At 65.3% G+C, this 449299-nt stretch carries 409 protein-coding genes, 7 tRNA genes, 3 pseudogenes and 1 riboswitch; of the genes and pseudogenes, 175 read left to right on the forward strand and 244 right to left on the reverse strand.

Annotated elements, in window-relative coordinates:
- Positions 1 to 120 precede the first annotated feature (120 nt).
- A complete protein-coding gene (locus NRG74_RS09265) occupies positions 121 to 1542 on the forward strand; it encodes a short-chain fatty acid transporter (RefSeq protein ID WP_257706344.1) in 1422 nt (473 codons plus the stop codon).
- 56 nt (positions 1543 to 1598) lie between these two features.
- On the opposite strand, the gene NRG74_RS09270 is transcribed toward NRG74_RS09265, so the two are convergent.
- The 5 genes from NRG74_RS09270 to NRG74_RS09290 all read right to left on the reverse strand — a co-directional run bounded on the left by NRG74_RS09270 (position 1599) and on the right by NRG74_RS09290 (position 5444).
- Positions 1599 to 1823: a hypothetical protein gene (locus tag NRG74_RS09270; RefSeq protein WP_017641840.1), complete on the reverse strand. Its 225-nt coding sequence runs from the start codon at positions 1821 to 1823 to the stop codon at positions 1599 to 1601.
- Positions 1824 to 1953: 130 nt separating this feature from the next.
- Positions 1954 to 2706 carry a TerC family protein gene (locus tag NRG74_RS09275; protein ID WP_257706345.1) on the reverse strand — a complete coding sequence of 251 codons (753 nt, stop codon included), beginning with the start codon at positions 2704 to 2706 and terminating at the stop codon, positions 1954 to 1956.
- Positions 2707 to 2819: 113 nt separating this feature from the next.
- Positions 2820 to 3635 carry a quaternary amine ABC transporter ATP-binding protein gene (locus tag NRG74_RS09280; protein ID WP_257706346.1) on the reverse strand — a complete coding sequence of 272 codons (816 nt, stop codon included), beginning with the start codon at positions 3633 to 3635 and terminating at the stop codon, positions 2820 to 2822.
- The gene (locus NRG74_RS09285; protein WP_017641843.1) at positions 3632 to 4483 is read right to left on the reverse strand and encodes an ABC transporter permease; all 852 of its coding nucleotides are present in this window, start codon (positions 4481 to 4483) and stop codon (positions 3632 to 3634) included. The genes NRG74_RS09280 and NRG74_RS09285 overlap by 4 nt, the downstream gene beginning before the upstream one ends.
- Before the next feature lies 1 nt (position 4484).
- Positions 4485 to 5444 carry an ABC transporter substrate-binding protein gene (locus NRG74_RS09290; protein ID WP_160922979.1) on the reverse strand — a complete coding sequence of 320 codons (960 nt, stop codon included), beginning with the start codon at positions 5442 to 5444 and terminating at the stop codon, positions 4485 to 4487.
- Positions 5445 to 5728: 284 nt separating this feature from the next.
- On the opposite strand from NRG74_RS09290, the gene NRG74_RS09295 reads away from it, so the two are divergent.
- On the forward strand, positions 5729 to 6565 hold the full coding sequence (locus NRG74_RS09295) for an MBL fold metallo-hydrolase (protein WP_257706347.1): 837 nt from the start codon (positions 5729 to 5731) through the stop codon (positions 6563 to 6565).
- A 314-nt stretch (positions 6566 to 6879) separates the two neighbouring features.
- Here NRG74_RS09295 and NRG74_RS09300 read toward each other — a convergent pair whose 3' ends face one another.
- From NRG74_RS09300 to hpxO, 3 genes are all read right to left on the reverse strand, one after another.
- Positions 6880 to 7662: a phosphate/phosphite/phosphonate ABC transporter substrate-binding protein gene (locus tag NRG74_RS09300; RefSeq protein WP_257706348.1), complete on the reverse strand. Its 783-nt coding sequence runs from the start codon at positions 7660 to 7662 to the stop codon at positions 6880 to 6882.
- 46 nt (positions 7663 to 7708) lie between these two features.
- Entirely contained in the window at positions 7709 to 8722 is a 1014-nt protein-coding gene (locus NRG74_RS09305) for an ABC transporter substrate-binding protein (RefSeq protein ID WP_257706349.1), read from the reverse strand.
- Between the two features lie 76 nt (positions 8723 to 8798).
- Positions 8799 to 9956 carry an FAD-dependent urate hydroxylase HpxO gene (gene hpxO, locus NRG74_RS09310; RefSeq protein WP_257706350.1) on the reverse strand — a complete coding sequence of 386 codons (1158 nt, stop codon included), beginning with the start codon at positions 9954 to 9956 and terminating at the stop codon, positions 8799 to 8801.
- Between the two features lie 291 nt (positions 9957 to 10247).
- On the opposite strand from hpxO, the gene NRG74_RS09315 reads away from it, so the two are divergent.
- On the forward strand, positions 10248 to 10841 hold the full coding sequence (locus tag NRG74_RS09315; RefSeq protein WP_160922974.1) for a Yip1 family protein: 594 nt from the start codon (positions 10248 to 10250) through the stop codon (positions 10839 to 10841).
- A gap of 70 nt (positions 10842 to 10911) precedes the next feature.
- Here the strand turns inward: NRG74_RS09315 and NRG74_RS09320 are convergent, their stop codons facing one another.
- Complete coding sequence (locus NRG74_RS09320; RefSeq protein WP_257706351.1) at positions 10912 to 11688, reverse strand: dioxygenase family protein; 777 nt, start codon at positions 11686 to 11688, stop codon at positions 10912 to 10914.
- 22 nt (positions 11689 to 11710) lie between these two features.
- On the reverse strand, positions 11711 to 12109 hold the full coding sequence (locus tag NRG74_RS09325; RefSeq protein WP_257706352.1) for a DoxX family protein: 399 nt from the start codon (positions 12107 to 12109) through the stop codon (positions 11711 to 11713).
- 100 nt (positions 12110 to 12209) lie between these two features.
- Here NRG74_RS09325 and NRG74_RS09330 point away from each other — a divergent pair, with 100 nt between their 5' ends.
- The 3 genes from NRG74_RS09330 to NRG74_RS09340 all read left to right on the forward strand — a co-directional run bounded on the left by NRG74_RS09330 (position 12210) and on the right by NRG74_RS09340 (position 14267).
- Entirely contained in the window at positions 12210 to 13118 is a 909-nt protein-coding gene (locus NRG74_RS09330; RefSeq protein WP_017641852.1) for a LysR family transcriptional regulator, read from the forward strand.
- Between the two features lie 106 nt (positions 13119 to 13224).
- Complete coding sequence (locus tag NRG74_RS09335; protein ID WP_017641853.1) at positions 13225 to 13596, forward strand: YkgJ family cysteine cluster protein; 372 nt, start codon at positions 13225 to 13227, stop codon at positions 13594 to 13596.
- Positions 13597 to 13994: 398 nt separating this feature from the next.
- The gene (locus NRG74_RS09340; protein WP_007159052.1) at positions 13995 to 14267 is read left to right on the forward strand and encodes an HU family DNA-binding protein; all 273 of its coding nucleotides are present in this window, start codon (positions 13995 to 13997) and stop codon (positions 14265 to 14267) included.
- 105 nt (positions 14268 to 14372) lie between these two features.
- Here NRG74_RS09340 and NRG74_RS09345 read toward each other — a convergent pair whose 3' ends face one another.
- From NRG74_RS09345 to lpxO, 4 genes are all read right to left on the reverse strand, one after another.
- Positions 14373 to 17447: an error-prone DNA polymerase gene (locus NRG74_RS09345; protein ID WP_307774101.1), complete on the reverse strand. Its 3075-nt coding sequence runs from the start codon at positions 17445 to 17447 to the stop codon at positions 14373 to 14375.
- On the reverse strand, positions 17444 to 18853 hold the full coding sequence (locus tag NRG74_RS09350; protein ID WP_257706354.1) for a Y-family DNA polymerase: 1410 nt from the start codon (positions 18851 to 18853) through the stop codon (positions 17444 to 17446). The genes NRG74_RS09345 and NRG74_RS09350 overlap by 4 nt, the downstream gene beginning before the upstream one ends.
- A gap of 7 nt (positions 18854 to 18860) precedes the next feature.
- Positions 18861 to 19478: a translesion DNA synthesis-associated protein ImuA gene (gene imuA, locus NRG74_RS09355; RefSeq protein ID WP_257706355.1), complete on the reverse strand. Its 618-nt coding sequence runs from the start codon at positions 19476 to 19478 to the stop codon at positions 18861 to 18863.
- Positions 19479 to 19600: 122 nt separating this feature from the next.
- On the reverse strand, positions 19601 to 20500 hold the full coding sequence (gene lpxO, locus NRG74_RS09360; RefSeq protein WP_257706356.1) for a lipid A hydroxylase LpxO: 900 nt from the start codon (positions 20498 to 20500) through the stop codon (positions 19601 to 19603).
- Between the two features lie 177 nt (positions 20501 to 20677).
- Between lpxO and NRG74_RS09365 the strand changes: the two genes are divergently transcribed.
- Positions 20678 to 21154 carry a DUF4124 domain-containing protein gene (locus NRG74_RS09365; protein ID WP_257706357.1) on the forward strand — a complete coding sequence of 159 codons (477 nt, stop codon included), beginning with the start codon at positions 20678 to 20680 and terminating at the stop codon, positions 21152 to 21154.
- Between the two features lie 17 nt (positions 21155 to 21171).
- Here the strand turns inward: NRG74_RS09365 and NRG74_RS09370 are convergent.
- The 3 genes and pseudogenes from NRG74_RS09370 to NRG74_RS09380 all read right to left on the reverse strand — a co-directional run bounded on the left by NRG74_RS09370 (position 21172) and on the right by NRG74_RS09380 (position 24643).
- Positions 21172 to 22115: pseudogene (locus tag NRG74_RS09370) on the reverse strand (SphA family protein).
- Positions 22116 to 22187: 72 nt separating this feature from the next.
- Complete coding sequence (locus NRG74_RS09375; protein WP_257706358.1) at positions 22188 to 22955, reverse strand: coniferyl-alcohol dehydrogenase; 768 nt, start codon at positions 22953 to 22955, stop codon at positions 22188 to 22190.
- A 215-nt stretch (positions 22956 to 23170) separates the two neighbouring features.
- Positions 23171 to 24643, reverse strand: coding sequence for a benzaldehyde dehydrogenase (locus tag NRG74_RS09380; RefSeq protein WP_257706359.1), 1473 nt, complete (start codon positions 24641 to 24643; stop codon positions 23171 to 23173).
- A 227-nt stretch (positions 24644 to 24870) separates the two neighbouring features.
- Here NRG74_RS09380 and NRG74_RS09385 point away from each other — a divergent pair, with 227 nt between their 5' ends.
- Positions 24871 to 26595 (forward strand): sigma-54-dependent Fis family transcriptional regulator, encoded by a 1725-nt coding sequence (locus NRG74_RS09385; RefSeq protein ID WP_160922968.1) that lies wholly within the window; start codon positions 24871 to 24873, stop codon positions 26593 to 26595.
- Positions 26596 to 26649: 54 nt separating this feature from the next.
- Positions 26650 to 27114: a MarR family winged helix-turn-helix transcriptional regulator gene (locus tag NRG74_RS09390; protein WP_017641863.1), complete on the forward strand. Its 465-nt coding sequence runs from the start codon at positions 26650 to 26652 to the stop codon at positions 27112 to 27114.
- Positions 27115 to 27597: 483 nt separating this feature from the next.
- On the opposite strand, the gene NRG74_RS09395 is transcribed toward NRG74_RS09390, so the two are convergent.
- The 4 genes from NRG74_RS09395 to NRG74_RS09410 form a co-directional block, all read right to left on the reverse strand.
- Positions 27598 to 29466, reverse strand: a complete 1869-nt coding sequence (locus NRG74_RS09395) for a feruloyl-CoA synthase (protein ID WP_257706360.1) — start codon at positions 29464 to 29466, stop codon at positions 27598 to 27600.
- Positions 29467 to 29545: 79 nt separating this feature from the next.
- A complete protein-coding gene (locus tag NRG74_RS09400) occupies positions 29546 to 30994 on the reverse strand; it encodes an aldehyde dehydrogenase (RefSeq protein WP_257706361.1) in 1449 nt (482 codons plus the stop codon).
- Positions 30995 to 31033: 39 nt separating this feature from the next.
- The gene (locus tag NRG74_RS09405; protein ID WP_058792502.1) at positions 31034 to 31864 is read right to left on the reverse strand and encodes a p-hydroxycinnamoyl CoA hydratase/lyase; all 831 of its coding nucleotides are present in this window, start codon (positions 31862 to 31864) and stop codon (positions 31034 to 31036) included.
- 106 nt (positions 31865 to 31970) lie between these two features.
- Positions 31971 to 33314, reverse strand: coding sequence for an MFS transporter (locus NRG74_RS09410; RefSeq protein WP_173146809.1), 1344 nt, complete (start codon positions 33312 to 33314; stop codon positions 31971 to 31973).
- Positions 33315 to 33702: 388 nt separating this feature from the next.
- On the opposite strand from NRG74_RS09410, the gene NRG74_RS09415 reads away from it, so the two are divergent.
- Positions 33703 to 34761 (forward strand): aromatic ring-hydroxylating dioxygenase subunit alpha, encoded by a 1059-nt coding sequence (locus NRG74_RS09415; protein ID WP_257706362.1) that lies wholly within the window; start codon positions 33703 to 33705, stop codon positions 34759 to 34761.
- Positions 34762 to 34770: 9 nt separating this feature from the next.
- Positions 34771 to 35724 (forward strand): PDR/VanB family oxidoreductase, encoded by a 954-nt coding sequence (locus NRG74_RS09420; protein WP_257706363.1) that lies wholly within the window; start codon positions 34771 to 34773, stop codon positions 35722 to 35724.
- A gap of 68 nt (positions 35725 to 35792) precedes the next feature.
- Here NRG74_RS09420 and NRG74_RS09425 read toward each other — a convergent pair whose 3' ends face one another.
- Together NRG74_RS09425 and NRG74_RS09430 are read right to left on the reverse strand one after the other, a co-directional pair.
- Positions 35793 to 36500: a GntR family transcriptional regulator gene (locus NRG74_RS09425; RefSeq protein WP_257706364.1), complete on the reverse strand. Its 708-nt coding sequence runs from the start codon at positions 36498 to 36500 to the stop codon at positions 35793 to 35795.
- Entirely contained in the window at positions 36497 to 37402 is a 906-nt protein-coding gene (locus tag NRG74_RS09430) for a LysR substrate-binding domain-containing protein (protein ID WP_064306566.1), read from the reverse strand. Before NRG74_RS09430 ends, NRG74_RS09425 begins: the two co-directional genes overlap by 4 nt.
- 151 nt (positions 37403 to 37553) lie before the next feature.
- On the opposite strand from NRG74_RS09430, the gene ydiJ reads away from it, so the two are divergent.
- Positions 37554 to 40583 carry a D-2-hydroxyglutarate dehydrogenase YdiJ gene (gene ydiJ, locus NRG74_RS09435; RefSeq protein ID WP_257706579.1) on the forward strand — a complete coding sequence of 1010 codons (3030 nt, stop codon included), beginning with the start codon at positions 37554 to 37556 and terminating at the stop codon, positions 40581 to 40583.
- Positions 40584 to 41545: 962 nt separating this feature from the next.
- Here the strand turns inward: ydiJ and NRG74_RS09440 are convergent.
- Together NRG74_RS09440 and NRG74_RS09445 are read right to left on the reverse strand one after the other, a co-directional pair.
- Positions 41546 to 41622: transfer RNA gene (locus NRG74_RS09440), tRNA-Asp, on the reverse strand.
- A gap of 13 nt (positions 41623 to 41635) precedes the next feature.
- Positions 41636 to 41711 (reverse strand) — tRNA-Val (locus tag NRG74_RS09445).
- 211 nt (positions 41712 to 41922) lie between these two features.
- Here NRG74_RS09445 and rdgC point away from each other — a divergent pair.
- Positions 41923 to 42843 (forward strand): recombination-associated protein RdgC, encoded by a 921-nt coding sequence (gene rdgC, locus NRG74_RS09450; RefSeq protein WP_257706365.1) that lies wholly within the window; start codon positions 41923 to 41925, stop codon positions 42841 to 42843.
- 112 nt (positions 42844 to 42955) lie between these two features.
- Entirely contained in the window at positions 42956 to 43897 is a 942-nt protein-coding gene (locus NRG74_RS09455) for a bile acid:sodium symporter family protein (RefSeq protein ID WP_064306567.1), read from the forward strand.
- Here NRG74_RS09455 and NRG74_RS09460 read toward each other — a convergent pair.
- The gene (locus NRG74_RS09460) at positions 43787 to 46303 is read right to left on the reverse strand and encodes a putative bifunctional diguanylate cyclase/phosphodiesterase (RefSeq protein ID WP_257706366.1); all 2517 of its coding nucleotides are present in this window, start codon (positions 46301 to 46303) and stop codon (positions 43787 to 43789) included. The two genes, NRG74_RS09455 and NRG74_RS09460, sit on opposite strands and share 111 nt — an antisense overlap.
- Before the next feature lie 174 nt (positions 46304 to 46477).
- A complete protein-coding gene (locus tag NRG74_RS09465) occupies positions 46478 to 47044 on the reverse strand; it encodes a GNAT family N-acetyltransferase (protein WP_017639728.1) in 567 nt (188 codons plus the stop codon).
- A 158-nt stretch (positions 47045 to 47202) separates the two neighbouring features.
- On the opposite strand from NRG74_RS09465, the gene NRG74_RS09470 reads away from it, so the two are divergent.
- From NRG74_RS09470 to NRG74_RS09485, 4 genes are all read left to right on the forward strand, one after another.
- Positions 47203 to 50673 (forward strand): hybrid sensor histidine kinase/response regulator, encoded by a 3471-nt coding sequence (locus NRG74_RS09470; protein WP_257706367.1) that lies wholly within the window; start codon positions 47203 to 47205, stop codon positions 50671 to 50673.
- Between the two features lie 566 nt (positions 50674 to 51239).
- Positions 51240 to 52118: a dTDP-4-dehydrorhamnose reductase gene (gene rfbD, locus NRG74_RS09475; protein ID WP_184291137.1), complete on the forward strand. Its 879-nt coding sequence runs from the start codon at positions 51240 to 51242 to the stop codon at positions 52116 to 52118.
- A 97-nt stretch (positions 52119 to 52215) separates the two neighbouring features.
- Positions 52216 to 52497 carry a DUF3509 domain-containing protein gene (locus tag NRG74_RS09480; protein WP_257706368.1) on the forward strand — a complete coding sequence of 94 codons (282 nt, stop codon included), beginning with the start codon at positions 52216 to 52218 and terminating at the stop codon, positions 52495 to 52497.
- A gap of 19 nt (positions 52498 to 52516) precedes the next feature.
- Complete coding sequence (locus tag NRG74_RS09485; protein WP_257706369.1) at positions 52517 to 52942, forward strand: hypothetical protein; 426 nt, start codon at positions 52517 to 52519, stop codon at positions 52940 to 52942.
- A gap of 126 nt (positions 52943 to 53068) precedes the next feature.
- On the opposite strand, the gene NRG74_RS09490 is transcribed toward NRG74_RS09485, so the two are convergent.
- Positions 53069 to 53356: a DUF3509 domain-containing protein gene (locus tag NRG74_RS09490; protein ID WP_007159080.1), complete on the reverse strand. Its 288-nt coding sequence runs from the start codon at positions 53354 to 53356 to the stop codon at positions 53069 to 53071.
- A gap of 330 nt (positions 53357 to 53686) precedes the next feature.
- On the opposite strand from NRG74_RS09490, the gene NRG74_RS09495 reads away from it, so the two are divergent.
- The 6 genes from NRG74_RS09495 to NRG74_RS09520 all read left to right on the forward strand — a co-directional run bounded on the left by NRG74_RS09495 (position 53687) and on the right by NRG74_RS09520 (position 60168).
- Positions 53687 to 54082, forward strand: a complete 396-nt coding sequence (locus NRG74_RS09495; RefSeq protein WP_017639722.1) for a DUF883 family protein — start codon at positions 53687 to 53689, stop codon at positions 54080 to 54082.
- 15 nt (positions 54083 to 54097) lie between these two features.
- Positions 54098 to 54490 (forward strand): phage holin family protein, encoded by a 393-nt coding sequence (locus NRG74_RS09500; protein ID WP_017639721.1) that lies wholly within the window; start codon positions 54098 to 54100, stop codon positions 54488 to 54490.
- Positions 54487 to 54828 (forward strand): hypothetical protein, encoded by a 342-nt coding sequence (locus tag NRG74_RS09505; protein WP_017639720.1) that lies wholly within the window; start codon positions 54487 to 54489, stop codon positions 54826 to 54828. The genes NRG74_RS09500 and NRG74_RS09505 overlap by 4 nt, the downstream gene beginning before the upstream one ends.
- Before the next feature lie 102 nt (positions 54829 to 54930).
- Positions 54931 to 56109: an EAL domain-containing protein gene (locus NRG74_RS09510; protein ID WP_257706370.1), complete on the forward strand. Its 1179-nt coding sequence runs from the start codon at positions 54931 to 54933 to the stop codon at positions 56107 to 56109.
- Positions 56110 to 56203: 94 nt separating this feature from the next.
- Positions 56204 to 57535 (forward strand): deoxyguanosinetriphosphate triphosphohydrolase, encoded by a 1332-nt coding sequence (locus NRG74_RS09515; protein WP_027596852.1) that lies wholly within the window; start codon positions 56204 to 56206, stop codon positions 57533 to 57535.
- Positions 57536 to 57546: 11 nt separating this feature from the next.
- Positions 57547 to 60168, forward strand: a complete 2622-nt coding sequence (locus NRG74_RS09520) for a ligase-associated DNA damage response DEXH box helicase (protein WP_257706371.1) — start codon at positions 57547 to 57549, stop codon at positions 60166 to 60168.
- Here the strand turns inward: NRG74_RS09520 and NRG74_RS09525 are convergent.
- On the reverse strand, positions 60122 to 60973 hold the full coding sequence (locus NRG74_RS09525) for a CvfB family protein (RefSeq protein WP_068385518.1): 852 nt from the start codon (positions 60971 to 60973) through the stop codon (positions 60122 to 60124). The genes NRG74_RS09520 and NRG74_RS09525 overlap by 47 nt on opposite strands.
- Positions 60974 to 61296: 323 nt before the next feature.
- Positions 61297 to 61566 (reverse strand): hypothetical protein, encoded by a 270-nt coding sequence (locus NRG74_RS09530; RefSeq protein ID WP_231356421.1) that lies wholly within the window; start codon positions 61564 to 61566, stop codon positions 61297 to 61299.
- Positions 61567 to 62342: 776 nt separating this feature from the next.
- On the opposite strand from NRG74_RS09530, the gene NRG74_RS09535 reads away from it, so the two are divergent.
- The 4 genes from NRG74_RS09535 to dacB all read left to right on the forward strand — a co-directional run bounded on the left by NRG74_RS09535 (position 62343) and on the right by dacB (position 65121).
- Complete coding sequence (locus tag NRG74_RS09535; RefSeq protein ID WP_007159089.1) at positions 62343 to 62552, forward strand: cold-shock protein; 210 nt, start codon at positions 62343 to 62345, stop codon at positions 62550 to 62552.
- 104 nt (positions 62553 to 62656) lie between these two features.
- Positions 62657 to 63313 (forward strand): hypothetical protein, encoded by a 657-nt coding sequence (locus NRG74_RS09540; protein WP_257706372.1) that lies wholly within the window; start codon positions 62657 to 62659, stop codon positions 63311 to 63313.
- Positions 63314 to 63339: 26 nt separating this feature from the next.
- Positions 63340 to 63489: a hypothetical protein gene (locus tag NRG74_RS09545; RefSeq protein ID WP_017639713.1), complete on the forward strand. Its 150-nt coding sequence runs from the start codon at positions 63340 to 63342 to the stop codon at positions 63487 to 63489.
- Between the two features lie 168 nt (positions 63490 to 63657).
- Complete coding sequence (dacB, locus tag NRG74_RS09550; RefSeq protein ID WP_017639712.1) at positions 63658 to 65121, forward strand: D-alanyl-D-alanine carboxypeptidase/D-alanyl-D-alanine endopeptidase; 1464 nt, start codon at positions 63658 to 63660, stop codon at positions 65119 to 65121.
- A 159-nt stretch (positions 65122 to 65280) separates the two neighbouring features.
- Here the strand turns inward: dacB and NRG74_RS09555 are convergent, their stop codons facing one another.
- The 25 genes from NRG74_RS09555 to NRG74_RS09675 all read right to left on the reverse strand — a co-directional run bounded on the left by NRG74_RS09555 (position 65281) and on the right by NRG74_RS09675 (position 88397).
- Positions 65281 to 65439, reverse strand: a complete 159-nt coding sequence (locus NRG74_RS09555; RefSeq protein WP_007159093.1) for a DUF3309 family protein — start codon at positions 65437 to 65439, stop codon at positions 65281 to 65283.
- A gap of 202 nt (positions 65440 to 65641) precedes the next feature.
- Positions 65642 to 67297 (reverse strand): cation acetate symporter, encoded by a 1656-nt coding sequence (locus NRG74_RS09560; protein ID WP_017639710.1) that lies wholly within the window; start codon positions 67295 to 67297, stop codon positions 65642 to 65644.
- Positions 67294 to 67605, reverse strand: coding sequence for a DUF485 domain-containing protein (locus tag NRG74_RS09565; protein WP_017639709.1), 312 nt, complete (start codon positions 67603 to 67605; stop codon positions 67294 to 67296). Before NRG74_RS09565 ends, NRG74_RS09560 begins: the two co-directional genes overlap by 4 nt.
- 96 nt (positions 67606 to 67701) lie before the next feature.
- The gene (locus NRG74_RS09570) at positions 67702 to 68604 is read right to left on the reverse strand and encodes an efflux RND transporter periplasmic adaptor subunit (protein ID WP_257706373.1); all 903 of its coding nucleotides are present in this window, start codon (positions 68602 to 68604) and stop codon (positions 67702 to 67704) included.
- Positions 68605 to 68632: 28 nt separating this feature from the next.
- The gene (locus tag NRG74_RS09575; protein ID WP_042135685.1) at positions 68633 to 68836 is read right to left on the reverse strand and encodes a DUF1656 domain-containing protein; all 204 of its coding nucleotides are present in this window, start codon (positions 68834 to 68836) and stop codon (positions 68633 to 68635) included.
- The gene (locus NRG74_RS09580; protein ID WP_257706374.1) at positions 68823 to 70826 is read right to left on the reverse strand and encodes an FUSC family protein; all 2004 of its coding nucleotides are present in this window, start codon (positions 70824 to 70826) and stop codon (positions 68823 to 68825) included. Before NRG74_RS09580 ends, NRG74_RS09575 begins: the two co-directional genes overlap by 14 nt.
- 153 nt (positions 70827 to 70979) lie before the next feature.
- Positions 70980 to 71978: a tRNA dihydrouridine synthase gene (locus NRG74_RS09585; RefSeq protein WP_257706375.1), complete on the reverse strand. Its 999-nt coding sequence runs from the start codon at positions 71976 to 71978 to the stop codon at positions 70980 to 70982.
- 1 nt (position 71979) lies between these two features.
- Positions 71980 to 72420, reverse strand: a complete 441-nt coding sequence (locus tag NRG74_RS09590; protein WP_064306583.1) for an acyl-CoA thioesterase — start codon at positions 72418 to 72420, stop codon at positions 71980 to 71982.
- Between the two features lie 142 nt (positions 72421 to 72562).
- A tRNA-Arg gene (locus tag NRG74_RS09595) sits at positions 72563 to 72639 on the reverse strand.
- A gap of 60 nt (positions 72640 to 72699) precedes the next feature.
- Positions 72700 to 72776, reverse strand: a tRNA-Arg gene (locus NRG74_RS09600).
- Between the two features lie 106 nt (positions 72777 to 72882).
- Positions 72883 to 72973 (reverse strand) — tRNA-Ser (locus NRG74_RS09605).
- A gap of 61 nt (positions 72974 to 73034) precedes the next feature.
- Positions 73035 to 73220, reverse strand: coding sequence for a carbon storage regulator CsrA (csrA, locus tag NRG74_RS09610; protein WP_007159101.1), 186 nt, complete (start codon positions 73218 to 73220; stop codon positions 73035 to 73037).
- 155 nt (positions 73221 to 73375) lie between these two features.
- Positions 73376 to 74611 (reverse strand): aspartate kinase, encoded by a 1236-nt coding sequence (locus NRG74_RS09615; protein WP_068385496.1) that lies wholly within the window; start codon positions 74609 to 74611, stop codon positions 73376 to 73378.
- Positions 74612 to 74695: 84 nt separating this feature from the next.
- Entirely contained in the window at positions 74696 to 77320 is a 2625-nt protein-coding gene (gene alaS / locus NRG74_RS09620) for an alanine--tRNA ligase (RefSeq protein ID WP_064306584.1), read from the reverse strand.
- A 185-nt stretch (positions 77321 to 77505) separates the two neighbouring features.
- Positions 77506 to 78504 (reverse strand): low-specificity L-threonine aldolase, encoded by a 999-nt coding sequence (gene ltaE, locus NRG74_RS09625; protein ID WP_257706376.1) that lies wholly within the window; start codon positions 78502 to 78504, stop codon positions 77506 to 77508.
- Positions 78505 to 78516: 12 nt separating this feature from the next.
- A complete protein-coding gene (gene astE / locus NRG74_RS09630; RefSeq protein ID WP_064306586.1) occupies positions 78517 to 79524 on the reverse strand; it encodes a succinylglutamate desuccinylase in 1008 nt (335 codons plus the stop codon).
- Between the two features lie 37 nt (positions 79525 to 79561).
- Complete coding sequence (locus NRG74_RS09635; RefSeq protein ID WP_059314289.1) at positions 79562 to 79858, reverse strand: hypothetical protein; 297 nt, start codon at positions 79856 to 79858, stop codon at positions 79562 to 79564.
- A gap of 14 nt (positions 79859 to 79872) precedes the next feature.
- Entirely contained in the window at positions 79873 to 81234 is a 1362-nt protein-coding gene (astB, locus tag NRG74_RS09640; protein ID WP_257706377.1) for an N-succinylarginine dihydrolase, read from the reverse strand.
- Positions 81231 to 82694, reverse strand: a complete 1464-nt coding sequence (gene astD / locus NRG74_RS09645; protein ID WP_257706378.1) for a succinylglutamate-semialdehyde dehydrogenase — start codon at positions 82692 to 82694, stop codon at positions 81231 to 81233. Before astD ends, astB begins: the two co-directional genes overlap by 4 nt.
- Positions 82695 to 82703: 9 nt before the next feature.
- Positions 82704 to 83711 (reverse strand): arginine N-succinyltransferase, encoded by a 1008-nt coding sequence (gene astA / locus NRG74_RS09650; protein WP_257706379.1) that lies wholly within the window; start codon positions 83709 to 83711, stop codon positions 82704 to 82706.
- 26 nt (positions 83712 to 83737) lie between these two features.
- Entirely contained in the window at positions 83738 to 84757 is a 1020-nt protein-coding gene (aruF, locus tag NRG74_RS09655) for an arginine/ornithine succinyltransferase subunit alpha (RefSeq protein WP_257706380.1), read from the reverse strand.
- A gap of 62 nt (positions 84758 to 84819) precedes the next feature.
- Positions 84820 to 86040, reverse strand: coding sequence for an aspartate aminotransferase family protein (locus NRG74_RS09660; protein ID WP_257706381.1), 1221 nt, complete (start codon positions 86038 to 86040; stop codon positions 84820 to 84822).
- 186 nt (positions 86041 to 86226) lie between these two features.
- Positions 86227 to 86691: a glycine zipper 2TM domain-containing protein gene (locus tag NRG74_RS09665; RefSeq protein WP_017639693.1), complete on the reverse strand. Its 465-nt coding sequence runs from the start codon at positions 86689 to 86691 to the stop codon at positions 86227 to 86229.
- A 132-nt stretch (positions 86692 to 86823) separates the two neighbouring features.
- The gene (gene pdxH, locus NRG74_RS09670; protein WP_257706382.1) at positions 86824 to 87471 is read right to left on the reverse strand and encodes a pyridoxamine 5'-phosphate oxidase; all 648 of its coding nucleotides are present in this window, start codon (positions 87469 to 87471) and stop codon (positions 86824 to 86826) included.
- Positions 87472 to 87551: 80 nt separating this feature from the next.
- Positions 87552 to 88397: an OmpA family protein gene (locus NRG74_RS09675; protein ID WP_231356437.1), complete on the reverse strand. Its 846-nt coding sequence runs from the start codon at positions 88395 to 88397 to the stop codon at positions 87552 to 87554.
- A 313-nt stretch (positions 88398 to 88710) separates the two neighbouring features.
- Between NRG74_RS09675 and NRG74_RS09680 the strand changes: the two genes are divergently transcribed.
- Positions 88711 to 89130 (forward strand): hypothetical protein, encoded by a 420-nt coding sequence (locus NRG74_RS09680; protein WP_017639690.1) that lies wholly within the window; start codon positions 88711 to 88713, stop codon positions 89128 to 89130.
- A 255-nt stretch (positions 89131 to 89385) separates the two neighbouring features.
- Complete coding sequence (locus NRG74_RS09685) at positions 89386 to 89979, forward strand: NYN domain-containing protein (protein WP_017639689.1); 594 nt, start codon at positions 89386 to 89388, stop codon at positions 89977 to 89979.
- 9 nt (positions 89980 to 89988) lie between these two features.
- On the opposite strand, the gene NRG74_RS09690 is transcribed toward NRG74_RS09685, so the two are convergent.
- The 4 genes from NRG74_RS09690 to NRG74_RS09705 form a co-directional block, all read right to left on the reverse strand.
- Complete coding sequence (locus tag NRG74_RS09690) at positions 89989 to 91134, reverse strand: serine hydrolase domain-containing protein (protein WP_064306592.1); 1146 nt, start codon at positions 91132 to 91134, stop codon at positions 89989 to 89991.
- 253 nt (positions 91135 to 91387) lie between these two features.
- On the reverse strand, positions 91388 to 93532 hold the full coding sequence (dinG, locus tag NRG74_RS09695; RefSeq protein WP_068385466.1) for an ATP-dependent DNA helicase DinG: 2145 nt from the start codon (positions 93530 to 93532) through the stop codon (positions 91388 to 91390).
- A 135-nt stretch (positions 93533 to 93667) separates the two neighbouring features.
- The gene (locus tag NRG74_RS09700) at positions 93668 to 93928 is read right to left on the reverse strand and encodes a DUF1145 domain-containing protein (protein WP_017638810.1); all 261 of its coding nucleotides are present in this window, start codon (positions 93926 to 93928) and stop codon (positions 93668 to 93670) included.
- Between the two features lie 90 nt (positions 93929 to 94018).
- A complete protein-coding gene (locus tag NRG74_RS09705) occupies positions 94019 to 94678 on the reverse strand; it encodes an OmpA family protein (RefSeq protein ID WP_064306594.1) in 660 nt (219 codons plus the stop codon).
- A gap of 135 nt (positions 94679 to 94813) precedes the next feature.
- Between NRG74_RS09705 and NRG74_RS09710 the strand changes: the two genes are divergently transcribed.
- The 5 genes from NRG74_RS09710 (at position 94814) to NRG74_RS09730 (ending at position 99464) form a co-directional block, all read left to right on the forward strand.
- Entirely contained in the window at positions 94814 to 95311 is a 498-nt protein-coding gene (locus NRG74_RS09710) for a DUF6231 family protein (RefSeq protein ID WP_257706383.1), read from the forward strand.
- A 29-nt stretch (positions 95312 to 95340) separates the two neighbouring features.
- A complete protein-coding gene (locus NRG74_RS09715; RefSeq protein ID WP_257706384.1) occupies positions 95341 to 96822 on the forward strand; it encodes a site-specific integrase in 1482 nt (493 codons plus the stop codon).
- Between the two features lie 229 nt (positions 96823 to 97051).
- Positions 97052 to 97636, forward strand: coding sequence for a hypothetical protein (locus tag NRG74_RS09720; protein WP_257706385.1), 585 nt, complete (start codon positions 97052 to 97054; stop codon positions 97634 to 97636).
- Between the two features lie 175 nt (positions 97637 to 97811).
- The gene (locus NRG74_RS09725) at positions 97812 to 98552 is read left to right on the forward strand and encodes a ribonuclease H family protein (protein WP_257706386.1); all 741 of its coding nucleotides are present in this window, start codon (positions 97812 to 97814) and stop codon (positions 98550 to 98552) included.
- 492 nt (positions 98553 to 99044) lie between these two features.
- A complete protein-coding gene (locus NRG74_RS09730) occupies positions 99045 to 99464 on the forward strand; it encodes a recombinase family protein (RefSeq protein ID WP_257706387.1) in 420 nt (139 codons plus the stop codon).
- A 686-nt stretch (positions 99465 to 100150) separates the two neighbouring features.
- Here NRG74_RS09730 and NRG74_RS09735 read toward each other — a convergent pair.
- The gene (locus NRG74_RS09735; protein ID WP_257706388.1) at positions 100151 to 101695 is read right to left on the reverse strand and encodes a P-loop ATPase, Sll1717 family; all 1545 of its coding nucleotides are present in this window, start codon (positions 101693 to 101695) and stop codon (positions 100151 to 100153) included.
- A 710-nt stretch (positions 101696 to 102405) separates the two neighbouring features.
- On the opposite strand from NRG74_RS09735, the gene NRG74_RS09740 reads away from it, so the two are divergent.
- On the forward strand, positions 102406 to 102870 hold the full coding sequence (locus NRG74_RS09740) for a YchJ family protein (protein ID WP_257706389.1): 465 nt from the start codon (positions 102406 to 102408) through the stop codon (positions 102868 to 102870).
- Positions 102871 to 102882: 12 nt separating this feature from the next.
- Here the strand turns inward: NRG74_RS09740 and NRG74_RS09745 are convergent, their stop codons facing one another.
- Positions 102883 to 103449: a hypothetical protein gene (locus NRG74_RS09745; protein ID WP_068385456.1), complete on the reverse strand. Its 567-nt coding sequence runs from the start codon at positions 103447 to 103449 to the stop codon at positions 102883 to 102885.
- Positions 103450 to 103618: 169 nt separating this feature from the next.
- Here NRG74_RS09745 and NRG74_RS09750 point away from each other — a divergent pair, with 169 nt between their 5' ends.
- Positions 103619 to 104101, forward strand: coding sequence for an LEA type 2 family protein (locus tag NRG74_RS09750; protein ID WP_017638815.1), 483 nt, complete (start codon positions 103619 to 103621; stop codon positions 104099 to 104101).
- Between the two features lies 1 nt (position 104102).
- A complete protein-coding gene (locus NRG74_RS09755) occupies positions 104103 to 104300 on the forward strand; it encodes an SEC-C metal-binding domain-containing protein (RefSeq protein ID WP_058762382.1) in 198 nt (65 codons plus the stop codon).
- A gap of 121 nt (positions 104301 to 104421) precedes the next feature.
- Here the strand turns inward: NRG74_RS09755 and NRG74_RS09760 are convergent, their stop codons facing one another.
- Positions 104422 to 105915 carry a RimK family protein gene (locus tag NRG74_RS09760; RefSeq protein WP_257706390.1) on the reverse strand — a complete coding sequence of 498 codons (1494 nt, stop codon included), beginning with the start codon at positions 105913 to 105915 and terminating at the stop codon, positions 104422 to 104424.
- 139 nt (positions 105916 to 106054) lie between these two features.
- Between NRG74_RS09760 and NRG74_RS09765 the strand changes: the two genes are divergently transcribed.
- The 3 genes from NRG74_RS09765 (at position 106055) to yghU (ending at position 109110) form a co-directional block, all read left to right on the forward strand.
- The gene (locus NRG74_RS09765) at positions 106055 to 107149 is read left to right on the forward strand and encodes a GNAT family N-acetyltransferase/peptidase C39 family protein (RefSeq protein WP_257706391.1); all 1095 of its coding nucleotides are present in this window, start codon (positions 106055 to 106057) and stop codon (positions 107147 to 107149) included.
- Between the two features lie 65 nt (positions 107150 to 107214).
- Complete coding sequence (locus NRG74_RS09770) at positions 107215 to 108117, forward strand: AraC family transcriptional regulator (RefSeq protein WP_017638820.1); 903 nt, start codon at positions 107215 to 107217, stop codon at positions 108115 to 108117.
- Positions 108118 to 108276: 159 nt separating this feature from the next.
- Positions 108277 to 109110, forward strand: coding sequence for a glutathione-dependent disulfide-bond oxidoreductase (gene yghU, locus NRG74_RS09775; RefSeq protein WP_017638821.1), 834 nt, complete (start codon positions 108277 to 108279; stop codon positions 109108 to 109110).
- A 34-nt stretch (positions 109111 to 109144) separates the two neighbouring features.
- Here the strand turns inward: yghU and NRG74_RS09780 are convergent, their stop codons facing one another.
- Positions 109145 to 110536, reverse strand: coding sequence for a CoA transferase (locus tag NRG74_RS09780; RefSeq protein WP_257706392.1), 1392 nt, complete (start codon positions 110534 to 110536; stop codon positions 109145 to 109147).
- 162 nt (positions 110537 to 110698) lie between these two features.
- On the opposite strand from NRG74_RS09780, the gene NRG74_RS09785 reads away from it, so the two are divergent.
- The 3 genes from NRG74_RS09785 to NRG74_RS09795 all read left to right on the forward strand — a co-directional run bounded on the left by NRG74_RS09785 (position 110699) and on the right by NRG74_RS09795 (position 112912).
- Positions 110699 to 111742, forward strand: coding sequence for an SDR family oxidoreductase (locus NRG74_RS09785; RefSeq protein WP_173146759.1), 1044 nt, complete (start codon positions 110699 to 110701; stop codon positions 111740 to 111742).
- Between the two features lie 91 nt (positions 111743 to 111833).
- Positions 111834 to 112373 carry a DsbA family protein gene (locus tag NRG74_RS09790; RefSeq protein WP_257706393.1) on the forward strand — a complete coding sequence of 180 codons (540 nt, stop codon included), beginning with the start codon at positions 111834 to 111836 and terminating at the stop codon, positions 112371 to 112373.
- Positions 112374 to 112486: 113 nt separating this feature from the next.
- Positions 112487 to 112912: a YqaA family protein gene (locus NRG74_RS09795; protein ID WP_257706580.1), complete on the forward strand. Its 426-nt coding sequence runs from the start codon at positions 112487 to 112489 to the stop codon at positions 112910 to 112912.
- A gap of 89 nt (positions 112913 to 113001) precedes the next feature.
- Here NRG74_RS09795 and NRG74_RS09800 read toward each other — a convergent pair whose 3' ends face one another.
- From NRG74_RS09800 to NRG74_RS09810, 3 genes are all read right to left on the reverse strand, one after another.
- Positions 113002 to 113775, reverse strand: a complete 774-nt coding sequence (locus tag NRG74_RS09800) for a lipopolysaccharide biosynthesis protein (RefSeq protein ID WP_160922942.1) — start codon at positions 113773 to 113775, stop codon at positions 113002 to 113004.
- Positions 113776 to 114324: 549 nt separating this feature from the next.
- Positions 114325 to 114723, reverse strand: coding sequence for a hydroxyisourate hydrolase (gene uraH / locus NRG74_RS09805; RefSeq protein WP_027602718.1), 399 nt, complete (start codon positions 114721 to 114723; stop codon positions 114325 to 114327).
- A gap of 11 nt (positions 114724 to 114734) precedes the next feature.
- Positions 114735 to 115211 carry a GlcG/HbpS family heme-binding protein gene (locus tag NRG74_RS09810; protein WP_257706394.1) on the reverse strand — a complete coding sequence of 159 codons (477 nt, stop codon included), beginning with the start codon at positions 115209 to 115211 and terminating at the stop codon, positions 114735 to 114737.
- Positions 115212 to 115573: 362 nt separating this feature from the next.
- Between NRG74_RS09810 and dapA the strand changes: the two genes are divergently transcribed.
- The 11 genes from dapA to NRG74_RS09865 all read left to right on the forward strand — a co-directional run bounded on the left by dapA (position 115574) and on the right by NRG74_RS09865 (position 126813).
- Positions 115574 to 116449 carry a 4-hydroxy-tetrahydrodipicolinate synthase gene (gene dapA, locus NRG74_RS09815; RefSeq protein ID WP_307774102.1) on the forward strand — a complete coding sequence of 292 codons (876 nt, stop codon included), beginning with the start codon at positions 115574 to 115576 and terminating at the stop codon, positions 116447 to 116449.
- Between the two features lie 12 nt (positions 116450 to 116461).
- A complete protein-coding gene (locus tag NRG74_RS09820; protein ID WP_257706396.1) occupies positions 116462 to 117628 on the forward strand; it encodes an iron-containing alcohol dehydrogenase in 1167 nt (388 codons plus the stop codon).
- Positions 117625 to 118878, forward strand: a complete 1254-nt coding sequence (locus NRG74_RS09825) for a four-carbon acid sugar kinase family protein (protein ID WP_257706397.1) — start codon at positions 117625 to 117627, stop codon at positions 118876 to 118878. The genes NRG74_RS09820 and NRG74_RS09825 overlap by 4 nt, the downstream gene beginning before the upstream one ends.
- Entirely contained in the window at positions 118871 to 119884 is a 1014-nt protein-coding gene (gene pdxA, locus NRG74_RS09830) for a 4-hydroxythreonine-4-phosphate dehydrogenase PdxA (RefSeq protein ID WP_257706398.1), read from the forward strand. Before NRG74_RS09825 ends, pdxA begins: the two co-directional genes overlap by 8 nt.
- A gap of 11 nt (positions 119885 to 119895) precedes the next feature.
- Complete coding sequence (locus tag NRG74_RS09835) at positions 119896 to 120846, forward strand: phosphoglycerate dehydrogenase (protein ID WP_257706399.1); 951 nt, start codon at positions 119896 to 119898, stop codon at positions 120844 to 120846.
- A gap of 26 nt (positions 120847 to 120872) precedes the next feature.
- Complete coding sequence (locus NRG74_RS09840; RefSeq protein WP_257706400.1) at positions 120873 to 122198, forward strand: MFS transporter; 1326 nt, start codon at positions 120873 to 120875, stop codon at positions 122196 to 122198.
- A 78-nt stretch (positions 122199 to 122276) separates the two neighbouring features.
- Positions 122277 to 123689 carry a sodium:solute symporter family protein gene (locus tag NRG74_RS09845; RefSeq protein WP_257706401.1) on the forward strand — a complete coding sequence of 471 codons (1413 nt, stop codon included), beginning with the start codon at positions 122277 to 122279 and terminating at the stop codon, positions 123687 to 123689.
- Positions 123676 to 124806: a sialidase family protein gene (locus NRG74_RS09850; protein ID WP_257706402.1), complete on the forward strand. Its 1131-nt coding sequence runs from the start codon at positions 123676 to 123678 to the stop codon at positions 124804 to 124806. The genes NRG74_RS09845 and NRG74_RS09850 overlap by 14 nt, the downstream gene beginning before the upstream one ends.
- Positions 124807 to 124817: 11 nt before the next feature.
- A complete protein-coding gene (locus NRG74_RS09855; protein WP_257706403.1) occupies positions 124818 to 125501 on the forward strand; it encodes an SDR family NAD(P)-dependent oxidoreductase in 684 nt (227 codons plus the stop codon).
- A gap of 55 nt (positions 125502 to 125556) precedes the next feature.
- On the forward strand, positions 125557 to 126318 hold the full coding sequence (locus tag NRG74_RS09860; protein WP_068385427.1) for a DeoR/GlpR family DNA-binding transcription regulator: 762 nt from the start codon (positions 125557 to 125559) through the stop codon (positions 126316 to 126318).
- Positions 126319 to 126561: 243 nt separating this feature from the next.
- Positions 126562 to 126813 carry a hypothetical protein gene (locus tag NRG74_RS09865; protein ID WP_082731546.1) on the forward strand — a complete coding sequence of 84 codons (252 nt, stop codon included), beginning with the start codon at positions 126562 to 126564 and terminating at the stop codon, positions 126811 to 126813.
- A 414-nt stretch (positions 126814 to 127227) separates the two neighbouring features.
- Here NRG74_RS09865 and NRG74_RS09870 read toward each other — a convergent pair.
- The 10 genes from NRG74_RS09870 to NRG74_RS09915 form a co-directional block, all read right to left on the reverse strand.
- Positions 127228 to 127304 (reverse strand) — tRNA-Pro (locus tag NRG74_RS09870).
- A 64-nt stretch (positions 127305 to 127368) separates the two neighbouring features.
- Complete coding sequence (locus tag NRG74_RS09875) at positions 127369 to 127728, reverse strand: MerR family transcriptional regulator (protein WP_007159195.1); 360 nt, start codon at positions 127726 to 127728, stop codon at positions 127369 to 127371.
- Positions 127709 to 128011, reverse strand: coding sequence for an integration host factor subunit alpha (ihfA, locus tag NRG74_RS09880; protein WP_007159196.1), 303 nt, complete (start codon positions 128009 to 128011; stop codon positions 127709 to 127711). Before ihfA ends, NRG74_RS09875 begins: the two co-directional genes overlap by 20 nt.
- 3 nt (positions 128012 to 128014) lie before the next feature.
- A complete protein-coding gene (gene pheT, locus NRG74_RS09885) occupies positions 128015 to 130393 on the reverse strand; it encodes a phenylalanine--tRNA ligase subunit beta (RefSeq protein ID WP_257706404.1) in 2379 nt (792 codons plus the stop codon).
- 18 nt (positions 130394 to 130411) lie between these two features.
- Positions 130412 to 131413, reverse strand: coding sequence for a phenylalanine--tRNA ligase subunit alpha (gene pheS / locus NRG74_RS09890; protein ID WP_017638834.1), 1002 nt, complete (start codon positions 131411 to 131413; stop codon positions 130412 to 130414).
- Between the two features lie 96 nt (positions 131414 to 131509).
- Positions 131510 to 131866, reverse strand: coding sequence for a 50S ribosomal protein L20 (rplT, locus tag NRG74_RS09895; RefSeq protein WP_007159199.1), 357 nt, complete (start codon positions 131864 to 131866; stop codon positions 131510 to 131512).
- A 30-nt stretch (positions 131867 to 131896) separates the two neighbouring features.
- Positions 131897 to 132091 carry a 50S ribosomal protein L35 gene (gene rpmI / locus NRG74_RS09900; protein ID WP_007159200.1) on the reverse strand — a complete coding sequence of 65 codons (195 nt, stop codon included), beginning with the start codon at positions 132089 to 132091 and terminating at the stop codon, positions 131897 to 131899.
- A gap of 61 nt (positions 132092 to 132152) precedes the next feature.
- Positions 132153 to 132686, reverse strand: coding sequence for a translation initiation factor IF-3 (infC, locus tag NRG74_RS09905; RefSeq protein WP_017638835.1), 534 nt, complete (start codon positions 132684 to 132686; stop codon positions 132153 to 132155).
- A 20-nt stretch (positions 132687 to 132706) separates the two neighbouring features.
- A complete protein-coding gene (gene thrS, locus NRG74_RS09910) occupies positions 132707 to 134629 on the reverse strand; it encodes a threonine--tRNA ligase (RefSeq protein WP_257706405.1) in 1923 nt (640 codons plus the stop codon).
- A 206-nt stretch (positions 134630 to 134835) separates the two neighbouring features.
- Positions 134836 to 135120 (reverse strand): hypothetical protein, encoded by a 285-nt coding sequence (locus NRG74_RS09915; RefSeq protein WP_257706406.1) that lies wholly within the window; start codon positions 135118 to 135120, stop codon positions 134836 to 134838.
- Between the two features lie 403 nt (positions 135121 to 135523).
- Between NRG74_RS09915 and NRG74_RS09920 the strand changes: the two genes are divergently transcribed.
- Both NRG74_RS09920 and NRG74_RS09925 read left to right on the forward strand, forming a co-directional pair.
- Positions 135524 to 136231, forward strand: a complete 708-nt coding sequence (locus NRG74_RS09920; RefSeq protein WP_257706407.1) for a YfdX family protein — start codon at positions 135524 to 135526, stop codon at positions 136229 to 136231.
- Positions 136232 to 136774: 543 nt separating this feature from the next.
- A complete protein-coding gene (locus tag NRG74_RS09925) occupies positions 136775 to 137944 on the forward strand; it encodes an MFS transporter (protein ID WP_257706408.1) in 1170 nt (389 codons plus the stop codon).
- Between the two features lie 345 nt (positions 137945 to 138289).
- Here NRG74_RS09925 and NRG74_RS09930 read toward each other — a convergent pair.
- From NRG74_RS09930 to NRG74_RS09945, 4 genes are all read right to left on the reverse strand, one after another.
- A tRNA-Val gene (locus NRG74_RS09930) sits at positions 138290 to 138366 on the reverse strand.
- Positions 138367 to 138453: 87 nt separating this feature from the next.
- Positions 138454 to 138966 carry a DUF2937 family protein gene (locus NRG74_RS09935; protein WP_064306609.1) on the reverse strand — a complete coding sequence of 171 codons (513 nt, stop codon included), beginning with the start codon at positions 138964 to 138966 and terminating at the stop codon, positions 138454 to 138456.
- A gap of 18 nt (positions 138967 to 138984) precedes the next feature.
- The gene (locus NRG74_RS09940) at positions 138985 to 139758 is read right to left on the reverse strand and encodes a class II glutamine amidotransferase (RefSeq protein WP_160922889.1); all 774 of its coding nucleotides are present in this window, start codon (positions 139756 to 139758) and stop codon (positions 138985 to 138987) included.
- 98 nt (positions 139759 to 139856) lie between these two features.
- Positions 139857 to 140330: a hypothetical protein gene (locus tag NRG74_RS09945; protein WP_064306611.1), complete on the reverse strand. Its 474-nt coding sequence runs from the start codon at positions 140328 to 140330 to the stop codon at positions 139857 to 139859.
- An 89-nt stretch (positions 140331 to 140419) separates the two neighbouring features.
- Between NRG74_RS09945 and NRG74_RS09950 the strand changes: the two genes are divergently transcribed.
- From NRG74_RS09950 to NRG74_RS09990, 9 genes are all read left to right on the forward strand, one after another.
- Positions 140420 to 142441 carry a S9 family peptidase gene (locus NRG74_RS09950; protein ID WP_257706409.1) on the forward strand — a complete coding sequence of 674 codons (2022 nt, stop codon included), beginning with the start codon at positions 140420 to 140422 and terminating at the stop codon, positions 142439 to 142441.
- Positions 142442 to 142494: 53 nt separating this feature from the next.
- Entirely contained in the window at positions 142495 to 143250 is a 756-nt protein-coding gene (locus NRG74_RS09955; RefSeq protein WP_257706410.1) for an SRPBCC family protein, read from the forward strand.
- A gap of 217 nt (positions 143251 to 143467) precedes the next feature.
- Positions 143468 to 144319 (forward strand): MurR/RpiR family transcriptional regulator, encoded by an 852-nt coding sequence (locus NRG74_RS09960; RefSeq protein WP_257706411.1) that lies wholly within the window; start codon positions 143468 to 143470, stop codon positions 144317 to 144319.
- Between the two features lie 41 nt (positions 144320 to 144360).
- A complete protein-coding gene (gene ddpX / locus NRG74_RS09965; RefSeq protein WP_257706412.1) occupies positions 144361 to 144936 on the forward strand; it encodes a D-alanyl-D-alanine dipeptidase in 576 nt (191 codons plus the stop codon).
- 106 nt (positions 144937 to 145042) lie between these two features.
- A complete protein-coding gene (locus NRG74_RS09970) occupies positions 145043 to 146608 on the forward strand; it encodes an ABC transporter substrate-binding protein (protein WP_257706413.1) in 1566 nt (521 codons plus the stop codon).
- 48 nt (positions 146609 to 146656) lie between these two features.
- The gene (locus tag NRG74_RS09975) at positions 146657 to 147673 is read left to right on the forward strand and encodes an ABC transporter permease (protein ID WP_257706414.1); all 1017 of its coding nucleotides are present in this window, start codon (positions 146657 to 146659) and stop codon (positions 147671 to 147673) included.
- Position 147674: 1 nt separating this feature from the next.
- On the forward strand, positions 147675 to 148550 hold the full coding sequence (gene ddpC, locus NRG74_RS09980; RefSeq protein WP_257706415.1) for a D,D-dipeptide ABC transporter permease: 876 nt from the start codon (positions 147675 to 147677) through the stop codon (positions 148548 to 148550).
- Between the two features lies 1 nt (position 148551).
- Positions 148552 to 149535 (forward strand): ABC transporter ATP-binding protein, encoded by a 984-nt coding sequence (locus NRG74_RS09985; RefSeq protein WP_017638850.1) that lies wholly within the window; start codon positions 148552 to 148554, stop codon positions 149533 to 149535.
- A complete protein-coding gene (locus tag NRG74_RS09990; protein ID WP_257706416.1) occupies positions 149532 to 150515 on the forward strand; it encodes an oligopeptide/dipeptide ABC transporter ATP-binding protein in 984 nt (327 codons plus the stop codon). The genes NRG74_RS09985 and NRG74_RS09990 overlap by 4 nt, the downstream gene beginning before the upstream one ends.
- Before the next feature lie 8 nt (positions 150516 to 150523).
- Here the strand turns inward: NRG74_RS09990 and NRG74_RS09995 are convergent, their stop codons facing one another.
- On the reverse strand, positions 150524 to 150973 hold the full coding sequence (locus NRG74_RS09995) for a YcgN family cysteine cluster protein (RefSeq protein WP_058762427.1): 450 nt from the start codon (positions 150971 to 150973) through the stop codon (positions 150524 to 150526).
- A 137-nt stretch (positions 150974 to 151110) separates the two neighbouring features.
- On the opposite strand from NRG74_RS09995, the gene NRG74_RS10000 reads away from it, so the two are divergent.
- The gene (locus NRG74_RS10000) at positions 151111 to 151707 is read left to right on the forward strand and encodes a nitroreductase family protein (protein ID WP_017638852.1); all 597 of its coding nucleotides are present in this window, start codon (positions 151111 to 151113) and stop codon (positions 151705 to 151707) included.
- Here NRG74_RS10000 and NRG74_RS10005 read toward each other — a convergent pair.
- From NRG74_RS10005 to rnd, 3 genes are read right to left on the reverse strand one after another with little or no spacing between them, the layout of a single operon-like run.
- Complete coding sequence (locus NRG74_RS10005; RefSeq protein WP_257706417.1) at positions 151692 to 152633, reverse strand: D-2-hydroxyacid dehydrogenase; 942 nt, start codon at positions 152631 to 152633, stop codon at positions 151692 to 151694. The two genes, NRG74_RS10000 and NRG74_RS10005, sit on opposite strands and share 16 nt — an antisense overlap.
- Positions 152630 to 152932, reverse strand: coding sequence for a YcgL domain-containing protein (locus NRG74_RS10010; protein WP_017638854.1), 303 nt, complete (start codon positions 152930 to 152932; stop codon positions 152630 to 152632). Before NRG74_RS10010 ends, NRG74_RS10005 begins: the two co-directional genes overlap by 4 nt.
- A complete protein-coding gene (gene rnd, locus NRG74_RS10015; RefSeq protein WP_068385373.1) occupies positions 152929 to 154083 on the reverse strand; it encodes a ribonuclease D in 1155 nt (384 codons plus the stop codon). Before rnd ends, NRG74_RS10010 begins: the two co-directional genes overlap by 4 nt.
- 284 nt (positions 154084 to 154367) lie before the next feature.
- Between rnd and NRG74_RS10020 the strand changes: the two genes are divergently transcribed.
- A complete protein-coding gene (locus tag NRG74_RS10020) occupies positions 154368 to 155672 on the forward strand; it encodes an OmpP1/FadL family transporter (RefSeq protein WP_064306621.1) in 1305 nt (434 codons plus the stop codon).
- 106 nt (positions 155673 to 155778) lie between these two features.
- On the opposite strand, the gene NRG74_RS10025 is transcribed toward NRG74_RS10020, so the two are convergent.
- From NRG74_RS10025 to cobO, 11 genes are all read right to left on the reverse strand, one after another.
- Positions 155779 to 157932 carry a putative bifunctional diguanylate cyclase/phosphodiesterase gene (locus NRG74_RS10025; RefSeq protein WP_257706418.1) on the reverse strand — a complete coding sequence of 718 codons (2154 nt, stop codon included), beginning with the start codon at positions 157930 to 157932 and terminating at the stop codon, positions 155779 to 155781.
- 159 nt (positions 157933 to 158091) lie between these two features.
- Positions 158092 to 158823, reverse strand: a complete 732-nt coding sequence (locus NRG74_RS10030; RefSeq protein WP_017638858.1) for an adenosylcobinamide-GDP ribazoletransferase — start codon at positions 158821 to 158823, stop codon at positions 158092 to 158094.
- Entirely contained in the window at positions 158823 to 159374 is a 552-nt protein-coding gene (locus tag NRG74_RS10035; RefSeq protein ID WP_257706419.1) for a histidine phosphatase family protein, read from the reverse strand. The genes NRG74_RS10030 and NRG74_RS10035 overlap by 1 nt, the downstream gene beginning before the upstream one ends.
- Complete coding sequence (gene cobT, locus NRG74_RS10040; RefSeq protein ID WP_017638860.1) at positions 159367 to 160425, reverse strand: nicotinate-nucleotide--dimethylbenzimidazole phosphoribosyltransferase; 1059 nt, start codon at positions 160423 to 160425, stop codon at positions 159367 to 159369. Before cobT ends, NRG74_RS10035 begins: the two co-directional genes overlap by 8 nt.
- A complete protein-coding gene (gene cobU / locus NRG74_RS10045; protein WP_017638861.1) occupies positions 160422 to 160943 on the reverse strand; it encodes a bifunctional adenosylcobinamide kinase/adenosylcobinamide-phosphate guanylyltransferase in 522 nt (173 codons plus the stop codon). Before cobU ends, cobT begins: the two co-directional genes overlap by 4 nt.
- Complete coding sequence (locus NRG74_RS10050; protein WP_257706420.1) at positions 160944 to 162395, reverse strand: cobyric acid synthase; 1452 nt, start codon at positions 162393 to 162395, stop codon at positions 160944 to 160946. It lies immediately after the preceding gene.
- The gene (gene cobD / locus NRG74_RS10055; RefSeq protein ID WP_257706421.1) at positions 162392 to 163381 is read right to left on the reverse strand and encodes a threonine-phosphate decarboxylase CobD; all 990 of its coding nucleotides are present in this window, start codon (positions 163379 to 163381) and stop codon (positions 162392 to 162394) included. Before cobD ends, NRG74_RS10050 begins: the two co-directional genes overlap by 4 nt.
- Entirely contained in the window at positions 163374 to 164282 is a 909-nt protein-coding gene (gene cbiB, locus NRG74_RS10060; protein ID WP_257706422.1) for an adenosylcobinamide-phosphate synthase CbiB, read from the reverse strand. The genes cobD and cbiB overlap by 8 nt, the downstream gene beginning before the upstream one ends.
- On the reverse strand, positions 164279 to 164929 hold the full coding sequence (gene bluB / locus NRG74_RS10065) for a 5,6-dimethylbenzimidazole synthase (RefSeq protein WP_257706423.1): 651 nt from the start codon (positions 164927 to 164929) through the stop codon (positions 164279 to 164281). The genes cbiB and bluB overlap by 4 nt, the downstream gene beginning before the upstream one ends.
- Positions 164926 to 166224 carry a cobyrinate a,c-diamide synthase gene (locus NRG74_RS10070; protein WP_257706424.1) on the reverse strand — a complete coding sequence of 433 codons (1299 nt, stop codon included), beginning with the start codon at positions 166222 to 166224 and terminating at the stop codon, positions 164926 to 164928. The genes bluB and NRG74_RS10070 overlap by 4 nt, the downstream gene beginning before the upstream one ends.
- Positions 166218 to 166844: a cob(I)yrinic acid a,c-diamide adenosyltransferase gene (cobO, locus tag NRG74_RS10075; protein ID WP_064306628.1), complete on the reverse strand. Its 627-nt coding sequence runs from the start codon at positions 166842 to 166844 to the stop codon at positions 166218 to 166220. Before cobO ends, NRG74_RS10070 begins: the two co-directional genes overlap by 7 nt.
- A 97-nt stretch (positions 166845 to 166941) precedes the next feature.
- Positions 166942 to 167138, reverse strand: a riboswitch (cobalamin riboswitch).
- A gap of 95 nt (positions 167139 to 167233) precedes the next feature.
- Here cobO and NRG74_RS10080 point away from each other — a divergent pair.
- Positions 167234 to 167563 (forward strand): four-helix bundle copper-binding protein, encoded by a 330-nt coding sequence (locus NRG74_RS10080; RefSeq protein ID WP_064306629.1) that lies wholly within the window; start codon positions 167234 to 167236, stop codon positions 167561 to 167563.
- Positions 167564 to 167568: 5 nt separating this feature from the next.
- Here NRG74_RS10080 and NRG74_RS10085 read toward each other — a convergent pair whose 3' ends face one another.
- The 3 genes from NRG74_RS10085 to NRG74_RS10095 all read right to left on the reverse strand — a co-directional run bounded on the left by NRG74_RS10085 (position 167569) and on the right by NRG74_RS10095 (position 170863).
- Positions 167569 to 168768, reverse strand: a complete 1200-nt coding sequence (locus NRG74_RS10085; protein WP_257706425.1) for a mandelate racemase/muconate lactonizing enzyme family protein — start codon at positions 168766 to 168768, stop codon at positions 167569 to 167571.
- A gap of 10 nt (positions 168769 to 168778) precedes the next feature.
- Complete coding sequence (locus NRG74_RS10090; RefSeq protein WP_257706426.1) at positions 168779 to 169756, reverse strand: 2-hydroxyacid dehydrogenase; 978 nt, start codon at positions 169754 to 169756, stop codon at positions 168779 to 168781.
- A gap of 90 nt (positions 169757 to 169846) precedes the next feature.
- Positions 169847 to 170863, reverse strand: a complete 1017-nt coding sequence (locus NRG74_RS10095) for a LacI family DNA-binding transcriptional regulator (protein ID WP_257706427.1) — start codon at positions 170861 to 170863, stop codon at positions 169847 to 169849.
- Between the two features lie 132 nt (positions 170864 to 170995).
- Between NRG74_RS10095 and NRG74_RS10100 the strand changes: the two genes are divergently transcribed.
- The 3 genes from NRG74_RS10100 (at position 170996) to NRG74_RS10110 (ending at position 173159) form a co-directional block, all read left to right on the forward strand.
- A complete protein-coding gene (locus tag NRG74_RS10100) occupies positions 170996 to 171364 on the forward strand; it encodes a YggL family protein (RefSeq protein ID WP_007159230.1) in 369 nt (122 codons plus the stop codon).
- Positions 171365 to 171576: 212 nt separating this feature from the next.
- Positions 171577 to 172410, forward strand: coding sequence for a metallophosphoesterase family protein (locus NRG74_RS10105; RefSeq protein ID WP_257706428.1), 834 nt, complete (start codon positions 171577 to 171579; stop codon positions 172408 to 172410).
- A gap of 131 nt (positions 172411 to 172541) precedes the next feature.
- A complete protein-coding gene (locus NRG74_RS10110; protein ID WP_017638873.1) occupies positions 172542 to 173159 on the forward strand; it encodes a DedA family protein in 618 nt (205 codons plus the stop codon).
- Here the strand turns inward: NRG74_RS10110 and NRG74_RS10115 are convergent.
- The 9 genes from NRG74_RS10115 to ttcA form a co-directional block, all read right to left on the reverse strand.
- On the reverse strand, positions 173156 to 175402 hold the full coding sequence (locus NRG74_RS10115) for a xanthine dehydrogenase family protein molybdopterin-binding subunit (protein WP_257706429.1): 2247 nt from the start codon (positions 175400 to 175402) through the stop codon (positions 173156 to 173158). The genes NRG74_RS10110 and NRG74_RS10115 overlap by 4 nt on opposite strands.
- Positions 175399 to 175821, reverse strand: a complete 423-nt coding sequence (locus NRG74_RS10120; protein WP_257706581.1) for a (2Fe-2S)-binding protein — start codon at positions 175819 to 175821, stop codon at positions 175399 to 175401. The genes NRG74_RS10115 and NRG74_RS10120 overlap by 4 nt, the downstream gene beginning before the upstream one ends.
- Positions 175822 to 175883: 62 nt before the next feature.
- Positions 175884 to 177110: a c-type cytochrome gene (locus NRG74_RS10125; RefSeq protein ID WP_257706430.1), complete on the reverse strand. Its 1227-nt coding sequence runs from the start codon at positions 177108 to 177110 to the stop codon at positions 175884 to 175886.
- 281 nt (positions 177111 to 177391) lie between these two features.
- Positions 177392 to 177712, reverse strand: coding sequence for a hypothetical protein (locus NRG74_RS10130; protein ID WP_007159236.1), 321 nt, complete (start codon positions 177710 to 177712; stop codon positions 177392 to 177394).
- Positions 177713 to 177766: 54 nt separating this feature from the next.
- A complete protein-coding gene (locus NRG74_RS10135) occupies positions 177767 to 178303 on the reverse strand; it encodes a C40 family peptidase (RefSeq protein WP_257706431.1) in 537 nt (178 codons plus the stop codon).
- Between the two features lie 96 nt (positions 178304 to 178399).
- A complete protein-coding gene (locus NRG74_RS10140; protein WP_017638878.1) occupies positions 178400 to 179038 on the reverse strand; it encodes a C40 family peptidase in 639 nt (212 codons plus the stop codon).
- Positions 179039 to 179134: 96 nt separating this feature from the next.
- Complete coding sequence (locus tag NRG74_RS10145) at positions 179135 to 179899, reverse strand: SIR2 family NAD-dependent protein deacylase (protein WP_257706432.1); 765 nt, start codon at positions 179897 to 179899, stop codon at positions 179135 to 179137.
- Positions 179896 to 180567 carry a DNA-3-methyladenine glycosylase I gene (locus NRG74_RS10150; protein WP_017638880.1) on the reverse strand — a complete coding sequence of 224 codons (672 nt, stop codon included), beginning with the start codon at positions 180565 to 180567 and terminating at the stop codon, positions 179896 to 179898. The genes NRG74_RS10145 and NRG74_RS10150 overlap by 4 nt, the downstream gene beginning before the upstream one ends.
- A complete protein-coding gene (ttcA, locus tag NRG74_RS10155) occupies positions 180567 to 181391 on the reverse strand; it encodes a tRNA 2-thiocytidine(32) synthetase TtcA (RefSeq protein WP_007159241.1) in 825 nt (274 codons plus the stop codon). The genes NRG74_RS10150 and ttcA overlap by 1 nt, the downstream gene beginning before the upstream one ends.
- A 97-nt stretch (positions 181392 to 181488) precedes the next feature.
- Here ttcA and NRG74_RS10160 point away from each other — a divergent pair, with 97 nt between their 5' ends.
- Positions 181489 to 182109: a DNA-J related domain-containing protein gene (locus tag NRG74_RS10160; protein WP_257706433.1), complete on the forward strand. Its 621-nt coding sequence runs from the start codon at positions 181489 to 181491 to the stop codon at positions 182107 to 182109.
- Between the two features lie 25 nt (positions 182110 to 182134).
- Positions 182135 to 182629, forward strand: coding sequence for a SprT family zinc-dependent metalloprotease (locus NRG74_RS10165; RefSeq protein WP_257706434.1), 495 nt, complete (start codon positions 182135 to 182137; stop codon positions 182627 to 182629).
- 43 nt (positions 182630 to 182672) lie between these two features.
- Here the strand turns inward: NRG74_RS10165 and NRG74_RS10170 are convergent, their stop codons facing one another.
- Positions 182673 to 183410 carry a dienelactone hydrolase family protein gene (locus tag NRG74_RS10170; protein WP_068385307.1) on the reverse strand — a complete coding sequence of 246 codons (738 nt, stop codon included), beginning with the start codon at positions 183408 to 183410 and terminating at the stop codon, positions 182673 to 182675.
- 55 nt (positions 183411 to 183465) lie between these two features.
- A complete protein-coding gene (gene htpG / locus NRG74_RS10175; RefSeq protein ID WP_257706435.1) occupies positions 183466 to 185370 on the reverse strand; it encodes a molecular chaperone HtpG in 1905 nt (634 codons plus the stop codon).
- A gap of 200 nt (positions 185371 to 185570) precedes the next feature.
- Here htpG and NRG74_RS10180 point away from each other — a divergent pair, with 200 nt between their 5' ends.
- Entirely contained in the window at positions 185571 to 185852 is a 282-nt protein-coding gene (locus NRG74_RS10180; RefSeq protein ID WP_007159246.1) for a hypothetical protein, read from the forward strand.
- 54 nt (positions 185853 to 185906) lie between these two features.
- Here NRG74_RS10180 and brnQ read toward each other — a convergent pair whose 3' ends face one another.
- The 10 genes from brnQ to sdhC all read right to left on the reverse strand — a co-directional run bounded on the left by brnQ (position 185907) and on the right by sdhC (position 198754).
- Positions 185907 to 187250 (reverse strand): branched-chain amino acid transport system II carrier protein, encoded by a 1344-nt coding sequence (brnQ, locus tag NRG74_RS10185; RefSeq protein ID WP_257706436.1) that lies wholly within the window; start codon positions 187248 to 187250, stop codon positions 185907 to 185909.
- A 205-nt stretch (positions 187251 to 187455) separates the two neighbouring features.
- Positions 187456 to 188343, reverse strand: a complete 888-nt coding sequence (gene sucD, locus NRG74_RS10190; protein WP_017638886.1) for a succinate--CoA ligase subunit alpha — start codon at positions 188341 to 188343, stop codon at positions 187456 to 187458.
- Positions 188343 to 189509 carry an ADP-forming succinate--CoA ligase subunit beta gene (gene sucC / locus NRG74_RS10195; RefSeq protein WP_064306646.1) on the reverse strand — a complete coding sequence of 389 codons (1167 nt, stop codon included), beginning with the start codon at positions 189507 to 189509 and terminating at the stop codon, positions 188343 to 188345. The genes sucD and sucC overlap by 1 nt, the downstream gene beginning before the upstream one ends.
- 207 nt (positions 189510 to 189716) lie before the next feature.
- Complete coding sequence (gene lpdA, locus NRG74_RS10200; protein ID WP_017638888.1) at positions 189717 to 191153, reverse strand: dihydrolipoyl dehydrogenase; 1437 nt, start codon at positions 191151 to 191153, stop codon at positions 189717 to 189719.
- 80 nt (positions 191154 to 191233) lie between these two features.
- Positions 191234 to 192454, reverse strand: coding sequence for a 2-oxoglutarate dehydrogenase complex dihydrolipoyllysine-residue succinyltransferase (gene odhB / locus NRG74_RS10205; RefSeq protein WP_173146718.1), 1221 nt, complete (start codon positions 192452 to 192454; stop codon positions 191234 to 191236).
- A 42-nt stretch (positions 192455 to 192496) separates the two neighbouring features.
- Entirely contained in the window at positions 192497 to 195328 is a 2832-nt protein-coding gene (locus tag NRG74_RS10210; protein WP_064306648.1) for a 2-oxoglutarate dehydrogenase E1 component, read from the reverse strand.
- A 185-nt stretch (positions 195329 to 195513) separates the two neighbouring features.
- A complete protein-coding gene (locus NRG74_RS10215; RefSeq protein WP_017638890.1) occupies positions 195514 to 196218 on the reverse strand; it encodes a succinate dehydrogenase iron-sulfur subunit in 705 nt (234 codons plus the stop codon).
- Between the two features lie 11 nt (positions 196219 to 196229).
- Positions 196230 to 198002, reverse strand: a complete 1773-nt coding sequence (sdhA, locus tag NRG74_RS10220) for a succinate dehydrogenase flavoprotein subunit (protein WP_026083584.1) — start codon at positions 198000 to 198002, stop codon at positions 196230 to 196232.
- A 3-nt stretch (positions 198003 to 198005) separates the two neighbouring features.
- Positions 198006 to 198374: a succinate dehydrogenase, hydrophobic membrane anchor protein gene (sdhD, locus tag NRG74_RS10225; RefSeq protein WP_017638892.1), complete on the reverse strand. Its 369-nt coding sequence runs from the start codon at positions 198372 to 198374 to the stop codon at positions 198006 to 198008.
- Complete coding sequence (sdhC, locus tag NRG74_RS10230) at positions 198368 to 198754, reverse strand: succinate dehydrogenase, cytochrome b556 subunit (RefSeq protein ID WP_026083585.1); 387 nt, start codon at positions 198752 to 198754, stop codon at positions 198368 to 198370. The genes sdhD and sdhC overlap by 7 nt, the downstream gene beginning before the upstream one ends.
- A 347-nt stretch (positions 198755 to 199101) precedes the next feature.
- On the opposite strand from sdhC, the gene gltA reads away from it, so the two are divergent.
- Positions 199102 to 200382 (forward strand): citrate synthase, encoded by a 1281-nt coding sequence (gene gltA / locus NRG74_RS10235; RefSeq protein ID WP_257706438.1) that lies wholly within the window; start codon positions 199102 to 199104, stop codon positions 200380 to 200382.
- Between the two features lie 135 nt (positions 200383 to 200517).
- On the opposite strand, the gene NRG74_RS10240 is transcribed toward gltA, so the two are convergent.
- From NRG74_RS10240 to ppsA, 6 genes are all read right to left on the reverse strand, one after another.
- Entirely contained in the window at positions 200518 to 201573 is a 1056-nt protein-coding gene (locus NRG74_RS10240) for an OmpA family protein (protein ID WP_017638894.1), read from the reverse strand.
- A gap of 100 nt (positions 201574 to 201673) precedes the next feature.
- Complete coding sequence (gene sigX / locus NRG74_RS10245) at positions 201674 to 202258, reverse strand: RNA polymerase sigma factor SigX (protein ID WP_007159259.1); 585 nt, start codon at positions 202256 to 202258, stop codon at positions 201674 to 201676.
- Positions 202259 to 202313: 55 nt separating this feature from the next.
- Positions 202314 to 203138 (reverse strand): mechanosensitive ion channel family protein, encoded by an 825-nt coding sequence (locus tag NRG74_RS10250; RefSeq protein WP_017638896.1) that lies wholly within the window; start codon positions 203136 to 203138, stop codon positions 202314 to 202316.
- Positions 203139 to 203402 (reverse strand): hypothetical protein, encoded by a 264-nt coding sequence (locus NRG74_RS10255; protein ID WP_017638897.1) that lies wholly within the window; start codon positions 203400 to 203402, stop codon positions 203139 to 203141.
- Positions 203403 to 203450: 48 nt separating this feature from the next.
- Entirely contained in the window at positions 203451 to 204452 is a 1002-nt protein-coding gene (locus tag NRG74_RS10260) for a zinc transporter ZntB (protein ID WP_257706439.1), read from the reverse strand.
- A gap of 148 nt (positions 204453 to 204600) precedes the next feature.
- Entirely contained in the window at positions 204601 to 206970 is a 2370-nt protein-coding gene (ppsA, locus tag NRG74_RS10265; protein WP_026083586.1) for a phosphoenolpyruvate synthase, read from the reverse strand.
- A 126-nt stretch (positions 206971 to 207096) separates the two neighbouring features.
- Here ppsA and ppsR point away from each other — a divergent pair, with 126 nt between their 5' ends.
- Positions 207097 to 207915, forward strand: coding sequence for a posphoenolpyruvate synthetase regulatory kinase/phosphorylase PpsR (ppsR, locus tag NRG74_RS10270; protein ID WP_058767088.1), 819 nt, complete (start codon positions 207097 to 207099; stop codon positions 207913 to 207915).
- Between the two features lie 49 nt (positions 207916 to 207964).
- The gene (locus NRG74_RS10275) at positions 207965 to 208594 is read left to right on the forward strand and encodes a LysE family translocator (RefSeq protein WP_017638901.1); all 630 of its coding nucleotides are present in this window, start codon (positions 207965 to 207967) and stop codon (positions 208592 to 208594) included.
- A 1-nt stretch (position 208595) separates the two neighbouring features.
- On the opposite strand, the gene NRG74_RS10280 is transcribed toward NRG74_RS10275, so the two are convergent.
- The 3 genes from NRG74_RS10280 to NRG74_RS10290 all read right to left on the reverse strand — a co-directional run bounded on the left by NRG74_RS10280 (position 208596) and on the right by NRG74_RS10290 (position 212758).
- A complete protein-coding gene (locus tag NRG74_RS10280; RefSeq protein WP_257706440.1) occupies positions 208596 to 209660 on the reverse strand; it encodes a hypothetical protein in 1065 nt (354 codons plus the stop codon).
- A 102-nt stretch (positions 209661 to 209762) separates the two neighbouring features.
- Positions 209763 to 210263, reverse strand: coding sequence for a GNAT family N-acetyltransferase (locus NRG74_RS10285; RefSeq protein ID WP_017638903.1), 501 nt, complete (start codon positions 210261 to 210263; stop codon positions 209763 to 209765).
- Positions 210264 to 210355: 92 nt separating this feature from the next.
- Positions 210356 to 212758, reverse strand: coding sequence for a TonB-dependent siderophore receptor (locus tag NRG74_RS10290; protein WP_257706441.1), 2403 nt, complete (start codon positions 212756 to 212758; stop codon positions 210356 to 210358).
- 438 nt (positions 212759 to 213196) lie between these two features.
- Here NRG74_RS10290 and NRG74_RS10295 point away from each other — a divergent pair, with 438 nt between their 5' ends.
- Genes NRG74_RS10295 through NRG74_RS10305 form a run of 3 tightly spaced genes read left to right on the forward strand, consistent with a single transcriptional unit; the run spans position 213197 to position 216425 of the window.
- Positions 213197 to 214483, forward strand: coding sequence for a CHASE2 domain-containing protein (locus tag NRG74_RS10295; RefSeq protein WP_257706442.1), 1287 nt, complete (start codon positions 213197 to 213199; stop codon positions 214481 to 214483).
- Positions 214480 to 214839, forward strand: a complete 360-nt coding sequence (locus NRG74_RS10300; protein WP_017638906.1) for a hypothetical protein — start codon at positions 214480 to 214482, stop codon at positions 214837 to 214839. Before NRG74_RS10295 ends, NRG74_RS10300 begins: the two co-directional genes overlap by 4 nt.
- A 2-nt stretch (positions 214840 to 214841) precedes the next feature.
- Entirely contained in the window at positions 214842 to 216425 is a 1584-nt protein-coding gene (locus NRG74_RS10305) for a M48 family metallopeptidase (RefSeq protein WP_257706443.1), read from the forward strand.
- 118 nt (positions 216426 to 216543) lie between these two features.
- Here the strand turns inward: NRG74_RS10305 and NRG74_RS10310 are convergent, their stop codons facing one another.
- Genes NRG74_RS10310 through NRG74_RS10320 form a run of 3 tightly spaced genes read right to left on the reverse strand, consistent with a single transcriptional unit; the run spans position 216544 to position 219630 of the window.
- Positions 216544 to 218541 (reverse strand): CHASE2 domain-containing protein, encoded by a 1998-nt coding sequence (locus NRG74_RS10310; RefSeq protein WP_257706444.1) that lies wholly within the window; start codon positions 218539 to 218541, stop codon positions 216544 to 216546.
- Positions 218542 to 218551: 10 nt separating this feature from the next.
- Positions 218552 to 219184, reverse strand: a complete 633-nt coding sequence (locus NRG74_RS10315) for an OmpA family protein (RefSeq protein WP_160922853.1) — start codon at positions 219182 to 219184, stop codon at positions 218552 to 218554.
- Positions 219181 to 219630: a FecR family protein gene (locus tag NRG74_RS10320; protein WP_160922852.1), complete on the reverse strand. Its 450-nt coding sequence runs from the start codon at positions 219628 to 219630 to the stop codon at positions 219181 to 219183. Before NRG74_RS10320 ends, NRG74_RS10315 begins: the two co-directional genes overlap by 4 nt.
- A 274-nt stretch (positions 219631 to 219904) precedes the next feature.
- Here NRG74_RS10320 and NRG74_RS10325 point away from each other — a divergent pair, with 274 nt between their 5' ends.
- Complete coding sequence (locus tag NRG74_RS10325) at positions 219905 to 220471, forward strand: histidine phosphatase family protein (protein ID WP_017638911.1); 567 nt, start codon at positions 219905 to 219907, stop codon at positions 220469 to 220471.
- A 110-nt stretch (positions 220472 to 220581) separates the two neighbouring features.
- Here the strand turns inward: NRG74_RS10325 and NRG74_RS10330 are convergent, their stop codons facing one another.
- Complete coding sequence (locus tag NRG74_RS10330) at positions 220582 to 221391, reverse strand: inositol monophosphatase family protein (protein WP_093249767.1); 810 nt, start codon at positions 221389 to 221391, stop codon at positions 220582 to 220584.
- 309 nt (positions 221392 to 221700) lie between these two features.
- A pseudogene (locus tag NRG74_RS24470) lies at positions 221701 to 221850 on the reverse strand (hypothetical protein); the annotation flags it as partial.
- 192 nt (positions 221851 to 222042) lie between these two features.
- Between NRG74_RS24470 and NRG74_RS10335 the strand changes: the two are divergent.
- The 8 genes from NRG74_RS10335 (at position 222043) to xylB (ending at position 231006) form a co-directional block, all read left to right on the forward strand.
- Positions 222043 to 222483: a hypothetical protein gene (locus NRG74_RS10335; protein ID WP_017638913.1), complete on the forward strand. Its 441-nt coding sequence runs from the start codon at positions 222043 to 222045 to the stop codon at positions 222481 to 222483.
- A 541-nt stretch (positions 222484 to 223024) separates the two neighbouring features.
- On the forward strand, positions 223025 to 223339 hold the full coding sequence (locus NRG74_RS10340; protein WP_064306661.1) for a hypothetical protein: 315 nt from the start codon (positions 223025 to 223027) through the stop codon (positions 223337 to 223339).
- A gap of 216 nt (positions 223340 to 223555) precedes the next feature.
- Entirely contained in the window at positions 223556 to 224881 is a 1326-nt protein-coding gene (locus NRG74_RS10345) for an ABC transporter substrate-binding protein (RefSeq protein WP_068385265.1), read from the forward strand.
- A 122-nt stretch (positions 224882 to 225003) separates the two neighbouring features.
- Positions 225004 to 225936: a carbohydrate ABC transporter permease gene (locus NRG74_RS10350; RefSeq protein WP_064306663.1), complete on the forward strand. Its 933-nt coding sequence runs from the start codon at positions 225004 to 225006 to the stop codon at positions 225934 to 225936.
- 10 nt (positions 225937 to 225946) lie between these two features.
- On the forward strand, positions 225947 to 226780 hold the full coding sequence (locus NRG74_RS10355) for a carbohydrate ABC transporter permease (RefSeq protein WP_064306664.1): 834 nt from the start codon (positions 225947 to 225949) through the stop codon (positions 226778 to 226780).
- Positions 226781 to 226799: 19 nt separating this feature from the next.
- Positions 226800 to 227897 carry an ABC transporter ATP-binding protein gene (locus tag NRG74_RS10360; protein ID WP_257706445.1) on the forward strand — a complete coding sequence of 366 codons (1098 nt, stop codon included), beginning with the start codon at positions 226800 to 226802 and terminating at the stop codon, positions 227895 to 227897.
- 64 nt (positions 227898 to 227961) lie between these two features.
- Positions 227962 to 229437 carry a mannitol dehydrogenase family protein gene (locus tag NRG74_RS10365; protein ID WP_257706446.1) on the forward strand — a complete coding sequence of 492 codons (1476 nt, stop codon included), beginning with the start codon at positions 227962 to 227964 and terminating at the stop codon, positions 229435 to 229437.
- Positions 229438 to 229509: 72 nt separating this feature from the next.
- The gene (gene xylB / locus NRG74_RS10370; protein WP_257706447.1) at positions 229510 to 231006 is read left to right on the forward strand and encodes a xylulokinase; all 1497 of its coding nucleotides are present in this window, start codon (positions 229510 to 229512) and stop codon (positions 231004 to 231006) included.
- Between the two features lie 144 nt (positions 231007 to 231150).
- On the opposite strand, the gene ybaK is transcribed toward xylB, so the two are convergent.
- A complete protein-coding gene (gene ybaK / locus NRG74_RS10375; protein ID WP_257706448.1) occupies positions 231151 to 231621 on the reverse strand; it encodes a Cys-tRNA(Pro) deacylase in 471 nt (156 codons plus the stop codon).
- Positions 231618 to 232682 carry a diguanylate cyclase gene (locus NRG74_RS10380; protein ID WP_257706449.1) on the reverse strand — a complete coding sequence of 355 codons (1065 nt, stop codon included), beginning with the start codon at positions 232680 to 232682 and terminating at the stop codon, positions 231618 to 231620. Before NRG74_RS10380 ends, ybaK begins: the two co-directional genes overlap by 4 nt.
- A 223-nt stretch (positions 232683 to 232905) precedes the next feature.
- Between NRG74_RS10380 and NRG74_RS10385 the strand changes: the two genes are divergently transcribed.
- A complete protein-coding gene (locus NRG74_RS10385; RefSeq protein ID WP_064306670.1) occupies positions 232906 to 233343 on the forward strand; it encodes an HPF/RaiA family ribosome-associated protein in 438 nt (145 codons plus the stop codon).
- An 82-nt stretch (positions 233344 to 233425) separates the two neighbouring features.
- Complete coding sequence (locus tag NRG74_RS10390) at positions 233426 to 234484, forward strand: oxidoreductase (RefSeq protein WP_257706450.1); 1059 nt, start codon at positions 233426 to 233428, stop codon at positions 234482 to 234484.
- Here NRG74_RS10390 and NRG74_RS10395 read toward each other — a convergent pair.
- Positions 234478 to 235512, reverse strand: coding sequence for an acyltransferase family protein (locus tag NRG74_RS10395; protein WP_257706451.1), 1035 nt, complete (start codon positions 235510 to 235512; stop codon positions 234478 to 234480). The genes NRG74_RS10390 and NRG74_RS10395 overlap by 7 nt on opposite strands.
- Positions 235513 to 235679: 167 nt before the next feature.
- On the reverse strand, positions 235680 to 237851 hold the full coding sequence (gene rlmKL, locus NRG74_RS10400; protein WP_257706452.1) for a bifunctional 23S rRNA (guanine(2069)-N(7))-methyltransferase RlmK/23S rRNA (guanine(2445)-N(2))-methyltransferase RlmL: 2172 nt from the start codon (positions 237849 to 237851) through the stop codon (positions 235680 to 235682).
- A gap of 318 nt (positions 237852 to 238169) precedes the next feature.
- Here rlmKL and rmf point away from each other — a divergent pair, with 318 nt between their 5' ends.
- Entirely contained in the window at positions 238170 to 238385 is a 216-nt protein-coding gene (rmf, locus tag NRG74_RS10405; protein WP_081594565.1) for a ribosome modulation factor, read from the forward strand.
- 120 nt (positions 238386 to 238505) lie between these two features.
- On the opposite strand, the gene NRG74_RS10410 is transcribed toward rmf, so the two are convergent.
- The gene (locus tag NRG74_RS10410) at positions 238506 to 239525 is read right to left on the reverse strand and encodes a quinone-dependent dihydroorotate dehydrogenase (RefSeq protein ID WP_257706453.1); all 1020 of its coding nucleotides are present in this window, start codon (positions 239523 to 239525) and stop codon (positions 238506 to 238508) included.
- A 185-nt stretch (positions 239526 to 239710) separates the two neighbouring features.
- Between NRG74_RS10410 and NRG74_RS10415 the strand changes: the two genes are divergently transcribed.
- Complete coding sequence (locus NRG74_RS10415; protein WP_257706454.1) at positions 239711 to 240586, forward strand: hypothetical protein; 876 nt, start codon at positions 239711 to 239713, stop codon at positions 240584 to 240586.
- 7 nt (positions 240587 to 240593) lie between these two features.
- On the opposite strand, the gene NRG74_RS10420 is transcribed toward NRG74_RS10415, so the two are convergent.
- From NRG74_RS10420 to NRG74_RS10435, 4 genes are all read right to left on the reverse strand, one after another.
- Positions 240594 to 241163 carry a biliverdin-producing heme oxygenase gene (locus NRG74_RS10420; RefSeq protein ID WP_257706455.1) on the reverse strand — a complete coding sequence of 190 codons (570 nt, stop codon included), beginning with the start codon at positions 241161 to 241163 and terminating at the stop codon, positions 240594 to 240596.
- A 27-nt stretch (positions 241164 to 241190) separates the two neighbouring features.
- Positions 241191 to 243602 (reverse strand): response regulator, encoded by a 2412-nt coding sequence (locus tag NRG74_RS10425; protein ID WP_026083594.1) that lies wholly within the window; start codon positions 243600 to 243602, stop codon positions 241191 to 241193.
- 102 nt (positions 243603 to 243704) lie between these two features.
- Positions 243705 to 244166, reverse strand: a complete 462-nt coding sequence (locus tag NRG74_RS10430) for a response regulator (protein WP_017638932.1) — start codon at positions 244164 to 244166, stop codon at positions 243705 to 243707.
- A gap of 8 nt (positions 244167 to 244174) precedes the next feature.
- Positions 244175 to 246424 (reverse strand): ATP-binding protein, encoded by a 2250-nt coding sequence (locus tag NRG74_RS10435; protein ID WP_017638933.1) that lies wholly within the window; start codon positions 246422 to 246424, stop codon positions 244175 to 244177.
- Positions 246425 to 246638: 214 nt separating this feature from the next.
- Here NRG74_RS10435 and NRG74_RS10440 point away from each other — a divergent pair, with 214 nt between their 5' ends.
- A complete protein-coding gene (locus NRG74_RS10440) occupies positions 246639 to 247664 on the forward strand; it encodes an alpha/beta fold hydrolase (protein ID WP_257706456.1) in 1026 nt (341 codons plus the stop codon).
- A 106-nt stretch (positions 247665 to 247770) separates the two neighbouring features.
- On the opposite strand, the gene NRG74_RS10445 is transcribed toward NRG74_RS10440, so the two are convergent.
- The 3 genes from NRG74_RS10445 to NRG74_RS10455 form a co-directional block, all read right to left on the reverse strand.
- A complete protein-coding gene (locus NRG74_RS10445) occupies positions 247771 to 252618 on the reverse strand; it encodes an NAD-glutamate dehydrogenase (protein ID WP_257706457.1) in 4848 nt (1615 codons plus the stop codon).
- Positions 252619 to 252810: 192 nt separating this feature from the next.
- Positions 252811 to 253020, reverse strand: a complete 210-nt coding sequence (locus NRG74_RS10450; protein WP_017638936.1) for a SlyX family protein — start codon at positions 253018 to 253020, stop codon at positions 252811 to 252813.
- On the reverse strand, positions 253017 to 253433 hold the full coding sequence (locus NRG74_RS10455) for an HIT domain-containing protein (protein WP_160922835.1): 417 nt from the start codon (positions 253431 to 253433) through the stop codon (positions 253017 to 253019). The genes NRG74_RS10450 and NRG74_RS10455 overlap by 4 nt, the downstream gene beginning before the upstream one ends.
- 368 nt (positions 253434 to 253801) lie before the next feature.
- Between NRG74_RS10455 and NRG74_RS10460 the strand changes: the two genes are divergently transcribed.
- Together NRG74_RS10460 and NRG74_RS10465 are read left to right on the forward strand one after the other, a co-directional pair.
- Positions 253802 to 255118, forward strand: a complete 1317-nt coding sequence (locus tag NRG74_RS10460) for an OprD family porin (protein WP_173146694.1) — start codon at positions 253802 to 253804, stop codon at positions 255116 to 255118.
- A 154-nt stretch (positions 255119 to 255272) separates the two neighbouring features.
- Positions 255273 to 256979 carry a proline--tRNA ligase gene (locus tag NRG74_RS10465; RefSeq protein ID WP_160922833.1) on the forward strand — a complete coding sequence of 569 codons (1707 nt, stop codon included), beginning with the start codon at positions 255273 to 255275 and terminating at the stop codon, positions 256977 to 256979.
- 16 nt (positions 256980 to 256995) lie between these two features.
- Here the strand turns inward: NRG74_RS10465 and NRG74_RS10470 are convergent, their stop codons facing one another.
- Together NRG74_RS10470 and NRG74_RS10475 are read right to left on the reverse strand one after the other, a co-directional pair.
- A complete protein-coding gene (locus NRG74_RS10470; RefSeq protein WP_437181187.1) occupies positions 256996 to 257280 on the reverse strand; it encodes an acylphosphatase in 285 nt (94 codons plus the stop codon).
- Positions 257280 to 258530 carry a YihY family inner membrane protein gene (locus NRG74_RS10475; protein WP_068385230.1) on the reverse strand — a complete coding sequence of 417 codons (1251 nt, stop codon included), beginning with the start codon at positions 258528 to 258530 and terminating at the stop codon, positions 257280 to 257282. Before NRG74_RS10475 ends, NRG74_RS10470 begins: the two co-directional genes overlap by 1 nt.
- 91 nt (positions 258531 to 258621) lie before the next feature.
- On the opposite strand from NRG74_RS10475, the gene arsC reads away from it, so the two are divergent.
- Together arsC and wrbA are read left to right on the forward strand one after the other, a co-directional pair.
- The gene (gene arsC, locus NRG74_RS10480) at positions 258622 to 258975 is read left to right on the forward strand and encodes an arsenate reductase (glutaredoxin) (protein ID WP_257706459.1); all 354 of its coding nucleotides are present in this window, start codon (positions 258622 to 258624) and stop codon (positions 258973 to 258975) included.
- Entirely contained in the window at positions 258972 to 259571 is a 600-nt protein-coding gene (wrbA, locus tag NRG74_RS10485) for an NAD(P)H:quinone oxidoreductase (protein WP_017638944.1), read from the forward strand. Before arsC ends, wrbA begins: the two co-directional genes overlap by 4 nt.
- 15 nt (positions 259572 to 259586) lie before the next feature.
- Here the strand turns inward: wrbA and hda are convergent, their stop codons facing one another.
- Complete coding sequence (hda, locus tag NRG74_RS10490; RefSeq protein ID WP_064306685.1) at positions 259587 to 260291, reverse strand: DnaA regulatory inactivator Hda; 705 nt, start codon at positions 260289 to 260291, stop codon at positions 259587 to 259589.
- A gap of 97 nt (positions 260292 to 260388) precedes the next feature.
- A complete protein-coding gene (locus NRG74_RS10495) occupies positions 260389 to 261477 on the reverse strand; it encodes a DUF2066 domain-containing protein (RefSeq protein ID WP_257706460.1) in 1089 nt (362 codons plus the stop codon).
- Positions 261478 to 261762: 285 nt separating this feature from the next.
- Between NRG74_RS10495 and purM the strand changes: the two genes are divergently transcribed.
- From purM to NRG74_RS10510, 3 genes are read left to right on the forward strand one after another with little or no spacing between them, the layout of a single operon-like run.
- Positions 261763 to 262824 carry a phosphoribosylformylglycinamidine cyclo-ligase gene (purM, locus tag NRG74_RS10500; protein ID WP_017638947.1) on the forward strand — a complete coding sequence of 354 codons (1062 nt, stop codon included), beginning with the start codon at positions 261763 to 261765 and terminating at the stop codon, positions 262822 to 262824.
- Entirely contained in the window at positions 262821 to 263489 is a 669-nt protein-coding gene (purN, locus tag NRG74_RS10505; RefSeq protein WP_257706461.1) for a phosphoribosylglycinamide formyltransferase, read from the forward strand. The genes purM and purN overlap by 4 nt, the downstream gene beginning before the upstream one ends.
- Positions 263490 to 263504: 15 nt before the next feature.
- The gene (locus NRG74_RS10510; RefSeq protein ID WP_068385216.1) at positions 263505 to 264218 is read left to right on the forward strand and encodes a DUF3108 domain-containing protein; all 714 of its coding nucleotides are present in this window, start codon (positions 263505 to 263507) and stop codon (positions 264216 to 264218) included.
- Between the two features lie 63 nt (positions 264219 to 264281).
- Here NRG74_RS10510 and NRG74_RS10515 read toward each other — a convergent pair whose 3' ends face one another.
- Together NRG74_RS10515 and NRG74_RS10520 are read right to left on the reverse strand one after the other, a co-directional pair.
- Positions 264282 to 264650: a GFA family protein gene (locus NRG74_RS10515; RefSeq protein WP_064306687.1), complete on the reverse strand. Its 369-nt coding sequence runs from the start codon at positions 264648 to 264650 to the stop codon at positions 264282 to 264284.
- Entirely contained in the window at positions 264650 to 265135 is a 486-nt protein-coding gene (locus tag NRG74_RS10520; RefSeq protein WP_257706462.1) for a GNAT family N-acetyltransferase, read from the reverse strand. The genes NRG74_RS10515 and NRG74_RS10520 overlap by 1 nt, the downstream gene beginning before the upstream one ends.
- Positions 265136 to 265312: 177 nt before the next feature.
- Here NRG74_RS10520 and NRG74_RS10525 point away from each other — a divergent pair, with 177 nt between their 5' ends.
- Positions 265313 to 265492, forward strand: coding sequence for a hypothetical protein (locus NRG74_RS10525; RefSeq protein ID WP_133859723.1), 180 nt, complete (start codon positions 265313 to 265315; stop codon positions 265490 to 265492).
- Between the two features lie 179 nt (positions 265493 to 265671).
- Here the strand turns inward: NRG74_RS10525 and NRG74_RS10530 are convergent, their stop codons facing one another.
- From NRG74_RS10530 to NRG74_RS10540, 3 genes are read right to left on the reverse strand one after another with little or no spacing between them, the layout of a single operon-like run.
- Positions 265672 to 267897 carry a xanthine dehydrogenase family protein molybdopterin-binding subunit gene (locus NRG74_RS10530; protein ID WP_257706463.1) on the reverse strand — a complete coding sequence of 742 codons (2226 nt, stop codon included), beginning with the start codon at positions 267895 to 267897 and terminating at the stop codon, positions 265672 to 265674.
- Positions 267894 to 268880, reverse strand: coding sequence for an FAD binding domain-containing protein (locus NRG74_RS10535; protein WP_257706464.1), 987 nt, complete (start codon positions 268878 to 268880; stop codon positions 267894 to 267896). Before NRG74_RS10535 ends, NRG74_RS10530 begins: the two co-directional genes overlap by 4 nt.
- A complete protein-coding gene (locus tag NRG74_RS10540) occupies positions 268877 to 269407 on the reverse strand; it encodes a (2Fe-2S)-binding protein (RefSeq protein ID WP_257706465.1) in 531 nt (176 codons plus the stop codon). Before NRG74_RS10540 ends, NRG74_RS10535 begins: the two co-directional genes overlap by 4 nt.
- A 318-nt stretch (positions 269408 to 269725) precedes the next feature.
- Here NRG74_RS10540 and paoA point away from each other — a divergent pair, with 318 nt between their 5' ends.
- The 3 genes from paoA to NRG74_RS10555 are packed head-to-tail and all read left to right on the forward strand — an operon-like array spanning position 269726 to position 273604.
- Positions 269726 to 270394: an aldehyde dehydrogenase iron-sulfur subunit PaoA gene (paoA, locus tag NRG74_RS10545; protein ID WP_257706466.1), complete on the forward strand. Its 669-nt coding sequence runs from the start codon at positions 269726 to 269728 to the stop codon at positions 270392 to 270394.
- On the forward strand, positions 270391 to 271371 hold the full coding sequence (locus NRG74_RS10550) for an FAD binding domain-containing protein (protein ID WP_257706467.1): 981 nt from the start codon (positions 270391 to 270393) through the stop codon (positions 271369 to 271371). Before paoA ends, NRG74_RS10550 begins: the two co-directional genes overlap by 4 nt.
- Positions 271372 to 271381: 10 nt before the next feature.
- The gene (locus NRG74_RS10555) at positions 271382 to 273604 is read left to right on the forward strand and encodes a xanthine dehydrogenase family protein molybdopterin-binding subunit (RefSeq protein ID WP_257706468.1); all 2223 of its coding nucleotides are present in this window, start codon (positions 271382 to 271384) and stop codon (positions 273602 to 273604) included.
- A gap of 16 nt (positions 273605 to 273620) precedes the next feature.
- Here NRG74_RS10555 and NRG74_RS10560 read toward each other — a convergent pair whose 3' ends face one another.
- On the reverse strand, positions 273621 to 274517 hold the full coding sequence (locus tag NRG74_RS10560; RefSeq protein WP_257706469.1) for a DMT family transporter: 897 nt from the start codon (positions 274515 to 274517) through the stop codon (positions 273621 to 273623).
- Positions 274518 to 274539: 22 nt separating this feature from the next.
- A complete protein-coding gene (locus tag NRG74_RS10565; protein ID WP_257706470.1) occupies positions 274540 to 275442 on the reverse strand; it encodes a DMT family transporter in 903 nt (300 codons plus the stop codon).
- Positions 275443 to 275546: 104 nt separating this feature from the next.
- Between NRG74_RS10565 and NRG74_RS10570 the strand changes: the two genes are divergently transcribed.
- The 5 genes from NRG74_RS10570 to NRG74_RS10590 all read left to right on the forward strand — a co-directional run bounded on the left by NRG74_RS10570 (position 275547) and on the right by NRG74_RS10590 (position 278533).
- Entirely contained in the window at positions 275547 to 276503 is a 957-nt protein-coding gene (locus NRG74_RS10570; RefSeq protein WP_257706471.1) for a LysR substrate-binding domain-containing protein, read from the forward strand.
- 53 nt (positions 276504 to 276556) lie between these two features.
- On the forward strand, positions 276557 to 276937 hold the full coding sequence (locus NRG74_RS10575) for a lysozyme inhibitor LprI family protein (protein ID WP_160922816.1): 381 nt from the start codon (positions 276557 to 276559) through the stop codon (positions 276935 to 276937).
- A gap of 70 nt (positions 276938 to 277007) precedes the next feature.
- A complete protein-coding gene (locus NRG74_RS10580; protein ID WP_257706472.1) occupies positions 277008 to 277664 on the forward strand; it encodes a DUF2726 domain-containing protein in 657 nt (218 codons plus the stop codon).
- Positions 277665 to 277679: 15 nt separating this feature from the next.
- Complete coding sequence (locus tag NRG74_RS10585) at positions 277680 to 278006, forward strand: hypothetical protein (protein ID WP_160922814.1); 327 nt, start codon at positions 277680 to 277682, stop codon at positions 278004 to 278006.
- 53 nt (positions 278007 to 278059) lie between these two features.
- The gene (locus NRG74_RS10590; protein WP_017638965.1) at positions 278060 to 278533 is read left to right on the forward strand and encodes a GNAT family N-acetyltransferase; all 474 of its coding nucleotides are present in this window, start codon (positions 278060 to 278062) and stop codon (positions 278531 to 278533) included.
- A 362-nt stretch (positions 278534 to 278895) separates the two neighbouring features.
- On the opposite strand, the gene NRG74_RS10595 is transcribed toward NRG74_RS10590, so the two are convergent.
- On the reverse strand, positions 278896 to 279912 hold the full coding sequence (locus NRG74_RS10595; RefSeq protein ID WP_068385162.1) for a LacI family DNA-binding transcriptional regulator: 1017 nt from the start codon (positions 279910 to 279912) through the stop codon (positions 278896 to 278898).
- Positions 279913 to 280098: 186 nt separating this feature from the next.
- Between NRG74_RS10595 and NRG74_RS10600 the strand changes: the two genes are divergently transcribed.
- Positions 280099 to 280632 carry a gluconokinase gene (locus tag NRG74_RS10600; RefSeq protein ID WP_068385159.1) on the forward strand — a complete coding sequence of 178 codons (534 nt, stop codon included), beginning with the start codon at positions 280099 to 280101 and terminating at the stop codon, positions 280630 to 280632.
- Positions 280633 to 280835: 203 nt separating this feature from the next.
- On the forward strand, positions 280836 to 282188 hold the full coding sequence (locus NRG74_RS10605) for a GntP family permease (protein WP_017638968.1): 1353 nt from the start codon (positions 280836 to 280838) through the stop codon (positions 282186 to 282188).
- Between the two features lie 147 nt (positions 282189 to 282335).
- On the opposite strand, the gene NRG74_RS10610 is transcribed toward NRG74_RS10605, so the two are convergent.
- From NRG74_RS10610 to NRG74_RS10620, 3 genes are all read right to left on the reverse strand, one after another.
- On the reverse strand, positions 282336 to 283889 hold the full coding sequence (locus tag NRG74_RS10610) for an alkaline phosphatase D family protein (protein ID WP_257706473.1): 1554 nt from the start codon (positions 283887 to 283889) through the stop codon (positions 282336 to 282338).
- Between the two features lie 62 nt (positions 283890 to 283951).
- Complete coding sequence (locus tag NRG74_RS10615; RefSeq protein WP_017638970.1) at positions 283952 to 284254, reverse strand: putative quinol monooxygenase; 303 nt, start codon at positions 284252 to 284254, stop codon at positions 283952 to 283954.
- Positions 284255 to 284342: 88 nt separating this feature from the next.
- Positions 284343 to 284747, reverse strand: a complete 405-nt coding sequence (locus tag NRG74_RS10620) for an RcnB family protein (protein ID WP_017638971.1) — start codon at positions 284745 to 284747, stop codon at positions 284343 to 284345.
- Between the two features lie 325 nt (positions 284748 to 285072).
- Here NRG74_RS10620 and NRG74_RS10625 point away from each other — a divergent pair, with 325 nt between their 5' ends.
- The 3 genes from NRG74_RS10625 (at position 285073) to trmA (ending at position 289034) form a co-directional block, all read left to right on the forward strand.
- Positions 285073 to 286464 carry an MFS transporter gene (locus tag NRG74_RS10625; protein ID WP_257706474.1) on the forward strand — a complete coding sequence of 464 codons (1392 nt, stop codon included), beginning with the start codon at positions 285073 to 285075 and terminating at the stop codon, positions 286462 to 286464.
- 122 nt (positions 286465 to 286586) lie between these two features.
- On the forward strand, positions 286587 to 287882 hold the full coding sequence (locus tag NRG74_RS10630) for an NCS2 family permease (RefSeq protein ID WP_027602630.1): 1296 nt from the start codon (positions 286587 to 286589) through the stop codon (positions 287880 to 287882).
- 63 nt (positions 287883 to 287945) lie between these two features.
- Positions 287946 to 289034 (forward strand): tRNA (uridine(54)-C5)-methyltransferase TrmA, encoded by a 1089-nt coding sequence (gene trmA, locus NRG74_RS10635; protein ID WP_257706475.1) that lies wholly within the window; start codon positions 287946 to 287948, stop codon positions 289032 to 289034.
- A gap of 518 nt (positions 289035 to 289552) precedes the next feature.
- On the opposite strand, the gene NRG74_RS10640 is transcribed toward trmA, so the two are convergent.
- Both NRG74_RS10640 and ptrR read right to left on the reverse strand, forming a co-directional pair.
- Positions 289553 to 290473: a Gfo/Idh/MocA family protein gene (locus NRG74_RS10640; RefSeq protein WP_257706476.1), complete on the reverse strand. Its 921-nt coding sequence runs from the start codon at positions 290471 to 290473 to the stop codon at positions 289553 to 289555.
- 50 nt (positions 290474 to 290523) lie between these two features.
- A complete protein-coding gene (ptrR, locus tag NRG74_RS10645; protein ID WP_064306708.1) occupies positions 290524 to 291408 on the reverse strand; it encodes a putrescine utilization regulator PtrR in 885 nt (294 codons plus the stop codon).
- 102 nt (positions 291409 to 291510) lie between these two features.
- Between ptrR and NRG74_RS10650 the strand changes: the two genes are divergently transcribed.
- The 4 genes and pseudogenes from NRG74_RS10650 (at position 291511) to NRG74_RS24620 (ending at position 297008) form a co-directional block, all read left to right on the forward strand.
- Positions 291511 to 292659 (forward strand): MFS transporter, encoded by a 1149-nt coding sequence (locus NRG74_RS10650; protein WP_257706477.1) that lies wholly within the window; start codon positions 291511 to 291513, stop codon positions 292657 to 292659.
- Positions 292660 to 292811: 152 nt separating this feature from the next.
- Positions 292812 to 294458, forward strand: coding sequence for an acetolactate synthase large subunit (locus NRG74_RS10655; protein ID WP_064306709.1), 1647 nt, complete (start codon positions 292812 to 292814; stop codon positions 294456 to 294458).
- 783 nt (positions 294459 to 295241) lie between these two features.
- Positions 295242 to 296102, forward strand: a pseudogene (locus tag NRG74_RS24615) (methyl-accepting chemotaxis protein); the annotation flags it as partial.
- Between the two features lie 201 nt (positions 296103 to 296303).
- Positions 296304 to 297008, forward strand: coding sequence for a methyl-accepting chemotaxis protein (locus NRG74_RS24620; RefSeq protein ID WP_437181188.1), 705 nt, complete (start codon positions 296304 to 296306; stop codon positions 297006 to 297008).
- A gap of 204 nt (positions 297009 to 297212) precedes the next feature.
- Here the strand turns inward: NRG74_RS24620 and NRG74_RS10665 are convergent, their stop codons facing one another.
- Entirely contained in the window at positions 297213 to 298082 is an 870-nt protein-coding gene (locus NRG74_RS10665) for a LysR substrate-binding domain-containing protein (protein ID WP_064306710.1), read from the reverse strand.
- A gap of 131 nt (positions 298083 to 298213) precedes the next feature.
- Here NRG74_RS10665 and NRG74_RS10670 point away from each other — a divergent pair, with 131 nt between their 5' ends.
- The gene (locus NRG74_RS10670; RefSeq protein WP_231893012.1) at positions 298214 to 298867 is read left to right on the forward strand and encodes a DUF998 domain-containing protein; all 654 of its coding nucleotides are present in this window, start codon (positions 298214 to 298216) and stop codon (positions 298865 to 298867) included.
- Positions 298868 to 298889: 22 nt separating this feature from the next.
- Here NRG74_RS10670 and NRG74_RS10675 read toward each other — a convergent pair whose 3' ends face one another.
- Entirely contained in the window at positions 298890 to 299150 is a 261-nt protein-coding gene (locus NRG74_RS10675; protein ID WP_064306712.1) for a DUF2798 domain-containing protein, read from the reverse strand.
- Between the two features lie 118 nt (positions 299151 to 299268).
- Here NRG74_RS10675 and NRG74_RS10680 point away from each other — a divergent pair, with 118 nt between their 5' ends.
- Entirely contained in the window at positions 299269 to 300183 is a 915-nt protein-coding gene (locus NRG74_RS10680; protein WP_257706479.1) for a LysR family transcriptional regulator, read from the forward strand.
- Between the two features lie 42 nt (positions 300184 to 300225).
- Here the strand turns inward: NRG74_RS10680 and NRG74_RS10685 are convergent, their stop codons facing one another.
- The 4 genes from NRG74_RS10685 to NRG74_RS10700 all read right to left on the reverse strand — a co-directional run bounded on the left by NRG74_RS10685 (position 300226) and on the right by NRG74_RS10700 (position 304003).
- Entirely contained in the window at positions 300226 to 301077 is an 852-nt protein-coding gene (locus tag NRG74_RS10685) for a universal stress protein (RefSeq protein ID WP_257706480.1), read from the reverse strand.
- A 16-nt stretch (positions 301078 to 301093) separates the two neighbouring features.
- The gene (locus tag NRG74_RS10690; protein WP_257706481.1) at positions 301094 to 302578 is read right to left on the reverse strand and encodes a SulP family inorganic anion transporter; all 1485 of its coding nucleotides are present in this window, start codon (positions 302576 to 302578) and stop codon (positions 301094 to 301096) included.
- Between the two features lie 262 nt (positions 302579 to 302840).
- Positions 302841 to 303494, reverse strand: coding sequence for an ATP-dependent Clp protease proteolytic subunit (locus tag NRG74_RS10695; RefSeq protein ID WP_257706582.1), 654 nt, complete (start codon positions 303492 to 303494; stop codon positions 302841 to 302843).
- Between the two features lie 152 nt (positions 303495 to 303646).
- Complete coding sequence (locus NRG74_RS10700) at positions 303647 to 304003, reverse strand: YajD family HNH nuclease (protein ID WP_017638989.1); 357 nt, start codon at positions 304001 to 304003, stop codon at positions 303647 to 303649.
- 681 nt (positions 304004 to 304684) lie between these two features.
- Here NRG74_RS10700 and NRG74_RS10705 point away from each other — a divergent pair.
- From NRG74_RS10705 to NRG74_RS10730, 6 genes are all read left to right on the forward strand, one after another.
- The gene (locus NRG74_RS10705; protein ID WP_257706482.1) at positions 304685 to 306316 is read left to right on the forward strand and encodes a methyl-accepting chemotaxis protein; all 1632 of its coding nucleotides are present in this window, start codon (positions 304685 to 304687) and stop codon (positions 306314 to 306316) included.
- Positions 306317 to 306445: 129 nt separating this feature from the next.
- A complete protein-coding gene (locus NRG74_RS10710; RefSeq protein WP_208694483.1) occupies positions 306446 to 307639 on the forward strand; it encodes a DUF2252 domain-containing protein in 1194 nt (397 codons plus the stop codon).
- Positions 307640 to 307885: 246 nt separating this feature from the next.
- Entirely contained in the window at positions 307886 to 308401 is a 516-nt protein-coding gene (locus NRG74_RS10715; protein ID WP_257706483.1) for a sigma-70 family RNA polymerase sigma factor, read from the forward strand.
- A complete protein-coding gene (locus tag NRG74_RS10720) occupies positions 308398 to 309351 on the forward strand; it encodes a FecR domain-containing protein (protein WP_064306720.1) in 954 nt (317 codons plus the stop codon). Before NRG74_RS10715 ends, NRG74_RS10720 begins: the two co-directional genes overlap by 4 nt.
- A 136-nt stretch (positions 309352 to 309487) precedes the next feature.
- Complete coding sequence (locus tag NRG74_RS10725; protein ID WP_257706484.1) at positions 309488 to 311884, forward strand: TonB-dependent siderophore receptor; 2397 nt, start codon at positions 309488 to 309490, stop codon at positions 311882 to 311884.
- A 114-nt stretch (positions 311885 to 311998) separates the two neighbouring features.
- Entirely contained in the window at positions 311999 to 314611 is a 2613-nt protein-coding gene (locus NRG74_RS10730) for an excinuclease ABC subunit UvrA (RefSeq protein WP_257706485.1), read from the forward strand.
- Here NRG74_RS10730 and NRG74_RS10735 read toward each other — a convergent pair.
- Complete coding sequence (locus NRG74_RS10735) at positions 314608 to 315804, reverse strand: MFS transporter (RefSeq protein WP_257706486.1); 1197 nt, start codon at positions 315802 to 315804, stop codon at positions 314608 to 314610. The genes NRG74_RS10730 and NRG74_RS10735 overlap by 4 nt on opposite strands.
- Positions 315805 to 315932: 128 nt before the next feature.
- Here NRG74_RS10735 and cobF point away from each other — a divergent pair, with 128 nt between their 5' ends.
- Positions 315933 to 316694 (forward strand): precorrin-6A synthase (deacetylating), encoded by a 762-nt coding sequence (gene cobF / locus NRG74_RS10740; RefSeq protein ID WP_093249884.1) that lies wholly within the window; start codon positions 315933 to 315935, stop codon positions 316692 to 316694.
- Here cobF and NRG74_RS10745 read toward each other — a convergent pair.
- Complete coding sequence (locus tag NRG74_RS10745) at positions 316661 to 317206, reverse strand: GNAT family N-acetyltransferase (RefSeq protein ID WP_257706487.1); 546 nt, start codon at positions 317204 to 317206, stop codon at positions 316661 to 316663. The genes cobF and NRG74_RS10745 overlap by 34 nt on opposite strands.
- Before the next feature lie 103 nt (positions 317207 to 317309).
- Here NRG74_RS10745 and NRG74_RS10750 point away from each other — a divergent pair, with 103 nt between their 5' ends.
- The 4 genes from NRG74_RS10750 to NRG74_RS10765 all read left to right on the forward strand — a co-directional run bounded on the left by NRG74_RS10750 (position 317310) and on the right by NRG74_RS10765 (position 321145).
- On the forward strand, positions 317310 to 317720 hold the full coding sequence (locus NRG74_RS10750; RefSeq protein ID WP_257706488.1) for a hypothetical protein: 411 nt from the start codon (positions 317310 to 317312) through the stop codon (positions 317718 to 317720).
- A gap of 89 nt (positions 317721 to 317809) precedes the next feature.
- Complete coding sequence (locus NRG74_RS10755) at positions 317810 to 319189, forward strand: PepSY-associated TM helix domain-containing protein (protein WP_257706489.1); 1380 nt, start codon at positions 317810 to 317812, stop codon at positions 319187 to 319189.
- A 398-nt stretch (positions 319190 to 319587) separates the two neighbouring features.
- Positions 319588 to 320196, forward strand: coding sequence for an FMN-dependent NADH-azoreductase (locus NRG74_RS10760; protein WP_257706490.1), 609 nt, complete (start codon positions 319588 to 319590; stop codon positions 320194 to 320196).
- Between the two features lie 325 nt (positions 320197 to 320521).
- A complete protein-coding gene (locus NRG74_RS10765) occupies positions 320522 to 321145 on the forward strand; it encodes a HutD/Ves family protein (RefSeq protein WP_257706491.1) in 624 nt (207 codons plus the stop codon).
- 50 nt (positions 321146 to 321195) lie between these two features.
- Here the strand turns inward: NRG74_RS10765 and hutC are convergent, their stop codons facing one another.
- From hutC to NRG74_RS10805, 8 genes are all read right to left on the reverse strand, one after another.
- Entirely contained in the window at positions 321196 to 321909 is a 714-nt protein-coding gene (hutC, locus tag NRG74_RS10770; RefSeq protein ID WP_064306731.1) for a histidine utilization repressor, read from the reverse strand.
- A gap of 94 nt (positions 321910 to 322003) precedes the next feature.
- Positions 322004 to 323386: an amino acid permease gene (locus tag NRG74_RS10775; protein WP_173150531.1), complete on the reverse strand. Its 1383-nt coding sequence runs from the start codon at positions 323384 to 323386 to the stop codon at positions 322004 to 322006.
- Between the two features lie 79 nt (positions 323387 to 323465).
- Positions 323466 to 324998, reverse strand: coding sequence for a histidine ammonia-lyase (gene hutH, locus NRG74_RS10780; RefSeq protein ID WP_257706492.1), 1533 nt, complete (start codon positions 324996 to 324998; stop codon positions 323466 to 323468).
- Positions 324999 to 325001: 3 nt separating this feature from the next.
- Positions 325002 to 326672 (reverse strand): urocanate hydratase, encoded by a 1671-nt coding sequence (gene hutU, locus NRG74_RS10785; RefSeq protein WP_257706493.1) that lies wholly within the window; start codon positions 326670 to 326672, stop codon positions 325002 to 325004.
- A gap of 33 nt (positions 326673 to 326705) precedes the next feature.
- The gene (hutG, locus tag NRG74_RS10790; RefSeq protein WP_257706494.1) at positions 326706 to 327650 is read right to left on the reverse strand and encodes a formimidoylglutamase; all 945 of its coding nucleotides are present in this window, start codon (positions 327648 to 327650) and stop codon (positions 326706 to 326708) included.
- Entirely contained in the window at positions 327640 to 328854 is a 1215-nt protein-coding gene (hutI, locus tag NRG74_RS10795) for an imidazolonepropionase (protein ID WP_257706495.1), read from the reverse strand. The genes hutG and hutI overlap by 11 nt, the downstream gene beginning before the upstream one ends.
- 331 nt (positions 328855 to 329185) lie before the next feature.
- Complete coding sequence (locus tag NRG74_RS10800; protein WP_257706496.1) at positions 329186 to 330067, reverse strand: transglutaminase family protein; 882 nt, start codon at positions 330065 to 330067, stop codon at positions 329186 to 329188.
- Positions 330067 to 332547: a circularly permuted type 2 ATP-grasp protein gene (locus NRG74_RS10805; RefSeq protein WP_257706497.1), complete on the reverse strand. Its 2481-nt coding sequence runs from the start codon at positions 332545 to 332547 to the stop codon at positions 330067 to 330069. Before NRG74_RS10805 ends, NRG74_RS10800 begins: the two co-directional genes overlap by 1 nt.
- 312 nt (positions 332548 to 332859) lie before the next feature.
- On the opposite strand from NRG74_RS10805, the gene NRG74_RS10810 reads away from it, so the two are divergent.
- Positions 332860 to 334059: a zinc-binding metallopeptidase family protein gene (locus tag NRG74_RS10810; protein ID WP_257706498.1), complete on the forward strand. Its 1200-nt coding sequence runs from the start codon at positions 332860 to 332862 to the stop codon at positions 334057 to 334059.
- Positions 334060 to 334071: 12 nt separating this feature from the next.
- Here the strand turns inward: NRG74_RS10810 and NRG74_RS10815 are convergent, their stop codons facing one another.
- Both NRG74_RS10815 and erdR read right to left on the reverse strand, forming a co-directional pair.
- Complete coding sequence (locus NRG74_RS10815) at positions 334072 to 334440, reverse strand: diacylglycerol kinase (RefSeq protein ID WP_064306739.1); 369 nt, start codon at positions 334438 to 334440, stop codon at positions 334072 to 334074.
- 107 nt (positions 334441 to 334547) lie between these two features.
- Positions 334548 to 335198, reverse strand: coding sequence for a response regulator transcription factor ErdR (gene erdR, locus NRG74_RS10820; RefSeq protein ID WP_017639013.1), 651 nt, complete (start codon positions 335196 to 335198; stop codon positions 334548 to 334550).
- A gap of 170 nt (positions 335199 to 335368) precedes the next feature.
- Between erdR and NRG74_RS10825 the strand changes: the two genes are divergently transcribed.
- Positions 335369 to 336265, forward strand: a complete 897-nt coding sequence (locus NRG74_RS10825) for a DMT family transporter (RefSeq protein WP_257706499.1) — start codon at positions 335369 to 335371, stop codon at positions 336263 to 336265.
- Here the strand turns inward: NRG74_RS10825 and NRG74_RS10830 are convergent.
- Positions 336258 to 336995 carry a tRNA-uridine aminocarboxypropyltransferase gene (locus tag NRG74_RS10830; RefSeq protein WP_257706500.1) on the reverse strand — a complete coding sequence of 246 codons (738 nt, stop codon included), beginning with the start codon at positions 336993 to 336995 and terminating at the stop codon, positions 336258 to 336260. The genes NRG74_RS10825 and NRG74_RS10830 overlap by 8 nt on opposite strands.
- A 141-nt stretch (positions 336996 to 337136) precedes the next feature.
- Between NRG74_RS10830 and NRG74_RS10835 the strand changes: the two genes are divergently transcribed.
- Together NRG74_RS10835 and NRG74_RS10840 are read left to right on the forward strand one after the other, a co-directional pair.
- Entirely contained in the window at positions 337137 to 337544 is a 408-nt protein-coding gene (locus tag NRG74_RS10835; RefSeq protein ID WP_017639016.1) for a quorum-sensing-regulated virulence factor family protein, read from the forward strand.
- A gap of 15 nt (positions 337545 to 337559) precedes the next feature.
- The gene (locus tag NRG74_RS10840) at positions 337560 to 338639 is read left to right on the forward strand and encodes a TIGR00730 family Rossman fold protein (RefSeq protein ID WP_257706501.1); all 1080 of its coding nucleotides are present in this window, start codon (positions 337560 to 337562) and stop codon (positions 338637 to 338639) included.
- 452 nt (positions 338640 to 339091) lie between these two features.
- Here the strand turns inward: NRG74_RS10840 and recX are convergent, their stop codons facing one another.
- From recX to NRG74_RS10855, 3 genes are all read right to left on the reverse strand, one after another.
- Complete coding sequence (gene recX / locus NRG74_RS10845) at positions 339092 to 339499, reverse strand: recombination regulator RecX (protein WP_064306781.1); 408 nt, start codon at positions 339497 to 339499, stop codon at positions 339092 to 339094.
- Between the two features lie 109 nt (positions 339500 to 339608).
- Positions 339609 to 340652, reverse strand: a complete 1044-nt coding sequence (recA, locus tag NRG74_RS10850) for a recombinase RecA (RefSeq protein ID WP_017639019.1) — start codon at positions 340650 to 340652, stop codon at positions 339609 to 339611.
- 86 nt (positions 340653 to 340738) lie between these two features.
- Positions 340739 to 341239 (reverse strand): CinA family protein, encoded by a 501-nt coding sequence (locus tag NRG74_RS10855; protein WP_017639020.1) that lies wholly within the window; start codon positions 341237 to 341239, stop codon positions 340739 to 340741.
- A gap of 165 nt (positions 341240 to 341404) precedes the next feature.
- Between NRG74_RS10855 and NRG74_RS10860 the strand changes: the two genes are divergently transcribed.
- The 9 genes from NRG74_RS10860 to fdxA all read left to right on the forward strand — a co-directional run bounded on the left by NRG74_RS10860 (position 341405) and on the right by fdxA (position 351870).
- Positions 341405 to 342442 (forward strand): LacI family DNA-binding transcriptional regulator, encoded by a 1038-nt coding sequence (locus tag NRG74_RS10860; RefSeq protein ID WP_257706502.1) that lies wholly within the window; start codon positions 341405 to 341407, stop codon positions 342440 to 342442.
- Positions 342443 to 342499: 57 nt separating this feature from the next.
- A complete protein-coding gene (locus tag NRG74_RS10865; RefSeq protein WP_257706503.1) occupies positions 342500 to 343282 on the forward strand; it encodes a sugar phosphate isomerase/epimerase family protein in 783 nt (260 codons plus the stop codon).
- Positions 343275 to 344204, forward strand: a complete 930-nt coding sequence (locus tag NRG74_RS10870; RefSeq protein WP_257706504.1) for a sugar kinase — start codon at positions 343275 to 343277, stop codon at positions 344202 to 344204. The genes NRG74_RS10865 and NRG74_RS10870 overlap by 8 nt, the downstream gene beginning before the upstream one ends.
- A 37-nt stretch (positions 344205 to 344241) precedes the next feature.
- Positions 344242 to 345525 (forward strand): MFS transporter, encoded by a 1284-nt coding sequence (locus NRG74_RS10875; protein WP_257706505.1) that lies wholly within the window; start codon positions 344242 to 344244, stop codon positions 345523 to 345525.
- Positions 345526 to 345539: 14 nt separating this feature from the next.
- Positions 345540 to 346523, forward strand: coding sequence for an NAD(P)-dependent oxidoreductase (locus NRG74_RS10880; RefSeq protein WP_257706506.1), 984 nt, complete (start codon positions 345540 to 345542; stop codon positions 346521 to 346523).
- Between the two features lie 53 nt (positions 346524 to 346576).
- Positions 346577 to 346783 (forward strand): hypothetical protein, encoded by a 207-nt coding sequence (locus tag NRG74_RS10885; RefSeq protein WP_007159388.1) that lies wholly within the window; start codon positions 346577 to 346579, stop codon positions 346781 to 346783.
- A gap of 76 nt (positions 346784 to 346859) precedes the next feature.
- Entirely contained in the window at positions 346860 to 348809 is a 1950-nt protein-coding gene (locus NRG74_RS10890; RefSeq protein ID WP_257706507.1) for an ATP-binding protein, read from the forward strand.
- A 92-nt stretch (positions 348810 to 348901) separates the two neighbouring features.
- Positions 348902 to 351478: a DNA mismatch repair protein MutS gene (gene mutS / locus NRG74_RS10895; protein WP_257706508.1), complete on the forward strand. Its 2577-nt coding sequence runs from the start codon at positions 348902 to 348904 to the stop codon at positions 351476 to 351478.
- 68 nt (positions 351479 to 351546) lie between these two features.
- Positions 351547 to 351870 carry a ferredoxin FdxA gene (gene fdxA / locus NRG74_RS10900; protein WP_017639028.1) on the forward strand — a complete coding sequence of 108 codons (324 nt, stop codon included), beginning with the start codon at positions 351547 to 351549 and terminating at the stop codon, positions 351868 to 351870.
- Between the two features lie 407 nt (positions 351871 to 352277).
- On the opposite strand, the gene rpoS is transcribed toward fdxA, so the two are convergent.
- The 8 genes from rpoS to NRG74_RS10940 all read right to left on the reverse strand — a co-directional run bounded on the left by rpoS (position 352278) and on the right by NRG74_RS10940 (position 359552).
- Positions 352278 to 353270 carry an RNA polymerase sigma factor RpoS gene (rpoS, locus tag NRG74_RS10905; protein ID WP_017639029.1) on the reverse strand — a complete coding sequence of 331 codons (993 nt, stop codon included), beginning with the start codon at positions 353268 to 353270 and terminating at the stop codon, positions 352278 to 352280.
- 110 nt (positions 353271 to 353380) lie between these two features.
- Positions 353381 to 354217 (reverse strand): peptidoglycan DD-metalloendopeptidase family protein, encoded by an 837-nt coding sequence (locus tag NRG74_RS10910; protein WP_064306749.1) that lies wholly within the window; start codon positions 354215 to 354217, stop codon positions 353381 to 353383.
- 170 nt (positions 354218 to 354387) lie between these two features.
- Positions 354388 to 355026, reverse strand: coding sequence for a protein-L-isoaspartate(D-aspartate) O-methyltransferase (locus tag NRG74_RS10915; protein WP_160923793.1), 639 nt, complete (start codon positions 355024 to 355026; stop codon positions 354388 to 354390).
- Between the two features lie 38 nt (positions 355027 to 355064).
- The gene (gene surE, locus NRG74_RS10920) at positions 355065 to 355820 is read right to left on the reverse strand and encodes a 5'/3'-nucleotidase SurE (RefSeq protein ID WP_257706509.1); all 756 of its coding nucleotides are present in this window, start codon (positions 355818 to 355820) and stop codon (positions 355065 to 355067) included.
- Positions 355808 to 356866 carry a tRNA pseudouridine(13) synthase TruD gene (gene truD, locus NRG74_RS10925; protein ID WP_017639033.1) on the reverse strand — a complete coding sequence of 353 codons (1059 nt, stop codon included), beginning with the start codon at positions 356864 to 356866 and terminating at the stop codon, positions 355808 to 355810. The genes surE and truD overlap by 13 nt, the downstream gene beginning before the upstream one ends.
- Positions 356863 to 357336 (reverse strand): 2-C-methyl-D-erythritol 2,4-cyclodiphosphate synthase, encoded by a 474-nt coding sequence (gene ispF, locus NRG74_RS10930; protein WP_017639034.1) that lies wholly within the window; start codon positions 357334 to 357336, stop codon positions 356863 to 356865. Before ispF ends, truD begins: the two co-directional genes overlap by 4 nt.
- Before the next feature lie 209 nt (positions 357337 to 357545).
- Positions 357546 to 358400: an S-formylglutathione hydrolase gene (gene fghA, locus NRG74_RS10935; RefSeq protein WP_257706510.1), complete on the reverse strand. Its 855-nt coding sequence runs from the start codon at positions 358398 to 358400 to the stop codon at positions 357546 to 357548.
- Between the two features lie 39 nt (positions 358401 to 358439).
- A complete protein-coding gene (locus tag NRG74_RS10940) occupies positions 358440 to 359552 on the reverse strand; it encodes an S-(hydroxymethyl)glutathione dehydrogenase/class III alcohol dehydrogenase (RefSeq protein ID WP_017639036.1) in 1113 nt (370 codons plus the stop codon).
- A 104-nt stretch (positions 359553 to 359656) separates the two neighbouring features.
- On the opposite strand from NRG74_RS10940, the gene NRG74_RS10945 reads away from it, so the two are divergent.
- Positions 359657 to 360556, forward strand: a complete 900-nt coding sequence (locus NRG74_RS10945) for a LysR substrate-binding domain-containing protein (RefSeq protein WP_178121690.1) — start codon at positions 359657 to 359659, stop codon at positions 360554 to 360556.
- A gap of 48 nt (positions 360557 to 360604) precedes the next feature.
- Here NRG74_RS10945 and ispD read toward each other — a convergent pair whose 3' ends face one another.
- From ispD to rpsB, 23 genes are all read right to left on the reverse strand, one after another.
- A complete protein-coding gene (gene ispD, locus NRG74_RS10950) occupies positions 360605 to 361306 on the reverse strand; it encodes a 2-C-methyl-D-erythritol 4-phosphate cytidylyltransferase (protein WP_093250254.1) in 702 nt (233 codons plus the stop codon).
- Positions 361306 to 361584, reverse strand: coding sequence for a septum formation initiator family protein (locus tag NRG74_RS10955; RefSeq protein ID WP_007159473.1), 279 nt, complete (start codon positions 361582 to 361584; stop codon positions 361306 to 361308). Before NRG74_RS10955 ends, ispD begins: the two co-directional genes overlap by 1 nt.
- Positions 361585 to 361749: 165 nt before the next feature.
- Entirely contained in the window at positions 361750 to 363039 is a 1290-nt protein-coding gene (gene eno, locus NRG74_RS10960) for a phosphopyruvate hydratase (protein ID WP_257706511.1), read from the reverse strand.
- Positions 363040 to 363118: 79 nt separating this feature from the next.
- Positions 363119 to 363964 carry a 3-deoxy-8-phosphooctulonate synthase gene (kdsA, locus tag NRG74_RS10965; protein WP_257706583.1) on the reverse strand — a complete coding sequence of 282 codons (846 nt, stop codon included), beginning with the start codon at positions 363962 to 363964 and terminating at the stop codon, positions 363119 to 363121.
- Positions 363965 to 363969: 5 nt separating this feature from the next.
- Complete coding sequence (locus NRG74_RS10970; protein ID WP_160923743.1) at positions 363970 to 365598, reverse strand: CTP synthase; 1629 nt, start codon at positions 365596 to 365598, stop codon at positions 363970 to 363972.
- 142 nt (positions 365599 to 365740) lie between these two features.
- A complete protein-coding gene (gene tilS / locus NRG74_RS10975) occupies positions 365741 to 367057 on the reverse strand; it encodes a tRNA lysidine(34) synthetase TilS (RefSeq protein WP_257706512.1) in 1317 nt (438 codons plus the stop codon).
- Positions 367058 to 367067: 10 nt separating this feature from the next.
- Positions 367068 to 368018: an acetyl-CoA carboxylase carboxyltransferase subunit alpha gene (locus NRG74_RS10980; protein WP_017639042.1), complete on the reverse strand. Its 951-nt coding sequence runs from the start codon at positions 368016 to 368018 to the stop codon at positions 367068 to 367070.
- 140 nt (positions 368019 to 368158) lie between these two features.
- On the reverse strand, positions 368159 to 371680 hold the full coding sequence (dnaE, locus tag NRG74_RS10985; RefSeq protein WP_017639043.1) for a DNA polymerase III subunit alpha: 3522 nt from the start codon (positions 371678 to 371680) through the stop codon (positions 368159 to 368161).
- A gap of 76 nt (positions 371681 to 371756) precedes the next feature.
- A complete protein-coding gene (gene rnhB / locus NRG74_RS10990) occupies positions 371757 to 372392 on the reverse strand; it encodes a ribonuclease HII (protein ID WP_257706513.1) in 636 nt (211 codons plus the stop codon).
- Positions 372392 to 373519, reverse strand: coding sequence for a lipid-A-disaccharide synthase (gene lpxB / locus NRG74_RS10995; RefSeq protein ID WP_257706584.1), 1128 nt, complete (start codon positions 373517 to 373519; stop codon positions 372392 to 372394). Before lpxB ends, rnhB begins: the two co-directional genes overlap by 1 nt.
- A 16-nt stretch (positions 373520 to 373535) precedes the next feature.
- Entirely contained in the window at positions 373536 to 374312 is a 777-nt protein-coding gene (lpxA, locus tag NRG74_RS11000; protein ID WP_007159482.1) for an acyl-ACP--UDP-N-acetylglucosamine O-acyltransferase, read from the reverse strand.
- On the reverse strand, positions 374309 to 374749 hold the full coding sequence (fabZ, locus tag NRG74_RS11005) for a 3-hydroxyacyl-ACP dehydratase FabZ (protein WP_007159483.1): 441 nt from the start codon (positions 374747 to 374749) through the stop codon (positions 374309 to 374311). The genes lpxA and fabZ overlap by 4 nt, the downstream gene beginning before the upstream one ends.
- A gap of 45 nt (positions 374750 to 374794) precedes the next feature.
- Positions 374795 to 375868 (reverse strand): UDP-3-O-(3-hydroxymyristoyl)glucosamine N-acyltransferase, encoded by a 1074-nt coding sequence (gene lpxD / locus NRG74_RS11010; RefSeq protein ID WP_437181172.1) that lies wholly within the window; start codon positions 375866 to 375868, stop codon positions 374795 to 374797.
- The gene (locus tag NRG74_RS11015; protein WP_017639048.1) at positions 375868 to 376371 is read right to left on the reverse strand and encodes an OmpH family outer membrane protein; all 504 of its coding nucleotides are present in this window, start codon (positions 376369 to 376371) and stop codon (positions 375868 to 375870) included. The genes lpxD and NRG74_RS11015 overlap by 1 nt, the downstream gene beginning before the upstream one ends.
- Before the next feature lie 39 nt (positions 376372 to 376410).
- On the reverse strand, positions 376411 to 378801 hold the full coding sequence (gene bamA / locus NRG74_RS11020; RefSeq protein ID WP_231356594.1) for an outer membrane protein assembly factor BamA: 2391 nt from the start codon (positions 378799 to 378801) through the stop codon (positions 376411 to 376413).
- 73 nt (positions 378802 to 378874) lie between these two features.
- On the reverse strand, positions 378875 to 380227 hold the full coding sequence (gene rseP / locus NRG74_RS11025; RefSeq protein ID WP_257706514.1) for a sigma E protease regulator RseP: 1353 nt from the start codon (positions 380225 to 380227) through the stop codon (positions 378875 to 378877).
- A 66-nt stretch (positions 380228 to 380293) separates the two neighbouring features.
- A complete protein-coding gene (ispC, locus tag NRG74_RS11030; protein WP_037062975.1) occupies positions 380294 to 381475 on the reverse strand; it encodes a 1-deoxy-D-xylulose-5-phosphate reductoisomerase in 1182 nt (393 codons plus the stop codon).
- Positions 381472 to 382287 (reverse strand): phosphatidate cytidylyltransferase, encoded by an 816-nt coding sequence (locus NRG74_RS11035; protein ID WP_064306764.1) that lies wholly within the window; start codon positions 382285 to 382287, stop codon positions 381472 to 381474. Before NRG74_RS11035 ends, ispC begins: the two co-directional genes overlap by 4 nt.
- Positions 382287 to 383036, reverse strand: coding sequence for a polyprenyl diphosphate synthase (gene uppS, locus NRG74_RS11040; protein WP_017639053.1), 750 nt, complete (start codon positions 383034 to 383036; stop codon positions 382287 to 382289). Before uppS ends, NRG74_RS11035 begins: the two co-directional genes overlap by 1 nt.
- Positions 383037 to 383054: 18 nt before the next feature.
- A complete protein-coding gene (gene frr, locus NRG74_RS11045) occupies positions 383055 to 383612 on the reverse strand; it encodes a ribosome recycling factor (RefSeq protein WP_007159491.1) in 558 nt (185 codons plus the stop codon).
- Positions 383609 to 384352 (reverse strand): UMP kinase, encoded by a 744-nt coding sequence (pyrH, locus tag NRG74_RS11050; RefSeq protein ID WP_017639054.1) that lies wholly within the window; start codon positions 384350 to 384352, stop codon positions 383609 to 383611. Before pyrH ends, frr begins: the two co-directional genes overlap by 4 nt.
- A 192-nt stretch (positions 384353 to 384544) precedes the next feature.
- Entirely contained in the window at positions 384545 to 385414 is an 870-nt protein-coding gene (tsf, locus tag NRG74_RS11055; protein ID WP_017639055.1) for a translation elongation factor Ts, read from the reverse strand.
- A gap of 131 nt (positions 385415 to 385545) precedes the next feature.
- Complete coding sequence (gene rpsB / locus NRG74_RS11060; protein WP_017639056.1) at positions 385546 to 386283, reverse strand: 30S ribosomal protein S2; 738 nt, start codon at positions 386281 to 386283, stop codon at positions 385546 to 385548.
- Positions 386284 to 386570: 287 nt separating this feature from the next.
- Here rpsB and map point away from each other — a divergent pair, with 287 nt between their 5' ends.
- From map to dapC, 3 genes are read left to right on the forward strand one after another with little or no spacing between them, the layout of a single operon-like run.
- Positions 386571 to 387353, forward strand: coding sequence for a type I methionyl aminopeptidase (map, locus tag NRG74_RS11065; RefSeq protein ID WP_017639057.1), 783 nt, complete (start codon positions 386571 to 386573; stop codon positions 387351 to 387353).
- Between the two features lie 10 nt (positions 387354 to 387363).
- Positions 387364 to 390063, forward strand: coding sequence for a [protein-PII] uridylyltransferase (locus NRG74_RS11070; protein ID WP_257706515.1), 2700 nt, complete (start codon positions 387364 to 387366; stop codon positions 390061 to 390063).
- Between the two features lie 39 nt (positions 390064 to 390102).
- Positions 390103 to 391296, forward strand: a complete 1194-nt coding sequence (gene dapC, locus NRG74_RS11075; RefSeq protein WP_257706516.1) for a succinyldiaminopimelate transaminase — start codon at positions 390103 to 390105, stop codon at positions 391294 to 391296.
- Here the strand turns inward: dapC and NRG74_RS11080 are convergent.
- On the reverse strand, positions 391293 to 392927 hold the full coding sequence (locus NRG74_RS11080; RefSeq protein WP_173150474.1) for a Na+/H+ antiporter: 1635 nt from the start codon (positions 392925 to 392927) through the stop codon (positions 391293 to 391295). The genes dapC and NRG74_RS11080 overlap by 4 nt on opposite strands.
- A 211-nt stretch (positions 392928 to 393138) precedes the next feature.
- Between NRG74_RS11080 and NRG74_RS11085 the strand changes: the two genes are divergently transcribed.
- A complete protein-coding gene (locus tag NRG74_RS11085; RefSeq protein ID WP_007159499.1) occupies positions 393139 to 393453 on the forward strand; it encodes a hypothetical protein in 315 nt (104 codons plus the stop codon).
- A gap of 51 nt (positions 393454 to 393504) precedes the next feature.
- Here the strand turns inward: NRG74_RS11085 and cysN are convergent, their stop codons facing one another.
- From cysN to NRG74_RS11100, 3 genes are all read right to left on the reverse strand, one after another.
- Complete coding sequence (cysN, locus tag NRG74_RS11090) at positions 393505 to 395403, reverse strand: sulfate adenylyltransferase subunit CysN (RefSeq protein WP_093250291.1); 1899 nt, start codon at positions 395401 to 395403, stop codon at positions 393505 to 393507.
- Between the two features lies 1 nt (position 395404).
- Positions 395405 to 396322 carry a sulfate adenylyltransferase subunit CysD gene (gene cysD, locus NRG74_RS11095; RefSeq protein WP_257706517.1) on the reverse strand — a complete coding sequence of 306 codons (918 nt, stop codon included), beginning with the start codon at positions 396320 to 396322 and terminating at the stop codon, positions 395405 to 395407.
- Between the two features lie 165 nt (positions 396323 to 396487).
- Positions 396488 to 397243: a Nif3-like dinuclear metal center hexameric protein gene (locus NRG74_RS11100; RefSeq protein WP_257706518.1), complete on the reverse strand. Its 756-nt coding sequence runs from the start codon at positions 397241 to 397243 to the stop codon at positions 396488 to 396490.
- A 115-nt stretch (positions 397244 to 397358) separates the two neighbouring features.
- Here NRG74_RS11100 and NRG74_RS11105 point away from each other — a divergent pair, with 115 nt between their 5' ends.
- Positions 397359 to 398480: a S1C family serine protease gene (locus NRG74_RS11105; protein ID WP_173150465.1), complete on the forward strand. Its 1122-nt coding sequence runs from the start codon at positions 397359 to 397361 to the stop codon at positions 398478 to 398480.
- Between the two features lie 13 nt (positions 398481 to 398493).
- Here NRG74_RS11105 and hisC read toward each other — a convergent pair whose 3' ends face one another.
- From hisC to NRG74_RS11155, 10 genes are all read right to left on the reverse strand, one after another.
- Positions 398494 to 399549: a histidinol-phosphate transaminase gene (hisC, locus tag NRG74_RS11110; protein ID WP_173150463.1), complete on the reverse strand. Its 1056-nt coding sequence runs from the start codon at positions 399547 to 399549 to the stop codon at positions 398494 to 398496.
- Positions 399546 to 400865 carry a histidinol dehydrogenase gene (gene hisD, locus NRG74_RS11115; protein WP_257706519.1) on the reverse strand — a complete coding sequence of 440 codons (1320 nt, stop codon included), beginning with the start codon at positions 400863 to 400865 and terminating at the stop codon, positions 399546 to 399548. The genes hisC and hisD overlap by 4 nt, the downstream gene beginning before the upstream one ends.
- A 320-nt stretch (positions 400866 to 401185) precedes the next feature.
- Entirely contained in the window at positions 401186 to 401818 is a 633-nt protein-coding gene (gene hisG / locus NRG74_RS11120) for an ATP phosphoribosyltransferase (RefSeq protein ID WP_007159506.1), read from the reverse strand.
- A gap of 9 nt (positions 401819 to 401827) precedes the next feature.
- Positions 401828 to 403093 (reverse strand): UDP-N-acetylglucosamine 1-carboxyvinyltransferase, encoded by a 1266-nt coding sequence (gene murA / locus NRG74_RS11125; protein WP_017640061.1) that lies wholly within the window; start codon positions 403091 to 403093, stop codon positions 401828 to 401830.
- Between the two features lie 22 nt (positions 403094 to 403115).
- A complete protein-coding gene (locus NRG74_RS11130) occupies positions 403116 to 403355 on the reverse strand; it encodes a BolA family protein (RefSeq protein ID WP_007159508.1) in 240 nt (79 codons plus the stop codon).
- A 73-nt stretch (positions 403356 to 403428) separates the two neighbouring features.
- Entirely contained in the window at positions 403429 to 403743 is a 315-nt protein-coding gene (locus NRG74_RS11135) for an STAS domain-containing protein (RefSeq protein ID WP_257706520.1), read from the reverse strand.
- A complete protein-coding gene (locus NRG74_RS11140) occupies positions 403740 to 404390 on the reverse strand; it encodes an MlaC/ttg2D family ABC transporter substrate-binding protein (RefSeq protein WP_257706522.1) in 651 nt (216 codons plus the stop codon). Before NRG74_RS11140 ends, NRG74_RS11135 begins: the two co-directional genes overlap by 4 nt.
- 14 nt (positions 404391 to 404404) lie before the next feature.
- Positions 404405 to 404881 (reverse strand): outer membrane lipid asymmetry maintenance protein MlaD, encoded by a 477-nt coding sequence (gene mlaD, locus NRG74_RS11145; protein ID WP_007159511.1) that lies wholly within the window; start codon positions 404879 to 404881, stop codon positions 404405 to 404407.
- Positions 404881 to 405675, reverse strand: a complete 795-nt coding sequence (gene mlaE, locus NRG74_RS11150; RefSeq protein ID WP_017640058.1) for a lipid asymmetry maintenance ABC transporter permease subunit MlaE — start codon at positions 405673 to 405675, stop codon at positions 404881 to 404883. Before mlaE ends, mlaD begins: the two co-directional genes overlap by 1 nt.
- Positions 405675 to 406484 carry an ATP-binding cassette domain-containing protein gene (locus tag NRG74_RS11155; RefSeq protein ID WP_257706524.1) on the reverse strand — a complete coding sequence of 270 codons (810 nt, stop codon included), beginning with the start codon at positions 406482 to 406484 and terminating at the stop codon, positions 405675 to 405677. The genes mlaE and NRG74_RS11155 overlap by 1 nt, the downstream gene beginning before the upstream one ends.
- A 204-nt stretch (positions 406485 to 406688) precedes the next feature.
- On the opposite strand from NRG74_RS11155, the gene NRG74_RS11160 reads away from it, so the two are divergent.
- The 9 genes from NRG74_RS11160 (at position 406689) to NRG74_RS11200 (ending at position 413215) form a co-directional block, all read left to right on the forward strand.
- A complete protein-coding gene (locus NRG74_RS11160) occupies positions 406689 to 407663 on the forward strand; it encodes a KpsF/GutQ family sugar-phosphate isomerase (protein WP_068383733.1) in 975 nt (324 codons plus the stop codon).
- 81 nt (positions 407664 to 407744) lie between these two features.
- Complete coding sequence (gene lptC / locus NRG74_RS11165) at positions 407745 to 408317, forward strand: LPS export ABC transporter periplasmic protein LptC (RefSeq protein WP_007159515.1); 573 nt, start codon at positions 407745 to 407747, stop codon at positions 408315 to 408317.
- Positions 408304 to 408846, forward strand: coding sequence for a lipopolysaccharide transport periplasmic protein LptA (gene lptA / locus NRG74_RS11170; RefSeq protein WP_017640055.1), 543 nt, complete (start codon positions 408304 to 408306; stop codon positions 408844 to 408846). Before lptC ends, lptA begins: the two co-directional genes overlap by 14 nt.
- Positions 408843 to 409571 (forward strand): LPS export ABC transporter ATP-binding protein, encoded by a 729-nt coding sequence (gene lptB, locus NRG74_RS11175; protein ID WP_017640054.1) that lies wholly within the window; start codon positions 408843 to 408845, stop codon positions 409569 to 409571. Before lptA ends, lptB begins: the two co-directional genes overlap by 4 nt.
- A gap of 102 nt (positions 409572 to 409673) precedes the next feature.
- Complete coding sequence (locus NRG74_RS11180; protein WP_093250327.1) at positions 409674 to 411173, forward strand: RNA polymerase factor sigma-54; 1500 nt, start codon at positions 409674 to 409676, stop codon at positions 411171 to 411173.
- Positions 411174 to 411264: 91 nt separating this feature from the next.
- The gene (gene hpf / locus NRG74_RS11185; RefSeq protein WP_017640052.1) at positions 411265 to 411573 is read left to right on the forward strand and encodes a ribosome hibernation-promoting factor, HPF/YfiA family; all 309 of its coding nucleotides are present in this window, start codon (positions 411265 to 411267) and stop codon (positions 411571 to 411573) included.
- A 17-nt stretch (positions 411574 to 411590) separates the two neighbouring features.
- On the forward strand, positions 411591 to 412055 hold the full coding sequence (ptsN, locus tag NRG74_RS11190; protein ID WP_017640051.1) for a PTS IIA-like nitrogen regulatory protein PtsN: 465 nt from the start codon (positions 411591 to 411593) through the stop codon (positions 412053 to 412055).
- Position 412056: 1 nt separating this feature from the next.
- Positions 412057 to 412911 carry an RNase adapter RapZ gene (rapZ, locus tag NRG74_RS11195; RefSeq protein ID WP_017640050.1) on the forward strand — a complete coding sequence of 285 codons (855 nt, stop codon included), beginning with the start codon at positions 412057 to 412059 and terminating at the stop codon, positions 412909 to 412911.
- A 31-nt stretch (positions 412912 to 412942) separates the two neighbouring features.
- Positions 412943 to 413215 (forward strand): HPr family phosphocarrier protein, encoded by a 273-nt coding sequence (locus NRG74_RS11200; RefSeq protein WP_017640049.1) that lies wholly within the window; start codon positions 412943 to 412945, stop codon positions 413213 to 413215.
- Positions 413216 to 413285: 70 nt separating this feature from the next.
- Here NRG74_RS11200 and NRG74_RS11205 read toward each other — a convergent pair whose 3' ends face one another.
- Both NRG74_RS11205 and pmbA read right to left on the reverse strand, forming a co-directional pair.
- Positions 413286 to 413900 (reverse strand): superoxide dismutase, encoded by a 615-nt coding sequence (locus NRG74_RS11205; protein ID WP_017642374.1) that lies wholly within the window; start codon positions 413898 to 413900, stop codon positions 413286 to 413288.
- 223 nt (positions 413901 to 414123) lie between these two features.
- The gene (gene pmbA, locus NRG74_RS11210; RefSeq protein WP_257706525.1) at positions 414124 to 415473 is read right to left on the reverse strand and encodes a metalloprotease PmbA; all 1350 of its coding nucleotides are present in this window, start codon (positions 415471 to 415473) and stop codon (positions 414124 to 414126) included.
- A gap of 92 nt (positions 415474 to 415565) precedes the next feature.
- Here pmbA and yjgA point away from each other — a divergent pair, with 92 nt between their 5' ends.
- The gene (yjgA, locus tag NRG74_RS11215) at positions 415566 to 416090 is read left to right on the forward strand and encodes a ribosome biogenesis factor YjgA (protein ID WP_017642376.1); all 525 of its coding nucleotides are present in this window, start codon (positions 415566 to 415568) and stop codon (positions 416088 to 416090) included.
- A 35-nt stretch (positions 416091 to 416125) separates the two neighbouring features.
- On the opposite strand, the gene tldD is transcribed toward yjgA, so the two are convergent.
- From tldD to mreB, 8 genes are all read right to left on the reverse strand, one after another.
- A complete protein-coding gene (gene tldD, locus NRG74_RS11220; RefSeq protein WP_257706527.1) occupies positions 416126 to 417571 on the reverse strand; it encodes a metalloprotease TldD in 1446 nt (481 codons plus the stop codon).
- Between the two features lie 111 nt (positions 417572 to 417682).
- A complete protein-coding gene (locus NRG74_RS11225) occupies positions 417683 to 418522 on the reverse strand; it encodes a carbon-nitrogen hydrolase family protein (RefSeq protein WP_257706528.1) in 840 nt (279 codons plus the stop codon).
- 58 nt (positions 418523 to 418580) lie between these two features.
- Positions 418581 to 422417: a YhdP family protein gene (locus tag NRG74_RS11230; RefSeq protein WP_257706529.1), complete on the reverse strand. Its 3837-nt coding sequence runs from the start codon at positions 422415 to 422417 to the stop codon at positions 418581 to 418583.
- Positions 422418 to 422429: 12 nt separating this feature from the next.
- Positions 422430 to 423884 carry a ribonuclease G gene (gene rng / locus NRG74_RS11235; RefSeq protein WP_017642380.1) on the reverse strand — a complete coding sequence of 485 codons (1455 nt, stop codon included), beginning with the start codon at positions 423882 to 423884 and terminating at the stop codon, positions 422430 to 422432.
- A 61-nt stretch (positions 423885 to 423945) separates the two neighbouring features.
- A complete protein-coding gene (locus tag NRG74_RS11240; RefSeq protein WP_257706530.1) occupies positions 423946 to 424548 on the reverse strand; it encodes a Maf family protein in 603 nt (200 codons plus the stop codon).
- Between the two features lie 63 nt (positions 424549 to 424611).
- Positions 424612 to 425100, reverse strand: coding sequence for a rod shape-determining protein MreD (gene mreD, locus NRG74_RS11245; RefSeq protein ID WP_017642382.1), 489 nt, complete (start codon positions 425098 to 425100; stop codon positions 424612 to 424614).
- On the reverse strand, positions 425100 to 426269 hold the full coding sequence (mreC, locus tag NRG74_RS11250; protein WP_257706585.1) for a rod shape-determining protein MreC: 1170 nt from the start codon (positions 426267 to 426269) through the stop codon (positions 425100 to 425102). The genes mreD and mreC overlap by 1 nt, the downstream gene beginning before the upstream one ends.
- Before the next feature lie 126 nt (positions 426270 to 426395).
- Positions 426396 to 427433: a rod shape-determining protein MreB gene (gene mreB, locus NRG74_RS11255; RefSeq protein ID WP_007159533.1), complete on the reverse strand. Its 1038-nt coding sequence runs from the start codon at positions 427431 to 427433 to the stop codon at positions 426396 to 426398.
- Between the two features lie 232 nt (positions 427434 to 427665).
- On the opposite strand from mreB, the gene gatC reads away from it, so the two are divergent.
- The 4 genes from gatC (at position 427666) to NRG74_RS11275 (ending at position 431364) form a co-directional block, all read left to right on the forward strand.
- A complete protein-coding gene (gene gatC, locus NRG74_RS11260; RefSeq protein WP_017642385.1) occupies positions 427666 to 427953 on the forward strand; it encodes an Asp-tRNA(Asn)/Glu-tRNA(Gln) amidotransferase subunit GatC in 288 nt (95 codons plus the stop codon).
- Between the two features lie 8 nt (positions 427954 to 427961).
- A complete protein-coding gene (gene gatA / locus NRG74_RS11265; RefSeq protein WP_160923723.1) occupies positions 427962 to 429413 on the forward strand; it encodes an Asp-tRNA(Asn)/Glu-tRNA(Gln) amidotransferase subunit GatA in 1452 nt (483 codons plus the stop codon).
- 14 nt (positions 429414 to 429427) lie between these two features.
- Positions 429428 to 430876 (forward strand): Asp-tRNA(Asn)/Glu-tRNA(Gln) amidotransferase subunit GatB, encoded by a 1449-nt coding sequence (gatB, locus tag NRG74_RS11270; protein ID WP_017642387.1) that lies wholly within the window; start codon positions 429428 to 429430, stop codon positions 430874 to 430876.
- A gap of 89 nt (positions 430877 to 430965) precedes the next feature.
- Positions 430966 to 431364 (forward strand): septal ring lytic transglycosylase RlpA family protein, encoded by a 399-nt coding sequence (locus NRG74_RS11275; protein ID WP_017642388.1) that lies wholly within the window; start codon positions 430966 to 430968, stop codon positions 431362 to 431364.
- 389 nt (positions 431365 to 431753) lie between these two features.
- Here the strand turns inward: NRG74_RS11275 and kdgD are convergent, their stop codons facing one another.
- The 5 genes from kdgD to NRG74_RS11300 all read right to left on the reverse strand — a co-directional run bounded on the left by kdgD (position 431754) and on the right by NRG74_RS11300 (position 437327).
- A complete protein-coding gene (gene kdgD, locus NRG74_RS11280) occupies positions 431754 to 432665 on the reverse strand; it encodes a 5-dehydro-4-deoxyglucarate dehydratase (RefSeq protein WP_017642389.1) in 912 nt (303 codons plus the stop codon).
- 133 nt (positions 432666 to 432798) lie between these two features.
- Positions 432799 to 433551 (reverse strand): FadR/GntR family transcriptional regulator, encoded by a 753-nt coding sequence (locus tag NRG74_RS11285; protein WP_026083998.1) that lies wholly within the window; start codon positions 433549 to 433551, stop codon positions 432799 to 432801.
- 83 nt (positions 433552 to 433634) lie between these two features.
- Positions 433635 to 435368 (reverse strand): ABC transporter ATP-binding protein/permease, encoded by a 1734-nt coding sequence (locus NRG74_RS11290; RefSeq protein ID WP_257706531.1) that lies wholly within the window; start codon positions 435366 to 435368, stop codon positions 433635 to 433637.
- Positions 435369 to 435490: 122 nt separating this feature from the next.
- On the reverse strand, positions 435491 to 436051 hold the full coding sequence (locus NRG74_RS11295) for a response regulator transcription factor (protein WP_017642392.1): 561 nt from the start codon (positions 436049 to 436051) through the stop codon (positions 435491 to 435493).
- A gap of 16 nt (positions 436052 to 436067) precedes the next feature.
- Entirely contained in the window at positions 436068 to 437327 is a 1260-nt protein-coding gene (locus NRG74_RS11300) for an ATP-binding protein (protein WP_257706532.1), read from the reverse strand.
- Between the two features lie 178 nt (positions 437328 to 437505).
- Between NRG74_RS11300 and NRG74_RS11305 the strand changes: the two genes are divergently transcribed.
- The 9 genes from NRG74_RS11305 to NRG74_RS11345 all read left to right on the forward strand — a co-directional run bounded on the left by NRG74_RS11305 (position 437506) and on the right by NRG74_RS11345 (position 449266).
- Positions 437506 to 438213 carry an SIMPL domain-containing protein gene (locus NRG74_RS11305; protein WP_064307242.1) on the forward strand — a complete coding sequence of 236 codons (708 nt, stop codon included), beginning with the start codon at positions 437506 to 437508 and terminating at the stop codon, positions 438211 to 438213.
- A 246-nt stretch (positions 438214 to 438459) separates the two neighbouring features.
- The gene (locus NRG74_RS11310; RefSeq protein ID WP_257706533.1) at positions 438460 to 440058 is read left to right on the forward strand and encodes an ABC transporter substrate-binding protein; all 1599 of its coding nucleotides are present in this window, start codon (positions 438460 to 438462) and stop codon (positions 440056 to 440058) included.
- A gap of 70 nt (positions 440059 to 440128) precedes the next feature.
- Positions 440129 to 441727 (forward strand): ABC transporter substrate-binding protein, encoded by a 1599-nt coding sequence (locus tag NRG74_RS11315; RefSeq protein ID WP_257706534.1) that lies wholly within the window; start codon positions 440129 to 440131, stop codon positions 441725 to 441727.
- A 37-nt stretch (positions 441728 to 441764) separates the two neighbouring features.
- On the forward strand, positions 441765 to 443357 hold the full coding sequence (locus tag NRG74_RS11320; RefSeq protein ID WP_257706535.1) for an ABC transporter substrate-binding protein: 1593 nt from the start codon (positions 441765 to 441767) through the stop codon (positions 443355 to 443357).
- Between the two features lie 145 nt (positions 443358 to 443502).
- The gene (locus NRG74_RS11325; RefSeq protein ID WP_017642398.1) at positions 443503 to 444921 is read left to right on the forward strand and encodes an OprD family outer membrane porin; all 1419 of its coding nucleotides are present in this window, start codon (positions 443503 to 443505) and stop codon (positions 444919 to 444921) included.
- A gap of 360 nt (positions 444922 to 445281) precedes the next feature.
- Entirely contained in the window at positions 445282 to 446292 is a 1011-nt protein-coding gene (locus NRG74_RS11330; RefSeq protein WP_017642399.1) for an ABC transporter permease subunit, read from the forward strand.
- A 22-nt stretch (positions 446293 to 446314) separates the two neighbouring features.
- Positions 446315 to 447226 (forward strand): ABC transporter permease subunit, encoded by a 912-nt coding sequence (locus NRG74_RS11335; protein ID WP_027602553.1) that lies wholly within the window; start codon positions 446315 to 446317, stop codon positions 447224 to 447226.
- Complete coding sequence (locus NRG74_RS11340; RefSeq protein ID WP_017642401.1) at positions 447223 to 448254, forward strand: ABC transporter ATP-binding protein; 1032 nt, start codon at positions 447223 to 447225, stop codon at positions 448252 to 448254. Before NRG74_RS11335 ends, NRG74_RS11340 begins: the two co-directional genes overlap by 4 nt.
- A complete protein-coding gene (locus NRG74_RS11345) occupies positions 448241 to 449266 on the forward strand; it encodes a peptide ABC transporter ATP-binding protein (RefSeq protein ID WP_257706536.1) in 1026 nt (341 codons plus the stop codon). Before NRG74_RS11340 ends, NRG74_RS11345 begins: the two co-directional genes overlap by 14 nt.
- The last annotated feature ends 33 nt before the right edge of the window (positions 449267 to 449299 follow it).

Here is a 449299-nt window from a genome sequence, read left to right on the forward strand (position 1 = left end):
CGCGGCCATGGGCCGCTCCTACAGGTCCGGACACCACCGTAGGAGCGGCCCATGGCCGCGATCAATGCATCACCGTCCCGCACTACATTCCCACAAAAAACAACAACAAAAGGACCTCCCATGAGCTCAACCCCTTCCCGCGATTCGCGCAGCGCGCGGTTCGCCCTGGCCTGTTCCAACTGGGCCGAACGCTGGTTTCCCGATTCCTGGGTCTTCGCGGTGCTCGCCGTGGCCGTGGTGGCCCTGGCCGCCCTGGGCATGGGTGCACCGGCGGCCACCACCGCCAAGGCCTTCGGCGATGGCTTCTGGAGTCTGATCCCCTTCACCATGCAGATGGCCTTCGTGGTCATCGGCGGCTATGTGGTCGCCAGTTCCGGCCCGGCCGGGCGCCTGATCGAACGCCTGGCGCGGGTGCCGCGCACCGGACGCGGCGCGGTGTGCTGGGTGGCCCTGGTGGCCATGCTCGCCTCCCTGCTCAACTGGGGTCTGAGCCTGGTGTTCGGCGGCCTGCTGGTGCGCGCCCTGGCCCGCCGCGAAGAACTCAAGATGGACTATCGCGCCGCCGGCGCCGCGGCCTACCTGGGCCTGGGCGCGGTCTGGGCGCTGGGGCTGTCGTCGTCGGCGGCGCAGCTGCAGGCCAATCCGGCCAGCCTGCCGCCCTCGATCCTCGCCATCACCGGGGTGATCCCCTTCAGCCAGACGCTTTTCCTCTGGCAATCAGGCGCCCTGCTGCTGGTGCTGCTGGTGGTCTCGGCGGTGATCGCCTATGTCACCGCACCGGGACCAGACAGCGCGCGCGATGCCCGCGCCTGTGGCGTCGACGTCACCCCGGCGCCCAAGCCGGCCGCGAAGCCGACCCGTCCGGGCGAATGGCTGGAATACAGCCCGATCCTGATCATCCTGCTGGTGCTGCTCGCCGCCGGTTGGTTGATCCAGGAATTCGCCAGCAAGCCGGCCATCGAGGCCATCTCCGGGCTGAACACCTACAATCTGCTGTTCATCTCCCTGGGCGCCCTGCTGCATTGGCGACCCCGGCACTTCCTCGACGCCGTGGCCCGCGCGGTACCGGCCACCACCGGGGTGTTGATCCAGTTTCCGCTGTACGGCTCCATCGCCGCCATCCTGACCAAGGTCAACGGCGCCGACGGCCAGACCCTGGCGCACCATATTGCAGCGTTCTTCACCCAGATCGCCACCCACGACACCTTCGCCCTGCTGATGGGCGTCTATTCGGCGCTGCTGGGGTTCTTCATCCCCTCGGGTGGGGGCAAGTGGATCATCGAGGCGCCCTATGTGATGCAGGTGGCCAACGACCTGCAGTATCACCTGGGCTGGGCCGTGCAGATCTACAACGCCGCCGAGGCCCTGCCGAATCTGATCAATCCCTTCTACATGCTGCCGCTGCTGGGCGTGCTGGGGCTGAAGGCGCGCGACCTGGTCGGCTTTTCCTTCGTGCAGCTGCTGGTCCATGCACCCCTGGTGCTGGTGCTGCTGTGGCTGTTGGGGGGAACGTTGGCGTATCTGCTGCCGGTACACCCGTAGCTCGGGTGGGGCGCGGACGATGAAGCGGGAGGGGTAAAGCGGAAGCCGGCTGAATCTCAGCCGGCGATGGCCAGGCGGGTGCTGTCGATGATGGCCTGCAGGCGGCTTGGGCTGCTGTATTCGTCACGATAGATCCGGCGGGTGTGCTTGGCCACGCCATGTTCGTTGACGACGATGAAGGAAAAACCCCGTTTGCTGGGGGCGTCGATGACGCAGCTCATCGGCGCGAAAGCGGCGCTGAGGGCATGCATGGCGTTCTGGGCTTGGGCTTGTATGTTCATGACTTCAGTTGTAAACCTCACGTGTGACGCTGCTATGACAAGGGTCCAGACCGATAGTGCCTAGTCCTTGAATTAATTGTTAGCAATAGACGTGCCGGAATGTAACAAGGCCTTCCGGCACGTCTTTTCCTTACTTGCCAGCCGTCTGCTGGCGACGCTTGGCCCGCCGCGACAGCATGTTCAGCCCCTCGATCAGCGCCGAGAAGGCCATGGCCGCATAGATGTAGCCCTTGGGCACATGGGCGCCGAAACCCTCAGCGATCAGGGTCATGCCGATCATGATCAGGAAGCCCAGCGCCAGCATCACGACGGTGGGGTTCCGGTCGATGAATTTGGCCAGGGGATCGGCCGCCAGCAACATGACGGTCACCGCCACCACCACCGCGATCACCATCACCGGCAGGTGCTCGGTCATGCCCACGGCGGTGATGATGCTGTCCACCGAGAACACCAGATCCAGCAAGAGGATCTGCACGATGGCCGAGCCGAACGCCAGGGTCGCCGTCTCAGCGCCCTTGGTCAGGGCGCTGTCGGGCTCGGGATCGACGTTGTGGTGAATCTCCTTGGTCGCCTTCCACAGGAGGAACAGGCCACCGGCGACGAGGATCAGGTCCTTCCAGGAAAAGCTCTTGCCGAACACCTCGATGATCGGCTCGGTGAGCTGGACGATCCAGGCCACGGTGCCGAGCAGGCCCAGGCGCAGGATCAACGCCAGGCTGATACCGATGCGGCGGCCCTTCTGCTGTTGATGGACAGGCAGCTTGTTGGTGAGGATGGAGATGAAGATCAGGTTGTCGATGCCCAGCACCACCTCCATCACGATCAGGGTAGCCAGGGCAGCCCAGACGGTCGGATCGGCAGCGAGTTGTAGCAGATAGTCCATTGCGGTGCGGTTCCAGTGGGAAGAGAAAGGCCTGACGCGGGGTCAGGCCGTAGGTCTCACCATCAAAGCCTTGGCGGTGTGAAATGCTCGTGAAGACCTCTGCTGCAATTGTTTCAAACTGTCGCAGCGGTACGTCGCTGGACGAAGCGCGCCACGTAGTCGTCGGCCGGCTGGCCGAGGATGTCCGCTGGGGTGCCCACCTGCACCAGCCGACCGTCACGCAGGATGGCGATGCGATTGCCCAGGCGTAGCGCTTCGTCGAGGTCATGGGTGATGAAGACGATGGTCTTGTGCAGGCGCTGTTGCAATTCCAGCAGCTGCTCCTGCATCTCGGCGCGGATCAGCGGATCGAGGGCGGAAAAGGCCTCGTCCATCAGGATGATCTCGGTGTCCGCCGCCAGGGCGCGGGCCAGGCCGACCCGCTGGCGCATGCCGCCGGACAACTGGTGCGGCCACTTGCGCTCGTAACCGGCCAGGCCGACCACCTCCAGCCAGTGCAGCGCCCGCTCCCGGCAGACCGCCTTGGGCTCGCCGCGCACCTTGAGGCCATAGGCAACGTTGTCCAGCACCCGCCGATGCGGCAAGAGACCGAAGCTCTGGAACACCATGCTGACGCGCTGGCGCCGCAACTCGCGCAACGCCGGCAGGGGCAGCTGGAGGATGTCCTGGCCATCGATGAGGATGCGCCCGCTGCTCGGATCGATCAGCCGGTTGAAGTGGCGCACCAGAGTCGACTTGCCGGAACCCGAGAGCCCCATGATGACGAAGATCTCGCCTTCGGCGATCTCCAGGGAGAGATCGTCCACCCCCACCACGCAACCGGTACGGGCGAGGATATCGGCCTTGTCGTGCCCTTCACGGAGCAAGGCCAGGGCTGCCTGCTCGCGCTTGCCGAAGATCTTGGAGACCCGCTCGACGACGATCTTCATCGCTCCACCTCGTGACGCTGGCGGCCATAGGCCTGGGTGATGCGATCGATGACCACGGCGAGGATGACGATGGCCAGGCCCGCCTGCAGGCCCTTGCCCACGTCCAGGGTCTGGATGCCCACCAGGACCTCTTCACCGAGGCCGCGTGCGCCGATCATGGAGGCGATCACCACCATGGACAGCGCCATCATGGTGGTCTGATTGATGCCGGCCATGATGCTTGGCAGCGCCAGCGGCAGCTGCACGCCGAACAGCTGTTGCCAGCGATTGGCGCCAAAGGCGTTGACCGCTTCCATGACCTCGCGATCGACCTGGCGGATACCCAGGTCGGTGAGGCGGATCAGGGGCGGCGCGGCATAGATCACCGTGGCGAAGATCGCCGGCACCTTGCCCAGGCCGAACAGCATCAGCACCGGGATCAGGTACACGAAGCTGGGCATGGTCTGCATGATGTCCAGCAGCGGCATCAGCACCAGGCGCAGGCGAGCGCTGCGGGCGCAGAGGATGCCCAGGGGTATGCCGATGATCACCGCGATGGCGGTGGCCACCAGCACCAGGGCCAGGGTCTGCATCAGCTTGTCCCACAGCCCCAGGGCGCCGACCAGGAACAGCAGTCCGGTGATCAGCAGGGTCGGCAACACCCGGCGGGTGGCATGGGCGGCCAGGGCCGCGACGATCAGCAGCAGCGCCCACCAGGGGGTGCCGCGCAGCAGGCCTTCGAGCCAGACGATGGCCTGCAGCAGGGTGTCGGAGATGGTCCGGAAGACGTCGCCGTAGCGGGTCACCAGCCAGTCGACACCGCGATTGACGGCGTCGGCGAAGGAAAAGGTCAGGCCTTCGGGAAACATCCTAGAGCGCCGCCTGGATCTTGCTGCGCGCCGCCGCGTCGGTCACCCAGGCCTGCCACAGTTCGGGATGGGCCTTGAGCAGCGCCTTGGCGGCGGTGGGGGCGTCCTGCTTGGCTTCGGCCTGTTCGGCCAGGGTGCGGTTGAGCAGCTCGATGGGCACATTGACGCGGCTCAACACGGCGACCAGTTCCGGTGCACCGTCGTGGAAAGGCTTGGAGAGACCGGCCTGCACCTGGATGCGCTTCTCTTCACCGGCGCGCGGCTTGAGTTGCACCATGTCCACGCGCCCCAGCAGCGGCGTCGGCGACCAGTAGTAGGTCAGGATCGGCTGCTTGCGCCGAGTGGCCGAGACGATGGCCGCATCCAGCGCCGGTCCGGTGCCGGGACGAAAGTTGGTGTACTTGTCGCTCAAGCCGTAACTCTGCAGCATCTGGGTGTTTTCCAACTCGCACGTCCAACCGGCCGGGCAGTTGTAGAAACGGCCCTTGCCTGGCTCTTCCGGATCGCGGAACAGCTCGGCATATTGTCCCAGGTCGGCGATGCTCTTCAAGTCGGGGGCCTTGGCGCCCTCGCCTTCCACCAGATAACGCGGCACATACCAGCCTTCGGTGGCGCCTTCGATGGGCGCGCCCACGCCGACCACCTTGCCGGCCGCGGCGGCCTTGTTCCAGGCCTCGCTACGGCCGATCCACTCCTCGGCGAAGACCTGGATGTCATTGTTGCCCAGCGCCTGCTCCAGGGTGATGGAGTTGCCGGGAATGCTGTCCACGGTGCAGTCATAGCCGTGCTGCAGAACGAAACCCATCAACTCGGTGAGCAGCATGCCACTCTCCCAGTTCACCCCGGCGAACTTCACCGGCTGGCTGGCGCACCAGCTGTCGGCCTGGGCGGTGCCGGCGGCGAGCAGGCCAAGGGAAAGGCCGGCGGCCAGGAGGGAACGGCGGGGAAAGGCTATGGGCATGGGTGGCTCCGTCTGCACTGGGAGGGCCAGGGCGGCAGAGCCGTTCCGCTGGCGATCCTACCTTGGTCAGCGGCGCGGGCCCAGGGTTCAGCCAAGGGCCCTGGCGCCGCCGCGGTGAGGCGCGCGGGTGCTGAATCCCGCCTCATGCTCCGGTCGATTGATTGCCGCCACTTCAGCACCAGCGACCGCTCCTGGCCCGTTGCGACACCCGCGCGGACGGCCGCTGCGCTCGAACTTTGCCCGCGCTCGGCTCTTCTACCGGGGACACCCACGCGGAGCCGATCATGCGTATCCATCACCTCAACTGCGGCTGCATGTGCCCCCTGGGCGGGGCGCTGTACGACGGTTTCAGCCATGGCCTTGCCGCCCACCTCGCCTGTCATTGCCTGCTGGTGGAAACCGACCGGGACGGTCTGGTGCTGGTGGATACCGGTTTTGGCGAAGCCGATCTGCGGGAGCGGGGCCGGCGGCTGAGTCCCTTCTTCCGGCTGATGAATCGCATCCAGTACGACCCCGAGCTCAGCGCCCTGGCGCAGATTCGCCGCCTGGGTTTTCGTCCGGGCGATGTTCGCCATATCGTGCTGACCCACCTGGACTTCGATCACGCCGGTGGCCTGGATGACTTTCCCCAGGCCCAGGTCCATGTGCTCCAGCGTGAATGGGACGCCCAGCGCCAGCGCCACGGCTTCATCGGCCGCCGTCGCTACAGCCCGGCGCAGTGGGAAGGGATCCGCCATTGGAATTTCCATGAACCCCGGGGTGAGCAGTGGAACGGCTTTGCCAGCGTGCGTGACCTGCCTGGGCTGCCGCCGGAGATCCTGATGATCCCGCTGCCCGGTCATACCCCGGGCCATGCCGGCATCGCCATCCAGCATGAGGGCGGCTGGCTGCTGCACGCTGGTGACGCCTACTTCTACCGCGACGAGATGCGACAGGCCGAACGCCACTGCACACCGGGCCTGAGGTTCTACCAGCGGCTGATGGAAGCCGACCGCACCAGTCGCCTGGACAACCAAGCGCGCCTGCGCGAACTTTCCCTGCGCCAGGATCTGGGGCTGACGCTGTTTTGCAGCCATGACCTGGTGGAGTTTCGGCAATTGCAGGAGGGTAAGCGAGCGTAGGTTGGGCTAAGCGCAGCGAAGCCCAATAGGACCTAGGCCGAACTCCTCAATGTTGGGCTTCGACGATGGGGCCGTCTCAACCCAACCTACGACGCGACCCGCCACTGCGGTCCCGTAGGTTGGGCTGAGCGCAGCGAAGCCCAACAGGACCTAGGCCGAACTCCTCAATGTTGGGCTTCGACGGTGGAGCCGTCTCAACCCAACCTACGACGCAACCCGCCACTGCAGTCCCGTAGGTTGGGCTGAGCACAGCGAAGCCCAACGGGATCAGTCCTCAATGTTGGGCTTCGACGATGGAGCCGTCTCAAGCCAATTTACGCAATCACCGGATAGCCCTGCTCCACCGCCTCGCGGCGCCAGTCCAGCAGGGGCAGATAGGTCACCTCGTCTACTGCGGTGAAGCCCTCGATGGCGAGGCACTCGGCCAGCGTAGGATCGGCGGCCAGGCTGTCGCTCAGCGCTCTACGCAAAGCCTCAACCTCTGCATCGGACCGGCTGGCGGCGGTGATGAAGGGCAGCGCTGGACTCGGGCGGGTGCGTTGCAGGAGGCGCAGACAGGCGACCCGCTCGGGTTGGGCGCGCTGCAGATAGCCATAGGTCACGGCATCCACCGCGGCCACATCGGCATGGCCTTGCTGCAACAGCGCCAGGCTGTTGGCGTGGCTCTCGCTGACGATCACCTCACCAAAGAAGCGGCCACGCTCGGCCAGGGGCGCCACGGCGAGGCGCAGGAGATTCATGCCGCTGTTGGAATCCAGGCCATTGAGCGCCACTCGCTTGCCGCGCAGATCGGCCAGGCTGGCCACATCCAGGGCGTCGGGCACCAGGATGAAGGCGCAGTGCTCGGCCTCATTGCAACCCTCGAAGCGATAGCGCGGCGCCGCCACCAGACGCACCTGACCGCGCAGGCGGGTCGCCCAGGGATAGCCACAGGTCTGGGCCAGCAGCAGCTCTGGATGATTCCAGAGCGCCGGCAGTTCCTCGGGTGCGGATTCGAGGGTCGCCTCCAGGCGCAGCGCCACGGCCTCGGCGAGCTGGCGATAGGAGTCGCGCACCTCGGCGGGCTCGACGTACATGATAAGGGCGGCGACGGTCATGGGCGGCTCCTGCACGGAAAACCGCCATTATCCCCTATCGCTGCGCCTAGAGCGCAGCCTTCACCCGCTCGGCATTTTCCGCTGGCAGCCAGGACGTCCAGACCTCGGGGTGCTCCTTGAGGAAACGCTTGGCCACGACCTGGGCATCTTCGCGTTTCTCGGCCATGCCGGCGAGGATGCCGTTGAACTGGTCGAGGGGGAATTCGACCTTCTCGAACAGGGCCACCAGGGCCGGCGCCTTGTCGTGCAGGTCGCGGGAGACGCCGATGGTGATCTTGGCCGGTAGCGAGCGCGACGGCAGCGGATCGGGGTTCTTCGGATCCGACAGGGTATCCCAGGCCTTCTGGCTGAACGGTGGTTCTTCCAGCTGGACCAGCTTGTAGCGGCCCATCAGCGGTGTCGGCGACCAATAGTAGAAGAGCACCGGTTCGCCGCGGCGCATGGCGGTGGCGATGGCGGCGTCCAGCGCGGGGCCGGTACCGGTGCGGAAGTTGGTGTAGCTGTCGGTGAGCTTGTAGGCCTTGAGCTTCTGGCTGTTGACGATCTCGCAGGTCCAGCCGGTCGGGCAGTTCAGGAAGCGGCCCTTGCCCGGCTCTTCGGGATCGCGGAACAACTCTTTATAACGTGGCAGATCGGCCACGCTCTTGAGATCCGGCGCCTTGGCCTGGATGCCGCGCTCAGGATCGCCCTTGACCAGGTATTCCGGCACCCACCAGCCCTCGGTGGCGCCCTTGACCGTCTCGCCGACGGCGAACACCTTGCCGGCCTGTTCCGCGGCGCGCCAGGCCGGACTGCGCCCGGCCCACTGCTCGCCGGTGACCTGGATGTCGTTTTGCGCCAGGGCGTTTTCCAGGGTCACGGTGTTGCCCGGTACGCTGTCGGTCTGGCAACCGTAGCCCTTCTCCACCAGCAGGCGCAGGACCTCGGTGGTGAACATGCCACTCTCCCAGTTGGGGCCGGCGAATTTCACCGTCTTTGGATAGGGACAGCCGCCATCGGCGGCAAAGGCCAGTGGCGCGATGGCGAAACTGGCGAGGGTCAGGGCGAAACGCAGGCGCATGGGCAATTTCTCCGACAAGGGACGTAGGCCTTTCGACCCAAGGTATGGCCATTCGTCGCCGCGGGCCAGAGCTATTTCACAGCGGACCGCCCTCGGCGGTCTTGCGCAGGCCGGCGATCACCGTTTCGCCGGTTTCCCGGGCCAGCTCGGCGTACCAGGCCTGGGTGGCCAGGGGCTCATGACCGTGGGTGATCTCGCAGCGATTGCGCGCCCGCGCGACGATCCCGGCGACCCGCTCCAGCCGGGCTGCTTCATAGGCCTGGAGCGCTGCCAGGGGATCCTGTTCGGCGTCCAGGCAGCGCGCCAGCACCCAGGCGTCCTCCATGGCCTGGCAACCGCCCTGCCCCAGATCCGGCGCCATGGCATGGGCGGAATCGCCCAGGAGCGCCACCCGGCCCTGTACCAGGGTCGGCAGCGGCCGGGTGTCATGAATTTCCACCCGCGCCACGCCCTGAGGATCCAGCCGTTCGATCAGCCGTTGCACCGGCGGTGCCCAGCCGGCGAAGTGCTCGGCCAGCTCCGCGCGGTAACGGCTACGGTCGTTGGGTGTGCCCTTGGGCAGGGGTACATCGAAGAAGAAGTAGAATTCATCGCCGCCCATGGGCATCAGGGAGACTCGCTGATGCGCCCCGACGAATTGCGCCCAGTCGTGGGCCTCGGCCAGATCAGGCGCGACCCTCACCCGCCCGTTCCAGTTCACGTAGCCGCAATACTCACGGGTGATGGCCCGGCCCACCACCCGGTCGCGCAGGCGCGAGTGGGTACCGTCGGCGGCGATCAGCAGATCGGCCCGCTCGCGACGCCCGTCGCCAAGGTTCACGGTCACCCCGTCCGCGTCCTGCTCGAAGCCCTCGCAGCCGACTCCCAGGGTCACCTGATCGGCGCCCACGGCGTCCAGCAGGAGGCGCTGCAGGTAGGCACGGGCGATGGGCCGTGCCGGTCGGCCCACGGCTGTGTAGAGCGGCAGCAGGCTGAAGTGGGTGAGCAACTGTCCCTGGTGGTCGCGGTAGCTCATGGTCTGCATGTCGCCACTGACCGCGGCGATGGCGGGCCCCAGTCCCAGGTGTTCGAGTACCTTGACGCCGTTGGGCCAGATGGAGATGGCCGCGCCGATGGGTGCGAGGTCCTGCGCCCGCTCGAACAGGCGGACCCGGTGTCCGGCCTGCTGCAGTGCCAGGGCGGCGGTGAGACCGCCCATGCCGGCACCGGCGATGATGATGTCGAGAGATGGCATGACGGACCTCGTTGGCCGGTAACGGATGCCTTGAGCAAGCAATTTCCTGACCAGGTGGTCAGGTATTGGAATCAGGCCGCTGGCGAAACGAGCGGGGTCGGAAAACGCACCAGCCTGGTGCCCTGCGACCACTCGTCGCTTCGTTTCTAGGCAAGTTGCCCTTCGTCGGCTCGCATGACGCATTCCAGAGCTCTTCTATACTCCTAAGGTAGTCGCCAGTTGCGTTGTACCCAGCGTTCGCCATCCACAGAGGCCCGCTTGCGGCGACCACAGCGGGTGAGGAGCAGGATCATGATCAATCATGTCTGGGGCCTGCTGGCCCATCCCGATCGCGAGTGGCAACAGATTCGTCGCGAAGGGGAAACGGTCGGGCACTTCTTTGCCCATCATGTCGCCTTGCTGGCGGCCATTCCCGTCGTCGCGTCCCTGGTGGGCACCACCACCTTCGGTTGGCGCTTCGGCGGCGGTGAAGCCCATGTGCTGGATCTACCCACGGCGGCGGTACTGGCGGTCATCAGCTATGCGCTGATCATGGCGGCGGTGGTGGCCATGGGGCATGTGATCCACTGGCTGGCGCGGCGCTATCCGGATCGGCCCAGTGCCAATCGTTGCATTCTGTTCGCCGGCTACGTGGCCACGCCCATGCTGTTGAGTGGCCTGGTGGGTTTCTATCCGCTGGTGTGGCTGTGCGCCATCGCCGGCATCGTCGGCCTGGCCTATTCGGCCTACCTGCTCTATACCGGCATCCCCTCCTTCCTCAATATCGATCAACGGGAAGGCTTCATCATGTCCGGCTCCACCCTGGCCATCGGGGTGCTGGTGCTGGAGGTGCTGATGGCTACCACGGTGCTGATGTGGGGTTACGGCCCGGAGCTGTTCGGCTGATCGAACGTCGCTCTGCCGTTGGCAAAAAGCCCGGATCGGTGACCGATCCGGGCTTTTTGTTGGCAAGCGGCTAGCGGCGGGAAAAGCCGTAGAGATCCATGGCCAGGATGCCATGGGCGATGCCGTCGTGATGGACGCTGAAGGTGCCTTCGGGGTCCGCCGCGCCCAAGGCGACGAACAAGGGCAGCAGGTGCTCGTCGGTAGGATGCGCCTGTCGGGCCTGGGGCGCCTGGCGACGGTAGTCGAGCAAGGCGTCCAGATCTCGCTCGCGCAATCGATGTTGAATCCACTGCTGGAAGTCCCGCACATAGCCTGGGGACTCAGCGCCCCCACGACGGAAGTGACCGAGGTTGTGGGTCAGGCTGCCTGAACCGATCAGCAGGGTATCCGCCGGCAGCACCCTGGCCAGCGCCTGGCCCAGGGCATAGTGGTAGTCCGGCCCGCGGGTGGCGCTCATCGACAGCGGCACCACGGGGATTTGCGCGTCGGGATAGAGATAGCGCAAAGGTACCCAGGCGCCGTGATCCAGTCCCTGCGCTTCCGTCTCGGCCTCCCAGCCCTGGTCACGTAGCCCTTGCGCCAGCTGCTCGGCCAGGGCCGGAGCGCCAGGCGCGGGATAGTCCAGTTGGTAGAGGGCCTCGGGAAAACCATAGAAGTCATGGACGGTAGCCGGCCGCTTGGCGCTGCCGAACAGCGGAACCCGGGTATCGAAGTGCGCCGAGACCACAACGATGGCGGCCGGGGTCGGCAGCGACCGTCCCAGGTCGCGCCAGGCCGTTCCCGCTGCGCCGGCGTCGAGCGCCTCCATGGGCGAACCGTGAGAAACGAACAGGGTGGGAAGCGACATGGTGGCGACCTCTGAGCAGGGTTCAGGAACGCTTGCGGGCATCCCAGGAGAGCTGGCCAGCGCCCAGCAGTGCCAGGGCGGCGGCGGTCACGGCGAGAAAGACCGGATATTCCCAGCCACCGTCGGGATTGGAAAAGGACCAGCCGTTGCCGAAATGGACCGTTGCCGCGGCGAACAGTTGGACGGCGGCCACTGCCGCGACCGGACGCACCCAGACGCCCAGGATCAGCAGCACGCCCGCGCCCAACTCGAAGAAGGTGACCGGATAGGCCAGCCAGCCGGGAAAGCCCACCGAAGCGAAGAAACCCGCGGTGCCTGGCAAGGTGAACACCAGCAGCTTGGTCAGGCCATGGGCCAGGAACATGGTGCCCAGAGCCAGGCGCAGCAATAGGGCGGCATAGGACGAAGTACGATCGGTCATGCTGATTCTCGAGCAGGGAAAGATGACCCATTGTCCTGTTTCCAACGCGCGAATAAAGGTGCACTCTGGGAATGAACTGTGCACGTTATGGAAACAATCCTTGGATACCCTGAGAGCCCTGCAGGCCTTCATCAAGATCGTCGAACTGGGTAGCCTGACCGCGGCGGCGGAACGGCTGGAGCTCTCGCGCTCGGCGCTCACCAAGCATCTGGCCGCCCTGGAGCGACACTACGGCACCCGGCTGCTGCAACGTACCACCCGCACCCTGAGCCTGACCGAGGCCGGACGCACCCTCCATGAAGGGCTGGTGCCCCTGCTGGGCGATCTGGAGGCCCTCGAACAGCGCCTGCAGGAAGGTCACGAGCGCCCGCAGGGACGCCTCAGGGTCAGTGCGCCCCTGACCTTTGGCGTGCGCCACCTGGCACCGCTGGTGAGCAGTTTCCTGCACGAATACCCCGAGGTCGCCATCGATCTGGAGCTGAGCGATCGTCAGGTGCGCCTGGTCGAAGAAGGCTTCGATCTGGCCGTGCGCATCGGCGATCTCAGCGATTCCAGCCTGGTGGCTCAACCCCTGGGGGCGGTGGAATTGTTCATTTGCGCCGCGCCCGCCTATCTGCAGCGCCACGGTCGTCCCGAGCACCCGGCCGAACTACGCGAGCACCGCTGCCTGCTCTACAGCTACGCCAGCGATGGCGATCTCTGGGAATTCCAGCGTGACGGTGAGCGCCTGCAGGTCAAGGTCAGTGGGCCCTTGCGCGCCAACAATGGCAGTGTCCTGCACCAGGCGGCGCTGGACGGCCATGGGATCATTCGCCAACCGGACTTCCTGGTGGGCGATGACCTGGCGACGGGTCGCCTGCAACGACTGTTCGCCCCTTGGTACACCCAAGCCATCGCCATCCATGCGCTCTATCCCCATCGGCGCCTGGTGCCGGCCAAGGTGCGGCTGTTCATCGCCTGGCTGCAGCGACATCTGGTCACAGCCGAGCACCTGAAAAGACTGCCGTAGGTCGCCGCCGAACGGTCATTGCCGGGGGCTTCGCAGCCTGACGGGGCTTGCCTAGAATCCCTGCCTGTCCCGCCGGCACTGCCGGTTCCTGCGATGGCTGTCGTTCATGTCGACCGAGAATCCTTGCCTCAGCTGTGGCGCCTGCTGCGCCCACTTTCGCGTGTCTTTCTATTGGGGCGAATGCCAGTCGGCAGGCGGCCCGGTGCCCGATTACCTTACCGTCGCGGTCAGCCCCCATCTGGCGGCCATGCAGGGCACCGAGCAGAAGCCGGTACGCTGCGTGGCCCTGCTGGGCGAAGTGGGCTGCGGCACGCGCTGCACCGTCTACGAGAACCGTTCCAGCACCTGCCGCGAGTTCACCGCCGCCTGGGAGAACGGCGAAGCCAATCCCCACTGCGATGCCGCTCGCGCGGCCTATGGCCTGCCGCCGCTGACGCCGCCGTTGCAACCCCATATCTCGCCCGACCGCGTAGCTTAGGCGCTGTACGAAAACTGCCTGCGCTCAGTGATGCTTCGTTGAAAGAACCTTTCGGAATGCTCATTTACCATTTGTAAACTCCGCTTCCTCAAGGTTTTTCGCCTCGCCTCACCATCGCTCGGCGACTTTTCGTTCAGCGCCTAGAGGAAACCAAACGGCCATCGCCGCTGCCCAAAAAGGCGACGGCTGGGCTGTGAAGCGTGGAAAATGCAGTGCGGATCAGGTTTTCACGTCCCTGCTAGATCGAATACCCTATCGTTCTTTCGCCCGCTATGCGTATCCTGTAGCGCCGAACAACAAGGCTGCTTCAACCGGCCACGTAGAGGCTTACAAAGGCTCTACGCAAGGCAAAGCTGCCGCTATACTGCCTGGCCAATACTCACACATGGAGTTTTTACATGAATAAAGCTGAGCTGATCGACGCCATTGCCGCGTCTGCCGACCTGCCCAAGGCCACCGCTGCCAAAGCCCTGGACGCCTTCACCACTGCGGTGACCGACGCCCTGAAGCAAGGCGACAGCGTCAGCCTGGTCGGTTTCGGAACTTTCGCAGTAAAAGAGCGCGCTGCTCGCGAAGGCCGCAACCCGCAGACCGGTGCCACCATCAAGATCGCCGCTGCCAAGCTGCCCGGCTTCAAGCCCGGCAAAGGCCTGAAAGACGCCGTCAGCTAAGACTGCGTTGGTCGATTCTTGTCTTCCGGGCGCTGCAGAGCGCTTCGGAAGACAGTCCTCCGCCCCACCCGCTCGTTCCCCCTCCCTGCTTTTCGCCTCCGCGCCCTAGTGAAAATCCCGACTCGACACCAAGAGTTCGTCGAGCAGCGGACTCAGATCGGTCAAGCGACCGGCGATCAGGTGCTGCACCCCCGCCTCCCGTTCCAGATGCCCCTCGACCTGTAGCAGCCGTGCCTGCAACAACGGTCGTCGCTGCTGTTCGCCCACTGCGCGCCAGACCACCACATTGAGCATGCCGTGCTCGTCTTCCAGGGTGACGAAGATCACCCCGCTGGCCGTGCCTGGACGCTGTCGTCCGCGCACCAGTCCGGCCACTCGCACCAGGGCGCCGGGCCTGATTTCGTCCAGCTGACGGAAGTCCCGGCAGCGCCGCGCCTGGAGTTCGCCACGCAGCAGGCTCAGCGGATGCGGCCCCAGGGTGGTGCCCAGCATGCGGTAGTCGGCATGGACTTCTTCGGCAACGCTGGGCGTGGGCAAGGCCAGGCGCTCCTCTTGAACGCTATCCGCCGCCGCGAACAGCGGCAGCTGGCGCTCCACCCCGGCCATGGCCCAGCGCGCCTGATGGCGATCCCCGGCGAGCTCCGCCAGGGCGCCGGCCTCGGCCAGTTGCCCGCGGGCCCGGGCATCCAGTTCGGCCCGGCGGCAGAGGTCCTCGATGTCCCGAAAGGGCTGCGTACCCCGCGCCACCACCAGACGGCGGCCGACCGCTTCCGCCAACCCCTGCACCAGGCGCAGGCCCAGGCGGATCGCCGGCTGATGGCCAGCGCTCGCCTCCAGCCGGCAGTCCCAGTCGCTGGCCTGCACGGTCACGGCGCGCACCTCGACGCCATGGCGTCGAGCGTCCTGCAGCACCTGGTCGGGACTGTAGAAGCCCATGGGCCAGCTGTTGACCATGGCACAGGCGAAGGCGGCCGGTTCATGGCATTTGAGCCAGGAGCTGGCATAGGTCAGCAGGGCGAAGCTGGCGGCATGGGATTCGGGAAAGCCGTAGCTGCCGAAGCCCTTGATCTGCTCGAAGAGGCGCGCGGCGAATTCCGGGCGATAGCCGCGCTCGACCATGCGACTGTGCAACCGCTGGCGATGAGGTTCGAGGCCGCCATGACGCTTCCAGGCGGCCATGGAGCGGCGCAGCTGATCGGCTTCGCCCGGGGTGTACTGGGCAGCGGTCATGGCGATCTGCATCACCTGCTCCTGGAACAGCGGCACTCCCAGGGTGCGCTCCAGGGCTGGCCGCAATTCGTCATGGGGATAGTCCGCCACCTCCTCGCCACTCCGGCGGCGCAGATAGGGATGCACCATGTCGCCCTGGATCGGCCCGGGCCGGACGATGGCCACCTCGATCACCAGGTCGTAGAGGGTTTGCGGCCGGAGGCGCGGCAGCATGGCCATCTGGGCACGGGATTCGATCTGGAACACCCCCACCGTGTCGGCGCGGGAGATCATGGCGTAGGTGGGCGCATCCTCCTGGGGCAGGCTGGCCAGGGTCCAGCGCTGGCCACGCCAGTCGGCGACCAGGTCGAAGCAGCGGCGCAGGGCGCTGAGCATGCCCAGGGCGAGGATGTCGACCTTGAGCAGGCCCACGGCATCGAGGTCGTCCTTGTCCCACTGGATCAGGGTGCGCTCGGGCATGGCGGCGTTTTCCACCGGCACCAGCGTGGCCAGGGGCGCCTCGGAAATGACGAAGCCGCCGGGGTGCTGGGAGAGATGTCGGGGAAAACCGATCAGTTGACCGGCGAGGATGAGCACCCGCTGCAGCAGCGGGCTGTCCGGGTCGAAACCCGCCTCGCGCAAGCGCTGCGGGCCGGGGATCTCGTCGGTCCAGCGCCCGGCGCACCCGGACAGGGCGTCGAGCTGATCGCCCGGCAGGCCCAGGGCCTTGCCGACATCGCGCAGGGCGCCGGCGGCGTGATAGGTGCTGACCACCGCGGTGAGCGCGGCCCGTTCGCGGCCATAGCGGCGGAAGACGTACTGGATCACCTCTTCGCGGCGTTCGTGCTCGAAGTCGACATCGATGTCGGGCGGTTCGTCGCGCTCGCGGGAGATGAAGCGCTCGAACAGCAGGTTGCCGGTGAGCGGATTCAGCTCGGTGATGCCCAGCACGTAGCAGACCACCGAGTTGGCTGCCGAGCCGCGGCCCTGGCAGAGGATGTGCTGGCGGCGGGCATGGTCGACGATGTCATGCACGGTGAGAAAGTAGTTCTCGTAGCCCTTCTCGGCGATCAGCGCCAGCTCCCTGGCCACCTGGTCGGTGACCTTTTGCGGCGGTCCCTCCGGCCAGCGCCAGGCCAGGCCGCGGCGGGTCAACTCGGCCAACCAGGAGCCGGCGGTCTGGCCGGCAGGTATCACCTCCTGGGGATAGCGATAACGCAACTCGCCCAGATCGAAGTGACAGCGGGCGGCGATCTTCAGAGTTTCGGCGCGCAAGGCATCGGGATAGAGCCCTTCGAGCACCGTCAGCGGGCGCAGATGCCGCTCCCCGTTGGGATGCAGGCGATAGCCGGCCTCGGCCACTGGCAGGTGGTGGCGGATGCTGGTGAGCACATCCTGCAGGGCACGACGACCGCGGGTATGCATGTGCACGTCGCCGCAGGCCACCGGCGGCAGCCCCAGTTGCTCCCCCAGTGCCTGCAACTGCATGAGCTGGGCGGCGTCATCGGCGCCGCGCAGCAATTCCACGCCGAGCCAGAGGCGTTCGGCGAAGACCTGCTTGAGCCAGGCGCCCTCCTCGGCCAGGGGTTCGCTGCCCGGCAACCAGATGGCCAGCAGCCCGGGCAAGGGGTGCTGCAGATCCGCACGACCCAACTGGTAGCGGCCCTTGGGCGCACGGCGGCGCGCCCGGGTGATCAGGGCGCAAAGAGACTCGTAGCCAGGCAGATCCTCCACCAGCAGCACCAGGCGCAGGCCGTCGTCCAGGGTCAGCTCGCTGCCAACGATGAGCGGCAGTCCGACCTGGCGCGCCGCCTGCCAGGCGCGGACGATGCCGCTCAGGGTGCCTTCGTCGGTGATGGCCAGGGCGGCGTAGCCCAGCGCCTTGGCTCGCTCGAACAATTCCAGGGCGCTGGAGGCACCGCGCTGGAAACTGAAATTCGACAGACAGTGCAACTCGACATAGCCGCTCATGCGAACCAGCCCTGGATCCACCAGGGCGCCTCCTCGCCATAGCGGCGGAAGGCCCAGGCTTGGCGTCCGTCGGCCACCTCGATGCGGTAGTAGTCGCGGCGTTGGTCGCCGCAGTCCCACCAGCCGCTTTCGATGCGTTCAGGACCGGCCAGGATCCGGCGTGGCTGACCGTCGAGGGGGCGCGGTTCGCGCAGCAGCCAGCCCGGACGCAGGCCGGGCAGCACAGTCTCCAGGCGTCGCTCGTGGCGCCAGACCAGGGCGCGCTCGGGCCGATGATCCGCCTGGATGCCAAGGCCGAGCACGGCCTCCTCACCCAGCCGGGCACGCAGACGCTCGCGCAGCACCTCCCAGCCCACGGCCTGGGCCGGGCGTTCGTCGAACAGGCCATGGCGTTCCGGCACGAAGAGCGGCAATTCCTCGCTTTCCAGGCGCAGCGCCAGGACCGGCGCCACCACCTGCAACTGTTCGAGGCGGCCACGGGCGAATTCGAACAGCAGGGCGGCATCGCGCTCGGGGGCCAGCAGGCCGATGGTAAGGGTGGTGGCCGGCCCCTGGCGATGTTCCAGCCAGAGCAGGAAGCGCTGCACGCCACGGTCGCGACTGGCCAGCCAGGCGGCCAGGTCGGCGGTGAGGCGGCGCAGTGGGAACAGCAGGGCCTGGTGGGAGTCCACCTCGAAATTGAGTTCCACCCGCGCCACGAAGCGATCGGGCGGCCGATAGAACTCCAGCGCCAGACTGCGACTGCCGCTCAGCAGATCCAGCTGCTGCAGAAGCTCCGGCGCGAAGCGCCGGGCCAGGGCGGCCCTGGGCAGGGCCTTGAGCTGCTCCAACCGGCGGATACCCATGCGCGTCAGCGCCTGGGCTTGCTGGGGGGCGAAACCGGCGCGCTCCACGGGCAGCCGATCGAGTAGGCGCGGCAGGTCGTCCGGAGAGGCGATGAGACCATCGGCGACATTGGTCAGCATGCGCGCCGCCACCGGATTGGGTGCCAGGGCCAGCCGATGACGAAAGCCCAGGCCCTGGAGCTCCTGACGCAGGCGCCGCTCCAGCCGCGGCCAGGGACCCAGCAGCGGCAGGCTGGACTGGATCTCCAGCAGCAGCGCCCGCGGATAGTGGCGACTGACCTGGGAGCTGAAGCCATAGCCCCAGGCCGCCAACAGCGCCTCGGCCGTCTCGATGAGCGCCGGATCATGTTCCTGCTGCTCGAAGTCGCGGGTCAGCGCCTGGGCGGCGGCCAGGGTCAGGCCAGGGCGCAACCCCAGGGCTCGCGCGGCCGGATTGACCGCCCGCAGCAGGCGACGCTGGGGCGGACCGGAAAGCAGCACCAGCGGCTGCTCCGGCTGCGGATGACGGCGCAGCACGGCATCCAGCGCCAGCTGCGGAAAGAGGATGCAGGCCCAGCGCATGACCAGCTCAAGCGCCGCCGGCCAGATCGAGCACGCCGGGCTGACCGCCGCGGCATTTGCGGATGTGCAGCCGTTCCAGCGGCGCCCTGAGTTCGAGGCGCAAGGCCGCCGGCGAGGGATTGTCCAGGGCAGCGGCCGGGCGCAGGGCGAAGGCCAGGGTACGACCGCTCTCGGCGGCGACCTGCAGCCGACGCAGTTGGCGATCATCGGCCCGCTCGGGCCAGCAGAGCACCGCGCCGAAGCATCCCGAACGCAGGCACTGCTCGGCGGCCCAGAGCACCTCGGCGCCCTGGGCGCGGATCACCACCAGGGAATCCAACGTCACGCCGGCCGCCTGCCAGGCCAGGGGATAGGGCAACAGCGGCGGGCCGATCAGGGCGATGCGCTCGGCGGCCTGGCTCAGGCGCGCCAGGGTTGGCCAGAGCAGCCGCAACTCGCCATGGCCGGGGCCGGCGAGCAGCAATTCGGTCAGCGCCGCCTCGGGCCAGCCGGCGCCGGGCAGATGGGCATCCAGGGCGGCGACCCCGGTGGGCTGCCGGCTACGCCGGGCCTCGGGACTGGTCTGCCCCTTCCAGAGCCGCCGCTCCTCGAACAGCCGGGCCAGGCTGGCGCCGCCGCCGCTCATGCCGCCAGACCTGCAGGGGTGTTATCCATGGCCATCGCCTCAATCTGTATATGCATACAGTATTAGAGGCGATCCGCATCGGGGTCAAGTCGAACCGCTGCCTCGGCTGACGAAGGTGACCGTCAGATCCAGATCACCACGCTGATCAAGGCAGCCAGCAACAGCCACTGTTCGAGGTAGTAGCGGAAGCGGTTGCGCTTCTTCAGCGCCTTGCCGCGTTGACGGATGCGATAGAGGTGCCGGAAGGCGCGGTTGAGGCCTCCGGTGCGGTCGCTGGCGTCATTGGGCGAGGCCGCCGAGGCCAGCAGGGTACCGCTGACCCAGCGGTTGAAGGCACCGGCCCAGCGATAGCGCAGCGGTCGCTCGATGTCGCAGAACAGGATGATGCGATCCTGCTCGGTGGTGTTCTCGGCGTAGTGGATGAAGGTTTCATCGAACACCACTGCCTGGCCATCGCGCCAGTGATAGCGCTGGCCGTCCACCTCGATGAAGCAGCGTGGGTCGTTGGGCGTGGCCAGGCCCAGGTGATAGCGCAGGGAACCGCCATAGGGATCGCGATGGCGCACCAACCGCGACCCGGGCGGCAACTCGGCGAACATGGCCGCCTTGACCGTGCCGATGCCCCGCAGCAATCCGGTGGTCTGCGGGCACAGCTGCATGGCGGAAGGATGGCTGTCGCCGTACCACTTCAGATAGAAGCGCTTCCAGCCGCTCTTGAAGAAGGAGTTGAAGCCGGCATCGTTGTGCTCGGCGGCTTTCTTGATCTGGCCGGCACGCAGCAGGTCCAGGGCTTCGTCACGAATGAGCTGCCAGTTGTCCTGCAGCACCTGGAGCTCGGGAAAGCGTTCCACCGGGTGATAGGGCTGGTTGGGTACCCGCGACGTCAGGAACATGAAGGTGTTCAGCGGTGCCAGCACCGTCGAATGATCACCTAGCTGACGCAGGAAGCGATGACGCACCCGACCGCGAAAATGCACGTACAACACACAGAGAAAGAAACCGCCGATCACGAACCACTTCACGCGTCACTGTCCTGAAAAGAATGTTTCAAGATGTTATACGCTCCACCGGCATCAGACCTAACTCTAAGGTCTGATGATTAGCCGCAGGCTTGCACGGGGACGTGCACCGCCGCTGGGAGCCATGACGGGCATCTTGTATCCTGCAGGTGACACTTCGAGTGCCCGGAGGGCCTCATCATGCGTTCGCTACTCTATGGCCTGCTGCTCGCCAGTGGCGTCGTGGCCGCTCAGGATGTCTACAAATGCGTGGACGACCAGGGCCAGACGACCTATACCCAGGGCGCTTGTCCGACGAATAGTCAGATCACTACCATTCCGCTGCAGCGTTTGCCCGACAGCAACGGCTTCACTCCCCCGCCAAAACCCGCCACGCCACCGCCAGTCACTGCGCCGCGCGAGATCACCGTAGTCCCCGCGCCGGCCAGCAGCCGTCAGCGCCCGGTCGATGACGTCACCGTGGTCGGCAGCTCTTCCTCCTCTTCCAGCTTTCGCCAGGAAACCCAGGTGCGCAGCGGCGGCATCCTCTATCAGCCGGTGCCGATCTACATCGACCGCCGGCCGCGTGACGAGACCTGGCACATGGTGCCCCACCCCCAGGCGCAGCCGCCGGCTCCGCCTACTCAGCAGATTTACGGTATCCCTTTCAAACGCTGAAAGGCGGTAACCACTGCCTAAAGACGATGCAGGAAGTTGACGACGAACTTGCGTCCCTCGGTGCGGTTCTCGGCGTCCTGCTCGAAGTAGCTGTTGACGGTGACCAGGTTCTGTCTGGAAAAGGCGTAGGTGAAACCCGGACCCAGGCCCAGACCTTTTCCCGGCGTCCGCTGACGTCATGGCCATCCACCTGGGTATCGGTGATCTGCCGGAGCCAATAGCCGCTCAGGCCGATGCTGAGTCGGTCGTTCAGCGCGTACTGGGTGGCGAAGTTGGCATGCAGTGCCTGGCCGGCCTGGGTGTCCGAGACAGCGCCGAAGCTACGCAGCGGCTGGTCGTTCTTGCCATTCCACAGGTACCAGAAGCGCCCGGTCACCGACCATTGGGGCGTCAGCCAGTAGGTGGTGGCGTAATAGGGATTGAAGGACCAGAAGTTGCTGCCCGGATTGATCGCTCGGTCGCGGTCGTAGCGGCCGGTGGGGGCGACGATCTCGGCCTCGATGCGCTGTGCCCAGCGCGGTCCGCCGTCGGGGCGGGTGGTGGTGGGTAACTGCAGGAAGGCGCCCAGGGTCAGGTCCCCTACCCCTTCGCGGGCGCTCAGCGCCTGGCCGCCGAGGCCATCGTCGACATCGGCATGGGCTAGCAAGGGCAGGATGGCGGTGAAGCCGGGCATGGCACCGTTGGCCAGCGGCTGCCCCAGGTAGATCAGCTGGGTGACCGGGGCGAAGGTGGTCAGGTCCTGCTTGGGCAGGGGCAGCTTGCGGCCATTCTGATCGTTGAAGCGACTGGTCTTGCCATAGATCAGGTATTCCGCCAGGTACCAGCCAGGGCCGTCCGGTGCCGGGGCACCATCATAGAAGCTGGTGGAACCGAGGTTGAGACCGGGCAGGTCGTAGGCCTGGGCCAGCGTGGTGGCGAGACTGGCCGCGGCCAGCAGACCGAATCGGGAAAGTGTGCGCATGACGTCGTCCTGAAGTTGTTCTTGTTGTGGGAACACGCGATCACCGCACCCGGGCAGGCGCGGCGATCCGGGTCAGACGTAACTGGCCGCCAGGCCACCATCCACTGGCAGGTTGGCGCCGTTGATCCAGCGCGAGGCATCGCTGCAGAGGAAGGCGATCACCGCGGCCACCTCGTCGGCCAGTGCCGGACGCAGGATGCGCTGGCTGTCGCGGGCGACCCGCTCTTCACCCAGCATGCTGACGAAGTCGCCGAGGATGGGCGTGAACACCGGGCCCGGCGCCACGCAATTCAGCCGCACGCCGAATTCGCGGAACCAGGTCTGGGACTGCATGAAGCTCCAGACGATGAGCGCCTCCTTGAAGTACTGGTAGCAGGTGGCCTGCTCCACCGGATGGGCCTCCAGCCAGGCCTGGGCCTGGGCGAAGTCGGCGATTTGCGCCAGTTCGCGGTGCCGCTCCAGGCGCTGCGGCCATTCGGCGCCGAGGATGGAGGTGACGTTGACGATGGCTCCGCCCTGCCCCAACCGCGCGACCAGTTGCTGGCTGAGCAACCGCAGGCCGAGGTAATTGACCCGGGCCACTGCCTCCCGGGGTGCCGTGCCCGGTACCCCGGCGATGTTGCACAGGCCGTGCAGGTGCGCCGGCAGGCGACCGACCAGGGCGGCGATGCTGTCGGGATCACCCAGGTCGGCCTGGTGGAAGTCGTCCAGGCTGAACTGGGGCTGATTGCGGTCGACGCCGATCACAGTGGCGCCTTGGAAGCGTGCCAGGCGCGCCAACTCGGCGCCAATGCCGGAGGCCACGCCGGTGATCACTAGAGTCTTGCCATTCAGGGTCATGGGATTTTCCTCTTGTTGTTATTGGGGGTGAAACAAGGGTTTGGGGCCTGCTCAAAGGCTTGCGAGCTAGAGCCAAACAAGGCGAACACGGCTGAGGAAGCGGATCGGACCCGCGCTCGGGTTTACGAGTGGTAAATGAGCATTCCGATCGGGCTGGCGACCCAGGTCGTGTTCAACGCGGTTTGGCCGACGCGCAGCAGCCTTTGAGCAGGCTCTCAGAAGGGATAGCGTGGCGGCTCGTTATGCTCGGTCACCCATTGCCACTGGCTGTAGTCGTCCCAGTTGCACAGGCCACCGACGCTGCCGCCATTGCCGGACTGGCCACGGCCGCCGAAGGGATTGACCACCTCGTCGTTCACCGTCTGGTCGTTGAGGTGCAGCATTCCGCACTCCAGCCGTTCGCCCAGGGCCCGGGCCCGCGCCAGGGAGCCGGACAGCACACCGGCCGCCAGGCCATAGGGGGTGCGGTTGGCCAGGTCGATGGCCTCGGACTCGTCGGCGAAGGTCACCACGCTGGCCACCGGGCCGAAGACTTCCTCATCGAAGGCCCGCATGCCGGGGCGGACGTCGGCGAGCACCGTGGGGGCATAGAAGAGGCCTTCGTGATGACCGCCCTGCAGCAGCCGGGCACCGGCGGCGAGGCTATCGGCGACGATGCCCTGCACCCGTCGCAACTGCCGGTCGTTGATCAGCGGACCGAGTTGGGTGCTGGGCTCCAGGGGATCACCCAGGCGCAGGGCGGCGGCGCGGGCGACCAGGCGTTCGCTGAAGGCGGCGGCGATGCGCTGGTGCACCAGGATCAGGCCGGTGGCCATGCAGATCTGGCCCTGGTGCAGGAAGCTGCCCCAGGCGGCGCAGCTGGCGGCGCGGTCGAGATCGGCGTCATCGAGCACGATCAGCGGATTCTTGCCGCCCAGCTCCAGCGCCACCTTCTTCAGATGGCGCCCGGCGCTTTCCGCCACCTGGCGCCCGGCCTGGGTCGAGCCGGTGAAGGCGATCATCCGCACCTGGGGATGGGCGCAGAGCGCCGCCCCGGCCTCGGCGCGACCGGGCAGCACCTGCAGCACGCCTTTGGGCAGGCCGATGGCCTCGAACAGTCGGGCGATCAGCACGCCGCCGCTCACCGGCGTCTGGTGATCCGGCTTGAGTACCACGGCATTGCCGCAGGCCAGCGCCGGGGCCACGGCGCGCAGGGAAAGGATCAGCGGGAAGTTGAAGGGCGAGATCACCCCCACCACGCCATGGGGCAGGCGGCGGGCATAGGACAGGGCACCACGCTCGCTGGGCAGAACCACGCCATGGGGCTGCAGCAACTGGCCGGCGACCTGCTGCAGGATGACTCCGGCTTCGCGCAGCTCCAGCTCGGCCTTGGACAGGATGCCGCCGGTCTCCCGGGCGATCAGGGGTGCCAGTTCGGCGCGATTCAATTCGAGCTGCGCGGCGGCCGCCAGGAACAGCGCGGCCTTTTGCCGGGCCGTCCAGGCGGCCCAGGCCGGTTGCGCCTGGGCCGCCTTGGCGCAGGCCTGGTCGATGTCGGCGACGCTGGCGAGGCCCGTGCGATGCAGGGGCTGGCCGGTGGCGGGTTCGATGACCTCCAGGGTGCCGCCCTTAGCGGCGATCCAGTCGCCATCGAAAATCCGCTCGCGCCAGGGTGCGCCGTCCAGGAACGGCGTGGATGGTCTGCTCATAGCCTTCTCCTTGTTGTTATCGGGCCGCGGTGGGCACAGATAAGGGAGCAAGGGCTGTGCCCAGCCCGGGCTGGCAGGAGAAAGAGTCGTTCAATCAGGGACTTGCTGATTTAGGTGGGCAAAGACACCCAGCCCACCCGGCAAACGCCTTGCTCAAAAGATAAAGTTATGAGGTATAACCTTTTCCTCGATTGCGCATTTGCGCAAGTCACCTGGGAGGTGGTGCCATGGCCCGGTCCGAACGCCTGTCCCTCAACGCCTTGCAGCAGGTCACCCCTGGCCTGTACCGGGGCGACAGCGCCGCCTGGGACGGCAGCGCCAGCCCGACCCAGGCGGAACTGGCCGAGTGCCTGTTCTTCTCGCCCGGCGATGGTCGCATCTGGCTCAACGACCAGCGCATGCTGCTGGTGCATGCCTCCGCCTTTGGCGCCCTGCGGCGCGAGCTGATCGGCGCCCTGGGTCAGGAACGCGCCCGCGGGCTGCTGACCCGGGTCGGCTATCTGTCCGGAGTGCGCGATGCCGAGCTGGTGCGCAAGCGCTGGCCCCAGGCCGACGCCGCCGCCATCTTCGCGGCCGGCACCCGCCTGCACGGCCTGGAGGGGCTGGTGCGGGTCGAGCCGCTGCATTTCGAATTCGATGTCGATCAGGGCCGCTATGGCGGCGAATTCCTCTGGCACCACTCGGCCGAATGCGACGAGCACCAGATCGCCCATGGCCAGGGCAGCGATCCGGCCTGCTGGATGGAGATCGGCTATGCCATCGGCTACGTCAGCAGCCTGTTCGGCCGCCTGGTGATCTTTCGCGAGGTGGAATGCCGGGCCATGGGCCACCATGTCTGCCGGGTCGAAGGCCGCAATGCCGAACGCTGGCCCGACGTGGCGGAGGACCTGCGCTATCTCAATGCCGCCGGCGACGGCGCTCCCGAGACAGCCGCCACCGAACGCCTGCCCGCGCCCCTGCCCCACGCCGTCGACGGCCAGCCGCTGGTAGGCGCCTCGGCGGCCTTCAACAGCGCCTTCCAGGCGCTACAACGGGTCGCCCCGACCCCGGCCACGGTGCTGCTCACTGGCGAATCCGGAGTGGGTAAGGAGCTGTTCGCCAGCCACCTTCACCGCCTCAGCCGCCGCGCCGACGGCCCCTTCGTCGCGCTCAACTGCGCGGCCATTCCCGAGAATCTCATCGAAGCCGAATTGTTCGGCGTGGAGCGCGGTGCCTATACCGGCGCCAACCAGTCCCGCGCCGGGCGCTTCGAACGGGCCCAGGGCGGTACGCTGTTCCTCGACGAGATCGCCTGCCTGAGCCTGCCCGGTCAGGGCAAGCTGCTGCGCGCGCTGCAGGAGCGGGAGATCGAACGGGTCGGCGGCAGCCGCACCCTCAGGGTGGACGTACGGGTAGTCGCCGCCACCAACCTGGACCTGCGCGACGCGGTGCGCCGTGGCGACTTCCGCGAAGACCTCTTCTATCGTCTCAACGTCTATCCCATCGGCATCCCACCCCTGCGGGACCGCCGCGACGACGTACCGCTGCTGGTGGATCTGTTCCTGCGCCGCTTCTGCGCCGCCTACGAACGCCCGCCGGTGGGGCTGACCATGCGCGCCCTCAAGGCGCTGCTGCGCTACGATTTTCCCGGCAACGTACGGGAATTGCAGAATCTGGTGGAGCGCGGGGTGATCGCCAGCGATCCGGGCGAACTCATCGACCTGCCCCACCTGTTTCGCGGCGAGCCGCTGCCGGCCGACCTCCTGGAACCGGCGCCGCAGACAGCCGGTTGGCTGGAGCGCCTCGGCGTGGCTGGCGAACGCCCGCTGCACCTGGGCCAGCTGGAAGCCGAGCTGCTCGACGAAGCCCTGGCGCACAGCCACGGCAACGTGGCCGCCGCGGCACGACTGCTCGGCCTGAGTCGTGCCCAGTTCGCCTATCGCCATCGACGCGCGAGACGGGATCTGGACTAGAATGACCCCTCGATACCCTCCTCTCGCCATCTCCGACGGAAGCCCTTCCCGCCGATGAGTTCCCCCGACGACGCCACGCCCCTGGACCCTGCCGCCACTCCCTGGCTGGACACCGCCGTAGGCTATGCCCTGCGCCGCGCCCAGATGAAGATGTTCCAGCACCTGGTGGACAGCCTGGCCGAATACGACCTGCGCCCTGCCCAGTTCACCGCCCTGGTGATCCTCGAACAGGAACCGGGCCTGATGCAGGCCGACCTGGCCCGGCGCCTGGCCATCGAGCCGCCGCAACTGGTCCTGCTGCTGAACAAGCTGGAACGCCAGGGCCTGGCCGAGCGGGTGCGCGGCACCCAGGATCGCCGCGCCTACGCCCTGCACCTCACCGAGCAGGGCCGCGCCCTGGTGGGCGAACTCAAAGAACGCGCCGCTGCCAGCGACCGTGCCGCCAGCGCCCCGCTGGACGACGCCGAACGAACCGAGCTGTTGCGCCTGCTGCGCAAGCTCAATGGAGAGCTGGGCTGAAGGTTGATCGCCGGGTGTTGTGTTGGGCTTCGCTGCGCTCAGCCGCAACCTACGAAAAGCCAGCTTGCACCGATCGCCCCCTCTCCCTCGGGGAGAGGGTTGGGGTGAGGGATACTGGCAGCGTCTGGGGCAGTACCCTGTTGGGCTTCGCTGCGCTCAGCCGCAACCTACGAAAAGCTAGCTTGCACCGATCGCCCCCTCTCCATCAGAGAGAGGGTTGGGGTGAGGGAGATTGGCAGCGTCTGGGGCAGCGCCCTGTTAGGCTTCGCTGTGCTCAGCCGCAACCTACGGAAAGCTAGCTTGCACCGATCGCCCCCTCTTCCTCGGGGAGAGGGCCGGGGTGAGGGAGATCGACAGCGCCTGAGGCAGCGCCCTGTTGGGCTTCGCTGTGCTCAGCCGCAACCTACGGAAAGCCAACCTGCACCGAACGCCCCCTCTCCCTCGGGGAGAGGGCTGGGGTGAGGGGGACCCCGGTACCTATCGTCACGCCCTGATCAACAGCGGCGCCGTTCCGCGATAGCAGGCTTCCAGGCGTTCCGCGCGATGGGTCAGGACGCTGCGCTGGTTGAGCGAGCCCTTGTCGGTGATCTCACCACGGTCGGCGGATGGCGGTTCCTCCTGCAGGGCGATCCATTCCAGGCGGCTGGCGTTGCCCGAGGCCTCGCGATTGAGGCGCTTGAGCCAGGCGGCGAACCAGTCCTGCACCGGCGCGCTGGCCAGTACCGTGGCGGCATCGACGCCGTCGTCCAGCCCGGCCAGTTGCCGGCAATCCGCCAGGCGCGGGAAGACCAGCAGTCCCAGACACTCGCGATCCGGCGCCGCCACCACCACGTCCTGCACCAGCGGCGTGCCCTCCAGCACCGCGCGATTGCGTAGGGGACCGACGCTGACGAACACCCCGGACGACAGCTTGAAGTCCTCGGCGATGCGGCCATCGAACATCAGGCCCAGTTGCGGGTTGGCCGGATCGACCAGCTTGAGGGCATCGCCCGAGCAGTAGAACCCCTCTTCGTCGAAGCAGGCGGCGGTCTGGCCGGCATCGCGCCAGTAGCCAGGCATGATGTGCGGCCCGCGGAAGCGCCCTTCCAGCTTGCCGTCCACCGGCACCAGCTTGAGTTCGCACCCCGGCGCCGGTACCCCGACGTAGCCGGCCACCGACAGGGGTCCGGTGGTGAAGGTGCAACTGGGCGAGGCCTCGGTCATACCCAGGCCGGCCATCATGCGGATGCGTTCGCCGCAGTGGGCCTCGGCGATGCGATCCAGACGATCCCAGACGCTTTGCGACAGCCCCGCCGCGGCAAAGAAGAACAGCCGCATGCGGGCGAAGAAGCGCTCGCGCAACTCGGCGTCGCGCTCCAGGGCATTGGCCAACTCTTCCCAGCCGCGCGGCACCGTCAGGTAGGCGGTGGGTGATACCTCGCGCAGGTTGCGCAGGGTCTCGCCGAAGCCCTGGGGCGTCGGCTTGCCTTCGTCCAGATAGAAGGTGCCGCCGTTGTAGAGCACGATGCCCAGGTTGTGGCTGCCGCCGAAGGTGTGGTTCCAGGGCAGCCAGTCCACCAGCACCGGCGGCTCTTCGCCAAACACCGGAAAGGTCTGCAGCAGCATCTGCTGGTTGGCGCAGAGCATGCGCTGGGTGGTGGTCACCGCCTTGGGCAACTTGGTGGAACCCGAGGTGAAGAGAAACTTGGCGATGCTGTCCGGGCCGGTCGCGGCGAAGGCACGCTCGGCCGCGGCCAATTCACCGCGAGCGAGCAGCGACTCGAAGGCCAGGCTGATGCGCCCCTGTACCTGACCCCGGGTCGCGATCACCGGCACGTTGGCCGGCAGCACGGCGTCCAGCGCCTTCTGGAAGGCCGGACCATCGCTGACGAACACCAGTCCCGGCTGCAGCAGACCGCAGACATGGCGCAGCTTGGCGTGATCCTGGGACAGCAGTGCATAGCCGGGCGACACCGGGCAGAAGGGAATGCCGGCGTAGAGGGCCGCCATGGCCAATTGCAGATGTTCGGGATCGTTGCCGGAGAGGATCGCCAGCGGGCGTTCGGCGGAGAGGCCGAACTCCAACAGCGCGGCGGCCAGCTGGCGCACCCGCTGCAGCATCTCGCCATAGGAGAAGTCGCGCCAGGCGCCGCCGGTGTCCCGGGCAGCGAAGAAGGTGCGGTTCGGTGCCACCCCGGCCCAGTGCAGCAGCCGATCCAACAGTCGCGGCGGCGGCGGGGTCAGGGCTTCCTGGGAGGCCATGTAGAGCAGTCCACCCCGCTCTTCCACGGTGACGCCGGGGTGGCCCAGGGTCACCGGGCGATAGCGCAGCGGCTGATCAGCGGGCGCGCGGGTGTGCGTGACGTGACTCACCTTGAATTCTCCTCTGGGCTGGCGCCCGAGGGCGCCTCTTATTGTTGTCGCGACAGGAGCGAGGGACGGCGGACGCTGATCAGATCGGGTAGTGGCGCGGCCCCGTCTGCAGCGTCACCCAACGCAACTGGGTGAAGTGCTCGATGGAAGCGCGCGAGCCGAAGCTGCCGTAGCCGCTCGACTTGACGCCGCCGAAGGGCATCTGCGCCTCGTCGTGCACCGTGGGGCCGTTGATGTGGCAGATGCCACTCTCCACTCGCTGGGCCAGCGCCAGGGCACGGGCGGTGTCGCGACTGAAGATGGCCGACGAGAGGCCGAATTCGGAATCGTTGGCCAGGCGCAGCAGGGCTTCGTCGCCCTCGGCGCGGATCACCACCGCCACCGGGCCGAAGGATTCCTCGGCATAGAGCTGCATCTCGGCGGTGACGCCATCCAGCAGCGTCGGCTGCAGGATGCTGCCCTCCAGCTCGCCACCGCAGACCAGCCGCGCGCCCTTGCCCACGGCGTCGTCGATCATGGCCTTGATGCGGGTGCCGGCGCTGGCGTCGATCAGGGAGCCCAGCACCGAATCGGCTGCACTGGGATCACCGGCCTTGAGGGTGCGCACTTTGGCCGCCAGGCGCTCGATGAAGGCGTCGGCGATACGGCTGTCCACCAGCAGGCGCTCGGTGGACATGCAGATCTGTCCCTGGTTGAAGTAGGCGCCAAAGGCCGCCGCAGCGACCGCGGCATCCAGGTCGGCGTCCTCCAGCACCAGCAGCGGTGCCTTGCCGCCCAGCTCCAGCACGGCCGGCTTGAGATGGCGCGCCGACAGTTCACCGACGATACGACCGACCCGGGTGGAACCGGTGAAGTTGACGCGCCGGACCGCCGGGTTGGCGATCAGTCGCTCGACAATGGCCGGGGCATCCTCCGGGGCGTTGGTGACGACGTTGACCACGCCGTCGCCCAGGCCGGCATCCTGCAGCACCTGGCCGATCAGCCGGTGCACGCCCGGGCTCTGCTCCGAGGCCTTGAGCACCACGGTGTTGCCGCAGGCCAGCGGCATGGCCAGGGCGCGGGTACCGAGGATCACCGGGGCGTTCCAGGGGGCGATGCCCAGCACCACGCCGCACGGCTGGCGCAGCGCCATGGCGAAGCTGCCGGGCACGTCGGACGGTATGACCTCGCCCTGGATCTGGGTGGTCATGGCCGCTGCCTCGCGCAGCATGTTGGCCGCCAGGTGGACATTGAAGCCGTACCAGTTGGCCATGGCCCCGGTCTCTCCGGCGAGGGCGACGAATTCGCTACTGCGCGCGGCCAGACCATCGGCGGCAGCCAGCAGACGGCGACGGCGCTCGCCCGGCGGTAGCGCGGCCCAGGCGGGAAGGGCGGCCTGGGCCGCGGCCACCGCGGAGTCGGCGTCGTCCAGGGTGGCGGCGGCCACGGTGGAGACCACCGCGCCGGTCACCGGATGGCAACGCTGATAGCTGCGACCGTCGCCGGCCGGGCGGCTGGCGCCGCCGATGAGCAGGGATACCTCGACCATGACGCTACCTCTTGTTGTTGTGCGTGGGGCGGTGGCGATCTAGCGCTTGTAGGTCTGCAGACCCGGTTTGATGCTCTTGTCGTCGAGGAACTGCTTCATGCCCTGCTCGCGACCGCCCTCCGGATCCTGCAGCCGCGACTGGTCGAGCTTGGCATAGAGGTAGTCCTCGTTCTGCTCCCAGGTCAGTTCGCGGCAGCGCTTGAAGCCGACCTTGGCGGCACGCAGCACCACCGGATTCTTGTCCAGCAGCTCACGCGCCAGGGCGGTGGTCACCTCACGCAACTGGTCGCGCGGCACGCTCTGGTTGACCAGGCCCATGGCGGCAGCCTCGGGACCGCTGAAGGTCTTGCCGGTCATCACATAGTAGAGGGCGGTGCGATGGCCCACGGTGTCGGCCAGGGCCTTGCTCACCAGGTTGCCCGGGGGAATGCCCCAGTTGATCTCGGACAGGCCGAAGGTGGCCTCGTCGGCGGTGATGGCCAGGTCGCAGGCCACCAGCGGGCTGAAGCCGCCGCCAAAGCACCAGCCGTTGACCATGGCGATGGTCGGCTTGGCGTACATGCGCAGGAGCTTCCACTGCCACTGGGAGGCTTCGCGGCGAATCTTTTCCTGCAGGATCTCGGGGCCGGCATCGGTCTCGCGGAAGTATTCCTTAAGGTCCATGCCCGCGGTCCAGGCATCGCCCGCACCGGTCAGCACCAGCACGCCGGCGCTGGCGTCCTGCTCAAGGGTCTCCAGCACCTCGACCATCTCGCGGTTGAGGGTGGGACTCATGGCATTGCGTTTTTCCGGACGATTGAGCGTCACCCAGGCGATACCGTCCTCGATGTCCACTTTGACCGTCTGCCAACGTCCGTCGTAACTGCCCATGGCGTGTGCCTCTTGTTGTTGGGTGGGTATGGAGCCGAAGCTACGCCAGGGAATTAGTTAAGTCAATTAACTATTTTTGGCAAAACGATGACCTTGCCAAAAGCGGCTAGCCCAGCGCCTCGCCCTGCCGCCGACTCAGCTCCGTGGCGGTATGTCGTTGCTCGGGCCGGGTCAGCAGGAGCAGCAGCCCCGCCGCGACGAACACCCCGGCAAAGACCAGATACAGCCGCAGCGGTGGCCAACCCTGGTCGAGCAGCAACCCGGCCACCACCGGCGAGAGGATGGCGCCCAGGCGACCGATGCCGATGCCCCAGCCCACCCCGGTGGCCCGCACCTCGGCGGCATAGGCCAGCGCCGGTAGCGCATAGAGGCCGGCGACGCAGCCATTGGCGAACAGTCCGATCAGCAGCCCCATGGCCAGGGCACCCAGGTAGGAACTGCCCAGGTGGGCGAAGACCACCAGCAGCAGCGCGGTGGTCAGCATGAAGCCGCCCAGCGCCCGGGACAGTGGCAGGCGGGCGAACAGTAGACCCACCAGGGCGGCGCCAAAGATGCCGCCCACGCTCAGCAGGACGCCACCGGCCACCCCCTGCTGCTCGGACAGCCCCAGGGTGGTGAGCAGCTTGGGCGTCCAGCTCATGATGAAGTAGAAGCCGAACATGGCCAGGAAGAACAGCGTCCACACCAGCAGGGTCGTGCGCCGCAAGGCAGGCGCCAGCAGCCGGCCGACAGTACCGCCCGCTGTGGAGTTTTCCAGCCGCGGCGGCAGCACGGCGAGCTCGGGCTGGCCGAGTCTCCTGGCCAGGCGATTGACCCGCACCAGGGCGCCGGCTGGCTGGCGCGTGAGCAGGAAATCCAGGGACTCGGGCAGACCGACGAGCACCAGCGGGATGGCCCCCAGGGTGAGTAGACCGCCGGCACAGAAGACCGCGCGCCAGCCCCAGTGCGACAGCAGCCAGACCGCCAGCAGTCCACCCAGGGTCGCCCCCAGCGCATAGCCCATGCCCTGCAGGCTGACTGCCAGACCTCGCCAGCGGCGCGCCGAGTATTCGCTGGCGATCACGTTGCTGCTGGCCAGCACCCCGCCCACGCCCAATCCGGTCAGGCCACGCAGCAGCGCCAGTTGCAGAGGTGATCCGGCCAACGCCGAGAGCAGCATGCCGAGCCCCGAGAGCAGCAGGCAGACCAGGATCAGCCAGCGGCGGCCCCAGCGATCGGCCAGTGGCGCCAGCAGCAGCGAACCGGCCGCCATGCCCACCAGACCGGCGCTGAGCAGCAGCCCCACCTGAGCGCCGGAGAGCCCCCACTCGCGGGATACCGAGGCCGCGGTGAAGGCCATCACCAGCACATCGAAGCCGTCGATCATGTTGAGCAGGATGCAGACCAGCACCGCCAGGTACTGGAAACCACGCATGGATCCCTGGTCGATGATCTCGCGCAGGTCGGTCATAGCCCACCTCGCGCACTGAGCAGGTGACGGCGGCGACAGGTGCCGCGCCCGGGCGTGGACGGAAAGACGGCGACGAGTACTGACATGGCGAGCATCCTTGGGTTCTTGTTGTTGGAATCTCAGCCTGCTTAAGCTGGCAAATATGGATCCAATTCACAAGATGCCTCGGCCTATCCGAGTCCCACCCGTGGCGGTGTCACCAGCCGCTTCAACACTTGGAAACCCATTCAATCAAGGCCATTCGGGACCGGATTGGCTCTAAGCGACAGGTATTTACTGGGCGATTATCGAGCAGCAATCGCTCTTGGCTACCGACTAGCCGCATTGACACCCTGGATGACCTCAATCGATTATTGGATCCAATAGACAACAACAAGAGGTCCCGATCATGTACCCGAAGAATGCCTGGTACGTCGCCTGCACCCCCGACGAAGTCCAAGACAAACCCCTGGGGCGCCAGATCTGCGGCGAACCCCTGGTCTTCTATCGCGATGCCAACGGCCAGGTGGTGGCCCTGGAAGACTTCTGCCCGCACCGTGGCGCGCCGCTGTCCTTGGGCTTCGTCCGCGACGGCACCCTGGTCTGCGGCTATCACGGCCTGGAGATGGGCTGCGGCGGCAAGACCCTGGGCATGCCAGGCCAGCGGGTCGGCGTCTTTCCCGCGGTACGCCCCTATGCCGCCGTGGAGCGGCACGGCTTCATCTGGGTCTGGCCAGGTGACCAGGCCAAGGCCGATCCGGCCCTGATTCCCTATCTGGAATGGGCCGAAAGCCCCGATTGGGCCTATGGCGGCGGTCTCTACCATATCCAGTGCGACTACCGGCTGATGATCGACAACCTCATGGATCTCACCCACGAGACCTACGTCCATGCCTCCAGCATCGGCCAGAAGGAGATCGACGAGGCGCCGCCGGTCACCCGCGTCGAAGGCGACGAGGTCATCACCAGCCGGCACATGGAAAACATCTCCGCCCCACCCTTCTGGCGCATGGCGCTACGTGGCAATGGCCTGGCCGATGACGTCCCGGTGGATCGCTGGCAGATCTGCCGCTTCACTCCGCCCAGCCACGTGATGATCGAGGTGGGCGTGGCCCATGCCGGCCATGGTGGCTACGACGCCCCGGCGGCGGTCAAGGCCGCCAGCGTGGTGGTGGACTTCATCACCCCCGAGACCGAGACCTCGATCTGGTACTTCTGGGGCATGGCACGCAACTTCAAGGCGGAGGACGCCGAGCTCACCGCCAGCATCCGCGAGGGCCAGGGCAAGATCTTCGGCGAAGACCTGGAGATGCTCGAACGCCAGCAGCAGAACCTCTTGCGCTATCCCGAGCGCGGGCTGCTCAAGCTCAACATCGATGCCGGCGGGGTGCAGTCGCGGCAGATCATCGACCGCCTGCTGGCCGCCGAACAGGCCGCCACCGGCATCCCGGTCCGGCAGATCGCCTAGGAGACAGTCATGCTCGATTTGATCGTCACCGCCGTGCAACGCGAGGCCCCCACCATCCTGGCGTTCGACCTGGCCCGGGCCGACGGCGGCCCGCTGCCCGGCTTCAGCGCCGGCGCTCACCTGGAGATCACCCTGGGCGACGGCCTGGTCCGCCACTATTCGCTCTGCACCGCACCCGAGCCCGCCCCGACTCGCTATCGCATTGCGGTGCTCCTCGTCGCCGACTCCCGCGGCGGCTCCCAGGCCATGCATGAATTGGAGGTAGGTGATCGCCTGCAGGTGAGCGAGCCGCGCAACCTCTTCGCACTGGTCCCCACTGCGCGCCGCACCCAGCTGCTGGCCGGTGGTATCGGCATCACCCCGATCCTGGCCATGGCCGAGCAGCTCCATCAGCAGGGCGCGCGCTTCAGCCTGCGCTACCTGGTGCGGGATCGCGAGCACGCCGCCTTCATCCCCTGGCTCAAGGCGCGGCCCTATGCCGACCAGGTCAGGATCCACTTCGACCAGCACGATCCGGCGCTGAGACCCAACTTCCAGCACCTGCTCGGCCCGGCGGCGCCGGACGACCATCTCTATGTCTGCGGCCCGGCCGGCTTCATGGCCGCCGTGGTGGACGCCGCCCAGGCCCAGGGTTGGCAACCCGGCCAGATCCATCGCGAATACTTCGCCGCCGATCCCGCGGCCCAGGGCGAGCAACGCCCTTTCGAGGTGGAACTGGCGCGCAGCGGTCGCCGCGTGCAGGTACCGGCCGAGCGCAGCGTGGTCGAGGTCTTGGCGGACCTGGGTGTCGTCCTGCCGGTATCCTGTGGCCAGGGCCTCTGCGGCACCTGCCTGACCCCGGTGCTGGCCGGTGAACCCGAACACCGCGACCTCTTTCTCTCCGCGGCCGAGCACGCCGCCAACGACCGCTTCACCCCCTGCTGCTCCCGCGCCAAGGGCGAGCGCCTGGTGCTGGATCTCTGACAAACCGAGCCCGCCCTACCCCTACCTTCCCCTCTCCCCTTGGGAGAGGGCCGGGGTGAGGACCCGCCCTACACCAGCACCTTCATCGCCCCCGCCTCGCCCTCTTCCCCACCGAACCACCGCGCATAGCCCAGGGTCGCCTGGGCATGCTCGCGCATGATCCCCTCGGCGCGGGCGCCCTGGCCGCGCACCAGGGCGTCGAACACCGCATGGTGCTGCAGGTGGGCGAAATTGAAGCGGCGATACTCGCGCTCGAGATCCTCGGCATCCACCGCCAGGGCGCTCACCGAGGCGAAGGGCAGGTGCTCGTGGCGTCCCAGGGCCACGGCAATGGCCGGATTGCCGCTGGCCGCGACGATGGCCTGGTGGAACGCCCGATTGAGATCGTGATACTCCTCCAGGTCCTCCAGCCGCACATGCCCCTTGGCGAACAATCGATCGCCACGGCGCAGGCAGTCTTCCAGCGTGGCGCGCGTGGCCGCATCCAGGCCGCGCTCGGCCGCCTGGCGCGCGGCCAGGCCCTCCAGCACACCGCGCACTTCCACCGCGCCTTCCAGATCCGCGCCCGTCAGTGCCCTCACCTGATAGCCCCGGGCGCCGCTGCGCTCCAGCAAGCCCTCCTGGGCCAGGGTGCGCAGGGCCAGGCGCACCGGCATGCGCGACACGGCGAAGCGTTCGGCGGTGGGGATCTCCGCCAGCCGCTCACCCGCCGTGAGCTCGCCGGACAGAATCATCTGCCGCAGCGCGGCCAGTACCCGCTGTCCCGGCTTGCTCATGGCTGTCCCTCTCCTTCGTTGATCTCGGCCAGCAGCCACTGGCGAAAGGCCTGCAGCGACGGCAGCCCTTCGTTGCGCGGCGGATAGACCAGGTAATAGCTGCGCCGGCTGACCAGCGCCGGCCCGCAGGCCAGCAGCTCGCCTTGGGCCAGTTCGTCCTCCACCAGCACCCGCGGCACCAGGCCGATGCCGATGCCGGCGCGCACCGCCTGGATCAGGTGCGAGGTCAGCTCGAAACTCGGCCCCGGGCGCATGGCCCGATGCGGCAGCTCATGGTGGCGGAACCATTCACCCCAGGCCTGGGGATTGTTGGCCACGCCCAGGAGCAACTGGCTAGCCAGGGTCGCCGGCGTCGCCTCCGGTAACGCGGCCAGCGTCGTCGGGCTGGCAATCACCACAAGCTGCTCGGCCTGCAGCGGATGGGCACAAAGCCCTGGCCAGTCACCGCTGCCGACGCTGATGGCGGCATCGATCTCGCTGGCGGCGAAGTCCACCGCCTGGATCCGCGAGTGCAGGTGCACCAGCATGCCGGGGTGGGCGGCATAGAAATCGCCCAGGCGCGGCAACAGCCACTTGGAACCAAAGGTCGGCAGCACCGCGAGGCGCAGGGTGCCCTGCCCGGAGGCGAAGGCCATGGCCTGCAGGGTGGCGCTGCGGATCTGTCCCAAGGCCAGGCCCAGTTCACGGCTATAGGCCCGGCCCACATCGGTCAGGACGATCTGGCGGCCCTCGCGGCGGAACAGCGTCAGCCCCAGCAACTGCTCCAGCGCCTGCACCTGGCGGCCCACGGCGCTCTGGGTCAGCGACAGCTCTTCGGCCGCCCGGGTGTAGCTCTCATGGCGCGCCGCCGCCTCGAAGGCCAGCAGCAGCGACATGGAGGGCGTCAGGCGACGGTGATTCATTCAGGATCTTCCGGCATAGGCGGCGGAATCTTCGGTTGTGGCCCCGGCGCGCTGTGGTGAGAATGCCTACTATAGCCAGAAAAGGTCGATGCCATTCCTTCGTTCGCTGAAGGAGACGGCCATCCGCCGCCAGAGAGCTCGCCTGATGAACATGATCGCCCGCCTGCCGGCCCCGGCGCCCCTCGCCGCCGCCTACACCGACTTCCTCAGCGCCCTCGCCGCCAGCGGCTTCCAGGGTGAGATCGCACCGGACCATGCCAGCCGTACGGTCATGGCCACCGACAACTCCATCTACCAGCGCCTGCCGCAGGCCGCGGTCTTTCCCAAGGACAGCGCCGACGTCCAGCGACTGGCCCAACTGATGGGCGAGGCGCGCTTCCAGGGCGTGGTCCTGACCCCGCGCGGCGGCGGCACCGGCACCAATGGCCAGTCGCTCACCGACGGTATCGTGGTCGACCTTTCCCGCCACCTGAACCGGATCCTGGAGATCAACGCCGCAGAGGGCTGGGTACGGGTGCAGGCCGGGGTGGTCAAGGACCAGCTCAACGCCGCGCTCAGGCCCCACGGGCTGTTCTTCGCCCCGGAGTTGTCCACCTCCAACCGCGCCACCATCGGCGGCATGATCAACACCGACGCCAGTGGCCAGGGCAGCGTGACCTACGGCAAGACCCGCAACCACGTACTGGAACTGGACGCCTACCTGATCGGCGGCGAACGTGTGGAAAGTCGCCCGGTGGACAGCGCCGAGCTGGACGCCCTCTGCGCCCGCCAGGACCGTACTGGCGCGGTCTACCGCTGCGCGCGGGACATCGCCGAGAACCAGGCCGCGCTGATCGAGGCGCGCTTTCCCAAGCTCAACCGCTGCCTGACCGGTTATGACCTGGCGCACCTGGTCGAGCCGGACGGCCGCTTCAACCTCAACAGCGTGCTGTGCGGCGCCGAGGGCTCTCTGGCCTTCATCGCCGAGGCCAAGCTCAACGTCCTGCCGATTCCCAAGTACTCGGTGCTGGTCAACGTCCGCTACGCCAGTTTCATGGACGCCCTGCGCGATGCCCGCGCCTTGATCGAATTGAAGCCGCTGTCCATCGAGACGGTGGATTCCAAGGTGCTCTTGCTGGCCATGCAGGACATCGTCTGGCACAGCGTGGCGGAATACTTTCCCGAGGACGTGGAGCGCCCTACCCTGGGCATCAACCTGGTGGAATTTAGCGGCGACGATCCCGAGGCAGTGGACGCCCGCGTCCAGGGCTTTCTGGAGCACCTACGCCAGGACGTCACTGTCGAGCGCCTGGGCCACACCCTGGCCATCGGCCGCAATGCCGTGACCCGCGTCTACACCATGCGCAAGCGCGCCGTGGGGCTCCTGGGCAATGTCCAGGGCGAGATCCGTCCGCAGCCCTTCGTCGAAGACACCGCGGTGCCGCCGGAGCGCCTGGCCGACTTCATCGCCGAATTCCGCGCCCTGCTCGACGGCCACAACCTGCAATACGGCATGTTCGGCCACGTCGACGCCGGGGTGCTGCACGTGCGTCCGGCGCTGGATCTCAAAGACCCGCGCCAGGCGGCGCTGGTGCGGCCGATCTCCGACCAGGTGGCCGTACTGACGCAGAAATACGGCGGACTGCTCTGGGGCGAACACGGCAAGGGCGTGCGCTCGGAATATGCGCCAGCGTTCTTTGGCGATCTCTATCCCGCGCTGCAGGCGCTCAAGGGTGCCTTCGATCCGCACAACCAGCTCAATCCGGGCAAGATCGCCACCCCGCTCGCCAGCGGCGCCGAGCTGCTCAAGGTCGATGGCGTGACCCTCAGGGGCGAACTGGACCGCACCCTCGACGAGCGCGTCTGGCAGAGCTACGGCACCGCCATGCACTGCAACGGCAACGGCGCCTGCTACAACTACGATCCCGATGACGCCATGTGCCCGTCCTGGAAGGCTACCCGCCAGCGCATTCACTCGCCGAAAGGCCGTGCCTCCCTGATCCGCGAATGGCTGCGCCTGCAAGGCCAGGCCGGCATTGATGTCCTGGCTCCGGCCCCGCGTGGCGCCCTGAACTGGCTAAAGGCTCTGCCCCAGCGCTGGCGCAACGGCCGCCAGGCCGAGGCGGATTTCTCCCACGAAGTCTATGACGCCATGGCCGGCTGCCTGGCCTGCAAGTCCTGCGCAGGCCAGTGCCCGATCAAGGTCAACGTCCCGGAATTCCGCTCGCGCTTTCTCGAGCTCTATCACCGTCGCTACCTGCGCCCCCTGCGCGACTACCTGATCGGCTCCCTGGAATTCAGCCTGCCGCTGTTCGCCCGCGCGCCCGGTCTCTACAACGCCGTCATGGGCGCCACACCCATCCAGCGGCTGTTCGCCGAGCGCATCGGCATGGTCGACAGCCCCCTGCTCAGCCGTTTCGACCTGGTGCCGGTCATGCAGCAGTGGCAGGTACAGATCGCCACCCCCGAGCGGCTGCTGGCCCTGAGCGATGAAGAACGCGCCAAGACCATCGTGCTGGTGCAGGACGCCTTCACCCGCTACTTCGAGACGCCGCTCACCGCGGCCTTTCTCGAACTGGCCGCGCGGCTCGGCCAGCGAGTGTTCCTCGCGCCCTATCGCGCCAACGGCAAGCCGCTGCAGGTGCAGGGCTTCCTCGGCGCCTTCGAGCGCACGGCGCGACGCAACGCGGCAGGACTCGCCAGCCTGGCCGGCTTCGGCGTCAGGCTGGTGGGCCTGGATCCAGCCATGACCCTGGTCTATCGCCAGGAATACCCCAAGGTCCCCGGCATCGCCCGGATGCCCGAGGTGCTGCTGCCCCAGGAATGGCTGCTGCAGGTGCTGCCGGAAGAGAAGCAGGTGGTCGGCGACAAGGTCTATCGCCTGCTCGGCCACTGCACCGAAAAAACCAACGCCCCGGCCAGCGTCAGCCAGTGGCAGCAGGTGTTCGAACGCCTGGGTCTGGGCCTCAAGCCGGAAAGCACCGGCTGCTGCGGCATGTCCGGCACCTACGGCCACGAGGCGCGGAATCTCGCGACCTCCAAGGTGATCTACGACCAGTCCTGGGCCCGCGCCCTGGCGGTACCGGCGGAACAGGGCGAAGCCCTGGCCACCGGCTACTCTTGCCGCAGCCAGGTCAAGCGCCTCGACGACCGCCGCCTGCGTCATCCGTTGGAAGCGGTGTTGGAAGCGGTAAGGGGCTGACCGCCTTGTTGGGCTTCGCTGCGCTCAGCCCAACCTACAAGGACGCCCCCTGTCGTAGGTTGGGTTGAGACAGCTCCATCGTCGAAGCCCAACAACCGAAGCTCGGCCCGGGGCAGTGTTGGGCTTCGCTGCGCTCAGCCCAACCTACAAGGACGCTCCCTTTCGTAGGTTGGGCTGAGACAGCTCCATCGTCGAAGCCCAACAGCCGAAGCTTGGCCCTGGGCAATGTTGGGCTTCGCTACGCTCAACCCAACCTACAAGGACGCTCCCTGTCGTAGGTTGGGTTGAGACAGCTCCATCGTCGAAGCCCAACAACCGAAGCTCGGCTCGGGGCAGTGCTGGGCTTCGCTGCGCTCAGCCCAACCTACAAGGACGCTCCCTTTCGTAGGTTGGGCTGAGACAGCTCCATCGTCGAAGCCCAACAGCCGGAGTTCAGCCCTGGGCAGTGTTGGGCTTCGCTGCGCTCAGCCCAACCTACAAGGACGCACTCCTGCCATAGGTTGGGCTGAGACAGCTCCATCGTCGAAGCCCAACAACCGAAGCTTGGCCCGGGGCAATGTTGGGCTTCGCTACGCTCAACCCAACCTACAAGGACGCTCCCTTTCGTAGGTTGGGCTGAGACAGCTTCATCGTCGAAGCCCAACAGCCGGCGCCCGACCCGGGGCAGTGTTGGGCTTCGCTGTGCTCAACCCAACCTACAAGGACGCACTCCTGCCGTAGGTTGGGCTGAGACAGCTCCATCGTCGAAGCCCAACAGCCGCAGGGTGGAAAACCGCGCAGCGTTTTACACGCATCTACACACACGCTCGACCCGCCTGCTGGCAGATCGCTTGACCGGAGCGCTAGGAAAGGAAGGAAGACACCAGAGGACACGACCAGAAAAAATCGCGCCCAAACGAAAAAGCGGCCACTAGGGCCGCTATTCGATGGCTGCTGGCGTTCAGGACCAGACAACCTTTAAATGGCGCAGCGGACGGGACTCGAACCCGCGACCCCCGGCGTGACAGGCCGGTATTCTAACCGACTGAACTACCGCTGCGCATTACCTCGAGTGGTGGGTGATGACGGGATCGAACCGCCGACCCTCTGCTTGTAAGGCAGATGCTCTCCCAGCTGAGCTAATCACCCGTTTGCTCTCGAAGTGGGGCGCATTCTACGGAGGGGCTTACGACCTGGCAACCCCTTTTTGAAAAAAAATTTTCCAGCACTTCCAAAGGCTTAGCGCTGCCCTTCCAGGCAACTGGAGAAAGCGCGCATTCCCGACGACCACCGCGATCCGGGGTTGGCCTCCGGGGCGAGCGACGCGGATAATGCGCGCTTCGTTTTTGGGAGTGACACCATGTGGTTCCGTAATCTGCTCGTCTACCGTCTCACCCAGGAAGTCGCCTTCGAGACCGAAGCCCTCGAAGCCGCCCTCGCCGCCAAGCCCGCCCGCCCCTGCGCCAGCCAGGAATTGTCCACCTATGGCTTCGTCGCCCCCTTCGGCAAGGGCCCGGACCTGCCGCTGGTGCACGAAAGCCAGGGCTTCTTCCTGATCGCCGCGCGCAAGGAAGAACGCATCCTGCCCAGCAGCGTGGTCAAGGAAGCCGTGCAGGAAAAGGTCGACGAGATCGAAAACCAGCAGATGCGCAAGGTCTACAAGAAGGAGAAGGAGCAGATCAAGGACGAGATCGTCCAGGCCTTCCTGCCCCGCGCCTTCATCCGTCGCCAGACCACCTATGCCGCCATCGATCCCAAGCAGGGCTGGATCCTGGTGGACGCCTCCAGCGCCAAGCGCGCCGAGGACCTGCTCTCCACCCTGCGCGATGCCCTGGGCTCGCTGCCGGTCCGGCCGCTGGGCGTCAAGCAGGCGCCGATGGCCACCTTTACCGACTGGGTCAAGGCTGGTGACGCCACCCATGGCCTCTACATCCTCGACGAGTGCGAGTTGCGCGATGCGGGCGAAGATGGCGGCGTGGTGCGCTGCAAGGGTCAGGACCTGACCAGCGAAGAGATCCAGAGCCACCTGGGCGCCGGCAAGCTGGTCACCAAGCTGGCCCTGGCCTGGCAGGACAAGCTGGCCCTGCTGCTGGACGACAAGGTCACCATCAAGCGCCTGAAGTTCGAGGACCTCCTGCAGGACCAGGCCGAACAGGACGGTGGCGAAGACGCCCTCGGCCAGCAGGACGCCAGCTTCGTGCTGATGATGATGACCCTGGCGGAATTCCTGCCACAGCTGATCGAAGCCCTGGGTGGCGAAGAGCTGCCCCAGGGACTGTAATGACGACCTGCGCGTGATCGCTTGAGTCACAAGGCTTATCCGATCACGTGGACAGCCCCTAAGGCCGGCAGAGACCGGCCTTTTTTCTGCCTTTTCGACAGGAGTTCAACCCATGCGCGCGCTCGCCGCCTTCAGCCGCTTCGTCGGCAATACCTTCGCCTTCTGGGTACTGCTCGCCGCCCTGCTGGCGTTCTTCGCCCCTGAGGTGTTCAAGCCACTGGGCGTGGCAATCGTGCCGCTGCTGGGGGTGATCATGTTCGGCATGGGCCTGACCCTCAAGGTCGAGGACTTCGCCGCCGTCGGTCGCCACCCTTGGCGGGTGCTGCTGGGTGTGGTGGCCCACTTCGTCATCATGCCGGGCGTGGCCTGGGCGCTCTGCCAGCTGTTCCACCTGCCGCCGGAGATCGCCGTGGGCGTCATCCTGGTTGGCTGCTGCCCCAGCGGCACGGCGTCCAACGTGATGACCTGGCTGGCCAAGGGCGACCTGGCGCTGTCGGTGGCCATCGCTGCCGTGACCACCCTGCTCGCCCCCCTGCTGACCCCGGCGCTGATCTGGCTGCTGGCCTCCACCTGGCTGCCGATCTCCTTTGGCGGCCTGTTCTGGTCGATCCTGCAGGTGGTGCTGCTGCCCATCGCCCTGGGCCTGGTCGCCCAGCGCCTGCTCGGTCATCGTGTCGGCGCCCTGGTCGAGGTGCTGCCGCTGGCCTCGGTGGTCAGCATCGTGGTGATCGTCGCCGCCGTGGTGGCCGCCAGTCAGGCGCGCATCGCCGAATCCGGCCTCCTGATCATGGCGGTGGTGATCCTGCACAACGGCTTCGGCTTCCTGCTCGGCTATCTCACCGGCAAGTGCTGCAAGCTGCCAGTGGCCCAGCGCAAATCGCTGGCGCTGGAAGTGGGCATGCAGAATTCCGGCCTCGGCGCCGCCCTGGCCACCGCGCATTTCTCACCGCTGGCAGCGGTGCCCAGCGCCCTGTTCAGCGTCTGGCACAACATCTCCGGGGCGCTCCTGGCCACCCTTTTCCGCCGCTTCAAGGACGACGACGCCCGCCCCTGAGGACTCGTGCCACACCTGCCGGAGCAGCGCCTGGCAGGTGTCCTCGGTGAAGGGCTGCGGCCGGGCGATGCCATAGCCCTGGGCATAGTCGACGCCCAGGGCGCCGAGGGCCGCGATCACCGCGGCGTTCTCGGCGAACTCGGCGATGGTCTTCTTGCCGGTGAGATGCCCCAGCCGATTGATCGCCTCGACCATGGCGCTGTCCACCGCATCCTCCAGCAGATGGCGAACGAAGCTGCCATCGATCTTCAGGTAGTCCACCGGCAGATGCTTGAGATAGGTGAAGGACGACATCCCGGCGCCGAAGTCGTCCAGGGAGAATCGCACCCCCAGGCCGCGTAACTCGTCCATGAACTGGCGTGCCGCATCCAGGTTGGCCACGGCGCTGGTCTCGGTGATCTCGAAGCAGATCCGCGTCGGCGCGATCTGCCAGCGGTGCAGCTGCTCCCTGACGAAATCCGCCAGCCCCGCCTCGCCCAGGGAATGCCCGGACAGGTTGATGGCCAGGGTATCGAGCAGTCCGCTGGGCAACTCGGCGAAACGGGCCAGCGCCGCGGCGATCACCCAGCGATCCAGGTCCGGCATCAGCCCATAGCGCTCCGCCGCCGGGATGAAGGCACCGGGTGCGATCAAGCGGTCGCCCTCCTCCAGCCGCAGCAGCACCTCCACATGGCGATCCGTGGCCGTCTCGCCACCCAGCCCGAGGATCGGCTGGACGTACAGGCGGAATCTGTCCTCGGCCAGCGCCCGGTGCAATCGCTGCACCCAGGCCATCTCGCCATGGCGCTGGTCCAGCTCCACATCACCCGGCGCAAATACCTGGATGCGATTGCGGCCCTTGTCCTTGGCCGCGTAACAGGCCAGGTCCGCCAGGCGAAGGGCTTCCTCCGGTGCGAGAGCCTGACCACCCAGATGCACCACGCCGATGCTCAGGCCAACGCGAAAGCCCTGCCCGGCCGCCTCGAACTGCAGCGCGCCCACGCAGCAGCGCAGACGCTCCGCCACGGCCTCGGCTTCAGCCGGCGCACGGTTCTCCAGCAAGACGCCGAATTCATCACCGCCCAGGCGCGCCAGGCAGTCTTCCTCCCTCAGCTGCTGCCCGAGCAATTCGCACAGCTGGCGCAGCAGGCGATCGCCATGGAAATGCCCGGAGGTGTCGTTGACGATCTTGAACTGATCCAGATCGATGAACATCAAGGAGGCTCGCGCCAGGTCCTGCCGGGCCAGCAGGCGTTCCAGCCGGATCTCGAATTCACGGCGATTGACCAATCCCGTGAGGGCATCGTGACTGGCCTGCCAGGCCAGGTCATGCAGAAAGGCCCGCTCGCGGGTCTGGTCATGCATCACCAGCACCACACCGGCACCCGATTCGCCCCGTGGCAGCGCGGTCACCGTGAGGGCCACCGGCACCCGGGTGCCATCGACGCGCACCAGCTGATGCGCCAGGGGTTCGTTGCCCGCCAACCAGTCCAGGCTGCGCAGCCGCTCGGCCAAGGGCAGGTTCGAGGGCGGCTGGTCTTCGGTCTGGATATCGAACAGGTGGGTGACGGGCGTGCCTGCGACCAGCTCCCGCCGCGCCAGCAGGCGTTCGGCTGCCGGATTGTGATAGAGCAGCCGCCCCTGGGCATTGAGGGCCAGCACCGCATCGCCAAGGGAGGCCAGGATGACCTGGATGTGTTCCTTTTCGGCCTGCAGCGCCTGCTCGGAGCGCCAGCGCTGCTGCACCAGGCTGTGCATGCGCCAGAGCGCCAGCAGCACCAGCAGGGCGCCGACCAGGACATTGGCGATGAACAGCGCCGCGACCAGCTGGCGTGACGCCACCCCCAGACGCTCCGAGAAGGCCACCGTTTCCGGCATCATCCGGTCGTGCAGATCCAGCAGCTGGCGTTTCAGCGGAATCAGCGCCGGCCCCGGTCCATGCAGCTTGATCAACTCGAAGCCGGTGCGTGCCAGGGCCTGGAATTCGTCCATGTAGGGATCGGTGACCTGCCAACGGGCGATCACCCCTTCGAAGGGCTCCACATGGCGAGCCATCTGAAAGAGTGCGATGAGGCCGTCGATATCGTCAGGGTGATTGCCGGCCAGGCGCAGCAACCGCGCCGCCTCGGCAGGCGGGCCACCGCTGTCGAGCGCCTCGCGCGCCGCACGGTCGAGGTCATTGACGCTGATGGAGGCCAGGTAGTCGTGGTAGGCCTCGGCCTGCCCTTCGTCCAGGTAGGCACCCAGCGCCAGCATGGCGTTGCCGAGGCTCTTGCTCCACAGGCTTTCCGCCGAAACATAGGCACGCACCGTCGACAGCAGTTGCAGGCTGACGATGGCGACCAGTGCCTGGCAGGACAGGATGATGACGAAGGGCCAGACGACCCGCAGGGTGCGCAGCGCAGAGGAAGGCGACAGTGAAGACATACAGCGATCCGCAAAGGAGACGGGCGAATTCTTGCCATTGAGCAGGCATGTCGGCCGTTTCGCGGAAAACTGTTGGTCTGGAAGGACTTCGCGCTGGATTACTGACGCCAAACAAGCGACATAGACCCCTCGCGGTCCTGGCACTGCCGACGAGCGGTAGCCCAGGCCCTGTGCCTAATTGAAGGAAGCCTCCAGCCGCGCCTTCACCTCGGGCCATTCGCGGTCGGTGATGCTGTACATAACGGTGTCGTCCAGACGACCGTCGGCCAGCCGCCGATGATGACGCAGCAGGCCTTCACGGACCGCGCCCAGCTTCTCGATGGCGGCCTGGGACCTGAGGTTGGTCGCCGCGGTCTTGAGCTGCACCCGCACCAGCTGCCAGTGCTCGAAGGCATGGCGTAGCATCAGGTACTTGATGTTGCCGTTGAGACCACTGCCATGCTGCTCGCTGTCGAGCCAGGTCCAGCCGATCTCGGCGGCGGGCAGCGCCGGCAGGAAGTCGGCGAAGCGGGTAGTGCCCACCAGCCGGTCGGCGATCCGCACGGCGAAGGGCAAGGCGCGCCCCTCGCGCCCCTCGGCCAGCGCCTGACGATACCAATCCGGCCGCAGGGGGCCGCTCAGGTAGTGCAGCGCCTCGCGATTGCGCTCGGCCAGGCTGACCAGCTCCAGCACGTCGCCCTCCGCCAGGGGGTCCAGGCGCAGCGCACCACGTTGCAGGGAAATGGGCTGCGCTTGGAACATGACGGTCTCTCTCGCTTGAATCAGCCCGCCAACCTAACAGGGCCGGCCGTCTGGCTCAACCCACCGTCATCCCATCGCGCGCCAGAACTGACGTCTGGCACCCCAAGGTGCGACACTTTGTCCGGGCGCGATGGGCGCCTGGAATGTCTGGAGTCGCCATGTCCCTGCCCAGCGGGCTGATCATCACCGTTACCCTCGGCTACCTGGCCCTGCTGTTCGCCATCGCCTTCTATGGCGATCGCCGCCCACCGCTCAGGCCGCGCCTGCGGGCCTGGGTCTACAGCCTGTCGCTGGCCGTCTACTGCACCAGCTGGACCTTCTTCGGCGCGGTCGGCCAGGCCGCTGACCAGCTCTGGTCGTTCCTGCCCATCTACCTGGGCCCCATTCTCTTCCTGCTGCTGGCACCGCAACTGGTCAAGAAGATGGTGCTGATCAGCAAGAAGGAAAACATCACTTCCATCGCCGACTTCATCGCCTCCCGCTATGGCAAGTCCCAGACCCTGGCCATCGTCGTCGCGCTCATTTGCCTGGTCGGCGTCCTGCCCTATCTGGCGCTGCAGCTCAAGGGCATCGTGATCGGCGTCAACCTGCTGACCGGCATCAATGCCGAATCCCTGAGCACTCGTGCCCAGGACACGGCGCTGTTCGTTTCCCTGGTGCTGGCGGTGTTCGCCATTCTCTTCGGCACCCGCAACCTGGATGTCACCGAGCACCATCGCGGCATGATGCTGGCGATCGCCTTCGAATCCCTGGTCAAGCTCGCCGCCTTTCTCGCCGTCGGCCTCTGGGTCACCTACGACCTGCACGATGGCTTCAGCGATCTGCTCGCCCGCTCCCAGCAGGCGCCGCAGCTGCAGGAATACTGGCGCGAGACGCTGGACTGGCCGGGCCTGCTGATCCAGACCGGCGTGGCCTTCATCGCCGTGATGTGCCTGCCGCGCCAGTTCCATGTCACGGTGGTGGAAAACACCGATACCCGGGACGTCAACCTGGCGCGCTGGGTGTTTCCGCTCTACCTGGCGCTGGCCGCCCTGTTCGTCATCCCCATCGCCCTGGCCGGCCAGCTGCATCTGCCCGGCGGCGTGTTGCCCGACTCCTTCGTCATCAGCCTGCCGCTGGCCCAGGAGCGTCCCTGGCTGGCCTTGCTGGCCTTTCTGGGCGGCGCCTCGGCGGCCACCGGCATGGTGATCGTCGCCTGCGTCGCGCTCTCCACCATGATCTCCAACGATATCGTCCTGCCCTGGCTGCTCAAGCGCCGGGGCCAGGTGGAGAGTCCCCATGCGGTGTTCAGCCACTGGATGCTCACGGTGCGCCGCGCCAGCATCGTGGTCATCCTGGTCCTGGCCTACTGCAGCTATCGCCTGCTGGGCTCCAATGCCAGCCTGGCCACCATCGGCCAGATCGCCTTCGCCGCCATCGCCCAGCTCGGACCGGCCATGGTCGGAGCGCTGTTCTGGAAGGCCGCCAATCGCCGCGGCGTCTTTGCCGGGCTCACCGCCGGAGCGCTGCTCTGGGGTTATCTGATGGTGCTGCCGGTGGTGGCCACCAGCCTGCAATGGCCGCTGGGGGCCTTTCCCGGTCTGGCCTGGTTCGAGCAGCCCACGGGTGAGCGGACGTTGCAGCCGACCACCGTCGGCGCCCTGGTGTCCCTGGCCGGCAACTTCCTGCTGTTCGCCCTGGTGTCGCTGCTCTCGCGCACCCGGGTCTCGGAATACTGGCAGGCCGGGCGCTTCATCGCCCAGTACGCCCTGCCCCGGCCGCGCAATCGCGCCCTGCTGGCGGTCAAGCTGGAGGACCTGCGCCTGCTCGCGGCCCGGTTCGTCGGCGACGAGCGCGCCCGCCTGAGCTTCAGCCGCTTCGCCGAGCAGAGCGGCCTGACCTATCACCCCGGAATGAACGCCAACAGCGAATGGATCGCCCAGACCGAGCGACTGCTGGCCGGGGTGATCGGCGCCTCCTCCGCGCGCGCGGTGGTCAAGGCCGCCATCGAAGGCCGCGACATGCAGGTCGACGACGTGGTGCGCATCGCCGACGAAGCCTCGGAGGTGCTGGAATTCAACCGGGCGCTGCTGCAGGGCGCCATCGAGAACATCTCCCAGGGCATCAGCGTGGTCGACCAGTCGCTACGCCTGGTGGCCTGGAATCAGCGCTACCTGGAACTGTTCGACTATCCCGACGGCATGATCCAGGTCGGCCGGCCCATCGCCGAGATCATCCGCTACAACGCCCTGCGCGGCCTCTGCGGACCGGGCGATGCCGACGAGCACGTGGCCCGCCGGGTGGAACGGATGCGCCAGGGCATCCCCCACACCTCGGAACGCACCTTTCCCAATGGCCGGGTGATCGAGCTGATCGGCAGCCCCATGCCCGGGCGCGGCTTCGTGATGAGCTTTACCGACATCACCGCCTTCCGCGAGGCCGAGCGCGCCCTGCGCGAAGCCAACGAAGGCCTGGAGCAGCGCGTCGAAGAACGCACCCGCGAACTCTCCCAGCTCAACCAGGCACTGGAGGAAGCCAAGGCCCACGCGGAAGCGGCCAACCAGTCCAAGAGTCGCTTCCTCACCGCGGTCAGCCACGACCTCATGCAGCCGCTGAGCGCCGCCCGCCTGTTCACCGCCGCCCTCGCCCACCAGGACGGCCTGGCCCAGGAGGCCCAGGAGCTGGTACGCAACATGGACAGTGCCCTAAGATCCAGCGAAGACCTGATCGCCGATCTGCTGGACATCTCTCGCCTGGAGAACGGGCGCATCCTGGCCACGCCGGCACCCTTCCCCCTGGCCACTCTGTTCGACGCCCTGGGCGTCGAATTCAAGGCCCTGGCGCAGGATCAGGGCACCAGCCTGCGCATCCGCGGCAGTCAGCTGGTGGTCAACAGCGACAGCAAGCTGCTGCGTCGGGTACTGCAGAATTTCCTCACCAACGCCCTGAGATACGCCCATGGCCGGGTATTGCTCGGGGTGCGTCGTCAGGGCCAGAGCGTGAGCCTGGAGGTCTGGGACAGCGGTCCTGGCATTCCGGCGGACAAGCTCGAATTGATCTTCGAGGAATTCAAGCGACTGGACAGCCACCAGACCCGAGCGGAAAAGGGCCTGGGCCTTGGTCTGGCGATCGCCGACCGCCTCTGCCGGGTGCTCGGCCACGAACTCTCGGTACGCTCCTGGCCGGGCCACGGCAGCGTCTTCAGCGTCAAGGTGCCCCTGGCGCCCGCCCTCGCCATCCAGGCGGCCACTGCCAGCGAAGCCGCCCAACCCTTGGCGGGCGATCCGGTGCTGTGCATCGACAACGAAGACAGCATCCTGCTGGGCCTGCGCAGCCTGCTGGGTCGCTGGGGCTGCCAGGTCTGGACCGCGCGCAGTCGCGAAGAATGCGCCGCCCTGCTGGAACAGGGCCTGGTGCCGCGCCTGCTCATCGTCGACTACCACCTGAGCGACGCCGATACCGGTCCGGATGTCGCCGTATGGATCCGCCAGAGGCTGGGGCAGGATATCCCGGGCATCGTCATCAGCGCCGATGGCCGCCCGGAATGCCTGGCCAAGGTCCGCCAGGCGCGGCTGGATTTCCTGCCCAAACCGGTCAAGCCGGCCTCGCTGCGTGCCCTGTTGAGTCGTCAGCTGGCCTTGTCCGGTTGACCTGGACAGCACTGCCTGAACGCTGCCTTCGATAGGTCTTTCGTTCAGCGTCGATTAAGGTTCTGCGGCCCTCATCCCACGGAACAATCCACAGCTTCTGTTGATAACTTTGTTGAAAACATGGTGGAAAAGAACCCGGAGCCTTGCTCTGCGGGCGCCCCGAACAAGTTGATCATTTTTTAATCACTTTGATAAGTTCAACGTAATCAATAACTTAATTCAAAAGCAGGATTTTTGGTTGGGAAAACCCTGGCATCGAGTGGGCTTGACAAGCGCTAGCACAGGTTGTGCACAACTCACCGAAAAAATGACCAACGGAAACCTGTCAGTGGTCGCACAATTGTCAAGTATTCGTGAAACATATTTTTTCAGGCTCCTCCGTACCCGAGGCCCAGGGACAGCCCGCAGGCTAGAGCCAACGCTCAGAGCGGCAGGCAGGCCAAAGGCTAGCCTTGTCCTCTGCCGGTCATCGGGTAGACTGCCCCTTTTCGCTCAGGGCTGTCACGGCGACGCCCAACCGGTCAAACAGGCATGGACGCGTCAGCCTTCTGGAATAGCTCAGTCTCATGAACGTCTTCATCGCGGGTCAACACGGACAACTTTCCCAGGCACTGCAAGTGCTGCTGGCCGCCAAGGCCCAGGTCACCGTGGTTGGCCGGGCCCAGGTGGATTTCACCCAGCTGGACGCGCTTCATGACCGCGTCCTGGCCGCAAAGCCCGACGTCATCATCAATGCCGCCGCCTATACCGCCGTGGACGCCGCCGAGAACGATGCCCAGACCGCTACCCTGATCAACGCGCGGGTACCCCAAGTCTTCGCCCGGGCGGCCCAACAGCTCGGCATTCCGATGGTCCACTACTCCACCGACTATGTCTTCGATGGCAGCCAGGACGGCCGCTATCGGGAAGAGGATCCGACCTGCCCGCTCAATGTCTATGGGCGGACCAAGCTGGCCGGCGAGAATGCCGTGCGCGAACACGCCGAGCGTCACCTCATCCTGCGCACCAGCTGGGTCTATTCCTGGCAGGGCAACAACTTCCTGCGCACCATGGTACGGCTGCTCAGCGAGCGCGACGAATTGAACATCGTCGACGACCAGATCGGCGCGCCCACCTGGACGCGTACCATCGCCGATGCCACTGACCGCCTGCTGGCCCACAGCGACAAGGGCGATCTCTGGGGCACCTATCACCTGACCGCCAACGGCACCACTTCCTGGTTCGGTTTCGCCGAGCAGATCGCTCGGCGCCTGGGCGAGACCGGTCAGTTGAAGGCACGCCTGAATCCCATCCCCAGCAGCTCCTATCCCACCCCGGCCCATCGCCCCATCAATTCCCGCCTGTCCACCGAAAAGCTGGCCGCGGTGCTGGGCCAGCCGCTACCCGACTGGCAAGCGGCTTTCGAGCAGTGCTGGAACGAGCGCGAGCTTCAGGTGGGCGGCTGAAACGGGCCGCCGGTCATACTTCTGGGATCTCTCCCAGAACTACCCCTGTCCCTTGAAGTCAATGGCACTGACCCCGCTCACGCCAGTCAGGTACGTCATGGACAACCCCTTCCAACTCATCGCCGCAGCCTTCGAGCATGACTTCCGGGTCAATTTCCGCATCGAGCGCCTCGACGGCAGCGTCAGTCTGACGCTGTCGGACGACAGTGGCGTCAAGGTCAAGCGGTTGATCAGCAAACAGCAGCTGCACGACCACAATCGCCTCGCGCGGCTGATCGACAGCATCCGGCTGGGTATCGCCATCGACGAAGGTCACGGCGTTACGGCCTTGCTGGCAGGCGGCAGCGGTACCCTTAACCGTCTGACCGTCGCGAACTGAGCAAGGATCTATGCAAACCATGGAAGGCCTGATCAGCAGTCCGGTACAGACGGCGAATCCCACGACGTTACTGGATGGCGTGGAGACGGTACCGACGCTGCAATCCGCCCAGGCTTCGCTGTACCAGCTGACCTGTGCGCGGCTCGACGAGCAGTTGGCACCGCTCAAGGTCTGGCCGACCCTGCCGGACCGTACCGGTCGATTTTCCTTCACCCTGTTGGACAGATGCGGACGCATCCTCTATCGCTCGCCGGCCTTGCGCCAGGCGCTGTATCGAGAAGAGGATCTGCTCAATGGTGTGATCGCCAGTGCGCGGCTGGCCGCCGTGCAGGCTGGACAGGGCTTTCCGTCCTGGGGTGTAGTGGACGTCGCCTGCCCTATGTATGAGCTACCTGCCACTCAACTTCCCTGTGCGGGATGCCGCCTGTTGAAGTGCAAGAGCTAAGAGAAAAGTCGCGGGAAAAACGCTCAGGGCTTTTTTGCCCTCTTTGACTCCTCAACGTTCGAGACCAACGAATACCAAGGCATTCGTACTGCAAGTCTCGCGCTGAAGCCTTCTGATGCAGAATCTTTACTCGGAATATCTCAGCATATTGGCGCCGGTGGCACGCAGCACCGCCATGGACTGTGGCGCCAGGGCGCCGGCCCGCAGCGAAACATCCTTGCGAACCTCGTCAATCACCGTCTTCAGCAGCTGGCTCTCGCCCAGTTGCCGGGCACTGACCACCCGGTTCACACGAGCGTCGTCACACTGCTGATCCTGCACCGTCAGCACGATACTGCCATCGGGGCGAGGTGCCGTAACCGAGCATTTATAAGTACTGAAAGCGGCGGTCAGTCTATCAATGGCGTTTTCCATTCTTCCCCCTGTTATTTGTCTAGAAGTGCATGGATGATCAAATACGACGCAACTGACAGTGATAGAAACAGCAAAGTTCTAGCGCTCTACTTGAATAAGACGACCAATGGCGCTAGTACGCCGTTTTGTGAGCCAGCTCTTCTAATTGACGATCAGCGGGGAACTTTTAAAGGGGCGAAATGGGTAAGGTATGACCATTCGTCCGCTGTGTGCTTGGACCTGTAGCCGCCTAGCGCGCCCTTGACGACGGCTCTGGCCCGCGGAACCTTTGGTCGGAGCCCTCACTCGAAAGGGCTGAAACGGATACCCATCGCCTATCAGGAGCGCGCCATGAACGACAAAACCCCTCCCGTGATCAAAGACGAGCTTGCTGCTGACATCCATGAGCAGGCACACAAGCAGAACACTGACCGGGTCCGTCGTCATCTGGGCGAGGCCGAGCAGGCGTTGACCGATGAATTCCACACCCTGCTGGCAGACGCCGAGCAATTGCTCAAGCACACCGCCAGCATGGCCGGTGAGCAGGCGGACGAACTGCGCGCCAAGTTGAGCTCCAGCCTGGAGCGCTCCCGCGACGTGCTCAAGACCAAGCAGGATGACCTCTACCGCCAGGGCGTCGCCGCCAAGGAGACCACCGAGGAATACGTGGTCGACAATCCCTTCAAGGCCCTTGGCATCGCCGCCGGCGTTGGCTTCCTGATCGGCCTGCTGGCCTCGCGCCGCTAAGCCTGGGGGATCACCATGGACACCTCCTCTCCTCCACGGGAGCTGCCTGACGAGGCGCCCAAGCCATCGGTCAAGCGTCTCGCCGGCGCGGTGGTAGGGCTGCTGCAGAGCCACCTGGAATTGCTGGGAATCGAGGTCCAGGAAGAGAAGGTCCGTACCTTCCAGCTGTTCCTCTTTACCGGCCTGAGTCTGATCTTCGGTCTGCTGGTGCTGGTGGGCGTTTCGGCGGCCATCATCATCGCCTTCTGGGATACCTACCGCATGACCGCGACCCTGGGTCTGTGCGCCTTCTATGCCGTGGCGCTGGTGATCTGCATCCTGCGGGCACTGAGCCTGGTCAAGGGTGCCGCCCCTTTCCACGCCACCCTGGAAGAACTCAATCGCAACCGGGAGCGCCTACTGCCATGAACCAGCCGCTCAGCTCCGCCACCAGCCAGGCCAAGCGCAAGGAACTGGTCAGGCTGCGCATGGAGATGTATCGCCAGCAGCTGATCTACAACGCTCAGCCCCTACACAATCCCATCAGCCTTATCGGCGATCTGGTACGACCCAACCGGGACAAGGTGACCAGTTCAGCGAAGAAGCCCCTGATGTTGGGTGCCACGGTGTTCCTGTCGCTGTTTGGCAAGCGCCTCGGCGCCGTGGGTCGCCTGGCCCGTATCGGTCTGGCGCTCTATCCCATCGTCAATCGCCTGCAGAATCGGCACCGCGAACAGGCGGACCAGCCGCTGCCACCGCCTCGTTAGAACGAACGGCTCCCCAGGGAGCCGTTTTCACGGGTGGCATCCTTATCGCATGCTGGCTATCCCGCCACGCATTCCACTGCGGTCAGACGATAAGGAATCACCGTGCTACCAGGTCAACCCACTGCCTTCTTCCAACCCTTCATCGATACGGCGACTGGACGCATTGCCGGCGTCGAGGCACTTGGCCGACTGCGGCAGGCCGACGGCACCTACACCTCTGTCGGTCCGTTGTTTGCCGATCCCCATACCCCGACCCCGGATCTGCTGCAGCTGGACCGCACCTTGCGGGAAGACGCTCTGCAGCGCTTCGCCAGCGCCCCGGATGACTGGTTTCTCAGCCTCAACCTCTCGCCGCGCTGGATCAGCCAGCTGGACGATGGCGTCGAGTTACCCAGTCTGGCGCAGCTGCAGCGCTCCGGCATCGCGCCGACGCGCATCGTCTACGAGATCACCGAGGCAGCCGGCGATCTGCCGAGCCTGACCCAGGCCGTCGCCCGCTATCGCGAACGCGGCATCCGCATCGCCATCGACGATTTCGGCTCCGGCTATTCGCAACTGGATCGGGTGCTGGATCTGCAACCGGATATCCTCAAGCTGGACATGCGGTTGTTCCAGGCCGCCGCGCGGGGTGGCCCCCGGGGCGAGGCGGTCAAGGCGCTGGCGCAGATGGCCGAGAAAACCGGTTGCTGGCTGATCGCCGAGGGCGTGGAGACCGAGACCGAACTCGACTTCGCCCTGGAGTGCGGCGCCCGCTACGTCCAGGGCTTCCTCTTCGCCGAGGCCACCGCCGAGCTGGGTGCAAGCGACAGCCATCAGCAGCGCTTCGCCGCCCTGCGCAGTCGCTTCGTCGACGGCAAGCTGGCCCAGCAGACCCGGCTGCTTGAATTGCGCCAGCAGTTAGCCGAATTCGTCACCCAGCTCAGACCCTGGGCGGAACACGGCGGTCCCCTGAGCGCCCTGCCCGATCCCCAGGCGTTTCCCGGGCTGCTGCGCATCTACCAGTGCGACCGCACCGGCACCCAGATCACCCCGAATCTGGAGTGGAACGGCATGTTCTGGCGCGAGAATCGCCGCTACCTCAATCACAACTGGTCCTGGCGCCCCTACTTCTATGCCCTGCTGGCCGAAGGCTGGAACGAGCGCCGCCTGGCGCTTTCGACGGTCTATCGCGATGCCACCACCAACCAGTACTGCCTGACCGCCAGCCAGTTCCTGGAAAGCGGCCAGCGCCTGCTGCTGATCGACCTGGATGCCAGTCAATTGCCGGGCTTTGCCAAGTAAGCGGTGATGATCGTATGTTGCCGAGGTCAGAACGCAGAAGCGCCGAACGGCAATCGTCGGCGCTCCCCCTATCGGTGATAGCTCGAGGACGGCCTTGGACTGGCAGACACTTCTTATCCGCGAACGGCTGGGCAAACCCCTGCACAGCCCGGATGAACTGGGGCGCAGCCCCTTTCACAAGGACCACGATCGCATCATCTTTTCCGGCGCATTCCGCCGCTTGGGACGCAAGACCCAGGTGCATCCCGTCACCAGCAACGATCACATTCATACCCGCCTGACCCACAGCCTGGAGGTGAGCTGCGTCGGCCGCTCCCTGGGCATGCGCGTGGGCGAGAGTCTAAGAGGCGCCCTGCCCGAGTGGTGCGATCCGAGCGACCTCGGCATGGTGGTGCAATCCGCCTGCCTGGCCCATGACATCGGCAATCCGCCCTTCGGCCATTCCGGCGAAGACGCCATCCGCTACTGGTTCACCCAGGCCGCCGGCCGCGGCTGGCTGGACGACATGAGCGAGGCGGAGCGCCAGGACTTCCTGCACTTCGAGGGCAACGCCCAGGGCTTCCGGGTGCTGACCCAGCTCGAATACCACCAGTTCGACGGCGGCACCCGCCTGACCTACGCGACCCTCGGTACCTATCTCAAGTACCCTTGGACGTCACGCTATGCCGCGGCGCCTGGCTACAAGAAGCACAAGTTCGGCTGCTACCAAAGCGAGCTGCCGCTGCTGGAGCAGATCGCCGAGAAACTCGAACTGCCGCTGCTGGGTCCGGAACGCTGGGCACGGCATCCGCTGGTCTACCTGATGGAGGCCGCCGACGACATCTGCTATGGGCTGATCGATCTGGAAGACGGCCTGGAGATGGAGCTGCTGGACTATGCCGAGGTCGAGGCGCTGCTGCTGGGCCTGGTCGGCGACGACCTACCGGAAACCTATCGGCAACTCGGCCCCAAGGATTCGCGGCGGCGCAAGCTGGCCATCCTGCGTGGCAAGGCCATCGAACACCTGACCAACGCCACCGCCCGTGCCTTCGTCGACCAGCAGGACGCCCTGCTCGCCGGCACCCTGGGCGATGACCTGGTCGAACACATGGCCGGCCCGGCCAAGCTCTGCGTGCAGCGCGCCAAGGCGCTGGCCCGGGAAAAGATCTTCCACGACAAGCGCAAGACGCTGCATGAGATCGGCGCTTACACCACCCTGGAAATCCTGCTCAACGCCTTCTGCGGCGCGGCCCTGGAACAACATCGCGGGCGCGAGCCCTCCTTCAAGAGTCGGCGCATCCTCGACCTGCTGGGCAACAGCGCGCCCGATCCTTCCTGGACGCTGCACCAGGCCTTCATGCGGGTGATCGACTTCATCGCTGGCATGACCGACAGCTATGCCACCGCCATGGCGGCCGAGATGACCGGGCGTTCGAACCCGGTTTAAGGAGCGCCACGATGACCACCGCACCCCGCACGCGCAAGGGCCCCGGCAGTCGCTGGCTGGCCGCCCAGGGCTGGAAGGCCTTTCCCTTCCAGCGCGAGGTGGCCAAGGCCATCGCCGCCGGGGAGTCCGGCCTGCTGCACGCCACCACCGGCTCGGGCAAGACCTACGCCGTCTGGCTGGCCGCCCTGGATGCCTTCGTCGCGCCCAGGCCGATCACGGCCAAGGGCCTGCCCAGCAAGCGCAAGCAGGCGCCACCGCCGCTCACCGTGCTCTGGTTGACGCCCATGCGCGCCCTGGCGGCGGATACCCTGCGCGCCCTGGAGCGCCCGGTGCTCGACGAGGAGCTGGAATGGACCCTGGGCCTGCGTACCGGGGACACCGGCAGCAGCGAGCGCGCCCGGCAGAATCGCCGGCTGCCGACGGCCCTGGTGACCACGCCCGAAAGTCTGTCGCTGCTGCTGTCGCGGGAGGACGCCCAGGAAGCCCTGGGTCATGTCCGCCTGGTGGTCATCGATGAATGGCACGAACTGCTCGGCAACAAGCGCGGTACCCAGACCCAACTCGCCCTGGCCCGTCTGCGGCGCTGGAATCCCGGGCTGCAGACCTGGGGCCTGTCGGCCACCCTCGGCAACCAGTCCCATGCGCTGGACGTGTTGCTGGCCGGCGCTCCGGGGCATTTGGTGCAGGGTCGCCAGGACAAGCGCCTGCAGGTGGACACCCTGTTGCCCGAGGGCGGCGTCGAGCGCTTCGCCTGGGCCGGGCACCTGGGCATGCGCCTGCTGCAGCAGGTGATCCGCGAACTGGAGGACAGCCCCACCACCCTGGTCTTCACCAACACCCGCGCCCAGACCGAACTCTGGTACCAGGCGCTGCTGCAGGCGCGTCCGGACTGGGCCGGCCTGATCGCCCTGCACCATGGCTCCATCGAGAAACAGGCCCGCGAGTGGGTGGAGAGCGGCCTTAAGAATGGCCAGCTCAAGGCGGTGATCTGCACCTCCAGCCTTGACCTCGGCGTGGACTTCCTGCCCGTGGAGCGGGTACTGCAGATCGGCTCACCCAAGAGCATCGCCCGACTGCTGCAACGCGCCGGCCGCAGCGGCCATGCCCCGGGCCGCGCCTCTCGCGCGACCCTGGTCCCCACCTACAGCCTCGACCTGCTGGATGCGGCGGCCACCCGCCGTGCCATCACGGCGGGCGAGATCGAGGCGCGCACCGCACCCGCCAAGCCCCTGGATGTCCTGGTGCAGCACCTGGTGACTGTGGCCCTGGGGGGCGGCTTCGAGCCGGACGATCTGCTGCCGGAGATCCGCAGTGCCTGGGCCTATCGCCACCTCAGCGACGGCGAGTGGATCTGGGCACTGGCCTTCGTTCGCAACGGGGGCGCTTCCCTGTCGGCCTACCCGGATTACCGCCGCGCCGAACCAGACGCCGAGGGCATCTGGCGCGTCCCCGACAAGCAACTGGCCAAGCGGCATCGGCTGGGCATCGGCACCATCGTCAGCGAGACCAGCCTCAATGTGCAGTTCTGGTCCAAGGGCGGCGGTGGCAATCGCCTGGGCAACATCGAGGAAGGCTTCATCGCCCGGCTGCGACCCGGCGATCACTTTCTCTTCGCCGGTCGTACCCTGGAACTGGTGCGGGTGGAGAACATGACGGTGTACGTGCGCCGCGCCAGCGGGCGCAAGGCCGCCATCCCGCGCTGGAGCGGCAGTCGCATGCCGCTTTCGGACACCCTCGCCAAGCACGTCCTGGCGCTGTTGGAAGACGCCGAGGCACAGCGCTACGAGAGCCCGGAAATGCGCCTGCTGCAACCGCTGCTGGATGTACAGCGGCAGTGGTCGGCCCTGCCCAGCGCTCATTACCTGCTCGCCGAGACCCTGGAATCCCGCGAAGGCTCGCACCTGTTCCTCTATCCCTTCGCCGGGCGCCATGCCCACCTGGGGCTGGCCAGCCTGCTGGCCTGGCGCCTGGCGCAGCGGCGCCCCTGCACCTTTTCCATCGCCGTCAATGACTACGGCCTGGAACTGGTCTCGCCGGTCAGCCTGGACTGGCAGGAGCTGCTCGATGCCAGTCTCTTCACCACCGACAACCTGGTCAGCGATACCCTGGCCAGCCTCAACGCCGCCGAACTCGCCCAGCGCCGCTTTCGCGAGATCGCCCGCATCTCCGGGCTGATCTTTTCCGGCTACCCAGGGGCGCACAAGAGCAATCGCCAGTTGCAGGCCAGCAGCAGCCTCTTCTATCAGGTGTTTCGCCAATACGATCCCGATAACCTGCTGCTCGGCCAGGCCCAGACCGAGGTCCTGCGCCAGGAACTCGATGCCGACCGCTTGCAGCAGACCCTGACTCGGACCGGCGCCCTACCCCTGCGCCTGGTCACCCTGGACCATCCCTCGCCCTTCGCCCTGCCACTCATGGTCGAGCGACTGCGCGAGAGCCTGAGTTCGGAAAAGCTGGCCGACCGCATCACCCGCCTGGTCGGCGATCTGGAACGCGAAGCCGGGCCGGACGAGCGAGCCCGCACCTTCGATCCCGAATCCCTGGTGCAACCCAGCCACGACAGCGATCTGACGCCGCGTCGCGGCGCTAGTCCGCGGCGTCCTCGCGTACAGAAATCCGGTCGTCCTCGATAACGATCCGGCCCTGGCGATAGAGATGGCCGATGGCCTTCTTGAAGTTGCCCTTGCTGACGCCGAACAGCTGATGGATCAGGGCCGGCGGACTGCTGTCGCTGAGTTCCAGCACCCCTCCCCGCGCCTTGGCCAAGCTGATGATCTGCTCGGCGAGATCGGTACCGGCGGCGGCCCCCTGGGGCTGCAGGGTCAGGCTGATCTTGCCGTCCGCCCGTATCTCGCGAATGAAGCCGCGCTCGCGCTGGCCCAGGCGCAGCGGCTTGAAGGCCTCGTTGCGATGCACCAGCCCCCAGTGCTTGTTGTCGACGATCACCTTATAGCCGAGGTCGGTCTGCTCGACGACCAGCAGCGGTACCGGTTGGCCGACCTTGTAGCGCGCCGGCTCGCGATCCAGATAGCGATCCAGCCGCGCGGTGGCGACGATCCGCCGGGTGCGAGTGTCCAGGTGCACGTGCACCACGCAGTGATCGCCCACCTGCAGCGGCCGCTTCTCTTCGGAGTGCGGCAACAGCAGGTCCTTGGGCAGACCCCAGTCGAGGAAGATCCCTACCCGACCCACCTCTACCACCCGTAGGCTGGCGAAGCCGCCGACCTGTACCTTCGGCTTCTCGGTGGTGGCGATCAGGCGGTCTTCGCTGTCCAGATAGAGGAAGACGTTGAGCCAGTCGCCTTCGGCGCAGGGTTCGTCCCTCGGCGCATAGCGACGCGGCAGCAGCACCTCGCCGTCGTTGCCGGCATCCAGGAACAGGCCGATGGGGGTATTGCGCAAAATCTGCAAGCTGTTGAAGCGACCCAACAAGGCCATGAGTGGAGACTCCTGTAGAAAGCGGTGCATTTTACCGCGATCAGCAAAGCCACTGCTTGCTCGCTACCCTGGCCCCTTGAAAGGATCGCTCAGTATCGTGCGAAGTCTTGATGGCCGCCGGGTGTCGCCCGGGTAGCGAACCTCGACCCGATGCGACGCTATCTCGGCACGGTTTGGCGCCATGCCCTGCTGGAGACCTACCTGCCGTTCACAGCGGATGGAGCCTGCTGACGTCCGGGCAGCGCTGCTTGCATGAAAGTGATCGGCGCTTGCTCGATAGACGCCTTCTCACCGACTCAACCCGCATCCAGTGACAGCCAGATTCAGGCGGTCAGGCAATCATCGGCGAGTGGAATTTCGATGAAGAGACCAACGGTGTCAGCCTCGACCCGCATGGCTGCCACCACCGCATTCAGCAAGAACGGATTGGTAGCCTGCTCGTTGGTCACTATTCGCTGGGTCAGCTTGATCGACTGCTGGGCATGGTAGACAGCTACCAGTATTTCATTGAGGTTCAGGCGACGAAGCTCGACCCGGTATCCGGCGAGTCCGTGGCCCAATGCGCGTCCTGCGCATTCGAGACCGTTTTTCACGGTAAATCCTTGAACCCTTGCGGTTCGGGGTAATGAATCGAACGAAATAATAGCATCTAGCCACTACCCACATTGAGCAGGCCGTCACCGTTTCGACACCACTGGCCTATGGCGACAGCGAAAACGAGGAGCCTTTGCCCGCAACCACTGAGCGTCCGCTTCGACCGGCTGAAAACTTTCCCGTAGCCGGGACCCGCTCCTAGGTACCAACCGCGCTTGAGTACCATCCCGGTCACGAAAAGACTCTGGATAAACCTCAGCTGGCCGAATCGCGCCGCCTGGAACCCCGAACGATGGCCTTGGCAGAATGCGGGTGGGCAACACGATAGGATGGAAGAGACAGATCCTCACAGGCTCCTGAAAACCTGAATAATCAGCCCTCACGCACTACTGATTGCCGGGCACGATGCACTGCCCAGCGACTCGGCCAACGACACCCTGCGTCAGGGAAACGATTCAGCACGGATCCTTTTCGGCAGCCGACAGGCCCATGCCCAGGATTGCGATACGCCTCCCCTGCGCCAACAGCCGTTTGCCCGCTCTAGCCACCACTTCGACCATGGTCGCTAAAGTCAACATCGAGCAGCTCAAAGGTCTTGTTTTGCGCAAGCCAGTCTGAGACCATCCATCGCTGTCAGGTGAGGCTGTCTCTACAAAGCGGCTCACCTGTCGAGAACCTGGAGTACATCAGGGCCAGCTTTCGCGGCATGGGTTTCTCCTCGTTTCAAAACTGTCGTCCTTCGGACAACAACGTCATCTTATTCAAGGAGAAATCCATGTCTACTCGCCAAACTGGCACCGTCAAGTGGTTCAACGACGAGAAAGGCTTCGGCTTCATCACCCCCCAGAGCGGCCCGGACGTGTTCGTTCACTACCGTTCCATTCAGGGTAACGGCTTCAAGAGCCTGCAAGAAGGCCAGGCCGTTTCCTTCCTGGTCGTGCAAGGCCAGAAAGGCCTGCAGGCCGATGAGGTGCAGGTGATCTAATCACCCGCCTTCTCGAAAAAGCCCAACCCCCGGTTGGGCTTTTTTTTGCGCGGACGTCGGCCAACCAACGTTCGCAATAGCGACCTAGGGATGAGGTGCGTCTTGTGAAAACCTTCGCTGCCCTGCTCTGCCTGCTCCTGCTCGCCGGTTGCGCCGCCTTTCCCGGTGACGAACTCCCTTCCCAGCCGTTCCGCGCTCCCGCGAGCGAGCGACAGCAGCGTCCCAAGGTCCTGGTGGAGTTCAATTTCTATCGAGGCGAGGTCGAAGACGCCAAGGAGGCGACCTCCATCGCCGTGGCCCGCGAAGGCCTGAAGCCCAGGCTGCGCCAAGTCCTGGAGCACTCCCAGCTGTTCGACCGTATCATCCTGGTGCCGGAGCCCGGCAGGCCGGACGACGCCTTGCTGCGCCTCAAGCTCTACAACAGCACCTCCTATGCCGCGGCCATTGCCAGCGGCCTGATCACTGGTGCCACCTTCTTTCTCGTCCCGGGTACCGCCAGGGACGACTATGTACTGACCGCCGAGTGGCTAGCGCCGGGGGGCAGCACGCCCACCCGCGTGCGCAATGCCAGCTCGGTGCGCACCTGGATGGGGGTCTGGTTCCTGCCCCTGGCCGCCAGCCATCAGGCCGGCACCGCCATCGAGGACACCTTCGCGCGGCAGGTCAACGAGGCCCTGCGGCAATTGCAGGCCGCCGGCGTGTTCACCGACCACTCCTCGCCCCAGGGGAACGGCGAAACGCCTGCACCGGTCACACCTTGACCGGCAATCAAGCAGACGAGGATCCCATGGCCGAAGAAAAGCGCAAAGCCGACGAACGCGAACTGCCCAAGGACGAAAAGCCCCTGCGCACCGAGCACGCCAAGACCGATGACGGACGCGATCCGCCTTCGCCCAACAGTCCGGACCGCACCAAGGACGCCACGGGCTACAACTGATCCCGCCCTTTCCAGACACGACCGCCAAGGCGGTCGTTTCTTTGTCTGCGTGCTGCCCCTTGGGATTGGCTCGTCCCGCCCTCCTTACTGCATAATGCCCGCACTCCGACGTCTATCGGCCCCTTTTCTCTTCAACTAGGCCGGTACCCTGCCAAGGTGTGTGTCCCGATGCGAAAGACTTTCCGATCTCTGGGCCTGCTGCTGAGCTGCTGCGCCCTGGGCTTTTCCCTGCCCGTCAGTGCCGATACCTCCTACCTGCCGCCGCGAATCGAAAAGGCGATGCAGACCAACAAGATTCCCGGTAGCGATCTGTCGCTGGTGATGCTGCCCCTCGACGGCCCGGGCGAAAACGACTACTACAACGCCGACGTCTCGGTGAATCCGGCGTCGACCATGAAGCTGATCACCACCTATGCCGCCCTGGAACTGCTGGGCCCCACCTACCAGTGGAGGACCGAGTTCTATACCGACGGCACCCTCAAGGACGGCATCCTCAACGGCAACCTCTATCTCAAGGGTGGCGGCGATCCCAAGCTGAACATGGAGCGCCTCTGGCTGCTCATGCGCGACCTGCGCGCCAATGGCGTGCTGGAGGTCACCGGCGACCTGGTGCTGGATCGTGGCCGCTTCGTGAAACCCAATCTGCCGGCCTTCAACGATGACGGCGAAGACGAGAACAAGACCTTCCTGGTGGGGCCGGATTCGCTGCTGGTGAACCTGAAATCGGTACGCATGGTGGTGCGCTCGGCCGATGGCCGCGTCAGCGTCTCCATGGATCCACCGCTGACCAACGTCAACATCGACAACCAGATGCGCGCCACCGGCAAGAGCGGCTGTCCCGCCTGGCCGGACGTGCGTTTCAATCCGGTGCCCCAAGCCGATGGCAGCACCAGCCTCATCGTCAGCGGCCAGTTGCCGGACGGCTGCAACGCCCAGAGCTATCTGTCGCTGCTCGATCACCCGGCCTACACCGCCGGCGCAGTACGGGCCATCTGGCAGGAGCTGGGCGGCAGCATCAAGGGCCGCACCCGCGAGGGCAGCGTGCCGCGCAACGCCGAGGTACTGGCGCGGGCCTTCTCGCCCGATGTGGTGGAGATCATTCGTGACATCAACAAGTACAGCAACAACACCATGGCCCAGCAGCTGTTCCTGTCCATCGGCGCGCAATTCCGCACCTCGGCGGATGCCGACGACGGCAAGGCGGCGCTGCGGGTCATCCGCTCGTGGCTGGCGCGCAAGGGCATCAATGCCAGCCACCTGATCATGGAGAACGGCTCGGGCCTGTCCCGCGCCGAGCGGGTCAGCGCGCGGGAGATGGCGGAGATCCTCAGATCGGCCTGGCAGAGCCCCTATGGGCCGGAGTTCATCTCCTCGCTGCCGCTGGCCGGCATGGACGGCACCCTGCGCAAACGCATGAAGAATTCGCCGCTGACCGGCCAGGCGCACATGAAGACCGGCACCCTGAACAACGTGCGCGCCCTGGCAGGCTTCGTCCGGGACGCCAATGCCCGCAACTGGGTGGTGGTCGCCATCCTCAACAGCAGCCGTCCCTGGGGTGCCTCCTCCATCCTGGACGAGGTCGTGCTGGATCTCTATCTGCGCAGCCGCCAGGACGGCGCGGTCGCCAACTGACGCGCAAAACAAAACCGGCGTCTGCTCACGCAGACGCCGGTTTTGTTTACAGCACTCGGCAAGGCAGGCCGGAAAGCCGACGTTACCGCGCTGCACCGCATTGGGCAAGACCTTTGTCCAATGCATCCTTGTGGGGCATTTTCAGGCCGCGGCTACGGCCTAGATCATGCCGAGCAAGAGCAGCACCAGCAGGACCACCAGGATGGCGCCCACGATGCCGGACGGGCCATAGCCCCAGCTGCGCGAATGGGGGAACACTGGAAGTCCGCCGATGAGCAGGACCAGCAGCACCAGAACCAGGATGGTCGAGAGAGTCATCTGCCATTCTCCATGAAGGCCAGGGGTCGACCGCCGTCGTAACAGGTTGCTACGAAGCGACGGGCCTGTTCCATGGACCCGCGCCAGCGGCGGAAAATTCCGAAGTCGTCAGGCGACCTCTGCCATCCCTCGATCCACCGGTGTTCCCGGCAAAAAAAAGCCCGGATCAGGGATCCGGGCTCGGTCTTGGTGCAGGTATCTATCAGTGCGAGACGGCGCCGCTGGCCCCCAGACCGGTCTGGGATCTGACGAACTGCGGGTAGAAGCGCGCGCGCTCTTCTTCGGCAGCCGCCGACTTGTCGGTGATGGAGAAGAACCAGATGCCGATGAAGGCCACGGCGATGGAGAACAGCGCCGGGTATTCATAGGGGTAGATCGGCTTGGCATGACCGAGGATGGTCACCCAGATGGTCGGGCCGAGCACCATCAGGGCCACCGCGGTGATCAGGCCGAGCCAGCCACCGATCATGGCGCCCCGCGTGGTCAAGCGCTTCCAGTACATCGAGAGCAGCAGGATGGGGAAGTTGCAGCTGGCGGCGATGGAGAAGGCCAGGCCCACCATGAAGGCGATGTTCTGCTTCTCGAAGAGGATGCCCAGGGCAATGGCGACTACGCCCAGCGCCACGGTGGTCATCTTGGAGACGCGAATCTCGTCCTTCTCGTTGGCCTTGCCCTTCTTGATCACGCTGGCGTAGAGGTCATGGGAGACCGCCGAAGCACCGGCCAGGGTCAGACCGGCCACCACCGCCAGGATGGTGGCGAAGGCCACCGCCGAGATGAAGCCCAGGAAGATGCTGCCGCCCACGGCGTTGGCCAGGTGCACCGCCGCCATGTTGTTGCCGCCCAGCAGGGCGCCGGCGGCGTCCTTGAAGGCCGGGTTGGTGCTGACCAGCAGGATGGCGCCAAAGCCGATGATGAAGGTCAGGATGTAGAAGTAGCCGATGAAGCCGGTGGCGTAGAACACGCTCTTGCGGGCTTCCTTGGCGTCGCTCACGGTGAAGAAGCGCATCAGGATGTGCGGCAGGCCGGCGGTGCCGAACATCAGCGCCAGCCCCAGGGAGAAGGCCGAGATCGGATCCTTCACCAGGCCGCCGGGGCTCATGATGGCCTCGCCTTTCGGATGCACGGCGATGGCTTCGGCGAACAGTCGGTTGAAGTCGAAGCCGACGTGCTTCATCACCATGAAGGCCATGAAGCTGGCGCCGGACAGCAGCAGCACCGCCTTGATGATCTGCACCCAGGTGGTGGCCAGCATGCCGCCGAAGAGGACGTAGAGCACCATGAGGATGCCCACCAGCACCACGGCCAGGGTGTAGTCCAGGCCGAACAGCAGCTGGATCAGCTTGCCGGCACCGACCATCTGGGCGATCAGGTAGAGGGCGACCACCACCAGCGAACCGCAGGCGGACAGGGTACGGATGTCCTTTTGCTTGAGGCGATAGGACGCCACGTCGGCGAAGGTGTACTTGCCCAGGTTGCGCAGGCGCTCGGCGATCAGGAACAGGATGATAGGCCAGCCCACCAGGAAGCCGATGGAGTAGATCAGGCCGTCGTAGCCGGAGGTGAACACCAGGGCGGAAATGCCCAGGAAAGAGGCGGCCGACATGTAGTCACCGGCGATGGCCAGACCATTCTGGAAACCGGTGATGCGCCCGCCAGCGGCGTAGTAGTCCGCCGCCGAGCGGTTGCGCTTGGAGGCCCAGTAGGTGATACCCAGGGTGGCGCCGACGAAGGCCACGAACATCAGGATGGCGGAGACGTTCAGGGGTTGGCGCTGGACCGCGCCGCTGATGGCGTCGGCCGCCCACAGCGAAGGCGAGAGGGCCAGCAGTGCAGCGGCCAGGGAAAGACGTCTCATGGCTGCACCTCCCGGAGGATTTCCGCGTTGAGCCGATCGAATTCGCCATTGGCCCGGCGTACATAGATACCGGTCAGGACGAAGGCCGACAGGATCAGACCGACGCCCAGGGGGATACCCCAGGTCATGGCGGTCTCCGCATGGATACGGGTACCGAGGACCCTGGGGGCGAAGGCAATCAGGAGAATGAAGGCGGAATAGAGTCCGAGCATGATGGCGGAGAGCGTCCAGGCAAAGCGCCCGCGCTTGGTCACCAGTTCTTGGAAACGCGGACTGGCTTCAATCCGCCGGTAGGTGCTGTCATTCATTATTGTTGTTCCTTACAGCATGACGGGAGCGTCGAGCTCTACTCTAGGCCCGCCCGGTAAGGCTTCCAGACGACTTTAGTCGTACCTTCTCCGACCTCAGTAATCCCAGAGCCGACGCCAGCCCTGCAGCGGGTGGTGACCCTCGCCATCGAGCACCGAGACGCTCGCCGTCATCCCCGCGCTGAGGTGGATATCCGCCGGTACGTCCAGCAGTTCGATGCGCACCGGAATGCGTTGCGCCAGGCGCACCCAGTTGAAGGTCGGCTCGACGTTGGCCAGCAACTGGGCATCGTTGGCCGCATTGCGATCGGTGATGCCGCTGCTGATGCTCGCCACCCGCCCCTGCAGCGGCGCCGCCTGATTCATCAGGCGCACCCGTACCCCATCACCGGGGTGGATATGGGGGATCTTGGTTTCCTCGAAATAGGCCATGACGTAGAAGGAACGGGTATCCACCAGCGCCATCACCGCCTGGCCGGTCTGCACATAGTTGCCCTCGGCGAATCTGAGGTTGGTGATCCGCCCCTCCCGCGGCGCCAGCACCCGGCTGCGATCCAGGTTGATCTGGGCCAGGTTCACGTCGCTCAGGGCTTCCTGGTACTGGCTGCGGGCGACGGCGACATTGACCTGGGCGGTCTCGCGGTCCTCCGCGCTGATGGCACTGGTACCCAGACGTTGGCGCCGGGCCGCCTCGCTTTCGCGCAGACGCAGTTGCTGCTGGCGCGTATCGGCCACCGCCTTGGCATGGTCGAGATTGGCCTGATAGCGCTGCTGGTCGATCTGCAGGAGCAGATCGCCGCGCTTTACCAGCTGGTTGTCCACCACTGCCAGGCGCGTCACCCAGCCGGACACGTCGGGCGCCACCACCACCACGTCCGCCCGTACCCGCGCATCGCGGGTCCAGGGGGTGTAGAGATAGAAATGCCACAGCCAGGTGCCGGCCAGGATGGCGAGCAGTACCACGCTCAGGGTTATCGCCACACGCAGGGTCTTGTGCATCGCCTTGGGGATCCTCTTGTCAGGGGGCTCAGGTGGCCAGGACGGCGACGAGGCCGGCCAGCCAGAGCACGAACAGCGCACAGCCGAACAGGGCGCTGTGCCACAGATGGCGGCCGAGGCCGCTGCGCTGCAGCAGCCACAGCGACAGCGCCGTCAGCAGCAGCGCCAGGACGCCATAGACGAACAGCGGCCCCAGATAGACCCCGCCGATGGCCCATTCATGCAGATTCATCCGCGCCCTCCTCCGCTACCGCTTTCAGACAACAGCCACGCCAGGTCTGCTGGAGCTGGCCGATGGCGCCGCGCGCCAGGCGATGCGGCTCATCGTCGGGGGCCTGGCCCAGCGCCACGCGCAGGCGCTGGGCCGCCGTGTCCAGCGCGTCCGGCTGCAGGTCATCGAAGCCGACCGCCAGTTGCTCGGCGAAGCGCCCGAGAAAGGCATCCCGCGCCCGTGCCACTTCGCCCCGGGCACCTGCCAGGCAGGCGCGCAGGTGCAGCAGCTCGTTGCCCAGATCGAGCGCCAGCAGGCCCCGCTCCCAGCGGCCGCGTTCGCTGGCCGACAACTGCTCGATATGCCGCGCCAGCAGCAGCAGGCGATCCGCCATCCGCCCGCCGAACCAGGTCTCGGCATTGGCCAGGGGGACCGTGGTCAGCCGCTGCAGGTCGTGGGTGGTGGCCTCGAGGATCCGGCGACTGGTGCGCCGCGGCGTGCGCAGACTGATCAGCCGGAACATGAGCACGGCCGAACCGACGCCGATCAGCAGACTCTGCAGCTGGTTGAGCAAGGCACCCATCTCCACCTGGCCGTGGTTGTTGGGCGAGACCAGCACCAGCAGATGGATGGCGAAGGCCGTCGCTGTCCCAACCACGCTGGGAGGCCCGGCCATCCCCAGGGCGGCAAAAAACAGCGGCACCCCCAGCACCAGGCACAGCAGCGGATAGCCGCTGATCTGCGGCAGCAGCACCTGGCTGATCAGGATGGCGACCGGCGCCGCATAAAGAATGCCCCGCAGGAAACCGAGGCCGATGGCGGCGGCGTTGTCGCGATTGGCGAACAGGCTGCAGATGACGCCGGCCATCAGCATGGCGCCTGGCGCGGACGGCCAGGCACTGGCCAGCCAGAACACCCCCACGGCCAGCAACGCACAGGCGCTGCGCAGGCCATAGAGCAGCGCCGTCTGGACATCGCGATGGCGGGCTAGCGCCGAGGGCGCCACGGCGCTGAGCCGGGCCGTATGGACGCTGTCCAGAGCGCGACCGGCGAGCAGGATCTTGTCCAGCAGGATGGCGAAACGGGCCAGCAGGTAGCGCTGGTCGTTGTCGAGTTGCGGCGAGGTGCCGGCAGCCTCTCGCAGACGCTGTAGGAGGGCTTCCAGGGCCGGAGCCTGGGGGTCGGCCAGGGTCGTGAGCAGTTCGTCGCGCCAGGGCTGCAGGACGGCCCTCCGCGGCTCGTCCAGGCCACGCCACTGGCGCATGGCGCCGCGAGCGGTCCGCAACAGGCTGAGCAGGTCCCGCGACAGCAGCCGCAACGCCCTGGCGCGCTGCCGGCCGCGCTGGCCTTCGAACCAGGCGTGATCGCGCTGGGCATCCACCGCCACCACCTGACCGAGCATGGCCAGCAGGCCCTGGGTTGCATCCTGGGCCTCGGCCAGCTCCGCCCGGGCGGCAGCCACGCCCTGTTCCCAGGTGCGGCGTGCCTGGACAGCCAGATTCTGCTCCACCCGTTGCGGCCAGAACAGCGCACTCACCGCCGAGGCCACGACGATACCCAGGCAGATCTCGGTACAGCGGGCCACCGCCTGATCGAACACCGTCAGCGGATGGGCGATGGCGGGCAGGCCGATGATGGCGACCGTATAGCCGGCCAGCACGAAGCCATAGGCGACGTGATTGCGCAGCAGGGTCGAGGCCGCCGTGCACAGCGCCATCCAGCCGGCCAGCGCGAGCAGGAACAGCCAGGGCGTCTGGGCGAAGAAGCCCATCAGCACCACCGCCATGCAGGTGCCGACGAGGGTGCCGAGCAGGCGGAACAATCCCTTGGCCAGCACCATGCCGGACAGCGGCTGGGAGACGATCATCACTGTCATGCAGGCCCAGACCGGTTGTTCGACACTGAAGCGAAAGGCCAGCCAGAGCGCCAGTCCGGCGGCGAACAGGGTCTTGCCGGCAAAGAGGAGCGCCGTCGGCGTGGGAGCGAGAAAGACCGTCCAGGGTAGACGCACGTCGGCTCTTGGATTGCGGGGGATCCAGCATAGGCCGCGCGGCCCAGGCGAAGTTCCAGCGGTTATGCCGGACGAAAAAAAGGCGACCCGGGGTCGCCTGAAGTGCCTTGCGTGCTCGAGCGACGACGCTCCGTCGTCACCACTCCCTGCAGACTAGCCGAGTTGCAGCCGCCGCTCTTGATCGAGATCAAGGTTTGCCGGGTTTTGTCCGGTCATGCCAAGCAGGCGGTCGATCAGGGCGCAATCGGATTCGCGCCGCACCTGGGCGAACAGGGCCGCAGCCTCGGGATAGCTGCGCGTCAGCATGCCAAGCCACTGCTTGAGGCGTCCCGGGGCATAGCGCGGTGCCAGCTTGCGTTGCGCCATGCTCCAGAAGCGCTGCACCCGCGGCAGGATCTCGGCCCAGCTCTGCGGGACGGCTTCTTCTCCGCGTACGGCAGCGGCGATCTGCAGCGCCAGGTCCGGTCGCGAGACCAGACCGCGCCCCAGCATCACCGAGGCCTGGCCGCTGACGCTGCGACAGCGCCAGTAGTCGTCCAGGGTCCAGATCTCGCCATTGGCCAGCACCGGCACGGACACCCGGTCAGCCACCCGCGCCACCCACTCCCAGTGCGCCGGCGGACGATAACCCTCGACCTTGGTCCGCGCATGGACCACCAGTTGCGCCGCGCCCCCCTCCGCCAGCGCCTCGGCGCAGGCCAGGGCGCCGTTCGGGCTGTCATAGCCCAGGCGCATCTTGGCGGTGACCGGAATGTGCGCCGGAACGGCCTGACGCACGTTCTCGACGATCCGGTTGAGCAGTTCCGGCTCCTTGAGCAGCACCGCGCCGCCGCGGGACTTGTTGACGGTCTTGGCCGGGCAGCCGAAGTTGAGGTCGATCACCGGTGCGCCCAGGGTGCAGGCGAAGGCCGCATTGTCGGCCAGGCAGGCCGGATCCGAGCCCAGCAGTTGCACGCGCATGGGGGTGCCCGATGGCGTACGCGCCCCCTGCCCCAGCTCCGGCGCCAGCTTGGCGAAGGCCGCCGCTGGCAGCAGGCGATCGCAGACACGGATGAATTCGCTCACGCACCAGTCGAGTCCACCGACTTCGGTCAGCAACTCGCGCAGGATGTCGTCGACGAGTCCCTCCATGGGCGCCAGGGCGATCTCCATGTCAGACGTCCTCGCCGGGCAGCGCCTGACCGTAACCGGCCAGGAACTCAGGTGGCATACGCTTGGGCTTGCCGGAAGACAGCTCGATGCAGACGAAGGTCGTCCGAGCGCGCAGCAGGGTCACGCCATCGACGGGACGCTGCAGCTGGAATTGCCGGGTCATGCGCAGACGGCGATCCCAGTCCACCAGCCAGGTGCCGAGCACCAGCTCATCGTCCTGGTAACCGCTGCTGAGGTAGTCGATCTCGTGGCGCACCACGGCCATGGCGCGATCCAGGCGCTGGAAGGTGGCCAGGTCCAGGCCCAGGGCCGCCGAATGCTGCCAGGCGCACTGTTCGAGCCAGCTGACGTAGACGGCATTGTTGGCATGGCCCAGGCCGTCGATGTGCTCGGCACCGATGCGCAGCGGCAGGAGATGGGGCGTCGGTCTGTCCCACTGCATGATGAGACCCTCTCGCGGGCAAGGTCGAAAGACGGAAGGCCAGGCCGAACGGGATCCTGGCCAGGTCATCGGTCGCGGATACTGGCATGAATCCGCGGACAATAAAAAAGGGCCTGCATCGCTGCAGGCCCTTCTTCATGTTTGGCGCACTCGGGAGGATTCGAACCTCCGACCGCTCGGTTCGTAGCCGAGTACTCTATCCAGCTGAGCTACGAGTGCGTTTCGGTGAGTTTAGCCAGAACACCGCTGGTACTGCTGAAGCCAGAGGCTTCGTCGATTTGGCGCACTCGGGAGGATTCGAACCTCCGACCGCTCGGTTCGTAGCCGAGTACTCTATCCAGCTGAGCTACGAGTGCGTTGAAGCTGCGTATTCTAGCTTCCGTTTCTGACGTGTCAAGCAAATTTGCTTGTTTATCAGGTACTTACCATTTGGTCAGTACAGCGGAGCCAGTTTGAAGCAAATGGCGGTGAGGGAGGGATTCGAACCCTCGACACCCTTTTGAGGTGTACTCCCTTAGCAGGGGAGCGCCTTCGGCCACTCGGCCACCTCACCGCAACGGGGCGAAACTATATCGAAGGTTTGCCCGTTTGCAAAGAGAAAAATTCAAAAAAAATCAGTGGTTTGGTTCTTGGTCCTTTTCCTTCTGGATGCGCTGGTAGATTTCCTCGCGATGAACCGCGACTTCCTTGGGTGCATTGACGCCAATGCGGACCTGGTTGCCCTTGACTCCCAGTACCGTCACGGTGACTTCGTCACCCACCATCAGGGTCTCACCAACCCGACGAGTCAAAATAAGCATTCCATTCTCCTTAAGCTTTAACTCAGTCTGCACGTATGAACCGAAACGATCCCTGAATGGACCCTCTAGTCGCTATTGACCTCTGTCCATGCAAGTAAAGTTCCGCAAGAGCCGCGATAGATGAGGCCCCTGTGGCAGGGACCTCGCTTGGCGGGTCACTCGGCGCCGCGTGCGGGGGCGTCGAGCTCGAAAGCGGTGTGCAGCGCGCGAACGGCCAGCTCGAGGTATTTCTCCTCGATGACCACCGACACCTTGATCTCGGAGGTGGAGATCATCTGGATGTTGATGCTCTCCTTGGCCAGGGCTTCGAACATCTGGCTGGCCACGCCGGCGTGGGATCTCATGCCGACGCCGACGATGGAGACCTTGGCGATCTTGATGTCGCCCACAGACTCCCGGGCCCCGATCTCGACGCCGGTGCGCTTGAGGATCTCCAGCGCCGCCTGGTAGTCGTTGCGGTGCACGGTGAAGGTGAAGTCGGTGGTGTTATCGTGCGCGACGTTCTGCACGATCATGTCGACTTCGATGTTGGCCGCGCTGATCGGGCCGAGGATCTTGAAGGCCACGCCGGGGGTATCCGGCACACCGCGAATGGTCAGCTTGGCTTCGTCACGGTTGAAGGCGATGCCGGAGATGATCGGCTGTTCCATGGATTCCTCTTCATCAAGGGTAATGAGGGTGCCCGGACCCTCCTGAAAGCTGTGCAGCACGCGCAGCGGCACGTTGTACTTGCCGGCGAATTCCACCGAGCGGATCTGCAGCACCTTGGAGCCGAGGCTGGCCATTTCCAGCATTTCCTCGAAGGTGATCTTGTCCAGCCGCTGGGCCTGGGGCACCACGCGCGGATCGGTGGTGTAGACGCCGTCGACGTCGGTGTAGATCTGGCATTCGTCGGCCTTCAGCGCGGCCGCCAGGGCCACGCCCGTGGTGTCGGAGCCACCACGGCCCAGGGTGGTGATGTTGCCCTGCTCGTCGACGCCCTGGAAGCCGGCTACGACCACGACCTTGCGCGCCTTGAGGTCGGCGCGGATGCGGGCATCGTCGATCTGCTGGATGCGCGCCTTGGTGTGGGCGCTGTCGGTGAGGATGCGCACCTGGCTGCCCGTGTAGGAGACCGCCTGGACGCCGCGCTTGAGCAGCGCCATGGTCAGCAGACCGATGGTGACCTGCTCGCCGGTGGAGACCATGACATCCAGCTCGCGCGGATCGGGTTGCTCCATGATCTGCTTGGCGAGGCCGATCAGGCGGTTAGTCTCGCCACTCATGGCCGACACCACCACGACGATCTGGTCGCCCGCTTCATGGAAGCGTTTCACCTTGTCGGCGACCTGCTCGATACGCTCCACCGTACCCACCGAGGTACCGCCGAATTTCTGTACGATCAATGCCATTGCTTGCTGCCCGTCCGCAGAAAAATCTGATTCATGTTGTTGAGGGAGGAAGCGGGCCGCCCTCCCCGGCGACCCGCAGCGCTCTTAGAGGCTTTCCTCGGCGTACTGGCCGGCACAGGCCAGGGCCGCTGCGAGCTGGCTGGCATCGGTGCCGCCGCCCTGGGCCATGTCAGGACGACCACCGCCCTTGCCCCCGACCACGGCCGCGGCGCGCTTCATCAGCTCGCCGGCCTTGAGCTTGGCGGTCAGGTCGGCGGTGACGCCGGCCACCAGCACCACCTTGCCGTCGGCTTCGCCACCGAGCAGGATCATGCCGCTGCCCAGCTTGTTCTTGAGCTGGTCGACCAGCGCCAGCAGCGCCTTGCCGTCGAGGCCGTCGAGACGCGCGGTGAGCACCTTGGCGCCCTTCACATCCTGCGCCTGGTCCACCAGGTCACCGGCCGAGGCACTGGCGGCCTTGGCCTTGAGCTGCTCGATTTCCTTTTCCAGCTGGCGATTGCGCTCGACCAGCGCGGCCAGCTTGTCCAGCACGTTGTCGCGGCTGCCCTTGAGCAGGCTGGCGGCTTCGCGCAGCTGTTCCTCGGCGCCGTTGAGATAGGCCAGGGCCGCGGTGCCGGTGATGGCTTCCACGCGGCGCACGCCGGAGGCCACGCCGCCTTCGCTGACCAGCTTGAGCAGGCCGATGTCGCCGGTCTGGGCGACGTGGGTACCGCCGCACAGCTCGACGGAGAATTCACCGCCCATGCCGACCACGCGCACCACATCGCCGTATTTCTCGCCGAACAGCGCCATGGCGCCACGGGCCTTTGCCTCGTCGATGGCCATGACCTCGGTGGTCACCGCGCTGTTCTTGCGGATCTCTTCGTTGACGATGGTCTCGATGCGCTTGAGCTCCTCGGGCTTGATGGCCTCGAAGTGGCTGAAGTCGAATCTCAGGCGCTGGTCGTTGACCAGGGAGCCCTTCTGGTGGACATGGTCGCCCAGCACCTGGCGCAGCGCGGCGTGCAGCAGGTGGGTACCGGAGTGGTTCAGGGCGATGCCCTGGCGGCGACCGGCATCCACCTGGGCCATGAGCGCGGTGCCGACGTTGAGGCTGCCCTTGGTCACTACGCCATGGTGCAGGAAGGCGCCCTGGGTCTTGGTGGTGTCGCGCACGGCAAAGCCAACGCCGGCGCTTTCCAGGAAACCGGTATCGCCGACCTGGCCACCGGATTCACCGTAGAACGGCGTCTGGTCGAGGATGACCACGCCCTCTTCGCCTTCGGCCAGGCTGTCCACTGGCTGACCGGCACGGTACAGGGCGACGATGGTGCCCGAGGCGCTGGTGGTGTCGTAGCCGAGAAAACGGGTTTCGCCCTCGACCTTGACCAGGCTGTTGTAGTCCACGCCAAAGGCGCTCGCGGAGCGGGCCCGCTCGCGCTGGGCCTCCATCTCGCGTTCGAAGCCGGCCTCGTCGAGATTCAGGTTGCGCTCGCGGGCGATGTCGTTGGTCAGGTCGACCGGGAAGCCGTAGGTGTCATAGAGCTTGAACACCACGTCGCCGGGGATGGTGTCGCCCTGCAGTTGCGCCAGATCCTGTTCGAGGATCTTCAGGCCCTGCTCCAGGGTCTTGGCGAACTGCTCTTCCTCGGTACGCAGCACACGCTCGATGTGGGCCTGCTGCTGGACCAGCTCGGGATAGGCCTGACCCATCTCGGCCACCAGGGCGGCGACGATCTTGTGGAAGAAGGTGCCCTTGGCGCCCAGCTTGTTGCCGTGACGGCAGGCACGCCGAATGATGCGGCGCAGCACATAGCCACGGCCTTCGTTGGACGGCAGCACGCCATCGGCGATCAGGAAGCTGCAGGAGCGGATGTGGTCGGCCACCACCTTGAGCGACGGGGCGTCGTCGTTGGCGCAACCGATGGCCTCGGCGGAGGCTGCCAGCAGCTGCTGGAACAGGTCGATCTCGTAGTTCGAATGCACGTGCTGCAGCACGGCGCTCACCCGCTCCAGACCCATGCCGGTGTCGACGCTGGGCGCCGGCAGCGGATGCAGGACGCCATCGGCGGTGCGATTGAACTGCATGAAGACGTTGTTCCAGATCTCGATGTAGCGATCGCCGTCTTCTTCCGGCGAACCGGGCGGGCCGCCCCAGATCTCGGGGCCATGGTCGAAGAAGATCTCGGTGCAGGGACCGCAGGGACCGGTGTCACCCATGGTCCAGAAGTTGTCCGACGCATAGGGCGCGCCCTTGTTGTCGCCGATGCGCACCATCTGCGCCGCGGGCACCCCGACTTCCTTGGTCCAGATGTCGTAGGCCTCGTCATCGGTGGCGTAGACGGTGACCCAGAGCTTTTCCCGGGGCAGACCCAGCCACTGTGGCGAGGTGAGGAATTCCCAGGCGAAGGTGATGGCGTCGCGCTTGAAGTAGTCGCCGAAGCTGAAGTTGCCCAGCATCTCGAAGAAGGTGTGGTGACGCGCCGTGTAACCGACGTTCTCCAGGTCGTTGTGCTTGCCGCCCGCGCGCACGCACTTCTGGCTGGTGGCAGCGCGGGTGTAGCTGCGCTTTTCCATGCCGAGGAAGCAGTCCTTGAACTGGTTCATCCCGGCGTTGGTGAACAGCAGGGTCGGATCGTTCGCAGGGATCAGCGAACTGGAGGCGACCCGGGTGTGCCCCTTCTCTTCGAAGAAGCGGAGGAAGGCTTCACGGATTTCGGCGCTTTTCATATTCATTCCAGACAATGGGCTTTTCGACGCGCGTGACGGGCATCCGACTGGATCGCAGACGAGACGAACGGAGCGGGCGCCGCAGACGCGGCACGTGCGGAAAACGGACACGCATGCCTGGGAGTATATCGACGCCTGCGCCCCGGTGTCGCCCCGGTTGCGCAGGAAAAACGTCGTCGGAAGACTTAGCGGTGGCGGTAGACGGCGAAAGCGGCGATGACCGCCTCGATATCGGCAGCGTTAACGTCCAGATGGGTGACCAGGCGCAGGCGTGGGGCCGGACTGATGCGGATGCCGCGTGCGGCGAGGAAGGCCTGCAGGGCGAGTGCTTCGTTACCCATGGCGAGGTAGACCATATTGGTCTGCACCGGCTCCACCTGGTAGCCGAGTTCGGCCAGGGCGGTGCCGAGCTGGGCGGCATGGGTGTGGTCTTCGGCCAGGCGCTCGACCTGGTGGTCGAGCGCATGCAACCCCGCCGCTGCCAGCATGCCGGCCTGGCGCATACCGCCGCCGACCACCTTGCGCCAGCGACGCGCCTTGGCGATCAGCTCGGCATCGCCGCAGAGTACCGAACCCACCGGTGCACCGAGACCCTTTGACAGGCAGATCGACACCGAATCGAAATGCTGGCTGATCTCGCGCACCGGCACGCCCAGCTTGACCGCGGCGTTGTACAGCCGCGCGCCGTCCAGGTGCAGGGCCAGGCCGTGCTCCCGGGTGAAGGCGCGTGCCGCCGTCAGATAGGCCAGCGGCAGGACCTTGCCGTGCATGGTGTTTTCCAGCGCCAGCAGCCGGGTACGGGCGAAGTGGAAGTCGTCGGCCTTGATGTAGCTGCGCACGAGGTCGAGATCGAGACTGCCGTCGGCGGCCATCTCGATGGGCTGCGGCTGGATGGAGCCGAGCACCGCGGCGCCGCCACCTTCGTACTTGTAGGTGTGGGCCTGCTGGCCGACCAGGTACTCGTCGCCCCGCTCACAGTGCGCCAGCAGGCCGAGCAGATTGCTCATGGTGCCGCTGGGCACGAAGAGTCCGGCCTCCAGGCCGAGATCGCCCGCCAGACGCTGCTCCAGTCGGGTAACGGTCGGGTCTTCGCCATAGACGTCATCGCCGAGTTCGGCGTCCAGCATCGCCTGGCGCATGGCCGGCGTGGGCTGGGTGACGGTATCGCTGCGCAGATCGATCATACAGGCCGCTCCTTATGCCGGGACCACGATGAGTCCGGCCCGTAGGCCAACGGCGACTTTGGGATTGGGAAAGATGATGCGCGCCTCGGCTTCGTCGACGATCCAGCGCTCGCTGCCGTCTTCGGCCAGCAACGAACCCTGGCGCAGCGGCGAGAAGTTGGCCACGTCGTCGGCCAGGTGCAACTGGAAGCGCGGACTGGACTTGTACACCTGGCGCGCCACACGGAATCTCAGCAGCGAGGAATCCGGCGGCGGCAGTTCGGCTTCACGACCTTCGATCAGGGCTTCGAGCAGCAGCTGCAGGCGACTCAGGTCAAGCTCGCTGTTCTCGCCGAAGGGCCGCGCCTGGCCCAGCTCCAAGGTCAGGGCCTCGGCCTGGCATTCGGCGTAGGTGTAGGCGCTGAAGGTAATGCCCGGCTTGTCGTAGAGCAGCACGGCTTCGATGCCGGCGGCTTCCAGGCGCTGCAACTCGGCTTCCGAATGCTCACGCCCGGCGCTCCAGGGATAGAGGGCGAAGCGCGGCAGCGCCGAGGCGCGCAGCGCGGTGTGCAGGTCGTAGTGCAGGCGCGCCCGGTCGGGCTTGCTGAAGAATTGCGCGGACAGACGTTCGAGGTCGTTGGCGCGTTGCGCCTCGGAGCCTTCGGCCTGGGCATGGCGACCGTTGAACAGGCGATTCAGATCCTGCTCGACGTAGCGGGTGCCGCGACGCATGGCGTCGGGATTGCCGTACATGAACAGCAGACGGCAGGCGGGACGCAGGGCGCCGCTGGCGATGCCGCCGAGCAAGGCGTCGAGCAGTTCCATGGGCGCGGTCTCGTTGCCATGGATGCCCGCCGAGAGCAGCAGGTCCATGCGATTGTCGCGCGCCACCGGCGGGGTGACTTCCAGCACGCCTTCGGTCAGCCAATGGAGACGAGTGCCGTCAGCAGTCAGTTGAATCTTCTCGGTCGGCTCGCGGCCGGCCAGGGTCAGGTCCAGCAGGCGGCCAAGCGCCAACCGATAACGTTCAGATGCAGCCATGCTCTACTCCGCTGAGCGACGTGTCGGAGCTAGATACTCAATGATCGTGGCCGCAACCGCAATCGGCGTCATGCACATGATTCTCATCGCCTTCGTCGGCGAAGGTTTCCAGGGCGATGGACAGGCCCAGGGCATTGAGGGCCTGGGGCCGCAGCACCAGGACCGGGGTCTGCTCTTCGTCGTCCTGGGAGTCGGCGAAGATGTTGAGACCGCCGCTGCCGTCGGCTTCCAGCCAGAGGTCGCGGCCGGCCAGGCGGATGGCCAGGCGCTGGACTTGCAGCGTCTGCTGCTCGTCGGCGGTAGGTTCGAGGATCAGGTCGAGACGGTCGCTCATGGGAACTCCGGACGTCAGGTCAATTGAAAGGGATAGACCGAGCCGAGGCCCAGCAACTGGGTCAGCTCGTCGAGGGCAGTGCGGACCTCGCCTAGCAACTGGGGATCGGCGAGATCCGCGGGTGCCAGGCGGTCGCGGTAGTGGCGATCCACCCAGTCGAGCAGTTGGGTGTGCAGCGTCGGCGTGAAGCGCACCCCTGGATTCACTGCCGCCAGTTCGTCGAGCTTGAGGGCCACCCTGAGCCGCAGGCAGGCAGGTCCGCCACCGTTCTGCATGCTCTGCTTGAGATCGAAGACCTTGACCTCGTCCAGCGGGCCAGCGCCGCCGACCTGGGCCTGCAGGTAGTCCCAGACCGCCGGATTCTGCCGGCACTCGTCGGGCACCACCAGCAACGCGCCCTGCCCCGGCCGATCCAGCAACTGACTGTTGAACAGGTAGGAACGCACGGCGTCGCCGACGCTGATCTCGCTGCGGCGCACGCAGAGGCGCTGCAGCTGGCCGCCGCGCCGGGCGAGCTTGCCTTGCAATTCGTCCAGCACGCGGTCGCTGTCGAGGAAGGCGTCTTCATGGTGGAACAGCACCTGGGCGTTGCCCACCGAGATGACGTCGTTGTGGAAGACGCCCTGGTCCACCACCGCCGGATTCTGCTGGGCGAACACCACGCCCTCCTCGCTCAGCCCATGCAGACGGGCGATGGCCTGGGAGGCTTCCAGGGTCTGGCGCGCCGGATAGCGATGGGGCTCGGGATAGCGTGGATCGAAGGCGCTACGGCCAAAGACGAAGAACTCCACGCCCGGGGCGCCGTGATCGTGGCTGAAGCGGGTGTGGTTGGCCGCGCCCTCGTCGCCGAACTGGGCCACCGAGGGCAGCGGTGCATGGTGCTGGAAATGCGCAGGATCGCGAAACATCGCCTGGAGAATACGCGCGGTAGTGGCGGGTTCGAGGCTACGATGGAATTTGCAGGCCAGGTTGGCCGGGGTGAAATGCACCCGGCCATCATGGGTGTCGGCGCTGGGGCTGACGGTAGCGGCGTTGGCGGTCCACATGGCCGAGGCGGAGCTGGCGGACAGCAGCAGCGGCAAGGCTTCACGCGCCGCACTTTCCAGCACCTGGGCATCGCTGCCGGCAAACCCCAGGCGCCGTAGCGAGGCGATGTCGGGCCTTTCGTGGGGGGCCAGCACGCCCTGCTCGAAGCCCAGCTCCATCAATGCCTGCATCTTGGCCAGGCCCTGGCGCGCCGCCTCACGGGGATTCGAGCACTGCTGCTTGCTCGCCTGGGAGGCCACGTTGCCATAAGACAGGCCGGCATAGTTGTGAGTCGGACCGACCAGGCCGTCGAAATTGACCTCCCGAGCAGCGAGAGCGAGGTGACTCATAGGTGTAATCCTGGGGGCAATTGGGCAGGCAGGCTCAGGGCGTCACTCTCCAGCGAGGCGACCGGGAAGGCACAATAGTCCGTGGCGTAGTAGGCGCTGGGACGGTGATTGCCCGAGGCGCCGACGCCGCCGAAGGGCGCCGCGCTGGCCGCCCCGGTCAGGGGACGATTCCAGTTGACGATGCCGGCACGCACCCCCTGCCAGAAGTGTTCATAGGTGGCCGGATCGTCGGCCAGCAACCCGGCCGCCAGACCGAAGCGGGTGGCATTGGCCAGCGCCACGGCCTGATCGAAGTCCGCATAGCGCTGGACCTGCAGCAGCGGCCCGAAGACTTCCTCATCGGGCAACTCGGAGATCCCCGAGACATCGAGGATGCCCGGGGTGAGCAGCGCACGCGTCGCATCCGGCTGACGCATCTCCAGCAGCGCGCGGCCACCCTGCGCCAGGCGCTGGGCCTGAGTCCGCAGCAGGGCCTGGGCAGCGGCGAGGGAGATGACAGTACCCATGAAAGGCGCCGGATCGGCGTCGAAGCGACCGGTACTGAGACCCGAGCTGACGCTTGCCAGACGCGCCAGCAGCGCATCGCCCCAGTCACCCTGGGGCACGAGCAGGCGACGAGCACAGGTGCAGCGCTGCCCGGCGGAGAGAAAGGCCGACTGGACGATGGTCACCACGGCCGCGTCCAGATCGGCCACCGGCGCCACCACCAGGGGATTGTTGCCGCCCATCTCCAGGGCCAGCAGCCGCTGCGGACGGTCCGCGTTGAGGCGGTGCAGGGCCGCGCCCGTGGCGCTGGAACCGGTGAAGAGGATGCCGTCCAGGCCCGGATGCGCGGCCAGGGCCTCGCCGGTGGTCCGACCGCCCTGCACGAGATTGAGCACCCCGGCCGGCAGCCCGGCGGCGATCCAGCATTCCAGGGTCAGGGCGGCGAAACGCGGCGTCAGCTCGCTGGGCTTGAACACCACTGTGTTGCCAGCCAGCAGCGCCGGGACGATATGGCCGTTGGGCAGATGGCCGGGAAAGTTGTAGGGGCCGAACACCGCCAGCACCCCATGGGGGCGATGACGGGTCACGCTGCGGGCGTCGGCTACCGTCGCCAAGCGCTCGCCGCTACGGGCCGCTTCGGCCTGGGCGGAGATGGCCACCTTGGCGATCATGCTGCCGAGCTCGGTATCGGCCTCCCACAGCGGCTTGCCGGTTTCCTCGGCCAAGGCCCGGGCCAGCTCGGGGCGGCGTTGCTGCAGCACCTGGGCGAAGGCCTGCAGGATCTCCAGGCGCGCGGCCTGGCCGCGTCTTTCCCAGGCGGGAAAGGCCTGGCGCGCCGCGACGATCGCCTGGTCGACATCGCCGGCATCCGCAGCGGCGCCCTGCCAGAGCGAGATACCGGCGTAGGGGTCGAGCGAGGTGAAGGTCTCGCCGCGCCCGGGGCGCCACTGACCAGCGATATAGAGGCTATCCATGAGCGCTCCTCAGGGCATCAGGCGCACGGCGCGCACCTGGGCGCCGGCCATCAGGCGCAACTCGCGGGCGGTGGCCAAGTCGACCACCAGGGTGCCGGCAGCCACGCGCGCGCGGGCGCTGGTGATGCGGCAGTCCTGGCACTTGCGGTTGTGGATCAGATAGACCTCGGCATCATCGCCAGGCGTGCCCACCGCCAGCACCAGGCGCTGGCTGTCGCGGATCGCCCGCACCTTGGCGGTTTCCGCCTCCAGGGTCGGGCCGGCATCGAAGATGTCGACATAGCCCTGGTAGTTGAACCCCTCGGCCTCCAGCAGGCGGCGGGCGGCTTCGGTGTCCGGATGTACCTTGCCAATCACCTGGCGCGCCTCGGGTGAGAGAAAGCAGGTGTAGAGCGGAAAGCGCGGCATCAGCTCGGCGATGAAGCCGCGATTGCCGATGCCGGTGAGATAGTCGGCCTGGGAGAATTCCATCTTGAAGAAGTGCCGCCCGAGGCCCTCCCAGAACGGCGATTGGCCCTGGTCGTCGGACATGCCGCGCAACTCGGCGATGAGGCGCTCGGCGAACAACTCGCGGAATTCGGCGATGAACAGGAAGCGTGATTTGGATAGCAGGCGCCCAGCCGCGCCACCCCGCCGATCCGCGCGCAAGAACAGCGAGCAGAGTTCGGAGCTGCCGGTCATGTCGTTGGCCAGGAACAGCGTGGGGATCTGCCGGTGGATGTCCAGTTCGCGCGAGGCGCTCACCGTCAGGCCGACCCGGTAGTTGTACCAGGGCTCACGCAGGCCCAAGGCGGCGGCGATCCCGGCGATGCCGATGACTTCGCCGTCCTCTTCGAGGGCGAAGAGATAGTCCGCATCGGCGGCTTCAACCTGCTGCAGAAAACTGCGCTCGGCATTTTCCACCCGCTGCGCCAGGCGTTCTTCGCTGGCCGGCAGGGTGGTGAGGCCGGCGCCGGCCGCCTGCGCCAGTTGCAGCAGCGCGGGCACATCGGCACGGGTGACGGGACGGACGATCATCGGACCTCCAAAGACGCTAGGGTCGGCTACAGCGCTACCAGACGAACCCGGTCGCCTTCGGCGATCTCCAGGGTGGCGATCTGCTCGGGGGAAAGGACGACGGCTTCGCCAGGCTTCCAGCGCAGCGGCGTGGCCAGCGCCCGGAAATTTTCCAGGCCGTCATTGGCGACCAGGAACCAGGGTGCCTCATCGCCGGCCGGGGTACCTTCTCTCACCGGCGCCAGGCGGCTCTCGGCGATGGAGCGGATGGCCGTAGTGCGGGCGTGCAGGGTCGGACCGCCATCGAAGATGTCGATGTAGTTGTCGGTCTCGAAGCCTTCACGGCTGAGGATGTCGAAGGTGATCTGGGCTCGGGGATGCACCTGACCCATGGCCTCCTGGGCGCTGTCGGGCAGCAGGGGCACATAGAGCGGATAGGTCGGCATCAGCTCGGCCAGGAAGGTGCGGCTCTTCTGCCCGGACAGGCGTTCGGCGGCGGCGTAGTCCATGTCGAAGAAGTTGCGCCCTACCCCGTTCCAGAACGGCGACTCGCCGTCTTCGTCCGCCAGCCCGACGATTTCCACCACCACCGTCTCGGCGAAGCGCGCCGGGTGGGCGGCCATGAACAGCAGGCGGGCGCGGGAATTGAGTTCGGCGTGGGGGGTGTCGAGTAACGGACGCTGGACGTAGAAGCTGCTCAGCACGCTGTTGCCGGTCAGGTCGTGACAGAGCGACAGCACATGCACCTTGTTGTGGATCTTCAGCTCGCGCGAGGCGTGGATGAAGGTCTCGTTGCGAAAACTGTAGAAGGGCTCGGAGAAGCCCGCCGAGGCAACGATGGCCGAACAGCCCAGCAGTTCGCCGCTGATGGTGTCTTCGAGCACGAAGAAATAGCTCTCCTCGCCATGGAAGCCCACCTCGGCCGCAAGCGACGACTCCGAGGTGCGAATCTTGTCGCGCAACCGCTCGGGGTTGTCGGGCAGCGAGGTGACGCCAACCGGGCTATCCGCGGCGAGCCGCTGGACCAGGGGCAGATCCGCCGCGCGCGCAGGGCGCATTACCAGCATGAGAACTCCTTGTGTACGGATCCATCCCTGGATGCCAGCGGTACGCGTCCCGCGTCCGGAGATTAGCCTTGGGTGAGGCGCGCCAAGGCGCGATCCAGGCGGGCCAGGCCTTCGTCGATATCGGTTTCGGCGATGATCAGGCTTGGCGCCATGCGCAGCACGTCCGGGCCGGCCTGCAGGATCATCAGGCCTTCCTCGTTGGCGGCGGTGACGATGTCCTTGGCGCGCCCCTTCCAGCTGTCGTTGAGCACCGCGCCGATCAGCAGGCCCAGGCCGCGGATCTGCTGGAACAGGTGGTAGCGGGCGTTGAGCTGCTCCAGACCGGCGACGAAGCGCTGATGGCGCGCGGCGACCCCGTCCAGGGTTTCCGGGGTGGCGACGATGTCCAGCAGCGCGGCGCCCACGGCGCAGCCCAGCGGATTGCCGCCGTAGGTGCTGCCATGCACGCCCGCGCTGAAATGCTGGGCGACCTTGTCGGTGGTCAGCATGGCCGCCAGCGGGAAGCCACCGCCGATGCTCTTGGCGGTGGTGAGGATGTCTGGCACCACGCCATAGTGCTGGTAGGCGTAGAGATGACCGCTACGACCAACGCCGCTCTGCACCTCGTCGAAGATCAGCAGCGCGCCCTGGGCGTCGCACAGGCGGCGGGCGCCTTCGAGGTAGGCCTGGTCGGCCGGCAGCACGCCGCCCTCGCCCTGGATGGGTTCGAGGATGACGGCGCAGGTCTTGTCCGACACCACGGCTTCGAGGGCGGCCAAGTCGTTGAAGGGCACATGGCGGATGCCTTCGATCTTGGGACCGAAACCATCGGAATACTTGGGCTGCCCCCCGACGCTGACGGTGAACAGGGTCCGGCCGTGGAAGCTGTTGGTGGCGGCGACGATCTCGTAACGGCTGCCGCCGCTGATGTCATGGCCATAGCGCCGGGCCAGCTTGCAGGCCGCCTCGTTGGCTTCGGCGCCGGAGTTGGCGAAGAACACCCGGTCGGCGAAGGTGTGGTCCACCAGCTTGCGCGCCAGACGCAGGGCGGGTTCGTTGGTGTAGATGTTGGACACGTGCCAGAGCTTGCCAGCCTGCTCGGTCAGGGCGTCGATCAGCGCCGGATGGCCATGGCCCAGGGCGCTGACCGCGATGCCGCCGGCGAAATCGACGTATTCGCGATCGGCCTGGTCCCAGACGCGGGAGCCCTCTCCTCGCACCGGAATGAACGCGGCAGGGGCGTAGGTCGGGACCATCACCTCATCGAAGGCGGCGCGTTGCACGTTGGGTTGAGAAGCGGACATCGGGATTTCTCCTGCCGATCACGGCGGTGACTGAGGGGGATTGTAGGACGACCTCCAGACGCGGCATTGCGCCCAGGCGACAACTATTTACGGGCGAAAACGCAAACGGGCGTCCGACTCGCAGTCTAGCGATTCGGACACCCGCTCTGGAAGGGCAAGGACGTACCTTCCGGTACGCCCGAGAAATCAGTTGGGCGCGACGCGGCTGGTGCCGTTGACGGTCAGGATGCGCACCCGCTCGCCGACGCGGAAGATCTCACCTTTGTTGACCGCCTGCACATAGGCACGCGAGCCGCCGTCATCTTCCTTCACGGTGATCTCGACGCCGTTGGCCTTGGTGAAGCCCTCTTCGGTGGCCGAGCCCAGCAGGCCGCCCGCCACCGCACCGATGATGGCGGTCACGAAACTGCCACGGCCACCGCCGATGGCACTCCCGCCAATACCGCCAACCACGGCACCAGCCCCGGCCCCGATGGGCGACTTGGTGCCCTCGATGGTGACCGGACGCAGGGCGGTGATGGTACCGGTACGGACCGTCTGCACCTGCCGGGCCTCGTCACGCGAATAGACGTCGCCGGACTGATCCGAGGCGCAGCCGGCCAGCAGGGCGACGGCGGTCAGGGAGGCGGCGAGCTGAAGGACTCTGTTCATGGGGCAACTCCAAGGGCAGTTGAAAGACACTGGCCGCACCCGCAGGGATGCAGGCGCAGATCGCTATTATCCTTGACCCAGGGCATCCAGGGAGGTTTCCGGTGACTGTAACCCGGGTACCTTGCGAACGCCTTAAGGCGCCAGGCGCTGGCGCTGCCACTCACCGTCGAGGTGCTGGTAGTCCAGCCGATCATGGAGGCGACTGGAGCGGCCCTGCCAGAATTCGATGCGCTGGGGCCTCAGGCGATAGCCACCCCAGAACGGCGGTCGGCTCGGCTCGCCGTCGGCGAAGCGCTGTTGCACCGTGGCCAGACGCTGCTCCAGTTCGTGACGGTCGGCGATGACCTGGCTCTGCGGCGAGGCCCAGGCCCCCAGGCGACTGCCCAGTGGGCGGACCCGGTAGTAGGCGTCGGATTCCTCGGTCGACACCTGCTCCACCCGGCCTTCGATGCGCACCTGGCGTTCTAGCGCCGGCCAGAAGAAGGTCATGGCCGCGCGCGGCTGCCTGGCCATTTGTTGGCCCTTGGCGCTGTCGTAATTGGTGTAGAAGACGAAGCCCTGGGGATCGACGCCCTTGAGCAACAGCACGCGGCAATGGGGCTGCCCCTCGTCATCGACGGTAGCCAGCCAGCAGGCGTTGGCTTCGACGGGCGGCTGCTCGGTGCGTACCGCCTCTTCGAACCACTGCCCGAACAGGGCATAGGGATCCGCGGGTGCCTGGGCTTCGGTCAGGCCGTCGCGGGTGTAGTCGCGACGCATATCGGCGAGGGACGGTGACATGGAAGTCTCCTGCTAGGTCGGTATCGACCTAGCTTAACCAAGTCCCGCCTGGCTCGCCTGCTTCAGGACAAGCTTTGTAGCTAGCGCGCCGCCAAGGACTGCAGACTGGCCAGCACGGTCGCGCGCGGCTGGATCAGCACCTCGACCCGGCGATTGACGGCACGGCCGGCGGCGGTGGTGTTGTCGGCACGCGGATGAGCGGCGGCCAGACCACGCACGATCAGGCGATTGCCGCTGTAGCCGCTGAGACGGAAGATGGCCGCCACGGCCTGGGCGCGCTGCAGGCTGATCTTGTCGTTGAGCGCCGCGGCACCGGTGCTGTCGCTGAAACCGAGCACGATGACGGCGCTGTCTTCATCCACGCTCACCGACTTGGCCGAGCGCGACAGCGGGCCGAGCATCACCGGCAGCAGCATCTCGGCGCGATCCGGGTTGAAGGAGCTATCGACCGGCGCCACCAGCACCAGCGCATCATCGCGACGTTCGACCTTGACGTTGCTGCCGGCCACGGCCACGCGCAGCTTCTGCTCGTGCTCGTCCAGCCAGGCCTTGCTGACCTTGACCGGTACCGGCTTGAGCGCTTCCGCCTTGGCAACGGGCTTGACGTCTTCGCTGCCGAAGGGCCACCACCAGTGACCGCCCTTCTCACCCGCCGCAGCGGCCTGCTCCGGCTTGGCCGCCGGCGCCTTCGCCACGACCTTGGTGTCGGCCTTGGGCTCGGCGGCCTTTGCTACCGGTTTGACCGGTTCGGCAGCCTTGTCGCTACCGCCGAACGGCCACCACCAATGCCCACCGTTGGCGGCGGTGCTGGCTTGAGCAGTGCCCGGCTTGGCAGGCGTGGTGGCCTGGTCGCCAGTGCCCTGGAAGGAACTGCAGGCAGATACGCCCATGCAGAGAATGAGGGTGGTGGATTTGATCAGCTTCATGCAAAGTTTCCCATCGGCGAGCCGGAGGACAGAGTGAATCAATGCCCCGGCCAGAGCCGGCGACATGAGTGAACTTAAAGTAGTTTCGAGATTGTGGCCGCAAACCTACGCCGGGCAAAGCGGTGGAGTCACGAAATTTGCGTGTATGCCGACCAGTGGCGTGTCCTTGCTCAAGACAAGGGGAAAATCCGTTCGGTCCTGCGTACCCCACTCGATGGTTCTCCGAGGGCCCGAAGCGACAAAAGGGGTCAGCCGTGAGCCCGCATCCGTTTCCAGCAAAGGCACCAGGCACCAGGCACCAGGAGGCTTGATCATGGAAGGCTTCGTCGATGTCGCGACGCTCAAGGACCTGGCCGCCAGGTCCGACGCCATCACGCAGGCGTGCCGCTGCCAGCAGCGGGATCTTTCGGGATGGACCGCCTGGCCGGTGGGCTACCGGGAAACGGACTTTGCGCAGATCGGCACCCTGGGGCGCCACGCGCCTGAGGAGGCGATCCTCGAGGAGTATCATCCGGCAGGCACCCACTACTGGTCGAATGCCGCCCCCATCGCTCCGCGCTTCCATCCCTACAACCAGAGCACGCTATGGCGGTGCCTGGGCTGCCAGCGTCTCTACCTGAGGCATAACGACGACGGGGCCTACCATGTGGCACCACGAATCCGGCTGCTGCAGCCGGCGCTGATCGTCGATGCAGCCCACGCCAACGATGGGCGGGAAGCCACTGTGACGTGACCTCACCTATGCCAGTTGTCACCCGCGATGGCTAGGCGATCATGCGGGCGCTGGCGACCTGGCACGACGCAAACGGCGATCCAACGGCCGCTCCCCCGTCCGCTCCCCCGTCCGCAGCCGCTCTAGCTCGCGGTATCGGAAGATGCCGCTCGTTAGCTGCAGCGAAAACCGGGAATTAAGCCCACAATAGACGCCGCGCATCCCGCGTGCGGGTGTGCGCCCATCAACGGTAAAAGACCTGGTCCCAGCAATACGATGGCAACTACAACTCGAACGGGCGTCGCCTGGTTTGTCGACGGGGCCTACGCCCTGAGCGCCTGGAACGGCTCGGTATACGGCGCCAAATTCGACTATCTCAAACTACGGCTCTTCATCGAAGAGGATGCGGGCGAACCCATAGGCGACGCCTACTACTTCAACTGCGATAGCGACCCGCCCACCGTCGCCCAGACCAACTTCAACAAGTTTCTCAGCTCGGCGCCGCCCAAGGGTGCAGGCCTGAGGGTCAAGCTCTACTGGCTGCAGAGCAAGGCCCACGAATGGCCTACCTCGGCAGGCGGAGGCCCGATCCTGCATCCGGTGACGGGCGAGCAGTACACCACCAAGAGCCAGAAGGGCGTCGATGTCGGCCTGGCCTTCAACCTGATGCGCTCCCATGCCAAGCGCGGCTGGAAGAAGCTCTACCTGGTGGCGGGCGACGGCGATTTCCACGAGGTGGTGCAATACCTGGTGGAAAACGAAGGCGTGGAGGTCACGGTGATTGGCGCGCACTTCTCCATCAGCGGCGAGATCGCGCCCTATGTCCGGGTGATCGAATTCAAGGACATCGAGACGGCCATCGCCCGCTAGCCGAGGGCCTCAAAGACACTCCCCTACCGCGCGTGCCAGGGCCTGGGCGCGCGGATCCATCAATACATAGGGTCCCAGGGTGTTGGTGACGAAGCCGAAGGCCACCTCGCGCTCCGGATCGGCGAAGCCGGTCGAGCCGCCCGCCCCCGGATGGCCGAAGGCCTGAGGCCCGAGGCCATAGGTGGCGTTGGCCTGGTCCGGTTGATCGAGCATGAAGCCTAGGCCGAAGCGGGTCGGCGTCAAGAGCGTACGGTCTTCGCCCTGACTGTGCTCCACCAAAGCCTCGCTCAAGGTCTCCCATTCCAGCAGATCGCCAGCCAGCAGGCCGGCATAGAAGCCGGCCAGGCTGCGTGCATGGCCGTGGCCGTTGGCGGCCGGCTGCTGGAAGCGGCGCCACTCCGCCTTGTTGGTGCTGGTGAGCACGCCGGATGGATTGCCAAAGGCCAGGGTCGGCAAGGCGCCCGGATCGCTCATGGTGGTCTTGAGCAGGCGCTGCGCGGCGGCATCACCCAGCACCCCCTTGCCGCGTACGATATGGGCGACGCGCGCGTCTTCGCTCGCCGGCAGACCGATGTGGAAATCCAGATCCAGGCGCCTGGCGGTCCGGGCCACGATGGCCTCGCCCGGGCCACGGCCGTCGGCGCGACGGATCAGTTCACCCAGCAGCCAGCCAAAGGTGATAGGGGCATAGCCATGGGCGGTGCCGGGTGTCCACCAGGGTGCCTCGGCGGCGACCGCGGCGGTCATGGTGTCCCAGTCGTACAGGGCGTCACCCGCCAGGCGTTCGCGCAAGGCGGAGACGCCGGAGCGATGACTAAGCAACTGGCGCAGAGTGATGTCGGCCTTGCCAGCCGCAGCGAATGCTGGCCAGCGTTCGGCGACCGGGGCATCGAGTGCCAGCTTGCCCTCCTCCACCAACTGCAACGCCGCCACCGTGGTGAAGGCCTTGGTGCAGGAGAACAGATTGAGCAGGGTATCGGTGTGCCACGGCGTCTGGCCGTCCTTGTCCGCCATCCCGCCCCAGAGATCCAGCACCGTTTCACCACCGACCTGGACACACAACGCCGCCCCGCGGGTCTGGCCGGCGGCCAGCAACTCGGCGAAGGCCTCGCGGACGGATTCGAATCTCAGGTCGTGATAGCCGTGGACGGTCATGGGTTTTCCTGGGTAGATGAGGTATTGCCGGGCACGGGGCCACGATCAGGCAGTTGATCATACCGCCAAGCGGGACGCCCTCACCCCAACCCTCTCCCCGAGGGAGTGGGAGCTGCCTGCGTAGGCGTTCAGCGGTAGGTTGGGTTGAGCGTAGCGAAGCCCAACGGCTATTGCCTCGGCGTCAGGCCTGTTGGGCTTCGACGATAGAGCCGTCTCAGCCCAACCTACGGCTTATCGTAGCCAGGGCCACCCCTTACTGGATCTCCCGCCGGAACGGCGGCAGCGCATTGAGGATGGCCTTGCCGTAGCGCTGGGTCACCAGGCGGCGATCCAGCAGCGAGATGGTGCCGCTGTCCTGCTCGGTACGCAGCAACCGACCGCAGGCCTGGATCAGCCGCAGAGAGGCGTCGGGCACGGCGATCTCCATGAACGGATTGCCGCCGCGCGCCTCGATCCACTCGGCCAGGGCGGCTTCCACCGGATCGTCCGGCACGGCGAACGGAATCTTGGCGATGACCACGTGCTCGCAGTAGGCACCGGGCAGGTCGACCCCTTCCGCAAAGCTGGCAAGACCGAACAGCACACTTGCTTCGCCGTCGTCGACGCGCTTCCTGTGCTTGTTGAGGGTCTCCTGCTTGGACAGGTTGCCCTGGATCAGCACCCGCTTGCGCCAGTCCCGCTCCAGGCCGTCGAAGACGTCCTGCATCTGCCGCCGCGAGGAAAACAGCACCAGGGCGCCACGCGCGCCCTCCAGCATGGCCGGCAATTCGCGGACGATGGCCGCGGTGTGCTCGGCCGCATTGCGCGGATCGGCCTTGAGATCCGGCACCCGCAGCACCCCGGCCTCGGCGTGGCGGAACGGGCTGGGGACCACGGCGGTGGCCGCCGAGCGCGGCAGGCCTGATCTCATGCGGAAGCGGTCGAAGGTGCCCAGGGCGGTCAGGGTCGCCGAGGTCACCAGGGCGCCGTAGGCGACATTCCACAGGTGGCGGCGCAGCATCTCGGCGGCGAGGATGGGGCTGGCGTTGACCTCGATGTCGTAGAGCGATCCCGTTTCGGCCAGGGTCATCCAGCGCGCCATGGGCGGGCTGTCTTCCGGGTCTTCGCAGGTGAAGGCCGTCCACAACTCCCAGTTGCCCTGGGCGCGGGCCAGCAGGCTGCCAAACAGCGGATACCACTCCTCGGCCTGGTAGCTGGCGAGGCCAATGCTGGATTCGCCATCCATGGCCTGCTTGAGCATCTCAGTCAGGCGGGTGAACAGATCGGTGAGCTTGGCGAAGCCCTTCTTCAGCTCGATGCCCATTTCCCGCAGGTCTTCGGGAATGACCCCGCCGACGAAGCGGTGGCGCGGCCGTTCCCGGCCTTCCATGTCCTCGCCGGCGCGGAAATCGGCCAGGGCCTCGCAGGCGGTGAACATGAATTGCTGCTGGGTGCGGATTTCCCGCGCCAACTCCGGCACCTGCTCCACCAGCCGGCCGAGATCGCCCGGCAGGGGGTGCTGGGCAAGGAGCTTGGTGAGGTTCTTGGCGATCTGCTCCAGCCACTCGGCGGTGGATCTCAGCCGGGTGAAATGGGCGAAGTGGCCGATGGCCTTGTCCGGCAGGTGGTGGCCTTCGTCGAACACATAGAGGGTGTCGCGCGGATCCGGCAGGATGGCACCGCCACCCAGGGCTAGGTCGGCCAGCACCAGGTCATGGTTGGTGACGATGACATCGACCTTGGTCATGCCTTCGCGCGCCCGGTAGAAGGCGCACTGCTGGAAATTCGGGCAATGGCGATTGGTGCATTGGCTGTGGTCGGTGGTGATGCGCGACCACTGGACGTCCTCGATGGCTTCCGGCCAGCTGTCACGATCACCGTCCCAGCGATTGCCGGCCAGGCGCTCGATCATCTTGCCGAACAATTCGTTGGACGCCTCGTCCACATCGATCTTGAAGCCGTCCTCGGCGAACAGCTGGGCGGTGGCGTTCTGGGCCTGGCCTTCCTGCAGCAGCATGTCCAGCTTGGACAGGCAGAGATAGCGCCCGCGCCCCTTGGCCAGGGCGAAGCTGAAGGACAGCCCGCTGTTGCGCAGGATGTCCGGCAGGTCCTTGTGCACGATCTGCTCCTGCAGTGCGACCGTCGCCGTGGCGATGACCAGGCGCTTACCAGCCGCCTTGGCCGCGGGGATGGCGGCCAGGGCATAGGCCACGGTCTTGCCGGTACCCGTGCCCGCCTCCACCGCCACCACGGCCGGCTCACCTTCGCGATGGCCCTCCTCGTCCTGGGCGATGGCGCCCAGGCCCTTGGCGGTTTCCGCGATCATCAATCGCTGGCCGTAGCGCGGCTTGAGCGACTTGGCTTCGAGGAAACGCGTGTAGGCGCCCTGGATCTGGGTCTTGAGTTCGGTGCTGAGCATGCCTGGTTCCGGGCGATGGCAAAGCAGCGCCACGTCCGGCGGACGAGCGCTGTATGCATCTACAGTAATGGATCTTGGGCGCTATGATAACGCGCCTGTCGTCAGGATGCGCCCAACGTTGTGGTCGCAGGCCGATCAGGCGCTCGGCAGCTGAGGGGGCAGGCGATGAAAGGCGCCAAAGATCAACAGGCTCAGGCGGTCGAGCCAGGGGTGGCGACGCAGACGCAAGGCACGACGGCTGGCGAAGACTTCGCCTAGATGGAGCAGCAGCAGGGCCAGGGCGACCAGCGCGAGCAATTCGGGGAAAGGACGAGCGAGAGGCAGAGCGAGGGCGGCGGCTGCGGCGAGCCAGAACAGCAGGAGTAGAACTTTACCGGTAAGGGACAGGGTTTTCATGGATTCCAGCAGGAGGACGAGATGGATCGGACCATAACGCCTATCGCCGGAAAAAGTAAAGGCGGCGGACCAGGGTCCGCCGCCGGTGCATCACTCGCGGTCGATCTGGATTTCGACGCGGCGGTTGGTGGCACGGCCTTCAGCGGTCTCGTTGGTGGCGATCGGCTGACGCTCGCCCATGCCCTTCACGGACACGACGCTGGCCGCCGGCACGCCGGCCTGGATCAGGTAGTTGCTGACCGACTTGGCCCGACGCTCGGACAGACGCTGGTTGTAGGCATCGGTACCCTTGCTGTCGGTGTGACCGGTGATCGACAGGCGGGTGCTGGCGGCTTCGCCACGCAGACGGCCGGCGATACCATCGAGCTGAGCACGATCCTGCGGGCTGACCTCGGCGGAGTCGAAGGCGAAGTGCAGGTCACGGGCGGTGATCACTTCCTGCTTGGGCAGCGGTGCCGGTGCGGGAGCCGGTGCGGGCGCCGGAGCCGGGGCCGGGGCGGGTTCCATGCGAGCGACTTGCTCATTGCCCTTGCCATGCACCCAGCAATAGGCGCCAGCGGTGGTGCCGATACCCAGGGCCGCCATGCCGGCGACGTTACCGCTCTGAGTAGCACCTGCCGCGCCGCCGACCAGGGCGCCGACCGCTGCGCACACCGGCCAATCGGATTTCTGTACGCCGCCCGCACAACCAGCCAGCACGGTGCTTGCCAGGATGAGGGGTAAAGCTGTCCTTGCGATGCTCTTGCTCATGAAGGGTCTCCTATAGACCGGGTGCCGCGAGTTAGGCTCGTCTTTCGTTTTATGGCGCTGTCAGACTAATGGTGGCGTACACATCTTGACAACGCTGGTTGCTTAGTCAATCGCGATTTGATTAGGGTTCCCTTAATGGCAAACATATTCTCCTCCCGCACCCCGCAACAGGCTCTGGCAAGCCTGCTCGATCACCACCAGCCCAAGCGCCTGCTCTGTGTGGCGCGCGAGCCGCTGCCAGCGCTTGAGGCCTATGCCGAGGCCCATCCGCACTGCCAGGTGGTGCAGGCAGCGGTGCCCCTGGATGACCCGGCGCTGCTGGCCGAACGCTACGAACTGGTGATCGTCGCCGACTGCCTGGAACATCTGCCGCTGCGCCAGGGACGTGAATTGCTCGGCGGCCTGCGCAACCTCAACACCTCGCGCCTGGCGGTGCTGGTGGACCTGGCCGCCAGCGACTGGCAGGTGACAGACTTCTACGCCCTCGCCCTGCAGGCCAGCGAGCGCTTCGCCCGCGAGGGCCAGGTGGTCACCCTGTTCAGCTATGATCTGCACGACTACAAGCAGGTCCCGGACTGGCTCAATGCCAAGTTCTGGGCCAACCCGGAAATGTTTGGAAAGTACTGGTGGTAACCCGATGAATATCAAGGGCTTACCGAGCAATGACCACCAGCAAATCCGTGCCCGAGCAGGGCCAAGTGTCACCAGCCAGTCACCAGCGCTGTCACCAGAAACGGCCCCAGCGCCTGTCTGTATGGCACTATCGCCGAAACGGCATTTACTACCTTAGGGTTCGCCCTCGTGGCTGCTCGAACCGCAGCGCCACCATTTCTCTCCGCACCACCGATAGGCCCACCGCAATGACACTTTCCCAGGACATCCTTCAGGCCCTGGCGCTTTTTCATCTTAATCAACCCGAGGCAGGCTGGGATGACCTCAAAGTACGCTTGCTGGAAGTCGCCCACTCGATCCTTGGTCAAGCCTGCAACGATGACGATCTTTCCGCATACGACATGATCTACGGGGACCTATCGCTATCACTGGCAGAAGCCGCCGCTAAGGCGCCGCTAAGCATCGATCAGCACAAGGCCTTAGGTATTGGGCGGGAAATTGTGAAAGCCGCTCAGGCGCGTCTGAAGGGCAATACCGCTCCCCTCATCGGGATCGTTGAGCGCCTTGAGAAGGCAGATGCCGTTACTGGCCTGGCCGCCACAGCAAGCACCTCTCTATCTGTAGCATCGCCCGCTGAAACACTTACCTTCGAGGCACTCGCTGCACTCTTCATCAATGAGCGTCGCGGAAACGTCGAGAACTCGACCCTTGGGGCTATTCAGTCGAACTGCCGAACCCTTTCCAGCCTGCTGGGGGACCTCAACATTAAAGCCCATACACGAGCTGACATGATCTCGTTGAAGGAAAAGATCGCTCAGGGTCGCAAGCCGCTGACCATTAACAAGCTGTTGACTCAGCTCTCGACGGTGATGGATTGGGCAAAGAACAACGGCCATATTGAACGGGCTTTCGATAAGGGTCTGAAGATTGCGCGAGGCGTGGAAAGTGACCGCAAGCCCTTTTCAAGGGATCAGGTGGCGACCATCATGGCCCACGCAAATGGCCTGCCAGCAGACGACTGGAAACGCTGGGCGCTATCACTCGGCGTCCTCACAGGCGCCCGAATTGGGGAGCTGTACCAACTTACTCAGACTGATGTTAAGCAGGTTGGCGGAATCACCGTCATCGACATCAATAAAGATGAGCAAGGCAAGACACTGAAAAATGATTTCTCGGTGCGACAGGTCCCCCTTATTGATGGTGTGCATGGGTTCTCGCTGAGGGCATTCCTTGACTGGGTCGCCGGGGAACCGGGAAAGCTATTCAAAGCTAAGCCGCACTATTTCAATAAGCCGCTCAATGACGCGCTACGCGAACCACTTGGTCTCGCCGCGGGAAGCGACCGGTCGTTCCACTCTCTCAGGCACTCGCTATCAGGCCGGCTGAAGGCCGCTGCGATACCTGAGGTGATCGCGCAAGGCATCACGGGTCATAGCTCGGGCAACATCACTTACGACCTCTACGCGGGCTCACAGCGGGTCCCTGTAGATACCTTGCACGCCGCCCTGGTGAAAGCATTCGAAGTCAAATAATGACGTGCGTAGACCAGAATGCGCCTAATTGAACCACGTCGGCTCACCGCTACCCAGGCACGTCGCGAGGCAATCGGCGCTCATTCCGCCGGGTAGCGCTACGCCTCCGCAGCCCTTCCGAAATCTACTGCGGCTGGGCTGTAGGTAACGCCGGCGCCTCCAATACCGCGCTCCAGTGGTCTCCCAGCAAAAACCCACACTATAAGGAGACCACCACCAGAGCGAACCTATGTCCAGCACCGCTGCTACTGCCCCACCCACCTCACGTTGCCAGAACGGATCTACCAAGACCTGCCCTACCCCATCCTCAGGTAGCCCTTTTCACAGCGCTTCGGCCAAGGGAAATCGAGGACGTCCCAGGAAGACCATCGACAATCCATTTTTCGGCCATCTCGGCCCAACAACCCTATGGGAACGCTATCCGAAATTTGCGGAGGACGTTTTGGAGGGCATTGCTCGTTTGGACTGGCATGACCGACCTATTGGAAATGGCGGCTCTTCCAAGCCGCTATCAGTACGACATTTAGCAGATGTCCTCGCCAACCTTCACATCATTACAACCGTAAGCATTATGGGCGCTCTTAGAATAGGTAAACGACACGCCCAGCGCTATGTCAAAGCTATTGAATTAGCAATACCATTTTTATTGGCAAGTCGCCCTGAGAACCTCATACAAGAAATGCTGAATGGAACCGCGACTATCTACCCCTGGATTCAGTGGGAAGATAATGAGCTCCCACCACCTTCCCCAGATATGCTTGGAAAGCTGCAACATGACTTGAGAGACCTCCGAATCACGGCTGGCAACGAATAAACGCCGCATACTAAAAACCTCAGAGACCCAACGGATTCACGAAGTAAATTCAAGTATGTTCCTAACGTTAACCCTGGACCTTCTTACCATCCCCGAAGCTATCTCATAGAAAAACCAGCACACAATTTACTCGACAAATAACCGACCAATAACCTCACCTTTAGGAGAACATATTATGGCCGCAAAATTTTATGTCGTTTGGCATGGCCGGCAGAACGGTGTCTATAACGACTGGGCATCCTGCAAACGTCAAATTCACGAGTTTGCTGGAGCAAGATTTAAAGCCTTTCCTACCCAGGCAGAAGCTGAACGAGCCTTCAAGAGTTATCGACCAACGTCTGCCATCGCAAGTGTCAAACACTTACCAGAAAAGGCTATTACCTCCACTGACCATCCCAAAACAGACGTAACTATCTATTCTGATGGAGCTTGTCGGGGAAACCCAGGCGAAGCGGGATCGGGAGTTGCTATCTACCGAAAAGATACGTTAAGTCAACTATGGTTTGGTCTTTACGACAACCACGCCACGAACAACACTGCTGAATTGAAGGGATTGCACCAAGCCTTGGTTTTTGCCAAACAAGAAATAGCAAACGGCAATACTGTCTCTATTTACTGCGACTCGGAGTATGCCATCGGCTCTGCTACCAAATGGGCAACAAAATGGGAGCGAGCTAAGTGGATGGATGGAACCAAACTACGCAAGAACGCCGAGATCATCAAGCCTATTCACTCGCTATTCCAAGAACTGAAAGATGAGATAGCCATCCATCACGTAAGAGGACACCATGGCATTGAAGGAAACGAATTAGCTGATCGAATGGCTATGTTCGCGATCGAAAACCAAGAGAGTGAATTCAGGTTCTACTCTGAGCCATTGGACATCGAAAACATACTCGCCTTCACTCCTGGCTAAACAGTGCGATCGAATACTGATGCATTAGAATCAGCATGAATACCAGTTGAATTTTAGCGTCTTGCATCGAACATATCATAGATAGCTAACTACTACGCACCGCTTAGAAAATACAATATTCACCAGCACTTGGGTAGTTTTCCATACCGAAGCATAAAAGACAAAAAAGTGAAATAAATTTTCTTTCGGCCATATCCATTAATTAGGCACAGGCGTCCCCCCCGTGTGGCAGTCGTGCCTCCTGCCCCTACATCAGACCATGCCCTGCCGATTGATGACTCAATAAGAAGCGGGCTGCCAGTTGCGGTATTTGTGATCACTCCATCAAACAGGGTTGCAACGCTGTATTCGCAGGGTACACCCTTGAGACCACAGCGCTATGAACACACACACAGCCAAGCACAACCCCATTCTTTAATGGTTGACCCAGACTATGAATACACACCTCCTCTCTCCATTTAAACCTATTGAGTAAAAACGAAGAGGCTACCAATGGCGCAGGTCGGTTACAAGCAAGCAAGCTCCACAGACCAGAACACTTTTTGCCAGCTGGATGGCGTGGCCCTAAATGAAGTCTATGAAGATCAGGTGAACGGAGCGACTACGGAACGTCCAGCACTTCAGGAGATGCTCCGATACGTCCGGAAGGGAGACACTATCCACGTTCACCGCATTGACCGCCTCGCCCGAAGCCTTCAGGACCTTATGGAACTTGTGGAGGACCTGAAGGTTCGCGGGATCCAGCTTCACTTTCCCAAGGAGAGACTGGTCTTCACCAGTAAGAAGAATCACACCCAGGATCTGATACTCAGCATGATAGGCGCAGTAGCTCAATTCGAGCGCAGCATGATTCGTGAGAGGCAGACTGAGTTGATTGAAGGCCAAGGTGTCTGGGGTCTACAAGGACCGTAAGAAGGTCGTGGATGACGAAGCGATACGGGCGGCTATCGCGGGTGGTCTAAGTTTTCCGGAAGGCCGCTGAAGAGCTTGGAGCGAGCCTCAGCAGCGTTCAGAGGGCAATAAGAGCGTGATGCAGCCTGCACAGTCGCAGCCATGTCCTTGTTACCCTGATTCACGTCAACCCCGACCAAGAGCCTGCTCCTAAAATTCGGCGCTGCGTGACTTGGTCAGCTTCTTTGAGGAGCCGTTTGGTGTCCCGATCAAACCGCTCTAATTTCTGAGAAATATACACATCAACGCTACGGTTATTAACGCAGCAATTGAGTAGCGCTCACAACCTGCGGGAGGCCTTGACGACTGAACGCCGATCTTGGCCACGACCCGCGCAGCCAGCTCCGAAGAGATCGCTACCGTCTTTTATGCTCGGTTCAGTGCCGTGAGGCGACCGCGCCCGCGAGCAGACGAAGCCCTCCCCATGACAACAAACAAAACGGTAAAGTCTAAGAATCTACCGCATATCTCGTTGCGTTTACCGCCTATCTAATCCATGACTATACCGCGCTGTGGTTGGCCACGGACATATTTGTAAAAACAATGAGGCAATAAAAGCCTATGATTTTAGCCTTATGGCAGTTCTGAAGGCCCCACTGGAAATATCAGCCGCTATTTACCGATATCAGAAACAAGTTAACCTTCGATCATTTAAAAATAGACAGATGAGCACGGAGAGCATTATGAACAAAGATGTCATTATCAAAAAGAATTTCGTCGTCGCCTCTAAATGAGAACCGCATCCGCTCGCGACGAGCATCAATATTCCCAATTACACCAACTCTGAACAAATCCTTGAGAATCTCTCTCAATGGTGTACGAACTAAAAGCTGTTTAGTTTCAGCATGATCTTGCGCGACAGCGTCAGCGCGAGCCACAAGATCTGCGAGACTTGAAATCTGTCTAAATCCATAAAATATGTATTTTATACCATCAATTTCGCCCGGTTTATATTTAGCCTTGAGCTCTTCCGTCACTTCAACCCATGATGCAGTAGAATATATCTTTCGTACAGCCTCTATACCCTGCAGAATAAAGCTCTCTTCTTCCGGATATTGATCCTGAATCGAAATCAGCAATCGAACGACGTCGCGAGGCCGATACCATGAACTATGCAGAATATATACTTGCGGCTTTAAATTATTAATTCTCTCAGGGAAATATTTATCCCAAAGAGCCGCTGAAGCCAAGACCGACAATCCAGCTTCAGCTCGCGCGATATTGATCCGCTGCTCGATAATACTAAGAAGCGGCTGTTGCGCGGCATCAAGCCCTGGCCTATTCCATAGGATAGTTGAGCCAAAGTCAGCAATTGGCTTATTAATTTCTTTACCTAAAGCATCTACTGCGCCCAACACCTCCGACCGCACTGCAGCATAAAGACAGAGCTGGAAGCCTTTCTTTTTCGACACCGCATTAAGACGCTCAATAGACACAATAAGATCCCTTACAAGGCGGGAGTCTCTCTGATACTGTTTGCTGCTTCCATAATTGAGTTCAAGCTCATCAAAAAAAACGTTTAAGCGTGTTTCGTCCGGCTCGAGGGATTCGAACGCCTGATCGGCTCTACGAACAAGGTCGTTAAAATTTACTTTGGCTCGGCCGTTATCGTCCCAGTCCAATTCCAAGCCGAGCTTTGGGCTTTGACTAATCTCAATGGTTCCTTTACGAATATTTGGGACGAGCCGCATCAGACCGGCTCGTTCCGGCTTAGTCATTGCCTCGGAACTAACAAGCTCAAGAAACGAGGAAAGATCACCATTTTCCTGGAAAGGGTGCGCTTGCTTATCTTGAATTACGGAAGCAATCTTTCTATATATGAACCATCTCCAAACCGTCTCGAAATCGTCCCCATCGTAAGTGTCTGCATTTTCGCTCACGACTTGCACACGCGCGGCTCTGGAGAAATCCTTTCTCAAGTCTTCGTCCACGTCAGTTTTGAAAAGCACAAAACTCGAAATTGATTTTTCATCCTCCTCAAGCTTAAGAGATATGTAACGAAGCAAAGCCGTTTTACCCGTCCCTTTAAGACCAACTACATAATATTTATGCCTTGAGAAAAACTTGTCAACGGCCAAGGCGGGTGGCGAAACAAAAGAAGAAACAAAGCGCCTCACCTCTTCAGGCGTATTGCTCAAAACTTCATTCTTTGCATCCGTACTTCCTAACGAGATATCCTTAAGCTTCAGCATCTAATCACCTAAATATATTGATTCATACTTAACAGCTCATCAGACAGTCAAAAAACGACTAATCGCCTTCAGATTATTAATTTTTCTCATAGCAGAGTCAAGCCGACCACAGCGTGTCAACGCGCTGCCTGATTTTTGCCTGCATCCAAAGACCCAAAACCGTCAACTGCACGTAAAACAGTGCCGGAGAGCTTCCACATAAAATCATTCTCAAACAGCCAAACTTAACAACCACGAAAAAACAATATCGCGAACATTAAATCATCATAAGGATGAACTAACCTCAACACCCCATAGCCCAAAAACTTACCTCACCCAGACTTTCTCCATCCTATCTCACGCAACCAATTACAATCATCATCATTAACACCTGAACCAAACACAACACAGCAAGCTTAATAAATAATAGCAACCTACTTTCCAACGACAGCTCGAGCTCTCCAGAGATTTCATTGAAAATTACTAAAAATCTGAAGAACCGCCATTGCAGAACGATCTTATAGATCTGAGCATGGATGATCGCGGCATGTCAGCGCACCACGCATTCGCACTTGAGGTTTTACCGTCTGTCACCGACTCTGTCACCATCATGTCACCAGTGCAGCTTGAGGTCCCCTATGAAGCCCACTAAGCTTGGCCTGCCGCCAGCCCCCCCCAGTTCTGGGCCAATCCGCAGAATTTCGGCAAGTACTGGTGGTGAGATGCAACCCATGGCCCCCTGCCCCTGTGGCTCGGACCGCTCGCTCGGCGACTGTTGCGGAGCCTTTCATGCCGGTACTCCGGCGCCCGATGCCGAACGGCTGATGCGTTCGCGCTACAGCGCCTATGTGCTAGGGCTGATCGACTACCTGGTAACCACCACGGCGCCTGCCCAGCAGGAGCAGTTGGACCGGGAGGCCCTGGCTGCCTGGAGTCTGGGCAGTCGCTGGCAAGGGTTGCAGGTGCTGGAGCATCGCCCCGAGCCGGAGGATCCCGCCCATGCCCGGGTCAGCTTCGTGGCGCGCTGGGAGGATGGGCGCGGCGCCCATCGTCATGAGGAGCACTCGGGCTTCGTCCAGCACGAGGGACGCTGGTACTTCCTCGATCCGACCGTACGCCCCCTGCCGGGTCGCAACGACGCCTGCCTGTGTGGCAGCGGCGCCAAGTTCAAGAAGTGCTGCGCCGGCTTCCTGTAACGCCGGCCGCGCTCATTCCTTGACCAGCGTCAGGTGATCGGTATCCGGGACCGCTACGGGTAGCGGCTCGGACGCCGGCCCCAGGTCGCTGCCCACCGGCGCCAGACTCAGGTGTGAGAGATCGACTCGCGGCGACGCCACCGGTGCGGCCTCATCCTGGAGATCGGCGCCCACCGGTGCCAGGCCGAAATCCGGCGCCTGGATATCAACGAAGGCCGCCATCACGGCATCCCGGGGAGCGACCGACAGAGATCCACGCTCGGCGGAAGGTCGCGAGGCGGTCGCCGCGGGGGCTGGGGTAGGCCCCCGCGACTCGGCAGGTGCGGCAGCCGGCTCGATCGTCTCGGCCATGGGCACGACCTCCACCAGCGCCCCCGCCTGGGCCAGGGTGGCGCGATAGCGCTCGGCCGTGGCGGCATCGAGGCGGTTCTTGATGATCATGCGGCGACCGGAAAAGAGTACGGCGATGCGCTGTTCATCCGCCTGAAACAGACGCATCAGATTCTGTCGGGTCTGCTGCGCATCGGCGCCAGCGACCAGTTCGCCTTGGAAGGCGATTTCATAGAGCACGGCGGACATGACGACCTCCTCGGTCACGGCAAGAGGTGCAGGATGCAACGTCGCGCCGGGGCGGTCCAGTCCGCACGGTCGCCAGGCCCAGGCGTTTTTTTGTTAGCCTGTGCCGAAGCGGCCCCGACTTGTGCAGCAATCGGTGCTTGTTAAACTGCGCAGAAAACGGGAGTGCCGCATGCTTCGCCAGGCCTTGTTCATCACCCTGCTCGGCGTCTTGCTCAGCAGTCTTGGCGGTTGTACCTATATCGGGCGCAACTATGACGAGCCTCAGGTCGAACTGACCGGCGTGGAGCTGATCCGTGCGCGGCTGTGGAGCCAGGATTTCGTGCTGCACTTCCGCGTCCAGAATCCCAACGACAGCGCCCTGCCCGTACGTAGCCTGGCTTACACCGTCTACCTGAACGATCTGCTGCTGTCCCAGGGCGTCGCCAACCTGCATGCGTCAGTTCCCGCCAACGGTCGACGCAGCTTCTCCGTACCGGTGCAGACCAATCTGTGGCGTTACGTGAAGGACGTGGGCCGCATGCTCGAAGACCCTGAGCAGCCGATCAATTACCGCCTGCGTGGCCGGGTGAAGACCGGTTGGCTGTTCGGCCGCAGTGTCCATTTTTCTCGCCAGGGACAGTTCGTGCCTGGCGCCTACATCCCGGAGTTATGAGATGAACCAACACGTCCACGGTCCCGATTGCAATCACGACCACGATCACGACCATGGCCATGCGCACCACGTCCACGGCCCGCACTGCAACCATGGTCATGCCCAGGAGCCGGTGCGCAATCCGCTGAAGGAAGTGGGTCGCAACGATCCCTGCCCGTGCGGCAGCGAGAAGAAATTCAAGAAGTGCCACGGCGCCTGAGCCCGTTTCCGTAGGTTGGGCTGAGGCGGTTCTACCGTCGAAGCCCAACATAGCGGAGTCAGCCTGGACTGTTGGGCTTCGCTACGCTCAACCCAACCTACCCTTCCGCGACCCTGGCGCGTTACCAGGGCTGTCCGCCGCGTTGCGATTCCAGCCGCCGGATGAATTCCTCCAGCACCAGGGCGTAGAGATCGTCCTTGAGCACCAGATCCTCGACCCCGCAATCGATGTTGGGGTTGTCGTTGACCTCGATCACCGCCAGCTTGTCGCCCGCCTGTTTCAGATCCACGCCATAGAGACCATCGCCGATCAGATTGGCGGTGCGTACCGCCAGTTCGACCACCGCATGGGGCGCGTCCTGCACCGCCAGAGTGCGGAAATCGCCGCTGACCTCGGTGGCGCTGGCGCTGTGGTCGTAGATCTGCCAGTGGCCCTTGGACATGAAGTACTGGCAGGCGAAGATCGGCTCCTGGTTCAGCACACCGATGCGCCAGTCGTATTCGGTGTAGAAGAACTCCTGGGCCAGCAGCAGTACCGAGCGCTCGAACAGCTCGGCGCTGGCCTTGCGCAGCTGCGCCGCGTCCTCGACCTTGATGACGCCCCGGGAAAAGGAGCCATCGGGAATCTTCAACACCAGCGGAAAGCCCAGCCGCTCGCCGAGGCCTTCGAGTTGACCGGGATTGTCCTTGTAGAGGATCTCGGTCGCCGGCATGTCCAGCTTGTGGGCGCGCAAGAGGTCGGCCAGATAGACCTTGTTGGTGCATCTGAGGATCGAGCGTGGATCGTCCATCACCACCAGACCCTCGCTTTCGGCCTTCTTGGCGAAGCGATAGGTGTGGTGGTCGATGGCGGTGGTCTCGCGGATGAACAGGGCGTCGAATTCACCCAGCCGCGCGTAATCCTTCTTTTCGATCAGCTCCACGTCCAGCCCCAGGTGCTTGCCGACGCGCACGAAATTCTTCAGCGCCTTGGCATCTGACGGCGGAAAGGCTTCCTTGGGGTCATGCAGGATGGCCAGGTCAAAGCGGTATTTCTCGCGGCGGCCGGGCTTGAGCCAGACGCGGCGACTGAAACCGTCGAGGGCGTTGGCGAATTGATCTTCCTGCTGTTCGTGCAGCTTGTGGATGCTGCCCAGCTTGAGGCCGCCGATGTGCCAGCCAGCGCGATCGCGGCGGAATTCCACCAGCAGCAGCGGACAGGGAAAGGCCTCGAATACCTGGCGCGCCAGATCCTGCAGAGACGCGATGTCGGTGTTGCCGAAATAGAGCGTGAGGGTGAAGCCGTCGGCGCTACCGTAGGGATGACCGGCCAGCGCCTTGGTCAGCAGCTTGTCCAGGTCCTCCAGCGCCAGGCCATAGAGCGACTTGCGCGCCAGTTCGCTGATGGTACGCACCGAGGGGATGACCTTGTGCCCCCGGGCTTCGGCAAGCAGCGAGCAGTAGTAGCCGTGGCCGAGGTACTTCTGGCTGCGGCAGAGGTTGATCACCTGCACGCGTTTGCCATTGTCCTGTTCGTTGGATTGTTCCAGGTATTCCTGGGCGGTGATGACGTCTTCGCTGGGATAGTAGGACGACCAGTCTTCCTTGCGTTCCACGACGATATACAGCTTGCTCACTGGACCTCCTGGTTGCGGGGCGTGGTCCCGGTGGAAACCCGGATGCCGCCGGACCACTCCAACTGTTGTAACGCGGGTGCTATTAACCGTTGCTTAACCATGCCAGGCTGCCCGCTCTGCTCCAGGAGAATCCTTCGCGATGAGTTTCATGCTCAGGCCCGCCGGGCTGGACGATCTGGCGGCACTGGTCGATCTGGAAGCCCGCTGCTTCAGCTATGACCGCCTTTCCCGGCGCAATTTCCACTACATGCTCACCCGTGCGAACGCGGTCCTGATCCTGGCGGAAAACGACCGCCAGGTGGCCGGTTACGCCCTGGTGCTGTTCCACCAGAACACTTCTCTCGCCCGGCTCTATTCCATCGCCGTCGATCCGGACGCGCGCGGTCATCGCCTGGGCCAGCGCCTGTTGGAGGCTGCCGAAGCCGAGGCGGTGGAGCGCGACTGCGCCTACCTGCGCCTGGAGGTCCGACCGGACAACGCCGCCGCCATCGCCCTCTACGAGCGCAACGGCTATCTGCCCTTCGCCACGGTGGAGGACTATTACGAAGACCACAGCCAGGCGCTGCGCTTCGAGAAGCGCATCCGCCAGCCGCGCGAGGGCCAGGCCCGCCCGGTGCCCTTCTATCGTCAGACCACCGACTTCACCTGCGGCCCGGCCAGCCTGCTGATGGCCATGGGCGCGCTGCAGCTGGGCCGCCCGCTGGAGCGGCGCGAGGAGCTGCGACTGTGGCGCGAAGCCACCACCATCTACATGACCGCCGGTCATGGCGGCTGCGGACCTCATGGCCTGGCGCTGGCGGCGCTGCGCCGTGGCTTCAAGGTGACCCTGCAGGTCAATACGCGCGGCCCGCTGTTCCTCGACGGCGTGCGCAGCGAGGAGAAGAAGGAGGTCATGCGTCTGGTGCACGAGGACTTCAGCGCCGAGGTCAAGCAATCGCCCATCGAGCGGCTCTACCGTACCCGCCTGGACGTGGCCGCCTGGGTCGCCGAGGGCGCTTTTCCACTGGTGTTGATCAGCTCCTTCCGGCTGACCAAGGCCAAGGGACCTCATTGGGTGCTGGTCACCGACTGCGACGAGGACTTCGTCTACCTGCACGATCCCGATGTCGACCACAGCCAGCACCGTCGCGAACTGGACTGCCAGCACATTCCCGTGTCCCACGCCGAATTCGACAAGATGAGTCGCTTTGGTCGCGGCAAGCTGCGTGCGGCGGTAGTCCTGCGGGCAGGGTGAGGCGGGGTTGCACGGTGGCGCGAACAGGGCCAGGATCAGGACCAAGAACAATGACGGGGCGGTCCATGAGTCAGGCCTTGCGCAAGAACAACCCTTCCTACGAGTTGATGGAGGACCTGAGCGGTCACTCGGTCATCTACCGGGAGCATGGCTTTCCCTGCCCGCTGGTGCGCTGGCATTTCCACAAGGAATACGAGCTGCACCTGATCGTGGCCAGTTCGGGGACCGCCTTCATTGGCGACTATATCGGCAACTTCTATCCGGGCAGCCTGTTCCTGACCGGTCCGCATCTGCCACACAACTGGATCAGCCGCGTCGCCGAGGGCGAGGTGGTGGCCAAGCGCGACATGCTGGTCAACTTCACCAACGAGACGGTGGATAACGCCACGGCGGTGTTTCCCGAACTTAGCGGCCTGGCACCGCTGCTGGAACGTGCCCGCTATGGCATCGAATTCCAGGATCCGCAATTGATCGCCCGCGCCGAGGTGTTGCTGCAGCAGATCTCCGAGAGCGGCGGTGCCACCCGCCTCGGCCATTTTCTGGTGTTGATGGAGGCGCTGGCCACGTCGGAGCGCTATCAGCTGCTGTCCGGCAGCGTCGAACCGGCCACGGCCAGCGAACAGGCGGTGGATCGCACCAACCGGGCGCTGAATTTCATCTTCGATCACTACCAGCGTGACTTCACCCAAGAAGAAGTGGCCGAGCACCTGGGCATGACGCCCACCTATTTTTCCCGCTTCTTCCGTCAGGCTACCGGTCGCACCTTCGTCGAATTCGTCAACAGCCTGCGCATCAGCAAGGCCTGCGAGATGCTCTCCCACAGCAGCATGCCGGTTACCGATATCTGCTTCGAGGCCGGCTTCAACAACATCTCCAACTTCAATCGACGCTTCCACCAGCTCAAAGGCATGACCCCGCGGCAATACCGTAGCCTGACGGTGCAGCGCCTGACTGAACAGAATGCCTGATCCCGGGCTGCGCGGCGTCTGGACGGAGCGCTGATCTACCGATCACGCCTGCGCCGCAGGATCCGGTTTGTCGCCAGCTTGAGAGCCACTGAACAGACCCAATGTATAGTTCGGTTATGATCGAACTACCCATCCGTGTCGACCGAGGACAGAGCCACCATGAGCGAACCCTACACGCCCCCACGCGTCTGGACCCCCACTACCTCCGGCGGCAACTTCGCCAGCATCAACCGCCCCATCGCCGGCGCGACCCATGACCAGGAGCTGCCAGTCGGCGAGCACCCCTTCCAGCTCTACTCCCTGGGTACGCCCAATGGTATGAAGGTGACCATCCTGCTGGAGGAACTGCTGGCGCTCGGGCACACCGACGCCGAATACGACGCCTGGCTGATCCGTATCGGGGAAGGTGATCAGTTTTCCAGCGGTTTCGTCGAGATCAACCCGAACTCCAAGATCCCAGCCCTGGTGGATCGTCGCGGCGCCGAACCGCTGCGTGTCTTCGAGTCCGGCGCCATCCTGCTCTATCTCGCCGACAGCTTTGGAGCCTTCATCCCGAAGGATCACGCCGGTCGCACCGAGACGCTGAACTGGCTGTTCTGGCAGATGGGCTCGGCGCCCTTCCTGGGCGGCGGCTTCGGGCATTTCTATGCCTATGCGCCGGAAAAGCTCGAATACCCCATCAACCGCTACGCCATGGAAGCCAAGCGCCAGCTCGATGTCCTCGACCGTCTGCTGGCCGAGCGCCGCTATGTGGCCGGCGAGGACTACAGCATCGCCGACATCGCCATCTGGAGCTGGTACGGCAACCTGGTGCTGGGTCAGTTGTACAACGCCGCGGAATTCCTTTCCGTGCAGGACTACCAGCACGTGCAGCGCTGGGCCCAGGCCATCGCCGCGCGGCCGGCGGTGCAGCGTGGCCGTAGGGTCAATCGCACCTGGGGTGAGCCGGGCGAGCAACTGGCCGAGCGGCATTCGGCCAGCGACCTGGACTGACCCAACGAGCGGTGGCAGAAGGGGTCTGCTGCCGCTAGCGCCCCCAGTCCACCGTGGCGGAGCCGAGTCGCGTCGCGGGGCGACGCCACTGCAGCTCGACCTCACCCATTCGGAGCGGCGCCCGCAAGCGCAACGCAGGCCCCCAGGCGGTGGGTTCCTGAGCGTCACCGTAGTCCTCCTCCGCTGGTCCTCGATACGCTGATCCGTCGCTCGCGCCTGGCCGCTCGGTCAGCAGCAAGGCGGTACGGGCCAGGGACAGCCGCGCCGTCAATGCCTGCCCTTCCCGTTGACGCCGTGCCAGCCCGCGCAGGGCAGCGGCTGCCAGGAGATAGCCAGTGGCATGGTCGAGCGCCTGCACCGGCAAGGGTACCGGCGTCTCCACCCCTTGCCAGACACTGCCAGCCGCTGCGATGCCGCAGGACATCTGCACCAGGCTGTCGTAGCCCCGTCGTAGTGCCCAGGGACCACTCCAGCCGTAGGCACAGAGGGACACATCGATCAGGCTGGGATTGAGCGCGCGTCGCTGTACGTCTCCATAACCCAGCTGCTCCAGCGCATCAGCGCGATAACCGTGAACCAGGATGTCCGCCTCGGCCAGCAGCGCCGCGAACCTCCCGCGGTCGGCGGGCCGCCTGAGATCGAGCCGCGCGCAGCGCTTGCCCAGGGTGACCTCGGGCGCCTGGGCCGGTTCGTCCCACGCAGGCGGATCAATCCGCAGCACCTCGGCACCCAGGCCGGCCAGCAGGCGGGTGGCGATGGGCCCGGCGAGGATGCGGGTCAGGTCGAGGACGCGGATGTCCTGCAAGGGACGTTGTGGATCAGGTCGCCAGTCGCGCGCGGTGGCAATGGCGGTCCATTCCTGGGCGATCAGGGGTTCGGCGCGGACGGCCTGCCCCTGGGGATGTGCCTGCCACTCCACCTGGCTGCGCAGCCTCGCCGCGCAACCTCCGGCGTCGACGATGGCCGTCTCCAAGGCTTCGCCCGACCAGCCGGCCATGGCCTGTACCACGGCGTCATGGCGGTTGGCACAGCCCAGGACGGCAAGGGCACGCTCGCGGTGGTGGGGCGCATTGGCATGCAACCGTAGCCAGCCGTCACGGGTGCGGTAATCACCCGTGATGGGATCCCAGACGGCGGGCAACTCCCAGCCCAGGGGACGCAGGGATGTCTTGAACCAGGCCGCGGCGAGATGTCGGTCCACCTGTACCGGCAATCCGGGCGCCCCTTCGGCCAGCAGATCGGCGGTGGCCAGGCCGGCAACCCCGATCACCGCCGTGGCGAGATCGCTGACCGGGAAGCAGGAGGCCAGGCTGTCATCGCCCAGGACCTGCAGGTTTGTCGCCTGGGCGGCAGGCATACCAAGGGCGACCACGAGTTCGCTGAGCAAGGCGTGAAAGGCGGCAGGCGTACGGGACGGGTTGGCCAAGGCGAGGTCCTCCGCGGCAGCAGGCAGTGCTGCCACAGTACCCCTGCCTGTACGAGCAGGACACCAGCGTTCGTCCGCCTACCGTCCAGCCCGACGCGGGGACAAATCGCCCGGCACAAGGGTCTCCCCTTCATCGCCTCACCACACCCTATCGGAGACCCCATGACCGAACGACAGCTGCTCATCGCCGGTGCCAGCGGCATCATCGGCCAGGCCGTGCTGGAGGCCTTTGCCAAGGCCGGCTGGTCCATTACCACCGTTGGCCGCTCGAGACAGGGCCCAAGCCGCTTTCCTCATCTGACCGCCGACCTGCTGGACCAGGACAGCCTGGCAGCGGCCAAGGCCGATCTGGCCGGCGTGACCCATCTCTTCTACAGCGCCCTCAAGCCGAACCCCGATCCAGGCGTGGAGGCGGACGAAAACGCCGCCATGCTGGAGAACCTGGTGGGCGCGGTGCGTAGCGCCGGAGCACCCCTGGCCCGCATCACCTTCGTCCAGGGCGGCAAGATCTACGGCGCTCACCTGGGGGTCTACAAGACGCCAGCCCGCGAGGACGACAGTCGTCACTTCCCGCCCAATCTCTACTTCCGCCACGAAGACTTCGTCCGCAGTCTCGAAGGTGATGGCATTCGCTGGACGGCGCTGAGGCCCGACATCGTCATCGGCCATTCCCTGGGATCAGCCATGAATCTGGGCAACCTCATCGGCCTCTATGGCGCGCTCTGTCGCGAGACCGGCACGGCCATGCAGTTTCCCGGAACGGAGCAGGCCTATCGCGGTGCCCTGGTCAACGTCACCGCCGCGCCGCTATTGGGCGAGGCCGCGGTCTGGGCAGCGGAAGAAGAACGCGATGGCGCCTACAACCTCACCAATGGCGACGTCTTCCGCTGGAGTCACGTCTGGCCGCAGCTGGCCGACTGGTTCGGGCTGGAGGTGGGCGAGCCGCAACCCATCTCCCTGGCCCAGCGCCTGACCGCACTGAAACCGGTCTGGCAGGCGCTGGCAGAGCGCGAAGGACTGGCCGAGGCCGATCCCGAACGGATCGCACCCGGCGCTTTCGGCGACTTCATCTTCCATGTCGAGAAAGACGCCATCTTTGACGTGACCAAGGCGCGGCAGGCCGGCTTCGGGCGGATGATCCTAAGGTCCGACGAGGTCTTGCTCGCGCATCTGGAGGACATGCGTAGGCGACGGCTGATTCCCTGAGGCGTCCCACGCCGCCCTGAATCTTGGTAAACGCCAGGGACGGCGTGCGGTCTCACCTGATCGCTTCGCTCACTTCCGTTGGAGTTACACGATGTACGCCGACACCCTCATCTGGGGCCATGGCCCCCGCACCTTCGAAGTCTTTCTCGAGCCCACCTGCCCCTTTTCGGTCAGGGCCTTCAACAAGCTCGACGACCTGCTGACCCAGGCCGGCCCTGAGCGGATCACCCTGAAGATCCGCCTGCAATCCCAGCCCTGGCACCTGTTCTCCGGCGTGGTGGTGCGGTGCGTCCTGGCCGCCGCCACCCTCGACGGCGGCAAGGAAAGCGCCAAGGCGGTGCTGGCCGCGGTGGCGGCCCATCGCGAGGAATTCGAGTTCAAGGATCACGCCACCGGGCCCAATCGCGACGCCACGCCCAACGACATCATCGCGCGCCTGGAAGGCTACAGCGGCCTGGCCCTGGCCGACGCCTTCGCCAATCCGGACCTGCAGCACGCCATCAAGTGGCACTGCAAGTACGCCCGGCAGAACGGTATCCATGTCTCGCCGACCTTCATGATCGATGGCCTGGTGCAGCCGGATATGAGCAGTGGCGACTCGGTCGCGGACTGGCTCGCCCGGCTGGAGTGAGCACCGGGACTCAGGGTCGCGAGAAGGCGTAGCCCCGTCACTCGCGCTATGCTCGGCAGCTTCCTCTCGCCCCGAGACAGACTCTTCATGACGTTCCCTGCCGGAGCTTCATCCTGGAAGCCCTGAGCGTCTACCTGGGCCTGGCCGCCCTCGCCTTTGGCGCGGCCACCCTGCTACCCCTACAGTCGGAAGCGGCCCTCGCCGGGCTGCTGCTTACCGAGCGCTATGCCACGGCGCTCCTGCTGCTGGCCGCGACGCTGGGCAATGTCGCCGGCTCGATGCTGAACTGGTGGCTCGGCACCCATCTCGAACGCTTTCGCCAACGCCGCTGGTTTCCGGTATCGCCGAAACGGCTTGTCCGCATTCAAGCGGCCTATCAGCGCTATGGCTGGTGGTCGCTGCTGCTCAGCTGGACGCCCGTGATCGGTGATCCGCTGACCCTGGTCGCCGGCGTGATGCGCGAACCCCTGTGGCGCTTTTTACTGGTGGTGACCCTGGCCAAGACCACGCGCTATGTAGTGGTCTGGGGGCTTACCTAGGGTTGGCGCTGATCGAGCGCGCGAGGAAGGTCTTTCCGTCCTTACGTCCAGACTTCTCGGTACGCCACAGGAATACTGAACGCGCACTCTCAGCCGGCTTGACGGGTCCGCTGACCCAGCCAGGTCGCCTCGACGGAGGCCAGATCGGCGCGTGGGATGAGTTGCGCAGGAATGCAGCTGCAGCGCGACAGGTTGAAGACCTGACGGCCCTCGGCGGTCATGACGTCCTGCATGACCTTGAGCCCGGGCAGGATACGGCTGTACAGGTGCTCGTCCAGACCACAGGGCGATCTCGCGCCTGTACTGCCTTCGTAGAAGCGTGGAGCCCGGGCATTGAGGTCGACACCGGCCAGATAGATCTTGCTAAAGCCCAGATGATAGGCCAGTTGCAGGGCGATGAAGGCAACGGTCCGGACATCGAAGATGCCGTAGTCCATGTCTCGGCTGAAGCCGATGTCGCGCGCTCGGCGACTGAGCAAGGTGAGCGTGCGTTCTGCCTGGTCACGCTCCAGCCCGAGGTAGTGTTCCAACCGGGTACTGGGCGCTCGTCGCAACGCGTGAGCCTTGGCCTGCCGGCTTTCCGGGAGCCGTTCGATTGCCGCAGGCCACAATGCCAGCCGTTGCGCCTGCTCGATCCCGCGCGCATAGAGCTCAGGTTGCTGCTCGGCAAAGCTCAGGTCGCTGCAGACGTAGAAGAGCGGACGGATGCCGCTCCCGCTCAGCTTGGCGATGGCACCGTTCATGGTGATGATCGGCACATCCTGCCAGGCGTCCAGGTTGAGTTCGGCAGCCGAAGGTCCGGAAGCCAGTAGGAGCACCGGGCCACGTTGACTGTTGCGCAAGGGCGCGAAGTCCTGGCTCACAGCGGCGAGCCACCTGGACGCGCGGCATCAAGGACCTTGGACAGGCAGTTTGAAAGCTGCTCGAGTGGCATACCACCAGCTCCCTGTACGGCAATGACGAAGGTTATTAGTCATACATATTCAACGGTACCGATAAAAAAGTAACCGGGCACTCTGGTGGATGACACCACCAACGCTACGTTTTGCCGCTTAGGACTCACTTAAGGTGCCTGTACCGAATGTGGTGCCCATAGCAATTAAGAGACTTGTCTGTGAGCCAGCAGAAGCCGAGGCGGCCCAGGGCCTGGAACGATCCGGAGATCCGCCCTGCCCCCACCGACATCGCGCCACTCGTGGGAGCTCGCGAACGACCGATTGCCCCTTAATGGAGACACCGCTCCGACGATCAGGAATACCGCGCGGAGAGGCGCCATTCGCACAGGGCCTCGACCGCTCGCGAATGGCCCTCACCAGGCATGGCAGGGTCACAGGGTTGGAGGTTGCCGCCAGCCGCACTGTGCCTGTACGAGCGCGGTGGACAGGCGCGAGGACTTACGCCGCGCCGGCGCCCTAGGAACCACGGTAGGTGCTGAAGCCGTAGGGGCTGAGCAACAAGGGGATATGGTAGTGCTGCTCCGGCTGGGTGACGTCGAACACCACGGGGATTTCCGGGAAGAAGGCGCTGCGACCCTGCTGGCGATAGTAGTCGCCGGTCTTGAAGACCACCCGATATTCACCCTTCTCGAAGGTCTTTTCCTTGGGAAACAGCGCCGGCACCCGGCCCTGCTCGTTGGTGACCTCTTCCGCCAGCGGCTGCCAGCCCTGCCCTACCTGACGTTCCAGGGTCACGTGCACCCCCGCCGACGGCTTGCCGTCCTCCAGGTTGAGCACATGGACACTCAGGGGATTGGGCGCGGCGACCGCGAAGCCGGACAGGGCCAGGCCAGACAACAGTACGAACGTCTTCATAAAGAACTCCTTCAAGGATGAGAGGTGAGGTTGAGGTGTTCAGCGGCCGCCAGCGCACAGCGCTCGTCCGCCCCGCCACCGCCGGCGCCGGCGATGCCCAGGGCGCCGACCAGTTGGTCGCCTTCGTAGAGGGGGATGCCACCGCCGAGCAGCAGCAATTCGGGCAGGGTGACGAGATTGGCCGCATCCGGGTTCTGCCGGGCGCGCTCGGCCAGCGCCTGCGACGGGGTGCGGGTGGACAGGGCGGTAAAGGCCTTGCGCCGCGCCGCCTCGGCGTTGTGCGGTCCGACGCGGGTATCGCGTTGCAGGAGGATCAGTTGACCGCTGCGGTCGAGCACCGCGAGCGCGGCGCTGCAGGGCGCGGCCTGCGCCAGTCGCTGCGCGGCCGCAAGGTCGAGATCGGGGTGCTGCGGCAGCGCCGCCTGCGCCTGACCGAGGGCGGCAGCGCCCAGCAGCGTGAGGGTGAGAGAGGAAAGAAAGCGCGACATGATTCGAGGTCCAGGAGATGACCCCGCCAACCTATCCTGATCGTTCGGTCAGGAACGGGTACTGCAGAATGACAATTTTGTCAGGAGGATCAGCGGGATGGCTGTCCCGACCCGATAGTGTCACCCCTCGCCCGCAGCGTTGACATTCCTGCCTCGCGGCGCGTGGGTAACGCGCCGAGGTTCCCGTTGCCTTGATCCCTCTCTATTGCCAGCGACCCGAGTCGACAGTGGTCTCACGAAGGGCCGTTGCTTTCCGGAAGTGCACAGGCTCATCGACCACGCAAAACCATCGGGCCGCTATTGATCGATTAGATCAAAACATGCTTTATTGTGATCAGAACAATCACAAGGTAGGCATGACCATGAAATTCCGCGGCATCGTTCCCGCCCTCGTTACCCCCTTTGACGCCCAACAACGTGTCGATGAAAACGCTTTGCGCGGTTTGATCGAAAACCTGATTGGCGCCGGCGTCCACGGCCTGTTCGTACTGGGCACCAACGGCGAGTTCTTCGCCCTCTCCGAAGCCGAAAAGCTGCGTATCGCCGAGCTCACGGTGGACGCCGCGGGCGGCCGGGTTCCGGTCATAGCCGGTACCGGTGCCTTCGCCACGCACGAAGTGATTGAACTGAACAAAAAGATGGCGGATCGCGGCGTCGATGCCCTGTCGGTGATCACGCCCTACTTCAATGCCGTCAGCCAGAAAGAGCTGATCACCCATTACGAAGCCATTGGCGACGCCTCCCCACTGCCGCTCATGCTCTACAACATTCCGGCCAAGACCGGCATGTCGATCGGCATCGGCGCCGTGGCCACCCTGAGCCAGCATCCGCAGATCAAGGGGATCAAGGACAGCGCGGGCAACTTCGACGCCCTGGTGCAGATGATGAAGTACCGCAGCGATGACTTCGCCGTCTTCGCCGGTACCGACTCCCTCATCTACTGGAACCTGCTGGCAGGCGGCGATGGCGCGGTGGCCGCCACGGCCAACGCGGTACCCCAGGTCGTCATGGCCATCTGGAACGCCTTCCAGGCCGGCGACCACGCCACCGCCCGCGCCGCCCAGGAAAAGCTGCGCCCGCTGCGCGATGCCTTTGCCCTGGGCACCATGCCGTCGGTACTGAAGAAGGCCGCCGACCTGCTCAACGTCCCGGTCGGCCCCTGCCGGGCCCCGGTCGCGCCGCTGGACGAAGCCACGGTGCACAAGCTCGAAGGCCTGCTGGCCATCTATCGCGACTGACCCGGAGCGCCCATGTCCCTCTATCATTTCCAGACCGTTAAACACCTGGTCCACGGCGCCGGCGCCCTGGATCAGCTCGGCGACAAGCTCGCCCTCCTCGATGTCCCGCTGCGCCGCGTGGTGCTGGTCACCCAGAACGCCATGCATGGCCTGGGCGTGACCGAGCGCGTCAAGGCGCAACTGGCCGCCCGCGACATCGACGTGGCCGTGATCGACAACGTCGAGATCGAGCCGACCCTTGAGAACATCGAGCAGGTCTTTCGCGAACAGGTCTCGCCGCACCAACCGGATGCCCTGCTCGCCATCGGCGGCGGCTCGGTGCTGGATGCCGCCAAGCTGTTCGCGGTCATGCTCACCAACGAGCAGTCGCTCAAATCCATGCTCGGCATCGACCAGGTGGCATTCGCCGGGCTGCCTACAGTGCTGGTCCCGACCACCGCCGGCACCGGCTCGGAAGTGACGCCCAATGCCATCGTCACCCTGCCCGACGAAGAGTTGAAAGTGGGCGTGGTCAGCCGCCACCTGCTGCCCGCCCTGGTGCTGCTCGATCCGCTGCTGACGCTGAGCCTGCCCAAGGCCATCACTGCCGCCACTGGCATGGATGCCTTCACCCATTCGCTGGAATCCTTCATCTCCAACAAGGCCAACCCGGTCAGCGATACCTTTGCCCTGGAGTCCATGCGCCTGATCGCCGGCAGTATCGTCGAGGCCTACCAGCAGCCGGACTCGGTGCGCGCCCGCAGCGACATGCTGCTCGGCTCCACCTACGGCGGCGTGGCCCTGACCGCCGCCGGTACGGCCGCGGTCCATGCGCTGGCCTATCCCCTCGGTGGCAAGTTCCACGTCACCCATGGCGTGGCCAACGCCATGCTGCTGCCCCATGTCATGGCCTTCAACCTGGACAGTTGCGCGCCGCGCCTGAAGCGCGCCGCCATGGTCTGCGGCCTGGCCCGCGCGGAAGACAGCGACGAAGCCGCCGCGCACCAGCTGATCGAGCAGATCGCCGCCTGGACCGCCACCCTGGAGATTCCGCAGGACCTGGCCGCCTTTGGCGTGCGCGAGGAGCACCTGCCAGAGATGGCCGTGGCGGCGTCCAAGGTCACCCGGCTGATGGTCAACAATCCCAAGCCGCTGAGCCTGGACGACATCCAGGCACTCTACCGGCGCCTGCTGCCGTGACTCGCCTGCTGATCCTGGCCGACGACCTCAGCGGCGCCGCCGACTGCGCCCTGGGCTTTGCCAAGGCCCAGGCGACCCGGGTACTGCTGGACGCCGAGGCCCTGGATGCCCAGGCACCGGTGACGGCGCTGGATCTGGACAGCCGTCGACTGGACGCGCCTGCGGCGGCCGCACGCCACGCCGCACTGCTCGGGCACCCGGCGTTGGCGGGCGCGGCCCTATACAAGAAGATCGACTCCACCCTGCGTGGCAATGTCGCCGCCGAGGTGGCGGCCCTCGTCCCGCGTGGCCTGGCCCTGGTCGCACCCGCCTACCCGGCACTGGGCCGCACGACCCAGGGTGGCCTCCAGTACCTGGACGGCGTACCGGTGGACCAGACCGATGTCTGGCGCAACGAGGGCCTGACCGGCAGCGCCGATCTGGTCGCTCAACTGACCGATCACGGTATCAGCTGTGCGCGGCTCGACCTCGCCACCCTGCGTCAGCCGGTGGCCCTGGCCGCCGCCCTGCGCCGCGCGCTGGACAGTGGTCTGCCCGCGCTGGTCTGCGATGCCGAGCGCCAAACGGACCTGGAGGCGCTGGCCCGGGCTTCCGCTCCGATTGCGCAGCAGCTGTTCTGGGTCGGCTCCGCGGGTCTCGCCGAGGCGCTGCCCACTGCCCTGGGCCTGACCGGCCACGTCGCACTGCGCCCCCAGGGCGACGGCCCGATCCTCACGGTGGTGGGCAGCATGTCGCGGCACTCTCAGGCCCAGGCAGAGCGTCTGGTGGCGGGGAGCGCCCAACACTGGCAGCGGCTGGCCCCTGCCTGGCTGCTGGAGTCGCAGCACGCCGCCGAGCGTACCGCGCTGGCCACGGCCCTCGCTCGGCAACTCGCCCGCGGCGAAGACGTCCTGGTGAGCCTTGACCAGCAAGCCCGCGACCCGCGCCAGGCCGTGGCCCTGAGCCAGGCCCTGGCCGAATTGCTGCAGCCCGCCCTGCAGGAGGCCGCCGCCCTCATGGCCACCGGCGGCGAAACCGCTCGCGCCCTGCTCGCCCAGGCCGGCATCACGGCGCTGGACCTGCACGGCGCCCTCGCGCCGGGCGTGGCCCTGGCCAGCACCCGTTGGCGTGGTCGTGCCCTGCGGGTAGTGACCAAGGCCGGCGGCTTCGGCCAACCCGACACCCTCCTCGACGCCTGGCGCCACCTGCGCGCCAGCCTACCCGCACAGGCCGCCACGGCCTCCCTGCAGAAGGAAGCCCACCATGTCTGAACGTCCCGTCATCGGCATCACCATGGGTGACGCCACCGGCGTCGGTCCCGAAATCATCATGAAGTCCCTGGCCCACGCCTCGGTCTACGACAGTTGCCGGCCGCTGGTCATTGGCGACGCGGGTCGCCTGGAGGATGCCAATCGCATCGTCGGCGGTCGCCTGCAGATCAACGCCATCGAGCGCCCCGATCAGGCGCGCTTCCAACCCGGCGTGGTGGATTGCATCGACCTCGGGCTGATTCCCGCCGACCTGCCCTACGGCAAGCTGTCCGCGCTGGCCGGCGACGCCGCCTATCGCTACATCGAACGCACCGTGCAGCTCACCTCGGCCGGTGAACTCGATGCCATCTGCACCGCCCCGCTGAACAAGGAAGCCCTGCACGCAGGCGGTCATATCTTTCCGGGCCATACCGAGCTGCTGGCGCACCTCACCGGCACCGAGGAGGTGTCGATGATGTTGATGACGCCCATCCTCAAGGTCATCCACGTCACCACCCATATCGGCATCATCGATGCCATCGCGCGCATCGAGCCGGGCCTGGTCAAGCGCACCATCGAGCGCGCCCACGCCACCTTGCAACGGGCCGGCATCCAGGACCCGTTGATCGCGGTCTGCGGCATCAATCCCCACGCCGGCGAGAACGGCCTGTTTGGCTACGGGGAAGAAGAAACCAAGATCCAGCCGGCCATCGACGAGCTGCGCGCCCGTGGTTGGCGTGTGGAAGGCCCACTGCCTGCGGACACCCTGTTCTTCCGCGCCGGGCGCGGCGATTTCGACTGCGTGGTGGCCATGTATCACGACCAGGGCCACGGGCCGGTCAAGGTCATGGGCCTGGAAGCGGGCGTCAATGTCACCGTCGGCCTGCCGGTGATCCGCACCTCGGTGGACCACGGCACCGCCTTCGACATCGCCGGCAAGGGCATCGCCGACGAGCGCAGCCTCATCGAGGCGCTGCGCCAGGCCACCGAACTCGCCAGCCGGTACCGCGCCAGCCAGGCCGCCTGAGGAGCCTGACCATGAAAGTCGTCTGCACCTCGCCGTCCTTCGCCAAGTACTCCCGGGAACCGCTCGAGCTGCTGGCCCGCCACGGCATCGACCTGGTGACCCTGCCCGCCGACATCGATGCCGAGGGTTTCATCGCCGCGGCCGCCGAGTGCCAGGCGGCCATCACCGCCTTCAACGTCTTCGACACCGCCACCTTCGCGGCCCTGCCGCAGCTGCGCCTGGTGTGCAAGCACGGCGTCGGCGTCGACAACATCGACCTGGACGCGGCCCGCGCCCATGGCGTGACCGTCTGCAACGTGCCCAACTCCAACCGCCACGCGGTGGCCGACTACACCTTCGCTCTGCTGCTGGCGTCGGCCCGCCAGGTGGCCCGCGCCGACCGCGAAACCCGCGCCGGCGACTGGCCACGGCTGTTCGGTGCGGATGTCCACGGCAAGACCCTGGGCATCGTCGGCCTGGGCGGCATCGGCAAGGAAGTCGCGCGGCGCGCCAGTGGCTTCGCCATGCGCGTCATCGCCCATGACCCCTATCCCGATCAGGCCTTCGCCGACCGCGAACGCATCGAATTCCGCGCCCTCGACGAACTCCTCGCCGAAGCCGATTTCGTCACCCTGCACATCGGCCTGTCCGACGCCACGCGCCACCTGCTGGATGCACGGCGACTGGGCCTGATGAAGCCGGGCGCCCACCTGATCAACGCCGCGCGCGGCGGCATCGTCGATGAAGAGGCGCTCTACCAGGCGTTGCACAGCGGCCACCTGGGCGGCGCGGCCCTGGATGTGTTCGAGGACGAGCCGGCCAACCAGCACCCGCTGTACGGGCTGCCCACCGTGGTGGTGTCACCGCACATCGCCGGCTACACCCCGGGCGCGCTGGACATCCTCAGCCTCACCTGCGCCCGCAACGTGGTCGCCGCCCTTACCGGCAGCACCACCCTGGAGTCCGTCGTCGTCGCCCCCTGACCCCCTACCCCTTTCGGAACCTGATCATGGATAACAACAACAAGGCCACCAGGATTCGCTGGATCATCGCCGGACTGATGTGGACAGCGATCGCCATCAACTACATCGACCGGGTGGTGCTCTCCGCTGCCGCCCCCTTCATCAGCAAGGAATTCGCCCTCAACGCGACCGAGATGGGGCTGATCATGTCGGCCTTCTTCTGGTCGTACGCCCTGCTGCAGTTGCCCGGGGGCTGGCTGGCCGACCGCTTCGGTCAGAAGGCCACCCTAGGCGGCGCGGTGCTCTGGTGGTCGCTGGCGACTGCCCTGACCGGCCTTGCCACGGGCTTCAAGTCGCTGTTCGCCTTGCGCATCGGCCTGGGCATCGGCGAGGCGGCGGCCTACCCGAGCAACGCCGGCATCACTTCGCGCTGGTTTCCCGACAAGGAGCGCGCCACCGTCTCGGGCATCTTCGACAGCGGTTCCAAGTTCGGCGGCGCGGTGGCCATGCCGCTGATCGTCGGCCTGATCGCACTGTTCGGCTGGAAGCTGACCTTCGTCATCAGCGGCGCCCTCGGCATCCTCTGGGCCCTGGCCTGGTTCGCCTTCTACCGCAACGATCCGGAAGACCACCCGCGCATCAACCAGGCCGAGCTGCGCTACATCCGCGAAGGCCAGCGGCGCCGCGAAGGCAATGGCGAGAAACCAGCCATGCGCTGGTACGAGCTGCTGCGCTACCGCAACGTCTGGGCCATGTGCCTGGGCTTCTTCTTCATCAACTACAACTCCTACTTCTTCATCACCTGGCTGCCCACCTACCTGGTCAAGGAAAAGGGCATGGACCTCATCTCCATGGGCTTCATGGCGGCGCTGCCGCTGCTGATCGCCATGGTGGTGGAAGTCTTCGCCGGCTGGCTGTCGGACCGCATCTACCGCAGAGGCCGCTATTCGCTGACCACGATCCGCAAGACCTTCCTCATCGTCGGCCTGCTGATGGCCTCCTGCATCGGCCTGGCCGCCTTCGCCGAGTCGGCCTGGATCGCCATCGTGCTGCTGTGCATCGCCAAGTCCGGCACCACCGTGGCGGCCACTCAGGTGTGGGCCATGCCCGGGGATATCGCCCCGCGCGGCATGACCTCGATGCTGGCCGGCCTGCAGAACTCGGTTTCCAACATGGGCGGCGTGGTCGGCCCCATCGTCACTGGCTTCATCGTCGCCACCACCGGCTCCTTCAACATCGCCCTGCTGTTCTCGGCGGCGCTGATCGTGGCAGCCATCCTCAACTACCTGTTCCTGCTCGGCCGGGTGGAACCCATCGTCACCGACGACGACCCGGAGGCGGACCTGCTGGGTGCCGGTCAACCCAGCCACTGACGTTCCTCGTTCAGGGCGCCGGCGGCCTGTCGGCGCCCTGTGAAAAAGCTCGTACAACAACAACACGGAGCGATTTCCATGCAGACGTTCGACGTGCAAAGCACCGCCATCATCATCGGGATGGTGGTAGTCTACATTCTCTTCACCACCTGGCTCAGCATCCGCCTGCGCAGCCGCACCAGCGGCGAATTCATGGTGGCCGCGCGCAGCATGCCGGCCTTCGTGGTGGGCATCCTGATGATGTCGGAATTCATCGGCGCCAAGTCCACGGTGGGCACCGCCCAGGCCGCCTTCGAGAGTGGTTTCGCCGCCTCCTGGTCGGTGATCGCCGCGGCCATCGGCTTTCCACTGTTCGGCCTGCTGATGGCGCGCAAGCTCTACGCCTCCGGCGAATTCACCATCTCCGGTTTCATCGCCCAGAAGTACGGCCTGTCCACCAAGCTGATGGTGTCGATCATCATGATCTACGCCCTCCTGCTGGTGAACGTGGGCAACTACGTCAGCGGCGCCGCGGCCATCGCCACGGTACTCAAGATCAACCTGCCCACCGCGGCCTTCATCACCGCCATCGTCAGTACCCTGTACTACGCGTTCGGCGGGCTGAAGAGCGTGGCGTACGTCAGCATCCTGCACACCGCGGTCAAGTACGTGGGCGTGCTCATCGTCACGGGCGTGGCCCTGCACATGACCGGTGGCTTCACCCCGGTCATGCAGAACATGCCGGAGCACTACTTCACTTGGGACGGCGCCATTGGCGGCAGCAAGATCTTCGCCTGGATCATCGGTACCGTCGGAGCGATCTTCTCCACCCAGTTCATCATCCAGGCGATCTCCTCGACCAAGGATGCGCGCGCCGCGCAACGCTCCACCTTCCATGCCTCGCTGCTGTGCATCCCCATCTCCCTGGCGCTGGGCTTCATCGGGGTCGCGTCCAAGTACCTGCACCCGGAGATGAGCAGTCTCTACGCCCTGCCGGTCTTCCTGCAGTCGATGCACCCGGTACTGGCTGGGGTGGTGACCATTTCCCTGGTCGCCTCCATCTTTGTCAGCGTCAGCACCGTGGCCCTGGCCATCGCCTCGCTGGTGGTAAGGGACTTCTATGTGCCACTGCGCAAGCCGACGCCAGAACGTGAATTCAAGGCCACCCGGGTGATCTCCCTGATCATCGGCTTCGTGCCGCTGTTCTTCGTGTTCTTCGTCCCCGAGATCCTGAACCTGTCGTTCTTCACCCGCGCACTGCGCCTGTCCATCGCGGTGATCGCCATGATCGCGATCTACCTGCCGCTGTTCGCCACCAACCGCGGCGCGACCCTGGGCCTGCTGGCCTCGACCATCACCACCAGCGTCTGGTATCTGCTGGGCAATCCCTATGGCATCGACAACATGTACGTTGCCCTGGCGACGCCCGCCATCGTCGTGGTCATCGAACGGCTCTTCCCCCAGTCCGCCGCCAAAGCCGCCCCTGCCGAGGTCCCCCATGCCAACCACTGAAATCGCCATCGCCGGTCGCCAGGACAGCTTCCTGCCAACGCCCTATCCGCAGAACCACGCCGCCAACCTGCTGGCTCAGCCTGACGGCACCCTGCTGTGCACCTGGTTCGCCGGCACCCAGGAAGGCAAGGCCGACATCTCGGTGCTGCTGAGCCGCCGCGACCCGGAGACCGGTACCTGGAGCGAGCCCGTGCAACTGTCGGACGACCCGACTCGCTCCGAGCAGAATCCCATCCTGTTCCAGGCGCCAAATGGCCCGCTGTGGCTGCTGTGGACCGCCCAGGTGGCCGGCAACCAGGACACCGCTATCGTCAGGCGTCGGCTGTCCACCGATGACGGCCACAGCTGGGGCGCCATCGAGACCCTGATCGACACCCCAGGGACCTTCGTTCGCCAGCCGCCGGTGGTGCTCTCAAACGGCGACTGGCTGCTGCCGATCTTCCACTGCATCGCCCGCCCCGGCGAGAAATGGGTGGGCAGCCATGACACCAGCGCCGTGCTGATTTCCAGCGACCAGGGCCGCAGCTGGACCGAGCATGCGGTACCGGAGAGCACCGGCTGCGTGCACATGAATATCCAGCTGCTGGGGGATGGCAGCCTGCTGGCACTGTTCCGCAGTCGCTGGGCCGACTTCATCCACGCCAGCCGCTCCCAGGACGGCGGTCGCAGCTGGAGCGCCCCCACCCCGACGGCCCTGCCCAACAACAACTCCTCCATCCAGTTCGTGCGCCTCGCCAGCGGCGAACTGGTGGTGGCCTACAACCCCACCAGCGCCGCCGAGTACAGCGAACGCCGCGCCTCGCTCTACGACGAGATCGACGATGGCGACAGCCGTGTCGATCCGGTAGCAAAGGACGGCGAGCGCAGCGCCATCTGGGGCGTACCACGCGGCCCCATGAGCCTGGCCGTGTCTACGGACGAGGGTCAAAGCTGGCGGCGCCTGGATGTCGAGGCCGGCGATGGCTATTGCCTGACCAACAACTCCACCGAGAAGCTCAATCGCGAGTATTCCTACCCGAGCCTGGTGCAGGCGGCCGATGGGGATGTGCACCTGGCCTTCACCTACTTCCGCCAACGCATCAAGCACGTCCGCCTGCCGCTGGCCGCGCTGCGTTAGAGGAGACGGCGATGACAACTCAGTCTCATGCCCTGGTGACCGGCGTCAGCTCCGGCATCGGCGCCGCCATCACCCAGCGGCTGCTCGCCGAGGGCTGGCGGGTGATGGGCCTCAGCCGTCGCCCGCCGGAACAGCCCCATCCGGCGCTGACCTGGATCGGCGTCGACCTGGCCGATGCCCAGGCGCTGGATGCCGTGCTGGCCAACATCGGCCCGCTGGACGCCCTCGTCCACGCCGCCGGCTTCATGCGCACCGCGCCGCTGGGCGCCCTGGACCCGGCCGATGGCGCTGCCATGTGGCACCTCCACGTCGCCGTGGCCAGCCGCCTGGTGGATCGCCTGATCGAGCGCCTCGCCGCAGGCGGCCGTATCGTGTTGATCGGCAGCCGCACCATGCAGGGCGCGGCCGGACGCAGCCAGTACGCCGCCACCAAGGCAGCCCTGGTCGGCCTGGTGCGCTCCTGGGCGCTGGAGTTGGCCGCGCGTGGCATCACCGTGAACCTGGTGGCGCCCGGGGCGACCGAGACGCCCATGCTGCGTGATCCGGGTCGTGCCGGCACACCGCCGCGGCTGCCGCCGCTGGGACGCTACGTGCAGCCCGAAGAGGTCGCGGGCCTGACCGCCTTCCTGCTCGGCCCGGATGCCGGCGCCCTCACCGGCCAGACGCTGACGGTCTGCGGCGGCGCCTCGCTGTGATGTGGGGGAAGCACGACTGCGCTAGAGTAGCGCGGTCTTTCCCGATGGATTCCCCATGAAGGTCGCCAAACGTCGCCAGGCCATCCTCGAACTGGTTCTGGCCGGTCACACCAATGTCGAAACCCTGTGCCGGCATCTGGAGGTGTCGGAAGCCACGGTCCGCCGCGACCTGACTGCCCTCGCGGAAGAGGGCCAGATCCTGCGCACCTACGGTGGGGCGACCCATATCGGCACCCGTGAGCCCGAGCCGTCGCTGGAGCAACGCAGCAACCAGTCCGGTCCGGAAAAGGCCCTGCTTGCCCGCGCCGCCCTCGCCCATATCAACGACCACGACACCCTGGTGCTGGACGGCGGCACCACCACCGCCGCCCTGGCCAAACTGCTCAACGAAAGACGCGGCCTGCACGTCATCACCAACAACCTGCTGGCGGTGCCGATGCTGCGCGATCTGCCGGAAGGCCACGTCACCCTGCTCGGCGGCGACCTCCGCCCCGGCAGCATGTCCACCTTCGGCCCGGCGGCCTTCACCATGCTCGAGCGGTTGTCGGCCGACAAGGTCTTCCTCAGCGCCGACGGCGTCGTCGCCGGCCGCGGCCTCTGTGAGGCCAGCACCGAGCAGGCCTATCTCAAGGAGCTGATGATCCAGCAAGCCGCGGAAGTCTTCGTCCTCGCCGACTCGACCAAGCTCGGCCGTGATCGTCAGCAACACTGGACGCCGCTCAAAACGGACTGGACGCTAATTACCGATGCTACGGCGACCGACGTCCTGAACCCCTTCAGGCAGCAGGCACTGGTTCGGGTAGAGACCATTTCCTGACAGAGAGGGCAATGTCTATTCACATGGCAGACATCACCACAGAACGATTAGCCTACGCATCGAAAAATTCGCGTGCCACTAGCTTCCCTCCCTAGATCAAGACCTGATAGGGCCTCGGCTACAGCGAAGTCATGTCCGGTGACTTGCACAACGACAATGCCTCAAAGTTGCCGAATATCACTCCCATAGGCACTGATTATCTAGCTAGTAGTCATAACCCTTGCACACATACGAGGAGACCACATGGCTATCAATGCAGAACTCAAAGCTGAAATCTTGCGCCGCCTGTATCACTCGCATCCATCGGGCCTGGGTAGTGAAATTCTCGATAACCATCACGGCGAAGATGCCGTTATGGACGTTCTTCAGGACCTGCAAGAGCATGGACTGATTCATAAGGGCAACGTCCACGTCGACGCTCAAGGCGATCGCTCTTTGGTGCTACCGATAAAGCTCACCTCTGCTGGAGCAGATGCCGCTAAGAACGCTGAATGACATTAGGAGGCCCAGTACTAACGCTGGGCCTTCCTATTTTTATTAGCTAGTCCAAAGCAGCGGCTGGCCCGGAAGCAGGTTGGATTATGCTTTAGGCTGTGGTCGAGGCGCGTATCCCGAAAAGGGCACTCAAAATCGAATAAGCTGCCACAGGCGATAGTGAGAACATCTGCGCAGGTAATGCCGAGCTCAACTGAGCTGGATGTCTCTATACGTCATTACCAATGAGCAGGCGGGGTGGAAGACTCAGTAAGGTAGGTATGCTTGTAACCAGCAATACCCTTGCAGCAACACGGTCAAAAGCTACCAGGAACCCTACCCAGCGAATCGCCAGCTGATTTTGATTCTATTTTGGCTTGGTTCCAGAAACGAAAAAGGCCCAAGCCACTAAGTGCTTGAGCCTTCTCGTTAATTTGGTCGGGACGGAGTGATTCGAACACTCGACCCCTTGCACCCCATGCAAGTGCGCTACCAGGCTGCGCTACGCCCCGACTGTGTTCCTCTAGGGAACGGCGTGCATCTTACTGCAACACTTTGATTAATGGAAGCTTTTTTTCACTTTTTCAGTACGACGAGGACTTCTTCGAGTTCGCTGATCATCTGGCGGATGAGCTGGTGGTACTGCGAACCCTCGTCGCGGGTCTCGTCGCCCTGGGTGAGACGCTGGCGCGCCCCGCCGATGGTGAAGCCTTCGTTGTACAGCAGCGAACGGATCTGGCGGATCATGAGCACGTCGTGGCGCTGGTAGTAGCGCCGGTTACCGCGGCGCTTCACCGGGTTCAGCTGGGGAAATTCCTGCTCCCAGTAGCGCAGCACGTGCGGTTTGACCAAGCAAAGGTCGCTCACCTCACCGATGGTGAAGTAGCGCTTGCCCGGTATGACCGGCAGTTCGTCGTTATGACTTGGTTCCAGCATAGGCCTCGACCCTGGCTTTGAGTTTCTGCCCGGGGCGGAAGGTCACCACACGGCGCGCCGTAATGGGTATCTCCTCCCCTGTCTTGGGATTGCGTCCGGGGCGCTGGCGCTTATCGCGCAGGTCAAAGTTGCCGAAACCAGACAACTTGACCTGCTCGTTGCTTTCGAGCGCATGACGAATTTCTTCGAAGAACAGTTCGACCAATTCCTTGGCTTCACGTTTGTTCAGACCGAGCTCTTCAAACAGACGTTCGGCCATCTCAGCTTTCGTCAGGGCCCCCATGCGCTATTTCCTTAACGTGGCGTTGAACCTTCTTTCCAGAGAAACGAGGATTTTCTGCGTCGTTTCGTTGACTTCTTCATCGGTTAATGTGCGCGATGGATGTTGCAAGGTCAAGCCGATGGCGACGCTTTTTCTATGTGGATCAATACCTTTGCCTTGGTAGACGTCGAACAGACGCAGTTCCTTGAGGCCTTCTCCGGCGTTTCCGCGGATGTCGGCCAAGAGGTCGCCTGCGGCGACGGCTTCGTCCACCACCAGTGCCAGGTCACGCCGCACTTCCGGGAAGCGCGACAGCTCGCCAAAGCGCGGCAGGCTGCCGGTGGTCAGGGCATCCAGCGCAAGTTCGAAGAGGAACACCGGACGATCCACGTCCAGCTCGCGCGCCACCTCCGGATGCAGGGCGCCCAGGTAGCCGACCGGCTGCCCTGCCCTTTCGATCAGTGCGGTCTGCCCCGGGTGCAACGCCGGATGCTCGCCCGCCACGAAGCGGAAGTCGCTGCCTGCGCCGGACTGAGCCAGCAGCGCCTCGACATCGGCCTTGACGTCGAAGAAGTCCACCGCCTCACGCCCGGACGACCAGCTCTCCGGCAGACGCGAACCGCAGACGGCGCCAGCCAGGACGCTTTCCTGCACCAAGCCTTCCAGCTGACCGACGAATCTCAGCCCCGACTCGAACAGCCGGACGCGGTCCTGCTGACGGTTGAGGTTGTACTGCACGGCCTTGACCAGACCCGGCCACAGCGACGAGCGCATGGCCGCCATGTCGGTGGAGATGGGATTGGCCAGCATCACCGGCTGGGCCGCAGGGGCGAACAGCCGGAAGGTCTTTTCGTCGATGAAGCTGTAGGTGATGGCTTCCTGGTAACCGCGGGCCACCAGCAGGCGACGCAATTGGCTCAGCTCGCCCTTGCTTTCAGACAGGGGTTGCGGCGCCAGACGGGCCTGGGGGAAACGGATCGGCAGCTGGTTGTAGCCGTACAGGCGCGCCAGTTCTTCGATCAGGTCCACTTCGATGCTGATGTCGAAACGGTGGCTGGGCACGCCTACCTGCCAGCGACCGGCTTCCAGGCGGGCTACGGCGAGACCCAGACCGCTGAGCAGACGCTCGACCTGTTCGTCATCAAGGGTAAGACCCAAGACGCGCTCGATGCGCTCGGCGCGCAGCAGGATCGGCTCGACCTGCGGCAGGTGCTCGGCACTGACCGCTTCGATCACCGGACCCGGTTCGCCGCCGACGATATCTAGCAGCAGACGAGTCGCCCGCTCCATGGCCTTGCGCGCCAGTTCGAAGTCCACGCCCCGCTCGAAGCGGTGGGAGGAATCGGTGTGCAGGCCATAGGAACGGGCCTTACCGGCAACGGCGATGGTGTCGAAGAAGGCGCTTTCCAGGAACAGATCACGGGTACCGGCGGCGACACCGCTATGCTCGCCCCCCATGACGCCAGCGATGGCCAGGCCGCGTTCGTGGTCGGCGATCACCAGGGTGTCGTTGCGCAGTTCGATGTCCTGGCCATCCAGCAGCACCAGGCGCTCGCCGGCATCGGCCAGGCGCACGCGGATGCCGCCCTTGATCTGGTCCAGATCGAAGGCGTGCATGGGCTGACCCAGTTCGAGCATCACATAGTTGGTGACGTCGACGGCGGCGTCGATGCTGCGCACGCCGCTGCGACGCAGGCGCTCGACCATCCAGTCCGGCGTCGGACGGGACAGGTCGACGTTCTTGACCACGCGACCCAGGTAGCGCGGGCAGGCCTGGGGCGTCAGCACCTCGACCGGACGGGTCTCCTCGTGCGTAGCCGCTACGGCCTCGACCTGCAGCGGCTCGACTTGGGCGTTGTACAGGGCACCCACTTCCCGCGCCAGACCGGCGATGGACAGGCAGTCACCACGGTTGGGCGTCAGGTCGACGTCGATGATGGCGTCATCCAGCTGCAGGTAGCTGCGGATACTCTGGCCCACCGGCGCGCCGGCCGGCAGCTCCAGCAGGCCGCTGTTGTCGTCGCTAATCTGCAGTTCGCTGGCCGAGCAGAGCATGCCGTGAGATTCCACGCCGCGCAGCTTGGCCTTCTTGATGGTGAAGTCACCGGGCAGCGTGGCGCCGACGGTGGCGAAAGGCGCCTTGAGGCCCGCGCGCACATTGGGTGCGCCGCAGACCACCTGGAAGGATTCCTGACCGTTGCTGACCTGGCAGACGTTGAGCTTGTCGGCATCGGGATGGCGCTCGACGGAGACGACCTCGCCGACGATGACGCCCTGGAAGCTGCCGGCCGCCGCTTCGACGCCGTCCACTTCCAGGCCGGCCATGGACAGCCGGGCAACCAGATCCTCGTGCGTAGCCGCAGGGTTCACCCAGCTACGCAGCCATTGTTCACTGAATTTCATAGGACTCCCGTCTGGCAGCTAGCGGAATTGCGCCAGGAAGCGCAGATCGTTGTCGAAGAAGAGGCGCAGGTCGTTGACCCCGTAGCGCAGCATGGCCAGGCGCTCGGCGCCCATGCCGAAGGCGAAGCCCTGGTACTTCTCCGGATCGATACCGGCCATGCGCAGGACATTGGGGTGGACCATGCCGCAGCCCAGCACCTCGAGCCAGCGCGAAGCCGGTTCGCCGTCGCGGCTCGGACGGCGGATGTCCACCTCGGCCGATGGCTCGGTGAAGGGGAAGTAGGAGGGACGGAAGCGGACTTCCAGCTCTTCCTCGAAGAATTCGCGCAGGAAAGTCACCAGGGTGCTCTTGAGATCGGCGAAGCTGACTTCCTCGTCGATCACCAGGCCTTCGACCTGATGGAACATCGGCGAGTGGGTCTGATCGCTGTCGCAGCGGTACACGCGACCCGGGCAGATGATGCGGATCGGCGGCTGCTGGCTCTCCATGGTGCGGATCTGCACCGGCGAGGTGTGGGTGCGCAGCAGCATGTTGGCGTTGAAGTAGAAGGTGTCGTGCATCGCCCGTGCCGGGTGGTGGCCGGGGATGTTGAGCGCTTCGAAGTTGTGGTAGTCGTCTTCGATTTCGGGACCGGTGGCGACGCCATAGCCGATGTTGGCGAACAGGCGCTCGATACGCTCCAGGGTGCGGGTGACGGGATGCAGGCCACCGGAGGCCTGACCACGCCCGGGCAGGGTCACGTCGATGCGTTCCGCGGCGAGGCGAGCGGCCAGGGCGGCCTGCTCCAGCGTCGCCTTGCGGCTGTTGATTGCGTCCTGGACACGTTCCTTGGCGGCGTTGATCAGCGCGCCAGCCTGGGGACGCTCCTCCGCCGTGAGGTGGCCCAGGGTCTTCATGATCTGGGTCAGTTCACCCTTCTTGCCCAGGTAATTGACCCGGAGCTGTTCCAGGGCATTGGTGTCTTCGGTGTGCCGCACGGCCTCCAGTGCTTGGGAGACCAGCGCATCCAGGTTTTCCATCTAGGGACTCCAGATACAAAATAGGGGAAGAGCTATGAGGCTCTTCCCCTATTGATAACGTTGCTTCGCGCCAGGGGCGCGAGATTGCCGGGGGGCTTAAGCCAGCGAAGCTTTAGCTTTCTCGACAATCGCAGCAAACGCCGCTTTTTCGTTCACGGCCAGATCGGCCAGTACCTTACGGTCGATCTCGATGGCCGCTTTCTTCAGGCCGGCGATCAGACGGCTGTAGGACAGACCGTTGATACGAGCACCAGCGTTGATACGAGCGATCCACAGAGCGCGGAACTGACGCTTCTTCTGACGGCGGTCACGGTAGGCGTATTGGCCTGCCTTGATTACCGCTTGCTTAGCGACGCGGAAGACGCGCGAACGGGCACCGTAGTAGCCTTTGGCGAGCTTCAGGATTTTCTTGTGACGGCGACGAGCGATGACGCCACGCTTAACACGAGCCATGGGTAACTTCCTTTAAATTCTTGACCAGGATTAACGAAGGCGCAGCATGCGCTCGACCTTTTGGACGTCGGATGCATGCATCAGCGACGTACCGCGCAGCTGACGCTTACGCTTGGTGGTCATCTTGGTCAGAATGTGGCTCTTGAAAGCGTGCTTGTGCTTGATGCCACCAGCAGTTTTCACGAAGCGCTTCGCAGCGCCGCTTTTGGTTTTCATCTTTGGCATGTTCGGATACTCCGCATTGAGTGATTACGCATAACAGCAAGGCCTGCCAGTGCCCTGGTAGTTACTTTTTCTTCTTGGGGGCGATGACCATGATGAGTTGGCGTCCTTCCATCTTAGGATGCTGCTCAACGGCGCCGTGTTCGACGAGGTCAGCTTCGACCCGCTTCAACAGCTCCATGCCCAGCTCCTGGTGGGCCATCTCCCGGCCGCGGAATCTCAACGAGACCTTGGCCTTGTCCCCCTCGGTTAGGAAGCGTACCAGGTTGCGTAGTTTTACCTGGTAATCCCCTTCTTCCGTCCCTGGACGAAACTTGATTTCTTTGACCTGAGCCTGCTTCTGGTTCTTCTTCGCCGCCGCGACTTGCTTCTTCTTCTCGAAGACGTGCTTGCCGTAGTCCATGATCCGGCAGACCGGGGGTACGGCGTCGGCGGTGATTTCCACCAGATCCAGCTTGGCGTCTTCAGCAGCCTGCAGGGCCTCCTGGATGGAGACGATGCCTACTTGCTGACCATCGGCGCCAATAAGGCGAACTTCCCGGGCGGTGATATTTTCGTTGATCGGTGCCCGGGGTGCGGCTCGCTTGTCTTGTCTCATGTCACGCTGCTTGATAGTGATTACTCCGAATCTTGCCGGCCACGCCGGGAAACCGCTTGCGTGAGCAGCTCGCGGAAACGCTCGACGGGCATGGAGCCCAGATCTACGCCTTCACGGGTACGCACGGCAACGGATCGTGTCTCAACCTCCCGGTCTCCAATAACCAGGAGATAGGGAACCTTGAGCAAAGTATGCTCGCGGATTTTAAAGCCGATCTTCTCGTTTCTCAAGTCGGCTTTGGCCCGGAAGCCCTCAGCGTTCAATTCGCCGACGACCTGCTGGGCGAAATCGGCCTGTTTGTCGGTGATATTGAGTACCACCGCCTGGGTCGGAGCGAGCCAGGCCGGGAACAGACCGGCATAGTGCTCGATGAGCATGCCGATGAAGCGCTCGAAGGAACCGAGGATGGCACGGTGCAGCATCACCGGGCGCTGACGACTGTTGTCCTCGGAGATGTAGCTGGCGTCGAGGCGCTCCGGCAGGTTGGGATCGTACTGCAGGGTACCACACTGCCAGTTACGCCCCAGGCAGTCCTTGAGGGTGAATTCGATCTTGGGCCCGTAGAAGGCGCCCTCGCCCGGCTGGTATTCCCACTCCAGACCCGAGGCGTCCAGGGCATCGGCCAGCGCCTTCTCGGCGCGATCCCACAGCTCTTCGGAACCGACGCGCTTGGCCGGTCGGGTGGAGAGCTTCATGATCACGTCGGTGAAGCCGAAGTCGGCATAGACCTGCAGAGTCAGCTTGATGAAGTCGGCCGCTTCCTTCTCTACCTGCTCTTCGGTACAGAAGATGTGGGCGTCGTCCTGGGTGAAGCCGCGTACGCGCATGATGCCGTGCAGGGCGCCGGACGGCTCGTTGCGGTGGCAGGCACCGAACTCGGCCAGGCGCAGCGGCAGGTCGCGGTAGGACTTCAGACCCTGGTTGAACACCTGCACGTGGCAGGGGCAGTTCATTGGCTTGACCGCGAAGTCACGGTTTTCCGACGCCGTGGTGAACATGTTCTCGGCGTAGTTGGACCAGTGACCCGAGCGCTCCCAGAGGATGCGATCGACCACCTGGGGCGTCTTGATCTCCTGGTAGCCGTGGTCGCGCTGGACCTTACGCATGTACTGCTCGAGCACCTGGTAGACGGTCCAGCCATTGGCGTGCCAGAACACCATGCCGGGCGCTTCTTCCTGCAGGTGGAAGAGATCGAGCTGCTTGCCGATGCGGCGATGGTCGCGCTTCTCGGCTTCCTCGATGCGCTGGATGTAGGCCGCCAGCTGCTTCTTGTCCGCCCAGGCGGTGCCATAGATACGCTGCAGCTGCTCGTTCTTGGCGTCGCCACGCCAGTAGGCGCCGGACAGCTTGGTCAGCTTGAACGCCTTGAGGAAGCGGGTGTTGGGCACGTGCGGGCCCCGGCACATGTCGACGTATTCCTCGTGGTAGTACAGGCCCATGGCCTGCTCCTCGGGCATGTCGTCGATCAGGCGCAACTTGTACTCCTCACCCCGGGCCTTGAACACCTCGATGACTTCGGCGCGCGGCGTCATCTTCTTGATGACGTCGTAGTCCTTGTCGATCAGCTCGCGCATCCGCGTCTCGATGGCCGAGAGGTCATCCAGGGTAAAGGGACGCTCGAAGGAGATGTCGTAGTAGAAGCCTTCGTCGATCACCGGGCCAATGACCATCTTGGCGGTCGGGAACAGCTGCTTGACCGCATGACCCACCAGGTGAGCGCAGGAGTGGCGGATGATCTCCAGACCGTCCCCGTCCTTGGCGGTGATGATCTGCAGGTTGGCATCCTGCTCGATGAGATCGCTGGCATCGCGCAGCTGGCCGTCGACGCGACCGGCAATGGTCGCCTTAGCAAGACCGGCACCAATGGACTGGGCGACTTCGGCTACGGTGACGGGCTTGTCGAATGGACGTTGGCTACCGTCGGGGAGAGTAATGACAGGCATGGCGCCTCCTCAACTCAGTGGTGACCCATACCAAGGGCCACATGGTGGGATTGGCCAGTAAGCAGCCGCACCGCTGGAAATCCCGCCGCACAGTGGCAGGGCCGCAAGGCATTCCGGGCGACGCGAAAGGATCACTGGAAAGTTTGGGACGGAAATCCTTTCAGAAACTGAGACCTAGCGCAACCTCGCAAGGGACTGTCATCTACCTAGCGCGCCGCATCGGGGTACTTCTTGAGGAACTGTTTCTGCATTTCCTGGCAGTTTTCCATCAGCGCCTGGCGATCGGCCGGCGAGGCGTCCGCGGCGTTGGCCCGCGCCAGGCACTGGTCGATGGCCTGCTGCTCGTTGGCGCGGCTGACCGGCGTCGCATTGTGGCGATAGACGTAGATGATGGAGCCGAAGACCACGACCGCGAACAGGATCGACAGCAGGATCAACCCCAGGCAACCACCCTTGCCGATCTGCCGGCCTTCACCACCCTGCGTCATCATTCACTCCTCGTTGTAGCGGGCCCATACTCGCGCCTGGCGAGGCAGTGGAGCCCCAGGAAAAATCGTCCGCCAGTCTACGTGAAAACCTGGATCGCCACGACCGAGGCAAGCGGTCACACCCCTACCCGCCTGAGGGATCCGTATAAACCTCAGACGTCCAAAAGTTCTTCCAGGCGAAACATATTCACACGAGATTCAACCAAAGGCGTCCTTGGTTAACGCCCGACAAGATTACCCGCATTTAACAGTGCAAGACCGTTCAGCGACTATTCAAGAAAAGCTCGGCTCCTATTAATCCAGTGTTAAGGGATCCGGCGGAGCATCGATTCCAGGCACTACAGAACAAGGTTCTGTTACCTGAGCGATAACCCAACTTCAATTGCATATCCGCTGGAGGCAGCACATGAACGTCAAGAATAAACTGGCAAAGAGCCTGCTGGTCGTCGCCGTCGTAGCCGCCTGCTCGTCTGCGGCCTTCGCCGCCACCCAAGCCCCCTCGCCCAGCGAACTGGGCAATTTCCAGGCGCTGTCCACTCAAGGCCAAAGAGCCTTCACCGATATATCCACCGCACGCCTGGAACTCTTTCAAGGGCAAACGAAGAAAGCGGTAAGCCATGTCAAGGATGCGCAACAGGCACTCAAACTTGCACAGTCGGATAATACGGCACTGGAAAAAGCCGCGAGTGAGTTGCAGGTCAAGGATAATCAGGGCAAGGCCGACACCAGCACGACCGTAACCTCCTGGCTACCGATTTGGGGTGACACTGTGGTGCAGGACAGTTATATGGCCAGCCCGCAAAAAGTGAAAGCAGTGGCGGACGCCAACAACAAGCTCAAACACGGCGACGCCAAGGGCGCCGCGGAAACCCTGCGTCTGGCCAACGTCGATATCGACACCGCCATCGCCCTGGCACCACTCAAGCAGACCATGACGGACGTCGATCAGGCGGTTAAGCAACTGGCCAGCGACAAGTTCTATGAAGCCAACCTGACGCTCAAGCAGGCTCAGGATGGCGTGCGCTACGCCTCGACGGCCCTGGACTTCACGGCGAACAAACACGGGCTGCAGCCGGCGGGCTCCTTCACCGAGACCGTTACCCCGAGCAGCTGATGGCTTGGGGCGGACAACAGGGCGATCGCGAGATCGCCCTGTTCGAACCCAGCACGCCTGGCTGACCAAAGGCTACCGAGCAGGTAAACGAAAACTGGATCGCCCTTCTTACCCACCAGCCGTGCGGGTTTTGTCAGGCAAGATAGGATTCAAGCCAATACCCCTTCTGCAAGAAGCGTCGGCAAGACAGATCCACCGCATTCAGCGCTCCCACCCTAAACGTACCCATTCAGCGGACGCAAGCTGTCGCTTAGAAGAGCCAGTAGGCCTGTGGCGGGCACCTAAGCCTGTCACCGGGTAAAGGCTTCGCTTTCTCAGCCTCGCATACGCCTTTCCCCCTTTCCTTCCCAATGGCAGCACTGCCAGGCCCTGCTGACACGCCCCAGCTGCCAAGTCGCCCGGTTCAGGCCTAGCCATTTCCTTCCGCGAACATCAGCCAGGAAATGCACGATTATACGCGGTCTTGCTTAATCATGCCCGTTCGGCTAACACTGATATGAGGTGTGATAACCCTTTACCGTCGCCTTATTTCGGAGCACTCCCATGCAACACGTGCAACTCGCCACCCAACAACGCTCGGGAGCGATCGAGCAATGGGCGACCCGCGCCGGCTTTCTGATTGCAGGTTCGGCTATGGCCGCCTGGGCACCACTGGTGCCCGTCGCCAAGGCGAGGATCGGCGCCGATGATTCGACGCTTGGCCTTCTTCTGCTTTGCCTGGGCCTGGGATCCATTGTCGCGATGCCCATCGTCGGCATCCTCGCCAGCCGCTTCGGATGCCGTGCAGTGATCGCGACCAGCTCGGTGGCACTGGCGCTGGTGCTGCCGCTGCTTGCCGTCGCCGATTCGATTTTCGGCATGGCCATAGCCCTGGCCCTGTTCGGGGCCAGCGTTGGCGCCCTGGACGTCGCGATCAACATCCAGGCCGTGATGGTCGAGAAGGACAGCGGTCGCAACATGATGTCCGGCTTCCACGGCCTGTTCAGTGTCGGCGGGATCGTCGGCGCCGGCGGCATGAGCGTTCTGCTGGGGGCTGGAATCCAACCGCTGGTTGCGACCCTGGTGTTCAGCGCGTTGTTGATCCTTCTACTCGCGGCCTCAATCAAGGGTCTGCTGCCCTACGGCAATCATGACGCCGGGCAAACTCCGCTGTTCACGTTGCCGCGCGGGATCGTCGCCTTCATCGGCTTGCTGTGTTTTCTGATTTTTCTCAGTGAAGGCGCGATCCTGGACTGGAGCGCCTTGTTCCTGATCGATGCCCATGACGTCGCCCCGGCACAGGCCGGCTTCGGTTACACGGTATTCGCGTTGGCGATGACCCTTGGCCGCCTGACCGGCGACTGGATCGTGAAGACGCTGGGCGGCCTGAAAGTGGTCGTAGCCGGCGGCCTACTCGCCGCGGCAGGCTTTCTGATGGCGGTGCTGGCACCCAGCCAGCCCTTTGCCTTCGCCGGCTTTCTGCTCGTTGGCCTCGGGGCCTCCAACATCGTCCCGGTGCTCTTCAGTGCCGCAGGACGGCAGACCCGGATGCCTCCAAGCCACGCCATTGCCGCGATTACCACCATCGGCTACGCCGGCATTCTCATCGGTCCGGCAGCGATCGGTTTCGTGGCCCAGCATTGGAGTTTGAGTGCAGCGCTGGTGCTGGTGGGGGGCGGGATGGCGTTTGTTGCGCTCACCTGGCCGATGACAGCAAGACAACAAAACGCCTAGCGCTTCACCTTCGCCAGAGCCTGGCAGCCGCGATCGAGCCCTTGGCAACGGCGGAATGGCATAGTCGCCGGTCACTGCTCCTTCTTCCATGCGAATCGAGCACCAGGCTCTCGGCTCAGGCCCCTTCCCAGAGGAACACACCAGACGCCAGGGGGGGGCATGTCGATCCGACAGGGTTTCGCTATCACCAAGAAGGCCAAGGCGAACAGGTCGTTGAGTATCAGGACGCCGGGACGGATCAGCAGCCCTGACAGCTGAACGCCTTCCCATCGCATCCCCAAACGAAAAAAGGGCGACCCTTTCGGATCGCCCTTCTTCTTACCCGCCAGCAGTGCGGGTTTTGTTTGGTAGGCACGATTGGATTCGAACCAACGACCCCCACCATGTCAAGGTGGTGCTCTAACCAACTGAGCTACGTGCCTGCTGTGGGTGCGCATTCTACAGCGCGAGACTTTAGCGTCAAGCCCTTTTTTCAGCTAAACGCCTGAAAACGTGAATTTTTTTGCGGACTAGGAAAGACGCCGGGCTGGACGCCGTGGATAGAGCAGGATGGAAAGCCAGAGCGCGAGAGTTTCCACTGTCACCGCCAGCGCCAATCCCAGCCCTATTCCCCAGCCGATGGCTTCGGGGGTAAGGACCACCTGATAGCGATATTGCCGCAGGGTCTCGTCACGCAGCTCGCCGTTGGGCCGTACTAGGATGTGCCAGGCCCGCTGGTACCAGGGGCCTTGCAAGGCCTGCCATTCTTCGTTGAACAGCGCGTTACGGCGCATCAGTACGCCAAGGCTGTCGGCGTCGCTGCGAAAGACCGGATCCTCGCTGGCCCGGTAATGCGCCAACAGGCCGTCGAGGCTGCCCTCGAAATATTGCTGCGCGGTCCGCCTGAAGCCGCTCAGGGCCTGATCGGACTCCAGGCGATGGGCATCCACGCGCTGCTCGTAGTCGAGCATGAAACCGGGGATCTGCACCCCTACCAGCAAGGCCAGGGTAAACAACAGCAGACGAATATAGCTGCGCAGCATCGTGAGGTAGGTTCCTGTCTAGACGCGACCCTGGGTGACGATCTCGCCATCCCACCAGAGATGCCATTCCCCCGGCTGATGCAGGGTCCAGACCTCGTCGCAGGTCAGCGGCTCGGTGGCGATGATGGTGACGACATCATTGGGCGTGGTCTCGGCCTTGAAGTCGATGCGTACTTCCGCATCACGCAACTGGGCCGGACCGAAGGGGGCACGGCGGGTGATATGGGCCAGCTTGGTGGTGCAGAAGCTGAACAGCCAGTCGCCATCGCTGAGCAGGCAGTTGAAGACGCCCTTCTTGCGAAAACCATCGCAGGCGTTCACCAGCTGCGGCAGCAGCATCTCCACCGGGACGGGTTCGGGAAAGCGCTCGCGAACCTGATCCAGCAGACTGCAAAAGGCCGTCTCGCTGTCGGTAGTGCCTACCGGTCGGTAGAAACGCGGCTCGGGATGAAAATCCTGCAGCTGGCCATTGTGGGCAAAACTCCAATAGCGCCCGCCCAGCTCGCGCACGAAGGGATGGGTATTGGCCAGATTGACCGCCCCGACATTGGCATGGCGGATATGGCCGATCACCGTGTGGCTCTTGATCGGATAGCCCTGGACCAGCTTGGCCACCTCGGAATCGGCGCCCGGCAAGGCATCCTTGAACAGGTGCAGGCCCCTACCCTCGTAGAAGGCCACGCCCCAGCCGTCTCGATGCGGACCGGTGCGACCGCCGCGCTGCATGAGGCCCTGGAGACTGAAGACCAGATCCGTGGGCACGTTGGCACTCATGCCCAGCAATTCGCACATGTCCGTCCCTCCGGGGTGGCTGCCTGGTTCAACGGCGGCTGCAGCCGCTGCCCTTCGCGGTCATGCTGAAGGGGTCACGGCCCAGGCGCAAGCCTGGATTACAGACGGGGTTCGACGCGCTCGCTACGGCCACGGGGCTCACGGCGCTCCGCAGGTGCTGCCGGGCTGCGCAGTGCCGTCGGCGATTCCGGCTGTGGATCATCCGCAGGGCTTTCCGCGGCGACCGGCGCAGGACGCGGATGGGAGCGGCGGTACAGCCAGCGACAAAGGACGAAGATCAGGTAGAGCACCACGCCGATGGTGCCAGCCGCCGCCAGATTGGCCACGGCCGACCAGGCACTGTTGCCGACCTTGAACACCAGGTCCAGCACCGTCACGGCGATCGCCGGCGCATAGAGGCCATGCTCGGCATCCACCAGAGCCGGGGTCACCAGCAGCACGGCCACCACCAGGCGGATAGGTTCGCGCAACCAGCGCCAGAGCCAACCGGTGGCCTTGAAAGACACCACCAACAGCAGCAGCGCGGCGACGGCGTAGACGGCCCAGGCGATCAGGTACTCTTGCTCGGTCATTGCGATCCATGGCGATAGCGGAAAGGAGAAGCCTATGATAGCGGTTTTGCCCCGCCCGCGTGTCTTTGCGCGGCGCCCAAGGAGCCCGCATGACCCAAGCCCCCACCACCCGCCGCGCCCCTGGCGACGATCCCTACGTCTGGCTGGAAAGCCGTGACGCTCCCGAGGTACTGGCGCACCTGGAAGCCGAGAATGCCTACCTGGAAGCCCAGCTGGCACCCGAGGCTGCCCTGCGCGAGCAGCTGTTCGAGGAAATCCGTGCACGCATCCGCGAGACGGACCTGTCGCTGCCCGTCCCCCGCGGCGACTACCTCTACTATCAGCGTACCCAGGCTGGTGACGAATACGGCCGCAACTATCGCTGCCGCCGACCAGCCGACGGCGATCTCACGCCCGATCCGGCGACCGACGAATTGCTGTTCGACGGCAACGCCATCGCCGACGGCGGCTTTCTCTCCGTCGGCCGCTTCACCATCAGCCCGGACCAGACCCGGCTCGCCTACAGCCTCGACCAGGTCGGTGACGAGACCTACCGGCTCTATGTGAAGGAACTGGCCACCGGCATAGTGACCGAACTGCCCTTCGAGGAGTGCGACGGCAGCCTGACCTGGGCCAATGACAGCCGCACCCTGTTCTTTGGCGAGCGCGACGAATCCCATCGTCCGCACAAGCTCTATCGCTACCACCTGGGTGATGCCGAGCCGCAACTGGTCTTCCACGAGACCGATGGGCGCTTCTTTCTCGGCTGCTATCGTTCGAGCTCCGAACGCAAGCTGCTGCTGCTGTCCCACAGCAAGACCACCAGCGAAGCCTGGGCGCTGGACGCGGATCGGCCGGACGAGGCCTTCGTCTGCCTGGCGCCCCGCGAAGAAGGTCATGAGTATTTCCCCGATCATGGCGTCGATGGCTGGTACATCCGCAGCAACCAGGACGGCATCAACTTCGCGCTCTACCAGGCCGCCGAGGAAAGTCCCACGCGCTCGCACTGGCAGCTGCTGGTACCTCACGATCCCGCGGTGATGCTGGAGGACGCCAGCCTCGGCGCCCAGGCGCTGGTCTTGAGCCTGCGCACCGCCGGGTTGCCGATCTTGGAGGTTCGCCCCTATGGTCAGGCCTCCTACCGGGTCGACCTGCCGGACGAGGTCTACAGCCTCGATGCCATGGACGTACTGGAATTCGACAGTCCCGTCATGCGCCTGCGCTACGAGGCGCTCAATCGCCCCGCCGAGATCCGCGAACTGGACCTGGTAAGCGGTACCCAGCGAGTGCTCAAGCAGGTGCCGGTGGAAGGCCCCTTCGACGCCGACGCCTACGAGAGCCGCCGCCTGTGGGCCACCGCCGCGGACGGCACGCGCATTCCCATCAGCCTGGTCGGTCGGCGCGATCTGCCGCAGAGCGCCCCACTCTACCTCTATGGCTATGGTGCCTACGGCCACAGCCTGGACCCCTGGTTCTCCCATGCGCGCCTGAGCCTGCTGAATCGTGGCGTGCGCTTCGCCATCGCCCATGTGCGCGGCGGCGGCGAACTAGGGGAAGCCTGGTATCGCAGCGGCAAGCTGGAACACAAGCAGAACACCTTCGATGACTTCATCGCCTGCACCGAGCATCTGCTGGAACAGGGCCTGACGACGCCGCAACAGGTGGTCATCAGCGGCGGCAGTGCCGGCGGTCTGCTGATCGGCGCCGTGCTCAACCAGCGGCCCGAGCTCTATGCCGCGGCCATTGCCGAGGTGCCCTTCGTCGACGTGCTCAACACCATGCTCAAACCGGACCTGCCTTTGACCGTGACCGAGTACGACGAGTGGGGCGATCCGAACGAGCCCGAGGTGAGGGCGCGCATCGCCAGCTACGCGCCCTACGAAAACGTCAAGGCCCAGGCCTATCCGGCCATCCTGGCGGTGGCGGGCTATCACGACACCCGGGTGCAGTATTGGGAAGCCGCCAAGTGGGTGGCGCGGCTGCGCGAGCGGCGGACCGATCAGGCGCCCCTGCTCCTGCTCAAAACCGAATTCGGCGCCGGACACGGCGGCATGAGCGGGCGTTACCAGGCGTTGCGCGACGTGGCCCTGGAATACGCCTTCGTCTTCCGGGTACTGGGCCTGACCGGCTAGGGAACGGCGGGGGCTCTGGGCAGGTCTTTTCCACAGCTAAAGGAGAATCTGCCATGCACCTAGATGCCCCCACTCCCCCTCTCGCTCCCCCGCCTCGCAACGCCGCTGCCATCCAGGGCGTGGAACGCCTGGCCTCCGTGGCCGGCGGTGGCTTGCTGCTCAGCCGCGGCCTGGCGCGTGGCGGTCTGCTCGGCCTGCTGACCGGCGCCACCGGCGCCTGGCTGCTGAATCGCGGCCTGCGCGGCCATTGCTCGATCAAGCGCACCCTGACCAAGGTGCGTTTCGAGCGCGACGTCCGCCGTTCGCTGGCCTGGCATTCGGCAGCCTCCCAGACCCGCCGGATCGTCATCGCCCGTCCCCGCGATGAGCTCTATCGCTTCTGGCGCGACTTCTCCAACCTGCCGATCTTCATGCGCCACATCGAACGCGTGGACGTGCTCAACGACCGCTATTCCCACTGGGTGGTCAAGGCGCCCATGGGCCGTTTCGAATGGGATGCCGAAGTCACCGACGACGTGCCGGGCCGCCTGATTGGCTGGCGCTCCTGTGGCTATGCCGGTCTGAACAACCTGGGCTGGGTCAGCTTCGAAGATGTGCCCGGTGGCACCGAGGTGACGGCCGTCATGGCCTACGAACCGCCGGCCGGCCGCCTCGGCCACCTGTTCGCCCGCCTGCTGCGCCGCGACCCTGGCACCCGCATCGCCCAGGACCTGGCCGAGCTGAAGGTGCTGCTGGAACGCGCCCATGCGGTCGGTGATCGCTATGGCGCCGTCGAGCGCACCTCGCACATGGAGTCGCCGCTGGGCTGATCTTCGGCTGTACCGCGGCGTCTCGCTCGGGACGCCGCCACTCTCCTCCCAAGCCATTCAGCCTGTACCGGCTTATCTCGTAACGACCCCAAACCCCGCTTTGCGACACCGCGGTGACAACCGGCGTGCAGCCGCTTGCGACGCCTGGAAAATCAATGTTAGCTTTCGAACAATGGAGCAGTTAATGACAGCTCGATAACATCGCAGGCCATCCGGTGTGACCAAGCCACTCTTCTTCCAAGCCCTTGAAGGCGCCTTCGCCGACCTTACGCCCACCGGCAAACGCGTTGCAGGCTACCTGTTGGCCAATCCGGAGAAGCTGCCCTTCGAGACCGCCGACAGCATCGCCCAACGCACCAACACCACCGGCATTTCCGTGGGTCGGCTGCTGCGCTCACTGGGCTATCGCAACCTCGACGACGTCAAGCAGAGCCTGAGAGACGAAGGCCTGGAAGGCTGGCGCATCACCGACCGCTTCAGTGCCTTTCGCCAGCAGAGCGGACGCAGCGACGCCCTGGACCGCTCTCTGGCCGCCGAGCTCGCCGCCATCGAGGACGTCTACCAGCTGGCCCGCGGTCCGGTGTTCGAGCAGGTGGTCCGGCAGCTGACCGGTGCGGACGCCGTGTTCATCGCCGGTATCCAGACCACCCGCGGCGTCCTGGGTAGCTTTCACAGCCTGCTGGAATACATCCGCCCCAAGGCCTTCTACGTCGACGGTCTGTCGGGCACCTACGCCGACATCTTCAACAGCGGCTTCGCCCAGCCCTACCTGGTGGTGGCCGACTTTCGCGCCTATTCCAGCGTGACCCGCAAGCTCTGCGAGAGCGCTCGCGATGCCAGGCTGCCCATGGCGCTGATCACCGACTACCACTGCCCCTGGGCGCGGGACTATCCCGCCGACCTGCTGCAACTGCGCCTGGAAGTCGACCAGTTCTGGGACTCCCTGGCGCCGCTGGCCTGCCTGCTGAACCTGCTGGTGTCAGCGGTGGCGGATCGCTCGGGCGATGCCCTGGAACAGCGCCTGGCCAGCAACCGCGCCCTGCAGCAGCGCTTCGGGCAATTCGAATGAGCCCTGGTCCTCTTCTTCACCCCAAGGAAGCACCCCGTACCGTGAATCATCCAGAACTCGTCGAGATCGACGCCCACCACTACGGCGTGGACATTCACCTGGTCTATGCGACCGCCGACAACCTGGCTGGCAAGGTGCTCTACCAAGACGCCCACTGCCTGCTGCACCGGGATGCCGCCGCCCGCCTGCACCGCGCCAGCGCGCTGGCGCAACAGGCCGGTCTGCGTCTGCAGGTGCTGGATGCCTACCGCCCGCCCTATGCCCAGCAACTGCTGTGGCGGGTGCTGCCCGATGCCCAGTACGTGAGCGATCCGGCGCAGGGTTCGCACCACAGCCGCGGCGTGGCCGTGGACGTGACCCTGCTCGACGAGGCCGGCGAGCCGCTGGACATGGGGACCGGCTTCGACGACATGCGCGAGCTGTCGCACCTGTTCAATCCGGCGCTGCCCGCCGCCGCCCAGCGTAACCGCCTGCTGCTGCTGGGCATCATGCAGAGCGCCGGCTTCACCTTCATCCCCAGCGAGTGGTGGCACTTCGAATTGCCCGATGCCCGCCGCTATGCGCTGATCGACTACCACCATCTCAGCCAGGAGGAGCTCGCCGCCCTGCTGAACTGATCCTGCCGGCGACCGGGTCATTCGAATCCGGCGCCGCGAGCCCTTCGCTCGACCGCCTTGCCCACTGCCGAAACACCCATAAACCCAAACAATCCGAGGTACCGGCATGTTCTCGTCTTCGCGCACCCACGTTTCATCGGCGTCCCGCGTGCTCGCCCTGGTTTCCCTGCTGGGCCTCGGCGCCTGGCAACCGGCCAGCGCCGCCACCGCGACCGACACCCTGGTCATCGGTAAGCCTGCAGATCTGCAGACCGTCGATCCGGGCGTGACCTTCGACAACAACGACTGGACCGTGACCTATCCGGCCTACCAGCGCCTGATGCGCTACAAGGTGGAAGACGGCAAGGGCAGCACCGACGTCGAGGGCGACCTGGCCAGCGGCTGGACCGTCTCCCCCGACAACCTGGTGTGGACCTTCACCCTGAAGCCCGGCAACAAATTCGACGATGGCAGCGAGGTCACCGCCGAGGCGGTCAAGTTCTCGGTCGAGCGCCTGATGAAGCTCAAGCAGGGCCCGTCCAGCATCTTCCCGGCGGACATGGCGGTGACCGTGGTGGATCCGCAGACGATCAGATTCACCCTGCAGAAGCCCTTCGCGCCCTTCCTCTTCGCCCTGGCCCACGACGGCGCCAGCGTGATCAACCCCAAGGTGGCCAGCACCCACGGCAAGGACGTGGACGCCTGGCTGGCCGGCCATACCGCCGGCTCCGGCGCCTATCGCCTGGCCGCCTGGCAGAAGGGCCAGTCGCTGACCCTGGAGCCCAACCCGCACTACGCCGGCAAGGCGCCCACGCTCAAACAGGTGGTGATCCGCATCATCGCCGAGCCTTCGGTACGGCGCCTGCAACTGGAACAGGGCGATCTGGACATCATCGAGGACCTGCCCGAAGACCAGGTCAAGGCGCTGGCGCAGAAGTCCGGCTTCGTCACCACCGCCTACCCCTCGCTGCGGGTGACCTACCTCTACCTCAACAACAGGCGCGCACCCCTGAACGACGTCAACGCGCGCAAGGCCGTGGTCGACTCCCTCGACTACCAGGGCATCGTCGAAGGCATCGCCATGGGCAAGGCCAAGCTCATGAACGGCCCGATCCCGGACGGCATGTGGGGTCATGATCCAAGCCTGCCAATGCCCAGGCAGGACCTGGAAGCCGCCCAGGCCGCCCTGGGCAAGGCGCCCAAGGTGCGGGAGCTGCAATTCCTCTACTCGGACAAGGATCCGGCCTGGGAGCCCATCGGCCTTACCCTGCAGGCGGGCCTGGGCACCCTTGGCGTCAACCTGAAGATGGAGAAGCTGGCCAACGCCACCTTCCGCGAACGCCTGGGCAAGGGCGACTTCGACGTCGCCATCGGCAACTGGAGTCCGGACTTCGCCGACCCCTACATGTTCATGAACTTCTGGTTCGACAGCACCAATGCGGGACTGGCGGGCAACCGCGCCTTCTACAGCAATCCCAAGGTGGATCAGCTGCTGCGCGACGCCGCCAGCGTCAGTGACGTGGCTCAGCGCAAGGCGCTGTACCAGGAGGCCCAGAAGATCGTGGTGGGCGACGCCGCCTACGCCTACCTCTACCAGAAGGCCTACACGGTGCCGATGCGCGCCGCGGTCAAGGGGTACGTGTTCAACCCCATGCTCGAGCAGGTCTTCAATTTCGCTGCGATGTCCAAGTAAGGGCGACGGGTGCCGGCGCGCTCCGGCACCCGCCTCGCGAGGTATGCCATGGCCTTCTTCCATCTGCTGCGCAAGCAGCTGACCGATATCCTCATCGTGGTGATCGGGGTATCCCTGATCACCTTCGTCATCTCCCACCTGATCCCGGGCGATCCGGCGCGGCTGATCGCCGGCGAGCGTGCCAGCGATGAAATCGTCGCCGGCATCCGTCAGCAGCTGGGTCTGGACCTGCCGCTCTACCAGCAATACTTCCGCTACATGGGGGACCTGCTGCAGGGCGATCTGGGCCAGTCGATCCGCACCCATCGCCCGGTGTTGGAAGACCTCCAGCTGTTCTTTCCGGCCACCCTGGAGCTGGCCCTGGCGGCGCTGCTGCTGTCGATCCTCATTGGCGTACCCCTGGGCGTGCTCTCGGCGGTCTACAACAACCGCTGGATCGATCATATCAGCCGTACCCTGGCGGTGGCCGGCATCTCCACCCCGGCCTTCTGGCTGGGCCTGGGGCTGATCGTGCTGTTCTACGGGCATCTCGGCTGGCTGCCGGGCGGCGGGCGGCTGGACCAGGGGCTGACGCCACCGCCGACGGTGACCGGCTTCTATCTGATCGATACCCTGCTGGCGGGCGATCTCACCGGCTTCGCCAGTGCGGTCAGACACCTGTTGCTGCCGGCGGTGACCCTAGCCTTCGTCAATCTCGGCGTCATCACCCGGCAGATCCGCGGCGCCATGCTCGAACAGCTGGGCGAGGACTATATCCGCACCGCCCGCGCCTATGGCCTGTCGCAGACCACCGTGGTGCTGCGCCACGCGCTGCCCAACGCGCTGATTCCCTCCATCACGGTAATCGGCCTGGCCCTGGGCGACCTGCTCTATGGGGCGGTGCTCACCGAGACCGTGTTCGCCTGGCCGGGCATGGGCGCCTATGTGGTCAAGTCGATCCAGGCGCTGGATTTCCCGGCGGTCATGGGCTTCGCCATCGTGGTGTCCTTCATCTACGTCCTGCTCAACCGCTTCATCGACCTGCTCTACCGGCTGGTCGATCCCCGCATCGGCAAGGTGAACTAGCATGACGACCCTGACCGCTGCGCGCCCCCGCTGGCGCGAGCAGACCGCCTGGCTGGCCTGGCGGATCTGCCGCAATCCGCTAATGCTCACGGGGCTGGTGATCACCCTGCTGGTGCTGCTGTGCATGGTCGCCGCGCCCTGGCTGGCCCCCTATCAGCCCAACGCGCTGAAACTCACCGCCCGCCTGCAGGCACCCAGCGCCCTGCACTGGTTCGGCACCGACGAGGTGGGTCGCGACCTGCTCAGCCGGGTGATCTACGGCAGCCGCCAATCGGTGGGCGTCGGCCTGTTCGTGGCCTTTGCCGCCTGCGCCAGCGGCGGCCTGCTCGGCTGCCTGTCGGGCATCGTCGGCGGCGCCTTCGACCGGCTGATGATGCGCCTGATGGACATCATCCTCTCGGTGCCTTCGCTGGTGCTGATCATGGCCCTGGCCGCCGCCCTCGGGCCGAGTCTGTTCAACGCCATGCTGGCCATCACCCTGGTGCGCATCCCCTTCTATGTGCGCCTGGCCCGCGGCCAAACCCTGAGCATCCGCCAACTGGCCTACGTCCAGGCAGCACGCACCTTCGGCGCCGGCAAATGGCACCTGGTGCACTGGCACGTGGCGCGCAACGCCATGCCGCCGCTGCTGGTGCAATTCAGCCTGGACATCGGCAACGCCATTCTCATGGCCTCGGCGCTGGGCTTCATTGGCCTGGGCGCCCAGCCGCCCACCGCGGAATGGGGCGTGATGGTCGCCAGCGGCCGCAATTTCATCCTCGACCAGTGGTGGTATTCGACCTTCCCGGGCCTGGCGATCCTGGTCACCGCCATCGGTTTCAACCTGCTGGGCGATGGCATCCGCGATCTGCTCGATCCTCGCCAAAAGGGCAAATGACATGGGCCAGTCCGTTCTGCACATCGACCAGCTGAATCTGGAATTCCCCGGCTTTCGCAGCAGCGCCAAGGCGCTCAACGGCGTCAGCCTGAGTGTGGCCCCCGGCGAGATCGTCGGCGTGGTGGGCGAATCAGGCTCGGGCAAATCGGTCACCGCCATGCTCACCCTCGGCCTGTTGCCCCCCGGCAGCTACCGGGTCACCGGCGGCAGCGTCAACCTGGTAGGCCACGACATGCTCGCCTTGAGCGAGCGCCAGCTGATGGAGGTCCGCGGCCGCGAGGCGGCGATGATCTTCCAGGAGCCGATGACCGCGCTCAATCCGACGCGGCGCATCGGCCGCCAGTTGCTGGACGTGATTCGCCGCCATACCGCGCTGGATGCCGCTCAGGCCCGCGCCAAGGCGATCGAGTTGCTCAAGGACATGCACATCGCCGATCCCGAGCAGATCCTCGAACGCTATCCCTTCGAGCTGTCCGGCGGCATGCGCCAGCGCATCATGATCGCCCTGGCCTTCTCCTGCGATCCGCAGCTATTGATCGCCGATGAGCCGACCACCGCGCTGGACGTCACGGTGCAGCGCCAGGTGCTGCTCCTGCTGCGCGAAAAGGCACGGGCCCGGGGCACCGCCATCCTGCTGATCACCCATGACATGGCCCTGGTCGCGCAATTCTGCGATCGCGTCTATGTGATGTACGCCGGCGGCATTGTCGAACAGGGAGCTACCGCGGCGGTCATGCAGGCACCCCGGCATCCCTATACCCAGGGCCTGCTGGCCTGCCTGCCGGAAAAGGCGGTGCCCGGCAGCGACCTGGCCAGCATCCCCGGACAGGTGCCCAACCTGGCCCAGCTACCTGGCGGCTGCAGCTTCAAGGACCGTTGCAGTCGGCGCCATGAGCGCTGCGAGACGCGCCCCGCACTGCTGCCGACGGACACCCCCGATCACCTGAGCGCCTGCTGGCTGCAGGCGGAGGACGCCCCGGCATGAACAACTTTTCCCCGCCCGCCGTACCACTGCTGGAGCTCAGCGGCATCGAGGTACGTTATCCGGTGGGCCGCGACTGGCTCGGCCGCACCAAGGGCCAGGCCCATGCCCTCAACGGCATCGACCTGCGACTATTTTCCGGCGAGACCCTGGGCGTGCTCGGCGAATCCGGCTGCGGCAAGAGCACCCTGGCCCAGGTCCTGATGGGGCTGGTGGAGCCGGTGAGCGGCTCCCTTCAAGGCTCGGCCCGTGGCGAGCGCAACATCCAGATCGTCTTCCAGGACCCGCAGTCCTCGCTGGATCCGCGCCTGCCGGTGTGGAAGCTGATCACCGAGCCGCTGGTGGTGCGGGGTCGCAGCTCCTCTGTCGAATTGCGCGCCCTGGCCGAGCGCCTGGCGGCGCAGGTCGGTATCCGTCCCGAATACCTGGATCGCTACCCGCACCAGTTCTCCGGCGGCCAGCGCCAGCGCATTGCCATCGCCCGGGCGCTGTCGTCGGATCCGGACGTCATCATTCTCGACGAGCCCACCTCGGCCCTGGACATCTCGGTGCAGGCGCAGATCCTCAACCTGCTGGCCCAGCTGCAACGCGATCGCGGCCTGACCTTCGTACTGATCTCCCACAACGTCTCGGTGGTGCGCCACCTGGCCGACCGGGTGGCGGTGATGTACCTGGGGCAGATCGTCGAGCTGGGGGCGGCGGCAGAGGTGCTGGAGCAGCCCAGCCACCCCTATACCCGACTATTGCTGGAGGCGGTGCCGCGGCTGGATCAGCCGCTCACAGGCAATGCCGCGGCACAGCGCACCGAGCTACCGGGCAACCGGGTGCTGCCGGCTGGCTGTTTCTTTCGGGATCGCTGTCCGCAGGCGGGCACCGGTTGCGAGCGACCTCAGGCACTGCTGCCAGGTGAGTTGGCGGAGGTACGCTGCCATCGCGCAACAGGCCTGACGGCGCAGCTGCGGACCAGCCCCGCGGCGGTCTGAAGCCGGGATCAGCCCGCGCGAAAGATCAGATAGTCTTCCCAGTCGTCTTCGGCGACCTGGGTTTCGCTGAGCATGCGGCCGGACTGGGAAATGCCGGCCTTGTGCACCGCCTCGCGGTCGTCACAGATCAGCGGGTGCCACTCCGGCAGATCCTTGCCCTCGGCCACCAGGCGATAGCCGCAAGTAGGCGGCAGCCAGGCGAACTGGTCGGCCTGGGCCGGGGTGAGCTGGATGCAGTCGGGGACGAAGCGGGTGCGCTCGGCGTAGCGACTGCACTGACAGGTCTTGAGATCCAGCAGCTTGCAGGCGATGCGCGTGTAATAGACGGCGCCGTCGTCCTCGTCTTCGAGCTTCTGCAGGCAGCACAGGCCACAGCCGTCGCACAGTGACTCCCATTCCTGGGCATCGAGCTGATCGAGGGTCTTGCGCTTCCAGAACGGCTGGGTGATGGCGGCCATGGCAGAGATCGTGGCAAGGAAAGGGGGCGCGCAGTCTAGTGCCGCACGCCGCGAGCGCCAAGCACCGTTCGCGCCCTTGTCGACGCCGCCCGACCGGATTACCGTGCCGGACTCCCCTTTCCTCCCGTGGTGAAGCCATGACCAGCAGCAGCCGTACGCCCCAGTATCCCGTCGATCCCCAGTTCGTCCAGCGCTGGTCGCCCCGCGCCTTCGACCCGGTCGCCATCGAGGAAGAGACCCTGCTCGGTTTCATCGAGGCCGCGCGCTGGGCGCCGTCAGCCTTCAATGCCCAGCCCTGGCGCTTCCTCTATGCACGTCGCGACGACGCCCATTGGGAGCTGTTCCTGTCGCTGATCAGTGAATTCAACCGCGGCTGGGCGCAGCACGCCTCGGCGCTGGTGATCATCCTGTCGAAGACCACCCTGCTGCGCGCCAGCAGTGGCGAGGAAGTCCCCTTCCCCAGCCACAGCTTCGATGCCGGTGCGGCCTGGGCCTACCTGGCACTGCAGGCGACCAATGCGGGCTGGCACGCCCACGGCATGGCCGGGATCGACCGCGAAGGCATCCAGCGCGAACTCAAGGTGCCGGCGGCGTTCAAGGTCGAGCTGGCGGTCGCCATCGGCAAGCTGGGCGACAAGGCCAGCCTGCCGGAGTCCCTGCAGGGGCGCGAGTTGCCCAGTCCGCGCCTGACCGTCGAAGAGCTGGCGGTGGCCGGCCCCTATACCTTCGACTGAGCGGCCAACTCGACGGCGCCACGCAGGGGCTGCCCCTGTTGCAGGCGCTGGAGATTGTCGAGAAACAACCGGACCGCCGCCGCCGGCGGCGTGGGCCCGGCGACATGGGCGGTGAGGTGCAGGTTGGGCGTCCGCCAGAAAGGGTGCTCGGCCGGCAACGGCTCCTGACGGAACACGTCGAGCACCGCCCCGGCCAGCTGCCCGCTCTCCAACGCGGCGATCAGCTCGGCGTCCACCACGCTGGTGCCGCGTCCGGCATTGATGAACAAGGCACCTGCAGGCAAGGCGGCGAAGAAATCCGCATCGTAGAGATCCCGGGTGCTGCCGCTGTCCGGCAACAGATTGACCACGAAGCCCGCATCCCGCGCCACCTGGTGCAGTTCCGCGAGCGGCACCACCCGGGCAAAGCCAGGCAAGGTTCGTGCACTGCGGGCGACGCCGGTGAGGATCATGCCGAACGGCGCGAGCAACCGGGCGATGTCCTGACCGATGTCCCCTGCCCCGACCAGCAGCAGACGCCGCCCGGCCAGGGTGCCCGGCGCCCGGGTGTCCCAGTGCCCCTCGCGTTGGCTGAGCTGACGCGCGGCCACCTGGCGCTCATGCTGCAACAGATAGGTCAGGACGTATTCGCCGATGCTCTGGCCGAACAGCCCTACTGCTCTGCTGAAGCGATAATCGTCTGGCAGGTCCGCCGCCAGCAACGGCGCATAGCCGGCCCAGGTGGATTGCAGCCAGAGCGGCTTGACGCCCTCGCGCAGCAGGGCTGCGGCACGATCCGGCTGGCCGAGCCAGTAGCATGGCCGCTGGGCAAGACGCACGGCCTCGACCGGGTCCGTCGGCACCTGCAGTTCCAGCGCCGGCGCCAATTGGCGCCAGGCCTCGACATAGCCGGCCGCCGCGTCTTCCAGCAGCAGGACGGCGGTCATAGCGGATCGTTGAGACGCAGCAGTTCTTCGGGCAGGTGCTCGATGTAGTCGTCGCGCTCCAGCTCCGGGGGTGGCATCTGCAGGTGATAGCCCTGCTTGGCGATGTTCTCGAGGACCTTGGCGACGTCTTCCCGGGCCAGCGTGCGCTGCGGGGTGAGCACGAACTCGAAGGCCAGTGCCGGAGGCCCGAAAGCCGCAAGCAAGCCTTCAGGGACCAGAGTCAGGCCCTTGAGCTTGTCGACATAGAGGTACATTTCCGGCTTGCGCGGGCTTCGGTAGATGGAGCAGAGCAGTTTCATGGGGTGTCTTCCAGGGGCGCCGGCGGAGTGCGCTGCGCCTGCAGGTGATCGAGAAGGGCCTGGCCGAAGCGTTCGCGGCGCCAACCGCGCAGGTTCGCCGGCAGTTGGTAGTCGCCATCGGGCCAACCGGTGAGTAGTAGGGCTTCGAGCACCTTCTTGCGCAACATCAGTTCCGGCGCCATGCCCAGGGCCTCGGCATCGCGTTCGCCAATAGCACGCAAGGTCTTGAGCAGCGACGACGCCTCGTGAGGCAAGGGCTCGGCCTGCAGCTCTGGCCATTGGTCAGCCGGGGTGGCCGCACCTTCGGCGATCAGCGCCAGCAGGGTATCGCCGTCCTGGCGCACGGTGCGCGGGTGCATGTCGTCGATGCGCGCCAGGGCCTGCTTGTCGGTCGGCTGGAAACGCGCCAGCGGCCACAGCGAGCGTTCGCGCAGGACATGGTTGCGCGGCTGATCGCGCTCGCGGGCACTGACCTCGCGCCAGTGGCAGAGCACCCGCAGCACCGCCAACTGCTGGCGCGACAGGCGCCAGGCCAGCTTGACGTCGCGGTAGGCTTCCCAGGGATCGCTGATGCGCCGCAGATTGGCGACCAGTTCAGCGCCATCTTCCAGTAGCCAGGTGCGCCGCTGATCATCCAGACGCGCGTTCAGGTAGTGGTAGACGTCGACCAGATAGGTCACGTCGGCTGCCGCGTAGCGCTCCTGCAACGGCGTCAGCGGCCGTTGCAGCCAGTCGGAGCGGGTCTCGTCCTTGGGGATGTCGATCTTGAGCACTTCGGCGACCAGCCGCGAATAACCCATGGAATGGGCCAGCCCCAGATAGGCCGCCGCCAGCTGGGTGTCGTACAGCGGCTGCGGCAGGCTGCCGGTCAGGCGCAACAACACTTCCAGGTCTTCGCTGCAGGCGTGCAGCACCTTGACCACCGCCGGGTCCTCCAGCAGCGCGGCGAAAGGCGTCCAGTCACCGATGCACAGGGGATCGACCAGGTAGGCCTTTTCGCCGTCGCCGATCTGGATCAGACCGGCCTTGGGATAGAAGGTGTCGACCCGCATGAATTCGGTGTCGAGGGCGATGAAGGGCAGGGTCTGGCAGCGCTCGCAGAGGGCAGCCAGTGCCGCATCGTCGCGGATCCAGTGAGGGGCAGAAGTCAAGGGCGCACTCCGAACAGATGAGCCGACAGTATAAGCCACCCGGGCCGGTTCTTCGGTGCCGCTTGACGCCCCTGTCACACACCGGGAAACGTGGCATTCAGCGGCTTTCCAGGCGGGTTCGTCGGATGAACGCCTGATGACCGCCCCGAACCAAACGTGACCGAATAGTTTTTTTTGTATTCGCAAGCAGGGCCTGCTAAAAGCTGAGTGTGCGCAGGTACTCACTCGGACTTGGGAATCCGCGGAGGTAAGCGCTTCTCGCCTTTCAATGGAGCTGCAAGAGCATGAAAACAATAAAACTGACCCTACTTGCATTGGCCGTTTCGAGCGCTTCCGGCTATGCCCTGGCGAACGGTCTGGCTATCAACGAACAGAGTGTCAGCGGGATGGGTACCTCCTTCGCCGGACGCTCTTCCTCCGCGCAGGACGCTTCCACCATCTATGGCAACCCGGCTGGCATGTCCCGCCTGGGCCGTGAGGTGTCCCTGGGTGGCGCCTATATCCACGCCAAGATCGACATCAAGGACGCCAGTGGTCGCTACGCCAACGGCCAGGCCGTGCAGGGCAGCAACGACGGCGACATGGTGCCCAACTCGGTGGTGCCCTTCGGCTATTTCGTGACGCCGGTGGATGACCGCCTGCACTTCGGCCTGGGTGTCTACGTCCCCTATGCGCTGATCAGCAACTACGAGCACGCCTTCCAGGGTCGCTACCAGGGTCAGGCGAGCAAGGTGGAAGTCATCACCATCCAGCCGACCGTCAGCTACAAGATCACCGACAAGGTGTCCGTCGGCTTTGGCCCGACCATCAACCGCATCGAAGGCAAGCTCAACAGCAACGTCAACTTCGGCAGCACCCAGGATGGCCAGGTCAAGATCGATGGCGACGACACCGCCTATGGCTTCAACGTCGGCCTGCTGGCGGACCTGACCGATGACCTGACCTTCGGCCTGACCTACCACTCCAAGGTCACCTACAAGCTCAAGGGCAACACCGAGGTGACTGGCGCCAACAGCCAGGCCAGCCCCATCACCAACGCCCTGGTCAGCCGCCTCAATGGCAAGTATGACGCCAGCCTCAACATCACCCTGCCAGAGAGCAGCGATGCCTCCTTCACCTATCGGCTGAACAACGACTGGACGATGTACGCCGGCGCCACCTGGACCCGCTGGAGTCGCCTGAAGTCGATCGACGTGGAGAACGAGGGCACCCCCACCCTGCCGGTGCTGGGCTCGCCCTTGGCAACCGTGACGGAAGAGCTCAACTGGAAGGACACCTGGTCCTACGCCATCGGCGCGGCCTATCAGCTGAATCCCCAGTGGGTGCTGCGTGCCGGCATGGCCATCGACCCCTCCCCGGCGGACAACGGCAACCGCAACGTGCGCATCCCGGTGGGCGATCGCAAGACCTTCTCGGTGGGCGCAGGCTGGTCGCCGACCAAGGACATGACCATCGATGTGGCCTATGCCTATCTCTGGGAAGACGATGTGTCGATCAATCGCCCCGCTACCTCGACCAAGGCAGGCTACAGCGCCAAATACGACAACAGCGCCCACGGCCTGGGTGCCCAGCTGACCTACCGCTTCTAAGAGCGCCAGGGTCCGTCTGCCGAAGCCGCCGCCAGGCGGCTTCGTGCTTTTCCGGATATAGAGCGAGCATCAGCTACCGGGTGCGATCACCAGCCTGACCTCTTGCCTAGGCCCGGAGCGCCCAGTAACCCTGCTCCTGCCCGGCATACCAGCGCTGGAAGTCGTCCAGCGACAGGGCACCTGCCACCAGTTGACCCTGGATCTGGTCGCAGCCGAGCTCGGTAAGGACCTGCAGCGCCTGGTGGGTCTCCACGCCTTCGGCCACCACCCGCAGGCCACGCAACTGGCCCAGCTGGACCAGCAGCCTGATCACCTCCTGATCACCGGGTAGCTGGCAATGCTCGATGAACTGCCGATCGATCTTCAGCTCGTCGATGGGAAAGCTGCTCAGGCAGGCCAGCGAGGAATGCCCGGCGCCGAAGTCGTCCAGCGACAATTCGAAGCCCATGGCCTTGAGCTGGCGCAGGCAGTCGAGCACCTGTACCGGATTGCTCATGGCCCGGGACTCGGTGATCTCCAGGCAGAAGCCGGCGGCCACGGCACCCGTCTCGTCCAGCAGCCGGCCGATGCGGGCGATGAAGGCTGGGTGCTCAAGGTCCAGCAGCGACAGATTGACGTTAAGTTTGAGGGCACCTAGCTGCCGCTCGCGCTGCAGGTGCATGCAACGTTCCAGTACCCAGAGCGTGATGTCGCAGATCTTGCGGCTCTGTTCGGCGATACCGACGAAGGCGTCCGGCTTGAGCAGGCCCAGTTCCGGATGCTGCCAGCGGATCAGGACTTCGGCGCCCTCGACCCGGCCATCCGGCAGCGCGATCTTGGGTTGCAGATAGAGCCGCAACTGGTCGTGATCCACGGCGAGGTCCAGGGCATCGAGCATGGCAATGCCGAGCTGCCGCTGGCGCTCCTGGTCCGGATCATGGAAGGCGAAGGGCAGCTGCCGCCGGCGCGCATCCTGCAGGGCGGTCTCGGCGTTGGCCAGCAGGGCTTCGGCGCTGGTGCCGTGTTCGGGGTAGCAGGCGATGCCGAAGGTGATGCGCAGGGATACCCGCTGATTGCCACTGACGAAGGGTTTCTCCACTAGGTTGCGCAGCGACAGCAGCGCCGCCTCCGCCGAGGCGACGTCGAACCAGGGCAGCAGCAGGACGAAGGTGTCGGCGCCGATCCGCGCCACGCCGTTCTCTTCCGGCGCCGCGACCCTTAGCCGGCGGGCCAGATGACGCAGGATCTTGTCGCCGCCCTCCTGGCCAAGCAGTTCGTTGATGTTACGGAAGTTCGCCACGTCCAGCAGCAAGACGGCGAAACGCCCGGCTGCGGCGCGCTCGATGCGCTGGCGGATATCCAGGACCAGCCGCACCTGGTTGGGCAGGCGGGTGAGCATGTCACGAAAGGCCAGCTGGCTGATGCGCCGCTCGCGCGCGGCGAGGGCGGCGCCCATCTGGTTCATGGCGCGACCCAGCCGACCGACCGGGTCCCGCCCTTCCTTGAGGCCCAGTTGATAGTCGCCATCGGCGATGCGTTCGGTGGCCTGCCCGAGGCGGGCCAGATAGCGGTTGAGGGCGCCTGCCAGTATTCGACTGACCAACGCCCCCAAGGCAAAGATGATCGCGCCTATCAGCAGCGAATCCAGCAGAGCCGACTGCTCTGCCGCTGCTATTCCTTCCATGAACATGTCCGCCCCTATGACGACTGCTTGCCCGTCCTGCCCGGGAATGGCCAGGAACAGGGAACGGAAACTGCCAAAGTTATCCTGGTATTCCGCGAAACGAGGTTGATGATCGGCAAACACGGCGCCGAGTTCCGGCGGGGCCTGATCGTAGAGCTGGCGATAGTCGCCGAAGTAGCCAACGCGGATTTCTTCCTCGTTGGCCGAATCCATGATGAAGCGAAAGCTCGAACCGTCCTTGACGAAGGCATAGAGCGACGCCAGCCCGGCCTTGCGGGCATAGCGATCCAGGGTGATCAGGGTTCGCTGGTAGCGTTCGGGATCGGCCTGGGCCGGATCCTGCAATTGGGCGAGATAGTCCTCGCCGAGAATTTCCGGCAGCGCCAAGGCCGCGCTCATCAAGCGATAGTCGATGCTCTGGCTGCTGGCATCGCGGGCCTGGCGATAGCTGTGCAGGGTAAACAACAGGGTGCCCAGGGCATCCACCAGGATGAACGCCAGAAAGAAGGTGGCGAACAGGCTGCGCGGTTTGAGGCTGAGCCGCGACGCGGGGGCGACTTCCCGGGGCGAGGCGGCGCTTTGGGGCGCATCGGGCATTGGGGCTCCTTGTCCAGTTGACGACGACTCCCTCTGGACCCGCACGTGCCGAGGTGGCTTCGCTGGGCGCGCAACCAGGCGCCTTCTTAACGGTTTAACCAGGGTCGTTCAAGGACGGAGATCGCAAAATCCCGGGTATCTCACGCTTGGGTCGATTTTTCAGCCCAGCGACAGGGCCAGCGCGACCAGCACCCCGCTCTCGGCGAGCTCCAGCAGCGCTCCGGCGGTATCGCCGGTGGTGCCGCCGAGACGCTGGCGCAGGGCACGACGCACCAGCAGCGCGACCATGGCGGTCACCAGCAGCGCGGTCACGCCCTGGGGTAGCAGGACCATACCAATGGCCCCCAGCAGCAGCACTCCCTTGAGCGCAGTCCGCGGCAGGTGGCGACTGAGCAGATCGCCGAGGCCACCGGGGCGCACATAGGGCGTGGTCAGCAACAGCCAGGGCAGCGCCAGGCGACCGGCCAGCGGCGCCAGCCACAGGCCAGCCGGCGCATGCGGTAGCAGGACGACCAGGGCGCTCCACTTGAGCAGCAGGGTCAACAGCAGCGCCAGCACGCCCATGGGGCCGCAGGCCGGATCCTTCATGATGGCCAGGGTCCGCTCGCGATCGCCAAAGCCGCCGATCCAGGCATCTACCGTGTCGGCCAGGCCATCCAGGTGCAGGCCGCCGGTGAGGATCACCCAGCCGGCCAGCACCAGCGCCGCCTGCAGGAAGACGCCGCCCGCCGCGCTCAACCAGGCGATCAGGCTCAGGAGCGCGCCCAGCAGCAAGCCCACTGCGGGATACCAGAGCACCGAGCGGCCGACGGCCTCGGCGGGCGGCAGGCCGGGCAGCCGGATCGGCAGTCGCGTGAGAAACTGCACGGCGATCAGCAGCGGCAGTGGCATCAGCTCTCCTCCAGCGCCAGTGGCTGCAGGGTCGCATAGGGCGCCTCGACCTGCAGCAGGTCCTTGGCCGCCAGACCGCGCTGGCGAGCCAGCAACAGGCGGATGACGCCGCCGTGGGTGACGAGCAGGCTGCGCCGCCCGTGCAGGCGTGGACGCCAGCGCGCCACCGCTCCCAGCACTCGTTCGGCGAAGGCGGCCACGGGTTCACCGCCAGGGGGGGTATAGGCATAGGGATCGGCCCAGAATAGCCCCAGGGCCTCGGCCTGGTCCTGCATGAGCTCCGCGGCGCTGTGGCCTTCCCAGGCGCCGAAATCCAGTTCGCGCAGATCCGCCTCCACCATCAGTTCGGCGCCCTGCTCCGCCGCCAGCCACTCGGCGAAGCGCGCGCAGCGTTGCTGCGGCGACGTCAGGATGAGTTCGAACGGTGGCTGCGCGGCAACGGCGGCGCGCATTTGCTTCCACCCCCGTTCCGACAGGGGCGGATCGAGGCGTCCACGAAAGCCTTCGGGGCCCTCGGTGACGCCATGGCGCAGCAGCGAGCAATCAGTCATGGGCGCGGCTGGAGACACTGGCTTCGGCGAAGGTCGCCATCTCGCTGTGCAGGCGGCAGGACAGTTGCAGCAGCGGTACGGCCAGAGCCGCACCGCTGCCTTCGCCGAGGCGCAGGCCGAGATCCAGCAGGGGTTCGCCGCCCAGGGCCAGCAACACCGCCGCATGACCGGGCTCGGCGCCGCAATGGGCGAACAGTAGCCAGTCGCGGGTGTCGGGTTGCAGGTGCTGGGCACAGAGCGCGGCCACCGAGCAGATGAAGCCGTCCACCAGGGTCGGCAGGCCCTGCTGGGCGCAGGCCAGGTAAGCGCCGGTCAGGGCGGCCAGCTCGAAACCGCCCAGGCGGCGCAAGAGTTCATAGGGATCCTGCAGGGTATCGCCATGGCGCAACAGGGCGCGCTGGATGACCGCCACCTTGCGCGCCACGCCATCGGCGTCCAGCCCGGTCCCGGGTCCGGCCAGGGCCAGCGGCGAGGTATCGAGTAGCACGCTGGCCAGGGCGCTGGCGGCGGTGGTGTTGCCGATGCCCATCTCGCCACCGATGAAGAGGTCGGCGCCCCCGGCGCAGGCACGCAGGACGGCGTCGCGACCGGCCTGCAGCGCGGCCTGGCACTGGTCATGGGTCATGGCCGGGGTCAGGGTGAAGTTGGCTGTACCGCGTCCGAGCGGCAGGTCGATGACGCCGGGCAAGGCTTCCAGGGGCGTGACGGTGCCCAGGTTGATGACTTCCAGGGCCGCGTCCAACTGCCGGGCGAGCACGCTGATGGCCGCGCCGCCGCGCACGAAGTTGCGCACCATCTCGGCGGTCACGGACTGCGGATAGGCCGAGACGCCCTCCTCCACCACCCCGTGATCACCGGCGAAGACGGCGATGGCGGTGCGCTGCAGCAGCGGCCGGGGCGTACCCTGCAGGGCGGCCAGCTGGATGGCCAGCACCTCCAGATCGCCGAGCGAACCGCTCGGCTTGGTCAATACCGTCTGCCGCTGGCGTGCGGCTTCGGCCGCAGCGGTATCGGGTTGGCGGCAGGGTCCTTGCCACCAGGGCATGCTCATAGCGGGGTTCCTTTGAGGGTCAGGGGGAGACCGGCGACGGTCAGCACCACGCGCTCGCAGCGCGCGGCCAGGGCCTGGTGCAATTCGCCGGCGGCATCGACATAGCGCCGGGTCAGCTCGCCCAGGGGGACGACGCCCAGCCCGGTCTCGTTGCTGACGAAGATCAGGCGACCAGGCAACTGTGGCAAGGCGTCGAGCAGCTGGGTGCAGGCTTGCTCAAGGCGTCGAGGATCGTCGAGCAAGAGCAGATTGGTCAGCCAGAGGGTCAGGCAATCCACCAGCAGGCAGGCATCCGGCGCCGCCAGAGCCTGCAGGCGTTCGGCCAGCGCCAGAGGTTCTTCCACCAGCGCCCAGTGCGCCGGCCGGCGGGCGGCATGACGTTCGATGCGCCGCGCCAGTTCGGCGTCGCTGCCCCCAGCGGTGGCGATATAGGTGACGGCAAGGCCGGACTCGGCGGCCAGGCGCTCGGCCAGGGCGCTCTTGCCGGAGCGAGCGCCACCGAGGATGAATTCGCGCATCTAGAGCTCGCAGAGGGCGCGCAGGCGCCCGGTGTCCAAATGATGCTCGACCAGATCGGCCAGGCGCTCCAGATCCCGTTCGCGCAGAGCGTGGTAGTCCAGTTGCTGGGGTTCGGCGAGACCCGCCCAGCGCAGCAGGGCAACGCTGGCGGCGGGCGACTCGAACAGGCCGTGCAGGTAGGTGCCCAGCACCTGGCCGTCGTCGCTGAGGCTGCCATCGACGCGACCATCGGCGAAGCGCAGCACAGGACGCGCCAGCGCCGCGCCCTGGCTGACACCGGCATGAATCTCATAGCCCGCGACCTCGGCCGCGCCGTCGCACAGCCAGCCGTGCACGTTGCGCAGCTGCTTTTCCGCCGCCAGTTCGGTGGTCATGGCCAAGAGGCCCAGACCGGCGCTGTCGCCGGGCGTGCCCTCCAGGCCGAGGGGATCGGCGATCCGCTCGCCGAGCATCTGGAAGCCGCCGCAGATGCCCAGCACCCGCCCGCCGTATCTCAGGTGACGGGCGATGGCCTTGTCCCAGCCCTGGGCGCGGAGGAAGGCGAGATCGCTACGCACGCTCTTGGAGCCGCCCAGGATGATCAGATCCGCTGCGGGCAGTTCCTCGCCCTGGCGGACGAAGAGCAGCTCCACCTGGGGATGCAGGCGCAAGGGATCGAAGTCGGTGTGATTACTCAGCCGCGGCATCACCGGTACCGCCACCCGCAGCCGCGGACCCTGCTTGGCGACCTGGCCGGTGGCCAGGCGATCCTCGGCTTCCAGGTGCAGGTCGTGCAGATAGGGCAACACGCCGAGCACCGGCTTGCCGGTGCGGGCTTCGAGCCAGTCCAAGCCCGGCTGCAGCAGGGCCAGGTCGCCGCGAAAGCGATTGATGATGAAGCCGGCGACGCGCGCCTGCTCGCTGGGCTCGAGCAGGTCCAGGGTGCCGACCAGATGGGCGAAGACGCCGCCACGGTCGATGTCGGCCACCAGCAGCACCGGGCAGTCCACCGCCTCGGCGAAGCCCATGTTGGCGATGTCGCCCTGGCGCAGGTTGATCTCGGCCGGCGAACCGGCGCCCTCCACTAGTACCACCTGATAGCCCTCGGCCAGTCGGGCATGGGACGCCAGCACCGCCTCCTGGGCTATCGGCTTGTAGGCGTGATAGGCCTTGGCGTCCATGCTGGTGACGGCACGGCCATGGATGATCACCTGGGCACCGACGTCGGTGTTGGGCTTGAGCAGTACTGGATTCATGTCGGTATGGGGCGCCAGGCCACAGGCCTGGGCCTGGACCGCCTGGGCGCGGCCGATCTCGCCGCCATCGGCGGTCACGGCGCTGTTGAGCGCCATGTTCTGCGGCTTGAAGGGCACCACGGCCACGCCCTGGCGATAGAGCCAACGGCACAGGGCGGCCACCAGGGTGCTCTTGCCGGCGTCGGAAGTGGTGCCCTGCACCATCAGCGTACTCATAGGGGGCTCCGGTAACCGGCCAGACCGGCGTCCAGCCGCTGCCAACCCGACTCGTCGCCGGGCAGGCCGACTCTCAGGGCGCCAAGCGCGGGGAACAGGCGGGTCAGGATGGCCTGGCGGGCCAGGTGTTCATGCAGGGCTGCGGCATCGGGACGCCGCAGCAATTGAAACAGGGCACAGCCGCCGCTGGGTGCCAGGGCGTGTCGGCCGAGCAACGCGGCCAGGCGCTCGCCCGCCTGCAGCAGCGCCTCACGCTGACGCTGCTGGCCCTGCTGATCGGCCAGCAATTGCCGGGCGAGATAGCGGCTGGGGCCGTTCACCGTCCAGGGCCCGAGGTGCTCGTCGAGGCGCGCCAAGAGTGCTGGCGCCGCCAGCACGAAGCCCAGGCGCATCCCGGCCAGCCCAAAGAACTTGCCAAAGGAGCGCAGGACGATCAGCCCGGGCAGATCGCTGAAAGGCGCCAGACTCGCCGCCGGAGTGGGATCCATGAAGGCCTCGTCCACCACCAGCCAGGCGCCGCGGCGTTCGAGCCGGGCGTGCCAGTCCAGCAGGCGGGCTGGCGACAGGCGCTGCCCGGTGGGATTATTGGGATTGACCACCACCACCACGTCCAGCTGGTCGAGGTGGGTCGCGATCTGATCTTCGCTCCACTCCAGCACCTCGTGCCCGGCGCGTTGCCAGGCCAGGGCGTGCTCGGCATAGCAGGGTGCCAGCACCGCGACCCGCGCGGGCGGGCGCAGGGTCGGCAGCGCCTGGATGGCCGCCTGGGAGCCGGCCACTGGCAACAGCGCGGCGGCCCGGTAACAGGCACAGGCAGCTTCCACCAGACCATCGTCGGGCTCCGGCAGCCGGGCCCAGGCGCTGGCGGGAATCTCTGGCAGCGGCCAGGCCCAGGGGGCCAGACCGGTGGACAGATCCAGCCAGTCGGTCAGGGGAATGTCGTAGGTGCGCGCCGCGCGCCTCAGGCGACCGCCGTGCTCAAGCAAGCAGCAGCCCTCCCAGGGCGATCAGCAGGGTCCACAGCCAGGCACCGCGCCGCACCAGCTTGAGGGCGCGGGTGATGGCCAGGAAGGTCGGCGCCGGACCGCGACCCAGCACCGGGCGCTCGTGCCATTCGCCATGGTAGCGGGCCGCGCCGCCGAGGCTCACGCCCAGGGCGCCGGCACCGGCCGCCATCACCGGGCCGGCGTTGGGGCTGTCCCACAGCGGCGCCTGGGTGCGCCAGCTTTCGATGGCGCTCCAGAAGCGGCCAAGGCCGGCATAGGTCAGAGCCACCAGGCGCGCGGGAACATAGTTGAGGACGTCGTCCAGGCGCGCCGCGGCCCAGCCGAAACGCTCCAGACGCGGCGTGCGATAGCCCCACATGGCGTCCAGGGTATTGGCCAGGCGATAGAGCACCACGCCTGGCGCACCCAGCAGGGCGAACCAGAACAAGGCGGCGAAGACGGCGTCGCTGCCATTCTCCAGCACCGATTCGGTGGCGGCGCGAGCCACGGCGGTCTCGTCCAGCTCGCCCGTTTCGCGACTGACCAGGTAACCGACGCGGCGACGCGCCTCGGGCAGATTGTTGCGTTGCAGGGCACGCGCTACCGGTTCGGCATGCTCGCCCAGACTGCGCAGTCCCACCGCCAGATATAGCGCAATGGGCTGGATGATCCAGGCCAGCCAGCCGATCTGGCAGAGCAAGGCGGTGAGCAGCACCCAGGGCAGCACGGCCAGGCTCCAGGCCATCACGCCGTGACTGCGCCAACCGCGGCCACCGGGATTGAAACGGGCTTCCAGGCTGTCGGCCAGGCGCCCGAACAGCACCAGGGGGTGGGCGCGGCGGGGTTCGCCGAACAGCAGGTCGAGCAGCATGCCGCTGACGACCGCGAAGGCCAGCATCATGGCTTCTGGCCCCAGCGATTCTCGAAGACCAGCTCCTCCAGCGGCCGCCCCTGGCGCCAGCCCTCCTCTTCCAGCATCGGGCGCGGATAGAAGGCTTCCACCGGTCCCAGGCAGAGGATGGCCGCCGGCTGCGCGCCTTCCGGCATCTCCAGCAGCCTGCGCACGGCTTCCGGTTCGAACAGCGACACCCAGCCCATACCGAGGCCTTCGCAGCGCGCCGCCAGCCAGAGATTCTGGATGGCGCAGGACAGCGAGGCGAGGTCCATTTCCGGCAAGGTGCGGCGACCGAAGACATGGGCGTCGCGGCCGTCCATGAGGGCCGCCACCAGCACCTCGGCGCAATCGAGAATGCCCTGTACCTTGAGCTTCATGAAGTCGTCGCTGCGCTCGCCGAGCGCTTCGGCGGTGGCGCAACGCTCTTCCTCCACCAGCTCGTGCAGGCGCTGGCGCAGGGCTGGATCGCTGATGCGCAGGAAGCGCCAGGGCTGCATCAACCCGACACTGGGGGCCTGGTGCGCAGCACCCAGCAGGCGGGCCAGTTGCTCGGGGGGCACCTCGCCACCGCAGAAGTGGCGCATGTCGCGGCGCTCGGCGATGGCTCGGTAGACGGCGGCTTGTTCGGCGGGGGTATAGGGGGTCGTGGTCACGGCTTGAGCATCGCGGCGGCCGCGGCGGGTGCCGACGGCATATAGAAGTGAATATAGCTGGCGGTGAGGCGACCGTCTCGGTAGACCGCCTCGGCGACCACCTTGCCATTGGGGCACAGCCCGCGCGCCCAGGGCGCCTCGGGCGACTCCAGGGCGGAGTGGTGATAGGTGTGGCCGCGCAAGGTGCCCTGCTCGAATTCCACCGATTGCAGCGCCAGCGCCGTCAGGCGCGCCTGCATCCGCGCGCTGCCGGGCAGCAGCCCGAGCAGGCTGGCGGATTCGCCGGCCTTGTCGGTGAGTTCGTCGAGCAGATAGAGCATGCCGCCGCACTCGGCGAGGATCGGCTTGCCGGCGGCGTGATGGGCGCGGATGGCCGCGCGCATGCCCAGATTGTTGGACAACGTCTGCAGGTGCAGCTCGGGATAGCCGCCGGGCAGATAGAGGCTGTCCACCTCCGGCAGCGTCGGATCAGCGAGCACGGAAAAGAACTGCAGCTCGGCGCCCAGGGCGCGCAGCAAGTCCAGATTGGCCTGGTAGAGAAACGCCAGGGCCGCATCGCGGGCCACGCCAATGCGCACCCCCGCCAGCAGCGGCTCGACCACGGCCGGTTCCGGCGCGGCGAACGCCACCGGCGGCGGCAATTCGATGTCGGAACTGGCGCCCAGGGCATCGGCCGCCATGTCCAGACGGCGATCCAAGTCGGTGACCTCGTCAGCCTGGATCAGCCCCAGGTGACGACTGGGCAACTCGATGCCGGCATCGCGTGGCAGGCTACCGAAGAAGGTCATGCCCGCCGGCAGGCTGCCGCGGATCAACTGGGTCTGCCGCGGACTGCCACTGCGATTGGCCAGCACCCCGGCGAAGGGCAGGCTCGGCCGATAGTGGGCCAGGCCATAGGCCAGGGCACCAAAGGTCTGCGCCAGGCCCGCGGCGTCGATCACTCCCAGCACCGGTACGCCGAAGCGCTCGGCCAGGTCGGCGGCCGAGGGCTGGCCATCGAACAGGCCCATGACGCCCTCGATTAGGATGAGGTCCGCCTCCGCCGCCGCTTCCCACAGCAGGCGCCGGCTCTCGGCCTCGCCGATCATCCACAGATCGAGCTGGTAGACCGGTGCGCCGCTGGCGCGGGCCAGGATCATCGGATCGAGAAAGTCCGGACCGCACTTGAACACCCGCACGCGTCGCCCCTGGCGGGCATGCAGCCGGGCCAGGGCGGCGGTGACGCTGGTCTTGCCCTGCCCGGAGGCCGGAGCGGCGATCAGCAGCGCCGGGCAGTGCCGCGTATCCCCTACCATTCGATGCCCTGCTGAGCGCGCACGCCGGACTGGAAGGCATGCTTGACCAGACTCATGTCGGTCACGGTGTCGGCGGCCTCGATCAGCGCCGGCGGGGCGCCGCGGCCGGTCACCACCACGTGCTGGTGCGCCGGACGTCCAGCCAGATCGGCCAGCACCTGATCGACGTCCAGATAGCCGTGCTTGAAGGCGATGTTGAGTTCATCCAGCAGTACCAGGCCGATGGCTGGATCGCGCAGGAGCTCCACCGCCACCGCCCAGGCGGCGGCAGCCGACTGCAGGTCGCGGGCGCGGTCCTGGGTGTCCCAGGTGAAGCCCTCGCCCATGACGTGGTAACGCACCTCGTCGGGGAAGCGCTTGAAGAAGAGTTGCTCGCCGGTGTCGCGACGGCCCTTGATGAACTGCACCACGCCCACCTGCATGCCATGGCCGAGGGCGCGCGCCGCCATACCGAAGGCGGAGCTGCTCTTGCCCTTGCCGATGCCGGTATGCACCAGCAGCAGGCCACGCTCGTCCTGGGCGTCGGCGATCCGGGCGTCGATCACCGCCTTCTTGCGCACCATGCGCGCGCGGTGGCGTTCGTCGCGCTCGGGGCTGGTCGAATCGGGGGTGTCGGTCATGGGGCGGTTCTCCAGGTGCGGGCGCGGCGGAGAAACGGGCAGAGACGCCACCCGCGCAAGGCAGATGGCGACGCCGCGCGAAGCCCTCCGCATCGCCGAGATGAGCGCAAGCGTGGCCGGTCTCCGGGCTGGTGAGCCGATGCCTGGTGGCATCCGCCGCGCCCCTTCCCGGCCAGGGCCAGTGGGCATCGCGCAGCTACTGCTCAACTACCGTTGCGGGGGCAGCGCCGGCTCGACCGGCTTCCCTGTTTCACCCCGCTCCAGGCGGGGCACCACGTGCAAGGGCGCAGGGTACGGACTAGCCGGGAGAGCGTCAATCAATGGCGCCGCCCGAACTCGGCGTCGAGTGGACGGGTCCACCCTAAGCACCCACCGCCAGGAGCTACCGGATGAACGATGCCACCCTCGCCGCCTGCATCAAGGCCTGCCTCGACTGCGCCGCCGCCTGCGAAACCTGCGCCAGCGCCTGCCTGGGCGAAGCCAATCTGGACATGATGCGCGACTGCGTCCGCCTGGATCGCGATTGCGCCGACGCCTGTCGCCTGGCCGCCACCTTCATGCAGCGCGGCAGCGATCGCGTCGCCGAAGCCTGCGCCCTGTGCCTGGCCACCTGCCGCGCCTGCGCCGCCGAATGCGGCAAGCACAAGGCCGATCACTGCCAGGCCTGCGCCCGGGCCTGTGAAGCCTGCGCCGATGCCTGCGCGGCCATGGCGGCCTGAGCCCCTTACCGCGTTGATACCCGCCCGATCCGGTCCGGCCGCTGACGCAGCGCCGGATGCAGGGCGGTGCCCAGGCCCGGTGCGGTTGGCGGTAGCAGCCAGCCCTGCTCCAGTACCGGTAGCTCGGTGACCAGCTCACGATAGAAGCCCGCCAGATAGGCTCGCACCACTTCCTGAAAGATGGCATTGGCTGAGGCCAACCCCAGATGCAGCGAGGCCATCAGCACCACCGGCCCGGTGCAGTCGTGCGGGGCGATGGGCTTCTGATAGGCCTCGGCCAAGGTGGCGATCTTGCGCGCCTCGCTCAGCCCTCCGCACCAGGACAGGTCCACCATCACATAGTCCAGCGCATCGGCTGCCAGCAGATCGCGGAAGGCGCCGCGCATCGCCAGGGTCTCGCTGCCGCAGACCGGAATGCCGGCCAGCCGCCGGAAATCCGCCAACCCCTGAACGTGATCCATCTTGATCGGATCTTCCGCCCAGAAGATGTTGTAGTCCTTGAGTGCTCGGGCGATCTGCAGGGCGCAGGTTGGATTCCACAAGGAATGGAATTCGCACATCACCTCGATGCCATCGCCGACTGCCTCCCGGATGCGCGCAAAGGGCTCCAGCCCCTGGCGCAGGTCGGTGCTGGACAGATACTGGCCGCCACTGGCCAGGGCAAAGGCATCGAAGGGCCAGATCTTCATGGCGGCAAACCTTTCGTCCACCAGACTCTGGGCCAGTTCACCGGGGTTTTCCACCGCCGCCACCTGATCGTCGTAGCGCCCGGCCACGCGGGCCTCGCCCTTGGCGATCAGCCGGCGCTGCTCGCCACCGGTATTGAAGTTGGGACTGGCGCAGGTGTTATAGGCGCGCATCCGCTCGTGGACCTGGCCACCCAGCAGCTGATGGATGGGCACGCCCATAGCCTGGCCGAACAGGTCCCAGAGGGCGATGTCCAGCGCCGAAGCCGCTCGGGTTTCCACGCCGCTGCCGTTGAAGCCCAGATAGCCACGCAGCAGCGCCCGGCTGTGGGCTTCGATCTGTAGGGGATCGCGACCCAGCAGCAGCGGCGCGCAAAGCGAGTGGATCTGCGCCTCCACCGCTTCGGCGCCGCGAAAGGTCTCACCCAGACCGACCAGGCCGCTGTCGGTGTGGATCTCCACCCAGAGCAGATTGGGCAATTGCGTGAGCCTGGTGGTTTCGATACGAGTGATGCGCATGGCGCCTCCTCTAGCGAGGTCCGCGGACCTGGTTGAGCAGCGTTTCGCCTCGCCGCAGGCGTTCGATGTTGGCGGCGATGAAGGCATAGCGGCGCGCGAACAGCCCATGGGTCCAACCCGAGACATGCGGCGTGCAGACGGCATTGGGCAGTTCTTCGAAGCGATGCCGTGCGGGTGCCACGAGATCGCCTTCGCCATTGGGGTAGCGGTACCAGACGTCCAGGTACGCCTTGGCGATGCGCCGGTCGGCGAGCGCCTGATAGAGGGCGTCTTCTTCCACCACCGCCGCTCGTGCCAGGTTCAGCAGCACGGCCTCCGGCCGCATGGCGGCGAATTGGGCAGCGCCGAAGCAGCCCCGGGTGGTCTCGTCCAGCGGACAGGCCAGCACCACGTAATCGGCCAGGCCCAGGGCCTCGTTCAGCGCCTCGGGCGCAAAGGCGGCATCGGCCCCAGAAGGCACCTGGCCGTCGCGAGCACTACGGGTGATGGCCAGGATGCGCATGCCGAAGGCCCGCGCCCGCTGCGCCACTGCCTGGCCGATCCTGCCAAAGCCCAGGATCGCCAGGGTCCTGCCCTGCAACTCACCGCGCGGCTGGCGCCCCAGATAGGCACTGGTCCAACGCTCGCTGGCGAAGGCCGCCCGGGCATCCCTCAGGCGCACCTCGTGATCCAGCAGGCAGGCCAGGGCGTATTCAGCCATGGGAATCTCGTGCTCGAAGACGTTGCAGACGCGGCAGTCGGCTGCCAGCACCCCGAAATCGATGCCATCGAGACCAGCGCCAGGTACCTGCAGCAGCCGTACCCTGGGTGCCTGCGTTGAACGCTGCAGACGCATGGCGACCAGGACATCGGCGCCCTCGATTCGCTCGTCCCAGGCGACTGATGCGTGGGCTTCCCGCGGCAAGGTAATAAAGGTGGCCGGGCCGGTCAGGTCCCTGGCGAGCGTCTCCTGGTGCGTGGCGGCTTCGCCAATCATCACGATCTTCATCCGGCTCCTCCCCTGCTGAGCGAAAATGGTACCGCTACCATTTTTGTTACCCTAGCGCCCAGGAAGTCGTCTGACAACCGCCGCCTGTCCTTAGGCGCTAGCGCGCTCGACCCACTCGACACCCAGGTCGCGCTGCTGCGGCTCTCCATCACTACCCGCCAGACGGGCCAGTAACAGTTCCGCTGCCGTGTGCCCCAAGGCCGTGGCATCCACCCGTATCGTGGTCAAGGCAGGCAGGGTATGGGCCGCGAAAGCCATATCGCCGAAACCGATCACCGCCACGTCGCCGGGCACCGCCAGCCCCTGCGCCAGGGCCTCGGTCAGCACGCCATGGGCCAGGGTGTCGGAGGTGCAGACCACCAGCAGCGGCCGCACCTTGGTTTGGGCGAGCAGCTGGCACAGGGCCTGGCGCCCCTGCTCCAGGCTGGGCAGTCCGGTGAATAGCGCCGGCGCCGTCTCGGCGATGCCGAGGGTGGCCAGAGCCTGACTCAATGACAGACGTCGCCGGGTACCGCGGGGATCGTCCACCGCCACCTGGGCGACCTGGGCATAACCGCCAGCGTTCGCCCGCTTGGCCAGCAGGGCACCCACTGCCTCGTGGTGAAACCCTACCGCCTGATCGATGGGCTCAGCGCTGAGATCCCAGGTTTCCACCACCGGCACGCCCGCCGCCTGGAGCCGGGCACGGCTGGCCGGCGTGTGATCAACGCCGGTCAGGATCAGGCCATCCGGCCGCCGACTGAGAATGGTCGCCAGCAGCGCCTCTTCATGCCTGGGATCGTGGCCAGTGACGCCCAGCAACACCTGATACCCGGCCTGGGCCAGTCGCTCGGCCACCGCCTGGTAGCTGTCGGCGAACAGCGGATTGGTCAGCATGGGCACCAGCACCGCCACCAGCCGACTGCGATTGGAGGCCAAGGCCCCAGCCACCAGGTTGGGCATGTAGCCGCTTGCTGCTATGGCGGTCAGTACCCGCTCACGGGTGGCCGCCTTGACGCTTGCGGGCGCGTTCACTACCCGCGAGACCGTGATCGGCGCGACGCCGGCCAGGCTGGCCACGTCGCGGATGGTCACGCTACCGGAGCGGCTTCTCGTCTTGCCCGTCATCCTTCCACCCCTGCGCGCTCTGGTCGCAGCCAAAACCACCATGCTAACCGGCCCTCCTGGCGGCCACCATTGGCATTACCCGTCGACGCCAGGGATAATGCCCGCCCTTTCATCGATATCCAGGCCTTCGCCATGACCGATACCAACCAAGATCCCCGTTTGAGCCGCATGAAGCGTCGCCTGCGCAAGAAGCAGTACCTGGGTGAATTCCAGGAACTGGCCTTCGAAATCAAGGTGAGCTTCAAGAACGAACTCAGCGAAGACGACCTGGACACCTTCCTCGGCGACTTCATCGACTACGTCGAAGAGCGCAAGCTGGACTACATCGGTGGCTTCGACAACGCCTGGGTCGAAGGCACCATCATGGCCAACAAGCGCTACACCTCGCCCACCGCGGAAGACCGTACCGCTCTGCTGGACTGGCTCAAGGCCCGCGCCGAAGTTGGCGAAGCCAATGCCTCCGAGCTGCATGACGCCTGGCACCACGACGGCGAAGTCTAAGAGACTGTTCGAAGGCGGCTGCGTGTCGGCCAAACGGCGTTGAAAATGGCTTCGGGATGCTCGTTTACCACTCGTAAACGCTGCTTCCTCAGCCATTTTTGCCTTGTTTGGCTCTAGCTCACGAGCCTTGGAACAGCCTCTGGGCAACCCTCGTCGGATAGCTTGGCGCCCGTTGCGGTCGTAAAGGGGAATCCGTTGGAAACCAGGTCCTCATGACGACCCTTCTGCAAATCTCCGATACCCACTTCGGCACCGAGCAACCTGCTGTGGTCGCGGCCCTGGAAGCCCATGTCCGCGAACACGGCGCCGATGTCCTCATCCTTTCCGGGGACATCACCCAGCGCGCCCGGCGCGAGCAATTCGCTGCCGCAAAGACCTTCGTCGAACGCCTGGAAAGCTACGGTATCCCGCGTACCCTGGTGATCCCAGGCAATCACGACCTGCCGTTGTACAACCTCCTCACCCGTTTCCTGATGCCCTATGGCAACTACCGCCGCCATTTCGGTCAGGATTTGGAACCCAGTTTCGAGAACGACGAGCTGCTGCTGGTCGGGCTCAACACCACGGCCCCGCAACGCCACAAGGATGGCGCGGTGAGTGCCGAGCAGATCGAGCGGGTGGCCGAACGCCTGCGCCGCGCCGGTCCCGGCAAGCTGCGCATCGTCATCGCCCACCAGCCCTTCGGCGCCCTCGAACTCAGTGACCTGAGCAATCTGCAGCACAACGCCGATCACGCCCTGGCCACCTGGGCCGATGCCGGCCTGGATCTGGTGATGGGGGGGCATATCCACCTGCCCTATGTGCTGCCCTTGAGTCGCCAGTACCCCACCCTGCCCCGCGAGGTCTGGATCGTTCAGGCCGGCACCGCGCTTTCTTCGCGCGTGCGGGGCACCTCGCCCAACTCCTTCAACCGCCTGTTGATCGGTGAAGGCGCGGAAAAGACCGTGGACGTGGAGCGCTGGGATTTCCAGGGCGATCGTTTCGTGGTCGGCGAGCGTCACGAACTGCGCTGGCATGCCGCCCAGGATGCCCTGGCGGAGACCTGAGGCGTCCACGCGGAGCGCCGATGCGCGCTCCTGCGCACTTCCAGCCAAGGAAATTGATTCAAGCTGTTGAAACGGCGGACAGACTGCGGGTGCCGCGTAGTCTTAGGACTTTTCGGCAAGAGTAGCCTCCCATGGAATCCCTGACGCAATCGCTGCTTGGCTTTATCGAAACCCACCAGGCCTGGGCGCCGCTGATCGTCGGCCTGCTCGCCTTCGGCGAATCCCTGGTGCTGCTGGGCGTCTTCATTCCGGCCACGGCGCTGATGCTGGTAGTCGGTGGCCTTGCCGGCTCCGGAGTCCTCGCGCCCGTGCCGCTGGTGCTGGCTGCCATCGTTGGCGCCATCCTCGGCGACATCTGCTCCTACATCATCGGCCGCTGGCTCGGTCCCAGCATCGTTCACCGCCCGCCCTTTCGCCGCTATCGCAAGCAGGTGGCCAAGACCCGGCTGTTCTTCCGCCGCTATGGCTTCTTCGCCGTGTTCGGCGGGCGTTTCCTGACCATGATCCGCAACACCGTCCCCCTGGTGGCCGGGATGATGGCGATGAACCAACTGCGCTTCCAGTCGGCCAACGTGTTGTCGGCCATCGTCTGGGCGCCGCTGATGATGGGCCCGGGCTACCTCGCGGCCAAGGGCGCCAACCATTTCAGTTTTGCCGGCAACGAACCCCTCTGGATCGGTGCGGGGGTCGTCGCCTTGCTGGGCGCCGGCGCCGTGCTGTTCTTCAAGCAGCGGCTGAAACGCGCCTAACGCCGGGCGGCCAGCGCCTCGCGCAGGCGCTCACGATTCAGCGGCACCTCGCGCAGCCGCAGACCGGTCGCCGCCGCCACGGCGTTGGCGATGGCCGCGGGGATGGCGGCAGTGGAGGCCTCCCCGGCACCCACCGCCGGCTCCTCGGGCCGATCGATCAGCTCCAGTTCCAGCTCGGGCAATTCATTGAAGGTCAGCGGCGGATAGGCGCCCCACTCCAGACTGGTCACCCCCTGGTGATCGAAGCGCACCGCCTGCTTGAGGGTCCGGGCGATGCCCTGCACCACGCAGCCCTCCAGCTGATTGCGCAAGCCGTCCGGATTGACGATCAGACCGCAGTCGTGGGCCACCACCACCCGCGTGACCCGGATACCCGTGGCCTCGCTCACCGCCACCTCCACCACCGCAGCCACATAGGCGTTCTCGTTTTCGTAGCGCAGGAAGGCCAAACCCTGCCCCTTCACCAACGCGCCGTCCCAGGCCTTTTCGTGCGCGGCGGGCGGTTGCCACCCGGCCTTGGCGGTGGCGGCCTGTAGCACCGCCCGCGCGCGTGGGTCCTGCAGATAGCGCAGGCGGAATTCCAGTGGATCGACACCTGCCGCCAGGGCCAGCTCGTCCATGAAGGATTCATTGGCGAAGGTGTTGCCGACTGCCCCCAGGGCACGCAAGGCCGACGGCCGCAACGGTGAATCCCCGGCTTCCAGCCAATGAGTGGCCACCTGGACATTGAGCAGATCGTAGTCCAGCGGCGCATTGCGATTGCCGCCGCCCCTACCGCCCTTGAGCGGCAGGTTGTAGGCCAGCTGCCCGGCGAGCAGCGCCGCCTTGCCGGTCTGGCCATTGGGTCGGGTCAGATGGGTGGGCGTCCAGTTGGCGAAGCGCCAGGCCAGCAGATCGCCAGTCATACTCAGGCCGCCGGCCAGACGCATCAGCATCGCCGGCCCCTTGGGATTCCAGCCGTGCTCGTCGGCCCGACTCCATTGCACCCGCACCGGACGGCCGCACAACTTGGAGAGCAGTGCCGCATCGGCCGCCGCATCATCGGCGCCGTTGTGGCCATAGCAACCGGACGCCTGCTGATAGATGACATGGATACCGTCTTCCGGCAGCCCCAGCAGGTCCGCCAGTGCCGCCCTGAGCTGATAGACGCCCTGGGTACCGCTCCAGACGGTAGCGCTCTCGGCCCCCACGTCCGCGACTGCGCAGGAGGGACCGATGGAATCGTGATTCTGATAGGGCCAGCGATACTCGGCCTCCAGGCGCTGCGCAGCGCTCGCCAGTTCGCCCGCGACATCGCCGGTCTCCTGCTGGATGTCGGCCGGTCCGGCCTTGGCTTCCAGTCGGGCATAGAGCTCGCCCGGCAGCGGCAGGTCCGGTACCAGGCTCCAGTCCACCCGTAGCGCCGCCGCGCCCTGTCGCGCCAGCCACGCCTGCTCGGCCACCACCGCGACGAAGGCGCCCTCGTAGACCAGTTGAGCGCCAGCCGGCAGTGCGCTGGCATCGATACCGCGAAGGCTCACCCCGGCCAACCGCGCCGAGCCGATGCAGGGCGGCCGCACAACGCAACCGTGCAGCATGCCGGGTAGGCGCAGGTCGTGGACATAGTCGAAATGGCCGAACAGCTTGGCGGGAATGTCCTCGCGTGGCACCGAGGTGCCGACCAGACGGTAATCCTTGACGGCCCGGGTGCGCACGGCCTGGTTGACCAGCCGCCCCAGGGGCCGTCCGCCCACCAGTTCGCCATAGCTGACATAGCGTCCGGTGGGATCGCCGCGATAGACCACGCGGCCGTCCACCGTGTCCACCACGGCCAGATCCAGCCCCAGGCGCCGCGATCCCTCCAGAAACAGGAATTGCCGCGCGCTGGCGGCGGCCTTGCGCAACTGGGCACCGCCTACCTGCAAGCTCTTGCTGCCAGCGGTAATGCCCTGGTCCGGCGTCAGCCGGGTATCGCCCTGGATCAACCGGGTGGCGGCGAAAGACACGCACAGCTCCTCGGCCACGATCTGCCGCAGCGCCGTGCTGACCCCGGTGCCCAGCTCCACCTTGCCGCTGTAGACGGTGACCTGGCCCTGGGCATCCACTGCCAGCCAGGCGTCCAGTTGGCGCTGATCGAGGGTCTTGGCCAAGCTCGCATGGTCAGTCGGGGCTGCTAGCACCTGGGCGGCGAGCGGCCGCTGCAGGCTGAAACCCAGCAGCAGCACTGCGCTGCCGCCGAGAAAGGCACGTCGCGACAGCGTCATGCCGGAGCCTGCCCGTCGCGCAGGAGCACCGCCGCCCGCTTGACCGCCCGCAGGATGCGATAGTGGGTACCGCAGCCACAGAAGTTCGCCGCCAGCGCCTGGCGGATCTGCGCATCGCTGGGATCAGGCACGCGTTCGAGTAGCGCCCGGGCGGTCATCACCATGCCGGGGATGCAATAGCCGCACTGCGCCGCCTGTTCCTCGATGAAGGCCTGCTGCAACGCGTGCGGCACCTCAGGCGTACCCAGACCTTCCAGGGTCAGCACCTCGCGACCGACGAAGGAGGCTGCTGGCAACAGGCAGGCGCGCACCGGCTTGCCATCCGCCAGCACCGTGCAGGCGCCGCACTCACCCAGGCCGCAACCGAATTTCGGTCCCTTGAGGCCCAGTTCATCGCGCAAGGCCTCCAGCAGGGGCATGCGCGGGTCGACGTCGAGCTGTCGCGGCTCGCCGTTGACCTTCAATTCAATGACCGCCACCGCTATTTCTCCGCGTTACGCGCCGCTGCCACATCCTCGGGGCGGATGTCGGCGGCATGACCGCCAAAGCGGCGGCCAATGTAGGTGGCCAGATCGGCGAGCTGCTGATCGCTGAGCAATTCCCGATAGGCTGGCATGAAGGCGTGCTCGCTACGCCCCTGGCGGTCGAGACCGTCGAGCAGGACGCGCACCAGGTTGGCCCCTGTGGGATCGCGCACCGCCGAGTAGTTGCTGAAGGACCGCGGATAGGGACCCGCCGGCCCCTGGTCATCCGGTGCGTGACAGCTGGCGCAAGCGGATTGCAGCAAAGCCGCGCTTTCCGCCTCCGCGGCCGTGAGAGGTCCGGCTTCTCCGGGCGGCTGCACCTCGGCGCGCGCCGGGACCGCTCCGGGGCGCGCCGGCAGGGTTCGCAGATAGGCGATCAGGGCACTGAGATCGGCGTCGTCCAGATGGCGGGTGCCACCACTTACCACCTCCGCCATGGGCCCGGCCGCCACGGCTTCGCCGCGTTGATGGCCTTCGCGCAGATAGCTGGCCAGCTTGGCATCGCTCCAGCCGCCGAGGCCACGCGGATCCGCGGTGAGATTCCAGGCGGTCCAGCCCTGCTGGGTCGCGCCGGCATAGGCCCGGCCGCTGTCGAGCCCCTGACTCCAGGTCCGCGGGGTATGGCATTCCTGGCAGTGCCCCACGGCCTCCGCCAGGTAGGCACCCCGCGCCACCTGCGCATCGGCCGTCGCCGGTAACGGACCTGGCGTGAAGTTGAGCCACTTCCAGCCACGGATCAGCGCGCGCTGGTCGAAGGGAAAGCGCAGCGCATTGGCCGGCAGCGCATAGGGCAGCGGTCGCTGGATCTGCAGGAAGGCGAAGATGGCGGCGACGTCCTCGTCGCTCAACCGGGTAAAGGCGGTATAGGGAAAGGCGGGATAGAGCTGCTCGCCTTCCCGCCCCAGCCCGTCATGCAAGGCGCGGCGAAACTCGTCCACCGTCCAGTCACCCAGCCCGTGCTGGCGATCCGGGGTGATGTTGCTCGAATAGAGACGACCGAAAGGCGTGTCGAAGGCGACCCCGCCAGCGAAGGGCGCGCCATCCGGGCGGGTATGGCAACCCTGGCAGTTGCCCAGGCGCGTCAGATACTCGCCCCGCGCCAGGGTCGCCTCATCGGCGCCGGCCGATGCGACGCTAGACAGGAGCAGCATCCCCGCCAGCAGGGGCAGGGCAAAGGATCTCATCGGCCCTCCTCGTGAGATCGAACCGGACTGGCGGATGTCGCCGCGGCTTCGCCGTCATCCTAATCGTAGCGGCCAACCGCGGTGGCGTTCACCCCTGGAGGTGAGATGCAGACGACAGTTTCGGCCAGCGCGTCAGCGGCGGCCTTTACATTACCGTGCCGGTCCGGCTGCGTTCTGGCGCGGAATTACCGGATCGCTGACAGCCTCCTTTCCTGATTGCCTACCCTCAGGACAGGAAGGACAAAGACAGCAGATCTAAGCAATTATAGGGGTGGTATTATTTATCGCTTGGGCACGAAGCCATCGGGCTTGGCCGCCAGCCAGTCGACGAACTGGCGAATGCGCGCATCGCTGAGCAGCAATTCGCGGCTGTTGTATTCCAGCGCCAGGGTCTTTTCGTCGAAGGTCTGGTGGATATGGTTGTGGCAGGGGCGGCAGACCCAGAGGGTGGCGGTGATCCGGCTAACGCGGTCGAATCTCTTGCGCACGTAGGCCTTGTCGTGCAGCGAGCGAGGGATCAAGTGATGGCGGGTGAGCGGCGCCGCCCGACCGCACAGCTCGCAACGAGCCGGCTGGGGCGGCAGACGTATCGCCTGAGGCATGATGGGCTCCGCACGGGCTGGATGCTCATTCGAGCGGCCCGGGCGGAACGGGGTTCAATAGCCGCCGGCGAGACTCGGCATGACCAGCACCCGCTTGGCCTGCAGGTAGCTGTTCTGCCAGTAGGGCTTGGCCAGGCTGTCCAGGCGTACCGTGCCACCGGTGCGCGGCGCATGGACGAAGCGCCCCTCCCCTACATAGATGCCGGCATGGCTGACCTGACGGCCACCGGCAGTGGCGAAGAAGATCAGATCACCGGGCTGCAGGGCATTGCGCGCCACATTGGGCGAGCCCAGGGTGATCATCTCGCGGGTCGAACGCGGCAGGGTCACCCCAGCCGCATCGCGATAGACGTAGCCGATCAGGCCGCTGCAGTCGAAACCGCCGGCCGGGGTGTTGCCGCCATAGCGATAGGGGGTACCGACCAACCCGATGGCGCGAAACAGCACATCATTGGCGGCTTGGGCTTGGCTTTCCAGCAGGGGACGGGAAACGACCGGGGCGACCGGTGCGGGGGCCTGGGGCGGCCTGCCGGCACAGGCGGCCAGCAGTACAAAGGCGCAATACAATCCGAGGCGAGCCGCATGCGGCATTGGAGACATCCTTAGTTATCCATCGATCACCGTCGGCCTGCCACGCAGCCTCGACGGGTCCTCGAAGCGCACCGGCGAAGATCGCGGCGATACGCTTCAGCGCAATACGCGCTTGCCTTCCAGGAAACTCACCTTCCAGTACTGGTCGTTCAGGCTGTCCACCCGCACCCCGCCGCTCCGGCGACTGGAGGAATGGATGAACTTGCCCTCGCCCATGTAGATACCGGTGTGACTGACCCGGCCACGGCCGTTGCTATTGAACAGCAACAGGTCGCCAGGTTCCAGGTCGTTCTTGCTGACTACCGGTACTTCGAGATCGATGATCTCGCGGGTGGAGCGCGGCAGGGTCATGCCGGCCCGCTCGCGGAACACGTAATTGACGAAACCGCTGCAATCGAAACCGGCCAGGCTACTGCCGCCACGGCGATAAGGCGTGCCCACTAGCTGGGTCGCACGGTCGAGGATCTGGTCCGCCAGATTCGGCAGCGCCTGGCGCGGGCCGACCTCGCGCTCCCAGTCGAGCTGATGCGGCGACTGGGTATGAGGGAAGACCGGACGTTGCTGAGCACCCTCGGCCTCCACAGGCGCGGAGCCGTTGCCAGCGCCACCCAGGCCATGCAGCGAAGCGGTCTGGAACGTCCGGGAGGTAGCGGGCGAATCCTGGGTAATGGTGGTGTCGGGACTTTGCGGCGCACTCGCACAGGCGGCGAGCAGACAGACAAAAGACAGGGGCACGAGGGGTGCGAGGCGGTTCCTTGGCATGGGCACGACCGTGTCGTTTTTTCAAAGTTTCGACACCTTGCCGACCTGGATCACAGATGGCAAGTTTTTTTAGCCCTCGATGTGACTTAAAAGCCGAGGAAGGACGTCTACGGCCCTTTTTTTGAGTTGAACGGTCGCCAAGCCACTCAGCGACGAACGGTCCGGATTGATCTCGATGAGGTCACCACCCTGCACCAGGGTCTGCCCGATCGGCGCCTGGATATAGCCGAAGGCCGCCGTGGTGCCGACGGCGATCACCAGATCGAAGCCCTCCTCCGCTGCATCCTGCAGACGCTGCAGTTCGGTGATCGGCAGGGCTTCCTCGAACAGGACCACGGGTGGCCGCAGGATCCCGCCGCAAGAGTGACAGCGCGGTGGCAACGGACCTGCCAGACAGGCCTGGGCATCCGCTACCGCCTGGCCACACCTCATGCAGGCCAGCGGTTCGAGTTGCCCATGGATCTCGATCAAACGCTCCGCTGGAAATCCCGACTGTCGATGAAAGCCGTCGATGTTCTGGGTCAGCACCCAGCTGCCAGGGTGACGCACGCCGAAAGCGGCAATCGCCCGGTGCGCCGCATTGGGCACCGCCGCGGCGCAGGCCTTTCCGAGTTGAGCCAGGTAGCGCCAGCAGACGTCGGGACGCTGCCGCAACATGCTGCCCGACAGCGCCGCCTCGATGGGAACGCCCTCTTCGGTAAGGCCGTTGTACAGCCCACCCAGGCCACGATAGGTCGGCAAGCCCGAGTCGGCGGACAGCCCTGCCCCGGTGATGAACAGCACCCGACCGGCCCGCGCGAGCAGACCCCGGGCGCGTGCCAGGGCGTCAGTCAATGATTCACCGTCAGAGCCAGCATCACCGACAGCTGGCAGAGCGGACGCCCGCTCTGTTCCTGCCAGAGGTTGAAGGCCTCCTGCATCTTCTGCCGATCGCGCTTGGCGGTGGGCGCCTTGTCGAGGATGTTCTGCGCCTTGAGGGCCGTTACCACGTCGTCGGTCGCCAGGAAGGTGTCCTTGCCGGCCATGCGCAGGAAGCGCTGCGCCGACAGGCCACCCAACTGATTGCCACGCTTGGTCAGCAGCTCCCACAGGCCGACGATGTCCTGCCCCGGCCAATCGGCCAGCAACTGGCCGAAGCTGCCGTGGCTGCGCTGGAAATCGAGCACCATCTGGGCGTTGATGGGCACGCTACGCAGCTTGCCCAGGTGGCGGATCAGCCGCGCATCCTGCATCAACCGCTCCAGGCGTTCGCCGCCCATGAGCACCACCTTCTCCGGATCGAAGCCGAAGAAGACCTCCTCGAAGGCCGGCCACTTGGCATCCACCAGGCTGTGCTTGAGCCCGGCGCGAAAGATGCGGCGAGTCAGCAGCGACAGATAGCGGTCATCGCCCACGGACCTCAGGGTCGCGGCGTCCACCGGTTGCGGCAGCCGCGCCTCCAGGGCCGCGCGGGAGCCGCAGCGGTTGAGAGCGTATTCGAGCAGCCAGGCGTAATCCCGCATCAGAGATTCATCACCTGGACGAAGCGCGGCGTCGCGCTGTCATCGATCTTGAGACTGGCGAAGTCGAACAGCTCGCGATCCGCCAATTGCGACGGCACCACGTTCTGCAGGGCGCGGAACATGATCTCGGTACGCCCCGGCGTCTTGCGCTCCCACTCCAGCAGCATCTCCTTGACCACCTTGCGCTGCAGGTTTTCCTGGGAGCCGCAGAGGTTGCAGGGAATGATGGGGAATTCGCGCAAGACCGCGTAGGCCTCGATGTCCTTTTCGTTGCAATAGGCCAGCGGGCGGATCACCACGTTGCGGCCGTCATCGGCCCGCAGCTTGGGGGGCATGGCCTTGAGCGTGCCGCCATGGAACAAATTGAGGAAGAAGGTTTCTACCATGTCGTCGCGATGATGGCCCAGCGCCATCTTGGTCGCACCGATCTCGTCGGCGAAGGTGTAGAGGATGCCCCGCCGCAGGCGCGAGCACAGCGAACAGGTGGTCTTGCCCTCGGGGATCTTTTCCTTCACCACGGAATAGGTATCACGTTCCAGAATGTGGTACTCGACTCCCAGTTCCTTCAGGTACTGAGGTAAAACGTGCTCAGGAAAGCCCGGCTGCTTCTGGTCGAGGTTGACCGCCACGATCTCGAAGCGAATCGGCGCGACCTTCTGCAGATAGAGCAGCATGTCGAGCAGGGTGTAGCTGTCCTTGCCACCGGACAGGCAGACCATGACCTTGTCGCCGTCCTCGATCATGTTGTAGTCGGCGATGGCTTCGCCGGTAAGACGGCGCAGGCGTTTCTGCAGCTTGTTCTGGTTGACCGAAAGGGTGCCCATGGATGAATCCGCGAAAGGAAAAAACGAAAGGCCGGCATTTTACGCGCAAAGCGTCCGCCGCCCTACCCCGAACGTCAGTCCGCAGCGACCGGCAGCCATGAGCGAGACCCAGGCGCTCATGACGGCGCTCCATCAGGAACTGCTCCGGGCCCAGGCCGGCCTGTCGGAGTACGAGTTGCTGCAGGCCTTGCGCCGGGCGGGGTCGCCCCTGGTGCCCCCGCGCCCCGTGACCGACAACTACGAACTCTTTCGCCTGCACTTTCGCGTCTTCAACGCGCTCTACCGCCTGCGTGACCAACTGCGCGCCGAACAGCGCGCCGAACTCATCATCAGCGCCCTGCGCATCGAACTGCGGCCCTACCTGCGCGCCCGTGCCGGGCTGGTGGTGGCCGATCCGTTGCGCGCCTACTACCTGGATCTCACCCAGCTCGAAACCACCACCCCGGAAGATGTGGCCGATCTGCTCAATCACTTCTGGGCGCTGGTCAATGGCGAGTCGGAACTGCTGGAAGCCCTGCGTCTGCTAGGCCTGGATCGCTCGGCCGACTACGGCCAGATCCGTCGCCGCTATCGCCAGCTCGCCAGCCGTCATCATCCCGATCACGGCGGCAGCACCGGCCGGCTACAAGCCATCAACGCGGCCATGGATACGCTGCGGCGGCACTACGGTCACCAGCCGACCGCGGACGCTAGGGCGCAGGCACGAGCTTCGGCATAATTGCCCGGTTCCCCAGAGGTTGCCCATGCCTGAACCACTCAAAGACCGGGTCGAAGACTGCTATCGCCAGGCCGAGGCCTTCTTCAAACGCCGCTTTCCTCGTCCCGACGTCAGCCTGGCCTTGCGTGGCCAGCGCGCAGGCGTTGCCCATCTCACCGAGAATCGGCTGAGATTCAACAAGCAGCTCTATCAGGAAAATACCGTCCACTTTCTCGAACAGACCGTCGCTCACGAGGTGGCGCATCTGGTGGCGCATCAGTTGTTCGGTGGCCGTATCAGGCCCCATGGCGAGGAGTGGCAGCTGATCATGCGGGGCGTCTATGGCTTGCCGCCGGATCGCTGCCATACCTATGAGCTGCCACAGCGCGCCCGAACGCTCTATCTATATCGCTGCAATTGCCTGGATGGTCGCTTCGAGTTCACCGCCCAGCGGCACGCCCTGGTACGCAAGGGACGGCGCTATCTGTGCCGACGCTGCCATGGACCGCTGGCCTTCACCGACGAAGTGATCAGCGGCTGAGCCTGCCGGACCCGTTCCGGGTACCGGCGGGCAGGGAAAGCACTCAGCCCTGGGCGAAGACTTCGTCGAACAGGTTGTGCATCGCCAGGAAGGCGCGCTTGGCCACAACCGGGTGGTACTGCTGCTTGCCCGGATTGTTGGCTTCGGGATCGGTGAAGGAATGCACCGCGCCGCCATAGCTCAGCAACTGCCAATCCACCTGGGCGGCATCCATTTCCTGGCGGAAGCCAGCGAGCTGCTCGTCCGGCACCATTGGATCGGCGGCACCGTGCAGCACCAGCACCGGACCGGTGATACGCGCCGCATCGGCCGGGTTGGGCGTATCCAGATTGGCGTGGAAGGTCACCACGGCGCTCAGCGGGGCCCCGTCGCGCGCCAGTTCCAGAGCCGCGCAGCCGCCAAAACAGAAGCCGATAGCAGCGATCTGGTGGACGTCGACCGCCGCCGTCTCGGCCTGGGCGACCAGGGCCGCATAGGCTGCCTGCATGCGCTGGCGCAGCAGGGCGCGATCGCCGCGGATCGGCGTCATGGCCGCCAGGGCCTCGTCGGCGTTCTGCGGACGCACATTGCGACCGTAGAAATCCACTACCAGGTAAGCCAGGCCGTCGGCCTCGGCCAGCGCCTTGGCCTGCTCGACGGCGCCATGGGACACCCCCATCCAGTTGGGTGCAAACAATACGCCCGGACGGGTCGGATTACCGCTGGTGGCGTACACCAGCTGGCTCTCGAACGGCTCACCATCAATTTCGTAGGCAACGGGTTTTACAGTGACATCGACCATGGGGTCCTCCAAAGGGTGGATAGAAAGAAGCCCGCCGAGGCGGGCTTCTCTATCTTTAAGCGGACAATTCCACCAGCAGTTTGTTTAACCGGCGGACATAGGCGGCGGGATCCTTGAGGCTATCGCCCGCGGCCAGTGCAGCCTGATCGAACAGGATGTGCGACAGGTCGGCGAAGCGGTCCTCATCGGGTTCGCCATCGAGTTTCTCGATCAGCGGGTGCTGCGGATTGATCTCGAAGATCGGCTTGGAGTCCGGCGCCTTCTGGCCGCTGGCTTCCAGGATCCGGCGCATCTGCAGACCCAGGTCCTGCTCACCGATGGCCAGGATCGCCGGTGAATCGGTCAGACGATGGGAAACGCGGACTTCGCTGACCTGGGCGTCCAGGGCCTGCTTGAGACGCTCGACCAGGCCTTCCTTGGTTTTGGCGACCTCTTCCTGGGCCTGCTTGTCTTCTTCGCTGTCCAGCTTGCCGAGGTCGAGATCGCCACGAGCGACGTCGACGAAGTACTTGCCGTCGAATTCGGTGAGGTAGCTCATCAGCCACTCGTCGATGCGATCGGTCAGCAGCAGCACCTCGACACCCTTCTTGCGGAAGACTTCCAGGTGCGGGCTGTTCTTGATCTGGGCGTGGCTCTCGCCAGTCAGGTAGTAGATCTTGTCCTGACCTTCCTTCATGCGGCCGATGTAGTCGGCCAGGGACACATTCTGAGCGTCATCGCCGTTGTGGGTCGAGGCGAAGCGCAGCAGACCGGCGATCTTCTCGCGGTTGGCGAAGTCTTCCGCCGGACCTTCCTTGAGCACCTGACCGAAGTGGCCCCAGAACGACTGGTACTTTTCCGGTTCGCTCTTGGCCAGCTTCTCCAGCATGTCCAGCACACGCTTGGTCAGCGCCGACTTCATGGAGTCGATCACCGGATCCTTCTGCAGGATCTCGCGGGAGACGTTCAGCGACAGGTCGTTGGAATCCACCACACCCTTGATGAATCTCAGGTACAGCGGCAGGAACTGGTCGGCCTGGTCCATGATGAAGACGCGCTGCACATAGAGCTTGAGGCCCTTGGGCGCTTCGCGCTGATACAGATCGAAGGGCGCACGGGCCGGCACGTATAGCAGCGAGGTGTATTCGAGCTTGCCCTCGACCTTGTTGTGGCTCCAGGTCAGGGGGTTCTCGAAGTCATGACCGACGTGCTTGTAGAACTCCTGGTAGTCCTCGTCCTTGAGTTCGGTACGCGGACGGGTCCAGAGCGCGCTGGCGCGGTTGACGGTTTCCCACTCGGCGGCGGTCGGCTGCTCGTCTTCGCCACCCTGCTGCTCCTTGGGCAGCTCGATGGGCAGGCCGATGTGGTCGGAGTATTTCTTGACCACGTTGCGCAGGCGCCAGCCATCGGCGAATTCGGTTTCCTCGGGCTTGAGGTGCAGCACGATGCGGGTACCGCGCTCGGGCTTGTCGAAGTTCGCGACCTCGAACTCCCCTTCCCCCTTGGACGACCAGTGCACGCCCTCGGCGGCGGGCTGGCCGGCGCGACGGGTGTAGACATCCACCTGGTCGGCGACGATGAAGGCCGAATAGAAGCCCACGCCGAATTGACCGATGAGGTTGGAATCCTTCTTCTGGTCGCCGCTGAGGTTCTTCAGGAAGTCGGCGGTGCCGGACTTGGCGATGGTGCCAAGGTGGGCGATCACCTCTTCGCGGCTCATGCCGATGCCGTTGTCTTCGAGGGTGACCGTGCCGGCCTCCTTGTCGAAGCTCAGGCGAATCTTCAGCGTATCCCCGCCTTCGAGCAGTTCGGGCTTGGACAAGGCCTCGAATCTGAGCTTGTCGGCCGCGTCGGAGGCGTTGGAAATCAATTCGCGCAGGAAGATTTCCTTGTTGGAATACAGCGAGTGAATCATCAGGTGAAGCAGCTGCTTCACTTCGGTCTGGAAGCCTAGGGTTTCCTTTTGAGTCTCCACACTCATGCTACGAACTCCGCTATCGATAGGTACGCACCAGATGCCTGGCGATGTCGCCGAGATGGGGGCGCCCGGAGACATTTCAACCTTGGCGCGCTCGGTTCGCGATGCAGGTAGGAATTTGCACGATGCCTGAGCTAGACGCGGAACTTAACTTTTAACGGTGCGCTCGAACGGCTGTCGTGTAGTTCATAAGGAGAAAACACATGAAAAAGCCCTTCGCCATCGCCCTGCTCTTCACTGCCGCCTTCGGCCTCGCCGCCTGTGACAAGCCTTCCGAAAACAAGGCTCAGGATGCTGCCAAGACCGAACAGAAAGCTCAGGAAAACCTGAACAAAGCCGCCGAGCAGAGCAACAAGGCTGCCGAGCAGCGTAACGAAGCCGCCAACGAGGCCGCCAAGGAGCAATCCAAAGGCGAAGCCACCTCGGTCAGCCCGGCTACCGGCACCGCCAACGGCAACGCGCCGGCTACCCAGCCCAAGCCGTAAGCTGATCGGATAAGAAAAAAGCCCGCTGCTGCGGGCTTTTTTGTGGGCGCTGATTCAGGAGCGCGAAGGATCCGGCTCGGCCTCGTCCGCTTGGGCATGCCCGCCACGCCTCAGGCTTTCCAGCACCAGCGCGACCAGGCCCACCACCACGGCCGGCAACAGCCAGCCCAGACCCGAGTCGGCCAGCGGCAACCACTGCACGGCCTCGCTCAAATAGGGCACGCTCAGGTGCGCAGCCTGCAGGCCGTCGAGGATGCCGAAGGCCAGGGCGACCAGCAGCACCGGACCGAGAATGCGCCCGGGCGCCGCCCAGCGGGCGGTGAAGAAGCTCAGCACCACCAGCGCGATGCAGGGCGGATAGATGGCGGTCAGGATGGGCACCGAAATCTGGATCAGCTGGGTCAGCCCCAGGTTGGACACCAGCAGCGAGAAGGCCGCCAGCAGAACCACCAGGCTGCGATAGCTGAATGGCAGGAATTCACTGAAGAATTCCGCGCACGCGCAGGTCAGCCCCACCGCCGTGACCAGACAGGCCAGGGTAATCAGCACCGCGAGAAAGTCGCTGCCGACACTGCCGAAGGTGTGCTGCACATAGGCATGCAGGACCTCGGCGCCATTGCTGGCGTGGGGCACCAGTGACCCGCTGCCGGCGCCGAGCTGGAACAGGCTCAGGTAGACCAGCACCAGCCCTGCCCCGGCGATCAGGCCGGCGATGATGGTATAGCGCGTCAGCAATTGCGGCGCCGTCACGCCCCGGGCGCGAATGGCGTTGACGATGACGATACCGAACACCAGGGCGCCCAGGGTATCCATGGTCAGGTAGCCGTTGACGAAGCCCTGGGACAGCGCCCGCGAAGCATAGTCCGGCGCTGCCGTGGCAGGACCGCCGGCTGGCCAGAACAGCGCCGCACCACCCAGCACTGCCAGCGCCAGGATCTTCAGCGGACCAAGAAAGCGTCCCACGGTGTCGAGCAGGCGTCCCGGATAGAGCGAGACCACCAGCACCACTAGGAAGTAGGCCAGGCTGTAGAGAAACAGCGGTATGGGTCCGTTGCCCAGCAGCGGCGCGACGCCGACCTCGAAGGACACCGTGGCGGTGCGCGGCGTAGCGAACAGCGGCCCCACCGACAGGTAGCAGACGATGGCCAGGGTGCGGGCGGCCGTCTGGCCGAGCGGCTTGCTCAGGGCATCCATGCCACCGCCGACCCGTGCCAGGGCGATCAGCGTCAGCACCGGCAGGCCGACGGCGGTCAGCAGGAAGCCCAGGGCGGCGCTCCAGACGTGCTCGCCCGCCTGCAGACCGACGATCGGGGGAAAGATGATGTTGCCCGCGCCGACGAACAACGCGAACGTCATGAATCCAAGGGCCAGGACATCCCGGCTTTGCAAAGCTTTCATGGAAGGCAGTACCAGCAATGAGGAAAACGAGGCAGCCCGCCCTCATGGGAGCAGGTCTTGGCGGGGCCACGGCGTGGCCGTTGGAGCGGAAGGTTGCCATCCTAACGAATTACCGGCGAAAAGGCAGCCGGCAGCTGATGAGGCGTCATGAGCGCGCCCATGAAAAAGGCCGCCCGAAGGCGGCCTTTTCTACAGTCAGTCAGACTCAGGCCTGCTTTACTTCCCAACCGGTCAGCTCGGCCAGGGCCTTGCCGATGTCGGCCAGGGACCGCACGGTCTTCACACCGGCGTCCTGCAGGGCGGCGAACTTCTCGTCCGCCGTGCCCTTGCCACCGGAGATGATGGCGCCAGCGTGGCCCATGCGCTTGCCGGGCGGAGCGGTGACGCCGGCGATGTAGGACACCACCGGCTTGGTCACGTTGGCCTTGATGTAGGCCGCGGCTTCTTCTTCAGCGCTGCCGCCGATCTCGCCGATCATCACGATGGCTTCGGTCTGCGGATCTTCCTGGAACAGCTTCAGGATATCGATGAAGTTCGAACCCGGGATGGGATCGCCGCCGATGCCCACGCAGGTGGACTGGCCGAAGCCGGCGTCGGTGGTCTGCTTCACGGCTTCATAGGTCAGGGTGCCGGAACGCGACACGATACCGACCTTGCCCGGCAGGTGAATGTGACCGGGCATGATGCCGATCTTGCACTCGCCGGGGGTGATGACGCCGGGGCAGTTCGGGCCGATCAGGCGCACGCCCAGTTCGTCGCACTTCACCTTGGCATCCAGCATGTCCAGGGTGGGGATACCCTCGGTGATGCAGACGATCAGCTTGATGCCGCCGAAGGCCGCTTCCAGGATGGAGTCCTTGCAGAAGGGAGCCGGCACGTAGATCACCGAAGCATCGGCGCCAGTGGCTTCCACCGCCTCGCGCACGGTGTTGAACACCGGCAGACCGAGGTGGGTGGAACCGCCCTTGCCGGGGGTCACGCCGCCAACCATCTGGGTGCCGTAGGCGATGGCCTGTTCGGAGTGGAAGGTACCCTGGCTACCGGTGAAGCCCTGGCAGATGACCTTGGTGTCTTTGTTGATCAGGACGCTCATTACTTACCCTCCGCGGCCTTGACGACCTGCTGGGCAGCGTCGGTCAGGCTGGTTGCCGCGATGATGTTCAGGCCGCTTTCGGCCAGGACCTTGGCACCGAGTTCGGCGTTGTTGCCTTCCAGGCGAACCACGACCGGCACCTTCACGCCAACTTCTTTAACGGCACCGATGATGCCTTCGGCGATCATGTCGCAGCGCACGATGCCGCCGAAGATGTTGACCAGAACGGCCTTCACGTTGCTGTCGGACAGGATGATCTTGAAGGCTTCGGTCACGCGCTCTTTGGTCGCGCCGCCGCCCACGTCCAGGAAGTTAGCCGGCTTGCCGCCGTGCAGGTTGACGATGTCCATGGTACCCATCGCCAGACCGGCACCGTTGACCATGCAGCCGATGCTGCCTTCCAGGGCCACGTAGTTCAGTTCCCACTTCTGCGCATGGGCTTCACGGGCGTCGTCCTGCGACGGGTCGTGGAAGGCACGCAGCTTGGGCTGACGGTAGATGGCGTTGCTGTCGATGTTGATCTTGGCATCCAGGCAGTGCAGGTTGCCGTCCTTCTTGATCACCAGCGGGTTCACTTCCAGCAGCGCCAGGTCGTAGTCCTGGAACAGCTTGGCCAGACCAACGAAGATCTGGGTGAACTGCTTGATCTGGTCACCTTTCAGGCCCAGCTGGAACGCCAGGTCGCGACCCTGGTAGGGCTGAGCGCCCACCAGCGGATCGATGGTGGCCTTGAGAATCTTTTCCGGAGTGTCGTGAGCGACCTTCTCAATGTCCACGCCACCTTCGGTGGACGCCATGAACACGATACGGCGGCTGGAACGATCGACCACGGCGCCCAGATAGAGCTCCTGATCGATGTCGGTGCAGGATTCGACCAGAATCTTGGTGACCGGCTGACCATTGGCGTCGGTCTGGTAGGTCACCAGACGCTGGCCCAGCCACTTGGCGGCGAATTCCTTGGCTTCTTCCTTGCTCTTGACCAGCTTCACACCACCAGCCTTACCACGGCCACCGGCGTGTACCTGGGCCTTGACGACCCACTCGTCGCCGCCGATACGGCCGCAAGCCTCGTAGGCCTCTTGGGGGGTGTCGACAGCGTAGCCTTTGGAAACGGGCAGGCCGTATTCAGCGAACAGCTGCTTACCCTGATACTCGTGGAGATTCATGCTTGTCTACCGTCTTCGTTGGGTATTGCGCATTCGACGCTGTGCGTTCTCCGAGCCGTCCTCCGGACGGTCGCGGGCACCGCGCCACCTGTGACTCCTGCCCTAGTAGGGTGTCTCACACCCCACTCACAAGAGTCCGAGGCGCCTTCCTGCGGTGGAGCCCTGAGGCTCCACGGCGGTCGGCGACCCCGTGGTTCCGTAAATCTCTTACCGCTTCTTGCGATTCACTGCGTGGATCGCATGACCGTTCACCGCCAGGGCCGCTTCGTGCAGCGCCTCGGACAACGTCGGGTGCGAGAACACCATCATGCCCAGGTCTTCGGCGCTGGTGCCGAATTCCATGGCGATGGCGCCTTGCTGTACCAGCTCCGCCGCGCTCGGGCCGACCACATGGACGCCCAGGACGCGATCGGTCTTGGCATCGGCCACGACCTTGACGAAACCGGCGGTGTCATTGGCCGCCAGGGCACGACCGCTGACCGCGAAGGGGAAGGTGCCAACATTGACTTCGACGCCTTCGGCCTTCAGGGCCTGCTCGGTCTTGCCGACCCACGCGATTTCCGGGTGGGTGTAGATCACCGAGGGGACCAGATCATAGTTCATCTGGGCCTTGTGACCAGCGATGCGCTCGGCGACCATCACGCCCTCTTCCGAGGCCTTGTGGGCCAGCATCAGACCGCGCACGCAGTCGCCGATGGCGAACACGCCCGGCACGCTGGTGGCGCAGTGGTCGTCGACGTAGATGTAGCCACGCTCGTCGCTTTCCACGCCGCTGTCGGACGCCAGCAGGTCGGTGGTCACCGGACGACGGCCCACGGCAACGATCAGGCGATCGAAGGTGATCTGCTTTTCTTCACCGGCTTCGGTGTAGTTGACGGTGACTTCTTCGCCATTGACCTGCGAGCCGGTCACACGAGCACCCATGCGGATGTTCAGACCCTGCTTGGAGAGGATCTTGTAGGCTTCCTTGGACACCTGCTCATCGGCGGCGACCAGGAACTTGTCCAGGGCCTCCAGCACGGTGACTTCGGCACCCAGGCGGGCCCAGACCGAACCCAGCTCCAGGCCGATGACGCCGGCACCGATCACGCCCAGACGCTTGGGCACGCTCTGGAATTCCAGGGCGCCGGTGGAATCGACGATGACCTTCTGGTCCACCGGAGCCGGCGGGATGTCGATGGGACGCGAGCCGGACGCCAGGATGACGTTTTCGGCCTCGACGACCTGGACGTTGCCGTCCAGACCGGTGACTTCGACCTTTTTGCCCGACAGCAGCTTGCCGTTGCCTTCCAGCAGGGTCACGCCGTTGGCCTTGAACAGGGTGGCCACGCCGCCGGTGAGGTTCTTCACGATCTGGTCCTTGCGGCCGATCATGGTGGGCACGTCGATGGTGACGTTCGGCGCGTCGATGCCGTGAACCTTAAAACCCTCGTGGGCCTCGTGGTACTTGTAGGAGCTGTCCAGCAGCGCCTTGGAGGGAATGCAGCCCACGTTCAGGCAGGTGCCGCCCAGGGCGACCTTGCCTTCCTTGCCCTTGTAGCGCTCGACACAGGCCGTCTTCAGGCCAAGCTGCGCGGCGCGGATGGCGGCCACGTAGCCACCAGGGCCGGCGCCGATCACCACTACGTCGAATTTGTCGCTCATACACTAATCCCCTTGGAGCAGCTTCAGGCAGGAAAACTTGAAGCGGTGCGTGGCCCCTGCCCCGCACCGCGAGAGCCGGATCAGATGTCCAGCAGCAGACGAGCCGGGTCTTCCAGCAGGTCCTTCATGGTGACCAGGAAGGTCACGGCTTCCTTGCCATCGATCAGGCGATGGTCGTAGGACAGCGCAAGATACATCATCGGCAGGATCACCACCTGGCCGTTCACCGCCATCGGGCGTTCCTGGATCTTGTGCATGCCCAGGATCGCGGTCTGCGGCGGGTTGACGATGGGAGTGGACAGCAGCGAACCGAAGACACCACCGTTGGAGATGGTGAAGGTACCACCCTGCATGTCTTCCATGGTCAGCTTGCCGGCCTTGGCCTTCTTGCCGAAGTCGGCGATGGTGCCTTCCACTTCCGCCAAGCTCATGAACTCGGCGTTGCGCAGCACCGGCACCACCAGGCCACGGTCGCTGGACACGGCCACGCCGATGTCCTGGTAGCCGTGGTAGACGATGTCGTTGCCGTCGATGGAGGCGTTGACGCCCGGCTGGCGCTTGAGCGCCTCGGTGGCCGCCTTGACGAAGAAGGACATGAAGCCCAGGCGTACGCCATTGTGCTTCTTCTCGAACATGTCCTTGTACTTGGAGCGCAGGTCCATGATCGGCTTCATGTTGACCTCGTTGAAGGTCGTCAGCATGGCCATGCTGGACTGGGCTTCAACCAGGCGCTCGGCGACCTTGGCGCGCAGGCGGGTCATGGGCACGCGCTTCTCGGTGCGGTCGCCAGCGGCGGTCACCACCGGAGCGGCGGCGGCAGCGGGCTTGGCAGCCGGAGTGGCAGCGCCGGACTTCTTGGCCTCGACAGCGGCGACGGCGTCTTCCTTGGTGATGCGACCACCCTTGCCGGTGCCGACCAGGGTAGCCGGGTCGATGCCGTTCTCTTCGGCGATCTTGCGCGCGGCGGGCGCCAGGATCGGATCCTCTTCACCACCGACGGCCGGTGCGGCGGCCGGAGCACTGGCGGCAGCCGGCTGGGCAGCCGGAGCGGCGGCGGCAGTGGCGCCCTCCTCCACGCGAGCGATGACTTCTTCGCTCAGCACGGTATCGCCTTCGTTCTTCAGGATTTCGGCCAGGACGCCATCGGCCGGTGCCACGACTTCCAGCACGACCTTGTCGGTTTCGATGTCGACCAGCAGTTCGTCACGCTTGACCGCTTCGCCGGGCTTCTTGTGCCAGGTGGCGACGGTGCCGTCAGCGACCGATTCCGGGAAGGTAGGGGCTTTGATCTCGATAGCCATTCTATGAATTTCCTTAGTGATCTCTAGTAGTCGCGTGGCGAATCAAACGGAGAAAGCATCGTGCAGCAGTTTTTCCTGCTGCTCGGCGTGCATGGAGGCATAGCCGCAGGCCGGCGCGGCGGACGCATCGCGACCGGCGTATTCCAGACCCAGGCCCTGCTTGTAACCGGACACGGCGCGGCGCATGTGATGCTGGCTGCAGTACCAGGCGCCCTGGTTCATCGGCTCTTCCTGGCACCAGACCACGCGCTCGAGGTTCGGATAGCCGGCCAGTACGTCGGCCAGATCGTCTTCCGGGAACGGGTAGAGCTGCTCCAGACGCACGATGGCGATGTCCTGGCGATTCTCGCTGCGGCGCTTTTCCAGCAGGTCGTAGTAGACCTTGCCGCTGCACAGCACCAGGCGCTTCACCTGCTGGGCATCGATCTGATCCAGTTCGTTGATCACGGTCTGGAAGGAGCCATGGGCCAGGTCTTCCAGGGTCGAGATGGCCAGCTTGTGGCGCAGCAGCGACTTGGGCGTGAGTACCACCAGCGGCTTGCGCAGCGGGCGGATCACCTGGCGACGCAACAGATGGTAGATCTGCGCCGGCGTGGTGGGTACACAGACCTGGATGTTCTGCTCGGCGCACAGTTGCAGATAACGCTCCAGGCGTGCCGAGGAGTGCTCCGGGCCCTGGCCTTCGTAGCCATGGGGCAGCAGCATGGTCAGGCCGCAGAGACGACCCCACTTGATCTCGCCGCTGGTGATGAACTGGTCGATGACGACCTGGGCACCGTTGGCGAAGTCACCGAACTGGGCTTCCCAGACCACCAGCGCATTGGGCGTGGTGGTGGCGTAGCCGTATTCGAAGCCCAGTACCGCTTCCTCGGACAGGAAGGAGTCGTAGATCTCGAACGACGGCTGATTCTCGGCCAGGTGCTGCAGGGGCACGTAGGGTACAGCGTCCTTCTGGTTGTGCAGCACCGCGTGACGGTGCGAGAAGGTGCCACGGCCGACATCCTGACCGGTGATGCGGATCGGATGGCCTTCGTGCAACAGGGTGGCGTAGGCCATGGTCTCGGCGAAGCCCCAGTTCAAAGGCAGACCGCCAGCGGTCATCTTCTGGCGATCTTCGAGGATCTTGCCGACCTGACGCTGGACCACGACGCCTTCCGGAACCTGCAGCAGCTTGTTGGCCAAATCCTGCAGGGTCTTGAGGTCGAAGCCGGTGTCGTGCCGGGCGGTCCAGGCATGGCCGAGGTAGGGTTTCCAGTCGACGAACAGGTCGCGATTGGGCTCCTTGACCAAGCTGGCCACGACGTGACGGCCCTCGTCAAGGGCACCGCGATAGGCTTCGAACTGTGCCTGGACCTGCTCGGCAGTGACCACGCCGGCCTGGGTCAGGGCATCCGCATAGAGATCGCGGGTGGTGCGCTGCTTGGCGATCTGCTGATACATCAACGGCTGGGTGCCGCTCGGCTCGTCGGCCTCGTTGTGGCCGCGACGGCGGTAGCACACCAGGTCGATGACGATGTCACGCTTGAACTGCATGCGGTAGTCGACCGCCAGCTGGGTGACGAACAGCACCGCCTCGGGATCGTCGCCGTTCACATGGAAGATCGGCGCCTGGATCATCTTGGCGACATCGGTGGCGTACTCGGTGGAGCGCGCGTCTTCCTGGCGGTTGGTGGTGAAGCCCACCTGGTTGTTGATCACGAGGTGCAGGGTGCCGCCGGTCTTGTAGGCCCGGGTCTGCGACATCTGGAAGGTTTCCATGACCACGCCCTGGCCGGCGAAGGCGGCGTCGCCGTGGATGGCCACGGGCACGACCTTGTCGCCGGAGCGATCGCCGCGGCGATCCTGGCGCGCGCGTACCGAACCTTCCACCACCGGAGAGACGATCTCCAGGTGCGAGGGATTGAACGCCAGCGCCAGGTGGACTTCGCCGCCCTGGGTCATGACGTTGGAGGAGAAGCCCTGGTGATACTTGACGTCACCGGAGCCCAGCTCGACCAGCTTCTTGCCTTCGAACTCGTCGAACAGGTCGCGCGGGTTCTTGCCCAGGGTGTTGACCAGCACGTTCAGGCGGCCACGGTGGGCCATGCCGATCACCAGTTCCTTGACCCCATAGGAGCCGGAACGCTGGATGATCTCGTCGATCAGCGGAATCAGGCTCTCGCCACCTTCCAGGCCGAATCTCTTGGTGCCCGGGTACTTGGTGCCCAGGTACTTTTCCAGACCCTCGGCGGCGGTCAGACGCTCCAGCAGATGGGTACGGACTTCCGGCGAATACTGCGGACGGCCACGGACGCTTTCCAGGCGCTGCAGGAACCAGCGGCGCTCCTCAGAATCGACGATGTGCATGAACTCCGCACCAACCGTGCGGCAATATGTCTCTTGCAGCGCATCCCTGATTTCGCGGAGAGTTGCTTCCTCTTTGCCGATGAACAATTCACCGGTACGGAAGGTGGTATCCAGATCGGCGTCGGTCAACCCATAGTGGTTGAGCAGCAGATCGGCAGGCGGCTGACGCTGCCACAGACCCAAGGGGTCGAGTTGGGCAGCCTGATGACCCTGCAGACGGTACGCCTGGATCAGACGCAGGACTTCGACCTGCTTCTTCTCGTGTTCGGAACTGACGGTACCGGCCGAGACCGGCTGAGCTCGCCGCTGATTCTTGCCCAGCAGCACGAAATGGTCGCGGATCGCGGAATGCGCGACGTCCGGCGAATTGCCAGTGACCGCGGGAAGCTTCTGGAAGTAGGTGCGCCATTCTTCCGGCACAGCGTTGGCATCGTGCAGAAACAGCTCATAGAGCTCTTCCACATAGGCAGCATTACTGCCGGACAGGTGAGCGCTGTCCCACAGTTGCTGCATCTGACTTTCGTGCATCTAGTTCACCCCTTCGGCAGAGATAGCATCAGCCGATGACCAGCCTCGACGCGAGACCTGGCCTCACTACGACTGCGCCAATGCCCGGATGCGGTTCCGGGTATCCCTGAATGGACATTGGTTGAATCAAGCTATCAAGGTCGCTAACGAACCCGCCCGGCACAACTGGCCGGGCGGGACGTGGATCAGGTACCGCTCTGCAGCAGCATCGCCCGCACATGGCCAATGGCCTTGGTCGGGTTCAGCCCCTTGGGACATACCGCCACGCAGTTCATGATCGAACGGCAGCGGAACACGCTGAACGGATCGTCCATGGCGGCCAGACGCTCCTGGGTCTTGGTGTCGCGACTGTCGGCCAGGAAACGATAGGCCTGCAGCAGCGCAGCGGGGCCGAGGAACTTGTCGGGATTCCACCAGAAGGACGGGCAGGACGTCGAGCAGCAGGCGCACAGAATGCACTCGTACAGACCATCGATCTTCTCGCGGTCTTCCGGGCTCTGCAGGCGCTCGATGGCCGGTGCTGGGGTCTCGTTCTGCAGGAACGGCTTCACCTTCTCGTACTGCTTGTAGAAGATGCTCATGTCGACGACCAGGTCACGAATGACCGGCAGGCCAGGCAGCGGACGCACGACCAGCTTGCCGTTCTTGACCACCGCCGACAACGGCGTGATGCATGCCAGGCCGTTCTTGCCGTTGATGTTCATACCGTCGGAGCCGCACACGCCTTCGCGGCAGGAACGACGGTAGGAGAAGCCTTCATCCTGCTCTTTGATCAGAGCCAGGACGTCCAGCACCATGAGGTCCTTCCCACCGGTATCGACCTGGAACTCCTGCATGGACGGCAGGCCGTCCTGATCCGGGTTGTAACGATAAACGCTGACTTTCAACATGGTGGTCACCTTTAATAAGTCCGAACCTTGGGTTCGAACATCGGTACGGTCTTGGGCGCGAAGTTGACGTCACGCTTACTGACCCGCTTTTCACCGGGGAAATAGAGGGTGTGGCACAGCCAGTTCTCGTCGTCGCGCTCTTCGAAGTCTTCACGGGCGTGAGCACCACGGGACTCTTTGCGGTTCTCGGCGGCGATGGCGGTCGCTTCGGCCACTTCGAGCAGGTTCTGCAACTCGAGCGCTTCGATACGGGCGGTGTTGAAGCCCTGACTCTTGTCGTTGATCTTGACCTTGGCGATGCGCTCGCGCAGGTCGGCCAGCTCGGCGATGCCCTTCTGCATGTACTCGCCGGTGCGGAACACCCCGAAGTAGTTCTGCATGCAGGTCTGCAGTTGCTTGCGCAGGGTGGCGACGTCGTCACCGGTGGTGCGCTCGTTGACGCCGGACAGGCGCTGCAGCGAGGCTTCCAGATCGCTTTCCGAGGCACCGCGGTGCTCGATACCTTCCTTGAGCGCCTTCTCCAGGTGCAGACCAGCGGCACGCCCGAAGACCACCAGGTCCAGCAGCGAGTTGCCACCCAGACGGTTGGCCCCGTGCACGGACACGCAGGCCACCTCGCCTACGGCAAACAGGCCTTCGATGATCTTGTCGTTGCCGTTGGCGTCCTGGGTGATGGCCTGGCCATGAATGTTGGTGGCGATGCCGCCCATCATATAGTGGCAGGTGGGGATCACGGGCACCGGTGCGACGACCGGATCGACATGGGCGAAGGTCTTGGACAGTTCGCAGATACCGGGCAGACGGCTGTGCAGCACGTCTTCACCCAGGTGATCCAGCTTCAGCAGCACGTGATCGCCATCCGGACCGCAACCGTTGCCGGCCAGCACTTCCTTGACCATGGAACGGGCGACCACGTCGCGACCGGCCAGGTCCTTGGCGTTGGGCGCATAGCGCTCCATGAAGCGCTCGCCATGCTTGTTGATCAAGTAGCCACCCTCACCGCGGCAACCCTCGGTGACCAGTACCCCGGCGCCGGCGATGCCGGTGGGGTGGAACTGCCACATCTCGATGTCCTGCACCGGCACGCCGGCGCGCAGCGCCATGCCGACGCCGTCACCGGTGTTGATCAGGGCGTTGGTGGTGGAGGCATAGATACGACCCGCACCGCCGGTGGCCAGCACGGTGGCCTTGGCCTTGACGTAGACGGTCTCGCCGGTTTCGATGGCGATGGCGATGACGCCGACCACGACACCATCCTGGTTCTTGACCAGATCCACGGCGTACCACTCGTTGAGGAACACCGTGTTGTTCTTCAGGTTGCCCTGATAGAGGGTGTGCAGCAGAGCGTGACCGGTACGGTCGGCCGCGGCGCAGGTACGTGCGGCCTGGCCACCCTTGCCGTAGTCCTTGGACTGACCGCCGAAGGGACGCTGATAGATGCGGCCCTGCTCGGTACGGGAAAACGGCAGCCCCATGTGCTCGAGTTCGAAGACCGCTTCTGGGCCCACGGAACACATGTACTCGATGGCGTCCTGGTCACCGATGTAGTCCGACCCCTTGACGGTGTCGTACATGTGCCAGCGCCAGTCGTCGTTCGGGTCGGCCGAAGCGATGGCACAGGTAATGCCGCCCTGAGCGGACACGGTATGGGAGCGGGTCGGGAAAACCTTGGTGATCACCGCGGTCTTGTGGCCGGACTGGGCCAGTTGCAGGGCGGCGCGCATACCGGCGCCGCCGCCACCTACGATGATGGCATCAAACGAAATATGACGAATTGTGGACATAGATCAAACACCCCAGAAGATCTGCACGCCCCAGACGAAGAACGCGAACATCGCGAACCCGCATACCGCCTGGAAGAGAAAACGCACGGCGGTAGCACCCTTGCCGATTGCCATGGTGGTCAGGTAGTCGGTGGAGATGGTCCACATACCAACCCAGGCATGAACGCAGATGGACACCAGCGCCAACAGGCTGAAGATGCGCATCAGGGTGTGGGAGAACAGGCCGTGCCATTGCTCGAAGGTGAGCCCTGGATGAAGGATCAGGAAGCCGATGAGAAAGAGGAAGTAGACCGCAAGGACGACTGCCGAGACCCGTTGAGCCATCCAGTCGTAGAGACCGGAACGCGAAAGATTGGTGACGTTGGTTACCATACCCAAACCCCTGCCAGAATGATCAGAACTGCGGAAATGACCAGCACGAGCTGCGCACCCAGCTTGCCGCCCTGCAGGGTTTCGCCGGCGCCACCATCCATGATCAGGTGCCGAATGCCGGCGACCAGGTGGTAGAGCAATGCGGACAGCAGACCCCAGATCACGAGCTTGACCAGCGGATAGGCCAGAAAAGCTTTCACTTGGCCGAAGCCTTCCGGGCTACCCAGCGACAGATGCAGGCCATAGAGCATGACTGCGATGCCGAGGAAGAGGATGACGCCGGAGATACGGTGAAGAATCGAGGTATAAGCTGTGATAGGTAGTTTGATGGTCCTGAGATCTAGGTTTACAGGTCGTTTGCTATTCACGGCTTCTTTCACACTGAGGGCCCAATTACGGTCGGGCTAGTTATAGGAGATTCCACATCTGCTACACGCTTCCTGTTGAAAGCGTCTCGACCGCTCGGCATCAGCTCGCCGACCCGGCACGGTCGGGCGAGAATTATAGACAGTTAGCCTACTCATGACAAACGCGGATACCCGATCCCGACGTCGCCAGCTGATATTCAGAAGCCTGCGTGTTAATGTCTTTTCGCCGCACAATCTGCCCAGAAAGCGCCTCTAGGGTGATATTTTCGTAAATTGACTTTCAAATTTATCCCTCTATAGTGGGCGAGGCCCTGAGTGGAGGGTTTATTGATGATTTCAAAGCAAAATAAGGAGGCCTAATGGCTGACAAGAAAGCGCAGTTGATCATCTCGGGAGCGGATCCGGTTGACCTGCCCGTTATGTCCGGCACCCTCGGCCCGGACGTGATCGATGTTCGCAACCTCACCTCCACTGGTGTGTTCACCTTCGACCCGGGCTTCATGTCCACTGCCTCGTGTGAGTCCAAGATCACTTACATCGACGGTGACAAGGGCATCCTGCTGCATCGTGGCTACCCGATCGAGCAATTGGCGGAGAAATCCGACTACCTCGAGACCTGTTACCTGCTGCTCAAGGGTGAGTTGCCGAACGCGCAAGAAAAAGTGCAGTTCGTTGACACCATCAAGAACCACACTATGGTTCACGAGCAACTGAAGAACTTCTTCAACGGCTTCCGTCGCGATGCGCATCCCATGGCCATCATGTGCGGCGTGGTCGGTGCCTTGTCGGCCTTTTATCACGACTCCCTGGACATCACCGATCCGCAGCACCGCGAGATTTCGGCGATGCGCCTGATCGCCAAGATGCCGACCCTAGCCGCCATGGTGCACAAGTACTCCATGGGTCAGCCGATGATGTATCCCCGCAACAACCTGGGCTATGCGGAAAACTTCCTGCACATGATGTTCAACACCCCGTGCGAGGAAAAACCCATCAGCCCAGTGCTGGCCCGTGCCATGGATCGCATCTTCATCCTGCATGCCGACCATGAGCAGAATGCTTCCACCTCCACCGTTCGCCTGGCCGGCTCTTCGGGCGCCAACCCCTTCGCCTGCATCGCTGCCGGCATTGCCGCCCTCTGGGGTCCGGCGCATGGTGGTGCCAACGAAGCCGTGCTGAAGATGCTGGACGAGATCGGCGATGTCGCCAACATCGACAAGTTCGTGGCCAAGGCCAAGGACAAGAACGATCCGTTCAAGCTGATGGGCTTCGGCCACCGGGTCTACAAGAACTTCGATCCCCGCGCCACGGTGATGAAGCAGACCTGCGACGAAGTCCTGGCCGAGCTCGGCATCAACGATCCGCAGCTGGAGCTGGCCATGCGCCTGGAAGAACTGGCCCGCAAGGACCCCTACTTCGTCGAGCGCAACCTCTATCCGAACGTGGACTTCTACTCTGGCATCATCCTCAAGGCGATCGGTATTCCGACCAGCATGTTCACCGTGATCTTCGCCATGGCGCGGACCGTTGGCTGGATCTCGCATTGGCAGGAAATGCTGTCCGGCCCCTACAAGATCGGCCGGCCGCGCCAGCTGTACACCGGCGTTGTCCAACGTGATATCTCGGACGATCGCGGCTGATCGATCCGTAAAGAAGAACCCCGCTTCGGCGGGGTTTTTTATGCCTGCAGTGCCTGGATCTACGTCTGACGCCAAGAACGTCAGGCATGAAAAAGCCCGCACTAGGCGGGCTTTTTCACGTCTGGATCAGGCAGATTACTTGGCCTGAGCTTCGACTTCGGCTTCTACGCGACGGTTAACAGCGCGACCGGCTTCGGTAGCGTTGTCAGCAACCGGGCGGGACTCACCGTAACCAACAGCGTTCACACGGCCACCCTGCACGCCGTACTGGTTGACCAGCACGTTACGCACGGCGTTGGCACGACGCTCGGACAGCTTCTGGTTGTAGGCGTCAGTGCCGACGGAGTCGGTGTGGCCTTCAACGGTGGTCGAGGTCTGCGGGTACTGCTGCATGAAGTCAGCCAGGTTCTTGATGTCGGCGTAGCTGTTGGGCTTGACCACGGCCTTGTCGAAATCGAACTTCACGTCCAGCTCGACGCGAACGGTTTCAGCGGCAGCCGGGCAGCCGGTAGCGTCAACGGTGACGTTGGCCGGGGTGTTCGGGCACTTGTCGACGTTGTCGCAAACGCCATCGTTGTCGGAATCGGTGCAGACGTCAGCAACGGGAGCCGGAGCCGGAGCCGGAGCGACTTCTTTCTTGGTGGAACCACCGAAGTTCAGACCAACACCAACAGCAGCGCTCCACTCGGTGTCGCCGTAGTCGATGTTGTAGTTGGCTTGCACGCCGGTACGGGCATACAGGTTCTCGGTGAAGTAGTACTTCAGGCCGGCACCCAGGTTGGCGTAGGTGGAGTGATCACGACCACCTTCGTTGATGTCGCGGTTGCTGATGGACTGGTGAGCGAAACCACCGGACACGTACGGACGCAGGCCGACGCCGGGCTGACCGAAGTGGTAGTAGGCATCCAGAGCGGCCAGGCTGCCCTTGATGTTCTTGTGGCCCAGGTCGCGGTCGCCACGAGCGTTATGGTACTCACCGTAGGACAACGCCAGCTCAACGTCGTCGGTCAGGAAGTAGCCAACGGAACCGCCGTACAGGTCAGCGTTGGTCATGTTGCGCTGGCTGTCGGTGAACAGACGGCTGCCGAACAGCTCAGTCTCGACGGCGCCTTGACCTTGTGCCAGGGCGCTCAGCGAGGCGCTTGCCAGCAGGGAGCCGATCACGACGCCCAAGGTGCTCTTCAGTTTCATCCTTTGTATCCCCATTTTAGTGGTACTAATTCCGGCAATCTCCGGAGGCTTCGACAACAAGTTTTCGTGAAGTTCAAAAACTTACAGCTGACACATCCGGTCAGCCCTCAACTTCAGCTGCGAACTTGTCACGCAGTTTGTCGAGTGCCCGCTTGTATCGCATCTTGGTGGCGCTGAGCCCCATGTGCATGATGTCGGCTATCTCCTGGAACTCCAGCTCCGCGACGAAACGCAGCACCAGGATCTCCCGATCGACCTGCCCCACATGGACCAGCCAGCGATCCATCCCTCCCTTTTCTTCCAGCTTCGGCGCCCGTTCCTCGGAGGCTTCCTCCATCGGATCCAGACTTAATGCCTCCACCAGCCGCCGCTTGCGGCGTTCCTTGCGGTACTGAGTGATGCACTCGTTGTAGGTGATGCTGTACAGCCAGGTCTTGAATTTCGATTTCCCCTCGAAATTCTTCAAACCGTAAAGCACCTTCAGCATGATCTCCTGGCAGACATCGTCGGCATCCCGGTCGTTCCCCAGGTAACGGGCGCAGACGTTGAACAGGGTGCGCTGATAGCGGCGCATCAGTTCTTCGTAGGCTCGCGTCACGTGGAAGAGTTCACCATGCGCGCGCTGGACCAGCTCTTCATCGCTGAGCGTGGTCGGATCGTAGGCATGAGGGGCAGGCTTGTTCAAGACGGAATTGGCTACCAAAAAGTGGCGGGCATGATAGCCATCTCCGCGGCGCCTGTCAGCGGCTGCGGACCTGAGCCTCCAGCAATAGACGGTTCGGAACCGAAACGATGTCGCCCTCCTCGGTCATGATGAGGGTCTTGGCGGTACCGATCTCCTCGATCTCGCCTTCGACGTCCGCCAAGGTCACCCACTGGCCGACTTCGTAGAGTTCGCGCACGTAGATACCGGCCAGAATCTGCGACACCAGTCCCCGGCTACCCAGCCCCAGGGCCAGGGCTGCAGCCAGGGCGAAGGCGGTGAGCACGATGGCGATGACCAGGTTCAGCAGTTCGGTCTTGATCTCCAGCTGACCGACCGCGACCGAGATCGCAATGATGATGACCAGGCCCTGGGCCAGACGCCCCAGCCCTGCGGCGTAATCCAGGCCGACGCCCTCGGCGGCGCCGTGGACCAGGCCGCTGACCAGTTGCGCCAGCAGCACCCCGACGATGAGCACCAGGGCGGCGCCAAAGATCTTGGGCACATAGAGCGCCATGACGTCCAGGGTGGAGGAAACGCGCTGCAAACCCAGGGACTCGGCCGCCGACACCAGGAACACCAGCAGGACGAACCAGTAGACGATCCGGCCGATCAAAGTGGTGACCGGCATGCGCATGCCGATCTTGGCCAGTTGCTTGGTCACGCCGGCACCGGCGAGCACGCGGTCCAGGCCGAGCTTGGCGAGCACCTTCGACAGCACGGTGTCGAGAATCTTGGCAACCGCGAAGCCCGCCAGGATCACCACCAGGGCGCCGAAGACGTTGGGAATGAAGCCGGCCACCTTGCTCCACAGGGTGGTCATGGCGGACAGCAGACTCTGGGTCCAGATATCGAATTCCATCTACTTCAGGATCTCCGGGGAAGATTCGCTACGTGCGGTACGGCGCGAGCGCGGCTTCAGATGAGGGGCGCCGTTGCCCAGTGCCAGCAGCAGCGCCGATGCCCAGTGCCGCCCGATCAGATCGAACAGCGCACCCGCGCCCACCTGACGATTGGCGGTCTTGAGCACACGGTGCAATCGTGCCTGATCATCGCCCTCCTCGTCCTGGGCATTGGCCGGGGTATTGAGGAGCGCTTTGAGGGACGCTTCGAAGGGATCGTGCATAGGCACCTCGCTGGTCGTTTCCTCTTGACGCAGCGAGGTGGAGACGGGTCACAGCCAGCGCAGTCGGCGAAACAGCCAGACCTGGAAGACCGCCACCGCGCCGATCAGCAGGCAGGCAGCCACGAAACCGAAGGCGGATGACGAACCCGGCATGCCCCCCATGTTCATCCCGAGCAGACCGGTGATAAAGCTGATGGGCAGGAAGAAGCCAGTGATGATGGCCAGCAGATAGAGGGTGCGGTTGGTCTTTTCCGTGGTCGCCCGTTGCTCGGCGTCCTGCAGCAGCGCGACCCGCTCGCGCATGACCTCGAGCTCTTCCAGGTTGCGCACCAGACTGTTGTGCAATTCGCTCCAGTAACCCTGACTGGCCGCCTCGACGAACCAGGCCGGCTTGCCACGAGCCAGATCGCCATAGATGTCACGCTGCGGGGCCAGATAACGGCGCAGCCCGGTGGCGCGGCGCCTGAGGGTCAGCACCTGGGCATGGTCGGGCAGGCTGCCCTCGTCCTGGTCGACCTGCTCCTCGAGACTATCGAGTTGATCGGACAGGCCACGCACCAGGTCATCGACCCGACTGGTCATGTAGCTGGCGAGGTAGAGCACCAGCTCCTCGGCATTCTGGGCGCCGATGCCCGCCTCCAGGTCCTCTTGGACTTCGGCGGCAGCCTTCATGGGCCTCATGCGCAGCGAGATCACCCGGCGTTTATCGACGAATACCCGCAGCGACACCATGTCTTCGGGCACGGCGCCAGGATTGAGGTTCACCCCGCGCAGGAACAGCAGGAGGCTGTCGTCGGGCTGATTGACCAGGCGTGGGCGGGTCGCTTCTTCCAGCAGCAGATCGCAGGCGAATTCGCTCAGACCACTGGATTGCCGGAGCCAGGCCTGGGCCTCGGGCACACTGCGATCCCAGTGCAGCCACAGCACCTCGCCGGGACCCGGCTCGACCTCGGCCAGTTCACGGCGACTCAGGCGCCGTCCACCACCGCGGCCTTCGAGGAGATAGCCATAGACGAGGCCCTGTTCCACATCACTGTCGTACTGCTGCATCTGGTGTCTCGTGCAAGGATCCTGCCCCCGTGTGGTGAGGCGATCCGGCGAACGTGACTCCAGCTGGGCAGGGCCACGCTCGTGGGGAATGGGGGATTAATCCTGGAAAGAGTCACCCTGCCTCAGGCAGGCAGGGTGACCCCTGGGATCAGGCGTTGCCTTCAGCCAGGAAGAACCAGGTGTCGAGCACGGAGTCGGGGTTGAGCGAGACGCTCTCGATGCCCTGCTCCATCAGCCACTTGGCCAGGTCCGGGTGGTCCGAGGGACCCTGACCGCAGATGCCGATGTACTTACCGGCCCGGTTACAGGCCGCGATGGCATTGGCCAGCAGCTTCTTGACCGCCGGATTACGCTCGTCGAACAGGTGGGCAATGATGCCGGAGTCCCGATCCAGGCCCAGGGTGAGCTGGGTCAGATCGTTGGAGCCGATGGAGAAGCCGTCGAAGTGCTCGAGGAACTCGTCCGCCAACAGGGCGTTGGAGGGCAGCTCGCACATCATGATGACGCGCAGGTCGTTCTCACCGCGCTTGAGGCCGTTCTCGCCGAGCAGCTCGACCACCCGCGCCGCCTCGTCCAGGGTGCGCACGAAGGGCACCATGAGCTCGACGTTGGTCAGGCCCATCTCTTCGCGCACCTTCTTCATGGCGCGGCATTCCAGCTCGAAGCAATCGCGGAAGTTCTCGCTGATGTAGCGAGAGGCACCGCGGAAGCCCAGCATGGGGTTCTCTTCCTCAGGTTCGTAGAGTTTGCCGCCGATCAGATTGGCGTACTCGTTGGACTTGAAGTCCGATAGGCGCACGATGACCTTTTTCGGCCAGAAGGCGGCGGCCAGGGTGGACACCCCTTCCACCAGCTTTTCGACATAGAAGCCGACCGGATCCGAGTAACCGGCGATGCGCTTGTCGACGCTTTCCTTCACCTCGAAGGGCAGGCTGTCGTAGTTGAGCAGCGCCTTGGGGTGCACGCCGATCATGCGGTTGATGATGAATTCCAGGCGGGCCAGGCCCACGCCAGCATTGGGCAGCTGGGCGAAGTCGAAGGCGCGGTCGGGGTTACCGACGTTCATCATGATCTTGAATGGCAGCTCGGGCATGGCATCCACCGAGCTCTGGCGGATGTCGAAGTCCAGTTCGCCTTCGTAGATCAGGCCGGTGTCACCTTCGGCACAGGAGACGGTGACGGTCTGGCCGTCCTTGAGCAGGCTGGTGGCGTTGCCGCAACCGACCACGGCCGGGATCCCCAGCTCGCGGGCGATGATGGCGGCGTGGCAGGTACGGCCGCCGCGGTTGGTGACGATGGCGCTGGCGCGCTTCATCACCGGCTCCCAGTCGGGATCGGTCATGTCGGAGACCAGGACGTCACCGGGCTGGACACGATCCATCTCGCTCACGTCGCGGATGATCTTGACCTTGCCGGCGCCGATGCGCTGGCCGATGGCGCGGCCTTCCACCAGCACCAGGCCCTTGTCCTTGAGCAGGTAGCGCTCCATGACGGTGGCGCTGGCCCGGCTCTTCACCGTTTCCGGGCGCGCCTGGACGATGTAGAGCTTGCCGTCGTCGCCGTCCTTGGCCCATTCGATGTCCATCGGCCGACCATAGTGACGCTCGATGATCAGCGCCTGCTTGGACAGTTCGGTGACCTCGGCATCGGTGATGGAGAAACGCGCGCGATCCGCGGGCTCGACATCGACGGTGCGCACGGAGCGACCGGCCTTGGCTTCTTCGCCATAGACCATCTTGATGGCCTTGCTGCCCAGGTTGCGTCTGAGGATGGCCGGGCGACCGGCTTCCAGGGTGGGCTTGTGGACATAGAATTCGTCCGGGTTCACCGCGCCCTGCACCACGGTCTCGCCCAGGCCATAGGCAGCGGTGACGAAGACCGCATCGCGGAAACCGGATTCGGTATCCAGGGTGAAGAGCACGCCAGCGGCGCCGGTTTCCGAACGCACCATGCGCTGCACGCCGGCGGACAGGGCGACCAGCTTGTGATCGAAGCCCTGGTGCACGCGGTAGGCGATGGCGCGGTCATTGAAGAGGGAGGCGAAGACTTCCTTGGCCGCGCGGATGACGTTGTCGACGCCGCGGATATTGAGGAAGGTTTCCTGCTGACCGGCGAAGGAGGCATCCGGCAGGTCTTCGGCGGTCGCCGAGGAGCGTACGGCGACAGCGAGATTGGGGTTGCCTGCCGAGATCTCGGCGAAGGCCCGGCGGATTTCGGCGTCCAGGCGCTCGGGGAAAGGCGCGTCCATTACCCACTGGCGGATCTGGGCGCCGGTCTTGGCCAGGGCGACGACGTCGTCGACATCCAGGGCATCGAGGGCCGCGTGGATACGCTCGTTCAGCCCACTCTGCTCAAGGAAATCGCGATAGGCCTGGGCCGTGGTGGCGAACCCGCCCGGCACGGAGACGCCCGCGTTGGCCAGGTTGGCGATCATCTCGCCGAGGGATGCGTTCTTGCCGCCCACGCGCTCGACGTCGTGCACGCCAAGCTGCTCCAGTGAAATTACATACTCGTCCAAGGTCTTCTCTCCATCTTGTGTCTTTGTGGGAAAGCAGTACGCCTCGGCGCTCGCCCCATGGACAGTGGACGGCGGTAGGTTACAGTGCAGCGATCCCTGCCCCGTACGCCACCAGGACGTCCCTCCATGCAACGAACCGCCTTTTTCATTTCCGACGGTACCGGCATCACGGCCGAAACCCTCGGTCAGAGCCTCCTGGCCCAGTTCGGGGACATCACCTTCAGGAAGGTCACCCGCCCCTACGTGGATACGCTGGACAAGGCCAGGGCGATGGTACAGCAGATCAATGCCGCCGCCGTCCAGGACGGTGCGCGACCCATCATCTTCGATACCATCGTCAACCGCGACATCCGGGCCATTCTGGACCAGTCGAACGGGTTCATGATCGACATCTTCTCCACGTTTTTATCCCCGCTCGAACGGGAACTTTCCGCCGAATCTTCGTATTCGGTAGGGAAGTCACATTCGATCATGCACAATAGTCACTACATGGAGCGGATCGAGGCCGTCAATTTCGCACTCGAAAACGACGACGGCGCCCGCACGACCCACTATGCCCAGGCCGATCTGATCCTGGTGGGGGTCTCGCGCTGCGGCAAGACGCCGACCTGCCTCTACATGGCACTGCAATACGGCATCCGCGCGGCGAACTATCCGTTGACCGAGGAGGACATGGAGCGCCTGCAACTCCCCGCCTCGCTCAAGACCTATCGCGACAAGCTGTTCGGGCTGACCATCGACGCCGAGCGGCTGGCGGCGATTCGCCACGAGCGCCGGCCGAACAGCCGCTATGCGAGCTTCGCCCAGTGCGAATTCGAACTACGCGAGGTGGAGAGTCTGTTCCGCCGCGAGAACATCTCCTTCATCAACACCACGCATTTTTCCGTAGAGGAGATCTCGGCGAAGATTCTGGTGGAGAAAGGCGTGGAAAGACGGTTTAAATAGCCGACCACCCTTCCTCTTCGGCGCCCTCGCGGCGCACCAGGCGACCGCCATGAATCTCGTCGATGCCCTGCTGTTCTTTCCGGTCGCCCTGCTCATCGCCCTGACACCCGGCCCCAACAACTTCTGCTCGCTCGGCAATGGCATCCGTCACGGCGCGGTGACGGCGGGACTGGCGGCCCTGGGTCGCAATGTGGCCTTCGTGATCTTCCTGGTGATTTCGGCGGTGGGCCTGGGCGCCATGCTGCTGGCCTCGGAAACGGCCTTTACCGTCATCAAGTGGATCGGTGCGTTCTATCTGCTCTACCTGGGCGTGAAGAGCTGGCGCAGCCGGGCCTTCGACGGCCTGGACCTGAGCGAGAACGGCGCAGCGCAACCACGCGCGCTGCATCGGTTGATGCTGCAGGAATTTCTCATCGGCATCAGCAACCCCAAGGCGATCCTGCTGTTCGCCGCGGTCTTTCCGCAATTCATCGACCCCACCCAGCCGACCACCCAACAATTCGTCTACCTGGGTGGTACCCACTTGTTCGCGGAAATGGTCGCGGCCTTCATCTATGGCCTGTTCGGCCGGCAAATCCGCCGCTTCATCCGCGGGCCCCGCGGAGTGCGCCGCCTCAACCAGGCCACCGGCGCCTTCTTTGCAGGCGCAGGCGGCCTGCTGCTGACCGCTCACCGCTAGCTCAGGACGTTACCAGGTGGGACTGGGCAGCGCCCAGCTTCGCCAGGGCCGCCTCTATCGCCGACCAAGGCCTTTCCGGGCGCACTGCTGGCCTGCCTATGGCGGCCTGGCGAGCGGCCCGCACCAGGCAAGCGAATTCGGCCGCCACCGCATCGGCCTGCGTCACGTCGGCGTCCCTGGAAAGGACCGCGGGTGACAGCCAGAGGCGCTCCTGCAGGCGTTCGCCGGCCTGGCGAACGAAGTGCAGCCGCCGTTGCTGGCCTACGGGTCCGGCTTCAGTCTCTTCGATCAAGCCCAGCGACAGCGTCTTGTAGGCCGGCAGTCGATCGAGCAGCCCCTGCTGGGCCTGGACCGACCGTGGCCAATCGACATGCAGCCCCTCCAGCGGCAGACCGGCAGCCAACCCCAGGTTCTCGATCAACTCACCATGACGCACACCCAGCAGCTTCTTCAGCGGCTCGCGTTGCAGCAGGTTGTAGGCTCTTTCGAAGGCGGTACGCCAGGCCAGCGGCAGTTCCAGCGTCAGCAGCGGCTCGTCGATCTGGATCCATTCCACGCCCTGGGCGGCCAACCGCGCGAAGATCTCGCCGTAGACCGGCAGCAACGCTTCCAGCAGTTCGAGGCGATCGAAGGCCGGATCGAGCGAGCGACCGAGCCATAGATAGCTCAGGGGTCCGAGGATCACCGGCTTGACCAGCAGACCGAGCGCCTGGGCCTCGGCGACCTCGTTGAACAGCTGCTCCCAGCCGATGGCAAAGGACTGGTCCGCGGTGAATACCGGGACCTGACAGGGGCCGGCGAATCCCAGATCGTCTGCCGCCTCGGTGCGAGTGGCGGCGCCGACCAGATACGAATGCGCCAGAACCCGATCGCCCCAGCCGAAGTCGCCTACTGCGAGCCACTCACAACCCGCGGCCTGCTGGGCGCGCCACGCCTGCTGACGCTGCTGACGTCCCTGGGCGATCAGGGCGGCCCGGTCGCAATCGTCGAGAGACGCCATCGTCGCCAGGGACGCGTCACCCTGTTGCTCGCGCCGCGCGGAACTCTGGGAATGAATCTTGACCATTGCACACCTCCACCAGACAAGGTGAAGATTGTCGTCGCGCATGACCCATGAAAAAAACTCAGGTTTCTTGTGGTGAACTCAAGTTTCTCTCATACACCGCGATCAGGGTTTGAAGCGCGCCATGCTGTAGGCGTCGACGAACACCCCATCGCGCAGGGCATAGCGCCGCAGCAGCCCTTCTTCTTCGAAACCCAGCTTGCGATAGAGCGCCAGGGCCGGCTCGTTGTCGCTGAAGACGGTCAGTTCGACCCGTTGCAGATTCATCCAGTTGTCGGCGAGGTCGAGCAGGGCCGTCAGCAGCTGGGTACCTATGCCCTGCCCCTGGCAATCCCGGGCCACGCCCATGCCGAGGGCGCCACAGTGCTGGCGGCGAATGCGCTGCTGCTGTTCGAGACTGGCGCTACCCACCACCTGCCCCTGCCGCAGGGCGACCAATCCTATCCGCCCTTCGCGCTCGCCGCTCAGACGCTGCCGCCATTGTTCGGCGCTCTGATAGGGTAGCTGCAGCACCTGCCGCGCCACGGCCGGATCGCCATAGAGGGCAGCGAGACCCTCGGCATGGCGATCAGCATAGCGTTCCAGATGGACGATCGGGCTGGACATGGGCGGCACTCCTTCGCAGAAGTCCGCAGCTTCGCCCAAGTCCGGTGGGTCGGACAAGGGCGAAGCGTGAGCCCGCTAACGGAGTCGCGGGATCAGAGGGTCCACTTCAGGCTGAGCATGACGTTGCGGGGATCGCCGTAGACGCCGGTACCAGTGCCCGTTGGAATGCCCTGCCAGTATTTCTCGTCGAAAATGTTGTTGAAGTTGACGCGACCATCCCAGTGCTCGTTGAAACGATAGCCCGCCATCACGCCCACCAGCGCATAGCTATCCTGTTTGGCTTCGCCATTACCGACACGCTCGAAGGTCCCGCTCTGAGCCAGCAGATCGGCGCCAATGCGCCACTTGCTCAGCTCGCCGGTGAGCTGATAGCTGGTGGCGGCCTTGAACAGGTGCTTGGGCTGCTCCGGCGCGAAGCGGCGGTCTTCGTAAACAGCGTCTTTCGTGAACTCGCTCAGCACCAGGGTATAGGCCGCCGACGCCTGCCAGTTGGGTGCGAATTGACCGGAGATTTCCGCATCTATGCCGCGACTGCGAACCTCGCCAGCGGCGGTGTAGCAGCTTTGCACCGGATAGCCCGGGCAGAAGGTCGCCTGGTTGCTCGGCAGGTAGGCGCGATTTTCCTGGACGGTGTCGAAGAGCGCGACGGAAGCGTTCAAGGCGCCATCGAAATAGGCGCCCTTCAGCCCGATCTCGTAGCTTTTGCCGGTCCGGGGTTCAAGTACCGAACCTCCGGTGTTCTGCTCGCTTTGCGGCTTGAAGATCTCGGTATAGCTGGCATACACCGAGTAGGTGTCGTTCAGGTCATAGATGATGCCGGCATAGGGCGTGAATTCGCGTGTGGCCTTGTAGTCGTTGTCACTGTAGAGATTGTCGAAGTCGTACCAGCTGACGCGTCCCCCAACGATGACGTGCAGGGGATCGATCGGATTGAGACGCGCAGCAGCGTAAATCGCTTCCTCGGTGGTGGTGTTCTTGCTGGCGTAAGGCGTCAAGCTGTCCTTGGCCGGCTTGGGAATGCTGCTGGGACGGAAGTTGTAGATGTCGACCGGGGTTGCGCCGGAAAAGCCCCCGCGCTGGTAGAACTTTTCCTGACGCCGACTGATGCCCACCATCAACTCATGCTCTCGACCCAGCAACTGGAAGGGGCCGCTCACCGAGGCATCGAGGTTGAGCTGGTCGGAATCCGTCCGATAGGCACCGGAGGCGGTGGCCAGATCGCTGACGGAGGAATAGCTGAAGTCCGGCGCTACAGAGGTCAGGTAATTGGAATAGGTATCCGAATTCGCCCAGACCTGCTGCGCTGCCAGCTTGGCCTTCCAGCCGTTGTCGAAGGTGTGGGTGATGTCCGAGAACAGGGTGTAGGTGTCCTGATCCCAGTACGCCCAGTCGCCGCTCAGGAAGGTGGAGCGTGACAGGTGCAGGTCTTCGCCATTGGGACCGCTGGGCAGGCTGCCCCAGTCGGAGGTCTTGTCCTCGCGCTGCTTGGAGGCGCCGATGGTCCAGGTGGTAGCGTCGCTGAGATCCGCTTCGAGCACGCCATAGAAGGTCTGGCGTTTGCGCTCGCGGACGTCCTGGAAGCTGTTGCTGTCTTCATAGGCAGCCACGGCGCGGCCGCGCAGGGTGCCAGCTTCATTCAGCTTGTTGGAGGCGTCGACCTCGGTACGATAGCGATCCCAGCTGCCGGCGCTGGTGGTGACGCTGACCTGCGGAAAGGCGGTCGGGCGTTTGCGCACCAGATTCAGGGTGGCCGAGGGATCACCAGCGCCGGTCATAAGGCCGGTGGCGCCGCGTACCACTTCGACGCGGTCGTAGATGGACAGGTCGGCCGAAGACAGGGTGTCGAGGGTAAAGGTCCCCGCCGTGGTGGGCAGACCGTCGTACATGATGTTGTCGATGCGGAAACCGCGCGACAGGAATTCCTGACGATCGCCACCGAACTTGTTCAATGTCACGCCCGGGGCATACTTCACGACGTCATTGAGGTCGGTCATGCCCTGGTCTTCCATGCGTTGCCGGGTGATGACACTGACCGACTGGGGCGTCTCGCGGATGGACAACGGCAGGCCGGTAGAGGTGCTCATCGCCCCGGTCGTGTAGGAGCGAGTGCCCTCGGTGCTCGCTCGTCCCACGAGCGAGCCATCGTCGGCGGTGATGGTGGTGGCATCCAGCGCCACGCTACCGGTCCCGGCCTGGGTGGCTGCCGGGGCGACGGTGGCGACGTTGCCGGACAGCGAGGCGGCCAAGCCACTGCCGGCCAGCAGCCGCTGCAAGGCAACGTCCGGCTCCATCCGCCCCGACAGCGCCGGCGCACCTTTGCCGGCCAGGGCCGCGGGATCGTAGTTCACCTTCAGGCCGCTGGCGCGCGCAAAGCTCTGCAGGGCATCGGCCAGCGGCTGCGCCGGTTGCGACAGGGCGATGGGTGCTGCCTGGGCCAAGGCTGTCACGCCCAGGGAAACGGAGAGCGCCAGGGCGCGAAGAGTGAAGTGCTGCATCTAGGTTCGTCCTCAGAATGGAAGCGGTCCGTCCATACCCCACGTAAGGACTCGACAGACCCGGCTCCCGGGTCCATGGACCTGCATCCAACGCCGCCAGCGGCGGGCTGAAAGACTATGAGATGATGTCCTATCTGTAAATGCAAATTAGTATCATGAATATACGCGAACGTTACCCATTGGCGTCCGTGCGCTCTAGGCTGCGGTTCCGTGAAGTTGCAGGAGCTGGGTGCACTTCAGGCAAAAGCTGCCTGATCCATTGCATCCAATACACTGGCGGAACATGGGTACCAGGGCTGGAGCAAAGACAAGAGAGCGGGCAAGCTACTCCCAGACGAAAAACGTGACGCAATTTGCAAAAAGCCCTCCATTGCCGCAGAGTTGCTCTCGCTTGAAACAAGGAACGTTTTGATGTGCCAAGGAATGCCACCAAGGTCCATGACCCGTCTGCGTCGTGGGCTGCTGCTAGGCGTACTAGGGCTGCTGATCCTGGCCTGTGATCCCTTGGGCTTGTCCAGCGCCACGGACAAGGCCAGCGAACAATTCTTCAATCGACTGCTGTCGGCCTTCTACTCCGATCGCGGCCAGCAACAGATCGTTTTGCTGTTGCTGGACGATGCCTTTCTGCTTCGGCACGATCTGCATTGGCCTCTGCCTTATCAGGAACAGGCCAAGGTGTTGGCGCGGCTGCTGCATTATCGGCCCCAGGCGGTATTCGTCGACCTGCTGTATAGCCATGATCACTCCCGGGCGAACGAGACGCCGCAGGTACTAGCCAACGTCTTCGCCCGCTATGCCCAGCAGGACATTCCAGTGTTACTCGCCAGCACCGGGCAGACGCTCCCGCAGACGAATCAGGCGGATACCCTGTCTGAGCTGGCGAAGGTGACGAAGCCGGCCATCATCCAATGGGATGACCAGGGGGACCGCTATCCCCTCACCGTAACCGGCAGCGACGGTCAGCCGCTGCCTACACCTGCCCAAGCGCTCTATCAGGAATACTGTCAACGCCAGACTTGCGAGCTGCGTGAGATGGCAGCGGATGCGCCTCCCATCGCCGTGCAATGGGGACTGCATACGGCTAGCCAGCAGCCTTTGCTCAGCAACAGCCAGCATTGCCAACTGCGCTCCAGTGCCCTGGCGGAGACCTTCCAGATGGTGCTGACGGCGTTGTTCTGGCGCTTCTCCACTCCCGCGACCCTGCCCTGCCCCTATACCCTCACCCTGAATGCAGCGGAACTGGAAACGACCCTGCCCGAGGAGCGGGCGCTGCTGCGCAGCGTATTACAAGGGCGCCTGGTTCTGGTGGGTGCCGACATCACGGGGGCGGCGGATCGCATCCATTCACCGGTTCACGGACAGATCCCGGCGGTCTATCAGCACGCCATGGCCTTGGATAATCTCATTACCTTACAGGCCGACTACTACCGAGACCCGCCAAGCCTGGGCGATACCTCACTGGATGTCATCAGTATCGTCGGCCTGGTGTTTGCAGCCGCCATCCTCGCCATCGTCCTGGTTCGCGAGCAAGGTTGGTTCACTAGGCTCTACCTGAGAACGGTGCTGGCAATCCTCCTGTTGGCCGCCATGGCCGTCTGCTACCTGCTGAGCCTGACGCCGCTCAACGTGGTCGGTCTGGGACTGCTCAGCCTCACCCTTTTTCGCAATCACCTAGAAGCTCGGGCGGAGACCCGAGATCACATCCGGCAAGGAGAACAATCATGATCAAAGCCTGGCTCACCAGCGCAATTCTCGTGGTATCGCTTGAGCTTCAGGCCGCTCCCCTCACGGTCGTGGCGATCGAGAGCGACCCCTTGAGCCTGCTCGACCCACTCGGCAAACCCTTGGGTAGCCTGTCTCGGGATCGCCTGCCCCAGCTGCCGCTGCCGGTCTTGTCCACCAACGAACTGGATCTAGTGGAGGTACAACTGGATGGCCGGCGAGTCTGGCTGGACCGGATGGACGTGCGCCTGAACCAGGGCGCAGAGGTAAAGATGCCGTGCGCCAAGCTGGCCAGTGGCACGGCCGACCGCAGCAGTGGGGCCACCTTGGGCTACGGCGCCGGCTGCGCTAAGGAGTAGCGATGAACACCGCCCGCGCTGTCCTACCGCTGCTCTTTGGCTGCCTCGTGCTGAGCGGATGTGGGACGCTCACCGGGGCGCCCGATGCCCTGGCCAATCTGTCAGGAAAGCATACGTATGCCACCTTCGACGGCCACTATCTGGATCAACCGGATGTGCGAGCCCACCGCACGCTCGATGCCCGGCACGTCGAAAACCTGCGCCTCAGCTACGATGGCCGCAGTCTTCCAGCCAATGAGGTGCGCCAGCAGAACCTCGTCGCCATTGCTCCGCTACAGGAGTATCTGGATGGCATCGTGCAAAAACTCGGGCGGGGCTGGCCGGGTGAGATGCCATCCCTCAAGATCGGCCTGGTCGACAGTTACGCCTTCGGCCCTTCGGCCGATCCCTACGGCAACATCTTCGTGCCCCTGGGGATGTTGGAAAACGTCGCCAGCGAAGATGAAATCGCCGCCATGCTGGCTCATGAAATGAGCCACGTTCTGCTGCGGCACCATGATCGCCGTAAGGCGTTCATCCAGCAGAAAGAGAACGTCACTCGCATGGCGACCTTGGCGATCTTGGGTGCGACAGTGGCCGACACGCGCATGGATCGCGCTGGCGATCAGGTCCGCTTCAACCAGAAGAATCCCGCTGAAACCGGCAAGATCATCAACCGTACCCTCCTCTACAGCGCCTTGATCAACAGCTTTTCCGACAATGTCTGGAACACGGCCTGGGGCCGCGTCCAGGAGGATCAGGCAGATCTGCTCGGCGTCGACCTACTGATCCGTGCTGGCTATGCACCGCGGGCCGCCAGCCACAGCCTGCAACGCCTGGACGACTACCAGGGCAAGCAGACCCCGCTGATGGCCACCTTTCTTCAGGAACGCCAGTTGGGCCTCACGGCGGCGGTTACCAAGCTGGATGTCAATGGGGTGCTCAAGGAAGCTCAGACATTCCTCAATCAAGGCATGCTGGTAAGCATTACCACGGCCAGTGACTACCTGCAGCGCTCGCACATGTCGCCCATGCAACGTGATAAGGACCTGCGCCAGTACCTGCAGCGGGAGTATCAGGGCGAGCGGCGCGCCCAGGTGGAGCGCTCGCGCTGGTCGCACCTGCGTGAGGATCTTCGGGTACGGGCCGCACTCAGTGCCTACCGCGATGCCTATGGCGCCAATGTGGCCCTGGAACGCAAGGATCTGCGAGGTGCTCAAGCCCTGGTCGAACGTGCCCTGTCATCACCGGTAGCCAACCAACCCGGCATCCGCCGTGCAGCCTTCAATCTTCACCTGGCCCAGGGTAATCGGCAGCAGGCGGCGGCAACCCTGCAGGCCATCGAGAACTGGCGCCTGGCGAGTCCGGAGCTTTACGAGCTGGCAATTTCCGCACGCCTGAACAACGGCGATCCCCAGGGTGCGCTCGCCTTGATCGATCAAGGCGAGCAGAACTTCGGCTCCGAAGAAATGTTCATCGTGCAGAAGATCCATGCTGCGCGACAACTCAAGGACCAGCCCGCCCAGCAGCGGCTGGGTAAGAAATGCCTGACCTATCCCAGCGTCAAAGCCAATTGCGTGAAGTTGGTGCCAGGGCTGAAGGCTTGATCCGTTACGCGAGGGACGCTTCCTGACCATGGGGCATCTCCGATTCGGCATCCGAACACCCTGTACAGGACCGCCCGTCCGGCTTGGCGATGTCACAGATAGTCGGTGCCGCACCCGTTCAGACCAGGCGCCGACTTCCCCCCGCCCCTTCATCGCGAAAATGCTGGGCGATGGTCAGGATCTGCGGCTCGATGGCCAGGAAGGCATCGAGCACCTGGGGATCGAAGGTGCTGCCACGCATCTCGCGCATCATCTGCAGCGAGTCTTCGTGGCTGAAAGGCTCCTTGTAGCAGCGACGACTGATCAGCGCATCGTAGATGTCGGCCACCGCCATGATTCGCCCGGCCAAGGGAATGTCTGTACCGGACAGCCTGTTGGGATAGCCGCTGCCGTCCCATTTCTCATGGTGGGTACTGGCGATCTCGGCGGCCAGGGCGAGGAAGTTGTCATCCTCCAGATGGCTGGCGGTGCTGAGGATGATCTGGCGACCGAATTCGGCGTGCCGTTGCATCACCTGCATTTCCTCGGGCGTCAGCCGCCCGGGCTTGAGCAGGATGGCATCCGGCACCCCGACCTTGCCGATGTCATGCAGCGGCGCGGACAGGAACAGCAGCTGGATATAGTCCGGCGTCAGCAGGTCCGCCGCCTGACCGGTGCGTCTCATCTGCTCGGCGATGGCACGGACATAGTGTTGGGTGCGCTTGATATGGGCACCGGTCTCGGGATCCCGGGTCTCGGCCACCGCGGCCATCGACTCGATGGTGACCTGGCGTGACCGTTCCAGTTGCCGGCGCCAACGCTCTTCGTACTGGCGCGCCAGGATGATCCGGGTGACCAACGCCAGGCCCGACAACATCGCCACCAGCAGCAGGAGCGCGGCCAGGGGCAGGAAGACGTCGTAGCGCACGAACAGCCAGATGCCCAGCAGCTGTGGCAGGATGATCAACGCTGCCGCCAACAGGGCGAAGCGGCGCTGATTGCGGTTGTAGAAAAACCCGGCGGACAACAATAGGCCGCCGATCAGGCACAACGCCAGTTGCAGTACCCCGGCGAACTGGGGGATCCGCACCAAGGCGTCGTCCAGCAGGTCCTGGGTCAGGGCGGCCTGCAGCCTGACACCGGAAAAGGTCTGGCCCAGGGCCGTCGTGTGCAGATCATTGAAGCCCGCGGCAGATACGCCGACGAAGACCACCTTGCCCTTGAGCCTGGCGGGCGCCGCCGCGCCGCTGAGCACCGCCAGCGCCGAGACCTCAGGATAATGCTCGGCAGTGCTGTGCAGGTGCAGCAGCGCCTGGCCTCGGCTGTCGAGCGGCAGACGGTGATCGCCAAGCCGCAGCACCGGTCCGGTGACGCTGGTCTCCACTACGCCCTCGGTCAGCCCCAGGGCGCGCATGGTGGCGGCCAGGGCCAGACTGGGATGGATGATGCCCTGATGACTGAGCAGCAGGGGGGCGCGCCTGAGGATGCCATCGCTGTCACGCTGGCTGTTGATGAAGCCGCTGAAGCGCGTTTGACTGGCGATAGGGGCTACGTTGTCCAGCGCGCCAGTGGCCTCGGGCAGCGCCAGGGCGTCGAGGGCACCGCTGAAGCCAACCCCGGGCCGTAGGCCGCTGGAAGCGGGCTGGTGCAGATCGAGGAAGAAGAAGCGGGCGGCGATGGCCCCCGTCTGTCCCATAACGTAGCCAAGATAGCCATCGTTGTCCTGCAACTCCGCAGGCACACCGGAAAAGCTCAGGTCCATGCCGAAGTCGTCTTTGAAGCTCTGCTGCAACGCCTTGAGCGAGGTGCGGTCCGGCTCGCTGAACAAGACGTCGATGGCGATCGCGGCGGGCTCGGCTTCGGCGATGCGGGAGAGCAGCTCGGCTACCCGATAGCGGGGCCAGGGCCACTGGCCCAGTGCCGCCAGGCTGGCTTCGTCGATGCTGACCACCTGTACCCCGGTCGCCTCCTCGTCGCTGGCCGAAAAGCGGCTCAGCTGATCGTAGGCGAGGCGGTCGAGATGCTGCAGGGGCGTCCATTGCAGCAAGGCGGCGAAGCCAAAGGCCAGTGACAGCCCCAGACTGACCAGGAACATCCAGGGCGCGCGACGACGCAACGGGTGGGTGACGGATTTCATGCACCAGACCCTAGAGAATCAGGACTTCGGCACGGCGATTGCGCGGCTCCGACTTTCCCGGACGAGACGGCACCAGTGGCACCGTGTCGCCGAAGAACTCGACGTTGATACGCAGTTTGGGATCGAGCCGCTGCAGCAGACCGGCCACCTTGCGGGCGCGCTGCCCCGAGAGGTCGAGATTGTAGGAAGGCGTACCCGACGCATCCGCGTGGCCGAATACCGAAATCTCGGTAGGCATGCGCTGGCGCGCAGCGTCCAGCACCTCTGGTAGCAGCGCTTTGGATTGCGGTGTCAGCTCCATACTGTCGGACCGGAAGTTGAGCACGAAGGTCTTTGGCGGCGAGGGCTGGGCCGCCAGCACCTGGCGGTGCTGCTGCTCGAAGAGCGGCTGGGCCACTGACTGCGCGGCAGTCGGCGCCTGATTCGGTCCGGCTACCGTAACCTCGGCAAAGCCCTGGTCGATTGCCTGGCGCCCGGCGGAGCTGGTGACGGAGACGGCACCGACGTGCCCATCCTCGTCGGGCATCAGGGTGACCCTGGTCTGGGGCAGCGGCGGGCTGGCACAGCCGCCCAGCACCAGCGCCGACAGCAGGACACCTAGCAGCAGGCGACCCTGGGACGAGGCAGCGATCACGGCGCTCATTGGGCCTGGACCAGGAAGCGGGTGCCACGCACGCCGATGGTGGCGGAAGGCGTCTCGATCTTCACCGAGTCGGGCGAGACCTTGCCGATCTTGCCGGACGAGTAGATGGCCGCGCCTTTGGTGAGGTAGACCGAGAAGCCATAACGGCTGCTCTTGGGTTCAAACAGGTAATCGCGCAGCTGCACATCGGCGTCGTTGCCCAGGGTGAGCAGGGTACCGTCGAGAAAGACGATGGCCGCGGTGGATTCCGGGCCCGCCTGCAAGCGATCGGCCACCTGCAGGGTGGTGCCGGCCTGGGCCTGGAAGGTCGTCGTCTGACGCAGCACCTTGACGCTGCCCGACACGCTCTTGATCAGCGCGACGTGGGACTCTTCCGCGGCAGTCACCAGTGGTGATCCCAGCACCTGCACACCGAGCAGCGCCAACGCGCACAGTATTCTTTTCATGCTTTCCTGTCCTTGGATGGACGACGTGCTTGGACGGTCTCTGACTAGGCAACGCGGGTTGCAGCAGGCGCCCAGGCAACTTCCCGAAGCAGCCTGCTACCCAGCGAGCCGGGCACTAGGCTCGTGAACCCAATCACCTTCTACCAGATAAACAAGCCAGGCGGCATAGCCAGCAGCACAAGTGGCGATTTGATATCACCATTACGGGGCGGGACAGCGCGAGACGAACGCTGATAACTGCGGTCTAGTGACCATCTTTCCCAGGTCGCCTTCCATGCACATCATTTTGGTCCGTCACGGCAAACCCGATCTTTCCAGTAAGGCTCGCTGCACCCCGCGGGAGATGAAGGACTGGGTCGCGCGCTACCAGGAGGCGCCGGTGCCGGCAGGCCAGGAGCCTGCGGAAACACGGCGGCTGGCGCAGGAGGCGGGCTATGTGGTGAGCAGCCCCCTGGGACGTTGCGTACGCTCGCTGGAATACCTGATGGGGCGCACGGACAGCCCGGTCGATGAGGTCTATGCCGAAGCGCACCTGCCTTATCTGGAACTCGATGCGCCGCGGCTGCCGGTCAAGGCCTGGCGCCTGCTGTTCAGATCCGCCTGGTTCCTGGGCTTCGCCGCCCATACCGAATCCATCGGCAGCTCTTCGGTGCGCGCTGGCCAGGCGGCCGATCGACTCATCGAACTGGCCGAACGCCACGGCTCGGTGCTGTTGCTAGGGCACGGCATCATGAACGTGCTGATCGCCTGGCAGTTGCGCAAGCGCGGCTGGCGCGGTCCACTGCATCTGCTGCTGAAGGACTACTGGAAGCCGAGCCTCTATCGCAAAGAGCAGCGCTAGGACGCGGCGCCTGGCTTCGGTCACACCGGCCACGTCCGACGGCGGCAAGGTGACCGGTAATAGCCAGGCAACCTGCCCTCTTGCCTCTTCGTTCCGCCGGAACTGTCCGCTCACTTGTCCAGCGAAGGCCCTACCAGCGCGGCGAGCTGATCGTAGACGCCGGGCGCTGCCACCAGCAGGGGATTGCCATTGACCAGGCCCTCGTTACGCAGGAAGGCGTTGTGGCGGCCGCCCGCCTCCTGGATCAGGACCAGGCCCGCCAGGCAGTCCCAGCCATGGATCAGGGTCTCGTAGTAGCCGATCAGCCGGCCGGCGGCGACGTAGGCGGTCATCAGGGCGCCCGAGCCATTGCGAAAGAACTGCCCGCCTTCGGCCAGCAGACCGGTCACGAAGGGCAGGAAGTTTTCCTTGCCACGTCTGTGGGTGGTACCCAGGCCGGTCAAGCCCTGGCGGATCTCGGTGGCGGGATGGACACGCAGTGGCTGATCGTTGACGAAGGCGCCATGCCCCCGCAGGCCATGGAAGAGTTCGTCGTGATTCGGATCCATGATCGCGCCGAGCAAGGGCTCCCCCTCGTGCATCAGGCCGATGGACACGCACCAATTGTGCAGTCCATTGAGAAAGGGCGCGGTGCCGTCGATGGGATCTATGACCCAGAGATAGGGGGCAGCCAGATCGGTTGCACCGCCCTCCTCGCCCAGCAGGCCATCCTCCGGAAAGCGCTCGCTCAGGCGTTGGCGGATGAGCTCCTCCAGCGTCTTGTCGGCGATGCTCACCACGTCCTGCAGGTCGCTGCCCTTGTGGTCCACCTGCAGCGCGCCGCGCCGGTGATAGAAGTCGAGGCCGAGTTGCGCCGCTTCCCGGGCGATCTCCTGGACGGCGCGGTAGCGTTCGGCGATGGCGGGGGCAATGTTGACCATGAAGACTCCTGGAGCAGTTGAAAAGCGCCAGGGTGCCAGCTCGGAACCAAGATGCAAATCCTCCATACGGGACGGCACCAGGTCATCGTCCTCAAGCAGAATTACGGCGTCCGGCAACCAACCCGTGTCTCCAGTCATAGTGGTACAGAATACAAATCCGCTCTCACTGTAATGCAATCTCAATTGGTCGCCTTCGCGGACATTCAATTCCAAGGCTGCGAAATCGCGCTTGAGTTGCCAGCCATCGGCGCAAGGCTGGCACCAGGCGTTGGGCACCCAACCAGAACGACCATCCACAGCTTTGCACCATGTCCAGCCCAGCATATCCGTGATCTCTTGCGAGCCATCGATTACCGGCTGAACGATATCGCCGCCTGCAACTGCCAGCGGATTTGGATAAGGTCGTTGATAGGCGAGACTGGCGCTACCTAAGGTGCCAGGAGGAAAGCGATAGAACATATGACTAATCCTTATTGACGCCGTCCTTACTCTTTAAGCTCTACCAGTACCAGGCGGTCACCACCATGTCATCTGCAAGCTGCAGGCTGTCGGGTATTGGCAGTCGATACGGCGAAATGTGGAAGCGGACCGCACCAAATCCGCCAGCAGCCGGTCAGAACATTCAAGCGCTCGATGTACCGGGAGGACGCCATGACCGCACAAACTTCGCTATTCCACGGCAATGGTCAGTTGCAGCAGTTGCGCCGACTGATTCCCAGAAAGCACTTCGAGTGTCTGGAGCGCCATCTGGAGCTGTTGTCGAGCGAATTCCCACTCTTCGATCATCCGCCACTGATGATCGACTGTCCCATCGCCGAAACCCTGGAAAACCTCGGCATCCGTGCCTTCCAGTGGCAAGGCAGCTGCGACCTGCCGCAGCGGATGGCCCTGGGTAGCGCGCTCATGGGTGAGGGGTTCATGGCCCAGTCCAGTACGCCCGAATACACCCTCTACCTCAATGCGCGTGGTGAAAAAGTCCTGTTGCGACAAGAGCCCGCTGCCAGCCAGACCTTGGTCAGCCTGGTCTCGGATTGCCCGCCGCTCTTCGCCTATCTGGCAGCCAAGCACCGCGAGCTGCTATCGGTTGACTGAACGGTTCGGCATCCGGTTGTCGGTGGTGTGACCGACCGGTACTCAGGATGACGAACGGGATCACAGTTACGCAGTAACGTCAGACTAAGAAGGAACCAAATAGGCAGGGTAATGGTAGATTCGCGCTTCGGATCTACCAGGAGACCCAAGGAATGGGAATTCGTATTCTGGCCAGTGTCATTGCGACCTTTGCAGCCCTTCACGCCCAGGCTGCCACCCTTCCCGCCGTACCGCCGCTCAAGCTGGCGGATCTTACGCTCAAGGCTCCCGCCGCAAGTACCGAGGTTCTCCCTAGCAGAGCCGACGCCCAGCCCCGTGACACTCGACAGCCAATCAATAGCGCCCGCTGGCTGAACGAACGTCAGACCTTTGTTCAAGAACAGCGTTGGGTATTCTAGTCCGTTCGATTGATGTCGACGGATGGCTTCCAATTCGTATGCTTTTTAATCCCGCCCAGGGAATGAATCGCCGTTTTCCAGGTCCGTCTGGTTCTATGGGCAGCTCACCCCGTCTGCCCTTTCGACCTGCATGCGGAGCCGTCATGAAACGCCTGTCCCTTCTCCTGTTCGCCGCGCTGTCGGCATGCAGTTCGGCGCCGACCTCTCCTCCGGCCGACCCCTCGCAATTCGGCGGCCGTACCCAGGAGCAACTCCGGCAGAGTTTCGGCTCGCCGCAGCGAGTCGCGCAGCTCGATCGCCTAGTGGTCTACGAATATCGCAACCTGCGCGCCCCGGGTAGCGCGACGCCGGTCTATTCCTTCCTCATCGAAAACGAACGGGTGATCGAATCTACCCCCGGAACCTTGCAGCTTTATCGCGAGGACGGCATCACCAAGGTCAAGGCGGAAAGCCTCTAGGCAGAGCGGACGCCCTTGCCGGAGGTTAACGCACGGCCTGGAAGGGATGTGCAAAAAAATACCGATTTTGGTGTCTTCCAGCATTTGTTTCCCAGGCGGCTACGGGCTGTAATCAGTCCGAGGCTTCCGCTGCCAAGGCCGCAATAGCCGGTCGCGTAGTGGGTTACAACAACAAGAAAAGCGTCTGCTGCATTGGCACGGGACGCGGAGTGCAAGATGAAAACCACACCAAAAGCGCTTTTATTGTCCGCTGTCACCCTCTCTGCAGGCCTGACCTTTTCACTGGCCCTTCAGGCCGCTGAAACGGTCACCATCGCCACCGTCAACAACAGTGACATGATCCGCATGCAGCGGCTGTCCAAGACCTTCGAAGAACAGCATCCCGACATCAAGCTCAACTGGGTGGTGCTCGAAGAAAACGTGCTGCGCCAGCGCCTGACCACCGACATCGCCACCCAGGGCGGTCAGTTCGACGTCCTGACCATCGGCATGTACGAGACCGGCCTCTGGGGCGCCCAGAACTGGCTGGAGCCCATGAAGGACCTGCCCGCCAACTATGACCTGGACGACCTCTTCCCGTCGGTTCGCGAAGGCCTGTCGGTCAAGGGCACCCTCTATGCGCTGCCCTTCTATGCCGAAAGCTCCATCACCTACTACCGCAAGGACCTGTTCCAGCAGGCCGGCCTGACCATGCCCGCCCAGCCCACCTGGACCCAGATCGCCGAGTTCGCCGGCAAGCTGCACCAGCCGGACAAGGACCAATACGGTCTCTGCCTGAGAGGCAAGGCCGGCTGGGGCGAGAACATGGCCCTGGTCACCACCATGGCCAACGCCTTCGGCGCGCGCTGGTTTGACGAGAAGTGGCAGCCGGAATTCACCGGTCCGGAATGGACCGCGGCGGCCAACTACTACGTCACCAACATGAAGAAGTACGGCCCGCCCGGCGCCTCCAGCAATGGCTTCAATGAGAACCTGGCGCTGTTCAACAGCGGCAAGTGCGCCATCTGGGTCGATGCCAGCGTCGCCGGCTCCTTCACCATGGACAAGAGCCAGAGCAAGGTCGCCGACAGCGTCGGCTTCGCCGGCTCGCCGCGCGAGGTCACCGACAAGGGCTCCTCCTGGCTGTACGCCTGGTCCTTGGGTATCCCGACCTCCTCCAAGCACAAGGATGCCGCCAAGACCTTCGTGACCTGGGCCACCTCCAAGGACTACGCCAAGCTGGTCGCGGACAAGGACGGCATCGCCAACGTGCCGCCGGGTACCCGCAAGTCCACTTACAGCCAGGCCTACATGGACGCGGCGCCCTTCGCCAAGGTCTCCCTGGACATGCTGCAGCACGCCGACCCGGCCCACCCTTCGGCCAAGCCGGTGCCCTATGTGGGCATCCAGTACGTGACCATTCCCGAGTTCCAGGCCATCGGCACTTCGGTGGGCAAGCTGTTCGCCGCGGCCCTTACCGGGCAGATGTCGGTCGAGCAGGCCCTGCAGGCGGCCCAGCAGTCCACCGCCCGGGAAATGAAGCGCGCCGGCTATCCCAAGTAGCGCTGGATACCGGGATCCGCCGCGCGCGGATCCCGGCCTAGCGGCTTTCCCTGCCTGATCCGCCACTGGCCTCGCGAGACGCCAGTGCCTCGTCACGGCCCACTGCCTTGCGGAGCATCGCCATGCAGACCTCCACCCTCAAGACGCCTGCCGTCGAAACTCCTGCCGCACCCGCCCGGCGTCAACGCCGTCGTGCCGGTCCCGGCTGGTTCCTGATCAGTCCTTCGGTGGCCTTGCTGCTGGTGTGGATGCTGGTGCCCCTGGGCATGACCATCTGGTTCTCGCTGATCCGCTACAACCTGCTGTATCCCGGCGAGCATGGCTTCGTCGGCCTGGAGAACTTCGAATACTTCGTCACCGATGCCGGCTTCTGGCCCGGCATGAGCAATACCTTGCTGCTGGTGGGCAGCGTGCTGCTGATCAGCGTGGTCTTCGGCGTACTGATCTCGGCGCTGCTGGAAGCCAGCGAGTTCCTTGGCCGCGGCATCGTCCGCGTCCTGCTGATCTCGCCCTTCTTCATCATGCCCACGGTCAGTGCCCTGATCTGGAAGAACCTGATCTTCCATCCGGTCTCCGGCATTCTCGCCGCGGTCTGGAAGCTGTTCGGCGCCACCCCGGTGGACTGGCTGGCCACCCATCCGCTGCTGTCGATCATCCTGATCGTCTCCTGGCAGTGGCTGCCCTTCGCCATTCTCATCCTGATGACCGCCATGCAGTCGCTGGACCAGGAGCAGAAGGAAGCGGCTCGCCTGGACGGTGCCGGTCCGCTCGCCATCTTCTGGCACCTGACCCTGCCGCACCTGGCGCGCCCCATCGCCGTGGTGGTGATGATCGAGACGATCTTCCTGCTGTCGGTGTTCGCCGAGATCTACACCACCACCAGCGGCGGCCCGGGCTTCGCCTCCACCAACCTGGCCTACCTGATCTACAACCAGGCCCTGCTGCAGTTCGACGTCGGCCTGGCCTCCGCCGGCGGCCTGATCGCCGTGCTCATCGCCAACATCGCCGCCATCATCCTGGTGCGGATGCTTGGCAAGAACCTGACCCAACAGTGAGGACCCTGACATGCTGACGCTCAAGCAATCCCGGCGCCTGCAGAGCCTGCTGCTGGGCCTGCTCGCCTGGCTGGTGGCCCTGGTGCTGTTCTTCCCGATCTTCTGGATGGTGCTGACCAGCTTCAAGACCGAGATCGACGCCTTCGCCACGCCGCCGCAGTTCTTCTTCACGCCCACGCTGGAGAACTACCTGACCATCCAGGCGCGTAGCGACTACTTCCACTTCGCGCTGAACTCGGTGGTGATCTCCTTTGGTGCCACCCTGCTCAGCCTGCTGTTGGCGCTACCGGCGGCCTACTCGATGGCCTTCCACGAGACCAAGCACACCCAGCGCCTGCTCTTGTGGATGCTCTCCACCAAGATGCTGCCGGCGGTCGGAGTGCTGGTACCCATCTACCTGCTGGCCAAGCAATTCGAACTGCTCGATAGCCGGCTGCTGCTGATCGCCGTCTACACCCTGATCAACCTGCCGATCGTGGTCTGGATGGTCTACACCTACTTCAAGGACATTCCCAAGGACATCCTCGAGGCCGCGCGCCTGGATGGCGCCACCACCTACCAGGAAATCGTCCGGGTGCTGCTGCCGATCGCCAAGGGCGGCATCGCCTCGACCATGCTGCTGTCGCTGATCCTGTGCTGGAACGAGGCCTTCTGGTCGCTCAACCTGACGTCGTCCAATGCCGCCCCCCTGACCGCGCTGATCGCCTCCTACTCCAGTCCCCAGGGACTGTTCTGGGCCAAGCTGTCGGCCGTCTCGACGCTGGCCTGCGCGCCCATCCTGATCTTTGGCTGGATCAGCCAGAAACAACTCGTCCGCGGCCTGTCGTTCGGCGCGGTGAAATAAGAACAAGAGGACTCCTGTCATGGCCAATCTGAAAATCCGCAGCCTGCGCAAGGGCTTCGACTCGCTGGAAATCATCAAGGGCGTCGACCTCGACATCAACGACCGTGAGTTCGTGGTCTTCGTCGGTCCCTCGGGTTGCGGCAAGTCCACCCTGCTGCGCCTCATCGCCGGTCTGGAAGAGGTCAGCAGCGGCACCCTGGAACTGGACGGGCGCGACATCACCGAGGTCTCGCCAGCCAAACGTGACCTGGCCATGGTGTTCCAGACCTACGCCCTCTATCCGCACATGAGCGTGCGCAAGAATCTGTCCTTCGCCCTCGATCTGGCCAAGATCGACAAGCAGGAAGTGGAGCGCAAGGTCGCCGATGCCGCCCGCATCCTCGAGCTGACGCCGCTGCTGGAGCGCAAGCCGCGTCAGCTCTCCGGTGGCCAGCGCCAGCGGGTGGCCATCGGCCGCGCCATCGTGCGCCAGCCGAAGATCTTTCTGTTCGACGAACCCCTCTCCAACCTGGACGCCGCCCTGCGCGTGCAGATGCGCCTGGAACTGGCGCGCCTGCACCAGGAATTGCAGGCCACCATGATCTACGTGACCCACGACCAGGTGGAAGCCATGACCCTGGCGACCAAGGTGGTGGTGCTCAATGGCGGCCGCGTCGAACAGGTCGGTTCGCCCCTGGAGCTCTATCACCATCCGGCCAACCTCTTCGTCGCCGGCTTCCTGGGCACGCCGAAGATGGCGTTCTTCAAGGGCAAGGTGGTGGCCACCGACGCCCAGGGCGTGGAGGTGGAGCTGGCAGCCGGTCCGCGCCTGCACCTGCCACGCCGTGGTGACGACCTCGCGATCGGCAGCCCGGTGACCCTGGGCATTCGCCCGGAACACCTGCGCCTGGCCGCCGACGGCCAGCTGCCGGTGATCAGCGACGTGGCCGAACGCCTGGGCAGCGACACCTATTGCCACATGGTCACCGAGGCCGAGGAGCCGCTGACCGTGCGCGTGCCGGGTGACTGCGCCGTGGCCTACGGCGAACGCCAGCGCCTGGCCCTGGACGTGGACTTCTGTCACCTGTTCGACGAACAGGGCCGCGCCGTGGCGCCGCTGCTGCGCCAGGCCGCCTGATCTCCCCTTCTCTCCTGGTCATGGCCGACCATGACCAGGAGCGCCTTCTGCCAGGATCCCTCTCATGAAACTCAATCGCCAGAATCTCGACCAGCTTCCCGCATACATCGCCAAGCCCTCCTACGCCGCCTGCCAGCTGCGTCAGGGTATCGTCCACATCGGCGTCGGTGGCTTCCACCGCGCCCACCAGGCCATCTACACCGAAGCCCTGCTCAACCAGGGCCGCGACCTGGACTGGAGCATCTGCGGCGTCGGCCTGCGCGCCGAGGACCGCGCCATGCGTGACGCCCTGGCCGGACAGGACTACCTCTATACCCAGGTGGTGCTGGCCGACGAGCCGGACACCGAGGTCCGCGTCGTCGGCGCCATCAGCGGCATGCTGCTGGCAGAGGAAGGCACCCAAAGGCTGATCGACAAGCTGGCCCATCCCAGCACCCGCATCGTCTCCCTCACCATCACCGAGGGCGGCTACTGCATGGATGACAGCACTGGCGAATTCAACTTCAAACTGCCGCTGATCCAGCACGACCTGCAGCATCCCGGCGATCCGCGCAGCGTCTTCGGCTTTCTGCTGGCGGCCCTGGCCAAGCGCCGCGCCGAGGGCACCGGCCCCTTCACCGTGATGTCCTGCGACAACCTTCCGCACAATGGCCAGGTGACCCGCAAGGCCCTGCTGGCCTACGCCGGCCTGGTAGACGAAGAGCTGCACGGCTGGATCGCCGAGCACGTCAGCTTCCCTAACGCCATGGTCGATCGCATCACCCCCATGACCAGCACCGCCCATCGCGAGGCCCTGCTGGCCGAACACGGCGTCGAGGATGCCTGGCCGGTGGTCTGCGAGCCCTTCCTGCAGTGGGTGCTGGAAGACAGGTTCGTTGCCGGTCGTCCGGCCTGGGAAGACGTCGGCGTCCAGTTCACCGATGACGTCACCCCCTACGAGGAGATGAAGATCAAGCTGCTCAACGGCAGCCACCTAGCGCTGACCTACCTCGGCTTCCTCAAGGGCTATCGCTTCGTCCACGAGACCATGGCCGATCCGTTGTTTGTACGCTACATCCGCACCTACATGGACGAGGACGTGACCCCGCAGCTGGCGCCGGTTCCGGGCATCGACCTCGACCAGTACAAGGACACCCTGATCGAGCGCTTCTCCAATCGCGCGATCGCCGACCAGCTGGAGCGGGTCTGCTCCGACGGTTCCTCGAAGTTTCCCAAGTTCACCGTGCCGACCATCAACCGCCTGATCGAGGACGGCAAGGACCTGGATCGCGCCGCCCTGGTGGTGGCCGCCTGGGCGGTCTATCTGCGGGGCGTGGACGAGACCGGGGCGACCTATCGCATCCCCGATCCGCGCGCCAACTACTGCGAGGAACTGGTGCAGGATCAGAAGAACCTTACCGAGCGCCTGCTGGGCGCCGAAGAAATCTTCGGCAAGCACATCCCGAAATCCGCGGCCTTCGTTGCCGCCTTCGAGCGGCAGCTGTACAACTTGCGTACCCATGGGGTCAGCGCCACCTTGCAGACCCTGCTCGGCGACTAGCCCTGGCAGAAAACTGCCGGGGCAGTGTCGATAGTCCATACAAGCCCTAACAACAACAAGGAGCGGTCAGGCATGAAGTTTCTCGGGATCGACTGCGGTACCCAGGGCACCAAGGCGGTGATCCTGGATGTCGAGCGCGGCGTGGTACTGGGCGAAGGCAGTGCGCCGCACCCCTTGACCGAGGCCGCCAACGGCCGTCGCGAGCAGAATCCGGCGGACTGGATCAGGGCACTGGTAGCGGCTACCCGCGCCGCCCTGGCCCAGGCCGGCAGCGATGGCCAGGACATCCTCGGTGTTGGCGTCTCGGGCCAGCAGCATGGTCTGGTGCTGCTCGACGACAGCGGCAAGGTGCTGCGTCCGGCCAAGCTCTGGTGCGACACCGAGTCCACCCCGGAAAACCAGCGTCTGCTGGAGCATCTCGGTGGCGCGGCAGGCTCCATCGAGCGCCTGGGTCTGGCCATCGCGCCGGGCTACACCGTCTCCAAGCTGCTCTGGACCAAGGAACAGCACCCGGAGGTGTTCGACCGGATCGCCCAGGTGCTGCTGCCCCACGATTACCTGAACTTCTGGCTGACCGGCCGCGCCGTGGCCGAATACGGCGACGCCTCGGGCACCGGCTATTTCAATGTGCGCACGCGCCAGTACGACCTGGAGCTGCTGCGCCATATCGACCCCAGTGGTCGCCTGGAGCGCGCCCTGCCGGAGTTGATCGAAGCCGACCAGCCGGTCGGGCGGCTGCGGCCGGAGGTCGCCAGCCAACTGGGCATCAATCCCCAGGCGCTGGTCTCCAGCGGTGGCGGTGACAACATGATGGGCGCCCTTGGCACCGGCAACAGCCGCGCCGGCCAGATCACCCTGAGCCTGGGCACCTCGGGTACTCTCTATGGCTACTCCGACGAACCCCGCATCAGCGAGCACCCCGCCGTCGCGGGCTTCTGCTCGTCCAATGGCGGCTGGCTGCCGCTGATCTGCACCATGAACCTGACCAACGCCAGCGGCCAGATCCGCGAGTTGCTCGGCCTGGACCTGGCCGAATTCACCCGTCTGGTGGCGGAGTCGCCCATCGGCGCGGAAGGGGTGCTGATGTTGCCCTTCCTCAATGGCGAACGGGTCCCGGCGCTACCGACCGCCACCGCCAGCCTGCATGGCCTCACCGCCACCAACCTGACCCAAGCCAACCTGTGCCGGGCGGTGGTCGAGGGAGTGAGCTTCGCCCTGAGATACGGCTTCGACCTGCTGCGCGACCTGGGCATGCCCGGCGACACCCTGAGACTCATCGGCGGCGGCGCCAGGAGCCCGGTGTGGCGCCAGCTGATCGCCGATCTGATGAACACCCCGGTGGTCTGCCCGATCCACGGCGAAGCCGCGGCCCTGGGTGGCGCCTTGCAGGCGGCCTGGTGCTGGAGTCGCGAACAGGGTCATCCGGAGTCGCTCGACAGCCTCACCGAACGCTGCGTGCACCTGGACCCGGCCAGCCGCGCCGAACCGGATCCCGCACGGGTCACCGAATACGAGGCGGCCTACCAGCGCTACCGGCAGCAGCTGCGTGAGAGCTACGGAATAGCCTAGCGGGCGGAGGGGGTGGAAAACGCCAGGCGGTTTTCACCCCATGGAGACTCAGCCGTAGGTTGGGCTGAGCACCGCGAAGCCCAACAAAACACAGCCGTACCTTTACATCGTTGGGCTTCGCTGCGCTCAGCACCAACCTACGTCTCAGGCCTTGCCGATCGGCACGAAGGGCGCATCCAGCAGCCGGGCGAGGTCCGTCGGTGCCAGGGCCACTTCCAGTCCGCGGCGCCCCGCACTGACATGGATGCTCGGCAGCTCCGCGGCGGACTCGTCGATGAAGGTGCGCAGCCGCTTCTTCTGCCCCAGCGGACTGATGCCACCCACTAGGTAACCAGTGCTGCGCTGGGCCTGGTCGGGCTTGGCCATCTCCAGCTTCTTCACCCCGGCCGCCTGGGCCAGGGCCTTGAGATCCAGGGAGCCGGCGACCGGCACGATGGCCACCAGCAATTCCTGCTTCTCGCTCGCCGCCAGTAGGGTCTTGAACACCGTCGCCGGCGCCAGACCGAGTTTCTCGGCGGCTTCCAGGCCATAGGAGGCGGCCTTGGGATCATGGTGGTAGCTCAGCACCTCGTGAGGCACCTGGGCTTTCTTGAGCAGTTCTATCGCCGGGGTCATGCCAGCACTCCTTGGGGATCGGCCACCTCAGCCCGCCCGCGGCCCTGCGCCTTGGCCCGGTAGAGGGCGAAGTCGGCAGCCTGCAGCCAGTGGGCAACGTCATCGTAGGCCCGGTCGAATCCGGCGACGCCGCAGCTCATGCCGACCCGCACGTTCTGGCGCTCGCCGGGGCTGCCCGCCTGCATCTCGTGGAGGCGCTCCTGCAGGCGGCGAATCAGATCCAGGGCCCGTTCGGGTGAGGTGTCGGGCAAGAGGATACCGAATTCATCGCCACCAAAACGACCGGCCAGGTCGCTGGTGCGGATGGTCCGGGCCAGCAGGCCGGAAAACTGGCGCAGCATCTCGTCACCGGCCTGGTGGCCGAAGCGATCGTTGACCAGCTTGAAGTTGTCCAGGTCGATCATCACCAGGCTGGCCTCTGCGCCACTGCGCTTGCAGCGGGCGAACTCACGCTGCAGCAGCTGATCCCAGTGCGTTCTGTTGTGCAGACCGGTCATGCCATCCTGCTTGCTGATCAGCTCCAGCTCCTGCTTGCGCCGCGACAGCTGCTGCGCCAGGCGAAAGCTCACCAGGCCCAGGGCCCAGGGGTAGGCGATGATCATCGGCAGGCAGGCATAGATCTGCGCGGTGGAGGTCTGGATGGCGACCGGATGGCGCAGCACCACGAGACCGACGAGGACGCCCGCCAGCTGTGCGAGCAGCCCCCGGCGCCAGAACGCCAGGCCACCGGCGCCGAGCATGTTCATACCGGTCATGGCGAGCAGGGTCACGCTGGGCAGGAGATTGAAGCCCATGCTCGCTGCCCAGAAGCCGGCCGAGCCGCAGTCCAGCAGCAGATTGCCCAGTTCGGTGCGATAGGGGTCGCGAGCGCGCACCGCTCGCCAGTAGGCCAGCGGTGACCAGAGCAGCGCATTGGCCAGCAGCAGGATCCATAGCCCGATGGACACCGGCTGGGTGATCTGCACCGAGACGATGCAACTCAGGCTGAGCAGCAGACCGACCGCACGGGGTAGCCAGAGCCGCCGAGCGAAACCGCGGCCACGCGTGAGCACATCTGGCATTGGCGATCCCCACTGCGACGGACGATGGAAGGTCGCGCATTATCAGTGGATAAGGGCAAAACGCCAGCGACCCGCGACTTCAACGTCGCTTTCCGATCGTTGCGACGCGCCTAGACAGTGCCAGAAGGAAACATCGGGTGACACGCACACCGGACGAACAGCCTTGAACCTCGGCCTGACCGGCCTCATCCAATGGTCAGGCCCGTCAAAAAGAGGAAGCCGCATGCAAGTCCAAGTGAACAGTGACCACAACATCGAAAGCAGTGCCGGTTTGCAGAATTGGGTGGCGTCCGTGGTGGAAGACCGCCTGGATCGCTTCGACGAACTCCTGACCCGTGTCGAGGTGCACCTCAACGACGAGAACGCCGGCAAGTCGGGCGCCCAGGACAAGCGCTGCCAGATGGAAGCGCGCATCAAGGGCCATCAACCCCTCTCGGTCACCCACAAGGCCGAGTCTCTCGATCTGGCCGTGGATGGCGCGGCGGACAAGCTGTTGCGAGCCATCACCAACCTGTCCGGTAAGCTTGAGAAAAAGCGCCTTTCCGGTGGCGAACTCAATGACCCCCTGGCCCTGGAGGATTCCGCAGAGTTCCAGGACTCCTTGCGGCAGGACGAATTCCTTGAACGGGAGCAACTGGCTCACGATCATGAGTTGAAGTAAGGCAACCTCGCGCTTCAGCCTACAACCGGGGCCGCTCATCGAGCGGCCCCGGTCTTTTCCACCCCGGTAAAAAGGATGCTCCATGCCCTCCCCCTTTCGCGTCGCCCTGATCGGCTATGGCTTCGTCGGTCAGACCTTCCACGGCCCGCTGCTGCGTTCCATCCCCGGCCTCACCCTGGAACTGGTGGCCTCGCGGGACGCCGAGCGGGTGCACGCCGATCTGCCCGAGATACGGGTGACTGCGGATTACCTGGCGGCCGTGCAGGATCCGGCCATCGACCTGGTGGTGATCGCCTCGCCCAACCAGACCCATGCGCCCCTCGCCAGCGCCGCCCTGGCCGCCGGCAAGCACGTGGTGGTCGATAAACCCTTTACCGTCACCCTCGCCGAAGCCCGACAACTGGCCGCCGAAGCCGAACAGGCCGGGCGGTTGCTGTCAGTGTTCCAGAATCGCCGTTGGGACAGTGATTTTCTCGGACTGCAGGAGGTGCTGGCCAGCGGCGCCCTGGGCGAACTGACCAGCCTGGAATCGCGCATTGAACGCTTTCGCCCCGAGGTGCGCACGCGTTGGCGCGAAGCGGCGCTGCCCGGCAGCGGTCTCTGGTTCGATCTTGGCCCCCATCTGCTGGATCAGGCGCTCTGCCTGTTCGGTCTGCCCGAGCGCCTGCAGGCGCAGCTGGTGCGGCAGCGTGCCGAGGCCCTCACCGACGACTGGTTCCAGGTGCAACTGGACTACGGCGCCCGCCAGGTGACCCTGAGAGCCGGGATGCTGGCTGCTGGCGGTGTGCCGCGCTTTCTCGCCCAGGGTACCGCGGGCAGCTGGATCAAGCAGGGAGCGGATCGCCAGGAAGACGCGCTCAAGGCCGGCGTGCGCCCCGGTGGTCCGGACTGGGGCCAGGACCCTGATTCTGGCTGGCTCACCACGGGCGATGGCGAACGCCAGGCGTTGCCGACGCCAGCGGGCGATCACCGCCGCTACTACCTTGCCCTGGTCGAGGCTCTTGCCGGGCGCGCCGCCAATCCCGTCCCTCCCGCCCAGGCCTGCGCCCTCATGGCCCTGCTGGAAGCGGCACAGCGTTCCTCGGCGGAAGGTCGGGCGCTAGTGCCCGAGCTCACGGCTGCCGAACGCGCGTCCTACTGACCCGCCACCCACTGCGGACGCCGTCCCGCCAGGCGTTCGCCCAGCTGGCGCAGGGTGCGCGAGAGACGCCGCTCGATCCACTCGTAGCTGCCCCAGGCCAGCAGCAGGATCACCGGCAGGCAGACCGCCAGGGTCTGGTAGGGGCTCAGCCCCCACTGCTGGTGCAGCCAGTAGTCGCCCAGCCAGAGCACGATGACGTGCACCAGGTAGACCGAATAGGACCAGTCCCCCAGTGCCTTGCACAGGCGTGAGCCGGCGAACCAGGGTTCGAGGATCACGCAGGCGCCCACCAGGACCGCGCTGGGCACGCCCCAAGTCAGCAGCCGCCAGGGATGGTCCGCCGGAAAGGCCACCAGACAGACCAGTGCCGCCAGAGCAGCCGTCAGGGCCAGCGGCTTGGAGCCGCGCAGGGCGCCGCGCCGATAGAGCGCCGCCAGGCTCACGCCTAGCAGGAACTCGAAGATGATCGGATTGCGATAGAAACTGCTGACGAAGGACTCGCGGGCCAGCACCAGGCTGACGAGGATCACCAGCAGGCTGACCACCCCGATGCGCCAGCGCTCGGCCACGCCAAAGGACAGGGCGAACAGCAGGTAGAACAGCATCTCGAAGTTGAGCGTCCAGCCCACCGGCAGGATCGGGTAGTGGCCGAAGCCCGCCGGATTCTCGCTGGGAATGAAGAACAGCGAGAGCAGCAGTTCCCGTGCAGCGATCCCGTAGACCGGCATCACGTCGCTGGCCAGATAGAGGATCAGCGCCGTCACCGCGGTGTACAGCCAATAGGCCGGGACGATGCGGGCGATACGGTGCCAGAGGAAGGTGCTGCGCCTGAGCGATCGGCCGGCGGTGGACAGGTAGATCACGAAGCCGCTGAGCACGAAGAAGATATCGACCCCGACCTGCCCCCGGGTGGAGAGCAGATGGCCGCCGAAGCTGTCGGCGTGGAAGTCGAAGAACACCTGCATGAAGTGATGAAAGACCACCAGCCAGGCGGCCAGGGCCCTGAGAGCTTGCAGTGAAACCAGCATTGTAGAACCTGTCCCTCCTCGTCCCGCCAGGCACGACCCAGCGCCGCGCCGTCATTGTGGACGGCATGGGCAGGTCGGGTGTTCCTGGGAAAAGGCGGGATTGCGCCGGATCACAGGCTGAACGGATCGATGCTCGACCCGTTCAGCGGCAGTTCAGGCGGCTGGTCTCATTGCAGGCTGAGACGCCAGGCGCGGTGGATCTTGGGATTGCGCGCGAAATCCGGGTCCAGGGTGCTGGCGCTGATCTCTTCGACGCGATAACGCTCGGCGAGGCCGGCATCCAACTCGAACTTGCGGAAGTTGTTGGAGAAGTACAGCACGCCATTGCGACTCAGGTGGGCCATGGCGGAGTCGATCAGGGCGACGTGATCGCGCTGGACGTCGAACACGCCTTCCAGACGCTTGGAATTGGAGAAGGTCGGCGGATCGACGAAGATCAGATCGTATTCGCCGCGATCGTTCTCCAGCCAGTGCAAGACATCGCCCTGCTCCAGGCGGTGTCGCTCGGAAAAGCCGTTGAGCGCCAGGTTGCGCCGGGCCCAGTCCAGGTAGGTCCGCGAGAGATCGACGCTGGTGGTGCTGCGCGCTCCGCCCACTGCGGCCTGCACCGTGGCGGCGCCGGTGTAGCAGAACAGGTTGAGGAAGCGCTTGCCCTGGGCTTCCTGACGCAGGCGCAGGCGCAGCGGGCGATGATCCAGGAACAGGCCGGTGTCCAGGTAATCGGTGAGATTCACCAGCAGTTTGGCGCCCGCCTCCTCCACCTGCAGGAATTCACCCTGGGCGGCCTGGCGTTCGTACTGCTTGGTGCCACTCTGCCGCTCGCGCCGCTTGACCACCACCAGCGCCGGATCGATGTTCAGGGCCTGGGGAATGGCAGCCAGGGCATCGAGCAGGCGCGCCTGGGCCTTGTCCGGATCGATGGAACGGGGCGGTGCATATTCCTGCACGTGCACCCGGTCACCATAGAGATCCACGGCCACCGCGTACTCGGGCATGTCGGCGTCATAGAGGCGATAGCACTGCACGCCCTGGTTGCGCGCCCACTTGCCGAGCTGCTTGAGATTCTTCTGCAGGCGATTGGCGAACATCTGCCCGCCTTCGCTGAGCTTGGCCGGTTCCGCCGCCTGATCGATGGCCGAGCGCTCGCCGCTGCGGCTGCCGGTGACGAACTGGCGGGTCTCCACCTCGAACATCAGCAGCTTGCAGGGCAAGGCGCCGTTCCAGAAGGCGTATTGCTTGTGACTGCGGATCCCCATGCGCTTGCCCAGTTCGGGCGCACCGGTAAAGACCCCCGCGCGCCAGCCCAGGCAGGCTTGGCGCAACCGCTCGCCGAGATTCTGGTAGAGATACAGCAGACTGGCTTCATCGCCCAGGCGCTCGCCATAGGGCGGGTTACAGATCACCAGGCCGGTCTGGCCCTTGTCGGGCCGCGGCTCGAAGCTGGCCACCTCGCCCTGGTAGACCTTGATCCACTCGGACAGACCGGCGCGCTCGATGTTGTTGCGCGCCGGCTGGATCAGTCGGGGATCGGCTTCGTAGCCGCGGATCCAAGCCGGTGTCCTGGCCAGGCCAGCCGCCGCCCGCGCTTCGGCTTCCTGATGCAGCTGCTGCCAGAGCGCGGGCACATGGCCCAGCCAGGCGGAAAAGCCCCAGCGCTCGCGGCGCAGGTTGGGCGCGATGTCCGCCGCCATCAGCCCGGCCTCGACCAGGAAGGTACCCACCCCGCACATGGGGTCGGCCAAGGCCCCGCCCGCCGCGGCCAGAGCCGGCCAGCCGGCGCGGATCAGCACCGCGGCCGCCAGGTTTTCCTTGAGCGGCGCCGCCCCCTGCTGCAGGCGATAGCCGCGTTGGTGCAGGCTCTGGCCGGAGAGATCCAGCGACAGGATGGCCTGACCCCGCTCCAGGTGCAGATGGACGCGCAGGTCCGGGGCGACCTTGTCGACCGTGGGGCGCTGCCCGGTGCGTTCACGCAGGCGGTCGACTATGGCGTCCTTGACCTTGAGGGCGCCGAAATGGGTGTTGTCGATGCCCGCGCCCTGGCCGCTGAAGCCCACCGCCAGGGTGCCGTTGGGCGCCAGGTGCTCTTCCCACTCCACGCCATGCACACCCAGGTACAGCCCCTGGGGGTCTTCCACCGGGAAGCGGGCCAGCACCAGCAGCACCCGGTTGGCCAGGCGCGACCAGAGGCAGAGGCGGTAGGCGTCCGCGAGACTCGCCTCGCCGCGCACCGCCGCGGTCTGGCTACGGGCTTCCTGCAAGCCGAGGCCCTGGGCCTCTTCCAGCAGCAGGGTCTCGAGCCCCTTGGGACAGGTGAGGATGAGTTGTTGCATCGCGGACATCGTTGAATCCATAGGTTAGCGAAAGGCGCTTCTCTGCCTTTGGTCGGATTGACCGGTAAGGACAGCGCCTCCCGTGAAAGTTTGACTGCGTCTCAACAAGCCGCAGTGACGGCATTCCAGCGGCGGTTTATCGCCATTTCATTTCGATTTGATTACGTCTTATAGCTAAAAGGTCGTTCCCAGCCAGGGTCTCATTGGTTAGTAATTGACCACCCGCAGCGCGAAGGTGCGGGGCGGATGTCAGAACGCCGGCTCTGGCATCCAGGCCTGCAACGGGCCATGGACAATCTGCAAGTCAACCTACGAGGGCACTACCCTATGAGAAGACTCAAGCGTGATCCAATGGAACGAGCTTTCCAGCGTGGTTATCAGCACGGCATTGTGGGCAAATCGCGGGACCTCTGCCCCTTCACCCAGGACGCCGTCCGGCAGGCCTGGCTCAATGGCTGGCGTGAGGGCCGTAGCGATCAATGGGATGGCTACGTAGGCACCGCCGGTCTTCAACGCGTGAATCAACTTCAAGCCGTAGGCTAATTCGATTTCACTAGCGGAAGCCCGAGGGCTTCCACCAGCGTTCTGGTTTCGTTCCAGTCAGATCCCTTCCCAGGATCAGGGACCCGGTCCCACGGGGGCTCCCAGCGAGCCCCCTATCCCTCAGCGGCGTGCTGCCGCGATCGCATCCACGGCTTCGCGGATCAACGCCGGTCCGCGATAGATGAAGCCGCTGTAGAGCTGCACCAGACTGGCCCCTGCGGCGATCTTTTCCGCCGCATCTTCCCCCGACAGGATCCCGCCCGCCGCGATGATTGGCAGCCGGCCACCCAGTTCGCCCGCCAAGACCCGTACCACATGGGTGCTCTTTTCCCGCACCGGAGCGCCCGACAGGCCACCAGCCTCGGCGGCATAGGGCAGATTCTCCACCCCTTCGCGCCCCAGGGTGGTGTTGGTGGCGATGATGGCGTCCATCCCGGCATCGCGGATCGCCTGGGCGGTCAGCACGATTTCCTCATCGGTCATGTCCGGGGCGATCTTGATGGCGATGGGCACCCGCCGGCCATGCTGGACCGCCAGGTCTTCCTGGCGCTGGCGCAGGGCTTCCAGCAGGCTCTTGAGCGCATCACCGAATTGCAGACTGCGCAGGCCGGGCGTGTTGGGCGAGCTCACGTTCACCGTGATGTAGCTGGCATGGGCGTAGACCCGGTCCAGGCCGATCAGGTAGTCGTCCACCGCCCGCTCCACCGGGGTACTGGCATTCTTGCCGATGTTGATCCCCAACACACCCTGGAAGCGTGCCGCCTTGACCCGGTCGATCAGGGCATCGACACCCGCATTATTGAAACCCATACGGTTGATGATGGCGTCGGCCTGTTCGAGACGGAACAATCGCGGCTTGGGATTGCCCGGCTGCGGCCGTGGCGTCACGGTGCCGATCTCGACGAAGCCGAAACCCAGGCCGGCGAAGCCGTCGATGGCGGCGCCGTTCTTGTCGAGTCCGGCGGCCAGGCCCACCGGATTGGGAAACTCCAGACCCATGACCTGGACCGGCAGCCGACCCGGCCGCCGTCCGAGACCGGTCAGGCCCAGACGACCGGCGGCACCGATCAGGTCCAGCGCCAGATCGTGCGATCCTTCGGGAGACATTTTGAAAAGCAGAGGACGGAGCGCGTCGTACATGGCGGACTCACAGGCAATTCGGAAAACGCGCATTATACAGGCTTGCCAGCGGCCATACGTCGCTCGCGCCGGACTCGAACGGTCACTCGCACAAAAGATCCTACCTTTCGGGAATCATTTGACGATAGCGCGGTCTTTGCCACGCTAGAATCGGCCGTGCAGTTCCTATCCGCCCCGGAGATCCCATGAGCAACAATGCCAACCTCCTGGGCAGCCCCTGGTCTTCATTGGCCTTGCATCTGCATCCTTCCCTGGCCAGCCGCCGCATCCAGCGCTGCCTGGAGCGGCTGGCCGACGCCTTCGTCCCCTTGCCCGCGCCAACCGACAGCCTTTGGTGGGATGAAGGCCATCCGCTGCATCTGCTCCTCGGCCTGCCACGCGCCGCTCTGTCCGGACCGACCCAGGAGATCAAGGGCCGAGCCCATGCCCTGCTGAGTCAACTGGTGGTGGCTGAAACCGTTCAGGTCGCCGCTCTCGACCTGCGCGCCATCGATGGACTCTGCCAGCGTCTAGGCGACAGCACACCCGCGACAGTGGTGCAGCTGGAGGAGCTGGCCGCCCTGCCCGCGGCACGCGAGCAGGTGCGGATCATCGGCTATCGGGATTTTCAGGCGGCGCTCTATCGCACCCTGCCGAATCTGTCCGCGGAACAGACTCTGCGTCTGCGCCAGGCCAGCTGGCGGGGTACTCGGCTATTCCTGGAAAACGACCCAGCCACCACGCTCGCCTTTGCCAGCATCATCGCCTATGCCCGGATTCGCGGCATCGCTGTGGAGGTGCCGGCGCAGATCCAGCGTCTGCGCCTGGACCCGGCGGCCATCGACCGCCTGCAAGAGGCCTTTGCCCTCTACGCCCTGCCCAACGCGGTCTGGAATCACCCGGACTTCATCCAGGTGCTGCTGGGGCTGAAGCTCGACTATGCGCGCCTGCCACTGCCCGCACCGGGCCAGGATCTGGAATGGCTGCTACTGCCCAACGAGGTGGCGAGCACCCGGGTCCTCGCCGAGATTCTCGAACGCCTGGGCGCGGCCGAGGTGATCGGCTACCTGCAGGCGCTCTAGCGATCGCTCAGCAGGCGATGACCGCAGGCGCGTGACGCTGCCCCGCCGCCAGGAAGACCTCGAAGGCCAGCCGCTGGCCGGCCAGCATCGCCGGGTGCAAACGCGCATCGCGGCCGGCCTCGTCCAGGCGCTGCAGAAATCCCGGCCAGGCGCCCTGGGGGGGTACGTGGCCCAGATAGGCCCGGGCATCGCGTACCGCCTCATCGGGACTCTCGCCGGCATGGCGATCCAGCAACCGCGATCCCAGCCGAGATCCCTCCAGCACATAGGCCACTCCCCAGCACTCACCCTCATCGAGCAGACGCTCGAGGGCGACGGGTTCGGGCGGGGCGGCGGCCAGTTGCTGCAGATCTTCCCACAGCACTTCGGTACGGCGACGCTCGGCCCAATCGGGCAGCAGACGCTGGATGCCGGAGCGCTCCAGGAGCGCTTCGAGGCCGATCAGCGCCTGGGCATGGGCCTGCAGAAAGGCGGTGTAATGGGGCCGGGTCTGCAGTGCATAGCGGCCGAAGGTCGCATCGACCTGCTCGTGCAGGGCACCGCCCTCGGCGCGCAACATTTCACGGATGGTGGACACGCAAATACCTCATGGTGACGGCGGCCTTCAGAGGGGCGAAGGCTGGGGCTTCTCGCCGCGCAGGGCTGCCTGCAGCCGTGCTGCCAGGTCCGCTTCGCGAAAGGGCTTGGGTACGATGAATGATTGTTCCGGATCGAGCTCGCCCAGTTCGGCGTAGCCGGTGATGAAGACCACCGGCAACTGTGGCAGCCGCTTGCGCACCTGACGGGCCAGTTCGGCACCGTTCATGCCGGGCATGGCGAAGTCCGCCAGCAACAGATCGATCTGCGGATCACGCTCCAGCGCGCTCAACGCCGCGAAGCCGTTGCTGGCTTCCACCACCTGATAGCCGAGATCAGCCAACAGGGCGGCGGTCACGTTGCGTACCGCGTGATCGTCGTCGACCAGCAGAATGCGGCGTTCGGCGGCCTGTTCGTCACGATCCATGGCGGGCAGCCCGATCGGATCCAGGGCATCCTCCGCCTCGGTACGGGGCAGATAGACCAGCACCGTGGTACCGCTGCCCATCTGCGTCTCGATGCGCACACCGCCACCGGACTGCTTGGCGAAGCCGAACACCTGGGCCAGGCCCAGACCGGAGCCCTTGCCCACCTCCTTGGTGGTGAAGAAGGGTTCGAAGGCCTTGGCCAGCACCTCTTCGCTCATGCCGGTGCCGGAATCCTGCACCGCCAGCAGTACGTACTCACCGGGTTCGGGTTCTTCGGGACGTTGAGGCGGCTCGCTGATGGTCTGGTTGGAGGTGCTCAGGCGCAGGGTACCGCCGACCGCCATGGCATCCCGGGCATTGATCGCCAGGTTGAGGATGATGAGCTCGATCTGGGTCGGATCAACCAGCGCATGCCAGCAATCGGCGCGCAGATGGGTCTCGATCCAGACACTGCCACCCATAGTGCTGCGCAGCAGTTCGAGCATGCCCTCGACGGTTTCGTTGAGCTTGACCGGTTTGGGCGCCAGGCGCTGGCGGCGGGAGAAGGCCAGCAGCTGGGCGGTGAGCTTGGCGCCCCGCTCGCCCGCTTCGCGGATGTTCTGCACCCGCCCCTGGGTCTTGTCGCTGGCCGCCAGGCGCGTCAGGTCGCGCTCGAGGAAGCTGGCGCTGCTGAGCACCACGGTGAGCAGATTGTTGAAGTCGTGGGCCACGCCCGCGGTGAGCTGGCCCACGGCCTCCAGCCGCTGCATCTGCTGCAGGGTCGCCTCCACCCGCTCGCGCTCGTCGATCTGCTCGCGCAATTGGCGATTCGCCGCGGCCAGCTCTTCCATCGCCAGGACTTCCGAGGAGATGTCGCGACCCGAGCAATAGGTCATGCCCGCATCCGGCACCGCCGTCCAGGAAATCCAGCGATAGCTGCCGTCGCGGTGACGGATACGGTTGACGAAGCGCTGGCTGGTCGCGCCATTGGCCAGCTGCTTGAGTTCGTTGTCGGTGATGAAGCGTTCGTCGGGATGCACCAGCGTCAGCAGCGAGGAATCGAGCAGCTCCACGCGGGACCAGCCGAGATTCTCTTCCCAGGCCGGGTTGAGCGCCACCAGGGTGCCATCCGGCTTGCACACCAGCAGCAGATCGCGGGTGAGATCCCAGGTCCGATCACGCTCGCGGGTACGTTCTTCGACGCGTTCGCCGAGACTAACGTTAAGCCGCTCGAGCTTTTCCGCGGCATCGCGCTGCTGGGTGATGTCGAGCATCACCCCCAGGAAGCGGGTGCAGACGCCGCTTTCGAAAAAGGGCTGGCCACGGGTCTCGACCCAGCGCTGGGCGCCGTTGTCCAGACGGATGCGGTACTCGCTGCGGTAGTCGTCGTCGCGCTCGTCGGCACCCGCCTGGCGGACCGTGTCGAGAAAGCGTTCGAGGCCGTCGCTGCCGCACAGCCGTGCGAACACCTCGAGATCGACCACCGCATCGGCTGGCAGGCCGAACATGGCCTTGCAGCGTTCGTCCCAGACCAGGGTACGGCTGGCGGGCAGGTATTCCCACATGCCCAGTCGCGAGGCGTCCATGGCCAGGCGCGATCTGACCTCGAGACTGTGCAGGGCTTCTTCGGCCCGACGCCGCTCGCGGCGCTCGTGCACCACCAGCAGCGCTCGCTCGACGGCCTTGGCCAAGAGCTCCATGCTCTGCTTGAGCACATAGTCGTTGGCCCCTAGGCGCATCATTTCCACGGCGTGCACTTCACCGAAGATGCCCGAGACGAAGATGAAGGGCGTTTCCGGAGCCAGCGCTCGCGCCACCCGCAAGGCCTCGGCACCCGAGAAGCCTGGCAGGATGATGTCGGAGAGGATGATGTCGTAGGTCTGCTGGCTCAAGGCCAGGGTGAGACCGGTACGCTCATAGACGATCTTGGATTGCAGCTCGAATCCATGTCTTTCCAGCTCGATCAGAATCAGCTCGGCATCGAGCTTGCTGTCTTCTACCAGCAGGATCTTGATCTGTTTCGAGAGAGGCATAAACGGGCGTCGGCCTTGAATCTGTTCGCTCAGGGGAACCGGTTCGCGCATGTCTGCCTGTCGCGGATAACTGGATACGGATGAACTGAGCTTGCTCACTCGCTAGCGGCCAGTCCGCCTGGTGACACGTCGCGATCCTGGGGGCGGCTCATTGAGCACAGCCCAGAATACGCCGAGATCACTGATCGCGGCGACGAAATCACGAAACTCGACCGGTTTGACCACGTAAGCGTTCACGCCCAGTTCGTACGCCTTCTCGAGATCAGGTTCTTCGCGTGACGACGTCAGCATGACCACGGGGATGCTGCACAATTCGGGGGTACCGCGCACCAGTTCGAGCACCTCGAGGCCATCGACCTTGGGCAGCTTGAGATCCAGTAGCATCACCGCCGGATTACCAGGCTCCCGGTCAGCATGAGGCTCTCGCCGCAGCAGATAGTTCACCGCCTCGGCGCCGTCGCGGAGCACCACGACATCGTTGGCCAGCTGGCTGCGCTCCAGAGCTACCAGAGTGAGCTCCAGATCGTGCGGATTGTCTTCGACCAGCACAATGGGTTTGAGCATGAACAGAACTACCTTTTGTGTACCGGCGACGGTCGTTGTTTGGGAAGGGCGAAATAGAAGGTAGCGCCCTCGCCGATGGCGCCCTCTGCCCAGACACGACCGTCATGGCGTTCGATGATGCGTCTGACGCTGGCCAGGCCGATGCCGACCCCTTCGAATTCGTCGGCGTGGTGCAGGCGCTGGAAGACGCCGAACAGCTTGCCCACGTAATCCATGTTGAAGCCGACGCCGTTGTCCCGGACAAAGACGATGTCCTCGGAATCGCTCGGCAAGGTGCCGATCTCGATCACCGCGGGGTCTTCGTAGCGACTGTATTTGATGGCATTGGCCAGCAGATTGCGCAAGGCGAGATGGACAAAGGCGGCGTCGGCGATGACCACCGGCAGGGGGCCGATGTGCCACTCCACCTGACGCTCTTCATAGTCCGGCGCCATTTCTTCACGGATGGCTTCCACCAAGGCCGTGAGGTTGACGTCGGAATAGCGAATAGCGGCCCGGCCCATCTGCGAAAAACTCAGCAGATTGTCGACCAGGCTGCCGGCGAAGCGCGCCGAGGAGCCAATGTTCTCCAGGAAGCGCCGACCGCGATCCGACAACTTGCCGCCTTCGATGTCGCCCAGCAGCTCGGCATAGCCGGCGATATGGCGCAACGGCGCACGCAGATCGTGGGAGACGCTGTAGGAGAAGGCCGCCAGCTCCTTGTTGCTGCGTTGCAGCTCTTCGGCCAGCTCGGCCATTTCTTCGGCCTTGCGCAAGACGATCCCGCGCACCGCGTTGCGCAGTTCGATGGCGCTTTCCAACTCCAGGGGGGACCAGGGCAGCGACAGACCACGTACCGTCTCCTGCCACAGCGCAAAGCTCTGTCGCGGCGACAGGCGCCCATCGCTGCCTTCCTGCTTGGTCGGGCGCCCCGCCCAGTTGACCACCTGGACCAGCTCGCTGCGGAACCAGATCAGGTAGTGGGAATGCAGTTCGGAAATGGGTACGGCGAGGACTCCGGCGGCATACCCGGCGAGCTCGGGCAGCTCGGCGATGTCCTTGGCCACGTTATCGGTGACGTAATGATCCTTGACGTTGACCGACAGCCATTCGACCAGGCTGTCCACCACCTCGCGCGGCGGCACCTGACCGATCAGCTCGGTACCGTCGGAGGAGATGATGGCGGCACCCTGGGCCCGGGCGAAATCCAGATAGACCTGCGGCAGTTCCAGCAGCCCCTGGCAGACACTGTCGCGGTCGGCCATGGCCGACAGCATCTGCACCATGGATTGGCGCAGGGCCAGACGGCGGTCGGATTCCGCGTGGGTCTCGGCCGCATCGATCTGCAGCGACAGCACCCGGCCAAACAGCTCGCAGGCGGTACGCGTCTGGAACGACACCCGCTGGGGCTGACGATCATGGCAGAGCACCAGCCCCCAGAGGCGGTCGCCGACCACGATGGAGATGGACATGGATGCCAGGGTGCCCATGTTTCTCATGTACTGCAGATGCACCGGTGACACGCTGCGCAGCTGCGCGAAGCTGAGATCCAGCGGTTGCCCGGTCGATGGATTGATCGGCGGCTGCAGCGGCGAGGGCTGATAGCAGGCATTGCCGATCACCCGAATACGGTTGGCCAGGTACAGGCGCCGGGCCTGGGCCGGAATGTCCGAGGCGGGGAATCTCAGCCCCAGGTAGGTGGGTACCCCTGGCGCGCACTCCTCGGCCAGGACCTGACCATGACCGTCGTCGTCGAAGCGATAGATCATGGTGTGATCGAAACCGGAGATACGCTTGGCTTCGCGCACGGCGAGCGTGGCGATGGCGTCGACGGTTTCCGCCTGATGCAGTTGCTCGATGAACACCCGCACCATGGGATAGAGGGTATTGAGGCCGAGTCGGCTGTCCACCGGCGCCTCGAACTCGACGATCAGCACCCCGCCGAAGCGATGCATGAACAGGGCGAAGGTCTGCTGTCGCGGTCCCAGGGTCACGTCGCCCTGATAGATGGGATTCTGCTCTTCCTGGGCCAGGGCGCCGAGCATCGCGGGCAGATCCCGATCCGGCAACAATTCGCCCAGGGTGCGTCCCAGCACCTCCTCCACGGCGATCCCGAGGTACTCGAGCACATTGGCGCTGGCCTGCACGATGCGCAGATCCGGCTCTTCCACGGCGAACAGGAAGCCATGTTCCTGGATACTGCCGGGAATGTGGATCGGCTCATTGGCACAATCGGCCAGAGCATCGGGCTGCGTCTTGGAGGGTGACTCGAGCGCCAAACCGGGAACCTCGTGTGATCGGGGAGAAACGCAGGAAAGAGGTGCGCAAAAAGGGAATCAAGAATCGTCCAGACTACCAGACCCTGGGCGGGAGGCGAAGCGAAACGGCACCCACCCTGACCACCTGCTCAAAAGGCGATAGCCCGTCCGGGGCAAGCCGGAATCTTCACCCCTGGCGTCTGGTCGGACCTGGTTTAGCCCCAGGAATCCATCCATGTCCCTGCGCCTCGCCCTCCCCCTGGCCACCCTGTTGCTGAGCCCACTCACTCAGGCGCAGTCCGTCTATGGCGAACGTCTCGAAGGCTTCGACTACGACTTTCCGGTCAAGACCTTCAGCTTCGACTCTCAGCGCCAAGCGTTGGAGATGGCCTATCTCGATGTCGCACCGAGCGGAAAACCGAACGGCCGGACCCTGGTCCTGCTGCACGGCAAGAACTTCTGTGCCGGTACCTGGGCACAGAGCATCCAGGTGCTGAGCGCTGCCGGCTATCGGATCGTGGCCCCGGATCAGATCGGTTTCTGCAAATCCAGCAAGCCGGCGCACTATCAGTACAGCTTCCAGCAACTCGCCGCCAATACCCGCGCCCTGCTCGACCACCTGGGCATCGCCCGGGCGACGCTGATCGGTCACTCGACCGGCGGCATGCTGGCGACCCGCTATGCGCTGCTCTATCCCGAGGCCACCGAACAGCTGGTACTGGTCAACCCCATCGGCCTGGAGGACTGGAAGGCCCTGGGCGTGCCCTATCGCAGCGTCGACCAGTGGTACGCCCGGGAACTCAAGACCTCCGCCGATGGCATCCGGGACTACGAGCGCAGCACCTATTACGCCGGCCAGTGGTCGCCGGACTACGACCGCTGGGTCGACATGCTCGCGGGTCTCAACAACGGGCCGGGCAAGGAGCGGGTGGCGTGGAACTCGGCACTGATCTACGACATGATCTACAGCCAGCCGGTGGTCTATGAATTCGCGCGATTGCGCATGCCCACCCTGCTGCTGATCGGCCAGCGCGACACCACGGCCATCGGCAAGGATGCCGCGCCAGCCGAGCTCAAGGCGCAGCTGGGCCGCTATCCCGAATTGGGCAAGGCGGCGGCGCGGCGTATCCCCCAGGCGACCCTGGTGGAATTCGAGGATCTGGGCCATGCGCCCCAGATGCAGGCGCCGGAACGCTTTCACCAGGCACTGCTGCAAGGGCTGAGTACCCTCAAGGCTCCCTCGGCGCCGTCCAAACCCTGACCCGCTTCCGCCGGTAAAAAAGGCGGCGCACCCGAGGGTACGCCGCCTTTTCATGGCGCTGTCGGATCAGGGCGCCCGCGAGATCCAGTCGCGGGTACCCTTCGCCTCAGACGCTGCTGCTGGCCAGATCCGCCAGTTCACGACTGGCGACGCTGTACATCGCATAGTCCTGCCCGCTGGCATTGCGCAGATCCACCAGCAGGCCCCGCCAGCGCTCCACCGCCGCCCTATGGCGTTCCAGCCACAGTGACAACCGGGCTTCCGGATCGCTCGGCGCCTCGCTCAGATTGAGCATGGCGACGGTGATGGTACGCTGCTGCACATCCACCTCGTCGCGGAACGCCTCGCGGGCCAGGGCCTGCCAGGCATTGGCCACCGGCAGCTGGTTGAGTTGCTGCTGATACCAGGCTAGATCCAGCACATCGCCCGCCGCGAACCAGGTGGCCGCCACCGCCAGCGGATCCTGGGCGGTGACCTCCGCCGCCTGGATCACCGGCAGCAGCGTATAGATGTGGTTGGTCCCGGCGACCACGCGCGCCAGCAGCTCGGGTACGCCCGCTTCGGTATAGGCGCGGAAGCGCTCTTCCCAGTCCTGACGCGGTTCGCCCTGCAGCAGTTCATCCAGGCGTACGCCCAGAGCGGCGATGCGTGGCCCGAAGAAGGCCGCCACGGCGCCGGCATCCAGACCACTGCGATGGCTGCGCAGGAACCAGCGGGAGGCCCGGCGCCCCAGGCGCATCAGTTCGCTCATCAGACGCAGCTGCAGGTCAGCCGGCACCTGATGATCCAGGGCTTCCACCTGACGCCACCAGTGCGGCAGGTGCAGCACGTCGCGCATCACCACATAGGCGCGGGCGACATCGGCCGCGCTCATGCCGGTGGATTCGCACAGGCGCTGCACGAAGGTGATGCCCATGTGGTTGATCAGGTCGTTGGCGATCTGGTTGGCGACGATCTCGCGCTTGAGGCGGTGGCGCGCCATGGCCTCGGGGAACTGCTCGGTCAGGCGTTGCGGGAAGGCGCCTTGCATGTCGCGGGCGAGGTAGTCATCATCCGGCACCGAAGAGGCTAGCAACTGTTCCTTGAGGTCGATCTTGCTGTAGGAAATCAGCACCGACAGCTCGGCCCGGGTCAGCCCCTGTTCCTTGGCCGCGCGTTCGGCGAGCACCTCATCGCTGGGCAGGAATTCGAGGGTACGATCCAGCTTGCCGCGCCCTTCGAGATCCACGATCAGCCGTTGGTACTCGGCCAGGTGGGTCCGCGCGCGATACTCCGCCAGGGACAGGGCCCCGGTCTGCATGTAGTTGTTGGCGACCACCAGCTCGCCGACCTCGTCGGTCATCTCGCCCATCAGCGTATTGCGCTGCTTGACGGTCATGTCGCCGGCGGAGACCACATCGCCCAGCAGGATCTTGATGTTGACCTCGTGGTCGGAGCAGTCCACGCCCCCGGCATTGTCGATGAAGTCGGTGTTGCAGGCGCCGCCGTGCAGGCCGAATTCCACCCGCGCCAGCTGGCTCATGCCCAGGTTGCCACCCTCGCCGATCACCTTGGCACGCAGGTCGCAACCGTCCACGCGCAGACCGTCGTTGGCCTTGTCGCCGATATCGGCGTGGGTTTCGAAGCTGGCCTTGACGTAGGTGCCGATGCCGCCATTCCAGATCAGGTCCACCGGCGCCTTGAGCAGGGCGTTGATCAGCTCGTTGGGCGTCAGGTGATCGGCCTGCAGATCGAAGCGCGCCTTCATCTCGGGGCTGATGGCGATGCGCTTGGCACTGCGCGGGAAGATGCCACCGCCCTGGGAGATCAGACTGGCGTCATAGTCGGTCCAGCTCGACCGCGGCAGATTGAACAGCCGCTCGCGCTCGACATAGCTGCGCTCGGCGTCCGGGTTGGGATCGATGAAGATGTGCAGGTGGTTGAAGGCCGCCACCAGCTCCAGGCTACGCGAACGCAGCAGGCCGTTGCCGAAGACGTCGCCGGCCATGTCGCCGATGCCCACCACGGTGACCGGATCGGTCTGGACATCGATGCCGCGCTCACGGAAGTGACGCTGCACGCTGACCCAGGCACCCCGCGAGGTGATGCCCATCTTCTTGTGGTCATAGCCCGCCGAACCACCGGAGGCGAAGGCGTCGTCGAGCCAGAAACCGTAGTCCTGGGCGATGCCGTTGGCGATGTCGGAGAAGGTCGCGGTGCCCTTGTCGGCCGCCACCACCAGATAGGGATCGTCGCCGTCGTAGCGCACCACCGCGGCCGGCGGCACCACCTCGCCATCCTTGAGATTGTCGGTGATGTCCAGCAGACCGCTGATGAAGATGCGGTAGCAGGCGATGGCCTCGGCCTGGATCTCGTCACGGGAGCCACCGGTGGGTAGCCGGCGCGGCACGAAGCCACCCTTGGCGCCCACAGGCACGATCACCGAATTCTTGACCTGCTGCGCCTTGACCAGGCCCAGCACCTCGGTGCGGTAGTCTTCCTCGCGATCCGACCAGCGCAGGCCGCCACGGGCGACGTTGCCGAATCTGAGGTGCACCCCTTCCACACGCGGGCTGTAGACGAAGATCTCGTAGCGCGGCACCGGGCGCGGCAGCTCGGGAATGGCCTTGGGATCGAGCTTGAAGCTGAAGTAGGCCTTGGGTTTGCCGGCGGCATCGGTCTGGAAGACGTTGGTTCTCAGGGTCGCCTTGATCAGGTCCAGATAGCGCCGCAGGATGCGGTCTTCGTTGAGCACCGCGACGTCGTCGAGGGCGCTGAGGATGGCCTGCTCCAGCCGCTGTTGCTTGTCGTCCAGGTCTTCGCTGGTCATGCGCCGCGCCAGATAGAACTTCATGCGGAACAGCCGCACCAGTTCCCGGGCGATATCGACATGGGCGTTGAGGGTGGCGGCGATGTAGCCGATGTCGAAGCCGATGCGAATCTGCTTGAGATAGCGCGCATAGGCGCGCAGCACCGCGACGTCGCGCCAGGGCAGCCCGGCGGTCAGCACCAGGCGATTGAAGCTGTCGTTTTCCGCCTGGCCTTCCACCACCTGGACGAAGGCGTCCTGGAAGGTGTCGTTGAGTTGCTGCAGATCCAGCTCGAGGCCGGCCACGGTGGTGAAGGCGAAGTCATGGATCCAGTAGCGGCGGCCATTGCGATGACGCAGCTCGTAGGGGAATTCGCCGAGCACGCGCAGGCCGAGATTTTCCAGGATCGGCAAGACGTCCGACAGCGCCAGGGGCGTGTCGGCGTGGTAGAGCTTGCAGTGCAGAATGTTGTCGCCGGTCTGGGTCAGCGGCTGGTAGAAGCCCATGGCCAGACGGCGATCGTCCTTCAGGGCCAGCAGGTGCCGCATGTCCACCACGGCCAGGTGCGGCGCGAAGCGCTCGCGGTAGCCGGCCGGAAAGCCCAGCGGGTAATCGGCCAGGATGGAGGTGCCCTGGGCTTCGCCGAAGCTGTCCACCATCAGGCTGGCGAAATCGTCCTTCCAGCTGCGGCAGGCCTGCACCATCTCCTGCTCCAGGCGCGCCGGATCGACATCCTGGGGCTGCAGGGGATCGACGCGCAGGATGAACTGCACCCGCGCCAGCACGGATTCGGAGAAGAAGGTCCAGAATTCGCAGTCGGTGCCGTGCAGGCGATCCATGAGGATCTGCTGCATGCGCTGGCGGACTTCGGTGGAGTAGATGTCGCGCGGCACATAGGCCAGGCAATAGAAGAACTGGCCATAGGGATCGCGGCGCAGGAAGACGCGCACCTTGCTGCGTTCCTGGATCTGCACGATGGCCATGGCGGTGCTGAAGAGATCGTCCACCGGGGTCTGGAACAGATCGTCCCGCGGCAGGCCTTCGAGCACCTGCGCCAGTTCCTTGCCCAGGTGGGCGCTGCTGTCGAAATCGGCGCGGCGGCGCACCTCGTCGACCTTGCGGCGGATGTAGGGGATCTCGCGCACGCTGTCGTTGTAGACGCTGGAGGTATAGAGCCCCATGAAGCGATGCTCGCGCACCACCCGGCCATTGGCGTCCACCTCGCGCAGGGAAACGAAATCGGGATAGGCCGGACGATGCACCCGGCTCGGGTCGGCCGCCTTGGCAAAGGACAGTAGCACCGGCTCGCGCAGGTAACGCAGCGGATCACCGGACAGGCTGATCTCGGCCGTCTCGGGACGGCCGCGCAGCCGCCGCGACAGCCCCAGCAGGGAGTCGGGCACATAGCGTTGCACCGCGGTCTCGCCATCGCCTTCGACGGTGAATTCCTCGTAGCCGAGGAAGGTGAATCTGTCGTTGCGCAGCCAGTCGAGGAAGGCCTTGACCTCGGCCAGCTCCCCCTCCTCCACGCCCGCCGGACGCCGATCCAGCCAGGTCAGCAGGTCGCCGACCTTGGCCTTCATGGCGGCGAAGTCACCCACGGTCAGGCGGACCTCGCCGAGGATCTCCTGCAGCGCTGCCTCCAAGGCGCGCAACTCGCTGGTTGCCGCGCAGCGGTCGATCTCAAGGAACATCAGGGCTTCGCGGGTCACTCCTTCGCCCTGCTGGCCCTTAGGCAGCAGCTCGAGCAGACGACCCTGGGCATCTCGACGGACGCTGAGAACGCTGTTCTGCAGGGTATGGACACTGTAGCCCTGGCGATTGAGTTCCATGCGCACCGAGTCCACCAGGAACGGCGAATCGGCGTGCAGTACCTCGACCACAGTGTGGCTCGATTGCCAGCCGTGTCGCTCGTAATCCGGATTGAAGACCTGCACCCGCGGCTCGGCCGGATCGAAGACGTCCAGCAGGCGCCAGGCCGACAGCACGCAGCCGACCAGATCGGACAGCCGACGTTGGGTGAGTTCTTCCAGCGGGACGATGCCGAAGAACTGGGCGGTGAAGCGATCCAGTTGTTCGAGGGCATCCCCTTCGACATGGGCCGCGAGGGCATTCTTAAGTTGTTGTTGGAAATCCGCTTGGCTGGCAGCGGTGAAAAACGCCATAACCGTACTCCGTCCTGAAGGTGCTGTGGGCTTCGCTCCGCAGAGGACAGGCCTCTCCCGGAGCGAGTTCCACAGGGGACGAGGCCGGACTGCACCAAAAAAGTGCAAGGATGCAGTGCCGCTAGAGTAGCCGGCAAAGCCGCCTGCGCACGTACGTCAGGGCGACAACAAGATTCAGCTGCGGAACGGATCTCAATAGTGTGGCGGCGGGGCTTCGTCCGGCATGCCGCCACCCCCTGCGCTCTGCAACTCCGCCTGGCGTTCGGCCAGCAGGCGGATCTGCGCCGCGCAACGATCCAGGGTCCGCTGCTGCTCGACGATGATGTCGTTGAGGGTCTGGATGGTGTCGTCCTGGAACGCCTGGCGCATTTCCAGGTCGGCGATACGTTCTTCGAGGGTCATACCTGTGCCTCCTGTTCGAGCAGCCCCTGCCAGCGCTGCGCGGCCGCGCGGCCGGCGGCTTCGCCATAGGGCTCACGTGGCGAGTGCCCCCATACCGGGCCGGGCCAGGCCGGGTCACCTTCCTGCCGCAGCAAAACATGCAGGTGCAATTGCCTGACGATGTTGCCCAGGGCACCGATGTTCAATTTTAGAGCTGGCTGAGCGCCACGCAACACCTGGGCAACAAGTGTCACCTCTCGCCACAGTTGCACCTGATCCTGGGGTGACAGATCGAGGACCTCGGTAACACCTTCGCGCCGGGGTACCAGCACCAGCCAGTCATAGCGGCGATCGTTCAGCAGCAACACCTGGCACAGCGTCAAGGACGCCACTTCCAGGGAATCGCTCGCCAGTCGTGGATCGATTTGGAACATCTCATCTCCTGCCAACACAGGTCAGCACTAAAAGTGTGCATGACTTTGGGTGAATGAAACCTTTGGTGTCACAAAGGTGCAATCAGTCCTTCCGAAACTGCCCATTGCCTGGAGAACAACCGAGCGATAGACAGGCGGGCACAGGAATTGCCGTTTTGTGCACGCTTTTTGCTATCACGATCCGGGTACGACGATCGGAAGGGAACTCTTAAAGAATTTTCTTAAGAGTCTTGGTTAATACGCTCATCACACGCAAAATTTTGATGAAGCCTATCGCCCCTCCAAGAGAGGTGCTATATGTGCCGCCATTAGAACAAACAGCCACGGCTGACACGATGGCTGACTTTCAACCCAAAGGAGCATTTCTGATGCAAGCGATGAAGTGGAGCATTCTCGCCCTGGCCGTAGCCGCAGGGACCACTCAACTGGCTTTCGCCGACCAGCAGTCCGAATCCAAGGGCTTTGTCGAAGACAGCAAGCTGACCCTGTTGAACCGTAACTACTACTTCAACCGGGATCTCAAGAACGGCGCCAACGATCGTAAAGATTGGAGTCATGGCTTCCTGATGAACTACGCATCGGGCTTCACCCAAGGCACCGTGGGTGTCGGCGTGGACGCCTTCGGCTACCTGGGTCTGAAACTGGACGGCGGCCGCGGCCACGTCGGCTCCGGCAACCTGCAGATCGACAGCGACGGCCGCAACAAGGACGAGTACTCCACCGCGGGCGCCGCAGTGAAACTGCGCGTGTCCAACACCGTCCTGAAGTACGGCAACGTGCAGCCCACTTCCCCGGTCTTCGCCGTGGGTGGCAGCCGCCTGTTCCCGCAGACCGCTACCGGCTTCATGCTGACCAGCGAAGAGATCGAGAACCTGTTCCTGGAAGCCGGCCACATCACCGCTGCCCGTGACCGCACCAACACCTACCACGACGGCAACCTGGGCTCGACCTACGCTTCCGGCATTACTTCCAGTTCCGGCGACTACGTGGGTGGCAAGTACAAGATCAACGATCAGCTGAATGCATCGCTGTACTACGGCCGTCTGGAAGATCTGTGGAACCAGTACTACGCCAACGTCAATTTCGTGCAGCCGCTGAGTGCCAACCAGGCCCTGACCTTCGACTTCAACTACTACCACACCAAGGACACCGGCAGCGCCAAGCTGGGCGACTTCAGCAACAACGCCTACTCCCTGGCCGCTGCCTACAGCATCGATGCCCACACCTTCACCCTGGCCTACCAGGGCGTGAGCAGCGATGCGCCGTTCGACTACGTTGGCGTGGGTGGCAAGGGTACTAACACCGGCAACGGTGGCGACAGTATCTTCCTGGCCAACTCCATCCAGTACTCCGACTTCAACGCCTCCGGCGAGAAGTCCTGGCAGGCGCGCTACGACCTGAACATGGCGACCCTGGGCGTACCCGGCCTGAGCTTCATGGCCCGTTACATCTACGGCCATGACATCGACGCACCTAAGGCCAGCACTCAATACGCCAACATTGGCTACCAGGATGGCGACAAAGAGCGCGAGACCAACGTCGAAGCCAAATACGTCCTGCAGAGCGGCCCGGCCAAGGACCTGTCCTTCCGTATCCGTCAAGCCTGGCACCGTGGCGACGCCAGCACCGGCGGCACCGTCAACGAGTTCCGTCTGATCACCGAGTACCCGCTGAACATCCTCTAATAGAGGTCAGCCCTACTCGCACGATCCAGCAGCCCGGCATTCGCCGGGCTGTTCTTTTCCGGCCCTCAGTCGACGCCGCCCGCGTCCCTGTACGCCCTGCCCCACCCCACCGTACAATGCCGGTCCCGTCTCGATGCCGACAGACCGCCTAGCCATGCGTACCAGTCAGTTCCTGCTGTCCACCCTCAAAGAAACCCCTTCCGATGCCGTGGTGATCAGCCACCAGCTGCTGCTGCGTGCCGGCATGATCCGTAAGCTGGCCTCCGGTCTCTACACCTGGTTGCCACTGGGCCTGCGTGTGCTGCGCAAGGTGGAAGCCGTGGTGCGTGAGGAAATGAACGCCACTGGCGCCCTGGAGGTGCTGATGCCGGCGATCCAGCCCGCCGAGCTGTGGCAGGAATCCGGTCGCTGGGAGCAGTACGGCCCCGAGCTGCTGCGTTTGAAGGACCGTCATCAGCGCGATTTCTGCGTGGGCCCGACCCATGAGGAAGTCATCACCGATCTGATGCGCAACGAGCTGAACAGCTACAAGCAGCTGCCGATCAACCTGTACCAGATCCAGACCAAGTTCCGCGACGAGATCCGCCCGCGTTTCGGCCTGATGCGCGGCCGCGAGTTCGTAATGAAGGACGCCTACTCCTTCCACCTGAACCAGGCGTCGCTGCAGCAAACCTACGACGCCATGTACCAGGCGTACTGCAATGTCTTCACTCGTCTGGGTCTGAATTTCCGTCCGGTGCAGGCCGACAACGGCTCCATCGGCGGCAGCGGCTCCCATGAATTCCACGTGCTGGCCGGCTCCGGTGAAGACGACATCGCCTTCAGCGACAGCTCCGACTACGCCGCCAACATCGAGAAGGCCGAGGCCCTACCGCGGGAAACCGCGCGTGGCGCCGCCACCGAAGAATTGCGCCTGGTCGATACCCCCGACACCAAGACCATCGCCGATCTGGTGGAGAAATTCGGTCTGGCCATCGAGAAGACCGTGAAGACCCTGGTGGTTCGCGGCGCCGAGGAAGGCAAGCTGGTCGCCCTGGTGGTGCGTGGCGATCACGAACTCAATGAGATCAAGGCAGCCAACCTGCCGGAGGTCGCCAGCCCCCTGGTGTTCGCCACCGAGCCCGAGATCCGTGCCGCCATTGGCGCCAGCCCCGGCTCCCTGGGCCCGATGAATCTGTCGATTCCCTGCGTCGTCGATCGCTCGGTCGCCCTGATGAGCGACTTCGGCATCGGCGCCAACCAGGAAGACAAGCACTACTTCGGCGTCAACTGGGAGCGCGATCTGCCGCTGCCCCAGGTCGCCGACCTGCGCAACGTGGTGGCCGGCGATCCGAGTCCGGATGGCCAAGGTACCCTGGTGATCAAGCGCGGCATCGAAGTGGGTCATATCTTCCAGCTGGGCACCAAGTACAGTGAGGCCATGAAGCTGTCGGTCCTGGGCGAGGAAGGCAAGCCTACCCTGCTGACCATGGGCTGCTACGGCATCGGGGTATCCCGCGTGGTCGCCGCCGCCATCGAGCAGAACCACGACGAGCGCGGCATCCGCTGGCCGGCTGCCCTGGCGCCCTTCCAGATCGCCCTGGTGCCGATGAAGTACGAGAACGCCGCGGTCAAGGAAGCCACCGATCGCCTCTATGCCGACCTCAAGGCGGCCGGCTTCGACGTGCTGCTGGACGACCGCGACAAGAAAACCAGCCCTGGCGTGAAGTTCGCCGACATGGAGCTGATCGGCATCCCCCATCGTCTGGTGGTGGGTGAGCGCGGCCTCAATGAAGGCCTGGTCGAGTACAAGGGCCGTACCGACAGCGACAGCCAGAACGTCGCCCTGGCCGAGATCGTCGGCTTCCTCAAGGCCCGCTGAGGGCTACCGTTCCAGGTCAGGCGTCCGTGCGCCTGACCTGGAAGTCGGTGAAGCCTGCGCAGGCCACCTCCTCCAGCTCCACCCCGGTCACCCGCGACGCTGCCGGTCCCTGCCAGAGCCACGCTTCCAGTCTGGCGAGCGCCTCGGCCGGGCCTTCCAGATGGCACTCCACCCGGCCATCGGCCAGATTCCGCACCCAGCCCGTGACGCCCAGCCGCTGCGCCTCCTGCCGCGTGCTCTCGCGATAGTAGACACCCTGAACGTGGCCACTGACCAGGCCGTGACGCGCCGCTCTGTCCATCATCGCGAGGCTCCCCGCTCTTCCAGCACTGGCGCGACCTTGAGCCAGTGAGCCACGCTCCCAGCCAGCAGTTCATGACGCTGCGCCTGCAGTCGGGTGAAGGCCTCCTGCAGCTGCGGATACCAGTCACCGGGAAAGCGTTCGGCGGGCGGCCAGCAATCCGGCGCGGGCGGCGCCCAGGGCGCGCGATCCAGCAGGTCAAGCAGCGCATAGCCATGCAGATCGCGGCAGAGCACCCAGTGACCGCTGTCGTTCTGGCAGACCAGGCGCTCCTGCTGCAGGAAGGCCAGCACCGCATGCCATTCGTGCTCCGGTAGCTTCCAGCCCGCCTGGTGCAAGCGCCCCAGGTGCAGACTGGAACCGCTTTGCTGACGCTCCAGAAAGGCGCGCAGCACGGCGAGCAGGATGAAAAAGGCCGGCAGCGGCGCGCGGCGCCAGTGGTGGGTGGTGGACAGGCTGCAGACCACCTCCGCCCCCAGCAGCACGATCAGCCAGCAGACATAGATCCACACCAGGAACAGCGGCACCGTGGCGAAGGCGCCATAGATCAGCTGGTAACCGGGGAAATAGAAGACATAGAGACCGAACAGACTCTTGGCCGCCTCGAACAGCACCCCGGTCAGGGCACCGCCGATCAGCGCATGGCGTAGGGGTACCCGGGTGTTGGGCACGGCGGCATACATCAGGGTGAAGGCGGCAATGCTGAACAGCAGCGGCGTGACCTTGAGCAGCATCTGGGCGCCGGACATCCCGTAGGAGCCAAAGACCAGGGCCACCGAGGCCAGATAGGTGCTCATGGCGAAGCCGGCGCCCAGCAGCAGGGGGCCCAGGCTGAGCACCGCCCAGTAGAGCAGGAAGCTGGAGACCCCACGCCGCGGAATGCGTACCCGCCAGATGTCGTTGAAGGTCTTTTCCACCGTCACCAGCATGAAGAAGGACGTCACCGCCAGCAGGGCCACGCCTAGCCAGGTCAGGTGCCGCGCCTGCTCGATGAAGTTGCGCAGGTATTCTTCCAGGGTCGCCCCGGTGGAGGGCACGAAATTGCGGAAGATAAAGGCCTGGATCTGCACTTCCGTGCCCTGGAAGGCGGGTATCGCCGAGAGCATGGCGAAGGTCACGGTCATTACCGGGACCACGGCGAACAGGGTGGTATAGGTCAGGGCCGCGGCATTGTTGGGCGCGCGGTCTTCGATGAAGCGGTCGGCGAGGTAGCGAACGAAGGACAGCAGTTCACGCAAGCGGGCCGGCATTGGCGGTTCCTCGAAAGGCACGGTCAAGGGCTGGCGCGGCAGTCCTCGCCAACCCGCTACAATGGCCATCTTACCTTCTATGGATCAGCCCATGAGTGAAATCGTCCTCTATCACAATCCGCGCTGCTCGAAATCGCGGGCGGCGCTTGAGCTGCTGCAAAGCCGCGAGCTAGCCGTGTCGGTGGTGCCCTACCTGGACACGCCGCCGGACGCCGCGACCCTGCGCGCACTGCTCGCCAAGCTGGGCCTGGAGGCGCGCCAGTTGCTGCGTACCGGCGAGGAGATCTATCGCGAATTGAACCTCGCCGATCCGACGCTGGACGAAGACACCCTGATCGCGGCCATGGCTGCCCACCCCAAGCTGATCGAGAGACCCATCGCCGTGCGCGGCTCACGCGCCGTCGTCGGTCGTCCCCCCGAGCGTGTCCTGGAGATCCTGCAATGACCCCCGAAGCCTATGTCCTGGTGCTCTACTACAGCCGCCATGGCGCCACCGCCGAGATGGCTCGCCAGGTCGCCCGCGGGGTGGAGATGGGCGGCATGGCCGCGCGCCTGCGCACCGTGCCGGCGGTCTCCGCCGAGTGTGCCGCGGTCGCCCCGGCCGTGCCCGAGCAGGGCGCGGTCTACGCCACCCTAGACGACCTGCGCGACTGCGCCGCGCTCGCCCTGGGCAGTCCGACGCGCTACGGCAACATGGCCGCCGCCATGAAGTATTTCCTGGATGGCACCAACAGCCTCTGGCTGACCGGCGCCCTGGTGGACAAGCCTGCCGGCGTCTTCACCTCCACCGCCAGCCTGCACGGCGGCCAGGAGAGCACCCTGCTGTCCATGGCCCTGCCACTCCTGCACCACGGCATGCTCATCACCGGCCTGCCCTACAGCGAGAGCGCCCTGCTGGAAACCAAGGGTGGCGGTACGCCCTATGGGCCGAGTCATTTCGCCGGGGCGGATGGCAAGCGCGCACTGGACGAGCAGGAAACGGCGCTGTGCCGGGCCCTGGGCAAGCGCCTGGCGACCCTGGCGGGGCGCCTGCAAAAGTAGCGGTAGCCGGCACGGCTACCAGCCCATGATTTCCTTGACGAAGGGAATGGTGAGCTTGCGTCGCGCCTGCAGCGAGGCCTGATCCAGGCGTTCGAGCATGTCGAACAGGGCGTCCATGCTGCGGGTGTTGCGCGAAAGGATGAAGCGGCCGACCTCGTCGGTCAGGTGCAGGCCGCGCCGAGAGGCGCGCAGCTGCAGGGCACGCAGCTTGTCTTCGTCGGACAGGGGTCGCAGCTGGAAGACCAGCGCCAGGGTCAGGCGCGATTTCAGATCGGCAAGTTGCACCGGCAACTGCCGTGGCGCCGCGGTGCTGGAGATCAGTAGCCGCTTGCCGGCATCGCGCAGGCGATTGAACAGATGGAAGAGCGCCTCTTCCCAGCGTCGTTGCCCGGCCAGGGCGTCGAGATCGTCGAGGCAGACCAGCTCGCACTGTTCGAGGTTGTCGAACAACTCCACGCCATAGTCGGCCAGTTCACCCATGGGCAGGTAGATGGCCCGCTCGCCCAGTTCCTCCAGGCGGTGGCAGGCCGCCTGCATCAGATGACTGCGACCGGCGCCGGCGCCACCCCAGAGATAGATCAGACTTTCCGTCCAGCCGGCATCCGCATCGCAGAGACGCTCGACATAGCCGAGCGCCGCGGCATTGGCGCCAGGATAGTAATTGACGAAGGTGGCGTCGTCACGCAGACGAATGCCCAGGGGCAGCTGTAAAGGCATCATGCCAGCTCGAACGGCTCTTGGCAGTTTCGCGAGGGCGCCAAGTCTAACCAAATCCCAGGTCCCTCGCAGCAGCCGCTTCAGTCTTGGGTGTCGGCCCTCATGGCCACCGGAAATACAGGGTGGTACGCGCCGGCTGGGCGGACGGCGCCGGCTGGGCCACAGGCGCGCTCGGCGCGGCCGTGGCGTCGACGGCTGCACCCTGGGTCGCCGGTGCCGGAGTGGCAGGGGCGACCGACGCGGAAGCGGGCTGCAGGCCGGCGAGACCGAGCTGTGCCTGCAACTGGTCGGGATTGGCGGTGAGGTCGTAGGTCAGCTGGGTCCCCTCGACCTTGACCAGGCGGCTCGACAAGGGCTCCAGGACTTTCTGCAGCTGGGCATAGCGCTCGAAGTTGGAGTTGTCGGCCACCAGCGTCAGCGGCTGGGTGGTGCCCGGACGGGAAACGAATTTCTTCGACAGGCGCGCGGCCACGTCCTGCAGGACGGCGGCGGCCAGGGCGTCCTGATCGGCCGCCTGGCTGCTGCCTTGCTCCGCGGCGCCGTTATTCCACAGGCGCCACTGGGCCTGCCAGCCACTGCCCTGGGGCTTGGCGTGCACCGCCAGCAGGGCATTGGCGCCATAGCGCTCGGAGGCCTGGCGCAGGGCGGTCGGATCGCTGGCGTCGATGTTGGCGGCGGTACCGGCCAGTTGCTCGTTGAGATCGGCCAGCGGCAGGCGGATCGGCAGGCCGGCGCGTTGGGCGCCACGCTGGACGCCGGTGCTGGCAGGCTGGCCATCACCTACCAGGGTCGCCCCGCTGTCGGCGTCGTTGAGCCACCAGATCATCACCACCGGACGATTGGCGCCCCATACCGAGAGCCCCGCCTGACCCAGGGCCCGCTCGGTGGCGGCCGGGTCGAAGTTGGCCACCAGCACCTCCGGCGGGCCGGCGTCATAGCTGTACTGGCTGATCAGGGATTCGGGTGCCGCCAGGGCACTGGCGAGACCCGGGGTCTGGCCGGCCTGGGGGTTGCCGGTCAGGCGTCCGGCTAGCACCTGCAGGGCGCGCTTGAGGGCGGCATTGCGCTCGTCCGGTTGTTGCGAGGTCACCGGCTCGCGGACCTGGTAGAGGTTGTCCACCACCTCGGCATGGGCGAGCGGACTCAGGACCAGCAGCGAAGCGAGCAACGGAAGGACGAGACGGCGCATGGCGATTCCATAGAAAGGGCAAGGGGCATACCTTAAAAGCCGCCCGACCCGCGAGCAAGGGCACTGGGTCGCGGGTGGCGCAGAAGGTAGTAGCGAACATTGCCCACCCGGCGAACGGATGGGCGATCAGGCTCAGACCCCAGGGCGCTGGCCGGGTGCCATCGCCACCCGGACCGGAGGCCGCGGCGGGCCGCGTGCTTTGGCACGGCTTCTGGTAAAATCGCCCGCCTCATTGCCGGCTGGCGCCAGCCGGCTCGTTTCGCCATTAGCCAAAGGCCAGGATTCATGAGCAAACAACCCCAGCTGAGCTACAAGGACGCCGGTGTAGACATCGACGCCGGTGAGGCTCTGGTAGAACGCATCAAGGGCGTCGCCAAGCGCACCGCCCGCCCGGAAGTCATGGGCGGCCTGGGGGGCTTTGGTGCCCTGTGCGAGATCCCGGCAGGCTATCGCCAGCCCGTGCTGGTCTCCGGTACCGACGGCGTCGGCACCAAGCTGCGCCTGGCCATGAACTTGGCCAAGCACGACAGCATCGGCATCGACCTGGTCGCCATGTGCGTTAACGACCTGGTGGTCTGCGGCGCCGAGCCGCTGTTCTTCCTCGACTACTACGCCACCGGCAAGCTCAACGTCGACGTCGCCGCCCAGGTGGTGACCGGCATCGGCACCGGTTGCGAACAGGCTGGCTGCTCCCTGGTGGGTGGCGAGACCGCCGAGATGCCCGGCATGTACGAAGGCGAAGACTACGACCTGGCCGGCTTCTGCGTCGGCGTGGTGGAAAAGTCCGAGATCATCGACGGTTCCAAGGTGACCACCGGCGACGCCCTGATCGCCCTGCCCTCCTCCGGCCCGCACTCCAACGGCTATTCGCTGATCCGCAAGATCATCGAGGTGGCCGGCGCCGACATCGAGAACATCCAGCTCGACGGCCAGCCGCTGACCGAACTGCTGATGGCGCCCACCCGCATCTACGTCAAGCCGCTGCTCAAGCTGATCAAGGACACCGGCGCGGTCAAGGCCATGGCCCACATCACCGGCGGCGGCCTGCTGGACAATATCCCACGGGTACTGCCCGAGGGTGCCCAGGCGGTGCTCGACGTCGCCAGCTGGCAGCGTCCGGCGGTATTCGACTGGCTGCAACAGCAGGGCAACGTCGACGAGACCGAGATGCACCGTGTGCTGAACTGTGGCGTGGGCATGGTCATCTGCGTGGCCCAGGATCAGGTCGAAGGCGCCCTGCAGGTGCTGCGCGCCGAGGGCGAGCAACCCTGGGTCATCGGCCGTATCGAACAGGCCGCCGAGGGCGCCGACCAGGTCGTGCTGAACAATCTGAAACAGCACGGATGAGCCCTGCCGACTGCGCCGTGGTGGTGCTCATCTCCGGCCACGGCAGCAACCTGCAAGCTCTGATCGACGCCGCGACCCCGCCCGTGCGGATCGCGGCGGTGATCGCCAACCGCGCCGAGGCCTATGGCCTGGAGCGGGCCCAGCAGGCCGGGATCGCCACCCAGGTGATCGACCACCGCGAGCATGCCGATCGCGAAAGCTTCGATGCGGCCCTGGCGGCTGCCATCGACGCCCAGGGCGCCGATCTGGTGGTGCTGGCCGGCTTCATGCGCATTCTCACGCCGACCTTCGTGCGGCGCTACCAGGGTCGTCTGCTCAATATCCATCCCTCGCTGCTGCCACTCTACAAGGGCTTGCACACTCACCAGCGTGCCCTGGATGCCGGCGATGCCTGGCACGGCTGCAGCGTGCACTTCGTCACCGAAGAACTGGATGGCGGTCCGGTCGTCCTGCAGTCGCGGGTGCCGGTACAGGCCGAAGATACGGCGGAGAGCCTCGCGACACGGGTACACGCCGCCGAGCACCTCCTTTATCCTGTGGCCGTGCGGTTGTTCGCCGAAGGTCGTCTGCGGCTGGGTACCCTGGGTGCCGAGCTCGATGGCGAGGCACTGCCGCCTACCGGGGCCACGTTGCCGTCGCTGACGGCCGCGGCCTCCCTTTCCTGATCCAAGGAGAAACTGATGCGACGTCTGTTGTTCCTATTGGCCACCCTCTGCAGTGCCTCGGCCTTCGCCTTCGACCTGCAGCCGTTCACGGCCAGCTACACCGCCGACTGGAAGCAGATGCCGGTCAGCGGCTCGGCCGAGCGCTCGCTGCAGAAGGAAGCCGATGGCCGCTGGGAGCTGAAGTTCGAAGCCTCCATGCTGGTCGCCGGCCTCAACGAGTCCAGCACCTTCCGCCGTGAGGGCGAAGCCTTCCTGCCGGACACCTACCAATACAAGCGCAGCGGGCTGGGCAAGAGCCGCGAGAGCGAACTGACCTTCGACTGGGCCGGCAAGAAGGTCACCGGCAAGGACAAGGATGATCCGGTCAATCTGACCCTGGATCGCGGTCTGCTGGACAAGTCGACCTACCAGCTCAAGCTGCAGCAGGACGTAGCGGACGGCAAGAAGAGCATGAGCTACCAGATCGTCGACGGCGACAGCATCGACACCTACGACTTCCGCGTCATTGGCCCGGAGCGCATCCGCACCCCGCTGGGTTTGTTCGATGCCATCAAGGTGGAGCGCGTGCGCGATCCCACCAAGAGCAGCCGCAAGACCGAACTGTGGTTCGCCAAGGATTGGGACTACCTGCTGGTGCGGCTCTACCAGCAGGAGAGCGACGGCAAGGAATACCAGACCAGCCTCAAGGAAGGCTCGGTCAACGGGCGCACGGTGAAAGGCGCCAACTGATCCCGGTAGTTGCAAAGACGCCCTCTTCGGAGGGCGTTTTCTTTTCAGTTGGGACCCGTCCGCTCAGGGATTCCACCAGCCCGGTCGCTGGTCGGCGAAAGAATGAAAGAGCGGCACAACGTCATCGTCGAGTCGATCCAGGCTACCCACCGCCAGGGCGAGAGTCGGACCGTCATCCACGGCGCCCAGCGTGGAACCGCAGTGCGGGCAGAAGGCTCGGCATGTCGTAGCCGAGGAGCGCCAGAGGGCCGGCTCGCCACCCGGACCGGTCCAGCGCAGCTGGGCCTTGTCCAACTCGATCCAGACCTGCGTCGGCGCCCCGGAATGCCGGCGGCACTGCTCGCAGGAACAGCTGTGGGGATCCCGTGGCGAGCCTGTCACGAGATAACGAATCTGGCCGCAGAGGCAGCCACCGGTGCGCGTGCTATCCATCAGGAGATGCCTCCTTGATCCTGTCCGGACGTGCGGGATTTCTCGTAGCGGACATCCGTCCCTTCGAGGGAAGCGACTCTATGCCAGCCGTGAGACCGGTAAAAGGCATTCGCCCGTATCACTGGGCGCCCATCGGTGACCAGCCAGATCAGGGCATGATGGCGGAACAGCGCGGTCTCGGCGGCGGCCAGCAGACGGGCGCCGAAACCCTGGCCTTGCCAGTCGGGTCTGACGAACAGAGCGAAGACCTCGCCATTCGCCAGATCGACCAGGCTGAAGCCCACCACCTCGCCTCCCACCTCCACTACCCAGGCACAGGGCTCGGCGGCGAGCAGCTCGGCGATCGATTCAGGGGTGATGCCCAATTCAGCGAGTTGCTCCCGGGTAAGGGCGTTGTCCGTGACCGCGGTACGGATGGCGAACAGCGCCTCTATGTCGGCCAGGGTGGCAAGCCTCAACTGAGCGGAGGCAGCGCAAGCGGTCACAGGGATTCTCCTGATGTCGGCATAGAGCGATGCCGATGATGACCATGAGCAGCGCGACAGATTGTCGCAGAAGTTGTAACGACTTGTTGCCGAGATACGCCTTGGTCCTGAAGCGAAACGCTCTAGTATGGGTTTTCAAGCCCTGCCGTAGCGCGGGCTCGACCAAGGAGATACAGCATGACCATTACCGTAACCGAACGTGACGAAGACCATATGTCCCGCGAAGCCCGTGGCCTGGGCATGCATCTGTGGGACGTGAAGCAGGAAGGGGAATTGGTCGGCGTCTACCAGAGCGAAGCCGATGCCCTGGAATACAAGGAGCAGATCGAACACGAAGGCGCGTCGCACGCCGAGTGAGTCGAAAGCCCTTTTTACCGACTGCCTGAAAAAGGCCCGCCTCTTGGAGGCGGGCCTTTTTCGTTACAGAGGTTCGCGGATGTTGGGCTTCGCTGCGCTCAGCGCCAACCTACGGCAGCCTCACCGTAGGTTGGGTTGAGATGGCTCCAGCGTCGAAGCCAAATAGAACGCTGCTGACCCTAGTGCAGCAGCTCGTCGGCGAAGACCTTGTCCAGGGTGATGGGCAGATCCCGGACCCGCTTGCCGGTGGCGTGGAAGATGGCGTTGGCGATGGCTGCCGCCACCCCGACGATACCGATCTCGCCAATGCCCTTGGCGCCCAGCGGATTGACGATCTCGTCGTGCTCCTCGACGAAGATCACCTCCAGCTGCTGGATATCGGCCTGCACCGGGAAGTGGTATTCGGCGAGGCTGTGGTTCATCCAGCGACCTTCGTGGGTGTCCATCATCCCCTCTTCCTGCAGGCCCATACCGATGCCCCAGACGATCCCACCGGCTACCTGGTTCTCGCCGGTCTTGAGATTCAGGATGCGGCCGGCGGCCACCGCGGTGACCACGCGACTGACCTGGACGCTGCCAAAGTCTTCGTCGACCTTGACCTCGACGAACACCGCCGAGTGGGTACCGGTGGCGTAGTTGTCGCGCTCTTCCGCCGGCTCGGCGCTGGCCAGGGTTTCCATGGACGGCGAACCCGAAGCCTTGAGGATGGCGGTGAAGTCGACGCGCTGGGCCGGATCGGTCTTGAGGCTGATGCCGCCATCGGCGAACACCACCTGCTCCAGTTCGGCCTTGGCCAGCGGGGAGTCGTCCATCTCCTTTGCCGCATCCAGCAGTTGCTGGCGCAGCTGGTCGCAGGCCAGTTTCACGGCGGTGCCTACCGAAGACACGGTAAAGGAACCGCCTTCGAGGGGTGCCTTGGGCAGGGTCGAATCACCGAGTTTGAAGGTCACCTTGTCCAGCGGCAGACCGAGGTTCTCGGCGGCGATCTGGGTCATCACCGTATAGGTGCCGGTGCCGATATCGGCCGTGGCACTGGCTACTACCAGGCTGCCGTCGATGTTCATCACCGCCTTGGCGGTGGCCGGTTGCTGCATGGCCTCCCAGACCCCGGTCGCCATGCCCCAGCCAACCAGTTGATTGCCATCGCGCATGGAACGTGGCGCCATGCTGCGCCGTTCCCAGCCGAAACGCTCGGCCGCCTGGCGATAGCATTCCAGCAGTTCCTTGCTGGAATAGGGCTTGCCCTTGGCCGGATCCGTGTCGGTGAAGTTGCGGATGCGCAATTCCAGCGGATCGATGTCGGCGGCATAGGCCAGTTCGTCCATGGCGCTTTCCAGCGCATAGACACCCAGCACCGCGCCGGGGGCGCGCATGTCCAGCGGGGTGTAGACGTCCAGCGCGGCCAGCTGGTAGGCCAGCTTGACGTTGGGACAGGCATAGAGCGATGCCGACCAGACCAGCACCATCTCGGTGAAGTCTTCGAACCGCGAGGTGATGCCCAGGGCGCTGTGATCGATGGCCTGCAGCTTGCCGTCGCTGTCGCAGGCCAGCTTGACCTGCTGATAGGTCTCGGGGCGATAGCCGAAGGTGAACATCTGCTGGCGGGTCAGGGTGACCCGTACCGAGCGCTTGAGCTGCAGCGCGGCCATGGTCGCCAGCACCAGCTGGTACTGCGGACGCAGACCGGACCCGAAGGCGCCGCCGACGAAGGGCGAGATGACCTTCACGTCGCCTTCGCCCAGACCGAAGATGCTGCTGACGAACTGGGCGCTGTTCTGTACGCCCTGGGTCTTGTCATGCACCGTCAGCTTGCCGTCCTTGTGGTAGATGACCGTCGAGGCGTGCATCTCCATGGGATTGTGGAATTCCGCCGCGGAGTGGTATTCGGCTTCGATGCGGGTAGGCGCCGCGGCCCAGGCTGCCGGGGCGTTACCCCGATTCTCCGGCAACTCCATGGGCGCTTCGTGGGCCTGGTCGCGAGCCTGGGCCAAGTCGGTGGCGTGCTCCTCTTCGCTGTATTGGGCGCGAATCAGCGCGGCGGCGTGACGTGCGGCCTCGAAGGTCTCGGCCACTACCAGGGCGATGGGCTGGCCACTGTAGAGGATGCGATCGTTGTACAACGGCCGAAAGGGCTTGCCGTCAGCCGCATCCATGTCGGTATAGCTCTCGTCATAGCTGGCCATCTTGGGTCGATTGAGGTGGCTGAGCACCTCGATCACGCCCGGCTGGGCCAGGGCTTCGCTAACGTCCAGGCCGAGCAGGCGACCCTTGGTGATGGTGGCGTTGACCACGAAACCAAAGGCCAGATCCGGCACGCTGAATTCGCCGGCATACAGCGCCTGGCCGGTGACCTTGAGCGGACCATCGACGCGGGGAATGGCTTTTTGCAGATGGACGACGGTCATTGCAGGGTACCTCCGGCGGCTTCGGTAAGGGCACGGACGATGGCGCGCCGGGCCAGTTCGATCTTGAAGCTGTTATGGGCGAAGCCCTGGGCGCCTTGTAGCAGGCGATCGGCCAATTGACCGAAGGCCGCCTTGTCCGCGACCTGGCCAACCAGCGCCTGCTCGGCCTCCGGCAGCCGCCAGGGCTTGTGGGCCACGCCACCCAGGGCGACGCGGACCTGCTTGATGCGCTCGCCATCCAGTTCTAGGGCTGCCGCCACCGAGACCAGGGCGAAGGCATAGGAGGCGCGGTCGCGGATCTTCAGGTAGGCGCTGTGGGCCGCCAGGCTTTCCACCGGCAGGGTCACGGCGGTGATGAGTTCGTCGGCCTCAAGGTTGGTGTCGCGCTCCGGGGTGTCGCCGGGCAGGCGGTGGAAATCGGCGAAGTCGATGACGCGATCACCCTGGGGCCCGCTTACCTCGACCTTGGCCTGTAGGGCGGCCAGGGCCACGCACATGTCCGAAGGGTGGGTGGCGATGCACTGCTCGCTGTGGCCGAGGATGGCGTGGATGCGATTCTGCCCTTCACGAGCGCCGCAGCCGGAGCCGGGTTCGCGCTTGTTGCAGGGGGTGCCCACGTCATAGAAGTAATAGCAGCGGGTGCGCTGCAAGAGGTTGCCGCCGGTGGAGGCCATGTTGCGCAATTGCGGGGAAGCGCCGGCGAGGATGGCCTTGGCCAGCAGCGGATAGCGGCGTTGCACCTCGGGGTGGTAGGCCACCTCGGCATTCTTGACCAGGGCGCCGATGCGCAGACCGCCTTCGGGGGTGGTCTCGACCTCGCGCAGGGGCAGGCCGTTGACGTCGATCAGTTGCTCGGGACGCTCGACGTTTTCCTTCATCAGGTCCAGCAGGTTGGTACCCCCGGCGATGAAGTGGGTCTGGGGACCATGCTGGCGGATGGCATCGGGCACGGCGTTGGGCTTGGCATAACCGAAGCGGTTCATTCGCGGCCCTCCCCTTGCTGGCAGGCCGGGCGCGCTCGTTCGATGGCGGCGCGGATGTTGCGATAGGCGCCGCAACGGCAGAGGTTACCGCTCATCTGCTCGGCTACCTCGGCCTCGCTGTGGGCGTGGCCCTCCTTGAGCATGCCGATCGCCGAACAGATCTGCCCAGGGGTGCAATAGCCGCACTGGAAGGCGTCTTCGGCGACGAAGGCGGCCTGCATGGGATGCAGCTGGTCGCCTTGGGCCAGGCCTTCGATGGTGGTGACCTCGGCGCCATCCTGCATGACCGCCAGGGCCAGGCAGCTGTTGATGCGGGTGCCGTTGACCAGCACGGTGCAGGCACCGCACTGACCGTGATCGCAGCCCTTCTTGGTACCAGTGAGATCGAGGTGGTCGCGCAAGAGATCGAGCAGCGTGGTCCAGGGCTCCACGGCGAGCTGCAGCTGCTTGCCGTTGAGGGTCAGGGCGATGGTATGGGACTCGGGTTCGGCCAGGGGCTGGAACTGGCGCGCGGGGGTGGCGTTCATGGCGGACCTCACGGTTAAAGCCGCGGGGTGCAGATTGCCCCCGTGGTCGGAATCAGGCGGTGACAGCGAAAGGCCACCTCAGGTAAGGGACTGCGCCCGACCGGAAGCGGTTCAGCACCCCTGCCCAGCGGTATTCAACGTCACGTTGAAGGCTGTTCAGCGAAGCGTTGGAAGGCCCGCTCCAGAGGGTTTCCGCCCGATCAGGACACATCTGGTATGGCGCTCCGCTGCGCCAGCGGCCCAGTGGCCTGAACCCCATAGGTTCGGGGGTAGTCATCAGAACTCCCGTGATGTGCCCCCAACGATGAGAATCCGACCATGGCTTCCGACTCCGATGCACGCTGGCGCCTGTCCCGGCGTCAGTTCCTCGGCACCTCCGCGGTGCTGGTGGCGACCAGCGCCATTCCCGGCTACACCTTTGCCCAGGCCAGCGGTGGCGCGCCCTTGACCCCCCAGGCCATCGCTGCCCGCCTGCCGCAGCTGCTGCCGCTGACCCTGCAGATCAATGGCGAGGCGCGCCGGCTCCGGGTCGACAGCCGCACCACCCTGCTCGATGCCCTGCGCGAAAACCTGCACCTCACCGGCACCAAGAAGGGCTGCGACCATGGGCAGTGTGGCGCCTGTACCGTGCTGGTGAATGGCCAGCGCATCAACAGCTGCCTGAGCCTGGCGGCCATGCATGAAGGCGACACCATCACCACCATCGAGGGCCTGGGCAACGCCGAGCGGCTGCATCCCATGCAGGCCGCCTTCCTGGCCAAGGACGGTTTCCAGTGCGGCTATTGCACGCCCGGGCAGATCTGCTCGGCGGTGGCCCTGCTGGACGAGGTCAAGGCCGGCATCCCCAGTCACGTATCAGCGCGGCTCGACGGGCCGATGCGCCTGAGCGAAGAAGAGATCCGCGAGCGCATGAGCGGCAATCTCTGTCGCTGTAGCGCCTATCCCAACATCGTCGCGGCCATCCAGATGGCGGGGGGCCAGGCATGAGGGTCTTCGACTATCAGCGCGTGCAGACCGAAGCCGAGGCCAGCCGCCAAGGGGCCCAGGCCGGTAGCCGCTTCATCGCCGGCGGCACCAACCTGCTGGACCTGATGAAGCTGGAGATCGAGACCCCCAGCCAGGTGCTGGACATCAATCGCCTGCAGCTAGATCAGATCAGCGCCACCGCGGACGGCGGCCTGCGCATTGGCACCCTGGTGCGCAACTCCACCCTGGCCGCCGACGCCCGGGTGCGTGAACGCTATCCGGTACTGTCCCGTGCCCTCTTGGCCGGCGCCTCGGCGCAGTTGCGCAACAAGGCCACCACCGGCGGCAATCTCCTGCAGCGCACCCGCTGCTCCTACTTCTACAACACCGCCATGCCCTGCAACAAACGCCAGCCCGGCAGTGGCTGTGCGGCCCTGGGCGGCTTCAATCGAATGAACGCGGTGCTTGGCGCCAGCGACCAGTGCATCGCCGTGCACCCCTCCGACATGGCGGTGGCCATGCGGGTGCTGGACGCCACGGTGGAAACCCGCGAAGCCACTGGCCGCACCCGGCGCATTCCTATCGCCGACTTTCATCGCCTGCCCGGGGACACCCCGCAGATCGAGACGGTGCTGCAACCCGGCGAACTCATCACCACAGTGACCCTGCCCCCGCCACCGCCCGGCATCCAGGTCTATCGCAAGGTACGCGACCGTGCCTCCTATGCCTTTGCCCTGGTGTCCATGGCGGCCATCGTCGAGCTGGACGGCACGCGTATCCGCAGCGGTCGCGCGGCGTTCGGCGGTCTGGCGCACAAGCCCTGGCGGGTAGCGGCGGCTGATCAAGCCTTTGCCGGCCAGGCGGCGGACGGTGATCTCGCCGCCGTTGGCGATGTCCTGCTCGCCGGCGCCCGTGGCTATGGCCACAACGACTTCAAGCTCGAGCTGACCCGCCGCGTCCTGCGCGCCGGGGTGGCCGACGCTCGCCACCAGGCCTGAGGACAGCAGCATGGAAATGAATGAACCCGCTGGCCGCAACCTGATCGATGAGAATCGCGGCGGCCTGATCGGCAAGCCCATCGATCGCGTCGACGGCCTGCTCAAGGTCACCGGCCAGGCGCCCTACAGCTTCGAATTCCGCAATGACCGCGTGGCCTACGGCTTCATCGTCGGTGCCACCATCGCCAAGGGCCGCATCAGCCGGCTGGACACCTCGGCCGCGGAGAGCGCGCCGGGCGTGCTCAGCGTGCTGACCTATCGCAACGCGCCGCGCCAGGCCGCCCGCGAGCCGGACAACAGCGGTCGCTTCACCCGGCCCAAGCCCTACCTCGACAGCGACCAGGTGCGCTATTTCGGCGAGCCGGTGGCCTTCGTGGTGGCCGAGACCTTCGAGGAGGCGCGCCTGGCGGCGGCCCTGGTGGAGATCGACTACGCGGCCGAACCGGGCGCCTTCGACCTCGCCGCCAACCTCGGCCAGGCGGTCAAGCCGCCGGATGCCGACCAACCCACCGACACCGCCTCGGGCGACGTCGACGCCGCCTTCGCCCGGGCGCCGGTCAAGCTCGACGAACGCTACACCACGCCCTACCACATCCATGCGCAGATGGAGCCCCACGCCAGCCTCGCCCAGTGGGACGGCGACCGGGTGACCCTCTATTGCTCCACCCAGTTCGTCGAGCAGGCGCAGAGTTGCGTGGCCAATACCCTGCAGCTGCCCAAGGAGAACGTGCGCATCGTGGCGCGCTATATCGGTGGCGGCTTCGGCGGCAAGTTGCCGATCTATGCCGACGCCCTGATCGGCGCCATGGCCGCTCGCGCCATCGGCCGGCCGGTCAAGGTCACCCTCACCCGCCAGCAGATGTTCCAGATCACCGACCACCGCTCGGCCACCATCCAGCGCATCCGCCTGGGCGCCGACCGCGAGGGCCGTATCCAGGCGATGGCCCATGAAGGCTGGTCCCATTCCGCCCGTGGCCTGACCTACTACGAACCCACCGGCCTGTCCTCGCGCACCCTCTATGCCGGCGATGACCGCCTGGTGGCGCACCGCATGGTCGAGCTGGACCTGCCGGAATCCGGCTCCTGCCGGGCGCCCGGCGAAGCCGTGGGCATGCTTGCCAGCGAAAGCGCCATGGACGAGCTGGCGGTCATGCTCGGTCTCGATCCCATCGAGCTGCGCATCCGCAACGAGCCCAGCCAGGATCCGGAAAAGCACATCCCCTTCTCTTCCCGCAAGCTGGTGGAGTGCATGCAGGACGGCGCCCGCCGCTTTGGCTGGAGCAGGCGCCAGGCCACGCCCGGTCAGGTGCGCGATGGCGACTGGCTGATCGGCATGGGCATGGCGGCGGCCAGTCGCGCCAACATGCTCAGGCCGTCCCAGGCCGGGGTACGTCTGGAGGCGGACGGCTCGGCCACGGTCAAGACCTCCATGACCGACATCGGCACCGGGACCTACACCATCCTGGCGCAGATCGCCGGCGAGTCGCTTGGCCTGCCGGTGGAGCGGGTCAAGGTGCTGCTGGGCGACAGCGACGACCCGGCCGGGGCCGGCTCCGGTGGTTCCTTTGGCGCCGCCAGTTCCGGTTCCTCGGTCTATGTCGCCTGCGAGAATCTGCGCCTGAAGGCGGCAGAGGCGGCAGGTCTGGATCCGGCCAGTGCCCGTTTCGTCGGTGGTCGGCTGATCGCCGACAACGGCAGTCGCGACCTCGCCGAACTGGCGCGCCAGCACGATCTCCAGGCCATCGGCGAGATCAAGCCGGGCCAGACCCTCAAGGACTATTCCCAGCAGGGCTATGGCGCCTTCTTCGCCGAGGTGGGGGTGCATGCCCTCACCGGCGAGATCCGCCTGAGGCGCATGCTCGGGGTGTTCGCCGCCGGGCGTATCCTCAACGAGAAGACCGCTCATTCGCAGATGCTGGGCGGGATGATCTGGGGGGTGGGCAGCGCCCTGCACGAAGACGGGGTGATCGACGTTCGCCACGGACACTTCGTCAACCACGACCTGGCCGACTACCACTACCCGTGCCACCTGGACATCCCCGCCATCGAAGCCCATTTCCTGCCGGAAGTGGACGACAAGGCCAATCCGCTGAAGATCAAGGGGGTTGGCGAACTGGGGATCTGTGGCGCCGGGGCGGCCCTCACCAATGCCGTCTACAACGCCTGCGGGGTGCGCATCCGCGACTATCCGCTGACGGTGGACAAGGTGCTGGCGGGCCTGAAGACGGCCTAGCGGCGGGCGGCGCGGTTCAGCGCGCCGCCTTGCCCCCTGCCCGGGTCGCCAGCAGCACCCCACCGATGGCGATCACCATGGCCACCCAGGCCAGCGGCGGCAGGGTCTCACCCAGCAGCAGCCAGGCGCTCAGGGCGGCGCCCGGCGGTACGCAAAAGAACAGCGCACTGACCCGCGCCGCCTCGCCGGCGCGGATCATCCACACCAGCAGGCTGATGGCCAGCAGCGAGTTGGCCAGCACCAGATAGGCCAGGGCACCGATAAAGGCCGGTGCCCAGTGCACCGGGCTGTGCTCGAACAGTAGCGCCAGAGGTGCGCAACACACCAGGCCGACGCTGTACTGCACCAGATTGTTGGTGACCGGATGCTGGGCCACGCCCAGGCGCTTTTCGTAGAGCACGGCGCTGGTCATGCCCAGCAGCGCGCCGACTGCCAGCAAGATGCCCGGGACGGACTCCACGGCCACGCTGGCCCGGGCCAGGATCACCCCGATGGCGCCGAGCAGGCCCAAGGCCAGCCCCAGCCACTGCAGCGGCGCTACCCGCTCGCCCACCAGCAGGGGTGCGCCCAGGGCCACCAGGATCGGCTGCAACGAGGCGACCATGGCCACCACGTTGGCCGAGGCGCCCAGCACCAGGGCGCCATAGCTCATGCCGAAATAGACGCCCTGGATGAGGAAGCCCACCACGGCCAGATTCGCCCACTCCCGCCGCGTACGCGGCAGTGGCGGGCGCAGGATGAGGAAGGCGACCAGCAGCACGCTGAAGGCCAGGGCATAGCGCATCGCCAGCAGGGTGAAGGGCGGTGCATAGGCCAGGCCCACCTTGGACACGGCGAATCCGGCGGACCACAGGGCCAGGAACACCAGGGGGATGAGGCGCAGCAACCAGGGATGCAGCGAGGTGGACGGCATCGGATTCTCAAGGCCAGGCGAGTCAGCGGGACGCCGTTCGCGAGCGGGAAGGATAGCTGACGATCAGCAGACCGCTGAGCACCAGGGCGGCACCGGCGAGAAAACCAGGGCCTGGGGTCTCGTCCAGCAGCCAGACGCCCATCAGTACTCCGAACAGCGGCGTCAGCAGGGTCAGCACCCCTAGGGGCGCGGCGCGATAGCGACTGAGCAGCACGAACCACCCCAGCAGACTGATGCCGGCGACGATGAACACCTGGAACGCCAGACTCGACCAGGCCAGGGAGTCGAGTGCTGCCAGATCCAGGCTCTTGCCAAGCGGGAGGGCCAGCGCCAGGAGCACCACCCCAGTCACCCCGAGTTGATAGAACAGGGTGCGCAGCGGCGGCGCCTCGGCCAGGGCGCTGCGGCGGATCAACACCGTGGTGGCGCCCCAGGCGGCGCCACCGACCAGGCCGATCAGATCGCCCTGCCAGCTGGTGCCGCCGCTCGGCTTGCCAATCAGGAAGGCACAGACCACGCCACTGGCCGCCAGCACCATGCCCAACCACTGACGCCCCGACAGCCGCTCGCCGGGCACCAGCCAGTGCAGGCCACAGGCGGCGAACAGCGGCGCCGTGTAGATGAACACCACCATGTGCGCGGCGCTGGTGTATTTCAGGCCCACCGCCATGCAGAGGAACTCCAGGGCGAACAGCGAACCGGCGAGCAGTCCGGGAATCAGCGTCTGGTCGCGCCCGAGGCAGCGGATGCCGCGCCAGCGTGCCAGGCCGTAGAGCAACCCGGCTGCCAGCAGCGAACGCCAGCCGATCTGCAGCAGCGGGTCGACCTGTTCGGCGATGGCCTTGATCGCCGTCTGCTGCAGGCCCCAGACCAGGCAGAGCGCCAGCATGACCAGCACGGCCGTGGCATCCAGCTCCTTGCGCATGAGCGTCGCTCCACGAATAAGTGAGCCTGAATGGTGACGGGGGCTGAACAGGTCGGACAAACGATGTTTAATGGGTGTCAGGCTCAGGAAAACTAAGGCTCAGCGTGACCACTCCCCTTCCCCTCAACGCCCTGCGCGCCTTTGCCGCCGCCGCGCGGCACCAACAGTTCGCCAGGGCCGCGGACGAGCTGCACGTCACCGCCGGCGCCATCAGTCGACAAATCCGCCTGCTCGAAGCCGAGCTGGGGCAACCGCTGTTCGAGCGTCTGCCCCAGGGGGTGCGGCTTACTGCCCAGGGTCGCGCCCTCGCGGCCGAGATAGCGCCGCACCTCGACGGCCTGGCCCGCGCTGTGGCCCGGGCACGGGTCAAGAGCAGTGTCCTGACCGTCAGCGCGCCGCCCACCTTCGGTCAGGAGTGGCTATTGCCGCGCTTGGAAGACTTCCAGCGACAGCATCCGGACATCGAGGTCTTTCTCGACGCCTCGTCCGCCATCGTGCCCCTGGGCACCGAGGGCGGTGCCCAGGCGGCGATCCGCTATGGCCGCGGCGATTGGCAGGACGGTGAGACCCGCCTGCTGCTGCACGAATGGATCTTTCCGGTGTGCAGCCCGGCGCTGATCCCGGCGCCGCTGGCAGAACCCGCCGCCTTGCTGGACTATCCGCTGCTGCATGCCGAATGGCCCGGCGGCTGGCGCTCGGGGCGTCCCAGCAGCCGCTTCAACGCCTGGCAGGATTGGTTCGCCAGCCAGCAGGTGCCTTTGGGCGATAGCCTGCGCGGCCCACGCTATTCCCTGAGCGGCATGGCCCTGCAACAGGCGGCGGCCGGCAAGGGCGTGGCCCTCGGCGGCTGCGTGCTGGCCCAACGGATGCTCGCCAGTGGTGCCCTGGTGCGGCCCCTGCCGGATCGGTTCAACCAGCTCTCGACCCAGGCCTACTTCCTGGTGTTGCCCAAAGGTCCGGTGGACGCCCCGGTGCAGCGCTGGATCGACTGGCTGCTGGTGCAGATCCGCCACTTCCGCGACACCCAGGGCGAGACCCAGGAGACCGGCGGCGCTTGGTGAGCGCCCTCCACTTGCGGCAGTCTGAAGGGATTGCCGTCCAGATAGCTGCCTCCATGTCCGCCTTCCGCCTGTCCTCGCTGCTGCTCGTCCTGACCGTTCCGCCCCTGGCGCTCGCCGCCGAACAGCCGCCTGCCGACTGCGATCGCCAGGGCAGCGAGGCCCAGTTGGCGGCCTGCGCCGCCGGGGATCTGGCCGCGGCCGAAGCCCGTCTGGCGGACGTCTACAGCCGACGGCTGGCTGCCACCGCCCCCACGCAACGCCCCGCCTTCGAGCGGCTGCAACAGCTCTGGCAAGACGACCGGGCGCCCCGCTGCGCCACCGCCACCCGCGGTTTCCAGGGCGCCATGCAGCAGCTGCAGTACCTGAGCTGTCTGAAGTCGGTGACCCTGCTGCGCCTGGACGATCTGCAACGGCAACTACCGCGGCGCGACTGACGTTTCGTCGCCGCCGCTGCTGTCCGGCGCCGGAACTCACTATCATGGCGCCCCGCTGTTGGAGTTCGCGATGTACGAGCGTTACCTGCCCCTGCTGGTCCTGGCCGGACTGCTGTTCCTGGGGGCACTGTGGTGGTGGCAACGCCGTCGCCAGGCCGCCTTTCCCTATCGCCAGGTCGAAGCCCTCTTCACCCCCGCCGAACAGGCCTTTCTCGCCGTGCTCGACGAAGCCGTGGGCGACGACTACCGGGTGTTCGGCAAGGTGCGCATCGCCGATGTGGTCCAGACCTTGCCGCTGCGCGATCGCCGCCGCTACCTGGTCGCGCAGAATCGTATCAACTGCAAGCACTTCGACTTCGCCATCTGCCGCCGCGACGACCTCGCCGTACACGCGGTGGTCGAACTCAACGACAGGTCGCACCTGCAGCGTCATCGGCAGCAACGCGACCGCTTCGTCCGCGCGGTGTGCGAGGCCGCCCAGTTGCGTCTGGTAGAGATCCCGGCGGCGGCGCGCTATTCCGCCAGTGCCATACACGACGCCGTGTTCGGCGGGCGCCGGCCGCGCAACCGTAAGGTAGCGCCCAACCAGGCGCTGGCGCCGGAGTGCCCCGAGTGCCAGGCGCCCATGGTCCGCCGCCGTGCGCGCAGCGGTCGCCACCAGGGGCGGGAATTCTGGGCCTGCTCGAACTACCCGGACTGCCGCGCCCTGCTCGACATCGAAGACTGACCAAGGGGCCCTGCCATGCGCTATCCCACCACTCCGGACGGTCGTTATTTCGTGGTCAGGGGCCGGCTCTGGCGCTGTACCGACCCCAGCCTGCCCGCCGACCGCCGCGACGCCCTGACCCATGAGCTGATGGACGCCCGCCGCCAGGTGGGTGTGGCCAAGCGCCAGGGTGATGACGCGGCCCTGCGCACCGCCCGCGCCGCGGTGGACGCCGCCAAGCATGCCCTGGGTGAACGCGGACCGGTCTGGTGGACCGATGGCGCACCCGATTACAACCGTCGGATGGCCAAGAACACGCCCTATGCCGACTGGTACCAGCAGCTGGCGGCGGAGGCTTCCTGACCTGCGCCGTGCGGCGTAAGGTGGAGGGTCGACTCCTCTTGCGAGCACCGCTCTTGCGTATCCGTCCCGCCTTCGTCACCGACCTCGCCGCCATCTGCCGCCTGGCCGAACAACTCGCCGAGCAGCATCACCGACAGGCCCCGGCGACCTTTGCCGCGCCCTCCGGCGGCTGGCGCGACCAGGACTACTGGGCCGCCCAGCTGGAGCCGGACGATGGGGTGATGTTCGTCGGCGAGGCCAGGGGCGAACTGGTGGGCTTCGTCACCGCACGACTGTCCGATACCCGCTCGATTTCCTTTCTGCAGCCCTTGGTCCTCTGCCGGATCGGCACCCTGGTGGTGGCCGCCAACCACCGACGGCTGGGCGTGGGCGCACGGTTGCTGGAAGCCGTGGAAGCCTGGGCCCGGGACAACGACGTCGACGAATTGCGCCTGGAGGTCATGGAATTCAACGAAGATGCCCAGGCGTTCTATGCACGCCAGGATTTCCAGGGCCAGTCACGGATCCTGGCCAAGGCATTGCGGTAGATGGGCGCTAGCGAATCGCGGCCATGGGCCGCTCCTACGGTCAGCACGAAGCGGTAGGAGCGTGAGTGGCTCGGCCTCGTAGGTTGGCGCTGAGCCCAGCGAAGCCCAACATGGCCAGATCGAGACTCTGCCGTTGGGCTTCGACGATGGAGCCGTCTCAACCCAACCTACGCGGGCACCGTAGGTTGGTGCTGAGCGTAGCGAAGCCCAACATCGTCGGACCCCTGTTGGGCTTCGACGATGGAGCTGTCTCAACCCAACCTACGTCGCGTGGCGGGCACGGGCACCGTAGGTTGGCGCTGAGCGTAGCGAAGCCCAACGTTGCCGGATCGAAGCCCCGCTAGGAGCCTTCGACGCTGACCCTACACACTCTCCCGGCTCACCAACTCGAACCCCAGGTCCACGCAGGTCGGTTGGCTGCGACCGTCGAGCAGGCCCAGCAGGAGGGTCGCCGCCTGGCGCCCCACCGCGGCGCGCGGGGTCTGGATGGAGGTCAGCCGGGGCACCGTGTGCGCCGAGCCGGGCAGGTCGTTGAAGCCCAGCACCGAGACCCGCTCCGGGATGGCGATTCCCAGCCGCTGGGCCTCGAACAGCGCGCCCTGGGCCAGGTCATCGTTGCAGAAGAACAGGCCGTCGACATCCGGCCGGCGGGCCAGCAGCTCGCGAAACTGCTGGGCGCCCAGGCCCACGGACGACGGCTGCGAATCCAGCACATCCAGACTCGGATCGTAGCAACCCGCCTCGCGCAGCACCTGGCGAAATCCTTCGCCCCGGGCCAGCGCCCGTGGGTCGAGCTGGGCGGCGACATAACCCAGCCGCTTGCGCCCCGCCGCCAGCAGATGGCGCGCCGCGGCAGCGCCGGCGGCATGCTGGGAAAAGCCCACGCTGGGCACCCCGCCAGCCGGATCCAGCTCCATCATATGCACCCGCGGTACCCCGCTAGCAGCCAGCAGCTGGCGTGCGGCGTCGGTACGGTCGAAGCCGGTCAGCAGCAGGCCCCGGGGCTGATAGGCCAGGTAGTTGCGGATCAGCTTCTCCTCCTCCTCGGGATCGTAGTGGTAGTTGCCGATCAGCACCTCCAGGCCACGGGGGCGCAGGATCTCGTGGATGGCCTCCAACGGCTCGATGAACAGATGGTTGGACAGCGAGGGGACCAGCACCACCACCGAGTGCCCCTGAGCCGAGGCCAGGGCGCGGGCGGCCGGATTGGTGACATAGCCAAGACGCGCGGCGGCTTCCTGCACGCGGGTGACCAGCTCGGGCGCCACGCTGGCGACACCACGCAAGGCCCGCGAGGCCGTGATGGGGGAAACACCGGCCTGCAGCGCCACCTCGGTAAGGGTGGGCCGACCGGAACTACGAGAACCCGTTCGATTCATTGTTATGGTTTCAGGCTTGTCAAGGACGGAGAACGCGCCTAAGGTAGCGCTGTCTCACCAGACACTACAAGCCTGGCGTGTCCTTCAGGAACACGTCGGCATTCGGCCTAACAAGATCGACAAGAACTGGAAGCCGCTCCCTTTTTCATTTTTCGGGGTAGCGCTGTCTCCAGACCGGAGGTGACGATGAACACTCCCATTCCCGCGCTCGTGGTCATGGGCGTCGCAGGCTGTGGCAAGAGCAGCGTCGGCGCGGCCATCGCCGAGCAGGACGGTGGCCGCCTGATCGAAGGTGACGCCTTCCACCCCGCCGCCAACATCACCAAGATGAGCGCCGGCATTCCCCTCGACGATGAAGATCGTGCTGGCTGGCTGACCCGCCTCGGTGAGGAACTGGCTGCTGCCGTGGCCGCGGGCGAACGTCCCGTACTCACCTGTTCCGCGCTCAAGCGCCGCTATCGCGACCAGCTGCGCCAGGCCGTGCCCGGTCTCGGTTTCGTCTTTCTCGAACTGACCCGCGAGACCGCGGCCCAGCGCGTCGCCAATCGTCCAGGGCACTTCATGCCCGCCAGCCTGATCGACAGCCAGTTCGCCGCCCTGGAAGCACCCCACGGTGAACCGGCTACGCTGGTAGTGGACGCCCGCGATCCGCTGGCCGCCATCGGCACCCAGGTGTCGGCCTGGTGGACCACCTCGGCGCGCCTGGCCCAACCGGCCTGACGAGACAGCGCTATCCATTCCAACCCTTAGAGTCTGTTCAAAGTCTCGCGAGCTAGAGACAAACAAGGCGAAAAGGGCTGAGGAAGCGGAGTTTACGAAGGGTAAATGAGCATTCCGAAGCCCTTTTCAACGCAGTTTGGCCGACGCGCAGCAGACTTTGAATAGGCTCTTACAACGCCCACAACAACAATAGGAGAGGCACCATGTTCGGCATGGACCACAACAGCTTCCTTCTGCTCGACGCCCTGGTCACCATCATCGGCCTGGTGCTCTTGATCACCAAGTTCAAGGTCCATCCCTTCATCGCCCTGACCATCGCCTCGGGCTTTCTCGGCCTGACCTCCGGCATGCCGGTGGAAAAGGTCATGAAATCCTTCCAGGACGGCTTCGGCGGCGTGCTCGGCTTCGTCGGCATCCTGCTCGGCTTGGGCACCATGCTCGGCAAGCTGATGGCCGACTCCGGAGGTGCCGACCAGATCGCCCAGACGCTGATCCGCGCCTTCGGCATCAAGCGCGTGCACTGGGCGATGATGTTCGCCGCCTTCCTGGTGGGCATTCCGCTGTTCTTCGAGATCGGCTTCGTGCTGCTGGCGCCCCTGGTGTTCATCGTCGCCCGCCGTACCGGGTTGTCGCTGGTCAAGCTGGGCATCCCACTGCTGGCCGGCCTGTCCGCCGTGCACGGCCTGGTGCCGCCGCACCCGGGTCCGCTGCTGGCGGTCGGGGTGTTCGGTGCCGACATCGGCAAGACCATCTTCTATGGCCTGCTGGTCGGCCTGCCCACCGCCATGATCGCCGGTCCCATCTTCGGTGCCTGGATCTCCAAGCGCATACCCGGTTCGGCCAACGCCGAGCTGGTCGCCCAGATCGCCCAGGAGACCGACAACCGCAATCTGCCGGGCTTCGGCATCACCGTGTTCACCGTGTTGCTGCCGGTGATCCTGATGCTGCTCAAGGCCTTCGCCGACATCTTCTTCGCCGCCGACAACCACTTCCGCATCTGGATGGACTTCATCGGCCACCCCATCACCGCCCTCCTCGCCGCCCTGCTGCTGAGCTTCTACAGCTTCGGCACCGCCTGCGGCTTCTCCCGCGAGAAGATCGTCAAGCTGCTCGACCAGAGTCTGGCCCCGGTGGCGGCCATTGTGCTGATCGTTGGCGCCGGCGGTGGCTTCAAGCAGATGCTGGTGGCCAGCGGCGTGGGTGAGGTGATCGGCAACCTGGCGGTGCAGACCCAGATCTCGCCGATCCTGCTGACCTGGCTGGTGGCGGCGGTGATCCGCGTGGCCACCGGTTCCGCCACCGTGGCGACCATCACCGGTGCCGGCATCGTCGCCCCCGTGGTGGCGCTGGTGCCCGGCGTGAACAAGGAACTGCTGGTGCTGGCCGCCGGCGCCGGTTCGGTGATCCTCTCCCACGTAAACGACGCTGGCTTCTGGTTGGTAAAGCAATACTTCAACATGACCGTGGCCGAGACCTTCAAGACCTGGTCGATGATGGAAACCATCCTCTCGGTGGTGGCCCTGGCCTTCATCATGCTGCTGTCGCTGTTCGTCTGAGCCCGCAGAGCCTGTTCCAAGGCTCGCGAGCTAGAGCCAAACAAGGCGAAAATGGCTGAGGAAGCGGAGTTTACGTAGGGTAAATGAGCATTCCGAAGCCATTTTCAACGCAGATTGGCCGACGCGCAGCAGCTTTGGAGCAGGCTCTCAAACAGGGACGGCCCCCGGCCGTCCCGCCTCCACCACGAAGCTCGCCCGGGTGCCGCGCCTGGCATCCGGGCGGGTTCGGTCACTGATGGTGCGCAGGTCCACCTGCAACCTCTCCCGCGTCAGCTCCAGGGCCAGATAGCCGCGCTGCCGACTGTCGAAGAAGCGCACCTGGGGATTCTCCGGCAACAACGCCTGGAAACGTTGGTAGTCCGGGCCGTCCGAGGTGATGGACGTGCCGACGAATTCGCTCGCCACCACCGGACTCCGCTCGTCTTCCGGATCGCGGTGCAGATCCGTGACCCAGAACGAATGGATATCGCCGCCCAGGGTTACCGGATTGGCCAGGCGACTGTCGGCCATGGCCGCGAGCAGCCGCTCGCGGGTAGCCGGATAGCCATCCCAGCCATCGGTCCAGCGCGCCGGATCGCCATGGGGCAGACGTTGGCGCAAGGGGGCCAGCAAGAGATCCTGGGCGACCAGATTCCAATGGGTGGCATTGTGCCGAAAGCCATCCAGCAGCCAGCCCTCCTGCGCCTGCCCGAGCATGCTGCGCGCGGTATCGCGCAGGCCCGGGCAGTCCGGGGCGACCAGATGACCACCGCGGGTCCTGGCCATGGCGCAGGCCGGCTCGCTGCGGTACTGGCGGCCATCGAGCAGGTGGATCTCGGCCAGGTCGCCAAAGCGCCACCGGTCATAGAGGCGCAACGCTGTGCCCTGGGTGCGCCAGCTGCGCAGGGGTACGTGCTCGCGAAAGGCCTGGTAGGCCGCCTGCCGTCGCGCGGCGAAGGCGGCCAGGCTGACCTGAGGATCCGCCGACCAGGGACCGGAATAGTCGTTCTGCACCTCGTGGTCGTCCCAGGTGATGACACTGGTGACCTTGGCGTGCAGGTACTGCAGATCGGGATCGGTGCGGTACAGGGCATGGCGCCGCCGGTAGCTGGCGAGGTCCCGGGCCTCCGGCAGGCCGTGTCGGCGTACCGTCGGCAGGTGCAGGGGTACGTTGCCCTCATAGAGGTAGTCGCCCAGGAAGAGCGCCAGATCTGGCTGTTCGTCGGCCATATGCCGGTAGGCACTGAAGAAGCCTTTTTCATAGTGGGAACAGGAGGCAGCCACCAGCTTGAGACGCTGCGGCGCGCTGGCCGAAGGCGGCAAGGTGGTGGCCTGGCCGATCCGACTCCGATGTCCCAGGGCGGTGAAGCGGTACCAGTAGGGGCGCCCCGGGAGCAGATCCACCAGGGTGATCGCCAGGCTGAAAGCCGCCTGAGGCCGCGCCTGGGCCATGCCGCGCTGCACTACCTGGCGCAGCCCCGGATCCAAGGCGACCTCCCACTGCACCTCGACCGGGCTGCGCAGACCGCCCAGGCCATCTGCGGCCAAGGGATCAGGTGCCAGCCGTGTCCAGATGACGAAGCCATCAACGGCAGGATCGCCACTGGCAACGCCCAGGGTGAAAGGATCGGCTTGCGGTTCGCGAGCGCTGCAACCGGCGAACCAGGGCGCGCTCAGACCCAGGCCGAGCAGGCCCAGCGCTTGACGTCTCGAGGTGCTCATCCAGGCCTCCGCGAAAAGAGGCCAGGGTGGCTCAGGCAGGTGACAACAGGATGTCGCCGACCTCAGGCCAGCGGCAATTCTTCCAGGATCATGATCTGCGGCGCCTCGCTGAGCAGGCCCTCGAGATCGCTCAGCAGTTGTTTGAAGTGCGCGGTTTCTTCGTGCTCGGCGAGGGCTTCGCGACTGGCCCAACGCTCGATGAAGACATAGCGCCCCTCATGGCTCGGATCGCGATGCGGGGTATAGAAGTGGCAGGCGGGTTCGGCGCGGGAAGGCGCGACGATGGCGCGCATCGCGTTTTCGACGGCTGCAGCCTGGCCAGGCTTGGCCTGCAGAATGGCGACGATGCGGATTTCACTGGTCATGCGGGAGACTCCGAAAAGGGTGTTTCAGCATGCCGCCTGGACACCCCAAACACTACGGGGCCGATCACCCGGCCCCGGCCACGATGGCTTACTGCTTGGCTTTGACGATCTTGTCGATCACCGCGTTGCTGCGCTTGATCAGCACGTAGTCGGAACCAATCTTCACCCATTGGCTGTCTTCGCCCGGCTGTTCCAGTCCGTGCTTCTTCCAGTCCTTGATCACGTACTCATCGCGGATGTACTTGCGTGGCGCCCGGCCACCCTCTTCGAGTTCAAAGGTAGGATGATCAGGGTCGTGGGTGACAGCCTCGTCGCTCTGATTGGCATCCTTCTTGTTGACCTTGTTCTGGTACTGCGCGTTGGTGGGCTCCGAAGCCGCCTTGTCGGCGGCCGGCTTGGTCGGCGTCATGGACTCGGGCGCGGCCTGGACCTGCAGGGCACCTGCCAGGACGACGGTACCCAGAGCCAGGGAGAGCAGCGATTGCTTGATCATGGGGGTGTTTCTCCTCTGCGTTCGAGGTTTTGACCCCGCGCTCAGCGGAAAAGCTCCACGACTACCTGCGGACGCACCGTTGGCCTTACCAGCGTTCGTCCCGATCGGTCCTGCAGGATCAGCCCCCACCCTTGGCTATCGTTCACATCCTTCATGCAACGAATCCCTGGTGGCGACGACAGCTGGCGAAACCGTCTCATCTCGACGCTGGCAGTCTGGCTGGCAGGTGCCAGCGATTCCTCGACCTTTATCGGTAAGCCAGGGCTGGCGAGCCTTGCAGCACCTCAGGCAGAGTAGCCCACCTCTTTTCCGGACGCGCGCACTCATGGAACGCTGGAAGATTCTCGCCGGCCTGGTGAGCTTCACCTTCTTCATGGAAAACCTGGACGCCACCGTGATCGCCACGGCCCTGCCGCAGATGGCCCTGTCCTTCGGCCGTGATCCGGTGGACCTCAACCTGGGCATCAGCGCCTATCTGCTGGCCATCGCCGTGGGTATCCCGGTGAGCGGCTGGATCGCCGAGCGCTTCGGTCCGCGACCGGTCTTTACCCTGGCCATCGGCGTCTTCACCCTGGCCTCGCTGCTGTGCGGGATAGCCCAGTCCCTGGAGCAATTCATCGCCGCGCGCATCCTTCAGGGGCTCGGCGGCGCCCTCATGGTCCCCGTGGGCCGCCTGGTGGTGCTGCAGGTGACGGAGAAGCACGAACTGGTGCGGGCCATCGCCCTCATTACCTGGCCCGGCCTGGTGGCGCCCGTGCTCGGTCCGCCCCTGGGTGGCCTGATCACTACCTATGCCGACTGGCGCTGGATCTTCTACCTCAACCTGCCATTGGGCTTGATCGCCCTGGTGCTGGCCTGGCGCCTGGTGCCGGCCGACATCCCCACTCAGCGGCATCCGCTGGACTGGCGCGGTTTCCTGCTGCTGGGCGGGGCCTGTGTGGCCTTCATGTGGGGCGTGGAGCGCCTCGGCCAGAATCAGGGCAGCCTGGGTAGCAACCTGGCCTGGATGGGGATAGGACTGATCCTCGGCACCAAGGCGGTGCGCCACATGAGCGGAATCGAACGCCCACTGATCGATTTTGGCACACTGCGGATTCCCACCTACCGCGCCGCCATCCTCGGTGGCGGCCTGTTCCGCGTCACCATCGCTACGGCGCCCTTCCTGCTGCCCCTGATGTTCCAGCTGGCCTTTGGCCTGGATGCCTTCCAGGCCGGCCTGCTGCTCCTCGCGCTGTTCGCCGGCAACCTGGCGGCCAAGCCCTTCACCACCGCCGCCATGCGCCGCTTCGGCCTGCGCACCATCCTGACCCTGAACGGCCTGCTCAGCGCGATCAGCCTGCTGGCATGCGGGCTGCTCACCCCCGGCTGGCCGCTACCGCTGATCTTGCTCTTGCTGTTCTGCAGCGGGGTGTTCCGCTCACTGCAATTCACCGCCAGCAATGCCCTGGCCTTCGCCGACATCCCCAAGGACCGCCTGGGGCATGCCTCCACCCTCTTCAGCACCAATTTCCAGCTGGCCATGGGCCTGGGCGTGGCCATCGCCGCCCTGTTGCTACGCGCCTCGATGGAGTGGCACGGCCATTTCGACCCGCAATTGGCAGACTTTCGGCTAGCCTTTTGCATCGTGGCCGTGCTCGGCATCCTGAGCACCCTGGATGCCTTCCGCCTGGCCCGCAATGCCGGCGATTCGGTCAGCGGCCATACCTCTGGAAGTTGACCAACCGGACAGTGCTCGACGCCATGCCGATTGGGGGGTAGGTCCTAGCGTCTTACCCGTGTTTACCGACCTGTTATGATGCGCGCCTTTTTCCGATCAGACCGGCGCGCACGAGGCATCCCATGCTGGAAAGACTCTTCCAACTCAAGGCCCACAACACCTCTGTCCGCACCGAACTGCTGGCTGGGGTCACCACCTTTCTGGCCATGGCCTACATCCTGTTCGTCAACCCGAGCATCCTCGGCGCCACCGGCATGGACAAGGGCGCGATCTTCGTCGCCACCTGCCTGGCCGCCGCCATCGGCTCGGCACTCATGGGACTGATCGCCAACTACCCCATCGCCCTCGCCCCGGGCATGGGCCTCAATGCCTTCTTCACCTACACCGTGGTCCTGCATCTGGGCCATACCTGGCAGGTGGCGCTGGGCGCGGTGTTCCTCTCGGCGCTGATGTTCTTCCTGCTGTCGATCTTCCGCATCCGCGAATGGATCATCAACAGCATCCCGCTCCCGCTGCGCTCGGGCATCGCCGCCGGCATCGGCCTGTTCCTGGCGCTGATCGCCCTGCAGACCGCCGGCATCGTGGTGGGTAATCCGGCGACCCTGGTGGGCCTGGGCGACCTGTCCAAACCCGGTCCGCTGCTGGCCATCCTCGGCTTCTTCCTGATCGTCGTACTCGAGGCGCGCAAGGTCACCGGCGCGGTGCTGATCGGCATCCTGGTAGTCACCGTGATCGCCATCGCCCTGGGCGTCAGCGCCTTCGGCGGCCTGGTCTCCATGCCGCCGTCGCTGGCACCGACCTTCCTGCAGCTGGACATCCGGGGGGCCCTGGACGTCGGCCTGATCAGCGTCATCTTCGCCTTCCTGTTCGTCGACCTGTTCGACAACTCCGGCACCCTGATCGGCGTGGCCAAGCGCGCCGGCCTGATGGGCAAGGACGGCCATCTGCCGAAGATGGGCCGCGCCCTGATCGCCGACAGCTCCGCCGCCATGTTCGGCTCGCTGCTGGGCACCTCCACCACCACCAGCTACATCGAATCGGCCGCGGGCGTTTCCGCCGGGGGTCGTACCGGCCTCACCGCCGTGGTGGTCGCGGTGCTGTTCCTGCTGGCGCTGTTCTTCGCTCCCCTAGCCGGTAGCGTACCGGCCTTCGCCACCGCCCCGGCGCTGTTCTTTATCGCCGTGCTGATGACCTCGGGCCTGGCCGAGATCGAGTGGGACGACCTGACCACCGCCGCCCCGGTGCTGGTCACCGCCCTGGCCATGCCGCTGACCTATTCCATCGCCAACGGCATCGCCTTCGGCTTCATCACCTGGACGGTCATCAAGCTGCTGTCCGGCCGTACCCGCGAGCTGAATTCGGCGCTGATCGTGCTGTCGATCCTGTTCGTCATCAAGCTGGGCTGGTTCAACGCCTGACCCGCCACCCTCGGGGCCCTGGCCCCGAGGGTTTCCCCGCCTTATCGTCTCTCCGGATCTACCATGTCCCAGCCTTCCTTCGCCCCCGCCGACTACCAGACCCAACTCGATGCCAAGGCCGGTCGCCTGCGCGACCTGCTGGCGCCCTTCCAGGCGCCCGAGCCGGAGGTCTTCGCCTCGCCGCTGCAGCACTACCGACTGCGCGCCGAATTCCGCCTGTGGCGGGAGAACGAAGAGCGCCACTACGCCATGTTCGCCCCGGGCGACAAGCACACGCCGATCCTCATCGAGGACTTCCCCATCGCCAGCCAGCGCATCAACGACCTGATGCCCCGACTCAAGGCCGGCTGGCAGGCGGACGTGGCGCTGTCGTTCAAGCTGTTCCAGGTGGAATTCCTCACCACCCTGAGCGGCGATGCGCTGATCACCCTGGCCTACCACCGCCCACTGGACGCCGCCTGGCAGGCCGCCGCCGAGCGTCTGGCCGCCGAGCTGGGCGTCAGCCTGATCGGTCGCTCCCGTGGCCAGCGCCTGGTGATCGGGCGTGACCATGTGATCGAGGAGCTGGAGGTGGCCGGCAAGACCTATAGCTATCTGCAACCCGAGGGCGGCTTCACCCAGCCCAATGGCACCGTCAACGGGAAGATGCTGACCTGGGCCCATACCGCCCTGGGCGAGCGCGACGACGATCTGCTGGAACTCTATTGCGGCAACGGCAACTTCACCCTGCCGCTGGCCAGCCGGGTCCGCAAGGTACTGGCCACCGAGGTGAGCAAGACCTCGGTCAATGCCGCCCTGCACAACCTGGCCAGCAATGGCGTGGACAACGTCAGCCTGGTGCGCCTCTCCGCCGAGGAACTGACCCAGGCGCTGAACGAGGTCCGCCCCTTCCGGCGCCTGGCCGGCGTGGAGCTCAAGAGCTACGACTTCGGCACCGTCTTCGTCGACCCGCCGCGCGCCGGCATGGACCCGGACACCTGCGAACTGACCCGCCGCTTCGAACGCATCCTCTATATCTCCTGCAATCCCGAAACCCTGGCCGAGAACATCGCCCAGCTGCAGGACACCCACCGCATCACCCGCTGCGCCCTGTTCGACCAGTTCCCCTGGACGCACCATATGGAAAGTGGGGTGCTGCTAGAGCGACGTTGATACGCCCGCGTGGAAAAGGTTGCGCCGTTTTCCACCCTACGCCGGGGCTGAGCGCCCCTCTCCCTCGGGAAGAGGGCTGGGGTGAGGGAGGCTACTGAGCCGTAGGTTGGGCTGAGACGGCTCCACCGTCGAAGCCCAACAGCCAGGCACCCTTGTTGGGCTTCGCTGCGCTCAACCCAACCTACAAAAGCCCACCATGACGCCCCCTCTCCCCGCGGGAGAGGGCTGGGGTGAGGGAGACCGAGCCGTAGGTTGGGCTGAGACAGCTCCACTGTCGAAGCCCAACAGCCAAGCCCCCCTGTTGGGCTTCGCTTTGCTCAGCCCAACCTACAAGAGCCCACCATGACGCCCCTTCTCCCTTGGGATAGGAGACCGAGCCGTAGGTTGGGCTGAGACGGCTCCATCGTCGAAGCCCAACAGCCAAGCCACCTGTTGGGCTTCGCTTTGCTCAGCCCAACCTACCAGGGCCCACCATGACGCCCCCTCTCCCTCGGGGAGAGGCCGGGGTGAGGGAGGCCCTACTCGTGAAACTCCGCCACCGTCTCGCGCCGGCCATAGAGAAAGGCGTCGGCCACGTGGCGCAGCGGGGCCACGTCCACGTCGGAGCGGTTCTGGGCGACCAGCTCGGCGAAGCGGGCATAGAGGCCGGCGTATTCCCGGTCGGGGCCCTGGTGGGTCAGCTGGCCGTCCAGGTACAGCTCGCTGCCGCCCTTGCTCAGGGTCAGGCGACCGGCATCGGTGTCGACGTGGATGTCCCAGGTCTGGGGCCCGGTCTGCAGGAAGTCGAAGTCGGCGGCGATGGGCACGCCGGCGCTGTCGACGAAGGCCAGTTGCGCGGCCACCGGGGTCTGGCAGTTGCCGGGGACTTGCAGCGTCGCCTCCTTGAGAAAGAACGGCCGCGGCAGGAGGGCGGTGACGATGGACAGAGCATTGATGCCCGGATCGAAGACGCCCATGCCGCCCGGTTCCCAGATCCAGGCCTGACCGGGATGCCAGACGCGCACGTCTTCCTTCCACTCGACGCGCACCGCCTGGATGCGTTTGCCTTCCAGCCATTCGCGGGCCGGCTGCACGCCCTGGGCATAGCGCGAATGCCAGGTGGCGAACAGCGACAGCCCCGCCGCCTCGGCCTGGCGGGCCAGGGCGTCCACTTCGCTCAGGGTCGCGCCCGGCGGCTTCTCCAGCATCACGTGCTTGCCGGCGGCCAGGGCCTCGCGGGCCTGTTCGTAACGCACCGCTGCTGGCGCGCAGAGCGATACGGCGTCGATGGCCGGGCCGTCTTCGAGCAGGGCGCTCAGGCTGGGATAGTGGGCGACGCCGTCGAGCTGGGCGTTGCGGCTGGCCACGGCGACCAGCTCGTAGTCCGGATTAGCGGCGAGTGCCGGCAGGTGCTGGTCACGGGCGATCTTGCCCAAACCGACGATGGCTATTCTTATCATGATCGTCCTCGGTAGACGGTAGGAGTCCGCCGCCTAGGATCGGGTAATCATCACACCAAAGCAACAGCTTCGCGGTCGGTCTGCAGGCTCTCGCGCAACTCCAGCCAGCTGCGCAGATTGGCGCCCTCGCGGCCCTTGCGCCACATCAGCCAGGTGGTGGCCTGGGCGAAGCGCGCCTGGATCGGGTGACGCTGCACCCGCTCGCGGCCGGGCAGGCTGTCGAGCATGGATTCCGGCATCAGCGCCACCCCGCCGGTGATCACGCAGGCCAGCATGCTGTGGTAGGACTCGATCTCCATAACTGGGCCGCTGGGCACCCCCGCCGCGGCGTACCAGGTGTCCAGGTAGCGTCTATAAGAGCAACCGGCGCGAAAGCCGAACACCGGACGCCCGGCCACGTCGGCCGGTGAGCGCACCGGGCCGAGTTCCAGCCCGGTGATCAGTACCAGGCGTTCCTCGAACCAGGGCTGGCCCTCCAGCGCCACATCGGGCGCCGGGCCGTCCACCAGGGCGGCGTCCAGGCGACCGGCCAGCAGGCCTTCCACCAGTTCGCCGCTGGGGCCGCTGTGCACCTGCAGATTCACCTTGGGATAGCGCTGGTGATAGCGCGCCAGCAGCCCTGGCAGATGGATGGCCGCGGTGCTGAACATGGACCCCAGGACGAAGGTACCGGCCGGCTCGCCGCCCTGCACCGCGCTGCGTGCCTCGTCGGCCAGGGCGAACAGGCGATGGGCGTAGTCCAGCAGCCGGTGGCCGGCGGCGGTCAGGTGCAGCCGCTGGCGTTCGCGTAGGAACAGCTCCACCCCCAGCTTGTCTTCCAGCTGGCGCAGGCGCGTGGAGAGATTGGAGGGCACCCGGTTGAGCCGCTCGGCGGCCCGTACCAGCGAGCCCTCCTCAGCCACCGCCTGGAAGATGCGTAATTCGGCGAATTCCATACCTTTCTCTTTAGCTGAACATCTATTTCTCTATTATTCGTTTTTATTGATTAACTTCAAGGCCTAGGCTGTCAGCATCCACCTGTTACCGGAGCCTTTTCGATGACCGCCACTACCCGCCTGCTGGCCTGCCTGCTGGCCCTGGCCACCGCCATGGGCATCGGCCGCTTCGCCCTGACCCCCGCCCTGCCCCACCTGATCGCCGAGGGTCAGATCGACCTCACCGGCGCCAGTCTGCTGGCCGCGGCCAACTACCTGGGCTATCTGCTCGGGGCCCTGGACGCCCTCTTCGCCCGTCGCACCCATGCGCGCCTGGTCGGAGGCCTCTGGCTCTGCGCCGGCCTGACCCTGGCCTCCCTGCTGGCCGATGGCCTGGCCGCCCAGGCGCTGCTGCGCTTCGGCACCGGCCTGGCCAGTGCCTGGGTGCTGGTGATGGTGACCGGTCTGAGCCAGCCCCTGGCCGCCGAGGCCGGACGGCCACGCCTGGGCGCTCTGGTCTTTACCGGTCCCGGGGTCGGCATCCTCATCAGCGGCCTGATGGCCCTGGTCAGCAATCGCTTAGGTGGCGATTCCAACCAGCTGTGGCTGAGCTACGGCCTGCTCGCCAGCGTGGCCACCCTGGCACTGCTGCCGCTGCTGCCACGGCGCGGCCCCGCCACCCCGCTGCCTACCACCGCCGCGGCGCCGACCAAGCGCTCGCCGGCCTTCAACCGCCTGATCCTGGCCTATGGCCTGGTGGGCGTCGGCTACATCCTGCCGGCGACATTCCTCTCGCAGATGGCCGCCAGCCGCTTCCACGGCCAGTGGCAGGCCGACTTCTTCTGGCCCGGCTATGGCCTGGCGGCAGCCCTGGGCGTGGTACTGGTGAGCCTGCGTCGCCCGGGCACCGATACCCGCCGCTGGCTGATCGCCACCCTCTGGCTGCAGGCCGCGGGTGTGCTGCTCTGCCTCCTGCCGGGCAGCCTGGCGCTGTTCCTCGGGGTGCTGCTCTGTGGCGGCCCCTTCCTCGCCTGCATGCAGCTGGCGATGCAGTACGGCCGCGAGCTGGCACCGGCCACGCCGCAACGCAACGCCGGGGTACTGACCGCCAGCTTCGCCAGCGGCCAGTTGCTCGGTCCCTTGCTCGGCGCGGTGAGCAGTCACTTTGCCGGCGACCTGCAACCGGCCTTGGTGATCGCCGCCCTGGGCCTGCTGTTCGCCGGGCTGCACCTGCGCCGCGCCAGGGCGTCGCTACAACGCTGCCTCGCCTGAATCGTTTCCGCTGCGGCCATTCGTCACAGAAGTAAAACTGGGTGGTTCCTTGTTTTGAAATGTTTCGCCGTTCCTGAGTACAGTGACCGCCGCGCCTCATAGAGGAGGCGCTTCAGGCGCTCGCCATCCACCCTACAAGGAATACAACACTCATGATGAAGGCCTCCGATCTGGTCGTTCGCTGCTTGGAAAACGAGGGTGTGGAATACATCTTCGGCATTCCCGGCGAAGAGAACCTGGACCTGCTGGAATCCCTGCGTCGCTCCTCGCAGATCAAGCTGATCCTGACTCGCCACGAGCAGTCCGCCGGCTTCATGGCCGCCACCTACGGCCGCTTCACCGGCAAGACCGGTGTCTGCCTCTCCACCCTCGGTCCAGGCGCCACCAACCTGGTCACCGCCGGCGCCTATGCCTACCTGGGCGGCATGCCGATGCTGATGCTGACCGGCCAGAAGCCGATCAAGAAATCCAAGCAGGGTCGTTTCCAGATTCTCGACGTGTGCCGCATGATGGCGCCGCTCACCAAGTACACCCACCAGTTCGCCTCCGCCGACAACATCCCGTCGCGCATCCGCGAGGCCTTCCGCCTCGCCGAGGAAGAAAAGCCCGGCTCCGTGCACCTGGAACTGCCGGAAGACATCGCCGACGAGCACACCGAAAGCCTGCCGGTACCGCCGAGCCTGAGCCGTCGTCCGGTCGCCGAGGCCAAGGCCATCGCCGCCGCCGTCTCCAAGCTGGAAAACGCCCGCAGCCCGGTGCTGGTATTGGGCGCCGGCGCCAACCGCAAGATGACCGCGCGGGTGCTGCGTCAGCTGATCGAGAAGACCGGCATCCCCTTCGTCACCACCCAGCTGGGCAAGGGCGTGGTCGACGAGCGCCACCCGCGCTTCCTGGGCAACGCCGCCCTCTCCGCCGGTGACTTCGTGCACCGCGCCCTGGAGTCCGCCGACCTCATCGTCAACATTGGCCACGATGTGATCGAGAAGCCGCCGTTCTTCATGACCCGCGGCGGCACCGAGGTCATCCACATCAACTTCCGCTCCGCCGAAGTCGATCCGGTGTACTTCCCCCAGGTCGAGGTGGTCGGCGACATCGCCAACGCCATCTGGGAGATCAAGGAGCGCATCGAGGTCCAGCCCACCTGGGACTTCGACCGCCTGCTGACCATCCGCGAAGCCAACGAGGCCCATGTCGCCGAAGGCGCCACCGATGACCGCTTCCCGGTCTACCCCCAGCGCCTGGTGGCCGATCTGCGCAACGTGCTGCCGTCCGACGGCATCGTCGCCCTGGACAACGGCATCTACAAGATCTGGTTCGCCCGCAACTACAAGGCCTACATGCCCAACACGGTGCTGCTGGACAACGCCCTGGCCACCATGGGCGCCGGCCTGCCGTCGGCCATGGCCGCACGCCTGGTCCATCCCAACACCCCCATCGTGGCGGTGTGCGGCGACGGCGGCTTCATGATGAACAGCCAGGAACTGGAAACCGCGGTACGTCTGAAGATGAACCTGGTGGTCATCATCCTGCGCGACGACGGCTACGGCATGATCCGCTGGAAGCAAGCGCAGATGGGCTTCGAGGACTTCGGCCTGGACTACGGCAACCCGGACTTCGTCCGCTACGCCGAAAGCTACGGCGCTCAGGGCCATCGCGTGGACAGCGCGGCGGCCTTCGCCCCGCTGGTGCAGCACTGCCTGGACACCCCTGGCGTCCACGTCATCGACTGCCCGGTGGACTACTCCGAGAACGACCGCATCTTGCACCAGGACATCAAGGAGCGCAGCGCGGCGGTCTGATTGAGTAGGTCAGTCAGGTAAGGGAACGCCCCGGCCATGAGGTCGGGGCGTTTTTGCTTGGGCCCACGACGGCGTCCCGAACGCCTCGCCGCGCCAGCCCACCCAGGTCGTCGCCACGGGCAAGCGTCTTGGTAATTGCCATGAAGGGAGGCGTCTTATCAGGCTTTCAGCACGCCTTACCTGTGAAAAAGGACGACTTTTCCTTGTATTTAGTCAAACTATTCAGCAAGTTTTATCAATAAAATCAAAAAGATACGATGTGAGATCTCTACCAGAACAGGCCGCATATCCCGGTAATTGTGCAGCCTATCGCTTGGCTTTAAACCTTCCAGCAATCGCACCTCTATTAAGGAGACCTTAAGCACCGTCGTGGCTGTACCCCCTCATCCGCTGCTTTCCTCGGCGCGGGACCGCAATCGTCTGATTGCCCGTCCGCGCCTGCAGGCGGCAGGGCGAGGTCAGGTCTTGCCCAAGGCGCCTAGGGGAATACCCGTGGTTACTCGCACAAGATGCCAAGCGCCCTTCGCGCCCACCGGCCCTGCCGGTAGCTGACGAAACAGAGGCTGCCGTAACCCTCAAGAAGACGCTGGCCCCGCGGCCGGCGTCATCCAGAGCTCCGCTATCCAGGTAGTCCAAATGCAGCAAAATGGCTGGAATGTATTAAGCAATCTCACCGTCAGGGCCAAGCTGGCCCTCGGCTTCGCTCTGCTCATCGGCATGATCCTGCTGGTGGCCTACACCGGCTGGTCGGCCACCGATACCTTGCGCGATCGCAGCGAACGCATGAACGACATCGCCGGTTACAGCACCGTGGCCCGTGACATGCGCATCGAGCGACTGGTGTACTTCACCAAGGCCGATGATGCCCAGGCGGCCAAGTGGCTCGCCGCCCTGGAAAAGACCGAAGCCCAGTTGCACGGCATCGCTCCACATTTCAAATCTCCGATTAATCAGACCCTGCTCGACGAGGCGGACAACACCCTCAAGCGTTATCGCGACTTCTACGATCAGACGATCACCGCCACCCGCGAGCGGGAAGCCATCCGCAAGGTCGCCAGCGCCGCGGCCGAGGCCGCCAACACCCATCTGCTCACCCTGGCTGAAGCGGCGAACGGCGAGACCGGTCGCCCCGCCGATCGCCAGCAGCTGGCGGCGCTCTTCATTGGCGTGCAGCGGATGCGAGTGGATTTCCGTGGCTATGCCACTGCACCCGGCAAGGACAGCGAACAGAAAGCACGCGACTCCGTCAACGCCGCGCTCTCCCAGGCCAAGGCGCTCGGCGCCACGGCTCTGCCGGCCGAGACCGTGCAGAAGTTGCTCGGTGAAATCTCCGGCTACGGGCAGCGCCTCGAACAACTGGTGGCGGCGCAGGCGCAGGTGGACCAGGCTCAGGGCGGCATCACCACCACCATCACCACCCTGCTCTCCATCGCCGACAAGCTCACCGCCATCCAGCAGGAATTCCGCGCGGCCGACGTGGCCAATGCCCGCCAGTTGCTGTTGATCTGGCTGGCAATCGCCATCGCCATGGGCCTGGCCTGTGCCTGGCTGATCACCCGTTCCATCGTCAAACCCTTGCAGGACACCGTGGCGCTGGCCGAAATGGTCGCCAGCGGCGACTTCACCCATCAGCAGCAGGTCACCCGCAAGGATGAACTGGGCGCCCTGCAGACCAGCATGCAGCGCATGACCGGCAACCTGCGGCGTCTCATTGGCGAGGTGCGTGACGGTGTCGTCCAGGTAGCCAGCGCTGCCGAGCAGTTGTCGGCGGTCACCGAGCAGACCAGCGCTGGCGTGCAGTCGCAAAAGGTCGAGACCGACCAGATCGCCACCGCCATGCAGGAAATGACCGCCACCACCCACGAGGTGGCGCGCAACGCTGGCGAAGCGGCCAAGTCCGCGCTGGACGCCAGTCGCCAGGCCCAGCAAGGCGATCAATCGGTCAGCAAGGCAATCGACCAGATCGAGCTGCTGGCCCGGGAAATGGCGTCGACCAAGGCGGCCATGGCCACCCTCCGTGGCCACGCCGACAGCATTGGCGGCGTACTCGACGTGATCAAGGCGGTGGCCGAGCAGACCAACCTGCTGGCGCTCAATGCCGCCATCGAAGCCGCCCGCGCAGGCGAGGCGGGACGTGGCTTCGCCGTGGTCGCCGACGAGGTCCGCGGCCTGGCCCAGCGTACCCGCTCCTCGACGGACGAGATCGCCCAGCTCATCACCGGTCTGCACCAGAGCACCGACCGCATGGCGACGGTGCTCGACCATAACGTGCAGTTGACCGACAGCAGCGTCGGCCTGTCCCGCGAGGCGGGCGAGATGCTCAAGCGCATCACCCAGTCGGTGAAAGACATCGAGTCGATGAACGAACAGATCGCCTGCGCGGCCGAGCAGCAGAGTTCGGCCGGCGAAGAGATCAGCCGCAACGTCACCAACGTCCGCGACATCTCCGACCAGACCGCCGCCGCCAGCGAGGAGACGGCCTCGTCGAGCATGGAGCTCGCCCGTATCGGTGTGCGCCTGCAGGAGATGACGACACGCTTCAAGGTGTGATCCTGGCGGGCGCTCCTTCCCCTCACCCGGTCCTCTCCCCAAGGGAGAGGGAGCGCCTGGGATGGACTTCCAGCAGGAAGGAAAACGCGGCACAAAAGGTAGGTTGGGCTGAGCTCAGCGAAGCCCAACGCCAGTTAGCTGAACACTGGGCCGCTGGGCTTCGACGGTGGAGCCGTCGCAACCCAACCTACGACCGGATCTCCCTCACCCCATCCTCGCCTCTTCCAGCAGCCAGCGTTCGAAACTTGCGAGCGCGGAATCGATTTCCGTCGTGGGACGGGTGACCAGCACATAGCGTTCACGCAGCTCCGGCAGGACCGGCCAGGGCGCCTGGAGTCGGCCGGCGGCCAGATCCTCCTCGATGTAGTGCTCAGGTACCAGGGCCATGCCGAAGCCGGCCTTGGCGGCCTCGATCAGCAGCGAGTAGCGATCATAGGTAGGACCAACCGCCTGGGCGCCCAGGGGTAACCCGGTGAGCGTGGCATAACGGGCCCAGCTGTGCGGACTCTCCAGCTTGTGCAGGAGCGGCAGGCTGGCCGGAGGATTGCCCGCCAGACGTGGATGACAGACCGCGACCAGCTGCGTCTCGAACAACGGCTGCACCCGCAGACCGTGCCAGACCGGATGGTCATAGTTGATCGCGGCGTGCAGTCCGCTGTCTTCCAGGGCGAAGGGCTGCGTCCGCTCGCGCAGATTGACCTCGATGTCCGGATGGCGCGCCTGGAAGCGCGCCAGCATCGGGATCAGCCAGCGACCCGCCAGGGTCGGAATGACGCCGATCTCCAGCGCGGTGGTGCCGCGGGCCTGGGCGACCAGTTGCCGCGTGTGGCGTTCGATGTCGGCAAGGGCCGTGCGCATGTGCGCGGCATAGCGGGCTCCGGCAGCGGAAAGCTCGACGCGATTGCCGATCCGCAGAAACAGTCTGACGCCCAGTGCAGCCTCCAGCTTGGCGATCTGCCGGCTAATGGCGCCCTCGCTGAGCGACAACTCCTGCGCCGCCTTGGCGAAGCTGAGATGGCGGGCGGCCGCTTCCAGGGCCACCAGCGCCGTAGTACTGGGCAGGCGTCTAGTCATCAGCGGTCATCCTTGGCAGCGGGGCGCCCCAGGATGACGCCTGGGCAAGCTGCCTTGCAAAAAAATCCGTAACGCTCGCCCGCCAGCACCTCCTAGCATGACCAGACGATACCAGGGAGGCAGCAGCAGTGATGATGACGAGGACGTTCGCCTGGAACCGCATGGATCGGCTGCTGCTGGGCACGGGTCTGTTGATTCCGTTCTGGTTGACTATCGGCGTAGGGCTGACCGCCCTGGCGTATCCCGGTTACAGCCATGTCGATCATGCCCTGAGTCGGCTGGGGGCTGTCGATGCGCCCACTCAGGGATTTTCCGCCTGGCTCAACAACGTTCCTCTGGGGGTGCTGTTCGTGCTAGTCGCCCTGGGACTGGCCAGACGTTTTCGCACGTCGCGCCTGGCCGGGTTGAGCGCGGCCCTGATCCTGCTCCACGGCCTGGCGAGCTTCGCCACCGGGCTGTTCCCCTGCGACCAGGGCTGCGCCCCGCTGCAGCCCTCCGTTTCCCAGCAACTGCATAACCTGGCCGGCCTGGTGATGTTCCTGTCGCTGACCCTGGCGAGCGCGCTCTGGGCGTGGCTCGGCAAGCGGTTGCTGGCCTCGCCCGGCCTGGCTGCCTTCTCGGCGATCTGTACCCTGCTGGCCCTGGTCACCGCGGGCATGATGGCGAGCGCGGTCGCCGATGGCCAAGGCTTCGGGCTCTACCAGCGCCTCAACTATGCCGTGGGCGTCGCCTGGCTCGCCGTCCTGAGCGGAATGGCCAGGCGCAGCCCAGGTGGCCGGCCGTGACCGACAAGCCGCCTGAAACCGCTCAGGCATGGACGGTCAGGGCGACGAGTCGGGCGACCAGAGGCCGTACCAGCAACACGCAGACGAAGGCGGACGGCATGGCCACCTGATAGGCATTCATCACATTCCTGAAGTAGTCGGCGTCGAAGCCGAACTCCGCCAGGGTGATCACCAGGCACATCAGCAGGGCCATGATGGTCGACATATAGAGAGCGAAGACATAGGGCGTCGCTCGCTTGGGAAAGCGTGGCTTTATGGAAGTAGCGGGACTGATCGGCTTCATCGGGTTGCCTCGGGTCAAGGAATCGAGGCCAAGCTTACAAGGGCGAGTCTCTGCCGGTAGCCTTCCCTGCCTTGGTTCACTATAAACAAAGATCAACGAATCCTTCGGCAGGGATCCCATGGACATCCTGGGCTTGATCAGTACCTACATCAGGGTCGTGGAAGCCGGCAGCATCGCCGGCGCCGCTCGCGCGCAGGGCCTGAGCGCGGCCGCAGTGAGCCAGAGCATCGCTCGTCTGGAGGCACATCTGGGCGTACGGCTGCTGTCGCGGACCACGCGCCGTCTCGCCATGACCGAAAGCGGCGCCCGCTATTTCGAGAAAGTCCGGCACATCCCCCAGGACGTCGAGATCGCCGCCCACCTGGCTACCCTGGCCAGCGAGCCGCAGGGATCGCTGCGGATAGCCACCACCGCCGCCTTTGGCCGCCACCTGCTCGCGCCGCTGCTGCCGGCGTTCAAACAGACCTATCCGGGCATCGACATCGAATTGATCGGCAGCGACCGGCGCCTGGATCATCGCCTGGAACAGATCGATGTCAGCCTGAGGATCAAGGCGCAGCTGAGCGACAGCCTGGTCGCTCGCCGGATCGCTTCTCGTGCCTTTGTGTTCTGCGCCGCGCCCGCCTATCTCGAACAGGCCGGCACACCCCGCACCCCGGAAGAGCTGCAGCAGCACGCCTGCCTGCTGTTTCGCTATCCCACCGATGGACGCTATTTGCCCTGGCGCTTCGTGCGCGCGGGTCAGATCTTCGAGGCGGCTACCCGCCCTGGCTTCGTCTGCGACGACATCGACATGATCGCCCAGCTCGCCGTAAACGGGGGCGGCATCGCGCGCCTGGCGGACTTCGTCGCCCTGCCGCTGATCGAGCGGGGCCAGCTGGTGTCGCTGTTCGACGCCCAGAGCCAAGACGCCACCGCCGCGCAGTCGGAGCCGATGGACATCTATGCCTGCGTTTCCGAGCGTTCCGCGCTGAGCGGCAAGGTTCGCGCCTTCATCGACTTTCTCGAACAGGCCCTGCAATCTGATTCCTGACAGGCGAAGGCCCTGGCCGCCGTAGCGACCAGGGCCTCTCTCTCAGAGGCGCAGTACCAGGGTGGTGATGTCAGTGTGGTGCAGCAGGTGGGACGTCTGACTGCCCAGCAGCAAGCGCCGGGCGGCGGAATGGCGGTAGGCGCCCATCACCAGCAGGTCGGCCCGAGAGGCCTGGACCCGCTCGGGAATCACCTCGGCCGGATGCCCTGCCACGAGGTGGATCGTCACCTCGCTGCCGCCGGTACGCAGGAGCTCCGCAGCGGCCTCCAGTTCGGCCACGCGCGCCGGCGTGGACTCACCGACCTGCAGGACCACGCCCTGCAGCCCTGCCAGCAACCCGCTCCTGGCGACCTCCAGCAGTCCCTGATGGGTAGCCTCGCTACCGTCATGGGCGAGCAGAAAGCGCTGGGGTTCGCGGAAGTCGGCGGCGCACACCAGGATAGGCTTGTGCAGTGTTCGCACCACGGTTTCCAGCTGGCTACCGATACCGCGGCGACCGGCGTGCTCGCCGCGCTTGCCGATCACCAGCAGGCTCATGTCCGCCTCCAGTTCACGCAGGGTATCCACCAGGTAGTCGTGCCGCTGGAGCGTGGCAGGCGCCGTGACCAGCCCGCTGTCCTGCAACCGTTCCACGGCCCCGGCCAACCGCGCCGCGCCATCGGCACGCGCCAGACGCGCGCGCTGCTCGTCCAGCCGCGCCAGTTCCTCGAGCAGGTGCTCGCGCGAACCGAGGCCTATGGTGCCGCTGGCATCGGGGGCGGTGGGATAGAGGCTGCGCTCCAGGACATGCAGCAAGGTGAGGGGCAGCTCCAGCCGTTGTGCCAGCCAGGCGCCATGGTCGCAGACGCTGGCTGTCAGCGGCGAACCGTCGAGGCAAGCGATGATGTCTTTCATGGGTCTGTTCTCCCTCTCAGTGGCCCAACAGCTGACTATCGGCCCCGGGTTTGTCGTGGATGCTAAAGCGGTCGACCAGGGTCGCGCTGGCCTGATCGAGGTCCAGGACCTGCACGGTCACGCCTTCCCGGCGATACCTGAGCACGACCTTGTCCAGGGCGGCGACGGCGGTGATGTCCCAGAACTGAGCCGCCCTGAGATCGATGCGTACCTCGTCCAGCACCTCCTTGAAATCGAAGGCCTCGATGAAGGCCGCGGTGGACGAGAAGAACACCTGGCCACGCACCTCGTAGACGCGAATGCCGGGCGCTTCCAGACGAGACGTCAGCGTCAGTTGGTGCCCCACCTTGTTGGCGAAGAACAGCGAAGCCAGCAGCACCCCGACCAGCACGCCGAGCGCCAGGTTGTGGGTGGCGACCACGACCACCACGGTGGCCACCATCACCAGGTTGGTGGAAAGCGGATGCCGCCGCAGATTGCGGATCGAATCCCAGCTGAAGGTGCCGATGGAGACCATGATCATCACCGCGACCAGGGCCGCCATGGGGATCCGGGCGAGCCAGTCACCGAGAAACACCACCATCAGCAGCAGGAAGACGCCGGCGCAGAGTGTTGACAGCCGGGTGCGTCCGCCGGATTTCATGTTGATCACCGACTGGCCGATCATGGCGCAGCCCGCCATGCCGCCCAGCAGGCCGGCGGCGATGTTGGCGATCCCCTGCCCTTTGCACTCGCGATTCTTGTCGCTGGGCGTATCGGTGATGTCGTCGACGATGGTGGCCGTCATCAGGGACTCCAGCAGCCCCACCACGGCCAGTGCCAGGGAGTAAGGCAAGATGATCAGCAGGGTGTCGAGCGTCAGCGGCACCTGGGGCCAGAGCAGCACTGGCAGGGTATCGGGCAGCTGTCCCATGTCACCCACCGTGCGGATGTCCAGCCCCAGGACGAGGGAGACGGCCGTCAGCACCAGGATGCACACCAGCGGCGAGGGCAGCAGTCTGCCCACCACCGGCAGCAGCGGGAACAGATAGATGATGCCCAGTCCGGCGGCGGTCATGGCGTAGACCTCCCAGCCGACATGGGTCAGCTCGGGCAACTGGGCCAGAAAGATCAGGATCGCCAGGGCATTGACGAAGCCCGTCACCACGGAACGGGACACGAAGCGCATCAGCGCACCCAGGCGCAGATAGCCAGCAGCGATCTGCAGCACCCCGGTCAACAGGGTCGCGGCCAGCAGATATTGCAGGCCGTGCTCCTTGACCAGGGTCACCATCAGCAGCGCCATGGCGCCGGTAGCCGCCGAGATCATGCCGGGGCGACCGCCGACGAAGGCGATCACCACGGCGATGCAGAAGGAGGCGTAGAGCCCCACCTTGGGATCGAGTCCGGCGATGATGGAAAAGGCGATGGCTTCGGGGATCAGCGCCAGGGCGACGACCAATCCGGACAGCACATCGTTCTTCACATTGGAAAACCAATGCGTCTTGAGGGTATTCAACATGGACAACTCGCACCTGTGCCTGACCCGTCGAGCGAGTGGCAGACGCCGGATCAGGCGTGAATTCCAGGGTTGGCAGCCGCCACGCCGCGGGCGCGACAGGACGGCAGACGTCCTTGCGTCAGCGAGCAAGGACGGGAGAGGTGCGAGCTATGGGGGACTGGGTTGCCAGTCGCGGGAGGGGCAATGCATACCCCAAAGGTATCACGAAAGAACGAGCGTTTGTAGACCGCACCTGCCGGTCTGGCCGGGCGTCAACCTGCCCTCACCGGCTTCCGCCGTCGCTGACGAGGTAGGTAGCCCGGTCGGTCCCACGCGGCAGCCGGTCCGGCGCCCGGGTGATCAAACCGATGTCCTTGGCCGCATCGTAGCCCAATCGTCGCCTGTTGCTTTCGGAGGACAGCAAGGTGGTGAGCTCCTCCGGGGTCAGCTTGAGGCAGCCCTTGTAGATCTCACGGAACTTGAGGTTCTCGCGCTCGACGTCCTCGAACGCCTGCTTGGCCTGATCCGGCTTCATGTAGCCGTTGACGGCGATGGCCGCCGCGGCCGGATGCAGGAGAAAGCTGGCGAGCGGCGCCGCGTAACGATCTTCGGCCGCGCAATAGATCATGGTGGCGGATGAATCCGTCGCGGCGGCGTCGATGGTATTGATGTGCAGCGGATAGTGGCGGATGAATTCGTAGGCGACATAGCCCGCCTCCATGCTGCCGCCAGGGCTGTTGAGATAGAGGTTGACGTTCTTGGTGGCGGGGTACTTGAGGGCGATGTCGCTCAGGGCGGCCAGCAGGGAACTGACCGAGCGATCGTTGATACCGCTGTTGAAGTACACCGACGCGGTGTCGGCGCTGGCCGCCGTGCCCTCGCCGCGGATGACGGCCATCTCGGCGGAGGCCTCCGGCAGACAGCCTGCGGCCAGCACGGCCAAGGCCCCGGCGGCCAACCGTTTAGCAACGCTCGAACGTCTCATCCCCTCTCGCTCCCAGGTCGGCAATCGGCCAAAGACCTGAAACGCTAGAGGGCGAGACTTAAGATCGGCTTAAGGCAGGACGGACTGCCTGGATCGCTGTGCGCTCAGTCCTTTTTCAGCAGTCCCGCCAGCCCCGCGAAGGGGTTGTGGGTCGCCTGGGCCACCTTGGGCGTGCTCAGGGAGCTGTCGCTGAAATACTGCTGATCGGTGTAGCGACTGTGCTCGTTGTCGTGGCAGTACAGGCAGAGCAATTCCCAGTTGGAGCCGTCCTGGGGATTGTTGTCGTGGTTGTGGTCCCGATGATGCACGGTCAGCTCGCTCAGGCGCTTGCCGGCGAATTCCCGGGCGCAGCGACCACAGACGTGGGGATACATCTTCAGCGCTTTTTCGCGATAGCCGCGTTCGCGCTCGCGCTGGGTCTCGGCGAGGATTCGATCCAGCTTCGAGGTATCGGTAGCCATGCTGCACCTGGGTGGTCGGGAGAGAGGCCCAGTATAGCCTGGGCCTGGCGCTCCCGGTGAGCGCTCGCCATAGGATCCGGCGGCCGATCGCCCGACCTCTTAATCTCAGGCTTAACCTTCCCGCCAGTGCCGCCATCGGTTTGCCGAAGCGCTGGCGAATGCCCTGCGCACGGATCGAACTGCCGCCCAGGCCGACGGCTTGGCAGCCCAGGCGCTGTCGCGCTGCATCTGCAAGCGCCCCACGTCCAGAGCCTGCTGGTGGGTTCATCGACACCGCCAGCCCAGCGGAGGCCGATGAATTGGCCAGGCACTTGGCGCAGCTGGAGCGCTGACAGCTTTTTATTCGCCCTCACCTTCACGGGCAGCAACCCTTCCTACGAATCGCGCCTGACCGCAAAAATGTTTATTGCGTCACATAAAACTTTTTCATGGACTACCGCTCCAACGCCAGGCTCAGACGCTCTGGCCTGCGGTTCTTGAACGAAAAAGCCATTTCCGGCGCTCGCTCCGCCACAGGGATGATCGAGCCGCGTCACCTGCGATACCTGTACCACCAGGAGTCACGCTTCCCCGCCGTCAACGCAAGACACGGATCAGTCGCGTTCCCCTCCGCTAGCTCGCCATAACCCCTAACCTTGCCCCCTGGGCGTGAGTCGACTACCTAGCGCTTGAGGTTTTCCCATGCTGCAACAGCTGACCATCTCGAACAAACTCAGACTCGGCTTCGGCGCGATCCTGGTCATCATCCTGGCGCTGATCCTGGCGGCCAGTCATGGCTTCACCCAAGTCAACCTGGCCGTCCGGCAGAACATCCACTCCTACCATGTGCTGCAGGATTCCGATGCCGCCCTGCTGGCCTTAGTCAACATGGAAACCGGCATGCGTGGCTTCGCCCTGACCGGCAAGGACGAGTTTCTCGAACCCCTGAACAAAGGCGAACAACAGTTCGCCGATCAGTTGCAGGACCTGACCCAGCTCACCCGCGACAATCCCGAGCAGCAGGCCGGTCTGGCCCAGCTGGGTCAGGCCAAGCAGCAATGGAACAACGAGTCCGTGCAGCAGATTCTGGCGCTACGCCGGCAGGTCAACGCCGGTACCCAGCCGCTGGATACCCTCACCGCCCGCATCGCCACCGCCCAGGACAAGGGCAAGATGGACGCGATGCGCGAATTGCTGGGGCAGATCAAGACCCGGGAGAATCGGCTGCTGGACAGCCGTACCCAGTCGATGGACGACGCCAAGCAGCAGGCCATGCTGATCCTGATCAGCGGTGGCATCCTCGCCGCGCTGCTGGCGCTGGGCATCGCCTGGTCGCTGTCGCGCACCATCGTGGGTCGACTGGCCCAGACCGTCGCCATCGCCCGGGCCATCGCCGCCGGCCGACTCGATTCGCCGATCCCTGCCGGCGGACGTGACGAGCTGGGTCAGCTGCTGACCGCCTTCGGCCAGATGCAGGACAGGCTGCGCGACATGATCCAGGGGATCAAGCAGGGCACCGACCAACTGGTCGCCGCCTCCCACAGCATCTCCGCCAACTCCCAGCAGCTGTCCACCGCCGCCCAGGAGCAATCCAGTGCCGCCTCCAGCATGGCGGCCACCGTGGAGCAGCTGACCGTGAGCATCAACCACGTGTCCGACAACGCTGGGGAAGCCCACGACCTCTCCAGCCAGTCGGGTCGCCTGGCCCAGGACGGCGGCCAGACCATCCAGGCCTCGGTGGACAGCATGAAATCCATCGCCGGCACGGTTCAGTCCTCGGCCACCCGCATCGGCGAACTGGGCGAGCACTCGGAACGGGTGTCGTCCATCGTCAGCGTGATCAAGGGCATCGCCGACCAGACCAACCTGCTGGCGCTCAACGCCGCCATCGAGGCGGCGCGGGCTGGCGAACAGGGGCGCGGCTTCGCCGTGGTGGCCGACGAGGTCCGCCAGCTGGCGCAACGCACCACCAACTCCACCCAGGAGATCGCCGCCATGATCGAGAAGATCCAGGCGGCGACCCAGGCGGCCATGAGCGACATGGAGGTGGGAGTGCGCCAGGTCAACGGCGGGGTCGATCTGGCCAATCAGGCCGGCGAGGCGGTGGTCAGCATCAACAATTCCTCGGACAAGGTGGTACGGGTGGTCAACCAGATCTCCCTGTCCCTGCGCGAACAGACCGCCGCCAGCCATGACGTCGCCCGCACCGTGGAGCGCCTGGCGCAGATGGCCCAGCAAAACAGCGAGGCCATCGACGAGACGGTCAAGACCGCCGTCTCCCTGGATGCCCTGGCCAATGACCTGAATCGGCAGATCGGCCAGTTTCGCTGCTAGCGCCAGGCCTCCCCCGCAGCCTGTCCCCTCGATCCCGGCACCTGGCCGGGATCGACTTGCCGAAACACTTCGCAACATTCATTCAGCGCAACGGTCACAAAGGCGTCTCCCTCAAGGCCTGCGCCCTGCATGAAAACCCCGCGTCCCGTCGATCGTCTCCCCCGCCTCAACCAGCTGCGCAATCTGAAAATGGCCCGTTCCGCCCACGCCTATGTGCGCGGCAGCACGGTGCAGTTCTACGAGTGGCTGCACAGCCAGCCCGGCCGCAACCTGCCCAATGGGCCGGCGGTATGGATCTGCGGCGACTGCCATGCCGGCAACCTCGGCCCCACCGGCGACCTGCACGGTTCCACCGACGTCAACATCCGCGACCTCGACCAGACCGTGGTCGGCAATCCGGCCCACGACCTGGTGCGCCTGGCCTTGTCGCTGGCCACCGCGGCGCGCGGTTCCGACCTGCCGGGGGTGACCACGGCGCGGATGCTCGAAGAGATGATGCGCGGCTACGAGATAGCCTTCGAGGACGATCTCGAGCGTGAAGTGCCGCGGCCGGCCCAGGTCAAGGCCGGGATGCGCAGCGCGGTGCAGCGCACCTGGAAGCACCTGGCCAAGGAGCGCATGGAAAACACTCGACCCAAGCTGCCGCTGGGCAAGCACTTCTGGCAGCTGAGCAAGGCCGAGCGCCAGGCTATCGCCGAGTTGTGCGAGACGCCGGGCCTCCATGCCCTGGTGACCTCGCTCAAGGGCCGCAGCCACGACAGCCGCGTCGAACTGCTCGACAGTGCCTACTGGGTCAAGGGCTGCAGCTCCCTGGGCCTGCGCCGCTACGCCGTGCTGCTGGGCGTGGACGACGGCGATGACCAGGACTACTGCCTGATCGACGTCAAGCAGGCGGTGGCCGCCGCCGCTCCGCGCGTGGCCCATGCCACCATGCCCCGCGACAACGGCAAGCGCGTGGTGGAAGGCGCTCGCCAGCTCTCCCCGGCCCTGGGCAATCGCATGCTGGCGGTGCGCCTGCTGGATCACTCCTTCTTCATCCGCGAATTGCTGCCCCAGGATCTCAAGCTGGAACTGGACGAACTCAGCGCTCGCGAAGCCATGAGCGCCGCGGCCTACCTGGCCCGGGTGGTCGGTCGCGCCCACGCCCGGCAGATGGACCTGGCCACCCGCGTCGAGTGGATGAGCGACCTGCAACGCAATCGCACCCGCACCCTGGATGCGCCCTCCTGGCTGTGGAGTAGCGTGGTGCAGCTGGTGGGCGCCCACGAGATGGGCTACCTGGCCCACTGCCGCGCCTATGCCCTGGAGCATGCGCAGGACTGAGGCCACCGTGAAACTGGCCCGGGGCTAACCGCCTCGGGCCGCGCTGCTTGCTCCCGCCCACCATCCCGAACGCCGCCCCCAAGCACCGCCCAGCCCGACTCGGTGGCTAGAGGCCGTGCCCAACCGACCCTCAGCCACTCACCCGCTGAGTCGATCCGCTCGATCGCGCATTGTGCGACCCCTCGCCTTTAACTAAAATGAGACGCTTTATCATTTAAAGACCGGCGCTCGCGCCAAGGATCTTCTATGCGCCCTGCCCTGTCTTCCGGCTCGCCCACCATCGCGTTGGATCAGCTCTATCGCGATCATCATGGCTGGCTCAGCGGCTGGCTGCGCGGGCGGCTGGGCAACGCGCCGGATGCGGCGGACATCGCCCAGGACACCTACCTGCGCATTCTCGGTTCCGGGCGCCTGCCGGTGCGTGAAGACTCTCGGCGCTATCTGGTGCAGGTGGCCAAGGGGTTGGTGATCGACCTCTGGCGACGCCAGGAGGTGGAACGTGCCTATCGCGACGCCATCGCCCACCTGCCGGAGGCCCAGGTGCCGTCGCCGGAGACGCACTGGCTGATCGTCGACGCCCTGCTGCGCATCGATGCCATGCTCGATGGCCTGCCCGCCCCGGTCCGGGAGGCCTTTCTGCTGGCGCAATTCCAGCGACTGACCCTAGCCGAGATCGCAGTACGGCTGGATCTGGCGGTGATCACCGTGCGCCGGCATATCCAGCGCGCCCTGCTGGCCTGCCTGGTGGCGTGCGAGGCATGAGCCTTCCCGCGCCGCAATTGCTCGAAGAGGCGGCCGAGTGGCTGCTCACCCTCAACTTCGACGGCGCCGACGAGGCGCAGCGCCAGGCCTTCGAACGCTGGCGCGCGCGGAGCGAGGCCCATGGCGCGGCCTGGGCAAGAGCCGAGCGGGTCATGGGGACCTTCGCCAGCGTTCCCGTGGACATCGGCCAGCAGACGGTACGCCGCGTCGGTGACCGTACGCTCAGTCGGCGGCGCACCCTGCGCCTGCTCACCGCCCTGCTGGTGGGGCTTCCCAGCGGCTGGCTGGCCCTGCGCACCCTGCCACTGGACGCGTTGGGCGCCGAGCTGACAACTGCCATCGGCGAGCGGCGCTCCCTGCTGCTCGCCGATGGCAGTCAGCTGGTGCTGAACAGCGACTCCGCCCTGGACGTGCGCTTCGACGCAGGCATCCGCCGCCTCCATCTGCGACGGGGCGAGGTGCTGGTGACCACCCATGCCGATCCCGTCGTGCCACGCCGGCCCTTCGTGGTCAGCCTGGCGCAGGGCGAGGTCGAGGCCCTGGGCACCCGCTTCAGCGTACGGGCGGAAGAGACGCTCTGCCGGGTGGCGGTCTTCGCCCATGGCGTGGAGGTGCGTCCGCAGCAGGGTGCGGCCATACGCCTGGCCGCGGGGCAGCAAGCCTGGTTCGACGCCCGTGGCGTACAGCGCCGCGCCCCGGTGGACGAGGACGCCAGCCTCTGGACGCACGGCATGCTGCTGGCCCACGACCGCCCGCTGGCCGAGGTGCTGGCGGAACTGGGTCGCTATCGCCCCGGCCTGCTGCGCTGCGACCCAGCCGTCGCCGGGCTGCGGGTGTCCGGCGCCCTGTCGCTGGACGACACCGACCAGGCCCTGCTGGCGCTGGAACGCACCCTGCCGATCCGCATCACGCGCCGCACCCGCTACTGGGTGGCGGTGGGGGCGCCCTGAACGCCGGCGATCCACCCGAAAAAAAGTTCGCACTGCCCTGAGCACTTTGCCGCGCTCGTCCGGGATAGCTGCAGACACCCTCATGGGGAGCGGTGGCAGCCCGCGCCTGGTGCGCTCAAGAGGACGGCAACACGACATGGCAAAGATCCACCGGCAGCAACCCGCCACCCGAGCCTTCACCCCACTGATCCTGGCCGTCGCCCTGCAGGGCGTGCCCCTGGCCGCTACCGGGCTGGCCCTGCTGCCGCTGCCGGCCCTGGCCGCCGCGGAGGTGCGTGACTACCGGATTCCCGCCGGTCCGCTGAATGCGGTGCTGGCCCGTTTCGCCGCCACCGCCGGGGTCCAGCTGGTGTTCGATCCGGCGCCGCTGGCCGGGCGCAGCAGTCCGGGACTGCAGGGCCGCTATACCCTCGACCAGGGTTTCGAGCACCTGCTGCGTGGCAGCGGCTATCGCTGGAGCGAACGCGGTGCCGGCATCTATGCCCTGGAAGGCGGCAGCGTCGAGGCCGCCCTGGCCATGCCCGTGACCACCATCCAGGCCAGCGCCACGGGCGGGGGCGCGGACGTCGGCTACCGGCGCCCGGTCAGCACCAGCACCACGCGCCTGGGCCTGAGCGAGCGCCAGACGCCCCAGGCGATCACCACCCTGACCCGCGATCAGGTCGAGGACTTCCGCCTGCAGAGCATCAAGGAAGCCCTGCGTGCCGCCCCGTCGGTGACCGTCGAGCAGACCGAGACCGATCGCACCCAGTTCACCTCCCGTGGCTTCGACATCAACAGCTTCCAGTACGACGGCATGGGCATGCCCTTCGTCAGCACCACCCTGGTGGGCGACCAGGACCTGGCCGAATACGAGCAGGTGGACGTCCTGCACGGCGCCAATGGCCTGATGAGCGGCACCGGCAATCCCTCCGCCGCCGTCAACTTCGTGCGCAGGCGGCCCACCGCCGAGTTCCAGGCCAGGCTCGGCGCCAGCGTCGGCGCCTGGGACAACCGCCGGGTGGATGCCGATGTCTCCGGGCCTTTGACCGAAACCGGCAACGTGCGCGGGCGTTTCATCTATGCCCACGACAAGGGCAATTCCTGGCTGGATCGCTACGGCCATGAAAAGAACATCGCGGCTGGCCTGGTGGCCTTCGATCTCAGCGAGGCCGATACCCTGACCCTGGGTTTCTCCCAGCACAACAGCGACGCCAACGGCAGCTCCTGGGGCAACCTGCCGCTGGCCGACGTGGACGGCAACCCGTTGCACTACGGCCGGCGCAGTTCCAGCATCGGCCAGGACTGGACCTACTGGAATCTGGACACCCAGCGCGTCTTCGGCGAATTCACCCACGACTTCGGCAACGGCTGGCGGGGTGCCCTCACGGCGACCGGCGTCACCGAGCGGCAGAACGCCGACATGTACTACATCTTCGGCGTCAGCGGTGACGCCGCCATCGCCTTTGGCGACCATTCCGCCAGCAAGGCGCACCAGCTGATCGGCGAGGCCAGGCTGTCCGGCCCCTTCCAGCTGTTCGGCCGCGACCACGAACTCACCCTGGGCGCCAGCTACGGCCGGACCCACCAGAAGCTGCGGGAAAAGATCCTCGCCGAGGACGGCTACTACCCCACCACCCTCTCCGGCTCCCTGGCCGGGGTCCCCGAGCCGTCGCTGCAATACACCGACGATATCGGCCACACCCAGGACTTCACCGACCGCCAGAAAAGCCTGTTCGCCGGCGCCCGCTTCGAGCTGGTCGACGATCTGCACTGGATCGTCGGTGCGCGGATGCTCAGCGCCGATGCCAGCGGCCTGAGCTATGGCGCCGACTACTACACCCGTGCCCATGGCGAGGTCACCCCCTACACCGGCCTGGTCTACGACCTGAGTCCGCAATGGAGCCTCTATGCCAGCTGGACCAAGATCTTCAGCCCGCAATACAGCTTCGGCCTGGATGGCCGGCTGCTCGATCCGCTGGAAGGCAAGAGCCTGGAAGCCGGGATCAAGGGTGGCCTGTTCGACGACCGCCTGAGCCTGACCGCCGCGGTGTTCAAGACCGAGCAGCGCAACGTGGCCTCGACCTCGGTGTTCGCCGGTTCGCGCTATCTCTACGACACCACTGACTACCAGAGCCATGGCCTGGAGCTGCAGGTCTCCGGCGAGGCGCTGCCCGGCCTGGACCTGCTAGCCGGCTACACCTATGTGCGCATCGACGACGCGGACGGCGAGCGGGCGCGCAAATTCGTGCCCAGCCACAGCTTGCGTGGCCTGGCGACCTATCGCCTGCCGGGCCTGCCCCAGGCCAAGGTCGGCGCGCGGCTGAGATGGCAGAGCGGTATCGAGAACGACAACAACAGCCGCATCCACCAGAACGCCTATGCCCTGGTGGATGTGCTGGGCAGCTACGATTTCGACGAACACTGGAGCACCCAGCTCAATCTCAACAACCTCACCGACCGCAAATACCTGCTGTCGCTCTACAACAACGCCACCAGCGGCAACTACGGCGCGCCGCGCAACGCGACGCTGTCGGTCAGCTACACCTTCTGAGCCCAGGCAGGCGGACGACGAGACCGCTGTCCCGTCGTCCGCCACCGCCCAGCGATCCTTTGCTCCCTGACGTGGTCCGAGTCTGCACGCTCCCAGTCAAGGTTTCCGCCCGTCATGCCCTCCTCCCCCCGTCCCGGTTTCGTCTCCGTCCGCGGTGCCCGCGAGCACAACCTGAAGAACGTCGACGTGGATATCCCCCGCGATGCCCTGGTGGTCTTTACCGGGGTGTCCGGCTCGGGCAAGTCATCGCTGGCCTTCGGCACCCTCTATGCCGAGGCCCAGCGGCGCTATTTCGAATCCGTGGCGCCCTATGCGCGGCGGCTGATCGACCAGGTCGGGGTGCCCCAGGTGGAGGCCATCGAAGGCCTGCCACCGGCGGTGGCCCTGCAGCAGCAGCGTGGCCAGCCCAGCAGTCGCTCGTCCATGGGCAGCGTGACCGGGCTCTCCAGCCTGGTGCGCATGCTCTACTCCCGCGCCGGGCGCTACCCCGCCGACCAACCGATGCTCTATGCCGAGGACTTCTCGCCCAACACGCCCCAGGGTGCCTGCCCGGAGTGCCACGGCCTGGGCCGGGTCTACGAGGTGACCGAGGCCTCCATGGTGCCGGACCCCTCGCTGACCATCCGCCAGCGCGCCATCGCCGCCTGGCCCACCGCCTGGGGCGGGCAGAATCTGAGGGACATCCTGGTCACCCTGGGCTATGACGTCGACACGCCCTGGCGCGACCTGCCGCAACAGCAGCGCGACTGGATCCTTTTCACCGAGGAGCAGCCCACGGTGCCGGTCTATGCCGGCCTCACCCCCGAGCAGACCCGTGCCGCGCTCAAGCGCAAGGCCGAGCCCAGCTACCAGGGCACCTACACCGGAGCGCGGCGCCATGTGCTGCACACCTTCGCCAATTCCCAGAGCGCCAAGATGAAGCAACGCGCGGCGCGCTTCATGATCGGCCAGACCTGCCCGCTGTGCCACGGCAAGCGGCTGACCCGGGCGGCGCTCTCGGTGACCTTCGCCGGCCTGGACATCGGCGAATTGTCGCGGCTGCCGCTGGACGACCTCACCGTGCTGCTGCGCCGGGTCGCTGCCGGCGATTTCGACGAGGCGAAGGATGCCCGCGTGCTGGACGCCAAGGCCGGCAAGCAGGATCGCGCCCGGCGCAAGGCCGCCGGCGGCAGCGATCACGCCAGTGCCCCGGACGTGCGCCGTACCCCCGATCTTTCCCCGGAAAAGCGCCTGGCCGCCCAACGCATGGCCACCGAATTGCTGGAACGGCTGCAGACCCTCACCCGCCTGGGCCTTGGTTATCTGGCTTTGGAGCGCAGCACCACCACCCTCTCCTCCGGCGAATTGCAGCGCCTGCGCCTGGCGACGCAGCTGGTGTCCCAGCTGTTCGGGGTGGTCTATGTGCTGGACGAACCCTCCGCCGGTCTGCATCCGGCCGATGGCGAGTCGCTGCTGGAAGCCCTCGACGGCCTCAAGGCCCAGGGCAATTCGCTGTTCGTGGTGGAGCACGACCTGGCCACCATGAAGCGTGCCGACTGGCTGGTGGATGTCGGTCCCGCGGCCGGCGAAGGCGGTGGCCGGGTACTCTACAGCGGCCCGCCCGCCGGTCTGGCCGAGGTCGAGGAGTCGGTGACGGCGCGCTATCTGTTCGCCGCGCCGCAACGCGAGACCCGGCCGCCCCGTGAACCCCAGGGCTGGCTGCGGCTGACCGGGGTCACCCGCAACAACCTGCAGGGCCTGGACGCCGCCTTTCCGCTGGGCTGCCTGACGGCGGTGACCGGGGTCTCCGGTTCGGGCAAGTCCAGCCTGGTCAGCCAGGCGCTGCTGGAACTGGTGGGCGCCGAACTGGGCCAGCGCGCCGCCGAGGACGGCGACGAAGCCCCGGAACTGGACGGCGATGCCCTGCCCGCCACCACCGGCCAGGTGGTTGGCGGCCTCAGTGGTATCCGCCGGCTGGTGCCGGTGGACCAGAAGCCCATCGGCCGCACGCCACGCTCCAACCTCGCTACCTACACCGGGTTGTTCGACGGGGTGCGCAAGCTGTTCGCCGCCACCCCCGAAGCCCAGGAACGCGGCTTCGATGCCGGGCGCTTCTCCTTCAACGTCGCCAAGGGCCGCTGCCCGACCTGCGAGGGCGAGGGCTTCGTCAGCGTCGAGCTCCTGTTCATGCCCAGCGTCTACGCCGCCTGCCCCACCTGCCAGGGCGCGCGCTACAACCCCGAGACCCTGGAGGTGCGCTGGCAGGGCAAGACCATCGCCGAGGTCCTGGGCCTGACGGTGGACGAGGCCCTAGCCTTCTTCGCCGAGGAAGCCCCGGTGGCGCGAGCGTTGCGGGTGCTGGCCGACATCGGCCTGGGCTATCTGCGCCTGGGCCAGCCGGCCACCGAACTCTCCGGCGGCGAGGCTCAGCGCATCAAGCTGGCCACCGAACTGCAGCGCACCAGTCGCGGTACCACCCTCTATGTGCTGGACGAGCCCACTACCGGCCTGCACCCGGCCGACGTGGAGCGCCTGATGCGCCAGCTGCACGGCCTGGTCGACGAAGGCAATACCGTGGTGCTGGTGGAGCACAACCTGCAGGTGGTGGCCGGCAGCGATTGGCTGATCGACATCGGCCCCGGCGCCGGCACGGCCGGTGGGCGCATCGTCGCCTGCGGCACGCCCCGCGCGGTAGCGGACGATCCCGCCAGCCCCACGGCACCCTATCTGCGGCCCCTGTTCGACTAACCCGTAATCGGCGCCACGCTACGGCGGCAGGCGGCCAGCACCAGCAAGGTCAGTGCCGCCGCCAGGGCACCGAACTGGAAGGTGGCGGCGGAGCCGACGAAGTGCCAGAGCGCGCCGGCGATGGTGCTGGACAGCAATAAGGCGATGCCACTGACCAGGTTGAACAGGCCAAAGGCGGTGCCGCGCAATTCGGCCGGGGCGGTCTTGGCAACCATAGCGGCGAGCAGGCCCTGGGTCATGCCCATGTGCAGGCCCCAGAGCAGGATGCCCAGGGCCAGCCCGATCCAGCCGCTGCTGAAGGCCAGCGCCAGGTCGGCCAGGATCAGCAGCACCAGCCCCCAAGCCAGCAGCGCGCAATGGCTGACCCGGTCGGACAGCGCCCCCAGCGGATAGGCCGACAGCGCGAACACCAGGTGCATGCCCACCATCACCAGCGGCACCAGCGCCAGGGGTACGCCCACCTGCTCAGCCTTGAGCACCAGGAAGGCCTCGCTGAAGCGCGCCAGGGTGAAGACGCCGCCGAGCAGCGCCACCTGCCAAAAGGCTGCCGGCAAATTGCGCAGCTGGCTGCGGGTGAGCGGATTGGTGCGTGCCTGGACGATGGCCGCCTTGGGTTCCTCCAGGCCGAAATACAGCAAGGCGACGGCGATGAAGGCGGGGATCACCGCCACCCAGAACACCGCGCGGAAATCGTTGGTCCAGAGCAGCATCAGCCCCACCGCCAGCAGCGGGCCGAGAAAGGCGCCGAGGGTATCCAGCGACTGGCGCAGGCCATAGGCGGCACCGCGGATCTCCGGCGGCGTGACGTCGGCCACCAGGGCGTCGCGCGGTGCGCCGCGAATGCCCTTGCCGATGCGATCCATGAAGCGCGCGCCGAACACCAGGCCGGCACCGCTGGCCAGGGCGAACAGCGGCTTGCTCAGGGCGCCCAGGCCATAGCCCAGCACCGCCAGGCCCTTGCGCTTGCCCAGGTAGTCGCTGAGTACGCCGGAAAAGATCTTGGTGATGAGCGCGGTCGCCTCGGCCATCCCTTCGAGGATGCCGATATAGAGCACGCTCAGGCCCAGGCCGGTGGCCAGGAACAGCGGCAGCAGGCTGTGGATCATCTCCGAGGAGATATCCATGAACAGGCTCACGCCACCCAGAATCCAGACGCCACTGGGTATGCGTCGCCAGGTCGCCGTCATCGTCATCCCTATCCCCTCCGTCCCTGCCTGTGAGCGGGCAAACCGGTCGAAACTAGCATGACGCTCACGGACGGCTCTACCGAAAAGACATCCCTGGTTACACTGGGCGCTGCTCCTTCCATTGAGGCCACCCCATGAAAACCCTGCTGGTCATCGGCATCGGCGCTGGCGATCCCGACTACCTCACCCTCCAGGCCATCGCCGCCCTCAATCGCGCCAGTACCTTCTTCCTGTTCGACAAGGGCACGGAAAAGGACAGCCTGATCCACCTGCGCGAGACCATCTGCGCCCGCCACATCCGCCAGGCGGACTATCGGTTCGTCACCGCGCCCATCCCCGAGCGCCGCCGCGAAGGCGACTATCGTCAGGCGGTGGACGACCTCAATGCCGCCAAGCAGGCGCTGATGGTGGAGATGATCGAGCACGAGCTGGCGGACGACGAATGCGGCGCCTTCCTGGTCTGGGGCGATCCGGCGCTGTACGACAGCACCCTGCGCATCCTGGCGGCGATCCGGCGCGACGGCCGGCTGGACTTCGACTACGAGGTGATCCCCGGCATCTCCAGCGTCCAGGCCCTGGCCGCGCGCCACCGGGTGCCGCTCAATCGCATCGGCCAGGCCCTGGAGATCACCCCCGGCCGGCGCCTGGAGCGCTTCCCCGCGCACCTGGACAGCCTGGTGGTGATGCTCGATTCCCACGAGGCCTATCGCCGCCTGGATGAGCCCGGCCTGCACATCTACTGGGGCGCCTATGTCGGCACGGCGGACGAGATCCTCATCGCCGGACCACTGCAGGAGGTGGCTGAAGAGATCCACCAGGTGCGCAGTGCCGCGCGCGAAGAGCACGGCTGGATCATGGATACCTATCTGCTCTGTCGCGGGCCGGCGGACGCCTGAGGGCTGTCCAGCCGTCGATCCAGATGGATGGTCTGCCAGGGCAGGGTCGTCTCCCGTTCGACGACCCGGAAGCCCTGGCCGAGCCAGAAAGCCTCGGCCCCGGGCAGGAAGGGGTGGGTGTGCAGATAGAGGCGGTCGACCGCCTCCTGCCGCGCCTGGGCCAGCAGCGCCCCGAACAGCCGTCGCGCCAGACCTTGGCGACGCTGCTGCGGCGCCACATACAGCCGCACCACCTCCACCACCCGCTCGCCGGGATAGGCCAGCTGCGGAAAGCGCCGGTCGTAGGGCCGGTAGGCGATGCTGCCGAGGGGCTCCCCGGCGGCACCCCGGGCGATCAGCAGGCAGCCGCGACCTGCCCCATAGTGGTCGGCGAAGCCCTGTAGATCCTGGGGCAGGGTCGTCGCCTCGATCCGGCTACCGAACAGCTCGCGATAGCTCGCCTGCAGGAAGCCCAGCGTCTCGTCATCCGCGGCGGTGATCCGTTCCAGGCTGATGGAAGGCGCTTGGCTCATGGCGGTGTTTGGTCTCTTCGGCAGCGGGCGGGGCGCGACATTTCGGCGCAGGGTCGCGCCGGCCGGGCTGTGCGCCGCTCGCGACGATGATACAGTCCCAGCCATGAAAACCGTCCGTTTCCCGCGCGCTTCGCTCGCCTGGATGCTGCTCGCCTGCATCCTGTTGAACGGACTCGTCTGCGCCCTGGGCCATGGTCAGATGCTGGCACGCCTCACCCTGCCGGTCCTGCCATCCCTCAGCCAGGTGCACGAGCACCATCACGGTCTGCACGCTCAGGCCATCCAGGGTGATGACATGGCCGGCATGCACGCGGGCCTCCCGGGCGGCAGCGTGACGACCCTCTCGCCCACGGGTGATTGCGTGTTCGCCGCCACCCTGTTCCTCGCCACCCTGCTGGCCGTCGCCCTGCAATGGCTGCTGCGTCCTGGCGATCCCCATTGCCGACGCTACCAGAGCGCGCTGCCGCCCCCACCCCGCGCGCGACGCTCCACGCTCCATCCCCAGGCGCCCTGACACCTCGGCGACGAAAGACGGCTGTCCTCTCTTTTCGTAATCCCGCGCGTGGCCCCTCGCTGGTCGCGCGTCGCTCCGTGGTGAACGCTATGACTTCACACCCCTCCGCTCCGGCCGCCAAGGCGTCGGGGCCGCTGCTGCAGCTGCTGGCGCGGCTGCATTTCCTCATCGGCCTGTTCGTCGGTCCCTTCCTGCTGGTGGCCGCCGCCAGCGGGCTGCTCTATGCCCTCACGCCGCAACTGGAAGCGCGCCTCTATGCCGAGGCCCTGCACACCCCCAGCCGTGGCGAAGCCCTGCCACTGGCCGAGCAGGTCCGCGCCGCCCAGGCCGTCGCCGGTCCGGCCCTGACCCTGGGCGCGATACGTCCCGCCCCTGCGGCGGGCGACACCACCCGGGTGATGTTCAACGATCCGTCCCTGGGCGAATCGGCCCATCGCGCCCTCTTCGTCGATCCGGTCACCGGCGCCATCCGTGGCGACCTGACCGTCTATGGCACCAGCGGCATCCTGCCGCTGCGCACCGCCATCGATCAGTTCCACCGCAGCCTGCTGCTGGGCGAACCCGGTCGCCTCTACAGCGAGCTGGCCGCCTCCTGGCTGTGGGTCGCGGCCCTCGGCGGTCTCACGCTGTGGCTGGTGCGGCGCCGCCAACGCCGCCCGGCCCGAGGGCTGCGCGGTCTGCATGCCAGCACCGGCGTCTGGCTGCTGGGCGGACTGCTGTTCCTCTCCGCTACCGGCCTGACCTGGTCGCGCTTCGCCGGCGACAACATCGGCGTGCTGCGCGCCCACTATGGCTGGTCCACGCCCAGCGTGAAGACCGCCCTGGGCAGCGCGCCGGCACCGGCCATGGCCCACGACGAGCACGCTGAGCACCACGGCCATGGCGCCATGCACATGACCATGGCACCGCCGCTGGATCCAGCCACCTTCGACCGGGTACTGGCCAGCGCCCGCGCCGCCGGCATCGACGCGGGCAAGCTGGAGATCCGTCCGGCCCGTAGCGCCGACAAGGCCTGGACGGTCAGCGAGATCGACCGCCGCTGGCCGACCCAGGTGGACGCCGTCGCCGTCGATCCGACCAGCCTCCAGGTGGTGGACCAGGTGCGCTTCGCCCAGTACTCGCTGCCGGCCAAGCTGACCCGCTGGGGGATCGATGCCCATATGGGCGTGCTGTTCGGTCTGGCCAACCAGCTGGTGCTGGTGGCCATCGCCCTCGGCCTGCTGGTCATGACCGTCTGGGGCTATCTGCTCTGGTGGCGCCGTCGTCCTACTCGCGATCCGGCGCAACCGGGCCTGGTCGCCCTCTGGCGGCAGCTGTCGCCCCTGCCGCGCCTGCTGGTCCCGGCGACGGCCGTGCTGCTCGGCCTGTGCCTGCCGGTGCTCGGCGGCAGCCTGCTGCTGTTCCTGCTGCTGGACACCCTGCTCGGCCTGCGCGGCTCGGCCCTGCGCACGGAAGCCGGTTCGGCCTGAGGTGGGGATGGGACAGTTGTCGGGCTTCGCCCAACCTACGAGTGAAGGATGGGCGCGTAGGTTGGGTTGAGCGCCAGCGAAGCCCAACGGGGCTGGCACGACGTTGGTTGTCGGGCTTCGACGGTGGAGCTGTCCCAGCGCAACCTACGTAGTCGCCCCGTCGCTCCCGCCCTGACCGAGGCTGCGTCCTTGTCCACCCTATGGCGCACGCGGCCTCCCACTCGCACCCAACCATCCCCTCTCCCCTGGGAGAGGGCTGGGGTGAGGGCCCGCCCAACACCGATCGTCACGCCGAGAATCGCTTTCGAGACCATCCATCGGCCCGCCTCGCTTCAGACTGGCGCACCCCATCGACGGGATTATAGTTATCGCAATCCCCATCCTTCGAGGATCTGCCCATGCCCCGCCTGTTGCACGTGATAGGTTCGCCCCGCCAGGATCGCTCCGCCTCGCTGGACGTCGCCAACGCTTTCATCCAGGCCTGGCAGGACAGGCATCCCGACGCCGAGGTGGATACCCTCGATGCCTGGCATTGCGACCTGCCGGAATTCGACGGCCCCATCCTCGACGCCAAATACGCCGGCATCCAGGGCGAGTCCCTCAGCACCGAGCAGGCGCACGCCTGGACGGTCGCCAAGGCGCTGGCGCAGCGCTTCAAGGCGGCCGATGTGCTGGTGTTCGGCGTGCCCTGCTGGAATTTCGGCATCCCCTACAAGCTCAAGCAACTGTTCGACGTGGTCAGCCAGAAGGACCTGCTGTTCACCTTCGACGAGCGCGGCCTCAACGGCCTGCTCGGCGGCCGCCAGGCCCTGGTGATCGCCGCCCGCGGTGCGGCCCTGGATCGCCAGGAGCACCAGGAATCCTATCTGCGCACCTGGTGCGAGATGGTCGGCATCGACCGGATGCACACCGTGGTGGTGGAAAAGACCCTGTTCGGTGCCGAGGTCGACCAGGCTTCGCGCGGCCAAGCCAAACAGGACGCCGTGGCGCTGGTGGCCAAGCTCTGATTTATCCAGCCGGCGCCTCGGTGTCGGCTATCTGCAGACTGACCAGGACGACCCGACAGACCCAGGCGGACAGAATCAGCTGCGGAGGTACCACCCGAACGCCAAGGCATTCTCCTAGTAAAGCTCTGACCTCTCAAATGTCTATACAAATAGCCAGAGTTGTTCTTACTATCTCGCTTTTGCAGGATCACGCTCGTTTCGCGAGCGATGCCCTTGCACCCCTTGCCGTCGAGGAGGCTGGTCAGATGCTTGAAGGATGTGCGGGCTTGTGGACCAAGACCTTGTGTCAGGGCCAGGCGATCCAGCAAGCCAGGCAGGTCAGCCCATGAATCTCGTCGAGCATCTGCCCGCCGCTGCGCATCGCCGCATGGCCTGGCGTAACGGCCTGGGCACCACCCTGGAGATAGCCCGCGACACGGATGGCACAAAGGCGGACTTCGGCTGGCGGGTCTCCATGGCGGACGTCTCCCAGTCAGGCGACTTCTCTCCCTTCCCCGGCATGACGCGAATCATCAGTGTGCTCGAAGGCGCCGGCATGCGGCTGAATGTCGACGGCCTATGCACCCCAGCGCTCGGCTGTTGGGAGACGTTCATCTTTTCCGGTGACGCCCAGGTCAGCTGCAAATTGCTCGATGGACCCATCCGCGATTTCAATCTGATCTATCGCCCGGATCGCTACCAGGGCGAGCTGAGCTGGCTAAGGCTCGACGGTACTCGGCAGCTAGGCGTGGTGGCGTCCACCTTGCTGTTCTGCGACCAAGGGTCTTTGTGCATCCTGGGCGGCCATTCGCCAATCAGGCTGGAGCGGCATGATGCGGCGCGTGTTGCCCTTGCTTCCTCTGGTCAAACCCTGACCCTGCAGGGCCAGGCGCACCTCGGCCTGATCCAGCTGCGACCGCTGGCAACACCCAAGACCGCAACCCGCGGCTGCGAAACCTGCCCGCCATAGCATCCGGCCGCCTGACTCGCAGCGGTAGAGTCCCTGCTTGGGGTCCCTGTTCAGCGATGCCGCGTCGTCGAGCTCAGCTTGTACCTGTCGCCCGGATGCAGCAGCCGCACGTAACTAATCAGGTGCTCGTTCGACCAGGTCCGGCGGATCATCGACAGGCAGGCCGCCCCCTCGGCGATCTCCAGCCAGTGCGCGGTCTGAGCGTTGGCCAGCACCGCCTCGACGATGTGCTCCACATCGCTGATCGGACAGCTGGCCACCAGCACCTCGTTGGGCGTCTGGCAGCTGAAGTCGCTGTCCAGGTAGTGCGGCACCCAGCGCGGATTGACATAGCGATCTTCGAGCTGGATGGGCACGCCATCCTCACGGTGCACCAGGATGCTGTGGAACACCTGGCTACCGATCCGCAGGCCAAGACGCAGAGCCACCTCGTCATCGGCGGCGATAGCTTCGCTGCGCAAGACATCGTTGGCGTACCTATGCCCCCTTGCGCGCACCTCGGCGGCAATGTTCATCACCTCGTGTAGCGAGGATTCGGCACGGGAATCGGTGACAAAGGTTCCCAGCCCGGCCTGGCGCACCAGATAGCCTTGCTGCACCAGGTTGTTGATCGCCTTGTTGGCCGTCATCCGACTGACCGAGAAGTCCCGCGCCAGCTGCTCTTCGGGAGGAATCTGGTGATTGACTGGATAGTCCCCGTTGCGGATCCGCGTCAGCAGGAAATCTTCGATCATCTTGTAGCGCGGGGGCGTCTGGCTGGTCACCGGATCTCCATGGCGTTGGCAACGCAAAGAGTCGAATGATACGCCCCGCTCCGTCCCTTGCCATCCGTTGGCAGGGGACGGAAACCTCTCGACGTTACTCGACCGTCAACGCCGGCTGGCGATCAACGGAAGGCCGGACCCAGATGTAGTAGGCGAGGATCAGTAAGCCAAGCCACACCACGCCTACCCCCATGGCCGGACGACTGTCCGGGAACCAGCCCAGCACGCCGAACACGAACAGCATGAAGCCAATCGCTGCAGCAGGCGCCACGGGCCACAGAGGAACCGGAAACTTCAGCGCGGCCGTCTCGGCAGGCGTCATGCCGCGCCGCATGGCGACCTGGGACAGCAGGATCATCAACCAGACCCAGACCGTCGCGAAGGTCGCCAGGGAGGCGATAAGCAAGAAGACGTCTTCGGGGATCAGGTAGTTGAGGATCACGCCCAGCAGCAGGGCAAGCGCCATGACCACCGCGGTCAGCCAGGGCACGCCATTGCGCGACACCTTGGCGAACCCCGCCGGCGCCTGACCTTGCTTGGCCATGCCATAGAGCATGCGCCCCGCGCCGAAGACATTGCTGTTGATCGCCGAAATCGCCGCGGAGATCACCACGATGTTGAGCAGCACGGCGGCAAAGCCGATGCCGAGGTGATCGAATATCTGTACGAAGGGACTGCCCTTGGTACCGATCTCCGGCCAGGGAAAGATGGCCATCAGCACGAACAGCGTCAGCACATAGAACAGCAGGATCCGCACGGGCACGGCCCTGATCGCCTGGGGGATGACCCGCTGCGGATCCTTGGCCTCTCCCGCGGTGACGCCAATGATCTCGATGCCACCGAAGGCGAAGACCACCACCGCGAAACAGGCAATGAAGCCGCCGATGCCATTGGGCATGAAGCCCCCGTGCGCCCAGAGATTCTGGATGCCGGTGCCGCCTTCGCTCAGACCCATTCCATAGAGCATGATGCCCAGGCCACCCAGGATCATCGCCACGATGGCACCGACCTTGAGAGCGGACAGCCAGAATTCCAGCTCGCCAAAGACCTTGACCGAGCAGAGATTCAGAGCGCCGATGAAGAAGATGATCGACAACACCCAGATCCAGCGCGGTACATCGGGAAACCAGAAGCCCATGTAGATGCCGAAGGCGGTCACGTCGGCCAGGCAGACGATGACCATCTCGAAGTAGTAGGTCCAGCCGGTGAGAAAGCCCGCCAGCGGGCCCAGGTAGCTGGAGGCATACGCCCCGAAGGAACCGGAAACCGGATTGCGTACCGCCATCTCGCCCAGAGCGCGCATGACCATGTACACCGCCGCTCCGGCGATCAGATAGGCCAAGAGTACCGACGGGCCGGCCAGCTGGATCGCCGAGGCCGAACCGTAGAACAGGCCCGTGCCAATGGCCGAGCCAAGGGCGATGAAACGTATGTGCCGAGCATTCAAACCCCGCGTGAGGCCAACCAGGTTGGTCATGCTAGAGATCTCCGATTGTTGTTGTAGTACAGAGATGGCCGCCCGCAGAGAAGGCGGCCTTGCAGGCGGGCGATAGCCCTTAGAGACTGGGTAGCAGGCGCGCTGTGATCAACTCGTTCAGGCAGCCGCTGGCCAGCAGCGCGCTGGCGGCCTCGATGTCGGGGGCGAAGAAGCGGTCTTCCTGGTAGTAGGGCACCTGTTCGCGCAACAGGCTGCGCGCCCTTTCCAGGCGTTCCGAACTCTTCAGGCCGTGACGGAAGTCCAGGCCCTGGCAGGCGCCCAGCCACTCGATGGCGAGGATGCCGCGCACGTTCTCGGCCATGGCCCACAGTCGCTTGCCGGCATTGGGCGCCATGGACACGTGGTCTTCCTGATTGGCCGAGGTGGGCAGGCTGTCGACGCTGGCCGGATGGGCCAGGGCCTTGTTGTCGCTGGCCAGGGCCGCGGCGGTGACCTGGGCGATCATGAAGCCGGAATTGACCCCGCCGTTCTCCACCAGGAAGGGCGGCAGCTGGGACATGTGCCGGTCCATCATCAGCGAGGTGCGCCGCTCCGACAGGGCACCGATCTCGGCCAGGGCCAGGGCCAGGTTGTCGGCGGCCATGGCCACCGGCTCGGCGTGGAAGTTGCCGCCAGAGATGACGTCGCCCTCTTCCGCGAACACCAGCGGATTGTCGGACACGGCGTTGGCCTCCACCTCCAGCACCTCGGCGGCCTGGCGCAACTGAGTCAGGCAGGCGCCCATCACCTGAGGCTGGCAGCGCAGCGAATAGGGATCCTGGACCTTGTCGCAATTGGCGTGGGAGCGGGACACCTCGCTGCTGTCGGTGAGCAGCTCGCGATAGGCCGCGGCCACGTCGATCTGGCCACGCTGGCCCCGCGCGGTATGGATGCGCGCATCGAAGGGCGCCCGGGAACCGAGCATGGCCTCGACGCTCAAGCCGCCGCAGACCGTGGCCGCAGCGAACAGGTCTTCGCCTTCGAACAGCCCGCGCAGCGCATAGGCGGTGGACACCTGGGTGCCATTGAGCAGCGCCAGGCCCTCCTTGGCCGCCAGGGTCATGGGTTCGAGACCCGCGACCGCCAGCGCCTCGCGGGCCGGCAGCCACTGGCCCTGGTAGCGCGCCTTGCTCTCGCCGATCAGCACCAGCGACATGTGCGCCAGCGGCGCCAGGTCACCCGAGGCGCCCACCGAGCCCTTGAGCGGGATATGTGGATAGACCTCGGCATTGATCAAGGCGATCAGCGCCTCGATGACCTGGCGGCGAATGGCGGAGAAACCGCGGGCCAGACTGTTGACCTTGAGCAGCATGATCAGCCGCACCAGGTCGTCGTCCAGCGCCTCGCCCACACCGGCGGCATGGGACAGCACCAGGGAGCGCTGCAGCTTTTCCAGATCCGCCGGCGCGATCCGCGTCGAGGCCAGCAGGCCGAAGCCGGTGTTGATGCCATAGGCGGTCCGGCCTTCGGCGAGGATGCTTTCCACGCAGGCCACGCTGGCATCGATGGCGGCATGGGCCGCCGGATCCAGCTCGACGCGCAGCGGCTGCTGATAGGCCTGGCGCAGCTGGGCCAGATTGAGGGTGCCGGGTTTCAGGATAAGGGTGTTCATCGATCAGACTCCTTTGCCGATCATGGGCAGGTTCAGGCCCTGCGCGCGGGCGCAGTCAATGGCGATGTCATAGCCGGCGTCGGCGTGGCGCATCACCCCGGTGGCCGGGTCGTTGTGCAGGACCCGGGCGATGCGCGCCGCGGCGGCGTCGGTGCCATCGCAGACGATGACCATGCCGGAGTGCTGGGAAAAGCCCATCCCTACCCCGCCGCCATGGTGCAGCGAGACCCAGGTGGCGCCGCTGGCGGTATTGAGCAGGGCATTGAGCAGCGGCCAGTCGGAGACGGCATCGGAGCCGTCCTGCATGGCTTCGGTCTCGCGGTTGGGGCTGGCCACCGAGCCAGAGTCCAGGTGGTCGCGACCGATGACGACGGGCGCCTTGAGTTCACCGCTGCGCACCATTTCGTTGAACGCCAGGCCCAGCTTGGCGCGTTGGCCCAGGCCGACCCAGCAGATGCGTGCTGGCAAGCCCTGGAAGGCGATGCGTTCACGGGCCATGTCCAGCCAGCGGTGCAGGTGGGCATCGTCGGGGATCAGCTCCTTGACCTTGGCGTCGGTGCGGTAGATGTCCTCGGGATCACCCGACAGCGCCGCCCAGCGGAAGGGACCGATGCCGCGGCAGAACAGCGGGCGGATATAGGCCGGGACGAAACCCGGGAAGGCGAAGGCATCGGCGACGCCGGCTTCCTGGGCCATCTGGCGGATGTTGTTGCCATAGTCGAAGGTCGGGACGCCCATCTTCTGGAAGTCGAGCATGGCCTGCACGTGGGCAGCCATGGACTGCTTGGCGGCCTTGACCACGCCCGCCGGATCGGTGGCTGCACGATCCTTGTATTCGGCCCAGGTCCAGCCGATCGGTAGATAACCATTGAGCGGGTCGTGGGCGCTGGTCTGGTCGGTGACCATATCCGGGCGCACACCACGGCGGACCAGTTCCGGCAGGATTTCGGCGGCATTGCCCAGCAGGGCTACGGAGATGGCCTTGCCTTCACGAGTATACTGAGCGATACGCGCCAGGGCGTCATCGAGGTCAGTGGCCTGCTCGTCGACATAGCGGCTGCGCAGGCGAAAGTCGATGCTGGTCTGCTGGCACTCGATGTTCAGCGAACAGGCGCCGGCCAGGGTCGCGGCCAAGGGCTGGGCACCGCCCATGCCGCCCAGGCCGGCGGTCAGCACCCAGCGGCCGCGTAGGTCACCTTGGTAATGCTGGCGCCCGGCCTCGACAAAGGTCTCGTAGGTGCCCTGGACGATGCCCTGGCTACCGATGTAGATCCAGCTGCCGGCGGTCATCTGGCCGTACATGGCCAGGCCCTTGGCATCCAGTTCGTTGAAGTGCTCCCAGCTGGCCCAGTGCGGTACCAGGTTGGAGTTGGCGATCAGCACCCGCGGGGCATCGGCGTGGGTCTTGAACACCCCGACCGGCTTGCCCGATTGCACCAGCAGGGTTTCGTCGTCACCCAGCGCCTTGAGGCTCTCGACGATCTTATCGTAGCACTCCCAGTTGCGCGCCGCCCGGCCGATGCCGCCGTAGACCACCAGCTCCTGGGGGTTTTCCGCGACCTCGGGATCGAGATTGTTCATCAGCATGCGCAGCGGCGCCTCGGTCAGCCAGCTCTTGGCATTGAGCTGGGTGCCGCGGGGGGCGCGAATCTCACCTTCACGAAAACGGGTCATGGGGTCTTCCTCTCTTGTTGTTCGCGGCAGGCCTTAAAGGTCCAGTGCCAGGGTATGGATCAGCCGCGCCGCGACCCGGGCCGTGCGGCCGTCCTGGTCGAGTGCGGGATTGAGTTCGGCCACGTCGGCCAGGCGCAACTTGCCGCTGGTCTTGAGCCGGCGGATCAGGGGTTCCAGCAAGGCGAGGCTCACGCCATGAGCGGCAGGTGCGCTGACCCCGGGCGCCTCGCCCGCCGGCAGCACATCCAGGTCGAAGGTCAGATAGAGGGCATCGCAGCCGGCGGCGAAGACGTCCAGCTCGGTGCCGATGCGCTCCAGGCTGCCCTCGCGAATCTCGTGGTCTTCGCGGATCAGCACGTCCAGCTCGGCCGCACGCCTGAGCAGCGTGCGGGTATTGGCCGCCAGGCTCAGACCCAGGCAGGCATAGCGGAAGGGCCAGTCGTGATGGGCGCAGTGAGCGGCGATCTGGGCGAAGGGCGTACCGGAGGTGGGGCCCCGCGTCGGATCGCGCAGGTCCAGGTGGGCATCGAAATTGACGATGCCGATGCGTGGCTTGGGCAGCGTCTTGGCCAGGTGCAGCGCCAGGCCCGACCAACTGGCCCAGGCGACCTCGTGGCCGCCGCCCAGCACCACCGGCAGATGACCGCTGTCCAGCAGACCGCACACGGCCCCGGCCAGACGTGTCTGAGCGCCTTCCAGATCACCATCGGCGCAGCGGACATCACCGGCGTCATAGGCTGGGCCCTGACGCTGCCAGGCCACGTTGGCCAGGGCCCGCCGCAGGGCGATGGGACCCTCGGCAGCGCCGGTGCGACCCTGATTGCGCCTTACCCCCTCGTCGCAGGCGAAACCCAGCAGCGCCATACCCGGCGTGCTGTCCGCCGCCAGCGGCTGGATGCGCTGGTGCCAGCGCAAGGCGTCGGCTTCCGGATCGGTACGGCCAGTCCAGAGCTCCAGGGTCTGGCGATCAGCGAACATGCTGCACCTCCCCACCAAAGACGCGCTGCCGCAGGCGGCCCGGGCGCACCTCATAGGCCAGCTCCGCCGGCTGACCGACGTCCCACAGGCAGAGATCCGCCGGGGCGCCCACCTGGATACGGCCAAGCTCTGGACGCCCCAGGGCCTGGGCCGCATGGGCGGTGATGCCGGTCAGGGCTTCGCGGGGGGTCAGGCGAAACAGGGTGCAGCCCAGGTGCGCGATCAGGGTCGGCAGATAGAGCGGCGAGGTGCCGGGATTGGCGTCACTGGCCAGGGCCATGGGCACCCCGTACCGACGGAGCAATTCCACCGGTGGATGCTGGGTTTCGCCCAGCATCAGGAAGGCACCGGGCAAGAGCACGGCGACGGTACCGGCGGCGGCCATGGCACGCACGCCGGCTCCGTCGAGGTATTCCACGTGATCCGTGGACAGGGCGCCCAACCGCGCGGCCAAAACGCTGCCGCCCAGGTTGGACAGCTGCTCGGCATGAGCCTTGATCGGCAGACCGTGCGCCCGTGCCGCCTGGAAGACCCGCTCGCACTGGGCCGGCGAAAAGGCGATCCCTTCGCAGAAGACGTCCACTGCATCGGCCAGCCCCTCGGCCACCGCCGCCGGGATCATCGCCTGGCAGACCAGCTCGACGTAGCCCTCGGCATCGCCCTGGAATTCCGGCGGCACGGCATGGGCGCCCAGCAGCGTGGTGATCACCCGGACCGGCAGCGCCTCCCCCAATTGCCGCGCGACCCGCAACAACTTGAGTTCGTCGGCCACTGTCAGGCCATAGCCGGACTTGATCTCCACGGTGGTGACGCCCTCGTCGGCCAGGGCCTGCAGGCGCGGCAGGCTCAGGGCGAAGAGGTCCGCCTCGCTGGCTGCCCGGGTGGCCCTTACGGTGCCGAGGATGCCGCCACCGGCGCGGGCGATTTCCGCGTAGCTGGCGCCCTCCAACCGCTGCTCGAATTCTCCGGCACGCTGACCGGCATAGACCAGATGGGTATGGCAATCCACCAGGCCCGGCGTCATCACTCCACCCACTTCCGTCCGCTCGACCCCTGGGGCCAGCTCGGTACGAAACTCGGACTCCGGCCAGACACCGGCAATCTGGTCGTTCTTGACCCAGACCGCCATGGGCTTGGGCAGGGTCTGCAGGCCATCGAACAGGGTGACGTGGCGCCACAGGCGGGAAGTGAAGGCGGAGGACATAGGGATCCCTCTTGTTAATGTATATACATTTAACCAGGAGGGAGACGACTGTCAAGCGCTTAAAATGGCCGTGATCCTATTCCAGACGCATTGTAAAGGCCTGAAACAGGTGTTATCGGTAATGATCCAAATCAAGTCATCCCTGATGTATATACAATAAGTGTGCAGCGCTCTAAAAAAGTCTTTCCAGATCAAGACGCTAGGCAGCTGGGCCCATGAGACCCGACAGCATCAAGGTTTGTCTGGAGTAGGCGACGCCGCTTCACGCCTTCCGTCATGGCCGGGGATAGCCCGGCGACTTCGCGATCGGCCTGGCGTCTGCCACACAGACCTACAGCGGCGTCACCGTCACCTCGACCACCGGATCGTGGTCGCCGCCGCCAAGGATCACTCCGCGCAGCGGCGAGACGTCGGTGAAGTCGCGGCCCCAGGCCAGGGTGATGTGCTCCAGGTCCGGCAGGACGTCGTTGGTGGGATCGAAGTCGACCCAGCCCTGCAGTGGGCAATGCACGCTGATCCAGGCATGGGAGGCGTCGGCGCCGATCAGCCGCGGCTTGCCGGGTGGCGGACGGGTCAGCAGATAGCCGCTGACATAGCGCGCCACCAGCCCCAGGGCGCGCAGGCAGGCCAGCATCAGGTGGGCGAAGTCCTGGCAGACGCCATGGCGGTGCTCCAGCACCTCGCGCAGGGGCGTCGCCACCTGGGTGGCGGTGGCGTCGAAGCGGAATTCGCGATGGATCTTTTCCATCAGCGCCCGACAGCCCAGCAGCAGCGGCCGACCCGGTGGAAAGCAGTCCTCGGCGAAGCGGGCGAAGATGCCGTCCAGGGGCACCGCCGGCGATTCGAAGCGGAAGTGGTGGACGTCCAACGAGACCCGGGCGGCGGGATAGCGCAGACCGTCGCGCACCTCTTCCCAGGGGGGCGAATCCGCCAGCCTGAGTCCGGCGCGGGAGTCCACCTCCACCTCCAGCTCGGTGCCGACATAGAGTTCGTCGTGGGGGCGCTCGAAGGATAGCCGCGTCAGCGGATTGCCGAAGGCGTCCCAGGCGTCCTGGCGCTGGGTCGGTTGCGGCAGGATAGCCAATTGCCGGGACAGGCAACGCTGCCAGGCGCAGTCGCGCGGCAGCAGGTGCAGCAACTGCTGGGAAAGCGACACCGGCGCCTCGTAGCGATAGTGGGTGTCGTGCTGGATGCGATAGCGGACCTGGTTCATCACATGGACACCGTGCGCTGACTGACGGCATCGACATGGGCGAAGCAGCGATAGATGACCCGCTCGGACAGCTGGCTGCTGGCCTCGGCGATCTGTCGCAGCAGGCGCGCCAGGCCCTGCTGCACCTCGATCCGGCCGGCGTCGCCGAACAGGGTGTTCTCCAGGGTCGCGAGGTCGAAGCGGCGCAGCCGGTCGTAGGCATCGTGCAGCGCCGGATCGCGGGGCAGGCCGTAGTAACGTTCCAGGTGCTCCACGGCGTTGATCAGCGCATGCAGCTGGAAGCGGATCGAATAGGGGTTGTGCTCGTGCAGCATCAGCAGGTCCAGCATCGGGATCAGCTGGGGCGCCGCCTGGTAGCGGGAGCGATAGGTGATGATGCTGTTGCCCAGCTCCAGCAGCCATTCCAGACCCGCCGCGTCCCAGGTGGCGCCCCCTTCGAGAAAGTGCGCCAGGCTGCCGGCGAGGAATTGCACCCGTTCGATGCGCCGGCAGATCATCAGAAAGCGCCAGCTCTCGTCGTGGGTCATGTCGTCGAAGGTGAAGCCGGCCACCGCCGCCAGCGCCATCACCAGGCGGTTGAGACTCTGCAGCGCTTCGCCCGGCTCGCTGCCCACCTGGCCCAGGCCATGGGCCTCGCGCTCCACCTCGCGGATGGCGCGCCAGTTCTCCGGCGACAGCCGTCCGCGGACCTGGGCCGCGGCCCAATGCAGGCGCTGCAGGTTGGCGCCCAGGCCGCTGGGAAAGTCACCCGGCCCCAGGGCCGCGCGCAGTTGCTCCGCCAGCCGGTCACCCGCTGGCAGCAACTCCAGGGCCGTGGCCAGATCGATGGCCGACTGCACCGCCGGCCTGCCGTCGTCGGCATCCAGGTAGCGACTCAGAACGATCCGTAGAAGGCGCGCGGCATCCTCGCAACGTTCGCTGTAGCGACCGTACCAGAACAGGTTTTCGGCGGTGCGCGAGGGCAGGAAGGGATCCTTGCGTACCAGATCGCGCACCCCCAGCACCCGCGCGCCGGGCACCTCGGCGGCGGCACGGCTGCCACCCAGCACCCAGGTGTCCTTGCTCGACCCGCCGCGCTGCATGGACACCACCGCGGCGCCCTCGTGGGCGACCCGGGTCAGGCCGCCGGGCATCACCCAGTAGCCGTCTTCGCTGGCCACCGCATAGACGCGCATGCCGATGGCCCGCGACTGCAGGCTACCGCCCTGCCAGACCGGCGCCTGGGACAGCTGGATACGCTCCTGGGCGACATAGGCATGGGGCGTGGCCAGGATGCGCGCGCGCAATTCGGCCAGTCCCTCGGTATCCAGCGCCTTGCCGAACACCGGCTCAAAGCCCTGGGCCGGATAGGCCGGCTTAATCACCAGCTCCGCCAGGCGTGCCAGGGCCACTTCCCGTACCGGCGTCTCGCCGCACCACCAGGTGGCCACGGAGGGCAGTGCCAGGGTCTCGCCGAGCAGAGCCTGGCAGACGCCAGGCAGAAAGCCCAGCAGACCGGGCGACTCCAGCAGCCCGCTACCCAGGGCATTGGCCATGATGACATTGCCCTGACGTACCGCTTCCAGCAGACCGGGCACGCCCAGCGCCGAATCGGTGCGCAGCTCCAGCGGATCGCAGAAGTCGTCGTCCAGCCGGCGGAACACCGCGTGGACGCGCCTCAGCCCGCTCAGGGTCTTCAGATAGAGGCAGGCGTCGCGCACCGTGAGGTCCTGGCCTTCCACCAGCGGAAAGCCCAGTTGCCGGGCCTGGTAGAGGTGCTCGAAGTAGGTCTCGTTGTAACGCCCCGGCGTCAGCAGCACTGCCAGCGGCGCCTCCTCGCCGATGTCCAGCCCGGTGCTCAGGGTGCGCTGCAGGGCCTGGAAATAGCCGTTGAGCGGCTGGACCTGCAGGTCGCGGTGCAGGTCGGGAAAGGCCCGCGCCACGATATGCCGGTTCTCCAGCGCATAGCCGGCGCCGGAGGGCGCCTGGGTGCGATCGGCCAGCACCCACCAGCGGCCATCGGGCGCGCGGGCCAGATCCACCGCATAGACGTGCAGCCAGGTATCGCCCGGCGGGCGCAACCCCTGGCAGGCCCAGAGAAAGTTGTTGTGACCGAACACCAGCTCCGGCGGCAGCAGCCGCTCGTGCAACAGGCGCTGCTCGCCATAGAGATCGCCCAGGACCCGGTTCAGCAGGCGCGCCCGCTGCGCCACGCCGGCGGCCAGGGGCGCCCACTCCTCCGCCGAGATCAGCTGCGGCAGCAGGTCCAGCGCCCAGGGCCGGTCGCTGCCCTTGGGATCGGCGTAGACGTTGTAGGTGACGCCGTTTTCCTGGATCTGCCGGGCGATCAATGCCTGGCGCTGGTCGAGCTGCGCCGGTCGCAGCCCGGCCAGATGGCCGTAGAAGCGGCGCCAGGGCGGCCGCACGCCACCCCGCGGACTCCAGAGTTCGTGGTAGCTGCCGGTCATGTCGCTGGCATTGCGGGAAGCGTTCGGGGGCATGGTCGGAGGACGGCTGACAGGCTACGAAAGCGGGTTCGAAAAGGTCGAGTCGGCAGGCACGGCCAGGCAGGCGTGCCGGTCTCGCCGGTAACCTAGGGTAGTGGTGTCGCTCGGGATGCGCCACCGCAAACACGGGCCGCCGCGGCCAGCGGGGCGCAATCAGATCCGGGGACCTATCCTAGAGCCCTCGCCGGCGGTGCCAGGCGACGAACAACCCGGAACTCCAGGGTCGAGCCGCTCTACTAATCCGCTAGCAAGACGCCAGCGCCCCGCCGGCGTCCGACGCGGCCGCTCTCGCCAGGTATTAGCCCCATGCGCAATTTTCTCGGAAGCTACAGTTCGAATCGTCAGCAACGCAATGCCCTGCGCGCCCTGCCCGTCCAGCGCAAGGTCGCCAACTGCACCTGCGGCCAGGCCATCTTCTTTCCCAACAGCGAATGCCTGGCCTGCGGCAATGCCCTCGGCTACGCCCCGGACCAGGGCACGCCAACGGCGCTGCAGCCCGCCGAAGGCGGCCTCTGGCAGCTGCCCGAGGCCAGCAGCGGCCTCTATCGTCGCTGCGCCAACCTGGATACCCCGGCCGCCTGCAACTGGCTGGTGCCGGCCGAATCGGGCGAAAACTTCTGCGTGGCCTGCCAGCTCAATCACACCATTCCGGATCTGTCCTTCGAGGGCAACGGCGAGCGCTGGCGCAAGCTGGAGCTGGCCAAGCGGCAACTGGTCGCCCAGTTGCTGGGCCTGGGCCTGCAGGTAATCCCCCAGAGCCAGGATACCGAGCACGGACTCGCCTTCGACTTTCTCGCCCCCGATGCCACTGGCACCCCCACCACCGGGCACGCCAATGGCCTCATCACCCTGAACATCCTCGAAGCGGACGATGCCCACCGGGAAAAGGTCCGCGCCGACATGCACGAACCCTATCGCACCCTGCTCGGCCATTTCCGCCATGAAGTGGGTCACTACTACTTCGATCGTCTGGTCGCCGGCACCGCCTGGGAGGAGCCCTTCCGCGCCCTGTTCGGCGACGAGCGCGCCGACTATGGCGAGGCCCTCCAGCGCCACTACGAGCAGGGCGCGCCGGCTGGCTGGGAAAGCCAGTACGTCAGCGCCTATGCCACCATGCACCCCTGGGAAGACTGGGCGGAGACCTGGGCGCACTACCTGCACATGATGGACACCCTGGCCACCGCTGCCAGCCTGGGCATGAACGCCGGCAGCCTGCAGCTGGATTTCCAGCCCTTCACCCGCGAGGCGCTGTACGAGGCCGAGGACCGCAGCGATGATGAATTCCTTGGCTTCGCCAATGCCTGGATCGAACTGGCGGCCATGCTCAACGAACTGTCCCGCAGCATGGGCCAACCGGACTTCTATCCCTTCGCCCTGCCCGCGCCGGTGATCGCCAAGCTGCACTTCATCCACAAGGTCATCCACTCGGCCCAGCCCAGCGTGCTGGAACAGGGTCTGGCCGCGGACGACACCACGGCGGGTGCCACCCTGGCCGCTACCCTCTGATCGGGGTCCTGCTCAACCGAGCAGGACGATGCCCCAGACCGCGGCGATGATGAACATGGCCACGAACTGCGCAGCGCTGCCCAGATCCTTGGCGTTCTTCGACAGTTCGTGCCAGTCCAGGGAAATCCGATCCACCACTGCCTCGATGGCGGCGTTGAACAGCTCGACCACCAGCGACAGCAGGCAGACCGCCACCAGCAATGCCCGTTCGCCGCGACTCACCTCCAGCCAGAAGGCCAGCGGTACCAGCACCACATTGAGCATCACCAGTGAGCGAAAGGCCGCTTCCTGGCGAAAGGCCGTGCGCAGGCCGGCCAGGGAATAGCCGGTGGCATTGATGACCCGGCGCAGACCGGTCTTGCCTTTGTAGGGAGAGATCACCGAAAAGCTCCATCCAGCAGGGGCGAACCGCCGATCCGGGTGGACGGCAGCTGCAAGAAAGTGAAAGTCGACGGTCGCGCCCAGTTCAGGCGCCGAGAGCGCCTGGGTCAGCTGGAGGTGCTCTCCAGCTGTTGCAGCAGCAGGGCCGCCTGGGTGCGGGTGCGGACACCGAGCTTGCGGAAGATGGCCGTGGCATGGGCCTTGACCGTAGCCTCGGAGACATTGAGCTCGAAGGCGATCTGCTTGTTGAGCAGCCCTTCGCAGAGCATGGTCAGCACCCGGAACTGCTGTGGGGTGAGACTGGCGAGCCCGGCGCTGGCGGCCTTGGCTTCCTCGCTCAGGGCGGCGGCACCTTCCACCTGCGGCGGCCACCAGGTATCACCGTCCAGTACCTGGCTGACCGCCTGCTGCAGGGTACTCAGATCGCTGGACTTGGGAATGAAGCCACTGGCGCCGAATTCCCGGGCGCGTTGCACCACCGCCGGTTCTTCCTGGGCCGAGATCATTACCACCGGCACCTGGGGATACTGGCCACGCAAGAGGACCAATCCGGAAAAGCCATAGGCCCCGGGCATGTTGAGGTCGAGCAGGACCAGATCCCAGTCGGTGCGCTCGGCCAGGCAAGCCTGGAGCTCGGCGATGTCGGCCACCTCGGTGAGCCGTGCCTGGGCGCCCAAGCCGAGGGTCAGGGCCTGCTGCAGGGCGCTGCGAAACAGCGGATGATCGTCGGCGATCAGTATCTGGTAGGCAGCCGCCATGGTGTAGCTTTCCTTGTTGTCGTGAGAGCCTGCGTCGACCAGTACCTGGCGCCCGGGCTGCGTGCAAGCATGCCCAACGGCGCGGATGGGAGCAAGGCCGGGCGGACCGCGGACGGTAGGCAAGACCCAGCGGTTTGCGGCACAGTTGCCGTTTTGCCCAAGAGACGCCCATGCCCAGCGCCGCCCTGCGTGCCGATCTGCTCATGCTGCTCACCGCCCTCATCTGGGGCAGCGCCTTCATCGCCCAGACCGGCGGCATGGAGCACATCGGCCCCTTTCTCTATACCGGCCTGAGATTCGCCCTGGGCGCCCTCACCCTGCTGCCATTGCTGCTGTACCTGCGCCGCCGTGGCCGCCAGCGGCGCCTGAACCGCGACACCTTCAAGGGCGGCCTGCTGATGGGCCTGGTGCTGACCCTGGGCATCAATCTGCAGCAGGTCGGGCTGCTGTTCACCAGCGTGACCAACTCCGGCTTCATCACCGGTCTCTATGTCATCGTGGTGCCGCTGCTGGGACTGCTGCTCGGCCAGCGCAGCCATCTGGGCACCTGGATCGGCGCCAGTCTGGCGGTGGTGGGCATGGGGTTGCTGAGCATCGGCGACAACTTCCAGGTGGCGTCCGGCGATCTGCTGCAACTGGCCGGCGCCCTGGCCTGGGGCGTCCATGTCCTGCTGGTGGGACACTATTCCAGTCGTCACGACGCCACGGTGCTATCGATCCTGCAGTTCGTCGTCTGCGCCATCATCAGCCTGGTGCTGGCGCTGGTCTTCGAGCCGATCCACTCGGCTCAGATCGTCCTGGCGCTGCCCGAGCTGCTCTATGGCGGGGTGATCGCCGCCGGCATCGGCTACACCCTGCAGGTCTTCGCCCAGCGCGGCGCCATCGCCTCCCATGCGGCGGTGATCTTTTCCCTGGAGGCGGTATTCGCCGCCTTCTTCGGTGCCTGGTTGCTGGGCGAGGCCCTCAGCGGTCGTGGCTACCTGGGCTGCGTGCTGATGTTCGCCGGCATGCTGGCCGCCCAGCTCTGGCCGCGCCAGGCGCCGGTGGAGATCAAACCGGTCAACTAGCGCGCAGGGCCTTCAGTTGCCTACTGGCTGGGCTGTCCGCCGCCAGCGGCAGATGATGCTTGGCATCCAGGTAGCGCTCGCTGAACACGTCCAGGTAGGCCTCCAGCAGCCGCCCGGCCGGCGCCTCGCCAGCCAGTTCCAGGCACAGGGCGGCGACCTCGGCGGTGCAGAGGTGCTCGCCGCGGGTGGAGCGCCGCAGGCGGTAGCGCGACAGGGCAGTGGGCTGGAAACTCAACACCGGCAGGCGGTCCAGGTAGGGACTCTTGCGAAACATCTTGCGCGCTTCGGTCCAGGTGGCATCCAGCAAGACGAACAGCGGTCGCTGGCCGGGTGCCAGCGGCAGGGTCTCGACCACCCGCTCGGGGGCCGCGTATTCGCCAGGAAACACCAGCAGCGGTTGCCATTCTGGCTGCGCCAGCAGCTCCGGCAGCCCCGGGTCCACCGTCGTGCGACTCCAGCCGAAGGCGTGGGTATCGACCACCACGTCGGCGATCAGCCAACCGGTGTTGCTCGGTTTGAGCGGCTCGACATCGTGCATCAGCAGGCACATGCCGGCGTGGGTCTGGCGCAGGGGGCGCAGGTCGCAGAGGCAATGACTGGGGGCCAGGCGGCAATTCGGGCAGCGCGCCATGCGCGAGCCCCGGGCGATGAAGGGCTTGATGCTGCGCGCCAGGCGCTCCTGGCGCAGACGGGCCACGGCATGCAGAGGGGTATCGCTGATCGGGGTCATGCCGGGCTCGCGGGTAAAAGCGCAGTTTACCAGAGCGATCGGGATGCCCGCGGCGGCCAGGCAGGTTACCCTGCGTAGACGCCTTGCGAACCCCCGCCCGCGACCACGGTCGAAACGGGCTCCTCTACGCTGGAGAACACGATGCCTCGTTTTGCTTTGCTCGCCCTGACCCTCGCCCTGCCCTTCACCGTCCAGGCGGCCGAGTCGCTCAAGGACCACGAGCTCAACCAGATGCTGCGCAAGGTCGCCACCGAGAGCAGCCAGGGCACGCCACGCGCCATCAACGAGGACATCCTCGACCGCGGCTACACCGTGCAGGGCAAGCAGCTGGTCAACAACCTCAGCGTGCGCCCGGCGCATGCCGCGCGCATGCGCGAGAATCCGGCCACGGTGCGGGTGCAGCTCGCCGAGAGCGTCTGCCAGAACAACGGCTATCGCCAGTTGCTGGCCCGTGGCGCCACCCTGGTCTATGACTTCACCGAATACCAGACCAACAAGCCGGTCATGGTCGAGCGCTTCCAGGCTGCCGACTGCGGCCTGGGCAAGTAAGCGGAGGGTCGCGGCATGACCGAGGACAACGACGACAGCTACCTGGCCCGCCACGTGGAGCCCAGCGCCGCCGATCTCGGTCAGCGCATCGACGAATTGCTGGAGCACGCCCTGCCGGGCGGCAGCCCCAATCTGGGCCTCTATCGCGAGATGCTGGTGACGGTGGTGCGCATGGCGCAGACCAATCCGGCGCGCTGGGACGCCAAGATCATGCTGCAGACCCTCAAGGAGCTGGAGCAGGCCTTCCGTACCCTGGAGCGCTTTCGCCGGCGGCGCAAGGTCACGGTGTTCGGCTCAGCGCGGACCCGGATCGATCACGGCCTTTACGCCCTTGCCCGCGACTTGGGCAGCGCTCTGGCCCGCCGCGACATGATGGTCATCACCGGCGGCGGCGCCGGCATCATGGGCGCCGCCCACGAGGGCGCCGGGCCCGAGGCCAGCCTGGGCTTCAACATCACCCTGCCCTTCGAACAGCGCGCCAATCCCACCATCGAAGGCACGGATCACCTGCTGTCCTTCCACTTCTTCTACGTGCGCAAGCTGTTCTTTCTCAAGGAGGCGGACGCCCTGGTGCTCTGCCCCGGCGGCTTCGGCACCCTGGACGAGACCTTCGAGGTGCTCACCCTGATCCAGACCGGCAAGAGCCCGCTGGTACCGCTGGTGTTGCTGGATACCCCCGACGGCCACTTCTGGGACGATACCCTGGCCTATCTGGAGCGTAATCTGCTGGACGAAGGCTACATCCTGCCCGCCGATCTCAAGCTGGTCCGGCTGGTACGCTCACCGGAGGCCGCCGCGGCCGAGATCGAGCGCTTCTATGGCAACTACCACTCCACCCGCCGGCGTGACGGCCTGCTCCATATCCGTCTCAAGCACGCCGTGACCCCGGCTTGCCTGGAGCAATTGGCCAGGGATTTCGGCGACCTTTGCCGCACCCCGGGCTTCACCCAGCTGGCCCCGGGCGAAGGCCAGGCCGACGAAGCGGAATTCGCCCACCTGACGCGCCTCACCTTCGACTTCCACGGCCGCCACTACGGCCGCCTGCGCGAACTGGTAGACGAACTCAATCGCCCGGAGCATTGGGTATCCTCGTAGGTTGGCGCTGAGCACAGCGAAGCCCAACGCATCCAGACCCTGGAATCCCTGTTGGGCTTCGACGATGGAGCCGTCTCAACCCAACCTACCCAACTGCCCCGTAGGTTGGCGCTGAGCGCAGCGAAGCCCAACGCATCCAGACCTCGGAGTCTCTGTTGGGCTTCGACGATGGAGCCGTCTCAACCCAACCTACGTCAGTTGTCCCATAGGTTGGCGCTGAGCACAGCGAAGCCCAACGCATCCAGACCCTGGAGTCCCTGTTGGGCTTCGACGATAGAGCCGTCTCAACCCAACCTACCCCAGTTGCCCGTAGGTTGGCGCTGAGCACAGCGAAGCCCAACAGACCCTGGAGCCCGTGTTGGGCTTCGACGATGGAGCCGTCTCAACCCAACCTACGTCAGTTGTCCCGTAGGTTGGCGCTGAGCACAGCGAAGGCCAACAGAACAGGCTGCCTACCGCCGACTCAGCACCCGGTTGATCCCATCCATGGCATAGCCCCGATAGGCCAGGAAGCGACCCTGCTTGGCGCGTTCCTTGGCATCAGCTGGGGGCGTACCGAATTTCCTGCGCCAGACATCTTCGAGGTGCGCCTGCCAGTCCACGTCCGCTTCACGCAGTGCGGCTTCCACCTGATCCCGCTGCAAGCCGCGCTGACCCAGTTCTTCGCGAATGCGCATGGGCCCGTAACCGGAACGGGCACGGCTGGCGATGTAGCTTTCCAGATAGCGACTCTCGTCGAGCAGGCCATCCTCGGCCAGGCGATCCAGCACCGGGCCGAGCAGGCTTTCCTCGGCCCCGCGCCGCCGCAGTTTTCGCGATAGCTCCTCGCGACCATGTTCGCGACGGGCCAGCAGATCCATGGCGGCGAAACGAATGGCAGCGGTGGTATCCAGTGGATTGCCCAAGGGTGATCCTCCTTATGCAAAAACCCCCGCACGAGGCGGGGGTTGTGTCAAACGTGGCACCCGATCACAGATCGATGTCAGCGTCTTCTTCGGCGGCCACTTCGGCCTTCTGATTGGTCGGCTGACTCAGCAGCTTCTCGCGAATCGCCTTGTCCACGGCACCCTTGATCTCGGGATTGTCTTCCAGGAACTTGGCGGCATTGCCCTTGCCCTGGCCGATCTTGCTGCCCTGGTAGCTGTACCAGGCACCCGACTTCTCGATCAGACCCAGCTGCACGCCCAGATCGATGATCTCGCCGTTCAGGTAGATGCCCTTGCCGTAAAGAATCTGGAACTCGGCCTGGCGGAACGGCGGTGCCACCTTGTTCTTGACCACCTTAACGCGGGTTTCGCTGCCGATCACCTCGTCGCCTTCCTTCACCGCGCCGATGCGACGGATGTCGAGACGGACCGAGGAGTAGAACTTCAGGGCGTTACCGCCGGTGGTGGTCTCGGGGTTGCCGAACATCACGCCGATCTTCATGCGGATCTGGTTGATGAAGATGACCAGGCAGTTGGCGTTCTTGATGTTGCCGGTGATCTTGCGCAGCGCCTGGGACATCAGACGCGCCTGCAGACCCACGTGCATATCACCCATCTCGCCTTCGATCTCGGCCTTGGGCACCAGGGCCGCTACCGAGTCGACGATGATGACGTCGACCGCGTTGGAGCGCACCAGCATGTCGGTGATTTCCAGGGCCTGTTCGCCGGTATCCGGCTGGGACACCAGCAGGTCGTCGACGTTGACGCCCAGCTTGCCGGCGTAGTCCGGATCGAGCGCGTGCTCGGCGTCGACGAAGGCGCAGGTGGCGCCCTGCTTCTGCGCCTGAGCAATGACCGACAGGGTCAGGGTGGTCTTACCCGAGGATTCAGGACCGTAGATTTCGACGATCCGGCCCTTGGGCAGACCACCGATGCCGAGGGCGATGTCCAGACCCAGGGAGCCGGTGGAAATCGCTGGAATGGCCTGGCGCTCGTGATCGCCCATGCGCATCACGGTGCCCTTGCCGAATTGCTTTTCGATCTGTCCCAAGGCCGCGGCCAGGGCACGCTTTTTGTTGTCGTCCATTAGATTCCTCTCGGAGAAAGAAGGGCCAGACGGCCGTGGATACCTGTATAAGTGAACAGTATTAAACCATAGTCGCCCTCTGGTTGCTACACCCGAGGGCCTTTTTCCTCGGCCAGCAAGGCCAATAAAACCTGCAGGGCACGGACCTGGGTCTGCTGGCGGACCGCGGCGCGATCGCCGGCAAAGACCTGCCGTTCGGTGCGCAAATTTTCTCCATCGCGCCAGGCTAGCCAGACCGTGCCGACCGGCTTGCCCGGCACCGCGCCACCCGGCCCGGCGATACCGCTCACCGCGACCGCAAAGCGAGCACCGGCGCGCTGTTGCGCACCCAGCGCCATGGCCGTTACCACCTCTTCGCTGACCGCGCCGACCTGCTCGAACAGCGCCTCGGGTACGTCCAGCTGCAGGGTCTTCTGCCGGTTGGAATAGGTGACGAAGCCGGCCTCGAACCAGGCCGAGCTGCCGGCGACGCGGGTGATCGCCTCGGCGATGCCGCCGCCGGTGCAGGATTCGGCGGTGGTCACCTGGGCACCCGCCGCCTGCAGGGCGTCGCCCAACCGCTGGGCGAGACTATCGAGGGAATCCATCGAGACCTTCCTGTGCGAAAGAGAACATAAGAGGTGACCGCGGCAAGCGAGCGCCTGCAGCGACCACTGGTCGGCCTGCACCTTAGACCGGCTTGCCGGCCCGCGTGAGAAAAGATTTACTGAAACCGGTTTCAGGCATCTACAAAATCCTAACAGCGGTACGCCATGAACGATGTCTTCATCCCCGGTCCGCGCGCCACCCGTGCGACCATCGCCGAAGTGGCCGCCGTCGCCGGCGTGTCCAAGGCCAGCGTGTCCCGCTATATCAGCGGCGATCGTCGCCTGCTGTCAGACGCCCTCGCCACGCGCATCGAGCAGGCCGTGGTCGCCCTCGATTTCCAGCCCAACCAGATGGCCCGTGGCCTCAAGCGTGGACGCAGTCGCCTGATCGGCATGCTGGTGGCCGACCTGCTCAATCCCTACTCCACCGCGGTGATGCACGGCGTGGAAACCGCCTGCCGCCAGCAGGGCTATTCGCTGCTGATCTGCAACACCGATCAGGACGCCCGCCAGGAGCGCCAGCAACTGGCCGCGCTGCAGTCCTACAGCATCGAAGGCCTTATCGTGAACACCTTCGGCCAGCATGCCGCCGACCTGCAGCACCTGGGCAGCCGTCTGCCACTGGTGCTGCTGGACCGCGAGTTGCCGGGCGTCGAGGCCGATCTGGTCGGCCTCGACAACCACCAAGCTATCGAGCTGGGGGTAGCGCACCTGCGCGAGCAGGGCTATCGCGACCTGCTGCTGGTGAGCGAGCCCCTGGACGGGACCAGCTCGCGCCTCCAGCGCCTGGGCGCCTTCGACGCGGCCCTGGCCGAGCACCCTGACTGTCGTGGCGGACACTGTGGCGAGGCCGACAACGCCCTGGCGCTGCAAGCCGCCCTGGCCGCCTTCCTCGCCAGCCCCGGCCCCGGCTCCAAGGCGCTGCTCACCGCAAACGGTGTGGCGACCCTGGCCACGACCCTGGCGCTGCAGGCCCTGGGCGAGCCCCTGTTCGAGCGCCTCGGCCTGCTGGCCCTGGACGATCTGGACTGGTTTCCGCTGGTGGGTGGCGGCATCAGCGCCCTCGCCCAGCCGACCCATGCCTTGGGCGTGGCCGCCTTCGAACGCTTGCAGCGGCGCATCGACGGGGATCGCAGCGCCCCGGTGCAGCAGACCTTCGGCGCGGAACTGCGCGTCCGCCAGTCGACTCGCGCCAGGGCCTGAGGGCACCTTTCGCATTTTTATCCGTCATTTATTGAAACCGGTTTCAGGAGAATAACAATGCCACCGGAGATCGCCATCACCACCTCGGCCTTTGGCGCCGACGGGGTCCGTACTCAGGGCCAGGCCGCCTGGCTCGACCTGATCGCCGCTGCGGGCGCCACCCAGGTGGAAATCCGCGCCGAACTCTTCACCGATACGCCCGATTTCGCTGCCCTAGGCGCCGCCATCCAGGCGGCTGGTCTGGGTTGTGTCTATTCGGTCCCCCTCGAACTCTGGCCCGACGCCGGCGCGGCCTTCTCGCCGCGCCTGCCCGAAGCCATCGCCGAAGCCCGCCTGCTGGGCGCCGATACCCTCAAGGTGTCGCTCGGACACTATCGCGCGGCGGCCGATCTTTCGGCGCTTGGCAGCTTGCTACGGGACGGTGGTCCGCAGCTGCTGGTGGAAAACGACCAGACCGCCCAGGGTGGCCGGGTCGAACCGTTGCGCGCCTTCATCCAAGCGGTCCGGGCAGCAGGCCTGCCAATAGGGCTGACCTTCGATGTCGGCAACTGGCGCTGGCAGGACGAAGATCCGCTGCAGGCCGCTCGCCTGCTCGGCCCGGACGTCCGTTACCTGCATTGCAAGGCGGTCCGTCGCCGCGCGGGTGGCCTGCACGCCGTGCCGCCGGAAGCCGCCGATCTGCTGGCCTGGCAAGGCCTGATGACCTATTTCCCCCACGGCTTGCGGCGCGCCATCGAATTTCCCCTGATGGGTGCGGATCTACTGGCCGAGACCCGCCGCCAGGTGGCGGCGCTGCGCACCTTGGATGGCCATGCCCAGGAGGAACGCCGGCATGGCTGACATCGACATCCTCGCCTTTGGCGAAACCATGGCCATGTTCGTTGCCGAGACGCCGGGCGACCTGGCCACGGTCGGCCAGTTCGGCAAGCGCATCGCCGGCGCCGACAACAATGTGGCCATCGGCCTGAGCCGCCTGGGCTTCAGGGTCGCCTGGCTGTCGCGCGTCGGTGACGACTCCTTTGGCCGCTTCGTGCGCGCCAGCCTAGAGGCCGAGGGGCTGGACTGCAGCCGCCTCACCGTCGATCCGCATCACCCCACCGGCTTCCAGCTCAAGTCCCGCGCCGCCGATGGCAGCGATCCGGTGGTGGAGTACTTCCGCCGCGGCTCGGCGGCCAGCCACCTCAACATCGAGGAGGATTTCGACCCGAGTCTGCTGCAGGCGCGTCACCTGCATGCCACCGGTATCCCGCCGGCACTGTCGCCCAGCGCCCGCGCCTTCAGCCGCCACCTGCTGCAGGCCATGCGCGACGCCGGTCGCAGCATCTCCTTCGACCCCAATCTGCGGCCTTCGCTGTGGGACAGCGAAGAGCAGATGCGCCGCGAGCTCAACGACCTCGCCGCCCTCGCCGACTGGGTGCTGCCCGGCCTGGCCGAGGGCCGGCTGCTGACCGGCTACCACACCCCGGCGGACATCGCTGCCTTCTACCTCGACCGCGGCGCCAAGGCCGTGGCCATCAAGCTCGGTCCCGAAGGTGGCTACTGGCGCACCCCTAAGGCCGAGGGTGAGGTCCCCGGCGTGCCCGTGGCCGAGGTGGTGGACACCGTCGGCGCCGGTGATGGCTTCGCCACCGGCTTCGTCAGCACCCTGCTCGATGGCCTCGATGTCGCCGCCGCCGTCGCCCGCGGCAACTGGATCGGCGCCCGCGCCGTGCAGGTGGTCGGCGACATGGAAGGACTGCCCTACCGACACGAACTGCCCTGATCTACACCTTTACAAGAACAATCAAGCAGGTGACCCCATGAACGCCTCTTCTCTCGCTCCACGCCGCTGGTGGTATCTGATGCCAGTGGTCTTCATCACCTACAGCCTGGCCTACCTCGACCGGGCCAACTATGGCTTCGCCGCCGCCTCGGGCATGGCCGACGACCTGGGCATCACCCCGGCGATGTCCTCGCTGCTCGGTGCGCTGTTCTTTCTCGGCTACTTCTTCTTCCAAGTACCCGGCGCCATCTATGCCGAGAAGCGCAGCGTCAAGCGGCTGATCTTCTGGAGCCTGATCGCCTGGGGCGGCCTGGCCACCCTGACCGGCATGGTGCCCAACGTCACCCTGCTCATCGCCATCCGCTTCCTGCTCGGCGTCGTCGAAGCGGCGGTGATGCCGGCGATGCTGGTCTATCTCTGCCACTGGTTCACCAAGCGCGAGCGCTCGCGGGCCAATACCTTCCTGATCCTCGGCAACCCGGTGACCATTCTCTGGATGTCGGTGGTCTCGGGCTATCTGATCCATGCCCTGGACTGGCGCTGGATGTTCATCATCGAAGGCCTGCCAGCGGTGATCTGGGCCTTCATCTGGTGGCGCCTGGCCGCCGAGCGGCCCAAGGATGCCACCTGGCTCGCCGCCGAGGAAAAGACCCGCCTGGAGGAGGCGCTGAAGGCCGAACAACAGGGCATGAAGCCGGTCAAGAACTACGCCGAAGCCTTCCGTTCGCCCAAGGTCATCCTGCTGTCGCTGCAATATTTCTGCTGGAGCATCGGCGTCTATGGCTTCGTCCTTTGGTTGCCGTCGATCCTGCGCCAGGGCGCCCAACTGGACATCGTCCAGGCCGGCTGGCTGTCCTCCCTGCCCTACCTGGCCGCCGTGCTGGCCATGCTCGGCGTGTCCTGGGCCTCGGACCGCATGCAGAATCGCAAACTGTTCGTCTGGCCGCCGCTGCTGATCGCCGCGCTGGCCTTCCTCGGCTCCTTCGCCCTCGGCCCTCACCACTTCTGGTGGTCCTACGCGCTGCTGGTGGTGGCGGGGGCCTGCATGTACGCCCCCTATGGCCCCTTCTTCGCCATCGTCCCGGAGATCCTGCCCGTCAACGTCGCCGGTGGCGCCATGGCGCTGATCAACAGCATGGGCGCCCTGGGCTCCTTTGCCGGCTCCTACCTGGTGGGCTATCTCAACGGCGTGACCGGCGGTCCCGGCGCGTCCTTCGGCTTCATGGGCGGCGCCCTGCTGGTGTCCGTGGTCCTCACCCTGCTTCTGCGCCAGGAACCGGTCGCTCGCGCCGCGGCGCTCAAGCCCGCCACCAGTCACTAGAGGAAGACTCGTCCATGAAAAAGAAGGTGATCCACTACAAGGCCCTGTCGCCGGTGCTGACCGCGCGACTGCGCGAGGCCTTCGACCTGGAGTACATCGACGTCAAGGCCCCGGGCGGCGAAGCCCGGTTGCGCGAACGCCTGCCCGAGGCCCAGGGCCTGCTCGGCTCCAGCTTCAAGCTGACGCCCGAACTACTGGATTTGGCGCCCCGGCTGGAAGCCATCGCCAGCGTCTCGGTGGGCTTCGACAGCTACGACCTGCCCTATCTGCAGCGGCGCGGCATCCTGCTCTGCAACACCCCGGATGTGCTCACCGAAAGCGTCGCCGATGCCGCCTTCGCCCTGCTGCTCGCCACCGCGCGGCGCATCGTCGAGCTGGCCGACTGGGTCCGCGCCGGCCAGTGGCAGGCCAGTCTGGGCGAGGACCATTTCGGCTGCGACGTCCATGGCAAGACCCTGGGCCTGGTGGGCATGGGCCGCATTGGCCAGGCCATCGCCCGCCGCGCCCACCTGGGCTTCGGCATGCAGGTCAACTACACCGCCCACGCCGCCAAGCCGGAGGTGGACGAACGCTTTGGCGCACGCTTCCTGACGCTGCCGGAGTTGCTGGCGAGCTGCGACTTCCTCTGCGTCACCGTGCCCCTGAGCGACGAGACCCACCACCTGTTGGGCGCTGCCGAACTGGCGCGGTTGCCGGCTCATGCGATCCTGATCAATGTCTCGCGTGGCCCGGTGATCGATGAAACCGCGCTGATCACCGCCCTGCAGCAAGGCCGCCTGCGTGGCGCCGGGCTGGACGTCTTCGATCGCGAACCCGTGGCGCCGGACTCGCCCCTGCTGCGCCTGCCCAACGTGGTGCCGACGCCACACCTGGGCTCGGCGACCCAGGAGACGCGCGAGGCCATGGCCCGCTGCGCGGTGGACAACCTGCTGGCCGCTCTGGACGGTCGCCGACCGGCGAATCTGGTCAACCCGGAGGTCTGGCAGCACCGCGAGTGAGCCTTGGCGCTCATTTGTGGTCAGACCATTATCAGCCCAACGGAGAACGCCCCATGACCGCCTTCGACGATCCCCAAGCTTTCGTCAACCGCGTACGCGAGCAGGCCGCCGATGCCGAGCGCAGCGGCGACATCCCCCGCCTGCTGCAACTGGTCAACGAACTGGCCACCGCCTTCGAGCGCCAGGCCCGCAGCACGGCGGCGGACAACGCCGAGGTGGCGCGCGCCGTCGAGGAGTTCGAGCGGCACGAAGGCACCTGAACCGTCGGTCCGCCCGCCTTTCTGTCGTGCGCCCTTTCGGTACCGTGACGGACCAGCGTCCCGAGGTCTAGCTCTAGTGCCCATCGCCACCCACACCCTGCTCGGCCGGCTACTCAAGCTGGTCCCGCGGGACGCTCCCGCCCCCTGGCGCTATCTGGGCGCGGCCCTGCTGATCGGCATCGCGGCCGGGATCCGGTTGAGTCTGGGCATCGACAGCCTGCCCTATCTGCTGTTCATCCCCTTCATCATGGCCGCGGCCTTCTGGTTCGGCCTGGGTCCCGGCCTCTGTGCCATCCTGCTGTCGGTGCTGCTGGCCGAGACCCTGTTCGTCAAGGCGCCGGCCTATTTCGCGCTGTTCTCCGAACGCTGGGTGTCCCATGCCCTGTTCGTGCTGGTCAATATCATCATGGCGACGGTCTGCGCGGCCCAGCGCCGCAGCCTGGAGTCCCTCTATCGCTTCGCCGGCAATCTCGGCGAACAGGTCACCCTGCGCACCCGTCAGCGCGACCTGATCTGGCAGGCCAGCCCCGACCTGCTCTGTACGGCGACCCTGGAAGGCCAGCTGCTGGACCTCAATCCAGCCTGGACCCATACCCTGGGCTGGAGCGAAGAGCAGTTGCGCCACGAGCCCTTCATGGCCTTCGTGCACGTCGAGGATCGCGCCCGCACCGAGGCGGCCCTGAAGCGCCTGGCGCTTGGCGAACCGGTGTTCGGCTTCGAGAATCGCTATCGGCATCGCGAAGGCGGCTATCGCTGGCTGTCGTGGAATTCGGTGCTGCAGGAGGGCCTCATCTATTCCGCGGTGCGCGAGGTCACCGCCATCCGCGAACAACAGGAAGCCCTGCGTCAGACCGAAGAGCAACTGCGCCAGAGCCAGAAGATGGAAGCCGTTGGCCAGCTCACCGGCGGGATCGCTCACGATTTCAACAATCTGCTGACCGGGGTGATCGGCAGCCTCGACATGCTCAGTCTGCGCCTGGCGCAGGGTCGTTTCACCGACCTCGAACGCTATGCCACGGGTGCCAAGGGCGCCGCCGAACGCGCCGCGGCCCTCACCCACCGCCTGCTGGCCTTTTCCCGTCGCCAGGCGCTGGATCCCTCGGCCACTCAGACCAACGCCCTGGTGCAGGGCATGGAAGAGCTCATCCGCCGCTCGGTAGGCCCCCAGGTCGAGATCCATATCGAACTGGCCGAGGCGCTCGACCTCACCCTGTGCGATCCCCACCAGCTGGAAAACGCCCTGCTCAATCTGTGCATCAACGCCCGGGATGCCATGCCCGAGGGTGGCACGCTGCGCATCGTCACCGCCAATCGCCGCCTCAACGACGCCCAGGCCACCGCGCTGGAATTGCCGGCTGGCGACTACGTGACCCTGGCGGTACTCGACACCGGTTCCGGAATGCCGCCCGAGGTCCTGGCGCGCGCTTTCGATCCCTTCTTCACCACCAAGCCGGTGGGCATGGGCACTGGCCTGGGCCTGTCGATGATCTATGGCTTCGCCAGGCAGTCCGGTGGCGTTGCCCATATCGCCTCGGCTCCGGGCCGAGGCACTACCGTGACGCTCTATCTGCCACGCCTGGTGGAAATCCCACCGCCGTCGGTCGAGACGATGCGTACCTCGCCGTTACGCTATCCCGCTGGCATGACGGTGCTGGTGGTGGACGACGAACCCCTGGTGCGGACGCTGGTGGACGAGGCCCTGCGCGAACACCGCATCCGCACCCTGGAGGCGACCGATGCCGCCACCGCATTGCAGGTGCTGGAATCGGATACGCCGCTGGATCTGCTGATCGCCGACGTCGGCCTGCCGGGCGGGTTGAGCGGCTGCCAGCTCGCCGCCCTGGCCCGGGAGCGTCGCCCGGGTCTGATGACCCTGCTGATCACCGGCTACGCCGAGGCGGAGCTACCCGGCGAACCCCTGCCCGCCCCTGGCGTCGAGGTGCTGGCCAAGCCCTTCACCCTGGAAAGGCTCATGACCCAGATCGATCTGCTGCTGGCCGCCCGCGAGCAAAAGCCGCAGGCCTGATGCCGCTCCCTTGAGCCGAGTGGGGCCGACAAACGCCACGAGTTGGTGGACAATACGCGGCTATCCCAAGGCAACCGGATCGAAACACCCGCATGAGCGATCTCTCCGCGCACACGCCCATGATGCAGCAGTACCTGAAGATCAAGCATCAGCACCCCGAACAGCTGCTGTTCTATCGCATGGGCGATTTCTACGAGCTGTTCTATGATGACGCCCGGCGTGCCGCCAAGTTGCTCGACATCACCCTGACCGCCCGCGGCGCCTCGGCCGGCAAGTCCATCCCCATGGCCGGCATCCCCTTCCATTCCGCCGAGGGCTACCTGGCCAAGCTGGTCAAGCTCGGCGAATCCGTGGTGATCTGCGAGCAGATCGGCGACCCGGCCACCAGCAAGGGCCCGGTGGAACGCCAGGTGGTACGCATCATCACCCCCGGCACCGTCAGCGACGAGGCGCTGCTCGACGAGCGCCGCGACAACCTGCTGACCGCGGTGCTGGGCGACGAGCGCCTGTTCGGCCTGGCCGTGCTGGACATCGCCAGCGGCCGCTTCACCGTGCAGGAACTGGCCGGCTGGGAAACCCTGCTAGCGGAGCTGGATCGCCTCAATCCCGCGGAACTGCTGATCCCAGACGACTGGCCCGTCGGCCTGCCCGCCGAGAAGCGGCGTGGCGTGCGCCGCCGGGCGCCCTGGGATTTCGATTGCGACTCGGCGCTCAAGAGCCTCTGCCAGCAATTCGGCACCGGCGACCTCAAGGGCTTCGGCTGCGACAAGCTGGGCCTGGCCCTCGGCGCCGCCGGCTGCCTGCTGGCCTATGCCAAGGAAACCCAACGCACCGCCCTGCCCCATCTGCGCAGCCTCAGGCACGAGCGTCTGGACGACACCGTCATCCTTGACGGCGCCAGTCGCCGCAACCTGGAATTGGACGTCAACCTGGCCGGTGGTCGCGACAACACCCTGCAATCGGTGGTGGACCGCTGCCAGACCGCCATGGGCAGTCGCCTGCTGACCCGCTGGCTGAATCGCCCGCTGCGCAATCGCGCGGTGATCGAGGCGCGTCAGGACGCCATCACCTGCCTGCTGGAAAACTATCGCTTCGAGACGCTGCAGCCGCAGCTCAAGGACATCGGCGACCTGGAGCGTATCCTCGCCCGTATCGGCCTGCGCAACGCCCGCCCGCGCGACCTCGCCCGTCTGAGAGACGCCCTGGCCGCGCTGCCGGCGCTGCAGGACGGGCTGACGCAGATGATCGCCCCACACCTGCTCGATCTGGCCAAGAGCATCCAGACCTATCCGGAACTGGCCGCGACCCTGGCTCGCGCCATCATCGACAATCCGCCGGCGGTGATCCGCGACGGCGGCGTCATCAAGCGCGGCTACGACAGCGAGCTGGACGAGCTGCAGACCCTGAGCGAAAACGCCGGCCAGTTCCTTATGGACCTGGAGGCCCGGGAAAAGGCCCGTACCGGCCTGCAGGGGCTCAAGGTCGGCTACAACCGCGTCCACGGCTACTTCATCGAGATCCCCAGCCGCCAGGCCGAATCGGCACCGGCCGACTACATCCGCCGCCAGACCCTCAAGGGCGCCGAGCGCTTCATCACCCCGGAACTCAAGGCCTTCGAAGACAAGGCCCTGTCGGCCCAGAGTCGCGCCCTGGCGCGGGAAAAGGCCCTCTACGAGGCGCTACTGGACGAACTCATCGGCCACCTGGCGCCGCTGCAGGACAGCGCCGCGGCCCTGGCCGAGTTGGACGTCCTGGCCAACTTCGCCGAGCGCGCCCTCAACCTGGACCTCAACAAGCCGCGCTTTGTCGCGGAGCCCTGCCTGAAGATTGGCCAGGGTCGCCACCCGGTGGTCGAGCAGGTGCTGGAAACCCCCTTCGTCGCCAACGACGTCACCCTCGACAACGACACCCGCATGCTGGTGATCACCGGTCCGAACATGGGCGGCAAGTCCACCTACATGCGCCAGACCGCGCTGATCGTGCTGCTGGCCCATGTCGGCAGCTTCGTCCCGGCGGCCAGTTGCGAACTGTCCCTGGTGGACCGCATCTTCACCCGCATCGGCTCCAGCGACGACCTGGCCGGCGGCCGCTCCACCTTCATGGTGGAGATGAGCGAGACCGCCAACATCCTGCACAACGCCAGCGAACACAGCCTGGTGCTGATGGACGAGGTGGGTCGCGGTACCAGCACCTTCGACGGCCTGTCCCTGGCCTGGGCCGCCGCCGAGCAACTGGCGCGGCTGCGCGCCTGGACGCTGTTCGCCACCCACTACTTCGAGCTGACCGTGTTGCCGGAAGGCCAGCCGAGCGTGGCCAACGTCCACCTCAACGCCACCGAGCACAACGACCGCATCGTCTTCCTGCACCATGTGTTGCCGGGCCCCGCCAGCCAGAGCTATGGCCTGGCCGTGGCGCAACTGGCCGGGGTACCGGAAGACGTCATCCTGCGCGCGCGGGAGCATCTCGCCCGCTTGGAAGCGGCCAGTTTCAACGGTGAGGTGGGTGCCCCCCTGCCGGTAAGCGCGCCGGCCAAGGGTCGTCCGTTGCAGGCCGATCTGTTCGCCAGCGCCACCCATCCTCTCATCGAGGAACTGGAACGCCTGCAGCCGGACGACATCACACCCAGACGGGCCCTGGAGCTTATCTACGAATGGAAAAAGCGTATCTGAGTTAACGGATACGAGGGTTCCGGCAATGCTGCTAGAATCCGCCGCCTTAGCCTGAGGAGAACGAGCAGATGACCTTCGTCGTCACTGACAACTGCATCAAATGCAAATATACCGACTGCGTGGAAGTCTGCCCGGTGGACTGCTTCTACGAAGGCCCCAACTTCCTGGTGATCCACCCGGACGAGTGCATCGACTGCGCCCTGTGCGAACCCGAATGCCCGGCCCAGGCGATCTTCTCGGAAGACGAGGTACCGGCCGGCCAGGAAGCCTTCATCGAACTCAACAGTGAGCTGGCCAACATCTGGCCGAACATCACCGAGAAGAAGGAAGCCCTGCCTGACGCCGCCGAGTGGGATGGCAAGCCCAACAAGCTCCCCCAGCTCGAACGCTAGGCCTTGCCTGGAATCTCCAGGCAATAAAAAAGGGGGCGGATCGCTCCGCCCCCTTCGTCCCTGCCCCTGTAATCCTGCCACCGTCCTGGTGAACCTCGTCCTGAGGTGATCCCGATCCGCTTCCTGCCGATCCGTGTCGTCCCAGACACAGAGCCGATAGTACTCTCCTCCCGAGCAATGGCAATCTGCCACAAGCCGCCCTCTCAGGCCGCTTCGCTGCTCCGCCCGAAACAAAAAATCGTTATGCGGCAATCACTTGAAGATTAGCCATGCTGATCAAGCGATGCTTTCCGGCAGTCTCAAGCGATCCATGCTTACGCGGCCTGTAAGCCGAGGCTTACAAGAACACGCAGAAAAAAGCCCGGATGAATCCGGGCTTCGTTTGGTTGATATTCAGCTAGGGCTGGTCAGAACAGCGAATCACTGGACAGGCCGTTGCGCTCGAAGATCTCGCGCAATCGCTTGAGTGCCTCGACCTGGATCTGCCGCACCCGCTCGCGGGTCAGTCCGATCTCCTGCCCGACCTCTTCCAGGGTGCAGGCTTCATGACCCCGTAGGCCGAAGCGGCGTACCACCACTTCGCGCTGCTTTTCCGGCAGCTCTAGCAGCCACTGGTCGATGCTCTGGTTGAGATCCGAATCCTGCAGCAATTCGCAGGGGTCGGTGGGGCGATCGTCGGTCAGGGTATCGAGCAGGGTCTTGTCGGAATCGGGACCGAGCACCATGTCCACTGAGCTGATCCGCTCGTTAAGGCCCATCACCCGCTTGACGTCCGCCACCGGTTTTTCCAGCAGCGCGGCGATCTCCTCGGGCGAAGGCTCGTGGTCGAGCTTCTGGGTGAGTTCGCGTGCCGCGCGCAGATGCAGGTTGAGTTCCTTGACCACGTGGATCGGCAGGCGAATGGTGCGAGTCTGGTTCATGATCGCCCGTTCGATGGTCTGCCGGATCCACCAGGTGGCATAGGTGGAGAAGCGGAAGCCCCGTTCGGGGTCGAATTTCTCCACGGCGCGAATCAGGCCCAGATTGCCTTCCTCGATCAGATCGAGCAGCGACAGGCCGCGATTGATGTAGCGGCGGGCGATCTTGACCACCAGGCGCAGGTTGCTTTCGATCATGCGCTTGCGACCGGCGGGATCACCGCGCTGCGCGAGACGCGCGAAATGCACCTCTTCCGCCGGTGACAGCAGTGGCGAGAAGCCAATTTCGTTGAGATAGAGCTGAGTGGCGTCGAGTGCTCGGCCATAATCGGCCAGCTTGGCGCCGCGCAAGACCTGGTTACCGCGCCCGGAGAGCGCCTTGGTCATGGCGGATTCGGTGGATTCCTCACCGAAGGGATTGGAATCGAGAAGCAGGACATCGTCGCCGAGATCGTACTCGGTTTCTTGTTTGTTCTGGATCATCTTGAGTAACCCTTGCTCGTCTGTGCTTCGAGCCAGGGCGTATCGATACGTTGCCGATGCGCCATGACTCGCCCCCAAAGAGCTGCGGGATCGAGTCGGCGCCTAGCGAATCAGCGATTGGGCAAAAACTGCAAAGGATCCACCGGCTTGCCCTGACGGCGAATCTCGAAATGAAGCTTGACGCGGTCGGTCCCGGTCGAACCCATCTCGGCAATCGTCTGCCCTATCTTGACACGCTCACCTTCCCGAACCAGCAACCTACGATTGTGACCGTAGGCACTGACGTAGGTTTCGCTGTGTTTGACGATAACCAGTTCACCATAACCCCGCAGACCGTTTCCGGCATAGACCACGGTGCCGTCGGCAGCCGCCATCACGGGCTGGCCTTCCTGGCCGGCGATGTCTATTCCCTTGTTTAGACTGCTGCTGGCGGAGAAGCGGCTGATCAGGGTGCCTTTCGTCGGCCAGGCCCAACCGGAGGCCGATTGGGGGACGTCACGGGTCGGCGTCTGGGCTGGCGTCACCGGGGTCGGCGGTGGCGCCGTGGGCAGATTCGGGGTCACTACCGGGGTGGCGGCGGTGGGACTGGAGGTGACGGGCGGCGGGATGGGTACCGGGGTGGCCACCGGACTGCCCGGTGCCGGAGCGGAAGCTACCGTGGCCGGTCGACGGATGATGCGACTGGAACCACTGGCGCTGGAACCGTTGCCGAAACGGATGACCTGGCCGACATGGATGACATAGGGCGCACTGAGACCATTCTGGGCCGCCAGGGCACGCCATTCCCAGCCGTTGCGGGAAGCGATGGAAAACAGGGTGTCACCGCGCTTGACGCGATATTGCCCGGAAGTGACCTGGGGCACGCTGCCGCGACCATCGCCGCGGTCGACCACCGGCGCTCGCGAACCGTTGCTCGAACAACCCGTCAGCAGCAGGGCCACGAGCACTGTCGCTAGCCAGCCTGATCGCCCTCGTCCTGGAAATCCTTGCGCTCGGGCCTTCACCCGTTCCTCCCGCAGAGTCTGATCATCTACCGTCCGGCCATCCCGCCGGCCTCAAGCGGCCAAAGCCGCCAGGCAGCCTTGGAGCATGGCACCGAGGTAACGTTCCCTATCGCTCACTGGGCCAGAGGTCCGTTGAGCAGGGGCACGAAACGAACGGCGTTGAGTTCGTGGCGGACGAAGCCGTCGTCTTCGCGCACGATCAGCAGGAGCTTCTGCTCCTCGTCGACGCCCACCGGGATCACCAGGCGCCCGCCAGGCGCCAGCTGGTCGAGCAGCGCCTGGGGGACTTCCCGCGCGGCCGCGGTGACGATGATGCCATTGTAGGGCGCCAGCGCCGGCCAGCCCTCCCAGCCATCGCCCCAGCGGAACACCACGTTGCGCAGGTTGAGTTCGAGCAGCCGCTCCTTGGCCCGGTCCTGCAGCGACTGGATCCGCTCCACGGAAAACACCCGCTCCACCGTCTGCGCCAGGATGGCGGTCTGGTAGCCGGAGCCGGTACCGATCTCCATGACCTTGTCCAGCGGCCCGCCGGCGAGCAGGAGCTCGGTCATACGCGCCACCATGAAGGGCTGGGAGATGGTCTGGTTGTGGCCGATGGGCAACGCCGTGTCTTCGTAGGCGCGATGGGCCAGGGCCTCGTCGACGAACAGATGACGCGGCGTACGGCGGATCACCTCCAGCACCTGGGCGTTGGACAGCCCCTCTTCGTAGAGGCGCTGGATGAGGCGCTCCCGGGTGCGCTGGGAGGTCATGCCGATGCCGTGTCTTTGCATATGCTCTTGCCCCTGGGTCATGTCAGCAGCTCCGTCAGGGCCGACAGGCCGGCGAAACCCTCGCGGAAGGTGCGATCGAACTGCAGCGGCGTCACCGACACATAGCCTTCCAGCACGGCATGGAAATCGGTACCTGGCCCGCCATCCACGGCATCGCCGGAGACCGAGATCCAGTAGCCGGCCTTGCCGCGCGGATTGATCTCGCGCACCGGCGGCTTGGCCTGGGCACGGTGCCCCAGACGGGTCAGCTGCAGGCCCTTGATCTGCTCGAGCGGCAGATCCGGGATGTTGACGTTGAGCACGGTGCGCGGCGGCAGGTCGAAGCGCTCGTGCAGGGCGACGATGCGGGTCGCGATCTCGGCCGCCACCGCCATGTTGTCGGGGCTGCGCGAGACCAGCGAAAAGGCCAGGGCCGGACGATTGAGGAAACGCCCTTCCATGGCCGCGGCCACGGTACCGGAATAGAGGACGTCGTCGCCCAGGTTGGCGCCCAGGTTGATGCCGGCCACCACCATGTCCGGCGTCTCGTCCAGCAGGCCGTTGAGGCCGAGGTGAACGCAATCGGTAGGCGTGCCGTTGACGCCCAGGAAGCCATTGGGCAGGCGCTGCGGATGCAGGGGGCGGTCCAGTGTCAGGGCACTGCTCACGCCGCTCATGTCATAGAGCGGCGCGACTACCTGGCACTCGTAGTCCGCACGAGCGGAGAGCGCGGCATGCAGCGCGGCGATACCGGGGGCCAGCACCCCATCGTCGTTGGCGATCAGAAGTCGCATGGATGTTCCGTCTGCCCTGCCTCGCCAAGCGTTACCAGCTCGCGAACCACTGCGGTGGCGAAACAGCCGGCCGGCAGGACGAATTCGAGTTGCAGAATGTCAGGAGCGGGATAATGCCACGTCAGGCCGCCGATGGGGAGGCGCAGGATGCGCCGTTCATGCGAGAGGCCGGCACCGGCCAGCCAGGCGGGCAGCTCTCCCGCGGCCTTCGCCACCGCCTGTTCCAGGGCGGCGGCCGGCCCCTGCACCGGCGACTCGCCGGCGCCCCACAGGGGGCCGGTGGGGTGCAGATCGAGCGCCGCCAGGCGCGGATCCTCTAGATCGGCGGTGGTCGCTGGAAAGTGGCTGCGGCTGTCGGTGAAGGCCAGCAGGTCGCCCTCCTGCGCCCGCTGCCACGAGCCATCGGCGACACGACCGGCCAGCACCTGATTGAACAGCCAGCTGCGCGCGGCGGACAGGGTCCGCGAACGCCGGTTGCGCTGCTCGGGCAGGCGCTGGTCGCGGGCGCACGCTTGAGCATCGGCCAGATTGCCGCCCTCATGGCCGAAACGCTGCGGACCGAAATAGTTGGGTACGCCCTTGGCGGCGATGGCCTGCAACCGCGCCTCCAGCGCCACGGCATCGGCCTTGAGCCCGGTCAGGCGCAGGCGGAAGCCATTGGCGGCATGGGCGCCGCGTTGTAGCTTGCGCCGGTGCCGCCCCTGCTGGAGGATCACCAGCGTCTCGTCGCAGGCGGCCGCGAGGTCCGGATCGGCCTTGCCGGGCAGGTGCAGGCTGAACCACTGACGGGTCAAGGCCTGGCGATCCTTGAGGCCGGCGTAGCTGATCGCCCGCTGGGGCACGCCAGCGGCACGGGCGAGGCGGCGCACGGCCTCCTCGGTGTTGAGGCCGCGCTTCTCGACCCACAGCCAGAGGTGCTCGCCATCACCGCTCAGCGGGATGTCCAGTACCTCATCCACCTGGAAGTCCTCGGCGCTGGCCTTGAGGATCGCCTGGCCACAGGGCTCGCCATGGGCGCGCGGCCCGAGCAGCTGGTCTTCGGTCATAGCGGCAGCAACAGGGCCACGGCGTGCACGGCGATGCCTTCTTCGCGCCCGACGAAACCCAGACGCTCGGTGGTGGTGGCCTTGACGTTGACCTGGCCCAGTTCGACCTGCAGGTCCTCGGCGATAGCCTGGCGCATGGCCTCGATGTGCGGCGCCATCTTCGGCGCCTGGGCCGCGATGGTGCCGTCGACGTTGCCGACCTGCCAGCCCTGCTCGCGCACCAGACCGACCACATGACGCAGAAGCACCCGGCTGTCGGCGCCCTTGAAGCGCGGATCGGTATCGGGGAAATGCTTGCCGATGTCGCCCAGGGCGGCCGCGCCCAGCAGGGCGTCGGCCAGGGCGTGCAACAGCACGTCGCCGTCGGAGTGGGCGACCAGGCCGTGGTGGTGGGGAATGCGAATGCCACCGAGGGTGATGAAATCGCCCTCGCCGAAGGCGTGAACGTCGAAACCGTGACCTATGCGCATGAAGAGAGACGCCCTGGAAAATGACAGGGCGTCGATTCTACCGGCTGGCAACAGCTTCCGTCGCCCTTAGGCTCTGTACCAAAAGTGCCTGCGCTCGGTAATGCTTCGTTGAAAAACGCTTCGGAATGCTCATTTACCGTTAATAAACTCCGCTTCCTCAGCGCTTTTCGCCTCGCCTGACCTTCGCTCGGCAACTTTTCGTACAGAACCTATGGGGTCGACAGGGCCGCCGCGTGATGCCGCAGATGGTCGTCGATGAAGCTGGCGACGAAGAAATAGCTGTGGTCATAGCCGGGTTGCAGCCGCAGTTCCAGCGGATGACCCGCGGCTTCCGCCGCCCGCTGCAGCGCCTGGGGCTTGAGCTGTTCGGCGAGGAAGCTGTCCTGCTCGCCCTGGTCGACCAGCAGCGGCAGCCGCTCCTCGGCCTTGGCCAGCAGCGCACAGGCATCCCATTCCGCCCAGGTACTGCGGTCTTCGCCCAGATAGTTCGAAAAAGCCTTGTGCCCCCAGGGGCAATCCAGCGGATTGACGATGGGCGAGAAGGCCGACACCGAACGATAGCGACCCGGATGGCGCAGGGCGCAGATCAGGGCCCCGTGGCCACCCATGGAATGACCGCTGACGCCGCGGCGATCGGAGACCGGGAAGTTGGCCTCGATCAGCGCCGGCAGCTCCTCCACCACATAGTCGTGCATGCGGTAATGCTTGGCCCAGGGCTGCTGGGTGGCATTGATGTAGAAGCCGGCGCCCAGGCCGAAGTCCCAGGCCTTTTCGGGGTCGTCCGGTACGCCTTCGCCGCGCGGACTGGTGTCCGGCGCCACCAGCACCAGGCCCAGCTCGGCCGCCAGGCGCTGGGCGCCAGCTTTCTGCATGAAGTTCTCGTCGGTGCAGGTCAACCCCGACAGCCAGTAGAGCACCGGCAGGTCGCTACTGGCTTCCGCCTGGGGCGGCAGATAGACGGCGAAGGTCATGTCGCAGTCGAGACTGCGCGCGCGATGGCGATAGCGCTTGTGCCAGCCGCCGAAACTCTTGTTGCTGGAGAGCAGTTCGAGACTCATGGTCATCTCCCGAACAGGGGGCGCCCCTGGGCGCCCGCCTGGTGATCAGTAATGGACGACGGTGCGGATGCTCTTGCCTTCGTGCATCAGCTCGAAGGCCTCGTTGATCTGCTCCAGGCCCATGGTGTGGGTGATGAAGGTGTCCAGCGGGATCTCGCCGCTCTGCGCCTTGCGCACATAACCGGGCAGCTCGCTACGGCCCTTGACGCCACCGAAGGCGCTGCCGCGCCAGACGCGACCGGTCACCAGCTGGAACGGCCGGGTGCTGATCTCCTGGCCGGCACCGGCCACGCCGATGATCACCGACTCGCCCCAGCCCTTGTGGCAACACTCCAGCGCCGCCCGCATCAGGTTGACGTTGCCGACGCACTCGAAACTGTAGTCGACGCCGCCATCGGTCAGCTCGACGATGACCTCCTGGATCGGCTTCTGGTGATCCTTGGGATTGACGAAGTCGGTGGCGCCCAGCTCGCGGGCGATGTCGAACTTGGACGGATTGATGTCGATGGCGATGATGCGGCTGGCCTTGGCCATCTTGGCGCCGATGATGGCCGCCAGACCGATGCCACCCAGGCCGAAGACGGCCACGGTCGCGCCCTCTTCCACCTTGGCGGTGTTGAGCACGGCGCCGATGCCGGTGGTGACGCCACAGCCCAGCAGGCAGACCTTTTCCAGCGGCGCCTCGGCGGGGATCTTGGCTACCGACACCTCTGGCAGCACGGTGTACTCGGAGAAGGTCGAGCAGCCCATGTAGTGATAGATCGGCTCGCCATTGTAGGAGAAGCGGGTGGTGCCATCGGGCATCAGGCCCTTGCCCTGGGTCGCGCGTACCGAGCTGCACAGGTTGGTCTTGCCGGATTTGCAGAATTTGCACTGGCCGCATTCGGCGGTATACAGCGGGATGACGTGATCGCCCACGGCGACCGAGGTCACGCCCTCGCCCACCGCTTCGACGATGCCACCGCCCTCGTGACCGAGGATGCAGGGAAAGACGCCCTCGGAATCCTGGCCGGACAGGGTGTAGGCATCGGTGTGGCAGACGCCGGTGGCGACGATGCGGATCAGCACCTCACCGGCCTTGGGCGGCTCGACGTCCACTTCGACGATCTTCAGAGGCTCATTGGGCGCAAAGGCTACGGCGGCGCGGGATTTGATCATGGTCGACTCCAGAGGGACGAAAAAACGAGGTGACCAGTTTAGACGCCAGAAATCCTGGAACAATCGGGCATACTGGAATTCATTTTTGCCATAGGGAAACAATCATGGGCTGGGAAGGCATCGACGAATTCGTCGCCGTGGCGAGCACCCTGCACTTCGGCCAGGCGGCTGATCGTCTCGGCACCTCGACTTCCCACGTCAGCCGTCAGGTCGCCCGCCTGGAAGAACGCCTGCAGGCGCGGCTGCTCTATCGCAGCACCCGCAGCGTCGCCCTCACCGAAGCCGGCCACACCTTTCTGCAGCACTGCCGCCGTCTGCAGGAGGCGCGCGACGAAGCCCTGCGCGAGGTCAGCGATCTCTCCAGCCAGCCCAAGGGACTGATCCGCATGACCTGCGCCGTGACCTATGGCGAGCGTTTCGTCGTGCCCCTGGTCAACGACTTCCTCGCCCGCCATCCCGAGGTGAGTCTGGAGCTGGACCTGACCAATCGCACCGTCGACCTCTTGCACGAAGGCTACGACCTGGCCATCCGCCTGGGCCGTCTGGCCGATTCCCGCCTGGTGGCGACCCGGCTGGCGCCGCGGGAGCTCTATCTGTGCGCCGCACCCAGCTATCTGGAACGCTTCGGCGCGCCTCACACCCTGTCGGAACTCGCTCGCCATCGCTGCCTGGTCGGCACCAGCGACATCTGGAGCTTTCGCGAAAACGAGCGTGAGGTGCTGCACCGGGTCCAAGGCTCCTGGCGCTGCAACAGCGGCCAGGCGGTATTGGACGCCGCGCTGCGCGGCTTCGGCTTGTGCCAGCTGCCGGACTACTATGTGCTGCCGCATCTGGCCCGGGGTGAACTGCGTGCCCTGCTGGACAACCGCCAGCCGCCCAACAGCGCGGTCTGGGCTCTCTATCCGCAGCGGCGCTTTCTCTCACCGAAGATTCGCCTGCTGGTGGAGCACCTCAAGCAAGGCCTGGGCACCCCGCGCCCAGGCGCTCGCCACCCAGCGGGTTGAGCGCAGCGAGCGAGTCTTTTAAGCGATGGGCCACTGCGGGCCTGGATCCTAGGCCTCGGCGAAGACCACTTGCAGCCGCTGCAGGTCTTCGGGGGTAGTGACCTTGATGTTGTCCACCCGGCCTTCCACCAGGCGCGGCGCATGGCCCGCCCACTCCATGGCCGAGGCCTCGTCGGTGATGGCGGCGCCCGCTGCCAGACCGGCGCTCAGGGCGTCACGCAGGGCACCGAGGCGAAACATCTGCGGCGTATAGGCCAGCCACACCTGGCTGCGATCCACGGTTTCGCTCACCCGGCCGTCGCGCCCGACGCGCTTGAGGGTATCCCGCGCCGGCACGCCAAGCAGGCCACCCACCGGGTCCTGGGCCAGTTCGGCCAGCAGCCGATCCAGGTCATCACGTCGCAGATTGGGTCGCGCGGCATCGTGCACCAGCACCCAGTCGCCGTCGGTGGCACCCTGTTCGGCTAGCAGCAGCAGGCCGCCCAGTACCGAGTCGGCGCGCTCGCGGCCGCCCGGTGCGCGCAGGATGCGGGCATCGCGAGCGCACGCCAGGGTCGGCCACCAGGGATCTTCCGGGGCCAGGCTCACCGCCAGGCCACGCAGGCGCGGGTGGTCGAGGAAACAGTCGAGGGTGCGCTCCAGCAGGCTGCGGCCACCGAGGTCGAGGTATTGCTTGGGGCGGTCGGCACGCATCCGCGCGCCCACACCCGCGGCGGGAATGACCGCCCAGAAGGAAGGCAGAAGGGACATTATTTGGATTGCAGAAAAAGGGTTTCGCCTTGTTTGACCATGCCGAGTTCGTGGCGGGCACGCTCCTCGACGGTCTCCATGCCTTTCTTGAGCTCGACGACCTCGGCTTCGAGGATCTCGTTGCGCTCCAGCAGGCGCTTGTTCTCGCCATTCTGGTCGGCGATCTGCTGCTTGAGTTCGCGCACCTGGGCGAAGCTGCCATCACCGACCCACAGGCGATACTGGAGACCGCCGAGCAGCAGGAGCAGGAAGGGGAACAGCCAGTAGGGACTTCGCATGGGAGGTAACGGATTCGCGGACGGCGGATGCCGCAAGGACGGCGGCAGAGACGAAAACAGGATAGAAGCCCAGCTCTACGCTTGTAAACTGGGCATCTATCCTGTGGTCCGTCGGACGTGGTGGGAGAAGACGACCTAGATCATCGCCTCCCGGTCACACAGCGCTTAGCTGCGGAGTTCGGCACGACCGCGGTAAGGCGCCTTGGCACCCAGCTGCTCTTCGATGCGCAGCAGCTGGTTGTACTTGGAGACGCGATCGGAACGGCACAGCGAACCGGTCTTGATCTGACCGGCGGCGGTGCCCACGGCCAGGTCAGCGATGGTGGAATCTTCGGTCTCGCCACTGCGGTGGGAGATCACCGCGGTGTAGCCGGCGGCCTTGGCCATCTGGATGGCTTCCAGGGTCTCGGTCAGGGAGCCGATCTGGTTGAACTTGATCAGGATCGAGTTACCGATGCCTTTCTCAATGCCTTCCTTGAGGATCTTGGTGTTGGTAACGAACAGGTCGTCGCCCACCAGCTGCACCTTGCTGCCGATCTTGTCGGTCAGGGCCTTCCAGCCGGCCCAGTCGGACTCGTCCATGCCGTCTTCGATGGAGATGATCGGGAACTGCTCGGTCAGCCCGGCTAGGTAGTCGGCGAAACCGTTGGCGTCGAAGGCCTTGCCCTCGCCGGACAGGTCGTACTGACCGTCCTTGTAGAACTCGCTGGAGGCGCAGTCCAGGGCCAGGGTCACGTCCGTGCCCAGCTCGTAGCCGGCGTTCTTCACCGCTTCGGCGATGGCGGCCAGGGCGTCGGCGTTGGAGGCCAGGTTGGGCGCGAAGCCGCCTTCGTCACCCACGGAGGTGCTCAGGCCACGGGCCTTGAGCACGGCCTTGAGGTGATGGAAGATCTCGGCGCCCACGCGCAGGGCGTCGGCGAAGCTCTTGGCGCCGACCGGCTGGACCATGAATTCCTGGATGTCGACGTTGTTGTCGGCATGCTCGCCGCCGTTGATGATGTTCATCATCGGTACCGGCATGGAGTACTGACCGGGGGTGCCGTTCAGATTGGCGATGTGGGCGTAGAGCGGCAGGTCCTGATCTTCGGCGGCAGCCTTGGCAGCGGCCAGGGACACGGCCAGGATGGCGTTGGCGCCCAGCTTGGCCTTGTTGTCGGTGCCGTCCAACTCGATCATGGCACGGTCCAGCGCCTTCTGGTCGCTCGGATCCTTGCCCAGCAGCAGGTCACGAATCGGGCCGTTGATGTTGCCCACGGCCTTCAGCACGCCCTTGCCCAGGTAGCGGCTCTTGTCGCCGTCGCGCAGCTCCAGTGCCTCGCGCGAACCGGTGGACGCGCCGGACGGCGCGGTGGCGCGACCGACGATACCGTTGTCCAGGATCACGTCCGCTTCAACGGTGGGGTTGCCGCGGGAATCCAGGACTTCACGTCCCTTGATGTCGACGATGTTAGCCATTTTTGTATCGATCTCCATGTTACCGGTCATTGACGGATCAGCCTTCGGCTACCCGCGAGCCTTTTGGTTCAGCCGCCGCTCAGGCAGTTTCGATCGGCGTGAACGACTTCACCAGCTCGTCCAGCGCCTTGAGCTGGGCCAGGAAGGGCTCCAGCTTGTCCAGGCGCAAGGCACAGGGGCCGTCGCACTTGGCATGTTCGGGATCCGGATGGGCTTCCAGGAACAGACCGGCCAGGCCTTGGCTCATGCCGGCCTTGGCCAGGTCGGTGACCTGGGCGCGGCGGCCACCGGCGGAATCGGCGCGCCCACCCGGCATCTGCAGGGCGTGGGTCACGTCGAAGAACACCGGGTAGCCAAAGCTCTTCATGATGCCGAAGCCGAGCATGTCGACCACCAGGTTGTTGTAGCCGAAGGAGGAACCACGCTCGCAGAGGATCAGCTGGTCGTTACCGGCTTCCTCGCACTTGGCGAGGATGTGCTTCATCTCCTGGGGCGCAAGGAACTGCGCTTTCTTGATGTTGATCACGGCGTCGGTCTTGGCCATGGCCACCACCAGGTCGGTCTGCCGCGAGAGGAAGGCCGGCAGCTGGATGATGTCGCACACCGCCGCCACCGGAGCCGCCTGGTAGGGCTCGTGGACGTCGGTGATCACCGGCATGCCGAAGGTGGCCTTGAGCTCTTCGAAGATGCGCAGGCCGGCTTCCATGCCCGGGCCGCGATAGCTGGTAACCGAGGAACGGTTGGCCTTGTCGAAACTGGCCTTGAAGACATAGGGGATGCCCAGCTTCTCGGTCACCTTGACGTATTGCTCGCAGACCTGCATGGCCAGGTCACGGGATTCCAGCACGTTCATGCCGCCGAACAGCACGAAGGGCTTGTCGTTGGCGATCTCGATGTTGCCGACGCGGACGATCTTCTGAGCGATCATGATCAATCCTTCTTGGCGTAGCGCAGGGCGGCGTTGACGAAGCCGCTGAACAGCGGATGGCCATCACGCGGGGTGGAGGTGAACTCCGGGTGGAACTGGCAGGCAACGAACCAGGGATGATCCGGGGCCTCCACCACTTCCACCAGGGCACCATCGCCCGAACGACCGGAGATCTTCAGGCCGGCGGCCTGGATCTGCGGCAGCAGGTTGTTGTTGACCTCGTAGCGATGACGATGGCGCTCGACGATGACGTCCTGGCCATAGCAGTCATGCACCTGGGTGCCGCTGATCAGCTGGCACTCCTGGGCGCCCAGGCGCATGGTGCCGCCCAGGTCGGAGCCTTCGGTACGGATCTCGGTGGCGCCGGTGGAATCCTGCCATTCAGTGATCAGGCCGACCACCGGGTGGCCGCTGGCCTTGTCGAATTCGGTGGAGTTGGCGTCTTTCCAGCCCAGCACGTTACGGGCGAATTCGATGACCGCCACCTGCATGCCCAGGCAGATGCCCAGGTAGGGGATCTTGTTCTCGCGGGCGTACTGCACGGTGGCGATCTTGCCTTCCACGCCACGCAGGCCGAAGCCGCCGGGCACCAGAATGGCGTCCACGCCCTTGAGCAGATGGGTGCCCTGCTGCTCGATGTGCTCGGAGTCGATGTAGCGCAGGTTGACCTTGGTGCGGCTCTGGATGCCGGCGTGGGTCATGGCCTCGATCAGCGACTTGTAGGCGTCGAGCAGTTCCATGTACTTGCCGACCATGGCGATGGTGACTTCCTGCTCGGGATTGAGCTTGGCGTCCACCACGCGATCCCACTCGGACAGATCGGCCGGCTTGCACTCCAGGCCGAAGCGCTCGACAACGAACTCGTCCAGGCCCTGGGCGTGCAGCACCGAAGGAATGCGGTAGATGGTGTCGACGTCTTCCAGGGAGATGACCGCACGCTCTTCGACGTTGGTGAAGAGGGCGATCTTGCGGCGGGAGGAGCTGTCGACGGTGTGGTCGGAACGGCAGATCAGCACATCGGGCTGCAGGCCGATGGAGCGCAGTTCCTTGACCGAGTGCTGGGTCGGCTTGGTCTTGGTCTCGCCGGCGGTGGCGATGTAGGGCACCAGGGTCAGGTGCATCAGCATGGCGCGGCGCGCCCCGATCTCCACCCGCAGCTGGCGGATGGCCTCGAGGAAGGGCTGCGACTCGATGTCGCCGACGGTACCACCGATCTCCACCAGGGCCACGTCGGCATCGCCGGCGCCCTTGATGATGCGCCGCTTGATCTCGTCGGTGATGTGCGGAATCACCTGCACGGTGGCGCCCAGGTAGTCGCCGCGGCGCTCCTTGCGCAGCACGTCCATATAGATGCGCCCGGTGGTGAAGTTGTTGTTCTGGGTCACCGTGGTGCGGATGAATCGCTCGTAGTGACCCAGATCCAGGTCGGTCTCGGCGCCGTCATGGGTGACGAACACCTCGCCGTGCTGGAAGGGGCTCATGGTGCCTGGATCCACGTTGATGTAGGGATCCAGCTTGAGCATGGTGACCTTCAGCCCTCTCGCTTCCAGAATGGCGCCCAGGGAAGCCGAGGCGATGCCTTTCCCCAAAGAAGAAACAACACCGCCCGTGACGAAAATAAAGCGCGTCATGAAAATTCCTAGAATCTGCGTTGAGGCGGAGAGCCGCCGATGAAAGCGAGAGCGGTCGGCCTGGCGCCGGACCAATGCACACCGTCCACTCGGGGCGAGCGGAAAATGCGATATAAGACGGGAGCGTAGTCTAGCCTAAAGGTCATCCCAGCTCAAACCCGCCCATGCCGTCTGCGGGCTGCCACTCAAGCCGCCCTCCCCCCGGCAGGCCATCCAGGCCGGGCAGGTTGGCCACCGCCAGCAGTTCGTCGCCGCGCCAGAGCAGCGGCAATCGGCCGCGCAGGAACGGCGGCACCCCCTGCTCGTTGAACAGGCGCTTGAGCTCGCGCGAGCCGCGACCTGGTACGACCAGCCGCTCGCCTCCCTGGCGATAGCCGATCCGCCAGCCGGATTCGGCGGCCTGTTCGAGGAAGTTCAAGCGGCCATTGCCGGCCAGCTCCAGGCTGGCTTCCTGTCCGGTGATGGCCAGGGATTGCGGCGCGACCTGCCAGGCGTCGGGCACCCACCAGATCCGCCCTGCCCCCCGGCGCACCTGGCCACCTTCGAGACGCCAGAGGGGATCGCTCGCCGCGCCCGCCTCGCACATTGCCTGCCAACCAGCCCAGTGGGCGCTGTCGGGCTGGCGCGTCAGCGGATCCAACCAGGTGCGCAAGGCATTGCGCTGGCGCGCCTCGCTCAAGGCTTGCAAAGGCGCCAGGGCCAGATTGGGCAAGGGAATCCAGGCGAACCCGTGATCGACACACCGGGCCCGCTGCAAATCCAGATCGGCCAGCTCGCCGAGCAATTCGTCGGCTTCGGCCAGATGCCGGGCACCGCGCGCCATGACCTGATCGACGCCCGGCCAGCGGTCGCGTAGCCGTGGCAGCACCTCGTGCCGCAGATAGTTGCGATCCAGTCGGGTATCGGCGTTGCTGGGGTCTTCGATCCATTCCAGCCCTTCGGCTTCGGCATAGGCCAGCAGCGCACTACGCGGCTCGTCCAGCAGCGGCCGCCAGAGGCGACCGGCAGCCAGCGAACGGGTTTCGGGCATGCCGGCCAGCCCCTTCACACCCGCGCCCCGTACCAGCCGCTGCAGCAGGGTTTCCAGCTGATCGTCGCGATGCTGCCCCAGCACCAGGCAGCCATCCTGGGGCAGCACCTGGGCAAAGGCCGCATAGCGCGCCTCGCGCGCAGCCCGTTCGAGACTGGCCGCGCCATCGGCATGGACGTGCAGGGTAGCGAGGGGGACAGCCAACTTCTGGCAGACCTGGGCGCAGTGCTCGACCCAGGCATCCGCCGCGGCTTGCAGGCCATGATGCACATGCACCGCCTGCAGATCGCCCGGCAGGCCATGTTCGCGCAGCCGCGCGAAGAGGTACAGGAGAACGGTGGAGTCGAGTCCGCCGGAGAAGCCCACCCGCCAGTGACGGGTGAGCGGCTGCCGCTCCAGGCGGGCGTGCAGCCGATCCAGCAGACTCATGAGGGCGAAATCAGGCGATGCCGTAGCTCATCAGGCGCTCGTAGCGACGCTCCAGCAGCGCCGGCATATCGTAGCCCTTTAGCTCGTCCAGCTGCTCCAGCAACGCAGTGCGCAGGCTGTTGGCCATGGCCTGGGGATCGCGGTGCGCGCCACCCAGGGGTTCATCGATCACCTGATCGACGATGTTCAGGCTCTTCAGCCGCTCGGCGGTGATGCCCATGGCCTCGGCGGCATCGGGGGCCTTCTCGGCGGTCTTCCACAGGATGGAGGCGCAACCTTCCGGCGAGATCACCGAATAGGTGGAGTGCTGCAGCATGTTGAGCTGGTCGCAGACGCCGATGGCCAGGGCGCCACCGGAACCACCCTCGCCGATCACGGTGGCGATGATGGGGGTCTTCAGCCGCGCCATGACGCGCAGGTTCCAGGCGATGGCCTCGCTCTGGCCACGCTCTTCGGCGTCGATGCCCGGGTAGGCACCGGGAGTGTCGATGAAGGTCAGGATCGGCATCTTGAAGCGCTCGGCCATTTCCATCAGGCGACAGGCCTTGCGATAGCCCTCCGGACGCGGCATGCCGAAGTTGCGGCGGACCTTCTCGCGGACTTCACGACCCTTCTGGTGGCCGATGATCATCACCGGACGACCTTCCAGGCGGGCGATGCCCCCGACGATGGCCGGATCGTCGGCGAAGTGACGATCGCCGTGCAGCTCTTCGAAATCGCTGAACAGGTAGTTGATGTAATCGAGGGTATAGGGACGCAGCGGATGCCGGGCCAGACGGGCCACCTGCCAGCTGGACAGGTCGCTGAAGATGCTCTTGGTGAGCGCCTGACTCTTCTCCTGCAACCGGGCGATCTCGTCACTGATGTTCAGCGCATTGTCGTTACCGACCAGTCGAAGTTCTTCGATCTTGGCCTGGAGATCGGCGATGGGCTGTTCGAAATCGAGATAGTTCGGGTTCATGGGCATCCGTTATTACAATCTAGAGCCAGGGGCCGGGGCGCCTACCTTAAGGGATCGGACGAGGCAGGTCGAGACTCCTGCCACGTCACCGGCACCCGCCGCTGGCGAGGGTTGGGACGGAGCGCACGAGGCGCTCGGACTTAACGATAGTTGAGAAAGACGTTCTCCCTGCCGAACTGGTCACGCAGGGTTTGAATCAGGCCATCGGCCGGGTCGATCCGGTAGTTCTCGCCAAACTGCAGCAGCGCCCGCGCGGTGGGCCCCTGGTAGTCGATGGTGACCGGACAGGCGCCGCGATGGCGACCGCACAATTCGCCCAACCAGCGCAGCCGATCGCCGGCCAGCGCCTCGCTGCGCACGGCGATCCTGAGGCTCTCCGCCAGGGCGGTACGGGCCTCTTCCAAGCCCAGCACCCGCTTGGCGCGCAGGCGCAGACCACCGGAAAAATCATCCTGGCTGACCTCGCCCTCGACGATCACCAGAGCATCGGTCTGCAGCAATGCCTGGGCGGCGTTGAAGGCTTCGGCGAACAGCGAGGCCTCGATGCGCCCGGACCTGTCGTCCAGGGTGACGAAGCCCATCTTGTCGCCGCGCTTGTTCTTCATCACCCGCAGGTTGACGATCAACCCGGCCACGGTCTGGGTTTCCCGCGACGGCTTGAGGTCGACGATGCGCTGGCGCGCCAGCCGGCGCACCTCGCCTTCGTATTCCTCGATGGGGTGACCGGTCAGGTACAGCCCCAGGGTCTCCTTTTCCCCGCGCAGGCGCTCCTTGAGATTGAGCTCCCGGGCGCGACGGTGGTTGGCATAGACGTCGGCCTCGGGTTCGGCGAAGACGCCACCGAAGAGATCCACGTGACCACTGTTGTGACTGCGCGCGGTCTGCTCGGCCGAGGCGATGGCCTCTTCCATGGCCGCCAGCAGCACGGCGCGATTCTGGTCGATGGTCGCCTGATAGGCCTTGAGTTCGTCGTGGTAATGCGGCCCCAGGCGGTCCAGGGCACCGGAGCGGATCAGGGCTTCCAGGGTGCGTTTGTTGATGCGCTTGAGATCCACCCGCGCGCAGAAATCGAAGAGATCCTTGAAGGGGCCTTCGGCACGGGCCTCGACGATGGCCTCCACCGGCCCCTCGCCCACGCCCTTGATGGCACCCAGGCCGTAGACGATGCGCCCCCCTTCGTTCACGGTGAACTTAAACTCGGAGATGTTCACGTCCGGCGTGTCGATGCGCAGCTTCATGTGGCGGCATTCCTCGATGAGGATCACCACCTTGTCGGTGTTGTGCATGTCCGCCGACAGCACCGCGGCCATGAAGGGCGCCGGATAGTGGGTCTTCAGCCAGGCGGTCTGGTAGGAGACCAGGCCGTAGGCGGCCGAGTGCGACTTGTTGAAGCCGTAACCGGCGAATTTCTCCACCAGGTCGAAGATGTTGCCCGCCAGCTCGCCATCGATGCCGTTGTTGGCGCAACCCTCGATGAAGCCGCCGCGCTGCTTGGCCATCTCCTCGGGCTTCTTCTTGCCCATGGCACGGCGCAGCATGTCCGCCTGGCCCAGGGTGTAGCCACCCATGACCTGGGCGATCTGCATCACCTGTTCCTGGTAGAGGATGATGCCGTAGGTGGGCGCCAGCACCGGCTGCAGACCGTCGTACTGGTAGTCCGGATGCGGATAGGCCAGTTCGGCGCGGCCGTGCTTGCGGTTGATGAAATCGTCCACCATGCCCGACTGCAGCGGGCCGGGGCGGAACAGCGCCACCAGGGCGATGAGGTCTTCCAGGCAGTCCGGCTTGAGCTTCTTGATCAGCTCCTTCATGCCGCGGGATTCCAGCTGGAAGACGGCGGTGGTCTCGGCCTTCTGCAGCAGGGCATAGGTCGGCTTGTCGTCCAGCGGGATGAAGTCGATGTTGAGCGGCTCGCGCCCCTCCTCCACTTCCGTGCGGTTGATGGTCTCCAGCGCCCACTTGATGATGGTCAGGGTACGCAGACCGAGGAAGTCGAACTTGACCAGGCCGGCCTGCTCGACGTCGTCCTTGTCGAACTGGGTCACCAGGCCGTTGCCGTCTTCGTCGCAGGCGATGGGCGAGAAGTCGGTCAGCTTGGTCGGCGCGATCACCACGCCGCCGGCGTGCTTGCCGGTGCCGCGGGTGATGCCTTCCAGCTTCAGGGCCATGTCCCAGATTTCCTTGGCGTCCTCGTCGGTCGCCAGGAAGTCGCGCAGCACCTCTTCCTGTTCGAAGGCCTTCTGCAGGGTCATGCCCACTTCGAAGGGGATCATCTTCGACAGACGATCGGCCAGGCCATAGGACTTGCCCTGCACCCGCGCCACGTCGCGCACCACCGCCTTGGCCGCCATGGTGCCGAAGGTGATGATCTGGCTCACCGCCTCGCGACCGTAGAGGTCGGCCACGTACTCGATCACCCGGTCACGACCGTCCATGCAGAAGTCGACGTCGAAGTCGGGCATGGAGATCCGTTCGGGGTTGAGGAAGCGCTCGAACAGCAGGTCGTAGGCCAGCGGATCGAGGTCGGTGATCTTGAGCACATAGGCCACCAGGGAGCCGGCACCCGAGCCCCGGCCGGGGCCGACCGGTACGCCGTTGTTCTTCGCCCACTTGATGAAGTCCATCACGATGAGGAAGTAACCGGGGAAGCCCATCTGGATGATGATGTCGAGCTCGAAGTTGAGTCGGTCGACGTACTCCTGGCGCTTCTCTTCGTAGTTCGGCGTGGTCTCGCGCGGCCAGAGCACGGCCAGGCGCTCTTCCAAGCCCTCGAAGGACACGTGGCGCAGGTAGTCGTTGATGGTCATCCCGTTGGGAATCGGGAAGTTGGGCAGGAAGTACTTGCCCAGCTGGATTTCGATGTTGCAGCGCTTGGCGATCTCGACGGTGTTTTCCAGCGCCTCGGGCAGGTCGCTGAACAGCTCGGCCATCTCGGCCGCCGACTTCAGGTACTGCTGGTCGCTGTACTTGCGCTCGCGACGAGGATCGTCCAGCGGACGGCCCTCGCCGATGCAGACGCGGGTCTCGTGGGCCTCGAAGTCCTCGGCCTTGAGAAAGCGCACGTCGTTGGTCGCCACCAGCGCGCCACCGCAGCGATCGGCCAAGGCCACGGCGGCATGCAGATGTTCTTCGTCACCGGCTCTTTCGGTGCGCTGCACCTCCAGATAGAAGCGCTCCTGGAAGACCTGCTGCCATTCCTCGAACAACTGATCGGCCAGGGCCAGATCGCCTTCGAGCAGCGCCAGGCCGATCTCGCCCTCCTTGGAACCGGACAGGGCGATCAGACCTTCATTGGCTTCCTTCACCCAGTCGCGCTGGATGACGATCTGGCCGTCCTGCTGACCTTCCTGGAAACCCCGGGACAGCAGCTCGGTCAGGTTGCGATAGCCCTTGGCGTTCATGACCAGCAGGGTCATGCGGGTCAGGGGCGCGTCGCCTTCGCGACCGGCCAACCAGATATCGGCGCCGGCGATGGGCTTGATCCCGGCGCCCATGGCGGCCTTGTAGAACTTGACCAGCGAACAGAGGTTGCCTTGGTCGGTCACCGCCACGGCCGGCATTCCGGCGGCTTCGGCAGCCTTGACCAGCCCCTTCACCCGCACGATCCCGTCGACCAGGGAGTATTCCGTGTGGAGACGCAGGTGGACGAAGGATGCGGACATGGCAGAGACCCCTTGATGCATGAGGCGCGAGATTGTACTGGATTGTCGACCCGGGGTCAGAACGCCGCGACGGCCGTCAGTAGGTCGCGACGATCTGGGTGGAGGCCTGGGTCTCGAGGGTGTGCCAGGCATCGCGCACCGGCGCGAAGGAGCGCCGGTGGATGGGCGTGGGCCCGAGGCGCCGGAGCGCGTCCAGATGCTCGGCGGTGGGATAGCCCTTGTGCCCGGCCAGGCCATAGCCCGGATAGAGGGCATCCAGCACCTGCATCTCGCGATCGCGACTCACCTTGGCCAGGATGGACGCCGCGGCGATCGCCGGGACCTGGCTGTCGCCCTTCACCACCGGCGCACTGGGCACCGCCAGCTTGGGACAGCGATTGCCATCGATCAGGGCCAGCCGCGGCTGCACGTGGAGCCCCTCGACCGCGCGCTGCATGGCCAGCATGGTGGCGTGCAGGATGTTCAGCCGGTCGATCTCGGCGACCTCGGCGCGGGCCACGCACCAGGCCAGGGCCTTTTCCTGGATCTCGTCGAACAGGGCTTCGCGGCGCGCCAGCGACAGCTTCTTCGAATCGTTCAGGCCGAGGATGGGCTTGCCCGGATCGAGGATCACCGCAGCCGTGACCACGGCGCCGCACAGCGGACCGCGACCGACTTCGTCGACGCCGGCGACCAGCGCCTCGACCAAGTTGAAATCCAGGCCCAGCTGCATCAGCCACGCTGCCGCAGGAGATCCAGCACGGCAGTGGCCGCCTGGACCGAGGCATCGCGCCTCAGGCTGTGATGGATGGCCGCGAAGCTGTCGGTCTGCTGCTGCGGCTGCTCCAGCAGCGGCAGGAGTTCGGCCACCAGCCGCTCCGGGGTCGCCTCGTGCTGGATCAGCTCCGGCACCAGCTTGCGCCCGGCCAGGAGGTTGGGCAGCGAGATGTAGGGGCTCTTCACCAGCTGCTTGAGGATCAGATAGGTCAGGGGGGCCACCCGATAGGCCACCACCATGGGTCGCTTGAACAGCAGCGTCTCCAGGGTCGCAGTGCCCGAGGCGATCAGCACGCCATCACAGGCGGCCAGCACCTCATGGGAACGCCCATCGGTCAGCAGCAGCGGCAGCGGCGGCCGGCCTTCCAGCAGTTGCTCCACCTGCGCCCGCCGCGCGGCATTGGCACAGGGCAGCACGAAGCGCACATCAGGACGCACGGCCAGCAACTGGGCGGCAGCGTCGAGGAACAGCGCACCGAGGCGCCCTACTTCGCCACCGCGACTGCCCGGCAACAGGGCGATGACCGTACCCTCTTCCGGCAGGCCCAAGGCCTGTCTGGCCGCCAGGCGGTCGCTGTCCAGGGGAATGGTATCGGCCAGCGGATGGCCGACGAAGCGCACGGGCACCTGCTGCTCTTCGTAGAAACGGGCTTCGAAGGGAAACAGGGTCAGCATCAGGTCGCAGCCGTCGCGGATCTTGAGCACCCGCTTCTGGCGCCAGGCCCAGACCGAGGGACTGACGTAGTGCACCGCCGGTATGCCCGCGCGATGCAGCTGGGCTTCGATTTCGAGGACGAAATCCGGAGCATCGATACCGATGAAGACGTCGGGACGGGCGTCGAGCAACTGAGCGATCAGCGCCTTGCGCCGACCCAGCAGTTCACGCAGGCGGCCGAGTACCTCGACCAGCCCCATGACCGCCAGGCGTTCCATGGGAAATTCGGACACCAGCCCTTCGGCTTCCATCCGCGGACCGCCCACGCCCATGAAGGAGATATTCGGGTGCTGTTCACGCAGCGCCTGCATCAGGCCGGCGCCGAGCAGATCACCCGACGCCTCCCCTGCCACCAGCGCCACGCGCAGCGGGCGTTGGGCGAACTCAGCGGGTGATGCCACGCGTCGCACTCAGGATGGAATCACGGAACACCGCCACCTCGGGAAACTGCTGAGCCACTGGCTCCAGCTCACGCAGGGCGTCATCGACGGTCAGCCCCTGGCGATAGACCACCTTGTAGGCGCGGCGCAATTCCTTGATGGCTTCGGCCGAGAAGCCCCGGCGACGCATGCCTTCGAAGTTCATACTGCGGGCTTCGGCCGGATTGCCGAACACCGTGACATAGGCCGGTACGTCCTTGCCGATGGCCGTGCCCATGCCGGAAAAGCTGTGGGCACCGATGCGGCAGAACTGATGCACCAGGGTATAGCCGGACAGGATCGCCCAGTCGTCGACATGCACGTGCCCGGCGAGGGCCGTGTTGTTGACCAGGATGCAGTGATTGCCGATCACGCTGTCATGGCCGATGTGCACATAGGCCATCAGCAGGTTGTGATCGCCAAGGGTCGTCTCTTCCCGATCCTGCACGGTACCGCGATGGATGGTGACCCCTTCGCGAATGGTGTTGTGATCGCCGATCCGCAGCCGGGTCGGTTCGCCCTGGTACTTGAGATCGGGCGTATCCTCGCCGATGGACGAGAACTGGAAGATACGATTGTGACGTCCGATCACGGTCGGACCCTTGAGGATGACGTGAGGCCCGATGACGGTCCCTTCGCCAATCTCGACATCCGGTCCGATGATCGACCAGGGGCCGACCTGGACATCGGCGGCGAGCCGTGCCTTGGGGTCGACGATAGCCCTGGGGTCAATCAACGTCATAGCTTGCGTTCCGCACAGATGATTTCAGCCGAGCAGACCGGCTTGTCGTCCACACTGGCGTGGCATTCGAATTTCCAGATGCCGCGCTTGGTACTGATGAAGCGGGCGTCGAGCATCAGCTGATCGCCCGGCGTCACCGGCTGGCGAAAACGCAGCTTATCCGATCCGACGAAGTAGTACAGGGTGCCATCGGCCGGCGAGGAATTCATCATCTTGAAACCGAGCACGCCAGCGGCCTGCGCCATGGCTTCGACGATCAGCACGCCCGGCATGATCGGGTGCTGGGGGAAGTGGCCGGTAAAGAACGGTTCGTTGATGCTGACGTTCTTGTAGGCACGAATGCGCTTGGCTTCGATATCCAGCTCCAGCACGCGATCCACTAACAGAAAGGGATAGCGATGCGGGAGATATTCGCGGATCTCGTTGATGTCCATCATGGTCGGGGAAGGCCTGTTCAGAAAGGGGAAACATCCGATGCAGAATCAAGCATCAGAAGCAGCGTCATCCCGCGAGGTCACGGTAGCAACGATTTTTTCCAGATGTTGCAGACGGCGGGCCATGTCGTCGAGGTGACGAATCCGCGCGGCGCTCTTCTTCCATTCACCGGCCGGCTGCATCGCCGTACCGGAGGAATAGGCGCCGGGCTCGGTAATCGAGCGGGTCACCATGGTCATACCGGTGACGAACACGTGGTCGCACACCTCGATATGACCGACCATGCCCACGCCACCGGCGATGGTGCAGTGCTTGCCGATCTTGGTACTGCCAGAGATGCCCACGCAGGCGGCCATGGCGGTGTGCTCACCGACCTGGACGTTGTGCGCGATCATGATCTGGTTGTCGAGCTTGACGCCATTGCTGATGACCGTGTTCGCCAGGGCGCCGCGGTCGATGGTGGTGTTGGCACCAATCTCGACGTCGTCGCCGATCAGCACCCCACCCAGCTGGGCGATCTTCTGCCACTGACCACCCTCGTTGGCGAAGCCGAAGCCCTCGGCACCGATCACGGCACCCGATTGCACCACGGCACGCTCGCCGATGGTCACGTCGTGGTAGAGCGTGACCCGGGGCGCCAGCCAGCTGTCGGCCCCAATGACGCTCCGCGCACCCACCACGCAGTGGGCGCCCAGACTGACGCCCGCGCCGATGCGCGCCTGCGCCTCGATCACCACATAGGGACCGATGGCCGCCGTCGGATCGACCTCGGCATCCGCCGCGACCAGCGCCGTGGGATGGATACCGGCCGCGCTGCGCGGCTTGCGATCGAACAGATGGGAAAGCCGCGCGTAGGCCAGATAGGGGTTCGCCAGGATCAGGGCGTCACCGGCATAGCCGTCGGCGTCCTTTTCCGTCAGCAGCACGGCCCCGGCCTGGGTATCGGCCAGGAAGCGGCGGTACTGCGGATTGGCTAGAAAACTCAACTGCTCAGGACCGGCCTCGGGCAGGGTAGCCAGACCGGTTACCAGGCGCTCGGACGAACCGCGTAACTCCACGGTCAACTGGCGGCTTTCCAGCCACTGCGCCAGTTCGCCCAGCGTAAAGGTGGTATGGCTCATCAACGACCCGCGTTCATGCGCTCGATCACCTGACGGGTGATGTCGTATTGCGGCTTCACGTCCACCACGGCACCGCGCTCGAGCACCAGATCGTAATCGCCCTTCTTCAGCACCTCTTCCACGGCCTTGTCCAGGCGCGGCTTGAGCAGCTTGAGCATGTCACGATCCGACGCCGCCTTGGCATCGTTGAGTTCCTTGGACTGGAACTGGAAGTCCCGGGCCTTCTGGCGGAAGTCGTTCTCCAGGCGGGTACGCTCGGCCTGGGCCAGCTTGTCACCGCCCTTGTTGAGCTTGTCCTGGATGTCCTTGGCGGAGCTTTCCAGGCCCTTGAGCTTGTTCAGCTGGGGACCGAACTTCTTCTCGGAATCCACCGCGTACTTCTTGGCGGCATCGGATTCCAGCAGGGCCATCTGGTAGTTCAGCACGGCGATCTTGGTATCGGCGAACACCGGAGCGGCGACGAGAACGGCAGCGAACAGAGCGTAACGGGTGTACTTGTGCACAGTTGACTCCTGCGTAAAGCGCAAAGGTGTAGCCTGGGGTCAGAACGTCTGACCCAGCGAGAACTGGAAGACCTGCGGATCGGAGTTGGTCGGCTTCTTGACCGGAACGCCCAGGCTGAAGCTCAGCGGACCCAGGGCGGTAACCCAGGTCACACCGACACCAACGGAGCTGGCCATGTTGGAGAAGCTGACATCGCCGCAGTTCTTCGTCGAGCCCAGGTAGCACTTGGTGCTGAACACATTACCTACGTCCCAGAACAAGACGGTCCGCAGGGACTTCTGATCCTTCACGAAAGGCAAGGGGAACAGGTATTCCACACCACCGGTGATCAGGACGTTGCCACCAAAGGCCTCGTCGTTTTCCCGATCGCGATAGCCCTGACCTTGGGACCCGTACTTGGTACCAAGAGCAGGATCATCATTGATGTACCGCGGAGGGGTTGTACGCGGACCCAGGCTGCTGTCCTCGAAACCCCGTACCGAGTTGAAGCCACCGGCGTAGTAGTTCTCGTAGAACGGCAGGCCATCGGTGCTGCCATAGCCGTCGCCGTAACCCAGCTCGGTATGGAAGCGCAGCGCGGTAGTGTCGGTCAGCGGGGTGAACAGCTGGCCGCGGTAGTCGAGCTTGTAGAAGCTCAGGTCGCTGCCCGGGATGGTAATCTGGCCGGTCAGGCTCTGGGAGGCACCACGGGTCGGCAGCACGCCGCGGTTCAGCGTCGAGCTCGACCAGCCGATGCTGGCCTTGAAGTTGGTGAAGTTGTCCCCTTCACGCTGGACGAAATCGTAGATCTCGTCGGCGCTGTAGGTACCGGGATTGATCTCGTCCTTCTGCACGCTCAGACCATAGGTCAGGCGCGAGGTCTCGCTGATCGGATAGCCCAGGGTGACACCGGTACCCAGGCTGTTGATCGAGTAGTAGGAGACGTCACTGTCGTACAGTTTGCTGTAGTCGGTGCTGCGATAGAAGATGTTGTAGCCCAGACTCACGCCATCCGGCGTGAAGTAGGGATCGGTGAAACTGAAGTTGTAGCGACTCTGGTACTGGGAACGGGTCAGACCGATGCTGACCTGGTTGCCGGTACCGAGGAAGTTGTTCTGGCTGATGGAACCACCGAGGATCAGACCGGCGCTCTGGGCGAAGCCGATGCTGGCGGTGATGGAGCCGGACGGCTGCTCTTCGACGTTGTAGTTGACGTCGACCATGTCGTCGGTGCCCGGTACCTGGGGCGTCTCGACCTTGACTTCCTTGAAGTAGCCCAGGCGTTCGAGACGGGTCTTGGACTGGTCGATGAGGTAGGTGGACGCCCATCCGCCTTCCATCTGGCGCATCTCGCGACGCAGCACCTCGTCCTCGGTCTTGGTGTTGCCGCGGAAGTTGATGCGATTGACGTAGGCACGCTTGCCCGGATCGACCACATAGGTCAGGGACACGCTGTGGTCGTCGTCATGGGGCTCGGGCAGACCGTTGACGTTGGCGAAGGTGTAGCCTTCGTTGCCCAGGCGGCGGGTGATCAGATCCGAGGTACTGGTCATGACCTTGCGCGAGAAGACCTGGCCCGGCTGGACCAGCATCAGTTTGCGCAGCTCTTCCTCCGGCACCTTGAGGTCGCCGGACAGCTTGACTTCACGAACGGTGTACTTCTGCCCTTCGTTGACGTTGACCGTGATGTAGACGTGCTTCTTGTCGGGCGTGATGGACACCTGGGTCGAGGTGATGTCCATGTTGATGTAGCCGCGGTCCAGGTAATAGGAACGCAGGCGCTCCAGGTCACCCGCCAACTTTTCCCGGGAGTACTTGTCATCGTTACGGAAGAACGACAACCAGTTGCTCGGCTTGAGTTCAAACAGCGAGGTGAGGTCATCCTCGGCGAAGACCGTGTTGCCCACCACATTGACGTGGGAGATGGTCGCGACCTCGCCCTCGTTGACGGTGATCTTCAGCTGCACCCGGTTACGGGGCTGCGGCACCACTTCGGCGTCGATGCTGGCGGAATAACGGCCCTGGGCGACGTACTGGCGCAGCAGTTCGTTGCGCACGCCTTCCAGCGTCGCACGCTGGAAGATCTCGCCCTCGGCGAGACCGGCCTGCTTGAGGCCCTTCATCAGGTCGTCGCTGGAGATCGCCTTGTTGCCTTCCAGGGTGATGCTGGAAATGGAGGGACGCTCGACCAGATTCACGACCAGGACGTTGCCGTCACGGCCCAGCTGGATGTCCTGGAAGAATCCGGTACGGAAGAGTGAGCGGGAGGCTTCGGCCAACTTGTTGTCGTCGACGGACTCGCCGACATTGAGCGGCAGGGCACCGAAGACGCTGCCGGACGATACTCGTTGCAGTCCGTTGACGCGGATATCGGAGATGGTGAAGGACTCGGCGTGTACCTCGCCGATCATCAGCGCGGCTATTACCGCAGGTAGCAGCAGGCGTTTCATGAGTCCCTTTTATTCCAACTGGCAAATAAAGAATCTGCCGCACTGGGCGGCAGATTCGGCAATCAGCAGAGTGTCAGAGGCGACCGAGGTCATTGACCAAGGCCAGCAGCATCACACCCACGACGAGGCTAATACCGATCTGCATGCCCCATGTCTGTACACGCTCGGACAAGGGCCGCCCGCGAATCCACTCGACGAAGTAGAAGACCAGATGACCACCGTCGAGCACAGGGATAGGCAACAGATTCAGAACCCCCAGGCTTATGCTCAGGTACGCCAGAAAATTGAGGAAATCCCCCAGGCCTGACTGAGCGGAAGCGCCCGCCACTTTAGCAATGGTTATCGGCCCGCTCAAGTTTTTTACCGACAGCTCTCCCAAGAGCATCTTCTTCAGGGAAACCAGCGTCAGCACGCTCATCTGCCAGGTCCGACCGATACCCTCCCCTACGGCGGCGACGGGTCCATAGCTGATTTCGCGAACCATTTCCGCCGGCCACTTGACCGGTGCCACACCGGCGCCGAGGTAGCCGGCGTCGGTGGAATCGACCCGCCGCGCGTCCAAACGTAGGGACAGATCCCGCCGCTGACCCTCGCGTTCATAGGTGACCTTGACCTGCTGATCGGGGTGCGCCCGCACCCACTCCACCGCCTGCTGCCAATCGCTGATCGCCGTATCGTTCAGGGCGATCAGGCGATCCCCCGTCTGCAGGCCGGCCGCTTTCGCCGGACCGGCCGGATCCAGCTCGGCGAAGACTGCCGGAATCTGTGGCCGCCAGGGTTTCAGGCCCAGGGCCTGGATCGGATCGGGATCTTCCGCACCGCGCAGCCAGGCGTCGAGCTGGATGACCGTGCGCTGCTCGGCGGTGGTGCCCGGCACCCGGTAACTCAGGCGCAGCGGACCACTTTCACCCAGACGATCGACCAGGCGCAGATTGACTGCCGACCAGCTGTCCACAGCGGCGTCATCCACCGCGGTCAGCTCAGCGCCGACGGGGATGCCTGCGGTGGCAGCCAGCGTATCGGGCGTGATGCCGCCCACGACCGGCCGCGGCTGCTGGGAACCCAGCATGGCCAACATCCAGAAGAACAGGATGGCGAGCAGGAAGTTGGCGATCGGACCGGCGGCGACGATGGCGATGCGCTGGCGTACCGTCTTGCGGTTGAAGGCGGCATGCTGATCTTCAGGGGCCACCGGCGCTTCGCGCTCGTCCAGCATCTTCACGTAGCCGCCCAGTGGGATCGCGGCCACCACGAATTCGGTGCCGTGGCGATCGTGCCAGCGCAGCAGCGGCTTGCCAAAACCGACGGAAAAGCGCAGGACCTTGACGCCGCACCGGCGCGCCGTCCAGAAATGGCCATACTCGTGAATGGTCACCAGGACGCCCAGGGCGATCAGGGTTCCCAGTATCGTATAAAGGATGGACATTGGCTGCCTCCGCTACCTCAGTGTGCCGATTCTGCGGACTCGCAGGTCAGGTGTCGAGGCGCGGGATCAGCGTCTCGCCAACCACTCCCGAGCCAGCTGCCGAGCGGTATTGTCGGCTGCGAAAACCGCGTCCAGATCGGCGGCCGGACCGGGCTCGACACCCTTGAGCACCGACTCGATCAGTTGCGGGATCTCGGTAAAACCCAATTGACCCGCGAGAAAGGCCTCGACGGCGACTTCGTTGGCGGCATTGAGCGTCGCCGGCATGCAACCACCCGCCTGAGCGGCTTCCCGGGCCAGACGCAAGCAAGGAAAGCGCGCTTCGTCAGGGCGCTCGAACTCGAGCCGGCCGATTTCGAACAGATCCAGCGCCGTGACTCCGGAGTCGATTCGCTCGGGCCAGGCCAGGGCATGGGCAATGGGGGTGCGCATATCGGGATTGCCCAACTGGGCCAGCACCGAACCGTCCACATAGTCGACCAGCGAATGAATCACGCTCTGGGGATGGATGACCACCTCGACCTGTTCAGGTGTCGCCTCGAACAGCCAGCACGCCTCGATCAACTCCAAGCCCTTGTTCATCAGGGTCGCGGAGTCCACCGAAATCTTGCGACCCATGGACCACTTGGGATGGGCACAGGCCTGGTCCGGCGTCACCTCGACCAGCTGCTCGGCCGGTGTCTCGCGGAACGGACCACCCGAGGCGGTGAGCAGGATGCGTCGTACGCCCTTGCGCGCCAGGCCGGGTGTCGCCGGATCGGCCAGGCACTGGAAGATGGCGTTGTGCTCGCTGTCGATGGGCAGCAGGGTCGCGCCACTGGCCTGCACCGCCTCAATGAAGAGCGCGCCGCTCATGACCAGGGCTTCCTTGTTGGCCAGCAGCACGCGCTTGCCAGCCTTGACCGCCGCCAGTGTCGGCTTCAGCCCGGCCGCGCCAACGATGGCCGCCATGACGGTATCGACCTGAGGATGAGCGGCGATAGCCTCCAGGCCACCCTCGCCCACCAGGATCTCGGGGAGCATTTCAGCCCCTCGCAGCAGGCCGGCCAAGCAGTCGGCGGACGCCTGATCCGGCACGGCCGCATAGACCGGCTGGAAACGTCGGCAGAGATCAGCCAGCTCATTCAGGCGACGATGCCCGCTCAAGGCAAAGATCCGATAACGCTCAGGGTGCCGCGCTACTACATCCAGGGTGCTGGCACCGATGGAGCCGGTCGCACCCAGCACGCAAAGCCGTTGGAGACTCACTGGACACCCCAGCCGGCCCACCAGAGCAGCAGCGCGAACAGCGGTACGGCGGCCGTGAGGCTGTCGATGCGATCCAGTACGCCACCGTGCCCCGGCAGCAGTTGACTGCTGTCCTTGAGCCCGGCCTGACGCTTGAACATGCTTTCGGTGAGATCACCCACCACGGAAATCAGCACCACGCAGGCCGCGCCGATGAGCGCCTGCATGAGGTCACCCAGACCCCAGCCACGGACCAGACCGAGCACCAGGGTCGCCACCAGCGCCGCGGCCAGGCCACCATAGAGGCCTTCCCAGCTCTTGCCCGGACTCACCGCCGGTGCCAGCTTGCGCTTGCCAAAGGCCCGTCCGGAGAAATAGGCGAAGATGTCGGCCAGCCACACCAGCATCATCACTTCGAGAATCAGTAGATTGCCACCCGGTGCCGCCTTGAGCAGCATCAGCCCCTGCCAAGCTGGAACCAGCACCACCAGCCCGATCAGCAGGCGTCGCCAGGAGGCCTGCCAGGCACGAGCGCTATCGGGATAGGTGAGCACCAGCACGGTCGCATAGAGCCACCAGGCCAGGCTGATGAACAGCAGTCCGTGAGCCCCCGCCGGCAACCACCAGCAGAGCAGCAGCGCCAGCGCCACGACGGCGGCATAGGCACAACGCAGCGGCTGGGTTTCCAGACCCGCCAAACGTGCCCACTCCCAGGCACCCAGGACCACGACCGCACCAATGAACAAGGCGAAGGCCGCCCCTTCCAGCCAGAAAAATCCGGCCAGGGCGATGGGCAGGAGCACCATCGCCGTGATAACTCGCTGCTTCAGCATTAGGCGCGTAGCTCCGCTTCCACCTGTTCGCAGGTCCGGCCGAACCGCCGTTGGCGGGTGGCGAAGTCGGCCAGCGCGGCATGCATGGCCTCGTGCTTGAAGTCCGGCCAGAACAGGTCGGAAAAATACAGCTCGGCATAGGCGATCTGCCAGAGCAGGAAGTTGCTGACCCGCCGCTCGCCACCCGTGCGGATGCACAGGTCGGGCAACGGCAGGTCAGCGGTCGCCAGGCAGCCCTGCAGCAGCTCAGGCGTGATGTCACCCGGCTGCAGCGACCCCTGCTGGACCTGCGTCGCCAGCTGCTGGGCGGCCTGGGTGATATCCCATTGCCCCCCGTAGTTGGCGGCGATCTGCAGCACGAACCGGGTGTGATGGGCAGTGAGTGCCTCGACTTCCGCCATGGCCGCCTGCAGTTCCGGGTGGAACAGCGAGCGATCACCGATGATGCGCAGCCGGATGCCATTCTGATGCAGCTTCTTGGCCTCTCGCCGCAAGGCGGACAGGAAGAGCTCCATCAGGGCGCCGACCTCGTCGGCCGGACGCCGCCAGTTCTCGCTGGAAAAGGCGAACAGCGTCAGCACCTCGACGCCCGCATCGCCGCACACCTCGATGACCGCGCGCACGGCGTCCACTCCGGCCTTGTGACCGGCGACGCCCGGCAGCAACCGACGGCGCGCCCAGCGATTGTTCCCATCCATGATGATCGCCACGTGACGTGGCACCACCTTGCCTGGCTTGCTCATGCCCATGTTACGTCCCAACCGTTGTCAAACAGCCATCAAGTCGGCTTCCTTGGCCTCCAGAGCCTTGTCCACCTCGGCGACGAATTTATCAGTCAGCTTCTGGACTTCATCCTGAGCGCGACGATCCTCGTCTTCACTGATTTCCTTTTCCTTGAGCAGATCCTTGAGCTGAGCCAGGGCATCGCGGCGGATGTTACGCACGGAAACCCGCGCCTGCTCGGCCTCGGCACGCGCCTGCTTGGTGAAGCCCTTGCGGGTCTCTTCGGTCAGGGCCGGCATCGGCACGCGAATGGTGGTGCCGGCGGTGGCCGGATTGAGGCCCAGGTCGGAGGTCATGATGGCCTTCTCGACCGCCTGGATCATGCTCTTGTCGAACACGCTCAAGGCCAGGGTCCGCGAATCCTCGACGGTGACGTTGGCCACTTGGCGCAGCGGGGTGTCGCTACCGTAGTAGGACACCATGACGCTATCCAGGATGCTTGGATGAGCGCGTCCGGTACGGATCTTGGCAAAGGCGTGGCCCAGAGCTTCCAGGGTCTTGGTCATGCGCGTCTGCGCATCCTTCTTGATCTCGTTGATCATGCTGCTCCCTCCTCGATCAGGGTGCCCTCACCACCGCCCACCACGATGTTGAGCAGGGCGCCGGGCTTGTTCATGTTGAAAACCCGCAGGGGCATGTTGTGGTCACGGCAGAGACAGATGGCCGTGAGGTCCATGACACCCAGCTTGCGGTCGAGCACTTCGTCGTAGGTCAGGCGCTCGAATTTTTCGGCATTGGGATCCTTGAAAGGATCTGCCGTGTATACACCATCCACCTTGGTGGCCTTGAGCACCAGATCGGCTTCGACCTCGATGGCGCGCAGGCAGGCGGCGGAATCGGTGGTAAAGAACGGATTGCCGGTCCCGGCGGAGAAGATGACGACTTCGCCATCCTTCAACTGACGCAGGGCCTTGCGGCGATCGTACTGGTCGGTCACGCCGACCATGGAGATGGCGGACATCACCGTGGCGGGAATATTGGAGCGTTCCAGGGCGTCACGCATGGCCAGGGCGTTCATCACGGTAGCCAGCATGCCCATGTGGTCGCCGGTCACCCGGTCCATACCCACGGCGGACAGCGCCGCACCGCGGAACAGGTTGCCACCGCCGATCACCAGACCGACCTGGACACCGATGCCCACCAGTTGGCCGATCTCCAGCGACATGCGATCCAGCACCTTCGGATCGATCCCGAAGTCTTCACTTCCCATCAGGGCTTCGCCACTGAGCTTCAGCAGAATACGCTTGTAACGGGGTTGGCGACCACTCATCTGCTGTGCCATTCACTCTCTCCTGTGGCGATGAACATGTGCGGGGGATTTTGATCCAGCGATAGGAAAGCGCAACTGCAGTTGCGTTCACTCCCATCGGCAAAAAACTCCTTGGAAGACGAGAAATCAGACCTGCCTTCCAATTTGACAAAGAGGCCGCGCGCTCGAAGCGGGCGGCCTCCTGGTCAACGGCGGATGCCGGGCTTACTGCTTGCTGGCAGCCAGCTGGGCAGCGACTTCGGCAGCGAAGTCGACTTCAGCCTTCTCGATGCCTTCGCCTACTTCGTAACGTACGAAGGAAACGATTTCGGCACCGGCTTTCTTGGCCAGTTCACCGACCTTGACTTCCGGATCCTTGATGAAGGGCTGCTCAACCAGGCTGGCTTCGGCCAGGAACTTGTTGATACGACCCTTGACCATGTTCTCCACGATGTTTTCCGGCTTGCCGGCGATCTTGTCGGCATTCAGCGCCAGGAAGATTTCCTTTTCCTTGGCGACAGCTTCTTCGGAAACCTGGGACGGATTCAGGAACTGGGGATTGCTCGCCGCGACGTGCATGGCGATTTCCTTGGCCAACTCGGCGCTGCCACCCTGCAGGGTAACGACCACACCGATGCGGTGACCGTGGAGGTAGGCGCCAACGACATCGCCTTCGACGCGGGTCAGGCGACGGATGTTGACGTTCTCGCCGCACTTGGCGACCAGGGCCTCACGGGCGCTTTCCTGAGCGGCGATCAGCGGAGCGGCATCGCTCATCTTCTCGGCGAAGGCCTTGTCCAGGCTGGCGGCGACGAAGCCCTTGAAGTCGTCCTGCAGAGCCAGGAAATCGGTCTGGGAGTTGACTTCGATGATGACGGCAGCCTTGTGGTCGTCAGCGACCTTGACCGCGATGGAGCCTTCGGCAGCCACGTTACCGGCTTTCTTGGCGGCCTTGATGGCGCCAGCGGCACGCATGTCGTCGATGGCCTTCTCGATGTCGCCACCGGCAGCGGCCAGGGCCTTCTTGCAATCCATCATGCCTTGGCCGGTGCGCTCGCGCAGTTCTTTGACCAGGGCTGCAGTGATTTCTGCCATGTTTGAAATCCTCTTGAATCGGTTTCGAGGTCACTCCGCACGGAGACGGAGCCAATGAAACGCCAGTAGGCAAAAAGGGGGCTAGGCCCCCTTCTCGCACGTCGAACCGCTCGACCCTAGGGTCGACCTGCTCAGCCCTCGACGGCTTCGGCAGCGGTTTCTTCGACGAATTGCTCGTTGGCACCGCCGTTGCTGCCGCCACGGATCACGGCATCGGCAACGCTGCTCAGGTACAGAGTAACGGCGCGGAAGGCGTCATCGTTGCCGGGGATGATGTAGTCAACACCTTCCGGGCTGCTGTTGGTATCGACGACGCCGATTACCGGGATGCCCAGCTTGTTGGCTTCGGTGATGGCGATGCGCTCGTGATCAACGTCGATCACGAACAGGGCATCCGGCAGACCGCCCATGTCCTTGATACCACCCAGGCTGCGCTCGAGCTTTTCGAGGTCGCGAGTACGCATCAGGGCTTCTTTCTTGGTCAGCTTGTCGAAAGTACCGTCCTGGGACTGGACTTCCAGATCGCGCAGACGCTTGATCGAGGCACGGATGGTCTTGTAGTTGGTCAGCATGCCGCCCAACCAGCGATGATCAACGAAGGGCTGACCGCAACGCGCGGCTTCTTCGCGAACGATCTTGCCGGCAGCGCGCTTGGTGCCGACGAACAGGATCTTGTTCTTGCCGGACGCCAGGCGCTCAACGAAGGTCAGGGCCTCGTTGAACATCGGCAGGGTCTTTTCGAGGTTGATGATGTGGATCTTGTTACGCGCGCCGAAGATGTACTTGCCCATCTTCGGGTTCCAGTAACGGGTTTGGTGGCCGAAATGCACGCCGGCTTTCAGCATGTCACGCATGGAGACTTGAGACATTTAGATGTTCCTCGTAGTCGGGTTGGGCCTCCACGCATCCCAATGACCAACTTCCCATCGGGAAGCACCCAGGTCATCGTGTCGATGCGTGTGTGGGGTTAGGAGCGCTAGAGGGCATAGCCCCGAAAAAGCGCGCGACTTTATATCACGCCTTGCCGGATACCACCAGCGGCGATTGCCGCCTAGCGGAGATCCAGGGGTACCGCCGGTAGCCACAGCGCGGGCGACGGCTCTGATAGAATAGCGGATCGAAAGCTAACGCCCGGCGTGATACCTAGAGATTTCCGATGACCGTCATCCTCAAGACCCCTGAAGACATCGCCAAGATGCGCATCGCCGGCCAACTGGCCGCCGAGGTGCTCGAAATGCTGGACGAGCACGTGCGTCCCGGCATCACCACCGAAGAACTGGATCGGCTGGCCCACGACTACATCGTCAACGTGCAGCAGGCCATCCCCGCCCCGCTGAACTACAAGGGCTATCCCAAATCCATCTGCACCTCGCTCAACCATGTGGTCTGCCACGGCATTCCCAATGACAAGCCGCTAAAGAGCGGCGACATCATGAACGTGGACATCACCGTGATCAAAGACGGCTACCACGGCGACACCAGCAAGATGTATCTGGTGGGCGACGTGCCCGAGTGGGCGGACCGCCTCTGTCAGATCACCCAGGAATGCCTCTACAAGGGTATCGAGCTGGTCCGCCCGGGCGCGCGCCTGGGCGATATCGGCGAAGTCATCCAGAAGCATGCGGAGAAGAACGGCTTCTCGGTGGTGCGCGAATACTGCGGCCACGGCATCGGCAAGGGCTTCCACGAAGAGCCGCAGGTGGTGCATTACGGCCGTGCCGGTACCGGCCTCGAGCTGCAGGCCGGGATGATCTTTACCATCGAGCCGATGATCAACCAGGGCCGCTACGAGACCCGCCTGCTGGGCGACGGCTGGACCGCCATCACCAAGGACCGCAAGCTGTCCGCGCAGTGGGAACACACGGTGCTGGTCACCGAACAGGGTTACGAGATCCTGACCCTGAGAAAGGACGAAACCTTTCCCCGCGTTTCTGCGTGAGTGAGCGCCCATGCCCCAGGTCGATTCGGAGTTGTTCGACGCCGGCCAGTTCCAGGCTGAGCTTTCGCTGAAAGCCAGCCCCCTCGCGGCCTTCAAGAAATTCATCAGGGCCGCGAACGCCACCCTCGATGCCCGCTTTCTGGCCGGACGCAGCGTGCGCCGGCTGGTCGAGGATCGCGCCTGGTTCATCGACCAGATGCTCATCGCGGCCTGGAATCGCTTCAATTGGCCGGAAGATGGCATCGCCCTGCTCGCGGTCGGCGGCTATGGTCGCGGCGAACTGCACCCGCATTCGGACATCGACTTGCTGATCCTGCTCGCCGAAGAGGAGCAAGAGCGTTTCCGCGACTCCATCGAAGGCTTCCTGACCCTGCTGTGGGACGTGGGCCTGGCGGTGGGGCAAAGCGTCAGATCGCTGCGCGAGTGCACCACCGAAGCCCTCGCCGACCTGACGGTCATCACCAACCTGATGGAAAGCCGCACCCTTGCCGGCCCCGAGCACCTGCGCCAAGCGATGCTCGCGGCCACCAGTGTCGAGCACCTCTGGCCAGGGCGCGCCTTCTACCTGGCCAAGCGCGCCGAGCAGAGTGCCCGGCACGCCAAGTACAACGACACCGAGTACAACCTCGAACCCAACGTGAAGGGTTCGCCCGGCGGCCTGCGCGACATCCAGACGCTGCTGTGGATCGCCCGGCGGCAATTCGGCACCCTCAACCTGCAGGCCCTGGTGGGCCAGGGCTTTCTCACCGAAAGCGAGTGCAGCCTGCTGATCTCGGCGCAGGAGTACCTGTGGAAGGTTCGCTATGCCCTGCACATGCTGGCCGGTCGCCCGGAGGATCGCCTGCTGTTCGACCACCAGCGACGCATCGCCAACCTGCTCGGCTACGAGGACAACGACGCCAAGCTAGCGGTCGAGCGCTTCATGCAGAAGTACTACCGGGTGGTGATGGACGTCTCCCAGCTCAGCGACGTGGTCATGCAGCACTTCGAGGAAGTGAATCTGCGCGACGAGCAGATACCTGCCGCGGTGACGCCGATCAACAACAGATTCCAGATCCGCAACGGTTATCTGGAGGTGGTGCATCCGCAGGTGTTCCTGCGCACGCCCTTCGCCCTGATGGAACTGTTCGTCCTGCTGGCGCAGAACCCGGCGGTCAAGGGCCCCAGTGCCGGTACCATCCGCCTGCTGCGCGACAGCCGTCACCTGATCGACGACGCCTTCCGCCAGGACATTCGCAACACCAGCCTGTTCATCGAACTGCTCAAGAGCGAATCCGGGATCCATCGCAATCTGCGGCGGATGAATCGCTACGGACTGCTGGGGCTCTACCTGCCCGAGTTCGGCCAGATCGTCGGCCAGATGCAGCACGACCTCTTCCACATCTATACGGTGGACGCCCACACCCTCAATCTCATCAAGCATCTGCGCAAGATGAGTTACGACGTCCTGGCGGAGAAGTATCCGCTGGCGACGCGGGTGATCCACAAGCTGCCCAAGCCGGAGCTGATCTATATCGCCGGTCTCTACCACGACATCGCCAAGGGCCGCGGCGGCGATCACTCGGAGCTGGGCGCGGAAGACGTGGAAGCCTTCGGTCGCCGCCACCAGCTGCCGGAATGGGATACCCGCCTGGTCAGCTGGCTGGTGCGCAACCACCTGGTGATGTCCACCACCGCCCAGCGCAAGGATCTCTCCGATCCCCAGGTGATCCACGACTTCGCCCTGACGGTGGGTGACCACACCCACCTGGACTATCTGTACGTCCTCACCGTGGCCGATATCACCGCGACCAATCCGTCGCTGTGGAATTCCTGGCGCGCCACCCTGCTGCGCCAGCTCTACACCGAGACCAAGCGCGCCCTGCGCCGCGGCCTGGAGAATCCGGTCAATCGCGAGGAGCAGATTCGCAGCACCCAGCAATCGGCCCTCGATACCCTGATGCGCCGCGGCATCGATGCCGATGACGCCGAGCAGCTGTGGTCGCAGCTGGGCGACACCTATTTCCTGCGGCATACCGCGCTGGACGTGGCCTGGCACACCGAGGCCATCCTCGGCCATGGCGATACCGCGGAGCCCCTGGTGCTGATCCGCGAGACCACCCAGCGGGATTCCGAAGGCGGCACCCAGATCTTCATCTATGCCGCGGACCAGCACGACTTCTTCGCGGTGACCGTGGCGGTGATGGACCAGCTCAACCTGAACATTCAGGACGCGCGCATCATCACCTCCAGCAGCCAGTTCACCCTGGACACCTACATCGTGCTGGATACCGATGGTGGCTCGATCGGCAACAATCCCGCGCGGATTGCCCAGATCCGCGGTGGCCTGATCGAGGCGCTCAAGCATCCCGAGGAATACCCGAGCATCATCAACCGCCGCGTGACCCGCCAGCTCAAGCATTTCGCCTTCTCGCCCCAGGTGAACATCTACACCGACACCACGCGCTCGGCGAGCCTGATCGAACTGACGGCACCGGATCGACCCGGACTGCTGGCGCGGGTGGGGCGGATCTTCCTCGACTTCGACCTGTCCGTGCTCAACGCCAAGATCGCCACCCTCGGCGAGCGCGTGGAAGACGTCTTCTATGTCACCGACGCCGACGGTCGCCCCTTGGCGGATCCCGCTCTGTGCAGCGCCCTGCAGCAAGCCCTGATCAAGCAACTGGGCGAGTCAGACAGCCAGGCGCCACTCAGCCGCATCAGCATCTAGCGCCTTGATCTAACGCCTCGAACGAAGGACCACCCGACGATGAATCCCACCCTCGACCTGCTGCAGCCCTATCCGTTCGAGAAGCTGCGCGCCCTGCTCGCCGGCGTGACCCCGCCAGCGGCGATCAAGCCGATCCCGCTGTCGATCGGCGAGCCCAAGCATCCGTCACCGGCCTTCGTCGCCGAGGCCCTGACCGCGAACCTGGATCAGTTGGCGGTCTACCCGACCACCCTGGGCATCGCCGAGCTGCGCGAGGCCATCGCCAGCTGGGCCGGCCAGCGCTTCGGCGTACCCGAGGGCTGGCTGGATCCGGCGCGCCACGTGCTGCCGGTGACCGGCACCCGGGAAGCCTTGTTCTCCTTTACCCAGGCGGTGGTGGATCGCAGCAAGCGCGGCCTGGTGCTGAGTCCCAATCCCTTCTATCAGATCTATGAAGGCGCGACCCTGCTGGCCGGCGCCGAGCCGCATTACCTGCCCTGCCTGGCGGACAAGGGTTTCAACCCCGACTTCGACAGCGTGCCGGACGAGATCTGGCAACGCTGCCAGCTGCTGTTCCTGTGCTCGCCCGGCAACCCGACCGGTGCTCTGCTGCCTGTAGCAACGCTGAAAAAGCTCATCGCCCTGGCCGATCGCCACGACTTCGTGATCGCCGCCGACGAGTGCTACAGCGAACTCTATTTCGACGAAGCCAGCCCGCCACCCGGCCTGCTGACCGCATGCGCCGAACTGGGTCGCAGCGACTTCGCCCGCTGCGTGGTCTTCCACAGTCTGTCCAAGCGTTCCAACCTGCCGGGCATGAGATCGGGTTTCGTCGCGGGCGATGCCGCCATCCTCAAGCGCTTCCTGCTCTATCGCACCTACCATGGCTGCGCCATGCCGGTGCAGGTGCAGAAGGCCAGTGCGGTGGCCTGGCAGGACGAGGCCCATGTCCGCGAGAACCGCGAACTCTATCGGCAGAAGTTCGCCGCCGTGCTGGATATCCTGCAGGGCAGCCTGGAGGTGTCACTGCCGGACGGTGGCTTCTATCTCTGGGCCAAGACCCCGGGCGATGACGAAGCCTTCGCCCGCGATCTGTTCGCCCGTGAGCACGTGACCGTTGTGCCGGGCTCCTATCTATCGCGAGAGGTCGCGGGCGTCAACCCGGGCGCCGGACGGATCCGCATGGCGCTGGTCGCCCCGCTGGCCGAGTGCGTGGAAGCAGCGGAGCGCATCCGCCGCTTCTGCCAGGGCTAGCGATTGCCCTGATCGCGCATCAGCGCGGTCTCCTGGATGTCCAGTTCGCGCAGGAACTCGCTGACCACCAGGTCATCGATCACCCCGGCGATCCGCAGTCGATAGAGTTCGCGACGCTGGGCGCGGATGGCGAGCAGGCGCAGCTCGCCGTCCAGGCTATCCCGCAGGCGCGCCAGGGAACGGGCGTCCTCGCTGTCATCGGCGGAACTCAGCTCGTCGCGGAATTCGGCGATGATGCCAGCCTTGATCTCCGCCTGCAGCGCCGCCCGCGCCGGCTCGTCGGTGTCGCTCGACTCCACGTCTTCCAGGGCCACGATGGCGGCCCGGGCGGCATTGATCCGCACCTCGCAGCGCTCCCGCTCCAGCAGGTCGTTGGATTGTTCCGGCAGCCGCGCCAGCAGCAGCGGTATGCCGATGCTCGCCACCACCAGTGACAGCAGGATCACCCCGGCGGCGATGAACACTAGGACGTCACGCAGGGGAAAGGGCGTGCCATCCGAGAGCAGCAGCGGCAGCGACAGCACACCGGCCAGGGTCACGGCGCCGCGCACACCGCTGAGGGAGGCGATGGCGGCGATCAGCCGAGGATCTCCGGCGATGGTGATAGGGCCGCTGCCGGGCTGGGTCAGGTGCCAATAGCCGAGGATGACCCCGAAGCGAATGGCCATGATCACCGCATAGGCACCCAGCACATAGAGCGTCAGCCAGCCCGCGGCCGGCCAAAGCGCCTGGGACGCCGGCAGCGCCGCCGCCAGGATGTCGGGCAGCTGCAGGCCCAGGATCAGAAACACCAGGCCGTTGAAGGCGAACTCCACCAGCCCCCAGACACTGTGATTGAGCAGGCGGGTGGCGGTCTGCCGGGGCAGCATGTCGACCCGGCTTTGCATCATCCCGGCGGCCACGGCGGACAGGATGCCCGAGACCCCCAGTCGCTCCGCCAGCACATAGGCGGCGAAGGGCAGCAACAGCATGAAGACGACATGGGGCGCAGCATCGCTCCAACCGCGCTTCACCACCATCCAGGCGCGCGCGCGACCCACCAGCCAGCTAAGCACCCCGCCGACCAGTACGCCGCCCACCGCGACGATGACGAATTCCAGGCTGGCCTGGCTCAACGAGAAGGCACCGGTCAGGGCCGCCGCCACGGCGAACTTGAAGGTCACCAGACCCGAGGCGTCGTTGAGCAGGGCCTCACCCTGGATCACGTGCAGCAAGGCGCTGGGCAGCCGGCCGCGGACGATGCTGGACACCGCCACGGCATCGGTGGGCGACAGCACCGCCGCCAGGGCGAAGGCCACCGCCCAGGGCAGGTGCAGCATCCAGTGCAGGAACCAGCCGGCGCCCAGCACCGTGAGGAATACCAGGCCGAAAGCCAGCACGAAGATCGGCCGGCGCAGCCGCCAGAATTCCCGCTTGGGCATGCGCCAGCCATCGGAGAACAGCAACGCCGGGATGAACAGCAGCAGAAAGAGTTCGGGGTCCAGGGCGACATGCAGCCCCAGCGTGGGCCAGGCGAGCAAGGCACCGACCACCACCTGGATCAGGGGTAGCGGGATAGGGATGAGATGGGCGCTGAGTCGGGTGGCACCCACCATCAGCAAGAGGATCAGAGCGGTATAGAGAATCTGCACGGTGGTCTCGTGGTCAGGGCACCGGTCGCGGTACCAGATACAGGAGATGCGTCCCGCGGGAGTGGGGACACGTCGACCTCGCGTTGTTGGGACTGATGTCCCCGGATTTGGTTTTACCGAAACTTTACCCGAGTCCATCTAGGCGACTCGCCGCCGTTGCGGTCTGATAGACATACCCGGTTTCATTTCCCCGGGTCGCAGGAGAATGATCATGCTACGTCGCATCACTCAAGTCGTGGTGCTTGCCGGCTGCCTCGCCATCGCCGGTCAGGCGTCCGCCCACGGTCGTGGGCCCGGTCCGGCCTTTCTCGGTGCCGTGGTAGGCGCCGTGGTCGGCGGAGCCATCGTCTCCCATTCCTATGCCCGCGAACCGGTCTATGTCGAAGGGCCACCGCCGCCCCCGCCGCCGCGCGTGGTCTACTACGAACCGGCACCGGTCTACGAATATCGCGTGGTGGAACCGCGCCCCGTGTACTACGGCCCACCGCCCGGCGCCTATTACTACGGTCCGCCGCCGCGCTGGTAAAGGTCCATGAAAAAACCCGCCGAAAGGCGGGTTTTTTCATGGCTGCAGGCCTTAGATCACCTGGCGTCGACGGAGCACGTCGAGGATCTGCTGGACCCCCTCCTCCACCGACAGCTGCTCGGTATCGATCACCAGATCGGCGTCTTCCGGCGCATCGTAGGCAAAGGAGATGCCTGGGATGTTGTCGCCACCGGCCGTGTAGAGTCCCTGGGGATCGCGCTCGGCACAGGCCTTGGGCGATGCCTTGACATGCACGGTCAGCAGACGCTCGGCGCCAATCAGCGCCTGGGCCTGGGCGCGGCCCTCGGCATCGGGCGCGACAAAGGCCGCGAGGGCGATCAGGCCCGCCTCGTTGAACTGCCGGGCCACCTGGGCCGCCCGCAGCCAGTTCTCGCGACGACCCGCGCGATCCTGCGGCAGGCCCTTATTCAGGTCATGGCGCAGATTCTGGCCATCCAGCACGAAGACCGCGCGACCGGCATCGAACAGCCGGCGCTCCAGGGCATAGGCCAGGGTGGTCTTGCCGGCACCGGAAAGGCCGGTGAAGAGCACCGTGGTGGGCTGCTGACCGAAACGTGCTGCCCGCTCCCCGGTGGCGACGTGCAACTGGTGCGCGCCCTGGCCATGACCGGCATTGCCCACCGGCTCGGCGATGATCATGCCGGCGCCCACGGTGCCATTGGTCAGGCGATCGATGACGATGAAGGCGCCGGTGGTGCGGTTGACGCCATAGCCGTCCAGGGCGATGGCGGAATCCAGAGCCACCTTGACCCGGGCGATCTCGTTGAGCTTGAGCTCGCTGGCGGCGCCGCGTTCCAGGGTGTTGACGTCCACCGTGTGCACGATGCTCGGCAGCGAACCCGGCACATAGCTGGTGGCGCGCTTGATGTCGTACTTCTTACCCGGGCGCATGGGCTCTTCGGCCATCCACACCAGCATGGCCTCGAAGCTGTCGGTCACCTGGGGACGGTTGTCGGCATGCACCAGGACGTCGCCCCGGGAGATGTCGATCTCGTCTTCCATGGTCAGGGTCACCGCCTGGCCGGGACCGGCCTGCTCCAGCTCGCCTTCGTAGGTGACGATGGACTTGACCCGGCTGCCCTTGCCCGACGGCAGGACCACCACGGCATCGCCCTTGGTGACCACGCCCGAGGCAAGGGTCCCGGCGAAACCGCGGAAGTTGAGGTTGGGGCGATTGACGTACTGCACCGGGAAGCGCAGGTCATCGAGGTTACGATCCGCGGCGATCTCCACGGTCTCGAGGATTTCCATCAGCGGCTTGCCGCTGTACCAGGGCGTCTGCTCGCTGCGGTTCACCACGTTGTCGCCCTTGAGCGCCGACATGGGAACGAAGTGGATATCCTTGGCACCCAGCTCGATGCGCTGGGCAAACGCCAGGTAGTCGTCCTTGATGCGCTCGAACACCGCCTGGTCGAAGCCCAGCAGGTCCATCTTGTTGATGGCGACCACGATGTGCTTGATGCCCAGCAGCGAAGCGATGTAGCTGTGCCGACGGGTCTGGGTCTGGATACCGTAGCGGGCATCCACCAGGATGATCGCCAGGTCGCAGGTGGAGGCTCCGGTGGCCATGTTGCGGGTGTACTGCTCATGGCCGGGGGTATCGGCGATGATGAACTTGCGCTTGGCCGTGGAGAAGTAGCGATAGGCCACGTCGATGGTGATGCCCTGCTCGCGCTCGGCCTGCAGGCCGTCCACCAAGAGCGCCAGATCGACCTCTTCGCCGGTGGTCCCCACCTTCTTGGAATCGCGGGTGATGGCTTCCAGGTGATCCTCGTAGATCATCTTGGAGTCGTGCAGCAGGCGCCCGATCAGGGTGCTCTTGCCGTCGTCGACGTTGCCGCAGGTGAGGAAGCGCAGCAGCTCCTTGCGTTCGTGCTGCGCGAGGTAGGCCAGGATGTCCTGGCCGATCAGATCGGATTGGTGCGACATCTTAGAAATACCCCTGACGTTTCTTCTCTTCCATGGATCCGGCGCCATCGTGGTCGATGACCCGGCCCTGGCGTTCGGAGGTGCGGGTGAGCAGCATCTCCTGGATGATGTCCGTCAGCGTCGTCGCCTGGGACTCTACCGCGCCGGTCAGGGGGTAGCAGCCAAGGGTACGGAAGCGCACCTGGCGCTTGTGGATGCGCGCCTTTTCCTCGGGCGAGAGGTGTTCGAGGATTCGGTCGTCGTCGATCATGAGCAGGGTGCCGTTCTTCTCGATCACCTCGCGCTCGGCGGCGAAGTACAGCGGCACGATCGGGATGCCTTCGAGATAGATGTACTGCCAGATGTCCAGCTCGGTCCAGTTGGACAGCGGGAAGACCCGGATCGACTCGCCCTTGTTGGTCTTGCCGTTGTAGATGTTCCACAGCTCGGGGCGCTGGTTCTTGGGATCCCAGCGGTGCTTGCTGTCGCGGAAGGAGTAGACGCGCTCCTTGGCGCGAGACTTCTCCTCGTCACGGCGAGCGCCGCCGAAGGCCGCGTCGAAGCCGTAGTTGTCCAGCGCCTGCTTGAGGCCCTGGGTCTTCATGATGTCGGTGTGCTTGGCGCTGCCATGGGTGAAGGGATTGATGCCCTGAGCGACCCCTTCCGGATTCTTGTGCACCAGCAGATCGAGTCCCATGTCGGCGACCATGCGATCGCGGAATTCGTACATGGCCTGGAATTTCCAGCCGGTGTCCACGTGGAGTACCGGGAACGGCAGCTTGCCGGGAAAGAAGGCCTTGCGGGCCAGGTGCAGCATCACGGCCGAATCCTTGCCGATGGAATACAGCATGACCGGATTGTCGAATTCGGCGGCCACTTCACGGATGATGTGGATGCTTTCCGCCTCAAGCTGTTTGAGGTGCGTCTGTTTGTCGAGCATGGCTACTCACGATTGCAGAAAGGTGGCCTAGAAGAGGTCCGTTGCGGCGTCCAGTCGACTGGACACCCCGGACAGAGCGGGCCGTGGACGAACCTCAACCTTACCATAGGCAACGGTTATGGCCCGCCAGGCCATCTAGATCCAGAAGTTATATGCTTATGACGCTCAGGCGGGATTGTCGCAGTCGATGAAGAGGTGCTGGATACCCAGCTGCGCGGCCAGATAATCGCCCAGCGCCTGCACGCCATAGCGCTCGGTGGCATGGTGGCCGGCGGCGAAGAAACTCACCCCGTTCTCGCGAGCGCTGTGCACCGTCTGCTCGGATACCTCGCCGGTCAGGTAGGCATCCACTCCGGCGGCGATGGCCTGGTCGATGTAGCCTTGGGCGCCCCCGGTGCACCAGGCCAGGCGCCGGATCGAGCGCCCGCCGTCGACCACCAGCGGCTCGCGCTGCAGCACGTCCGCCACCTGCCGACCGAAGTCCGCGGCGGATTGCGCCTGCGGCAACTCGCCCTGCCAGATGAGCCCCTTGGCATCCCCTGGCAGCGGCCGGATATCCTGCAGCCCCAGGCGGCGTCCCAGCTGGACGTTGTTGCCCACCTCGGGATGGACATCCAGGGGCAGGTGGTAGGCCAGCAGGCTGATGTCATGGCTCAGCAGCGTCTTGATCCGCCGGTGCTTCATGCCGATGAGGCGGGCGTCCTCGTTTTTCCAGAAATAGCCATGGTGCACCAGGATGGCATCGGCACCGGCGGCGACGGCGGCGTCCAGCAGCTGCTGGGAAGCCGTAACGCCACTGACCAGCAGGCGCACCTGCTCGCGGCCCTGGACCTGCAGGCCGTTGGGGCAATAATCCTGGATCCGGGCCGATTCCAGGTAGCGGTCGGCGGTCTCTACCAGTTGCTCAAGGGACAGGGTCACGTGCGGCTTACCTCCTCGTTGGCGGCGCCAGCGTGTCTTCGGCTGGCGCCGCTCCTTATAATGGCCGCCAGCTTATCCGGCGCACCCCGGGTGGACAAATTCAAGGATGTGATCGATGTACAAGGCTTTGCGTTATCTCGGCTGGCCCGTGCTGTGCGGTCTGCTCGTTGCAGCCCTGATCATGCAGCGCTATCCCCAGTGGCTCGGCCTGCCCGCCCAGCCGCCGCTGTTCGAGGCCGCCCAGGCGCCCGCCAGTTCGCGCCAGGAGGGACCGGTTTCCTACGCCGACGCGGCCAGTCGCGCCGCGCCCGCGGTGGTGTCGTTGCGCTCGACCAAGGCGGCCAAGCCGGGCAAGGCCGGAGATACGGCCAGCGATCGCAAAGGCGCGACCAAGCCGGTGGAAGAACTCAGCCTGGGTTCCGCCGTGCTGATGAGCCATGACGGCTATCTGCTGACCAACAACCACGTGACCCTGGACGCCGAGTCCATCGTGGTGGCGCTGGCCGACGGCCGCCAGACCCTGGCCAAGCTGATCGGCAGCGATCCCGCCACGGACCTCGCCGTACTGAAGATCGACCTGCCCAATCTGCCGGCCATCTCGGTGGGCGATTCGAGCGCCATCCGCATCGGTGACGTGGTGCTGGCCATCGGCAACCCCTTTGGCGTCGGCCAGACGGTGACCATGGGCATCATCAGCGCCACCGGTCGCAACCAGCTGGGTCTCAATACCTACGAGGACTTCATCCAGACCGATGCGGCGATCAACCTGGGCAATTCCGGCGGGGCGCTGGTGGACGCCAGCGGCAATCTGATCGGCATCAACACCGCCATCCTTTCCGGCGGCTCCCAGGGCATCGGCTTCGCCATCCCGATCAAGCTGGCCATGGAGGTCATGCGCTCGATCATCCAGCACGGCCAGGTCATCCGTGGCTGGCTGGGCGTGGCGGTGGAGGTGATCACCCCGGAGCTGGTCAAGACCTATGGCCTCAAGGTCGACCAGGGCATCGTGGTGACCGACATCGATCCCGATGGACCGGCGCACAAGGGCGGTCTGCGCGCAGGCGACGTGCTGGTCAAGCTGGCTGGCCAACCGATCAGGGACGGCCGGCTGGCGATGAACCAGATCGCCCGCAAGCAGCCCGGCGACAGCATCCCCATCGAGGTGCTGCGCCAGGACAAGACCGTGCAGGTCAAGGTGACCGTCGGGATGCGCCCTCTGATGGAGAAGGCGCGCTAGCCGCGAACGAGACTCAGAGGATGTCGAGGGCCGTGATCAGCGCCTGATTCTGCGCCGGCGTGCCGATGGTGATGCGCAGGAAGTCGGCGATGCGTTCGGGGCGGCTGAAGTGGCGCACGATGACGCCGTGCTCGCGCAAGCTCGCGGCCAGCGCCGCCCCACCCTTCTGCACATGCCGGGCGAAGATGAAGTTGGCGGCCGAGGGCAGGACCTCGAAGCCGCGCTCCAGCAACTCGCCCATCAGCGCTTCGCGACTCTCGATCACCTGCCGGCAGGTCTCGTCGAAATAGGCGCGATCCTCGAAGGCCGCGGTCGCGCCGGCCAGGGCCAGGCGATCCAGCGGATAGGAGTTGAAGCTGTTCTTGATCCGCTCCAGGGCTTCCATCAGCGGCGCCTGTCCCAGGGCCAGCCCTACCCGCAGACCGGCCAGCGAACGGGACTTGGACAGCGTCTGGGTCACCACCAGGTTGGGATGGCGCTCGATCAGGGCGACCGCGGACTCGGCCCCGAAGTCGACATAGGCCTCGTCCACCACCACCACCGAGGTCGGGTTGCCGGCGACGATGCGCTCGATGGCGTCCAGCGCCAGGGCGCTGCCGGTCGGCGCATTGGGGTTGGGGAAGATGATCCCGCCATTGGGGCGCAGATAGTCCTCGGGGACGATCTGGAAATCCTCGTCCAGCGCCGGCGTCTCGAAGGCGATGTCGTAGAGGCCGCAATAGACCGGATAGAAGCTGTAGCTGATGTCCGGAAACAGGATCGGGCGGCCATGGCCGAACAGACCCAGGAAGATGTGCGCCAGCACCTCGTCCGAGCCGTTGCCGACAAACACCTGGTCGCTCTGGAGGCCGTAGTAGCGGGCGACGGCATCCTTCAGCGCCTGACCGTTGGGGTCGGGATAGAGGCGCAGGTCGTCGGTGGCCGCGGCGCGAATGGCGTCCAGCGCCCGCGGTGACGGACCGTAGGGATTCTCGTTGGTGTTGAGCTTGACCAGGTTGGTCAGCTTGGGTTGCTCACCCGGCACATAGGGCACCAGGTTCTTGACGAAGGGACTCCAGAGCTCGCTCATGCCTGCTCCTCCTGAATACGGTATTCGGCGCTGCGGGCGTGGGCGGTCAGGGACTCGCCACGCGCCAGCACCGAGGCGACCCGGCCCAGCGCGGAAGCGCCCGTGGCCGAGCAGTGGATGATCGAGGAACGCTTCTGGAAGTCGTACACGCCCAGCGGCGAGGAGAACCGTGCGGTGCCCGAGGTCGGCAGCACATGGTTGGGACCGGCGCAGTAGTCGCCCAGGGCCTCGGCGGTGTAGCGACCCATGAAGATGGCACCGGCGTGGCGGATGCTGGGTAGCCACTGCTCGGGTTCGGCGACCGACAGCTCGAGGTGTTCGGGGGCGATGCGGTTGGCCACCTCGATGGCCTGGGCCATGTCGGCGACCTGGATCAGGGCGCCACGGCCTTCCAGGGAGGCGCGGATGATCTCGGCGCGCTCCATCTCCGGCAGCAGGCGGGCGATGCTTTCCGCCACGGCGTCGAGGAAGGCGCCGTCCGGACTGACCAGGATGGCCTGGGCGTCCTCGTCGTGCTCGGCCTGGGAGAACAGGTCCATGGCGATCCAGTCGGGATCGGTCTGGCCGTCGCAGACCACCAGGATCTCCGACGGGCCGGCGATCATGTCGATGCCGACCTTGCCGAACACGTGGCGCTTGGCGGTGGCGACATAGATGTTGCCGGGGCCGACGATCTTGTCCACCGGGGGTACGCTTTCGGTGCCATAGGCCAGGGCGGCCACGGCCTGGGCGCCGCCGATGGTGAAGACGCGATCGACACCGGCCAGGGCGGCGGCGGCCAGCACCAGTTCGTTGACCTCGCCGCGGGGCGTGGGCACCACCATGACCACTTCCTTTACGCCGGCGACCTTGGCGGGGATGGCGTTCATCAGCACCGAGGAGGGATAGGAGGCCTTGCCCCCCGGCACATAGAGCCCGGCACGATCCAGCGGGGTGACCTGCTGGCCGAGCACGGTGCCGTCGGCCTCCTGGTACTGCCAGGAATCCTGGCGCTGCTTTTCGTGATAACGACGAACGCGCTCGGCGGCGGCTTCCAGCGCGGTGCGCTGCTCCGGCGTGATGCGGGTCAGGGCTTCTTCCAGACGCGCGCGCGGCAGGATGAGATCGCTCATGGCGGTCGCCTCGACGGCATCGAAGCGCCGGGTGTATTCGAGCAGCGCGGCGTCGCCCTGGTGGCGCACGTCGGCGATGATCGCCAGGACCCGCTGGTTGATGTCGGCGTCGGACACCCCTTCCCAGCTCAGCAGATGATCCAGATGCTCGGCGAAATCCGGAGCGGCGGCGGCAAGTCGGCGGATGGCGAGCGGAGCGGTCATGGCGGATCCTCTTCAGGAGAGCGAAAGGGGCGCCCGAGAGTAACAGCCGGTTCCGTGTGGGCGCCCGACAATTTGGCTATGGCACGGATAGGCGAAGCTGGAGGGATGGAAGCAGCCTTGACCGGCATTCGGCATGCCGGCCAGGACGTAGAGCCTGTTCAAAGTCTCGCGAGCTAGAGACAAACAAGGCCTAGGCGGCCCCGCGAAAATAGCTGAGGAAGCGGACCGGGCTCGCGAACGAGTTTACGAGTGGTAAATGAGCATTCCGAAGCCATTTTTAACGCAGTTTGGCCGACGCGCAGCAGGCTTTGAACAGGTTCTCAGGCACCGCGCGCCTCGACGGCGTGTCTCAGGGTCTCGATGAGGGCCTGGATACGGCCATGCTGCATCTTCATCGAGGCCTTGTTGACGATCAAGCGCGAGCTGATATGGGCGATCAGCTCCTGGGGTTCGAGTCCGTTGGCCTTGAGGGTATTGCCGGTGTCGACCACGTCGATGATCTTGTCGGCCAGCCCCACGAGCGGTGCAAGCTCCATGGAGCCGTACAGCTTGATGATGTCGACCTGACGACCCTGCTCGGCATAGTAGCGCTTGGCGACATTGACGAACTTGGTCGCCACCCGCAGCCGGCCACGCGGCGCCGGAGCGCCCACGGCGCCCGCGGTCATCAGTTTGCAGCGGGCGATGCGCAGGTCCAGCGGCTCATAGAGACCATCGCCGCCGTATTCCATCAGCACGTCCTTGCCGGCCACGCCCAGGTCCGCGGCGCCATGTTCCACATAGGTGGGCACATCGGTGGCGCGGACGATGAGCAGCCGTACATCGTCCTGGGTGGTCGGGATGATGAGCTTGCGGCTCTTGTCCGGATTCTCGGTCGGGGCGATCCCCGCCGCCGCTAGCAGCGGCAGGGTGTCGTCGAGGATACGGCCCTTGGACAGGGCGATGGTCAGCATCGGAGGTCCTTACTTGGGCGTGCGACGGATCTTGGCGCCGAGCAGCTGGAATTTCTCCTCGATGCATTCGTAGCCGCGGTCGATGTGGTAGATGCGATCGATCAGGGTATCGCCTTCGGCCACCAGGGCGGCGATGACCAGGCTCGCCGAGGCGCGCAGGTCGGTCGCCATGACCGGGGCGGCCTTGAGGCTGGGCACGCCGGTGACGATGGCGGCATTGCCTTCGATGGCGATGTTGGCGCCCATGCGCACCATCTCGTGAACGTGCATGAAGCGGTTCTCGAAGATGGTCTCGACCACGGTACCGGTGCCTTCGGCGACGGCGTTCATGGAGATGAACTGGGCCTGCATGTCGGTGGGGAACGCCGGGTAGGGCGCCGTGCGGATGTTGACCGCGCGGGGGCGATTGCCCTTCATGTCCAGCTCGATCCAGTTGCTGCCGGTGGCGATGTGGGCACCGGCTTCTTCCAGCTTGGCCAGCACGGCCTCGAGGATGGTCGGATCGGTGTCCTTGAGCTTGACGCGACCGCGGGTGGCGGCGGCGGCGACCAGGTAGCTGCCGGTCTCGATGCGGTCCGGCAGCACCGAATAGGTGGCGCCACCCAGGCGCTCGACGCCTTCCACGGTGATGGTGTCGGTACCGGCGCCCTGGATGTTGGCACCCATGGCGATCAGGCAGTTGGCCAGATCGACGACTTCGGGTTCGCGGGCGGCGTTCTGGATGACGCTGCGGCCCTTGGCCAGGGTAGCGGCCATCAGCACGTTCTCGGTACCGGTCACGCTGACGGTATCGAAATAGTAGTGGGCACCGCGCAGGCCGCCGGCCGGCGCCTTCGCCTTGATGTAGCCGCCTTCGACGGTGATCTTGGCGCCCATGGCCTCCAGGCCACGCAGGTGCAGATCGACCGGACGCGAGCCGATGGCGCAACCGCCGGGCAGGGCGACTTCCGCCTCGCCGAAGCGGGCGACCATCGGGCCCAGCACCAGGATCGACGCGCGCATGGTCTTGACCAGCTCATAGGGCGCGACCAGGGTCTTGATGCTGGAGGCATCCACCTCGACGTTGAGCTTTTCACCGATCACCGGCTGGACGCCCATACGACCGAACAGCTCGATCATGGTGGTGATGTCGTGCAGGTGCGGCAGGTTGGCGATGGTCACCGGAGTGTCGGCGAGCAGGGTCGCGGCCAGGATCGGCAGGGCCGAATTCTTGGCCCCGGAAATGCGAATTTCACCGTTCAGGCAGTTGCCGCCGGTAATGATCAGTTTGTCCATAGCGAGTTCTCGGCGCTGCGAATCAGGCGCGTTCGGCCCAGGCAGCACGGGTGAAGAATTTCATGGTGACAGCATGGATGCTGCCATCGGCGATCTGCGGCTGGAGGTGGGAGTAGACCTGCTGCTGACGCTTGACCGGGCTGAGTGCCTGGAGCTCGTCGCTGATCAGGTAGAGCTGGAAGTTGCAGCCCTCGCCTTCCACTTCGACCTGGGTATCGGCCAGTTTTGCCTCCAGGAGGCTTTTGACTTCTTGGGCCTGCATGGCGGCACCTCGGCAATCTAGTACAGCCGGCGATCATACAAAAAAACCGGCTGTACGGCGACTGCGATGACCGTTAGCCGTGAGCGTCGTCCGCCAGGGGCAGCAACTCCAGGGCATCCGAGACCTCGGCGATCTGCCGCAACTCGGAGGGCAGACCGGCGATGGTCAGCGGGCGCCCCGCGGCCTGGGCATCGCGCAGCCAGGCCAGCAACAGCGCCAATCCGGCACTGTTGGAGCGCTCTATGCCAGCGCAGTCGAGCACCAGCGGCCCACTGCCCTGACCGATCAGTGCCCGGCCCTGCTCACGCAGGGCCGGTACATTGGCGTGATCGAGCACGCCCGACAGCTGCAGTCGGGCGCCCTCGCCGGTGACGGCGGCGCGACTCACGAACCGACCTTGGCCTTCTGGGCCTCGGGAGAGTCCTTGGCCTTGGCCACGGTGCCCGCCCAGTTGTTGATGGTCTTGTCCAGGTCGTTGCCGTTCTCCTGCATCGCCTGGGCGAACTGGTCACGGAACAACTTGCCGAGGTTCAGGCCGTTGATGATGACGTTACGGACCTTCCACTCGTCGCCCTGCTTGACCATGCTGTACTGCACGGGATACACGGCGCCATTGTTGCCCTTGACCTCCATGCCCACGCTGGTGCGGTCGGGACCGTCGGACGGACCTTCAGGCAGCACGCGGATGCCCTGGTTGTTGTACTCCAGCAGCGCATTGCCATAGAACTGCATCAGGCTGCGCTTGAAATTTTCCTGGAAGCGCGCCATCTGCTCGGGCGAGGCGCTGCGGCTGTAGCGCACAGTCATGATGCTGCGCGAGATGCCTTCGGCATCCACCACCGGACCGAGGATATTGTTGAGCGACTCGTAGAAGGCTTCCGGGCTGCTGCGATACCGGTCGCGATTGGTCTCAAGGTCGCTGAGCAGCGTGCTGGTGGTCTGCTGGATGACGTCATGGGCCGAGGGCGCCGCCTGGGACACCAGCGGCAGCAGGGCCAGGATCGCGATCACTCCGTGACGAAGTAGCTTGAGCATGGAGAAGCCTCTCATCATTTATTGGCGGAAGAGTCTTTATTGACCGAGTTGAGCAGGAATTTGCCAATCAGGTCTTCGAGAACCAGCGAGGATTGTGTATCTCGAATGGTCGAACCCTCCTTGAGCACCTGCTCGTCACCGCCCACGCTGATGCCGATGTACTTCTCGCCGAGCAGGCCGGCGGTCAGGATCGAGGCGATGGAGTCGGTCGGCAGGTTGTCCACCTGCTTGTCGATCTGCATGGTGACCCGACCGCGGTAGCTGTTGCGGTCGAGATCGATGGCGGTGACCTTGCCGATGGTCACGCCCGACATGGTCACCCGCGATCTCACGGTGAGACCGGCGATGTTGTCGAAGTAGGCGTAGACCTTGTAGGTATCGTGGTGGTCGCTCATCGTCAGACCGCTTACCCGCAGTGCCAGCAGCAGCAGTGCGAGCACGCCGGCCAGCAGGAAGAGTCCGACACCGATTTCCTGGGTGCGGGTTTGCATCAGAGATCTCCAAACATCAGGGCGGTAAGAATGAAGTCGAGGCCGAGCACGGCAAGCGACGCATAGACGACGGTACGGGTGGTGGCGCGACCGATGCCTTCGGAGGTCGGCTCGCAGTCATACCCCTGGAAGACGGCGACCCAGGTCACCACGAAGGCGAACACCAGGCTCTTGACCACGCCATTGAGCACGTCGCTGAGCATCACGCTGTTCTGCATGGTGGCCCAGAAGGAGCCGTCGTAGACGCCGAGCCAATCGATGGCGACCATGGCCGCGCCCCAGATGCCCACCACGTTGAACATGGCGGCCAGCAACGGCATGGAAATGAAACCGGCCCAGAAACGCGGCGCGACGATGTACTTGAGCGGATCCACGCCGATCATTTCCAGGCTGGACAGCTGCTCGGTGGATTTCATGTTGCCGATCTCGGCGGTCAAGGCGGAACCCGCCCGGCCGGCGAACAGCAGCGCGGTCACCACCGGGCCAAGTTCGCGCAGCAGGGTCAGGGCCACCATCTGCCCCACGGCCTGCTCGGAACCGTACTTGACCAGGATGTTGTAGCCCTGCAGGGCGATCACCATACCGATGAAGAAGCCCGACACCACAATGATCGGCAGCGACATCACGCCCACCGAATAGAGTTGCTTGCCCAGCAGCTGCAGGCCGTTGCCCACGCCACCGCGACCGAACACCGCCAGCAGCAGGACGATCACCGAGCGGCCGATGGCCGCCACGACGTCCAGCCCGGCTCGGCCCAGCCGACGAATCCGCTCCACGGCGGAGACCTTACGCATCAGTGTTTCCCCAGCAAGGCATCGCGCAGATCCGGCGCGGCATAGTGGAAGGGTACCGGGCCATCGGGGATGCCCTGCATGAACTGGCGAACCCGCGGATCCGGCGATTCGCGCAATTCCTTCGGCGTGCCCTGCCCCAGCACCTTGGTGTCGCCCACCACATAGAGGTAGTCGGCGATGCTGGCGGTCTCGGCCAGGTCGTGAGAGACCACGATGCTGGTCAATCCAAGGGCCTGGTTGAGCAGGCGGATCAAGCGCACCAACACACCCATGGCGATGGGGTCCTGGCCGACGAAGGGCTCGTCGTACATGAGAATCTGCGGATCCAGGGCAATGGCCCGCGCCAGGGCGACCCGGCGCTTCATGCCACCCGACAGCTCGTCCGGCATCAGTTCGACGGCGCCACGCAACCCCACCGCCTGCAACTTGAGCAGGACGATATCGCGGATCATCTCCTCGGGCAGCTTGGTGTGCACGCGCAGCGGAAAGGCCACGTTCTCGAACACATTGAGGTCGGTGAACAACGCGCCACTCTGGAACAGCACGCCCATCTGCCGGCGCATCTCGAACAGTTCGCCCCGGGACAGCTGCGGCAGATTGGCGCCATTGACCCAGATCTCGCCGCTGCTCGGCCGCAACTGGGCGGCGATGAGACGCAACAGAGTGGTCTTGCCACTGCCGGACGGTCCCATGATCCCGGTGACCTTGCCCCGCGGGATGCGGATATCGACGCGGTCGTAGATGAGACGCGTGCCGCGCTTGAAGGAAACACCCTTCAACTCCACGGCGTACGGGCTATCGACGGTCATCAAGACTCCTAACGTTCAACTCTGTGCAGGGAGACGCCGCTCCGCCGCTTCAGGGCACGCGATGCTCGTGTGTGGCGGCCCCGGCAAAAGGGCGGCACTATAGCATTCGTTGCCGATGAGACTTCCAAGCTGCAGGCGGCGTTGCTGAGTGTCGCGGCTTTGCGCATATAATTTCCGATTGTCCCGTCACCTGCCTTCTGACCCATGCCCGACTCAATAGATTTCATCGCTTCCGCCAAGCGCACCATAGATGTAGAGCGAGTGGCCGTGGCCGCCCTGGGCGAACGCATCGACGCAAGCTTTGCCGCCGCCTGTCGCCACCTGCTCGCCTGCCGTGGGCGTATCGTGGTCCTGGGCATGGGCAAATCCGGGCATGTCGGCAACAAGATCGCCGCGACCCTGGCCAGCACCGGCAGCCCGGCCTTCTTCGTGCATCCGGCCGAAGCCAGCCATGGCGACATGGGCATGATCACCCGCGATGACGTCATCATCGCCATCTCCCAGTCGGGCACCTCCAGTGAGATCCTGACCCTGCTGCCGCTGATCAAGCGCCTGGGCGTCCCTTTGATCAGCTTTGCCGGCAATCCCGCCTCGCCGCTGGCCAAGGCCGCGGACGTCAACCTGGACACCAGCGTCGCCACCGAGGCCTGCCCGCTCAATCTGGCACCCACCTCCTCCACCACCGTCGCCCTGGTGCTGGGCGATGCCTTGGCCATCGCCCTGCTCGAGGCCCGCGGCTTCACCGCCGAGGACTTCGCCTTTTCCCACCCGGGCGGCGCCCTGGGCCGGCGCCTGCTGCTCAAGGTGGAAAACGTCATGCATGCCGGCGCCGACCTGCCGCAGGTCGGCGAAGACACCCTGGTGTCCGATGCCTTGCTGGAGATGTCGCGCAAGGGGCTGGGCATGACCAGCGTGCTCGCCGCCGATGGCCGTCTCGCCGGCATCTTCACCGACGGCGATCTGCGTCGTGCCCTGGATCGCGGCATCGATGTGCGCACCACGCCCATCGCAACCGTGATGACCCGCGGTGGTCGAACCGCCAGGGCGCCGATGCTCGCGGCCGAGGCGTTGAAGATCATGGAGGAGCACAAGATCAACGCGCTGGTGGTGATCGATGACGAGCGGCGCCCGATCGGTGCCCTCAACATGGGTGACCTGCTACGCGCCGGGGTGCTGTAGGCCGGGTTATACTGCCCGACTAATACGCTGCACTCTCGTGTTCAACCCGCCGCCCTGGTGCGGCCCACCACAGGTACCCTCATGTTTCGCAGCTTGCGCCGCCCCGTGCTGTTGGTCCTGATCGCCGCCGCGCTCATCGCGATCGGCTACTGGAACATCCTGCCGCAGCGCTTCGTCGATGCTCCGGCATCGTCGACCCCGCAAGACAGCGCCATCGACGGCTACGCCCTCAATACCCGGACGATCCAGTATCGTCTGGACGGCAAGATCCAGTACGAACTCAAGGCCGAGCGCAGCGAACACGTCAAGGCGACCGACGTCACCCTGGTGACCCGTCCCGACATGCTGGCCTTTCGCGGCACCGACTATCCCTGGCACATTCGCAGTGCCCGCGCCGAGGTCGCCCCCGGTGGCAGTCAGGCGGAGCTGATCGATGACGTGCGCGTCGAGCGTACCGATGAGAAAGGCCGCCCGGTGGTGTTGACCACCACCCGCATGACCGTCTTTCCTGACAAACAATATGCGCAAACCGAGCAAGCCGTTAGAATCGAGGCCGCCAATGGGGTGACCACGGCCAATGGCATGAAAGCGTATCTAGAAGACGGCAGAATGCTCCTGCTGTCCAACGTAAGAGGCCAGCATGAGGTTCGTTAAAACCCTCCCCTTCCTGTTCACCCTCGGCGCCACCCTTGGCAGTGCCGCGGCTTGGGCCCTGCCGACCGATCGCACCCAGCCGATCCGCGTGCAGGCCGACAGCGCCGAGCTCGACGACAAGCAGGGCGTGGCCGTGTACCGCGGAGACGTGGTCATCACCCAGGGCAGCATGAAGATCACCGGCAATACGGTGACCCTGACCCAGGACAACCAGGGCAACATCAAGGTCGCCACCGCAGTGGGCAAGCCAGCCTACTACGAGCAGAAGCCTTCGGCGGACAAGGACATCGTCAAGGCCTATGGTCTGACCATCCAGTATTTCGCCCAGGAAAATCGCATCATTCTGATCGACCAGGCCAAGGTGGTCCAACAGGGCAACACCTTCGAAGGCGAGAAGATCGTCTACGACACCCAGCGCCAGATCGTCAATGCCGGTCGCGCCAATGGCAGCAAGGTCACTACGCCGCGGCCGCGGATCGACATGGTCATCCAGCCCAAGGATCAGCAGCAGTCGGGGCAGGGACAATGACGGTTACGCTCAAAGCCCAGCATCTGGCCAAGAGCTACAAGGGTCGTCAGGTCGTTCGCGACGTCAGCGTCAGCATCGACAGCGGTCAGATCGTCGGCTTGCTCGGTCCGAACGGCGCCGGCAAGACCACCTGTTTCTACATGATCGTCGGCCTGGTCAAGGCCGATCAGGGCCGCGTGCTGATCGACGATCAGGATGTTACCGCGCTGCCCATGCACGGTCGTGCCCGCGCCGGGATCGGTTACCTGCCGCAGGAAGCCTCGATCTTTCGCAAGCTGACCGTGGCCGACAACATCCTCGGCATCCTGGAAACCCGCAAGGACCTGGACAAGGCCGGCCGTCTGCGCGAGCTGGAAAGCCTGTTGCAGGAATTCCATATTACCCATATCCGCGACAACCGCGGCATGAGCCTGTCGGGTGGCGAGCGTCGCCGCGTCGAGATCGCCCGCGCCCTGGCCACCGCGCCCAAGTTCATCCTGCTGGACGAACCCTTCGCCGGTGTGGACCCCATCTCGGTGGGTGACATCAAGCAGATTATCCGCCACCTCAAGGCCAAGGGTATCGGTGTGCTCATCACCGACCACAACGTGCGGGAAACCCTGACCATCTGCGAAACGGCCTACATCGTCAACGATGGCCAGCTCATCGCCGAGGGTACCGCCGAAGAAGTCCTCGCCAATGACCTGGTGAAGGAAGTCTATCTGGGCCACGAATTCCGCCTCTAGGCAAACCCGGGGAAACAAGGCATATAATTTGCTAACGCTCGCAGGGTTCGCGAGGTTCGGTGGCGCTGTTCGCGTCGGTAGACAAGGTGTATTTCCGCAGCCATGAAACCATCGCTAGTCCTCAAGATGGGCCAGCAGCTGACGATGACGCCGCAGCTGCAACAAGCCATACGTCTGCTCCAGCTCTCGACGCTCGACTTGCAGCAGGAGATCCAGGAAGCCCTGGAATCCAATCCGATGCTGGAACGCCAGGAAGAAGGCGAAGACTTCGACCAGAGCGAAGCCGCGGGCGAAGGCGATGAGAGCTCAGGCTCCGGCACCATGGAAACCACCTTCAAGGAAACCTCGGTCGCCACCAACGAGATGGCCGACGAATCCGAGTGGAGCGAGCGCATCCCCAGCGACAGCGAGCTGCCGGTCGATACCGCCTGGGAAGACATCTACCAGACCAGCGCCAGCAGCCTGCCCAGCAACGACGACGACGAGTGGGACTTCACCACCCGTACCTCCGCCGGCGAGAGCCTGCAGACCCACCTGCTCTGGCAGCTGAACCTGGCGCCCATGTCGGATCTCGACCGCCTGATCGCCCTGGCGATCATCGACGGCATCGACACCGACGGCTATCTGCAGGAAAGCCTGGAAGACATCCATGCTTCCCTCGATCCCGAGCTGGAAGTCGATCTCGACGAGGTCGAGGTGGTGCTCAGACGCGTCCAGCAATTCGAGCCCGCCGGCGTCGCCGCGCGCAACCTGCGCGAATGCCTGCTGATCCAGCTGGCCCAGCTGCCCGCCACCCTGCCCCTGCTCGGCGAAGCCAAGCGCCTGGTTGGCGACTACCTGGATCTGCTCGGCAGCCGTGACTATGCGCAGTTGATGCGGCGCATGAAGATCAAGGAAGACGAGCTCAAGCCGATAATCGAGCTGATCCAGACCTTGCACCCGCGTCCCGGCTCGCAGATCGAATCCGGCGAAGCCGAATACGTGGTGCCGGACGTCATCGTGCGCAAGCACAACGAGCGTTGGCTGGTGGAGCTCAATCAGGAAGCCGTACCGCGCCTGCGGGTCAATCCCCAGTACGCCGGTTTCGTCAAACGCGCCGACAGCAGCGCCGACAACACCTACATGCGCAACCAGCTCCAGGAAGCGCGCTGGTTCATCAAGAGCCTGCAGAGCCGCAACGAGACCCTGATGAAGGTGGCGACCCAGATCGTCGAGCACCAGCGGGGTTTTCTCGAATATGGCGAAGAGGCCATGAAGCCGTTGGTCCTGCACGACATCGCCGAGGCGGTGGGCATGCACGAGTCGACCATCTCCCGGGTGACCACCCAGAAATTCATGCACACCCCGCGTGGCATCTACGAACTCAAGTACTTCTTCTCCAGCCACGTCAGCACCGCCGAGGGCGGCGAATGCTCCTCCACCGCGATCCGCGCGATCATCAAGAAATTGGTGGCGGCGGAAAACGCGAAAAAGCCGTTGAGTGACAGCAAGATCGCTGGTTTACTGGAATCGCAAGGTATACAAGTCGCTCGTCGCACGGTGGCTAAGTATCGGGAATCCCTGGGTATCGCTCCGTCCAGCGAACGCAAGCGTCTCCTCTGACGCGTCCTGATGTGTGACCGTGCCTCGATCGACCCGTGTCATGTCGGCGAGCAGCTTCGCCGATCGCAGCCCGGCAATAAGGAGAAGCGGTATGCAAGTCAACATCAGTGGCCATCAGCTTGAAGTGACAGAAGCCCTGCGTGACTACATCGGCGAGAAACTCGCCCGCCTCGAACGGCACTTCGATCGCATTACCAACGTCCAGGTCATCCTGGAAGTGGACAAGCTCAAGCAAAAGGCCGAAGCCACCCTGCACGTCTCCGGCGCTGCGGTGGTCGCCAACGCCGAGCACGACGACATGTATGCCGCCATCGATCTCCTGGCCGACAAGCTCGACCGCCAACTGATTAAACACAAGGAAAAATCGATCGAACGCCAGCAGGGCATTGGCGTCCGCTGAGGTTCGATCGCCGCTTTATGATCAAACTCGAAAACATCCTGACCCCCGGCCGTACCCAGACGGGTGCGCCGGGTGGCAGCAAAGCCGCCGTACTGGAACGCATCGCCGAGCTGGCCGCGCAGGAACTGCCCGGCCATGATGCGGCGCACATCCATGAATGCCTGATGGCGCGCGAACGCCTGGGCTCCACTGGTTTCGGCAATGGCATCGCCATTCCCCACTGCCGCCTGGCGGGTCTGCAGCAACCGCTGTGCGTGCTCTTCCACCTGCAGCAGCCGGTGGACTTCGATTCCCTGGACGGCGCCCCGGTAGACCTGGTATTTGTCCTGCTGGTCCCGGAAGCGGCCACCGAACAACACCTCACCCTGCTACGCCAGATCGCCGGCATCCTGGATCGCGCCGACATCCGCGACCGACTGCGCAAGGCCAAGGACAGCCAGGCGCTCTATCAGATCGTCGTCGAGGCCCAGAGCGGACACTGACATGCACCTCATCATCGTGAGCGGACGTTCCGGGTCGGGCAAGAGTACGGCGCTCAACGTGCTTGAGGACAATGGCTTCTATTGCATCGACAACCTGCCGGCCAGTCTGCTACCCGAGCTGGCCCAGCACGCCCTGACCGACATGGAGCGGCCCCAGCCCAAGGTCGCCCTGTCAATCGATGCACGCAACCTGCCCAGCCAGTTGCAGCGCTTTCCCGAATTGCTCGAACAGGTACGCAGCCGCAACATCCGCTGTGACATCCTCTATCTGGATGCCGATGACCAGACGCTGCTCAAGCGCTTTTCCGAGACGCGCCGCCGGCATCCGCTGTCCAACCAGGAAAGATCCCTGGCCGAGGCCATTCACGACGAACAGGTGCTGCTGTCGCCCATCGCCGATCTGTCCGACCTGAAGATCGACACCACTCACCTGAATCTCTATCAGCTGCGCGACATCCTCAAATTGCGCCTGCTGAACGCGCCGGAGCCGGGTACCGCCTACTTGGTCGAGTCCTTTGGCTTCAAGCGCGGCCTGCCGGTGGATGCCGACATGGTCTTCGACGTGCGCTTCCTGCCCAATCCCTATTGGAAACCGGACCTGCGCGATTTTTCCGGACTGGACGCCCCGGTGCGGGAGTATCTCGAGCAACAGCCCGAGGTAGAGACCCTGTACAATGACATCCGCGATTACCTGGTGAAGTGGCTGCCGCGTTTCGCCGCCAACAACAGGTCCTATGTGACCGTGGCCATCGGCTGTACCGGTGGTCATCACCGTTCGGTCTATCTGGCCGATCGCCTGGGTCGCGAACTCAAAGACCTGCTCAAGAACGTCCAGATTCGTCACCGCGATCTCTGACGCCCGTTTCGTTTCGACAAGGACAGACTCAATGCCTGCCCAACAGATCACCATCATCAACAAGCTGGGTCTGCACGCCCGTGCCGCCGCCAAGTTCGTCGGCGTGGCTGGCCGCTATCCCGCCAGCGTTCGCGTCGGCCGTAGTGGCGAGTCGCCGGTCGATGGCAAGAGCATCATGGCGGTCATGATGCTGGCCGCCGGCAAGGGCACGGTGCTGCAACTGGAAACCGAAGGTGAACAGAGCGACGAGGCCATGCGCGCCCTGATCGAGCTGATCAACAATTACTTCGACGAGGGTGAGTGATAAGCACCCTGCTCCAGCCGCATCCCATAAAAAAAGCCGCCCGAGGGCGGCTTTTTCATGGGGCGTCAACTCAGGCGTTCAGCGCCGCTTCGTAGCGACGGGACACTTCCGGCCAGTTGATGACGTTGAAGAAGGCGCCGATGTAGTCGGGACGACGGTTCTGGTAGCGCAGGTAGTAGGCGTGCTCCCAGACGTCCAGGCCGAGGATCGGGGTATTGCCAGTCATCAGCGGGCTGTCCTGGTTGCCGGTGCTCTCGACCACCAGCTTCTTCTCGGGGGTGACGCTCAGCCAGGCCCAGCCGCTGCCGAAGCGAGTCAGGGCCGCCTTGGTGAAGGCTTCCTTGAAGGCATCGAAGCCGCCCAGCTGGGACTCGATGGCCTCGGCCAGGGCGCCTTCGGGCTTGCCGCCGGCGTTGGGGGCCATCACGGTCCAAAACAGGCTGTGGTTGGCATGGCCGCCACCGTTGTTCTGCACGGCGCCGCGCTTGTCCTGGGGCAGCTTGTCCAGTTGACGAACCACGTCTTCGGCCGACAGGTTGGCGAACTCGGTGCCTTCCAGCGCCGCGTTCAGGTTGTTGATGTAGGTCTGGTGGTGCTTGGTGTGGTGGATTTCCATGGTCTGGGCATCGACGTGCGGTTCCAGCGCGTCGTAGGCGTAGGGCAGCTGAGGCAGAGTATGCGGCATGCGGATTGTCTCCATGGTGGCTTTGGTATGGACCCAACGCCCGAGGGCGCCGGGGAGTACGGCAGATGCGCGAGGACGCATCCTGTGAAGCCTGGGCCGTCCGGTCAACGGATTCGACCGCACGGCTATGTCCTAGTGCATTGCTAGGATACTAACGAGTAACGGGGTGGGCTGTCTCCCGTTCGACGGGATTTTCCTCATCGCGACAACTCCAACCGCTTTTCTAGCTGCCAGCCAGGGTCATGCCGTCGATCAGCACCGAGCCGGTACGTAGACTGCCGCGGCGCTCCACGTCGCTGCCCACGGCCAGGATCTGGCGGAACATGTCGCCGAGGCGACCGGCGATGGTGACCTCCTGGACCGGAAACTGGATCTCGCCATTCTTGATCCAGAAGCCACCGGCACCCCGGGAGTAGTCGCCGGTGACCAGGTTGGTGCCCTGCCCCATCATTTCCGTGACCAGGAAGCCCGTGCCCATCTGCCGGATCAGCTCGGCCTGGTCGGCCGTGCCATGACTGACGTGGAGGTTGTGCACGCCACCGGCGTTGGCAGTGCTCTGCATGCCCAGCTTGCGCGCGGAATAGCTGCCGAGCACATAGGACACCAGCTGGCCGTTCTCGACGAAGGGCTTGGCGTAGGTGGCCAGGCCTTCGCCATCGAAGGCGGCACTGCCCAGGGCGCGCGGCAGGTGCGGCCGCTCGTCAAGGGTCAGCCAGTCGGGAAACACCTGCTGACCCAGGGCGCCTTCGAGGAAGGACGACTTGCGATAGAGGTTGCCACCGGAAATGGCGGCGAGAAAGGTGCCGAACAGGCCGGCGGCCATTTCCGGGGAAAACAGCACCGGGACCTTGGCGGTGGGCACCGGCCTGGCACCCAGGCGACTCACGGCGCGTTCAGTGGCGCGGCGACCGATCTCCTCGGCGCTCATCAGCTCGCTGCCGATGCGGTTGACGTCGTAGTAGTAGTCGCGCTGCATGGCCTCGCCGCTGCCGGCGATCATCACGCAGCTCAGGCTGTGCCGGGTGCTGGCGTAGCCGCCGACGAAACCGTGGCTGTTGCCGTAGACCCGGCAGCCCTGGTGGGTATTGAGGGTGGTACCGTCGGCATTGCCGATGCGACTGTCGGCGGCATAGGCCGCCGCCTCACAGGCCAGGGCCTGCTCGATGGCCTGCTCGGGGGTGATGTCCCAGGGATGATAGAGATCGAGATCGGGCAACTCGCCGCGCGCCATCAGCTCGGCGTCGGCCAGGCCCGCACAGGGATCCTCGGAGGTGTGCTTGGCGATGGCCAGGGCCGCGGCCACGGTTTCGCGGATCGCCTCGGGACCGGTGGCGGAGGTACTGGCCGAGCCCTTGCGCTGACCGGCATAGAGGGTGATGCCGAAGCCCTGGTCACGATTGAATTCGACGGTTTCCACCTCGCCCTTGCGGACCGAGGTGGACAGGCCCTGGTCGACCGAGACGGCCACTTCACCGGCACTGGCGCCCTGGCGCCGGGCCTCGGCCAGGATGGCCTCGACCTGTTCGCGCAATTCGGGGAGCGCGGCGGGACCCACGGCGGCGTTGCGATTCATGACGTTCTCCTTACGGACGGCGCCGGCCAGGCCGGACAACCGTGCGGCAACTCGTTATGATGGCGCCCATTCTTAGCTGGACCCCATAGTTCATGGTTGATTCTTACGACGACGACGCGCCGCTGGGCGAAAAGAGCAAGACGCAGGTCAAGCGCGAGCTGCACGCGCTGCAGGAGCTGGGCGAGCGCCTGGCCGGGCTGCCGGCCGAGCAGCTGGACCGCCTGCCGCTGACCGATCCGCTGCGCAAGGCCCTGGCCGAGGCGCCCAAGCACAAGACCCACATTGCGCGCAAACGACATGTCCAGTACCTGGGCAAGCTGATGCGCGACCAGGACCTGGAAGCGATCCTGGCGCTGGCCGACCAGATGGACACTTCGACGCGGCAGTACAACGAGCGCTTCCACGCCCTGGAGCGCTGGCGTGACCGCTTGATCGCCGAGGGCGACCAGGCGCTGGAGGCCTTCGTGGCGCTGTATCCGGAAACCGATCGCCAGCATCTGCGCGGCCTGGTGCGCCATGCCCAGCACGAGGCGGCGCACAACAAGCCGCCCGCGGCGGCGCGCAAGGTCTTCAAGTACATCCGCACCCTCGACGAAACCCAGCGCGGTCTGCGCTAGGTTTCTGTCCGCTACGGCCACGGCCGGTGCCCGCATCAGGCGCCGGTGCCGCCCACAGTGATGGCGTCGATCTTCAGCGTCGGCTGACCCACGCCCACCGGCAGTGACTGGCCGTCCTTGCCACAGGTCCCTACCCCCGCATCCAGCGCCAGGTCGTTGCCGACCATGGATACCCGGTTCATGACCTCAGGTCCGTTGCCGATCAGGGTGGCGCCCTTCACCGGACGACCGAGCTTGCCGTTCTCGATCAGGTAGGCCTCGTTGGTGGTGAAGACGAACTTGCCACTGGTAATGTCCACCTGACCGCCACCCAGGCTGGCGCAATAGATGCCCTTCTCCACCGAGGCGATGATCTCGGCCGGATCGCTCTGGCCGGCGAGCATGTAGGTGTTGGTCATGCGCGGCATGGGCAGGTGGGCATAGGACTCGCGGCGACCATTGCCGGTGGGCGCCACGCCCATCAGCCGGGCGTTGAGCTTGTCCTGCATGTAGCCCTTGAGGATGCCGTTCTCGATCAGCACGTTGTAGCCGCTGGGCGTGCCCTCGTCGTCGATGGACAGGGAGCCACGGCGATCCGGCAGGGTGCCGTCGTCGACGATGGTGCACAGCGACGAGGCTACCTGGCGCCCGAGCTGGCCGCTGTAGTTGGAGCTGCCCTTGCGGTTGAAATCGCCCTCCAGGCCATGGCCGACCGCTTCGTGCAGCAGCACGCCGGACCAGCCGGCGCCCAGCACCACCGGCAGGGTACCGGCCGGGGCCGCCGTGGCCTCCAGATTGACCAGCGCCTGGCGGACCGCTTCGCGGGCATAGCCCAGGGCGCGGTCGTCACGCTGGAAGTAACGATAGTCGCAGCGACCACCACCACCGCTGTTGCCGCGCTCGCGGCGGCCGTTCTGCTCGACGATGACGCTGACGCCCAGGCGCACCAACGGGCGCACATCGGCAGCGAGGGTGCCGTCGACCGCGGCCACCAGAGTGCGCTCCCAGACCCCGGCCAGGCTGATGGTGACCTGCTGGATGCGCGGATCCAGGGCGCGGGTGGCCTCGTCCAGCTGCTTCAGGAAGGTGACCTTGGTGGCTCGATCCAGCACATCGAGGGGATTGTCCTGGCCATAGAGGCGCTGCGCGGGTTCTACCGCACGAAATGCCTGGACCTGGCCCTCGACGCCACTGCGGGAGATGGAACGCGCGGCTTGGGCGGCCAGATCCAGGGCCTCGCAGGTAATGGCGTTGCTGTAGGCGAAACCGGTCTTCTCGCCGGACAGTGCCCGTACCCCGACGCCCTGGTCGAGGTGGAAGCCGCCTTCCTTGACGATGCCATCCTCCAGCAGCCAGGACTCGGAGACGATACTCTGGAAATACAGGTCGGCGGCGTCGATGCCGGGCCCGGCCAGCCGCTGCAGCACGGGTTGCAGATCGTCCACCGCGAGTCCGCCGGGGCCCAGCAGGGCCGAGCCGACGCTATTCAGGTAATCACTCATGGAAACTCCAGACGACGCCAACAGGGGCGTCGGAACGATGAAGGGGTCGCGAGCTGGCCTCTAGCCTACTCGCGGAAGTCTCGGGTCCCTGATGCAAAAGACCAATGGCCGTCATTGCCGTTCGGCCAGGCGCGCCGGTGCGAAGCGGCGGTGCTGGGTAACGGGCATCCGCCGCCGCAACTCGGCCTGGCGCTCGGCATCGCGCTCGATGAGCAGCACCGCCTCGCCGCTGGCCTGGACGGCCAGGATCTCGCCCCAGGGATCCACTGCCATGGCGTGGCCCCAAGTCGTGCGGCCATTGGCGTGGACACCGCCCTGGGCAGCGCCCAGCAGGTAGCTCTGGGTCTCCACCGCCCGGGCGCGCAGCAGCAGCTCCCAATGGGCCTGGCCGGTGGGCACGGTAAAGGCCGAAGGGACGCTGATAAGCTCCGCCCCGGCGGCACGCAGGGCGCCGTAGAGTTCGGGAAAGCGCAGGTCGTAGCAGACGCTCAGGCCCAGGCGACCGACCGGGGTGTCCACCACCGTGAGGGCTTCGCCGGCGACATAGTGATCGGATTCGCGATAGCTGCCCTGGCTGTCGCTGACGTCGGCATCGAAGAGGTGCAACTTGTCGTAGCGGGCGATGCGCTGCCCTCGGTCGTCATACAGCAGCGAGCAGGCACAGGGCTTGCCCTCAGTGGCACCGTCGGGCAACAGCGGCAGGGTGCCGGCGAGCAGCCAGAGGCCTCGTTCACGCGCCTGGCTGGACAGCCAGGGCAGGATCTCGCCCTCGCCGAGCGCCTCCGCTCGGGCCAGTTCGGCGGGAGCCGAATGGCCGATGGCGACGAAGTTTTCCGGCAGCACCGCCAGTTGCGCACCGGCGTTGGCGGCGCGTTCGAGCAGTCGCTCGGCAGCGCGCAGATTGGCCGCCACCGCGGGGCCGCTGACCATCTGCAGGATGGCTATGGACATGCAGGCACTCCAGAAGGGAGCGTCCATCCTAAGCAGCGGGGCCACCGCAGGGCAATGCTCAATCGCGCTTGCCCGTGGTCATGGTCGGATTCTGCCAGGGGCCTTCGATGTGATAGTTGATGCTGGCCATGCGCGTGATGCGATCGCCGATCAGTCGATCGACGATGAACAGCGCGCCACCGATGGCGGGTGCCCCGGCGATCAGCGCGGCCAGCGGCAGGGAGTTGCTGACCGGCAGCCCGACCTTGAGGTTGGCGTCGACCCGGTTGCTGGCCATGTCCAGCAGGCCCTGCAGACTCATCTCGGCACCCGGCCCGCTGAGGCTGATGGGCTTGCGGGTGCGGAAGGCGCCCTGCTGGGCGTCGAGCACGCCGGTGATGCTGTCGTAGCTCAGGCCCTTGCCGAACAGATCGGAGAAGTCCAGGCGCAGGCGGCGGCGGATGGACTCGAAGTTGAGCAGGCCGAAGATGCGTAGCGCCGAAGCCGTGCCTTCCACCTGGCGCAGCTGGCCATCGTTGAAGCGGGCATCGAGACTGCCATTGAGTCGGGCCAGGGCGACATGGGCCGGCGAGCCAGGCCAGTCGACCCGGGCATCCAGGCGGAAATCGCGACTGGTGACGCTGGAGGCGAAATTCCAGCCCAGCAGGATGTCGGCGATGTTGCCGCCAGACAGACGTCCCTGGTAGTAGCTGTGGGTCGCACCCGGTGCGCCTTCCCAACGCAGGGCGCCCATGACCTTGAGGCCCCGCAGGTCGAGATCCAGGGCATTGAAATTGGCGCCTGACGGCGAAGGCCTGAGCTGCAGGCGCTGGGCGCCGACCAGACGACCACCCAGTTCCAGACGGTCGATGGCCAGATTCAGCGCTGGCAGGGCGCGCGGATCGACGTCTGCCAGGGGATCGGGACGTGGCGCCTCGCTTGCCACCGAGGGATCCGCCGGCGTCTGGGGAATGCGCAGGTGTTGCAGATTGATGTCGATCGGCTGCCCGGTCTGGCGGGGAATGCGCACCTGGCCCGCGATGGTCTGGCTGGCCAGGCCGAGTTGCCAGGCAGTACCCAGGGGTTCGTAGGTGAGGCGCAGGTTGTCGATCTGCTGACCGAAGGCCAGGAAGCGCCCGAAGCTGAGATCACCCCGCCCGAGGCTGGAGATGTCCAGGGTATTGCCACCGCCCTGCCCTGCGCTACCACCGCCACCGGCACTGGCCTTGCCATAGCGCTGGTAGACGTCCTGCCAGGCGGCCAGATCGAATTCCGCCAGTTGCCCGCGCAGGTTGTAGCCGGGGGCAGTGGGCAAATTGGCGGTGCCGCCCCCCAGCACGATCTCGCCGCGGCCCTTGGCGATGGCCTTGGGATCGAGCATCAGCACGGCATCGGCGAGGCCCTTGTAGGTCGCCTCCACCCGCCGCTCGCCATCGTTGAGCGCCAGGCTGAAGAAGCCTTCGCGCGTCTCCTCGGCGCTCTTGCCGAAGGGTGCCGGCAGATCGATGGTCACCCCGCGCAGATCCGAGGTGACGGCCAGTTCGCTGTGCTCGGCGAGGGTCAGGCCGAGGCGATAACCGAGCAGGCCACGCGCCGGAAGGGGTCGCCCTTCGCTACCCAGCCAACGCGCCAACTGGTCGACGTCAACGCGGCCGTCCACCACCAGCCGGGTGCGGGGATCGTCGGGCTTGCCCTCGGCCAGCGCCTGACCGCGGATGGGCTGGTCGAAGACCCGCGCCTGGATGTCGGGGGCGCTGAGGCCGCTGCGGGTGTCGTAGCGAAAGCTGCCACGCAGGTCGGTGAGGGTCAGTTGGGGATCGTCCAGTTCCAGGCGCGCCTTGTCCGGCGTCAGCTCGACCACCACCACCGGTGGCTGCCCCTTGGCCAGGGGAATGTCCAGATTCAGGCTGCTGTTGTTCAGCGCACCCTCGCCCTTCCAGCCGGCAAAGACCTTGGCGGTCGGCAGCGGCGTATCCTGGAGGATCTTCAGGCCATCGCGCACGCTGCTGTCGAGTCGGGCGGAGAGACGCAGGTGCGGCGCGCTGCCATCGTGCAGCAGCGGGATGCGCGCCTCGACGTCTCTGACCCGGGTGTCGAGAATGCGTCCCTCGGGGACCTGGACCTTGACCCCGTCGCTTTCGATGAAGACATCGCCACGCGCCTCGCGCAGGGCGGGCCAGCCGGGCTGATAGGCCAGCTGGGCGTCGTGCACGCGGAAGAACAGACTCATGGTGCGCGAGTGCGCGGGCGAGCCGTGGCGCAGGGAGCCCTGGTACTGGTAGATGGCCTCGTCAATGCGGCCGCCGACGATGGCGGTGGTCAGCCACTGGGCCAGCTCCGGGCTGAAATCCGTGGCCGGCAGCTTGGTGGGCAGGTACTTGCGGGTGTAGCTGGCGTCGCCATCCTTGAGGCCGACGCGCAGGTCCATGTAGCTGTCCACCTCCGGATACAGGCCAAGCTGGATGTGCATGTCGCCACTGGCCGCGCCCTCCGGCCCGGTGACCTGCATCAGGGCACTGCCCAGGGTGAAACGCTGGTCGTCGAGACTCCAGGTCAGCCGCGCCTTGGCGGTGCGATAGCGCCACGGCTCAGGGAAGAGATCGCTCAGGTGCAGCATGAAGTCGGAGCTGTCCAGGCGCAATTCGCCACCGCCCAGGCTGCCGCTCAGGCTGCCGGTGACGCCCTCGGCGGCCGGGGCGCCACGATAGGCGGCAAAGCCCACCCGCTCCAGGTTGGCCGCATAGGAAAGCCGCTCGCGCAGTGGCTTCTGCAGATACAAGTCGGCGTTGAGATTGCGCAGCTGGCCATGGGGCGCCAGCGCCTGGAGCGCCTGGACCACCGGCGCCGGCAAGGGCGCCAGATCCCGCGCCAGCCTCGCCGCCTGCCGAAGGTCCAGCTGGTCGCCACGGAGCTGCAGGTGCTGGTGGGCGCTGTCATAGCCCAGACCATAGCGTGCCTCCAGCGGTTTGCCGTCGAGCTGGGTCTTGAGCGCCAGAGCCCCGTTGTACCGGTTGGCATCGCCGGCCTGCTGGTCGGCGTCCAGGGTCAGGGCCTGCAGGCGCACCGGGGTATGGTCGGCATAGGCGAGGGTCAGTTCATCCGCCTTCAGGCGCAGGTGGGAACGTTGCAACCGCCCTTCGGCCCAGGCGAACCAGAGCTCGCCTTCCGCCTGGGCACGGCGCAATTGCCATTGTCGGGTCAGGGTGCCCGGGACCCAGCGAGACCAGTCGCTGGCGGGCAAACTGACATAGCCTTCCAGCCCACTGGCGCGCCAGTCCTCAGGACGTGGCATGGCGCTGAAGTGCGCCGCGACCGTGCCGCCATCGGGCAGGCGGAAACGCGTCGCCAATTCCAGGGCGCCGCTGAGCTGCCGGGACAGGCTGGCCTCGGCATACCTCAGGGTCACCGGGGAACCCTGCTGGGGGATCAGGCTGAGCTGACTGTCCAGCAGACTGGCATGGCCCAGCCGCGCCAGGCCATCGAGCACGGGACCCGGATCGAAGGGCTTGGCATCCGGCGCGCGCGGCGGCAGGCCGCGCAGTTGCCAGTGCCCCTGGGCATCCTCCTCCAGCACCAGATGGACCCCGTCGATCTGCACGGACTTGAGCCGCAGCTGGCGATGCCAGAGGCTGCCAAGGACATCCGGCACCACCTTGAGATGATCCAGCTGCACCGTACCTTCGCCGCGTCCGAGACTCAGGTCGCGCAGGATCAGCACCGGATTCCAGCGGGCCCAGCGCCCCTCGAGTCGCCCCAGGCGCACCGGTTCGCCCAGGGCAGCGGCGGCGCGCGTCTCGACTTCGTTGCGGTATTCGCCGACCCAGGGCATGAGCAGCCGCCCCAGGCCCATATAGAGGGTCACCAGGGCGAGCAGCAGCAGCGCCAGACCCAGCGCGCCACGCTTGAACAGGGCCATCAAGGCGCGGACCTAGAGCAGCACGACATCGTACTGCTCCTGGGAATACATGGTCTCCACCTGGAATTTGACGGTACGGCCGATGAAGGCTTCGAGATCGGCGACGTTGCCCGACTCCTCGTCCAGCAGCCGATCCACCACCTTCTGGTTGGCCAGCACCAGATAGGAATTGGCCTGGTAGGCCCGCGCCTCGCGCAGGATTTCACGAAAGATCTCGTAGCAGATGGTCTCGGCGGTACGCAGAATGCCGCGCCCCTGGCAGTTGGCGCAGGGCTCGCAGAGCACCTGGGAAAGGCTCTCGCGGGTGCGCTTGCGGGTCATCTGCAGGAGACCCAGCTCGGTGATGCCGATGATGTTGGTCTTGGCATGGTCGCGTTCGAGCTGCTTTTCCAGGGTGCGAATCACCTGGCGCTGGTGCTCTTCGTCTTCCATATCGATGAAATCGATGATGATGATGCCACCGAGATTACGCAGCCGCAGTTGGCGAGCGATGGCGGTAGCCGCCTCCAGATTGGTCTTGAAGATGGTCTCTTCCAGATTGCGATGACCGACGAAGGCGCCGGTATTGACGTCGATGGTGGTCATCGCCTCGGTGGGGTCGATCACCAGATAGCCACCGGACTTGAGCAGCACCTTGCGCTCCAGGGCCTTCTGGATCTCGTCTTCCACGCCATAGAGGTCGAAGATCGGCCGTTCGCCCGGATAGTGCTCCAGCCGCGTCGCCACCTCGGGCATCAGCTCTTCGACGAACTGGCCGATGCGCTGGAAATTCTCGCGGCTGTCGACGCGGATCTTTTCCGTGCGCGGCCCGACCAGATCGCGCAGGGCGCGCAGGGCCAGGGTCAGGTCTTCGTAGATGGGCACCGGCGTCGGCCCCTGGAGGTTGCCGGAGATCTGCTGCCAGAGCCGACGCAGATAGCGGATATCGGCCAGGATGTCTTCTTCGCGCGCCGCCTCGGCGGCGGTGCGCAGGATGAAGCCGCCTTCGTGCTCGATGCCCTCGCTCTCCACGCAGCGCGCCATGATCGCCTTGAGCCGCTCGCGCTCGGCTTCGTCCTCGATCTTCAGCGAGATACCGACGTGGGAGGTGCGCGGCATATAGACGAGGTAGCGCGAGGGGATGGACAGATGGGTGGTGAGGCGCGCGCCCTTGGTACCGATGGGATCCTTGGTGACCTGGACCACCAGGGTCTGGCCCTCGCGCACCAGGGCATTGATGCTCTCCACCGCCGCGCCTTCGCGCTGGGAGATCTCGGCGGCATGGATGAAGGCCGCGCGGGCCAGGCCGATGTCGACGAAGGCCGCTTGCATGCCCGGCAGCACCCGCACCACCCGGCCGCGATAGATATTGCCGACGATGCCGCGTCTCAGGGTGCGCTCGACGTGCACCTCCTGCAGCACACCGTTTTCCACGACGGCGACACGGGACTCCATGGGAGTGATGTTGATGAGGATCTCTTCGCTCATGGAGGACTCTTGGACGACGTGGAAGGGCAGAAAGGGGACCAAGGCGCCAGGCGCCTCAGGACTAGATGGTCGGCCGTCCGACAGACCGCCAACAAGGGATGGCGAAAGCGCTCAGCAGTTCCGCGGTTTCGCACAGCGGCAGCCCTACGACGGCACTGTAGCTACCCTGCAGGCCGCGCACGAACACCGCGCCGGCGCCCTGAATGGCGTAGCTGCCAGCCTTGTCGGCCGGCTCGCCGGTGTCCCAGTAGCGTTCGGCCTCCCCGGGCGCCAGGGGGCGGAATTCCACCGCGGCGGATACCACGCGACTCAGGCAGCGCTCGCCATCGGCGACGGCAACGCCGGTCACCACCTGGTGTCGGCGCCCGCTGAGGGCGGCGAGCATGGCCAGGGCGTCGGCGCGATCGCGGGGCTTGCCGAGCAGCTGGTCATCGAGCACCACGCAGGTGTCGGCGCCCAGCACGCAGCCGGCGGAGGCACCGGCCAGCACCTGCCAGCCCATCGCCGCCTTGGCCCGCGCCAGGCGCTCGACATAGGCGTCCGCCGCCTCGCCGGGATGGGGGGTTTCGTCCACCGCCGCAGCGACCTTCTGAAAGGCGACGCCGATCTGTTCGAGCAGTTCGGCGCGACGAGGCGAAGCGGAGGCAAGGTAGAGCTGGGGCATCGACGACGACCAGACGACAGGAAGATGACGGGAGCATGCCAGTCCAGGACCCGCGAAGCCAATTCAGTTGACGCCGAATCTGAGGCGCAGCCCGCGGAGCAACAGATAGATCCACGGCCAGAGCAGCGCGCTGACCAGCGAGGGAGTGAGAAACACCAGGGTCGGAGGTCGGCTGCCGGCCAGGGCGTTGAGCCACAGTGCCAGCAGCTGGGCGATGCCGTAGATCACCAGCAGCACGAAGCTCTGTTGCCAGATGGGAAAGGCGCGCAATCGCTGCGCCAGGGAACGGACGAGGAACACCACCAGACTCAACACCAGGGCGGTCTGGCCCAGCAGGTTGCCATAGAGCACGTCTTCGGCGATGCCCATCACCCAGGCGGTGAACAGACCGACGCGATGCGGCAGGGTCAGGGTCCAGAAGGTCAGCAGCATGGCCAGCCACAGCGGGCGGCCGATCTCCATGAATTCCGGCATGGGCGCGACGGACAGCAGCAAGCCGACCAGCAGGGTGAGCCAGATTACCCACCCCTTGTGGCCGATGCGCAGCGCCATCAACGATCACCCTCGTCCGGCAGTTCCGGTGCGGGTTGCTGAGTGCGGCCTGGCGCCTGACTGCTGGCCGTCGGCTGCCCAGGGGTACCGGTCACCCCGTGGACGGGCGGCTTGGTGGCCGGATGAGCGGTGCTGCCGTTGGCGTTCGCCGGAGGCTTGGTCGGCGTGGCGGGATGAGTCGCGCTACTGCCCTGGGCCGCTGCCGGCGGCTTGGTGGGGGTCGCGGTGCGACTGCCCGTGGTGGCCGCGGGCGCCGGCGTGGCGCTGGCTGCCGCCGGTTGCGCGGCAGAGGCCCCGGCCGGGGGCGGATTCGCCGGGGCGGCCGGACGCTGGGCCGCGTGGCGATCCGCGGCTTCCTGCGCCTCGGCAGCGTCATTGGCGCGCTGCTCGGGAGTTCGGGTATCGCTGAACACCAGCAGCATGTAGCGACTGCGATTGAGCTTGGCGGTGGGAATGGCGCGCACCACGGCGAAGGGTTGCCCCGAATCGTGGATCACCTTGGATACCGTGGCCACCGGATAGCCGGCCGGGAAGCGCTGCCCCAGGCCGGAGCTCACCAGCAGATCGCCTTCCTTGATGTCGGCGGTGTCGGCCACATAGCGCAGTTCCAGGCGCTCGGGGTTGCCGGTGCCGACGGCAATGGCGCGCAGGCCGTTGCGATTGACCTGCACCGGAATGCTGTGGGTCACGTCGGTAAGCAGCAGGACGCGCGCCGAATAGGGCATCACTTCCACCACCTGGCCCATCAGGCCGCTGGCGTCGAGCACCGGCTGGCCGACGAAGACGCCGTCCTTCGCGCCCTTGTCGATGATGATGCGATGGGTATAGGGATTGGGGTCGACACCGATCAGTTCACCGACCAGCACCTTGTCGTCCACCAGGGCGGCCGAATTGAGCAGTTCGCGCAGGCGCACGTTCTGTTCGGTGAGGGCGGCGAGTTTCTGCAGGCGGCGTTGCAGCAGCAGCTGTTCGGCCTTGAGACGCTCGTTTTCCGCCATCAGCTCGGTGCGGCTGGAAAACTGATCGCTGACGCCTTCCCAGGCGCGCAGGGGAAAGCCCGCCACCTCATAGAGGGGCGAGAGGACCAGCGCCAGTTCGCTGCGTACCGGTTTCAGGTAGTCGAAGCGCGCGTCGGTGACCATGACACCCACCGAAAGGGCGGCCAGGATCAGCAGACGAATGCCCAGCGCCGGGCTTTTGCTGAAAATCGGCTTGATGGTGAGTTCCTCGCAGAACGCGCCCAGCGCTCCGGCCGCCAGGGGCAGCCGGAGCGGGGCCTGTAGCCTGGAACTGCCTTATTCGGTGGACAGCAGGTCCATGGCGTGGCGATCCATCATGTCCAGCGCCTTGCCGCCGCCACGAGCCACGCAGGTCAGCGGGTCTTCGGCGACGATCACCGGCAGCCCGGTTTCCAGCGACAGCAGCTTGTCCAGATCGCGCAGCAGGGCGCCACCACCGGTCAGCACCAGGCCGCGCTCGGCGATGTCGGAGGCCAGTTCCGGCGGCGACTGCTCTAGGCAGCTCTTGACCGCCTGGACGATGGTCGCCAGGGATTCCTGCATGGCTTCGAGCACCTCGTTGGAATTGAGGGTGAAGCTGCGCGGTACGCCTTCGGCCAGGTTGCGGCCACGGACGTCGATCTCGCGGACCTCGCCGCCCGGATAGGCGGTGCCGATTTCCTGCTTGATGCGCTCGGCGGTGGATTCGCCGATCAGGCTGCCGTAGTTGCGACGCACGTAGGTGACGATGGCTTCGTCGAAGCGATCACCGCCGACGCGGACGGATTCGGCATAGACCACGCCGTTCAACGAGATCAGCGCGATCTCGGTGGTGCCGCCACCGATGTCGACGACCATGGAACCATGCGCTTCCTCGACCGGCAGACCGGCGCCGATGGCTGCGGCCATGGGCTCCTCGATCAGGAACACCTCGCGGGCACCGGCGCCCAGCGCGGATTCGCGAATGGCGCGACGCTCGACCTGGGTCGACTTGCAGGGCACACAGATCAGCACCCGCGGACTGGGCTGCAGGAAGCTGTTCTCGTGCACCTTGTTGATGAAGTATTGCAACATCTTTTCGCAGACGCTGAAGTCGGCGATGACACCGTCCTTCATCGGGCGAATGGCGGAAATGTTGCCCGGCGTCCGACCGAGCATGCGCTTGGCGTCGGTACCGACGGCGACGACGCTCTTCTGGTTGCCATGGGTACGAATGGCGACGACGGACGGCTCGTTGAGCACGATGCCACGCTCGCGGACATAAATCAGGGTGTTGGCGGTTCCCAGGTCGATCGACAGATCGCTGGAGAACATGCCACGCAATTTCTTGAACATGAGGTGACCCTAGGCGGTGACAAGCAGGCACGCGACAGGACAAACGTGCGGGTAAAAAAGTGCGGCAGACTCTAACAATCGCAGGGATTTAGGGCAAGGCGCCGATATGCTAGATTGAGAGCTTTTCCGGGCCGTTAAGCCCCTGTTCAACGCGGCGCCCGACCCGCCCAGCCCGTCTCCAGCATACGCGGCCGCCAACCGGGTCACGCCGCCTTCCTGCTTGGAGAAGCCGATGGCGCTCGAACGCACCGACGTCGAAAAGATCGCTCACCTGGCCCGTCTGGGTCTCGATGAAGCGGATCTCGCCGCTACCACCGCTACCCTCAACGACATCCTCGGCCTCGTCGACCAGATGCAGGCCGTGGACACCACGGGTATCGATCCCCTCGCCCACCCGCTGGAAGCCACCCAGCGGCTGCGCCCCGACCAGGCCACCGAAGGCGACCGGCGCGCGGCCTACCAGGCCATCGCCCCGGCGGTGGAAGCCGGCCTGTACCTGGTCCCCAAGGTGATCGAGTGAGACACGACATGCATCAGCTGACCCTGACCGAGATCGCCGCCGCCCTGGCCGCGAAGGATTTTTCCGCCGAGGAATTGACCCGCGGCCTGCTGCAGCGGATCGAGCAGCTCGATCCCCAGCTCAACAGCTTCATCACCGTGACCGCCGATGCGGCCCTGGCCCAGGCCCGCGCCGCCGACGCCCGCCGCGCCGCGGGCGAGACCGGCGCCCTGCTCGGTGCGCCCCTCGCCCACAAGGATCTATTCTGCACTCAGGGGGTGCTCACCAGCTGCGGCTCGAAGATCCTCACCGGCTTCAAGGCGCCCTATGACGCCACCGTGGTGGAGCGGCTGGCCGCGGCCGGTACCGTTTCCCTCGGAAAGCTGAATATGGACGAATTCGCCATGGGTTCGGCCAACGAATCCAGCCACTACGGCCCGGTGAAGAATCCCTGGGACCTCACCCGCGTCCCGGGTGGCTCCTCCGGCGGTTCCGCCGCGGCCGTGGCCGCGCGCCTGCTGCCGGCTGCCACCGGCACCGACACCGGCGGCTCGATCCGCCAGCCGGCGGCCCTGACCAACCTCACCGGCATCAAGCCCACCTATGGCCGCGTCTCGCGCTGGGGCATGATCGCCTACGCCTCCAGTCTCGACCAGGGCGGCCCCCTGGCCCGCACCGCCGAGGATTGCGCCCTGCTGCTGCAGGCCATGGCCGGTTTCGATCCCAAGGACTCCACCAGCGTCGACCAGCCGGTGGACGACTACCGCGCCGCCCTGCAGCAGCCGCTGACCGGCCTGCGCATCGGCCTGCCGCGGGAGTACTTCGGCGCCGGGCTGGATGCCCGCATCGGTGACAAGGTGCTGGCCGTGGTCGAGGCGCTGAAAAAGCTCGGCGCCACCGTCAAGGACATCTCCCTGCCCACGCTGCAGCACGCGATTCCGGCTTACTACGTCATCGCCCCGGCCGAGGCCAGCTCCAACCTGTCGCGCTTCGACGGTGTGCGCTTCGGCTATCGCTGCGAGAACCCGGTCAACCTGGAGGATCTCTACAAGAGGTCCCGTGGTGAAGGCTTCGGCGCCGAGGTGAAGCGGCGCATCATGGTCGGCACCTATGCCCTGTCGGCCGGCTACTACGACGCCTACTACCTCAAGGCCCAGCGCATCCGCCGGCTGATCAAGAACGACTTCGTCGCGGCTTTCGCCGAGGTCGACGTCATCCTCGGCCCGACCACGCCGAACCTGGCCTGGAAACTCGGCGAGAAGAGCAACGATCCGGTCTCCGCCTACCTCGAAGACCTCTACACCATCGCCGCCAACCTCGCCGGCATTCCCGGCCTGTCGATGCCGGCCGGCTTCGTCGACGGCCTGCCGGTGGGCGTGCAACTGCTCGGCAACTATTTCCAGGAAGGCCGTCTGCTCAACGTCGCCCACCAGTACCAGCAGGTCAGCGACTGGCATCGCCAGGCGCCGAGCGGCTTCTGAGGAAGGATAGAGACATGCAATGGGAAACCGTGATCGGGCTTGAGATCCACGCTCAGCTCAGCACTCAATCGAAGATTTTCTCCGGCAGCGCCACCAGCTTCGGCGCCGAGCCCAACGCCCACGCCAGCCTGGTCGACCTCGGCATGCCTGGCACCCTGCCGGTGCTCAACGCCGAGGCCGTGCGCATGGCCTGCAAGTTCGGCCTGGCCATCGATGCCGAGATCGCCGAGCGCAACGTCTTCGCGCGCAAGAACTACTTCTACCCGGACCTGCCCAAGGGCTACCAGACCAGCCAGATGGATCATCCCATCGTTGGCAAGGGCCACCTGGACATCACCCTGGAAGATGGCACCGTCAAGCGCATCGGCATCACCCGAGCGCATCTGGAAGAAGACGCCGGCAAGAGCCTGCACGAAGACTTCCACGGCATGAGCGGCATCGACCTGAACCGCGCCGGTACGCCGCTCTTGGAGATCGTTTCCGAGCCGGACATCCGCAGCGCCAAGGAAGCCGTGGCCTATGTGAAAGCCATCCATGCCCTGGTGCGCTACCTGGGCATCTGCGACGGCAACATGGCCGAAGGCTCGCTGCGTTGCGACTGCAACGTCTCGGTGCGCCCCAAGGGTCAGGAAGCCTTCGGCACCCGTGCCGAGATCAAGAACGTCAACTCCTTCCGCTTCATCGAAAAGGCCATCAACCACGAGGTGCAGCGCCAGATCGAACTGATCGAGGACGGTGGCAAGGTGGTGCAGGAAACCCGCCTGTACGACCCCAACAAGGACGAGACCCGCTCCATGCGGAGCAAGGAAGAAGCCAACGACTACCGTTACTTCCCCTGTCCCGATCTCTTGCCGGTGGTGATCGAGCCGGCCTTCCTGGCCGAGGTGCGCAGCCAGCTGCCCGAGCTGCCGACCGAGAAGCGTGATCGCTTCCAGAACGAATACGGCCTGTCGGTCTATGACGCTAGCGTGCTGTCCGCCAGCCGTGAGTTGGCCGACTACTTCGAGGAGGTCCAGCGGGTGAGCGGCGATGCCAAGCTGGCCGCCAACTGGGTGATGGGCGACCTGTCCAGCCTGCTCAACAAGCAGGACCTGGAGATCGGCCAGGCACCGGTGAGCGCGGCCCAGCTGGGCGGCCTGATCCTGCGCATCAAGGACGACACCATCTCCGGCAAGATCGCCAAGATGGTGTTCGAAGCCCTGGCCGCCGGCGAAGGCGCCAGCGCCGATGCCATCATCGAAGCCAAGGGCCTCAAGCAGGTCACCGACAGCGGCGCCATCGAGGCCATGCTGGACGAGGTCCTGGCGGCCAACGCCGCCCAGGTCGAGCAATACCGCGCCAGCGACGAAGCCAAGCGCGGCAAGATGTTCGGCTTCTTCGTCGGCCAGGCGATGAAGGCTTCCAAGGGCAAGGCCAACCCCGGCCAGGTCAACCAGTTGCTCAAGCAGAAACTGGAAGGCTGACGGCAGTCGCACGGGGTTACGGACCTGGGCTGACAGTCTCGGTCCGACCCCTTAAGCTGCTGCCGGTCGTTTTGCCAGGAGGCATCGAGATGCATCGGATCCACCGTGCCGGACTGCTGTCGCTGGTCCTGCTGTTCGCTGGTTGCGCCAGTCATGAGAGCTTCCCGCCACCGCTATCCTCCAGCGCGGCCCATGACTATCAGGACACCGGCATGGCGTCCTTCTACTCCAAGTGGCACGCCGGTCGCCGCACCGCCAGCGGCGAGAAGTACGATCCCAACGCCTTGACCGCGGCCCACCGCACCCTGCCCTTCGGCACCCGGGTCCAGGTCACCAATCTGGCCAACGGTCGCAGCGTAGTGGTCCGCATCAATGATCGCGGCCCGACGGTGCGTCGCCGGGTGATCGACCTGTCACGCAGTGCGGCCGATCGCCTCGACATGGTGGCCGATGGCACCTCCAAGGTCAGCATCCGCAGCCTGGACTGACCATTGCGCTAGGCTCGACAGGCCGGGTAGCCCGGCCACCGCATGCTGCACGTCGAAGCGCCTCTTGGCATGGCGGAATCCTCACGGCTGCGCCGACCTGATTGCCTGGGCCAGGGCGGCACGCACAGGCGGCGTGGCAAGTGCCAGACACAACAGGGCCGCGCCCATGGCGGGATTCTCTGGCTGCACCTTGCACGGATGGGCAGGTGCCGCCCTACCCTTTCCAGGATCGGGGCGTGGTGGGTAATCCAGCGTGGCACCCACACCCTAACGCCCCTTAAACCCCGCCGCATTCAGGTAAAGCGGACAAAAAAGCCCGCGACCAAGCGACTGGACGCGGGTTGTGCAACAGGAAGAGAGGCCGTGAGGCCGCTCTTGGATAACCGTGGTTACTGCGGACCGAGCTTGTCCATCAGTGCCGCCAGTTGCTCGTATTCGTCCTGCTTGAGATCGGTCAGCGGGGTACGCACGGGACCGGCGTCGTAGCCAGCGATCTTGGCGCCCGCCTTGACGATGCTGACGGCATAGCCGGCGCAACGGTTGCGGATTTCCAGGTACGGCAGGAAGAAGTCGTCGATCAGCTTGCCGACCGCCTCATGATCGTCACGGGCGATGGCTTCGTAGAATTGCACGGCGGTCTTGGGGACGAAGTTGAACACGGCCGAGGAATAGACCGGCACGCCCAGCGCCTTGTAGGCGGCGGCATAGACTTCCGCGGTGGGCAGGCCACCCAGGTAGCTGAAGCGATCACCGAGGCGGCGGCGGATGGCGACCATCAGCTCGATGTCGCCCAGGCCGTCCTTGTAGCCGATCAGGTTCGGGCAGCGCTCGGCCAGCTGCTCCAGATGGTGCGGCTGCAGGCGGCAGACGTTGCGGTTGTAGACCACCACACCGATCTTGACCGACTTGCAGACGGCTTCGACATGGGCGGCCACACCGTCCTGGCTGGCTTCGGTCAGGTAGTGCGGCAGCAGCAGCAGACCCTTGGCGCCCAGACGTTCGGCTTCCTGGGCGTAGGCGATGGCCTGGCGGGTGGAGCCACCGACACCGGCGAGGATCGGTACGCTGCCCTGGCACGTATCCACGGCGGTCTTGATGATGCCGCTGTATTCACTGGCTTCCAGGGAAAAGAATTCACCGGTGCCGCCGGCGGCGAACAGCGCGGTCGCGCCATAGGGGGCCAGCCACTCCAGGCGCTTGGCATAGGTGTCGGGACGGAAGTCGCCGTTGGCATCGAAGTCGGTCAGCGGGAAGGACAGCAGACCGGAAGAGAGGACGTGTTTGAGTTCTTGTGGAGTCATCTTGAGTGCCTCGGCATAGGTTGGACTAAGGTGCGGCAGGTCCGCTACCTGTTGTAAGTCATCGTACAACCTCTTTTATGGAAGGGGCAAGCCCCAACCAGAAAAATGCCCCTTAAGACGCTCCAGCCCTGTTTCAGACCTCTTCCGCCTGACGCTCCATTTCTTCGTGAGCGCGTCTCAGACGCTCGCGACTGTTGCTCAGGTGCAGTCGCATGGCGGCGCGAGCCGCTTCCAAGTTGCCGTCTTCGATGGCCTGGACGATGGCTTCGTGCTCCGCATCCAGACGACGCTGGTAGAGCTGCTGGTCATCGTGGGCGAGATAGGCGGAATTGAGGCGGGTCCGGGGAATCAGCACCGTGCCCAGGTAGCTCATGATGTCGCTGAAATAGCGATTGCCGGTCGAGCTGGCGATCAGCAGGTGCAGCTCCAGGTCGGCGCTCACCGCGCGATCAGGCTCTTCGACGCCGGTGCGCATGGCTTCCAGCAATGCCCACATGGCCTGCAGTTGCTCGGCCGAGCGGCGCTGGGCGGCCAGACCGGCGGCTTCGACTTCCAGGCTGATGCGCAATTCGAGCATCGCCAGCACGTCCTTGAGGGTGGTGATGGTGGCTGGATCGATCGGCAGCGGCGACTCGGGGCGCCGCTCCAGCACGAAGGTGCCGATGCCGTGGCGAGTCTCCACATAGCCACCGGCCTGCAGTCGGGAAATGGCCTCGCGCACCACGGTGCGGCTCACGCCCTGGGCCTGCATGATGGCCGACTCAGTGGGAAGCTTGTCGCCGGGCTGGAACTGGCCATCGCCGATCTGCTGAATCAGCACCCCGACGACCTCTTCTGCCAGGCTACGGGGTCTTTTTCGGGGGCGGGATACGGTGGGTGCTGACATGGATTTTCGTACCAATTGAAGTAACTCCGGAATCATAGCACCCACCTTCCCCAAAACGCCCGATTTAGACCGCTTAGTCCATATCAAGGCACTTCGCCAACCGCTCTAGGACGCAGTTCTTGTCCCTCCAGCAGCAGGTGGCGGCGGTGGTAGGCGCGCAGACTCGGACGATGGCCGACGCTGACCAGGGTAAGGCCGGGATTCTCGCTCAGCAGGCGTTCGTAAAGGGCGCGTTCGTCCGCTTCGCTCAATGCCGAGCTGGCTTCATCGAGGAACAGCCAGTCAGGGGCATAGAGCAGCGCCCGCGCCAGGGCCACGCGCTGCTGCTCGCCCGGCGACAGGGTGCGCTCCCAATGACGGGCTTCGTCCAGGTGCTCGCGCAGGTGATCGAGGCGGCATTGATGCAGCACCTCGGCCAGGCGCTCGTCGGAATAGGCATCCGCCGGCTGCGGATAGGCCAGGGCTTCACGCAGGGTGCCGATGGGCAGATAGGGTTGCTGCGGCAGGAACAGCTGACGCCCCGGCGGTACGGCGATACCGCCCTGCCCTTGCCGCCAGAGTCCGGCCAGGGCGCGCAGCAGGGTGCTCTTGCCGCTGCCCGAGGCGCCTTCGATCAGCAGGTGCTCACCACGGGCGATGCGCAGATCGGTGGGGTGCAGCAGCAACCGGCCGGCGGCCCCCAGGGAAAGCCCTTCCAAAACCAGGTCGCTGTCACTGGCATGGGGCACCAGGATATCGGTCTCCTGGCTGAATTCGGCCATGGCCTCGCGGAACGTCAGCAGACGGTCGGAGACGGCGCGCCAGCCGGCCAGGCTGACATAGGCGTCGACGAACCAGCTGAGGCTTTCCTGGACATTGCCGAAGGCCGAGTTGATCTGCATCAGATCGCCCAGCTGGATCTTGCCGGAGAAGTAACGCGGCGCCGCCAGGACGAAGCCGGCGATGATGGCGATCTGGCTGTAGCCGGCGGTGAAGAAGGTCAGTCGCTTGGTGTAGTTCATCACCAGGTGGTAGTTGCCCCAGACATAGCCGAAGCGCTCCAGCAGGCGCTGGTGCTCGTTGGCTTCACCGCGAAACAACGCCACGCTCTCGGCCTTTTCGCGGACGCGGATCAGGCCGAAGCGCAGGTCGGCCTCATAGCGCTGCTGCTGGTTATAGAGGCCGATCAGCCGACGGCCGATGAGGTGGGTCAGCCAGGTGCCGATGGTGGCGTAGATCAGCGCGGCCCAGAACATATAGGCCGGGATGGTAATGCCGAACAGGGTGATGTCGCCGGAGATGCCGAACAGGATGATGCTGAAGGACACCAAGCTGACCACGGTACGGATGAAGCCCAGGCCCAGACTCAGGGTGGTGTCGGCGAAGTCGCGGATGTCTTCGGTGAGGCGCTGGTCAGGGTTGTCGGCACCACCCTCGCGTTCCAGCTGATAGTAGTTGCGATCGGACAGCCAGAGGCCGAAGTGCTTTTCGGTCAGCCAGCGCCGCCAGTTGATGGTCAGCGCCTGGGTCAGGTACAGCCGGTACACCGCCAGCAGGATGGCGGTGGTAGCCAGGCCGCAGAAGTACAGCATCAGCCGGATGAAGGCGGCCAGATCGCGATTCTGCAGGGCATCGTAGAAGTAGCGATACCAGGTGTTCAGGGCCACCGACAGGCCGACCCCGGCCAGGGACAGGGCGATGACCACGGACAGTAGGAGCCAGGCCTTGCCCTTCTCTTCACTGCGCCAGTAGGGGGTGATCAGGGCCCAGACGCGGGCCAGGAAATGCCCACGGGAAGCCCCGTAGACGGAGGGCACGGGTACGGCGGATTCGGACATGCTCGGACTCTCAAGGACTGCTCAACGAGACGCCTGCACAGCCTATGCCGGAAAGCCTGAACGAATTCTGACTGAAACAATGTAACACTCATCGTCCATGGCCGGTGGACGATGAGGCTCGCTCAGCGGCGTACGGGGCGCTTCTGCAGCTTGCGCTGCAGGGTCCGGCGGTGCATGCCCAAGGCGCGGGCGGTCGCCGAGATGTTGCCTTCGTGCTCGGACAGTACCCGCTGGATGTGCTCCCACTGCAGGCGATCCACCGACATGGGATTGTCTGGTACCAGGGTGTCGAGATCGGCGTGCTGGGCGAGCAGGGCAGCCAGGACGTCGTCGGCATCAGCCGGCTTGCACAGGTAGTTGGTGGCGCCGCGCTTGATGGCTTCCACGGCGGTGGCGATGCTGGAATAGCCGGTCAGCAAGACCACGCGCATGTCCGGATGCAATTCCAGCAGCTTGGGCAGCAGTACCAGGCCCGAGTCGCCTTCCATCTTCAGGTCGACCACGGCGTAGTCCGGCAGGTCGTCCTTGGCCAGCTGCAGGCCTTCTTCGGCGCTGTCGGCGATGGACACGCGCAGGCCGCGACGGTCCATGGCGCGGGCCATTACCCGGGTAAAGGTAGGGTCGTCGTCGACCAGCAGGATATGGGGCTGGTCGTCGAAACCGCTGTTGAGGTCGTCAGTCATAGAATTCTCCAGGCATTCACGCCAGGGCGTAGTGCCGCGGCAGGCGCAATTCGGTCAGGGTGCCGCCTTCTTCGTGATTGTAGAGCTTCACCGTGCCACCGGCGCGGGTGACGCTGGCCTGGCTGAGGAACAGGCCCAGGCCGAAGCCCTTGCCCTTGGTGGTGAAGAAGGGCTTGCCCAGCTGCTCGGCGATGGCCAGAGGCACGCCGGCGCCATGGTCGCGGATCGACAGGCATAGCTCGCGGGCATCCCAGTGCAGACGGATGGCCAGGTTTTCCGGGCAGGCGTCGGCGGCATTGTTGAGTAGATTCAGCAGCGCCTGGGTAAGTTCGACCGGCGGCGTCAGCCGCGGCGGCGTGCCCAGACTGACCACCTCGAAACTGTAGCTGGCTTCCGGGCGCATCAGGTGCCAGCGATCCATGGTCGCCTCCAGCCACTCCACGGCGGTCTGTTCCTGCACCGTCTGCCGGCGGTCGGCCTCGGCGGCGCGCACCAGTTGCTGCAGGGTCTGCTTGCACTGGCCGACCTGCGCCTGCAACAGCTTGAGGTCCTCGCTCAGGGTCGGCTGATTGGCATGCTCCTGCTGCAATTCCTTGAGCAGCACGCTCATGGTGGACAGCGGCGTGCTCAGTTCGTGGGCAGCGCCCGCGGCCTGGGTGGCCACCGCCAGCAGTTGCTGGTCGCGCATGGCTTGCTCGCGGCGCTGGGCCTGCAGATTCTCCTGCTCGCGCAGGGCAGTGGCCATCCTCGCGACGAACAGGGTGATGACGGCGGCGGACAGGGCGAAGCTCAGCCACATGCCGTAGCTGAGCACCGCACCGTCGTTGGCCACCAGCAGATGCAGCGGCTCGTAGGAGAGCAGCATCAGCGAGAAGACCACCAGGGTCAGGGCCGCCAGCACCAGGGTGTAGAGCCAGGGCAGCGTGGCCGCGGCGATGGTCAGGGGCACCAGGTAATAGGAGGCGAAGGGGTTGGTCGGACCTCCGGCGAAATACAACAGGGCGCTGTGGATGGCCAGGTCGCAGCCCAGGTGCGCGGCATATTCCTGCTCGGTGACCGGCCAGGGGCGGGTCAGCCGCAGGGCGGCGAACAGGCAGAGCACCGCGGAGACGCCCAGGGTGATGGCCAGGGCCGTCCAGGGCAGCTGGACGATGCCCGACAGCCGGGCGATGCCGACCGAGCCGGCCTGGGCGGCCAGCACCAGCACGCGGATAAGCACCAGGCGCCCGAGATTCTGGCGATTGGCGGACAACCATTGAACGGGCAAGGAGAACATGCGAGGTTCCAGGCGCAAGAAACGATCGAGACGGCAGCCCCTGGCGGGCCTGCCCGTCAGAGCAGACTCGCCATTATAGCGAGAGCCGTTCGCCCTCAGCCGCCGACGCGGCAAAGCGACGCACCAACCGGCGGGTCTGAGGTCACACCGCTGTCGTACCGCCAATCAGGAGAACACCATGACCCCTTCCCTACGCCCGCTCGCGCTGGGCGCCGCCCTGTTCAGTGCCCTGCTCGCCACCGGCGCCCAGGCCGACGAACCGCGCTACAACCAGATCAGCCTGAGGGCCGAGGTCAGTCGTGAAGTGCCGCGCGACCGCATGCAGGTCATGCTCTATACCGAAAGCCAGGGCCAGGATCCCGCGGCCCTGGCCAGCGACACCACCAAGACCCTCAACGCGGCTCTGGAACAGGCACGCAAGGTCAAAGGCGTGGATGTCTCTCTGGGCAATCGCAACACCTATCCGGTCTACGAAGATCAGGGCCGGGCGATCAACGCCTGGCGCGAGCGCGGTGAACTGCGCCTGGAAAGCGCCGACTTCGCCGCCCTGTCCAAGTTGACCGGCGAACTGTTGGGCAGCCTGAAGATGGGCAATCTGCAATTCACCATCGCCGACGGCACCCGCAAGCAGCAGGAGGACGCCCTGTTCAAGGACGCCGTGGCCGCCTTCAAGGCACGCGCCCAGTTGGCCACCGAGGCCCTGGGTGGCTCGGGCTATCGCATCGTCAATCTGGACCTGGGCACCAGCGGTGTTCCCCAGCCGCTGCCGATGCTGCGCATGTCGGCGATGAAGGCCGCCAGTGATGCCGTGACCCCTGACGTCGCCCCGGGCACGACCACTGTCGAAGTGACGGCAGGCGGTACCATCGAAGTACAGATGCCCTGATCTAGTGCAGAAAAGTAACAATGCTGTCTCGGTGCGCACTTTTGGTGCGCACTGATTCCTAGTTGCGACACCTCGTCTTACATCTTTGCGACATCTGTTTTGTGTTTGGGTCACCTTGGGTCAATAGCTCGCCTGAGCTATGGACATGGGCATAAGCTGTGCATGTGGGCTCATTTGTCCACAAGACACCGGCATTCTGTTTCGCAACGCCACATCGTGTTGCGCCGTCCCCGACATGAGGTCTCCATGCACAAGAACGTACTCGCTGCCCTCTTCGCTTCCGGTCTGCTGGCCGGCGCACCCCTGGCCCAGGCGACCAACCTGGTGTTCTGCTCCGAAGGCAGCCCGGCCGGCTTCGATCCGGCGCAATACACCACCGGCACGGACTTCGATGCGTCGGCGGAAACCATCTTCAACAAGCTGACCCAGTTCGAGCGCGGCGGCACCCAGGTCAAGCCGGGTCTGGCGGAAAGCTGGGACATCAGCGAAGACGGCAAGGTCTACACCTTCCATCTGCGCAAGGGCGTGAAATTCCACACCACGGACTACTTCAAGCCGACCCGCGAGTTCAATGCCGATGACGTGCTGTTCACCTTCCAGCGCATGCTGGACAAGAACAATACGTTCCGTAAGGCTTACCCCACCGAATTCCCCTACTTCACCGACATGGGCCTCGACCAGAACATCGCCAAGGTGGAAAAGGTCGACGACCACACGGTGCGCATGACCCTCAACGAAGTGGATGCCGCCTTCCTGCAGAATCTGGCAATGCCCTTCCCGTCGATCCAGTCGGCCGAGTACGCCGACAAGCTGCTCAAGGCCGGCAAGGCGGCCGAGATCAACCAGAAGCCTATCGGCACCGGCCCCTTCGTCTTCAGCCGCTACCAGAAGGATGCGGTGATCCGCTACAAGGCCAATCCGGACTACTGGGACAAGGTCGATGGTCCCAAAGTGGACAACCTGATCTTCTCCATCAACACCGATCCTTCGGTGCGGATGCAGAAACTCAAGGCCGGTGAATGCCAGATCACTGTCTACCCGCGTCCGGCGGACCTGGATGGCCTGAAGAAGGATCCGAACCTTAAGCTGCCGTCGCAGCCAGGCTTCAACCTGGGCTATATCTCCTACAACGTCGAGCATGGCGAACTGATCAAGCTCAAGGTGCGCCAGGCCATGGACATGGCCGTCAACAAGGAGGCCATCATCAATGCCGTCTACCAGGGCGCTGGCCAGGTAGCCGTCAACAGCATGCCGCCGACCCAGTGGTCCTATGACAAGTCCATCAAGGACGCGCCCTACGATCCGGAAAAGGCCAAGGCCCTGCTCAAGGAAGCCGGCTTCAAGGAAGGCACCGAGCTCACCCTCTGGGCCATGCCGGTGCAGCGTCCCTACAACCCCAATGCGCGCCTGATGGCGGAAATGCTGCAGCAGGACTGGGCCAAGATCGGCGTCAAGACCAAGATCGTCAGCTACGAATGGGGCGAGTACATCAAGCGCTCCAAGAGCGGCGAGCAGGACATCATGCTGATCGGCTGGAGCGGCGACAACGGCGACCCGGACAACTGGCTGGCGACCCTCTTCGGCTGCAAGGCCATCGGTGGCAACAACTTCTCCCGCTGGTGCTACCAGCCGTTCGAGGACCTGGTGGTCAAGGCCAAGCGCGTGACCGACCAGGGCGAGCGCACCAAGCTCTACGAGCAGGCCCAGCAGGTGCTCAAGCAGCAGGTACCCATGACGCCCATCGCGCATTCCACGGTCTACATGCCGATGCGCAAGGAAGTCCAGGACTACAAGATCAGCCCCTTCGGGTTGAACGAGTTCTACGGCGTCAGCGTCAGCAAGTGAAGCCGCTTGGCCAGGGTCGGGAGCTAGACTCCCGGCCCTGGCCGTTCATTTGACTGATGGAGTGAGACCCATGCGCCTTCCCTACGCCTACTCGTTGCTGGCGGCGAGCCTGCTCGCCTGTGCTCCGCTCGCCCAGGCGGCGAGCAACCTCGTCTATTGCTCGGAGGCCAGCCCGGCCGGTTTCGATCCGGCGCAATACACCTCGGGCACCGAGTTCGATGCCTCGGCGGAAACGGTCTTCAACCGCCTGGTGCAGTTCCAGCGCGGCGGCACCACCCTGGAGCCGGGCCTGGCGACCCAATGGGACGTGAGCGCGGATGGCAAGACCTATACTTTCCACCTGCGCCAGGGCGTGAAATTCCATACCACCGACTACTTCAAGCCCACCCGCGACTTCACTGCCGACGACGTGGTCTTCACCTTCCAGCGCATGCTCGACAAGGAGCAGCCGTTCCGTAAGGCCTATCCCACGGAATTCCCCTACTTCACCGACATGGGTCTGGACCAGAACATCGCCAAGGTGGCCAAGGTCGATGACCACACCGTGGTCTTCACCCTGAACAAGGTGGACGCCGCCTTCGCCGCCGACCTGGCCATGAGCTTCGCCTCCATTCAATCGGCCGAGTACGCCGCGCAACTGCTCAAGGAAGGTAAGCCCGAGCTGCTCAACCAGCAGCCCATCGGCACCGGGCCCTTCGTCTTCAGCCGCTACCAGAAGGATGCGGTGATCCGCTTCAAGGGCAATCCAGACTACTGGAAGCCTGAGGACGTCAAGCTCGACAACCTGATCTTCGCCATCACCCCCGACGCCGCCACCCGCCTGCAGAAGCTCAAGGCCAACGAGTGCCAGGTCAGCGGCTATGCGCGCCCGGCGGATCTGGTGGAGATGAAGCAGGATCCTCATCTCAAGGTGCTGCAGCAGCCAGGTTTCAACGTCGGCTTCCTCGCCTACAACGTCCAGCACCCGCCGCTGGACAAGCCCGAGGTGCGGCGCGCGCTGGACATGGCCATCAACAAGCAGGCCATCGTCGATACCGTGTTCCAGGGGGCCGGCCAAGTCGCGCAGAACGTGATCCCGCCCAACCAGTGGTCCTACGACAAGCAGATCAAGGGCGCGCCCTATGATCCGACCAAGGCCCGCGCGCTGCTCAAGCAAGCCGGGATCAAGGACGGCACCGAGATCGCCCTCTGGGCCATGACCGTGCAGCGCTCTTCCAACCCCAACGCCCGCCAGTCGGCGCAGATGATCCAGCAGGACTGGGCCAAGGTAGGCATCAAGGCCAGGATCGTCAGCTACGAATGGGGCGAGTACATCAAGAGAGCCAAGGCCGGCGAACACGACGTCCTGACCTATGGCTGGACCGGCGACAACGGTGATCCAGACAACTGGCTGGGCGTGCTCTATGGCTGCAGCGCCATCGGCGGCAGCAACTATGCGCGCTGGTGCGACAAGGACTACGACGCCCTGATCCAGCAGGCCAAGACCAGCAATGATCGCGCCGAGCGCACCCGTCTCTACGAGCAGGCGCAACAGCTCATTCGCCAGCAGATGCCGGTGAGCCCCATGGCCCATTCGGTGGTGTCCCAGCCCATGCGCAAAGAGGTGCAGGGCTTCAAGATCAACCCCTTCGGCGTCACCGGTTTCTATGGCGTAAGCCTCGACCGCTGATCCTGTCCGGCCCGCGGGCCTTCACGAGGAGCCTTCCGTGTCCAAACCGCTATTCTCGCTGTCTCTCGCCGCCCTCCTCTGCCTGACGGCCAACGCCGCCCTGGCGCGGCCCCTGGTGGTCTGCACCGAGGCCAATCCGGAAGGCTTCGATCCAGGCCGCTACACCTCGGGCTACACCTTCAACGCCTCGGCCACGCCGCTGTACAACCGCCTGGTGGAATTCAAGCAGGGCACCGCCGAGCTGGAGCCGGGCCTGGCCGAAAGCTGGGAGGTCTCCGCTGATGGCCTGCAATACACCTTCGCCCTGCGCCAGGGGGTGAAATTCCACACCACCGATTACTTCAAGCCCAGCCGCGACTTCAACGCCGACGACGTGGTGTTCAGCTTCGAGCGCATGCTCGACAAGAACAATCCCTGGTACAACCTCTCCCCCAGCGGCTATCCCTATGCCGCGGCCATGGAGATGGGCACCCTGATCAAGTCCATCGACAAGGTGGACGACAGCCATGTGCGCTTCACCCTCAACCAGCCCGAGGCGCCCTTCCTCGCCGACCTGGCCATGGCCTTCGGCTCGATCCTGTCCAAGGAATACGCCGACAGCCTGCTGGCCAGCAAGAAGACCGACGACATCAACCAGAAGCCCATCGGCACCGGTCCCTTCGTCTTCCAGCGCTATGCCAAGGATTCCAATACCCGCTACAAGGTCAATCCGGACTACTTCGGCAAGAAGCCGCAGATGGATGGCCTGGTGCTGGCGGTGACCCTGGATCCCAATGTGCGCATCCAGCGGGTGCGCAACAACGAGTGCCAGATCGGCCTGACGGTCAAACCGCAGGACGTACCGATGCTCAAGCAGGACAAGAGCCTCAAGCTGGCCCAGGTGGAAAGCCAGACCACCTCCTTCCTGGCGATGAACACCAAGCACAAGGCGCTGAGCGACGTACGGGTCCGCCAGGCCATCGCCATGGCCTTCGATCAGCAGAACTACCTGAAGACGGTGTTCGGCGAAGGCGGTGCCAAGGCGGCGATCAACCCCTATCCCTCTTCGCTGCTGGGCTACGCCAAGGACATCAAGCCCTGGCCCCATGATGTGGAAAAAGCCAAGGCGCTGCTCAAGGAAGCCGGCTACGCCGACGGCCTCACCCTCAAGTACTACATCAGCACCGGCAGCGGCCCTGGCGGCAGTCCGGCCCTGGTGGCCCAGCTGATCCAGGGTGACCTGGCCAAGATCGGCATCAAGGCCGAAATCACCCAGTTCGAGTGGGGCGAATTCGTCAAGCGCACCAAGGCCGGCGAGCACGACCTGATGATGATGAGCTGGACCGGCGACAACGGCGATCCGGACAACTTCCTCACCACCAACCTGAGCTGCGCTGCGACTGAAAGTGGCGAGAACCGCGCTTTCTGGTGCGACAAGGCCTTCAACGATGCCATCGAAAAGGCCAAGCGCATCAACGACCCGGCCCAGCGTACCGCCCTTTACGAGCAGGCCCAGCAGATCTTCCACCAGCAGATGCCCTGGATTCCGCTGGCGCATCCGCTGTTCACCGATGTCCTGCAACCCAAGGTACAGGGCTATGTGCAGAGTCCGCTGGGGGTCTACGACTTCTCCACGGTGACCCTCGATTGATCGGCAGCTGATGCCGTAAGCGATCGGGCCCGGGCGGCCCGCCCCTCGACCTTTCCCGCCTCGCGCCGTGTTTCGGCGCGACGGGTTCGGTCGTACCGGAAAACGCCCAGATAACAGAAAAAACGACCGCTTTGGAGCACCTTCTATGACCAACGTCCACCGTGGAGGCCTCGCCCTCTCGCTACTCACCCTGGCCCTGACCGCCCACGCCCAGTCCCCGGCGCCGGAAGATCCCAGCTACGCCAACGAGGTCCAGACCCTGCCCAACGTGCAGAAGCCGGTGAAGGGCCAGGCAGGCGCCAAGGGCTTTTTCGCCGATGACAGCCTGACCCTGACCACGCGCAACTTCTTTGCCCGCGAGACCAGCTCCGATCCGGTCTTCAGCTACAGCAAGAACGGCACCCGGGTGCGCACCCACTCGCGCAATACCTGGGTCCAGGCCACGGCGCTCAAGTACAGCTCCGGCTACACCCAGGGTCCGGTGGGCTTCGGCATCGACGTGGCCGGCTACCAGGCCACCAACCTGGAGCGCGGCAAGGGCCAGATCGGTGGCGGCGGCAACCGCACCCTGGCCAACGCCGAGGGTGAGGGCCATGCCGAGTGGTCCAAGCTGGGCATCGCCGATGCACGCTTCCGCGTCTCCAACACCGAACTCAAGATCGGTCGTTTCATGCTCGACACCCCGGTGATCAGCTACAACGACAACCGGCCCTTCCCCTCCGGTTTCGACGGTTTCGCCCTGACCAGCGATGAATGGGACAACCTCTCGCTGCAGGGCGGCAGCTTCACCCGCGTCAGCCCGCGGACCGGCGCTGGCGATGAGAAGTGGACCACCGAGTACGGTACCCGCGAGGTCACCGCCGACCGCCTGAGCTTTCTGGGCGGCAACTACAAGCTGCCCCAGGGCTGGGAGGTCAGCGTCTATGGCGCCAACTTCGAAGACGTCTGGAACCAGTACTTCCTGAGCGTCACCCAGGCCGGCGGCAACCTCGACACCTTCGCCTGGAAGGCGGTGGCCAACGCCTATCGCACCGTCGACGCCGGCAGCGCCAAGGCCGGCGACATCGACAATACCGCCTGGAGCCTGGCGTTCACCGGCAGCCACCAGGCCCACAGCCTGACCCTGGCCTACCAGCAGATCGACGGCAACGAGTACTTCGACTACGCCCACGAGACCGCGGCCATCTACCTGGCCAACTCCCTGGTCTCGGACTACAACGGCCCCAACGAGAAGTCGCTGCAGATCCGCTACGAGACCGACTGGAGCTACTTCGGTGTGCCCGGTCTGAGCACCGGCGTCTGGTACGCCAAGGGCTGGGACATCGACGGTACCCACTACGACGCCGGCGCCGGCAAGTACGCCAACTATGCGGAGGTCCTGCAACAGGATGGCGAGAAGCACCGCGAGATCGGCCTGGTCACCACCTACAAGGTGCAACAGGGCACGCTCAAGGACAGTCGCTTCCGCCTGCTGCTGACCGATCACCGCGCCAGCCAGAATCAGGTCGACGGCAACGTCAAGGAGCTGCGCCTGGTCTCCACCTTGCCGTTCAACCTGCTGTGACGGCCATGCCCGGCAGATTTCTCGCGGCGCCCGGCATCTGGCGGGGATCGCGTCGCGAACACCGGCGAAGCCCCGGCCATGTCGAGGATATCGACGCCCGTGGCAACGTGGTAGTCTGCCGGGTTTGGAGCGCTGGCCCAGAGCGCTCTTCGAACCTACTCGTAGGATCGAACGAGCCTGCTGCCCGCAGGTGGCGTTCGGTACGGACCAGGATGGTCCCTTCAGGGATGAATCCAGACCCACAAGGTCTGAGAGTCAGAGCAAAAGCTCTTTAGCTTTTGCGCGGGCTCTCACTTAAAAACGCGGCCGGGCATGTACTCGCGCCGTCTTGATCAGCCTCAAGAGGAGATACCCCCTCCGATGCTCGCCTTCATCGCCCGTCGCTTCGGGCTGCTGATACCGACGTTCTTTGGCGTCACCCTGCTGACCTTCGCCCTGATCCGCCTCATCCCCGGCGATCCGGTGGAAGTCATGATGGGCGAACGCCGCGTCGATCCGCAGATGCACGCCGAAGCCATGCACCGCCTGGGCCTCGACAAGCCCCTGTACCAGCAGTATTTCGACTACATCGGCAATCTCGCCCAGGGCAACCTCGGCGAATCCCTGCGCAGTCGCGTCGGGGTCTGGGACGAATTCCTGACCCTATTCCCGGCCACCCTGGAACTCTCGGTGGCGGCCATGCTGTTCGCCACGGTCTTCGGCGTGCTGGCCGGCATCATCGCCGCGCTGAGGCGCGGCTCCACGGTGGACCACGGGGTGATGGGCGTGGCCCTGACCGGCTACTCCATGCCGATCTTCTGGTGGGGCCTGCTGCTGATCATGCTGTTCTCCGTGCAGCTCGGCTGGACCCCGGTTTCCGGTCGCCTGGACCTGCTCTACGACATCCCGCCGCGCACCGGCTTCATGCTCATCGACACCCTGCTCTCCGACGAGCCCGGCGCCTTCGTCGATGCCCTCAAGCACCTGATCCTGCCGGCCATCGTGGTGGGCACCATTCCCCTGGCGGTAATCGCCCGCATGACCCGCTCGGCCATGCTCGAGGTCCTGCGTGAGGACTATGTGCGCACCGCCCGCGCCAAGGGTCTGTCGCCAGGCCGAGTGGTCTTCGTCCACGCCCTACGCAACGCCCTGATCCCGGTACTGACGGTGCTCGGCCTGCAGGTCGGCAGCCTGCTCTCGGGCGCGGTGCTCACCGAGACCATCTTTTCCTGGCCCGGCATCGGCAAGTGGCTGATCGAGGCCATCGGCGCCCGGGACTACCCGGTGGTGCAGAACGGCATCCTGCTGATCGCCACCCTGGTCATCCTGGTCAATTTCGTCGTGGACATCCTCTACGGCCTGGTCAATCCGCGCATCCGCCACCAGCGTTGATGCGCCCATACGGACAGAGCCTATGACAACGGTAAACACCCCGGCCGCTCAAGACCCGAGCGCCCTCTATCCCTCTCCCTTCAAGGAGTTCTGGCACGCCTTCGCCCGCAACAAGGGCGCCCTCGGCGGGCTGATCTTCATGGTCATCGTGGTGTTCTGCGCGCTCTTCGCGCCCTGGGTCGCACCCCATGCGCCCAGCGAGCAGTTCCGCGACTTCATGCTCACCCCGCCGCTGTGGCTGGACGGTGGCAACAGCCAGTTCCCCCTGGGCACCGACGAGCTGGGGCGTGACCTGCTCAGCCGGCTGATCCACGGCGCCCGGCTGTCGCTGCTGATCGGCCTGGCCTCGGTGGTCTTCTCGCTGATCCCCGGCATCCTGCTTGGGCTGGTCGCCGGCTTCTCGCCCAACCGCGCCGGTCCGGTGATCATGCGCCTGATGGACATCATGCTGGCGCTGCCCTCGCTGCTGCTGGCCGTGGCCATCGTCGCCATCCTCGGCCCAGGCCTGATCAACACCGTGGTGGCCATCGCCATCGTCTCGCTGCCCTCCTATGTCCGCCTGACCCGCGCCGCGGTGATGGGCGAACTGCATCGCGACTACGTCACCGCCTCGCGGCTGGCCGGCGCCGGTACCCTGCGGCTGATGTTCGTCAGCGTGCTGCCCAACTGCATGGCGCCGCTGATCGTCCAGGCCACCCTGAGCTTTTCCTCGGCGATCCTCGATGCCGCCGCCCTGGGCTTCCTCGGCCTCGGCGTGCAGCCGCCCACCCCCGAGTGGGGCACCATGCTGGCCTCGGCCCGCGACTACATCGAGCGCGCCTGGTGGGTGGTGACCCTGCCGGGTCTCGCCATCCTCTTCACCGTGCTGGCCATCAACCTGATGGGCGACGGCCTGCGCGATGCCCTCGATCCGCGTCTGAAGGTGCAGTCATGAGCCTCCTCGAAATCCAGAACCTCTCGGTGCGCTTCGGCGGCACCGACGCCCCGCCGGTGGTGGAAGGCCTCGATCTCACGGTGGATCAGGGCGAGATCGTCGCTATCGTCGGTGAATCCGGCTCCGGCAAGTCGGTGACCATGATGGCCGTGATGGGCCTGATCGATCACCCCGGTCGCATCACCGCCGACCGCCTGGCCTTCGACGGTCAGGACCTGCTCAGCCTCAAGGGCCGCCGCCGGCGGCACCTGATCGGCAAGGAGCTGTCGATGGTCTTCCAGGACCCGATGACGGCGCTCAACCCCAGCTACACCGTGGGCTTCCAGCTGGAAGAGGTGATCCGCCAGCACCTGGGCCTCAAGGGTCGCGCCGCTCGCCAGCGCGCCCTGGAATTGCTGGAAAAGGTCGAGATCCCGGCCGCGGCCAGTCGCCTCGGCGCCTATCCGCACCAGCTGTCCGGCGGCATGAGCCAGCGCGTTGCCATCGCCATGGCCATCGCTGCCGAGCCGCGCCTGCTGATCGCTGACGAACCCACCACCGCCCTGGACGTGACCATCCAGGCGCAGATCATGGAACTGCTGGTCAACCTGCAGCGTGACGAGGGCATGGGGCTGATCCTCATCACCCACGACCTCGCCGTGGTGGCCGAGACCGCCCAGCGCGTGGTGGTGATGTATGCCGGCCAGGCGGTGGAGAAAGGCGTGGTGCCGACGCTGTTCGACGCCCCCGCCCATCCCTACACCGAAGCCCTGCTAGCGGCCATTCCCGAACACAGCCAGACCGACCGCCTGCACACCCTGCCCGGCATCGTCCCCGGTCGCTACGACCGGCCGGCCGGCTGCCTGCTCAGCCCGCGCTGCCCCTATGTGCAGCCGCGCTGCCAGGAGCGCCCGGCGCTGGAGCCCTACGATCGCGGGGCGGTGCGCTGCTTCTTCCCGCGCAACGTAGCGCCCGGCGAGGTGCCCGAGGTGCTGCCCGAACATCAACGTCCCAGCCAGTTGCCGGAGGATCGCCATGGCGCCGTCTGAAGCCACCGTCCTCGCCCGCTCCACCCCTGCGGAGCAGGCGCCCGAGCACCTCGTGCTCGAAGCCAAGGGCCTGACCCAGCACTATCAAATCTCCCGCGGCCTGTTCAAGGACAACGCCACGGTCAAGGCGCTCAACGGCGTCTCCTTCGACCTCCAGGCCGGGCGCACCCTGGCCGTGGTGGGTGAGTCCGGTTGCGGCAAGTCGACCCTGGCCCGTGCTCTGACCCTGATCGAGCAGCCCACTACCGGCAGCCTGGTCATTGGTGGTCAGGACGTCGCCAAGGCCGATGCCGCCCGCCGCAAGGAGCTGCGCCGCGAGGTGCAGATGGTGTTCCAGAATCCCTATGCCTCGCTCAATCCGCGGCGCAAGATCGGCGATCAGCTGGCCGAACCGCTGCAGATCAACACCAGCCTCTCGCGCGCTGAAAGACGCGAGAAGGTCCAGGCGATGATGCAGCAGGTGGGCTTGCGGCCGGAGCACTACCAGCGCTATCCGCACATGTTCTCCGGCGGCCAGCGCCAGCGCATCGCCGTGGCTCGCGCCATGATGCTGCAGCCTAAGGTGCTGGTGGCGGACGAGCCGACCTCGGCGCTGGACGTCTCCATCCAGGCGCAGGTGCTCAATCTGTTCATGGATCTGCAGCAGCAGTACCGGACCGCCTATGTGTTCATCTCCCACAACCTCTCGGTGGTGCGCCATATCGCCGACGAGGTGATGGTGATGTACCTGGGCTGCATCGTCGAAAAGACCAGTCGCGACCTGCTGTTCGAGCGGCCCCTGCATCCCTATACCCAGATGCTGCTGTCGGCCACCCCGAGCCTGCACCCGGATCCGAGCAAGCCGCGCATCCGCATCCAGGGCGAACTGCCCAACCCGCTGGATCCGCCACCCGGTTGCGTCTTCCACCGTCGCTGCCCCTATGCGACGGAGAAGTGCAAGACCGAGGTGCCGGCGCTGCGCAACGTGGAAGCCCGCCAAGTGGCCTGCCACTATGCGGAGAACTTTCTCTAGCTGGAAAAGCTGATCGCGGCCATGGGCCGCTCC

The organism is Pseudomonas oryzihabitans (assembly GCF_024652905.1).
GTDB classification, from domain to species: domain Bacteria; phylum Pseudomonadota; class Gammaproteobacteria; order Pseudomonadales; family Pseudomonadaceae; genus Chryseomonas; species Chryseomonas benzopyrenica.

What these genes read in the sequence shown, in the direction of transcription:
- imuA (WP_257706355.1), bottom strand. Translation starts at nt 19,478, where the DNA reads ATGAGCGGCGGCGGCGCCAGCCTGGCCCGGCTGTTCGAGGAGCGGCGG.
- NRG74_RS09725 (WP_257706386.1), top strand. Translation starts at nt 97,812, where the DNA reads ATGGCCGCAAAATTTTATGTCGTTTGGCATGGCCGGCAGAACGGTGTC.
- NRG74_RS10540 (WP_257706465.1), bottom strand. Translation starts at nt 269,407, where the DNA reads ATGAACGCCACCCCCGCGCGCCAGTTCCAGCCCCTGGCCGAACCCGAG.
- NRG74_RS09420 (WP_257706363.1), top strand. Translation starts at nt 34,771, where the DNA reads ATGCTCGATTTGATCGTCACCGCCGTGCAACGCGAGGCCCCCACCATC.
- NRG74_RS10875 (WP_257706505.1), top strand. Translation starts at nt 344,242, where the DNA reads ATGAACGCCTCTTCTCTCGCTCCACGCCGCTGGTGGTATCTGATGCCA.
- NRG74_RS09410 (WP_173146809.1), bottom strand. Translation starts at nt 33,314, where the DNA reads ATGACCGACCTGCGCGAGATCATCGACCAGGGATCCATGCGTGGTTTC.
- NRG74_RS10560 (WP_257706469.1), bottom strand. Translation starts at nt 274,517, where the DNA reads ATGCCGTCCACCTCGCTGCATCCCTGGTTGCTGCGCCTCATCCCCCTG.
- NRG74_RS09405 (WP_058792502.1), bottom strand. Translation starts at nt 31,864, where the DNA reads ATGGGCAGTTACGACGGACGTTGGCAGACGGTCAAAGTGGACATCGAG.
- NRG74_RS10215 (WP_017638890.1), bottom strand. Translation starts at nt 196,218, where the DNA reads ATGTTGAAAGTCAGCGTTTATCGTTACAACCCGGATCAGGACGGCCTG.
- NRG74_RS10005 (WP_257706417.1), bottom strand. Translation starts at nt 152,633, where the DNA reads ATGACCGCCGTCCTGCTGCTGGAAGACGCGGCGGCCGGCTATGTCGAG.
- NRG74_RS10870 (WP_257706504.1), top strand. Translation starts at nt 343,275, where the DNA reads ATGGCTGACATCGACATCCTCGCCTTTGGCGAAACCATGGCCATGTTC.
- dinG (WP_068385466.1), bottom strand. Translation starts at nt 93,532, where the DNA reads ATGCTCAGCACCGAACTCAAGACCCAGATCCAGGGCGCCTACACGCGT.
- NRG74_RS10565 (WP_257706470.1), bottom strand. Translation starts at nt 275,442, where the DNA reads ATGCGCAAGGAGCTGGATGCCACGGCCGTGCTGGTCATGCTGGCGCTC.
- recA (WP_017639019.1), bottom strand. Translation starts at nt 340,652, where the DNA reads ATGGACGACAACAAAAAGCGTGCCCTGGCCGCGGCCTTGGGACAGATC.
- NRG74_RS09770 (WP_017638820.1), top strand. Translation starts at nt 107,215, where the DNA reads ATGAGTCAGGCCTTGCGCAAGAACAACCCTTCCTACGAGTTGATGGAG.
- lpxD (WP_437181172.1), bottom strand. Translation starts at nt 375,868, where the DNA reads ATGAGCCATACCACCTTTACGCTGGGCGAACTGGCGCAGTGGCTGGAA.
- NRG74_RS09735 (WP_257706388.1), bottom strand. Translation starts at nt 101,695, where the DNA reads ATGCTGAAGCTTAAGGATATCTCGTTAGGAAGTACGGATGCAAAGAAT.
- eno (WP_257706511.1), bottom strand. Translation starts at nt 363,039, where the DNA reads ATGGCTAACATCGTCGACATCAAGGGACGTGAAGTCCTGGATTCCCGC.
- NRG74_RS11285 (WP_026083998.1), bottom strand. Translation starts at nt 433,551, where the DNA reads ATGTCAGCACCCACCGTATCCCGCCCCCGAAAAAGACCCCGTAGCCTG.
- NRG74_RS11315 (WP_257706534.1), top strand. Translation starts at nt 440,129, where the DNA reads ATGCGCCTTCCCTACGCCTACTCGTTGCTGGCGGCGAGCCTGCTCGCC.
- brnQ (WP_257706436.1), bottom strand. Translation starts at nt 187,250, where the DNA reads ATGAAAGCTTTGCAAAGCCGGGATGTCCTGGCCCTTGGATTCATGACG.
- hda (WP_064306685.1), bottom strand. Translation starts at nt 260,291, where the DNA reads ATGATGCCTTTACAGCTGCCCCTGGGCATTCGTCTGCGTGACGACGCC.
- infC (WP_017638835.1), bottom strand. Translation starts at nt 132,686, where the DNA reads ATGAGACAAGACAAGCGAGCCGCACCCCGGGCACCGATCAACGAAAAT.
- NRG74_RS10115 (WP_257706429.1), bottom strand. Translation starts at nt 175,402, where the DNA reads ATGACGCTGTCGCGACGTGCCTTTCTCGGCGGCAGCGCAGTGCTGCTG.
- fghA (WP_257706510.1), bottom strand. Translation starts at nt 358,400, where the DNA reads ATGACCATGAGTCTCGAACTGCTCTCCAGCAACAAGAGTTTCGGCGGC.
- NRG74_RS10620 (WP_017638971.1), bottom strand. Translation starts at nt 284,747, where the DNA reads ATGATCAAGCAATCGCTGCTCTCCCTGGCTCTGGGTACCGTCGTCCTG.
- NRG74_RS10010 (WP_017638854.1), bottom strand. Translation starts at nt 152,932, where the DNA reads ATGAAACTGCTCTGCTCCATCTACCGAAGCCCGCGCAAGCCGGAAATG.
- NRG74_RS10345 (WP_068385265.1), top strand. Translation starts at nt 223,556, where the DNA reads ATGAAAACCACACCAAAAGCGCTTTTATTGTCCGCTGTCACCCTCTCT.
- pdxH (WP_257706382.1), bottom strand. Translation starts at nt 87,471, where the DNA reads ATGTCACCGTCCCTCGCCGATATGCGTCGCGACTACACCCGCGACGGC.
- aruF (WP_257706380.1), bottom strand. Translation starts at nt 84,757, where the DNA reads ATGCTGGTAATGCGCCCTGCGCGCGCGGCGGATCTGCCCCTGGTCCAG.
- NRG74_RS10750 (WP_257706488.1), top strand. Translation starts at nt 317,310, where the DNA reads ATGAAAACCGTCCGTTTCCCGCGCGCTTCGCTCGCCTGGATGCTGCTC.
- NRG74_RS09555 (WP_007159093.1), bottom strand. Translation starts at nt 65,439, where the DNA reads ATGACTCTCTCGACCATCCTGGTTCTGGTGCTGCTGGTCCTGCTCATC.
- NRG74_RS11340 (WP_017642401.1), top strand. Translation starts at nt 447,223, where the DNA reads ATGAGCCTCCTCGAAATCCAGAACCTCTCGGTGCGCTTCGGCGGCACC.
- NRG74_RS10020 (WP_064306621.1), top strand. Translation starts at nt 154,368, where the DNA reads ATGAAAACAATAAAACTGACCCTACTTGCATTGGCCGTTTCGAGCGCT.
- murA (WP_017640061.1), bottom strand. Translation starts at nt 403,093, where the DNA reads ATGGACAAACTGATCATTACCGGCGGCAACTGCCTGAACGGTGAAATT.
- NRG74_RS10170 (WP_068385307.1), bottom strand. Translation starts at nt 183,410, where the DNA reads ATGGTCGATGTCACTGTAAAACCCGTTGCCTACGAAATTGATGGTGAG.
- NRG74_RS11105 (WP_173150465.1), top strand. Translation starts at nt 397,359, where the DNA reads ATGTACAAGGCTTTGCGTTATCTCGGCTGGCCCGTGCTGTGCGGTCTG.
- cobF (WP_093249884.1), top strand. Translation starts at nt 315,933, where the DNA reads ATGAAAACCCTGCTGGTCATCGGCATCGGCGCTGGCGATCCCGACTAC.
- NRG74_RS11335 (WP_027602553.1), top strand. Translation starts at nt 446,315, where the DNA reads ATGACAACGGTAAACACCCCGGCCGCTCAAGACCCGAGCGCCCTCTAT.
- gatA (WP_160923723.1), top strand. Translation starts at nt 427,962, where the DNA reads ATGCATCAGCTGACCCTGACCGAGATCGCCGCCGCCCTGGCCGCGAAG.
- NRG74_RS10755 (WP_257706489.1), top strand. Translation starts at nt 317,810, where the DNA reads ATGACTTCACACCCCTCCGCTCCGGCCGCCAAGGCGTCGGGGCCGCTG.
- ptrR (WP_064306708.1), bottom strand. Translation starts at nt 291,408, where the DNA reads ATGGAATTCGCCGAATTACGCATCTTCCAGGCGGTGGCTGAGGAGGGC.
- NRG74_RS09300 (WP_257706348.1), bottom strand. Translation starts at nt 7,662, where the DNA reads ATGACCGTCGCCGCCCTTATCATGTACGTCGAGCCCGCCGAGGTGCGC.
- sdhD (WP_017638892.1), bottom strand. Translation starts at nt 198,374, where the DNA reads ATGGTAACCAACGTCACCAATCTTTCGCGTTCCGGTCTCTACGACTGG.
- NRG74_RS10865 (WP_257706503.1), top strand. Translation starts at nt 342,500, where the DNA reads ATGCCACCGGAGATCGCCATCACCACCTCGGCCTTTGGCGCCGACGGG.
- NRG74_RS10440 (WP_257706456.1), top strand. Translation starts at nt 246,639, where the DNA reads ATGTCCCTGCGCCTCGCCCTCCCCCTGGCCACCCTGTTGCTGAGCCCA.
- NRG74_RS10080 (WP_064306629.1), top strand. Translation starts at nt 167,234, where the DNA reads ATGAACGATGCCACCCTCGCCGCCTGCATCAAGGCCTGCCTCGACTGC.
- NRG74_RS10860 (WP_257706502.1), top strand. Translation starts at nt 341,405, where the DNA reads ATGAACGATGTCTTCATCCCCGGTCCGCGCGCCACCCGTGCGACCATC.
- NRG74_RS09415 (WP_257706362.1), top strand. Translation starts at nt 33,703, where the DNA reads ATGTACCCGAAGAATGCCTGGTACGTCGCCTGCACCCCCGACGAAGTC.
- surE (WP_257706509.1), bottom strand. Translation starts at nt 355,820, where the DNA reads ATGCGACTTCTGATCGCCAACGACGATGGGGTGCTGGCCCCCGGTATC.
- recX (WP_064306781.1), bottom strand. Translation starts at nt 339,499, where the DNA reads ATGGATCTGCTGGCCCGTCGCGAACATGGTCGCGAGGAGCTATCGCGA.
- mreD (WP_017642382.1), bottom strand. Translation starts at nt 425,100, where the DNA reads ATGGCGCTGCGCATCGGCCACAAGGGGTGGGTAATCTGGCTCACCCTG.
- NRG74_RS10415 (WP_257706454.1), top strand. Translation starts at nt 239,711, where the DNA reads ATGAGCAACAATGCCAACCTCCTGGGCAGCCCCTGGTCTTCATTGGCC.
- NRG74_RS09490 (WP_007159080.1), bottom strand. Translation starts at nt 53,356, where the DNA reads ATGGAAAACGCCATTGATAGACTGACCGCCGCTTTCAGTACTTATAAA.
- tsf (WP_017639055.1), bottom strand. Translation starts at nt 385,414, where the DNA reads ATGGCAGAAATCACTGCAGCCCTGGTCAAAGAACTGCGCGAGCGCACC.
- pdxA (WP_257706398.1), top strand. Translation starts at nt 118,871, where the DNA reads ATGTCTGAACGTCCCGTCATCGGCATCACCATGGGTGACGCCACCGGC.
- NRG74_RS11070 (WP_257706515.1), top strand. Translation starts at nt 387,364, where the DNA reads ATGCCCCAGGTCGATTCGGAGTTGTTCGACGCCGGCCAGTTCCAGGCT.
- ppsR (WP_058767088.1), top strand. Translation starts at nt 207,097, where the DNA reads ATGCAACGAACCGCCTTTTTCATTTCCGACGGTACCGGCATCACGGCC.
- NRG74_RS11290 (WP_257706531.1), bottom strand. Translation starts at nt 435,368, where the DNA reads ATGTCCGAATCCGCCGTACCCGTGCCCTCCGTCTACGGGGCTTCCCGT.
- astD (WP_257706378.1), bottom strand. Translation starts at nt 82,694, where the DNA reads ATGGATAGCCTCTATATCGCTGGTCAGTGGCGCCCCGGGCGCGGCGAG.
- NRG74_RS10530 (WP_257706463.1), bottom strand. Translation starts at nt 267,897, where the DNA reads ATGACCGTCGTCCATCTGCAAAAAGCCATTCCCCGCGTCGATGGTCCG.
- rdgC (WP_257706365.1), top strand. Translation starts at nt 41,923, where the DNA reads ATGTGGTTCCGTAATCTGCTCGTCTACCGTCTCACCCAGGAAGTCGCC.
- NRG74_RS09305 (WP_257706349.1), bottom strand. Translation starts at nt 8,722, where the DNA reads ATGCGCCTGCGTTTCGCCCTGACCCTCGCCAGTTTCGCCATCGCGCCA.
- NRG74_RS09750 (WP_017638815.1), top strand. Translation starts at nt 103,619, where the DNA reads ATGCTTCGCCAGGCCTTGTTCATCACCCTGCTCGGCGTCTTGCTCAGC.
- NRG74_RS10350 (WP_064306663.1), top strand. Translation starts at nt 225,004, where the DNA reads ATGCAGACCTCCACCCTCAAGACGCCTGCCGTCGAAACTCCTGCCGCA.
- NRG74_RS10430 (WP_017638932.1), bottom strand. Translation starts at nt 244,166, where the DNA reads ATGCTCAAACCCATTGTGCTGGTCGAAGACAATCCGCACGATCTGGAG.
- NRG74_RS10275 (WP_017638901.1), top strand. Translation starts at nt 207,965, where the DNA reads ATGAATCTCGTCGATGCCCTGCTGTTCTTTCCGGTCGCCCTGCTCATC.
- alaS (WP_064306584.1), bottom strand. Translation starts at nt 77,320, where the DNA reads ATGAAAAGCGCCGAAATCCGTGAAGCCTTCCTCCGCTTCTTCGAAGAG.
- NRG74_RS09455 (WP_064306567.1), top strand. Translation starts at nt 42,956, where the DNA reads ATGCGCGCGCTCGCCGCCTTCAGCCGCTTCGTCGGCAATACCTTCGCC.
- NRG74_RS09345 (WP_307774101.1), bottom strand. Translation starts at nt 17,447, where the DNA reads ATGAGCGGCTATGTCGAGTTGCACTGTCTGTCGAATTTCAGTTTCCAG.
- lptA (WP_017640055.1), top strand. Translation starts at nt 408,304, where the DNA reads ATGAGGTTCGTTAAAACCCTCCCCTTCCTGTTCACCCTCGGCGCCACC.
- NRG74_RS10720 (WP_064306720.1), top strand. Translation starts at nt 308,398, where the DNA reads ATGAGCCTTCCCGCGCCGCAATTGCTCGAAGAGGCGGCCGAGTGGCTG.
- NRG74_RS09315 (WP_160922974.1), top strand. Translation starts at nt 10,248, where the DNA reads ATGATCAATCATGTCTGGGGCCTGCTGGCCCATCCCGATCGCGAGTGG.
- NRG74_RS10550 (WP_257706467.1), top strand. Translation starts at nt 270,391, where the DNA reads ATGAGGGTCTTCGACTATCAGCGCGTGCAGACCGAAGCCGAGGCCAGC.
- NRG74_RS10475 (WP_068385230.1), bottom strand. Translation starts at nt 258,530, where the DNA reads ATGCCGGCCCGCTTGCGTGAACTGCTGTCCTTCGTTCGCTACCTCGCC.
- NRG74_RS09790 (WP_257706393.1), top strand. Translation starts at nt 111,834, where the DNA reads ATGTACGCCGACACCCTCATCTGGGGCCATGGCCCCCGCACCTTCGAA.
- NRG74_RS10305 (WP_257706443.1), top strand. Translation starts at nt 214,842, where the DNA reads ATGAACACCGCCCGCGCTGTCCTACCGCTGCTCTTTGGCTGCCTCGTG.
- NRG74_RS10775 (WP_173150531.1), bottom strand. Translation starts at nt 323,386, where the DNA reads ATGACCAACCTGGTTGGCCTCACGCGGGGTTTGAATGCTCGGCACATA.
- NRG74_RS09400 (WP_257706361.1), bottom strand. Translation starts at nt 30,994, where the DNA reads ATGGTCGAGGTATCCCTGCTCATCGGCGGCGCCAGCCGCCCGGCCGGC.
- NRG74_RS10210 (WP_064306648.1), bottom strand. Translation starts at nt 195,328, where the DNA reads ATGCACGAAAGTCAGATGCAGCAACTGTGGGACAGCGCTCACCTGTCC.
- NRG74_RS10470 (WP_437181187.1), bottom strand. Translation starts at nt 257,280, where the DNA reads ATGGACAGAGCGGCGCGTCACGGCCTGGTCAGTGGCCACGTTCAGGGT.
- NRG74_RS09845 (WP_257706401.1), top strand. Translation starts at nt 122,277, where the DNA reads ATGCAGACGTTCGACGTGCAAAGCACCGCCATCATCATCGGGATGGTG.
- dapA (WP_307774102.1), top strand. Translation starts at nt 115,574, where the DNA reads ATGAAATTCCGCGGCATCGTTCCCGCCCTCGTTACCCCCTTTGACGCC.
- NRG74_RS09865 (WP_082731546.1), top strand. Translation starts at nt 126,562, where the DNA reads ATGGCTATCAATGCAGAACTCAAAGCTGAAATCTTGCGCCGCCTGTAT.
- yghU (WP_017638821.1), top strand. Translation starts at nt 108,277, where the DNA reads ATGAGCGAACCCTACACGCCCCCACGCGTCTGGACCCCCACTACCTCC.
- NRG74_RS10125 (WP_257706430.1), bottom strand. Translation starts at nt 177,110, where the DNA reads ATGAGATCCTTTGCCCTGCCCCTGCTGGCGGGGATGCTGCTCCTGTCT.
- NRG74_RS10160 (WP_257706433.1), top strand. Translation starts at nt 181,489, where the DNA reads ATGAGCGAGACCCAGGCGCTCATGACGGCGCTCCATCAGGAACTGCTC.
- NRG74_RS09970 (WP_257706413.1), top strand. Translation starts at nt 145,043, where the DNA reads ATGTTCTCGTCTTCGCGCACCCACGTTTCATCGGCGTCCCGCGTGCTC.
- NRG74_RS09575 (WP_042135685.1), bottom strand. Translation starts at nt 68,836, where the DNA reads ATGAATCTGCATGAATGGGCCATCGGCGGGGTCTATCTGGGGCCGCTG.
- NRG74_RS09705 (WP_064306594.1), bottom strand. Translation starts at nt 94,678, where the DNA reads ATGAGCAAGAGCATCGCAAGGACAGCTTTACCCCTCATCCTGGCAAGC.
- NRG74_RS09680 (WP_017639690.1), top strand. Translation starts at nt 88,711, where the DNA reads ATGGAAGGCTTCGTCGATGTCGCGACGCTCAAGGACCTGGCCGCCAGG.
- NRG74_RS09715 (WP_257706384.1), top strand. Translation starts at nt 95,341, where the DNA reads ATGACCACCAGCAAATCCGTGCCCGAGCAGGGCCAAGTGTCACCAGCC.
- hisG (WP_007159506.1), bottom strand. Translation starts at nt 401,818, where the DNA reads ATGCTGACCATCGCCCTGTCCAAGGGCCGTATCCTCGACGACACCCTG.
- xylB (WP_257706447.1), top strand. Translation starts at nt 229,510, where the DNA reads ATGAAGTTTCTCGGGATCGACTGCGGTACCCAGGGCACCAAGGCGGTG.
- NRG74_RS10390 (WP_257706450.1), top strand. Translation starts at nt 233,426, where the DNA reads ATGCCCTCCCCCTTTCGCGTCGCCCTGATCGGCTATGGCTTCGTCGGT.
- NRG74_RS10810 (WP_257706498.1), top strand. Translation starts at nt 332,860, where the DNA reads ATGCGCAATTTTCTCGGAAGCTACAGTTCGAATCGTCAGCAACGCAAT.
- uppS (WP_017639053.1), bottom strand. Translation starts at nt 383,036, where the DNA reads ATGGGCATGAGCAAGCCAGGCAAGGTGGTGCCACGTCACGTGGCGATC.
- NRG74_RS10165 (WP_257706434.1), top strand. Translation starts at nt 182,135, where the DNA reads ATGCCTGAACCACTCAAAGACCGGGTCGAAGACTGCTATCGCCAGGCC.
- NRG74_RS10290 (WP_257706441.1), bottom strand. Translation starts at nt 212,758, where the DNA reads ATGCAGCACTTCACTCTTCGCGCCCTGGCGCTCTCCGTTTCCCTGGGC.
- NRG74_RS09740 (WP_257706389.1), top strand. Translation starts at nt 102,406, where the DNA reads ATGGCCCCCTGCCCCTGTGGCTCGGACCGCTCGCTCGGCGACTGTTGC.
- dapC (WP_257706516.1), top strand. Translation starts at nt 390,103, where the DNA reads ATGAATCCCACCCTCGACCTGCTGCAGCCCTATCCGTTCGAGAAGCTG.
- arsC (WP_257706459.1), top strand. Translation starts at nt 258,622, where the DNA reads ATGAGTGAAATCGTCCTCTATCACAATCCGCGCTGCTCGAAATCGCGG.
- NRG74_RS10000 (WP_017638852.1), top strand. Translation starts at nt 151,111, where the DNA reads ATGACCAGCAGCAGCCGTACGCCCCAGTATCCCGTCGATCCCCAGTTC.
- thrS (WP_257706405.1), bottom strand. Translation starts at nt 134,629, where the DNA reads ATGCCTGTCATTACTCTCCCCGACGGTAGCCAACGTCCATTCGACAAG.
- mutS (WP_257706508.1), top strand. Translation starts at nt 348,902, where the DNA reads ATGAGCGATCTCTCCGCGCACACGCCCATGATGCAGCAGTACCTGAAG.
- NRG74_RS09325 (WP_257706352.1), bottom strand. Translation starts at nt 12,109, where the DNA reads ATGACCGATCGTACTTCGTCCTATGCCGCCCTATTGCTGCGCCTGGCT.
- NRG74_RS09545 (WP_017639713.1), top strand. Translation starts at nt 63,340, where the DNA reads ATGGCCGAAGAAAAGCGCAAAGCCGACGAACGCGAACTGCCCAAGGAC.
- NRG74_RS09565 (WP_017639709.1), bottom strand. Translation starts at nt 67,605, where the DNA reads ATGAATGACAGCACCTACCGGCGGATTGAAGCCAGTCCGCGTTTCCAA.
- NRG74_RS10970 (WP_160923743.1), bottom strand. Translation starts at nt 365,598, where the DNA reads ATGACGCGCTTTATTTTCGTCACGGGCGGTGTTGTTTCTTCTTTGGGG.
- NRG74_RS09975 (WP_257706414.1), top strand. Translation starts at nt 146,657, where the DNA reads ATGGCCTTCTTCCATCTGCTGCGCAAGCAGCTGACCGATATCCTCATC.
- rplT (WP_007159199.1), bottom strand. Translation starts at nt 131,866, where the DNA reads ATGGCTCGTGTTAAGCGTGGCGTCATCGCTCGTCGCCGTCACAAGAAA.
- NRG74_RS09265 (WP_257706344.1), top strand. Translation starts at nt 121, where the DNA reads ATGAGCTCAACCCCTTCCCGCGATTCGCGCAGCGCGCGGTTCGCCCTG.
- NRG74_RS11085 (WP_007159499.1), top strand. Translation starts at nt 393,139, where the DNA reads ATGCTACGTCGCATCACTCAAGTCGTGGTGCTTGCCGGCTGCCTCGCC.
- NRG74_RS11305 (WP_064307242.1), top strand. Translation starts at nt 437,506, where the DNA reads ATGACCCCTTCCCTACGCCCGCTCGCGCTGGGCGCCGCCCTGTTCAGT.
- NRG74_RS10630 (WP_027602630.1), top strand. Translation starts at nt 286,587, where the DNA reads ATGCTGGAAAGACTCTTCCAACTCAAGGCCCACAACACCTCTGTCCGC.
- cbiB (WP_257706422.1), bottom strand. Translation starts at nt 164,282, where the DNA reads ATGATGCTGGCCTTCGCGGTCGTCAGCGGCATGCTGCTCGACCTGCTG.
- NRG74_RS09820 (WP_257706396.1), top strand. Translation starts at nt 116,462, where the DNA reads ATGTCCCTCTATCATTTCCAGACCGTTAAACACCTGGTCCACGGCGCC.
- NRG74_RS10320 (WP_160922852.1), bottom strand. Translation starts at nt 219,630, where the DNA reads ATGAAAAGAATACTGTGCGCGTTGGCGCTGCTCGGTGTGCAGGTGCTG.
- NRG74_RS10595 (WP_068385162.1), bottom strand. Translation starts at nt 279,912, where the DNA reads ATGAATCGAACGGGTTCTCGTAGTTCCGGTCGGCCCACCCTTACCGAG.
- NRG74_RS09290 (WP_160922979.1), bottom strand. Translation starts at nt 5,444, where the DNA reads ATGCCCATAGCCTTTCCCCGCCGTTCCCTCCTGGCCGCCGGCCTTTCC.
- NRG74_RS10585 (WP_160922814.1), top strand. Translation starts at nt 277,680, where the DNA reads ATGCGCTATCCCACCACTCCGGACGGTCGTTATTTCGTGGTCAGGGGC.
- map (WP_017639057.1), top strand. Translation starts at nt 386,571, where the DNA reads ATGACCGTCATCCTCAAGACCCCTGAAGACATCGCCAAGATGCGCATC.
- NRG74_RS09375 (WP_257706358.1), bottom strand. Translation starts at nt 22,955, where the DNA reads ATGACCCTGAATGGCAAGACTCTAGTGATCACCGGCGTGGCCTCCGGC.
- bamA (WP_231356594.1), bottom strand. Translation starts at nt 378,801, where the DNA reads ATGAAACGCCTGCTGCTACCTGCGGTAATAGCCGCGCTGATGATCGGC.
- gatC (WP_017642385.1), top strand. Translation starts at nt 427,666, where the DNA reads ATGGCGCTCGAACGCACCGACGTCGAAAAGATCGCTCACCTGGCCCGT.
- NRG74_RS10095 (WP_257706427.1), bottom strand. Translation starts at nt 170,863, where the DNA reads ATGACGGGCAAGACGAGAAGCCGCTCCGGTAGCGTGACCATCCGCGAC.
- NRG74_RS10135 (WP_257706431.1), bottom strand. Translation starts at nt 178,303, where the DNA reads ATGCCGCATGCGGCTCGCCTCGGATTGTATTGCGCCTTTGTACTGCTG.
- NRG74_RS09665 (WP_017639693.1), bottom strand. Translation starts at nt 86,691, where the DNA reads ATGAACAGAGTCCTTCAGCTCGCCGCCTCCCTGACCGCCGTCGCCCTG.
- NRG74_RS10180 (WP_007159246.1), top strand. Translation starts at nt 185,571, where the DNA reads ATGAAAAAGCCCTTCGCCATCGCCCTGCTCTTCACTGCCGCCTTCGGC.
- NRG74_RS09925 (WP_257706408.1), top strand. Translation starts at nt 136,775, where the DNA reads ATGCAACACGTGCAACTCGCCACCCAACAACGCTCGGGAGCGATCGAG.
- hutI (WP_257706495.1), bottom strand. Translation starts at nt 328,854, where the DNA reads ATGTCCTCCGCCTTCACTTCCCGCCTGTGGCGCCACGTCACCCTGTTC.
- NRG74_RS09495 (WP_017639722.1), top strand. Translation starts at nt 53,687, where the DNA reads ATGAACGACAAAACCCCTCCCGTGATCAAAGACGAGCTTGCTGCTGAC.
- NRG74_RS09480 (WP_257706368.1), top strand. Translation starts at nt 52,216, where the DNA reads ATGGACAACCCCTTCCAACTCATCGCCGCAGCCTTCGAGCATGACTTC.
- NRG74_RS11180 (WP_093250327.1), top strand. Translation starts at nt 409,674, where the DNA reads ATGAAACCATCGCTAGTCCTCAAGATGGGCCAGCAGCTGACGATGACG.
- ltaE (WP_257706376.1), bottom strand. Translation starts at nt 78,504, where the DNA reads ATGATCGATCTGCGCAGCGATACCGTCACCCAGCCCACGCCGGCCATG.
- NRG74_RS10600 (WP_068385159.1), top strand. Translation starts at nt 280,099, where the DNA reads ATGAACACTCCCATTCCCGCGCTCGTGGTCATGGGCGTCGCAGGCTGT.
- rng (WP_017642380.1), bottom strand. Translation starts at nt 423,884, where the DNA reads ATGAGCGAAGAGATCCTCATCAACATCACTCCCATGGAGTCCCGTGTC.
- NRG74_RS09520 (WP_257706371.1), top strand. Translation starts at nt 57,547, where the DNA reads ATGACCACCGCACCCCGCACGCGCAAGGGCCCCGGCAGTCGCTGGCTG.
- NRG74_RS11160 (WP_068383733.1), top strand. Translation starts at nt 406,689, where the DNA reads ATGCCCGACTCAATAGATTTCATCGCTTCCGCCAAGCGCACCATAGAT.
- NRG74_RS09430 (WP_064306566.1), bottom strand. Translation starts at nt 37,402, where the DNA reads ATGAATCACCGTCGCCTGACGCCCTCCATGTCGCTGCTGCTGGCCTTC.
- NRG74_RS10460 (WP_173146694.1), top strand. Translation starts at nt 253,802, where the DNA reads ATGCAAGCGATGAAGTGGAGCATTCTCGCCCTGGCCGTAGCCGCAGGG.
- rfbD (WP_184291137.1), top strand. Translation starts at nt 51,240, where the DNA reads ATGAACGTCTTCATCGCGGGTCAACACGGACAACTTTCCCAGGCACTG.
- NRG74_RS10465 (WP_160922833.1), top strand. Translation starts at nt 255,273, where the DNA reads ATGCGTACCAGTCAGTTCCTGCTGTCCACCCTCAAAGAAACCCCTTCC.
- fabZ (WP_007159483.1), bottom strand. Translation starts at nt 374,749, where the DNA reads ATGATGGACATCAACGAGATCCGCGAATATCTCCCGCATCGCTATCCC.
- NRG74_RS10575 (WP_160922816.1), top strand. Translation starts at nt 276,557, where the DNA reads ATGTCCGCCTTCCGCCTGTCCTCGCTGCTGCTCGTCCTGACCGTTCCG.
- NRG74_RS10955 (WP_007159473.1), bottom strand. Translation starts at nt 361,584, where the DNA reads ATGCGAAGTCCCTACTGGCTGTTCCCCTTCCTGCTCCTGCTGCTCGGC.
- cysD (WP_257706517.1), bottom strand. Translation starts at nt 396,322, where the DNA reads ATGCTCGACAAACAGACGCACCTCAAACAGCTTGAGGCGGAAAGCATC.
- rmf (WP_081594565.1), top strand. Translation starts at nt 238,170, where the DNA reads ATGAGAAGACTCAAGCGTGATCCAATGGAACGAGCTTTCCAGCGTGGT.
- NRG74_RS10510 (WP_068385216.1), top strand. Translation starts at nt 263,505, where the DNA reads ATGCGACGTCTGTTGTTCCTATTGGCCACCCTCTGCAGTGCCTCGGCC.
- astE (WP_064306586.1), bottom strand. Translation starts at nt 79,524, where the DNA reads ATGGCTGCATCTGAACGTTATCGGTTGGCGCTTGGCCGCCTGCTGGAC.
- NRG74_RS24620 (WP_437181188.1), top strand. Translation starts at nt 296,304, where the DNA reads ATGACCGCCACCACCCACGAGGTGGCGCGCAACGCTGGCGAAGCGGCC.
- pmbA (WP_257706525.1), bottom strand. Translation starts at nt 415,473, where the DNA reads ATGAATCGCAACGCCGCCGTGGGTCCCGCCGCGCTCCCCGAATTGCGC.
- NRG74_RS10980 (WP_017639042.1), bottom strand. Translation starts at nt 368,018, where the DNA reads ATGAACCCGAACTATCTCGATTTCGAACAGCCCATCGCCGATCTCCAG.
- NRG74_RS10730 (WP_257706485.1), top strand. Translation starts at nt 311,999, where the DNA reads ATGCCCTCCTCCCCCCGTCCCGGTTTCGTCTCCGTCCGCGGTGCCCGC.
- frr (WP_007159491.1), bottom strand. Translation starts at nt 383,612, where the DNA reads ATGATCAACGAGATCAAGAAGGATGCGCAGACGCGCATGACCAAGACC.
- htpG (WP_257706435.1), bottom strand. Translation starts at nt 185,370, where the DNA reads ATGAGTGTGGAGACTCAAAAGGAAACCCTAGGCTTCCAGACCGAAGTG.
- NRG74_RS09685 (WP_017639689.1), top strand. Translation starts at nt 89,386, where the DNA reads ATGGCAACTACAACTCGAACGGGCGTCGCCTGGTTTGTCGACGGGGCC.
- hutH (WP_257706492.1), bottom strand. Translation starts at nt 324,998, where the DNA reads ATGAACACCCTTATCCTGAAACCCGGCACCCTCAATCTGGCCCAGCTG.
- NRG74_RS10425 (WP_026083594.1), bottom strand. Translation starts at nt 243,602, where the DNA reads ATGCCTCTCTCGAAACAGATCAAGATCCTGCTGGTAGAAGACAGCAAG.
- NRG74_RS09920 (WP_257706407.1), top strand. Translation starts at nt 135,524, where the DNA reads ATGAACGTCAAGAATAAACTGGCAAAGAGCCTGCTGGTCGTCGCCGTC.
- lptC (WP_007159515.1), top strand. Translation starts at nt 407,745, where the DNA reads ATGTTTCGCAGCTTGCGCCGCCCCGTGCTGTTGGTCCTGATCGCCGCC.
- NRG74_RS09585 (WP_257706375.1), bottom strand. Translation starts at nt 71,978, where the DNA reads ATGGAGATCGCCCTGGCGCCCATGGAGGGACTCGTCGACGACATCCTG.
- NRG74_RS09945 (WP_064306611.1), bottom strand. Translation starts at nt 140,330, where the DNA reads ATGACCGAGCAAGAGTACCTGATCGCCTGGGCCGTCTACGCCGTCGCC.
- lpdA (WP_017638888.1), bottom strand. Translation starts at nt 191,153, where the DNA reads ATGAGCGACAAATTCGACGTAGTGGTGATCGGCGCCGGCCCTGGTGGC.
- pheS (WP_017638834.1), bottom strand. Translation starts at nt 131,413, where the DNA reads ATGGAAAACCTGGATGCGCTGGTCTCCCAAGCACTGGAGGCCGTGCGG.
- hpxO (WP_257706350.1), bottom strand. Translation starts at nt 9,956, where the DNA reads ATGCCATCTCTCGACATCATCATCGCCGGTGCCGGCATGGGCGGTCTC.
- NRG74_RS10760 (WP_257706490.1), top strand. Translation starts at nt 319,588, where the DNA reads ATGCCCCGCCTGTTGCACGTGATAGGTTCGCCCCGCCAGGATCGCTCC.
- NRG74_RS09500 (WP_017639721.1), top strand. Translation starts at nt 54,098, where the DNA reads ATGGACACCTCCTCTCCTCCACGGGAGCTGCCTGACGAGGCGCCCAAG.
- cysN (WP_093250291.1), bottom strand. Translation starts at nt 395,403, where the DNA reads ATGTCGCACCAATCCGATCTGATCGGCCAGGACATCCTGGCCTACCTC.
- NRG74_RS10085 (WP_257706425.1), bottom strand. Translation starts at nt 168,768, where the DNA reads ATGCGCATCACTCGTATCGAAACCACCAGGCTCACGCAATTGCCCAAT.
- NRG74_RS10940 (WP_017639036.1), bottom strand. Translation starts at nt 359,552, where the DNA reads ATGATCAAATCCCGCGCCGCCGTAGCCTTTGCGCCCAATGAGCCTCTG.
- NRG74_RS09985 (WP_017638850.1), top strand. Translation starts at nt 148,552, where the DNA reads ATGGGCCAGTCCGTTCTGCACATCGACCAGCTGAATCTGGAATTCCCC.
- NRG74_RS10710 (WP_208694483.1), top strand. Translation starts at nt 306,446, where the DNA reads ATGAAAACCCCGCGTCCCGTCGATCGTCTCCCCCGCCTCAACCAGCTG.
- NRG74_RS10325 (WP_017638911.1), top strand. Translation starts at nt 219,905, where the DNA reads ATGCACATCATTTTGGTCCGTCACGGCAAACCCGATCTTTCCAGTAAG.
- NRG74_RS11140 (WP_257706522.1), bottom strand. Translation starts at nt 404,390, where the DNA reads ATGCTCAAGCTACTTCGTCACGGAGTGATCGCGATCCTGGCCCTGCTG.
- lpxA (WP_007159482.1), bottom strand. Translation starts at nt 374,312, where the DNA reads ATGACGTTGATTGACCCCAGGGCTATCGTCGACCCCAAGGCACGGCTC.
- NRG74_RS09460 (WP_257706366.1), bottom strand. Translation starts at nt 46,303, where the DNA reads ATGTCTTCACTGTCGCCTTCCTCTGCGCTGCGCACCCTGCGGGTCGTC.
- NRG74_RS09730 (WP_257706387.1), top strand. Translation starts at nt 99,045, where the DNA reads ATGGCGCAGGTCGGTTACAAGCAAGCAAGCTCCACAGACCAGAACACT.
- erdR (WP_017639013.1), bottom strand. Translation starts at nt 335,198, where the DNA reads ATGGCGGCTGCCTACCAGATACTGATCGCCGACGATCATCCGCTGTTT.
- NRG74_RS10615 (WP_017638970.1), bottom strand. Translation starts at nt 284,254, where the DNA reads ATGACCAGTGAAATCCGCATCGTCGCCATTCTGCAGGCCAAGCCTGGC.
- NRG74_RS09365 (WP_257706357.1), top strand. Translation starts at nt 20,678, where the DNA reads ATGCGTTCGCTACTCTATGGCCTGCTGCTCGCCAGTGGCGTCGTGGCC.
- NRG74_RS10315 (WP_160922853.1), bottom strand. Translation starts at nt 219,184, where the DNA reads ATGAGCGCCGTGATCGCTGCCTCGTCCCAGGGTCGCCTGCTGCTAGGT.
- NRG74_RS10030 (WP_017638858.1), bottom strand. Translation starts at nt 158,823, where the DNA reads ATGCCACTGCCGCTGCTGATCGCCGTGCAGTTTCTCACGCGACTGCCG.
- NRG74_RS10310 (WP_257706444.1), bottom strand. Translation starts at nt 218,541, where the DNA reads ATGAAATCCGTCACCCACCCGTTGCGTCGTCGCGCGCCCTGGATGTTC.
- ptsN (WP_017640051.1), top strand. Translation starts at nt 411,591, where the DNA reads ATGATCAAACTCGAAAACATCCTGACCCCCGGCCGTACCCAGACGGGT.
- NRG74_RS10800 (WP_257706496.1), bottom strand. Translation starts at nt 330,067, where the DNA reads ATGAACCAGGTCCGCTATCGCATCCAGCACGACACCCACTATCGCTAC.
- NRG74_RS10285 (WP_017638903.1), bottom strand. Translation starts at nt 210,263, where the DNA reads ATGTCCAGCCCGATCGTCCATCTGGAACGCTATGCTGATCGCCATGCC.
- hutG (WP_257706494.1), bottom strand. Translation starts at nt 327,650, where the DNA reads ATGTTCGCTGATCGCCAGACCCTGGAGCTCTGGACTGGCCGTACCGAT.
- NRG74_RS10380 (WP_257706449.1), bottom strand. Translation starts at nt 232,682, where the DNA reads ATGCCAGATGTGCTCACGCGTGGCCGCGGTTTCGCTCGGCGGCTCTGG.
- NRG74_RS09710 (WP_257706383.1), top strand. Translation starts at nt 94,814, where the DNA reads ATGGCAAACATATTCTCCTCCCGCACCCCGCAACAGGCTCTGGCAAGC.
- trmA (WP_257706475.1), top strand. Translation starts at nt 287,946, where the DNA reads ATGTCCCAGCCTTCCTTCGCCCCCGCCGACTACCAGACCCAACTCGAT.
- NRG74_RS10365 (WP_257706446.1), top strand. Translation starts at nt 227,962, where the DNA reads ATGAAACTCAATCGCCAGAATCTCGACCAGCTTCCCGCATACATCGCC.
- NRG74_RS10675 (WP_064306712.1), bottom strand. Translation starts at nt 299,150, where the DNA reads ATGAAGCCGATCAGTCCCGCTACTTCCATAAAGCCACGCTTTCCCAAG.
- NRG74_RS09380 (WP_257706359.1), bottom strand. Translation starts at nt 24,643, where the DNA reads ATGAGCAGACCATCCACGCCGTTCCTGGACGGCGCACCCTGGCGCGAG.
- NRG74_RS10385 (WP_064306670.1), top strand. Translation starts at nt 232,906, where the DNA reads ATGCAAGTCCAAGTGAACAGTGACCACAACATCGAAAGCAGTGCCGGT.
- NRG74_RS10240 (WP_017638894.1), bottom strand. Translation starts at nt 201,573, where the DNA reads ATGAAACTGAAGAGCACCTTGGGCGTCGTGATCGGCTCCCTGCTGGCA.
- NRG74_RS11155 (WP_257706524.1), bottom strand. Translation starts at nt 406,484, where the DNA reads ATGACCGTCGATAGCCCGTACGCCGTGGAGTTGAAGGGTGTTTCCTTC.
- NRG74_RS10765 (WP_257706491.1), top strand. Translation starts at nt 320,522, where the DNA reads ATGAATCTCGTCGAGCATCTGCCCGCCGCTGCGCATCGCCGCATGGCC.
- sucD (WP_017638886.1), bottom strand. Translation starts at nt 188,343, where the DNA reads ATGAGCGTCCTGATCAACAAAGACACCAAGGTCATCTGCCAGGGCTTC.
- NRG74_RS10280 (WP_257706440.1), bottom strand. Translation starts at nt 209,660, where the DNA reads ATGGTCAAGATTCATTCCCAGAGTTCCGCGCGGCGCGAGCAACAGGGT.
- sucC (WP_064306646.1), bottom strand. Translation starts at nt 189,509, where the DNA reads ATGAATCTCCACGAGTATCAGGGTAAGCAGCTGTTCGCTGAATACGGC.
- ttcA (WP_007159241.1), bottom strand. Translation starts at nt 181,391, where the DNA reads ATGGGCACCCTTTCGGTCAACCAGAACAAGCTGCAGAAACGCCTGCGC.
- NRG74_RS10855 (WP_017639020.1), bottom strand. Translation starts at nt 341,239, where the DNA reads ATGGATTCCCTCGATAGTCTCGCCCAGCGGTTGGGCGACGCCCTGCAG.
- NRG74_RS09950 (WP_257706409.1), top strand. Translation starts at nt 140,420, where the DNA reads ATGACCCAAGCCCCCACCACCCGCCGCGCCCCTGGCGACGATCCCTAC.
- NRG74_RS10070 (WP_257706424.1), bottom strand. Translation starts at nt 166,224, where the DNA reads ATGGTAGGGGATACGCGGCACTGCCCGGCGCTGCTGATCGCCGCTCCG.
- NRG74_RS09720 (WP_257706385.1), top strand. Translation starts at nt 97,052, where the DNA reads ATGTCCAGCACCGCTGCTACTGCCCCACCCACCTCACGTTGCCAGAAC.
- NRG74_RS10885 (WP_007159388.1), top strand. Translation starts at nt 346,577, where the DNA reads ATGACCGCCTTCGACGATCCCCAAGCTTTCGTCAACCGCGTACGCGAG.
- truD (WP_017639033.1), bottom strand. Translation starts at nt 356,866, where the DNA reads ATGACCGAAGACCAGCTGCTCGGGCCGCGCGCCCATGGCGAGCCCTGT.
- cobT (WP_017638860.1), bottom strand. Translation starts at nt 160,425, where the DNA reads ATGAGCATGCCCTGGTGGCAAGGACCCTGCCGCCAACCCGATACCGCT.
- NRG74_RS11300 (WP_257706532.1), bottom strand. Translation starts at nt 437,327, where the DNA reads ATGTTCTCCTTGCCCGTTCAATGGTTGTCCGCCAATCGCCAGAATCTC.
- ispD (WP_093250254.1), bottom strand. Translation starts at nt 361,306, where the DNA reads ATGTCCCTTCTGCCTTCCTTCTGGGCGGTCATTCCCGCCGCGGGTGTG.
- mlaE (WP_017640058.1), bottom strand. Translation starts at nt 405,675, where the DNA reads ATGCGTAAGGTCTCCGCCGTGGAGCGGATTCGTCGGCTGGGCCGAGCC.
- NRG74_RS09955 (WP_257706410.1), top strand. Translation starts at nt 142,495, where the DNA reads ATGCACCTAGATGCCCCCACTCCCCCTCTCGCTCCCCCGCCTCGCAAC.
- NRG74_RS11330 (WP_017642399.1), top strand. Translation starts at nt 445,282, where the DNA reads ATGCTCGCCTTCATCGCCCGTCGCTTCGGGCTGCTGATACCGACGTTC.
- NRG74_RS10655 (WP_064306709.1), top strand. Translation starts at nt 292,812, where the DNA reads ATGATGAAGGCCTCCGATCTGGTCGTTCGCTGCTTGGAAAACGAGGGT.
- NRG74_RS10360 (WP_257706445.1), top strand. Translation starts at nt 226,800, where the DNA reads ATGGCCAATCTGAAAATCCGCAGCCTGCGCAAGGGCTTCGACTCGCTG.
- NRG74_RS10455 (WP_160922835.1), bottom strand. Translation starts at nt 253,433, where the DNA reads ATGTTCCAAATCGATCCACGACTGGCGAGCGATTCCCTGGAAGTGGCG.
- mlaD (WP_007159511.1), bottom strand. Translation starts at nt 404,881, where the DNA reads ATGCAAACCCGCACCCAGGAAATCGGTGTCGGACTCTTCCTGCTGGCC.
- NRG74_RS10495 (WP_257706460.1), bottom strand. Translation starts at nt 261,477, where the DNA reads ATGCGCCGTCTCGTCCTTCCGTTGCTCGCTTCGCTGCTGGTCCTGAGT.
- uraH (WP_027602718.1), bottom strand. Translation starts at nt 114,723, where the DNA reads ATGAAGACGTTCGTACTGTTGTCTGGCCTGGCCCTGTCCGGCTTCGCG.
- NRG74_RS10825 (WP_257706499.1), top strand. Translation starts at nt 335,369, where the DNA reads ATGCCCAGCGCCGCCCTGCGTGCCGATCTGCTCATGCTGCTCACCGCC.
- NRG74_RS09940 (WP_160922889.1), bottom strand. Translation starts at nt 139,758, where the DNA reads ATGTGCGAATTGCTGGGCATGAGTGCCAACGTGCCCACGGATCTGGTC.
- NRG74_RS10945 (WP_178121690.1), top strand. Translation starts at nt 359,657, where the DNA reads ATGGGCTGGGAAGGCATCGACGAATTCGTCGCCGTGGCGAGCACCCTG.
- NRG74_RS09535 (WP_007159089.1), top strand. Translation starts at nt 62,343, where the DNA reads ATGTCTACTCGCCAAACTGGCACCGTCAAGTGGTTCAACGACGAGAAA.
- NRG74_RS10250 (WP_017638896.1), bottom strand. Translation starts at nt 203,138, where the DNA reads ATGGAATTCGATATCTGGACCCAGAGTCTGCTGTCCGCCATGACCACC.
- NRG74_RS10255 (WP_017638897.1), bottom strand. Translation starts at nt 203,402, where the DNA reads ATGCACGATCCCTTCGAAGCGTCCCTCAAAGCGCTCCTCAATACCCCG.
- purN (WP_257706461.1), top strand. Translation starts at nt 262,821, where the DNA reads ATGAGCCCTGCCGACTGCGCCGTGGTGGTGCTCATCTCCGGCCACGGC.
- lptB (WP_017640054.1), top strand. Translation starts at nt 408,843, where the DNA reads ATGACGGTTACGCTCAAAGCCCAGCATCTGGCCAAGAGCTACAAGGGT.
- NRG74_RS11130 (WP_007159508.1), bottom strand. Translation starts at nt 403,355, where the DNA reads ATGCAGGCCCAAGAAGTCAAAAGCCTCCTGGAGGCAAAACTGGCCGAT.
- pheT (WP_257706404.1), bottom strand. Translation starts at nt 130,393, where the DNA reads ATGAAATTCAGTGAACAATGGCTGCGTAGCTGGGTGAACCCTGCGGCT.
- NRG74_RS09350 (WP_257706354.1), bottom strand. Translation starts at nt 18,853, where the DNA reads ATGCGCTGGGCCTGCATCCTCTTTCCGCAGCTGGCGCTGGATGCCGTG.
- gatB (WP_017642387.1), top strand. Translation starts at nt 429,428, where the DNA reads ATGCAATGGGAAACCGTGATCGGGCTTGAGATCCACGCTCAGCTCAGC.
- NRG74_RS09765 (WP_257706391.1), top strand. Translation starts at nt 106,055, where the DNA reads ATGAGTTTCATGCTCAGGCCCGCCGGGCTGGACGATCTGGCGGCACTG.
- NRG74_RS10715 (WP_257706483.1), top strand. Translation starts at nt 307,886, where the DNA reads ATGCGCCCTGCCCTGTCTTCCGGCTCGCCCACCATCGCGTTGGATCAG.
- NRG74_RS09570 (WP_257706373.1), bottom strand. Translation starts at nt 68,604, where the DNA reads ATGCACAAGACCCTGCGTGTGGCGATAACCCTGAGCGTGGTACTGCTC.
- NRG74_RS09320 (WP_257706351.1), bottom strand. Translation starts at nt 11,688, where the DNA reads ATGTCGCTTCCCACCCTGTTCGTTTCTCACGGTTCGCCCATGGAGGCG.
- NRG74_RS10445 (WP_257706457.1), bottom strand. Translation starts at nt 252,618, where the DNA reads ATGGCGTTTTTCACCGCTGCCAGCCAAGCGGATTTCCAACAACAACTT.
- NRG74_RS09745 (WP_068385456.1), bottom strand. Translation starts at nt 103,449, where the DNA reads ATGTCCGCCGTGCTCTATGAAATCGCCTTCCAAGGCGAACTGGTCGCT.
- astB (WP_257706377.1), bottom strand. Translation starts at nt 81,234, where the DNA reads ATGAGTCACCTCGCTCTCGCTGCTCGGGAGGTCAATTTCGACGGCCTG.
- NRG74_RS10625 (WP_257706474.1), top strand. Translation starts at nt 285,073, where the DNA reads ATGGAACGCTGGAAGATTCTCGCCGGCCTGGTGAGCTTCACCTTCTTC.
- NRG74_RS10805 (WP_257706497.1), bottom strand. Translation starts at nt 332,547, where the DNA reads ATGCCCCCGAACGCTTCCCGCAATGCCAGCGACATGACCGGCAGCTAC.
- NRG74_RS11345 (WP_257706536.1), top strand. Translation starts at nt 448,241, where the DNA reads ATGGCGCCGTCTGAAGCCACCGTCCTCGCCCGCTCCACCCCTGCGGAG.
- NRG74_RS09990 (WP_257706416.1), top strand. Translation starts at nt 149,532, where the DNA reads ATGAACAACTTTTCCCCGCCCGCCGTACCACTGCTGGAGCTCAGCGGC.
- rpmI (WP_007159200.1), bottom strand. Translation starts at nt 132,091, where the DNA reads ATGCCAAAGATGAAAACCAAAAGCGGCGCTGCGAAGCGCTTCGTGAAA.
- NRG74_RS09855 (WP_257706403.1), top strand. Translation starts at nt 124,818, where the DNA reads ATGACAACTCAGTCTCATGCCCTGGTGACCGGCGTCAGCTCCGGCATC.
- rapZ (WP_017640050.1), top strand. Translation starts at nt 412,057, where the DNA reads ATGCACCTCATCATCGTGAGCGGACGTTCCGGGTCGGGCAAGAGTACG.
- NRG74_RS10610 (WP_257706473.1), bottom strand. Translation starts at nt 283,889, where the DNA reads ATGAGCACCTCGAGACGTCAAGCGCTGGGCCTGCTCGGCCTGGGTCTG.
- NRG74_RS10555 (WP_257706468.1), top strand. Translation starts at nt 271,382, where the DNA reads ATGGAAATGAATGAACCCGCTGGCCGCAACCTGATCGATGAGAATCGC.
- rpsB (WP_017639056.1), bottom strand. Translation starts at nt 386,283, where the DNA reads ATGTCTCAAGTCTCCATGCGTGACATGCTGAAAGCCGGCGTGCATTTC.
- NRG74_RS10745 (WP_257706487.1), bottom strand. Translation starts at nt 317,206, where the DNA reads ATGAGCCAAGCGCCTTCCATCAGCCTGGAACGGATCACCGCCGCGGAT.
- NRG74_RS09690 (WP_064306592.1), bottom strand. Translation starts at nt 91,134, where the DNA reads ATGACCGTCCACGGCTATCACGACCTGAGATTCGAATCCGTCCGCGAG.
- rpoS (WP_017639029.1), bottom strand. Translation starts at nt 353,270, where the DNA reads ATGATCCAGAACAAACAAGAAACCGAGTACGATCTCGGCGACGATGTC.
- NRG74_RS09275 (WP_257706345.1), bottom strand. Translation starts at nt 2,706, where the DNA reads ATGGACTATCTGCTACAACTCGCTGCCGATCCGACCGTCTGGGCTGCC.
- NRG74_RS10300 (WP_017638906.1), top strand. Translation starts at nt 214,480, where the DNA reads ATGATCAAAGCCTGGCTCACCAGCGCAATTCTCGTGGTATCGCTTGAG.
- pyrH (WP_017639054.1), bottom strand. Translation starts at nt 384,352, where the DNA reads ATGGCACAGCAGATGAGTGGTCGCCAACCCCGTTACAAGCGTATTCTG.
- NRG74_RS10580 (WP_257706472.1), top strand. Translation starts at nt 277,008, where the DNA reads ATGTACGAGCGTTACCTGCCCCTGCTGGTCCTGGCCGGACTGCTGTTC.
- NRG74_RS11200 (WP_017640049.1), top strand. Translation starts at nt 412,943, where the DNA reads ATGCCTGCCCAACAGATCACCATCATCAACAAGCTGGGTCTGCACGCC.
- NRG74_RS10690 (WP_257706481.1), bottom strand. Translation starts at nt 302,578, where the DNA reads ATGTTGAATACCCTCAAGACGCATTGGTTTTCCAATGTGAAGAACGAT.
- NRG74_RS09635 (WP_059314289.1), bottom strand. Translation starts at nt 79,858, where the DNA reads ATGAGCGACCGTCTCGACCTGATCCTCGAACCTACCGCCGACGAGCAG.
- dacB (WP_017639712.1), top strand. Translation starts at nt 63,658, where the DNA reads ATGCGAAAGACTTTCCGATCTCTGGGCCTGCTGCTGAGCTGCTGCGCC.
- NRG74_RS10410 (WP_257706453.1), bottom strand. Translation starts at nt 239,525, where the DNA reads ATGTACGACGCGCTCCGTCCTCTGCTTTTCAAAATGTCTCCCGAAGGA.
- NRG74_RS10150 (WP_017638880.1), bottom strand. Translation starts at nt 180,567, where the DNA reads ATGCGGGATTACGCCTGGCTGCTCGAATACGCTCTCAACCGCTGCGGC.
- NRG74_RS11240 (WP_257706530.1), bottom strand. Translation starts at nt 424,548, where the DNA reads ATGCCCCAGCTCTACCTTGCCTCCGCTTCGCCTCGTCGCGCCGAACTG.
- NRG74_RS10105 (WP_257706428.1), top strand. Translation starts at nt 171,577, where the DNA reads ATGACGACCCTTCTGCAAATCTCCGATACCCACTTCGGCACCGAGCAA.
- NRG74_RS10680 (WP_257706479.1), top strand. Translation starts at nt 299,269, where the DNA reads ATGGACATCCTGGGCTTGATCAGTACCTACATCAGGGTCGTGGAAGCC.
- NRG74_RS10665 (WP_064306710.1), bottom strand. Translation starts at nt 298,082, where the DNA reads ATGACTAGACGCCTGCCCAGTACTACGGCGCTGGTGGCCCTGGAAGCG.
- NRG74_RS09295 (WP_257706347.1), top strand. Translation starts at nt 5,729, where the DNA reads ATGCGTATCCATCACCTCAACTGCGGCTGCATGTGCCCCCTGGGCGGG.
- NRG74_RS10050 (WP_257706420.1), bottom strand. Translation starts at nt 162,395, where the DNA reads ATGAGTACGCTGATGGTGCAGGGCACCACTTCCGACGCCGGCAAGAGC.
- NRG74_RS09280 (WP_257706346.1), bottom strand. Translation starts at nt 3,635, where the DNA reads ATGAAGATCGTCGTCGAGCGGGTCTCCAAGATCTTCGGCAAGCGCGAG.
- odhB (WP_173146718.1), bottom strand. Translation starts at nt 192,454, where the DNA reads ATGGCTATCGAGATCAAAGCCCCTACCTTCCCGGAATCGGTCGCTGAC.
- tldD (WP_257706527.1), bottom strand. Translation starts at nt 417,571, where the DNA reads ATGAGTGATTACCTGAATAGCGTCGGCTCGGCCCTGCTGGGCCCCGGC.
- NRG74_RS09935 (WP_064306609.1), bottom strand. Translation starts at nt 138,966, where the DNA reads ATGCTGCGCAGCTATATTCGTCTGCTGTTGTTTACCCTGGCCTTGCTG.
- NRG74_RS10725 (WP_257706484.1), top strand. Translation starts at nt 309,488, where the DNA reads ATGGCAAAGATCCACCGGCAGCAACCCGCCACCCGAGCCTTCACCCCA.
- NRG74_RS09785 (WP_173146759.1), top strand. Translation starts at nt 110,699, where the DNA reads ATGACCGAACGACAGCTGCTCATCGCCGGTGCCAGCGGCATCATCGGC.
- NRG74_RS11035 (WP_064306764.1), bottom strand. Translation starts at nt 382,287, where the DNA reads ATGCTGAAGCAGCGAGTTATCACGGCGATGGTGCTCCTGCCCATCGCC.
- NRG74_RS11310 (WP_257706533.1), top strand. Translation starts at nt 438,460, where the DNA reads ATGCACAAGAACGTACTCGCTGCCCTCTTCGCTTCCGGTCTGCTGGCC.
- NRG74_RS09335 (WP_017641853.1), top strand. Translation starts at nt 13,225, where the DNA reads ATGTCGACCGAGAATCCTTGCCTCAGCTGTGGCGCCTGCTGCGCCCAC.
- NRG74_RS09675 (WP_231356437.1), bottom strand. Translation starts at nt 88,397, where the DNA reads ATGAAGCTGATCAAATCCACCACCCTCATTCTCTGCATGGGCGTATCT.
- fdxA (WP_017639028.1), top strand. Translation starts at nt 351,547, where the DNA reads ATGACCTTCGTCGTCACTGACAACTGCATCAAATGCAAATATACCGAC.
- NRG74_RS09840 (WP_257706400.1), top strand. Translation starts at nt 120,873, where the DNA reads ATGGATAACAACAACAAGGCCACCAGGATTCGCTGGATCATCGCCGGA.
- cobU (WP_017638861.1), bottom strand. Translation starts at nt 160,943, where the DNA reads ATGCGCGAATTCATCCTCGGTGGCGCTCGCTCCGGCAAGAGCGCCCTG.
- NRG74_RS09505 (WP_017639720.1), top strand. Translation starts at nt 54,487, where the DNA reads ATGAACCAGCCGCTCAGCTCCGCCACCAGCCAGGCCAAGCGCAAGGAA.
- NRG74_RS09810 (WP_257706394.1), bottom strand. Translation starts at nt 115,211, where the DNA reads ATGTCGCGCTTTCTTTCCTCTCTCACCCTCACGCTGCTGGGCGCTGCC.
- ybaK (WP_257706448.1), bottom strand. Translation starts at nt 231,621, where the DNA reads ATGACCCCGGCGATAGAACTGCTCAAGAAAGCCCAGGTGCCTCACGAG.
- NRG74_RS10535 (WP_257706464.1), bottom strand. Translation starts at nt 268,880, where the DNA reads ATGAACCGCTTCGGTTATGCCAAGCCCAACGCCGTGCCCGATGCCATC.
- NRG74_RS10915 (WP_160923793.1), bottom strand. Translation starts at nt 355,026, where the DNA reads ATGACCTCCCAGCGCACCCGGGAGCGCCTCATCCAGCGCCTCTACGAA.
- NRG74_RS10515 (WP_064306687.1), bottom strand. Translation starts at nt 264,650, where the DNA reads ATGGATAGCACGCGCACCGGTGGCTGCCTCTGCGGCCAGATTCGTTAT.
- NRG74_RS09385 (WP_160922968.1), top strand. Translation starts at nt 24,871, where the DNA reads ATGGCCCGGTCCGAACGCCTGTCCCTCAACGCCTTGCAGCAGGTCACC.
- NRG74_RS10090 (WP_257706426.1), bottom strand. Translation starts at nt 169,756, where the DNA reads ATGAAGATCGTGATGATTGGCGAAGCCGCCACGCACCAGGAGACGCTC.
- wrbA (WP_017638944.1), top strand. Translation starts at nt 258,972, where the DNA reads ATGACCCCCGAAGCCTATGTCCTGGTGCTCTACTACAGCCGCCATGGC.
- NRG74_RS10830 (WP_257706500.1), bottom strand. Translation starts at nt 336,995, where the DNA reads ATGACCCCGATCAGCGATACCCCTCTGCATGCCGTGGCCCGTCTGCGC.
- NRG74_RS09470 (WP_257706367.1), top strand. Translation starts at nt 47,203, where the DNA reads ATGTCCCTGCCCAGCGGGCTGATCATCACCGTTACCCTCGGCTACCTG.
- NRG74_RS10260 (WP_257706439.1), bottom strand. Translation starts at nt 204,452, where the DNA reads ATGCAGCAGTACGACAGTGATGTGGAACAGGGCCTCGTCTATGGCTAT.
- rlmKL (WP_257706452.1), bottom strand. Translation starts at nt 237,851, where the DNA reads ATGTCCGCGATGCAACAACTCATCCTCACCTGTCCCAAGGGGCTCGAG.
- hpf (WP_017640052.1), top strand. Translation starts at nt 411,265, where the DNA reads ATGCAAGTCAACATCAGTGGCCATCAGCTTGAAGTGACAGAAGCCCTG.
- NRG74_RS10650 (WP_257706477.1), top strand. Translation starts at nt 291,511, where the DNA reads ATGACCGCCACTACCCGCCTGCTGGCCTGCCTGCTGGCCCTGGCCACC.
- NRG74_RS09860 (WP_068385427.1), top strand. Translation starts at nt 125,557, where the DNA reads ATGAAGGTCGCCAAACGTCGCCAGGCCATCCTCGAACTGGTTCTGGCC.
- ydiJ (WP_257706579.1), top strand. Translation starts at nt 37,554, where the DNA reads ATGATCGCCCGCCTGCCGGCCCCGGCGCCCCTCGCCGCCGCCTACACC.
- NRG74_RS10100 (WP_007159230.1), top strand. Translation starts at nt 170,996, where the DNA reads ATGACCGATACCAACCAAGATCCCCGTTTGAGCCGCATGAAGCGTCGC.
- NRG74_RS10130 (WP_007159236.1), bottom strand. Translation starts at nt 177,712, where the DNA reads ATGCCTCAGGCGATACGTCTGCCGCCCCAGCCGGCTCGTTGCGAGCTG.
- NRG74_RS11275 (WP_017642388.1), top strand. Translation starts at nt 430,966, where the DNA reads ATGCATCGGATCCACCGTGCCGGACTGCTGTCGCTGGTCCTGCTGTTC.
- NRG74_RS10880 (WP_257706506.1), top strand. Translation starts at nt 345,540, where the DNA reads ATGAAAAAGAAGGTGATCCACTACAAGGCCCTGTCGCCGGTGCTGACC.
- NRG74_RS10355 (WP_064306664.1), top strand. Translation starts at nt 225,947, where the DNA reads ATGCTGACGCTCAAGCAATCCCGGCGCCTGCAGAGCCTGCTGCTGGGC.
- ispF (WP_017639034.1), bottom strand. Translation starts at nt 357,336, where the DNA reads ATGCGCATAGGTCACGGTTTCGACGTTCACGCCTTCGGCGAGGGCGAT.
- NRG74_RS10110 (WP_017638873.1), top strand. Translation starts at nt 172,542, where the DNA reads ATGGAATCCCTGACGCAATCGCTGCTTGGCTTTATCGAAACCCACCAG.
- NRG74_RS10705 (WP_257706482.1), top strand. Translation starts at nt 304,685, where the DNA reads ATGCTGCAACAGCTGACCATCTCGAACAAACTCAGACTCGGCTTCGGC.
- NRG74_RS10700 (WP_017638989.1), bottom strand. Translation starts at nt 304,003, where the DNA reads ATGGCTACCGATACCTCGAAGCTGGATCGAATCCTCGCCGAGACCCAG.
- NRG74_RS10840 (WP_257706501.1), top strand. Translation starts at nt 337,560, where the DNA reads ATGACCGAGGACAACGACGACAGCTACCTGGCCCGCCACGTGGAGCCC.
- gltA (WP_257706438.1), top strand. Translation starts at nt 199,102, where the DNA reads ATGGCTGACAAGAAAGCGCAGTTGATCATCTCGGGAGCGGATCCGGTT.
- NRG74_RS09485 (WP_257706369.1), top strand. Translation starts at nt 52,517, where the DNA reads ATGGAAGGCCTGATCAGCAGTCCGGTACAGACGGCGAATCCCACGACG.
- NRG74_RS09560 (WP_017639710.1), bottom strand. Translation starts at nt 67,297, where the DNA reads ATGAGACGTCTTTCCCTGGCCGCTGCACTGCTGGCCCTCTCGCCTTCG.
- NRG74_RS11205 (WP_017642374.1), bottom strand. Translation starts at nt 413,900, where the DNA reads ATGCCGCATACTCTGCCTCAGCTGCCCTACGCCTACGACGCGCTGGAA.
- hisC (WP_173150463.1), bottom strand. Translation starts at nt 399,549, where the DNA reads ATGAGCGAGCTCTGGAGTCCCTTCGTCAAGAACCTGGTGCCCTATGTG.
- ihfA (WP_007159196.1), bottom strand. Translation starts at nt 128,011, where the DNA reads ATGGGGGCCCTGACGAAAGCTGAGATGGCCGAACGTCTGTTTGAAGAG.
- NRG74_RS10450 (WP_017638936.1), bottom strand. Translation starts at nt 253,020, where the DNA reads ATGACCCTCGAAGAACGTATCGCCGACCTGGAAATGCGCCAGGCGTTC.
- NRG74_RS10605 (WP_017638968.1), top strand. Translation starts at nt 280,836, where the DNA reads ATGTTCGGCATGGACCACAACAGCTTCCTTCTGCTCGACGCCCTGGTC.
- yjgA (WP_017642376.1), top strand. Translation starts at nt 415,566, where the DNA reads ATGGTTGATTCTTACGACGACGACGCGCCGCTGGGCGAAAAGAGCAAG.
- tilS (WP_257706512.1), bottom strand. Translation starts at nt 367,057, where the DNA reads ATGAGTCTGCTGGATCGGCTGCACGCCCGCCTGGAGCGGCAGCCGCTC.
- NRG74_RS09465 (WP_017639728.1), bottom strand. Translation starts at nt 47,044, where the DNA reads ATGTTCCAAGCGCAGCCCATTTCCCTGCAACGTGGTGCGCTGCGCCTG.
- NRG74_RS11295 (WP_017642392.1), bottom strand. Translation starts at nt 436,051, where the DNA reads ATGACTGACGACCTCAACAGCGGTTTCGACGACCAGCCCCATATCCTG.
- astA (WP_257706379.1), bottom strand. Translation starts at nt 83,711, where the DNA reads ATGATCGTCCGTCCCGTCACCCGTGCCGATGTGCCCGCGCTGCTGCAA.
- sdhA (WP_026083584.1), bottom strand. Translation starts at nt 198,002, where the DNA reads ATGTCCACAATTCGTCATATTTCGTTTGATGCCATCATCGTAGGTGGC.
- NRG74_RS10330 (WP_093249767.1), bottom strand. Translation starts at nt 221,391, where the DNA reads ATGGTCAACATTGCCCCCGCCATCGCCGAACGCTACCGCGCCGTCCAG.
- hutU (WP_257706493.1), bottom strand. Translation starts at nt 326,672, where the DNA reads ATGACCCGTTTTCGTGAAGGTGAGATTCGCGCCCCCCGCGGCACCCAG.
- kdgD (WP_017642389.1), bottom strand. Translation starts at nt 432,665, where the DNA reads ATGACTCCACAAGAACTCAAACACGTCCTCTCTTCCGGTCTGCTGTCC.
- NRG74_RS10295 (WP_257706442.1), top strand. Translation starts at nt 213,197, where the DNA reads ATGACCCGTCTGCGTCGTGGGCTGCTGCTAGGCGTACTAGGGCTGCTG.
- rnhB (WP_257706513.1), bottom strand. Translation starts at nt 372,392, where the DNA reads ATGCAGCTGGGCCTGGATTTCAACTTGGTCGAGGCGCTGGTCGCCGGC.
- hisD (WP_257706519.1), bottom strand. Translation starts at nt 400,865, where the DNA reads ATGACCGCTCCGCTCGCCATCCGCCGACTTGCCGCCGCCGCTCCGGAT.
- NRG74_RS09850 (WP_257706402.1), top strand. Translation starts at nt 123,676, where the DNA reads ATGCCAACCACTGAAATCGCCATCGCCGGTCGCCAGGACAGCTTCCTG.
- NRG74_RS10685 (WP_257706480.1), bottom strand. Translation starts at nt 301,077, where the DNA reads ATGAAAGACATCATCGCTTGCCTCGACGGTTCGCCGCTGACAGCCAGC.
- NRG74_RS09615 (WP_068385496.1), bottom strand. Translation starts at nt 74,611, where the DNA reads ATGGCATTGATCGTACAGAAATTCGGCGGTACCTCGGTGGGTACGGTG.
- NRG74_RS11230 (WP_257706529.1), bottom strand. Translation starts at nt 422,417, where the DNA reads ATGGCCCTGTTCAAGCGTGGCGCGCTGGGTCTGGCGCTGCTGCTGCTC.
- NRG74_RS10035 (WP_257706419.1), bottom strand. Translation starts at nt 159,374, where the DNA reads ATGACTGATTGCTCGCTGCTGCGCCATGGCGTCACCGAGGGCCCCGAA.
- NRG74_RS10120 (WP_257706581.1), bottom strand. Translation starts at nt 175,821, where the DNA reads ATGCCCCTGCTGGAGGCCTTGCGCGATGAACTGGGCCTCAAGGGACCG.
- NRG74_RS09835 (WP_257706399.1), top strand. Translation starts at nt 119,896, where the DNA reads ATGAAAGTCGTCTGCACCTCGCCGTCCTTCGCCAAGTACTCCCGGGAA.
- mreB (WP_007159533.1), bottom strand. Translation starts at nt 427,433, where the DNA reads ATGTTCAAGAAATTGCGTGGCATGTTCTCCAGCGATCTGTCGATCGAC.
- NRG74_RS09425 (WP_257706364.1), bottom strand. Translation starts at nt 36,500, where the DNA reads ATGAGCAAGCCGGGACAGCGGGTACTGGCCGCGCTGCGGCAGATGATT.
- NRG74_RS09590 (WP_064306583.1), bottom strand. Translation starts at nt 72,420, where the DNA reads ATGCAGTGGGACAGACCGACGCCCCATCTCCTGCCGCTGCGCATCGGT.
- NRG74_RS09660 (WP_257706381.1), bottom strand. Translation starts at nt 86,040, where the DNA reads ATGTCCGCTTCTCAACCCAACGTGCAACGCGCCGCCTTCGATGAGGTG.
- NRG74_RS09340 (WP_007159052.1), top strand. Translation starts at nt 13,995, where the DNA reads ATGAATAAAGCTGAGCTGATCGACGCCATTGCCGCGTCTGCCGACCTG.
- NRG74_RS09700 (WP_017638810.1), bottom strand. Translation starts at nt 93,928, where the DNA reads ATGAAAACCCTGTCCCTTACCGGTAAAGTTCTACTCCTGCTGTTCTGG.
- cobO (WP_064306628.1), bottom strand. Translation starts at nt 166,844, where the DNA reads ATGACCGACACCCCCGATTCGACCAGCCCCGAGCGCGACGAACGCCAC.
- NRG74_RS11225 (WP_257706528.1), bottom strand. Translation starts at nt 418,522, where the DNA reads ATGTCCATAGCCATCCTGCAGATGGTCAGCGGCCCCGCGGTGGCGGCC.
- ddpC (WP_257706415.1), top strand. Translation starts at nt 147,675, where the DNA reads ATGACGACCCTGACCGCTGCGCGCCCCCGCTGGCGCGAGCAGACCGCC.
- csrA (WP_007159101.1), bottom strand. Translation starts at nt 73,220, where the DNA reads ATGCTTATTTTGACTCGTCGGGTTGGTGAGACCCTGATGGTGGGTGAC.
- NRG74_RS10395 (WP_257706451.1), bottom strand. Translation starts at nt 235,512, where the DNA reads ATGCTGGTTTCACTGCAAGCTCTCAGGGCCCTGGCCGCCTGGCTGGTG.
- NRG74_RS09270 (WP_017641840.1), bottom strand. Translation starts at nt 1,823, where the DNA reads ATGAACATACAAGCCCAAGCCCAGAACGCCATGCATGCCCTCAGCGCC.
- NRG74_RS10640 (WP_257706476.1), bottom strand. Translation starts at nt 290,473, where the DNA reads ATGATAAGAATAGCCATCGTCGGTTTGGGCAAGATCGCCCGTGACCAG.
- NRG74_RS10835 (WP_017639016.1), top strand. Translation starts at nt 337,137, where the DNA reads ATGCCTCGTTTTGCTTTGCTCGCCCTGACCCTCGCCCTGCCCTTCACC.
- rseP (WP_257706514.1), bottom strand. Translation starts at nt 380,227, where the DNA reads ATGTCCATCCTTTATACGATACTGGGAACCCTGATCGCCCTGGGCGTC.
- NRG74_RS10335 (WP_017638913.1), top strand. Translation starts at nt 222,043, where the DNA reads ATGACCGCACAAACTTCGCTATTCCACGGCAATGGTCAGTTGCAGCAG.
- NRG74_RS10340 (WP_064306661.1), top strand. Translation starts at nt 223,025, where the DNA reads ATGAAACGCCTGTCCCTTCTCCTGTTCGCCGCGCTGTCGGCATGCAGT.
- NRG74_RS10025 (WP_257706418.1), bottom strand. Translation starts at nt 157,932, where the DNA reads ATGCCCGATGCGCCCCAAAGCGCCGCCTCGCCCCGGGAAGTCGCCCCC.
- NRG74_RS11325 (WP_017642398.1), top strand. Translation starts at nt 443,503, where the DNA reads ATGACCAACGTCCACCGTGGAGGCCTCGCCCTCTCGCTACTCACCCTG.
- NRG74_RS09390 (WP_017641863.1), top strand. Translation starts at nt 26,650, where the DNA reads ATGAGTTCCCCCGACGACGCCACGCCCCTGGACCCTGCCGCCACTCCC.
- NRG74_RS10525 (WP_133859723.1), top strand. Translation starts at nt 265,313, where the DNA reads ATGACCATTACCGTAACCGAACGTGACGAAGACCATATGTCCCGCGAA.
- paoA (WP_257706466.1), top strand. Translation starts at nt 269,726, where the DNA reads ATGGCTTCCGACTCCGATGCACGCTGGCGCCTGTCCCGGCGTCAGTTC.
- NRG74_RS09285 (WP_017641843.1), bottom strand. Translation starts at nt 4,483, where the DNA reads ATGTTTCCCGAAGGCCTGACCTTTTCCTTCGCCGACGCCGTCAATCGC.
- NRG74_RS09525 (WP_068385518.1), bottom strand. Translation starts at nt 60,973, where the DNA reads ATGGCCTTGTTGGGTCGCTTCAACAGCTTGCAGATTTTGCGCAATACC.
- NRG74_RS09995 (WP_058762427.1), bottom strand. Translation starts at nt 150,973, where the DNA reads ATGGCCGCCATCACCCAGCCGTTCTGGAAGCGCAAGACCCTCGATCAG.
- NRG74_RS09875 (WP_007159195.1), bottom strand. Translation starts at nt 127,728, where the DNA reads ATGCTGGAACCAAGTCATAACGACGAACTGCCGGTCATACCGGGCAAG.
- dnaE (WP_017639043.1), bottom strand. Translation starts at nt 371,680, where the DNA reads ATGTCCGCATCCTTCGTCCACCTGCGTCTCCACACGGAATACTCCCTG.
- NRG74_RS10735 (WP_257706486.1), bottom strand. Translation starts at nt 315,804, where the DNA reads ATGACGATGACGGCGACCTGGCGACGCATACCCAGTGGCGTCTGGATT.
- NRG74_RS10670 (WP_231893012.1), top strand. Translation starts at nt 298,214, where the DNA reads ATGATGACGAGGACGTTCGCCTGGAACCGCATGGATCGGCTGCTGCTG.
- NRG74_RS09915 (WP_257706406.1), bottom strand. Translation starts at nt 135,120, where the DNA reads ATGATGACGCAGGGTGGTGAAGGCCGGCAGATCGGCAAGGGTGGTTGC.
- purM (WP_017638947.1), top strand. Translation starts at nt 261,763, where the DNA reads ATGAGCAAACAACCCCAGCTGAGCTACAAGGACGCCGGTGTAGACATC.
- NRG74_RS09755 (WP_058762382.1), top strand. Translation starts at nt 104,103, where the DNA reads ATGAACCAACACGTCCACGGTCCCGATTGCAATCACGACCACGATCAC.